This window comes from Zobellella denitrificans (assembly GCF_002407485.1).
Classification (GTDB): domain Bacteria; phylum Pseudomonadota; class Gammaproteobacteria; order Enterobacterales; family Aeromonadaceae; genus Oceanimonas; species Oceanimonas denitrificans.
Genome location: NZ_CP012621.1, coordinates 1,527,851 through 1,989,223, shown reverse-complemented (window position 1 = coordinate 1,989,223; position 461,373 = coordinate 1,527,851). Strand labels below are relative to the sequence as shown.

The 461,373-nt window shown below is 63.0% G+C and carries 408 protein-coding genes, 6 tRNA genes, 1 other RNA gene, 4 pseudogenes and 1 riboswitch (1 of these 420 running past the window's edge); of the genes and pseudogenes, 131 read left to right on the top strand and 288 right to left on the bottom strand.

The window, feature by feature from the left end; translation table 11 throughout:
• Window positions 1–210: 210 nt before the first annotated feature.
• The 11 genes from ttcA to ccoN all read right to left on the bottom strand — a co-directional run bounded on the left by ttcA (window position 211) and on the right by ccoN (window position 10,025).
• A complete protein-coding gene (gene ttcA / locus AN401_RS09415; protein WP_408645773.1) occupies window positions 211–1,143 on the bottom strand; it encodes a tRNA 2-thiocytidine(32) synthetase TtcA in 933 nt (310 codons plus the stop codon).
• A gap of 69 nt (window positions 1,144–1,212) precedes the next feature.
• Entirely contained in the window at window positions 1,213–2,133 is a 921-nt protein-coding gene (uspE, locus tag AN401_RS09410; protein ID WP_096779175.1) for a universal stress protein UspE, read from the bottom strand.
• A gap of 26 nt (window positions 2,134–2,159) precedes the next feature.
• A complete protein-coding gene (locus tag AN401_RS09405; protein ID WP_096779174.1) occupies window positions 2,160–2,906 on the bottom strand; it encodes an FNR family transcription factor in 747 nt (248 codons plus the stop codon).
• A gap of 64 nt (window positions 2,907–2,970) precedes the next feature.
• Window positions 2,971–3,654: a sulfite exporter TauE/SafE family protein gene (locus AN401_RS09400; protein WP_096779173.1), complete on the bottom strand. Its 684-nt coding sequence runs from the start codon at window positions 3,652–3,654 to the stop codon at window positions 2,971–2,973.
• Entirely contained in the window at window positions 3,638–3,838 is a 201-nt protein-coding gene (gene ccoS, locus AN401_RS09395) for a cbb3-type cytochrome oxidase assembly protein CcoS (RefSeq protein WP_094038225.1), read from the bottom strand. Before ccoS ends, AN401_RS09400 begins: the two co-directional genes overlap by 17 nt.
• A complete protein-coding gene (locus AN401_RS09390) occupies window positions 3,835–6,204 on the bottom strand; it encodes a heavy metal translocating P-type ATPase (RefSeq protein WP_096779172.1) in 2,370 nt (789 codons plus the stop codon). The genes ccoS and AN401_RS09390 overlap by 4 nt, the downstream gene beginning before the upstream one ends.
• Window positions 6,205–6,206: 2 nt before the next feature.
• A complete protein-coding gene (locus AN401_RS09385) occupies window positions 6,207–6,692 on the bottom strand; it encodes a FixH family protein (RefSeq protein WP_094038227.1) in 486 nt (161 codons plus the stop codon).
• 88 nt (window positions 6,693–6,780) lie between these two features.
• The gene (ccoP, locus tag AN401_RS09380) at window positions 6,781–7,749 is read right to left on the bottom strand and encodes a cytochrome-c oxidase, cbb3-type subunit III (protein ID WP_094038228.1); all 969 of its coding nucleotides are present in this window, start codon (window positions 7,747–7,749) and stop codon (window positions 6,781–6,783) included.
• Window positions 7,746–7,964, bottom strand: coding sequence for a cbb3-type cytochrome oxidase subunit 3 (locus AN401_RS09375; protein WP_094038229.1), 219 nt, complete (start codon window positions 7,962–7,964; stop codon window positions 7,746–7,748). The genes ccoP and AN401_RS09375 overlap by 4 nt, the downstream gene beginning before the upstream one ends.
• A 12-nt stretch (window positions 7,965–7,976) precedes the next feature.
• Window positions 7,977–8,585, bottom strand: a complete 609-nt coding sequence (gene ccoO / locus AN401_RS09370) for a cytochrome-c oxidase, cbb3-type subunit II (RefSeq protein WP_094038230.1) — start codon at window positions 8,583–8,585, stop codon at window positions 7,977–7,979.
• A gap of 15 nt (window positions 8,586–8,600) precedes the next feature.
• Complete coding sequence (gene ccoN, locus AN401_RS09365; RefSeq protein WP_094038231.1) at window positions 8,601–10,025, bottom strand: cytochrome-c oxidase, cbb3-type subunit I; 1,425 nt, start codon at window positions 10,023–10,025, stop codon at window positions 8,601–8,603.
• A 302-nt stretch (window positions 10,026–10,327) separates the two neighbouring features.
• Between ccoN and AN401_RS09360 the strand changes: the two genes are divergently transcribed.
• Window positions 10,328–10,798, top strand: coding sequence for a hypothetical protein (locus AN401_RS09360; RefSeq protein WP_094038232.1), 471 nt, complete (start codon window positions 10,328–10,330; stop codon window positions 10,796–10,798).
• Window positions 10,799–10,800: 2 nt separating this feature from the next.
• On the opposite strand, the gene AN401_RS09355 is transcribed toward AN401_RS09360, so the two are convergent.
• The gene (locus tag AN401_RS09355) at window positions 10,801–12,693 is read right to left on the bottom strand and encodes a sigma-54-dependent Fis family transcriptional regulator (protein ID WP_198401857.1); all 1,893 of its coding nucleotides are present in this window, start codon (window positions 12,691–12,693) and stop codon (window positions 10,801–10,803) included.
• A gap of 222 nt (window positions 12,694–12,915) precedes the next feature.
• Between AN401_RS09355 and AN401_RS09350 the strand changes: the two genes are divergently transcribed.
• The 9 genes from AN401_RS09350 to AN401_RS09310 are packed head-to-tail and all read left to right on the top strand — an operon-like array spanning window position 12,916 to window position 20,523.
• Entirely contained in the window at window positions 12,916–13,902 is a 987-nt protein-coding gene (locus AN401_RS09350; RefSeq protein WP_094041379.1) for a thiamine pyrophosphate-dependent dehydrogenase E1 component subunit alpha, read from the top strand.
• A gap of 17 nt (window positions 13,903–13,919) precedes the next feature.
• A complete protein-coding gene (locus tag AN401_RS09345) occupies window positions 13,920–15,026 on the top strand; it encodes a 2,3-butanediol dehydrogenase (RefSeq protein ID WP_176442115.1) in 1,107 nt (368 codons plus the stop codon).
• A complete protein-coding gene (locus AN401_RS09340) occupies window positions 15,023–16,051 on the top strand; it encodes an alpha-ketoacid dehydrogenase subunit beta (protein WP_094041380.1) in 1,029 nt (342 codons plus the stop codon). Before AN401_RS09345 ends, AN401_RS09340 begins: the two co-directional genes overlap by 4 nt.
• Window positions 16,048–16,290, top strand: a complete 243-nt coding sequence (locus tag AN401_RS09335) for a lipoyl domain-containing protein (protein WP_096779170.1) — start codon at window positions 16,048–16,050, stop codon at window positions 16,288–16,290. The genes AN401_RS09340 and AN401_RS09335 overlap by 4 nt, the downstream gene beginning before the upstream one ends.
• Window positions 16,287–16,994 (top strand): 2-oxo acid dehydrogenase subunit E2, encoded by a 708-nt coding sequence (locus AN401_RS09330; RefSeq protein ID WP_094041382.1) that lies wholly within the window; start codon window positions 16,287–16,289, stop codon window positions 16,992–16,994. The genes AN401_RS09335 and AN401_RS09330 overlap by 4 nt, the downstream gene beginning before the upstream one ends.
• Window positions 16,975–17,715, top strand: coding sequence for a lipoate--protein ligase family protein (locus tag AN401_RS09325; protein ID WP_096779169.1), 741 nt, complete (start codon window positions 16,975–16,977; stop codon window positions 17,713–17,715). Before AN401_RS09330 ends, AN401_RS09325 begins: the two co-directional genes overlap by 20 nt.
• On the top strand, window positions 17,699–18,283 hold the full coding sequence (locus AN401_RS09320; RefSeq protein WP_096779168.1) for a gluconate 2-dehydrogenase subunit 3 family protein: 585 nt from the start codon (window positions 17,699–17,701) through the stop codon (window positions 18,281–18,283). The genes AN401_RS09325 and AN401_RS09320 overlap by 17 nt, the downstream gene beginning before the upstream one ends.
• A 39-nt stretch (window positions 18,284–18,322) precedes the next feature.
• Window positions 18,323–19,897: a GMC family oxidoreductase gene (locus AN401_RS09315; RefSeq protein WP_094038802.1), complete on the top strand. Its 1,575-nt coding sequence runs from the start codon at window positions 18,323–18,325 to the stop codon at window positions 19,895–19,897.
• Window positions 19,898–19,926: 29 nt separating this feature from the next.
• Window positions 19,927–20,523, top strand: a complete 597-nt coding sequence (locus AN401_RS09310; protein ID WP_094038803.1) for a VOC family protein — start codon at window positions 19,927–19,929, stop codon at window positions 20,521–20,523.
• A gap of 239 nt (window positions 20,524–20,762) precedes the next feature.
• On the opposite strand, the gene AN401_RS09305 is transcribed toward AN401_RS09310, so the two are convergent.
• Entirely contained in the window at window positions 20,763–21,542 is a 780-nt protein-coding gene (locus AN401_RS09305; protein ID WP_094038804.1) for a dienelactone hydrolase family protein, read from the bottom strand.
• 113 nt (window positions 21,543–21,655) lie between these two features.
• Between AN401_RS09305 and AN401_RS09300 the strand changes: the two genes are divergently transcribed.
• Window positions 21,656–21,847, top strand: a complete 192-nt coding sequence (locus AN401_RS09300; RefSeq protein WP_094038805.1) for a hypothetical protein — start codon at window positions 21,656–21,658, stop codon at window positions 21,845–21,847.
• A gap of 37 nt (window positions 21,848–21,884) precedes the next feature.
• On the opposite strand, the gene AN401_RS09295 is transcribed toward AN401_RS09300, so the two are convergent.
• Complete coding sequence (locus AN401_RS09295) at window positions 21,885–24,746, bottom strand: AMP-binding protein (protein ID WP_198401856.1); 2,862 nt, start codon at window positions 24,744–24,746, stop codon at window positions 21,885–21,887.
• A 185-nt stretch (window positions 24,747–24,931) separates the two neighbouring features.
• Here AN401_RS09295 and AN401_RS09290 point away from each other — a divergent pair, with 185 nt between their 5' ends.
• The gene (locus AN401_RS09290; RefSeq protein ID WP_094038806.1) at window positions 24,932–26,224 is read left to right on the top strand and encodes a tyrosine-type recombinase/integrase; all 1,293 of its coding nucleotides are present in this window, start codon (window positions 24,932–24,934) and stop codon (window positions 26,222–26,224) included.
• Window positions 26,225–27,327: 1,103 nt separating this feature from the next.
• Here the strand turns inward: AN401_RS09290 and AN401_RS09285 are convergent.
• The 9 genes from AN401_RS09285 to AN401_RS09245 form a co-directional block, all read right to left on the bottom strand.
• Window positions 27,328–27,630, bottom strand: a complete 303-nt coding sequence (locus AN401_RS09285; RefSeq protein WP_096779167.1) for a hypothetical protein — start codon at window positions 27,628–27,630, stop codon at window positions 27,328–27,330.
• A 207-nt stretch (window positions 27,631–27,837) separates the two neighbouring features.
• Window positions 27,838–28,335: a putative molybdenum carrier protein gene (locus tag AN401_RS09280; RefSeq protein WP_096779166.1), complete on the bottom strand. Its 498-nt coding sequence runs from the start codon at window positions 28,333–28,335 to the stop codon at window positions 27,838–27,840.
• A gap of 177 nt (window positions 28,336–28,512) precedes the next feature.
• Window positions 28,513–29,229, bottom strand: a complete 717-nt coding sequence (locus tag AN401_RS09275; RefSeq protein ID WP_096779165.1) for a M48 family metallopeptidase — start codon at window positions 29,227–29,229, stop codon at window positions 28,513–28,515.
• Window positions 29,229–32,336 carry a type I restriction endonuclease subunit R gene (locus AN401_RS09270; RefSeq protein ID WP_096779164.1) on the bottom strand — a complete coding sequence of 1,036 codons (3,108 nt, stop codon included), beginning with the start codon at window positions 32,334–32,336 and terminating at the stop codon, window positions 29,229–29,231. Before AN401_RS09270 ends, AN401_RS09275 begins: the two co-directional genes overlap by 1 nt.
• Before the next feature lie 64 nt (window positions 32,337–32,400).
• Entirely contained in the window at window positions 32,401–34,437 is a 2,037-nt protein-coding gene (locus tag AN401_RS09265; RefSeq protein WP_096779163.1) for a DUF262 domain-containing protein, read from the bottom strand.
• Window positions 34,430–35,869 carry a DUF262 domain-containing protein gene (locus AN401_RS09260; protein ID WP_096779162.1) on the bottom strand — a complete coding sequence of 480 codons (1,440 nt, stop codon included), beginning with the start codon at window positions 35,867–35,869 and terminating at the stop codon, window positions 34,430–34,432. Before AN401_RS09260 ends, AN401_RS09265 begins: the two co-directional genes overlap by 8 nt.
• Window positions 35,866–37,248, bottom strand: a complete 1,383-nt coding sequence (locus AN401_RS09255) for a restriction endonuclease subunit S (protein ID WP_096779161.1) — start codon at window positions 37,246–37,248, stop codon at window positions 35,866–35,868. The genes AN401_RS09260 and AN401_RS09255 overlap by 4 nt, the downstream gene beginning before the upstream one ends.
• On the bottom strand, window positions 37,241–38,296 hold the full coding sequence (locus tag AN401_RS09250) for a PDDEXK nuclease domain-containing protein (protein ID WP_096779160.1): 1,056 nt from the start codon (window positions 38,294–38,296) through the stop codon (window positions 37,241–37,243). Before AN401_RS09250 ends, AN401_RS09255 begins: the two co-directional genes overlap by 8 nt.
• Window positions 38,293–40,722 (bottom strand): type I restriction-modification system subunit M, encoded by a 2,430-nt coding sequence (locus AN401_RS09245; protein WP_096779159.1) that lies wholly within the window; start codon window positions 40,720–40,722, stop codon window positions 38,293–38,295. The genes AN401_RS09250 and AN401_RS09245 overlap by 4 nt, the downstream gene beginning before the upstream one ends.
• A gap of 308 nt (window positions 40,723–41,030) precedes the next feature.
• On the opposite strand from AN401_RS09245, the gene AN401_RS09240 reads away from it, so the two are divergent.
• Window positions 41,031–41,333, top strand: a complete 303-nt coding sequence (locus AN401_RS09240; protein WP_094038816.1) for an MTH1187 family thiamine-binding protein — start codon at window positions 41,031–41,033, stop codon at window positions 41,331–41,333.
• Between the two features lie 229 nt (window positions 41,334–41,562).
• On the opposite strand, the gene AN401_RS09235 is transcribed toward AN401_RS09240, so the two are convergent.
• Window positions 41,563–42,675, bottom strand: coding sequence for a CapA family protein (locus AN401_RS09235; protein WP_094038817.1), 1,113 nt, complete (start codon window positions 42,673–42,675; stop codon window positions 41,563–41,565).
• A gap of 277 nt (window positions 42,676–42,952) precedes the next feature.
• On the opposite strand from AN401_RS09235, the gene AN401_RS09230 reads away from it, so the two are divergent.
• Complete coding sequence (locus AN401_RS09230; protein ID WP_096779158.1) at window positions 42,953–43,678, top strand: hypothetical protein; 726 nt, start codon at window positions 42,953–42,955, stop codon at window positions 43,676–43,678.
• Here the strand turns inward: AN401_RS09230 and AN401_RS09225 are convergent.
• Window positions 43,675–44,727, bottom strand: a complete 1,053-nt coding sequence (locus tag AN401_RS09225; protein WP_096779157.1) for an MJ1255/VC2487 family glycosyltransferase — start codon at window positions 44,725–44,727, stop codon at window positions 43,675–43,677. The genes AN401_RS09230 and AN401_RS09225 overlap by 4 nt on opposite strands.
• Window positions 44,728–44,739: 12 nt before the next feature.
• Entirely contained in the window at window positions 44,740–45,249 is a 510-nt protein-coding gene (locus AN401_RS09220) for a phosphatase PAP2 family protein (protein ID WP_096779156.1), read from the bottom strand.
• 168 nt (window positions 45,250–45,417) lie between these two features.
• On the opposite strand from AN401_RS09220, the gene AN401_RS09215 reads away from it, so the two are divergent.
• Both AN401_RS09215 and fabA read left to right on the top strand, forming a co-directional pair.
• Window positions 45,418–47,376 (top strand): Lon protease family protein, encoded by a 1,959-nt coding sequence (locus AN401_RS09215; protein ID WP_096779155.1) that lies wholly within the window; start codon window positions 45,418–45,420, stop codon window positions 47,374–47,376.
• Between the two features lie 92 nt (window positions 47,377–47,468).
• Window positions 47,469–47,999: a 3-hydroxyacyl-[acyl-carrier-protein] dehydratase FabA gene (fabA, locus tag AN401_RS09210; RefSeq protein ID WP_094038822.1), complete on the top strand. Its 531-nt coding sequence runs from the start codon at window positions 47,469–47,471 to the stop codon at window positions 47,997–47,999.
• A gap of 63 nt (window positions 48,000–48,062) precedes the next feature.
• Here the strand turns inward: fabA and rmf are convergent, their stop codons facing one another.
• The 4 genes from rmf to rlmKL all read right to left on the bottom strand — a co-directional run bounded on the left by rmf (window position 48,063) and on the right by rlmKL (window position 52,666).
• Window positions 48,063–48,239, bottom strand: coding sequence for a ribosome modulation factor (gene rmf / locus AN401_RS09205; RefSeq protein WP_094038823.1), 177 nt, complete (start codon window positions 48,237–48,239; stop codon window positions 48,063–48,065).
• A 185-nt stretch (window positions 48,240–48,424) separates the two neighbouring features.
• On the bottom strand, window positions 48,425–50,329 hold the full coding sequence (uup, locus tag AN401_RS09200) for an ATP-binding cassette ATPase Uup (RefSeq protein WP_096779154.1): 1,905 nt from the start codon (window positions 50,327–50,329) through the stop codon (window positions 48,425–48,427).
• Window positions 50,326–50,553 carry a glutaredoxin family protein gene (locus AN401_RS09195; protein ID WP_176442002.1) on the bottom strand — a complete coding sequence of 76 codons (228 nt, stop codon included), beginning with the start codon at window positions 50,551–50,553 and terminating at the stop codon, window positions 50,326–50,328. Before AN401_RS09195 ends, uup begins: the two co-directional genes overlap by 4 nt.
• A 4-nt stretch (window positions 50,554–50,557) precedes the next feature.
• On the bottom strand, window positions 50,558–52,666 hold the full coding sequence (rlmKL, locus tag AN401_RS09190) for a bifunctional 23S rRNA (guanine(2069)-N(7))-methyltransferase RlmK/23S rRNA (guanine(2445)-N(2))-methyltransferase RlmL (RefSeq protein ID WP_094038826.1): 2,109 nt from the start codon (window positions 52,664–52,666) through the stop codon (window positions 50,558–50,560).
• 181 nt (window positions 52,667–52,847) lie between these two features.
• On the opposite strand from rlmKL, the gene AN401_RS09185 reads away from it, so the two are divergent.
• From AN401_RS09185 to AN401_RS09170, 4 genes are all read left to right on the top strand, one after another.
• Window positions 52,848–52,924, top strand: a tRNA-Met gene (locus tag AN401_RS09185).
• 44 nt (window positions 52,925–52,968) lie between these two features.
• Window positions 52,969–53,045, top strand: a tRNA-Met gene (locus AN401_RS09180).
• Between the two features lie 51 nt (window positions 53,046–53,096).
• A tRNA-Met gene (locus AN401_RS09175) sits at window positions 53,097–53,173 on the top strand.
• A 50-nt stretch (window positions 53,174–53,223) separates the two neighbouring features.
• Window positions 53,224–53,300, top strand: a tRNA-Met gene (locus AN401_RS09170).
• Window positions 53,301–53,312: 12 nt separating this feature from the next.
• Here the strand turns inward: AN401_RS09170 and AN401_RS09165 are convergent.
• The 8 genes from AN401_RS09165 to AN401_RS09130 form a co-directional block, all read right to left on the bottom strand.
• Entirely contained in the window at window positions 53,313–53,849 is a 537-nt protein-coding gene (locus AN401_RS09165) for a cell division protein ZapC (protein WP_094038827.1), read from the bottom strand.
• 165 nt (window positions 53,850–54,014) lie between these two features.
• Window positions 54,015–55,022 (bottom strand): quinone-dependent dihydroorotate dehydrogenase, encoded by a 1,008-nt coding sequence (pyrD, locus tag AN401_RS09160; protein ID WP_096779153.1) that lies wholly within the window; start codon window positions 55,020–55,022, stop codon window positions 54,015–54,017.
• A 57-nt stretch (window positions 55,023–55,079) separates the two neighbouring features.
• Window positions 55,080–59,915, bottom strand: a complete 4,836-nt coding sequence (locus AN401_RS09155; protein WP_096779152.1) for an NAD-glutamate dehydrogenase — start codon at window positions 59,913–59,915, stop codon at window positions 55,080–55,082.
• A gap of 317 nt (window positions 59,916–60,232) precedes the next feature.
• Window positions 60,233–60,454 carry a DUF2835 family protein gene (locus AN401_RS09150; RefSeq protein WP_096779151.1) on the bottom strand — a complete coding sequence of 74 codons (222 nt, stop codon included), beginning with the start codon at window positions 60,452–60,454 and terminating at the stop codon, window positions 60,233–60,235.
• Entirely contained in the window at window positions 60,454–63,060 is a 2,607-nt protein-coding gene (gene pepN / locus AN401_RS09145; protein ID WP_096779150.1) for an aminopeptidase N, read from the bottom strand. Before pepN ends, AN401_RS09150 begins: the two co-directional genes overlap by 1 nt.
• Window positions 63,061–63,137: 77 nt before the next feature.
• Entirely contained in the window at window positions 63,138–65,144 is a 2,007-nt protein-coding gene (gene prc, locus AN401_RS09140) for a carboxy terminal-processing peptidase (protein ID WP_094038832.1), read from the bottom strand.
• 10 nt (window positions 65,145–65,154) lie between these two features.
• Window positions 65,155–65,700 (bottom strand): RNA chaperone ProQ, encoded by a 546-nt coding sequence (gene proQ / locus AN401_RS09135; RefSeq protein WP_094038833.1) that lies wholly within the window; start codon window positions 65,698–65,700, stop codon window positions 65,155–65,157.
• Window positions 65,701–65,787: 87 nt separating this feature from the next.
• Window positions 65,788–66,246, bottom strand: coding sequence for a GAF domain-containing protein (locus AN401_RS09130; RefSeq protein ID WP_094038834.1), 459 nt, complete (start codon window positions 66,244–66,246; stop codon window positions 65,788–65,790).
• Window positions 66,247–66,374: 128 nt separating this feature from the next.
• Between AN401_RS09130 and AN401_RS09125 the strand changes: the two genes are divergently transcribed.
• Entirely contained in the window at window positions 66,375–68,108 is a 1,734-nt protein-coding gene (locus AN401_RS09125; protein WP_232513421.1) for an ABC transporter ATP-binding protein, read from the top strand.
• A gap of 4 nt (window positions 68,109–68,112) precedes the next feature.
• Here the strand turns inward: AN401_RS09125 and AN401_RS09120 are convergent, their stop codons facing one another.
• The 16 genes from AN401_RS09120 to yceD all read right to left on the bottom strand — a co-directional run bounded on the left by AN401_RS09120 (window position 68,113) and on the right by yceD (window position 80,819).
• Window positions 68,113–68,388 carry a YebG family protein gene (locus AN401_RS09120; RefSeq protein WP_094038836.1) on the bottom strand — a complete coding sequence of 92 codons (276 nt, stop codon included), beginning with the start codon at window positions 68,386–68,388 and terminating at the stop codon, window positions 68,113–68,115.
• A 385-nt stretch (window positions 68,389–68,773) separates the two neighbouring features.
• Window positions 68,774–69,727 carry an SPFH domain-containing protein gene (locus tag AN401_RS09115; protein ID WP_094038837.1) on the bottom strand — a complete coding sequence of 318 codons (954 nt, stop codon included), beginning with the start codon at window positions 69,725–69,727 and terminating at the stop codon, window positions 68,774–68,776.
• Window positions 69,728–69,744: 17 nt separating this feature from the next.
• A complete protein-coding gene (locus AN401_RS09110) occupies window positions 69,745–70,158 on the bottom strand; it encodes an NfeD family protein (protein ID WP_094038838.1) in 414 nt (137 codons plus the stop codon).
• A gap of 148 nt (window positions 70,159–70,306) precedes the next feature.
• Window positions 70,307–71,101: a TatD family hydrolase gene (locus AN401_RS09105; RefSeq protein ID WP_094038839.1), complete on the bottom strand. Its 795-nt coding sequence runs from the start codon at window positions 71,099–71,101 to the stop codon at window positions 70,307–70,309.
• Window positions 71,091–72,089, bottom strand: a complete 999-nt coding sequence (gene holB, locus AN401_RS09100; RefSeq protein ID WP_096779148.1) for a DNA polymerase III subunit delta' — start codon at window positions 72,087–72,089, stop codon at window positions 71,091–71,093. The genes AN401_RS09105 and holB overlap by 11 nt, the downstream gene beginning before the upstream one ends.
• Complete coding sequence (gene tmk, locus AN401_RS09095; RefSeq protein WP_094040985.1) at window positions 72,074–72,697, bottom strand: dTMP kinase; 624 nt, start codon at window positions 72,695–72,697, stop codon at window positions 72,074–72,076. Before tmk ends, holB begins: the two co-directional genes overlap by 16 nt.
• 4 nt (window positions 72,698–72,701) lie before the next feature.
• A complete protein-coding gene (mltG, locus tag AN401_RS09090) occupies window positions 72,702–73,709 on the bottom strand; it encodes an endolytic transglycosylase MltG (protein WP_094040984.1) in 1,008 nt (335 codons plus the stop codon).
• Entirely contained in the window at window positions 73,693–74,490 is a 798-nt protein-coding gene (pabC, locus tag AN401_RS09085) for an aminodeoxychorismate lyase (RefSeq protein WP_094040983.1), read from the bottom strand. Before pabC ends, mltG begins: the two co-directional genes overlap by 17 nt.
• Window positions 74,491–74,547: 57 nt before the next feature.
• Window positions 74,548–75,789, bottom strand: a complete 1,242-nt coding sequence (gene fabF, locus AN401_RS09080) for a beta-ketoacyl-ACP synthase II (protein WP_094040982.1) — start codon at window positions 75,787–75,789, stop codon at window positions 74,548–74,550.
• 71 nt (window positions 75,790–75,860) lie between these two features.
• Entirely contained in the window at window positions 75,861–76,097 is a 237-nt protein-coding gene (gene acpP / locus AN401_RS09075) for an acyl carrier protein (RefSeq protein WP_094040981.1), read from the bottom strand.
• A 158-nt stretch (window positions 76,098–76,255) separates the two neighbouring features.
• On the bottom strand, window positions 76,256–76,990 hold the full coding sequence (gene fabG / locus AN401_RS09070; protein ID WP_094040980.1) for a 3-oxoacyl-ACP reductase FabG: 735 nt from the start codon (window positions 76,988–76,990) through the stop codon (window positions 76,256–76,258).
• Window positions 76,991–77,170: 180 nt separating this feature from the next.
• The gene (gene fabD / locus AN401_RS09065; RefSeq protein ID WP_094040979.1) at window positions 77,171–78,106 is read right to left on the bottom strand and encodes an ACP S-malonyltransferase; all 936 of its coding nucleotides are present in this window, start codon (window positions 78,104–78,106) and stop codon (window positions 77,171–77,173) included.
• Window positions 78,107–78,119: 13 nt separating this feature from the next.
• Window positions 78,120–79,079, bottom strand: coding sequence for a beta-ketoacyl-ACP synthase III (locus AN401_RS09060; protein WP_094040978.1), 960 nt, complete (start codon window positions 79,077–79,079; stop codon window positions 78,120–78,122).
• Between the two features lie 5 nt (window positions 79,080–79,084).
• Window positions 79,085–80,095, bottom strand: a complete 1,011-nt coding sequence (gene plsX, locus AN401_RS09055; protein WP_096779147.1) for a phosphate acyltransferase PlsX — start codon at window positions 80,093–80,095, stop codon at window positions 79,085–79,087.
• 10 nt (window positions 80,096–80,105) lie between these two features.
• A complete protein-coding gene (gene rpmF, locus AN401_RS09050) occupies window positions 80,106–80,276 on the bottom strand; it encodes a 50S ribosomal protein L32 (RefSeq protein ID WP_094040976.1) in 171 nt (56 codons plus the stop codon).
• A gap of 21 nt (window positions 80,277–80,297) precedes the next feature.
• Complete coding sequence (gene yceD / locus AN401_RS09045) at window positions 80,298–80,819, bottom strand: 23S rRNA accumulation protein YceD (RefSeq protein WP_094040975.1); 522 nt, start codon at window positions 80,817–80,819, stop codon at window positions 80,298–80,300.
• Between the two features lie 162 nt (window positions 80,820–80,981).
• On the opposite strand from yceD, the gene AN401_RS09040 reads away from it, so the two are divergent.
• Window positions 80,982–81,560 carry a Maf family protein gene (locus AN401_RS09040; protein WP_096779146.1) on the top strand — a complete coding sequence of 193 codons (579 nt, stop codon included), beginning with the start codon at window positions 80,982–80,984 and terminating at the stop codon, window positions 81,558–81,560.
• A gap of 195 nt (window positions 81,561–81,755) precedes the next feature.
• On the opposite strand, the gene AN401_RS09035 is transcribed toward AN401_RS09040, so the two are convergent.
• Window positions 81,756–82,397, bottom strand: a complete 642-nt coding sequence (locus tag AN401_RS09035) for an HAD family hydrolase (RefSeq protein ID WP_094040973.1) — start codon at window positions 82,395–82,397, stop codon at window positions 81,756–81,758.
• Complete coding sequence (gene rluC / locus AN401_RS09030; protein ID WP_094040986.1) at window positions 82,394–83,344, bottom strand: 23S rRNA pseudouridine(955/2504/2580) synthase RluC; 951 nt, start codon at window positions 83,342–83,344, stop codon at window positions 82,394–82,396. The genes AN401_RS09035 and rluC overlap by 4 nt, the downstream gene beginning before the upstream one ends.
• Before the next feature lie 336 nt (window positions 83,345–83,680).
• Here rluC and rne point away from each other — a divergent pair, with 336 nt between their 5' ends.
• Complete coding sequence (gene rne, locus AN401_RS09025) at window positions 83,681–86,746, top strand: ribonuclease E (protein ID WP_096779145.1); 3,066 nt, start codon at window positions 83,681–83,683, stop codon at window positions 86,744–86,746.
• 169 nt (window positions 86,747–86,915) lie between these two features.
• The gene (locus tag AN401_RS09020) at window positions 86,916–87,428 is read left to right on the top strand and encodes a low molecular weight protein-tyrosine-phosphatase (RefSeq protein WP_232513419.1); all 513 of its coding nucleotides are present in this window, start codon (window positions 86,916–86,918) and stop codon (window positions 87,426–87,428) included.
• 443 nt (window positions 87,429–87,871) lie between these two features.
• On the opposite strand, the gene AN401_RS09010 is transcribed toward AN401_RS09020, so the two are convergent.
• The 11 genes from AN401_RS09010 to glk all read right to left on the bottom strand — a co-directional run bounded on the left by AN401_RS09010 (window position 87,872) and on the right by glk (window position 99,937).
• On the bottom strand, window positions 87,872–89,797 hold the full coding sequence (locus tag AN401_RS09010) for an AsmA family protein (protein ID WP_096779144.1): 1,926 nt from the start codon (window positions 89,795–89,797) through the stop codon (window positions 87,872–87,874).
• 22 nt (window positions 89,798–89,819) lie between these two features.
• Window positions 89,820–90,401, bottom strand: coding sequence for a dCTP deaminase (gene dcd / locus AN401_RS09005; protein ID WP_094039755.1), 582 nt, complete (start codon window positions 90,399–90,401; stop codon window positions 89,820–89,822).
• A gap of 21 nt (window positions 90,402–90,422) precedes the next feature.
• Window positions 90,423–91,064, bottom strand: coding sequence for a uridine kinase (gene udk, locus AN401_RS09000; RefSeq protein WP_094039754.1), 642 nt, complete (start codon window positions 91,062–91,064; stop codon window positions 90,423–90,425).
• 27 nt (window positions 91,065–91,091) lie between these two features.
• Window positions 91,092–92,165, bottom strand: a complete 1,074-nt coding sequence (apbC, locus tag AN401_RS08995) for an iron-sulfur cluster carrier protein ApbC (RefSeq protein ID WP_096779143.1) — start codon at window positions 92,163–92,165, stop codon at window positions 91,092–91,094.
• A 102-nt stretch (window positions 92,166–92,267) separates the two neighbouring features.
• Window positions 92,268–93,383: an ABC transporter ATP-binding protein gene (locus AN401_RS08990; RefSeq protein ID WP_096779142.1), complete on the bottom strand. Its 1,116-nt coding sequence runs from the start codon at window positions 93,381–93,383 to the stop codon at window positions 92,268–92,270.
• A gap of 167 nt (window positions 93,384–93,550) precedes the next feature.
• Window positions 93,551–94,414 carry a carbohydrate ABC transporter permease gene (locus AN401_RS08985; RefSeq protein WP_094039751.1) on the bottom strand — a complete coding sequence of 288 codons (864 nt, stop codon included), beginning with the start codon at window positions 94,412–94,414 and terminating at the stop codon, window positions 93,551–93,553.
• The gene (locus tag AN401_RS08980) at window positions 94,407–95,348 is read right to left on the bottom strand and encodes a carbohydrate ABC transporter permease (protein ID WP_232513418.1); all 942 of its coding nucleotides are present in this window, start codon (window positions 95,346–95,348) and stop codon (window positions 94,407–94,409) included. The genes AN401_RS08985 and AN401_RS08980 overlap by 8 nt, the downstream gene beginning before the upstream one ends.
• A gap of 59 nt (window positions 95,349–95,407) precedes the next feature.
• A complete protein-coding gene (locus AN401_RS08975) occupies window positions 95,408–96,661 on the bottom strand; it encodes an ABC transporter substrate-binding protein (protein ID WP_096779141.1) in 1,254 nt (417 codons plus the stop codon).
• A gap of 155 nt (window positions 96,662–96,816) precedes the next feature.
• On the bottom strand, window positions 96,817–98,268 hold the full coding sequence (locus tag AN401_RS08970) for an ATP-binding protein (RefSeq protein ID WP_096779140.1): 1,452 nt from the start codon (window positions 98,266–98,268) through the stop codon (window positions 96,817–96,819).
• Window positions 98,265–98,981 carry a response regulator gene (locus AN401_RS08965; RefSeq protein ID WP_096779139.1) on the bottom strand — a complete coding sequence of 239 codons (717 nt, stop codon included), beginning with the start codon at window positions 98,979–98,981 and terminating at the stop codon, window positions 98,265–98,267. The genes AN401_RS08970 and AN401_RS08965 overlap by 4 nt, the downstream gene beginning before the upstream one ends.
• Window positions 98,978–99,937 (bottom strand): glucokinase, encoded by a 960-nt coding sequence (gene glk, locus AN401_RS08960; protein WP_096779138.1) that lies wholly within the window; start codon window positions 99,935–99,937, stop codon window positions 98,978–98,980. The genes AN401_RS08965 and glk overlap by 4 nt, the downstream gene beginning before the upstream one ends.
• Before the next feature lie 117 nt (window positions 99,938–100,054).
• Between glk and metG the strand changes: the two genes are divergently transcribed.
• Window positions 100,055–102,085, top strand: coding sequence for a methionine--tRNA ligase (gene metG, locus AN401_RS08955; RefSeq protein WP_094039760.1), 2,031 nt, complete (start codon window positions 100,055–100,057; stop codon window positions 102,083–102,085).
• A 148-nt stretch (window positions 102,086–102,233) separates the two neighbouring features.
• Here the strand turns inward: metG and AN401_RS08950 are convergent, their stop codons facing one another.
• The 3 genes from AN401_RS08950 to pabB all read right to left on the bottom strand — a co-directional run bounded on the left by AN401_RS08950 (window position 102,234) and on the right by pabB (window position 105,693).
• A complete protein-coding gene (locus tag AN401_RS08950; RefSeq protein ID WP_096779137.1) occupies window positions 102,234–103,616 on the bottom strand; it encodes an L-serine ammonia-lyase in 1,383 nt (460 codons plus the stop codon).
• A 140-nt stretch (window positions 103,617–103,756) separates the two neighbouring features.
• The gene (locus AN401_RS08945) at window positions 103,757–104,320 is read right to left on the bottom strand and encodes a CoA pyrophosphatase (protein ID WP_096779136.1); all 564 of its coding nucleotides are present in this window, start codon (window positions 104,318–104,320) and stop codon (window positions 103,757–103,759) included.
• Entirely contained in the window at window positions 104,317–105,693 is a 1,377-nt protein-coding gene (pabB, locus tag AN401_RS08940) for an aminodeoxychorismate synthase component I (protein WP_096779135.1), read from the bottom strand. The genes AN401_RS08945 and pabB overlap by 4 nt, the downstream gene beginning before the upstream one ends.
• A gap of 126 nt (window positions 105,694–105,819) precedes the next feature.
• Between pabB and AN401_RS08935 the strand changes: the two genes are divergently transcribed.
• Window positions 105,820–107,340, top strand: coding sequence for a fumarate hydratase (locus AN401_RS08935; protein WP_094039743.1), 1,521 nt, complete (start codon window positions 105,820–105,822; stop codon window positions 107,338–107,340).
• A gap of 53 nt (window positions 107,341–107,393) precedes the next feature.
• Here the strand turns inward: AN401_RS08935 and AN401_RS08930 are convergent, their stop codons facing one another.
• The 3 genes from AN401_RS08930 to yccX all read right to left on the bottom strand — a co-directional run bounded on the left by AN401_RS08930 (window position 107,394) and on the right by yccX (window position 109,327).
• The gene (locus AN401_RS08930) at window positions 107,394–108,548 is read right to left on the bottom strand and encodes a type II toxin-antitoxin system HipA family toxin (RefSeq protein ID WP_232513445.1); all 1,155 of its coding nucleotides are present in this window, start codon (window positions 108,546–108,548) and stop codon (window positions 107,394–107,396) included.
• A 92-nt stretch (window positions 108,549–108,640) separates the two neighbouring features.
• Window positions 108,641–108,937: a helix-turn-helix domain-containing protein gene (locus tag AN401_RS08925; protein WP_094039742.1), complete on the bottom strand. Its 297-nt coding sequence runs from the start codon at window positions 108,935–108,937 to the stop codon at window positions 108,641–108,643.
• 117 nt (window positions 108,938–109,054) lie between these two features.
• The gene (gene yccX / locus AN401_RS08920; protein ID WP_094039741.1) at window positions 109,055–109,327 is read right to left on the bottom strand and encodes an acylphosphatase; all 273 of its coding nucleotides are present in this window, start codon (window positions 109,325–109,327) and stop codon (window positions 109,055–109,057) included.
• A 75-nt stretch (window positions 109,328–109,402) separates the two neighbouring features.
• Here yccX and AN401_RS08915 point away from each other — a divergent pair, with 75 nt between their 5' ends.
• From AN401_RS08915 to AN401_RS08900, 4 genes are all read left to right on the top strand, one after another.
• Window positions 109,403–110,596: a class I SAM-dependent methyltransferase gene (locus AN401_RS08915; RefSeq protein WP_094039740.1), complete on the top strand. Its 1,194-nt coding sequence runs from the start codon at window positions 109,403–109,405 to the stop codon at window positions 110,594–110,596.
• A 275-nt stretch (window positions 110,597–110,871) separates the two neighbouring features.
• Window positions 110,872–111,909, top strand: coding sequence for a selenide, water dikinase SelD (gene selD / locus AN401_RS08910; protein WP_096779133.1), 1,038 nt, complete (start codon window positions 110,872–110,874; stop codon window positions 111,907–111,909).
• Window positions 111,902–113,023 carry a tRNA 2-selenouridine(34) synthase MnmH gene (mnmH, locus tag AN401_RS08905; protein WP_096779132.1) on the top strand — a complete coding sequence of 374 codons (1,122 nt, stop codon included), beginning with the start codon at window positions 111,902–111,904 and terminating at the stop codon, window positions 113,021–113,023. The genes selD and mnmH overlap by 8 nt, the downstream gene beginning before the upstream one ends.
• 25 nt (window positions 113,024–113,048) lie before the next feature.
• The gene (locus tag AN401_RS08900) at window positions 113,049–113,471 is read left to right on the top strand and encodes a DUF3653 domain-containing protein (RefSeq protein WP_096779131.1); all 423 of its coding nucleotides are present in this window, start codon (window positions 113,049–113,051) and stop codon (window positions 113,469–113,471) included.
• 268 nt (window positions 113,472–113,739) lie between these two features.
• Here AN401_RS08900 and AN401_RS08895 read toward each other — a convergent pair whose 3' ends face one another.
• From AN401_RS08895 to AN401_RS08880, 7 genes are all read right to left on the bottom strand, one after another.
• Entirely contained in the window at window positions 113,740–114,849 is a 1,110-nt protein-coding gene (locus AN401_RS08895) for a zonular occludens toxin domain-containing protein (RefSeq protein ID WP_096779130.1), read from the bottom strand.
• Window positions 114,849–115,172 carry a DUF5455 family protein gene (locus AN401_RS19760; protein WP_157772217.1) on the bottom strand — a complete coding sequence of 108 codons (324 nt, stop codon included), beginning with the start codon at window positions 115,170–115,172 and terminating at the stop codon, window positions 114,849–114,851. Before AN401_RS19760 ends, AN401_RS08895 begins: the two co-directional genes overlap by 1 nt.
• A 1-nt stretch (window position 115,173) precedes the next feature.
• Complete coding sequence (locus tag AN401_RS19755; protein WP_157772215.1) at window positions 115,174–116,556, bottom strand: hypothetical protein; 1,383 nt, start codon at window positions 116,554–116,556, stop codon at window positions 115,174–115,176.
• Window positions 116,557–116,607: 51 nt separating this feature from the next.
• Window positions 116,608–116,832 carry a hypothetical protein gene (locus AN401_RS19750; protein WP_157772213.1) on the bottom strand — a complete coding sequence of 75 codons (225 nt, stop codon included), beginning with the start codon at window positions 116,830–116,832 and terminating at the stop codon, window positions 116,608–116,610.
• Window positions 116,833–117,057: 225 nt separating this feature from the next.
• A complete protein-coding gene (locus AN401_RS19745) occupies window positions 117,058–117,351 on the bottom strand; it encodes a hypothetical protein (protein ID WP_157772211.1) in 294 nt (97 codons plus the stop codon).
• Window positions 117,352–117,368: 17 nt separating this feature from the next.
• A complete protein-coding gene (locus tag AN401_RS08885) occupies window positions 117,369–119,372 on the bottom strand; it encodes a replication endonuclease (protein ID WP_096779128.1) in 2,004 nt (667 codons plus the stop codon).
• Window positions 119,373–119,374: 2 nt separating this feature from the next.
• Complete coding sequence (locus AN401_RS08880) at window positions 119,375–119,596, bottom strand: hypothetical protein (protein WP_096779127.1); 222 nt, start codon at window positions 119,594–119,596, stop codon at window positions 119,375–119,377.
• Between the two features lie 147 nt (window positions 119,597–119,743).
• Between AN401_RS08880 and AN401_RS08875 the strand changes: the two genes are divergently transcribed.
• Window positions 119,744–120,100 carry a DUF3693 domain-containing protein gene (locus AN401_RS08875; protein WP_096779126.1) on the top strand — a complete coding sequence of 119 codons (357 nt, stop codon included), beginning with the start codon at window positions 119,744–119,746 and terminating at the stop codon, window positions 120,098–120,100.
• Window positions 120,101–120,115: 15 nt separating this feature from the next.
• Window positions 120,116–120,754: an MBL fold metallo-hydrolase gene (locus AN401_RS08870; RefSeq protein ID WP_096779125.1), complete on the top strand. Its 639-nt coding sequence runs from the start codon at window positions 120,116–120,118 to the stop codon at window positions 120,752–120,754.
• Between the two features lie 140 nt (window positions 120,755–120,894).
• Here AN401_RS08870 and AN401_RS08865 read toward each other — a convergent pair whose 3' ends face one another.
• The gene (locus AN401_RS08865; protein WP_096779124.1) at window positions 120,895–121,788 is read right to left on the bottom strand and encodes a dienelactone hydrolase family protein; all 894 of its coding nucleotides are present in this window, start codon (window positions 121,786–121,788) and stop codon (window positions 120,895–120,897) included.
• Between the two features lie 56 nt (window positions 121,789–121,844).
• Window positions 121,845–122,468: a hypothetical protein gene (locus AN401_RS08860; protein WP_232513416.1), complete on the bottom strand. Its 624-nt coding sequence runs from the start codon at window positions 122,466–122,468 to the stop codon at window positions 121,845–121,847.
• An 88-nt stretch (window positions 122,469–122,556) separates the two neighbouring features.
• On the opposite strand from AN401_RS08860, the gene mepA reads away from it, so the two are divergent.
• Window positions 122,557–123,318, top strand: a complete 762-nt coding sequence (mepA, locus tag AN401_RS08855) for a penicillin-insensitive murein endopeptidase (protein ID WP_096779123.1) — start codon at window positions 122,557–122,559, stop codon at window positions 123,316–123,318.
• On the opposite strand, the gene AN401_RS08850 is transcribed toward mepA, so the two are convergent.
• Window positions 123,308–125,293: a methyl-accepting chemotaxis protein gene (locus AN401_RS08850; protein ID WP_096779122.1), complete on the bottom strand. Its 1,986-nt coding sequence runs from the start codon at window positions 125,291–125,293 to the stop codon at window positions 123,308–123,310. The genes mepA and AN401_RS08850 overlap by 11 nt on opposite strands.
• A gap of 415 nt (window positions 125,294–125,708) precedes the next feature.
• On the opposite strand from AN401_RS08850, the gene AN401_RS08845 reads away from it, so the two are divergent.
• Entirely contained in the window at window positions 125,709–126,569 is an 861-nt protein-coding gene (locus AN401_RS08845; RefSeq protein WP_094040989.1) for an MIP/aquaporin family protein, read from the top strand.
• A gap of 38 nt (window positions 126,570–126,607) precedes the next feature.
• Window positions 126,608–128,113, top strand: coding sequence for a glycerol kinase GlpK (gene glpK / locus AN401_RS08840; RefSeq protein WP_094040990.1), 1,506 nt, complete (start codon window positions 126,608–126,610; stop codon window positions 128,111–128,113).
• Window positions 128,114–128,377: 264 nt separating this feature from the next.
• Here the strand turns inward: glpK and AN401_RS08835 are convergent, their stop codons facing one another.
• Window positions 128,378–129,139 (bottom strand): DeoR/GlpR family transcriptional regulator, encoded by a 762-nt coding sequence (locus AN401_RS08835; RefSeq protein ID WP_094040991.1) that lies wholly within the window; start codon window positions 129,137–129,139, stop codon window positions 128,378–128,380.
• 389 nt (window positions 129,140–129,528) lie between these two features.
• Here AN401_RS08835 and glpD point away from each other — a divergent pair, with 389 nt between their 5' ends.
• Window positions 129,529–131,046: a glycerol-3-phosphate dehydrogenase gene (gene glpD / locus AN401_RS08830; RefSeq protein ID WP_096779121.1), complete on the top strand. Its 1,518-nt coding sequence runs from the start codon at window positions 129,529–129,531 to the stop codon at window positions 131,044–131,046.
• A gap of 10 nt (window positions 131,047–131,056) precedes the next feature.
• Here glpD and AN401_RS08825 read toward each other — a convergent pair whose 3' ends face one another.
• From AN401_RS08825 to AN401_RS08800, 6 genes are all read right to left on the bottom strand, one after another.
• Window positions 131,057–132,817, bottom strand: a complete 1,761-nt coding sequence (locus AN401_RS08825; RefSeq protein WP_232513415.1) for a putative bifunctional diguanylate cyclase/phosphodiesterase — start codon at window positions 132,815–132,817, stop codon at window positions 131,057–131,059.
• Between the two features lie 289 nt (window positions 132,818–133,106).
• Entirely contained in the window at window positions 133,107–134,807 is a 1,701-nt protein-coding gene (locus AN401_RS08820) for a sodium:solute symporter family protein (protein WP_096779120.1), read from the bottom strand.
• A 10-nt stretch (window positions 134,808–134,817) separates the two neighbouring features.
• Window positions 134,818–135,084, bottom strand: coding sequence for a DUF4212 domain-containing protein (locus AN401_RS08815; RefSeq protein ID WP_096779119.1), 267 nt, complete (start codon window positions 135,082–135,084; stop codon window positions 134,818–134,820).
• A gap of 146 nt (window positions 135,085–135,230) precedes the next feature.
• On the bottom strand, window positions 135,231–136,112 hold the full coding sequence (locus AN401_RS08810; RefSeq protein ID WP_096780343.1) for an AEC family transporter: 882 nt from the start codon (window positions 136,110–136,112) through the stop codon (window positions 135,231–135,233).
• Between the two features lie 111 nt (window positions 136,113–136,223).
• Window positions 136,224–137,477 (bottom strand): D-amino acid dehydrogenase, encoded by a 1,254-nt coding sequence (locus tag AN401_RS08805; RefSeq protein ID WP_096779118.1) that lies wholly within the window; start codon window positions 137,475–137,477, stop codon window positions 136,224–136,226.
• 255 nt (window positions 137,478–137,732) lie between these two features.
• On the bottom strand, window positions 137,733–140,399 hold the full coding sequence (locus AN401_RS08800) for a hybrid sensor histidine kinase/response regulator (RefSeq protein WP_096779117.1): 2,667 nt from the start codon (window positions 140,397–140,399) through the stop codon (window positions 137,733–137,735).
• Window positions 140,400–140,468: 69 nt separating this feature from the next.
• On the opposite strand from AN401_RS08800, the gene AN401_RS08795 reads away from it, so the two are divergent.
• The gene (locus AN401_RS08795) at window positions 140,469–141,836 is read left to right on the top strand and encodes an SLC13 family permease (RefSeq protein ID WP_094039451.1); all 1,368 of its coding nucleotides are present in this window, start codon (window positions 140,469–140,471) and stop codon (window positions 141,834–141,836) included.
• A gap of 72 nt (window positions 141,837–141,908) precedes the next feature.
• Here the strand turns inward: AN401_RS08795 and AN401_RS08790 are convergent, their stop codons facing one another.
• On the bottom strand, window positions 141,909–142,118 hold the full coding sequence (locus tag AN401_RS08790) for a DUF1127 domain-containing protein (RefSeq protein ID WP_094039452.1): 210 nt from the start codon (window positions 142,116–142,118) through the stop codon (window positions 141,909–141,911).
• A gap of 433 nt (window positions 142,119–142,551) precedes the next feature.
• Between AN401_RS08790 and AN401_RS08785 the strand changes: the two genes are divergently transcribed.
• Together AN401_RS08785 and AN401_RS08780 are read left to right on the top strand one after the other, a co-directional pair.
• Window positions 142,552–144,030 carry a sodium-dependent transporter gene (locus tag AN401_RS08785; RefSeq protein WP_094039453.1) on the top strand — a complete coding sequence of 493 codons (1,479 nt, stop codon included), beginning with the start codon at window positions 142,552–142,554 and terminating at the stop codon, window positions 144,028–144,030.
• Window positions 144,027–144,128, top strand: coding sequence for a MetS family NSS transporter small subunit (locus AN401_RS08780; RefSeq protein ID WP_094039454.1), 102 nt, complete (start codon window positions 144,027–144,029; stop codon window positions 144,126–144,128). The genes AN401_RS08785 and AN401_RS08780 overlap by 4 nt, the downstream gene beginning before the upstream one ends.
• A gap of 124 nt (window positions 144,129–144,252) precedes the next feature.
• Here the strand turns inward: AN401_RS08780 and AN401_RS08775 are convergent, their stop codons facing one another.
• Entirely contained in the window at window positions 144,253–144,735 is a 483-nt protein-coding gene (locus AN401_RS08775; protein WP_176442031.1) for an ATP-dependent zinc protease family protein, read from the bottom strand.
• Window positions 144,736–144,925: 190 nt separating this feature from the next.
• Between AN401_RS08775 and AN401_RS08770 the strand changes: the two genes are divergently transcribed.
• Window positions 144,926–145,699, top strand: coding sequence for a DUF3025 domain-containing protein (locus tag AN401_RS08770; RefSeq protein WP_094039455.1), 774 nt, complete (start codon window positions 144,926–144,928; stop codon window positions 145,697–145,699).
• 54 nt (window positions 145,700–145,753) lie between these two features.
• Entirely contained in the window at window positions 145,754–146,722 is a 969-nt protein-coding gene (gene lpxM / locus AN401_RS08765) for a lauroyl-Kdo(2)-lipid IV(A) myristoyltransferase (RefSeq protein WP_096779116.1), read from the top strand.
• A 132-nt stretch (window positions 146,723–146,854) separates the two neighbouring features.
• Here lpxM and AN401_RS08760 read toward each other — a convergent pair whose 3' ends face one another.
• The 3 genes from AN401_RS08760 to AN401_RS08750 all read right to left on the bottom strand — a co-directional run bounded on the left by AN401_RS08760 (window position 146,855) and on the right by AN401_RS08750 (window position 149,674).
• Window positions 146,855–147,646, bottom strand: a complete 792-nt coding sequence (locus AN401_RS08760; protein ID WP_094039457.1) for a sulfite exporter TauE/SafE family protein — start codon at window positions 147,644–147,646, stop codon at window positions 146,855–146,857.
• A gap of 82 nt (window positions 147,647–147,728) precedes the next feature.
• Window positions 147,729–148,598 carry a flagellar protein MotY gene (locus AN401_RS08755; protein ID WP_232513414.1) on the bottom strand — a complete coding sequence of 290 codons (870 nt, stop codon included), beginning with the start codon at window positions 148,596–148,598 and terminating at the stop codon, window positions 147,729–147,731.
• Window positions 148,599–148,651: 53 nt separating this feature from the next.
• Window positions 148,652–149,674, bottom strand: a complete 1,023-nt coding sequence (locus AN401_RS08750) for an adenosine deaminase (RefSeq protein ID WP_094039459.1) — start codon at window positions 149,672–149,674, stop codon at window positions 148,652–148,654.
• A 140-nt stretch (window positions 149,675–149,814) separates the two neighbouring features.
• Between AN401_RS08750 and mtgA the strand changes: the two genes are divergently transcribed.
• The 3 genes from mtgA to AN401_RS08735 all read left to right on the top strand — a co-directional run bounded on the left by mtgA (window position 149,815) and on the right by AN401_RS08735 (window position 153,412).
• On the top strand, window positions 149,815–150,492 hold the full coding sequence (mtgA, locus tag AN401_RS08745; protein ID WP_096779115.1) for a monofunctional biosynthetic peptidoglycan transglycosylase: 678 nt from the start codon (window positions 149,815–149,817) through the stop codon (window positions 150,490–150,492).
• Window positions 150,493–150,576: 84 nt separating this feature from the next.
• Window positions 150,577–151,329, top strand: coding sequence for an HAD-IIA family hydrolase (locus tag AN401_RS08740; RefSeq protein WP_094039461.1), 753 nt, complete (start codon window positions 150,577–150,579; stop codon window positions 151,327–151,329).
• A gap of 139 nt (window positions 151,330–151,468) precedes the next feature.
• Window positions 151,469–153,412, top strand: a complete 1,944-nt coding sequence (locus tag AN401_RS08735; RefSeq protein ID WP_198401854.1) for a cation:proton antiporter domain-containing protein — start codon at window positions 151,469–151,471, stop codon at window positions 153,410–153,412.
• A 7-nt stretch (window positions 153,413–153,419) separates the two neighbouring features.
• On the opposite strand, the gene AN401_RS08730 is transcribed toward AN401_RS08735, so the two are convergent.
• Window positions 153,420–153,770 (bottom strand): P-II family nitrogen regulator, encoded by a 351-nt coding sequence (locus tag AN401_RS08730; protein WP_096779113.1) that lies wholly within the window; start codon window positions 153,768–153,770, stop codon window positions 153,420–153,422.
• A gap of 157 nt (window positions 153,771–153,927) precedes the next feature.
• Between AN401_RS08730 and AN401_RS08725 the strand changes: the two genes are divergently transcribed.
• The gene (locus AN401_RS08725) at window positions 153,928–155,499 is read left to right on the top strand and encodes a cation:proton antiporter family protein (RefSeq protein WP_096779112.1); all 1,572 of its coding nucleotides are present in this window, start codon (window positions 153,928–153,930) and stop codon (window positions 155,497–155,499) included.
• 99 nt (window positions 155,500–155,598) lie between these two features.
• Here the strand turns inward: AN401_RS08725 and AN401_RS08720 are convergent, their stop codons facing one another.
• Window positions 155,599–156,000, bottom strand: coding sequence for a phosphate-starvation-inducible protein PsiE (locus AN401_RS08720; protein ID WP_096779111.1), 402 nt, complete (start codon window positions 155,998–156,000; stop codon window positions 155,599–155,601).
• Window positions 156,001–156,407: 407 nt separating this feature from the next.
• Here AN401_RS08720 and AN401_RS08715 point away from each other — a divergent pair, with 407 nt between their 5' ends.
• From AN401_RS08715 to cfa, 4 genes are all read left to right on the top strand, one after another.
• Complete coding sequence (locus AN401_RS08715) at window positions 156,408–157,892, top strand: SulP family inorganic anion transporter (RefSeq protein ID WP_096779110.1); 1,485 nt, start codon at window positions 156,408–156,410, stop codon at window positions 157,890–157,892.
• A gap of 13 nt (window positions 157,893–157,905) precedes the next feature.
• Complete coding sequence (locus AN401_RS08710) at window positions 157,906–158,760, top strand: universal stress protein (protein ID WP_096779109.1); 855 nt, start codon at window positions 157,906–157,908, stop codon at window positions 158,758–158,760.
• Between the two features lie 100 nt (window positions 158,761–158,860).
• Window positions 158,861–158,989 carry a universal stress protein gene (locus AN401_RS08705; RefSeq protein WP_232513413.1) on the top strand — a complete coding sequence of 43 codons (129 nt, stop codon included), beginning with the start codon at window positions 158,861–158,863 and terminating at the stop codon, window positions 158,987–158,989.
• Window positions 158,990–159,240: 251 nt separating this feature from the next.
• Window positions 159,241–160,380 carry a cyclopropane fatty acyl phospholipid synthase gene (cfa, locus tag AN401_RS08700; RefSeq protein WP_232513412.1) on the top strand — a complete coding sequence of 380 codons (1,140 nt, stop codon included), beginning with the start codon at window positions 159,241–159,243 and terminating at the stop codon, window positions 160,378–160,380.
• 2 nt (window positions 160,381–160,382) lie between these two features.
• Here the strand turns inward: cfa and AN401_RS08695 are convergent, their stop codons facing one another.
• The 4 genes from AN401_RS08695 to AN401_RS08680 all read right to left on the bottom strand — a co-directional run bounded on the left by AN401_RS08695 (window position 160,383) and on the right by AN401_RS08680 (window position 163,875).
• Window positions 160,383–161,975: an ABC-F family ATPase gene (locus AN401_RS08695; RefSeq protein ID WP_096779107.1), complete on the bottom strand. Its 1,593-nt coding sequence runs from the start codon at window positions 161,973–161,975 to the stop codon at window positions 160,383–160,385.
• 94 nt (window positions 161,976–162,069) lie between these two features.
• Window positions 162,070–162,516, bottom strand: coding sequence for a barstar family protein (locus tag AN401_RS08690; protein WP_096779106.1), 447 nt, complete (start codon window positions 162,514–162,516; stop codon window positions 162,070–162,072).
• A complete protein-coding gene (locus AN401_RS08685; RefSeq protein ID WP_094039470.1) occupies window positions 162,513–162,893 on the bottom strand; it encodes a ribonuclease domain-containing protein in 381 nt (126 codons plus the stop codon). Before AN401_RS08685 ends, AN401_RS08690 begins: the two co-directional genes overlap by 4 nt.
• The gene (locus AN401_RS08680; protein ID WP_096779105.1) at window positions 162,886–163,875 is read right to left on the bottom strand and encodes a D-2-hydroxyacid dehydrogenase family protein; all 990 of its coding nucleotides are present in this window, start codon (window positions 163,873–163,875) and stop codon (window positions 162,886–162,888) included. Before AN401_RS08680 ends, AN401_RS08685 begins: the two co-directional genes overlap by 8 nt.
• Before the next feature lie 80 nt (window positions 163,876–163,955).
• Between AN401_RS08680 and cysQ the strand changes: the two genes are divergently transcribed.
• On the top strand, window positions 163,956–164,762 hold the full coding sequence (gene cysQ, locus AN401_RS08675) for a 3'(2'),5'-bisphosphate nucleotidase CysQ (protein ID WP_094039472.1): 807 nt from the start codon (window positions 163,956–163,958) through the stop codon (window positions 164,760–164,762).
• Between the two features lie 48 nt (window positions 164,763–164,810).
• Here cysQ and AN401_RS08670 read toward each other — a convergent pair whose 3' ends face one another.
• A complete protein-coding gene (locus tag AN401_RS08670) occupies window positions 164,811–165,671 on the bottom strand; it encodes a universal stress protein (protein WP_094039473.1) in 861 nt (286 codons plus the stop codon).
• Window positions 165,672–165,942: 271 nt separating this feature from the next.
• Here AN401_RS08670 and AN401_RS08665 point away from each other — a divergent pair, with 271 nt between their 5' ends.
• Together AN401_RS08665 and AN401_RS08660 are read left to right on the top strand one after the other, a co-directional pair.
• Complete coding sequence (locus AN401_RS08665) at window positions 165,943–166,368, top strand: YbjN domain-containing protein (protein ID WP_094039474.1); 426 nt, start codon at window positions 165,943–165,945, stop codon at window positions 166,366–166,368.
• Between the two features lie 423 nt (window positions 166,369–166,791).
• A tRNA-Ser gene (locus AN401_RS08660) sits at window positions 166,792–166,879 on the top strand.
• A gap of 45 nt (window positions 166,880–166,924) precedes the next feature.
• Here the strand turns inward: AN401_RS08660 and AN401_RS08655 are convergent.
• Window positions 166,925–168,037, bottom strand: a complete 1,113-nt coding sequence (locus AN401_RS08655) for a hypothetical protein (protein WP_096779104.1) — start codon at window positions 168,035–168,037, stop codon at window positions 166,925–166,927.
• A gap of 164 nt (window positions 168,038–168,201) precedes the next feature.
• On the opposite strand from AN401_RS08655, the gene AN401_RS08650 reads away from it, so the two are divergent.
• Window positions 168,202–168,840: a 2OG-Fe(II) oxygenase gene (locus AN401_RS08650; RefSeq protein ID WP_096779103.1), complete on the top strand. Its 639-nt coding sequence runs from the start codon at window positions 168,202–168,204 to the stop codon at window positions 168,838–168,840.
• 34 nt (window positions 168,841–168,874) lie between these two features.
• Here AN401_RS08650 and AN401_RS08645 read toward each other — a convergent pair whose 3' ends face one another.
• Window positions 168,875–169,894, bottom strand: a complete 1,020-nt coding sequence (locus AN401_RS08645) for a patatin-like phospholipase family protein (RefSeq protein WP_096780342.1) — start codon at window positions 169,892–169,894, stop codon at window positions 168,875–168,877.
• A gap of 441 nt (window positions 169,895–170,335) precedes the next feature.
• On the opposite strand from AN401_RS08645, the gene asnB reads away from it, so the two are divergent.
• Together asnB and AN401_RS08635 are read left to right on the top strand one after the other, a co-directional pair.
• Window positions 170,336–172,000, top strand: a complete 1,665-nt coding sequence (gene asnB / locus AN401_RS08640) for an asparagine synthase B (RefSeq protein ID WP_094039477.1) — start codon at window positions 170,336–170,338, stop codon at window positions 171,998–172,000.
• Between the two features lie 269 nt (window positions 172,001–172,269).
• Window positions 172,270–173,550 carry an MFS transporter gene (locus tag AN401_RS08635; protein ID WP_096779102.1) on the top strand — a complete coding sequence of 427 codons (1,281 nt, stop codon included), beginning with the start codon at window positions 172,270–172,272 and terminating at the stop codon, window positions 173,548–173,550.
• A 22-nt stretch (window positions 173,551–173,572) separates the two neighbouring features.
• Here AN401_RS08635 and AN401_RS08630 read toward each other — a convergent pair whose 3' ends face one another.
• Window positions 173,573–174,043, bottom strand: a complete 471-nt coding sequence (locus AN401_RS08630) for a hypothetical protein (protein ID WP_096779101.1) — start codon at window positions 174,041–174,043, stop codon at window positions 173,573–173,575.
• 135 nt (window positions 174,044–174,178) lie between these two features.
• Between AN401_RS08630 and AN401_RS08625 the strand changes: the two genes are divergently transcribed.
• Window positions 174,179–176,728: an EAL domain-containing protein gene (locus AN401_RS08625; protein ID WP_232513411.1), complete on the top strand. Its 2,550-nt coding sequence runs from the start codon at window positions 174,179–174,181 to the stop codon at window positions 176,726–176,728.
• Between the two features lie 28 nt (window positions 176,729–176,756).
• Here the strand turns inward: AN401_RS08625 and AN401_RS08620 are convergent, their stop codons facing one another.
• Complete coding sequence (locus AN401_RS08620; protein WP_096779100.1) at window positions 176,757–177,590, bottom strand: PhzF family phenazine biosynthesis protein; 834 nt, start codon at window positions 177,588–177,590, stop codon at window positions 176,757–176,759.
• Between the two features lie 103 nt (window positions 177,591–177,693).
• Between AN401_RS08620 and AN401_RS08615 the strand changes: the two genes are divergently transcribed.
• From AN401_RS08615 to AN401_RS08600, 4 genes are all read left to right on the top strand, one after another.
• Entirely contained in the window at window positions 177,694–178,608 is a 915-nt protein-coding gene (locus AN401_RS08615; RefSeq protein WP_096779099.1) for a LysR substrate-binding domain-containing protein, read from the top strand.
• Between the two features lie 93 nt (window positions 178,609–178,701).
• A complete protein-coding gene (locus AN401_RS08610) occupies window positions 178,702–180,351 on the top strand; it encodes a Glu/Leu/Phe/Val dehydrogenase dimerization domain-containing protein (RefSeq protein ID WP_094039045.1) in 1,650 nt (549 codons plus the stop codon).
• An 11-nt stretch (window positions 180,352–180,362) separates the two neighbouring features.
• Entirely contained in the window at window positions 180,363–184,205 is a 3,843-nt protein-coding gene (locus AN401_RS08605) for a response regulator (protein ID WP_096779098.1), read from the top strand.
• Between the two features lie 153 nt (window positions 184,206–184,358).
• Window positions 184,359–186,941, top strand: a complete 2,583-nt coding sequence (locus AN401_RS08600; RefSeq protein ID WP_096780340.1) for an EAL domain-containing protein — start codon at window positions 184,359–184,361, stop codon at window positions 186,939–186,941.
• Here the strand turns inward: AN401_RS08600 and AN401_RS08595 are convergent.
• The 24 genes from AN401_RS08595 to AN401_RS08480 all read right to left on the bottom strand — a co-directional run bounded on the left by AN401_RS08595 (window position 186,938) and on the right by AN401_RS08480 (window position 215,022).
• The gene (locus tag AN401_RS08595; protein ID WP_096779097.1) at window positions 186,938–187,642 is read right to left on the bottom strand and encodes an anti-sigma factor; all 705 of its coding nucleotides are present in this window, start codon (window positions 187,640–187,642) and stop codon (window positions 186,938–186,940) included. The two genes, AN401_RS08600 and AN401_RS08595, sit on opposite strands and share 4 nt — an antisense overlap.
• Window positions 187,639–188,205, bottom strand: a complete 567-nt coding sequence (locus AN401_RS08590) for a sigma-70 family RNA polymerase sigma factor (protein ID WP_094039048.1) — start codon at window positions 188,203–188,205, stop codon at window positions 187,639–187,641. Before AN401_RS08590 ends, AN401_RS08595 begins: the two co-directional genes overlap by 4 nt.
• A gap of 297 nt (window positions 188,206–188,502) precedes the next feature.
• Complete coding sequence (locus AN401_RS08585) at window positions 188,503–189,033, bottom strand: DUF3455 domain-containing protein (RefSeq protein WP_096779096.1); 531 nt, start codon at window positions 189,031–189,033, stop codon at window positions 188,503–188,505.
• A 114-nt stretch (window positions 189,034–189,147) separates the two neighbouring features.
• The gene (locus tag AN401_RS08580; RefSeq protein ID WP_096779095.1) at window positions 189,148–189,690 is read right to left on the bottom strand and encodes a nucleoside deaminase; all 543 of its coding nucleotides are present in this window, start codon (window positions 189,688–189,690) and stop codon (window positions 189,148–189,150) included.
• 191 nt (window positions 189,691–189,881) lie between these two features.
• Window positions 189,882–191,546: a VRR-NUC domain-containing protein gene (locus AN401_RS08575; protein WP_096779094.1), complete on the bottom strand. Its 1,665-nt coding sequence runs from the start codon at window positions 191,544–191,546 to the stop codon at window positions 189,882–189,884.
• A gap of 257 nt (window positions 191,547–191,803) precedes the next feature.
• Window positions 191,804–193,813: an exodeoxyribonuclease V subunit alpha gene (gene recD / locus AN401_RS08570; protein WP_096779093.1), complete on the bottom strand. Its 2,010-nt coding sequence runs from the start codon at window positions 193,811–193,813 to the stop codon at window positions 191,804–191,806.
• Window positions 193,810–197,421 carry an exodeoxyribonuclease V subunit beta gene (gene recB / locus AN401_RS08565; protein ID WP_096779092.1) on the bottom strand — a complete coding sequence of 1,204 codons (3,612 nt, stop codon included), beginning with the start codon at window positions 197,419–197,421 and terminating at the stop codon, window positions 193,810–193,812. Before recB ends, recD begins: the two co-directional genes overlap by 4 nt.
• Window positions 197,418–200,825, bottom strand: a complete 3,408-nt coding sequence (gene recC, locus AN401_RS08560) for an exodeoxyribonuclease V subunit gamma (RefSeq protein ID WP_096779091.1) — start codon at window positions 200,823–200,825, stop codon at window positions 197,418–197,420. Before recC ends, recB begins: the two co-directional genes overlap by 4 nt.
• A 339-nt stretch (window positions 200,826–201,164) precedes the next feature.
• Window positions 201,165–201,575 (bottom strand): VOC family protein, encoded by a 411-nt coding sequence (locus AN401_RS08555; protein ID WP_094041098.1) that lies wholly within the window; start codon window positions 201,573–201,575, stop codon window positions 201,165–201,167.
• A gap of 27 nt (window positions 201,576–201,602) precedes the next feature.
• Complete coding sequence (locus AN401_RS08550; RefSeq protein ID WP_096779090.1) at window positions 201,603–201,977, bottom strand: VOC family protein; 375 nt, start codon at window positions 201,975–201,977, stop codon at window positions 201,603–201,605.
• 280 nt (window positions 201,978–202,257) lie between these two features.
• The gene (locus tag AN401_RS08545) at window positions 202,258–205,359 is read right to left on the bottom strand and encodes an efflux RND transporter permease subunit (RefSeq protein ID WP_096779089.1); all 3,102 of its coding nucleotides are present in this window, start codon (window positions 205,357–205,359) and stop codon (window positions 202,258–202,260) included.
• 10 nt (window positions 205,360–205,369) lie between these two features.
• A complete protein-coding gene (locus AN401_RS08540; protein WP_096779088.1) occupies window positions 205,370–206,497 on the bottom strand; it encodes an efflux RND transporter periplasmic adaptor subunit in 1,128 nt (375 codons plus the stop codon).
• Window positions 206,498–206,764: 267 nt separating this feature from the next.
• Complete coding sequence (locus AN401_RS08535; RefSeq protein WP_157772209.1) at window positions 206,765–207,238, bottom strand: GNAT family N-acetyltransferase; 474 nt, start codon at window positions 207,236–207,238, stop codon at window positions 206,765–206,767.
• A complete protein-coding gene (locus AN401_RS08530; RefSeq protein ID WP_198401852.1) occupies window positions 207,235–207,390 on the bottom strand; it encodes a hypothetical protein in 156 nt (51 codons plus the stop codon). Before AN401_RS08530 ends, AN401_RS08535 begins: the two co-directional genes overlap by 4 nt.
• Before the next feature lie 58 nt (window positions 207,391–207,448).
• A complete protein-coding gene (locus tag AN401_RS08525; protein ID WP_096779086.1) occupies window positions 207,449–208,252 on the bottom strand; it encodes an SDR family oxidoreductase in 804 nt (267 codons plus the stop codon).
• A 12-nt stretch (window positions 208,253–208,264) separates the two neighbouring features.
• Window positions 208,265–209,077: a mechanosensitive ion channel family protein gene (locus AN401_RS08520; protein ID WP_094041104.1), complete on the bottom strand. Its 813-nt coding sequence runs from the start codon at window positions 209,075–209,077 to the stop codon at window positions 208,265–208,267.
• A gap of 17 nt (window positions 209,078–209,094) precedes the next feature.
• Complete coding sequence (locus tag AN401_RS08515; protein WP_096779085.1) at window positions 209,095–210,084, bottom strand: hypothetical protein; 990 nt, start codon at window positions 210,082–210,084, stop codon at window positions 209,095–209,097.
• Window positions 210,085–210,157: 73 nt separating this feature from the next.
• On the bottom strand, window positions 210,158–211,144 hold the full coding sequence (locus AN401_RS08510) for a magnesium transporter (RefSeq protein WP_096779084.1): 987 nt from the start codon (window positions 211,142–211,144) through the stop codon (window positions 210,158–210,160).
• Between the two features lie 105 nt (window positions 211,145–211,249).
• Window positions 211,250–211,762, bottom strand: a complete 513-nt coding sequence (locus AN401_RS08505; protein ID WP_096779083.1) for a GNAT family N-acetyltransferase — start codon at window positions 211,760–211,762, stop codon at window positions 211,250–211,252.
• Between the two features lie 74 nt (window positions 211,763–211,836).
• Window positions 211,837–212,211, bottom strand: coding sequence for a VOC family protein (locus tag AN401_RS08500; protein ID WP_096779082.1), 375 nt, complete (start codon window positions 212,209–212,211; stop codon window positions 211,837–211,839).
• A gap of 65 nt (window positions 212,212–212,276) precedes the next feature.
• Window positions 212,277–213,479, bottom strand: coding sequence for a cation:proton antiporter (locus AN401_RS08495; protein WP_232513410.1), 1,203 nt, complete (start codon window positions 213,477–213,479; stop codon window positions 212,277–212,279).
• Between the two features lie 112 nt (window positions 213,480–213,591).
• Window positions 213,592–214,086 carry a GNAT family N-acetyltransferase gene (locus tag AN401_RS08490; RefSeq protein WP_096779081.1) on the bottom strand — a complete coding sequence of 165 codons (495 nt, stop codon included), beginning with the start codon at window positions 214,084–214,086 and terminating at the stop codon, window positions 213,592–213,594.
• A 110-nt stretch (window positions 214,087–214,196) separates the two neighbouring features.
• A complete protein-coding gene (locus AN401_RS08485; protein ID WP_094039638.1) occupies window positions 214,197–214,589 on the bottom strand; it encodes a DoxX family protein in 393 nt (130 codons plus the stop codon).
• Window positions 214,590–214,614: 25 nt separating this feature from the next.
• Window positions 214,615–215,022: a helix-turn-helix domain-containing protein gene (locus AN401_RS08480; RefSeq protein WP_096779080.1), complete on the bottom strand. Its 408-nt coding sequence runs from the start codon at window positions 215,020–215,022 to the stop codon at window positions 214,615–214,617.
• A gap of 75 nt (window positions 215,023–215,097) precedes the next feature.
• On the opposite strand from AN401_RS08480, the gene AN401_RS08475 reads away from it, so the two are divergent.
• Window positions 215,098–215,589 carry a DUF2938 domain-containing protein gene (locus AN401_RS08475; protein WP_096779079.1) on the top strand — a complete coding sequence of 164 codons (492 nt, stop codon included), beginning with the start codon at window positions 215,098–215,100 and terminating at the stop codon, window positions 215,587–215,589.
• Here AN401_RS08475 and AN401_RS08470 read toward each other — a convergent pair.
• The 8 genes from AN401_RS08470 to AN401_RS08430 all read right to left on the bottom strand — a co-directional run bounded on the left by AN401_RS08470 (window position 215,577) and on the right by AN401_RS08430 (window position 224,157).
• Window positions 215,577–216,215 carry a class I SAM-dependent methyltransferase gene (locus tag AN401_RS08470; protein ID WP_096779078.1) on the bottom strand — a complete coding sequence of 213 codons (639 nt, stop codon included), beginning with the start codon at window positions 216,213–216,215 and terminating at the stop codon, window positions 215,577–215,579. The genes AN401_RS08475 and AN401_RS08470 overlap by 13 nt on opposite strands.
• 183 nt (window positions 216,216–216,398) lie before the next feature.
• Window positions 216,399–216,719 carry a DUF1330 domain-containing protein gene (locus AN401_RS08460; RefSeq protein ID WP_096779077.1) on the bottom strand — a complete coding sequence of 107 codons (321 nt, stop codon included), beginning with the start codon at window positions 216,717–216,719 and terminating at the stop codon, window positions 216,399–216,401.
• A gap of 80 nt (window positions 216,720–216,799) precedes the next feature.
• Window positions 216,800–217,315, bottom strand: coding sequence for a lipocalin family protein (locus AN401_RS08455; protein ID WP_096779076.1), 516 nt, complete (start codon window positions 217,313–217,315; stop codon window positions 216,800–216,802).
• A gap of 283 nt (window positions 217,316–217,598) precedes the next feature.
• A complete protein-coding gene (locus AN401_RS19985) occupies window positions 217,599–218,900 on the bottom strand; it encodes a hypothetical protein (RefSeq protein ID WP_198401851.1) in 1,302 nt (433 codons plus the stop codon).
• A gap of 216 nt (window positions 218,901–219,116) precedes the next feature.
• Window positions 219,117–220,901 carry a coiled-coil domain-containing protein gene (locus AN401_RS08445; protein ID WP_096779075.1) on the bottom strand — a complete coding sequence of 595 codons (1,785 nt, stop codon included), beginning with the start codon at window positions 220,899–220,901 and terminating at the stop codon, window positions 219,117–219,119.
• Window positions 220,898–221,377, bottom strand: coding sequence for a hypothetical protein (locus tag AN401_RS08440; protein ID WP_096779074.1), 480 nt, complete (start codon window positions 221,375–221,377; stop codon window positions 220,898–220,900). Before AN401_RS08440 ends, AN401_RS08445 begins: the two co-directional genes overlap by 4 nt.
• Window positions 221,377–222,555 (bottom strand): dsDNA nuclease domain-containing protein, encoded by a 1,179-nt coding sequence (locus AN401_RS08435; protein WP_157772207.1) that lies wholly within the window; start codon window positions 222,553–222,555, stop codon window positions 221,377–221,379. Before AN401_RS08435 ends, AN401_RS08440 begins: the two co-directional genes overlap by 1 nt.
• A 471-nt stretch (window positions 222,556–223,026) precedes the next feature.
• Window positions 223,027–224,157 (bottom strand): ISAs1 family transposase, encoded by a 1,131-nt coding sequence (locus tag AN401_RS08430; RefSeq protein WP_096779072.1) that lies wholly within the window; start codon window positions 224,155–224,157, stop codon window positions 223,027–223,029.
• Between AN401_RS08430 and AN401_RS08425 the strand changes: the two genes are divergently transcribed.
• Window positions 224,131–224,766 (top strand): phage integrase N-terminal SAM-like domain-containing protein, encoded by a 636-nt coding sequence (locus tag AN401_RS08425; protein ID WP_096779071.1) that lies wholly within the window; start codon window positions 224,131–224,133, stop codon window positions 224,764–224,766. The genes AN401_RS08430 and AN401_RS08425 overlap by 27 nt on opposite strands.
• A 227-nt stretch (window positions 224,767–224,993) precedes the next feature.
• On the opposite strand, the gene AN401_RS08420 is transcribed toward AN401_RS08425, so the two are convergent.
• From AN401_RS08420 to AN401_RS19980, 12 genes are all read right to left on the bottom strand, one after another.
• A complete protein-coding gene (locus AN401_RS08420) occupies window positions 224,994–225,488 on the bottom strand; it encodes a VOC family protein (RefSeq protein ID WP_096779070.1) in 495 nt (164 codons plus the stop codon).
• Window positions 225,489–225,572: 84 nt separating this feature from the next.
• Window positions 225,573–226,130, bottom strand: a complete 558-nt coding sequence (locus tag AN401_RS08415) for a GNAT family N-acetyltransferase (protein WP_096779069.1) — start codon at window positions 226,128–226,130, stop codon at window positions 225,573–225,575.
• 75 nt (window positions 226,131–226,205) lie between these two features.
• A complete protein-coding gene (locus AN401_RS08410; protein WP_096779068.1) occupies window positions 226,206–226,442 on the bottom strand; it encodes a DUF3565 domain-containing protein in 237 nt (78 codons plus the stop codon).
• Window positions 226,443–226,449: 7 nt separating this feature from the next.
• Complete coding sequence (locus tag AN401_RS08405; protein ID WP_096779067.1) at window positions 226,450–226,956, bottom strand: DUF3087 domain-containing protein; 507 nt, start codon at window positions 226,954–226,956, stop codon at window positions 226,450–226,452.
• An 82-nt stretch (window positions 226,957–227,038) separates the two neighbouring features.
• Window positions 227,039–227,344: an NIPSNAP family protein gene (locus AN401_RS08400; protein WP_094039647.1), complete on the bottom strand. Its 306-nt coding sequence runs from the start codon at window positions 227,342–227,344 to the stop codon at window positions 227,039–227,041.
• Window positions 227,345–227,385: 41 nt separating this feature from the next.
• Window positions 227,386–228,117 (bottom strand): SDR family oxidoreductase, encoded by a 732-nt coding sequence (locus AN401_RS08395; protein ID WP_096779066.1) that lies wholly within the window; start codon window positions 228,115–228,117, stop codon window positions 227,386–227,388.
• Between the two features lie 64 nt (window positions 228,118–228,181).
• Window positions 228,182–229,642 carry an MORN repeat-containing protein gene (locus tag AN401_RS08390; protein ID WP_096779065.1) on the bottom strand — a complete coding sequence of 487 codons (1,461 nt, stop codon included), beginning with the start codon at window positions 229,640–229,642 and terminating at the stop codon, window positions 228,182–228,184.
• Window positions 229,643–229,693: 51 nt separating this feature from the next.
• Window positions 229,694–230,188 carry a GNAT family N-acetyltransferase gene (locus AN401_RS08385; RefSeq protein ID WP_096779064.1) on the bottom strand — a complete coding sequence of 165 codons (495 nt, stop codon included), beginning with the start codon at window positions 230,186–230,188 and terminating at the stop codon, window positions 229,694–229,696.
• A gap of 78 nt (window positions 230,189–230,266) precedes the next feature.
• Window positions 230,267–231,052 carry a DUF5602 domain-containing protein gene (locus AN401_RS08380; protein ID WP_096779063.1) on the bottom strand — a complete coding sequence of 262 codons (786 nt, stop codon included), beginning with the start codon at window positions 231,050–231,052 and terminating at the stop codon, window positions 230,267–230,269.
• Between the two features lie 155 nt (window positions 231,053–231,207).
• Complete coding sequence (locus AN401_RS08375) at window positions 231,208–231,507, bottom strand: DUF3175 domain-containing protein (RefSeq protein ID WP_096779062.1); 300 nt, start codon at window positions 231,505–231,507, stop codon at window positions 231,208–231,210.
• A gap of 95 nt (window positions 231,508–231,602) precedes the next feature.
• Window positions 231,603–232,004, bottom strand: a complete 402-nt coding sequence (locus AN401_RS08370) for a VOC family protein (RefSeq protein WP_096779061.1) — start codon at window positions 232,002–232,004, stop codon at window positions 231,603–231,605.
• Entirely contained in the window at window positions 231,982–232,269 is a 288-nt protein-coding gene (locus AN401_RS19980) for a hypothetical protein (protein ID WP_176442039.1), read from the bottom strand. The genes AN401_RS08370 and AN401_RS19980 overlap by 23 nt, the downstream gene beginning before the upstream one ends.
• Before the next feature lie 59 nt (window positions 232,270–232,328).
• Between AN401_RS19980 and AN401_RS08365 the strand changes: the two genes are divergently transcribed.
• Window positions 232,329–232,922 carry a LysE family translocator gene (locus tag AN401_RS08365; RefSeq protein WP_232513409.1) on the top strand — a complete coding sequence of 198 codons (594 nt, stop codon included), beginning with the start codon at window positions 232,329–232,331 and terminating at the stop codon, window positions 232,920–232,922.
• Here AN401_RS08365 and AN401_RS08360 read toward each other — a convergent pair.
• The 15 genes from AN401_RS08360 to ectA form a co-directional block, all read right to left on the bottom strand.
• On the bottom strand, window positions 232,884–233,741 hold the full coding sequence (locus AN401_RS08360) for an AraC family transcriptional regulator (RefSeq protein ID WP_096779060.1): 858 nt from the start codon (window positions 233,739–233,741) through the stop codon (window positions 232,884–232,886). The two genes, AN401_RS08365 and AN401_RS08360, sit on opposite strands and share 39 nt — an antisense overlap.
• 106 nt (window positions 233,742–233,847) lie before the next feature.
• Complete coding sequence (locus AN401_RS08355) at window positions 233,848–234,696, bottom strand: DUF6920 family protein (protein ID WP_332461906.1); 849 nt, start codon at window positions 234,694–234,696, stop codon at window positions 233,848–233,850.
• Between the two features lie 384 nt (window positions 234,697–235,080).
• Window positions 235,081–235,368, bottom strand: a complete 288-nt coding sequence (gene rplY / locus AN401_RS08350; protein WP_094039655.1) for a 50S ribosomal protein L25 — start codon at window positions 235,366–235,368, stop codon at window positions 235,081–235,083.
• A 116-nt stretch (window positions 235,369–235,484) separates the two neighbouring features.
• Window positions 235,485–239,372, bottom strand: a complete 3,888-nt coding sequence (gene hrpA / locus AN401_RS08345; RefSeq protein ID WP_408645763.1) for an ATP-dependent RNA helicase HrpA — start codon at window positions 239,370–239,372, stop codon at window positions 235,485–235,487.
• 57 nt (window positions 239,373–239,429) lie between these two features.
• The gene (locus AN401_RS08340; RefSeq protein WP_094039658.1) at window positions 239,430–240,389 is read right to left on the bottom strand and encodes a helix-turn-helix transcriptional regulator; all 960 of its coding nucleotides are present in this window, start codon (window positions 240,387–240,389) and stop codon (window positions 239,430–239,432) included.
• A gap of 566 nt (window positions 240,390–240,955) precedes the next feature.
• Window positions 240,956–241,429, bottom strand: coding sequence for an outer membrane lipoprotein (locus AN401_RS08335; RefSeq protein ID WP_094039659.1), 474 nt, complete (start codon window positions 241,427–241,429; stop codon window positions 240,956–240,958).
• A 230-nt stretch (window positions 241,430–241,659) separates the two neighbouring features.
• The gene (locus tag AN401_RS08330; RefSeq protein WP_157772203.1) at window positions 241,660–242,067 is read right to left on the bottom strand and encodes a cytochrome b562; all 408 of its coding nucleotides are present in this window, start codon (window positions 242,065–242,067) and stop codon (window positions 241,660–241,662) included.
• 92 nt (window positions 242,068–242,159) lie between these two features.
• Window positions 242,160–243,296, bottom strand: coding sequence for an MFS transporter (locus AN401_RS08325; protein ID WP_096779059.1), 1,137 nt, complete (start codon window positions 243,294–243,296; stop codon window positions 242,160–242,162).
• 92 nt (window positions 243,297–243,388) lie between these two features.
• The gene (locus AN401_RS08320) at window positions 243,389–244,117 is read right to left on the bottom strand and encodes a hypothetical protein (RefSeq protein WP_094039662.1); all 729 of its coding nucleotides are present in this window, start codon (window positions 244,115–244,117) and stop codon (window positions 243,389–243,391) included.
• A 33-nt stretch (window positions 244,118–244,150) separates the two neighbouring features.
• Window positions 244,151–245,773 carry a DUF2813 domain-containing protein gene (locus tag AN401_RS08315; protein ID WP_094039663.1) on the bottom strand — a complete coding sequence of 541 codons (1,623 nt, stop codon included), beginning with the start codon at window positions 245,771–245,773 and terminating at the stop codon, window positions 244,151–244,153.
• A 30-nt stretch (window positions 245,774–245,803) separates the two neighbouring features.
• Window positions 245,804–246,085, bottom strand: coding sequence for a peptidylprolyl isomerase PpiC (gene ppiC, locus AN401_RS08310; RefSeq protein ID WP_094039664.1), 282 nt, complete (start codon window positions 246,083–246,085; stop codon window positions 245,804–245,806).
• Between the two features lie 294 nt (window positions 246,086–246,379).
• Window positions 246,380–247,816 (bottom strand): aspartate kinase, encoded by a 1,437-nt coding sequence (locus AN401_RS08305; protein WP_232513408.1) that lies wholly within the window; start codon window positions 247,814–247,816, stop codon window positions 246,380–246,382.
• 297 nt (window positions 247,817–248,113) lie between these two features.
• On the bottom strand, window positions 248,114–248,521 hold the full coding sequence (locus AN401_RS08300; RefSeq protein WP_094039665.1) for an ectoine synthase: 408 nt from the start codon (window positions 248,519–248,521) through the stop codon (window positions 248,114–248,116).
• A gap of 139 nt (window positions 248,522–248,660) precedes the next feature.
• Window positions 248,661–249,932, bottom strand: coding sequence for a diaminobutyrate--2-oxoglutarate transaminase (ectB, locus tag AN401_RS08295; protein ID WP_096779058.1), 1,272 nt, complete (start codon window positions 249,930–249,932; stop codon window positions 248,661–248,663).
• A 65-nt stretch (window positions 249,933–249,997) separates the two neighbouring features.
• Window positions 249,998–250,510 carry a diaminobutyrate acetyltransferase gene (gene ectA, locus AN401_RS08290; protein WP_094039671.1) on the bottom strand — a complete coding sequence of 171 codons (513 nt, stop codon included), beginning with the start codon at window positions 250,508–250,510 and terminating at the stop codon, window positions 249,998–250,000.
• Between the two features lie 310 nt (window positions 250,511–250,820).
• On the opposite strand from ectA, the gene AN401_RS08285 reads away from it, so the two are divergent.
• From AN401_RS08285 to AN401_RS08255, 7 genes are all read left to right on the top strand, one after another.
• Complete coding sequence (locus AN401_RS08285) at window positions 250,821–251,030, top strand: cold-shock protein (protein ID WP_094039672.1); 210 nt, start codon at window positions 250,821–250,823, stop codon at window positions 251,028–251,030.
• Between the two features lie 304 nt (window positions 251,031–251,334).
• Window positions 251,335–251,673 (top strand): DUF413 domain-containing protein, encoded by a 339-nt coding sequence (gene maoP, locus AN401_RS08280; RefSeq protein WP_094038506.1) that lies wholly within the window; start codon window positions 251,335–251,337, stop codon window positions 251,671–251,673.
• Window positions 251,674–251,848: 175 nt separating this feature from the next.
• The gene (sbcB, locus tag AN401_RS08275) at window positions 251,849–253,267 is read left to right on the top strand and encodes an exodeoxyribonuclease I (RefSeq protein ID WP_094038505.1); all 1,419 of its coding nucleotides are present in this window, start codon (window positions 251,849–251,851) and stop codon (window positions 253,265–253,267) included.
• An 8-nt stretch (window positions 253,268–253,275) separates the two neighbouring features.
• Entirely contained in the window at window positions 253,276–253,614 is a 339-nt protein-coding gene (locus tag AN401_RS08270) for a CidA/LrgA family protein (RefSeq protein ID WP_094038504.1), read from the top strand.
• Window positions 253,611–254,300, top strand: coding sequence for an LrgB family protein (locus AN401_RS08265; RefSeq protein WP_096779057.1), 690 nt, complete (start codon window positions 253,611–253,613; stop codon window positions 254,298–254,300). Before AN401_RS08270 ends, AN401_RS08265 begins: the two co-directional genes overlap by 4 nt.
• Window positions 254,301–254,322: 22 nt before the next feature.
• Window positions 254,323–255,159: a cytidine deaminase gene (cdd, locus tag AN401_RS08260; RefSeq protein WP_096779056.1), complete on the top strand. Its 837-nt coding sequence runs from the start codon at window positions 254,323–254,325 to the stop codon at window positions 255,157–255,159.
• A gap of 105 nt (window positions 255,160–255,264) precedes the next feature.
• Window positions 255,265–255,498: a hypothetical protein gene (locus AN401_RS08255; protein ID WP_094038501.1), complete on the top strand. Its 234-nt coding sequence runs from the start codon at window positions 255,265–255,267 to the stop codon at window positions 255,496–255,498.
• Between the two features lie 188 nt (window positions 255,499–255,686).
• Here the strand turns inward: AN401_RS08255 and recR are convergent, their stop codons facing one another.
• Window positions 255,687–256,292 carry a recombination mediator RecR gene (recR, locus tag AN401_RS08250; RefSeq protein ID WP_094038500.1) on the bottom strand — a complete coding sequence of 202 codons (606 nt, stop codon included), beginning with the start codon at window positions 256,290–256,292 and terminating at the stop codon, window positions 255,687–255,689.
• Here recR and AN401_RS19740 point away from each other — a divergent pair.
• Window positions 256,291–256,467: a hypothetical protein gene (locus tag AN401_RS19740; RefSeq protein WP_157772201.1), complete on the top strand. Its 177-nt coding sequence runs from the start codon at window positions 256,291–256,293 to the stop codon at window positions 256,465–256,467. The genes recR and AN401_RS19740 overlap by 2 nt on opposite strands.
• On the opposite strand, the gene AN401_RS08245 is transcribed toward AN401_RS19740, so the two are convergent.
• The 4 genes from AN401_RS08245 to AN401_RS08230 form a co-directional block, all read right to left on the bottom strand.
• Window positions 256,451–256,780 (bottom strand): YbaB/EbfC family nucleoid-associated protein, encoded by a 330-nt coding sequence (locus AN401_RS08245; RefSeq protein ID WP_094038499.1) that lies wholly within the window; start codon window positions 256,778–256,780, stop codon window positions 256,451–256,453. The genes AN401_RS19740 and AN401_RS08245 overlap by 17 nt on opposite strands.
• Window positions 256,781–256,821: 41 nt before the next feature.
• Window positions 256,822–259,200 carry a DNA polymerase III subunit gamma/tau gene (gene dnaX / locus AN401_RS08240; RefSeq protein ID WP_096779055.1) on the bottom strand — a complete coding sequence of 793 codons (2,379 nt, stop codon included), beginning with the start codon at window positions 259,198–259,200 and terminating at the stop codon, window positions 256,822–256,824.
• A gap of 6 nt (window positions 259,201–259,206) precedes the next feature.
• A complete protein-coding gene (gene apt, locus AN401_RS08235; RefSeq protein ID WP_094038497.1) occupies window positions 259,207–259,752 on the bottom strand; it encodes an adenine phosphoribosyltransferase in 546 nt (181 codons plus the stop codon).
• 70 nt (window positions 259,753–259,822) lie between these two features.
• Entirely contained in the window at window positions 259,823–260,215 is a 393-nt protein-coding gene (locus AN401_RS08230; protein ID WP_094038496.1) for a YbaN family protein, read from the bottom strand.
• A gap of 270 nt (window positions 260,216–260,485) precedes the next feature.
• Here AN401_RS08230 and AN401_RS08225 point away from each other — a divergent pair, with 270 nt between their 5' ends.
• Together AN401_RS08225 and AN401_RS19735 are read left to right on the top strand one after the other, a co-directional pair.
• Window positions 260,486–261,712, top strand: coding sequence for a porin (locus tag AN401_RS08225; protein WP_157772199.1), 1,227 nt, complete (start codon window positions 260,486–260,488; stop codon window positions 261,710–261,712).
• A 9-nt stretch (window positions 261,713–261,721) separates the two neighbouring features.
• Entirely contained in the window at window positions 261,722–261,883 is a 162-nt protein-coding gene (locus tag AN401_RS19735) for a hypothetical protein (protein ID WP_157772197.1), read from the top strand.
• A 58-nt stretch (window positions 261,884–261,941) separates the two neighbouring features.
• Here the strand turns inward: AN401_RS19735 and AN401_RS08220 are convergent, their stop codons facing one another.
• The 11 genes from AN401_RS08220 to AN401_RS08170 all read right to left on the bottom strand — a co-directional run bounded on the left by AN401_RS08220 (window position 261,942) and on the right by AN401_RS08170 (window position 272,577).
• Window positions 261,942–262,133: a hypothetical protein gene (locus AN401_RS08220; protein WP_094038494.1), complete on the bottom strand. Its 192-nt coding sequence runs from the start codon at window positions 262,131–262,133 to the stop codon at window positions 261,942–261,944.
• A gap of 424 nt (window positions 262,134–262,557) precedes the next feature.
• On the bottom strand, window positions 262,558–263,307 hold the full coding sequence (locus AN401_RS08215) for an SDR family NAD(P)-dependent oxidoreductase (RefSeq protein ID WP_094038493.1): 750 nt from the start codon (window positions 263,305–263,307) through the stop codon (window positions 262,558–262,560).
• Window positions 263,291–264,154: a sugar phosphate isomerase/epimerase family protein gene (locus AN401_RS08210; protein WP_096779053.1), complete on the bottom strand. Its 864-nt coding sequence runs from the start codon at window positions 264,152–264,154 to the stop codon at window positions 263,291–263,293. The genes AN401_RS08215 and AN401_RS08210 overlap by 17 nt, the downstream gene beginning before the upstream one ends.
• 12 nt (window positions 264,155–264,166) lie before the next feature.
• The gene (locus AN401_RS08205; protein WP_332461901.1) at window positions 264,167–265,108 is read right to left on the bottom strand and encodes an NAD(P)-dependent oxidoreductase; all 942 of its coding nucleotides are present in this window, start codon (window positions 265,106–265,108) and stop codon (window positions 264,167–264,169) included.
• Window positions 265,083–266,342, bottom strand: coding sequence for a TRAP transporter large permease (locus AN401_RS08200; RefSeq protein WP_094038490.1), 1,260 nt, complete (start codon window positions 266,340–266,342; stop codon window positions 265,083–265,085). Before AN401_RS08200 ends, AN401_RS08205 begins: the two co-directional genes overlap by 26 nt.
• Complete coding sequence (locus AN401_RS08195) at window positions 266,339–266,905, bottom strand: TRAP transporter small permease (RefSeq protein ID WP_094038489.1); 567 nt, start codon at window positions 266,903–266,905, stop codon at window positions 266,339–266,341. Before AN401_RS08195 ends, AN401_RS08200 begins: the two co-directional genes overlap by 4 nt.
• Before the next feature lie 116 nt (window positions 266,906–267,021).
• Window positions 267,022–267,996 (bottom strand): TRAP transporter substrate-binding protein, encoded by a 975-nt coding sequence (locus tag AN401_RS08190; RefSeq protein WP_094038488.1) that lies wholly within the window; start codon window positions 267,994–267,996, stop codon window positions 267,022–267,024.
• Window positions 267,997–268,087: 91 nt separating this feature from the next.
• A complete protein-coding gene (locus AN401_RS08185; protein WP_198401849.1) occupies window positions 268,088–269,071 on the bottom strand; it encodes a transketolase family protein in 984 nt (327 codons plus the stop codon).
• 41 nt (window positions 269,072–269,112) lie between these two features.
• Window positions 269,113–269,955: a transketolase gene (locus AN401_RS08180; protein WP_094038486.1), complete on the bottom strand. Its 843-nt coding sequence runs from the start codon at window positions 269,953–269,955 to the stop codon at window positions 269,113–269,115.
• A gap of 64 nt (window positions 269,956–270,019) precedes the next feature.
• The gene (locus AN401_RS08175) at window positions 270,020–270,727 is read right to left on the bottom strand and encodes a FadR/GntR family transcriptional regulator (protein ID WP_269769033.1); all 708 of its coding nucleotides are present in this window, start codon (window positions 270,725–270,727) and stop codon (window positions 270,020–270,022) included.
• 371 nt (window positions 270,728–271,098) lie between these two features.
• Window positions 271,099–272,577: an aldehyde dehydrogenase gene (locus AN401_RS08170; RefSeq protein ID WP_094038484.1), complete on the bottom strand. Its 1,479-nt coding sequence runs from the start codon at window positions 272,575–272,577 to the stop codon at window positions 271,099–271,101.
• A 407-nt stretch (window positions 272,578–272,984) separates the two neighbouring features.
• Between AN401_RS08170 and rpiB the strand changes: the two genes are divergently transcribed.
• The 3 genes from rpiB to dhaL all read left to right on the top strand — a co-directional run bounded on the left by rpiB (window position 272,985) and on the right by dhaL (window position 275,204).
• Entirely contained in the window at window positions 272,985–273,443 is a 459-nt protein-coding gene (gene rpiB / locus AN401_RS08165) for a ribose 5-phosphate isomerase B (protein ID WP_094038483.1), read from the top strand.
• A gap of 109 nt (window positions 273,444–273,552) precedes the next feature.
• The gene (locus tag AN401_RS08160) at window positions 273,553–274,560 is read left to right on the top strand and encodes a dihydroxyacetone kinase subunit DhaK (RefSeq protein WP_094038482.1); all 1,008 of its coding nucleotides are present in this window, start codon (window positions 273,553–273,555) and stop codon (window positions 274,558–274,560) included.
• Window positions 274,560–275,204, top strand: a complete 645-nt coding sequence (dhaL, locus tag AN401_RS08155; protein WP_094038481.1) for a dihydroxyacetone kinase subunit DhaL — start codon at window positions 274,560–274,562, stop codon at window positions 275,202–275,204. The genes AN401_RS08160 and dhaL overlap by 1 nt, the downstream gene beginning before the upstream one ends.
• 1,093 nt (window positions 275,205–276,297) lie before the next feature.
• Here dhaL and derI read toward each other — a convergent pair.
• From derI to AN401_RS08140, 3 genes are all read right to left on the bottom strand, one after another.
• Window positions 276,298–276,762, bottom strand: a complete 465-nt coding sequence (derI, locus tag AN401_RS08150) for a D-erythrulose-4-phosphate isomerase (RefSeq protein WP_094038480.1) — start codon at window positions 276,760–276,762, stop codon at window positions 276,298–276,300.
• A gap of 269 nt (window positions 276,763–277,031) precedes the next feature.
• Window positions 277,032–277,802 carry a triose-phosphate isomerase gene (locus tag AN401_RS08145; RefSeq protein WP_096779051.1) on the bottom strand — a complete coding sequence of 257 codons (771 nt, stop codon included), beginning with the start codon at window positions 277,800–277,802 and terminating at the stop codon, window positions 277,032–277,034.
• 10 nt (window positions 277,803–277,812) lie between these two features.
• The gene (locus AN401_RS08140) at window positions 277,813–278,577 is read right to left on the bottom strand and encodes a DeoR/GlpR family DNA-binding transcription regulator (RefSeq protein ID WP_094038478.1); all 765 of its coding nucleotides are present in this window, start codon (window positions 278,575–278,577) and stop codon (window positions 277,813–277,815) included.
• Between the two features lie 152 nt (window positions 278,578–278,729).
• Here AN401_RS08140 and tkt point away from each other — a divergent pair, with 152 nt between their 5' ends.
• Together tkt and fsa are read left to right on the top strand one after the other, a co-directional pair.
• The gene (gene tkt / locus AN401_RS08135) at window positions 278,730–280,748 is read left to right on the top strand and encodes a transketolase (protein ID WP_094038477.1); all 2,019 of its coding nucleotides are present in this window, start codon (window positions 278,730–278,732) and stop codon (window positions 280,746–280,748) included.
• A gap of 12 nt (window positions 280,749–280,760) precedes the next feature.
• Entirely contained in the window at window positions 280,761–281,414 is a 654-nt protein-coding gene (gene fsa, locus AN401_RS08130; RefSeq protein WP_094038476.1) for a fructose-6-phosphate aldolase, read from the top strand.
• A 130-nt stretch (window positions 281,415–281,544) separates the two neighbouring features.
• Here fsa and AN401_RS08125 read toward each other — a convergent pair whose 3' ends face one another.
• The 5 genes from AN401_RS08125 to AN401_RS08105 form a co-directional block, all read right to left on the bottom strand.
• A complete protein-coding gene (locus tag AN401_RS08125; protein ID WP_094038475.1) occupies window positions 281,545–282,498 on the bottom strand; it encodes a sugar-binding transcriptional regulator in 954 nt (317 codons plus the stop codon).
• 76 nt (window positions 282,499–282,574) lie between these two features.
• Window positions 282,575–283,720: an iron-containing alcohol dehydrogenase gene (locus AN401_RS08120; protein ID WP_198401848.1), complete on the bottom strand. Its 1,146-nt coding sequence runs from the start codon at window positions 283,718–283,720 to the stop codon at window positions 282,575–282,577.
• A 99-nt stretch (window positions 283,721–283,819) separates the two neighbouring features.
• Window positions 283,820–284,752 (bottom strand): sugar phosphate isomerase/epimerase family protein, encoded by a 933-nt coding sequence (locus AN401_RS08115; protein ID WP_096779050.1) that lies wholly within the window; start codon window positions 284,750–284,752, stop codon window positions 283,820–283,822.
• A 19-nt stretch (window positions 284,753–284,771) separates the two neighbouring features.
• Entirely contained in the window at window positions 284,772–286,307 is a 1,536-nt protein-coding gene (locus tag AN401_RS08110; protein WP_096779049.1) for a glycerol-3-phosphate dehydrogenase, read from the bottom strand.
• The gene (locus AN401_RS08105; RefSeq protein ID WP_096779048.1) at window positions 286,304–287,938 is read right to left on the bottom strand and encodes an FGGY-family carbohydrate kinase; all 1,635 of its coding nucleotides are present in this window, start codon (window positions 287,936–287,938) and stop codon (window positions 286,304–286,306) included. The genes AN401_RS08110 and AN401_RS08105 overlap by 4 nt, the downstream gene beginning before the upstream one ends.
• 840 nt (window positions 287,939–288,778) lie before the next feature.
• Between AN401_RS08105 and AN401_RS08100 the strand changes: the two genes are divergently transcribed.
• The 7 genes from AN401_RS08100 to AN401_RS08070 all read left to right on the top strand — a co-directional run bounded on the left by AN401_RS08100 (window position 288,779) and on the right by AN401_RS08070 (window position 297,302).
• Window positions 288,779–289,429: a DUF2291 family protein gene (locus tag AN401_RS08100; RefSeq protein WP_094038470.1), complete on the top strand. Its 651-nt coding sequence runs from the start codon at window positions 288,779–288,781 to the stop codon at window positions 289,427–289,429.
• On the top strand, window positions 289,426–290,985 hold the full coding sequence (locus tag AN401_RS08095) for a sugar ABC transporter ATP-binding protein (protein ID WP_094038469.1): 1,560 nt from the start codon (window positions 289,426–289,428) through the stop codon (window positions 290,983–290,985). The genes AN401_RS08100 and AN401_RS08095 overlap by 4 nt, the downstream gene beginning before the upstream one ends.
• A 54-nt stretch (window positions 290,986–291,039) precedes the next feature.
• Window positions 291,040–292,068 (top strand): ABC transporter permease, encoded by a 1,029-nt coding sequence (locus AN401_RS08090; RefSeq protein WP_094038468.1) that lies wholly within the window; start codon window positions 291,040–291,042, stop codon window positions 292,066–292,068.
• 96 nt (window positions 292,069–292,164) lie between these two features.
• Window positions 292,165–293,112 carry a D-ribose ABC transporter substrate-binding protein gene (locus AN401_RS08085; protein ID WP_094038467.1) on the top strand — a complete coding sequence of 316 codons (948 nt, stop codon included), beginning with the start codon at window positions 292,165–292,167 and terminating at the stop codon, window positions 293,110–293,112.
• A 97-nt stretch (window positions 293,113–293,209) separates the two neighbouring features.
• Window positions 293,210–294,076 (top strand): DeoR/GlpR family DNA-binding transcription regulator, encoded by an 867-nt coding sequence (locus tag AN401_RS08080; RefSeq protein WP_096780334.1) that lies wholly within the window; start codon window positions 293,210–293,212, stop codon window positions 294,074–294,076.
• A gap of 1 nt (window position 294,077) precedes the next feature.
• Complete coding sequence (locus tag AN401_RS08075) at window positions 294,078–295,592, top strand: FGGY-family carbohydrate kinase (protein ID WP_096779047.1); 1,515 nt, start codon at window positions 294,078–294,080, stop codon at window positions 295,590–295,592.
• A gap of 21 nt (window positions 295,593–295,613) precedes the next feature.
• Window positions 295,614–297,302: a glycerol-3-phosphate dehydrogenase/oxidase gene (locus tag AN401_RS08070; protein ID WP_096779046.1), complete on the top strand. Its 1,689-nt coding sequence runs from the start codon at window positions 295,614–295,616 to the stop codon at window positions 297,300–297,302.
• Between the two features lie 51 nt (window positions 297,303–297,353).
• Here the strand turns inward: AN401_RS08070 and mtnC are convergent, their stop codons facing one another.
• From mtnC to glpX, 3 genes are all read right to left on the bottom strand, one after another.
• Complete coding sequence (mtnC, locus tag AN401_RS08065) at window positions 297,354–298,100, bottom strand: acireductone synthase (protein WP_198401847.1); 747 nt, start codon at window positions 298,098–298,100, stop codon at window positions 297,354–297,356.
• Between the two features lie 233 nt (window positions 298,101–298,333).
• Entirely contained in the window at window positions 298,334–299,002 is a 669-nt protein-coding gene (ribB, locus tag AN401_RS08060) for a 3,4-dihydroxy-2-butanone-4-phosphate synthase (protein WP_094038464.1), read from the bottom strand.
• A 127-nt stretch (window positions 299,003–299,129) separates the two neighbouring features.
• Window positions 299,130–299,287, bottom strand: a riboswitch (FMN riboswitch).
• Between the two features lie 149 nt (window positions 299,288–299,436).
• Window positions 299,437–300,405, bottom strand: coding sequence for a class II fructose-bisphosphatase (glpX, locus tag AN401_RS08055; RefSeq protein ID WP_096779045.1), 969 nt, complete (start codon window positions 300,403–300,405; stop codon window positions 299,437–299,439).
• Between the two features lie 327 nt (window positions 300,406–300,732).
• Between glpX and AN401_RS08050 the strand changes: the two genes are divergently transcribed.
• The 3 genes from AN401_RS08050 (at window position 300,733) to chrA (ending at window position 304,128) form a co-directional block, all read left to right on the top strand.
• Window positions 300,733–301,716, top strand: a complete 984-nt coding sequence (locus AN401_RS08050) for a sugar-binding transcriptional regulator (protein ID WP_096779044.1) — start codon at window positions 300,733–300,735, stop codon at window positions 301,714–301,716.
• Between the two features lie 130 nt (window positions 301,717–301,846).
• On the top strand, window positions 301,847–302,782 hold the full coding sequence (locus tag AN401_RS08045; protein WP_096779043.1) for a chromate resistance protein ChrB domain-containing protein: 936 nt from the start codon (window positions 301,847–301,849) through the stop codon (window positions 302,780–302,782).
• The gene (gene chrA, locus AN401_RS08040) at window positions 302,779–304,128 is read left to right on the top strand and encodes a chromate efflux transporter (RefSeq protein WP_096779042.1); all 1,350 of its coding nucleotides are present in this window, start codon (window positions 302,779–302,781) and stop codon (window positions 304,126–304,128) included. Before AN401_RS08045 ends, chrA begins: the two co-directional genes overlap by 4 nt.
• Window positions 304,129–304,667: 539 nt before the next feature.
• Here the strand turns inward: chrA and putA are convergent.
• On the bottom strand, window positions 304,668–308,282 hold the full coding sequence (gene putA, locus AN401_RS08035; RefSeq protein WP_096779041.1) for a bifunctional proline dehydrogenase/L-glutamate gamma-semialdehyde dehydrogenase PutA: 3,615 nt from the start codon (window positions 308,280–308,282) through the stop codon (window positions 304,668–304,670).
• A gap of 234 nt (window positions 308,283–308,516) precedes the next feature.
• Between putA and AN401_RS08030 the strand changes: the two genes are divergently transcribed.
• The gene (locus AN401_RS08030; RefSeq protein WP_094038454.1) at window positions 308,517–308,969 is read left to right on the top strand and encodes an Lrp/AsnC ligand binding domain-containing protein; all 453 of its coding nucleotides are present in this window, start codon (window positions 308,517–308,519) and stop codon (window positions 308,967–308,969) included.
• Between the two features lie 264 nt (window positions 308,970–309,233).
• On the opposite strand, the gene AN401_RS08025 is transcribed toward AN401_RS08030, so the two are convergent.
• The 3 genes from AN401_RS08025 to ttdA form a co-directional block, all read right to left on the bottom strand.
• A complete protein-coding gene (locus tag AN401_RS08025; RefSeq protein WP_096779040.1) occupies window positions 309,234–310,229 on the bottom strand; it encodes a TAXI family TRAP transporter solute-binding subunit in 996 nt (331 codons plus the stop codon).
• A gap of 227 nt (window positions 310,230–310,456) precedes the next feature.
• Window positions 310,457–311,065, bottom strand: coding sequence for a L(+)-tartrate dehydratase subunit beta (gene ttdB / locus AN401_RS08020; protein WP_094038452.1), 609 nt, complete (start codon window positions 311,063–311,065; stop codon window positions 310,457–310,459).
• Entirely contained in the window at window positions 311,062–311,967 is a 906-nt protein-coding gene (gene ttdA, locus AN401_RS08015; protein ID WP_094038451.1) for a L(+)-tartrate dehydratase subunit alpha, read from the bottom strand. The genes ttdB and ttdA overlap by 4 nt, the downstream gene beginning before the upstream one ends.
• A 249-nt stretch (window positions 311,968–312,216) precedes the next feature.
• Here ttdA and AN401_RS08010 point away from each other — a divergent pair, with 249 nt between their 5' ends.
• Complete coding sequence (locus AN401_RS08010) at window positions 312,217–313,140, top strand: LysR family transcriptional regulator (protein ID WP_094038450.1); 924 nt, start codon at window positions 312,217–312,219, stop codon at window positions 313,138–313,140.
• 62 nt (window positions 313,141–313,202) lie between these two features.
• On the opposite strand, the gene AN401_RS08005 is transcribed toward AN401_RS08010, so the two are convergent.
• The 7 genes from AN401_RS08005 to AN401_RS07970 form a co-directional block, all read right to left on the bottom strand.
• On the bottom strand, window positions 313,203–314,645 hold the full coding sequence (locus AN401_RS08005; RefSeq protein ID WP_198401846.1) for an SLC13 family permease: 1,443 nt from the start codon (window positions 314,643–314,645) through the stop codon (window positions 313,203–313,205).
• A gap of 770 nt (window positions 314,646–315,415) precedes the next feature.
• A complete protein-coding gene (locus tag AN401_RS07995) occupies window positions 315,416–316,426 on the bottom strand; it encodes a LacI family DNA-binding transcriptional regulator (RefSeq protein WP_157772195.1) in 1,011 nt (336 codons plus the stop codon).
• Between the two features lie 208 nt (window positions 316,427–316,634).
• Window positions 316,635–317,474 (bottom strand): sugar phosphate isomerase/epimerase family protein, encoded by an 840-nt coding sequence (locus AN401_RS07990; protein ID WP_096779037.1) that lies wholly within the window; start codon window positions 317,472–317,474, stop codon window positions 316,635–316,637.
• Entirely contained in the window at window positions 317,471–318,703 is a 1,233-nt protein-coding gene (locus tag AN401_RS07985; protein WP_096780332.1) for an NAD(P)/FAD-dependent oxidoreductase, read from the bottom strand. Before AN401_RS07985 ends, AN401_RS07990 begins: the two co-directional genes overlap by 4 nt.
• A 7-nt stretch (window positions 318,704–318,710) precedes the next feature.
• Window positions 318,711–319,025, bottom strand: a complete 315-nt coding sequence (locus AN401_RS07980; RefSeq protein WP_094040555.1) for a MocE family 2Fe-2S type ferredoxin — start codon at window positions 319,023–319,025, stop codon at window positions 318,711–318,713.
• Window positions 319,026–319,049: 24 nt separating this feature from the next.
• Window positions 319,050–320,135, bottom strand: coding sequence for a fatty acid desaturase (locus AN401_RS07975; RefSeq protein ID WP_096779036.1), 1,086 nt, complete (start codon window positions 320,133–320,135; stop codon window positions 319,050–319,052).
• Window positions 320,136–320,327: 192 nt separating this feature from the next.
• Window positions 320,328–321,623: an RNA-guided endonuclease InsQ/TnpB family protein gene (locus AN401_RS07970; protein WP_232513406.1), complete on the bottom strand. Its 1,296-nt coding sequence runs from the start codon at window positions 321,621–321,623 to the stop codon at window positions 320,328–320,330.
• Window positions 321,624–321,745: 122 nt separating this feature from the next.
• On the opposite strand from AN401_RS07970, the gene AN401_RS07965 reads away from it, so the two are divergent.
• Window positions 321,746–322,417: a dihydrodipicolinate synthase family protein gene (locus AN401_RS07965; protein WP_096779035.1), complete on the top strand. Its 672-nt coding sequence runs from the start codon at window positions 321,746–321,748 to the stop codon at window positions 322,415–322,417.
• Window positions 322,418–322,625: 208 nt separating this feature from the next.
• Here the strand turns inward: AN401_RS07965 and AN401_RS07960 are convergent, their stop codons facing one another.
• The 15 genes from AN401_RS07960 to AN401_RS07890 form a co-directional block, all read right to left on the bottom strand.
• On the bottom strand, window positions 322,626–323,162 hold the full coding sequence (locus tag AN401_RS07960; RefSeq protein WP_096779034.1) for a TroA family protein: 537 nt from the start codon (window positions 323,160–323,162) through the stop codon (window positions 322,626–322,628).
• A gap of 3 nt (window positions 323,163–323,165) precedes the next feature.
• A complete protein-coding gene (locus tag AN401_RS07955; RefSeq protein WP_096779033.1) occupies window positions 323,166–324,350 on the bottom strand; it encodes an AAA family ATPase in 1,185 nt (394 codons plus the stop codon).
• Between the two features lie 148 nt (window positions 324,351–324,498).
• Window positions 324,499–325,161: a dienelactone hydrolase family protein gene (locus AN401_RS07950; protein WP_094040549.1), complete on the bottom strand. Its 663-nt coding sequence runs from the start codon at window positions 325,159–325,161 to the stop codon at window positions 324,499–324,501.
• A 203-nt stretch (window positions 325,162–325,364) separates the two neighbouring features.
• Window positions 325,365–326,855 (bottom strand): CoA-acylating methylmalonate-semialdehyde dehydrogenase, encoded by a 1,491-nt coding sequence (locus tag AN401_RS07945; RefSeq protein ID WP_096779032.1) that lies wholly within the window; start codon window positions 326,853–326,855, stop codon window positions 325,365–325,367.
• 52 nt (window positions 326,856–326,907) lie between these two features.
• Complete coding sequence (locus AN401_RS07940) at window positions 326,908–328,251, bottom strand: aspartate aminotransferase family protein (RefSeq protein WP_096779031.1); 1,344 nt, start codon at window positions 328,249–328,251, stop codon at window positions 326,908–326,910.
• Between the two features lie 145 nt (window positions 328,252–328,396).
• Window positions 328,397–329,296, bottom strand: coding sequence for a LysR family transcriptional regulator (locus tag AN401_RS07935; RefSeq protein WP_269769032.1), 900 nt, complete (start codon window positions 329,294–329,296; stop codon window positions 328,397–328,399).
• A 199-nt stretch (window positions 329,297–329,495) separates the two neighbouring features.
• The gene (locus tag AN401_RS07930) at window positions 329,496–331,013 is read right to left on the bottom strand and encodes a tripartite tricarboxylate transporter permease (protein WP_096779029.1); all 1,518 of its coding nucleotides are present in this window, start codon (window positions 331,011–331,013) and stop codon (window positions 329,496–329,498) included.
• Window positions 331,013–331,456 carry a tripartite tricarboxylate transporter TctB family protein gene (locus tag AN401_RS07925; RefSeq protein ID WP_096779028.1) on the bottom strand — a complete coding sequence of 148 codons (444 nt, stop codon included), beginning with the start codon at window positions 331,454–331,456 and terminating at the stop codon, window positions 331,013–331,015. Before AN401_RS07925 ends, AN401_RS07930 begins: the two co-directional genes overlap by 1 nt.
• Window positions 331,456–332,439, bottom strand: coding sequence for a Bug family tripartite tricarboxylate transporter substrate binding protein (locus AN401_RS07920; RefSeq protein ID WP_096779027.1), 984 nt, complete (start codon window positions 332,437–332,439; stop codon window positions 331,456–331,458). Before AN401_RS07920 ends, AN401_RS07925 begins: the two co-directional genes overlap by 1 nt.
• A 314-nt stretch (window positions 332,440–332,753) precedes the next feature.
• Window positions 332,754–333,248, bottom strand: coding sequence for a ribonuclease E activity regulator RraA (rraA, locus tag AN401_RS07915; RefSeq protein ID WP_096779026.1), 495 nt, complete (start codon window positions 333,246–333,248; stop codon window positions 332,754–332,756).
• Between the two features lie 31 nt (window positions 333,249–333,279).
• A complete protein-coding gene (gene acnA / locus AN401_RS07910; protein WP_198401845.1) occupies window positions 333,280–335,967 on the bottom strand; it encodes an aconitate hydratase AcnA in 2,688 nt (895 codons plus the stop codon).
• Between the two features lie 126 nt (window positions 335,968–336,093).
• The gene (locus tag AN401_RS07905; protein WP_198401844.1) at window positions 336,094–336,978 is read right to left on the bottom strand and encodes a LysR family transcriptional regulator; all 885 of its coding nucleotides are present in this window, start codon (window positions 336,976–336,978) and stop codon (window positions 336,094–336,096) included.
• A gap of 9 nt (window positions 336,979–336,987) precedes the next feature.
• Window positions 336,988–337,623 carry a 3-oxo-tetronate 4-phosphate decarboxylase gene (gene otnC, locus AN401_RS07900; protein ID WP_096779025.1) on the bottom strand — a complete coding sequence of 212 codons (636 nt, stop codon included), beginning with the start codon at window positions 337,621–337,623 and terminating at the stop codon, window positions 336,988–336,990.
• On the bottom strand, window positions 337,620–338,888 hold the full coding sequence (gene otnK, locus AN401_RS07895) for a 3-oxo-tetronate kinase (RefSeq protein ID WP_096779024.1): 1,269 nt from the start codon (window positions 338,886–338,888) through the stop codon (window positions 337,620–337,622). The genes otnC and otnK overlap by 4 nt, the downstream gene beginning before the upstream one ends.
• A gap of 73 nt (window positions 338,889–338,961) precedes the next feature.
• Window positions 338,962–340,032: an isocitrate/isopropylmalate dehydrogenase family protein gene (locus tag AN401_RS07890; protein ID WP_096779023.1), complete on the bottom strand. Its 1,071-nt coding sequence runs from the start codon at window positions 340,030–340,032 to the stop codon at window positions 338,962–338,964.
• A gap of 249 nt (window positions 340,033–340,281) precedes the next feature.
• Between AN401_RS07890 and rraA (AN401_RS07885) the strand changes: the two genes are divergently transcribed.
• The 5 genes from rraA (AN401_RS07885) (at window position 340,282) to AN401_RS07865 (ending at window position 345,050) form a co-directional block, all read left to right on the top strand.
• Window positions 340,282–340,764: a ribonuclease E activity regulator RraA gene (gene rraA, locus AN401_RS07885; RefSeq protein ID WP_096779022.1), complete on the top strand. Its 483-nt coding sequence runs from the start codon at window positions 340,282–340,284 to the stop codon at window positions 340,762–340,764.
• 17 nt (window positions 340,765–340,781) lie between these two features.
• On the top strand, window positions 340,782–341,450 hold the full coding sequence (locus AN401_RS07880; protein ID WP_096779021.1) for an aspartate/glutamate racemase family protein: 669 nt from the start codon (window positions 340,782–340,784) through the stop codon (window positions 341,448–341,450).
• A gap of 5 nt (window positions 341,451–341,455) precedes the next feature.
• Entirely contained in the window at window positions 341,456–342,223 is a 768-nt protein-coding gene (locus AN401_RS07875) for a hydroxypyruvate isomerase family protein (RefSeq protein WP_096779020.1), read from the top strand.
• A 47-nt stretch (window positions 342,224–342,270) separates the two neighbouring features.
• A complete protein-coding gene (locus AN401_RS07870; RefSeq protein WP_198401843.1) occupies window positions 342,271–343,935 on the top strand; it encodes a methyl-accepting chemotaxis protein in 1,665 nt (554 codons plus the stop codon).
• A 191-nt stretch (window positions 343,936–344,126) separates the two neighbouring features.
• The gene (locus AN401_RS07865; RefSeq protein WP_096779018.1) at window positions 344,127–345,050 is read left to right on the top strand and encodes a GntR family transcriptional regulator; all 924 of its coding nucleotides are present in this window, start codon (window positions 344,127–344,129) and stop codon (window positions 345,048–345,050) included.
• Between the two features lie 161 nt (window positions 345,051–345,211).
• On the opposite strand, the gene AN401_RS07860 is transcribed toward AN401_RS07865, so the two are convergent.
• From AN401_RS07860 to iolE, 6 genes are all read right to left on the bottom strand, one after another.
• Window positions 345,212–346,486 carry a lactonase family protein gene (locus AN401_RS07860; RefSeq protein ID WP_096779017.1) on the bottom strand — a complete coding sequence of 425 codons (1,275 nt, stop codon included), beginning with the start codon at window positions 346,484–346,486 and terminating at the stop codon, window positions 345,212–345,214.
• A 163-nt stretch (window positions 346,487–346,649) separates the two neighbouring features.
• Entirely contained in the window at window positions 346,650–347,573 is a 924-nt protein-coding gene (locus AN401_RS07855; RefSeq protein WP_096779016.1) for a sugar ABC transporter substrate-binding protein, read from the bottom strand.
• Between the two features lie 92 nt (window positions 347,574–347,665).
• Window positions 347,666–348,460: an SDR family oxidoreductase gene (locus AN401_RS07850; RefSeq protein ID WP_096779015.1), complete on the bottom strand. Its 795-nt coding sequence runs from the start codon at window positions 348,458–348,460 to the stop codon at window positions 347,666–347,668.
• On the bottom strand, window positions 348,453–349,484 hold the full coding sequence (iolG, locus tag AN401_RS07845) for an inositol 2-dehydrogenase (RefSeq protein ID WP_198401842.1): 1,032 nt from the start codon (window positions 349,482–349,484) through the stop codon (window positions 348,453–348,455). The genes AN401_RS07850 and iolG overlap by 8 nt, the downstream gene beginning before the upstream one ends.
• A 2-nt stretch (window positions 349,485–349,486) precedes the next feature.
• Window positions 349,487–350,662 carry a Gfo/Idh/MocA family protein gene (locus AN401_RS07840; protein ID WP_096779014.1) on the bottom strand — a complete coding sequence of 392 codons (1,176 nt, stop codon included), beginning with the start codon at window positions 350,660–350,662 and terminating at the stop codon, window positions 349,487–349,489.
• A 25-nt stretch (window positions 350,663–350,687) separates the two neighbouring features.
• Window positions 350,688–351,611, bottom strand: a complete 924-nt coding sequence (gene iolE / locus AN401_RS07835; RefSeq protein WP_198401841.1) for a myo-inosose-2 dehydratase — start codon at window positions 351,609–351,611, stop codon at window positions 350,688–350,690.
• Window positions 351,612–351,743: 132 nt separating this feature from the next.
• On the opposite strand from iolE, the gene AN401_RS07830 reads away from it, so the two are divergent.
• Entirely contained in the window at window positions 351,744–352,772 is a 1,029-nt protein-coding gene (locus tag AN401_RS07830) for a LacI family DNA-binding transcriptional regulator (RefSeq protein WP_096779013.1), read from the top strand.
• A 57-nt stretch (window positions 352,773–352,829) separates the two neighbouring features.
• Here AN401_RS07830 and AN401_RS07825 read toward each other — a convergent pair whose 3' ends face one another.
• The 4 genes from AN401_RS07825 to mtnK all read right to left on the bottom strand — a co-directional run bounded on the left by AN401_RS07825 (window position 352,830) and on the right by mtnK (window position 356,904).
• Complete coding sequence (locus AN401_RS07825) at window positions 352,830–353,933, bottom strand: calcium/sodium antiporter (RefSeq protein WP_096779012.1); 1,104 nt, start codon at window positions 353,931–353,933, stop codon at window positions 352,830–352,832.
• Between the two features lie 209 nt (window positions 353,934–354,142).
• Window positions 354,143–354,292 (bottom strand): hypothetical protein, encoded by a 150-nt coding sequence (locus AN401_RS19730; protein WP_157772193.1) that lies wholly within the window; start codon window positions 354,290–354,292, stop codon window positions 354,143–354,145.
• A gap of 42 nt (window positions 354,293–354,334) precedes the next feature.
• The gene (locus tag AN401_RS07820) at window positions 354,335–355,513 is read right to left on the bottom strand and encodes a sensor domain-containing phosphodiesterase (protein WP_198401840.1); all 1,179 of its coding nucleotides are present in this window, start codon (window positions 355,511–355,513) and stop codon (window positions 354,335–354,337) included.
• A gap of 176 nt (window positions 355,514–355,689) precedes the next feature.
• A complete protein-coding gene (gene mtnK / locus AN401_RS07815; RefSeq protein ID WP_096779010.1) occupies window positions 355,690–356,904 on the bottom strand; it encodes an S-methyl-5-thioribose kinase in 1,215 nt (404 codons plus the stop codon).
• Between the two features lie 409 nt (window positions 356,905–357,313).
• Here mtnK and AN401_RS07810 point away from each other — a divergent pair, with 409 nt between their 5' ends.
• From AN401_RS07810 to AN401_RS07780, 7 genes are all read left to right on the top strand, one after another.
• Window positions 357,314–357,928, top strand: coding sequence for an RNA polymerase factor sigma-70 (locus AN401_RS07810; protein ID WP_096779009.1), 615 nt, complete (start codon window positions 357,314–357,316; stop codon window positions 357,926–357,928).
• Window positions 357,922–358,134: a zf-HC2 domain-containing protein gene (locus tag AN401_RS07805; RefSeq protein WP_094040541.1), complete on the top strand. Its 213-nt coding sequence runs from the start codon at window positions 357,922–357,924 to the stop codon at window positions 358,132–358,134. Before AN401_RS07810 ends, AN401_RS07805 begins: the two co-directional genes overlap by 7 nt.
• 139 nt (window positions 358,135–358,273) lie before the next feature.
• Complete coding sequence (arsS, locus tag AN401_RS07800; protein ID WP_096779008.1) at window positions 358,274–359,242, top strand: arsenosugar biosynthesis radical SAM (seleno)protein ArsS; 969 nt, start codon at window positions 358,274–358,276, stop codon at window positions 359,240–359,242.
• The gene (locus AN401_RS07795; protein ID WP_232513405.1) at window positions 359,239–359,904 is read left to right on the top strand and encodes a TIGR04283 family arsenosugar biosynthesis glycosyltransferase; all 666 of its coding nucleotides are present in this window, start codon (window positions 359,239–359,241) and stop codon (window positions 359,902–359,904) included. The genes arsS and AN401_RS07795 overlap by 4 nt, the downstream gene beginning before the upstream one ends.
• Complete coding sequence (locus AN401_RS07790) at window positions 359,901–360,527, top strand: TIGR04282 family arsenosugar biosynthesis glycosyltransferase (RefSeq protein WP_096779006.1); 627 nt, start codon at window positions 359,901–359,903, stop codon at window positions 360,525–360,527. The genes AN401_RS07795 and AN401_RS07790 overlap by 4 nt, the downstream gene beginning before the upstream one ends.
• Before the next feature lie 10 nt (window positions 360,528–360,537).
• Window positions 360,538–361,353, top strand: coding sequence for a sterol desaturase family protein (locus AN401_RS07785; protein ID WP_096779005.1), 816 nt, complete (start codon window positions 360,538–360,540; stop codon window positions 361,351–361,353).
• Window positions 361,350–363,524, top strand: coding sequence for an FAD-dependent oxidoreductase (locus tag AN401_RS07780; protein WP_096779004.1), 2,175 nt, complete (start codon window positions 361,350–361,352; stop codon window positions 363,522–363,524). Before AN401_RS07785 ends, AN401_RS07780 begins: the two co-directional genes overlap by 4 nt.
• 190 nt (window positions 363,525–363,714) lie before the next feature.
• On the opposite strand, the gene AN401_RS07775 is transcribed toward AN401_RS07780, so the two are convergent.
• The 3 genes from AN401_RS07775 to AN401_RS07765 form a co-directional block, all read right to left on the bottom strand.
• Window positions 363,715–364,464: a DUF6969 family protein gene (locus AN401_RS07775; protein WP_198401839.1), complete on the bottom strand. Its 750-nt coding sequence runs from the start codon at window positions 364,462–364,464 to the stop codon at window positions 363,715–363,717.
• A 72-nt stretch (window positions 364,465–364,536) separates the two neighbouring features.
• The gene (locus AN401_RS07770; protein WP_096779003.1) at window positions 364,537–364,803 is read right to left on the bottom strand and encodes a hypothetical protein; all 267 of its coding nucleotides are present in this window, start codon (window positions 364,801–364,803) and stop codon (window positions 364,537–364,539) included.
• A gap of 36 nt (window positions 364,804–364,839) precedes the next feature.
• A complete protein-coding gene (locus tag AN401_RS07765) occupies window positions 364,840–365,034 on the bottom strand; it encodes a hypothetical protein (protein WP_096779002.1) in 195 nt (64 codons plus the stop codon).
• 903 nt (window positions 365,035–365,937) lie between these two features.
• Between AN401_RS07765 and AN401_RS07760 the strand changes: the two genes are divergently transcribed.
• On the top strand, window positions 365,938–366,921 hold the full coding sequence (locus AN401_RS07760; RefSeq protein WP_198401838.1) for a DUF3179 domain-containing protein: 984 nt from the start codon (window positions 365,938–365,940) through the stop codon (window positions 366,919–366,921).
• 130 nt (window positions 366,922–367,051) lie between these two features.
• Here the strand turns inward: AN401_RS07760 and AN401_RS07755 are convergent, their stop codons facing one another.
• Genes AN401_RS07755 through AN401_RS07745 form a run of 3 tightly spaced genes read right to left on the bottom strand, consistent with a single transcriptional unit; the run spans window position 367,052 to window position 373,013 of the window.
• Window positions 367,052–370,165 carry an efflux RND transporter permease subunit gene (locus AN401_RS07755; protein WP_094041213.1) on the bottom strand — a complete coding sequence of 1,038 codons (3,114 nt, stop codon included), beginning with the start codon at window positions 370,163–370,165 and terminating at the stop codon, window positions 367,052–367,054.
• Window positions 370,166–370,167: 2 nt separating this feature from the next.
• Window positions 370,168–371,748 (bottom strand): efflux RND transporter periplasmic adaptor subunit, encoded by a 1,581-nt coding sequence (locus tag AN401_RS07750; RefSeq protein ID WP_157772191.1) that lies wholly within the window; start codon window positions 371,746–371,748, stop codon window positions 370,168–370,170.
• A gap of 8 nt (window positions 371,749–371,756) precedes the next feature.
• Entirely contained in the window at window positions 371,757–373,013 is a 1,257-nt protein-coding gene (locus AN401_RS07745) for a TolC family protein (RefSeq protein ID WP_198401837.1), read from the bottom strand.
• Between the two features lie 173 nt (window positions 373,014–373,186).
• On the opposite strand from AN401_RS07745, the gene AN401_RS07740 reads away from it, so the two are divergent.
• Window positions 373,187–374,623, top strand: a complete 1,437-nt coding sequence (locus tag AN401_RS07740) for a heavy metal sensor histidine kinase (RefSeq protein ID WP_096778999.1) — start codon at window positions 373,187–373,189, stop codon at window positions 374,621–374,623.
• Here AN401_RS07740 and AN401_RS07735 read toward each other — a convergent pair.
• From AN401_RS07735 to AN401_RS07700, 8 genes are all read right to left on the bottom strand, one after another.
• Window positions 374,577–376,889: a heavy metal translocating P-type ATPase gene (locus AN401_RS07735; RefSeq protein WP_096778998.1), complete on the bottom strand. Its 2,313-nt coding sequence runs from the start codon at window positions 376,887–376,889 to the stop codon at window positions 374,577–374,579. The two genes, AN401_RS07740 and AN401_RS07735, sit on opposite strands and share 47 nt — an antisense overlap.
• A 377-nt stretch (window positions 376,890–377,266) precedes the next feature.
• Entirely contained in the window at window positions 377,267–377,626 is a 360-nt protein-coding gene (locus AN401_RS07730; protein ID WP_096778997.1) for a hypothetical protein, read from the bottom strand.
• 117 nt (window positions 377,627–377,743) lie between these two features.
• On the bottom strand, window positions 377,744–378,067 hold the full coding sequence (locus AN401_RS07725) for a hypothetical protein (protein ID WP_157772189.1): 324 nt from the start codon (window positions 378,065–378,067) through the stop codon (window positions 377,744–377,746).
• A gap of 374 nt (window positions 378,068–378,441) precedes the next feature.
• Window positions 378,442–378,834 carry a hypothetical protein gene (locus AN401_RS19725; RefSeq protein WP_157772187.1) on the bottom strand — a complete coding sequence of 131 codons (393 nt, stop codon included), beginning with the start codon at window positions 378,832–378,834 and terminating at the stop codon, window positions 378,442–378,444.
• 133 nt (window positions 378,835–378,967) lie between these two features.
• Complete coding sequence (locus tag AN401_RS07715) at window positions 378,968–379,363, bottom strand: c-type cytochrome (protein ID WP_096778994.1); 396 nt, start codon at window positions 379,361–379,363, stop codon at window positions 378,968–378,970.
• A gap of 67 nt (window positions 379,364–379,430) precedes the next feature.
• On the bottom strand, window positions 379,431–379,928 hold the full coding sequence (locus tag AN401_RS07710; protein ID WP_096778993.1) for a cupredoxin domain-containing protein: 498 nt from the start codon (window positions 379,926–379,928) through the stop codon (window positions 379,431–379,433).
• A 45-nt stretch (window positions 379,929–379,973) separates the two neighbouring features.
• Window positions 379,974–380,825, bottom strand: a complete 852-nt coding sequence (locus tag AN401_RS07705) for a copper resistance protein B (protein WP_232513404.1) — start codon at window positions 380,823–380,825, stop codon at window positions 379,974–379,976.
• On the bottom strand, window positions 380,822–382,741 hold the full coding sequence (locus tag AN401_RS07700) for a copper resistance system multicopper oxidase (protein WP_096778991.1): 1,920 nt from the start codon (window positions 382,739–382,741) through the stop codon (window positions 380,822–380,824). Before AN401_RS07700 ends, AN401_RS07705 begins: the two co-directional genes overlap by 4 nt.
• A gap of 200 nt (window positions 382,742–382,941) precedes the next feature.
• On the opposite strand from AN401_RS07700, the gene AN401_RS07695 reads away from it, so the two are divergent.
• Both AN401_RS07695 and ffs read left to right on the top strand, forming a co-directional pair.
• Window positions 382,942–383,619, top strand: a complete 678-nt coding sequence (locus AN401_RS07695) for a heavy metal response regulator transcription factor (protein ID WP_094039572.1) — start codon at window positions 382,942–382,944, stop codon at window positions 383,617–383,619.
• Between the two features lie 296 nt (window positions 383,620–383,915).
• Window positions 383,916–384,013, top strand: an RNA gene (gene ffs, locus AN401_RS07690) — signal recognition particle sRNA small type.
• A gap of 287 nt (window positions 384,014–384,300) precedes the next feature.
• Here the strand turns inward: ffs and AN401_RS07685 are convergent.
• Window positions 384,301–385,983, bottom strand: coding sequence for an SLC13 family permease (locus AN401_RS07685; protein WP_232513403.1), 1,683 nt, complete (start codon window positions 385,981–385,983; stop codon window positions 384,301–384,303).
• Between the two features lie 166 nt (window positions 385,984–386,149).
• On the opposite strand from AN401_RS07685, the gene cysD reads away from it, so the two are divergent.
• Together cysD and cysN are read left to right on the top strand one after the other, a co-directional pair.
• Complete coding sequence (cysD, locus tag AN401_RS07680; protein WP_094039570.1) at window positions 386,150–387,049, top strand: sulfate adenylyltransferase subunit CysD; 900 nt, start codon at window positions 386,150–386,152, stop codon at window positions 387,047–387,049.
• Between the two features lie 187 nt (window positions 387,050–387,236).
• Window positions 387,237–389,144, top strand: a complete 1,908-nt coding sequence (gene cysN, locus AN401_RS07675) for a sulfate adenylyltransferase subunit CysN (RefSeq protein WP_094039569.1) — start codon at window positions 387,237–387,239, stop codon at window positions 389,142–389,144.
• A 173-nt stretch (window positions 389,145–389,317) separates the two neighbouring features.
• Here cysN and AN401_RS07670 read toward each other — a convergent pair whose 3' ends face one another.
• From AN401_RS07670 to prmB, 5 genes are all read right to left on the bottom strand, one after another.
• Window positions 389,318–389,614: a YfcL family protein gene (locus AN401_RS07670; protein WP_094039568.1), complete on the bottom strand. Its 297-nt coding sequence runs from the start codon at window positions 389,612–389,614 to the stop codon at window positions 389,318–389,320.
• A complete protein-coding gene (locus tag AN401_RS07665; protein ID WP_094039567.1) occupies window positions 389,615–390,745 on the bottom strand; it encodes an ATP-NAD kinase family protein in 1,131 nt (376 codons plus the stop codon).
• 13 nt (window positions 390,746–390,758) lie between these two features.
• On the bottom strand, window positions 390,759–391,283 hold the full coding sequence (locus AN401_RS07660; RefSeq protein WP_096778989.1) for an elongation factor P hydroxylase: 525 nt from the start codon (window positions 391,281–391,283) through the stop codon (window positions 390,759–390,761).
• A gap of 192 nt (window positions 391,284–391,475) precedes the next feature.
• Entirely contained in the window at window positions 391,476–392,558 is a 1,083-nt protein-coding gene (gene aroC / locus AN401_RS07655; protein WP_094039565.1) for a chorismate synthase, read from the bottom strand.
• A 183-nt stretch (window positions 392,559–392,741) separates the two neighbouring features.
• Complete coding sequence (gene prmB / locus AN401_RS07650) at window positions 392,742–393,662, bottom strand: 50S ribosomal protein L3 N(5)-glutamine methyltransferase (RefSeq protein ID WP_096778988.1); 921 nt, start codon at window positions 393,660–393,662, stop codon at window positions 392,742–392,744.
• A 50-nt stretch (window positions 393,663–393,712) separates the two neighbouring features.
• On the opposite strand from prmB, the gene smrB reads away from it, so the two are divergent.
• On the top strand, window positions 393,713–394,237 hold the full coding sequence (gene smrB, locus AN401_RS07645; protein ID WP_094039563.1) for an endonuclease SmrB: 525 nt from the start codon (window positions 393,713–393,715) through the stop codon (window positions 394,235–394,237).
• A gap of 244 nt (window positions 394,238–394,481) precedes the next feature.
• Here smrB and AN401_RS07640 read toward each other — a convergent pair whose 3' ends face one another.
• The 4 genes from AN401_RS07640 to AN401_RS07625 form a co-directional block, all read right to left on the bottom strand.
• Window positions 394,482–394,691, bottom strand: a complete 210-nt coding sequence (locus tag AN401_RS07640; RefSeq protein WP_094039562.1) for a DUF1107 domain-containing protein — start codon at window positions 394,689–394,691, stop codon at window positions 394,482–394,484.
• Between the two features lie 31 nt (window positions 394,692–394,722).
• Window positions 394,723–395,235: a phosphohistidine phosphatase SixA gene (sixA, locus tag AN401_RS07635; RefSeq protein ID WP_094039561.1), complete on the bottom strand. Its 513-nt coding sequence runs from the start codon at window positions 395,233–395,235 to the stop codon at window positions 394,723–394,725.
• A 434-nt stretch (window positions 395,236–395,669) separates the two neighbouring features.
• On the bottom strand, window positions 395,670–395,804 hold the full coding sequence (locus tag AN401_RS07630; protein ID WP_094039560.1) for a TIGR02808 family protein: 135 nt from the start codon (window positions 395,802–395,804) through the stop codon (window positions 395,670–395,672).
• A gap of 72 nt (window positions 395,805–395,876) precedes the next feature.
• A complete protein-coding gene (locus tag AN401_RS07625; RefSeq protein ID WP_094039559.1) occupies window positions 395,877–396,077 on the bottom strand; it encodes a hypothetical protein in 201 nt (66 codons plus the stop codon).
• A 190-nt stretch (window positions 396,078–396,267) separates the two neighbouring features.
• Here AN401_RS07625 and AN401_RS07620 point away from each other — a divergent pair, with 190 nt between their 5' ends.
• On the top strand, window positions 396,268–397,254 hold the full coding sequence (locus AN401_RS07620) for a YeiH family protein (RefSeq protein WP_096778987.1): 987 nt from the start codon (window positions 396,268–396,270) through the stop codon (window positions 397,252–397,254).
• Between the two features lie 41 nt (window positions 397,255–397,295).
• The gene (locus AN401_RS07615) at window positions 397,296–397,739 is read left to right on the top strand and encodes a universal stress protein (protein WP_094039557.1); all 444 of its coding nucleotides are present in this window, start codon (window positions 397,296–397,298) and stop codon (window positions 397,737–397,739) included.
• 15 nt (window positions 397,740–397,754) lie between these two features.
• Here AN401_RS07615 and nfsA read toward each other — a convergent pair whose 3' ends face one another.
• Window positions 397,755–398,480: an oxygen-insensitive NADPH nitroreductase gene (gene nfsA / locus AN401_RS07610; protein WP_096780325.1), complete on the bottom strand. Its 726-nt coding sequence runs from the start codon at window positions 398,478–398,480 to the stop codon at window positions 397,755–397,757.
• A gap of 57 nt (window positions 398,481–398,537) precedes the next feature.
• Here nfsA and AN401_RS07605 point away from each other — a divergent pair, with 57 nt between their 5' ends.
• Window positions 398,538–399,215 carry a DUF2982 domain-containing protein gene (locus AN401_RS07605; RefSeq protein WP_096778986.1) on the top strand — a complete coding sequence of 226 codons (678 nt, stop codon included), beginning with the start codon at window positions 398,538–398,540 and terminating at the stop codon, window positions 399,213–399,215.
• A gap of 172 nt (window positions 399,216–399,387) precedes the next feature.
• A complete protein-coding gene (locus AN401_RS07600) occupies window positions 399,388–400,317 on the top strand; it encodes a LysR family transcriptional regulator (protein ID WP_094039555.1) in 930 nt (309 codons plus the stop codon).
• A 157-nt stretch (window positions 400,318–400,474) separates the two neighbouring features.
• Here AN401_RS07600 and AN401_RS07595 read toward each other — a convergent pair whose 3' ends face one another.
• Window positions 400,475–402,145 carry an AMP-binding protein gene (locus AN401_RS07595; protein ID WP_232513402.1) on the bottom strand — a complete coding sequence of 557 codons (1,671 nt, stop codon included), beginning with the start codon at window positions 402,143–402,145 and terminating at the stop codon, window positions 400,475–400,477.
• Between the two features lie 182 nt (window positions 402,146–402,327).
• A tRNA-Ser gene (locus AN401_RS07590) sits at window positions 402,328–402,415 on the bottom strand.
• A 531-nt stretch (window positions 402,416–402,946) separates the two neighbouring features.
• Between AN401_RS07590 and rnt the strand changes: the two genes are divergently transcribed.
• The gene (gene rnt / locus AN401_RS07585; protein ID WP_094039554.1) at window positions 402,947–403,621 is read left to right on the top strand and encodes a ribonuclease T; all 675 of its coding nucleotides are present in this window, start codon (window positions 402,947–402,949) and stop codon (window positions 403,619–403,621) included.
• A 203-nt stretch (window positions 403,622–403,824) separates the two neighbouring features.
• On the opposite strand, the gene AN401_RS07580 is transcribed toward rnt, so the two are convergent.
• From AN401_RS07580 to modF, 3 genes are all read right to left on the bottom strand, one after another.
• On the bottom strand, window positions 403,825–405,873 hold the full coding sequence (locus tag AN401_RS07580; RefSeq protein WP_096778985.1) for a methyl-accepting chemotaxis protein: 2,049 nt from the start codon (window positions 405,871–405,873) through the stop codon (window positions 403,825–403,827).
• A 203-nt stretch (window positions 405,874–406,076) separates the two neighbouring features.
• On the bottom strand, window positions 406,077–406,727 hold the full coding sequence (locus AN401_RS07575) for a cupin domain-containing protein (protein ID WP_094039552.1): 651 nt from the start codon (window positions 406,725–406,727) through the stop codon (window positions 406,077–406,079).
• A 57-nt stretch (window positions 406,728–406,784) separates the two neighbouring features.
• The gene (gene modF / locus AN401_RS07570; RefSeq protein ID WP_094039551.1) at window positions 406,785–408,260 is read right to left on the bottom strand and encodes a molybdate ABC transporter ATP-binding protein ModF; all 1,476 of its coding nucleotides are present in this window, start codon (window positions 408,258–408,260) and stop codon (window positions 406,785–406,787) included.
• Between the two features lie 174 nt (window positions 408,261–408,434).
• Between modF and AN401_RS07565 the strand changes: the two genes are divergently transcribed.
• Together AN401_RS07565 and AN401_RS07560 are read left to right on the top strand one after the other, a co-directional pair.
• Complete coding sequence (locus AN401_RS07565; RefSeq protein ID WP_094039550.1) at window positions 408,435–408,680, top strand: TIGR02647 family protein; 246 nt, start codon at window positions 408,435–408,437, stop codon at window positions 408,678–408,680.
• A 121-nt stretch (window positions 408,681–408,801) separates the two neighbouring features.
• Window positions 408,802–409,062 (top strand): hypothetical protein, encoded by a 261-nt coding sequence (locus tag AN401_RS07560; RefSeq protein WP_094039549.1) that lies wholly within the window; start codon window positions 408,802–408,804, stop codon window positions 409,060–409,062.
• A gap of 51 nt (window positions 409,063–409,113) precedes the next feature.
• Here AN401_RS07560 and AN401_RS07555 read toward each other — a convergent pair whose 3' ends face one another.
• A complete protein-coding gene (locus AN401_RS07555; protein ID WP_094039548.1) occupies window positions 409,114–409,719 on the bottom strand; it encodes a peroxiredoxin C in 606 nt (201 codons plus the stop codon).
• Window positions 409,720–410,018: 299 nt separating this feature from the next.
• Here AN401_RS07555 and AN401_RS07550 point away from each other — a divergent pair, with 299 nt between their 5' ends.
• Both AN401_RS07550 and focA read left to right on the top strand, forming a co-directional pair.
• Window positions 410,019–411,341, top strand: coding sequence for a Na+/H+ antiporter family protein (locus AN401_RS07550; protein ID WP_096778984.1), 1,323 nt, complete (start codon window positions 410,019–410,021; stop codon window positions 411,339–411,341).
• Window positions 411,342–411,477: 136 nt separating this feature from the next.
• Window positions 411,478–412,350 (top strand): formate transporter FocA, encoded by an 873-nt coding sequence (focA, locus tag AN401_RS07545; RefSeq protein WP_094039546.1) that lies wholly within the window; start codon window positions 411,478–411,480, stop codon window positions 412,348–412,350.
• Window positions 412,351–412,438: 88 nt separating this feature from the next.
• On the opposite strand, the gene AN401_RS07540 is transcribed toward focA, so the two are convergent.
• From AN401_RS07540 to AN401_RS07515, 6 genes are all read right to left on the bottom strand, one after another.
• Window positions 412,439–414,019: a methyl-accepting chemotaxis protein gene (locus tag AN401_RS07540; RefSeq protein WP_096778983.1), complete on the bottom strand. Its 1,581-nt coding sequence runs from the start codon at window positions 414,017–414,019 to the stop codon at window positions 412,439–412,441.
• A gap of 389 nt (window positions 414,020–414,408) precedes the next feature.
• A complete protein-coding gene (locus tag AN401_RS07535; protein WP_096778982.1) occupies window positions 414,409–415,872 on the bottom strand; it encodes a sodium:solute symporter family protein in 1,464 nt (487 codons plus the stop codon).
• A 504-nt stretch (window positions 415,873–416,376) separates the two neighbouring features.
• Window positions 416,377–417,774: an asparagine--tRNA ligase gene (gene asnS, locus AN401_RS07530; RefSeq protein WP_157772185.1), complete on the bottom strand. Its 1,398-nt coding sequence runs from the start codon at window positions 417,772–417,774 to the stop codon at window positions 416,377–416,379.
• A gap of 71 nt (window positions 417,775–417,845) precedes the next feature.
• Entirely contained in the window at window positions 417,846–418,616 is a 771-nt protein-coding gene (locus AN401_RS07525) for a creatininase (RefSeq protein WP_096778980.1), read from the bottom strand.
• Window positions 418,617–418,620: 4 nt separating this feature from the next.
• A complete protein-coding gene (locus tag AN401_RS07520; protein ID WP_096778979.1) occupies window positions 418,621–420,228 on the bottom strand; it encodes a BCCT family transporter in 1,608 nt (535 codons plus the stop codon).
• A 244-nt stretch (window positions 420,229–420,472) separates the two neighbouring features.
• Window positions 420,473–421,684, bottom strand: a complete 1,212-nt coding sequence (locus AN401_RS07515; RefSeq protein WP_096778978.1) for a M24 family metallopeptidase — start codon at window positions 421,682–421,684, stop codon at window positions 420,473–420,475.
• 943 nt (window positions 421,685–422,627) lie between these two features.
• On the opposite strand from AN401_RS07515, the gene AN401_RS07510 reads away from it, so the two are divergent.
• Window positions 422,628–423,245, top strand: coding sequence for a Fic/DOC family protein (locus AN401_RS07510; RefSeq protein WP_096778977.1), 618 nt, complete (start codon window positions 422,628–422,630; stop codon window positions 423,243–423,245).
• 6 nt (window positions 423,246–423,251) lie between these two features.
• Here AN401_RS07510 and AN401_RS19975 read toward each other — a convergent pair whose 3' ends face one another.
• Window positions 423,252–423,419, bottom strand: coding sequence for a hypothetical protein (locus AN401_RS19975; RefSeq protein ID WP_198401836.1), 168 nt, complete (start codon window positions 423,417–423,419; stop codon window positions 423,252–423,254).
• A 299-nt stretch (window positions 423,420–423,718) separates the two neighbouring features.
• Between AN401_RS19975 and AN401_RS07505 the strand changes: the two genes are divergently transcribed.
• From AN401_RS07505 to AN401_RS19715, 3 genes are all read left to right on the top strand, one after another.
• The gene (locus AN401_RS07505) at window positions 423,719–424,918 is read left to right on the top strand and encodes an IS4 family transposase (protein ID WP_096778976.1); all 1,200 of its coding nucleotides are present in this window, start codon (window positions 423,719–423,721) and stop codon (window positions 424,916–424,918) included.
• 968 nt (window positions 424,919–425,886) lie between these two features.
• Window positions 425,887–427,071: a hypothetical protein gene (locus AN401_RS19720; protein WP_157772183.1), complete on the top strand. Its 1,185-nt coding sequence runs from the start codon at window positions 425,887–425,889 to the stop codon at window positions 427,069–427,071.
• A 1-nt stretch (window position 427,072) separates the two neighbouring features.
• On the top strand, window positions 427,073–428,257 hold the full coding sequence (locus AN401_RS19715) for a hypothetical protein (RefSeq protein ID WP_157772181.1): 1,185 nt from the start codon (window positions 427,073–427,075) through the stop codon (window positions 428,255–428,257).
• Between the two features lie 1,041 nt (window positions 428,258–429,298).
• Here AN401_RS19715 and AN401_RS07495 read toward each other — a convergent pair.
• From AN401_RS07495 to AN401_RS07480, 4 genes and pseudogenes are all read right to left on the bottom strand, one after another.
• Window positions 429,299–429,625: pseudogene (locus AN401_RS07495) on the bottom strand (ISAs1 family transposase); the annotation flags it as partial.
• Between the two features lie 56 nt (window positions 429,626–429,681).
• Window positions 429,682–430,485 carry an IS21-like element helper ATPase IstB gene (istB, locus tag AN401_RS07490; protein ID WP_096778974.1) on the bottom strand — a complete coding sequence of 268 codons (804 nt, stop codon included), beginning with the start codon at window positions 430,483–430,485 and terminating at the stop codon, window positions 429,682–429,684.
• Window positions 430,482–431,666 (bottom strand): IS21 family transposase, encoded by a 1,185-nt coding sequence (gene istA / locus AN401_RS07485; RefSeq protein ID WP_096778973.1) that lies wholly within the window; start codon window positions 431,664–431,666, stop codon window positions 430,482–430,484. Before istA ends, istB begins: the two co-directional genes overlap by 4 nt.
• 104 nt (window positions 431,667–431,770) lie before the next feature.
• Window positions 431,771–432,205 (bottom strand): annotated as a pseudogene (locus AN401_RS07480) (ISAs1 family transposase); the annotation flags it as partial.
• A 4-nt stretch (window positions 432,206–432,209) separates the two neighbouring features.
• On the opposite strand from AN401_RS07480, the pseudogene AN401_RS07475 reads away from it, so the two are divergent.
• From AN401_RS07475 to AN401_RS19705, 3 genes and pseudogenes are all read left to right on the top strand, one after another.
• A pseudogene (locus AN401_RS07475) lies at window positions 432,210–432,344 on the top strand (transposase); the annotation flags it as partial.
• Window positions 432,345–432,394: 50 nt separating this feature from the next.
• A complete protein-coding gene (locus AN401_RS19710; protein ID WP_157772179.1) occupies window positions 432,395–433,177 on the top strand; it encodes a hypothetical protein in 783 nt (260 codons plus the stop codon).
• Between the two features lie 3 nt (window positions 433,178–433,180).
• Entirely contained in the window at window positions 433,181–433,555 is a 375-nt protein-coding gene (locus AN401_RS19705) for a hypothetical protein (protein WP_157772177.1), read from the top strand.
• 148 nt (window positions 433,556–433,703) lie between these two features.
• On the opposite strand, the gene etfB is transcribed toward AN401_RS19705, so the two are convergent.
• The 8 genes from etfB to AN401_RS07435 form a co-directional block, all read right to left on the bottom strand.
• A complete protein-coding gene (etfB, locus tag AN401_RS07470; protein WP_096778972.1) occupies window positions 433,704–434,486 on the bottom strand; it encodes an electron transfer flavoprotein subunit beta in 783 nt (260 codons plus the stop codon).
• Window positions 434,476–435,693 (bottom strand): electron transfer flavoprotein subunit alpha, encoded by a 1,218-nt coding sequence (gene etfA / locus AN401_RS07465; RefSeq protein WP_096778971.1) that lies wholly within the window; start codon window positions 435,691–435,693, stop codon window positions 434,476–434,478. The genes etfB and etfA overlap by 11 nt, the downstream gene beginning before the upstream one ends.
• Window positions 435,686–437,632, bottom strand: coding sequence for a (Fe-S)-binding protein (locus AN401_RS07460; protein WP_096778970.1), 1,947 nt, complete (start codon window positions 437,630–437,632; stop codon window positions 435,686–435,688). The genes etfA and AN401_RS07460 overlap by 8 nt, the downstream gene beginning before the upstream one ends.
• 44 nt (window positions 437,633–437,676) lie before the next feature.
• A complete protein-coding gene (dgcA, locus tag AN401_RS07455) occupies window positions 437,677–439,740 on the bottom strand; it encodes a dimethylglycine demethylation protein DgcA (protein WP_096778969.1) in 2,064 nt (687 codons plus the stop codon).
• A 186-nt stretch (window positions 439,741–439,926) separates the two neighbouring features.
• Complete coding sequence (locus AN401_RS07450; RefSeq protein ID WP_094039508.1) at window positions 439,927–440,457, bottom strand: 4-vinyl reductase; 531 nt, start codon at window positions 440,455–440,457, stop codon at window positions 439,927–439,929.
• Between the two features lie 33 nt (window positions 440,458–440,490).
• Window positions 440,491–441,471, bottom strand: a complete 981-nt coding sequence (locus tag AN401_RS07445; RefSeq protein WP_096778968.1) for a dipeptidase — start codon at window positions 441,469–441,471, stop codon at window positions 440,491–440,493.
• Window positions 441,472–442,232: 761 nt separating this feature from the next.
• Window positions 442,233–443,285, bottom strand: coding sequence for a choline metabolism transcriptional regulator GbdR (gbdR, locus tag AN401_RS07440; RefSeq protein ID WP_096778967.1), 1,053 nt, complete (start codon window positions 443,283–443,285; stop codon window positions 442,233–442,235).
• Window positions 443,286–443,770: 485 nt separating this feature from the next.
• Entirely contained in the window at window positions 443,771–445,363 is a 1,593-nt protein-coding gene (locus tag AN401_RS07435) for a BCCT family transporter (protein ID WP_176442033.1), read from the bottom strand.
• Window positions 445,364–445,679: 316 nt separating this feature from the next.
• Between AN401_RS07435 and AN401_RS07430 the strand changes: the two genes are divergently transcribed.
• Together AN401_RS07430 and AN401_RS07425 are read left to right on the top strand one after the other, a co-directional pair.
• Window positions 445,680–445,919, top strand: coding sequence for a hypothetical protein (locus AN401_RS07430; protein ID WP_096778966.1), 240 nt, complete (start codon window positions 445,680–445,682; stop codon window positions 445,917–445,919).
• 412 nt (window positions 445,920–446,331) lie between these two features.
• On the top strand, window positions 446,332–446,808 hold the full coding sequence (locus AN401_RS07425) for an REP-associated tyrosine transposase (protein ID WP_332461900.1): 477 nt from the start codon (window positions 446,332–446,334) through the stop codon (window positions 446,806–446,808).
• 333 nt (window positions 446,809–447,141) lie between these two features.
• Here AN401_RS07425 and AN401_RS07420 read toward each other — a convergent pair whose 3' ends face one another.
• The 4 genes and pseudogenes from AN401_RS07420 to AN401_RS07405 all read right to left on the bottom strand — a co-directional run bounded on the left by AN401_RS07420 (window position 447,142) and on the right by AN401_RS07405 (window position 451,534).
• A complete protein-coding gene (locus tag AN401_RS07420; RefSeq protein ID WP_094039502.1) occupies window positions 447,142–448,440 on the bottom strand; it encodes a TRAP transporter large permease in 1,299 nt (432 codons plus the stop codon).
• A gap of 1 nt (window position 448,441) precedes the next feature.
• Complete coding sequence (locus AN401_RS07415) at window positions 448,442–448,972, bottom strand: TRAP transporter small permease (protein ID WP_094039501.1); 531 nt, start codon at window positions 448,970–448,972, stop codon at window positions 448,442–448,444.
• Between the two features lie 69 nt (window positions 448,973–449,041).
• Window positions 449,042–450,049: pseudogene (gene dctP, locus AN401_RS20120) on the bottom strand (TRAP transporter substrate-binding protein DctP).
• A gap of 207 nt (window positions 450,050–450,256) precedes the next feature.
• The gene (locus tag AN401_RS07405; RefSeq protein WP_094039499.1) at window positions 450,257–451,534 is read right to left on the bottom strand and encodes an aromatic ring-hydroxylating oxygenase subunit alpha; all 1,278 of its coding nucleotides are present in this window, start codon (window positions 451,532–451,534) and stop codon (window positions 450,257–450,259) included.
• 302 nt (window positions 451,535–451,836) lie between these two features.
• On the opposite strand from AN401_RS07405, the gene AN401_RS07400 reads away from it, so the two are divergent.
• Window positions 451,837–452,943, top strand: a complete 1,107-nt coding sequence (locus AN401_RS07400; protein ID WP_096778964.1) for a hybrid-cluster NAD(P)-dependent oxidoreductase — start codon at window positions 451,837–451,839, stop codon at window positions 452,941–452,943.
• 401 nt (window positions 452,944–453,344) lie between these two features.
• Window positions 453,345–453,650, top strand: a complete 306-nt coding sequence (locus AN401_RS07395) for a hypothetical protein (protein ID WP_096778963.1) — start codon at window positions 453,345–453,347, stop codon at window positions 453,648–453,650.
• Between the two features lie 2 nt (window positions 453,651–453,652).
• Here AN401_RS07395 and AN401_RS07390 read toward each other — a convergent pair whose 3' ends face one another.
• The 6 genes in view from AN401_RS07390 to AN401_RS07365 are tightly spaced (at most 9 nt apart) and all read right to left on the bottom strand, a layout consistent with a single transcriptional unit that may run on beyond the window.
• Window positions 453,653–454,705, bottom strand: coding sequence for a hypothetical protein (locus AN401_RS07390; RefSeq protein WP_096778962.1), 1,053 nt, complete (start codon window positions 454,703–454,705; stop codon window positions 453,653–453,655).
• Complete coding sequence (locus tag AN401_RS07385) at window positions 454,705–455,754, bottom strand: hypothetical protein (RefSeq protein ID WP_096778961.1); 1,050 nt, start codon at window positions 455,752–455,754, stop codon at window positions 454,705–454,707. Before AN401_RS07385 ends, AN401_RS07390 begins: the two co-directional genes overlap by 1 nt.
• 9 nt (window positions 455,755–455,763) lie before the next feature.
• The gene (locus AN401_RS07380) at window positions 455,764–458,805 is read right to left on the bottom strand and encodes a VWA domain-containing protein (protein ID WP_096778960.1); all 3,042 of its coding nucleotides are present in this window, start codon (window positions 458,803–458,805) and stop codon (window positions 455,764–455,766) included.
• Window positions 458,805–459,653 (bottom strand): phage BR0599 family protein, encoded by an 849-nt coding sequence (locus tag AN401_RS07375; RefSeq protein ID WP_096778959.1) that lies wholly within the window; start codon window positions 459,651–459,653, stop codon window positions 458,805–458,807. Before AN401_RS07375 ends, AN401_RS07380 begins: the two co-directional genes overlap by 1 nt.
• Before the next feature lies 1 nt (window position 459,654).
• On the bottom strand, window positions 459,655–460,932 hold the full coding sequence (locus AN401_RS07370; protein ID WP_096778958.1) for a hypothetical protein: 1,278 nt from the start codon (window positions 460,930–460,932) through the stop codon (window positions 459,655–459,657).
• A protein-coding gene (locus tag AN401_RS07365) for a phage tail tape measure family protein (RefSeq protein WP_096778957.1) crosses the window boundary here: on the bottom strand, window positions 460,932–461,373 show its 3' end. It continues 2,246 nt past the right edge of the window; only the last 442 of its 2,688 coding nucleotides appear in the window; its start codon lies off the right edge, out of view; it ends in the stop codon at window positions 460,932–460,934. The genes AN401_RS07370 and AN401_RS07365 overlap by 1 nt, the downstream gene beginning before the upstream one ends.

Sequence of the window (461,373 nt, the reverse complement as noted above, 5' to 3'; positions counted from 1 at the left end):
AAAGTCGCCTGCTCCTCAGGCATGAGTCGGCCAAAGGGCCCACTCCGCCGACACGCTACAAGTACATCCATGTAAGCTCGCACATGCCATCCATGGCATGTGACGGTCGGCGGAGCGGCTCCCTTTGTCCTCCGCTCGGGCATAGGTGTTGTCAGTTCAGATCAGCCAAGAAATTTGCCGGCTATCAAAAAGGCGCCGAGGCGCCTTTTCTTATTTCAGTTCGATAATCTGCAGCCGCTCGCCAAAATCGGCCTCGCTTTCTGCCTCGTCATCGTCCTCGTCGACAAAACGGGGCGACAGCTCCGGTTTGTCGAAGGCGAGATCGCCGCCGTCGATCACCCCGGAATCCCGGTCGACGCCCTTGAAGTCGAACAGCTGGTGATCCAGCAGGTGGGAAGGCACCAGGTTCTGCAGCGAGCGGAACATGCTCTCGATACGGCCGGGGAAGCGGCGATCCCAGTCCTGCAGCATGGTCTTGATCGCCTGGCGTTGCAGGTTCTCCTGGGAGCCGCACAGGTTGCAGGGAATGATGGGGAAGGCTTTGGCCTCGGCGTAACGCACCAGATCCTTTTCCTTGCAGTAGGCCAGGGGACGGATCACCACGTGCCTGCCGTCGTCGCTCACCAGCTTGGGCGGCATCGACTTCAGGGTGCCGCCGTAGAACATGTTGAGCAGTAGGGTTTCCAGGATGTCGTCCCGGTGGTGGCCCAGGGCGATCTTGGTCGCGCCCAGCTCGGTGGCGGTGCGGTACAGTATGCCGCGGCGCAGGCGGGAGCACAGGGAGCAGGTGGTCTTGCCCTCGGGGATCTTGTCCTTGACGATGGAGTAGGTGTCTTCCTCGACAATCTTGTACTCCACCCCCAGTTCATCCAGGTAGGCGGGCAGCACATGCTCGGGAAAGCCGGGTTGTTTCTGATCCAGGTTGACCGCGACGATATCGAAGCGGATGGGGGCATGGGCCTGCAGGTTGCGCAATATGTCGAGCAGGGCGTAGCTGTCCTTGCCGCCGGACAGGCAGACCATGATTTTGTCGCCATCCTCGATCATGTTGAAATCAGCGATGGCTTCGCCCACATGGCGGCGCAGCCGCTTCTGCAGCTTGTTGAAATTGTACACTTGCTTGGCAGTTTGAACTGACATGATAACCCCGGCCAAAAAAACTGGGGCTATTATAGTGACTGGCGCCCCGAGGGCAAGGCGCCAGTGGTTGCGTCAGGCGGCGGGCGAGTCGGGTCGCAGCACCAGCACGTCACAGTTGAGCTTGTCGATGACATGCTCGGCGGTGTTGCCGAGCAGGGCGGCGGACAGCCCGGTACGGCCTACCGAGCCCAGGATCACCAGGTTGGCATTGATCTCGTCGGCACAGCGGGGGATTACCTCTTCCGCCAGCCCTTCCTGCAGGTGCAGCACCTTGGGCTCCAGCTCGAAACGCACCGCATATTCGTAAAGGGCCCGCTCATGGTGTTTTTTCACCGCCGCGTTGTAGGCGTGGGGGTCGAAGTCGGGCAGCTCCAGCGCCATGTTCACCGGGGTGATGGGGTAGGCGTTCACCAGGTGCAGGGTGGCGGACAGCAGCCGGGCCACCTCGGCGCTCTCGCCGATGATCTTGTTGTTGAGCGCTTCCTGGGCCGGATCGTCGCTGCAGCAGTTGACCGCCGCCAGCACATGACCGCCCATGGGCCAGTCCCGCTCCTTGACCAGCAGCACCGGGCAGGGGCACTTGCGCAGCAGGTGCCAGTCGGTGGGGGTGAAGATAAAGGACTGGATCAGGGCATGCTTGTGGGTGCTTTTTACCACCAGGTCGTGCTTGCCGTCCTGCACCTGCTGGATGATGGCCTCGAAGGGACGACTGTGCCAGACCACCTTGAAATCGAAACGGACCTTGCTGTCCGCATAGGGCTCGAGCAGGGTCTTGAGCCACTCCTCCCGGCCCTGGACCACCCCTTCGCGCATTTCGTCCCGCTCTTCGCTGGACAGCATCGAGGTCATCTCATAGGAAAAGTCGTAGATGGGCAGGAACAGGGTGACGGCGGCATCGTCCTCGAGAGCGGCGACGGACACCGCCCGGTGCAGGGCCGGCTGGGTCTCGGCGACGGGATCGACGACCACCAGAATGCGTTGATACTTGATCATACAGCGCCCCTTGGTTGAATGGGAAATCAGCAGGCTGCCGTGGCACCGGCCAGACGGGCCAGCTCGGGCAAGTCCAGGATACGGATGTACTTGCCATCCACCTCAATAAGGTTGCTCTTCTGGAAGCGGCCCAACAGGCGGCTGACGGTTTCCACCGTCAGTCCCAGATAGTTGCCGATATCGCCCCGGGTCATGGTAAGGCGAAACTCGCGGGGCGAGAAGCCGCGCTGGGCATAGCGGGTGGACAGTCCGTGCAGGAAGGCGGCCAGCCGCTCTTCCGCGGTCTTCTTGGACAGCAGCAGTATCATCTGCTGGTCGCCATTGATCTCGTTGCTCATCAGTCGCATGATCTGCTGCCGCAGCCGGGGCATCTTGCCCGACAGATCATCCAGGATCTCGTAGGGGATCTCGCACACCATGGCGGTTTCCAGCGCCTGGGCGAAGGAGGGGTGGGAACCCGTGTTGATGGCGTCGAAGCCGACCAGGTCGCCGGCCAGGTGAAAGGCGGTGATCTGCTCGTCGCCCTGCTCGGTGATGGTGTAGGACTTGACGGTGCCTGCCCGGATGGCATAGAGCGACTTCAGCTCCTCGCCGGCCTTGAACAGCTCCTGGCCTTTCTGGATGGGCTTCTTGCGCTCTATGATGTTGTCCAGCTCGTCCAGCTCGTCGGAATTGAGACCGAGCGGAATGCACAGCTGGCTGATGCTGCAGTCCTGGCAGTGAATGGCACGGCCGGTGGGGGCCGCTTTGATGACTTTAGACTGATTTCCCATGGGCTCGACACTTTATATTGGTATCACAGCACAATCATAGCACCGATGACGGGTACTTAATAGCTTAGTAAAGCACCGGCAACACCTGGGTTACTGTAAACAAACCGTAAAAAATCAATAAGATGCCAGAGAAGCGGCGAAAACCCGGATGGTTCAGCCAGTGCCGCAGACCCTCTGCCAGGCCGCCCAGCGCCAGCAGGGTGGGCAGGGTGCCGAGGCCGAACAGGGCCATCACCAGGGCCCCCTGGCCCATGCCGCCGGATACCGCGCTCCAGGTCAGTGCCGAGTACACCAGGCCGCAGGGCAGCCAGCCCCACACCATGCCGAAGGGCAGGGCGGCCAGGGGATGGCGAAAGGGGACGAAGCGCCCGGCCAGGGGCTTGAGATGGCGCCACAGGTGGTTGCCGAGCCGCTCCAGTTGCAGCAGCCCGAACCACCAGCGCGCGAGATAGAGGCCGAGCAGTATCATCATCACCCCGGCCAGCAGCCGCAGCCAGGTCAGGCCCTGTTTGCCCAGGCTGATGTCGGCCAGGCCGGCGAAAACGCCGCCCACCAGGGCGCCGGCCAGGGCATAGCTCAGGATCCGGCCGGCGTTGTAGCTCAATAGGTAGAGCCACTGCAGGCGGCGCTGCTCCCGGGGCACCGCCATGGAGAAGGCCGCCGCCACCCCGCCGCACATGGCGATGCAGTGCCCGGCGCCGAGCAGGCCGATCAGCAGCGCGGCCCAGGGGTCAAGTTGGCTGGTCATCATCATTCCTGGGCTGAGCCCGGCGGTGGGAGTCCTGGTCGTCGTCGAACAGGATGTTGCTGCCCTGGCGATCCAGATCCTCGAACTGATCGCTTTTCACCGACCAGAAGAACAGGGCGATGGCGATGGCCACGAAGATAAGGGCGATGGGGATGATCAGATACCAGATTTCATGATCGTTCATGAGCGGGACAGCCTCAGGGAGTTGGTCATGACGATAAGCGAGCTGGCGGACATGCCGAGCATGGCGAACCAGGGCGAGACATGGCCCATGGCCGCCAGCGGCAGTATCACCAGGTTGTAGCCCAGCGCCCAGGAAAAATTCTGCTTGATCACCCGCCGGCAGCGGCCGGCCACGCGACGGGCGACGAGGATGCGCTGCAAATCATCGCCGAGCAGGATGGCGTCGGCGCTGTTCTTGGCGATGTCGGTGCCGCCGGCCATGGCGAAGGAGACGTGGGCACCGGCCAGCACGGGGGCGTCGTTGATGCCGTCGCCCACCATCAGGCAGACCTCGCCGGCGGCGTCCCGGGCGTGCAGATAGGCCAGCTTGTCGTCGGGGCTGGCATTCTTGACCAGTTCGTCCACCCCCAGCTGCCGCGCCACCTTGTCCGCCTGGCCGGAGCCGTCGCCGGTGAGGATGGTGGTGGCCAGCCCCTGCTCCCGGCAGCGGCGGACAAGCCGCTCGGCGTCGTCCCGCAGCGGATCGGCCAGCTCGAAGCGGGCCACGAGCCCCTCTTCATCGGCCAGATAGACGCACAGCGCGTCGTCTTCGGCGCCCGGGCTGAGCCAGGCGGCGCTGCCCAGGCGCCAGCCCTGGCCGTCGATCACCCCGCGCAGGCCCCGGCCGACAAGATTTTCCCGCTCGCTCACCGTCAGCCGGTGATCCCGGTAGGGACGGAAGGCGCGGGCGATGGGGTGCTCGGACTGGGCCTCCAGGGCGGCGGCGATGGCCAGCACCTCGGCCTCGGTGCGCCGGCCCAGCAGGCTGACCGAGGCCAGGGCCACCTCGCCCCGGGTCAGGGTGCCGGTCTTGTCGAACACCACCCGGGTGGCCTTGGGCAGGGTGTCCAGCACATGTCCCCGGCGGGCCAGGATGCCGGCCCCGGTCAGGCGGGAGCTGGCCACGGTCAGCGCCGTGGGGGTGGCCAGGGACAGGGCGCAGGGGCAGGTGGCCACCAGCACCGACAGCATCACCCAGAAGGCCTTGTCCGGTGCATGCTGCAGCCAGGCCAGGTAGGTGCCCAGGGTCACCAGCAACAGCGCCGCCACGAAATAGCGGGACAGCTGATCCGCCAGCAGCGCCACCCTGGGCTTCTCCAGCAGGGCGTCGTCCTGGGCGCGCAGGATTTCCGATACCCGGGCCTCGGCCAGGGGACGCAGTACCCGCAGCCGCAGCGGCGACTCCACGTTGGTGGTGCCGGCGAACACCCGCTCGCCGGTGCCGCGGTGCACCGGCAGGTGCTCGCCGGTAAGCATGGACTCGTCCACGCTGGTGCTGCCCTCGAGGATTTCCGCATCGGCCGGGATCGGGCTGCCCGGGGTCACCAGTACCACCTGGCCCGGCACCAGGGTCCTGGCGGCCACCTCCTGCTCGCCGTCCGGCGTTTCCAGCCGGGCCAGCATGGGAACATGGTGGCTCAGGTTGGCGGTGCTCTCCGCGGCCTTGCGCTTGGCGCGCATCTCCAGAAAGCGGCCGGAGAGCAGCAGGAAGGCGAACATGGACACGCATTCGTAGTAGACCTCGCCGGTGTCGGTGACGGTGGCGTAGACCGAGGCGACGAAGGCGAAGATCATCGCCAGGGAGACCGGCAAATCCATGTTCAGCGCCCGGTTTTTCACCCCTCGCCAGGCATTGCGGTAGAAGGGCAGGGCGGAATAGGCCATCACCGGCACCGACAGCCAGAGGCTGACCCAGCGGAAATACTGCACCAGTTCCGCATCGATGTCGGGGAAGAGATCTTCGTAGAGGGCGAAGCCCACCATCATCACCTGCATGCTGGCGATGCCGGCCACGCCCAGGCGCAGCAGGTAGGACTTCACCTCCCGCCGATAGGCCTGCTCCTGCGCCTGGGGCAGGAAGGGGCGGGCCTGATAGCCGATCTCCGCGAAGGCGGCCAGCAACCGGCTCAGGCTGACCTGTTCCGGATCCCAGCGCAGCCGGGCCCGCTCGGTGGTGCTGTTGACCTGGATGAGCCGGACCCCCGGCAACTGGGACAGATGGCGTTCGATCAGCCAGGCACAGGCGGCACAACTCAGGCCGCTGACCGACAGCTGCACCTCTTTCAATTGATCCCGCTCGCTCACGAAATCCTGCTGGATGTCGGCCAGATCGTAGTGCTGCAGCCGTTTCAGCTCGTCGGGCACGGCCTCGGCCCTGGGCGCCGGGGCGCTGCGGTGCTGGTAGTAACTGCCGAGACCGCAGTCGATGATGGTGTGGGCCACCGCCTGGCAGCCCGGGCAGCAGCAGGCCTGCTGCTCACCCTCGAATTCGAAGTGAAAGTCGACGCCGGCCGGCACCGGCTCACCGCAGTGGAAACAGCCGGTCATGCTCAGCTCCCGGCACGGATCACGAGCCGGTCGGGGATGGGCAGGCTGATGCGCCGCTGTATCCGCCAGCGGCCGTCAAAGGCCTCGAGTTGCAGGTTCCACTGGCCCTCCATCAGGGGATGCTCCGGGCGATAGCGGTAAACGCCGTCACCGCTGCTGGTCAGCAGCCGCTCCAGATCCTGTTCCGCCAGGGTGGGGTGGCTGAAGCGGATGCGGATGGCCTCACCATCGGTATGCTCTCCCTGCAGGCGCAGGGACAACTGGCCGTCCTGCAGCGCAAGCTCGGCCACCAGGCCCAGGCGCTCGGCCTCCTTCAGCTCGCTCAGATCCTGGTTGATGGCCCGGCCTTTTTTGTAGTAGTCATCCACCACCATGCTGTCGGCCCCCATGTGGGCAATGCGGAAGGTATAAAGGCTGGCGACCACGGCGCACAGGGGCAGGGCGATCAGGAACCAGGGCCAGAATTGCTGATACCAGGGACGTTGCATAACAAATTCCTACGACAAAAAAAGCGGACGTCAATATAACAAAAAGCCCCGGCGAGCGGGGCTTTTTCATCCAAGCCCGGGGGGCTTATCAGTTGTTCAGGCTGTAGACATAGGAGGCGAGCAGGTGCACCTTGTCTTCGCCCAGAATGTCTTTCCAGGCCGGCATCACGCCCTGGCGACCGTAGCGGATGCTGTCTTCCACCGCGGCGCGGGAGCCGCCGTACAGCCAGATGCCGTTGGTCAGGTTGGGCGCGCCCATGGCCGGGTTGCCGGTGCCGTCCATGCCGTGGCAGGCGGCACAGACCGCGAAGCGGGCCTGGCCCTTCTGGGCTTCCACTTCGTCCACCCGGCGGCCGGACAGGCTCAGCACATAGGACGCCACTTCCTTCACGCCCTCTTCGCCCAGGCTGTCGCCCCAGGCGGGCATGGCGCCCTGACGGCCGTGCATGATGGTGGCCTTGATCTGATCCGGATTACCGCCCCACAACCAGTCATTGTTGGTCAGGTTGGGGAAACCGCGGGCACCGCGAGCATCGGAGCCGTGGCACTGGGCACAGTTCTGCAGGAACAGACGCTGGCCCACCTTGGTGGCCTCTTCATCCTGGGCGATGTCGGCGATGGCGCGGAAGGTCTGGCCATCGGCCTCGTAGGCCAGCTCACGGAAGCGGGCGCCGAACACCTCGTCGGCCCGGATCATCTCGCGGTCGTACTGCACCAGCAGCCCCTGCTCACGGGACGCGGCCGCGGCGGCGCGAGACTCTTCCAGGGAGCGGATGTCCTGGTGCGAGCTCTGCCAGCCGAGCAGGCCCTTGAAGTTGCCCAGGCCCGGGTACAGCGCCAGGTAGATCAGGGAAAACACCAGCATGAACACGAACAGATAGCTCCACCACTTGGGCAGGGGATTGTTCAGCTCGGAGATGCCGTCGAAGGTGTGGCCGGTGGGTGCCCCTTCTTCCATTCCCATCTTGTCCCTGGTGCACCAGATCAGCAGCACCAAGCAGCCGAAAATGGTTCCCAGGCTAATCACGGTTACAAATACACTTAGAAAAGTATTCATTTTTTATTAGCTCCTGCGCGATCCTGCTCAGTACCCCGGCGCTTTCCGTTCGCCTTGTCTTCGTCGTCAAAAATGGAGTTGGCGGCGTCGTCGAACGAGCCCTTGCGGCGCTTGCTGTAGGCCCAGAGTACTATGCCCACGAACAACACCAGCAAGGCCAGGGTCTGGAAGCTGATCAACATCGGCTTGAGCCGTTCCAAGGTACTGATATCCATCATCGGCTCCGGTTATTTAAGGGCATGCCCCAGGGACTGCAGATAGGCAATGATGGCGTCCATCTCGGTCTTGCCCTTCACCGCGGCCTCGGCACCTTCGATGTCGGCATCGGTATAGGGCACGCCGAAGCTGTCCCGGAACAGACGCAGCTTGGCGGCGGAATGCTTGCCGTCCAGCTCGGTGGTTTCCAGCCAGGGGAAGGCAGGCATGTTCGATTCCGGCACCACGGCGCGCGGATCGATCAGGTGCACCCGGTGCCACTCGTCGGAGTAACGACCGCCCACCCGGGCCAGATCCGGACCGGTACGCTTGGAGCCCCACAGGAAGGGGTGCTCCCACACGCTCTCGCCGGCGACGGAATAGTGGCCGTAACGCTCGGTCTCGGCGCGGAAGGGACGGATCATCTGGCTGTGACAGACATGGCAGCCTTCACGGATATAGATGTCCCGACCTTCCATTTCCAGGGCGGTGTAGGGGCGCAGCCCTTCCACCGGCTCGTTGGTCTGCTGCTGGAAGAACAGGGGCACGATTTCCACCAGGCCGCCGAAGCTGATGGCGACCACGGTCAGGACAGCCAGCCAGGTGACGTTCTTTTCGACCAGATCATGACGGTTTTTCATTCACGAGTCTCCTTCTTAGGCCGGTTGGGGGATGGCTTGCAGGGAGCCTTTCGGCGCCTTGATGGTACGGTAGGCGTTGTACAGCATCAGCAGCATGCCGGCCACGAAGAAGCAACCACCGATAAAGCGGACGAAATAGAACGGGTAAGAGGCCTGCAGGCTTTCCACGAAGCTGTAGGTCAGGGTGCCGTCTTCGTTCACCGCCCGCCACATCAGGCCCTGCATCACGCCGCTGATCCACATGGCGACGATGTACAGCACGGTGCCGATGGTGGCCAGCCAGAAATGCACGTTGATCAGCTTGACGCTGTACATGCGGTCCTGGCCGAAGAGGTTGGGAATGAGGTGATAAACGGCGCCAATAGAGACCATGGCGACCCAGCCCAGGGCACCGGAGTGCACGTGACCCACGGTCCAGTCGGTATAGTGGGACAGGGCATTCACCGTCTTGATCGCCATCATGGGGCCTTCGAAGGTGGACATGCCGTAGAAGGACAGGGACACGATCAAAAAGCGCAGTACCGGGTCATAGCGCAGCTTGTGCCAGGCGCCGGACAGGGTCATGATGCCGTTGATCATGCCGCCCCAGGAAGGCACGAACAGGATGAGCGACATCACCATGCCGAGGGACTGGGCCCAGTCGGGCAGGGCGGTGTAGTGCAGGTGGTGCGGGCCGGCCCAGATATAGAGGGTGATCAGCGCCCAGAAGTGCACGATGGACAGACGGTAGGAGTACACCGGACGGCCGGCCTGCTTGGGCACGAAGTAGTACATCATGCCGAGGAAGCCGGCGGTCAGCAGGAAGCCCACGGCGTTGTGGCCGTACCACCACTGGATCATGGCATCGGCGGCACCGGCGTACATGGAATAGGACTTCATGCCGCTCAGCGGGATCGCCATGCTGTTGACGATGTGCAGCACCGCCACGGTCAGGATGAAACCACCGTAGAACCAGTTGGCCACATAGATGTGGGAGGTGTTGCGCTTGTACAGGGTGCCGAAGAACACGATGGCGTAGGCCACCCATACCACGGCGATGGCGATGTCGATCGGCCACTCCAGCTCGGCGTATTCCTTGCTGGTGGTGTAGCCGAGGGGCAGGGTGATCACCGCGGAGAGGATGATGGCCTGCCAGCCCCAGAACACGAAGGATGCCAGGGGGCCGCCGAACAGGCGGGTCTGACAGGTGCGTTGAACCACATAGAAGGAGGTCGCCATCAGGGCACTGACACCAAAGGCGAAAATTACCGCATTGGTGTGCAGGGGACGCAACCGGCTGTAGGTCAGCCAGGGCGTCTCGAAGTTGAGGGCAGGCCAGATAAGTTGTGCTGCGATAAGCACGCCCAACGACATACCCACAACGCCCCAGATCACGGTCATGACCGTAAACTGACGAACTACTGTGTAGTTGTAGTTTGGTTGATTATTAGTTTGACTCATCGTTATAGTTCCGCTTCCACTGCTGTTATTCAGGTTTGTGACCACCCGGGGTGCTCACGTCGGAAGGATTAAAGACAACCGTTTTTCATCGGTATCTCCAGGCGCTCGAACGGCTTCGTTAACTGTTTGTTAACAAAGAAAATCGGGAGGCACTGAAAACACCGCGCAGATGATAAATGAGTGGCTGCAAAAATAACAGTATAATATGATTACCACTTAACCCCGCCACAAGGCATAAGGGCCCGCCTTGATCGAGATCAATCGGCGCAGTGAATTGTATGCAATACAGGATATAAATTGGTATGAGAGACCGTCTGACCGGCCCCAAGCTGGTGCAAATCTTGGTGGTGTTGGGGATTTTGTCGGGAGCCTTTTGGCTGCGAACCTGCGCCGATGGCCAAGATACCACTGTATTAGAGAAAGAAAATGTTGATTTTTGTGACATCGCTCACGAAGCCTGCCAGCAACACCTGGATGGCCTGGAAATAGAAGCACGGCTGCTGGCGGAGCCGCTGGCGGCCGAGCAGCCCTTCCGGCTGGAGGTGCGCTTCTCCGATCCGCAGGTAAGGGTGACCCGCAGCGTGCTGGAAGGGGAGAGCATGTACATGGGCACCCTGCCGGCCCTGCTGGAGCAGGGCGAGCCCGGCCACTGGCAGGGTCAGGCGCTGGTGGGGGCCTGCACCGAGGCCCGCATGGTCTGGGCCTGGGTGCTGGATATCGAGCAGGGCAACGAGCCCCGCCGGCTGAAATTCCTGTTCGAGCTGCGCCGCTGAGTTCAGCGCCCGCCCTTGTTGGGCGACACCAGGCCGTGGCGGTTGATCTTGCGGTGCAGGGTGGCCCGGCTGATGCCGAGCGCCTCGGCCGTCCGGGTGATGATCCACTGGTGTTGTTCCAGGGTATCCAGCAACAGCTGCCGCTCCTGCTGCTCCCGGACCGCCGCCAGGGGCGGACGCGCCTCCTCTTCCCGTGATGGTGCGAGACCGGGGCCGGTCACCTCGTCGGGCAGGTGTTCGGGCCCGATCGTTTCCTCATCGGCCATGGCCAGGGCATACTGCAGCACGCTCTTGAGCTGGCGGATATTGCCGGGCCAGGCATAGCCGAGCAGCCGTTGTTCCACCTCGGCGCCGAGCGACGGGACCGTCCCGTCCGCCAGCTCCGCCAGCAGCCGCCGGATCAGGGCCCGGCGGTCCTGCCGCTCCCGCAGCGGCGGCAGGGCGACCTTGAGCGCGCTGATCCGGTAGTAGAGATCTTCCCGAAACCGTCCCTCGGCCACCAGTCCGGTCAGCTCCCGGTGGGTGGCGCAGATCACGTTGAGCTCGACCGGCACCGGCCTGAGTTCGCCCACCGGGGTCACCTCCTGCTCCGCCAGCACCCGCAACAGCCGGGTCTGCAACGCCAGTGGCATGTCGCCAATCTCGTCCAGAAACAGGGTGCCGCCGGAGCTGGCGGCGATCTTGCCCACCTTGCCGCCCCTGAGCGCCCCGGTAAAGCTGCCGGCGCCGTAGCCGAACAGCTCGCTTTCGATCAGGCTTTCGGGAATGGCGGCGCAGTTGAGGGTCACGAAGGGCTTGTCGCGCCGTGCGCTGCTGTTATGCAGTGCCCGGGCCCAGACTTCCTTGCCGGTGCCGGTTTCCCCCTGGATCAGGATGCTGATGCCCTTGTCCACCATGCGCCGGCAGATGGCGGCCTGGCGCAGCAGGCCGGGATCCTCGCCGGCGGCCTGCGCCAGCGGATCCGGCTCCCGGCTGGTGTTGACGGCGGGGATGGCACGGAAGGCCGGTGCCAGCCGCCAGGCCTGCCAGTGGCACAGGCCGAGGGGGCAGGGGGACTCGGGCCGGCTGGCCAGCAGGGGCTCGATCCCGACCCCGAGCAGCTCGCTCACCGGCATGCCCAGCAGGGAGCCCCGCTGGTGGAAGGAGAGCAGGCGCAGCAGGGCGGTGGTCAGGCCCCGCACCCGGCCGCCCTCGTCCAGGGCCAGCAGGGCGGTGGGCTCCGCCACCGGGCCCCGGGCGCTCACCGCCACCAGCAGGGCATCGGCGTGGTGGCGGCGGAACAGCAGGGCTTCCAGCTCGTCGGCGGTCTGCTGCACCAGCCCCAGGGCCAGTTGCTGGCGAACCTTGCTGCCCTGGGCGTAGGTGGAGATGTCGATGGCCCCCAGCAGGCTGCCGTCGCCGGCGAACAGGGGAGCGGTGGAGCAGCTGAAGGGGTGGAGGCCGGCGTCGAAATGCTCGCCCGCGTAGACGGTGATGGGCTGGCCGGTGGCTAGGCAGGTACCCAGGCCATTGGTGCCGACCAGGGCCTCGGTCCAGACCGAGCCGGGGGCCATGCCCTTGCGGGCCAGCTCGGGGCTGGCGTCCGCATCCTGGTAGCTGGCCACCACCACGCCCTGGGCGTCGGTCAGCAGCAGGTTGTAGCCGGCCTCGAAGGCGCTGCGGCGCAGCCGGGTCAGGGCCGGGACCGGCTGGTTCAGCAGTTCGTCCAGGGGCTCGCGCAGAGCCTTCAGTTCGGCGGCGCTCAGCCGGGGACGGGGATGGGCATGGCCGGGATCGAGCCGGTACTGCTCCAGGCAGCGACGCCAGGAGCCGACAATCTGCGGATCCGCTATCCGGTTGTCCGGCCCCAGGCGCTCCCCCAGCATTCGGGCAACGGCATCATCCGGTAACGACATGGCACCTCTCCTTGCTCTTTCCTTTGTTTCAGTATCGTCCAGCTTGCGACAGCTGTAACACCCGGGCTGCGACAGCTGTCGCAGGGCTGCAACACCTGGGCGCCGATAGCAACCGCTCGGATCCCCGGCACCGCCCGTAAACACGCCATTAACACTCTTTTATCATCTTTGGCACAGCCTTTGCGAGTGTTGCTTCGTCATCACCACAGCGAAGGAGGGGATATGAAACCCGAACGCACCCAATTGCACTGGATGTATCAACAGATGCTGGTCAGTCGCTTCTTCGAGGAAGCGATCGAGACGATCTACATGGAAGGCAAGAGCCCCGCCTTCAACATGGCCAAGGGCCCCATCCCCGGCGAAATGCACCTGTCCAACGGCCAGGAGCCCTGCGCCGTGGGGGTCTGTGCCCACCTGTCGGCCAGCGACATCGTCACCGCCACCCACCGGCCCCACCATATCGCCATCGCCAAGGGGGTGAACCTGAACGAGATGGCGGCGGAGATCTTCGGCAAGGAAACGGGGCTGAGCGGCGGCCGCGGCGGCCATATGCACCTGTTCGACGGCCGGGTGAACTTCTCCTGCTCCGGCATCATCGCCCAGGGCATGGGCCCGGCGGTGGGCGCGGCCCTGTCGCGCAAGCTGCAGGGCAAACCCGGGGTGGCGGTGGCCTTTCTCGGCGAAGGCGCGGCCAACCAGGGCGCCTTCCACGAAACCCTGAACCTGGCGGCGGTATGGCAGCTGCCGGTGGTGTTCGTGATCGAGGACAACGCCTGGGGCATCTCGGTGGCCAAGCGCCAGTCCACCGCGGTGGACCGTAACGACGGCCGCGCCGCCGCCTACGGCATGCCCGGCACCTTCGTGCCCGGCAACGACCCCGTCGCCATCTTCGCGGCGGCGGGCGAGGCCATCGACCGGGCCCGCCGGGGCGAGGGGCCCAGCCTTATCGAAATCGAAACCTACCGCCTGGCCGGCCACTTTATGGGCGACGCCGAGGGCTACCGGCCCAAGGGCGAGAAGGAGGCGCTGCAGGCAAGGGATCCCATTCCCGCCTTCCGCACCCTGCTGCTCGAAGAGGGCACCCTGACCGAGGCGGAAGATCAGCGCCTGGTGCAGGCCGCCCGCGAGCGGGTGGACGCCGCCATCCGCTTCGCCCGGGACAGTGCCTACCCGGCGCCGGAAGCCGCCCTGGAAAAGGTATTCGTCTGATGCACGAGGATCTCACCATGAACCAAGCAACCACCATGAGCGCCGCCGTCTGGCACGGCCGCCAGGATATCCGCCTGGAGCGGGTTCCGCGTCCGGCGGTGCCGGCACCGGGCTGGGCCCAGATCAGGGTGCACTGGTGCGGCATCTGCGGCTCCGATCTGCACGAATACCTGGCCGGGCCGGTGTTTATTCCCGTCGATGAGCCCCATCCGCTCACCGGCCTCAAGGGGCAATGCATCCTCGGCCACGAGTTCTGCGGCGAGATAGTGGCCCTGGGCGAGGGCGTCGCGGGTTTTGCCACCGGCGACCGGGTCACCGCCGACGCCTGCCAGCACTGCGGCGAGTGCCGCTACTGCCGGGAAGGCAAGATCAATCTGTGCGAGCGGCTAGCCTTCACCGGCCTGATGAACGACGGCGCCTTCGCCGAATACGTCAACGTGCCCGCCAACCTGCTGTACCGGCTGCCCGCGGGCTTTCCGCTCGAGGCGGGCGCCCTGATAGAGCCGCTGGCGGTGGGCATGCACGCAGTCCGCCAGGCCGGCGACATCACCGGCAAGACCCTGGTGGTGGTGGGTGCCGGCACCATAGGGCTGTGCACCATCATGTGCGCCCGGGCTGCCGGCGCCGGCCGCATCATCGCCCTGGAAATGTCGACGGCGCGCAAACAGAAGGCGCTGGAGGTGGGCGCCAGCCTGGTGCTGGATCCCGCCCACTGCGATGCGGTGGCCGAGGTGAAGGCACTGACCGGCGGCGACGGCGCCGACCTGTCCATCGAGTGCATCGGTCACAAGCAGACCGCCAAGCTCGCCATCGACGTGCTGCGCAAGGCCGGCCGCTGCGTGCTGGTCGGCATCTTCGAGGAGCCGAGCGAGTTCAATTTCTTCGACATCGTCGCCACCGAGAAGCAGGTGGTCGGCGCCCTGGCCTACAGCGGCGAATTCGCCGAGGTCATCGCCCTGATCGATCAGGGGCGGATGGACGTCACGCCGTTGATCACCGGGCGCATCCCGCTCGACCACATCATCGAGCAGGGCTTCGAGGAGCTGGTACACAACAAGGATCGCAACGTGAAGATCATCGTGAGCCCCGGCCGGGCCCACGCCACAGAAGGAGCCGGATCATGACCGCCACCACCAAAGAACGCAAACTGACCATCGCCCGGGCCATGGCCGAGGCCATCGCCCAGGAGATGCGCACCGATCCCACCGTGTTCGTGATGGGCGAGGACATAGGCCCGCTCGGCGGGGTGTTCGGCAACACCCGCGGCCTCTACGACGAATTCGGCCCGGAGCGGGTGCGCGACACCCCCATCTCGGAAACCGCCTTTATCGGCGCCGCCGTGGGGGCGGCCTCCGACGGCATGAGGCCCATCGTCGAGCTGATGTTCGTCGACTTCTTCGGGGTCTGCATGGACGCCATCTACAACCTGATGGCCAAGAACACCTACTTCTCCGGCGGCAAGATCCCGGTACCCATGGTGCTGATGGCCTCCACCGGCGGCGGCTACAGCGACGCCGGCCAGCATTCCCAGTGCCTGCACGCCACCTTCGCCCACCTGCCGGGTATGAAGGTGGTGGCTCCCTCCAACGCCTACGACGCCAAGGGGCTGATGATCGCCGCCATCCGCGACAACAACCCGGTGGTGTTCCTGTTCCACAAGGCGCTGCAGGGCATGGGCTGGCTCGGCACCGAGAAGGACGCCATCGTCCACGTGCCGGAAGAGGCCTACCAGTTGCCCATCGGCCAGGCGGCGGTGGTGCGCGAAGGCCGCGACATCACCATCGTCGGCATCACCTCCGGGGTGCACCACGGCCTGAAGGCGGCCCGCCTCCTGGCAGAGGAGGGCATCAGCGCCGAGGTGGTGGACCTGCGCGCCCTGGTGCCGCTGGACCGCGACACCGTGCTGGCCTCGGTGGCCAGGACCGGCCGGCTGCTGGTGGTGGACGAGGACTACCACAGCTTCGGGCTGAGCGGCGAGATCATCGCCTCCGTCGCCGAACGGGGCCTGGCCCTGAAGGCCCCGCCCAAACGGCTGGCCTTTCCCGACATTCCCATTCCCTTTACCCCGCCGATGGAGCAATGGGCGCTGCCCAACGCGGACAAGGTCGTCCAGGCCTGTCGGCAACTGATGCAGGAGCAACAAGCATGAGCCTCGCCATACTCATCCCCCATGATCTCTGGGAAGAAGCCGACGACGCCGTGATCACCGCCTGGCTGTCGTCCGACGGCGACGCGGTCGAGGCCGGCCAGGTGGTGGCCGAGATCATGGTGCAGAAGATACAGCACGACATCCTGGCCCCGGCCGCCGGCCGCCTGCGTATCCTTAAGGAAGCGGACGAGGTGGTCGCCAAGGGCGAGCAGATCGCCGCACTGGAGGACGCATCATGACCACGACCGCGGTTGCCGACATCCGCCGCACCCCGCTCCGGGGCATGCGCGCCATGATCGCCGGCGCCATGCGCAAGAGCCTGGACGAGGCGGCCCAGCTCAGCCACCAGGGGGAGTGCGACGTCACCGCCCTGCTGGAGCACAAGGCAGCCCTGGACGAGGCGGGCATCCGGGTGTCGCTGGAGGATCTGCTGGCCCACGGCCTGATCCGGGCGCTGCGGCGGCATCCGCTGCTCAACGGCCGGCTGGAGGGCAACGAGATCCTGCATTACGACGCGGTGCACCTGAGTTTTGCCATGGCCCTGAGCGAGACCCAACTGGTGGCCCCGGCGCTGTTCGACGCCGAGCGGCTGAGCCTGACCGAGCTGGCGGCGGCGCGCAAGGCGCTGGTGGCGCGGGCCCGGGCCGGCCGGCTGTCGGTGAGCGAGATGACCGGCGGCACCTTCACCCTCACCAACCTGGGTCGCTCGCGGGTGCGCTTCTTCACCCCGGTTGTCAACCTGCCGCAGCTGGCCATCCTCGGTATCGGCGAAACCCGGCGAGTGCCGGTGGTCGGCGCCGACGGCGAGATACGGGTGCGCTCCCTGATGGGGCTGTCACTCACCTTCGACCACAGGGCGGTGGACGGCGGACCGGCCGCCGCCTTCTTCGACACCCTGTGCCGGTTGCTGGAAGGAGAACCCGATGAGCCTGCCCAAACCTGACCTTCTGCCTGGCGGCCTGCCGCCGCTGCTGGGCCCGGAGCAGGGGCTGGCCCGGGAGCAGCAACTGCTGGAGGCGGTGGTGCGCGGCGAGCGGGACTACGGCTTCCTGCTCTGGCGCAGCCGCCGCGCCCTGGTGGTGCCCACCGCCTCGAGCCGACTGCCGGGCTTCGAGCTCGCCGGCCAGCGCCTGGCCCGGCGCGGCTGGCCCCTGGTGCTGCGCCAGACCGGGGGCGATCTCACGGTGCAGAGCCCGCACCTGCTCAACGTGGCCATGGTGTTCACCCTCACCCCGGCCCCCGGGGCCATCGGCCAGGCCTACCGGCGCTTCTGCCGGCCGCTGCTCGCGGCCCTGGCGGAGATGGGCATCGACGCCTACTGTGGCGCCGTGCCCGGGGCCTTCTGCGATGGCGATTACAACCTGGTGGTGGACGGCCGCAAGCTCGCCGGCACCGCCCAGCGGTGGCGCAAGGCGCAGGGGCGGGAGACCCAGGCGGTGCTGGCCCATGCCGCCATCCTCTGCGACGAGGACGAGGGCGAGCTGTGCCGGCTGACCAACGACTTTTACCGCTACTGCCGGCAACCCCAGCGGGTGCGGGAAGACCGGCACGTGACCGTCTCCCGCCTGCTGGGGCTGGGGCCCGGTCACAGCGCCATGGCGCTGCTGGGGCGCACCCTGCAGCAGCATCTTTCACGGAGGAATGAAGATGAAGGACAAGCATGAACGGATACCGGTAGCCGAGGTGGAGGCCACCCCTGGCTTAAGCCGGCGGCGCTTTCTGGCCGCGGGCAGCATGGTGGCCCTGGGGGTGGGCGCCCTGTCGGCCACCGGCCTCGAGGCCTCGGCCCGGGAAGCCCTGGCCCGGGAGTTCACCCTGCTGGGCGCCGAGGCCGGCAACACCCTGCTGGTGCTGGCTCGGGACATCTTTCCCCACGACCACATCGAGGACCGCTACTACCGGCAGGCCCTGGCGCCGCTCGAGGCCCAGGCCGCCGACGACGCCGAGCTCAGGCAACTGCTGGCCGAGGGCACGGCCGCCCTGGACGAGCTGGCCAGGGCGCGCTTCCTGCGGCCCTACGCCGCCATCGAGCGGGAGAGCGATCGCCTGGTACTGCTCTACCTGATCGAGCACGGCGCCTTCTTCCTGCGGCTGAAGGGCCACCTGGTCACCGGTTTTTACGACAACAAGGAAGTCTGGCCCCTGTTCGGCTACGAGGGCTCGTCCTGGGAGCAGGGCGGCTACCTCAACCGGGGCTTCAACGACATCGACTGGCTGGAGCAGGACGCCTGAGCGGCGGCCCCGGCCAACAACCATCCCAAGGAGAGCATTATGAGCGCGACCTTCTCACTGGACGACGACAGCGTCGTGGTGATCATCGGCTCCGGCGCCGGTGGCGGCACCCTGGCCGACGAACTGACCCAAAAAGGCGTCAAGGTGGTGATCCTCGAAGCGGGCAGGCACTACACCCAGGCCGACTTCGAGAACGACGAATGGGCCATGTTCCACAAGATTTCCTGGCTGGACAAGCGCATTTCCGCCGGCGGCTGGCACCACGCCGAAACCTACCCCAACCTGCCGGCCTGGATAGTGAAGGGGGTGGGGGGCTCGACCATGCACTTCTCCGGCCTGGCCCTGCGCTTTTTGCCCCACGACTTCGAGACCCGCAGCGTCTACGGCGAGGTCAAGGGCGCCAATGTGCTGGACTGGCCCATCGGCTATGACGAGCTGGCTCCCTACTACGACATCGCCGAGCGCAAGATGGGGGTGGCGGGCACCAAGGCCAGCGGCCTGCCCGAGATGCCGCCCAACAACCACTACCAGGTGATCGCCGCCGGCGCCCGCAAGGTGGGCTACAAGGACATCAGCCGGCCGGTGGCCTCCAACACCCGGCCCAACGACGGTCGTCCCGCCTGCCAGCAGATCGGCTTTTGCATGCAGGGCTGCAAGATAGGCGCCAAGTGGTCGACCCTGTATGCGGAGATCCCCCGTGCACTGAAGACCGGGCTCGCCGAGCTGCGGCCCCAGAGCATGGTGCTGCGCATCGAGCACGACGCCCAGGGCAAGGCCAGCGGCGTGCTCTACGCCGACAAGGACGGCAAGCTGCAGCTGCAGAAGGCGCGGGTGGTGTGCGTGGCGGGCAATTCCATCGAATCGCCCCGGCTGCTGCTCAACTCCGCCTCCAGCCTGTTCCCCGACGGCCTGGCCAACTCCTCCGGCCAGGTGGGCCGCAACTACATGACCCACACCACGGCGGCGGCGGTGGCCATCCACAAGGGGCCGGTGCGCATGTACCGGGGCTTCGACATCGCCGCGGTGATCTCGGACGAGGCCGAGCTCAAGCCGGAGCGGGGCTTCCTCGGCGGCTACCACCTGGAAGGCCTGGCCCTGCACCTGCCCTTTACCGCCGCCTTTATGAAGCCGGGCGGCTGGGGCCGGGAAGTGACCTCGGCCCTGGAGCAGTACGACCACATGAGCTGCGTCTGGGTCTGTGGCGAGGACATGCCCCAGGAAGAAAACGGCATCAGCCTGCATGCCAGCGAGAAGGATCAGTACGGCCTGCCGGTGCCCGTGGTCACCAAGACCGATCACACCAACGACGCCATCATGCGCCGCCACGGCCTGGCCCAGTGGCGCAAGGTGTCGGAGGCGGTGGGGGCCACCCGGGTTGTCGACATGCCGCCCTATCCGGCCAGCCACAACATGGGCACCAACCGCATGAGCGCCAAGGCGCGGGACGGGGTGGTCAACAAGTGGGGCCAGAGCCACGACGTGGGCAACCTCTTTATCTCCGACGGCAGCCAGTTCACCTCCAGCTCCGCCGCCAACCCGACCCTGACCATAGTCGCGCTGGCGGTACGCCAGGCCGAATACATCGCCAACGCCATGAGCCGGCGGGAACTCTGATCCCGCCCTTGACCAAAAAGGAAGCAACAATGATCAAACAAGGACTGACCGGCAGCCTGATCGGGGCCGCCCTGGCCACCCACCTCCCGGCCGCCGCCGATCCCATGCCGGGCATGAAGGGCCTGCAGCACATCGGCATTACCGTGCCCCGACTGGAGGAGGCGGTCGACTTCTTCGAACGGGTGCTCGGCTGCGAGCCCTTCTTCACCTTCGGCGAGTTCAGCTTCGAGGACGACTGGATGGAACGCCACCTGAACGTGCACCCACGGGCCCGCATCCGCGACTTCCAGATGGTGCGCTGCGGCAACGGCACCAACCTGGAGGTGTTCGAGTACAGCGCCCCGGATCAGAACCGGCGCGGGCCGCGCAACAGCGATATCGGCGGCCATCACCTGGCCTTCTACGTGGATGACATGGCCGCCGCCGTGGCCTACCTGACAGAGCGGGGGATACGGGTGCTGGGTGAACCCAGCACCTTCACCGAGGGGCCGGCGGCGGGGCTGACCTGGGTCTACTTCCTGGCGCCCTGGGGCCTGCAGCTGGAGCTGGTGAGCGCCCCCGGCGGCATGGCCTATGAGCAGGGCCTGGAGCGCGGGCTCTGGGATCCGCGCACGCCGGAGAAATAGCACCGTAAGCACGCCATATAGTTAAAAACTTAGGCAGCAGGAGCAGCGCTGTCTCGGCGTAGCCGCTGTAGATGCCGCTTTAGCCGGCATGATCCGGCATGATCCGGCATGACCCGGCACAAAGCGGCGGCAAAGGGTGCCCCATTTCCGTCCGCGCTCCCCAGTGGCTGCGGGTTTGCGCCACGTAAACGGGCGCCTACAGGTGAGATATCGCGCTGCTCACGTTTTATGGTGAACCCTTATTCCAGGCTTTCATGCAAAAACGCCTGCAACTGCAGCCAGGAGTCCTTGTCGGCCTGGGCGTCGTAGCCGAGCGGCATATTGAACTCGGCGGCCACGCTGTCCGCCCTGGGGTTGGTGAAGGCGTGCAGGGCGCCCGGGTAGTCCACCAGCAGGTAGTCGGCGCCGGCGGCGTCCATTTCCTGGCGGAAGGCGGCCACCTGCTCCGCCGGTACCAGGGGATCGGCGGCGCCGTTGAACACGGCAATGCGCACCGGGCTGCCGGCGGGCAGGGGATCTGCCAGCGGCGCGAGCGAGCCGTGGAAGCTGGCCACCGCCTTCAGCTCGGCGCCAGCGCGGGCCATGTGCAGCACCACGCCGCCGCCGTAGCAGTAGCCGATGGCGGCGATACGGCCGTCATCGACCCGCGGGTGGGCGGCCAGCCAGTCCCGGGCGGCGTTGAAGCGCCGCTCCGCCAGGGGCAGGGAAGCCAGGGACGCCTTGGCAAACTCGCCCGCCTCGGACGGGTGTTCGGTGTTCCGGCCGTCGCCGTACATGTCCAGGGCCAGGGCGGCATAGCCCAGCTCGGCCAGCATGTCGGCCCGTTGGCGCACATAGTCGTTGTGGCCCCACCACTCGTGCACCACCAGCACCCCGGGCAGGGGCGCGGGCAGGCTGTCGTCGTAGGCGAGGTAGCCCAGGTAGGACTGGCCGTCGAGCTGGTAGCGCACCTCTTCGGTAACCACGGCGGCCTGGGCGGAGGCGCCCAGCAGCAGCAGGGGAATGGCCATTGCCTTCATGATGTTGTCTCCCTTTGATGTCGCGTCACTCCCAGTGTAGACCCGCCGACTTGGGGGTATGGGCCAGAGGGTTAATACTTTAGAAGAGAGGTACAGCGGAGGAGGTAACCATCATGGAACTGTCAAGGCTGCACAGCGGCATGCTCTGTGCCACCCGAAAAGGCCCGGGTTGGATCATGTCGATCGATGCCGAACACCATAGCCTGCATATGAAGGCCCAGGGGGAAGAGCGGGAGTTCGACGTGGATCTGGATGATATTCTGGACGACCCCCAGGTGCACAACCCGGAAGATATCTACTACTGACCATCCGACCCGCTCCGGCGGGTCGTTTTTTATTCCCTTATTCCTCCTCCTGCTCTGTCGTTGCCAACTGCTGGGCGATCCAGGCGCGGGCCGCCTGCCGGAGCCGCACTGCCGCCGCGAACACGTCCTCGTCCTCTTGCCGGGGCGGCAGGGGGGCGCCCACTTCCACCTCCAGGGCGCCGTGCCGGGGCCACCAGCGTTCGGCGGGCAGCACCCATCGGCTGCCGCGGATCACCACCGGCACCACCGGCACGGCCGCGCCGGCGGCGGCGAGAAAACCGCCCAGGTGGAAGGGCAGGAGCCCCGGGCGGGCGACGAAGGTCCCCTCCGGGAACACCAGCAGCGAGCCCCCGCCCCTGACCAGCCCGGCCAGGCGGTTGGCGTCCTCCACGCTGCGCCGCAGTTCGAAGCGCTCGACGAAGGCCACCCCCAGCTTCTTCAGGTAGCTACCCGCGACGAGCTGGTCGCGCAGTTCCTGTTTGGCGACGAAGGCGTAGGGCCGGGGCAGGGCCGCCACCAGCAAGAGGCCATCCAGGTAGCTGGCGTGGTTGCACACCAGCACGCAGGGGCCCGCCGGCAGCCGATCCACGCCTTCCACCCTGAAGGGGATGCCGGTCAGGCGCAGCAGCCAGCGGGCCGCCCGGCCGCCCAGGCGCCAGGCCGAGGCGGGCGATGGCGTGGCGAGGGTCGCCAGCCAGACAGGGGGAGCCAGCAGTCCGAGCATCAGCATGGCATGCAGGGCGAAGGCGGCACGAACCAGTTTCCCGCCCAGGCGGCGCAACCAGAGCGCGGCGCTGCCTACCCCTAAGCGCAGCAGTTGTACCCGGGCCGTGGGCGCGACCTGGCCGACGTCTCCCTGCAGATAGCGGCTGCGGCAGGCGGCACGGCGCACCTTGCCGCTGGAGGTCTTGAGCACGGTGCGGGGCGGGGCCAGCACCACCTCGTCGGGCGGCTCGCCCAGCACCTTCAGCACGGCATCCACCACGGCCCCATGCAGGGCGGCGAGGGCGCTACCGGCCAGTCGGGTTTCGGCCAGCACCACCAGGCGCTCGGTGCCGGTGGCCGGATCCGGGCTGCCGAACACCGCCACCCCGCCCTTGCGCACCCCCTCGACGGCGACGACCGCCTCCTCGATTTCCTGGGGATAGAGGTTGCGGCCGCCGCGGATGATCATGTCCTTCACCCGCCCGGTGAGGTAGACCTCGCCGGCGGCGACATAGGCGCGATCGCCGGTGTCGAGCCAGCCATCGTGGAACAGCCCGGCGGTGGCCGCGGGATTGCGGAAGTAGCCCCGGGTGGCCGAAGGGCCCCTGAACTCCAGCCGGCCCTCGATGCGCTCGCCCACCTCCCGGCCGGCCTCGTCGACGATGCGGATGGCATGGCCGGGCAGGGGCGCCCCGCAGGACACGAAGCGCTGGGCGCTCTCGTCCCCCTCGGCGGCGGGCAGGGCACGGTGTTCCCGTGCCAGGGGTTCGCGCCGGACATTGTCGATCAGCGGGCCGCGCCCGAGCGGGGGGAACAGCAGGCCGACCGACGCCTCGGCCAGGCCGTAGACGGGGGTGATGGCTTCGGGCTTCAGGCCATAGGGGGAGAACCGCTCGGCAAAGCTGCGCAGGGTGTCGGGGCTGACCGCCTCGGCGCCGTTGCAGGCCAGCCGCCAGCTGCCGAGATCCAGTCCCTCCAGCGCCGCCGGCTCGATGCGCTTGAGACAGAGTTCGTAGGCGAAGTTGGGGGCCGCCGAGAGGGTGCCGCGATAGCGGTGGATGGCCCACAGCCAGCGCTCCGGCCTGGCCAGAAAGGTGAGGGGCGACATCACCACCAGCGGCAGGCCCACATAGAGGCTGCCGAGAAAGGCGCCGATCAGCCCCATGTCGTGGTAGAGCGGCAGCCAGCTGACGAAGACGTCGCGCGGGCTGGCCGCCAGCACCCCCTGCATGGCGCGGATGTTGGCGAGCAGGTTGGCGTGGCTCAGCACCACCCCCTTGGGGTTGCCGGTGCTGCCCGAGGTGTACTGGATAAAGGCGGTGTCCTCGCCGCGAATGTCGACCGGGCGCAGGCCGTCCGCCGGCGCGACCAACTGCTCGGGGGTGGCCAGCCGGCGCAGGCTGCTCACCCGGGCCTGCAGCAGGCGGCCCACCACCATGGCCTCGGACACGGTGATCATCAGCACCACGGCGGCGTTGGCGAGGATGCCGGCATGGCGCAACACATGGTCTTCGAGCTGGGAGGCCCGCGCCGGCGGATAGATGGGCACCGGGATGGCGCCCATCCTCAGGATGCCGAAGTAGCAGTGGAAGTAGGCGAGGGAGGTGGGCAGCATGATGGCCACCCGCTGGCCCGGCTCGACCCCGGCCTGCTGCAGGGCGGCCGCCACCCCCCGGCTGCCGGCCGCCAGCTCGCCGTAACTGAGCCGTTGCTCGGATTCGTCGGTGACCAGGATGCTCTGTACCTGCTGCGGGTGGGCCCGCTCATGCCAGTCGAGCACCTCCGGCAGGGTGGTGGCGGCCAGCAGCCCCCGCTCGTCCGCCACCGGGGCCGGGCGGGAGAGGTCGCCCAGGGGGCGGCGCCGGCTGACCCGGGCCGCGTCGGCGCTTGGCGCCTGCTCGATGGCGAGCAGCAGATCCCGCACCGTGTCTGCCCGCTGCAGGGTGTCTTCCGGCAGGTCGACCGCGAAAGCCTGCTCGATACGCAGCAGCAGCTCCATCCGCGCCAGGCTGTCGAGGGCCAGATCCCGGTCCAGGGAACTGTCGAGCCGGGCGGGCGGCATCGCCGGGGCTTCCGGCTGCAGATCGCGCAGGGTCTGGTCGACCAGCGCGAGCAGTTGTTGCGCGCGGGCGCCGTCGGGTTGGGGGCTGTCGTCTTCGTCTTGCACCGGGTCGCCCTGGTTGCGGTGGATCACGCCGCCGGGCCGGATGCGGCGGCATCCGGGTCCAGCCTGTCTCTACCAACTATAGCCGCTGGCGGCCGCAGTGGTCTTTATCGGCCCCGGCGGCGGTCGCCACGCCGACGGCCGGATTTATGGGTATGTGGTAACCTTTTGTTTTGGTAAACTATTTCACTGTTGTTACACCACCCCAAGCCATCATGCCCGAGCTTCCTCCCGTTATTCCGCTGTTCGACGCCCCCCAGCACCTGGAAGAGGGCAACAGCCTGGTCAACCAGCATATCGCCGAGATCACCCTGAACCGGGTGGCGGACGCCGCCTTTCTTTACGAACACGCCATGGACTGGCTGCTGGAAAGCCGTTACAGCGAGAACAACTACAAGACCTACCGCAGCGAACTGACCACCTTTCTGCACTGGTGCTTCGACGTGGAGCAGCTGTCGCCGGTGGCCCTGAGCCGGCGCGGCATCCAGCGCTATGTGGACTACTGCCTGGCGCCGCCGCCGGCCCTGATCGCCTACCGCAACGTGGCCCAGTTCGTGCTGGACAAGGACTGGGGCGAACGCCGGCCCAATCCCCTGTGGCGGCCCTTTCTCGGCAAGAAGACGGATGGCGTGCCACAGCCGTACCGGCTGAGCGACAAGGCGCTCAGGACCAAGCTGGCGGTGCTGTCGTCCTTTTACGCCTACCTCATCAACGAGGAGGTGACCGAGCGCAACCCGGCGGTGATGTGGATGCGCCACAGCCGGTTCGGCACCGGCCCGACACCGGCCGGCCCCGTGGGCGAAGAAGAGGAGATCCGGGTATTCAGCGATCTGCAGTGGTCCTACGTGATGGGCACCGCCGAGCGCCTGGCCGGGGAACAGCCGGAGCGGCACGAACGCACCCTGTTCCTGGTGTCGCTGATGTACGGCTGCTACCTGCGCATTTCGGAAGTGGCGGCCAGGCCCGGCTTTTCGCCGGTGATGAGCCAGTTCCGCCGCGACGGCAAAACCGGGATCTGGAGCTTCCACATCCCGGTGAGCAAGGGCGGCAAGCGGCGCACGGTGGCGGTGTCCCGGGAGCTGCTGGCGGCGCTGCAACGCTACCGGACTTATCTCAAGCTGCCGCCCTTGCCGGCGCCCAACGACAACAAGCCGCTGTTCGTGCGCCACCGGGCCGCGGGGCGGGGGCGGGAGCAGGGCCTGCTCAACGCCAACCTCGGCATCCGCCAGCTGCGCGAGCTGCTCGACGAACTGATGGCCGCCGCCGCCGAGGCCGCCGGGGCGGACGGCTTCGACCAGGACGCCGCCGAGATGCGCAGCCTGACGGTGCACAGCATCCGCCACACCGGCATCACCCACGACATCAACGACAACGGCCGGCCGCTGTCCCATGTGCAGGCCGACGCCGGCCACGACAGCATCGACACCACCTCCCAGTACCTGCACACCGGCAGGGTAGAGCGCCATGAAAGCGCCGCTAACAAGCGGCTGGATCGGCTGAAGCCCTGAACAACGGAGCCCGGCAGGGCAAGAAAAAGGCAGGGGAGACGGCGCCTGCTGGCGGTGGCACACCATCTGACATTTGACGGATGCTTCGCCGATATGCGGGATCTGTGTGACTTCTGACGCTGCCTGAGGGGGACTGTGATGACCGAGTGGGGTTGTGCCGATGCCGTGGCCACCAGGGCGGCAGGGCCTTGGGTTTGATAAGGCGCCGGGATAACAGCGGCGTGCGGTTTGATATCTCGATATCCGGCTCATCGTTGCAACTGTAAATCACCCCGGAGGCGGTGTTTCCCGGCCAACGTAGTGACGGAGGCGAAAGCCCGCCATACCGCACTGGATAATACGCAGCTCTTATTGCCGATAATGCAGTTTATCGGCATTTCTTTTGAGGGGGACTAAGCGCCCCCCAAGTGTTAATAAACAGGGGATATTGATGACCGTTCGCCACTGGCCGGCCAGGAGATAATTGAACGGCGCGAGGAGATGCAGGCCGCCGATGGCGTGGCCAATCGAGTAACGCCCGCAGCGGGAACCGCAAGGCGTTGCTCTAGAGCACCGATCAGTTTAAAAATCGACCAATTGGCTGTTTGTTGTCTGTTGCAACGCAGAGAATAGTCAACAGGGCCACCTCCGCCGACACGCCGCGAGTACGTCCCTGTAGGCTCGCACCTGCCATCCCTGGCAGGTGACGGTCGGCGGAGGTAATCCCTGTTGCCTCTTTCAAGCTCCGGCGCCGTCTGAGGGTGGTGCCTGCAGGCAGTTGCGGTTCGATAGGAAGGGCAAAGGGTACTGCTCCGCCGGCCCTCCGCGCCAGGGAGGGCGCGGCGGAGCTCCCAGGGAGGGTTTACGGCGTGCCGGAGGAGTAGCACCCTTTGGCCGACGGCCTCTGCCTCGCCAGAATCAACAGTGCCTTCTTCGACCAAAGGCGTATCAGAGCCGCCTAAGTTTTAAACTATATGGTGCTCTAGTGATCCGTGTCCACCAAGCGCATGCCGTTTTTGCGCCGGACTGCCGGGCCGGATGCGCGCGGTAGCGGCGCCGATCCCGCCCAGGAGTACACTGTCTTTAATAGTGGACTCTTGTTTCAAAATGAAACCCTGAAGGGATTAGTATGGGACAACGTTTTCGTGTCGGTGCAGTCGGCCAAACAGCGTCAGTAATTTTGAGATTGCGAGCTCGGCAGCATAGTCATCACCCGTACCGTCACGTAGGCATTGGATCTGCTCCTCAAGTTCTTCATACAGCTCATGGAGTTCACCTGGAAGGTCATTATCTGGTGTTATGTGACACAAGTTGAAGGTATCAGCATCGATAAGGGCTGATTTAATGTTTTCTTGATTGGATATCAGTGATTGGATCGCTGATATGATCTTTTCGTATGCATAACCATTGTATCGTTCCAAGTTCATGCTGTGTCTCCTTTGATGTGTCTGAGGCTTGTTGATGTTAGCTTATTCCCTTCGTTACGACACTTCGCATAATGTATATTATGTTAAATAAGAAATTATAAGATTCAGGACACCCTGGTTCTGCCGCCCGGTTTTAAAGATTCACCTGTATTGTTACTTTGCCCGCTGTGTCGGTACCCTGCTCGGTTTCGTCATTTCCGGCGATCCTCAGCAAGGCATTTCGCCAGTGTTCGATGGCATCGATGCCCTGATCATCGCCGTCAGCACACGGAAGCTGTAGTCATAGATCCCCGGCTGACCACTTTCCCTCGGGTCCGCCACGTTCAGTACCGCAATCCGCTGGGACCGGATAAACGCCAGCACTGCCGAGCAGGCCTGTTCAACCGACACCAGCTCCATGTCGATAAGCCGGAACGGCTTTTGCTCGCGGAGGCACAACGCCAGGGTCAGCGCCGTGCCGCCGGTTGGCATGCCGTGGTAAAAAATGACGGAGCCATCGGCCTCCTGCAGGTTTCTGCGGGTCCGTTGCCGGTAGCCGCCAGCCAGTTCTATCAAGGGATAAACCGCGTCTATGGGCCCGTCTTCCGCCCGCCGCCCGGACGGACAATAACCCCCGGCCGGAAATCCCGCCGCCATGGCCGCGTCCAGGGCCGCCCGGTCGGCGCCGGTCTGGCCGCCGCTGATGATTTTTTGCAGTATGCTCATTTACTGTTCCATTGCTTACGGCACCAATTGTGTATTTACCATAAATTTATTGGTCACCGTCTTGCCCCAAGGAAAAACCTTACCTTCATGTGCCGGACTCTCACGGCTTTAAGCCCAGGCCTTCGATGTTTATCAGTTCCCTGCTTTTAGTTCAGCCGCCGCCCTGCCCTGTTCAGATCAGTACTCCCATTCTTCATAGGACAAAGGCCCGCTGTTCAACAGCGTTCGCCGTTCCTGCCAGTTTGGCAGATAACGATCCATGTATTGCCGAAAACGCTCGTTATGGTGCCGCTCCAGCAGATGGATCAATTCGTGCACCAGTATGTATTCCAGGCATTCCGGGGGCTTTTTGGCCAGCTCCAGATTAAGCCAGATGCGTTTGCTCTGGACGTTGCAGCTGCCCCACTTCGTTTTCATCTTCTTCACGCCCCAACCGGCGGCCTCCACGCCCAGTAACGGCTGCCAGTGGTCCAACAGCTCGCTGGTGCGCTCTTTCATCTCGGTTCGATAAAAGTCATCCAATACCCTGGCCTTGTTATCCCGGCTGGTGCCGGGATTAACCCAAAGGTGCAGCTTGCGGTTACCCTGCCGGGTGATTTCATGGCGACCGGCACGCTCAGTCAGCGCCAGCCGATAGCGTCTGCCCCACACATAGTGAGACTCGCCACTCACCATCTCCCGTTGTGACTGACGCGGTTGTTCGATAAAGCTCTGCTGTTGTTTTTTGATCCAGGGAATGCGGCTGACCACCGCCATGCGAATGGCCGTGTCGGTCATTTTCTTAGGCGCTGACACCCGTACCCGACCATCGGGCGGCAACACGCTGATATGCAGGTGCTTGATGGCCTTGCGATTCAGTTGCACCGAAAGACTGCCAATCTGCATCAGCGGCATCAGTGATAATCCTTTTGGGCTTTGGCCAGCTCCATCACCGCCTTGAGATCCAGCTCATAGCCCTGAGTCTCTTCCCGAATGGCATTGGCAACTTCCCGCTCCTTGAAGCGGTCGCCAACCCAATCCGCTTTTTTGGTATAGCGAATGGCGCTGTCAATTTTGGTGGTCAGCACTTCATCCCGGCCCAGGTTGTCGTACAAGGCGCGCTTGGCTTGGGTGTCCATGGTGGCGGGATAGCTGTTGCCACTTTGCTCAGGCTTGGTCACCTTGCTGGCCAGTGCCCGGATTTGCTCCAGGTATTCCTGATAAGACAGGGCCTGCTGGCGACGCTGTTCAATCAGTTCGTCCAGCAGCACCGACATGCGCTCGTAATATTTGGGGTTGATCGGGTTCTCATCGACGATGGTCTTGCGCACGTTGTTTTCAATGGCCTCGGCCATGGCCTCGGGATCTTTACTCAGTCCTTCCGGCAGTGCCTTGATCAGATCGTCGCCCTGTTTCTGCACCACCAGCTCGATCAGGCCCAGCTCTTCAAAGTCCATCAACACTTCGCTGTCGTCGGCGCGAATATACATATCCAGCAAATACCGCATGGCGGGCTCGAACCGCTTCATGTCCAGCGCATCGCCACTGCCCTGCTTGATCTCGTCGCGCACCTTTTCATAGTGAGCCACTTCGGCACGGATCTTGTCGATATCACCCGGCGCGTAACCGGCGGCGGGCATTTCGTTGGCGATGTTGGCAAAGGCACGCAGCAACTTGGCCACGCTCTGGTAGAGGGTCAGACGCAGGGCTTCCTTCTCGGTCAGTTCGTCCTGGTTTTGGCCCGACACGCCGCAAAAATAATGCAGATAATCGGCGGTGCCACGGGGTGAGCGCACCGGCTCGCACAGGGCGCGAACCATTTCCAGCGCGGCTTCCAGATCCTGGCTGGCCTGCACCAGGCGGTCTTTCAGCAGACCGGCCACATCTTCCTTGTCGTAGCCGTCAAAGGCGCCTGCGGTATAGTCGGTAATGGCCTTGTCCAGCGACTTGAACAAGTCCTTGTAGTCGATGATGTAGCCATACTCCTTGTCGTCACCATCCAGGCGGTTGACCCGGCAGATGGCCTGAAACAGGTTGTGATCGGCCATTTGCTTGTCGATATACAGATAGGTAGCCGACGGCGCATCAAAACCGGTGAGCAGCTTGTCCACCACTATCAGCAGGCGCATCTGACCCGGCTCGTCGATAAAGCGCTTCTTCACCTGCTGTTCAAACAGCTCGGCCTTGCTCATCGCCTCCTGTTCGGTAGTGCCAAAGTGCTCTGCCAGCATTTTGCGGTAAATGTCGTACTTGAACAGCTTTTCGGTCAGCCCCTCGCCGCTCTCCTCCCCCTTGATGCTGGCGGCCACAGGCTGATAACTGGTGACAATGGCCACCTTGCCGGCCAGATCGGTCTGGCTGAACAGCTCATAGGCCTTGCAGGCCTGATACACGCTGGCACACACCAGCATGGCATTGCCCCGTCCGTCTGCCAGACGAGGCCGCTTTTTCATATCCAGCCAGATGTCCGCCACTATTTTTTCCAGCCGCGACTTGCTGGACAGCACCTTTTGCATGGTGCCCCACTTCTGCTTGAGCTGGGTTCTGGCCAGGTTGGACAGCCCCTGGGTATTGATGTCAAACCACTCATCCACCCGCTTTGGCGAGGTCAGCTGCTGATCGATATCCCGTGCCTCGTAGCGCAGATCCAGCACCACGCCATCACTCACGGCCTCATCAAACTTGTAGGTATGAATAAAGGGGCCGAACACTTCCACCGACTTTTTCTTGTCCTTTTTCATCAGCGGTGTGCCGGTAAAACCGATAAACATGGCCTCGGGCAGTATGAACTTCATGGCTTCGTGCAGCTTGCCCGACTGGGTACGGTGGCACTCATCCACAAACACAAACAGCTCCCCCCTGGCCTTAAAATCGCCGGCCATGGCCTGTTGCAGCTCCTTGATGAAATCCTCGGTGGCGGCTTCATCCCCTTCGTCGTTTTGCTCTTCCTGCTGGCGGCCAAACTTGTGTACCAGCGAACACAGCAGCCAGGGGGTGGCCTGGTTCAGGGTGGTCAGCAGATCGGCACCGCTTTTGGTGCGATGGATTTCTTCCTCCACACCGCTGAACACCTTTTCAATCTGCTCATCCAGCTCGGTACGGTCGGTTACGATCAGCACCCGGGAGTCTTTTACGTTTTCCCGAATCCACTTGGCCAGCCACACCATGGTCAGGCTTTTGCCCGAGCCCTGGGTGTGCCAGATAATGCCGCCTTCCTTGCGGTCAATGTGCGCCTTGGCGGCCTGAATGCCGAAAAACTGGTTGTGACGGCAGGTCTTTTTTACCCCCGCATCAAACACCATGAAGTGATGAATGATCTCCAGAAAACGCGCCTTGTCACACAGCCGGGCCAGGTGCCAGTCCAGCGGATTGCTATAAGGGTTGGGCGCGTCTTCCTTCCATTCCAGGTAGTAGCGTTCCGGCGTTTCTATGGTGCCGTAGCGCAGGCCCTGGGTGTCGTTGCCGGCCATCACCAGCTGCATGGTGGTGAAGAAGTTGCGGATAAAATCCTTTTTCTGGTTATCCAGGTTCTGGCGAATGCCCTCACTCACCGACACCGACGAACGCTTGAGCTCCAGCACACCCAGGGCGATGCCATTCACGTACAGCACGATATCCGGGCGCTTCTTGTTCTCCCCTTTAATGGATACCTCTTCGGCAATGGCAAAGTGATTGGCCTGGGGGTTCTGCCAGTCGATCAGCCACACCGTCTGCTTTTGCTCACCGGCGCTTTCCTTGTCTTTTACGCCGTAGCGCAGCAGCCGGTACACTTCCTTGTTGGCGTAATAGAGCTGCCTGCCCTCGCCCAGCGCCGCCGCCGCATCCAGCTGGCGCAGTGCCCGGTTAATCAACGCCGGGCTCACACCCCGCTGTTGCAGCCAGGCCACCAGCACATCGGCCTCGATATTGCGGTTGCCTTCCCTGTCCTGCCAGTTGCCCAGGTAGTGATAACCCAGCTCATTCTGAAAAAACCGGACTACCCGGTTTTGAGTCTCACGCTCGCGCTGGCCGACTGTTCCCATTTATCCGTGCTCCCTGTCGCTCTTGCGGCTGTTCAGTGCCGCCAGGTTTTACTTTGTTATTGATTTAAATAGCGGTGCTATTACTGGCTTCCAACAGCACAGCCAACATTTCCTGTTCATGTTGGACTATCTCATCCTTACCCCAACAGTTATTCTTATCCATCAGTCTCAGCATTGCGCGAAGCTTGAGGCTGTCTATCTCATTGTTCGCCAGGCTGACTGCAAAGTGTTCCTGCTTCTGCTTGGGCTGGAAATTACTCAGCCGCGAGTTTTTACTGTGGCTGATAAGGCACAAGTTACCGAAGGCATGCAGCGCCTCATTCGGCATCGGGGAGTAACCATCCATAGGGTGTTGTGGATAGAAATGCTCTACCGAACTGCGGAAGGTAAACTCGAACCGTTTGGCCACTTCATCCATGCTTCTGGTCCGGCACCAAAGCAAATAATCGAGGAAGTTGAAGACAAAGTTGTTCTCGATATCCCCAAAGCGCATCTTTGTTCTTACTTGCTCTCGGTCTATTGCAAGCTCTGGCAAACGAGGTTCGCCATAAATCATCGCGTAATAGGATTGCCGCTGCTGCTTATCAACCGTAAGAAAGCGGCCAAAAACAAAACACTTGGCAAGCTGCTCAAGATGCTCAAGGTAGCCCTCGGCCTTGATGGACGAGTTCGGTGCATGGGTATCGAACAGGTAACGCAGTGCGCCATTCAGCCAGTGCTTGTAAACCAGGGTCGGGGTCGAAACATGGAAGGCCGACAGCAACATCAGGATTTGCCGGTTGATGCCTTCAAACCCGCCATCTCCCTCATCAAATGTGTTGATGTAACTGACACTCTTGTCTGAATACCAATTCAGCCGTTTGAGGCTCCATCCATCGGTGCCCTTGGCAAACTCGCGCTTGATAATGAACTGATCGAACAGATATTTACATTTGAGCAGCGCATAGGTGAAGTTCTGCACGGCTTCAATACGGTTTTCCTGCTTGAGTATCCTGAGTTCAAACTGCTCAATCAGCTGCTTGTCGTCTAGCGGCACCCCTTCTGTCTCACCAGGCTCCCGGCTGACCACTCGAAGCACATGCAACAAGAAGTTGGCGAAGTTAATCACGCTATTAAAACGCTCTGAGGCGGCCACTTCTTCCTCGCCGTCACTCTGAAGCGTGATCGTTTTCTTCTTAAGGATGTCGGCCAGAGTACGTCCGGTAGTGTTTGTTTCTTGAACGGTACTGAGCGCTTTGTCATCCGGTGAAGGGAGTAGCAAGTCGTTCAACTGATGGAAGTCGGCAGGCACAAAACTTCCCCAGTGATTCTGACCAAACAGACGGTGGCGTTCATCCGGGGTAAAACCGTACTGCACATAACGCTCCATATTGGAGCAAGCCTCCCAGACTCGGCCCAGTGTATTCAGACTACACTGGCGTGCTGGCTCATCTTCTATGTCATTGAGTACAGACATCAGGCGTGCTTTAACCACCTCATGCTTTTCCAGCTGCTCACCCCGGTTGTTCATCACCTCAAAGAAGTGATTGAGGTCCGTATCATCCGGCACCTCAATGCGGCTGATTTGTACATGGTTGAACAGGTAGTCCAGGAAAGCCGTCAGCTTGTCCCCTTCCAGCTTCAGATCTTTCAATGTCTTGCCGATCAGCTCGTAGCCCTTGACCAGCCCCTTGTTGAATTCACTGCCGCGCAACTTGTGGGGCTTAATCCCCTGCCGAAGCCTGGCGAAGGTGTCCGTGGAGATGGGACGGCTCTCGAACTCCAGGTTGATAGCGTTATACCAGCCCAAATCGGGCATGCCGCTTTCATGATGATTTTTCAGCCAGTTTGCCAACAAAGACAGGGTGGTGAAGCGCTGTTGACCATCAATGACCTCGAAGCACTGATGACCGCGATCAAACACCACCAGGGTACCAATGTAATAGGTTTGAGGCTCTTTACCCGCTGCTGGTCTTTGCTGATAGTCGAGCACATCCTGTATCAGCTGAGTGATTTCTCCCTCACCCCAGGCATAATTTCGCTGATACATGGGCACCAGATAGCGGGCACCATCGCTGAGTAATTCTTTGATGAAAAAGGGTTTTACAAAAGACTTACTCATAGTACTTCATCTCCCTGAAAAGGATCACCAGCTCATCCTTGGCATCACTGCCTGCTTTACGACTGTTATTGCCATTATCCGCAGCCCTGAGGGTGGGCTGCGGCCAGGAGAGGACATCGTCCGGCAGCCGGGCATCCCGGATCACCCGAAACAGATTGTTGTTCAGCACATGATTATCCATGGTGGCTAGCTGCACCACCTGCTGGCGAATGCGGCATCGGTAGGCCCAGATAAAACACTTTTCGATAGCGGCAGAAAGCCGCTGGGTGCCGAATTTATCGATATAGAAGATGAGAGCGCAATCAAACATGGAGCGCACATACTGGTCGCCGGTTCGATTTCGCTTACCGTAGGTGTTGAGGGTTTTGATGATCCGGCCTGCCAGCTGGCCTAGGGGTTCGCCCATAATGACCGGCGGTGAACTGTCGTTATCCGCTTTGTGTTCGCTTTTGATAATGGCCGACACCTGCTGCTGATAATGCTCGGCCATCTCGAAAAAACGCCGCCCGTTGATGATCATCTGATCCAGATGGAAGGGAAACCCCATCTTCTGGCCGTCGATCTTGCGCTGGTACTGACGGTTATATTCATCCACAAAATGATGGGCAATACGCAACGACTCCACATAGGGAAAATGCCCTATCCGGTCCAGGTTCACCCCCTTGAAGAGATCGACCTGCGCTTTGCCAAAATAACGTGCCGACTTCCCTTCGGCCCACTGTCTTACCCGATAGAGGTAACTGGCAAACAGGGTTGCCAGTTCATCGCTGGGTAGTTTTTCCCAGAGAGCCACCGACTCTGCCTTGAGTTCAACCTCATGCTCGTTAAACTCGCGCAGGTGATAGGCCTTCAGCAGATCATGGGGTTCCAGATCTCGGCCTCGGGCATTTTGCGAGTCGAAAAACTGAAACGCTTCCGACACATCGGTGAGCACAAAGGTCACCACCTGGCAACGGTTAAGCAAACAGTCGATGTGGATATCACTGAATTCGGGGCGGCTGACCAGGCGCGACAGCTCCCGATAGTTCTGCTGAATATTGCGCTCCGACACTCGGCTGGCAAAGCGCTGCCGTGCCATAAACTCTTCCACCAAAGGCTGAAGGTCTGACAAGGCATCTTTAAGATCCTGCCGTTCCAGCCCGGCAAGGCGGGTGTCGATAATGGCCTTTACGGCCAGCAGCAAGGTCAGTGTGCGCTGCTGACCATCCACGATATCCAGCCATGATTTCTCGTCTTGTTCCTGCCGGTGATGAAAGACCACTGATCCCAGCCGGTAGGCTGATTTGTCGATGTGGCTGCCTATATCCAGAAACAGATCGCTGATATTTTTCAGGCTCCATTTGTAGGGGCGCTGATAGGCAGGAATGGCCAGTTGCTCAAGGCTGAGCAACTGGCGAACCGAAAGAACCTCCTTGTCGATCTTCGGTATCATGCGCTGTGCTCCACCGGCAGGCGGATTTTACCGGTGAGCAGTTGCTGCATCATACCCTGCTTGAGATCCCGGGTTTTAGCCAACCGTGCTTCAAGCGCCTGAATTTCCTCGTCCATATCGGACAGTATGGTGGCGATGGCAGTTTGTTCTTTTTTTGAAGGTACAGGAACACAAACAACATTTAGGTTGTTTTTAGATATTCCGTAAACTTTCATCCCTGTTGCGAGTCTATCAAAAGAACTTTTCACTGCTGGTATGTTATGTAAATACCCTCTATACCCATCAGAAAGTTGCTGACCCTTATCTCGCAAAAGAAATGTGTGCAAACCTGCAATTACTTGTCTCTCTCCAACATTGAACACCTCTACACTCTTACCTATACCTTCATAGTCTTCTGATGCATCGGCCATTATCACATCACCATCCTCAATCAGAGATGAAGAAACAAGGTCTCTAGAAATACTGGGCAGTTCTATAATTTCCAAATCTATTTTATTATTCCACTTAGTGTGAATATCACCATAATGTACATAGCCACAATCGCCTTCACGGGTTAGATCAGCTCGGGAGTTTGTTGAAGTAGATAGAAAAGTAAATATCTCACCATAAGTTTTAACCTCCCAATCCTCCGGTATCTCCCCCAGCTCGCTGGTTTTATAGCCTTTGGGACTGCCATCGGGCCAAGTGGCGAACTGCGGCAGGCGAGTACGGCCGGTCAGCAGTTGCTGCATGGTGGCGGTTTTAATGGCCTGCTTCTTGGCGACCAGGGCTTCCAGGCTGCCGAGCAGCGCATCCATATCGGACAACGCATTGGCAATGGCGGTTTGTTCTTCTTTAGGTGGGAAAGGAATCTTAATGCTCTTAACAATCCCACCACTCAAATTTTCTTGTCCACCAGAATTACTGAGCTCTCTAATGCTCTCATACATAGAATTAAGCACATGCAAAACATACGTATTTGTGTTTAAATCCTTTAATTCAATTGAAGCACACGCTTGGTTTATTGTTGCATCAAAACCAAGCAATGCTACTTTCCCTCGAGTTTTACCTTGCCCATACATGGCCATTAATATGGAGCCAGCCTTGCACCGCTTAACAGAGGATCTTTCAACACCTTTTGGGGTTATGAACTCATTGGCATTATTGATCACTTGGCCATCTATGAGTGTCGTTGTAACCCATGGAATATCACCGCCCCAATACTCAGCCACTTTACGGTTTGGCGTTCCTCCAGAAAAAACTGTTGCTAACTCACCAATGGTTTTATATTCCCAATCCTCCGGAATCACACCTACTTCGGTCTGCTTATACCCTGCCGGCACCACCTGCTCCGCTGTTGCCAGTTCTTTTTCGCTCACTTGCGCCACCTGATTATTCATTGCTGTCTTCCTGCTCAAATGATTGCGACAATTGCGCCATGGCCCTGGCCCGCTCGCGCTCCAGCTCCCGCTTCAGCTCTTCTTCGCTGGGCAAATAGGGCAGGTATTTGGCGGCAAACAGCTGTTTTTTGTCTGCCAGCACGGAATATTTCACCACGGCTTCGCTCTTTTCGCTGCACAGCACCAGACCAATGGTGGGGTTGTCGTCGTCGCCCTTGCGCTGCTCGTCATACAGGCGTACATAGGTGTCCATCTGGCCAATGTCCTGATGCCTGAGTTTGCCCAGCTTCAGATCCACCAGCAGAAAGCACTTGAGCTTGAAGTTGTAAAACACCAAATCGATATAGAAGTCTTCGTCGTCAAAGCGAATGCGCTGCTGGCGCTCCACAAAGGCAAAGCCCTTGCCCAGCTCCAGCAAAAACTGCTGCAGGTTGCTGATAATGGCCTGCTCCAGCTCGCTCTCCCGCCAGCTGGCGTGCGGCAGGTTAAGAAAGTCCAGAATATAGGGGTCGCGCAAATAATCCTGGGCGGTTTCGGCCAGAGGCTGGGTCAGCTGGTCGGCCTCCTGCTGCACCAGTGCCTTGTTCTGGCTGGCCAGCAGACGCTCATAATAAAGCGTGCCAATCTGCCGCTCCAGGGCGCGGGCGCTCCAGCTCTGGTTAATGGCTTCCTGCGTATACCAGCTTCGCGCAGCGGGGTTTTCTAGCCGCAGCAGGGTGCGGTAGTGGGTCCAGCTCAATTCGGGACGCAGTGCGTCTCGAATTGGAAACGCCTGATAAAACCGGCGCATATGCCTTAAATTGGTGACATCAAAACCCTTGCCCAGCCGGCTGGTCAGCTGTTGCGACAGGCTTTGCAGCTGCTGCCGGCCATATTCCGCGCGGCTTTGCCCCTGCTGCTCGTGCTCCACAATCAGCCGCCCCACTTCCCAGTAGCCTTGCACCATGGCGCTGTTTACCGCCTGCTGCACCCGGCCACGAGCCTGCTCTATCTGCTCGGCAATGGCTTGCGCCAGCCCGTCCAGGGCTTGCTCCCGTGGCCGGCTCACAGGCTGAGCCCCATGGCTTTCAGGTGGCCGGCGACTTTCTCACTTAAATCTTGCACTGCCTGGGTCAGCTCGGGCAGCGGCTGGCTGTAGCGTTCTTCCAGCTGCTTGACCCGGTTGGCCAGCTGCTGGGTGACCCGTTCCACCTCGGCAGTAATGGCGCTCTTTAAATGGGCCAGCCATTTGTCCTGCACCATCAGGGTTTTAATGGCGTCGTCATCGAGCTTGCCGTATTGCCTGAATACCGCTTCGTCCAAGGCGTCCTGGGCATCCTTCAGTGCCTTTTTGGCACTGGCCTCGGCATCGAACAGCTTTTTGGCCTGCCTGAGGGCGGCTTTTTCTTCCGCATCACGAGCCTGCTTCAGGCGAGCGGTGACGCTTACCTTGGTGACCTTGTCCTTGTCGTTGAGGGCGTCGCTAAGCAGGCCGTCGTCACTGCTGTTTTCCTCGATAAAGCTTTCCAGCGCCTGGGTGGCGCCGTCCAGTTCCGCTTGCAGTTCATTTAGTGTGTTCTGTTCGTCCTTGAAATAACGGGCAACAATGAGCGCGGGCGGAATAAGCTCGGCCTTGTACTTCACCTTGTTGATGACGAGATCCGGGGTTTCCTTCAGCTTTTCACCCCTGGCGGCCACCAGCTTGCGCAGTACCTTGCCAGCCGGCCAGCCGTCCTGCACCAGCACATATACATCGTCCTGCATATCCTCGGCCCAGTAGTCCATCAGCAGCTGATATACATCGTATTTGCTGAGCAGGGGCATGTTGGCATAGCGGCTTAACAGGTCTTCCGACAGATCAAAAATCAGCTCCTTGGGGCTGTCGCCCTTGGCGATTTCATCAAGCTTTGCGTCCTCGGCCCATTGGGTAAAGGGCACCAGGCTGCGCCCGGCAAAACTCTTGAACTCGTCGTGGGCCAGAATGGTGCTTTTCACCTCGGCGGCACTCACCAGTGCCCGGCTGTACCCTTTCCGCGCCGACGCGAACAGGGTGGCACGCAGGCTGGGGAACACTTGCCAGTAATCGACCAGGGCGTCGATATCCCGGTTGGGTATGCCCCCTTGCAGATGGGCGGACAGGTCGTGCAGGTCTTCCGGGTCGCTTGAGTCAATGTAACGGGGAATGTTGAGGTTATAGTCGTTGGCCACGATTTCTCTCAGGGGCACATGGCGGCTGAAGCGTGGCAGCTCAATGCCTTTGGTGAACACATCCACGATTTTATGAATGTCCTGGCTGCGCAGCCGGTTCTTGTTGCCGTCCTTTATAAAGCCCTTGCTGGCATCCACCATAAAGATGCCCTGCCCGGCCTCGCCTGCCCGGCTGCGGGCTCGGGATTTGTCCAGCACGATAATGCAGGCGGGAATGCCGGTGCCATAAAACAGGTTGGCGGGCAGGCCGATAATGCCCTTGATGTAGCCCTGCCTGATCAGGTTTTCACGAATGCGGGCCTCGGCGTTGCCGCGAAACAGCACACCGTGGGGCAAAATCACCGCCCCCTTGCCATTGCTGTTCAGGCTTTTGAGAATATGCAGCAAAAAGGCGTAGTCGCCGTTTTTCTCCGGCGGTATGCCCCATTCAAAGCGGCCAAATTCATCTTCTGCCGGGTTCAGGCCGCTGGTCCAGTTTTTGTTGGAAAACGGCGGGTTGGCCACGGCAAAGTCGAAGGTCTTGAGCTGGCCGTTGTCGTCCTTCCACTGGGGCGCACTCAGGGTGTTGCCCTTCCAGATCTTGGCGGTGGCGTTGTCGTGCAAAATCATGTTCATGCGGGCCAGGGCGCTGGTGGCGTTATCCATTTCCTGGCCATAGATGGACAGGCCCCTGGGCGCCTCGTCACTGGCCTTGAGCAGCAGGGAGCCGGAGCCACAGGTGGGGTCGTAAACGGTGGCTTCCTGGGAAGTGTCTTTGTTAATGCCCACCACCTTGGCCAGAATGCGCGACACTTCCGACGGGGTATAAAACTGGCCCTTGCTCTTGCCGGACTCGGTGGCGAAGTGGCGCATCAGGTATTCGTAGGCATCCCCCAGCAGGTCGTCGCCCTCGGCCCGGTTGGCCGAGAGATCAATGCCCTCAAAAATGCCGATAAGGTTCGACAGCCGGTCGATCATGTCCTTGCCACGGCCCAGCTTGTCTTCGTCGTTGAAGTCGGCCACATCGATCACGCCCTTGAGATCGTTCTCTTGTGCCAGGGCGCTGATGATCTTGTTGATCTTGTCACCAATTTCCTTGTCGCCCTTCAGCGCCACCATGTCGTCAAAGCTCGCCCCCGGCGGCACTTCAATCATGGAGTAAGGATTGTCCCTGGCCTTGTCGGACACGTATTTCATGAACAACAGGGTAAGCACATAGTCCTTGTACTGGGAGGCATCCATGCCGCCACGCAGCTGATCGCAGCTGGCCCAGAGGGAGGAATAAAGTGCGGTTTTTTTAATGGCCATGGAGATCCTTGAAAGCACGATAAGAAATGACGAAAAAGTCGCCAAATCAGGCAAATAAAGAGATAAGGCAAAGTATGCCTAAGCTGCTTCAGGCTGACCAGCCTTCGTTAAAGAGTCCATAGACCCGCCCGGTCAAGCGGTGGAAGCGGTAAAGCTGGTGCTCCTGCCCTCATTACTGACAGCACCCTGGCGCAGGAACAATGGCACTGGCCAACGCAAATTCCCCATCTGGCCCTTGCGGCCTGAGCGCGCTTTGGCTCGAATGGCGAAGTGTTTCACTCAGGATCCATTCTAACCAGGGAGCTGTTATGTACGTACTGATGGATATCATGGTCTCGCCCGGCGGCGTTGGCGTGTCGGTGTCGCCTTATGTGGCCATGTGCCAGCAAATTTTTGAGGATGCCGGCCTGGTGCACACCATGCACGGCTACGGCACCAATGTGGAAGGCGAATGGGATGAGGTGATGGCGGCGGTCAAGCGCTGCCACGAGGTGCTGCACGATGCCGGCGCCGTGCGCATTACCAGCCATATCAAGCTGGGCACCCGCAACGACCGGGCGCAGACCATGGCCGACAAGGTCGCCAGCGTGCAACAAAAGCTGGGCGGCTAGAGTGCCATATGGTTTAAAAATCAAGCGGTCAGGCGTGTGTTATCCCTGCCACTCTTCTCGTCGGCGGCAAACGATGTTTGCAGATTGGCACCTTGGCTGGTGGAGCGCAGGCGGGCCTACCACACCCAGCTTTAAAGAGGCTGAGGCAGAACAGGCATCGCGGGCTGGGCTGTGCCTTCGCCCACCTCGGCGCCACTCTCATGCGGGCGGGCCGCCCGCGCCCCAAGCATCATCTCAGCGTCAGGCTGCCGTCCGGCTGGAGGCGGAATGCCGTGCCGGTATGTGTTCCTTCCCGGTTCAATCGCTGCGCCAGCCAGGCCGCGTCTTCGGGCCGGGCCCGGCACAGCCGGAACCGGCTCAGCTGCAACGGCACCAGCCGCAGCGACTGCAAGCGGCCGCTGTCCCGCTCAAGCACCGGAAAGAACATCAGCACCAGATCGGGCCGGTATTGCTCGTAACCGTGGATGCCCTCGTAGTCGTTGATAAAATCGCCGCAGCCATAAAGGATCAGTCGCTCCCGGTACAGCTCCAGCCCCAGCACATGGTGGGATGAATGGCCGTGCACCAGGTCGACCCCGGCCTCGTCGATCAGGGCCCGGGCGAAATCGCGGTGAGCGGCCGGTATGGCGTAACCCCAGTTAGGGCCCCAGTGGATCGACACCAGCACCCGGTCCCCTGGCCGTTGCCAGCGCCGGATCAGGGCCTTGAGCTCGTCGAGTGCTGGCGCCGTCAGCGCCGGCAAAAAGAATACCCCAGGTCGGTTGACGCCGGCCGCCCAGCTTTCCGGCACGCCGCTGGAGGCCAGGGCCAGGGCGAAGATCAGCAGGCGCCCGCCCTCCCCGGGTCCGAGTTCGATCCTGGCCGGCGCCCTGGCCTCGGCGAGATCCCTGCCGGCACCGGCGGTGCGGATGCCCTGTCGTTCCAGCCCGGCCAGGGTGTCGAGCAGCCCCCGCCGGCCCCAGTCCAGCACATGGTTGTTGGCCAGGACACAGACATCGATGCCGGCGGCGCCGAGGACGGGCAGGTTGGCCGGATGCATGCGGTAGTTGATGCCCTTGGGCTGCCAGTCTTCGCTGGTGGTGATGCTGGTTTCCAGGTTGATCACCCGCACCGCAGGCCCGACCCGCGCCAGCTCGGCCAGGGCGTCGCCCCAGACATAGGCAAAGCCGACCCGTCGCGGGATCCGCCCTCGCCGCTGCTCGGCCAGCCTGACATAGCCGCTCGCCCGGGTCATATAGGCTTCGTGCAGCTCGTCCGGGCAGGAACGAGGCAGGATCTGGTCGATCCCCCTGCCCGTCATCACATCGCCGCACAGGAACAGGCTCAAGGTTCGCCGGGACATAGGGCTCCTTCCGGGAAAAGACGTGCCTTACATCTCCAGTCTGGCAAAAAATACGCAGAAGCCGCCGTAAATTTAACATAACGTCATCGGTTGCGCATTTATGGCTGCCTTATCAGATAGCGGGTGCTGCGGCCTCTTAAACCTTATATTCGGCTCATATATCAAGCCGATTAAGTTCCCTATTCGGCTCACCCGTTTTGTCGCTACCCTCCCCTGGTGCCGGCGGTCCCGACCCGCTACCATGGCGGCATGATCGGCGGAATAACAAGGAAAACCCATGGAGATCCTCATCGCGGCCAGCAATGCCCTGGCCAAATGGCTGCGGCTGGAGCTGCCTCGCCTGCCCAGCCCGGACGGCAAGCGCATTGGCACCCAGCCGCTGACCACGGGCTTCGGCCGGGTGTCCTGGCAATGCCATCTGGTGGAGCATGGCCGCCCTGGCGGTCTGCGTCATTACACGGTGATCGCGGTCGAGGCCCACAGCCGCTACGCCCTGCTGCTGCCTTTTTTCGAGCCGCCCACGCAGGCGGAGCTGGAGTCGATGCTGCTGGAGCGCTGGGGCAACGAGGCGCTGCACCTGGCCCTGGAGAGCGGCGCCGTCAACGACGACGAGCTGCCGCTGATGGTGGCGCGTTTCTTCGCCGAAGACCGGCGGATCACCTGGGTCAACAACAGCGATCCCAGCATCAACGGTCATATCACCGATACCGGCGAGTGGCTGAAAAGCACCCTGGCCCATGAAGAGCTGGACTATCTGGACGACAACCACTGCTACGGCCTGGGCCTGCATATCAACCAGCAGTACAAACGGGTCGGTGGCAACCGCAGCCAGCCCTTCCGGCCGGTGATCCGCCTGCTGGACGATGCCCTGTTCCGCTTCGGCCAGGGGCTGGCGGTGGAGTGCTATCCCGACACCCCGGTGGGGGATTTCCCCTGCCCCTACCCGGACCGGCCGGTGCGCGACAACGTGGTGCGGCTGGCCGACTTCCGCCGCCGCGGTTAATTCCCGGGCAGGGTGCAGTAAGAAGGAAAGCGCACCTGCCGCCAGAGACCCTCGCACAGGGAGGCGGGATCCCGCCGGTCGCCGGCCAGCAGCCAGTCCACCAGTTGCTCCGCCACCTCCGGATAGTGCACCGGCTCGGCGGGAGGCCGGGCCAGCCAGGCGGCCACGGCGCTGCTGTCCAGCCGCGCCATCACGCTGCCCAGGTTCAGCCGCGCCAGGGCCAGGGCATTGGACAGTTGCTCGAACTGGCCCCCGAGCGGCTTGACCAGCAGTTTCTTGCCCAGGCTCAACGCCTCCGAGGACAACTCGAAGCCGCTGTTGGCGATAACACCGGCGGACTCCGCCAGATCCCGCAGAAATCCCTGACGCGATGGCGTGCGCCAGTGCAGGTGTCCCTGCTCCCGCGGCGCGGCCCCGGGGTGATAGCAGTAGAACCGGACATGGGGAAAGCCCCCGAGCAGGGCCGCGATATCCCCCGGCGCCTCGAACGGCAGGTATACCAGTACCTTGTCGGGCACGGTGGCGGCGACGGCCGGCGCCGGCGCTATCAGCGGTGGCAGCAATGGTTGCCCGAAATGGTGCCAGTGCAGGCCCAACTGGCCGTCGGCCGGCGCAAAATGGCGGATAAGCCGGCGGTTCAGCCAGCCCTCCCCCTGCCGGGGAATATCGCTCAGAAAGGCGGCCTGGTGGCTGATACCGACGCAGGGCACCCCCGCCCGCCGGGCGGCCCAGGCGGTGACCGGCTCGAAGTCGTTCAGCACCAGATCGTAGTCCCGCACCGGCAGGGCATGGATATCCTTCAGCAGTTGCCGCGGGCGGCAGCGGCCCAGGGTGGCCAGGGTATCGACCCGCCCCCGCCGGGTGACGAAGGTGAGCCCGCTGCGGCTCTGGTAGTCGCCGAATGTCGCCATGTCGAAATAGTCTTCCGGCCGCCGGCCGCTGAACAGGAAATCCACCGCCAGCCCGCGCCGGCGCAGCGCCGCGGCCATGACCCTGGCCCGGGTGATGTGGCCGTTGCCGGTACCCTGTACTCCGTAAAGAATGCGCATCGGACTCCCCCCTTAAAAAACCAACAGGGCGACCAGGCCGCCCAGCAGCAGCCCGGCGAGGATATCGGAGGGAAAATGCACCCCCAGCCAGACCCGGGACCAGCCCACCAGCAACGCCCAGGGCAGCACCGGCCAGGCGGCGGCGCCGAAATGCAGCAGGCTCAGGCTGGCCACCAGCATGGCGGCGGCGGTGTGACCCGACGGCAGGCTGAAGCGGTCGGAAGGGGCGATATAGGCCCGGGCGTCCGGCAGGGCCAGCGCCGGCCGGCGCCGCCGGCAACCATTTTTCAGGCTGAGGTAGAGCGGCAGCTCCAGGGCGAAGGCCAGCAACAGATCCAGCACATAGGCCTGCAGCGGCGCCTCCCGGCTCAGCCAGAAGAAGAGCCCCAGCAGCACATAGGGCGGACCGTCGCCGGTGCGGGAAATCCAGCGGGCCAGCCAGGCCCGCTGCTGCCAGTGGCGGCTGGCCTGGGTTCGGCGAAACAGCCGGTGATCGAGGCGGGTCAATGCATCCAGTACCATGGGCTCTCCTCCCTGCTCGGCTCCCATGGTCGCGGGCCGGGATGACAGGGCGGTGACCGGCGCATGACGATTGCGCGACAAGCCGGCACAGATTTTTACACAGAGGCTCGACCTGCCGGCCGGCTCAAGTATACTGGCTGCAATTTACCTAAGTTGATGAGTTTTCGAGTGCAACCACTGAGTCCTGCCGAACTGAATCCTGCTTTTTCCCTGCCCGATCTCGCCAGCCTGAACGATGTCACTCCCCTGCCGTTCAGCGCGCTGCAGGCCCGGGCCGATTCCGCCTTCGCCACCCTGGCGGGGCTGAACGCCGCCAATCCGGTGCTGCTGCTGAACGGTTTCCCGGGGGTGGATTACGAGGAGCTGGTGCAGGATCTGGTGCAAAAGCACGCCAACCACGCGGATCTGTTCGATCTCTGCTACGCGGAAAACCTGCATCATCCGCAAAAGCCGATCTGGCTCAGGCTCAAGGCCGGTACCGGCATCGAGTTCTGCGAGCTGGTCGGCCAGTTGCTGGAGCTGTCCTCCCGCCACCTGGAGGCCGAGCACATCGTCCAGCGGATCCTGAAGAAACAGGGCAACGACGAGAAGATTGCCGACTACCTGTCGTTGCTGTCCCAGCACGTGGCCGCCGGCGGCGGCTTCAGCCACCCCATCCTCATCAACCTGATGGTGCACCGCCACGACAGCACCATTCCCATCGTCTACGCCCGCCAGTTCAGCGCCGAGCAGCTGTTCGGCGCCATCCACTTCCAGACCGAGCAGGGCTCGGTGTTCAGCCACCATCACCTGCTGGAGCCGGGGCTTATCCACCAGGCCAACGGCGGTTACCTGATAGTGCCGATCGAAGAGCTGCTGGATCAGCCCAATCTCTGGTTCCGGCTGAAAAACGCCCTGGTCACCCGCCGGGTGGAGTGGAGCCGGCCGGCGGAAATGGCGGCCTTCTACTTCCAGCCCGAGCCGCCGCCCCTGGATATCCACCTGATCCTGGTGGGCGATCGCATGTCGGTGGCCGAGCTCTATATCCTGGACCGGGAGCTGGATACCCTCGCCTTTTTGCGCGCCGACATCATCCCCGAGTGGGATGCCCAAGCGGATCTGCCGACCTACCTCGGCTTCCTGGCCCACCTGCGCCGCAAGCACGAACTGCTGGACATGGACAGGGGCGCCATGCTGCGCCTGTGCCGCTACGGCAGCCGTCTCACCGAGCACCAGCACCGGCTCTCCCTGGTGGAAGCCCAGCTGCTCGCCCTGATGCAGCTGGCCGACGTCATCGCCAAGCGCGAGCAGGGCGAACTCATCACCGAGGCCCAGGTGGTGCTGGCCCAGCAGGAGCAGGACTACCGGCTGAGCTTTTTGGTGGAGCACTCGGATCTGGGGGTGCGCGACGGCCAGATCCTGCTGCAGACCCGGGGCCGGGAAGTGGGCCAGATCAACGGCCTCTCGGTGATCCAGATAGTGGGCCACCCCTACGACTTTGGTGAGCCGGTGCGGCTCACCGCCACCGTGCACCTGGGCGACGGCGACATCGCCGACATCGAGCGCAAGGCGGAGCTGGCCGGCCATATCCATGCCAAGGCCATGATGATCATCCACGGCTACCTGGCCAATTTGTTCGGCGCCGAGCATCCCTCCCCGCTTTCCGCCAACCTGGTGTTCGAGCAGTCCTACCACGAAATCGACGGCGACAGCGCCTCCCTCGCCGGCCTGTGCGCCCTGCTCTCGGCCCTGGCCCGGGAGCCGATTTACCAGCACTTCGCCATTACCGGTGCCGTGGATCAGTTCGGCAAGGTGCAGCCGGTGGGCGGCGTCAACGAGAAGATAGAAGGCTTTTTCCGGCTGTGCCGGCTGCAGGGCCTGACCGGCGAGCAGGGGGTGCTGATCCCGGCCAGTAACCGGCTGCAGCTCAACCTGTCCGACGAGGTCTGTGCCGCCGTGGCCGAGGGTCGCTTCCATATCTACCCGGTGGCCCATGTGGAAGAGGCCATCGAGCTGCTCACCGGCTGCCCGGCGGGCGACGTGGACAGGCCCGAGACCCTGTTCGGGCGCATCCGCGAGCGGCTGGACGACCTCAACGGCCACACCATGGAAAGCGGCTTTTTACGGCGTTTATTCCGCCGGAATTAGAGATCGGACTTGTCTGGCGCACAGCTGTTCGCTAAAGTGACGCCAATTTTGTCACCAGGCCATTGTGGTCTGCTCGAATCAGGAAGAGTGAAATGCCTTCACAGAAAGAACTGGGCAAACACGCCTTTACCAAAGACGAACTGCTGGCCTGTAGCCGTGGTGAACTGTTCGGCCCGGGCAACAGCCAGCTGCCCGCCCCCAACATGCTGATGATGGACCGCATCGTGCACATCAGCGACGAAGGCGGCGAGCACGGCAAGGGCGAGATCCTGGCCGAGCTGGATATCAACCCCGAGCTGTGGTTCTTCGACTGCCACTTCCCCGGCGATCCCGTCATGCCCGGCTGCCTGGGCCTGGACGCCATGTGGCAGCTGGTGGGCTTCTTCCTGGGCTGGAAGGGCGGCCCCGGCAAGGGTCGCGCCCTGGGCGTGGGCGAGGTGAAATTCACCGGCCAGATCCTGCCCACCGCCAAGAAAGTGACCTACAAAATCACCATGAAGCGGGTGATCTGGCGCAAGCTGATCATGGGCATCGCCGACGGCATCGTGGAAGTGGACGGCCGCGTGATCTACGAGGCCAAGGATCTGAAGGTCGGTCTCTTCACCGATACCTCCAGCTTCTGAGCAGGCAACGGATACGTTAAGGCCCCGATGTTCGGGGCCTTTTTTGTTGAAGGAGAAAAATGTTTACTTCATGAAGAGGCCAGAGCCTTTGTCTTCCATTGCGTCTCGCCAGCCCCCTAACCAATGGCCTTTGGCATCGAAATCGTTGTAGGGGCACTGCTCTTTAGAACGACCACTGACTCCAGCTTGGTAACCGCGGGTACGCGCTCTTTCCAAACGGTCACGTTTTTGTCTCTTCATAGGTATAACCCTCATTTAATCAACAAAAAGTGCACGGCCAATCCAACGGCCGCACCCTATGAATAGTTGAGTTGATGAGTGAGATCAAGGCCAATTTCTGAGCATAGCTCAGCTTCCCGGATTAGCGACTGATATTTATGAAGTTTTGATGAAAGAGCAAAAGCCGGAATTGTGAGCCGGCTCACTCAGCCGGCCGCCAGCTCCTCCAGCTCCTCCCAGCGGGCAAAGGCCTGCTCCAGCTCGGCTTCCACCGCCGCCAGGGCCTGCAACCGGGACTGGGTCACCGCCTCCGGCTGGGCGAAGAAGTCGGGCGCGTTGATCTCCTCCTGCAGGGCGGCGATCTGCTGCTCCAGCTGCTCCAGGCGGGCGGGCAAACCGTCCAGCTCCTGCTGCAGCTTGTACGACAGCTTCTTGCCGGACTTGGGCGCCGGCTTCTCCACCCGGGGCGCGGGCTTCTCTTCCTTCTCCCTGGTTGGCGTCGCCTCGGTCTGGTGCGCGCGCTGGAACAGCATGTCCTGGTAGCCGCCCACGTACTCGCTCACCCTGCCCTCGCCTTCGAACAGCCAGCAGTGGGTCACGGTATTGTCGATAAAGTCCCGGTCGTGGCTGACCAGCAGCAGGGTGCCCTGGTAGTCGGCGAGCAGCTCTTCGAGCAGCTCCAGGGTTTCCACGTCCAGATCGTTGGTGGGCTCGTCCAGCACCAGCAGGTTGCAGGGCTTGAGGAACAACCGGGCCAGCAGCAGCCGGTTCTTCTCGCCGCCGGACAGCGCCTTCACCGGGGTCCGGGCGCGCTTGGGCTCGAACAGGAAATCCTGCAGGTAGCCCAGCACGTGGCGGCTCTTGCCGCCCACCTCCACTTCCTGCTTGCCGTCGGCCAGGTTGTCCATCACGGTGCGCTCGGGATCGAGCTGCTCCCGGTACTGATCGAAATAGGCCACTTCCAGCTTGGTGCCGCCCTTGAGGGTGCCGCTCTGGGCCTCGAGCTGGCCCAGCAGCAGCTTGATCAGGGTACTCTTGCCGCAGCCGTTGGGGCCGACCAGGGCAATCTTGTCGCCCCGCTGCACCAGGGCGGAAAAGTCCTTGAGGATAGGCTTGCCTTCGTAGCTGAAACCCAGCTTTTCCGCCTCGAACACGATTTTGCCCGAGCGGCGCACCTCGTCCAGGGTGACGTTGACCTTGCCCAGGCTCTCCCGCCGCTGGCTGCGCTCATTACGCAGCGCCTTCAGCGCCCGCACCCGGCCTTCGTTACGGGTACGACGCGCCTTGATGCCCTGGCGGATCCAGGCTTCCTCCTGGGCCAGGCGCTTGTCGAACAGGGCGTTCTGCTCCGCCTCCACCCGCAACGCCTCTTCCTTGTTGACCAGGTAGTCGTCGTAGTTGCCGGGCCAGCTGGAGAGCTTGCCCCGGTCCAGATCCAGGATGCGGGTGGCCATCTTGCGGATAAAGGCCCGATCGTGGCTGATAAAGACGATGGCGCCGCGAAAATCGACCAGGAAGCCCTCCAGCCAGGCGATGGCGTCGATGTCCAGGTGGTTGGTGGGTTCGTCCAGCAGCAGGATGTCGGGATCGTTGGCCAGGGCGCGGGCCAGGGCCACCTTGCGCAGCCAGCCGCCGGACAGATCCTGGAGCCGGGTGTCGCCGTTCAGGCCGAGCAGGGTCAGGCTCTGGTTGATGCGGGTGTCGAACTGCCAGCCGTCGGCGTGCTCCACCTGCTCCTGCAGCCGCATCAGCTCCTTCATCGCCTTGTCGGAGCTGTCGTGGCTCACCTTCTCCAGCTGGTGATGGTAGGCGGCCAGCAGCTCGCCCAGCTCCGCCAGGCCGCCGGCCACGTAGTCGAACACCGTCTGATCGTCGTCGACCTGGGGCGGATCCTGCTCCAGCCGGGCGATTTTCACCCCCTGCTGCAGCTGGCGACGGCCATCGTCAAGCTGGATGTCGCCGGCGATCACCTTCATCAGGGTCGATTTGCCGGCGCCGTTGCGGCCGACGATACACAGCCGTTCACCGGCCTGAATGTTCAATTCCACCCCGTCCAGCAGCGGGGCATCTCCGAACGCCAGCTGGGCGTTCTGCAGGGTCAGCAAACTCATGATGTTACTCGGCTAAAGTCGATAAGGTCGGCGGCGGTAAAGGGCCAGTCCAGCTCGGCGCCGTCGGCGCGGCGCAGCACCGGGATGCGCACCGCGTAGGCGGCAAGCCAGCGCTCGTCGTCGATGATGTCCTTGATGTCGGTGTCGGCGGCCAGCCCGGTCTGCTCCAACAGCCGCCAGGCCTGCTCGCACAGGTGGCAGCCGTCGGTGGAAAACAGCGTCATCCGGTCACTCATGGGGTTGGCTCCAGCGGATTTCCCAGCAGTTGTGGATCTGCGGGTTGCGGGCGAAATCCTTGGGCAGGCTGGCCTTGGTGATGTCTTTCGCCGCCAGTCCCAGCTCGGCCAGGGCCCCGTGATCCAGCTTGAAGTGGCGCTTGTTGTTGGAAAAGATCAACAGCCCGTCCGGGCGCAGCCGCTTGCTCAGCAGGTGCAGCAGCTCCACATGATCCCGCTGTACATCGAAGCTGTCCTCCATCCGCTTGGAATTGGAGAAGGTCGGCGGATCGACGAAGATAAGATCGTAATCGGCGCCGGACTGGCTCAGCCAGCCCAGGCAGTCCGCCTGGATAAACTGGTGGCGCCGGCCGGTCAGGCCGTTGAGCTGCATGTTGCGCTCGGCCCAGGCCAGATAGGTGCGGGACATGTCCACCGTGGTGGTGGATTTGGCGCCGCCCAGGCCGGCGTGCACGGTGGCGGTGCCGGTGTAGGCAAACAGGTTGAGGAAGTCCTTGCCCCGGGCCAGCTCCCCCAGCCGCTTGCGGATGGGCCGGTGATCCAGGAACAGGCCGGTGTCCAGGTAGTCGTACAGGTTGACCAGCAGGCGGGCGTTGTGCTCCTGCACCTCCATCCACTGTTCGCGCCGGTCCAGCTTTTCATACTGCTCGGTGCCCTTCTGCCGGGCGCGCACCTTGAGCACCACCTTGTCGCCGGGCACCCCGGTCACCGCCATGGTGGCCTGCACCAGATCGAAGAAGCGGGCCCGGGCCTTGTGTTCGGGGATGCTCTTGGGCGCCGCGTATTCCTGGATCACCAAGTGATCCCGGTAGCGGTCGATGGCGGCGTTGTACTCGGGCAGATCCGCGTCGTACAGCCGGTAGCAGTCGATTTGCTCGGCCCTGGCCCACTTTTCCAGCGCCTTGAGGTTCTTGGCCAGGCGGTTGGCGAAATCCTCCGCCAGCGGGCGGGCGGCCCTGGCATCCTCGGCGATGCGGTAGTTGCGCAGCTCGCAGGCCAGGGCGCCGTTGAACAGCTTGTAGCTTTTCTCGGGCCGCAGCCGCAGGCAGCTGAGCAGCTCCGGGGAGCTGGAGATCAGGCTCACATGCCAGCCCTTGAACTGATCCCGCAGCTTGTCGCCCAGGGCCTGGTGCAGACCGAGCAGGGAAGGAAACTCGCTCAGGCGCTCGCCGTAGGGCGGGTTGGAAATCAGCCAGCCGGGCTGTTCGGCGGGATTGGTGAGGGCATCGACGCTGCCCTGCTCGAAACGCACCAGCGCCGCGACCCCGGCCGCCTCGGCGTTGTCCCGGGCGAAGCCCAGCACCCGCTTGTCCTGATCGAAACCGAACAGCACCGGCTCGGCCTGCTTGAGGCCGCGGGTGGCACGCACCGTGGCTTCGGCCTTGACCTGCTGCCACAGGGCATCATCGTGACCGGACCAGGCCATAAAGCCGAACCGTGGGCGCAGCAGGCCGGGGGCCTGATCGGCGGCCATCAGCGCCGCTTCTATTAATAGTGTGCCCGAGCCGCACATGGGATCGACCAGGGGGGCGCGTTTGTCCCAGCCGCTGCGCAGCAGTATGGCGGCGGCCAGGTTTTCCTTGAGCGGCGCCTCCCCCGCCTGCTGGCGGTAGCCGCGCTGGTGCAGGGCCGGGCCGGACAGATCCAGGGTGATGCTGAGCTGGTTGCGCTTGAGGTGAGCGAGGATGCGGATGTCGGGCGCCCGCTTGTCCACGCTCGGCCGCTCGCCCCGGCGCTTGCTCAGACGGTCGACGATGGCGTCCTTGATCTTGAGGGCGCCGTACTGGGTGTTGGTGATGGCGTTGTTGCCGCCGGAAAAGTCCACCGCGAAGGTCTGGCCCTCCTGGATATGCCGCTCCCACTCGATGTTGGCCGCCCCCAGGTAGAGATCCATGTCGTCGCGCATGGTGAAGTCGGCCAGCTGCAGCATGATGCGCGAGGCCAGCCGCGACCACAGGCAGGCGCGGTAGGCGGTTTCCAGGCTGCCCCGGAAGGCCACGCCGGCCACGGTCTCCTGGAGCTCGCTGGCACCCAGCTGTTGCAGTTCATCGGTGAGTAGGGATTCCAGCCCCTTGGGGCAGGTAGCAAAAAACGGCAGCATAGTCAGGCTTGTCTGATAAAAGAAGGCGGTATTATACCTGAAACGGCCCGGGGGCTGTAAAAATTGCCGCCGCCCTGCGCGGAAGATAGGCATATAGCGGTATTATTGCGCAACCGGAATAAACTTCTGGCAAAGTCCTTGCGTTCAGTGATGGGGATCACTAGTATACGCAGCCTGAGGACGCGGGATGGAGCAGCCTGGTAGCTCGTCGGGCTCATAACCCGAAGGTCGTCGGTTCAAATCCGGCTCCCGCAACCAGTTCTCGGAAAGGCAATACAAGGTTTACCTTATCAAGGTTCAGGCGCGGGATGGAGCAGCCTGGTAGCTCGTCGGGCTCATAACCCGAAGGTCGTCGGTTCAAATCCGGCTCCCGCAACCAACCTGATAACAGACAACCTGACAAGCACGCTGTAAGACGTTAAGTACCGGACGCGGGATGGAGCAGCCTGGTAGCTCGTCGGGCTCATAACCCGAAGGTCGTCGGTTCAAATCCGGCTCCCGCAACCAACTTGACGCACAACAGCCTGAAAGCACACTGCAAGACGTTAAATACCGGACGCGGGATGGAGCAGCCTGGTAGCTCGTCGGGCTCATAACCCGAAGGTCGTCGGTTCAAATCCGGCTCCCGCAACCAATTTTTCCGGTTTTACCCTACCCTGCGAAGTTCTTCTTCCTGCTCGATTTCCTCGAGGCTTATCAACCTGTCGTTCATTACCTTGATGGCGCCGAAGGTCGGCAACTGCTTGCTGTCGTTCAGGGCGGTCGGCACCGACAGGGAGACACAGACCGACGCCGAGGCCGAGGTTTCCACCACCATCAGGGTCAGCCGTTCACCCGCCACCGCCAGGCCGATCAGCTCGCCCAGCTCGGGCTGGTGATAATCCGCCTGTTGCGTGAAAAACCAGCTCTGGGGCATCAATGGCTTGTAGAAACGGGCCACCGCCACGGCATTGAGGGCCGCCTGCACCCGCTGCGCCGGCGCATGGATACCGCCCAGCTTGTCGAGAAAGGTATAATAAAGGCCGGTGTCTTCCACCGAAAAGCACTGGCTCATGCCCTCGGCACAGACCAGCTGTTTATGCAGGTAAGGAGTGGCGAACAGCATCTCCTCCCCTAAATCCAGCATCAGGCGCCGCTCATCTCCGAGAAACCAGCGCCAGCTGTCGTTTGGTTTTAGCAGCATCCGGATCACACCTTGTGAATAAAAGAAAAGTCTCGTCCCCAACACCTTAATATATATTGTATTTCATGGTAGGGAGCAAACTTTCATCGATATGACGCATTTGCACCCATTTTTATCCGGGAGCCGGCAAGCCTTCCCTGGCCGCCGTCCATTTCCGTCCGTGCTTTAAAGATGCCTGGCCAGGGTCTGGATCAAGCCCGGGCCGTGATAAATAAAACCGGAATAAATCTGCACCAGGCTGGCGCCGGCGGCCATTTTTTCGCGGGCCGCGGTGAGGGAGTCGATTCCCCCTACCCCGATAATGGGCAGACGGCCGTCGAGGCGGCGGGCCAGCTCGGCGATCACCTCGGTGCTCTTGCCCTGTACCGGCCGGCCGCTCAGGCCGCCGGCCTCGTAGGCGTGGGGAAGATCGAAGATCAAGGAACGATCCAGGGTGGTATTGGTGGCGATGACGCCGTCTATTTCAAAGCGCACCAGGCTGTCGGCGATCTGCTCAATTTCCTCGCTGGTCAAATCCGGCGCTATTTTCACCACCAGGGGCACGTATTTGCCATGGCGCTCGGCCAATTCCTTCTGCTTTTGCTTGAGGGAAGACAATAAATCGTCGAGTACCTCGCCATATTGCAGGGAGCGCAGATCCGGGGTATTGGGCGAGGAAATATTGACGGTGATATAGCCCGCATGGGGATAGGATTTTTCCATGCAGATCAGGTAATCGTCCTTGCCGTGCTCGATGGGGGTGTCCTTGTTCTTGCCGATATTGATGCCGAGCACGCCCTGATAACGGGAGCGCTTCACGTTTTCAATCAGATAATCGATACCCTGGTTGTTGAACCCCATGCGATTGATGATGCCCTCCGCCGGCTTCACCCGGAACAGCCGCGGCTTCTCGTTGCCCTCCTGGGGGCGCGGAGTCACGGTGCCCACCTCGATAAAGCCGAAGCCCATGGCGGCGAAGGCGTCGATGCAGTCCCCGTTCTTGTCGAGCCCGGCCGCCAGTCCCACCGGGTTGGTGAAGGTCAGCCCCATCAGTTGCACCGGGTTCTGGATCAGCGGCCGGCGGTACAGGGCCGCCAGGGGGCTGTGCTGGGTCTTGGCCAGACCCTTGATGGTCAGCTCGTGGGCGTGCTCGGGGTCACATTGAAAAAGCAGGGATTTAGCCAGTGAATACACGTTGTTTTCCTCATAAAAAAGCCCCGGTCATGGCCGGGGCTTTTGCGTTTTACACCGTCAGACGGCGTTCATGCAGTTGAGATGGAGCAGGTTCAGCTCGCGCAGGGCGACCGAGAACTTGGCGAATTCGTGAGCGCCGGAGGTCTTGAAGTCGGCCAGCAGGTGTCGCCAGCGATTGAGCAACTGCTCATGCTCATTAAGCCACTGGTCGAGCATACTAGCGCATTCGCCCTGGGCTTTACAGTTTTTCAGCACCACCGAGGTGAGGCTGCGCTGCTGGTAGTCCAGATCCTCGCGGAAGGCGGCCCGGGCCAGAGCCTGCCAGTGGTTGCCCACCGCCTGCTGGTTGATCTGATCCAGGAACCAGTGCAGCTCCAGCTCGGCGCCGAGGTGGAAATACAGCTCGGCCACCACCCGGATGTCCCGTTCCTGTTCGGCCGCTACCTGGGCCAGATCCAGGGCGGAGAACAGGCTGCTCATGTGGGAGACCCGCCGCGCCACCGAGGGGGGAACCCCCTGTGCTTCCAGGCGGGCCACGGCGGCCTGGTGCTCGGTCACTTCCGCGTCCACCATCACCTCGTAGAGGTGCTCAGCCAGGGTGTCGTAGGCCGGTTTGAACTGGGCGATGGTTTCCTCGATGCCCAGGTTGCGGTTGCGGCTGCGCAGGAACCAGCGGGTGGCCCGGCGGACCATGCGCCGTACCTGGTAGAACATCTCGAGCTGGGTCTCGGCCGCCACCTGGTTGTCGAGGGCCTCGATGTCGCGCAGCAGGGCATTCATGCCGAACACTTCCCGGGCGATCAGGAAGCTGACGGCGATGTCGCTCATGCTGGCGCCGGTCTCGTCCTGCATGCGGTTGGCGAAGTTGAAGCCCATGTCGTTGACCATGATGTTGGCCAGGCGGGTGGCGATGATCTCGCCCCGCAGCGGGTGCTCCATCAGCGCCTCGCCGAAGCGTTCCACCAGCTGGGCCGGCATGCTGGCGGGCAGCAGGCGGGCGACATAGGCGTTGTCGGTCAGCTCGGGCACGTTGAGCAGCTCTTTCAGCACCATTTTGCCGTAGGCCACCAGTATCGCCAGCTCGGGCCGGGTCAGGCCACGCCCCGCGGCCATGCGCTCGGCCAGCTCTTCGTCGCTCGGCAGGTACTCGAGATTGCGATCGAGTTTGCCTTCCCGCTCCAGCCATTGCATAAAGCGCTGGTGCTCCTTGAGCGGACTCGCACCCCTGTGCTGGGTGATGGAAATGGTCTGGGACTGGCGATAGGCGTTGGTCAGCACGATCTCGGCCACGTCCTGGGTCATGTCGTACAACATCTGATCCCGGTGCTTCTTGGTCAGTTCACCCTTGTCGACCAGGGCGTTGAGCAGGATCTTGATGTTGACCTCGTTGTCGGAGCAGTCCACCCCGCCCACGTTGTCGGTGAAATCGGTGTTGATGCGGCCGCCATGGCCGGCGTATTCGACCCGGCCCAGCTGGGTGCAGCCCAGGTTGCCGCCCTCGCCCACTATCCTGGCGCGCACATCCTCGCCATTGACCCGCACCGCGTCGTTGGCGCGATCGCCCACGTCGGCGTCGGTCTCCCGGCGGGACTTGATGTAGGTGCCGATGCCGCCGTTCCACAGCAGATCCACCTCGGCCATCAGCAAATGACGGATCACCTCGGTCGGGGTCAGGCTGGCCTTCTGGGTACCCAGCAGCTTCTTCATCTGGGGACTGAGCTTGATGGACTTGGCCGAGCGCAGGAAGATGCCGCCGCCCTCGGAGATCAGGCTGCGATCGTAGTCATCCCAGCTTGAGCCGGGCAGCTGGAACAGCCGCTCCCGCTCCTTGAAGGTCGCCGCCGCCTCCGGCTCGGGATCGATAAAGATGTGCATATGGTTGAAGGCGCCCACCAGGCGGGTATGGGGCGACAGCAGCATGCCGTTGCCGAACACGTCCCCGGCCATGTCGCCGACCCCGACACAGGTGAAGTCGGTCTGCTGGCAGTCGATGCCGAGCTCGCGGAAGTGGCGCTTGACCGATTCCCAGGCGCCGCGGGCGGTAATGCCCATCTTCTTGTGGTCGTAACCGACCGAGCCGCCGGAAGCGAAGGCATCGCCCAGCCAGTGGCCGTACTCGGCACTGATTTCGTTGGCGATGTCGGAGAAGGTGGCGGTGCCCTTGTCGGCGGCCACTACCAAGTAGTAGTCGTCCTCGTCGTGACGCACCACGTTTTTGGGCGGGATCACCTCACCCTGGACGATGTTGTCGGTCACGTCGAGCAGGCCGCGGATAAACAGGCGGTAGCAGTTCTGGCCTTCCTTGAGGAAGGCGGCGCGATCGCCCACCGGCAGCTGCTTGCACACGAAGCCGCCCTTGGCGCCCACCGGTACGATAACGGTGTTCTTCACCTGCTGGGCCTTGACCAGGCCGAGCACCTCGGTACGGAAGTCTTCCCGGCGATCGGACCAGCGCAGGCCGCCCCGGGCGACCTTGCCCCAGCGCAGGTGCACCCCTTCCACCCGCGGCGAGTACACGAAGATCTCGAACTTGGGCAGTGGCAGCGGCATCTCGCTGATCAGCTCCGGCGCCATCTTGAAGGAGATGTAGGGCTTGTCGCGGCCGTCGGCGGCCGGCTGGTAGAAGTTGGTGCGCAGGGTGGCTTCGATCATCTCCATGTAACGGCGGATGATGCGGTCGTCGTCCAGGTTGGCGACCTTGTCCAGCTCGTCGATCAGCTGCTGGTGCAGCTTCTGGATCTGCTTGGGATCCTGCTTGAGCCTGGGCGACAGCCGGCGCTGGAACAGGGTGAACAGCAGCCCGGCCAGTTCCGGATAGCGGGACAGGGTCTCCTCGATATAGCTCTGGCTGAAGCTGACGCCGGTCTGGCGCATGTACTTGGCATAGGCGCGCAGCACGCTGACTTCCCGGCCGGACAGGCCGGCGGCCAGCACCAGGCGGTTGAAGCCGTCGCTTTCCAGCTCGTTGGCCCAAACCTGGGCGAAGGCTTTCTGGAAGCGCTCCTGGCTGGCATCCAGATCGAGCGGGGCGCCGGTGTAGAACATGGAGAAATCGAGGATCCAGAAGGTCTCGCCGGCACAGTCGATTTCATAGGGGGTTTCGCCGATGACCCGCAGCCCCATGTTTTCCAGCATGGGCAGTACGTCGGACAGGTGGATGGGCTCGGCCCTGTGGTAGAGCTTGAGCCGAACCCGGTTGGAATCGCGTTCTTCTTCCTGAGCCCGGTAGAACAGCATGCCGAGCTTGTCATCGTCGCTCAGCGCTTCCAGTTTCTCGATGTCGGCCACCGCCGAGCCCGGCAGCACCTCTTCGGTATAGGCGCGGGGGAAAGCGTTGCGATACTTGTTCTTCAGCCGGTTGCCCTCGGCTTCACCGAAACTGGTGGACAGGGACTGCTCCAGTTTGTCTTCCCAACTGCGGGCCGCTTCAATCAGGTTTGCCTGGATCTCGTTCACATCAATGTCCATAGAGTTGTTCTGCACCCGGATCAGGTAGTGGGTGCGGGCCAGTACGCCTTCGGAGAAATAGGTGGTGAATTCCACCTCCTCGGTGGAGCCGAAATAGCGCTGGAAGATACGCTGGGTCTTTTCCCGCAGGGCGGTGTTGTAACGCTCCTTGGTGACGTACACCATGCAGGAGAAGAAGCGGCCGAACAGATCCCGGCGCACGAACAGCCGGGTCATGTCCCGCTCCTGCATGCCGAGCACGCCCATGCCGATGTCGAGCAGTTCCTTCTCGGTGGCCTGGATCAGTTCGTCGCGGGGATAGGTTTCCAGGATGTTGAGCAGCGCCTTGTAGGCATGGGAGCCGCGCTCCAGGCCGGAGGCGTCGATGATGCGCTTGAGCTTGGCGCCGATCAGCGGGATCTGCATGGCACTGGTGTTGTAGATGCTGGAGGCGTAGAGGCCGATAAAGCGATCCTCGCCGACGACATTGCCCTTGGCATCGAAGCGCTTGACGCCGATATAGTCGATATAGGCGGGCCGGTGCACCCGGGACTTGTGGTTGGTCTTGGTCAGGACCAGAATGTCCTTGCTGAGCGCGGCTTCGCGGGCGGTCGCGGTCAGGCTGCTGAGCTTGAGGCCATCGCTGTGCAGGGCCTTGCGCATCAGCCCCAGGCCGGACTCGGGCTCGGGGAGCAGCTCGTAGTCACCCTCGATGGCGGACACGTTGTAGCGGCGATAGCCCATCAGGGTGAAGTTGTGATCCGCCACCCAGTTCAGGAAAGCCAGGGTCTCCTTGAGGTCATCCGGATCCGTGCCCTTGGCCTGCTTGGGCAGCGCCTTGATGATGTCGTTGAGCCGGTCGACCATGGGTTGCCAGTCTCCCACCGCCAATGCCACTTCCTCCACCACCGACAACAGCTCGTCGCGCAGCCGCTCCCGGGCCTCGGCCTCGGGCTGGCGATCGATCTCGATCAGGAAGGCGGTTTCCACCCGGTTCTGCTGATCCTGCTCCCGGCGGCCGAGGATCCGCTGCAACTTGCCCTGCTCGTCGCGGACAAGGTGCATCGGCTGGTGCAGCATCAGGTGCGAGGTGATGCCGAGGCGGGTCAGCGCCATGCGGATGGAGTCCACCAGGAAAGGCGCGTCCTTGATGATCAGTTCGACGATGGTGTGAGGAGACTGCCAGCCATGGCGGGAAAGTTCGGGGTTGTATACCCGCACATAGGGTGCCTGCTCGGCACGGGTTTCGAAGGCGTTCCACAGGCTGATGGCCGCACCGTAGAGATCGCTGTCGTTACGGTGATTGAGGTCATCGTGGGTCATGCCGCTGTAAAGCTTGCTGACAAAGGTGTTCACCAGTGGCGCGGTGTGATCGGAAAATTTGTCTTCTACCAATTGATTGACGTTTTCGAGCAAAACGGATGTTGCTGCGTCTTTGAATGTCATGGCGTAGTGTTCCTCGGGTACAGGCAATAACCATGGGGAGAGTAGCCCCAACGGGACCCGCCCAGTGTAAGCCCGGCCCAGGCCGAATGCGAGAAATGCAGTGAATTAAGGCCGAAAAATATCGACCAGGTCACTTGTGAGCGGAATATATACAATGGATGAAAATACTTTCACGAAAGAATATGCTGAAAGTAAATGAATTGTTTTATTCCGATTTTGAATAATTAAGCGGGCCGCCCGTTAATAAACGAAAACGCCCGATTAAATAAGGAAAAAAGCCCGAGAAACGGGCTTTTTCTATGCACTTGCGGTGATGATTATGACAACCGGCTCAACTGCTGCAGTTTATTCTGCCCGTCCAGCTCGATTTCGAAATAACCGTTCAGGCCGTTGTGGCCGACGAAGCCGCGAAAATGGTGCAGGGGCACCTGCAGCCGCAGCCCTTGTTCGGTATTCACCGACAGGGCCGCGACCCGCCCCTGGTAATAACGCAGCAACTGCGCCTGGGAAATGGCCAGGCGAAAGCGCAGCCTCTGCATCAGGCCAGGGCCTTGCTGATCTTCTCGAACAGATCCCGGGACAGATCCGGCAGGGCCATCAGCCGTTCCAGCCGGACCCGGATCAGGTGCCGGCGTCCCTCGTCCAGCCGGGCGGACTGGATGAGCGGCGTGACCAGCCGTGAGGCCACCTGGGGATTGCTGTGGTTGAGCTGCTCCAGCACCTCCACCAGCAGATCGTAGCCGGCGCCGTCGGCGCGGTGGAACTGCACCGGATTGCCGGCACTGAAGGCCCCGATCAACGCCCTGACCCGGTTCGGGTTGCCCAGGCTGAAGGTGGGATGCCGCATCAGTTCCCGTACCCGGGCCAGGGTCTCGGCCCCCGGCGCCGTGGCCTGCAGCCGGAACCAGTTGTCCAGCACCAGGCCGTCGTGGCGCCATTTGGCCTCGAAGTCGGCGAGCATCGCCTCGCGTTCGGCCAGATCGGCACGCACCGCCGCCTTCATCGCCGCCAGGGTGTCGGTCATATTGTCGGCGGCGGCATATTGCCGCTCTACCCGCTCCGCCTCCCCGGCCAGGGCCAGGTAGCCGAGGGCCACGTTCTTCAGGGCCCGGCGCGCCATGTCCTGATGCTCGATGCGATACTCGGGCGTCAGGTTGTCCTCGTAGGCTTGCCGCCACAGCGGGCGCAGGGCCACGGCCAGGTCTTGCTGCAACCCCTGGTGCACCCGATCCAGCAGCTCGATGTCGACCTGCTCGAACAGCTCCAGTAGGCTGCCCAGATCCGGCAGGGTCAGCATCTCCGCCTTGAGCGCCCGATCCAGGGTGGCATCCTCCAGGGTGGCGCGGAACACGTCCACCAGCACCCGGGGCAACGCCGGCTGCTGCTGGCGTTGCAACTGCGCTACCTGCTCCAGCACCGTCTTGTTGACCAGCATCTGCACCGCATCCCAGCGCACAAACTCGTCCAGGCAGCACTTGGCGAGCAGGGCCAGCTGCTCGTCGCCGTAGTCGTAGTGCAGTTTGACCGGCGCGGAAAAGCCCTGCAGCAGGGCCGGTGTCGGCCGGGAAGGCACCTGTTCGAACAGGAAGCTTTGTTCGGCTTCCAGCACGTCCAGCACCGGGCCTATGCCGCGGCCGCCGCTCATCAGCGGCACCGGCTCGCCCTGCTCGGTATAGAGCGCCAGGCTGAGCGGGATATGCAGCGGCAGTTTCTCCTGCTGATCCCGGGTCGGCGGGGTGTGCTGGCGCACGGTCAGGCGATAGTGGCCGGCCTCGGCATCGTAGTGGTCGGTCACCGTCAATACCGGGGTACCGGACTGGCCATACCAGCGCTTGAAGCGGCTCAGATCCCGGCCGCTGGCCTCGCTCATGGCGGCGACAAAGTCGTCGCAGGTGGCGGCCTGGCCGTCGTGACGCTGCAGATAGAGGGCCAGGCCCCGCTGGAAGGCCTGCTCGCCCAGCAGGGTGTGCAGCATGCGGATCACCTCCGACCCCTTTTCGTACACGGTGAGGGTGTAGAAGTTGTTCATCTCGATCACCGCGTCCGGGCGGATCGGGTGCGCCATGGGACCGGCGTCCTCGGCGAACTGGGGACCGCGGATGATGCGCACGTTGCGGATGCGGTTGACGGTGCGCGACCCCAGATCGGAGGAGAATTCCTGGTCGCGGAACACCGTCAGTCCTTCCTTCAGGGACAGCTGGAACCAGTCGCGGCAGGTGACCCTGTTGCCGGTCCAGTTGTGGAAGTACTCGTGCCCGATCACCCGCTCGATGTCCAGGTAGTCGTTGTCGGTGGCGGTGCTGGCGTCGGCCAGCACGAACTTGGCGTTGAAGACGTTGAGGCCCTTGTTTTCCATGGCCCCCATGTTGAAGAAATCCACCGCCACTATCATGTAGATGTCGAGGTCGTACTCCAGGTGGCAGCGTTGCTCGTCCCAGGCCATGGAAGCCTTGAGGCTGTCCATGGCGTGCCCCGCCCGGTGCAGGTTGCCCTTGTCCACATAGATCTCGAGCGCCACCTCACGTCCGCTGTGGGTGGTGAAGCGGTCGCGCAGCACGTCGAAGTCCCCCGCCACCAGGGCGAACAGGTAGGCCGGCTTGGGGAAGGGATCCTGCCACTGCACCCAGTGGCGGCCGTCGTCGAGCACCCCCTGCCCCACCCGGTTGCCGTTGGACAACAGGTAGGGATAGAGGCCGGCGTCGGCGGTGATGCGGGTGCTGAACCGGGCCAGCACGTCAGGCCGGTCGAGGTAGTAGGTGATGCGCCGAAAGCCCTGCGCCTCGCACTGGGTGCAGAAGGCCGAGCCCGACTTGTAGAGCCCTTCCAGGGCGGTATTGGCTGCCGGATTGATGCGGGTCTTGATGGTGAGCACGAATTCCGGGGGCAGTTGGGACAGGATCAGGCTGTTCCCGGTTTGTTGATACTGCCGGGTCTCCACCCCGTTTACGGCCACCTGCAGCAGTTCGAGCTGCTCGCCGTCCAGCACCAGATCCTCGCTGTGCTCGCCATTGCGCCGGATGCGGCTGATGGCCACCACCTCGGTGGCACTGTCGTGCAGCTGGATGTCCAGGTCCAGGGTGTCTATCCAGTAATGGGGCGCTTGATAATCTTCGCGATATTGAACTTGGGGTTTGCTTTGGGTCATGGCGGAGATCTCGTTAAAGTCGTCACGGGCTTTAATAAGAAGGCCCGGATCCGGCCACGCCGGATCCGGGTTGAGGGTCAGCCAAGCAGTTTGGCCAGATCGGCGGTGATGCGCGCCGCTTCCTGCAGATAGCTGTCATCGGGCTCGAAATCGCTGGGCGCCTGCTCGAGGGAATCGACCGGATCCAGGCCGGCACGGCGCAGGCGATCGTTCAGCCGGGCCAGGGACTTGGCATCCTGCTCGTTCAGCTCCGCCTTGCGCTCGGCCAGGTTGAGGGAAACCGAGTCCTTGTCCTTGAGTCGGCGATACTCCCGGATGTCCTCGAAGATGTAGGTAAACTCGGGATCCTGCTCGATACGCGCCTGGTGCCACTGGCGCAGCTTGGGCAGGTAGGGATCGAGATCCTGGATGCGCCCGAAATCGAGGCTGGAAATCTGGTCCCAGGGCAAGGCGTTTTTCTCCATGCTCTCACCGGTTTCCTCCGCCTCGATGGCGGTGGGGAACGGGATATCCGGCTTGACCCCCCGGTTCTGGGTGCTGCCGCCATTGATACGGTAGAACTTGGCGATGGTGAACTGCACGAAGCCCATGGGGTTTTCATAGAGATCGTAGATGCGCGACAGGCTGCGGTGCTGCTGCACCGTGCCCTTGCCGAAGGTGTTCTCACCCAGGATGACGGCGCGGCCGTAATCCTTCATGGCGGCGGCGAAGATCTCCGAGGCCGAGGCCGAGTATCTGTCCACCAGCACCGCCATGGGGCCGCCGTACACCTGCTGGTTGTCTTCATCGCCGTTGACCGAGATACGGCCCAGGCCGTCGCGGATCTGCACCACGGGGCCGCTGTCGATAAAAAGACCGGTAAGGGCCGACGCCTCGGTCAGGGCACCGCCGCCGTTGGTGCGCAGATCGATCACCAGGCCGCGGATCCCTTGCTGCTTGAGCTTTTCAATCTCCTTGGTCACGTCCACGCTCAGGTTGACGTAGAAACTGGGGATCTCGACCACGCCGATGTTGTCGCCGTTTACCTTGATGACCTTGCCGCTGGCGGCCCTGTCTTCCAGGCGTACCGTGTCGCGGATCAGCTCTACGATGCGAGGCGTGGTGGCCACTGCCTGGCCGCGCTGGATCTGCAGCCAGACCCTGGTGCCCTTGGGCCCCTTGATCAGATCCACCACCTCGTCGAGCCGCCAGCCGATCACGTCGACGATCTGCTCGGGGCTCTGTCCCACCCCGATGATGCGATCCTCGGGTTGCAGCTCGCTGGACTTGGCCGCCGGGCCGCCGGGCACCAGGGAGCGGATCACGGTGTAATCGTCCTCGGCCTGCAGCACGGCGCCTATGCCCTCGAGGGAGAGGTTCATCTCGGTCTCGAAGCGTTCGGCATTGCGCGGGCTCAGGTAGCTGGTGTGGGGCTCGATGGCGCGGGCAAAGGCGTTGGCGAAACTCTGGAAGGCATCCTCGCTCTCGCTCTGCACCAGGCGCTTGATGGCGTTGTTGTAACGCTTGGCCAGGGTGTCCTTGATCTCGTCCCAGTCCTTGTCGGCCAGGGCCAGGCTCAGGGCATCGTACTTGACCCGCTGCCGCCAGAGTTCGTCGAGCTCACGATTGTCCCTGGGCCAGTCGGCCTTGCTGCGATCGAACTGGTACTGCTCGTCGCCGTCGAAACTCATGGGCTTGTCGAGCAGCGACAGGGCGTAGACCAGGCGCTCGTAACGCCGTTGCAGGCTCTCGTTGTACATCTCGAAGGCGGTTTCGAGCCGACCGGCCTTCAGCAGATCATCGAAGCTGTGCTTGTACCGGCTGAAGCGGGCGATATCGTCCCGGGTGAAGATGTTCTTGCCGAAATCCAGGCTCTCGACGTAGCGATTGAAGATTTCTTCCGAGAAGGCGTCATCCAGCTGGAACTGCTGGTAATGAGAGCGGGTGAACAGGGCGGTAATCCGCTTGCTGGCGGCCGCATGCTGACTTTCCGGCGCCAAAACGGGAATGGCCGACGCCTCGATGGCCGGCGGTACCGCCCAGGCCATCGACGCCGCCAGCAGCCCGGCGGCTACCACAGACAAACGAATTCCGTGACTGGTCAAACCCTACTCCTTAGAGAATAAGATGGTCAAACTTGACGCGGACCGACATACCGGTCTTGAGCTCCACCTGGACATCATCCCGGGTCACTTCCTTAATGGTAGCGGGAACCGGTGACTTGCCCAGCAATACTTTGACATTCTGCTCCACGGACAAGTTCGCAGGATCGACCTTGCGCGCCTTGGGACGCGGCTTTTTGGCCGCCGGCTTGTCCTTGCGGGCACCGAACACCTTTTCCTTGCTCTCCTTGAGCGCACCCTTGGCATGGTCGATATGCTCCTGGGTCAGCTCGCCAGCGGGGTTGCCGTCCAGATCGACCCGCTGCATGCCGGCCTTGAGGCCATGCAGGTAACGCCAGCTGGATGTGTACTGACGCAAGGCGGTACGCAGCAGGGTCTTGGATACCTTGGGATCTTCCGCCAGGCGCTCCGCCAGATCCTGGAAGATGCCGATCTTCAGCGGCTTGGCCTCGCCGGTGGCGACGAAACACTGGGGGAAGCGCTCCGCCAGGTAGGCGATGACTTCTTTGCTGTTCTTGAGTTTTTCCGAGTTTTCCATGAAATACCTTGGGTTGGGACCTAAGGGCGTACCGCCCATTGAAACATGCTCATTATAAAGGGCGCACCGACAAAAGCGACCCCGCCGTTACAGCAGGGGCAGCACGGCGCTCACCAGTTGCGCCAGGCCCGCTTCATCCTCGTCGTCGAAGCGGTCGAAGCGGGGGCTGTCGATGTCCAGCACCGCCCAGATGTCCTCCCCCTCCCCCAGGGGCAGCACGATTTCCGAATTGCTGGCGCCGTCGCAGGCGATATGGCCGGCAAATTCATGTACATTGGCGACACGCTGGACCCGGCCACTGGCCACGGCGGTACCGCATACCCCCTTGCCCACCGGGATGCGCACGCAGGCGGGCTTGCCCTGGAAGGGCCCCAGCACCAGGACGTCCTGCTCGCGCAGGTAGAAGCCGACCCAGTTGATGTCGTCCAGGGCCAGGTTGAGCAGGGCGGAGAGGTTGGCGAGCTTGGCGATGCGATTGGGTTCGCCTTCGCACAGGGCCAGTGCCTGGGCGGTGAGGCTTTGATAAAATGCGGATTTTTCGGACATAAAAAGAAAGCGTCGTTTATTTTGGCCTAACTTACCTGCCCTTTCTCCAAATGAAAACCCGATGATGGTGATTGATGGATAAAAAAAGTGTCAGCTCTCCGGTTTTGCAGTGGCCGGATATCGTCCGCATGATGAAACGCCATCGCACCCTGCTGCTCCACGCCCACCTTTTCGCCCTGATCGGCACCCTGCTGGCGGTGCCGGTACCCTTGCTGATGCCGCTGCTGGTGGACGAAGTGCTGCTGGATACCCCGGGGATCCTGCTGGCCTGGCTGGATCGGGTACTGCCCGCCGCCTGGCAGACCGGGGTCGGCTACATACTGGCGATACTGGCGGTCACCCTGCTGCTGCGCGCTTTGGCGCTGGTGTTCAACATCATCCAGGGCCGGCAGTTCGCCCGGGTGGCCAAGCACCTGACCTTTCAGATCCGGCGCCGTCTGGCACGGCAACTGATGAAGACGCCCCTGCGTTCCTTCGAGGCCATCGGCGCGGGCAGCGTCAGCTCCCACTATGTCACCGACGTGGAAACCCTCGACAAGTTCCTCGGTGACACCCTGAGCCGGCTGCTGATCAGCCTGCTGAGCGTGGTGGGCACGGCGGTGGTGCTGCTGCTGATCAACTGGCAGCTGGGGCTCTTCATCCTGCTGCTCAATCCGGTGGTGGTGTACTTCTCCAGCCGCCTGGGGGCCAAGGTCAAGCACCTCAAGCGCAACGAAAACAGTGCCTTCGAGCTGTTCCAGCAGGCCTTGGTGGAAACCCTGGACGGCATCCACGAGATCCGGGCCGCCAACCGGGAGCGGCATTACCTGCTGCGGGTGATCGACCGGGCCCGCGGGGTGCGCGACACCGCCATCGACTACACCTGGAAGAGCGAGGCCGCCGGGCGGGCCAGCTTTCTGCTGTTCCTGTCCGGGGTGGAGCTGTTCCGGGCGGTGGGCATGATCATGGTGCTCTACACCGATCTGACCGTGGGCCAGATCTTCGCGGTGTTCAGCTACCTCTGGTTCATGATGGGGCCGGTGCAGGATCTGCTCAACATGCAGTATTCCTTCTACGCCGCCAGCGCCGCCCTCAAACGCATCAACCGGCTGCTCTCCCTTGGCGGCGAGCCCGAGCCCTCGGGCGGCATCAATCCCTTTGCCGGCGAGACCACGCTGCCGATAGAAGTCCGCGGCCTGAGCTTTTCCTACAATGGCGAGCGCAAGGTGCTGGACGATGTAAACCTGCAGATCCGGGCCGGGGAAAAAGTGGCCCTGGTGGGGGCCAGCGGCGGCGGCAAATCCACCTTTATCCAGCTGTTGCTGGGGCTTTATCCGGCCGACGAGGGCGAGATCCGCTTCGGCGGGATCCGCAGCCAGGACATCGGTTTCGCCACCATCCGCGAACACGTGGCGACCGTGCTGCAACAGCCGGTGCTGTTCAACGATACGGTCAGATCCAACCTCTGCCTGGGGGACGAACATCAGGACGCGGCCCTCTGGCGGGCACTCGAGGTCGCCCAACTGGATGAGGTGGTGGCCGCCATGGAGCAGGGGCTGGACACGGAAATCGGCCGTCGCGGGGTGCGGCTGTCCGGCGGTCAGCAACAGCGCCTGGCCATCGCCCGCATGGTGCTGAAGAACCCGGCCATCGTCATCCTGGACGAAGCCACCTCGGCACTGGACACGGAAACCGAGCAGAAACTGCACCAGGCGCTGGCGGCATTCCTGAGCGGCAGGACCACCCTGATAGTGGCGCACCGGCTGAGCTCGGTACGCCAGGCGGACCGGGTGCTGGTGTTCGAGGACGGCAAGATCAGCCAGTCCGGCACTCACCACGAACTGCTGGAGCAGCCGGGCCTCTACCGCACCCTCTACTATTGAGGGCTCAGGCCACCGCCTTGATGTCGGCCGCCTTGTCCGCCTTTGCCTTTGGGGCGGACTTTTTCTTCGGACCCGACAACTGATCCTGGTGCTGGGCCAGATAGAGGGCCAGCGCCTCCCTCTCCTCCTCGCCCAGCGCCACCGGCGCCGCCGCCAGCAGTTCGTCCAGGTGCTCGGCCAGATCGAGCAGGCGATCGTAGGCGTCCGCGTCTTTCTTGTTGGTAAAGCTCATTTTTTCAATTCCGTTTCTGACTACCAGGTATTGTATCGTGACTGCCATAACCGACTCCTTATCTGTATACATATACAGTACATTTATCCGGGAGCACTGGCAAGCCCCCATGGCTCCCGGCATAAGCACGCAATAAACGTCGATGACCGGTCAACTTTTTTCCCCTCTGGCTGGCATGCTGGGGGATTCTGACCAATAGTTTAGGGTGAAGTGCACCTTTGGTGCCTTCTCACTAGCGCACGGCTCAGCATATGAGCCATTCCCCTAGGCCAGGTACACGGATTTTGTACCTGGCTTTTTTTGCGCCGAGACGGCGGCAATGGCGGACGGGCACCCGCCGCCATCTCACCGCTGATATACTTCGCACCAGAACATATTATGTGAAATGAAAAGCGAAGAAGACGGGAAGCCAATGGCTTCCCGGAGAGAGTCGTTATTTCGAGGTACCCTTCAGCAACGCCTCTATGCTGCCAACGGCGCCGAGTACGCTGCTGGCCTCGTAGGGCAGGAACACCCGGTCGCCCTGCTTGCCGATTTCCGGCAGGGTTTTCAGGTACTCCAGGCCCAGCAGATAGCCCACCACCAGTTGTGGATCCAGTTTCTCGTTGCCGGCAGAGAGGACCTTGTCGATGGCCTGGCGCTGGCCGTCGGCCATCAGGATGGCGGCTTCCCGCTCCCCTTCCGCCACCAGGATGTTGGAGCGCTTCTCCCCCTCGGCCCGGGCGATGGCGGCTTCCCGCTCCCCGCTGGCCTGCAGTACCAGGGCCCGGCGTTCCCGCTCGGCCGCCATCTGCTTGCGCATGGCGTCTTCCACCTCGACCGGAATGTTGATGTCCTGGATCTCGACCCGGGTCACCTTGACCCCCCACTTGTTGCCTGCCTCATCCATCACGATTTGCAGCTTGTCGTTGATCTCCTGGCGTGACTCGAACAGTTTGTCCAGCTCCATCCGTCCCACTTCGGACCGCAGGGAGGTCTTGGCCAGGATCTCGATGGCCTGGATCAGGTTCTCGGTCTGGTACACCGCCCGTTCCGGGTCGATCACCTGAAAATAGAGGGCGCCGTTGACGGTCACGCTGACGTTGTCGGCGGTGATCACCGACTGGGCGGGAAAGTCGAGCACGGTTTCACGCCGGTCGATGCGGGTTTCTTCCTGCACCACGGCCACGTTCTCGCCGCCGATGGCCTGGTAGCGACGCACCTTGATGGAACGGGGCTTGTCCACGAAGGGAATGATCCAGTTGACACCGGGGGTCAGGGTCTTCTGATAGCTGCCGAGCCGTTCTATCACGACCGCTTCCGATTGCTGCACTATCATCAGCCCCTTGATCAGCAGCACCACGACCAGCAGGGCAAACACGAGCATTATCACTAACATGGCATCCATGGACGCATCCTCTTCGGTTAATCAATGATGGCGGTGATACCGTCGAAACGGCGCACCCTGACCCACTGCCCGGCGGTCAGGGGGGCGCCCGATTCGCTGCGCACCAGAAAGAGATCCCCTTCAAGCTTCAGCCGGAACTCACCCGAGGGCAATAACACCAGCTCGCCCTGCTGCTTGCGGCTTTCGCCGGCCAGAAAGCTGGTGCGCCGGGAGGGAGCCAACAGGCGGAACAGCCGTTTCAGCAGCGGAGCCAGCACGGCGGCGGCGATGGCGAAGGTAAACCACTGCCAGATGGCGGCGGCATCGAGCAGGGCCGCCACCATGGCCACCAGGGCCGCCAGCCCCATGGCGAAGGCGAAAAAGCCGGTACCCAGCAATTCCCCCAGAAACAACAACAAGGCGGCGATCAGCCAGAGATGCCAGGCAAGCAAGGGTGATTTCCTCCACAAGAGACAAACGGGACAGTCTTACTATAGAGGAGCTGGAGTCGGATGGGAATGAATGAGCGTGAGGCGTGAGGGAGCGCAACGGCCCGGCCGGCGGTGGCCAGGCCGCTCCCCCAGGTTTTCGGCACGGCCGTCAGGTGCTCGGGGGCACCGGCCTGGCCAGCTTGAACAGCTCGAAGAAGTTGGTGGTGGTCTGCCGTGCCACCCGCTCCAGGCTCTCGCCCTTGAGCCCGGCCACAAACTCGGCCACGGTACGGGTATAGGCCGGTTCGTTCTCCTCGCCCCTGAACGGCACCGGGGCCAGCCAGGGGGAATCGGTTTCCAGCAGCAGCCGCTCCAGGGGCAGTGCCTTCACCACCTCGCGCAGGGCATCGGCGCTGCGGAAGGTGACGATGCCCGAAATGGAAATATAAAAGCCGAGTTCCATGGCCGCCTCGGCCATTTCCAGCGACTCGGTAAAGCAGTGCAGCACGCCCCCGACCTTGTCCGCCCCCCCCTGCCGCAGGATGTCGAGGGTATCCTGCTGGGCACTGCGGGTGTGGATCACCAGCGGTTTGCCGAGATCCACCGCCACCTCGACATGCTGCTCGAAAGCCTGCCGCTGCAGCGCGGCGGTCTCGGGAGCATAGAAATAGTCGAGTCCGGTTTCCCCCACCGCCACCACCGCCGGATGGGCAGCCAGCCGGCGCAGCAGGGCCGGATCGTTCTGCTCGTCCTGCTGGTGCAGGGGATGCACGCCACAGGAGGCGAACACCTGGGGAAAGGGCGCTATGGCCTCGAGCATGGCGGGAAAGGAAGACAGGCCGACCCCGATGCACAGCATGTGGTCGACGCCGCGCCGGGCGGCCTTGTCGATGGCCTCGGCCATGTTCGCATGCTTGTTGCCGTAATCGAGCTTGTCCAGATGGCAGTGTGAATCAACCAGCAAAACCGTCTCCTGAATGGGTTGTTTGATGATAAGCGACGGCCGGCCGGGTCCAGCGGCCGAGCCAGAGCCCGAGCTGCAGGCCGGCGTTGAGCGGCCGACCGGCGGCGGGCTGCAGGGTGTGCCTCAGTTCGACCAGCGCGGCCAGGGTGGTGTCGAGCGCTGCCGGGCCGAGCCGGCTCAGGCGCCGGCTCAGCGGCTCGGCATCGTCCAGGCGCAGCGGCGCCTGGACTTCCAGAGCCAGCTGCAGGGCGTCCTGCAACAGCAGGTGCAGCCAGTGCAACCGCGCCGGCCGCTCCAGCAGGGCCGACTGCAAGGCCGCGATCCCCGGCCCCGGTTGCCCGGCCAGGGCGACAAACTGTTCGAGCAGCTGCTGCCGTTGTCGATCCTCGCCCCGGGCCAGGTAGTCCCGGGTATGCAGGGGCGACCCCTGGTTCAGATTGAGCGCGGCCTGGCTGCCCGCCAGGCCTTCACCGGCCAGCCAGTCGAGTACCATGGCGGGAGCCGGCAACGGCAACAGCCACTGCTGGCAGCGGCTGCGAATGGTCGGCAGCAGCCGCTCCGGCCGGGAGCTGGTCAGCACCAGGGTCGCCTCCCCCGCCGGCTCTTCCAGGGTCTTGAGCAAGGCGTTGGCGGCGGCTTCGGTCATCCTCTCGGCCCCGATGATCACCGCCACCTTACCGTGGCCCAGCCGGGCGCTTTCGGCCAGCACCTGGCCGAGCCCGCGGATCGCGTCGATACCTATGCTGCGTTCCTCGCCGCCGATCACATGGAGATCCGGGTGGCTGCCGGCGGCATGGAGCCGGCAGGCATGGCAGTGTTCACAGGGGGCAACATCAGTATGTTGGCATAACAAAGCGCGAGACAATTCCTTCGCCAGTTCCCCCTTGCCCATGCCCTCCCCGCCTTTCAGCAACAGGGCATGCCCCAGTTGCCCGCTCCGCACCAGCGCCTGCAACTGCAGAAACGGCGCACTCAGCCAAGGGTACACAGGCGTCGCTCCAGGCAGGCCAGCACCGCGGCCTTGACCTCGTCCGGGCTGCGGCTGGCGTCGATCAACTCGCAACGCGGGTCTGCCAACACCAGCTCCAGGTAGCGCTCGCGGGTGCGTTCAAAAAAGCCGAGTTGCTCCCGCTCTATGCGATCCAGCTCGCCCCGGGCGCGGGCGCGGCTCAGACCCAGGGCCGGGTCGATGTCCAGGTAAAGGGTCAGGTCCGGGGCAAAATCCCCCAGCACCGCCTCCTTGATCTGGCGGATCAGGCGGGCCTCGATGCCGCGCCCTCCCCCCTGGTAGGCCTGGGAAGAAAGATCGTGCCGGTCCCCCACCACCCAGGTGCCGGCGGCCAGGGCCGGCTGGATGCGGTTCTTCACCAGTTGCACCCGGGCGGCGTACATCAGCAGCAGCTCGGCCTCCATGGTCAGGGGCTCGTCGTGCACTTCCTTCACCAAGGCGCGCATCTTCTCCGCCAACGGCGTACCGCCCGGCTCGCGGGTGGTGATCACGGTGCAGCCCCGGGCCTGCAGCCAGGCCACCACATGGTGCTGGACCGTGCTCTTGCCGGCCCCTTCCAGCCCTTCGATCACGATAAAGCGGCTCATGCGGTCACCTTTTCAGAATGTAGCGGCGCACGGCGCTGTTGTGTTCGCGCAATGTCCGGGAAAAATAGTGCCGGCCCTCGCCCATGGCCACAAAATAGTAATAGTCGCTCTCCACCGGCTGCAGGGTGGCGATGATGGCCTCCTTGCTCGGCATGGCGATGGGGGTGGGCGGCAGGCCGTCTATCATATAGGTGTTGTAGGGCGTATGGGTCTGCAGATCCCGCTTGCGGATATTGCCATCGAAGCTGTCGCCCATGCCGTAGATGACGGTGGGGTCGGTCTGCAATCGCATACCATTGCGCAGCCGGTTGACGAACACCGAGGCGATCAGCGGCCGCTCCTCGGCGATGCCGGTTTCCTTTTCGATGATCGAGGCCAGGATCAGCGCCTCGTAAGGGCTGTTGATGGGCAAGCCGTCCGCCCTCGCCTCCCAGGCTTCATCCAGAAAGCGGTGCATCTCCTGGTGGGCCCGCTGCAGAATGGACAGATCCGTATCCCCCGGGGTGTAGCTGTAGGTTTCCGGCAGGAAAAGGCCCTCCAGCTGTGGCTGCTCCACGCCCAGCCGGGCCGCCAGCTCGCTTTCCGACAGGCCGTCCAGTTCCACCTCCAGGTATTCCGCCTCCGCCAGCCGCTGTCGCCAGTCGGCCAGGCGCAACCCTTCCACCAGGGTGACCCGCAGGTGGTAGACGTCACCGTTGACGAACTTCATCAGGGCATCGCGCAGCCGGGTACCGGGTTCGAGCCGGTAGGTGCCCTGGCGTACCGCCGCCAGCTCGGGATGAAAGCGCAGCCACAGCCGGCGGTGCAGTTCGGATACCGGCTCCGGGCTCAGGCGGTTGATGAGGTGGAAGGTGGTTTCGCCCCGGGCCACCACGAACAGGGGCTCGGAGGACTCGGCGATCACCATCTGCTCCAGCTTCTGCCACTGGCTGAAACCGTAAATGCCAACACCTGTCAGCGCCAGGGTCAGCACCAGCATCAGCCGCCCCAGCCATTTAATCAGTCTGTTCATACGCTTGCTGTAATTCTCTTGCCACAGTAAAAGAAGAGGTCGTCCAATGTTCCCCGAGGGCGGTGACCGGCACCACCCCCATCAGGGCGTTGGTCAGCCAGATTTCGTCGGCGGCCAGCAGGGACGGCAGCTCCTCGTCCACCAGCGTCAGCCGCTCCCCCAGGTGCTCCCGGCACCAGGCGCGCAACGTGCCGCAAACGCCGCCACTCGACAGATCCGGCGTGAAAATCCGCGCGCCAAGGCGCCAGAACAGGTTGGCGGTCACCGCTTCCCGTACCCGGCCGCCGGCGTCGAGCACCACCCCCTCCGGCCAGCCCCGCCGCTCCAGCTCGGCCTTGAGCAGCACCTGCTCCAGTCGGTTGAGGGTCTTGAGTCCCGCCAGCAAGGGGCTGCTGCCCAGGCGGCCGTCGCACAGGCCGATGGCCAGTCCCTGCTCCCGCCAGCCGTAGTAATGGCCGGGAAAGGGGGAACTGTTCAACACCAGGGTCGGCTCGCCGCAACCGTCGATGCCATAGCCCCGGGCACCGGGCCCCCGCAGCAGGCTGATGCGCAGCACCTGATCGGAGCCGTCCAGCACGGCCTCGGCCTGCTCCCGCAACCAGGACCAGTCCGGCTCCACCATATGCAGGCGGCGGCAGGCCTCCTGCAACCGCGCCTGGTGATAACGCCAGTGGCGCAGCCGGCCGGTTTGTGCATGGAGGGTGGTGAAGTGTCCGTCACCCAGTTGCCAGCCCCGGGACAATGCCGGCAGCGGCTCGCCGGGTGTGATGATCGTCTGCATAATGTCCGAATAAAAAAGCCCGGCACGGAGGCCGGGCTGATGTTGGCCAAAGGGCCATTATATGCGTTTGAAAATCAATGAGCCATTGGTACCGCCAAAACCGAAGGAGTTGGACAGCGCATACTCGAACTGGCCGGACTTGGCGGTGTGGGCCACCAGATCCAGATCGCACTCATCATCCGGGTTGTCCAGGTTGATGGTGGGCGGCGCTATCTGATCCTGCAGGGCCAGTACGGTAACGATGGCTTCCACCGCGCCGGCGGCACCCAGCAGGTGTCCGGTCATGGACTTGGTGGAGCTGACCATCAGCCGGTAGGCGTGGTCGCCGAACACCTTCTTCACCGCCTTCAGTTCGGCCACGTCTCCCAGGGGGGTGGAGGTGCCGTGGGCGTTGATGTATCCGATGGCCTCGGGGGCGATGCCGGCATCGCGGATGGCGTTGACCATGGCGCTGGCGGCCCCGCTGCCGTCATCGGGCGGCGCCGTCATATGGTGGGCGTCGCCGCTCATGCCGAAACCGACCAGCTCGGCGTAGATCCTGGCGCCGCGCGCCTTGGCGTGCTCGTACTCTTCGAGCATCATCACGCCGGCGCCGTCGCCCAGCACGAAGCCGTCCCGCTCCTTGTCCCAGGGGCGGCTGGCCTTCTGGGGGGCATCGTTGCGGGTGGACAGGGCGCGGGCCGCGGCGAAGCCACCCATGCCCATGGGGGTGGAGGCTTTCTCGGTGCCGCCGGCCAGCATGGCGTCCGCGTCACCGTAGGCGATCATCCGCGCCGCCAGGCCGATGCTGTGGGTGCCCGTGGTACAGGCGGTGGTGGCGGCGATGTTGGGGCCGCGCAGCCCTTTCATGATGGACAGGTGGCCGGACACCATGTTGATGATGGTGGACGGCACGAAGAAAGGACTCAGCTTGCGGGGACCGCTGGCGATCAGGTTGCTGTGGTTCTGTTCGATAAGCCCCAGGCCACCGATGCCGGAGCCGATGGAGACGCCAACGCGATCCGCATTGGCGTCGGTGATTTCAAGACCGGAGTCGGTCATTGCCTGCAAACCGGCCGCCACCCCGTACTGGATGAACAAGTCCATCTTGCGGGCTTCTTTCTTGGCGATGCCGTGCGCTTCGGGATCGAAGTCCTTGACCAGGCCAGCGAATTTGGTGCTGTAATCGGTAGTATCAAAGTGCTCGATGTTGGTGATGCCGCTTTGACCTGCCAGCAGGGCCTGCCAGCTGGCATCGACCGAGTTTCCGACAGGAGAGAGCATACCGAGGCCAGTCACCACGACTCTGCGTTTGGACACAGGAGCGTCTCCGAATGGGTTAAAACGGGGAAAAGAACCGAAGCGGCGGCTGCCACTCCGGTACAGGTTTGTTATTCCTGATTGGCGTTGATGTAATCAATCGCGGCTTGAACGGTGGTGATCTTTTCCGCTTCTTCGTCAGGAATCTCGGTGTCGAACTCTTCTTCCAGAGCCATTACCAGTTCAACGGTGTCCAGGGAATCCGCGCCCAGATCATCAACGAAAGAGGCTTCGGGTTTGACTTCTTCTTCCTTAACGCCCAGTTGCTCAACAATGATTTTCTTTACGCGTTCTTCGATGTTGCTCATGACCAGTATTTTCCTTTAGAAATACGCAAGTGCGTGTCGTTGCGGTAGTGTATTAAATTGACCGTAGTTTGCAAGCCTATTTGAGGCTGGTCTAACCAGAATTTATGCTAAAAATGCAGCAATTTCCGTCAAATAGGCACTAACTGCCGGGATTTTCATCATACCATGTACATGCCGCCGTTAACGTGCAGCGTTTCGCCGGTGATGTAGCCGGCGTCTTCCGACGCTAAAAAGGCAACGGCGGAGGCAATTTCTTTCGGGTCGCCCAGACGTTGTGCCGGAACCTGTGACAAGATAGCGGCTCGTTGCTCGTCATTCAATGCGCGCGTCATGTCAGTTTCAATAAATCCGGGGGCTACCACATTTACGGTGATGCCGCGGGAGGCCACTTCCCGGCCCAGGGACTTGCTGAAGCCGATGAGGCCGGCCTTGGCGGCGGCATAGTTGGCCTGACCGGCATTGCCCATGGTGCCCACGACGGAGCCGATGGTGATGATGCGGCCGAAACGCTTTTTCATCATGGCGCGCAACACCGCCTTGGACAGACGGAACACCGAGGTCAGGTTGGTGTCCAGGATATCCTGCCATTCCTCGTCCTTCATCCGCATCATCAGGTTGTCGCGGGTGATGCCGGCGTTGTTGACCAGGATGTCGATGTCGCCGTAACGCTGCTTGATGGTGTCCAGCAGCTGGTTCATGGACTCCGCATCGGTGACGTTCAGTACCAGGCCGGTGCCGTTTTCGCCCAGGTAGGCGCTGATCGCCTCGGCGCCCTTGTCGCTAGTGGCGGTGCCGATCACGGTGGCACCCCGTTCGGCGAACAGCTCGGCGGTGGCCCGGCCGATGCCCCGGCTGGCCCCGGTGACCAGCACCACTTTACCGGAAAAACTCATAATGACTCCTTTAAACCGTGGGGAGGATGGTGGCGAAAAACACGCCGACTCGCCGTAGACCCATCCCTGGGGGCTCGACGGCGCCATCCATGGCGCCAACGGTCGGCTTAGTTTCTCTCCACCATCCTTTATCGCATTACGTCGCTTGCAGGAGCCGGGAAAGCCCGTCTCCGTACCTCATTAACCCTTGACGGCGGCCAGCGCCTGCTCCAGGCCGGCGTCGTCGTTCACCGCCAGGCCCTCGACCCGCTTGTCGATGCGCTTGGCCAGGCCGGTCAGCACCTTGCCCGGGCCCACTTCCAGCGCCAGGGTCACACCCTGCCCGGCCATGGCCTCCACCGTTTCGGTCCAGCGCACCGGGCTGTACAGCTGGCGCACCAGGGCATCCTTGATGGCGGCGGGATCGGTCTCGGCCCGGACGTCGACGTTGTTGATCACGGGCACGGCCGGCGCATTGAAGTTCATCCCGGCCAGGGTCTCGGCCAGCTTTTCGGCGGCCGGACGCATCAGGGCGCAGTGGGAAGGCACGCTCACCGGCAGCGGCAGGGCGCGCTTGGCACCGCTTTCCTTCATCAGCGCGTTGGCCCGCTCCACCGCCGCCTTGTGGCCGGCGATCACCACCTGCCCCGGGGAGTTGAAGTTGACCGCCGACACCACCTCGCCCTGCTCCGCCTGGGCGCAGTTGGCGATGATGGTGTCGTTGTCCAGCCCGATGATGGCGGACATGGCGCCGGTGCCTTCGGGCACGGCATCCTGCATCAGTTGGCCGCGCAACTCCACCAGCCTGACGCCGTCGGCCAGCGACAGCACGCCGGCGCAAACCAGGGCGGAGTACTCGCCCAGGCTGTGGCCGGCCATCACCGCAGGCTGTGCCCCGCCCTGCTGCTGCCACAGCCGCCACAGGGCGACGGAGGCGGTCAGCAGCGCCGGCTGGGTGCGCCAGGTCTTGTTCAGCTCTTCCGCCGGGCCGTTCAGCACCAGCTCGGCCAGATCGTAACCCAGGGCCCGGGAGGCCTCGGCGAAGGTCTGTTTGACGATATCATGCTCGGCCAGCACGCCCGCGAGCATGCCCACCGCCTGGGATCCCTGTCCGGGAAAGGTAATGGCAAAAGTCATGGTGTTTCCTTCTTTAATAACGAACCAGGGCCGAGCCCCAGGCAAAACCACCGCCGAAGGCTTCCAGCAACACCAGGTGACCGCGCTGGATGCGACCGTCGCGCACCCCTTCGTCGAGGGCGATGGGCACGCTGGCGGCGGAAGTGTTGCCGTGCTTGTCGAGGGTCAGGATCACCCGCTCGAGCGGCATATTCAACTTGCGGGCGGTGGCGTTGATAATGCGGTAATTGGCCTGGTGCGGCACCAGCCAGTCCAGTTCGGACTTGTCGATGCCGTTGGCCTCCAGGGTCTGCACCACGATGTCGCTCAGCCGCGACACCGCCACCTTGAACACCTCGTTGCCCTTCATGTGCATGTAGGCGTCCATTTCGCTGCCGGTCACCCCGCGCTGGCGCTGGGGCAGTTTCAGCAGTTCGCCATAGGCGCCGTCGGCATGCAGGTGGGTGGAGAGGATGCCGGGCTCCTCGCTGGCCCCCAGCACCACGGCGCCGGCGCCATCGCCGAAGAGGATGATGGTCGAACGATCGTCCGGGGCACACATGCGCGACAGCGCATCGGCGCCGATCACCAGCACGTGGCGCGCCTGGCCGTTGCGGATAAACTGATCGGCCACGCTCAGGGCATAACTGAAACCGGCACAGGCGGCGGCGATGTCGAAGGCCGGGATACCGGGCACTTCCAGCATGGCCTGCACTTCGCAGGCCGCGGCCGGAAAGGCGTTGTCGGCGCTGGTGGTGGCCAGCACTATCATGTCCAGTTGCCGGGCATCGATGCCGGCGGCCTCCAGGGCGCGCAGCGCGGCGCCATAGGACATGGTGGCGATGCTTTCTTCCGCCCCGGCGATGCGCCGCTCACGGATACCGGTGCGCTCGACTATCCAGTCGTCGCTGGTCTCTACCATTTGCTCCAGGTCGGCATTGGTGCGTACCGCCTCTGGCAGGTAGCTGCCAGTTCCCAATATTCTACTGTTCATAGGCGTTATCTTGCGTGACTGTCCTGTGGGGCAGTGTCAAAACGATGCGCGATGCTTGCGGGCAGATCATGTTCGATTTCGGCAACGGCCTGCAAGATCGCATTCAAGAAGGCGGGTGAGCCGGCACTCCCGTGGCTCTTGACCACACTGGCGCGTAATCCTATCAGACTCGCGCCGTTATACTGGTCGGGGTTCAGATGGGAAAGCCGCCTTTTTAACCAAAAAGTCAATATTTTCCATAAGAAGCCGCGCCGCTGGCCCAGCCCCAGCAGCAGGCGGGCCACGCCCTCGCTGGTCTTGAGGGCCACGTTGCCGACAAAGCCATCGCAGACGATGACGTCGGTCTTGCCGGCGAAGAGATCGTCCCCTTCCACATAGCCGCAATAGTGCAGGCCGGCCGTGTCCTGCAGCCGCAGGGCGGCCTCGCGCACCACCTCGTTGCCCTTGTTGGCCTCGGCTCCCACGTTGAGCAGGGCGATGCGGGGTCGGTCGATATCGAGGGTATGGCGCGCCGCCTGTTCCCCCATCAGTGCGAACTGGACCAACTGGCCGGCATCGCAACTGACGTTGGCCCCCACATCCAGCAGCAGGGCGTAGCCGCCGCCGGCTTGCGGCAAACGGGTGATCAGCGCCGGCCGGTCCACGCCCGGCAGGGTGTTGAGCACCTTGACCGCCATGGCCATCAGGGCCCCGGTGTTGCCGGCACTGACGCAGGCCCGGGCCTGTCCCGACGCCAGGGCATCGAGCGCCTTGCGCATGGACGAATCGGTCAGATGGCGCAGGGCGTAGGCCGCCTTGTGCTCATTGCCCACCTGTTGGGAACAGAAATGCACGGTCACCCGGGGATGGGAGTCCAGTCGAAAGCGCTGCAACCAGGGAGAAAGTTCCGCTTCCGGACCGAACAGGACCAGATGAAGGGCGGGCAGAAGCGACAGTGCCTGCGCGGCGGCAGGCACTGTGACAGGGGGGCCGTGATCGCCCCCCATCATATCCAACGCAACGGTCAGCTGCGACAAAAGGCAACCCTTACTTGGCGATTACCTTTTTACCACGATAGAAACCGTCGGCAGTCACGTGGTGACGACGATGGATTTCACCGGTGGTTTGATCCACAGACAGAGCAGCAGTGCTCAGGGCATCGTGTGAACGACGCATACCACGTCTGGAACGGGTTTTACGGTTCTGTTGTACGGCCATTTGACCTCACTCCTAAATCAGTTACTTACGTTTCAATTCTTCCAGAATCGCGAAAGGATTCGGACGTTCCTCGGTGGTGGGGATATCGCCGAAGCTCATATCGTACTTGCCTTCGGCGCAGTGTTCATTTTCATGAACGGGCACCAGGGGCAGGTTGAGGATGAGTTCATCCTCCACGAGCTGAACCAGGTTGATTTCACCAACTTCATCCACTTCGAAAGTGTCGTAGGCTTCCGGCAACTCCGGCGCCTCTGCATCTTCACGCAGGGGCGTGTATGTAAACTCGGACTCTATAGTGGTATCAAACAGCTCATTGCATCTTTGGCACTGGAGCGTCACCTGTGCGCGGGCCTGGCCCGACATCACGCGCAACCCCTGGGCATCTGTACCAAAGCTCAGAGACACGTCAATATCACCATGGATACCTTGGGTCGATTCCGCCAGTCTGGGCATCAGTGCCGCGGCAAAGGCACCTTGATAGTCAAGGCGCTTGAGCGCGCAGCGGACGGGATCAACCTTAATGGGCAACTTTACCTTTTCCATAAGGCGCGCATATTATAGCGACAAGTTACGGGAGTCAAAGGGAAAAACAGGCCGGCCGTCAATAAGGAGTCCTCGATGCGGCCGGGCATGACGGGCGTGCGCCGGCGCACTACAATGGCCCCTGGTTTTTCTTTAATTATGCTCAAATCTGCAGGGTATCCCATGGCCGACCTTATCCTCGCCTCTTCTTCCCCCTACCGCCGGCAGCTGCTGCACAAGCTGGGCCTGGACTTTCGCTGCCAGAGCCCGGACATCGACGAAGCCCCCCTCCCCCATGAACCGGCCGAGGCGCTGGTGCGCCGGCTGGCGGAGCAGAAGGCCCGGGCGGTGGCCGCCGGCTGCCCGCAAGGACTCATCATAGGCTCGGATCAGGTGTGCGTGCGGGACGGCCTTATCCTGGGCAAGCCCGGCACCCGGGAGCGGGCCCGGCAACAGTTGCTGGCCGCCGCCGGCCGCAAGGTGACCTTTTATACCGGCCTGGCCGTGCTGGATGCCGCCAGCGGTGTCCTGCACAGCCTGGTGGAACCCTTTTCGGTGCAGTTTCGGCCCCTGAGCGAAGCCCAGGTGGAGCGCTACCTGGACAGGGAACCGGCCCTCGACTGCGCCGGCGCCTTCAAGTGCGAGGGCCTCGGCATCAGCCTGTTCGAACGGATGGAAGGCCGGGACCCCAACAGCCTGGTCGGCCTGCCGCTGATCGCCCTGGTGGAATTGCTGGGCCGCTTCGGGGTCGAGGTGCCCTGAGCGGGAAGCGGGAAGCGGGAAGCGGGAAGCGGGAAGCGGGAAGCGGGAAGCGGGAAGCGGGAAGCGGGAAGCGGGAAGCGGGAAGCGGGAAGCGGGAAGCGGGAAGAAACTCTCGGAACAGAAGCCCGGGTTGTCAAGCAACTCGGGCGGCTTCCGGCTTCAAGCTGATCGCTTACGGCCCTACCTGCCGGACGGTTACAGCCAGCGCGGCAGCTGGCGGATGTCGTCAATCAGGGTTAACGGTGTATGTTGGCATAACTTAACCGAATCATGAACGCCATAGGTAACGCCGATCCTGTCCATGCCGATGGCCTCGGCCATGGCCAGATCGTAACTGGAATCCCCCACCATCACCGCCTGGGCCGGCGTCAGCCGCAGCTCATCCAGGATCTGCTCCAGCATCAGCGGATGGGGCTTGGAGCGGGCCTGGTCCGCCCCGCGCAGGGCATGGAAATAGCGGCCCAGGCCGGTCTCCAGCAGCACCCGGTCCAGCCCCTCCCGGGCCTTGCCGGTGGCTACCGCCAACCGGTAGCCGCTTTGGTGCAGGCCGGCGACGGTGTCGGCGGCGCCCTCGAACAGCGGCGAGGGCGTGCCGTCCGGCTCCAGGTAATGGCGGCGATAAGCCAGCAGCAACGCCTCCGCCTCGTCCTCCGCCAGGGGACCGAACAACAACGGAAAGGCCTGGCGCAGGCTCAGGCCGATGATATCGCGCACCGCCCCCGCCTCGGGCTCCGGCAGCCCGCAGTCAAGCGCCGCCGCCCGCATGCAGGCCACGATACGCGCCACCGAGTCCATCAGGGTGCCGTCCCAGTCGAAGATCACCAGCTGGTACTTCATGCGGGGTCCAGCTTGTCCAGCAAGCGCTGCAGACCGGGCTCCAGGGGCGCTTCCAGGGTCATGGTCTGCTCCAGCCGCGGATGGTAGAAGCGGATGCGGCAGGCGTGGAGGAACAGTCGCTCCAGCCCCAGCTCGCGCATCTTGCCGTCGAACTGGGCATCCCCGTACTTGTCATCGCCGGCGATGGGGTGGCCCGCGTGCAGGCTGTGCACCCGGATCTGGTGAGTACGGCCGGTCACCGGGCTGGCCTCCACCAGGGTCGCCTCCCGGTAGCGCCGGACGATGCGGTAGCGGGTTTCCGAGGGCTTGCCTTCTTTATCTACCCGCACGATACGCTCGCCCGAGGCCAGCACGTTCTTCTTCAGCGGCGCCGTTACCGCCTTCTGGTGCGGCTGCCACTGGCCGCGCACCAGGGCCAGGTAGTGCTTGTCCATGGTCTTGTCGCGCAGCTGTTCATGCAGGCTTTTCAGCATGCTGCGTTTCTTGGCGATCAACAGGATGCCGGAGGTATCCCGGTCGAGCCGGTGCACCAGCTCGAGAAAACGCGCCTCGGGGCGCAGGGCGCGCATGCCCTCGATCACCCCGAAGCTGAGTCCGCTGCCGCCGTGCACGGCGGTGCCCGCCGGCTTGTTCAGCACGATCAGCGCATCATCTTCGTAGAGGATGGCCGTATCCAGCGCCTGTACCTTGTCGAGCCGGGCCGAGGGCAGCGCCTGCTCCCGCTCCGCCACCCGCACCGGCGGCACCCGGATCACATCGCCGGCCAGCAGTTTGTATTCCGGTTTGATGCGCTTCTTGTTAACCCTTACCTCACCCTTGCGCAGAATCCGATAAATCAGGCTTTTGGGAACGCCTTTGAGCTGAGTCCGTAAAAAGTTGTCGATGCGCTGCCCTTCATGCTCAGCCTCTATGGTGAGCAGCCGCACGTTTTGCTGTTCTGGTTTCATGGCCGCCATTCTAACATCAGCCCGAGCGCTTTTGCTGTAAAAATGGCGCCTTGCTAAGGCTGTGGGTAAAGTGTGATAATACATGTGTTTTTCGCGCTTTCCGCAACCGGATGGCGCAGCCTGAATACCCCTGGTTTTCCGTTTGATTCGCGACCTTTGGGCTCCCCCCTTTGACGTGATAGACACCTGAGAATGCGCCTCATGCGTATCCAGCCGGGAGGCTGTACCCATTACGCTAACAGACTCGAGGCCGGTGCCGGTCGGAACCGAATGGCCAATCAGGGGGAATGACAGCACTGTAGCAACAGTCAAAACCTAATAAATAAAGAGAACTCAATGAAGAGAATGCTAATCAACGCAACCCAAGAAGAGGAGTTGCGTGTTGCCCTGGTGGACGGGCAGAAACTCTACGATCTGGATATCGAGAGCCCCGGCCACGAACAGAAAAAAGCCAACATCTACAAAGGCAAGATCACCCGGGTCGAACCCAGCCTGGAAGCCGCCTTCGTCGACTACGGCGCCGAACGCCACGGCTTCCTGCCCCTCAAGGAAATCGCCCGCAACTACTTCCCCTCCGGTTACAGCTACCAAGGCCGTCCCAACATCAAGGAAGTGGTGAAGGAAGGCCAGGAAGTCATCGTCCAGATCGACAAGGAAGAGCGTGGCAACAAGGGCGCGGCCCTGACCACCTTTATCAGCCTGGCGGGCTCCTACCTGGTGCTGATGCCCAACAACCCCCGCGCCGGCGGCATTTCCCGCCGCATCGAGGGTGACGAGCGCACCGAACTGAAAGAAGCCCTGGGGCACCTCAAGCTGCCCGACGGCATGGGTCTTATCGTGCGCACCGCCGGTGTGGGCAAGTCCGGCGAAGAGCTGGAGTGGGACCTGAACGTACTGCAAACCCACTGGGCCGCCATCCAGGAAGCGGCCGAGAGCCGTTCCGCCCCCTTCCTGATCCATCAGGAAAGCAACGTCATCGTCCGCGCCATCCGCGACTACCTGCGCCGGGACATCGGCGAGATCCTGATCGATAACCCTGTGGTGTTCGAACGGGCCAAACAGCATATCCAGCTGGTGCGTCCGGATTTCATCAACAGGGTCAAGCTGTACGAGGGCGAGGTGCCCATGTTCAGCCACTACCAGATCGAGAGCCAGATCGAGTCCGCCTTCCAGCGGGAAGTGCGCCTGCCCTCCGGCGGCAGCATCGTTATCGATCCGACCGAGGCCCTGACCAGCATCGACATCAACTCCTCCCGCGCCACCAAGGGCGGCGATATCGAGGAAACCGCGCTGCAGACCAACCTGGAAGCGGCGGAAGAGATCGCCCGCCAGCTGCGCCTGCGCGACCTGGGCGGCCTGGTGGTGATCGACTTTATCGACATGACCCCGGTGCGCCACCAGCGGGAGGTGGAAAACCGCCTGCGCGACGCCGTGCGCCAGGACCGGGCCCGCATCCAGCTGGGCCGCATCTCCCGCTTTGGCCTGCTGGAAATGTCCCGCCAGCGGCTGCGCCCCTCGCTGGGCGAGTCCAGCACCCACGTCTGCCCCCGCTGCCTGGGCCAGGGCACCATCCGCGACAACGAGTCACTGGCCCTGGCCATACTGCGTTTGATCGAGGAAGAAGCGCTCAAGGACAACACCGGCCAGATCCATGCCCAGGTGCCGGTGGACGTGGCCGCCTACCTGCTCAATGAAAAGCGCAAGTCCATCGCCGGGCTGGAAAACCGCTACAAGGTGGATATCTTCATCATCCCCAACGAGCAGCTGGAAACCCCCCACTTCGACGTAACCCGGGTGCGCACCAACGACGTGGAAGACGTCACCAGTTACGAGTTGAAAACCAGCGTCGACAAGCCGGTATACAGCCCCCGCCAGAACCTGGCCGCGCCCCGCAGCGAGCAGCCTGCGCTGCAGGGCTTTGCCGCCCCGGCGCCCGCGCCGGCGCCGGCACCCAGCCGTCCCGAACCCGCGGCGGCACCGGTCGTCAGCCAGCCCGGTCTGCTGAGCCGCCTGTTCTCGGCCCTGGCCAGCTGGTTCAAGGGTCCGGCGGAGCCGGCACAGAGCGAGCCGGCGCCGGCCGAAAAACCGGCCCGTCAGCCCCGTGGCAATGAGCGCCGCGAAAGAGGCGAGCGCCGCAGCAATCGAGGCAGCCGCAAGCCGCGTGACGAAGAGCGCGGTGGCAAGGCGCCGGTTGCCCAGGCCGAGCCCCAGGCGGAAGCCAAAACCGACAAGCCCCGCCGCGAACGGCGCAAGCCCCGCCGCGACCAGCAGCCCCAGGAGCGGGCCAAGCCTCAGCAGAAGGAAACCGCCGCCGTCGAACTGACCCTGGTCGCCGCCCCTGCCCCGGCTCCTGTCCAGGAGCAGGAACTGGATCTGGAGCAGAAAGAGCAGGTGGTGGCCGAGCGTCGCCAGCGCCGCCAGATGCGCAAGAAGGTTCGCATCGAGGCGGAAGGCAAGGCGAGCGAAGCCGCTGTGGTGGCGTCCGAGCAGGAAGCCGCCGACACCCGGGAACCGGCCGAGCGCCGCCCGCGCCGTCAGCCCAAACCCCGGGCAGAGGAAGTCGCCCGGGCCGAGGCTGAGGGGACCGAGTCCGGCGAGCCGGTGCTGCCCCACCAGCGCGGTGCCATGCCCAAGCGCAAGCGCATCAACGAAGACAGCCGCCGCCAGCGTCGTCAGGAGAGCATCGCCGCCCTGATCGCCGAGCACGGTGAGGACAAATGGGTCGCCCAGGAAGCGGAAGAGGCTGCCGCCGGATCCGTAGCACAAGCGGAGGCGCCTGTCGCCGAGACCCAGGCTCCCCGCCCGGCCGCCGAGGCCGTGGAACCGGCCGCCACCGAGGTCGAGCCTGCTCCCGTCGCCATCGAAGCCCGGGTCGAGCCGGAGGCCACCCAGGCCGAAGCCCAACCTGCGGTCGAGCCGGAGGCCACCCGTGCCGAAGCCCAACCCGCGGTCGAGCCGGAGGCCACCCGTGCCGAAGCCCAACCCGCGGTCGAGCCGGAGGCCAAGCCCGCCGAGGCAGCCCCCCTGGAAGCCGCTCCCGTGCAGCACCAGGCGGAGCCGGAGTCTGAGCCGGAAGTGGCCATCGAGCAGGAAGCCGTCCCGCCTGCCGCCGAGGTAACCGAGCCGGCAAGCGCCGCGGCGCCCGTGGCCCAGCCCGAGGCCAAGGCGGCCGCCGTTCAGGACACCGCCCCGGTCAACGGCAAGGTTCAGGCCTCCGGCCTCTACCGGGCCGCCCGCCAGGCGTCGGCCCCCATGGCCAAACCGCCGGTGGTGCCCGAGGTGCCCTACGTCAAGCCGGACTATCCGCCCCTGGAGCGCCAGGCCATTGCCACCAGCGGCCGCCCGGCCGGCAGCCAGGCCGCCCGCAACGTGGCCTCGGCCCCCATGGCCAAGCCGGAATAAGGCGTCCATTCCAGCACGACAAAAGGCTCCTTCGGGAGCCTTTTTAGTTTGTTGAAATACTCGGAGGCAGTGGTTCGTCGGATAGACATCTACCGCGGGTTCATTATTGCCTTTTCCGCTCCATGATCCAGAATATGGCCAAGGCTTAACACCGGGCTGCCGTTGCTTGATGGCGGCAGCCGAGATGCAGAGGACAACAATTTTGGCGCACCAGGAAAAACATAAGGTTCTGTTTGTGTGCATGGGCAATATCTGTCGCTCGCCCACCGCCGAGGCGGTGTTCCGCCACAAGGCACGGGCAGTTGGGCTGGAGCTGGTAATCGACTCGGCCGGCACCATCGGCTACCACAGTGGCGCCACGCCGGATGCCCGCTCCCGGGCGGCAGGAGAAGCCAGGGGCTATGACTTCAATGGTATTCGCGCGCGCCGGATCCGGGCAGAAGACTTTACCGACTTCGATCTTATCCTGGCCGCGGATCGCGACAATCTGGCGGATCTCAGGGCAGTATGTCCGCCAGAGCAGCAGCACAAGCTGAAGCTGCTGCTGAGCTTTGCCCATCAACCTGAGCAGGAAGTACCTGATCCCTACTATGACGGCGATCAGGGCTTTGAGCATGTTTTGGATTTAATCGAGTCCGCCTGCGACGGTCTACTGGCTCATTTGCATCGTCCGCGCCGGTAACGGCCATCGTCCGGCGCGGACATTCAGAAGCCACAGCCATGCCGTCCTGACGGGCATGGCTGGGGATAGCACACCTTCGCCCGGGAATGCCTTTATTCACCCCACTCGTCGGGCAGTCTGATCACTATGGTTCCGGCCTGGGATGACCTTCTGGGGGGGATAAGGGGAGCCGGTGTGTCGAGCTCATCGAACAACACCACGCGCGGTCCGCTGCCGGCGTCAAAAACGGATTCGTTAGAATCCCTATATGATGACAAGAGTTTTACCTTGACCATGTCCATACCGCCCTCCTTGGCGTGTAACAGCATGTAGTTAGAGCATAGTCCGAACCTGCGCCCATTACCCAATCCTGATCCGGGACTGGTGGATAAGCGGGGTTGCGGGGAGCCCCGGCAGGCTCGACAGCTGGAGGACGCGGACGAGGGGGGCTGTCGCCCCCGGTATCAAAGTTTGAGCCGGTCCAGCAGGCCGGGCAGGCGTTGCTGAAGCTTGTCGCCCAGCTCCTCGCCCAGCTTTTCATCGAGCCGCCGCTGCAGCCGCTCCGCTTCCCGGTCCACCTTGTCGCGCAGGTAGCGGTCGAACACCTGCTGCATGTCCAGGCTGTACTTCGGCGCCTGGTAGCTGCCGCTGATGCGCACCGGCAGGGTAATGTTCTTGAGCTCGGTGAGTTCCTCCCCATCCTGGCCCTTGAGCGAGCCGACGATGGAGGTGTTCAGCAGCACATTCAGGGACTGGTCGAGCAGGCTGGTCTCCCCCTGCCCCTCGATGCGCAGCAGGGGGGACGCCATCCGGAGGTTGTCGGTCGCGACCTTGCCGCCGCCCACCCTGAAATCGGCGGTCAGGGCGCTGAAGTCGGTCTTCTGCACCGCCTCTTCCGCCGGCAGCGGCTGCCCCTTCACCTGGGCATAGCCACGGCGGATCATGGCCGGGATATTGACCCCGTGCAGGGCGCCATCGGTTACCTTCAGTGCGCTGCTGCCCTGGACGTTACGCTTGAGCGCATCGGCGGAAAGGCCCCGGCCACGCAGATCCAGCGCCAGGCTCGCCTCGCCCGCCAGGTAGTCGATGTCCATGGCGGCGGCGAGCAGGGCCCGGGCATCGACCCCGGTCAGCCGCTTGCTCACATTGAAGCGGGCCGGGCTGGTGCTGGCGTCGAGTTCACCGCTGGCGTCAAGTTTTCCCTGGTAAAGCCGGGCCTCCACCTCTTCCAGTTTCAGCTTGCCCTGAGCGAGCCGGATCATCAGGGTCAGTTGCTCCAGTTCCACCCCCTGGGCCAGCACCTTGTCGGCACTCAGGCTGCCCTCGACATCGAGCCCCTGGAGAAAGGACAGATCCGGCTCCTGTCCGGCCACCGGCGCGGGCACGACCGTACCGGAGCCGGTGGCGGCACCGGAGGTCGACGGCGCCCTGCCCTGTTGCGGGCGCCATTCCGCCAGCAGGGCGTCCATATCCAGCAGCGGCGTGGTCAGGCCGAAGCGGATGGTCGGGATCGCCTTGTGCTGGACCGACAGCGCGCCGGCCAGCTCCAGGGCACCCAGCTGCAACGCCAGCCCGGTGAACTCGGCCCGCTTCTGCGCCAGCTCGTAGGCCAGCTCGCCACTCAGGCGCAGCTGCTTGGTGCCGGGAATGGCCCGGCCGGTTGCATCCACCGCCAGCTGCAGTCCCTCCAGGCGCAGCCGATCGAACTCGGGCGCCAGCCACAGCCGGCCCTGGGCCTCGAGGCTGGCCTGCACGTCGTCGCTGAACAGGCTGCCGGAGAGGCTGAGCGGCACCGACTCGCCGGGCGCGAAGGCATCCAGGGTGAGGTTGACCCGGTTCAGGCGGGTCAGCCGCCCGCTGCCTTCATCCTGCATCACCACTTCGGCATCGGTCACCCTGACCCCGGCCAGGCTGATGCTCATGGGCCGGCGCTCGTCTTCCCGCCCCTGCCCCCCAGGTTGCCCGGCGTCCGCCTCGACCGGTGCCTCCCGCCCGGACAGGCCGCGCAGATCGTCGAGATTCGACACCCCGTCGGCCCGGGTGATCAGGTGCAGGCGGGCGTTGCCCAGCACCATTTCCCCGATCTCCAGCCGGTTGTCGAACAGCGGCCGCAGCGCCACATCCAGGCTGACCTCGCCGATGGCAAGGGTGGGCCCTTCCGGGAAGCCGGGTGGGTTGAGCAGGGCGGTGTTGCCCAGGGTGAAGCCGATGGAGGGGAAGAAACGCCAGCTCAGATCGCCCTCGATCACCAGGGTACGGCCGGTTTTCTCCCGTGTCTGCTCGATCAGCACCCGCTTGACCCGCTCGGTGTCCACCAGTTGAGTGAGTGCCACCAGCGCCAGTATCAGCAACAACAGCAGGGCGCCCAGCCCGTAGAGCCACTTTTTCATTGTCGTTATCCCGTATTGAGGTTCAGTCCTGGTTGATCCGGCTGGCGTCCGCTCCCTTCTGGGCCTTGTACTTGGCACTGGCACGGCTCATGTAGGGCCGCTCCGCCGGGCCCGACATGGTTTCGAAGTTGAGCGCACCGATCACCATCTTGGGCCGCAGCGCCAGCGGCAGCTTGCCGCTGTTGTAAAACTCCAGCACGATGCGCCCGGACCAGCCCGGATCGATGCGGTGGGCAGTGACGTGCACCATAAGCCCGAGGCGCGCCAGGGAGGAACGGCCGTCCAGCCAGCCGACGATGTCATCGGGAAGGGTAACGGACTCATGCGTTACTGCCAAGGCCAGTTCCCCCGGATGCAGGAAAAAGGCCTCGCCGTCGTTGATGAAGATCTCGTCGCTCATCACCCGGTTGATGGCCTCGGACACCTGGGCGCTGGGGCCGCTCAGATCGATATAGGGGGCGGTATGATCCTGGAACACCCGGAACTCATTGCCGAGCAGCACGTCCACGCTCACCCCGCTGATCCGCTCGGGCAGGGGCTCGGGGGTGATGCGGATGCGGCCTTCGGCCAGGTAACGCTTGATATCACGGTCGCACAGACGCATGAAGACTCCTTGATTCGGTGATTAATCCATCAGCAGGTGGCGGATGCGGGACTTGATCATGTCGGTGGCGATGCGGTTCTTGCCGCCGCGCGGCACTATCACGTCCGCGTGCTGCTTGGACGGCTCGATAAACTGCAGGAACATGGGCCGTACCGTTTCCTTGTACTGGTTGAGCACCGACTCCATGGAGCGGCCGCGCTCTTCCACGTCCCGCTGCAGCCGGCGGATCAGGCAGATGTCCAGGGGCGTATCCATAAAGATGGTGGCGTCCATCAGCTCGCGCAGCACCGGATCCGTGAGCAGCAGTATGCCCTCGAGGATGATCACCTTCTTCGGCAGGAAGTGGATGGTCTCGGAGGTGCGGGTATGGGCCACGTAGGAATACTGGGGAATGTCCACCGCCTCGCCCCGGCTGAGGGCGCGCAGGTGCTCGGCCAGCAGCTCGTGATCCAGGGCCCGGGGGTGGTCGTAGTTGGTTTTTATCCGTTCTTCCATGGTCAGGTGACCCTGATCCCGGTAATAGCAATCCTCGCTGATCACCCCGATCTCGGCGGCATCCAGCTCCGCCATCAGCTCGTTGTAAATGGTCTGGGCAATCAAGCTCTTGCCCGAGGCGGATGCACCGGCGATGCCGATGATCACACAGCTGCGCTGTTCTGACATTCTGTTACCTGAAAAATGAAAAAAGGTTCACACCAGCCGGGTATAGAGGCTGGTGGGAATGGTCTTGCCGGTAAAGTAGAGGCCGGCGGCCACCCGGGCGGCGATGTCCAGATAGGCCCGGGCGATATGCCCCTCGGGCTCGGCCTCGACCGTGGGCGTCCCCCGGTCCATCTGCCGGCAGAGGTTCGCATCCAGCGGCAACTGGCCGAGCAGGGGCACCTGGTGCTCGGTCGACACCCGCACCCCGCCCCCTTCGCCGAACAGGGCTTCCCGGTGGCCGCAGGCGGTGCACTGGTGGTAGCTCATGTTCTCGATCACCCCCAGCACCGGGATATTGACCTTGCGGAACATGTTGATGCCCTTGACCGCGTCGGCCAGGGCCACGTTCTGGGGCGTGGTCACCACCAGCGCCGCCGTGGTGGGCACCTGCTGGGCGATGGTGATCTGGATGTCGCCGGTGCCCGGAGGCAGGTCCACCACCAGGTAGTCGAGCTCGCCCCAGCGGGTCTCGCGCAGGATCTGCGACAGCGCCTTGCTGGCCATGGGCCCGCGCCAGATGGTGGCGTCGTCCGCCGCGACCAGAAAGCCGATGCTGTTGGCCTTGAGGCCGTGGGCCTCGATGGGCGTCATGGTCTTGCCGTCGTCGCTTTCCGGCCGGGCGTCGGCCACCCCCAGCATCAGCGGGATGGAGGGGCCGTAGACGTCCGCGTCCAGGATGCCGACCCGGGCCCCCTGACGCTTGAGCGCCAGCGCCAGGTTGACCGCGGTGGTGGACTTGCCCACCCCGCCCTTGCCGGAGGAGACGGCGATGATGTTGCGCACCCCGGCCACGCCCTGGACCTCGTTGGCCCGTGCCAGGGTGGCCACGTCGACGCGCAGTTGCCAGCGCACCGCACGGGCACCGCTCAGGGCGCACAGCTCGGCGTCCAGGGCGTGCAGCGCCGCTTCCACCGCCAGCTCGGCGAAGGGCAGCACCAGGCTGATGACCAGTTCGTCCCGCTCGAGCGCGATGCCGCGCACAAAACCGGCACTGACCGGATCCTGGGCCCAGTGCGGCGGCCTGAATTGCGCGAGCCGGGCGCTAATCTGTTCGTTGTTCATGCTGTTTGGCCTGATAGGGAATCCGCCCTGCACTCTACCAAAAAGCCCGGGCCGGCGAAACGCCGGCCCGGGTTGTAAAAGGGATTAGATACGCCGAAGGACTTACAGCAACCGCTGCTCGGTCGCCGGGTCGAACAGCACCGCCTTGCCCATGTCCACCATCAGCTCCATCGGCTCGCCGGCCCGGCCCGCCTCGGCCGGGTGCACCCGGCAGTTGATGCCCTGGCCGTTGAGCTGCACCTCCACCAGAGTATCGGGCCCGGTCGGCTCCACCACTTCCAGCCGTGCCCGGAAGCGGCACACCTGCGCCAGCCCTTGCTGATGGGGGATCACCTGGGTCAGGTGCTCGGGACGGATGCCCAGCACCACCTCCTGCCCCAGCCGGCCGGTCAGGCCGCGGGTGTCCGGCCCCAGGGGGAAGACGAAGGCTTCGCCGTCACCGTTGAGCACCTGCACCCCCAGCCCCTGCTCGCTCGCCACCAGCTCGCCGCGCAGGAAGTTCATCGCCGGCGAGCCCATAAAGCCGGCCACGAACATGTTCACCGGGTTCTCGTAGATCTCCCGCGGCGTGCCGAACTGCTGGACGATGCCGTCCTTCATCACCGCGATGCGGTCCGCCAGGGTCATGGCCTCTATCTGATCGTGGGTCACATAGACGATGGTGGTGCCCAGGCGCTGGTGCAGCTTCTTGATCTCGGTGCGCATCTCCACCCGCAGCTTGGCGTCCAGGTTGCTGAGCGGCTCGTCGAACAGGTAGATCTTGGGCCGGCGCGCCAGCGCCCGCCCCATCGCCACCCGCTGGCGCTGGCCGCCGCTGAGCTGGGACGGCTTGCGATCGAGCAGGTGGCTTATCTGCAACAGCTCCGCCACCCGCTGCACCTCCTGCTCCCGCTCGGCCCTGGGCACCTTGCGGATCTCCAGGCCGAAGGCGATATTGTCGCGCACCGTCATGCTCGGGTAGAGCGCATAGGACTGGAACACCATGGCGATGTCCCTGTCCTTGGGCTGCAGCCCGGTGACCACCCGCTCGCCGATGCGGATATCGCCGGAAGTCACCTCCTCCAGCCCGGCGATGGCGTTCATCAGGGTCGACTTGCCGCAGCCGGACGGTCCCACCAGGATCAGGAACTCCCCGTCCTTGATTTCGATATCGATGCCCTTGAGCACATGGGTATCGCCAAAACTTTTCTTTACGTTCTGAATTGCCAATGCTGCCATGATGGCGTCCTCTCATGATTCTTAGCCGGTGCCGAGTCATCCGGAGAGTAACCAGGTGCCGATAAGCAGACCGTCGACGGCAGGGATGCCGTCGCTGAGCCCCCAGGGATGGGTTTACGGCGTGTCTGCGTTCGGTCCTGGTTACTCTCCTGCTGCGGACCTGAACTTCAACCCTTCACCGCGCCGGCGGTCAGGCCGCGCACGAAATACTTGCCCGCCAGCACATACACCAGCAGGGTCGGCAGCGCTGCTATCATCGCCGCCGCCATGTCCACGTTGTATTCCTTCACCCCGGTCGAGCTGTTCACCAGGTTGTTCAGCGCCACCGTGATCGGCTGGGTATTGCCGCCGGAATACACCACCCCGAACAGGAAATCGTTCCACACCTGGGTGAACTGCCAGATGACGGTCACCACGAAGATGGGCGCCGACACCGGCAGAATGATGCGCCAGTAGATGCGGAAGAAACCGGCCCCGTCGATGCGCGCCGCGCTCACCAGCTCGGTCGGCACCGCCACGTAGAAATTGCGGAAAAACAGGGTGGTAAAGGCCATGCCGTAAACCACGTGCACGAACACCAGGCCCGGGATGGTGTTGGCCAGCCCCAGCCAGCCCAGGGTCTGGGCCATGGGCAGTATCACCACCTGGAAGGGAATGAAGCAGCCCAGCAGCATGGCGCCGAAGAAAAATTCCGAGCCCCGGAAGCGCCACTTGGTCAGCACATAGCCGTTGAGGGAGCCGAGCAGGGTGGAGATCAGCACCGCCGGCACCGTGATGGCGAAGGAATTCCAGAAATAGGGTTGCACCCCCGCGCAGCTCACCCCGGTGCAGGCACTGCCCCAGGCCTTGGCCCAGGCTTCCAGCACCCAGACTTCCGGCAGCGCCAGCAGGTTGCCGCCGCGGATGTCCGCCATGCTCTTGAACGAGGTCAGCACCATCACCAGCAGCGGCAACAGGTAGAACAGCACCGCCAGGCCCAGCACGCCATACAGCAGCCCCCGGGCGACGGGATTGGCAGCGGTTTTAACCATGACGTTTCCCCCTCAGTTCGGAATACAGATAAGGCACCAGTATCGCCAGCACCACCCCCAGCATCATCACCGCGCTGGCCGAGCCCAGGCCCATCTGGCCGCGGCTGAAGGCAGTGGTGTACATAAAGGTGGCCGGCAGATCGGTAGCATAGCCGGGGCCGCCGCCGGTCAGCGCCATCACCAGGTCGAAGCTCTTGATGGCGATGTGGGAAAGAATGATAAAGGCGCTGAAGAACACCGGCCGCAGGTAGGGCAGTATGATGCGCCGGTAGATGGTGAACAGGCCGGCGCCGTCGAGCTGGGCCGCCTTGATGATGTCGTTGTCCACCCCGCGCAGGCCGGCCAGGAACAGCGCCATCACGAAACCCGACGACTGCCAGACGGCGGCGATCACCAGGGTGTAGATGGCCATGTCCGGATTGACCAGCCAGTCGAAGGTGAAGGACTCGAAGCCCCAGTCCCGCATCAGCTTCTCCAGCCCCAGCCCCGGGTTCAGTACCCATTTCCAGGCGGTGCCGGTGACGATGAAGGACAGCGCCATCGGATAGAGAAAGACGGTGCGGATGGCACCCTCGGCGCGGATCTGCTGATCCAGCAGCACCGCCAGCAGCACCCCGAGGGCGAGGCAGATCAGGATGAAGAGCCCGCCGAAGATCAGGATATTGAGCGAGGCCACGCTCCAGCGTTCGTTGTCCAGCAGCCGCTGGTACTGCAGCCAGCCCACGAAATCGTACTTGGGCAGGAAACGGGACGAGGTGAAGGACAACAGCACCGTCCAGGCCACGAAGCCGTACACGAACAGCACAGTGGTGATCATGGTCGGGCCCAGCACCAGCCTGGGCAGCCAGCGCTGCAGCCGGTCCGCCGTGCCGCCGCCGGCGCGGACAGGGGCCTCTCCCCGCGGCAGGGCCCGGGTCATGGAATACTTGGTCATGTCAAATCCCTGAGATAAGACCGGAAGACGACGGGCGGGCAAGGGCCCGCCCGCCGGGCTCAGATGGCGGCCTTGACCGCCCGGGCCATCTGCCGGGCCGCGTCCTCGGCGCTCATGGAGGCGCTGTTGAAGTAGTTGGTCACCACGTCATAGATGGCGCCCTGGATGGCGGAGCTGGTGGCCATGCCGTGGGCCATGCTCGGCACCAGGGTATCCTGCTCGGCGGTGCGCACGAAGTCGTCCATCGACAGGTGGGCGCAGCTGTCGAACTTGTCCCGGGGCAGGCCGGTGCGGGCGGGGATGGAGCCCTTGTTGAGGTTGAAGGTTTCCTGGAAGGTCGGCTCCATGATAAGGCGCGCCAGATCCTTCTGGGCCTGGATGTCGTCGTCATCGCGCTGCTCGAACATGGCGAAGCTGTCGATGTTGAAGGTAAAGGCATCCTGGGTGTCGGGCGCGGCCACGCACAGGTAGTCCTGGCCCGCCACCTTGCCGGCGGCGCTGAACTCGCCCTTGGCCCAGTCGCCCATCACCTGCATGGCGGCATCCCCGTTGATCACCATGGCGGTGGCGATGTTCCAGTCGCGGCCCGGGGCATCGGCGTCGATATAATTGCGCAGTTGCTTGAACAGGGACAGCACCTCCACCATCTGCGGGCCGGACAGGGTGGCATCGTCATGCTCGACCAGGGCCTTGCGGTAGAAGTCGACCCCGCCCTTGCCCAGGGCCACCGCCTCGAACAGGGTGGCGTCCTGCCAGGCCTGGCCGCCGTGGGCCAGGGGGGTGACACCGGCCGCCTTCAGCTTGTCGGCCACGGTGATGAACTCGTCCCAGCTGGAGGGCACCGCTACCCCGACCCGTTCGAACACCGCCGGGTTGGCCCACAGCCAGTTGACCCGGTGCACGTTCACCGGCACCGCCACATAGTGGCCGTCGTGGCGCATCACGTCCGCCACCACCTTGGGCAGCAGCTCGTCCCAGCCGCCCTGGCGGGCCACCGTTTCCAGGTTGGCGAGAAACCCCAGCTCGGCCCATTCCTGGATGTCCGGTCCCTTGATCTGGGCGGCGCTGGGCGGATTGCCGGACACGGCGCGGGACTTGAGTACCGTCATGGCGCTCTCGCCGCCGCCGCCGGCCACCGCGAAGTCTTCCCAGCCGTGGCCTTCCGCCTCCAGCAGCTCCTTGAGCACGGCCGCCGATCTGGCTTCGCCGCCGGAGGTCCAGAAGTGCAGCACTTCCACCTTGCCCGCCCAGGCCGACGGGGCCAGCATACCGCCTAACATCACACCGAGAATGGATTTCCGTAACAGTTTCATTGGGGTTCCCTTTTGTGGTTTCACTCAATGGCAGGCTCCCACCTGGAGCCACCCCGTCATTAAAGCACGGCGGCCAAGGCGCTTGGGTTACATAAGGAAAGCAATTGTAACGAAGTGTTAACGGATCCCGGGTTTATTCACACTGGGATCACATTTCAGCCGCTGCCCTTCGGCAGCCGCACCGACACCACCAGGCCGCCCCCGGCCCGGTTGGCCAGGCTCAGCTCGCCGCCGTGGGCGTGCACTATGTTGCGGGCGATGCTGAGCCCCAGGCCGGTACCGCCGGTGTGGCGGCTGCGGGAGGATTCCAGCCGGTAATAGGGCTCGAACACCAGCTCCAGGGCCGCCTCGGGAATACCCGGGCCCCGGTCGCGGATCTGCACTTCCAGCCAGTGCTTGTCTTCGGTGAGGGTCACCTCGGCGGTGCGGCCGTAGAACACGGCGTTGTCGATCAGGTTGCCGAAGCAGCGCCGGAGCGCCAGCGCCTTGCCGTGAAAGAAGGCCGGCGACCGCCCCTGCAGGCTGACCTCGGCCCCCATCAGGCCGGCGTCGTCGCACAGTGCCTGCAACAGGGCGAAGAGGTCGACCCGGGTCGCCGGCTCGCGGATATCGGTCCCCCGGGCACAGTCGAGGGCCCCCTTCACCATCTGTTCCAATGCCAGCAGATCCTGTTCGAACTTGGCCCTGATCTGGTCGTCGTCGAGCAGCTCGGCGCGCAGCCGCAGCCGGGTGATGGGGGTCTTGAGATCGTGGGAGATGGCCGAGAACAGCCGCTCCCGATCGGCCATAAAGCGGCCGATGCGGTCCTGCATCAGGTTGAAGGCGCGGGCGGTGGCGCGGATTTCCCGCGGGCCGCTTTCGTCCAGCTTGGCCACCTCCATGCCCCGCCCCAGCCGCTCGGCGGCCCGGCCCAGGCGGCGCAGGGGCCGGTTGAGCCAGCGGAAGATCAGGGCACCGGCCAGCAGCAGCACCAGCACCAGCAGGGTGAGGAACAGCAGTCGCTCGCCGTCCAGGTAGGACGTCGGAGCCAGCAGGGTCCGATCGGGCAGCAGCGCCGCCAGGTAGAGCCAGTCACCCTCGCCCATGGCCAGCTGCATCACCAGGATGGGCGGCGCGTCCGGATCGTGGATCTGGCTCTGCTGGGCCCAGCGGGCGGGCAGGTCCAGCAGCCGCACCTCGTTCTTGTACACGTGCAGGGTCTGGGGATGGGACACCCCGATGTGCAGCTCGAGCTCGCCGCCCAGGCGCCGGCGCAGCTCCTGCTCGAAGCGGCGGGTGACGATGGCCTTGACGGGGGAATCGGGAATGTCCTGGATCTCGATGAATTCCCGGTTGAGGGATACGAAGAAGCGGGTGCCGCCCATGTCCCTGAGCTGGGACAGCACCAGGTGCTGGTAATTGCGCGGCAGGGCGCGGAAGAAGTTGACGGTGGAGGCGACGCTGTCGGCCAGTTCCTCGGCCATGCGCGCCGCCGACTCGGCCTTGTCCTTGTTGAGCTGCTGCACCCAGACCGCGTTGCTGACCGCCTGGGCCAGCACCACCCCCAGTATCATCACCAGCGACATGCGCCCGAACAGGGAGTTGGGCCAGCGCAGCCAGCGTCTCATTTCAGCTCCACCGCCACCGCCAGCACATAGCCGGCGCCGCGCACCGTCTTGACGATGTGGGGATCCTTGGCGTCCTCCCCCAGCCGCTGGCGCAGCCGGCTGAGCTGCACGTCTATGCTGCGATCGAAGGGATTGGCCTCCCGGCCCCGGGTCAGTCCGAGCAGATCGTCCCGGCTCAGCACCTCGCCCGGCCGCTCCAGGAACAGCTGCAGCAGGCTGTAGTCGGCGCCGGACAGGGCCTGCTCCTCCCCTTGCGGATCGGTCAGGCTGCGGTTCACCGTATCCAACTGCCAGCCGGCGAAGCAGTAATAACGGTGGTGGCCGCCCGGCGCCAGCCCGCCCACCCGCCGGAAAATCGCCTTGATCCGCGCCAGCAGCTCCCGCGGGCTGAAGGGTTTGGGCACATAGTCGTCCGCGCCCAGTTCCAGGCCGATGATGCGGTCACTCTCGTCCGCCGAGGCGGTGAGCATGATGATGGGCACCTGGGAGACCTTGCGCACCCGGCTGCACAGGCTGAAGCCGTCCTCGCCGGGCATCATCACGTCCAGGATCAGCATGTCCGGCGACGCCAGCTCCAGCGCCTGCAACAGGCGTTCGCCGCTGTTGAGGGCACTCACCCTGAAACCGCTGCGCTCCAGGTAGGACTTGAGCAGGGCGCAGATCTCCTCGTCGTCGTCCACCACCAGGATGTGGCGGCCCAGCCAGTCGCTCATGCACCGGCCTCCTCGGCCAGCAGGGCGGCGGCGGCCCCCAGCAGGCCGGGCTGCTCGGCCACCACCACCCAGGTGCCGATGGCTTCCAGGTAACCCCGGAACCGGCCCTTGGCCTCGAAGCGCTCGCGAAAGCGGCTCTCGGCGAACAGCTCGGTCATGCGCGGCACTATGCCGCCGGTGATATAGACGCCGCCCAGGGCGCCCAGGGTCAGGGCCAGATTGCCGGCCACCGACCCCAGGATGGCGAAGAAGCGTGCCACCGTTTCAACACAGCGTTCGTCGCTGCCGGCCAGGGCATGGCGGCCGATGTCGGCGGCGCCGTAGGCTGTTGCCGTCTCGCCGTGGTAGTCGCACAGGGCCTGGTAGAGGTGCTCGAGGCCCATGCCCGACAGCAGCCGCTCGGCGGACACGTGTTCGTACCGGCGCCAGAGGTGGCGCAATATGGCGAGCTCCACCTCGTCGTTGGGCGCAAAGTCCACGTGGCCGCCTTCGGTCACCAGGGGCCGGCCGTCGACCAGGCCGCCCACCCCAAGGCCGGTGCCCGGGCCGAGCAGGGCGATGGGGAACCCGGGCCGGGCCGCGCCGCCGCCCACCTTGCGTTTGTCCTGCTCCGCCAGGTGCGGCAGGCTGTAGGCCAGGGCGGTATAGTCGTTGATGATCCGCAGTTCATCCAGCGCCAGCGCCCGGGCCAGGGCCGCCCGGGAAAAGCACCAGCCGCTGTTGGTCATGTCGATGCAGTCCTGCTCCACCGGGCAGGCGATGGCCAGGCAGGCCCGTTTGATGCCTTCCAAAGGCTGGCCCACCTCGGCCAGGTAATGGCGGATGGCCTGCTCTATGTGTTCATGGGCGCTCACCGCCAGCACCCGGATATCCCGCACCGCCAGCGATCCTTCGTCGACCATTGCAAAGCGGGCGTTGGTACCGCCGATATCGGCGATCAGACAGGCTGCTGTCATGTCACACTCCTTGTTCAAAACGTTTTAAAAAGGGAAAAAACTGGCGGGGAGTGTATAACAGAAAAAACTCGGGTAACATGCTCAGTCCCACGTAATTGACTCAACTAAATGGACATTATGGCTACCGATCCACGTAAGATACTTGTCACCTGCGCCCTCCCCTATGCCAATGGCTCTATCCACCTTGGTCATATGCTGGAGCACATCCAGGCCGATATCTGGGTTCGCTATCAACGAATGCGTGGCCATCAAATCCATTTTATCTGCGCCGACGACGCCCACGGTACCCCCATCATGCTCAAGGCCCAGCAACTGGGCCTGGATACCGAACAGATGATCGCCGCGGTGCAGCAGGAACACAAAGCCGACTTCGACCGCTTCCACATCGGCTTCGACAACTACCACTCCACCCACAGCCCGGAAAACCGCGAATTCGCCGAACTGATCTATGGCAAGCTCAAGGCCAACGGCTTTATCCAGAGCCGCACCATTTCCCAGCTGTACGATCCCGAACAAAACATGTTCCTGCCGGATCGTTTCGTCAAGGGTACCTGCCCCAGCTGCAAGGCGGAAGATCAGTACGGCGACAACTGCGAGGTGTGCGGCGCCACCTACACCCCGGCGGAGCTGATCAACCCGCGCTCGGCGGTGTCCGGCGCCACCCCGGTGATGAAGGACACCGAGCACTTCTTCTTCGACCTGCCCCAGTTCGAGGGCATGCTCAAGGCCTGGACCCGTTCCGGCGCCCTGCAGGAAGAAATGGCCAACAAGCTGGAAGAATGGTTCGAGGCCGGGCTGCAGCAGTGGGACATCACCCGCGACGCTCCCTACTTCGGCTTCGAGATCCCCGACGCCCCGGGCAAGTACTTCTACGTGTGGCTGGATGCTCCCATCGGCTACATGGGCTCGTTCAAGAACTATTGCGACCGCCTGGGCAACCTCGATTTCAACGACTACTGGAAGGCGGACAGCGACGCCGAGCTGTATCACTTTATCGGCAAGGACATCGTCTACTTCCACAGCCTGTTCTGGCCGGCCATGCTGGAAGGCAGCGGCTTCCGCAAGCCCAGCAATATCTTCGTGCACGGCTACGTCACCGTCAACGGCGCCAAGATGTCCAAGTCCAAGGGCACCTTTATCAAGGCCGACACCTACCTCGACCACCTGGATCCCGAGTGCCTGCGCTACTACTACGCCGCCAAGCTGTCCAGCCGCATCGACGATCTGGACCTGAACCTGGATGACTTCGTGGCCCGGGTAAACGCGGACGTGGTCAACAAGCTGGTCAACCTGGCCTCGCGCAACGCCGGCTTTATCACCAAGCGCTTCGACGGCCAGCTTGCCGCCGAGTGCGCCGAGCCCGCCCTGTACGCCGAGTTCGCCGAGGCCGCCGAGCGCATCGGCCAGTATTACGAGCAGCGCGAATTCGGCCGCGCCATCCGCGAGATCATGGCCCTGGCCGACAAGGCCAACCGCTATGTGGACGACAAGGCCCCCTGGGTGGTGGCCAAGCAGGAAGGCCAGGAGGCCGAGCTGCAGGCCATCTGCTCGTTAGGATTGAACCTGTTCCGGGTGCTGCTGACCTACCTCAAGCCGGTAATGCCGAAACTGGCCGAGCGGGCCGAGGCCTTCCTCGGCTGCGCCCTGGAATGGGACGCGGTGGCACAACCGCTGCTGGCCCACAGGGTCAACACCTTCAGCGCCCTGTTCAGCCGTATCGAGGCGGACAAGGTCGCCGCCATGGTCGAAGCCTCCAAGGAAGATCTGGCCGCCGAGCAGGCCGCCAAGCCCACCGGCCCCCTGGCGGACGACCCCATCAGTGACACCATCGGCTTCGACGACTTCGCCAAGGTGGACCTGCGGGTGGCGCTGATCAAGAAGGCGGAAGCGGTGCCGGAAGCGGACAAGCTGCTCAAGCTGCAGCTGGATCTGGGCGGCGAGACCCGCCAGGTGTTCGCCGGCATCAAGTCCGCCTACAAGCCGGAAGACCTGGAAGGCAAGCTTACCGTCATGGTCGCCAACCTGGCCCCGCGCAAGATGCGCTTCGGCATGAGCGAAGGCATGGTGCTGGCCGCCGGTCCCGGCGGCAAGGATCTGTGGATCCTCGAGCCCCAGGCCGGCGCCCAGCCGGGCATGAGGGTGAAATAAGCCGGAAGCTGGAAGTGGCGCTGTTTTCAGGCGCCTCTTTAGCCGGTACACAGCCACAGCGTTGGCTGTATTGACAACAAAAAGCCCGGTTTATCAACCGGGCTTTTTACTTCCAGCTTCAGGCATCCAGCTTCAAGCTTTTTTCCGTTCAGCACTCGATAATATTGACCGCAAGGCCGCCGCGGGCGGTTTCCTTGTATTTGGTCTTCATGTCCATGCCGGTGTCGCGCATGGTCTTGATCACCTTGTCGAGCGATACCTTGTGTTCGCCGTCGCCGCGCAGGGCCAGGCGGCTGGCGTTGATGGCCTTGACCGCGCCCATGGCGTTGCGCTCGATGCAGGGCACCTGCACCAGGCCGCCGACCGGGTCGCAGGTCAGCCCCAGGTTGTGCTCCATGCCGATCTCGGCGGCGTTTTCCACGTGCTCTATGGTACCGCCCACCACCGCGGTCAGGGCACCGGCGGCCATGGAGCAGGCCACGCCCACCTCGCCCTGGCAGCCCACTTCGGCGCCGGAGATGGAGGCGTTTTCCTTGTACAGGATGCCGATGGCGGCGGCGGTCATGAAATACTGCACCAGGGCATCGTCATCCACCGGCTGCACGAACTTGTCGTAGTAGTGCAGTACCGCGGGGATGATGCCGGCGGCGCCGTTGGTCGGCGCCGTCACCACCCGGCCGCCGGCGGCGTTTTCCTCGTTCACCGCCAGGGCGAACAGATCCACCCACTCCATCACGCTCAGGGGATCCTTGTTGTACTGGGACTCGCTGGTCAGCCGGCGGTAGAGGGCCGGCGCCCGGCGCCTGACCTTGAGCCCGCCGGGCAGTATACCCTCGGTCTTGCAGCCGCGCTTGACGCAGGCCTGCATCACGCCCCAGATCTCCCGCAGGCCCCGGACTATTTCTTCCTCGCTGCGGTTGACCTTTTCGTTGGCCATCATCAGGCCGCTGATGGACATGCCGTTTTCCTGGCACAGGCGCAGCAGCTCGGCCGCGCTCTTGAACGGATAGGGCGCCGGCCGGGCCACGGCCTGGGCCTGGGCGCCGGCCTTGGTCTCGGCGAATTCCTCCGCCTTGACCACGAAACCGCCGCCGATGGAGTAGTAGGACTGCTCGGCCAACACCGCCTCGCCCTCGAAGGCCCGGCAGGTCATGCCGTTGCTGTGCAGGGGCAGGGTCTTGCGACGATGGAAGACGATGGCGCCGCTGCGGGGAAACTCCGCCGCATGCTCGCGGTTGAGCAGGATGCGCTGGCTGGCATCCACCTCGGCCAGGAAGCCCGGTATCATGTCCACGTCCACGCTTTCCGGGTCGAAGCCGCCCAGCCCCAGGATCACCGCCTTGCCGGTGCCGTGGCCGATGCCGGTCTGGCCCAGGGAGCCGAACAATTCCACCTCGACCCGGCTGACCCGGGTCAGGGTGCCCTGCTCCGCCAACCCCGCCACGAAGGCATGGGCCGCCCGCATGGGACCCACGGTGTGGGAGGAAGAAGGGCCGATGCCGATACTGAAGATGTCGAACACACTGATCATGGGAATACTCCGAAGCACAACGGGCTGAACGCAATCATTCAACTTATATTGAATGATTGTAGGATTATTTGAGTTGTAACCCAACAGATTTTTAAGGGGACGGCAAAAGGAAGCGGGATTTGTGACCGGGATCGCCTTGGTCAGCGGGCGATCTGCAGGGCGAACTGGTGGATGACGGCGGCGGTGATGCCCCAGATCCAGATGCCCTGCCAGGGAATGAAACAGACGGTGTGCAGCCGACCCTGCCTGCGCAGGGTGAAGAGGTGGTGACGGCGCAGATCCAGGGCATAGGCCAGGGGCACCTGGAACACCTCGTCCACCTCCTGCGGGTTGAGGACAAAGTGCGGCCGGCCCTCGATCAGGCCGATAAAGGGGGTAAGCGCGAAGCCGGACACGGTGTGCTGGGCAGGCAGGCGCCCGAGCGGCCGGCACAGGGTCGGATCCAGCCCGATTTCCTCCTGGCTTTCCCGCAGCGCCGTGTGCCAGAGGCTGGCATCGGTGTCGTCCACCCGGCCGCCGGGAAAGCTGACCTGCCCCGGGTGCTGGCGCAGCTGCCGGCTGCGCCGGGTCAGCACCAGCTCCAGCCCTTGTTCCCCGTCGAGCAGCGGCAGCAGCACCGCCGCCGGCCGGGCCTGGGCGGGCAGCACCGGATCCGGCGCCGGGGTAAGCAGGTTGAAACGGGTCAGCAGTTGCTCACGGGTCATAGGGTTTCCAGCACCGGCAGTATCTTGCCCAGTTTATCAAACAACTCCTGGTATTCGGCGCCGGCCTCGGAGTCGGCCACCAGGCCGCCGCCGGCCCAGCAGTAGAGGCGTCCCCGCTCCGCCAGCAGGGTGCGGATGGTGATGCTGGTGTCCATGCGGCCGTGGGCGCTGAGGTAGCCGATGCTGCCGCAGTAGCCGTGGCGGCGATGGGGCTCCAGCTCTTCGATGATCTGCATGGCCCGGATCTTGGGGGCGCCGGTGATGGAGCCGCCGGGAAAGGTGGCCGCCAGCAGATCGGTGCCATCGAGCCCGGCGGCCAGCTCGCCGGTGATGGTGGACACCAGGTGGTGCACCGCCGGGAAGGATTCGATGGCGAACAGGGCCGGCACCCGCACCGAGCCGGGCACGCACACCCGGCCGATGTCGTTGCGCAGCAGGTCCACTATCATCAGGTTCTCGGCCCTGTCCTTGGGCGCCGACGCCAGTTCCTCGGCCAGCCGCCGATCCTCGGCCTCGTCACCGCCCCGGGGCCGGGTGCCCTTGATCGGCTTGGTCTCGACCCGCCGCCCCTCGAGGGCGATAAAGCGCTCCGGCGACAGGCTGAGCACCGCCCCCTCGGGCAACTGCAGAAAGGCGGAAAAGGGCGCGCTGTTGTGCTCGCTCAGGTGGCGGTAGGCGGCCCAGGCGTCGCCCTCGAAGGGCGCCTCGAAACGCACCGTCAAATTGATTTGATAGCAGTCGCCGGCGGCCAGGTAATCCTGCACCCGCTCGAAGTTGGCCCGGTACTGGGCCCGGGACTGGTTGGCCCGCCAGGGGCCGGCCAGGCGGAAAGGCGCCGCCGCCCTCTCCTGCCGTTGCCGCCACCACCCGAGCCGGGCTGCGAGCGCCGCCTCGTCGCCCAGCACCAGCAGGTGGGCACTTTGCTCCCGGGTATCGATAACCCAGGCCCAGTCGTAGATACCCACCGCCATGTCCGGGGTGGTCAGCTCGTTGACCGCCAGCGCCGGCAGCCGCTCCAGCCGCCGGCCCAGATCGTAGCCGAACAGCCCCAGGGCGCCGCCGGCGAAGGGCAGATGGTGCCAGGGCGCCGGCAGGCTCAGCTCGCCCAGCAGCCGCTGCTGCCACTCCTTCAGCAGGGCGAAGGGGGAAGCGGTAGACACCTGCTCTTGGTCTTGATGATCGATCACCGTTTGCTCGCCCCGGGTGACCAGGGTGGCCAGGGGGGCGGCACTGATGATATGGAAGCGGCTGTCGGCCCGGTCGGGGGCGGCCGACTCCAGCAGCATGGCCCAGGGCAGGTGGGCGACGGGGGAAAAGAAGTCATGCACAGAGCCGGAAAACGGCTGGCTGTGAACTTGCAGAAGCTGTGCCATTAAATGTAATCCACTCGACAGTTTTGGCATCCGGCCTGAGGCTGGGCTGGCAGCCGGGGGGCGCTAAGCGTATCATAGCGGGGCTTATAACAACACAGAGCTAACGCCGATAACCCAGAGGAAGCCATGAGCATTATCAAGAAGCAGGACTTTATCGATTCCGTTGCCGACGCCCTACAGTACATCTCCTACTACCATCCGCTGGACTTCGTCCAGGCCCTGGAAAAAGCCTACCACAAAGAGCAGAGCCAGGCCGCCAAGGACGCCATCGCCCAGATCCTGATCAACTCGCGCATGTCCGCCGAAGGCCACAGGCCCATCTGCCAGGACACCGGCATCGTCACCTGCTTCGTGAAGATCGGCATGCAGGTGCAGTGGGACAGCGACCTGACGGTACAGGAGATGGTGGACGAAGGGGTGCGCCGCGCCTACAACAACCCCGATAATCCCCTGCGCGCTTCCATCGTGGCCGACCCGGCCGGCGCCCGCAAGAACACCAAGGACAACGCCCCCGCCGTGGTGCATATCGACATGGTGCCCGGCGATCACGTCGAGGTGGCCATCGCCGCCAAGGGCGGCGGCTCCGAGAACAAGTCCAAGATGGTGATGCTCAACCCCTCCGACGACATCGTCGAGTGGGTGCTGAAGACCCTGCCCACCATGGGCGCCGGCTGGTGCCCGCCGGGCATGCTCGGCATCGGCATCGGCGGCACCGCCGAGAAGGCCGCGGTGCTGGCCAAGGAAGCCCTGATGGATCCGGTGGACATCCACGACTTGATCGAGCGCGGTGCCGAAACCACCGAGGAAAAACTGCGCCTGGAGATCTTCGACAAGGCCAACAAGCTCGGCATCGGCGCCCAGGGCCTGGGCGGCCTGACCACCGTGGTGGACATCAAGATCAAGTCCGCCCCCACCCACGCCGCTTCCAAGCCGGTGGTGATGATCCCCAACTGCGCCGCCACCCGCCACGTGCACTTCCACCTGGACGGCTCCGGCCCCGCCGAGCTGACCCCGCCGAAACTGGAAGACTGGCCGGAAGTGACCTGGGAAGTGGGCGAGAACGTGCGCCGGGTCAACCTGGACACCGTGACCCGCGACGACATCGCCCAGTGGAAGATGGGCGAGACCGTGCTGCTGTCCGGCAAGCTGCTCACCGGCCGTGACGCCGCCCACAAGCGCATCCAGGACATGCTCAACAAGGGCGAGCAGCTGCCGGTCGACTTCAAGGATCGCTTCATCTACTACGTGGGCCCGGTCGACGCCATCGGCGACGAGGCCGTGGGCCCCGCCGGCCCCACCACCTCCACCCGCATGGACAAGTTCACCGACATGATGCTGGAGCAGACCGGCCTGATCGGCATGGTGGGCAAGGCCGAGCGCGGCCCCGCTACCGTCGAGTCCATCAAGCGCCATAAGGCGGTGTACCTGATGGCCGTGGGCGGCGCCGCCTACCTGGTGGCCAAGGCGGTGAAGAAGGCCCGGGTGCTGGCGTTCGAGGATCTGGGAATGGAAGCCATCTACGAATTCGAGGTGGAAGACATGCCGGTCACCGTGGCGGTGGACGCCGAGGGCAACAACGCCCACGTCGCCGGCCCCGCCATCTGGCAGGCCAAAATCGAAGAGCTGGATGCCCAGCTGAAAGCCTGACGACGGCTGGAAGCTGGAAGGCAGACGTTATCAAAGCCCGGCACTGCCGGGCTTTATGTTATGCGGAAGTCGGGGGACAGCCGCTGCCAGTGGGCCCGCAACAGCCGCCGGTGATCCTCCCGCATCGGTAACCCCTTCAGCATGCCGGGCCAGCGCTCCCGGGCCTGCTCCAGCAAGTGCACCCGTATTGCCGACCAGGACACGTCCATCCTCCGTGCCCAGGTTTCGAAGGTCGTCAGTTGCATGTCATACCAGGCTTTTTGCCGGGCCATATTAAGCGCCGCGCTGTCCTCCCCATTCACATAAGGCTGGGTACAGACGATGTCATAGGCCGGCGACAGCCTTGGATTACGCCGATCCGGGTAGACCAGGGTCCAGTTTTTGAGGTGAGCGTCGCCATTGGCCAGCAGAATATTCACCAATAGCCGCCGGGCCATCTGCTGCAGATCCGTCAGTCCCTCCGGGCTGAACCGGTGCAGTATGGCGCCAATCTGTTCATAATTTTTCTTGCCGTACTTGTCGTGGGCATAGAGTTCGAATACCTGGGCAAAATCTTCCGTGTGCACCCGCCCCTGCTCGCCGCGATCGAAGCGCCGAATGGCGTAGGCGAACTCCTCCCCGGGCAGAGGAATATCGGGTAGCTGATCGAGCTGCGCCAGGGGCACCAGGGCAATATCGGGAATATCGACCCCCACCGCCTGGGCCAGCCTCATCATGGAGAATTCGTTTGCCGGCACCGCCGGATGCAAGGTGGAAGGGGTTTTGATGATCCAGCTGTCTTCCCCTATTTCGGTACCTATGTTGAAACGTCCCTCCCGGCGGACGCTCGAAAACTTCATCTGCACCCCGGCCAGAGAGAATTTTTCAGCCCAACGCCCCACCTCTATCTGTATCCCTTCGACCTGCTCCCGTGCCGACAACGCCCAGGCGGGAAGCCCGCCCATCGGCACCGGCGTCGCCACCAGCGCACCGGGCAGGTTATTGCCCGCCCAGGCCAGCAACGGAAACTCCCGATCCGGGTGTACCCTCAGGGCCGCCGCCATCCAGGCACGCAAGGCGCCTTCGGGCAACAGGTTGGACAAGACCGGCGGTAACCGCAGGTTGTGAACATGGGGCTGGTCCAGATAGGCCTGGTTCACCAACTGGGTGAGGGTGAAGGTGGGCCTGAGCGCGGCCGGCAATGCCCGGTACCCCGGATCGAAGGTCAGAATATTCTTACCGCCGGAGTAATGGGCGAGGATGCCGACAGGCTGAGTTGCAGCGCCTCGACGTACTCGGTCCGGGCTTGGATCCCGTTCACTTAATCATCCTCCAGGCCACCGAGCAATTGATCCCAGCTGCCCGGCCGTTTTTCCTCGTTGACCGCGGCGTCGGACGCTTGTGGCTGTGCCGCCTGTTCACGGGGCACCAGCAGAAGTTCCAGCCCCATCCCCTCGGCGATGCGCAACAGGGTACTGAGCCGCGGGTCGCCGCCGGCCTCTATTCGCTGATACTGCTGCTGAGACATGCCGATGCGCATCAGCATGTCTTTCTGGTTCAGAGACAATTGCTGGCGCCGTTGTTTGAGGATGGGCGCCAGCTCGACAAGGTGTTTCATACCTGATCCATCTTCATCCGGCCGGACACATAACAACATATTGATTGTTATCCAGATAAAAAACAACTCAAAAATTGTTAATGATCACATAAACAACATATAAGCTGTCATTAGCAACTAACCGGTCTCGAACCCCCGATGACCGCCCGGCGCCACCTCTTCCACTTCGATGTCCTCGACCAGGGCACTGCTCGGCCCCACCTTCAGCCAGTCCACCAGCCGCTGCACCTGGCCGGCCTCCCCTTCGGCCACCACCTCCACCCGGCCGTCGGGCAGGTTGTGGGCGTAGCCGCTGAGCCCCAGCTTCTCCGCCTCGCGCTGGGTGTAGAAGCGAAAGCCCACCCCCTGCACCAGACCGCTGACCCGGATTTTTTTCGCCATCTCGCCCATGATTCGGCTCCTCGTTTGTGTTTTACCGCGCCGCCCCCTAGAATTGTGGCCCCTTATTTTCAGCAGCTCCAGCCTATGACCGCAGCCATTACCCTTATCGCCGGACGGGAAAAGTCCCTCCTGCGCCGCCACCCCTGGGTGTTTTCCCGTGCCATCGACAAGGTGCAGGGCCAGCCCAACGCCGGGGATACCGTCGACATCCTGAGCCACAACGGCCAGTGGCTGGGCCGGGGCTTCTACTCACCCCAGTCCCAGATCCGCGCCCGGGTGTGGACCTTCGATAACAACGAAGTGGTGGACCAGGCCTTTTTCCTGCGCCGGCTGCAACGCGCCAAGGAGGGCCGCCAGCCCCTTATCGAGGAGCAGGGCCTCACCGGTTACCGGCTGTGCGCCGCCGAGTCCGACGGCCTGCCCGGGGTAACCATCGACGTCTACGGCGAGGTGGTGGTGTGCCAGTTGCTCAGCACCGGCGCCGAGCGCTGGCGCCCGGCCATCGTCGAGGCGCTCAAGCAGCTCTATCCGGGCGCCTGCATCTACGAGCGTTCCGACGTGGCGGTGCGCAAGAAGGAAGGCCTGAAGGAGCGCAAGGGCCTGCTGGCGGGCCAGTTGCCGCCCCAGCCCGTGGTGATCGAGGAAAACAACGGGGTACGCATCCTGGTGGACGTGGAAAACGGCCACAAGACCGGCTTTTATCTGGATCAGCGCGACAACCGCCGTATCGCCGGCCGCTACTGCAAGGGCAAGCGGGTACTGAACTGCTTCAGCTACACCGGCACCTTCGGCGTCTATGCCCTGAAGGGCGGCGCCGATGAGGTGATCAACGCCGACGTGTCCGAGTCGGCCCTGGCGCTTGCCCGCCAGAATGCCGAGCTGAACGGCCTGGATCTCGGCCGGGCCCGCTTCGAGCAGGCGGACGTGTTCAAGCTGCTGCGCGACTACCGGGAGCAGGGCCAGCGCTTCGACGTCATCGTGCTGGATCCGCCCAAGTTCGCCGAGAGCAAGGCCCAGCTCAACGGCGCCTGCCGCGGCTACAAGGACATCAACATGCTGGCCTTCCAGCTGCTCAACCCGGGCGGGGTGCTGCTGACCTTCTCCTGCTCCGGGCTGATGACCTCGGATCTGTTCCAGAAGATAGTGGCGGACGCCGCCCTCGACGCCGGCCGCGACGCCCAGATCCTGGAGCGGCTCAACCAGGCCGCCGACCATCCCATCGGCACCGCCTATCCGGAAGGCCACTACCTCAAGGGGCTGGTGGTCCGCGCCTGGTAACGGCCAGGGGCCGCCTGCGGCCCCTCGGCTTGATGACGCCGCCATTGTCATGATCGTAGAAGTCGGCCAAAGGGAACGGCTCCGCCGACACGCTGTGAATACATCCCTGTACGCTCGCACATGCCATCCATGGCATGTGACGGTCGGCGCAGCCGTTCCCTTTATCCGCCTGTTTTGACGCCGCTGTTGCCTGCCAAGGTAAGCCCGAAGGTTTGTCAGCCAGGTAGTCTAACCGTTACTATTAGCACTTTCCGTTTGTGACCAAGGAATCCGCAGTGGACCCCATTCGCCTAACCCAATACAGCCACGGCGCCGGCTGCGGCTGCAAGATCTCGCCCAAGGTACTCGACACCATACTGCACAGCCAGTTGCCCGCCTTTGCCGACCCCCGCCTGGTGGTGGGCAACGCCAGCCGGGACGACGCCGCCGTGGTCGACATCGGCAACGGCATGGGCATCATCTCCACCACCGACTTCTTCATGCCGATAGTGGACGACCCCTTCACCTTCGGCCGCATCGCCGCCACCAACGCCATCAGCGATATCTACGCCATGGGCGGCACTCCCATCGTCGCCATCGCCATCCTCGGCTGGCCGGTCAACCTGCTGCCGCCGGAAGTGGCCCAGCAGGTGATCGACGGCGGCCGCCAGGCCTGCCATGACGCCGGCATTTCGCTTGCCGGCGGCCACAGCATAGACGCGCCCGAGCCCATCTTCGGGCTGGCGGTCACCGGCCAGGTCCCGCTCGCGCGGGTCAAGCGCAACGACACCGCCGGGGTCGGCGACCGCCTCTATCTCACCAAGCCGCTCGGCATCGGCATCCTCTCCACCGCCCAGAAGAAGGGGCTGCTGCGGGAAGAAGACGGCCTGCTGGCGCCCGAGGTGATGTGCCAACTCAACAAGCCGGGCCAGGACTTCGCCGCCCTGGAGGGGGTTACCGCCATGACCGACGTCACCGGTTTCGGCCTGATGGGCCACCTGCTGGAGGTGTGCGAAGGCGCCGACGTCGGCGCCCGGCTGGAGATGGCCGCCATCCCCCTGCTGCCCAACCTGGATCACTACCTGCAGGCCGGCGCGGTACCAGGCGGCACCCTGCGCAACCTGGACGCCTACGGCCACAAGCTGGCGCCGCTGAGCCCGCGCCAGCAGCACATACTGTGCGATCCCCAGACCAGCGGCGGCCTGCTGGTGGCGGTGCGCCCCGAAGCGGAGCCCGACTTCCTGGCCCTGGCCCGTCGCCACGAGCTCGAACTCGCCCCCATCGGCCGACTCACCGCCCCCGGCGCCCATCGCATCGAGGTGAGCGGTGACTGAGCTGACCGCCGATTACGATGTGCTGCTGGGCGAAGATGTGCCCATGCTGGATCTGCGTGCCCCGGTGGAATTCATCCAGGGTGCCTTCCCCTCGGCCAGCAACCTGCCGCTGATGACCGACGACGAGCGGGCCCGGGTCGGCACCTGCTACAAGCAGCAGGGCCAGGCCGCCGCCATCGCCCTCGGCCACCAACTGGTCTCCGGCGAGGTGCGCGCGGGGCGGCTGCAGGCCTGGCTCGACTGGCTGGACGCTAACCCCCGGGGCGTTATCTACTGCTTTCGCGGCGGCCTGCGCAGCCAGACGGTGCAGCAGTGGCTGGCCGAGGCCGGCCGGCCCGTCCTCCGGGTGGAGGGCGGCTACAAGGCCCTGCGCCGGCGGCTGCTGGCCGTTATCGAGCAAGAGTTCCGCCAGCCCGGCTATGTGCTGGCGGGCCTGACCGGCAGCGGCAAGACCGACTGGCTCGGCCGTACTCCCCTGGCCCTGGATCTGGAAGCCTACGCCCATCATCGCGGCTCCAGCTTCGGCCACTGGGGCGAGCCCCAGCCCACGCCCATCGACTTCGAGAACCGGCTGGCCATCGCCCGGCTCAAACAGCGCCGGGCCGGTATCACGCCCTGGCTGGTGGAAGACGAAAGCGCCATGATCGGCCGCTGTCCCCTGCCCCTGTCGCTCTACCAGCGGATGCAGCAATCGCCGCTGCTGGTGCTGGAAGTGCCTTTCGAGCAGCGGGTACGGCAGATCCAGCACGACTACGTGGATTTGATGCAGGCCCGCTTCGGCAACGACATGGCCCGCCTCGGCGACTACCTGCAGGGCGGCCTCAAGCGCCTGTACAAGCGCCTCGGCGACCGGGAGTGGCGCCGGCTTTCCGCCATCATGGACGAGGCCCTGACCGCACAAGCCCGCGGCCTGGGCAGCGACGGCCACCAGGCGTGGATCACCGAGCTGCTGGAGCGCTACTACGATCCCATCTACCGCCGCCACCTGGCCGCGAAGGAAGCCCGTGTGGTCAAACGCGGCGACGCCGGCGAGCTGGCCGACTGGCTGGCCAGTCGGCACCAGGCCGACACTTCGCCCACTACCACATTATGTTCAATAGGGAAGGATAACTAAAAATGTAAAATAAGGAGTGTTGAACATGAAGAGAGTAAAAATCACCAAAAACTTCATATTTAGGTGGCACGAATGCGGTCTGAGCAAGGAAGAAACAGCAAAACTTTGTGCCAGAAGTGTGAAGACGATCACAGAATGGGACAAAGGTAAAAAAATTCCGGCCGAATGCATCACACTAATGAAAATGGCATCCGGCCAACTCGAGCACGATCTATCACCACAGTGGGCAGGCTGGAGACTAGCAGGAGAATACCTGATAGCACCCAGCGGAAGGCGATTTACAGGAAAATGGCTTAGAGAGTTAGATTATGAAATGCAATTAAAAGAACAAGAAAAACTAAGAAGGGATGAAAAATGGATAAGAAAGATTATATATATAATCCAAAAGAGTTCAGGGGAACAAAAAGAAATAATCCAAAGAATAATAAAGGGAATGGGAATAAATTAATAGAAGGAATAATAATAGGATTACTAATAGGAATGTTTATAGGAAAACACTGGCTAAAATAGTACCGCCGGCGCTGATACTATCTTTTGTCTCCGACCCTTCCCTTCTATACGACGCTGATGATTAATACAGGCCAAACAAAGTTTATCAGGACGCGATCGAGCAATGCGGCGAACGAAAAAACGAGAACGCGAAAAAAAAGCCAGCATAGCCTGATAGGACGCTGGTTTAGCATGCCCTACCGGGCATATCCGACCCAGAATGAAATCTAGGCCAAAAAAGAGAAAACACTTTTCAAAAAAGCATCAGTAGTAAAAAGCTCATACAGAAGATAAATATTAGTAAAAGACAATAAAGCCAACCGTCTAGGACTGTAACGACAACATTTGTACTTAAACAATACGGCCAATGCCACCACGGCATAAACAGGAATTAACAATAAAGAAAATTGAACAGAAGAAGCTCCATCAGAAACATCAGCAGGATACCAAGCACGAATATATTTAGCCGGCAAAATCGAATAAGGAGCGCGCATATCAACAGAACGAATTTCTTTTTTAATTGAAACGTCATCTAAATGACAAATAGCATCACGATGAACATAACGCTCTATCATTTTTTTAGTTTTTGGATCTCTATATGTTACTAGATACTGGCCCTCTTTATCCTTTACAGGAAACTCCATCATTTCAGAACCATCATGGAATTCCTGCTTAGTGTCATAGCTTCTATATAGCCATAACCCTTTAGCCATAACAGTATCTTGTTTTACACCAGTGGACACACTCTTGCCACTATAAAAGGTGCACATGTGAATTCTAGGAACCCCGAGAATTCGCTTTATAAAAAACTTGGCAAAAACTCTAACCGGCAACAAGATCAACATCAATAACGGATTACCACCACCCCGCATAAACGAATCTGAGGTATAACACCAACCAATGGAACGACAAAGAGAGTTTATCACCTGCTTATCAACAGAATCTATATCTTGCACAGCTAGAAAAGCATTCCAACCCCGTTTGCGCACCAAACGAAACCAATTAATCAGCTCTTGCCTATCACGCTTTTGCCATTCACGTGAATTAAGAAAAAAAGCGGTTTCATCGATAAAAAGACCGCCATTCTTGCTTTCATCATAACCATGCTCTTTGGGATAAGCATAACCCAAATTATCCAAATCCGTTGATCGCGGTTCTTCCGGCAAACGTATAACCGGAGTATTTAAACCCAATTCATTAAGCGGCATATACTCCAAATATAAATCAATATTTGTCGCAACAGGACGCCCCTCATTAAGATATCCCACAATGAGATTAACCATAGTGGACGTTTTCGAGGCCCCTACCGGACCTGTAATAAAATATGGAGCCGGCATTATTTTGACCTCAGAACAATAGACAATGTTTTATATTGCCACAAGAACACCCAACGCAGCAAATAACCCGATGCAATAGCAGATAAACAAAATGACGCATTTGGCGGCAACAGAGACATACCGGCAGCAAACAAACTACCGGATGGAGCATCAGAGATAAGCGGATTAATAAGCCCATTAATCGCAAGAGTAAATGTTGCCGTGAAAGCGGCAAAAGTAGCTATAAACGCCCCCGCTAACGCCGCCCGGCTAGGAATTAAAGCAACCAGCTTGATTATAATGGCAGCAACAAAATTACCTATAGCAGCAAATAATGCACCCATATTACACCCCCGTTGCACGAGTAACTGTATCATCCCACAGACGGAACAAATAAAGAGCCGTCATCAAATACAAAAACCATGTAATTACAGGACGAAAAACAGAATCGTAAATAGGACAATGACCATCCCAAGTCGTAGTAGTGGAAAATTGACGCACACTCAAACTAACGACCAGAGGCATGCAAGCCCCATTCATTCCCGTCGCCCAATTAGAAGGAAAAGGAACACCGGATATACCACCCGGAGTACCCGGAATATCGGAGCCAACAAGATCAGGTATGTCTGCAATAAAATCATCTAAATCCTGCTTTTTCTGATCCAATGCATCCTTGCTAGGCTCGGTCTGCTCATTAAACTGAGAAGTGGCATCAGTGAACTCAGCAGTACGACGAGCCACATCCTGTTCCTGTTGCTGCTGCCGATTCTTTGCCAGCTCTTCAGCTAACTGATGCTGCGTAAGAGGGCTCTTGAGGGCATCATTCAACGCATCAGCGATACCATCAGGAGATAACGCCCTGTCCTGAGAGGCAACCCATTGCGCAACCTCCTCGTATTGTTCGGGAGTAACATAATAATCACCGTTGGGGTCGCTGGATTGTAATAAGCCCTGGCGATAGAGGTCCATTAAACCGGCGCCATAGGGATTAGGGGCATAGGGATTATATTCGAGCGGTTCCCAATCAACTTGACTGGGGTCATCACCGAAAATATCGGGGCTGGGATTAGCAGTGATATACGGCAAAATTGCATCAGTAAAATCGGAATCAGAAACAGGCTCATAAACATAATCAGCAGGCGGCGAAAAGTTAGAAAAGCGCATTTTAATCTGAGAGGGAGCTTGCCAATATAAATGATAGCTGAATACAGTATTATCATTCTGAGGGTAAAATTTAAAGCTATCATAAGTACACGTACCGCCGCAATCAGCAGGATGGACAAGCGAAAATAAAATATCAAAACACTGAGATAACGTTTTTGTACCATAATTAGCCAGAAAAGATGTAGCAGATGCCTCACATTTACCGGACGCGCTCATAGATGGAGATAAAGTACCCGAATGAGACAATACATTACCAAATTCATCAATAACATAACCAAGAGCAACAGTCGCCGCTATCCACCACAAATTAGTTTTTAAAACATGGCCACCATTAGCCTTGGCGAATTGCAATAATTTGGCCGGAGTGACTTTCGCTTGAACCGGTCGAAATGGGTCATTAGCGGCAAAACCTTTGCCGATTGCATTTGTCGTAATTTGTTGAGTAGTAACCGACGCTATACCGGTCACACTATGAACCTGAGCAGGAACATAATAAGGATTTGCCTGAGAGAAAACAGAAAAAGGAATTAAAAAGGCAATAAGAAATGAAAAAAAACGAAGCATAAAAAATCCCCCTAAAAGGGGCAGGAAACCCGCCCCTTACAGGACAATGGATTACCCACGCGCACCCTTAGAGATAAAGGCACGGAGCAGGCCAAAGCCGACAGACAGACCGAGAACGACGGTCATAACGGCAAAGCCAGCACCAGCGGCAGTGGATGCATCCGCGATAACAGCAGCCTGAATATCAGCCACAGCAGTAGCATCCAGAGCAGCGGAAGCAGTACCCGCAACCAGAGTACTGGTCACGGCAGTAACCCCAAGAATTGACTTTTTCATAACATTACCCTCTTGTCGCTTTCTCAAAAACTTGGCGAACAAAACGATACAGAACGCCAAGGCAGTACCCTACCAGCCATGCAATGCAAAGACCGGCAAGAACGGAATCGAGGCCTGTTATCATCTTAAATTCCCCGTATTAAAGCCATGCACAAAGGCAAAGAAAAAACCTAAGGCAATGAGCACATAAACAAGATCTTCAAGCTCCATAACAGACCCCAATAATCACTTAACAACAGGAACGGAAACCAAAGAAAAACCAGAATACTGGCGATGTTTTCCGCTATCATCACCCCACGAAGAATTCCTGAACTCAAGAGTAAAATTGGTCTGTTTACCGACAAGACCCTTAAGGTCATTGAGAGCACCGGACGCTACCAAATCCTGAGAAACAGAAACCTGAACGACTTGAGTCGGCTCAGTCACCAGAAGATTAATAGATCCAGTCTGAACCATGGTATCCCGGTTAGTTTTACTGGTAATGTCAGTAGATGACATAATGAGACCTTGCACAATCATGGTAGTTACCTCGTAGGTTAATGGGTCTTACAGTTATTGACAGAACTCCAAGGCTCGCTACGCTCGCTAGAGCCGGAAGCTACGGCCAGCCTGCGGCTGGCCTCAGCTTCCAGCTCTAAAGACTCAATGAGCAGCCAATGGTTTTCATCTGCTAGCGCATTCATTTTCGCCACATAGGAATCATATTCAGATTCAAGCATTCGCATATATTCCTGCTCAGCTTCCATAGCATCAAATATATCCGTAACACCACGCATAACATCAGCAGTACCACGGAGGAATTTTTTCTTGTTGACGACTTGCCAATCTTTAAATCGAGTGGCAACAAAAATACGCTGAAACATCACGCCAACAATTCGAGCACTGGCTATATCACCATACCGAGTAGTCTTTGGTTCTAAAACGATCTCCCCAGTATCAGAACAGAGCTTTTCCATGGCCTGAGGAACAGCATAATGACAACGGATAGTCTGATCGTTGCGGCGAACTTGAACGCCACCCATTGCAATACAAAAAGCAGCCCAGTCTGAGGCATCAGCAGCCCGCCGCACATTCTCAAGAGCCAGCCACTCACCATTAGACAGGTGCTTTAACATAGGGTCATCCTCTTTGAACTCATCTCGCATGCGCCGCATTTCGCGCCACGCCTGTACAGACGGCCCACCAATTTGCTGGAATTGACGAATACCATTATCCGCCTTCCAAGCATCGACACGGGCCGCCGTCTCAAGAGCTGGTGATTTAGTTTCATAATCCTGACCAACGGCAAAGCCATCGATATTTTTAGAAATATATTTAGCGATATACCCTGTTGCAGAGCCTTTTGATTTATCCGCAAAAATACACTTGAAACGATGTTTTTTAGCACCCGGCTCATTTGGCGAATCCATTAACATATAACGCTTAAAAATAGAGAGAAGAGACTTCACGTTATCTTGCTCAATAAAAAGCAACAAATGCCAATGAGCTGTACCATCATGGTGAGGTTCAGCAACACGAAAGCCATATGGCCGGATACCACTATTATTAAGCTCAGCACGAATTGAATTAAACCGAGAAACAAGCCAAGCCTGACTGTCTCTAATAGTAGAACCGTCCCAATTTGGGTTAGGCTTGCCCGAATTCGAAAAGGCATGAAAACGAGAAGGGCAAGTTAAAGTAAGGAAAAGACCAACGTGACCCAAATCTTCAGCACAAATTTCAAAGCCACGACAGCGAACCATCAATTCAGCACGACGATTAACAGGATTAGATACAGACTTGCCGGCCAACTCAGAAAGGGTAAACCATTCATCAGGATCTAAAGAATTATGGGCCACCGTCTCCGTAAGAACGGCTTTATTATCTCGAAGACGAGAAACACGGCGAGCCAATTGATAATCAGATACATAAGGCTGTGATCGCTTGTGTACAAGCCCCATAATTCGAGAGATATCAGAGAGCACACGCCCGACATGACGACGAAGGCGAAGTCTAAGCCAATCTGAAGAGCAAAGACGACTGAGAAAAGCGGACTGTTCATCCGGAGAGAAAAACGCATCAGGAGCACCGAGAGCATAACTGTTAACAGCATCCAGAGCAGAAACAAAGAAATCACAGTCAGAACTAGAGAAACTTCTGAGACGTGAAAAATAAGATTCAAGCTTGCCAGCAAATGATGAAATAAAAGAGTCATCCCAAGAGCAGCGAAAAACGCCACAGGGGCCGGGATAAGAAAGGCGATCATCAATATCGGCAAGAGCCCGATTTGCTTCAATGTAAGAGTCATCTTGAGCTTTCCTTATGTAGAACGAAGACAGGGAAGACTGCATAGCCATATGACGGCAACCGATACGATGCCGAAAAGCAGCACACTCAGCAGTACCAAACCTGGCTGTGGCGATATCGAAAGGAGTAGACTGGCCCCCGGCATAGAAGGGCTGATATCGAGGCTCAAGAGCAGCACCACGGGCAGCATAAGGAGAAGCCACCACAGCCATATCAGTAAACGATCTATCGACGCCATAGCCCATCCCCATCATGACTAGCACTCCCCGCCAAAATCAGGAGCAAACAACTCGATAGAAACCCTGTCTAACAGGTCATTCGCAACACGCAGATCTGACGCATACTGAGCAGCATCAGCATGACGACCGGCAGAGATAGCAATGTTCATAGCCAGAGAGATAGCATCAGCGTGAGCAACAAGACAGCCGTGAAGCTGGTCCACTTGAGTCTCACTCATTGTGATAGTGACGTCAGACATGGTAGAGTCTCCTAGTACACGGCTTCTAGAGTTCTAGAATCACAGTACCATGGATGGTAGTACTAAAATGACAGTACCAACAAGCAAGCAAGGAAAGACAAAATCGCTATACTTGACAAAACAGAAAAAGAATGCATTGGAGGCAATATGTATTCAAAAGAACTAATAGATAAGCTGATGTACAAGAAAAATTACACTCAGTACAAACAGGCTGCAGAAGAACTAGGTTTTTCAAAACAGCACATATCAACAATAAACAGCGGAAAAGCAGAAATCACTGATGAAACAGCTATTTACATAGCAAAGGAATGTGATTTAGACGTAAAGGAAGTACTGCTAAAACTGGCAGAAGCCAGAGCAAAAACAAAGGAAACAAAAGAGGCATGGAGCGCCATTATCCAAAAGCTAGCAGGGGAGAAGATGAAAAATAAATCAATAGAAATCATAAGCTTAGCAGGTCTTCTCCCCATCATAACAACAACGCTTAATACCACATTATGTTAAAAATGGAAACTCAGCATGCTTGAACGAATCACCCTGCCGGTGACCCCTTTCGCCCAGAACTGCAGCCTGATCTGGTGCAGCCAGAGCCGCAAGGCCGCGCTCGTCGACCCCGGCGGCGAGACCGAGCGGCTGCTGGCGGCGGTGGCGGTGGCGGAGCGCGGCCTCGAGCTGGAAAGCATACTGCTCACCCACGGCCACCTGGATCATGTGGGCGCCACCGGTGAGCTGAAGGCAAAGACCGGGGTGCCCATCATCGGCCCCGGCCGGGACGACGCCTTCTGGATAGAAGCCCTGGTGCAGCAGGCGCAGATGTTCGGCTTTCCCCCGGTTAAAGACTTTGTACCCGACCGCTGGCTCGCGCAGGGCGACAGCGTCACCGTCGGCGAGGAAACCCTGGAAGTGTATCACTGCCCCGGCCATACCCCGGGCCATGTGGTGCTGCTGCACCGGGCGCAGCGGCTGGCCTTCGTGGGCGACGTGCTGTTCCGGGGCAGCATCGGCCGTACCGACTTTCCCCGCGGCAACCACCAGCAGTTGATCGACAGCATACTGCACACCCTGCTGCCGCTCGGCGACGACATCACCTTCGTGCCCGGCCACGGCCCGGAAGGCACCCTGGGCGAAGAGCGGCTGCACAACCCCTTCCTGCGCTGAACGCCGCCTTCTGCCACACTGAGGGCAGGAGGTGTCCCATGGTCAAACCCAAGCAGGGGCCGCGCAATCCGCCGGCCCCGCATTTTCCGCCCAAGAAGCCGGTGCCGCCGCGTCGCCCCGGGCCGTCCCTGCCCTAGGCCCTACCCCGCCAGATGCTCGTTAAAGAACGCCAGGGTGCGGGACCAGGCCAGCTCCGCTGCCTCGGGGTGGTAGCGGGGGGTGGAATCGTTGTGGAAGCCGTGCTGGGTACCCGGATACTGATAAGCCTGGTAGCTCACCCCGTGGCGTTGCAGGGCGGCTTCATAATCCGGCCAGGCGGCGTTGATACGCTCATCATCCTCGGCCATCTGGATCAGCAGGGCGGCCTTGATGTCGGCCACCTTGTCCAGTGCCGGCGGCATGCCGTAGAAGGGCACGGCGGCACCGACCCGCTCCGGCAACTCGGCGGCCAGTTTGTTGGCGATAAAGCCGCCGAAGCAGAAGCCCACCACCCCGAGTTTGCCGTTGCCTCCGTCCAGCGGTTGCAGGAAGCGGGCGGCGGCGGCAAAGTCGGCGGCAATCTTGTCGCCGTCCAGTTGCTGCTGCAGGGTCCGGCCGTCATCGTCGTTGCCCGGGTAGCCGCCCAGCGGGAAGAGCGCATCGGGCGCGAAGGCGATAAAACCGGCCTTGGCCAGGCGCCGGGCCACGTCCTCGATATAGGGATTGAGGCCGCGATTCTCGTGCACCACCAGCACCAGGCCGGGCGGAGACGATGGGTTCCGGGGCTGCACCAGATAGCCCCGGCCCTTGCCGTGGCCTTCGGGGGAATCGAACTCCCGGTAGCTGGCCAGGATGTCCGGATCGGTGAAGGACACCTGCTGGGCCAGGGCATAGTCGGGCCTGAGGGCCGCGAACAGGGCGGAAGCCGTCACGCCGCCCACCGCCACCCTGGCCAGGCCGGTCATGAACTGGCGCCGGTCGATGAGCCCGTGAGCGTACTTATCGTAGAGGTCGAAGGCCGGCTTGGGAATGGCGGCGGGGTCGGGTTTGCGCATGACGGAGACTCCTGTCTGGATGGCTACCCGGCCAGTATAGCAAAGGCAGGGAGGACTCAATCGTCCCAGTCGTCGTCATCCTCGTCCCTGGCCGGCTCGTCGCGGGCCGGGATGGCCACCGCCGGCGCCAGTACCGCTACGGCCGCCAGCAGCTTGCGCCGGGGTTGCCAGTTGCCGACAAAGCCGAACCGATAGCGGTGGTCGTCAAGCTTGAAGCGATCCTCGACCTGGGCGCCCAGGGCCTCGTTGATTTGCTGCAGTTCCTGCTCGTTCAGGGACAAGTCCAGGGTAAAGGCGATGACGGCGCCGTCATGGCCTGGCAGCTTGCCCCGATTCACCGCCTGCACCCGCTCCCGGGGCAGCGCCATCGCCACCTTGCCGACGCCGTTGACGATATAGAGGCGCTCGGCGTCGAAGGCCAGGTTGATCAAGCGCTGCCGGCTCCAGCTCGGCGGCCACAGGCTCATCAGCAGCACGACGCCACCGAAGATCACGCCGACCCAATGAATAAGGCCGAAGCCGTCCTGGCCGTCCCACAGGGCCATGGTCACGGCAGCCAGACTGGCCAGCAATACCAGGCCATGGGTAAGGTAGAAGCGCACCGCGGGCGGACACAGCACGAACTCCAGGGGGCGTTCGAGCACCTGTTGCAAAGGTAAACGCTGTACTGTCATCATCATGTTCCCTCAACTTCAGAGGGCCTAACCCTAGCAAAAAAAGCGCCGGCCATAAATAATGACCCCTATCGGGAATAAGGGGGACAAACGAATGATGAAATGGTGCTGGCTCTTGTTATTGCTGCCCGGATCCCTCTGGGCCGAGGCCATCGGTGGTTATTCCGCCGGTTGCCAGATGAACGCCCGGGCCCTGCCCGGCAGCGGCCCCGGATTTTATGTGATCCGAAGCGAACGCCAGCGCTACTACGGCCAGCCCCAGATGATCCACTACCTGCAGGATCTGGGACGCCGGGTCGACCAGGCCGGGCTGCCGCCCATGCTGGTGGGGGATATCGCCATGCAGCGGGGCGGGCCCTTCGCCTATGGCCACCGCAGCCACCAGACCGGGCTGGACGCGGACATCTGGCTGCGCAGCCCGCCGGAAAATCCCCTGCCCCGACAACTGGAAACCATAGCGGCGGTGGACATGGTCGATCATCGCCACTATGTGCTGACCGCCGATTTTCAGGATAAGCAGCGCCAGTTAATCGCCCTGGCGGCCCAGGATCACCGGGTCGACCGCATTTTCGTACACCCGCTGATCAAGCAGGCCATGTGCCAATCCCATGGCGAATCTCCCTGGCTCAGGAAAATCCGCCCCTGGTTCGGCCATTCCAGCCATTTCCATGTGCGCCTCGCCTGCCCTCAGGGCCAGGCCCGCTGCCAACCCCAGGCGCCGGTACCTGCCGGCACCGGCTGCGGCGCCGAGCTGGCCGGCTGGCTCAACGACAGGGCCGGCGAGATCACCGCCGGCCCGCGCGCGCCCTGGCGCCCCGTTTTACCCAAGGCCTGCGTGGGCTGGGTCAGGCCCTGAAGCCCCGCACCAGCCGCTCCAGCCCGGCGTTGGCCTCGCCCAGCAGGCGGCTACTGTCCTGGTTGTGCCTGTCCTGGGCCACCAGGGTGCCGACCATGTCGCTGATGCTGACCATGTTTTCATCGATCTGGCGGGAGACGGTGCGCTGCTGCTCGGCGGCACCGGCGATCTGCTCGGTCAGGCCGTGGATGCGGTCCACCGCCGACGCCAGTTGATCCAGCCCCTGGGTCACCGCCGCCGTATGGCCGGCGGTGGCCTGGCAGCTCTGCCGGGTGTCGGCCATGGCCGACACCACGGACGCCACCCCGGCGGTCAGCCGCGCCAGGCGGGCACCGATTTCCTCGGTGCTGGCCTGGGTCCGGGCCGCCAGGGCCCGCACTTCCTCCGCCACCACCGCGAATCCCCGTCCCTGCTCACCGGCCCGGGCCGCCTCGATGGCGGCGTTAAGCGCCAGCAGGTTGGTCTGCTCGGCGATACCGGCGATGCTGTCGAGGATGGGGGTGATCTGCTGCACCGCCTCGCGCATCTGCGCCACCTGGCCGCTGGTGCCCTCTACTTCCTCCTGCAGCGCCGCCACCGCCGCCGAGGCCTGCTGGACCAGGGCCCGGGATGAGCGCGCCTGACGGTTGACCTCGCGGATAAAGCCGGCGCTGTCCCGGGCGCTGCCGGCCACCTCGTCGGCGCTGACGCTCATCTGGTTGACGGCGGCCACCACCTGCTCCGTTTCCCGGGCGTGGGCATCGAGCACCTCGCCGCTGCGCCGGGCCCCTTCACCCAGTTGCTGCAGGGCCTGGCGGATATCGCCGCTGGCCTCGCCCAGGCGGGCGACCATCTGCTGCAGATAGGCCATGAAACGGTTGACCGAGTCGCCGATGTCGTCGATCTCGTCCCCCCGGCCCAGGGCCAGGCGACGGCTCAAGTCCGCCTCCCCGGCGGACAGCCGGTCGATGCCGGCCTTGAGCATCATCAGGCGGTTCATCAGCCGATGTAACGCCAGCGCCGCCACCAGCAGCAGCAACAGCAGGGCCGGGAGTTGCAGGCCCAGCAGCAACCGCACCATGGCCTGGCTCTGCTGTTGCAGCCCGGTCGAGGGCAGGCTGGCCGCCATCAACCAGGGCGTGCCGGAAATGGGCTCGAGCAGCAGGGTCAGGGCCTCGCCCCCAGCGCCCTGGTATGCCAGCCGCATCGGCTCCGCCCGGTCCAGATCCAGCGCCGCCAGCCGGCGGGCGATATCGGCACGCGCGGCCTGCTCGGCCACCGTGCTCAGCACCACCTCTCCCGCCATGGCGGAGGTGTTGCTCACCAGGGTTCCGTCCCGCTCCAGGATCAGCACCTGGCCGCCGATGCGCGCCTCGCTGCGGCGCACCAGCTCGTTGAAAAAGCCCAGGGTCACGTCCAGGGTGGCGACCCCGTAGAGGGCACCGTCCCGGTAGATGCCCATGGCGCAGTTGGTGCGCGGTTCGGCGCTGGCCCCGTCCCGATAGGCCTTGGCCCAGGCGCACTGCCCCCGGGGCGCCTCGCGCCCGTTCCGGTACCAGGGCTGCCGGTAGTAGGCAGGGGCTTCGGCGGAGTTCCAGTAGCGGTTGACCACCAGCTGCCCTCCCTCGGCGCGATGATAGAAGCTGCTGTGCCTGTCCCGATCCGGCGTTCTCGCCCGGGGCAGGGGCCAGATGCCGCCGCCGAACACCTTGGGCTCGCCGTACTGATCGAGCAGGCTAGGCAACTGGGCATCGATCTGCTCGCTGGCAAGCCCGGGCACCAGTTGGGTGATGGCCCGCTGCTGGGCCTGCACCTGGGCCAGTTCCCGCTGTATCTCCTCTCCTATCAGCACCAGCTCGTGGCGGACCAGCTCGCTTTCCATGGCCATCAGCCTGGGGGCGAGCAGCCAGCGCAGCCCGGCGATGGTCAGCAGCAATACCCCGGCCATAAACAGCAGGAGCAGCAGGTTGTAACGGGTTTTAAGCCTGAGTGGCATCACGGCCTCCTTGTCGTTTGACTAAAAAAATGCCGGGCATCCGCCCGGCCAAAGATCGCCTTCCCCCACCGGCATGGGTGGAACCCACACCCAAACGATCGCATTCGAGCATAAAAATACATTCGTGACCGTAAAAGACAAGTAAAAACTGGCAGCCCTTTATCGGGGCTCAAGCCCGGGAGCGACGACAAATAGCCGATAAGCGTCACCTGATGGCCAAAACAAGGCCTCAAAAGAGAATCATCCGCACTGTCAGCAGTACGCAATAAGTGATAGCCATGTGTCACAACGAAGGCGAAAGGTCAAAAATAAGTGATCAAGAACACAAATTTGCTAACACAATATTTTCGAATACGAACAAATAACCCAGAATTCGAGTGGCAGGATGACTGTACACACACAATGGAGTAGGAAAATGTCTATCAAACGACCAAACACCCTGTTCGGAGAATGCCTTGCGGAGTTTATCGGCACCGGATTGCTGATCTTCTTTGGTGCCGGCTGTGTTGCCGCCCTGGTGGTGGCCAATGCCAGCTTCGGACTCTGGGAAATCAGCATCAGCTGGGGGGTGGGCGTGGCCATCGCCATCTATGTGGCGGGCGGCGTGTCCGGTGCCCATATCAACCCGGCGGTCACCCTGGCCCTGACCCTGTTCCGGGGCTTCGACAAACGCAAGGTGCTGCCTTATATAGGCGCGCAACTGGCGGGCGCCTTCTCGGCCGCCGCCCTGGTCTACAGCCTCTACCAGCCGCTGTTTATCGAGTGGGAGCAGGCGGCGGGCGTGCTCAGGGGCAGCCAGGAGAGCCTGGCCCTGGCCGGCATTTTCTCGACCTATCCCCACAGCCTGTTGTCCAATGGACATGCCTTTATGGTGGAGCTGGTGATCACCGCCGTGCTGATGATGGCGATACTGGCCCTGGTGGACGATCGCAACGGCGGCCCCAAGGGCATGGCCGCGGCCCTGCTGATCGGCCTGCTGATCGCGGTGATCGGCGCCGCCACCGGCCCGCTCACCGGCTTTGCCATGAACCCGGCGCGGGACTTCGGCCCCAAGCTGTTCGCCTGGCTGGCCGGCTGGGGTGACCTGGCCCTCACCGGCGGGCGGGACAACCCCTATTTCTGGGTGCCCATCCTGGGCCCGGTGGTGGGTGCCTGCCTGGGTGCCTGGCTGTACGATAACGCCATCGCCCGCTTCCTGCCGGCGGCCAGGGCCGAAGCCGACGCCGGCGACACCGCCGAACAAAACACCGCCCAGGAGCGCAAGGCCACGGCCTGAGCCAGAACTCGATACGGATTCGACAAGGAGAACCACAGATGTCCCAAGCAAAGCAGTATGTCGTCGCCCTGGATCAGGGTACCACCTCGTCCCGCGCCATCATCTTCGACGAGAATGCCGCCATCCAGGGCGTGGCCCAGCGGGAGTTCGGCCAGATCTATCCCCAGGCGGGCTGGGTCGAGCATGATCCCATGGAGATCTGGGCCAGCCAGCGCTCCACCCTGACCGAGGTGCTGGCCAAGACCGGCATCAGCCCGGATCAGATTGCCGCCATCGGCATCACCAACCAGCGGGAAACCACGGTGGTGTGGGAAAAGAGCACCGGCAAGCCGGTCTACAACGCCATCGTCTGGCAGTGCCGCCGCACCGCCGACATCTGCGAGCAGCTGAAAGCGCGCGGCCTGACCGACTATATCCGCGACAACACCGGCCTGGTGCTCGACGCCTATTTCTCCGGCACCAAGCTCAAGTGGATACTGGACAACGTCGAAGGCGCCCGGGAGAAGGCCAACAACGGCGAGCTGCTGTTCGGCACCGTGGACACCTGGCTTATCTGGAAACTGACCGACGGCCGGGTGCACGTCACCGACTACACCAACGCCTCGCGCACCATGCTGTTCAATATCAACAGCCTGGAATGGGATCAGAAACTGCTGGATGAAATGGGCATCCCCGAGTCGATGCTGCCCGAGGTGCGCCCCTCCAGCGAGGTGTACGGCAAGACCAATATCGGCGGCAAGGGCGGCACCCGCATTCCCATCGCCGGTATCGCCGGCGACCAGCAGGCGGCCCTGTTCGGCCAGCTGTGCTTCACCAAGGGCATGGCCAAGAACACCTACGGCACCGGCTGCTTCCTGCTGATGAACACCGGCGAGCAAAAGGTCAGTTCCAGCCACGGCCTGCTCACCACCCTGGCGGTGGGCGCCAAGGGCGAGGTCAACTACGCGCTGGAAGGCTCGGTGTTCATGGGCGGCGCCACCATCCAGTGGCTGCGGGACGAACTGGGCCTTATTCGCGAGGCGGACGACACCGGTTACTTCGCCGAAAAGGTGAAGGACAGCAACGGCGTCTACCTGGTGCCGGCCTTCGTCGGCCTGGGCGCCCCCTACTGGGATCCTTACGCCCGCGGCACCCTGGTGGGCCTGACCCGGGGCGTGAACCGCAACCATATCATCCGGGCGGCGCTGGAGGCGGTGGCCTACCAGAGCCGGGACGTGCTGGAGGCCATGCAGGAAGATTCCGGCCTCAAGCTGGCCGCGCTCAAGGTGGACGGCGGCGCCGTGGCCAACGACTTCCTGATGCAGTTCCAGTCGGATATCACCAACGCCAGGGTGGTGCGCCCCCGGCAGACCGAAACCACCGCCATGGGCGCGGCCTTCCTCGCCGGCCTGGCGGTGGGAGTCTGGCAGAGCACCGACGAGCTGGCCGACAAGTTCGCGGTCGACAAGGAGTTCAAGCCGCAGATGGACAAGGACACCCGCGCCACCCTGTACCGGGGCTGGCAGAAGGCGGTGGCCCGCTCCCTGGACTGGGTCGAGCACTGAGCGAAAACGAAAATACCAAGGGCGCCGCAAGGCGCCCTTATCAGTTCGATAACAACATCGTTTGTTATCAGCCCAAACGTCGGCCAAAGGGCCAACTCCGCCGACCCGCTGCAAGTACATCCCTGTATCGCTCGGCACCTGCCATCCCTGGCATGTGACGGTCGGCGGAGCAGCTCCCTTTGTCCGCCCGTTACGGAATCGGCGTTGCCTGCTTAAGCCAGACTGGAGGTTTGTCAGCCCCCATCATCCCCTGCGCAAACGGGCTCAGTGGGCGATATGGCAGGCGACCTGGTGCTCTTCCATGATCTTCTGCAGCGAGGCCGGCGGTGGGGCATCGGTAAAGAGGGCGGTGATCTGGCTGATATGGCCCAGGTTGACCATGGCGTTGCGGCCGAACTTGCTGTGATCGGCGGCCAGGAATACCTGCCGGCTGTTGTTGATGATGGCCTGGGCGATGCGCACCTCGTGGTAGTCGAATTCGAGCAGGGAGCCGTCGCCGTCGATGCCGGAAATGCCGATGATGCCGTAGTCGGTACGAAACTGCTGCACGAAGTCGCGGGTCGCCTCGCCGACGATGCCGCCGTCCCGGTTGCGCACCTCGCCGCCGGCGATGATCACGGTAAAGTCTTCCTTCTGGCTGAGGATGCTGGCCACGTGGATGTTGTTGGTGATCACCCGGAGTTCCTGGTGGTCGAGCAGTGCCCTGGCCACCGCCTCGGTGGTGGTGCCGATGTCGATGAACAGGGAGGCGCCGTCCGGGATCTCGGCGGCGATGGCCCGCCCGATACTCTCCTTCTCCCTGGCGTACATCACCTTGCGGGAGTCGTAGGCGGCGTTGACCGTGCTCGACATCAGCGAGGCGCCGCCATGGTGGCGGCGGATGCGGTTGTGCTCGGCCAGGTCGTTCAGATCCCGGCGGATGGTCTGCGGGCTCACGTCAAACTGGGCAACCAGATCCTCGGTGCTGGCAAAGCCTTTCTGCTTGAGCAACTCCAGGATCTGTTGATGACGCAGGGTTTGTTTCACGCGGTAACTCCCTGTAATGGATAAGACTTCTATCGCCCGATTGTACTCGTTCAATGCCCAAATGCACAGCCGGCGCGGGAGCGACGCGGCCGACGCGAAAGGACACAAGAAGACGGGTGGCGCGGGCGGCCCATCCGGAGATGTCGGCGGGACCTTTGGGTCAGCAACACAGAACTATCACCATACGAACATTTCAGCCCGGCAAAAATGCGCACATTAGTTAAAAAAAATACAAAATGAACCAAAATGTTGCTTGATGTTTGTTTCATGGTTGGTTATTTTCTTTTACGAAGATTATAATCCAACTATGGTGACTGACTATGACCCCCACCCCCAAGGCACAGGGACGCCACGCTCCGGTGTTGGCTTCCCTGAAGGAGAAGAGAAGCATGACGGCTGAGCACACCATTCATGATCTGATGGTTATCGGTGGCGGCGTCAACGGCACCGGCATCGCCATGGACGCCGCCGGCCGGGGACTGAGCGTGGTGCTGTGCGAGATGAACGATCTGGCCTCGGCCACCTCCTCCAACAGCAGCAAGCTGATCCACGGCGGCCTGCGCTACCTGGAACACTACGAGTTCCGGCTGGTGAAGGAAGCCCTGGCCGAGCGGGAATCCCTGTTGCGCAACGCCCCCCACATCATGTGGCCGCTGCGCTTCCGCCTGCCCCACCGCCCGCACCTGCGCCCGGCCTGGATGATCCGCATCGGCCTCTTCCTCTACGATCACCTGGCCAAGCGGGAATTGCTGCCCGGCTCCAACGGCATCCGTTTTGGCGAAAACAGCCCGCTGGTGAGCGACATCGCCAAGGGCTTCGAGTATTCCGATGGCTGGGTCGACGACGCCCGCCTGGTGGTGCTTTGCGCCATGGCCGCCCGCCAGAGCGGCGCCGACATCAAAACCCGCACCCGCTGCGTGCGGGCCGAGCGGCAGGACGGCCTCTGGCTGGTGACCCTGCAGGAGGTCGACACCGGCCGGCAGCAGCGCTACCGCTGCCGCGCCCTGGTGAACGCGGCCGGCCCCTGGGCCAGCAAATTGTTCGACGAGGCCATGACCCTCGAGGCACCCAAGCAGATCCGCCTGGTCAAGGGCAGCCATATCATAGTGCCGAAACTGCACGACGAGCCCGAGGCCTATATCCTGCAGAACGAAGACAACCGCATCGTGTTCGTGATCCCCTACGAGGACAACTTCTCCCTGATCGGCACCACGGACGTGGATTACCAGGGCAACCCGTCCGAGGCGCGCATCAGCGATGAAGAGGTGGAGTACCTGTGTGCCGTGGTCAATGCCCACTTCAAGCGCAAGATAAGCGCGGCGGACGTGGTGTGGACCTACTCGGGGGTACGACCGCTGATGGACGACGAGCACGGCCAGGCGCAGAAGGCCTCCCGGGACTATACCTTCGAGGTCGATGCCCCCGAGGGCGAGGCGCCGCTGCTGTCGGTGTTCGGCGGCAAGATCACCACCTACCGCAAGCTGGCGGAGGCCGCCACCAGCGCCATCTGTCGTTTTTTCCCCCAGGCCAGGGAGCCCTGGACCAAAACGGCGGTGCTGCCCGGCGGCAACTTCGAGGATCACGACAGCCTGGCCGCGGCCTTACGGCGGCAGTTCCCCTGGTTGCCCGAGGCCATGATCAGGCGGTTTGTGCGCACCTACGGCAACCTCTGCCACCATTTCCTGGACGGCTGCCAGGACCTCGTGGATCTGGGCGAATCCTTCGGTGCCACCCTCACCCGGAAGGAAGTGGATTACCTGGTGGAGTACGAGTGGGCCAGGACAGTGGAAGACATCATCTGGCGCCGCAGCAAGCTGGGCCTGTATCTGACGGAAGCGGAGCAGGCACGGCTGCACCAGTACCTGCAGAGCAGGCAGGGAGCGGTACAGAGCCGGCTGGCCGGCTGAGGCCAGCCGCTCAACGGCGCCCGCCCTCAAGCAGGCGCCGGGCCTCTTCCGCCGGCAGCGGCCGGTAATAGTAGTAGCCCTGCACCGTCAGGGCGCCGAAACCGGCCAGCAGGGCCAGTTGGTCCTCCTGCTCCACCCCTTCCACCACCAGGCTCAGCGACAACTGCCGGGCCAGGCCGACAATGGTCTCCAACAGGATATAGGCCCGTTCGTTCTGGCTCGCCTCCACCATGAAACTACGATCGATTTTCAGCTCGTCCAGGGGAAACTGGTGCAGGCAGGAAAGCGCCGAATAACCGGTGCCGAAGTCGTCGAGGGAAATGCGAAAACCCAGCTGCCGCAACCGCCCCAGCATGGCCACGCAGGATTCCTTGTGTTCCATCATGGTGGTTTCGGTCACTTCCAGCTTCAGTTGCCGGGGCTGGATGCCGGCGCGCGTCACGCAGGCCTGCAGCCAGTCGGCGAAATCGGGCTGGCTGAACTGCTGGGCGCCGAGGTTGACCGACACCACCGGCAGCGCCGGGCAGCCTTGCTGCCACTCGGCCACCTGCTCGCAGACACGCGCTATCACCCAGCGATCCAGCCGCACCGACAGGCCGCTCTGCTCCGCCACCGGAATGAACTCCGCCGGCGACAAGGTGCCCAAGGTAGGATGGCACCAGCGCAACAGCGCCTCCAGGCCACAGAGCTGGTCGCTGCCCAGGCAGATCTGGGGCTGGTAGTGCAGGCTCAGCCCCTCGCCCTCCCCCGTGTTCAGCACATGGTTGAGGCTGTGCTCTATCACCAGCTCCCGGTGATGCAGCTCGTGCTGGCGCTGGTCGACGAACTGGAAGCGGTTGCGCCCGTGCCGCTTGGCCATGGCATGGGCGTACTCCGCCGCCTGCAGCAGGCTCTCCTTGTCCTTGGCGTCGCGCGGAAACACGGCGATACCGATGCTCGGCTGCAGGCTGACGATATTCTGATCCGCCAGCACGATAGGCTGCGCCAGCAGGCCCAGCAGCTTGTCGGCCAGTTGCGCCATGGTGGCATCCTCCGCCTTGCTGTGGCGCAGCACCGCGAACATGTCCCCCTGCAGCCGCACCAGGGTGTCCGCCTCGTCGATGGCCGCCTGCAGGGTACGGGCCTGCTGGCGCAGCACATCGTCGCCCCAGGTCAGCCCCAGTTGTTCGTTGACCGGCTTGAGCCGGCCGATATCGAGCACCATGAGCCCGACCCGGATCTTGTTGCGCTGGGCTTCGGCCAGGGCCTGATCCAGCCGGCTGGTGAGCAGTTGCCGGTTGCCCAGCTGGGTCAGGGGATCCTTGAAGGTGAAGAGGGTACGTTCGCTCTGGGTGGTTTTGAAGGAACTCAAATCATGGCCGATGGCCACCCTGTGGGTGATCTGGCCCCGATCGTCGGTCAGGGTGTTGATGCTGAGCCATTGCAGGTAGACCTCGCCGCACTTGCGGCGATTCCAGATCTGGCCGCTCCAGTTGCCGGTCAGCAGCAGTTGCTGCCACATATGCCGGTAAAAATCGGGATCGTGCCGGGCGGACTGCACCAGCCGCGGAGTCTGGCCGATGGCCTCCTCGGCGCTGTAGCCGGTGATCCGGGTAAAGGCGGTGTTGACCCGCTCTATCACGCCCTCGGCATCCGTGACCATGATGGACTCCATCGCATGGTCGAACACATGCTGCAACAGCTGGCTCTTGAAATGGATCCTGTGCTCCAGGAGATGGAGTTCGCCGGCCACAGCCGGCCGTTCTTTCACGTAATTGTTTGTATTCTGCACGGCTCGGGTATCCTTACCTGATGCGCTATGTTTTTGATTATTCTGCCACAATAATCAAATGTGAACGGAAAGTAAAATCCTGTTTCGCACCCATTTTCAAGCCTGCTTTCACGCTTGTCCCCATGGCTTGCGCCGGCTCGGGAAGGCGGTTGCGAGCCAGCCGGGAGGTACGGCCGGCGTGTCGGCGGCGTCGACCTTTGGCCCGGCCCATGCCAGTAAAAACGGAAGGCCTTGCCATAAACCCGAAAGGGGCGCCGCGGCGCCCCTTGTTCATACTCGGTGTTCGGGATCAGTGGTCGTGGGCGGCACCGGCCCCTTTCGGGAAGCGGATGCTCTCCACCAGCTCCTGTACCTCTTTCGGGGTCTCGGTGGTCAGCTTGGCCACCACCAGCGATACCGCCAGGTTCACCAGCATGCCCAGGGTACCGATGCCCTCGGGGGAGATGCCGAACCACCAGTTTTCGGGGACGCTGGCCGCCGGGTTGATGAACTTGAAGTAGATGATGTAGGCGGCGGTAAAGGTGATGCCGCACAGCATGCCGGCGATGGCGCCTTCCTTGTTCATCTTCTTGTAGAAGATGCCGAGCACGATGGCCGGGAAGAAGGAGGCCGCCGCCAGGCCGAAGGCAAAGGCCACCACCTGGGCCACGAAACCGGGCGGATTGATGCCGAGGTAACCGGCGCCGATCACCGCCACCGCCGCCGCCACACGCGCCGCCAGCAGCTCCTGCTTGTCGGTCATGTCGGGCTTGAAGCCTTTCTTCAGCAGATCGTGGGCGATGGAGGTGGAGATCACCAGCAGCAGGCCGGCCGCGGTAGACAGCGCCGCCGCCAGGCCACCGGCCGCCAGCAGGGCCACCACCCAGTTCGGCAGGCGGCCGATTTCGGGGCTGGCCAGCACGATGATGTCCGGGCTGATGGTCATTTCGTTGCGCTCGTCGCCGGCATAGAACATGCGGCCGTCACCGTTCTTGTCTTCCCATTTCACCAGGCCGGTCTTCTCCCAGTTGCCGACCCAGCCCGGGGCCTGCTCGGCGATCACGCCCTGACCGTCGGTGCCATTCAGGCCCTCAATCATGTTGGCGCGGGCGAAAGCGGCCACGGCCGGGGCGGTGGTGTACAGGAAGGAGATGAACAGCAGCGCCCAGCCGGCGGAGATGCGGGCATCGCGCACCTTGGGCACGGTGAAGAAACGGATGATCACGTGGGGCAGACCGGCGGTGCCCACCATCAGCGCGGCAGTGATAAAGAACACATCGATGCCGGACTTGGTGCCCGAGGTGTACTCGGTAAAGCCCAGCTCCTGGGACAGGCCGTCCAGCTTGTCGAGCAGGTAGACGCCGTCGGTGGTCTGGCCGATAAAGCCCAGTTGCGGCACCGGGGTGCCGGTAACCAGCAGCGACACGAAGATGGCCGGTACCAGGAAGGCGAAGATCAGCACGCAGTACTGGGCCACCTGGGTGTAGGTGATGCCCTTCATGCCGCCCATGACCGCGTAGAAGAACACGATGGCCATGCCGATGATGACGCCCAGGTTGATGTCCACCTCGAGGAAGCGGGAGAACACCACGCCCACGCCGCGCATCTGGCCGGCCACATAGGTGAAGGACACGAAGATGGCACAGAATACCGCCACCATGCGCGCGGTTTGCGAGTAGTAGCGATCACCGATAAAGTCCGGCACCGTGAACTTGCCGAACTTGCGCAGGTAGGGCGCCAGGCACAGCGCCAGCAGCACATAGCCGCCGGTCCAGCCCATCAGGTAAACGCCGCCGTCGTAACCGGCGAAGGAGATGATGCCGGCCATGGAAATGAAGGAGGCCGCCGACATCCAGTCCGCCGCCGTGGCCATGCCGTTGGCGATGGGGTGCACGCCGCCGCCGGCCACGTAGAACTCGCCGGTGGTGGCGGCCCGGGCCCAGATGGCGATGCCGATATAGAGGGCGAAACTCAGGCCCACCAGAATAAATGTCCAGGTTTGGATATCCATGTCCTACCCCTTACGCTTCGTCAACGTTGTATTTCTTGTCGAGCACGTTCATTCGCCATACGTAGACGAAGATCAGCACCACGAACACATAAATGGAGCCTTGCTGGGAAAACCAGAATCCCAGTTTGGCGCCGCCGATGGTGAAGGCATTGAGCAGATCCACCAGTACGATGCCGAACAGGAAAGACACCGAGAACCAGACAGCCAGCAATATGGCCATCAGTCTCAGGTTTTCGCTCCAGTAGGCTTTTGCTTTTTCCTGACTTTCGAACGCCATTCTCTTTCTCCTTGAATAGCCGAATACGGTTCGAAAGTAACAGTACTCCGTTAAGGACCTGTTGAAACTTAGACTTTGGTATTAACGGTTGATTAACAAAACTGAAACACAAGCTCCAGGCCACGGGGGCCTGGTCGAGGCGGGTATCAAAGGTAGGTCAGGGTAAGATAGACCACCAGCGGGATGGTGACCACCGACATGGCGTTGCCGAGCAGCACTATGCTGGCCATCTTGTCGGGCTGGCAGCGGTATTGCTCGCACAGCAGGTAGTTGAGCACCGCCGGCGGCAGCATCACCGACAACGCCAGCAGGCGCAGCCAGTCGGCACTGAGCGGCAGCCACCAGGCCACCAGGGCGAAGCTCGCCGCCCCCACCAGCAGGTAGGCCAGGTTGACCCGCAAGGCCAGTCCCAACTCCCCCATCTCTCCGCCCGACAACCGCACGCCCAGGGCAAACAGCATCAGCGGCACCGCTATCTGGCCCAGCAGGTCGGCGCTGGTGTAGACGAACTCCGGCAGCCAGTGCCGGTGCTCGGCCAGCAGCACCCCGGCCACCGCCGCCCAGATGATGGGGTTTTTCAGCCACTGCCAGGGCCCCGCCTGCTTCGACAGGATAAAAAGCCCCAGGGAGAAGTGGATGAGGTTGGAGAGCACGAAAAGGATGATGATGGCACCCAATTGGTCGGCGCCATAGGCCAGCATCATCAGGGGGATACCGATATTGCCGGTATTGCGGAACATGCCGGCTACGACCAAAGTCCGCCGCTCCAGCCCCCGAAAGCGAAACAGGCAGAGCAACAGCCCCGGTAACAGGATGATCAGCACCCCGGCCAGGATCAGCGGCCAGCTTTCGCCCGGCGACACCGGGTTGTCGATAAGCGCCGAGAACACCAGGGCCGGACAGAACACCGCCACGTTGGCAAGGTTGATAAAGCCCATTTCGCCATGGCGCTGGCGGCGGCCGAAGGCGAAGCCCACCGCCACCACGGCGAACACCGGCACCACGATATTGAGCAGGGTAAGAAACATAAAAAAGGACGGGGCCAAAAGGCGCCAGTATGGCGCCTCGGCCCCGCCCTGTCCAGACGCCGGTCTTCACGCTTCCGGCCTCGGTCTTCCAGTTCTAGCTTCCAGCTTAAGTCAGCCGTAACGGCTGAAAGCCAGACCGTTATCGTCGATTTCCGGCCGCTGGCCGCTGATCAGGTCGGCGATCAGCTTGCCGGAGCCCGGGCCCATGGTCCAGCCCAGGGTACCGTGGCCGGTGTTGAGCCACAGGTTCTTGTAACGGGTGCCGCCGATGATGGGGGTGCCGTCCGGGGTCATGGGACGGAAGCCGGTCCAGAAGATGGCTTCATCCACCTTGCCGCCTTCCGGGAACAGGCTCTTCACCGAATGGGCAATGGTCTCGCGGCGGGCATTGGGCAGATCGCCGTTGAAATCGGCCAGTTCGGCGGTGCCGGCGGCACGGATGCGGTTGTCGAAACGGGTGATGGCCACCTTGTAGGTTTCGTCCATCACCGTCGACTGGGGCGCGTCCGCGTCGTTCTTCACTTCGATGGTCAGGGAGTAGCCCTTTACCGGGTAGATCGGCAGGCGAATGCCGAGCGGGTTGAGCAGGAAGGGCGAGTAGCTGCCCATGCACACCAGCACCTGATCGGCGGTTTCCAGGCCGTTGGCGGTCTGGACCCCGCGGATCCGGTCGCCGTCGCTCACCAGCGCCTTGATCTCGGTGTTGAACTTGAAGGTCACGCCCTTTTCCTGACACTTCTTGACCAGCGCCTTGGTGAACAGGTTGCAGTCGCCGGTCTGGTCGTCGGGGAAGTGCAGGCCGCCCACCAGCTTGTCCTTGACCCGGGCCAGGGCCGGCTCGCGGGCGATACACTCGTCCACGTTGAGCATGGCGTGGGCCACCTTGAACTCCTGCAGCACCTTGATGTCCTTGGCGGCGTCATCCACCTGCTTCTGGGTGCGGAACACCTGCAGCAGGCCCTTCTTGCGGCCTTCGAACGGCAGTTGCAGCTCCTCCTGCAGGGCGTTGATGCACTGACGGCTGTACTCGGACACCCGCACCATGCGGGACTTGTTTACACCGTAGGATTTTTCGTTGCAGTTGGCCAGCATTGACAGCATAAACTGCCACTGCGCCGGATTGAGGCTGGGGCGCACCTTGAGGGGGGCGTGGGACTGGAACATCCACTTGATGGCCTTCTGGGGAATGCCGGGACCGGCCCAGGGGGAGGACATGCCGAACGACAGCTGGCCGGCATTGGCGAAGCTGGTTTCCTCGGCCGCATCGGGCTGGCGATCGACCACCACCACCTCGTGGCCCAACTGGGACAGATACCAGGCGCTGGTCACACCGACAACACCACTACCCAACACTAATACTTTCATAACACTCCCCTATCAAGATGCGTTCACGGCGCCAATATCATCTAAAAAAACAATAAAATCCAGAGCAAAAAAAAGCCCGCCCCCGATCGGGGACGGACTGTGAACGGCCAGTAAATACAGGGGCTACATCTTCATCTGAGCGAAGATTTTAAAGCAACATAAAACTTCAATAAAAAATAAAAAGTCGGAACAAAAAACCACCATGAGTTTAAATGTGACAAATATCGCAAAATCGTAAAATCCGGCTGCCGGCCGTCAAACCGGGCCGGAACACAACCGCGCCAGGGCCTCCCCCAGGGCAGCCAGCCGATCCGGCGCCGGCCGTTGTTCCCGGCCAAGCGCCAGCCCCAGTTCCCGCGCCAGTGCCGCCACCTCCCCGGCCCGGCAAAACTCGGCCCCCGCCGCCAGCTCGTGCAACAGCCGGCGGGCCTCCTGCCAGTCCTCCCCGGCCAGGGCCGCCTGCACCAGCCAGACATCGTCCTGGTGCTGTTCGGCAAAGTCCGCCAGGGCTTGCTGCCGGGCGGCGACGGGCACCCGGGGCGCTTCCCCGGCGGCCTCCCGCTCCTTCGGCGCAGTCTTCCCCAGCGCCTGCGCCAGGGCCTGGTACAGGTCGATGCGGTGGACCGGCTTGGTGACATAACCGTTCATGCCAGCCTTCAGGCTGGCTTCCCGGTCACCGCGCATGGCGCTGGCGGTCAGGGCAATGATGGGAATATCGTGATGTACCCGGAGTTTGCGGATCTGGCGGGTCGCCTCCACCCCGTCCAGGATCGGCATCTGCAGATCCATCAGAATGGCATCGAAGGTGCGCCGGGCCATCTGCTCCACCGCCTGGCGGCCGTTGTCCGCCAGGGTCACCGCCACTTCCACCTGCTTCAGGAACTCCACGATCAGCTGCTGGTTGACCCTGTTGTCTTCCGCCAGCAGTACCTGGCACCCCGCCAGCCGCTGGCGGTAATACTCGGTATCCGGCTGGCCGGCGCGCGCCGCCTCGGCAGGCTCGGCGCGGCTGTCCAGTATGCGCGCCAGGCAACCGAGCAGGCTGCTCCGGGTAACCGGCTTCGACAGGTAGTGGCGGATCCCCAGGGCCCGCATCTGCGCCGCGGGGCGCTCCCGGCCGAAGGCGCTGATCACCACGATGTCAATGCCGCCGAGGCCGGGTTGCTGCACCAGATAACGGGCCAGTTCCAGGCCGTTGTCCTGTCCCAGGCAGCAGTCGATCAGCGCCAGCCTGAGCTCATGGCCGCGTTTGTGCACCAACTGCCTGGCCTCCTCCAGATCCTGGGCCTCGTAGACCACGAAGCCGGCCTGGCGCAGGATCCCCCCCATCACTTCCAGCACCAGGGGATTGTCGTCCACCAGCAGCACCTTCTGCCCCGGCGCGAAGGACGGTGACGGGGCGCCGGACTGGACGCCCGGCGCCGGCCGCAGCGGCAGGCTGACGGTGAAGGTGGATCCGCGCCCGGGCTGGCTCTCCACCCGGATGTTGCCTTGCATCAACTGCACCAGGTGGTGGCTGATACTCAAGCCCAGGCCGGTACCGCCGTATTTGCGGGTGGTGCTGGCATCGACCTGGGTAAAGGCCTGGAACAGCTTGTCGAGCTGCTCCGGCATGATGCCGATGCCGGTGTCCCTGACCTCGAAGCACAGCCGCGGCTCCGGCCCGGGACGGACCGACACCGTCAGCACCACCTCGCCCCGCTCGGTGAACTTGACCGCGTTGTTGACCAGGTTGACCAGTACCTGGCCCAGGCGCAGGGGATCCCCCAGCAACTGGTCGGGCACCTCCGCTGCCTTGTTGATGATCACCTCCAGCTGTTTCTGCTCGGACATGTCGGCGAACAGCCCCGACAACCGTTCCAGCTGCTCGTTGAGGTCGAAGGCGATGTCCTCCAGCTCCAGCTTGCCCGCCTCGACCTTGGTCAGATCCAGGATATCGTTGATCAGCAGCAGCAGGTTGTCGGAAGAACTCTTGATCTTCTTCAGGTACTCGGCCTGCTGGCTATCCAGCGGGGTCTGCTGCAGCAGGGAGGAAAAGCCGATGATGGCGTTCATGGGCGTGCGGATCTCATGGCTCATATTGGCCAGAAAGTCGGTCTTGGCCTGAGCCAGGCTGTAGGAAGCCCGGCTGGCCGCCCGCAACTGGCGGTTGCGCACCACCAGCAACAGCAGTCCCAGGCTGAAGCTCAGCAGCAGCCCCGCGGCCAGCACCAGCAACAGCCGGTCCCGGCTCGCCTCCCCCTGCCGTTGCCAGGCGCTCCGGCGTTCGAGCAGGGCGGAAATGTCGTCGGCGGCGATCTGCCGGCGCAGGCCGATCAGCTCGTTCAGGCTCTGCCGGTACAGCCGGTGCTGGTACAGCATCTCCCGCAGGGACTCGTCCTGCCGCTGTGCCAGTCGGCCGGCGATCTCCTCCAGCTCCAGCACGAACAGCTGATTGGGGGCGTTCAGGTAGAGCCGGCTCAGCCGGCTCAGTTGCTCCAACTGCGCCCTGACCGCGGTATCCGTCACCGTGGCGGCACTGTCGGTAAAGGCCTGCAGGCGGTAGCGGCCATGGATATCCGCATCCTGCAGGGCGCGCAGGTTGTCCAGGTACCGGTTCAGTTCGGAAAGCAGCGCCCCCGTCTGGGCGGGCAACAGCCGCCGCTGCTCCAGGAAGCCGGCGAAGCGCGACAGCATCAGCGACAGGGAACGGACCTGTTCCTCCAGCCGCAGGCCGCTCTCGAGATCGGTCGTCACCATGTGATGGAGATGATGCAGGCTGTCGATCACCGGCTCGGCCTGCTGCTGCAACGCCTGGTAATGACGATACTGGCGGTATTGCCCGGCGCCATAGCCGGCGAACAGCAGCAGCACCAGCAGGCCACAGAGCAACAGGGGCCAGCGCGGGAGCAGAAAAAGACGTTGTTTTACAGAAGTGGCCATCTGTTGTATCCATCTCTTGGTGATATACTTACAATTTCATACAAAACAATAACATAACGAGAAACAAACATGTCTGGAGACAATTCGCAGCAAGCCGGCAACATCTGGCTCAAGGGCGGCATTCTGGCAGCCAATATCGTCCTCTTCCTGATCCTGCTCACTACCCTGCCCTTCGAGGACAGCGTCAACAAGGGCCTGAGCCTGCTCGTCTTTATCGCCGTGCTCTGGCTCACCGAGGCGGTGCATATTACCATCACCGCCCTGCTGGTGCCGCTGCTGGCGACCCTGCTCGGCATTCTCAACACCAATGCCGCCCTCGCCAACTTTTCCAATTCCATTATCTTCCTGTTCCTCGGCGGCTTCGCCCTGGCCGCAGCCATGCACAGCCAGCAGCTCGACCGGCTGATCGCCGGCCGCATCCTGCTGCTGGCCCGGGGCCGGTTGAGCGCGGCGGTGCTGCTGCTGTTCGCCACCTCGGCCTTTCTCTCCATGTGGATAAGCAACACCGCCACCGCCGCCATGATGCTGCCGCTGGCACTGGGCCTGCTGTCCTGCCTGGATGAACAACAGCATCGCAGTACCTTCGTGTTCGTGCTGCTGGGGGTGGCCTACAGCGCCAGCATCGGCGGCATCGCCACCCTGGTGGGCAGCCCGCCCAATGCCATTGCCGCCGCCGAGGTGGGCCTGAGCTTCAGCGACTGGATGGCGCTCGGCCTGCCGGTGACCCTGTTGCTGCTGCCGGTGGCCATAGGGGTATTGTACCTGTTGTTCCGTCCCCGGCTGGGCGCACGTATCGAGCTCGAACAGGAGCACATCGACTGGAGCGGCAAACGCAAGCTGACCCTGGCCATCTTCCTGCTGACGGTCGCCCTGTGGATCTTCTCCACCCCCCTCTCGGCCGCCCTTGGCAACCTCGCCGCCTTCGATACCCTGGTGGCGCTGCTGGCCATCATCCTGATCGGCATCAGCCGGGTAGCCGAATGGAAGGACATCGAAAAGCACACCGACTGGGGCGTATTGCTGCTGTTCGGCGGTGGCCTGACCCTGAGCCACATACTGCGGGAAACCGGCACCAGCCTGTTCCTGGCCCATCACCTGGCCGAGCTGCTGGGCAACGCCAGCCCCTTCGTCATCCTGCTGGCGATCACCGCCTTCGTGGTGTTCCTGACCGAGCTGGCCTCCAACACCGCCAGTGCCGCCCTGCTGATCCCGGTGTTTGTGGCGGTGGCCGAGGGCCTGGGACTGACGCCGGTGATGGTGGCCTCGGTCATCGCCGTGTCCGCCTCCTGCGCCTTCATGCTGCCGGTGGCCACCCCGCCCAACGCCATCGTGTTCGGCTCCGGCCTTGTCCGCCAACGGGACATGATGAAGGCCGGCTTCTTCCTGAACCTGGTCTGTATCGGCCTGCTGGCGGTTTATTTCTTCGCGCTCGGCTGAGCCGCGGGGCCAAAACGCAAAAAAGCCGCCGGAACATCCGGCGGCTTTTTATGGGCGCATCCTTGCGGGAGATTACTGTTGCCAGAACGGCTTGCTGACTTCCTGGTAACGATCCGCTTCGTTCAGGCCGATGTCTTTCAGCAGGTAGGCCGGCAGCTCGGACAGCTGGCGGCGGGTGCGGCTGCGGTGCAGCCAGAGACCGAGGGTGGCCAGCAGGCCGGTGTGGGCAGCGTGCCCTTCGGTACGAACGAGGTCCTGGTTGTGGTAGTTGATTGAGTTCATGATGCGCCTCCTGATGTGATTCTGGGCACAGCATAGTGAGGTCAGAGGCCCCTCTCAACCGACTTTTATTCGATAACAAAATTAGAATTTCTAATGGCTTATATCTTAAGGATTATTTGTAAGTTATTGTTTAATATATATTTAACAAAAACAAAACAAATCCATTTTTCTCATCATTTTTAGTAATTTCTATCAAAATCTAAGTATCCAGTTCCACTATCGCTTTATGCACAAATCTCCTTGCCGAACCGAATCTTTCGGGGCTTGCCTGCATAATTATCGGTCTACCCTCCTTCTTCCACGCCCCGTGCTGGACGAGGGGCGTCCCTGCTCACCGCCATATTTCGGCAACCTGGGCGCAACAATAAAAATGGGCGCCTTCCGGAGCCTTATCTATTCTTAGATGCAAAGAGCCTGTTCGAGGAATGGACTTATGCAACGAGAACAATGGGGCACCCGCGCCGGTTTCGTGCTTGCCGCCGTGGGCTCGGCCGTGGGGCTGGGCAACATCTGGCGCTTTCCCTATGTGGCCTACGAGAACGGCGGCGGGGCCTTCTTCATCCCCTACCTGTTCGCCCTGCTCACCGCCGGCATTCCCTTCATGATCCTGGAGTTCACCCTGGGCCATAAGTACCGCTCCGGCGCGCCCGGCATCCTCAAGGCGCTGAACAGCCGCTTCGAATGGCTGGGTTGGTTCCAGGTGATGATCGCCGCCATCATCGCCTTCTATTACGTGGTGGTGATCGCCTGGGCCATCTCCTATGTCTATTTCGCCGTCGGCCAGTCCTGGGGGGACGACAGCAACGGCTTCTTCTTTGGTGACTTCCTGGGGCTCACCGGGGACAACTCCCCCTCCAGCCTGGGCGGCCTGCAATGGCACCTGCTGCCGCCCCTGTGCCTGGCCTGGGCCGCCACCTATTACGCCACCTACAAGGGGGTGAAGGGCGGCATCGAGAAGATCAACAAGGTGCTGATGCCCCTGCTGTTCCTGCTGGTGCTGGTGCTGATCGGCCGCATCGTCTTCCTGCCCGGGGCGGTGGACGGCATCAACTGGATGTTCGCGCCCGACTTCAGCAAGATCTGGGATCTCAAGGTGTGGTCCGCCGCCTACGGCCAGATTTTCTTCACCCTGAGCGTGGGCTTCGCCATCATGCTGTCCTACGCCAGCTACCTGCCGGAAAAATCCGACATCAACAACAACGCCTCCATCACGGCACTGATGGACTGCGGCTTTTCCATGGTGGCCGGCATCCTGATCTTCGGCGCCCTGGGCTACATGGCCCAGGCCCAGGACAAGGCGCTGACCGAGGTGGTCAGCTCCGGCGTGGGCCTGGCCTTCGTCACCCTGCCGGCGGCGATCAACCTGCTGCCCGCCCCCGGCATCATGGGCCCCCTGTTCTTCCTGGCCCTGGTGTTCGCCGGTGTCAGTTCCCATATCTCCATCGCCGAGGCGGTAACCGCGGGCCTGATGGCCAAGCTGGGCTGGAGCCGGGCCAGGACCGCCACCGTCTTCTGCGGCGCCGGCTTTGTGATAAGCCTGTTGTTCATTACCCAGGGTGGTCTGTTGCTGCTGGATCTGGTGGATTACTTTATCAACAACATCGCCCTGCTCGGGGCCTGCCTGCTCGAACTGCTGCTGGTGGGCTGGCTGTGCCGGCTGGAAGACTTCCGCGACCATGCCAACCGCCTGTCCGACTTTACCATCGGCGCCTGGTGGCTTGTCTGCATCAAGTATGTGTCCATCGCCATGCTGGCGGTGATCCTGTTCAACAACCTGCTGGGCGCCTTCCGGGAAAATTACGGCGGCTATTCCAACAGCGAGATCCTGTTTATGGGCTGGGGCATGATAGCGGTGATGCTGATCCTGGCCATCGTGATCAACACCACCAGCAAGAAGGAGGCCAGCGCATGACCACGGGGGCCATAGTAATGATGGTGATCGGGCTCGGCATCACCTGGGGCGGTGCCGCCCTGTGCATCTACCGGGCATTCAGCCTGCGGGAACGCTGAAAGCCGGAAGCCGGAAGCCGGAAGCCGGAAGCCGGAAGCATCTAACTTCAAGCTTCAAGCTTCAAGCTTCAAGCTTCAAGCTTCAAGCTTCAAGCTTCAAGCTTCAAGCTTCAAGCTTCCAAGCCTATTTCTCCCGCACCGGCTGGATATAGAGGCGGGAGGGGTCGATCAGCACGTCCCTGGCCATGAACTCCCGCCCCAGCAGCACCGGGTAGATCATGCGGGTGCGATCCTTCAAGGTGAACTCCACCTCCTTCTCCATGCCGCCCAACTGCACCGGCAGCAGGATGACGGGCCGCCGGTCCAGCTTCTTGCTGTTGGCCTGACGGATACGCACATAGCGGCTGAGCGGGGCCTCCAGCCGTTCCAGGTGATTCTTGTGGTTGAAGCTGAAGCGGATCCAGCGCTTGCCGTCCTTCCTGAACTCTTCGATGTCGGTGGCGCTCATGGAGGAAGTCTTGGCCCCGGAATCGATGCGCGCCTTGACGTTATCGCCCAGCACCGGCAGCCACAACCACTCCACCCGGCCCAGCAGCCACTTGTCGCCTATCTTGACATCTTCCATGCCCGGAGCCTGGGCATGGGCGTTGGGGATCAGCAAACTCATAACGAATACCAGTGAAAACAACCATTTCATCAGCACACTCCTCGGGTGCGGCAGGATTTGACGGCGCTATGTTATCCAAGCCGGAGGCGTTGGGAAATGGGGTAATAAAAGGATTTCTCTGTGATTATATCCTGATCTCGGCGCCGACTCAGGGTATGCTTTGCGGTTTTCATCCATCTGGGCAGAAGGAATGGACTGGGATCCCGCGTTCACCGGACGCAACGCCATACTGGCGACACTGAACGGGCTGATACCGGCAGCCGCCGACCACTGGCCCTCGGCGACCGAACTCAACCGGCAACTGGCCGACCGGCTGCCGGTACGCTTTATCGACGACGACGAGTTCAACAAGCTAGGCTGCTACTACGAGCAGGCGGTGGCCCGCGGCCTGGTGCCCACCCGCCCCGCCAACTGGCACGACTTCTTCGGGGCGCTGATCTGGTACCTGTTTCCCCGCACCAAGGCCCTGCTCAACCGGCTGCACATGGCCGATATCGCTGCCCACGGCGCCAGGCAGCGCACGCCCAGGCGCGACCGGGTGACCCATTTCGACGAATGCGGCCTGGTGCTGGCCGTCACCGGGGGGGAGGAGATCACCGCGCTGCTGCGCGAACACGACTGGCAGGGGCTGTTCCTCCACCACCGGGCACGCTGGGGCCGGGACTGGCAGCCCTTCGTATTCGGCCATGCCCTCTACGAGCAGGCCCTGGCCCCCTTTGTCGGCCTCACCGGCAAGTGCGTGGTGCTGGAGATGGAGCCTGCCTTCTTCGCCCTGGCCCCGGCCGATCGCCAGGCCCGCCTCGATATCCGCCTGGCCGAGCGGCTGGAGCAGGATGCCCTGTTCGACCGGCCTCGCCCGCTGTTGCCCCTGCCCTTGCTCGGCATCCCGGGCTGGTGGCCGGCCAACGAGGCTCCCGCCTTCTACCAGAACCGGGATTACTTCCGTCCCCGGCGCAACAGATGATCTGGCTCGCGTTTTTTCTTACACTTGGCGCCCCGTCTTCGAGAGGATGATGTTATGTCCGGGCACGATCCCGTTTATGACCACGCGTTCACCCCCCGTTACCTGCACCCCAGATACTGGCCGACCTGGCTGGCCATCGCCGCCCTCTGGCTGCTGGCCTGGGTGCCCGTCCGCCTGCGCGACCGCTTCGCCGCCGCCTTCGCCCCCTTGCTTGTCCGCTTCGCCAAAAAGCAGTGCTACATCGCCCGCACCAATATCGGGCTGTGCTTTCCCGAACTGCCGGAGGCGGAGCGGGAACACATGCTGCGCCGCTCCATCGAGGTGGGGCTGATGGGCTTTTTCGGTTACGGCGAGTGGACCGCCCGCAGCAAGGCCTATCTGCAGAACCGCTTTCGGGTACGGGGCCAGGAGCATCTGGATGCCTGCCTGGCGGCCGGTGACAGGATCATCTTCATGATCCCCCATACCTGGACCATCGACGCCGGCGGCCTCTACCTCAATTCCCTCGGCCTGCCCATGTGCACCATGATGCACAGCGCCAAGAACGAGCTGTTCGACTGGTTTATCAACCGCCAGAGAACCCGTTTCGGCGGCCTGATCTATGAGCGGAACGCGGGCATCAAATCGATTATCAAGACCCTCAGGGACGGCAATCACTTTTTCTACCTGCCGGACCAGGATCATGGCCGCGAGGCCAGCCTGTTCGTGCCCTTCTTCGGCGAACTCAAGGCCACCCTGCCGGCCCTGCCCAAGCTGGTCCGGCTCACCGGTGCCAGGGTGTTGCCGGTGCTCTCGGTCTACAATGCCGAACAGCATCGCTACGAGCTCATTATCCGCCCGCCCATGGCGCCCTACCCCACCGCCGATCTGGCCGCCGACACCCGGGCCATGAACGCGGAGATCGAGGCCCTGCTCGCCGACTGGCCGGAGCAGTACATGTGGTTCCTGAAGTATTTCCAGACCCAGGTGGACACGGACGAGGGCCGCTACGAGGCCGGCATCCGCCGGATCAGGGGCGAATGATGGCCTGGCTGCACTACCTGCTGCTGGTGGCCGCCGGCCTGCTGGTGCTCTGGCTGGTGGCCTGGGTGGACGACTGGCTGATGGCGCGGGAAAAACGGCGTGAGGGGTGAGGTGACCCCTCACCCTCTTTAATCAGCCCGGGAAGAACAGGAACTTGGCGCCCACCAGGATCAGAAAGCCGGCAAAGGCCCGCCGCAACGCCCTGGCGGACAACTTGTGCGCCAGTATGGCGCCGAAGCGGGCGAAGGGCATGCTGGCCAGGCTGATGCCGATCATCGCCGGCAGGTAGACATAACCCCAGGCTTCGGCGGGCAGCCCCTGGTGCTGCAGGCCGTGCACCACATAACTGAGCGCACCCACCAGGGCGATGGGAAAGCCGCACACCGCCGACACCGCCACCGCCCGCTGCATGGGCACCGAGCACCAGCTGAGGAAGGGCACCGTCAGGGAGCCGCCACCGATGCCGAAGATGCCCGAGGCCCAGCCGATAATCCCCCCCACCGCCACCTGCACCGGCTTGCCGGGCAGGGCGGCGCCGCCCCTGGGGGCGAGATGGAACAGCATCTGGGCTGCCATGGTCCAGGCGAACAGGCCGATCAGCATCTGCAGGTGCAGACCCGACAGCTTGTCGGCGGTATAGCCACCGAGCCAGGCCCCCACCACTACGCCAAGCGACAGCAGTGCCGCCAGCCGCCAATCGATGGCCTTGCGGCCCTGATGGGCGTGGATAGCGCTCAGGGAGGTAAACATGATGGTGGCGAGCGAGGTGCCCACCGCCATGTGCGCCACCAGCTCCCCGCCGATCCCCTGCAGTTTGAAGCTGAAGATCAGCACCGGCACTATGATGAGGCCGCCGCCCACCCCGAACAATCCGGCCAGGGTGCCGGCGAAGGCCCCCAGAGCCAGATACATCAACCAGGTCATTCTATTGTCCCCAAGAAAAGCAAAAGGCCATAAGCTACCCAAGACGGCGGCAAAAGCCAATGGCCGTCTGCCACCTGGGGCATCAGAGTCGTTCGCGGCCCAGGCTTATCACCACCCGGCGGTTGAGATCCCGCCCTTCCGGCGTGCTGTTGTCGGCGATGGGCCGACGCTCGCCGTGCCCTTCAAGGGACACGGCGCCCTCCGGCAAGCCCAGCGCCATAAAGTGCTCCTTGATAGCCTCGGCCCGGCGCCGGGACAACTGCTTGTTGTGGTATTCGGTGCCGAAGCTGTCGGTATAGGTGTTGATCACCACCTCGTTGATCCCGGGATCCGCCTTGACATATTCGGCGATCATCGACAACCGCTGCCGGGAATGGGGGGTCAGTTCGTCGGCGTTGTTGACATAGGTGAGCACGCTGAAAGCGATGTCCTCGAAGCCGTAGGGCAACAGGTTGTGCTGACAGTCGAGAAAAGCGGCGTAACGGGCGCGGAAGTTGACCGACGACAGCCCCACTCCCGTCGCCTGGTTGTTGCGGTACCAATCGTCAAAATAGAAGGTGGGCCAGCGGCCCTGGCTCAGCTCGTCGAGCATGATCCAGGCGGACTGCTGCTCCACCATGGCATCGAACTGCTGATAGAAGGTCACCCGGGTGAGATCCCGCGCGCCCCGCCCCGGCTGCCAGTGGGGCGACTCGCTCCTGAGGGCGGCGGACTGGGTGCGCGGCAGCGCCCGCAGGGGGTTGAGTTCGAACACCAGGTTGATGTTCTTCGACGCCCGGCTGACGAAGGCGCCGGTGCCGAAACCGGGAATGGGATGCTCCAGGCGGCATTCCACCGCCGAGTCCGACGTCAGCCGCCACAGGGATTGTTCGATATCCGCGATAAAGGTACGGGGCTGGGCCCAGGCGCCCGAGCACCAGGCCAGCCCCGCCAGCAGGGGAAAAATGCGCACGCCGTGTCTCCTGTTGACCATTAGGCTCTGTATCGGCAACCGGCGGCACAGCTTTAGTGTTTTAGTTTGATGCCCGCCGCCTCGCCGTAGGCGCGCACCTCCCGGGTCAGCACCGCCTTCTCCTCCGGCGACAGCCAGCAGGCTTCCACGCTGTTCAGGGCCATCTGCAGCAGTTCGCCGTCGGTGGCTCCCAGCCCTTGCTGCAGGGCCTGGTAGTTGGCGTTCATGTAACCACCGAAATAGGCCGGATCATCGGAATTGACGGTCACGCACAGGCCGGCGTGCAACAGCTTGAGCATGGGATGCTCGCCCATGTGCTCCACCACCCTGAGCTTGAGGTTGGACAGGGGGCAGACGGTCAGTGGAATACGCTCCCGGGCCAGCCGCTCCATCAGGTGCCTGTCGTGCACCGCCGCCACCCCGTGATCGATGCGCTCCACCTTGAGCAGATCCAGGGCATCGTGGATGTACTGGGGCGGCCCTTCCTCGCCCGCATGGGCCACCAGCCGGAAACCCTGCTCCCGGGCCGCGGCATAGACGCGGACGAACTTGGACGGCGGATTGCCCTTTTCCGAGGAGTCCAGCCCTATGCCGGACAGCTGGTGACGGAAGGGCTCGGCGTGGTGCAGGGTCTCGAAGGCGCTCTCCTCCGACAGGTGCCGCAGGAAGGACATAATCAAGCGACTGGACAGCCCCCACTGCTGCCGGGCCTGCTCCAGCGCCCGGTGGATGCCGCCGATCACCGCCGCCAGCGGTACCCCCCGGTCGGTGTGGGCCTGGGGATCGAAGAAAATCTCGGTGTGGCGCACCCGCTCGGCATGGGCCCGCTCCAGGTAGGCCCAGGTCATGTCGAAGAAATCCTGCTCGGTCAGCAGCACCTGCATGCCCTGGTAGTAGACATCGAGGAACGACTGCAGATCCTTGAAGTCGTAGGCGGCCTTCAGCGCCCCTTCATCGGCGTAATCGAGGGTGATACCATTGCGCCTGGCGAGGGCGAACACCATCTCCGGCTCCAGGGTTCCTTCTATGTGCAGATGCAGTTCCACCTTGGGTAGTTCGTTGATAAATGTGGACATGGCGTTTCTCCCTTGCTCCCGGATACCTTAAAGATAACAAAATGTTAACCCTTGTTATCGCAAAAACATAACCTTCTGGTCAATAAATTGATACCCGGCCGCCCCCGCTCTGCCGGCACCAGCAAACGGACCTTATTTTGATGATATCTCTGCTCAAGCGTTGTCTGCTCTGGCTGGCCGCCCTGCTGGTGCTGGCGCCGCTGCTGCTCACCCTGGCCTACCGCCATGTGCCGGTGCCGGTGACCCCGCTGATGATAATCCGGCTTGTCGAAGGGGAAGGCCTGTCTAAAGACTGGCAGCCGTCGGCCCGGATTTCCAATCATCTGAAAATGGCGGTGATCGCCTCCGAAGACAACCTGTTCTGTCGCCACAAAGGCTTCGACTGGAAAGCCTTCGGCGATGTGCTCAACGAGTTCCGCAACGACGGCCGGCTGCGCGGCGGCAGCACCATCACCATGCAAACCGCCAAGAATCTCTATCTGTGGCCGGGCAGGAGCGTCACCCGCAAGGTGCTGGAGGCGCTCTATACCCCCATGCTGGAGCTGATACTGACCAAGGAGCGCATCCTCACCCTCTACCTCAACATCGCCGAGTTCGGCCCCGGCGTCTACGGTGCCGAGGCGGCGGCGCGCGCCTATTTCAACACCTCGGCCGCCAACCTGAGCCGCCAGCAGGCGGCCCAGCTGGCGGCGGTGCTGCCCAACCCCAGGGTGTACCACGCCGGTCGCCCTTCGGCCTATATCCAGCGCCGCGCCGCCACCATCCAGACCCGCATCAACCAGTTGGGGCCTCTGCTCGCCTGCATCCGGGAGCCATAAAGCCCTACGCTTTGTCATCGATTTGTCATAAGCTGCCATGACAGTGGGAACAGCGCCGGAACCGACCGGCGACAAGGAGAGCGAATGAATAAAAAAAACCTGATCTGTGACATCGACGGCGTCATCCTGCACAACAATGATCTGATCCCCGGCGCCGACGGCTTTATCCGCCGGGTGCTGGAGCAGGAGATGAACCTGCTGTTCCTCACCAACTACCCGGCCCAGACCCCGAAGGATTTACAGAACCGTTTCTATTCCGCCGGCATCGAGGTGCCCGAGCACTGCTTCTACACCTCGGCCATGGCCACCGCCGACTTTCTCAAGCGCCAGAGCGGCGAAAAAGCCTATGTGATCGGCGAAGGGGCCCTTATCCACGAGCTGTACAAGGCCGGCTTCACCATCACCGACATCGATCCGGACTTCGTGGTGGTGGGCGAGACCCGCAACTACAACTGGAGCATGATCCAGATGGCGGCCAAGTTCGTGGCCGGCGGGGCCCGCTTTATCGCCACCAACCCGGACACCCACGGCCCGCACATGCACCCGGCCTGCGGCGCCCTGTGCGCCCCCATCGAACGGATGACCGGCAAGAAGCCCTTCTACGTGGGCAAGCCCAGCGCCTGGATAGTGCGCGCCGCCCTCAACCACATGGACGCCCATTCCGAGAACACCCTGATCGTGGGCGACAACCTGCGCACCGACATCCTCGCCGGCTTCCAGGCCGGGCTGGAAACGGTGCTGGTGCTCACCGGCGTCAGCCAGGTCGCGGATATTGACAAGATGCCCTTCCGTCCCCAGCATATCTACCCTTCCGTCGCCGATATCGACCTGTTCTGACACACCCGACGCACTTTCTGTACCGCTGCCGTTTCGCCGAGCCCCAGCGGTACCTAGCAACAGAGTATGAAACTGCCCTCTTATGATTGAACAGACACTCACCCAATTACTGCTCCTCCTCGGGTTGACGGTTTTTATCGTGCTGGTGTTTCAACGCCTGCGTATCCCCCCAAGCCTCGGCTACCTACTGGTGGGGGTGTTGCTCGGCTCCCACACCGCCGGCCCGGTGCTGGAGGAACACTACATCAAGCTCATTGCCGAATTCGGCATCGTCTTCCTGCTGTTCACCATAGGACTGAGCTTTTCGCTCTCCCAGATTTATGCCCTACGCCACCTGATACTGGGACTGGGTACGGCTCAGGTGGCATTGACCACCGCCGTGGTCGCCCTGCTGCTGTGGGCCATGGGCATGCCCGGCATCGCCGCCTTCGTGATCGGTGCCGTCTTTGCCCAGTCCTCCACCACCATCATCAGCAAGCAGCTCGCCGAACAAGGAGAGGAGCAGACCCGGCACGGCAAGCTGGGCACGACCCTCTCGGTGTTCCAGGACATTACGGCGGTGCCCTTCGTCATCATCATTCCCGTGCTCGGCATCGCCGCCGCCCAGGAGGTAGCCGGAGCCCTTGGCATCGCCCTGGTCAAGGCGTTAGCGGCTTTTGCCATCGTCTTCCTGGTAGGACGTTATTTACTGCGTCCCTTTTTCCATATGGTATCCGAGCAACGCTCGGCCGAACTCTTCACCCTGACGGTGCTGTTCGTGTCGCTGATCGCGGCCTGGACCACCATGAGCCTGGGACTTTCCATGGCGTTTGGCGCCTTCCTGGCGGGCATGATGCTGGGGGAAACCGAATTTCGCCATCAGGTGGACTCCACTGTCAGGCCCTTCAGGGACGTATTGCTGGGATTGTTCTTCGTCAGCATCGGCATGCTGCTCGATCCCGCCCTGCTCCCCGACATCTGGCTGGAGGCCCTGCTCGGTGCCTGCGCCCTGCTACTTATCAAGCTGCTGCTGGTCACCGCCATCGTCAGATGGGCGAAGATAGACAGCCCCACCGCCTTTCGTACCGGCATGGTGCTGGCCGTGGGGGGAGAGTTCGGCTTCGCCCTGCTGGCCATCGCCCTGGACGCCAAAGTGATAGCGGTGTTGCCCGCCCAGATAGCCCTGACCGCCGTGCTCTTTTCCATGATACTCGCGCCTTTTCTGATCCGCTTTAACCAGCCCCTGGCTACCTGGCTATTCAGTTTGCGAAACCGCAGCCCCATCGCCGAACAAGGCCAGGAGGTTCCGGAAGGGCATCATCTTAACCATCACGTTATCGTCTGCGGCTATGGTCGTATCGGCCAGATTGTCGGCCACTTCCTGGAAAATGAACACATTCCCTATATTGCGCTGGATATGGACGCCAAGCGGGTCAAGGACGCCCGCCTTTCCGGGGAGCCCGTTTTCTTCGCGGATTCCGCGGATCCCTCCGTGCTGGAAGCCGCCGGGGCCGGCAAGGCCCGCCTGCTGCTGATCGGTCACGACGACCTGAGTGCCGCCCTGAAAACCCTGGCTTACCTCAAGCGCCATCACCCCAAGCTACCCATCATGGTGAGGACACGTGACGAAACCCACGTGGAGGAACTCCGTACCGCCGGCGCCACCGAAGTCATCCCCGAAACGCTCGAAGCGGGCATGATGATGGCCTCCCACGCCATGCTGTCGCTGCGGGTTCCCCTGCATAAGGTGGCGAGCTACATCCAGCAGCAGCGCACCAGCCGCTACCAGATGCTGAGAGAGCTCTTCCCCGGCACCACCGCCTCCCTGGAAGGACTGGACGAGCAAAAGGCGGACCGGCTCTATCCGGTCCAGTTGCAGGCAGAAAGCCCGGTAATCGGCAAGCGGCTGGCCGAACTCGATCTGGCCAGCCGGGGGGTGATCGCCACTGTCCTGGTGAGAGACGGTAAAAGATCCCTTTCGCCCGGGCCGGATACCCTGCTGCAAACCGGCGACGTACTGGTATTGTTCGGCACCCCGGACGAACTGGAGCAGATCCGCTGGCAACTCGGGGCAGGGCAGCCCGGCTCCACAATGGTGAGCTGAACGGGTATCAGTAGGGCAGCGGGTGTTGTTTTTCCAGCGCTTTCACGTGCTCGGTGAGCCCCATGGCCTTTTCCACATCCAGCATGACGGCGATGCCGGTCCCCAGGCTTTCATCCAGGTCGCCGACATCGACGATTTCTTGCAAGACGAAGTCGGCCCGCCGTTCCTCCACCAAGATGAGAATCACATCCCGCTGCCGGTAAAGCTCGACTCCGAACAGGCCGATCAGTTTTTCAAGCCCCAGCCCCTTGGCGCTGGTGATGATGGTGGCGCCGGTGGCGCCGGCGGCTCTCGCCATATCCAGTATTTTTTCCGTCTTGTCATCATCGACAAAGACCATCAACAACTTGAAGTTCATCGTGGTACTCCCCATTGGCTAACATGCTTCGGCCACTCCAGGGCCTGGTTTTTCCGGCCCACCATACCTCCCCCTGCATTGACAAGATAGGCATACGGCACCACTATAGCCCATCTTGAGCCCCCCTCCCCACACTGACAACAATATACAAAACACCATGGATCCTATTTTTATCGCCATCGCCTTCGGCTGCGGCCTGGCGGTTTACCTGATCAAGCTTCCCCCCCTTATCGGCTTCCTGGCGGCGGGCTTCGTGCTCAACGCCATGGGCTATGCAAGCAACGATACCCTCGACACCCTGGCCAACCTGGGGGTGACCCTGCTGCTGTTCAGCATCGGCCTCAAGCTGGATATCAAGACGTTGCTGAAGAAGGAAGTCTGGGGCACGGCCAGCGGCCATATCCTGTTCTCCACCCTGCTGTTCACCGGGGTGCTGCTGCTGGTGAAATGGGTAGGCTTCAGCCTGGCGATGGAGCTGGAGTGGCGTCAGGCGGTATTGATGGGCTTCGCCCTGAGTTTTTCCAGCACGGTGTTCGCGGTCAAGGTACTGGAAGAGCGCAGCGACATGAACACCTTTTACGGCCGCATCGCCATCGGGGTACTGGTGATGCAGGACTTGTTCGCGGTGGCCTTCCTTACCGCCTCCGCCGGCAAGATCCCGAGCCCCTGGGCGCTCAGCCTGCTGGTGCTGCTGCCGCTGTTGCGGCCGCTGTTCTATCGCATCCTGGAGCGGGCCGGCCACGGCGAGCTGCAAACCCTGTTCGCGGTGTTCCTGGCGCTGGTGGTGGGCGTGGGCGGCTTCGAGCTGGTCGGGCTCAAGGGCGACCTGGGCGCCCTGGTGATCGGCATGATGCTGGCTCCCCACTACAGCGCATCAAGCCTGGCCAAGTCCTTCTTCAACATGAAGGAGCTGTTCCTGGTGGCCTTTTTCCTCAGCATCGGCCTGAACGGCATGCCCACCACCGACGCCCTGTGGATTGCGGCCATACTGCTGTTGGCGCTGCCGGCGAAGAGCCTGCTCTACTACCTGCTTTACGCCCGCTGCGGCCTGCGCATGCGCACCTCGCTGCTGGCCACCTTCAGCCTGACCAACTATTCCGAATTCGGGCTGATAGTAGCGGCACTGGCCGCCAAGCAAGGGCTGCTCAGCAACGACTGGGTGATCGTCGCCTCCATCGCCCTGGCCATTTCCTTCGTGGCGGCCGCTCCCCTCAACAGCCATAACGAGAACATCTACCGCCGCCTGCTTGCACGCTTCCGGCCCAAGGAAAAGCGGCGCCTGCATCCGGACGACATGCCCATCGAGCTGGGCGACGCCCGGGTACTGATCGTCGGCATGGGCCGCATCGGCCAAGGAGCCTATATGGAGCTGGAAAATCACTACCGGGGCCGGTTGCTCGGCATCGACAGCGATGAAAAAAAGGTGGAGCTGCTGCAGAAGCTGAACATCAACGCCATCAAGGGCGACGCCTCCGACTCGGACTTCTGGGACAAGACCAATATTAACGGCCAGCTGGATTATATCTTCCTCGCCATGCCCAACCACGCCGGTAACCTCTATGCCCTGGAGCAAATTCACCAGGCCGATTTCAAGGGCCGGGTGGCCGCCATCATCCGCTATCCGGAAGAAGGTGCCCAGCTGCGCGATATGGGCGCCGACGAGGTGTTTGACATCTACGAGGAAGCGGGCAGCGGCTTTGCCCGCCATGTGATAGAGCACGCCGGGTGAGTGTACCGGGATTAGGGATTAGGGATTAGGGATTAGGGATTGGAATCAGGAACAGGAAACTGCACCAATCCCTAGCCTCCAGTCCCCAGTCCCCACAGTTTAGTGTCCGCCTTCGTCCTTATCGTAGGGGTAGTGGATATGGCCGAAGCGGATCACCAGTATCGCCAGGGCCAGCACCAGGGCGGCGCCCGCCACCGTAATAAGGCGCCAGCTGTCCATGCCCTTCATGTCCAGGATAAGGTAGCGGGCCAGGGCGACGATGGCGATATAGAGCGGAATGCGGATGGGCAGCTTGCCCGAGCGCAGGTAGATGGCCACCATGGCCAGCACTTCCAGGTAGATGAACATCAGCAGCAGATCGGCCAGGGTCACCGTTCTGGCCTGCCACATGGTGTTGACTTCGATCCCCACCGCCACCACGGTGGAGATGGCGACGATAATCAAGCCAATATGCTGCAGCACATCCAGCATCTTGCTCCCCAGCATACGGTTGTTGCTCATAGATTGCCTCTTTCTTGATATTGTTATTATCCGAACTCGGTCCCGGCGTCCTCTTGCTGCGCCAATATAAGCCAAGCAAAAACAGTGCCATGGGTGCCACCCGGGATGCGTCGGCAAAACATCCGGACGACCCCGGATCCGCCCTTGTCCCCGGACGGCCAGCCACCTATAATAGCCGCTGCCTAACGAACAGAGCTTATAAAAAATTAAACTTTCATGAAATTTTTGAATAAAGCGATGACGCCACCCTAGCCTTCAGGCCCTGCTTTTACCGCCTCCCGCGGTGTCCCTGCTCGCCCCTGTGCGAGTGCTTTGTTTTACCCGAAAACCCGGATCCCGTACCGCTGCGCCCGTCCTTGACGCCGGCCTGGTATGGACTGCCTTTACCCATAACCGGAACAACCACAATGTTACCCAGTATCAAGCAAACCTGGTTCTTTAACGTGCGCGGCGACGTGCTCGCCGGCCTGGTGGTCGCCCTGGCCCTGATCCCCGAGGCCATCGCCTTTTCCATCATCGCCGGGGTCGACCCCAAGATCGGCCTCTATGCTTCCTTCAGCATGGCGGTGGTGATCGCCTTCGCCGGCGGCCGTCCGGGCATGATCTCCGCCGCCACCGGCGCCATGGCGCTGCTGATGGTCACCCTGGTCAAAAACCACGGCCTCGAATACCTGCTGGCCGCCACCCTGCTGTGCGGCTTGCTGCAGATCATCGCCGGCTACCTGCGCCTGGGCGAGCTGATGCGCTTCGTGTCCCGCTCCGTGGTCACCGGTTTCGTCAACGCCCTGGCCATCCTGATCTTCCTGGCCCAGCTGCCCGAACTGACCGACGTGACCTGGCATGTCTACGCCATGACCGCCGCCGGCCTCGGCATCATCTACCTGCTGCCCCTGGTGCCGGTGGTGGGCAAGCTGTTGCCCTCGCCCCTGGTGTGCATCATCACCCTGACCCTGGTGGCCATCGCCTTCGGCATCGATGTGCGCACCGTGGGCGACATGGGCGAGCTGCCGGACAGCCTGCCGGTGTTCCTGTGGCCGGAGGTGCCGCTCAACCTCGAGACCCTGGCCATCATCTTCCCCTACTCCCTGTCGCTGGCGGTGGTGGGCCTGCTGGAGTCGATGATGACCGCCACCATAGTGGACGACCTGACCGACACCAACAGCGACAAGAACCGCGAATGCAAGGGCCAGGGCATTGCCAACATCGCCACCGGCCTGCTCGGCGGCATGGCCGGCTGCGCCATGATCGGCCAGTCCGTGATCAACGTAAAATCCGGCGGCCGCGGCCGGCTGTCCACTTTGGTGGCCGGCGTGGTGCTGTTGATCCTGGTGGTCTTCCTCGGCCCATGGGTATCACAGATCCCCATGGCCGCCCTGGTGGCGGTGATGATCATGGTGTCCATCGGTACCTTCAGCTGGGATTCCATCAGAAACCTCAAGACCCTGCCCAAGAGTTCCAGCCTGGTGATGATCGCCACCGTGGCGGTGGTGGTCTATAGCCATAACCTGGCCTACGGTGTATTGGTCGGCGTGCTGCTCAGCGCCCTGTTTTTCGCCAACAAGGTGGGCCAGATCCTCTACGTGGGCTCGGAAAAACTCGGCGACAACGGTCGCGAATACAAGGTGGTGGGCCAGGTGTTCTTCACCTCCGCCGAGCAGTTTATCGCCGCCTTCGATTTCAAGGAGGTGCTCGACCGGGTGCGTATCGATCTCAGCCGCGCCCATTTCTGGGACATCACCGCCATCAGCGCCCTGGACAAGGTGGTGCTCACCTTCCGCCGGGAAGGCACCGAAGTGGAAATCATCGGCCTGAATGAGGCCAGCGCCACCCTGGTGGACCGTTTCGCTGTTCACAACGATCCGAAAGCAGTAGAAAAGCTGATGGGCCACTAAGAGAGGAATGACCATGACCACCAACGTACTCGCCTGTATCGACGGCTCCAGCCATGCCACCGCCGTGTGCGACTGGGCCTGCTGGGCCAGCCAGCGCCTGGCGGCACCGCTGAGCTTTATCCATGTGCTGGATAAAGCTCGGCAGCCTGGCCTGGCCGACCTGAGCGGCAGCATCGGTCTCGGCAGCCAGGAACACCTGCTGGAAGAGCTGGCCGAGCTCGATGAAAAACGCGGAAAACTGGCCAGGGAACAGGGCCGCATCATGCTCGCGGCGGCCCGGGAGCGCGCCATCGACGACGGCGTTGCCGAGCCCGCCACCCTGCAGCGCCACGGCGGCCTGGTGGACACCCTGGTGGAGCTCGAGCCCGACACCCGCCTGCTGGTGCTCGGCCGCCACGGCGAGGAGTCGGCCTCCGCCTATGCCCACCTGGGCAGCCACGTGGAGCAGGTGATCCGCGCCCTGCACCGCCCCATTCTGGTGACCCAGGGCGAATTCAAGGCACCACAACGGATCATGCTGGCCTTCGACGGCAGCGCCACCACCCGCAAGGGAGTGGAGATGCTGGCGAAAAGCCCGCTGTTCAACGGCCTGGAGCTGCATCTGGTGCTGGTGGGCGCCGACACCGACGACAACCGGGAGCAGATCAACTGGGCCCAGAACACCCTGGCCCAGGCCGGCATCCAGGCGCACGCCGCCATAGTACCGGGCGAGGTGGACAAGGCCCTGCCCCAATACCAGCAGGACAACGGCATCGATCTGATGGTGATGGGCGCCTACGGCCATTCCCGCATCCGCCAGTTGCTGGTGGGCAGCACCACCACCGCCATGATCCGCTCGGCCCGGGTGCCGCTGCTGGTACTGCGCTGACAACGCCATGACCAGGCGCCATCGTCCCCCCGGCCGAAGGCGCATTGCACTGTATCCAGGGGCCCGGCAACCGGGCCCGCCGTCAACCGGGGGAAGAATCATGATCACTCAACTGATGGCCTGTATCGACGGCTCCCGCCAGGCCGGCGCGGTGTGCGATCTGGCCGGCTGGGCCAGCCTGCGTCTGTCCGCACCGCTGACCCTGCTGCACGTGCTGGTGCTGCGCTGAACCCGTGCCAGGACAGCCGCCTGCCCGGCAGCGGGCGGAAATCATTAATAAAAAGTTAAAAAGCGCAAATAAAACAACCCGGTGAAAATGTGACCTGGACTACAAAAGCCTAAAAAACTGTCCTTTAATAAAATGACAGAACACTAAAAAGCCGGCCCCTGGGCGCGGACCCTGCGTTGCAACCGTCGAGCCGGCTCCAGCTTTAATGATGGCAAGAGGTAGTCCTTATGGGTGGCGCTGAATACACCGGTGTGACGAACACCGCTTTCCTCTATCCACACTCCAGCCTGCACCGTCTGTGGCGGGAACTGCTTGCCGACGCCGGCATCGAGGTGAACGGCAGCCGCCCCTGGGACATGCAGCTCAAGGCCCCGGGGGTACCGGAGCGCATCTTCGCCGAAGGCAGCCTGGGGCTGGGCGAGAGCTACATGGACGGCGCCTGGGAGGCCCAGCAGCCCGACGAGCTGATCTGCCGGTTGCTGAAGGCGCGCCTGCACCGGAGGATACACCCTTCCCGCCTGCTGCTGCATGCGCTCAAGGCCCGGCTGCTCAATCGCCAGACCAGCAAACGGGCCTGGCAGGTGGGAGAGGCCCACTACGATCTGGGCAACGACTTCTACGCCGCCATGCTCGACTCACGCCTGACCTACACCTGCGGCTACTGGCAAGACGCCACCACCCTGGAACAGGCACAAACCGCCAAGCTGGATTTGATCTGCCGCAAGCTCGGGCTAGAGCCCGGCATGCGGGTGCTGGACATCGGCTGTGGCTGGGGCAGCTTTATGGGCTACGCCGCCGAACACTACGGGGTGGAATGCGTGGGCGTGACCATCTCCCGGAAGCAGGCGGAATGGGCCAGGGCCCGCTATGCCGGGCTGCCGCTGGAATTTCGCCTGCAGGACTATCGGGAGCTGGACGAACCTTTCGATCGGGTGGTGAGCGTGGGCATGTTCGAACACGTAGGCCACAAGAACTACCGCACCTACATGGAAGTGGCCCACCGCTGCCTGCAGGACGGCGGCCTCTTCCTGCTGCACACCATCGGCAAGAACGAACGCCATCCCCACACCGATCCCTGGATAGACAAATACATCTTTCCCAACGGAGAACTGCCGTCCGTCGGCCAGGTGGGCGATGCGGTAGACCAGTTGTTCGTGGTGGAGGATCTGCACAACTTCGGCGCCGACTACGACAAGACCCTGATGGCCTGGCACGCCAACTTCGAACAGGCCTGGCCCCGTTTCCGGGAACGGCTGGGCGAGCGCTTCTACCGCATGTGGCGCTATTACCTGCTGGCCTGCGCCGGCGCCTTCCGCGCCCGGGACATCCAGCTGTGGCAGTGGGTGCTGGCCAAGGGCGGGGTGGAGCAGGGCTACCGGCGGGTCAGCTAGCGTTACACCACGCCCTGCTCGCGCAGGTACTCCTCGTAGCTGCCGCTGAAGTCGCGGATGCCGTTTTCGCTCAGCTCCAGGATGCGGGTGGCCAGGGACGACACGAACTCCCGATCGTGGGACACGAAGATCAGGGTACCCTGGTACAGCTCCAGCGCCATGTTCAGCGACTCGATAGATTCCATATCCAGGTGGTTGGTGGGCTCGTCCATCACCAGGATATTGGGCCGCTGCAGCATCAGCTTGCCGAACAGCATGCGGCCCTGCTCGCCCCCGGACAGCACCCCCACCTTCTTCTTGATGTCGTCCTGGCCGAACAGCAGCCGGCCCAGCACGCCGCGGATGGTCTGCTCGTCGTCACCCGGCTGCTGCCACTGGCTCATCCATTCGAACACCGTCAGATCCTTGTCGAAATCGGCGGCGTGATCCTGGGCGTAATAGCCGATGGTGGCGTTTTCGGACCATTTGAACTGGCCCTGATCGGGAGCGAGTTCGCCGACCAGGGTCTTGACCAGGGTCGACTTGCCGATGCCGTTGGTGCCGAGGATGGCGATGCGCTCGCCCACTTCCACCAGCATGTTCAGCCCCTTGAACAGCGGGCCCTCGCCATAGCCCTTGGCCAAGCCTTCCACCTCAAGCACGTTGCGATACAGCTTTTTCTCCTGCTCGAAACGGATAAAGGGGTTCTGCCGGCTGGACGCCTTCACTTCCTCCAGCTTGATCTTTTCGATCTGCTTGGCGCGGGAGGTGGCCTGGCGCGCCTTGGAGGCGTTGGCGCTGAAGCGGGCCACGAAGGATTGCAGATCGGCGATCTGGGCCTTCTTCTTGGCGTTGTCGGACAGCAGCCGCTCCCGGGCCTGGGTCGCCGCCAGCATGTAGTCGTCGTAGTTGCCCGGGTAGACCCGAAGCTCGCCGTAGTCCAGATCCGCCATGTGGGTGCAGACGCTGTTCAGGAAGTGGCGATCGTGGGAGATGATGATCATGGTGCTGTTGCGCTCATTGAGCACCTCTTCGAGCCAGCGGATGGTGTCGATGTCCAGGTTGTTGGTCGGCTCGTCGAGCAGCAGGATATCGGGGTTGGAGAACAGGGCCTGGGCCAGCAGTACCCGCAGTTTCCAGCCCGGGGCCACTTCGCTCATGGGGCCGTTATGCTGTTCCAGCGGAATACCCACCCCCAGCAGCAGTTCGCCGGCACGCGACTCGGCGGTGTAACCGTCGTACTCCGCCACCTTGCCTTCCAGCTCCGCCGCCCTCATGTAGTCGTCGTCGCTCGCCTCCAGGTTGGCGTAGATGGCGTCGCGCTCATGAATGGCGGCCCACAGCTCGCTGTGTCCCATCATCACCACGTCCAGCACCCGCGCCTCTTCATAGGCGAACTGGTCCTGGCGCAACTTGCCCAGGCGCTCGTTCACGTCCAGGCTGACGTTGCCGGCGGTGGGCTCCAGATCTCCGCCCAGAATCTTCATGAAGGTGGACTTGCCGCAGCCGTTGGCGCCGATCAGGCCATAGCGGTTGCCGTCGCCGAATTTGACGGAAATGTTCTCGAACAACGGCTTGGAGCCGAACTGCATGGTAATGTTGTTGGTGGAAATCAAGGAGCAGACTCACAGTTAACGAAAAAGATGGTCCCGGGACCGCAGGGTGCCAAGGATACCGACACCGACGGGAAAGTTCAAAGTCTGCGCGGCATTAATGGTTGGCCAGCACCGGCGCCGACACCAGGGCCGGGCAGGCACTCAGGACCACGCACCAGAAGGGGCGCTGCTGCCGGCTCCAGTATTCCGCCGTTTCATTCATGATGTCGAGCAGGGTCAGCCAGCCCGGTTGTTCGCGGCAGACGAAGCCTTCCACCTGTTGCAGGCAGAGCACGGCACCCCGCTCGCCGACCAGCTCCGGCTCGGTCAGGGCGTCGCTCAGGGCGTCCCAGTTGTGGCCGAACCAGGCCGGCAGCGTCAGGGCCCCGGCCAGCCTCGCCAGGCAATCGGCCTTGGAGTCCACCCCGGCGAAATCGATCGGATAAAAGCCGAGATCCAGCCGGCGGGCGGCCAGCTCCAGGGCCAGCAGGGACTGGGGATCCAGGCAACAGGTGCGGGCCGGCCCGGCCTTCAGCAACCGGGTCAGTTCGGTCTCGTTCATGGTCGCTCAACCTCGAGCTCGATAAAGCTGCGGTAATGGTCTTCCGTATAATAGTAGACCTCGGGCGGATCGCCGCCGGTCACCACCCGCCGGGGGCCGCGGTGGTCCAGCCCGGGCGTGTCCACCGTGTATTCCCGGTAATAGCCCCGGGGCCGGGCCGGCAGCAACCCTTCCCGGTTGTGGAAGGTGGTGCCGTCCTGACGATAGGGAAAGGGGCCGCCCCGGTCGATAAGGCGCAGGGTCTCGGCCAGTTGCGGATGGCCAGCGGAGTCATGGCCGCCCGGCCACAGGCCCTGGAGCAGCAGCGCCAGGCCGAGCAGCAGGGCGCCGCCCAGCAGGCGCGGGGTGAAGCTGCGCCGCCGCCCTCGCCTAGTCATCCTGCTCCTCCAGCACCTCGGGGTTGGCGATGTTCACCGGCCGGCCCTCGGCGTAGGCCAGGATGTTGTCGAAGGCGGCACCAAAGTAGAGCTCGTAACCGCCCTGCTCCACATAGCCCAGATGGGGCGAACAGAGCGCATTGGGCAGGGCCAGCAGCTGTCGCAGTTGCTCTCCGTCCGGCTCCTGCTCGTAGACGTCCAGGGCGGCAAAGCCCGGCCGGCCCGCATTCAGCGCCGCCACCAGGGCACCGGGTTCGATCAGTTCGGCCCGGCTGGTGTTGACCAGCAGCGCATCCGGCTTCATCAGTGCCAGATCGGCGGCCGAGACCAGATGACGGGTCGCCTCGTGCAACCGCAGGTGCAGGCTCAGCACATCGCTGCTCGCAAAAAACGCCGCCTGATCGGGGGCCGCCATCAGGCCGTCCGTTCTCGCCTGCTGCCGCGAGGCCTCGCTGCCCCACACCTGCACCTGCATGTCGAAGGCCTGGCCGAAGCGGGCGATGCGCCGTCCTATCTTGCCGTAGCCCCAGATGCCGAGGGTCTTGCCGGCCAGGCTGCGACCCAGCCCGAGCTCGCCGTTCTGCTGCCAGTGGCCCGCCTTGAGCTCGCTGCAATAGGGCAGCAGCTGCCGGCTGGCCGCCATGATCAGGGCCCAGGTCAGCTCCGCCGGCGCCACCGGCGATCCCACCCCCTCCGCCAGGGCCACCCCTGCCCGGGTGCAGTCCTGCAGGCGGACATGGTTGCTTATCTTGCCGGTCTGGCTGATAAGCCGAAGTCGTGGCAAGCGGGCCAGCAGCTCGGCGCTTATCTCGGTGCGTTCCCGGATCAGTACCAGGGCCTCGAAGGGGGCGAGCCGCTCGGCCAACAGATCCAGGTCGTTGCAGTGGTCGGTGAACACCGTCACCTGGTGGCCGGCCAGGCGGGAAAAACAGGGCAGGCTTTTCACCAGATCCTGGTAATCATCCAGTATGGCTATCTTCATGGGCATGTCCTTGTGATTGGGAATGGGCGGCGTTTTTTTATATCATACAAGGCCTTTTTCACGTCACCCCCATGGAGAGCATGGTGCACTCAGACTATATCACCGCCGAACTGGTTGCCGAGGTGGAAGCCATCGCCCGGGACGCCGGCGCCGCCATCATGGCCATCTACGGCCGGGACTTCTCGGTAGAGGAGAAGGCCGACAAGTCCCCCCTGACCGAGGCGGACGCCGCCGCCCATCAGCTTATCGCCGATCGCCTGGCCGCCCTGCCCCTGCCACTGCCGCTGCTGTCGGAGGAAGACACCGGCCACTTCGCCGGTCCCGACGCCCAGGGGCGCTACTGGCTGGTGGATCCCCTCGACGGCACCAAGGAGTTCATCAAGCGCAACGGCGAGTTCACCGTCAATATCGCCCTGATCGAGCGGGGCCGGCCGGTACTGGGCGTGGTCTATGCCCCGGCGCTGGGTCTGTGCTACAGCGCCGCTCGCGGCCTGGGGGCCTGCAAGGTGGACGCCGAGGGTCAGCGCCGGCCCATCCGGGTGGCCGAGCATCGGGCGGGTACGCCCTGGCGCATCGTCGGCAGCCGCTCCCACGCCGGCGAAGAGATGCCGCGCCTGCTGGCCAGGCTGGGCGAGCACGAGCTGGTGCCCATGGGCAGTTCCCTCAAGCTGTGCCTGGTGGCCGAAGGGGCGGCCGACGCCTATCCGAGGCTGGGTCCCACCTGTTTATGGGACACCGCCGCCGCCCACTGCGTGGCGGAGCAGGCCGGCGGCCGGGTGGTGCAACTGGACGGCACCCCGCTCGACTACGCCCATCCCGAAGCGCCGCTCAATCCCCACTTTCTGGTGCTGGGCCAGAGCGAGCAGGACTGGACCGCCCTGTTCTGATACCACAAGGCCGGGGCAACCCGGCCTCGGTTTACGTAGCTCCTCGCCTCAGCGGGCCACCAGCACATCGCAGGGGGGCATGCCGAGGAAGCTCATGGCGACGCTGCCGATCAGCAGCCGGCTGATGCCCTGCCGGCCATGGGTACCCAGCACCAGCAACTGGGGCTGGTGCTTGCTCACCGCATTTCCCAGGCAAACCTGGGTCTCGCCGGCCATGATTTCGGTGCTGATCCGGCTCTGGTCGTCGTCGGCCAGGAAGTGGGCCATCTCGGTTTTGACCTCGTGCTCGATGCGCGCCCGCTGGTGCTCCCTCAGGCTCTCGACCTCCAGCTGGTCATGGCGGATAAAGCCCATAAAGGGCGGATCAAACACATGCACCAGGCGCACCTGGGCCTTGGGGGCCAGCTTCAGCCCCGCCTGCAAGGCATGATGGGAGCTGCGGGAGAAGTCGGTGGCGGCCAGCACCTGACGGTAAGGCTCGTCGGGATCGCCCGCCACCATCAGCAGGGGAATATCGCAGTGGCGCAGCAGGCGCTCGGCGGTGGTGCCAAGAAAAAGGTCACGCATCGGATCGAGGTGATGCTTGCCCACGATGATCAGATCGGCCTTGAGTTCGGCGGCCTTGCGAGCCAGCGCCCGATCCGGTTTGCCCAGCAGCACGTGCCGGGCGCTGTCGGGCTTGATCTCGCCGGGCAGGCCATCGAAGAAGCCGTCCAGGGCGGTTTCCGCCGCCTGTTTCAGCCGGTGGCGCACCGGTATCTCCACCAGGGGTTCATAGAGCGTCAGGGCATCGTCCACCACGTGCACCAGATGCAGGCTGGCCTTGAGCTCCAGCGCCAGCTCGGCCGCCCTCTTCACCACCCGTTTGCAATCCTGATCCAAATCGATGGCGGCAAGCAGCGTTTTCATCTTGGCTTTCCTTCTTTGCAGAGGGAGTCACCACGGGCAACTCCTTGATTGACCTACATGAAGCATTCCCGCTTTTGGCGCCAAAAGCAAATGAAAGCCGCGCGTTGCGCCGGGAGCCCGGCATGGCGGCGGCCGGACTCGATAACCTACCGTGCAGAACGCATTGGCCGCGGTGCCGGCTTTTGATTCTCCTCGACCGCCCTTTGGTTTACACTAGCGCCCTTTCAGGCTCAATTTTTCGGGAATTTCAGTGTTAACAGCAGAAATCGCCATGCGCTGGCTCACCGCCGGCTATATCGACCATTACATCTGTGAAAGCTGCCACGGCATCCATCTGTCCGAGCTGCAGGGTCTGGATGGCGTGCTGGAGAGCCGGCTGTTCGTTGAGCACGAAGACGCCATCATCACCACCGAAGTCGAAATTCGTCCCACCGCCCTGCTGGCACTGGTGGCCGACCTGGGCCGGCTGAACATGAACTACCCCAGCCTCAAGGTGTTTGTCGACATCGTCGACGACAACCTGCCCCGCCTGATCGTGGCGGACTACCTGCATACCCAGGCCGGCCTGGAGCAGCACCAGTTCCTGTGGATAGTGCAGCAGACCATGCTGGCCACCCAGCAACTGGTGCAGGAAATCACCGAACTGGGCTTCCTGATGCAGGACGAGCCGCAGAAAATGCCTTCGGCTGTGCATTAAGCCCGCAGATTGCGCAGGCTTCGAGCACTTGCACCAGGGCCGCTTAAAAAGCCTTGAACAAGCGCCGGCAAGCCGTTACATTACGCCCCGTTCTCAAGCGGGAACCCCGGTGAAGCTGACACCGATAACAAAAAACGCCGCAACAATTTGGTGAGGTGTCCGAGTGGCTGCCAAGAGGCGAAGCCGGGGTAAAAGCACACAGCGTGCTGCGTCAGCCCGAGGACAGCAATCCGAAGACGAAAAGCCGGTGAAGCAGACACCGTATATAAAAAACGCATAAAAATTTGGTGAGGTGTCCGAGTGGCTGCCAAGAGGCGAAGCCGGGGTAAAAGCACGCAGCGTGCTGCGTCAGCCCGAGGACAGCAATCCGAAGACGAAAAGCCGGTGAAGCAGACACCGTATATAAAAAACGCATAAAAATTTGGTGAGGTGTCCGAGTGGCTGAAGGAGCACGCCTGGAAAGTGTGTATACGGCAACGTATCGAGGGTTCGAATCCCTCCCTCACCGCCAAATTGAAACCCCGGGCAGAAATGCTTGGGGTTTTTTCATTGAGGCTCAGCCGGCGCTGCGCCCGAACAGCCCCCGGTACAGTCCGCGAAGCCCGCGTTGCAGGGTCCAGAGGGCGCCCAGGCTCCACAGCAGGAAGGATCCCAGCCACAGCAGCAGGGAAGCCATCAGCAGCGACAGCCGATAGAGACCCTTGCCCGCATCCGGCAGCAGCCGCAGCACCCCGCGGTAGCTGCCGCGATACCCCGACGACACCTGCTCCAGCCGCAACAGCTCCCGCACCGAATCGGCCCGTCCGAGGGAGTCCATGGCTCCCCGGGCGCCGCTGTGGCCGGCGATATTGCGCACCGCCCGACCGGTGGAGGCCAACTGCCCGGCCGCCTCGGTACCGACGATGCGCCCGGCCGCCAGTGCCAGCTCGTCGAGCTCCGCCCGCCCCAGTTGCTTCAACTCCAGCCGCCCCAGGCGCTCGCCCAGCTCCCGTGCCGCCCGGCCGTCGATGGCATCCCGGCTCAGGCGGTAGAGCTGCTCCCCCAGTTGCCGGCTCATGCGGCCACTCTTGCGGGCCACCTTCAGCAGCGATACCCCGGCCCGGGCCGGCACAGTGGCGCCGCCGCTGGCCAGGCTCAGGGCGCTGAGCCCGAGGCCGGTGCCGGCCAGGGCCAGCAACAGGGGATCGTGATCCGGCCAGGCCAGGCCTTCCCGGGTCAGATCCCGCAGATCCCCCAGCAGGGTCAGATCGGTGATCACTGCCGCCGCCATGCCTTCGGCGCTGTCGGCCCGACCGGTACTGAGCCCCTGCCAGATGTCCCCGGCGGAGCGCAGCATCCGGGTCTGCCAGCGATCGGCCGCCTGCAGCCGGGTAACCAGGCCCTCGTCCAGCGCCACCCCCTGCTCCTGCGCCAGTTGATAGAGGGAGCGGGCCAGTTCCAGTTCCTCCTCCTGCAGCGCCTGCTCCAGCGCCGTCGCGTAGCGGGCCGCCGGCAACCATTGCAGGCGGAACTGCACCATCAAAAGAGGGTCGCCCTGCCACCAGAAGATCCGTGCCGCGTCCCGGGCCTGAGGCAGCACTGTGCCGGCGCTCAGCACCAGGCTGGACAGCATCATCACGAACAAGAGTCTTTTTATCAGCCCCATCACCGCCGGCACCGAGTGGATCATCCTATCCTCTATTATCGTTGTCCGGGACAGCGTTCGAAAGAGGCCGTGCAGACGGATGACGGGACCCTCGCGCAGTATTATTTTATTTGACGCACAGTTTTTCTCTCTGGCGACCAGGACCACTCTGGGTGTACATAGGCCGCTCCTACTGGAGGGTTTACCACTTGAATACCGAGTTGCAGCTTGAACAGACCTTTGACGAGGTGGTGGACGCCATCGCCGGACCGGGCATCGGCATCTTCCCCGGCTTCCTGGAGGGGGCACAGGTCGCGGCCCTGCGCCAGGACTTCGCCAACCTGCCCCCCTGGCAGCTCACTCCCGCCGGCATCGGCCGGGAGCAGGATCACCACACCAACGAGCGCATCCGCACCGACAAGACCCGCTGGCTCGAGGGCGACAGCCCGGCCCAGCGCGGCTACCTGGCGCTGATGGCCGGCCTGCAGCGGCAGATGAACCGCCAGCTGTTCATGGGGCTCAAGGACTACGAGTGCCACTATGCCCGCTACGACGAAGGCGACTTCTACAAGAAGCACCTGGACGCCTTTCGCGGCCGTGGCAACCGCCGGTTGACCACGGTCGTCTACCTCAACGAGCACTGGCAGCCGGACGATGGCGGCGAGCTGCTGGTCTATCCTGAAAAGGGCAAGGAAATACTGTACCGGGTGCGCCCCGAGGCCGGTACCCTGGTGTGCTTCCTGTCGGAGCAATTCCCCCACGAGGTGCTGCCGGCCCGGCGCGAGCGGCTGAGCATCGCCGGCTGGTTCCGCATCGACGATCCCCTGGCGCCGGCGCTACAGCCGTAGGCTCCGCCAGTACCGCCCCGGGGCCTCCCTTCGTTCAAAGAAACAATTTGGCAATGTCCGCCGTGGCCCCTTTCCCCACGCTGTCGCCGTGTGCCGACAGCCAGGCGCCGGCTCGGGCCCGGCCCTGATCACGCAGCATCTCCAGAAACGACCGGCTGGTCGTCAGCCTGGATTCCATGGCCAACCGGCCCACCAGATCCCCGGTATCGATCAGGTGCATTCTGGTGCGGGCAAGACGCCGTTCCAGCCGTCCCCCCGGCCACAGCGTCTGGCGGGCAAACTGGCGCGCCAGCGCCAGGCTGTGCAGCTCACGCAGCAGGGTGCTATTGAACGCCAGCTCCTGGGTGCGATGGTGAATTTCCTCATGGGTCAACGGGAGTTGCGAATGTTCGAAGGGACTGAGCAAGACCAGCAGGATATCCGCCGAAGATGCCTCGTAGACCAGGGGAAAAATCGCCGGGTTGGCGGCAAAGGCGCCGTCCCAATACGGCTCGCCATCGATCAATATCGCATGGTGCAGGGTCGGCAGGCAGGCCGAGGCAAGCAACATGTCCGCCGTCAGCTCGGCCGTCCGGAACAGCCGCAGCCTGCCGCTATTGGCGTGAGTGGCGGCGATGAACAGTTTCAGCGGGCAGCGCTCGCGCAACCGGTCAAAATCGATTTGCCGACCGACAATATCCCGTAACGGATTGATCCCATAAGGATTGAACTGTTGTGGTGAGAACTGCCGTGTCCAATACAGCATGATCCTGATGGCGGTGGCCAGGCGCCCGCTTTCACTGTCGGCGCCGGCATTGAGCATGGGGGCACAGTCGGCGACCGCTTCCCAGAAGCGGGCCAGCGCTTCCCGCGCGCCCTCGTTGCCGCCCTGCAACAGGCCCTGGGCCAGCACCACGGCGTTCATGGCACCGGCGCTGGTGCCGCTGATCCCTTCAATGGCAAAGCGACCGTCTTCCAGCAGGGCGTCGAGTACGCCCCAGGTAAAGGCGCCATGGGCACCACCGCCCTGCAAGGCAAGGCTGACGAAACGACGCCGAGATAAATGAAACAGCATAAAAGCCTCCGAATTGCGCCAGGCTCCCGCCATGCCGCTGCAACGGTGCCTTTGCAACCATAGTTCCTCACTGCCAGCCCCGATTGGTCACCGGTGCCAGGGACTGCACGGGCGGACAGGCCTGCTACCGAAACCCATCCTTCTGTACCATAGTCCCCCCGCCCATCGCTTTGATGACAGCAACGAGACGGGGACCCGACCAGCCGGCGGGGTCGCCGCAGCTCGGATTCCGGGTTGTCCTGCTCAAGCCTGATATTTTTAACGAATAAACAATAAAGTGATAATTTAATTATTCATTTGCCAAATAATGACACTTTAAATATTGAATCAAAATTTAACAGCCTTTTTTTATAAATTTTCGCTATTTTCGCTTTTCATCCCGGTTTGACTCTGGCAACCTGCGTTCATTCATGTAGATCAATGTGTTAAGGACAAGCCCCCATGTGTTCCATTTTCGGTATTCTTGAACTCAAATCCGATCCCGCCGCCCTGCGCAGCCGCGCCCTGGAGTTGTCCAAACTGCTGCGCCACCGCGGCCCCGACTGGTCCGGCGTCTACAGCAGCGACAACGCCATACTGGTGCACGAGCGGCTGGCCATCGTCGGCCTGGACAGCGGCGCCCAGCCGCTGCTGAACCCGGCCAGGACCCACGCCCTGGCGGTGAACGGCGAGATCTACAACCACAAGGAGCTGGAAGCCACCCTCACCTGTGGTTTCGAGTTCCAGACCAAGTCCGACTGCGAGGTCATCCTCGGCCTCTACCAGGAAAAGGGCCCCGAATTCCTCGACGATCTGAACGGCATCTTCGCCTTCGTGCTCTATGACCAGGAGAACGACGCCTATCTCATCGGCCGCGACCACATGGGCATCATCCCGCTCTACACCGGTTACGATGAAGCCGGCAACTTCTACGTGGCCTCCGAGATGAAGGCGCTGACCCCGGTGTGCAAGACCATCAGCGAGTTCCCCCCGGGCCACCTGCTGTACAGCAAGGAAGGCCAGCCGCGCCGCTACTACCAGCGCGACTGGGAAAGCTACGACGCGGTCAAGGACAACGTCTCCAGCGTGAGCGAGCTGCGCGAGGCGCTGATGGCGGCGGTCAAGCGCCAGCTGATGTGCGACGTGCCCTACGGCGTGCTGCTGTCCGGCGGCCTGGATTCCTCCATCATCTCCGCCGTGGCCAAGCTGTATGCCGACCGCCGGGTGGAAGACGACGGCAACAGCGAGGCCTGGTGGCCGCGCCTGCACTCCTTCGCGGTGGGCCTGGAAGGCGCCCCGGATCTGCTGGCGGCACGCAAGGTGGCGGACCACCTGGGCACGGTGCATCACGAGCTGCACTACACGGTGCAGGAAGGCCTGGACGCCCTCAAGGACGTCATCTATCACCTGGAAACCTACGACGTCACCACGGTGCGCGCCTCCACCCCCATGTACCTGATGGCGCGGCGCATCAAGGCCATGGGCATCAAGATGGTGCTCTCCGGCGAAGGCTCAGATGAACTGTTCGGCGGCTACCTCTACTTCCACAAGGCGCCCGACGCCCGGGAGTTCCACGAAGAGACGGTGCGCAAGCTCAAGGCCCTGCACATGTTCGACTGCCTGCGCGCCAACAAGTCCATGGCCGCTTGGGGTGTCGAGGCCCGGGTGCCCTTCCTCGACAAGGAATTCATGGACGTGGCCATGCGCCTGAACCCGGCCGACAAGATGTGCGGCAACGGCAAGATGGAAAAGCACATCCTGCGTGAGGCCTTCAGCGACCTGCTGCCCCACGAGGTGGCCTGGCGCCAGAAGGAGCAATTCTCCGACGGCGTGGGCTATTCCTGGATCGACAGCCTCAAGGCCATGGTGGAAGAGCAGGTCACCGATCAGATGATGGCCACGGCGGCGTTCCGCTTCCCGCTGAACACCCCGGTCACCAAGGAAGCCTACTATTACAGATCCATCTTCGAAGGCCACTTCCCCCAGGATTCCGCCGCCAACTGCGTACCCTGCGGCCCTTCCGTGGCCTGCTCCACCCCCAAGGCGCTGGAGTGGGACGAACAGTGGAAAAACATGGCCGACCCCTCCGGGCGTGCGGTCAAGGGCGTGCACACCCAGTCCTACTGATCGAGGGCGCTTGAAATCGACCCTAGAGCCCCGGCTGTAGGGTCGAATTTATTCGACCGGGCGCGGCGCCGTGGTCGGGTGGTCCACTGAAGTGGACCCTACGGCCAACCCGGCGTTCCAACCTGGCATGGCGCCGTGACGGGCTGGCTCTGTAGGGTCGAATTTATTCGACCGAGCCCGGGGCCCGATTGCCGAGGCGCCCCACCCGACTTGCCGCCTCGGGTCGCCCGGTTTACACTGCCCGCCCGTTCCGTTTTGCCCAAGAATCCATGTCTTCCCATCCCGGCGGCACCCAGGTGCTGCGCCAACAGGGTTTTCTGCCCTTTCTGATCGCCCGGCTGGCGGCGGTGTTCGCCATGCAGATCCAGGCGGTGGTGGTGGCCTGGCAGGTGTACGACCTGACCCGGGATCCCCTGGCCCTGGCCTACGTGGGCCTGGCCCAGTTCATTCCCATGCTGCTATTGCTGCTGCCGGCCGGCGATCTGGCCGACCGCCACTCCCGCAAGCGCCTGCTCGCCGGCAGCTGGCTGGTGCAGGCCCTGTGCAGCGGCCTGCTCCTGCTGCTGTCGCTCTCCCCCCAGCCGGAAGTCCGCTACTACTACGCCGTGCTGGTGCTCTACGGCAGCGCCCGGGCCTTCACCGGCCCCACCCTGCAAAGCCTGCTGCCGCAAATCGTGCCCCGCGGCCAGCTGGCCCGGGCCATCGCCGTCAACAGCATGATCATGAAGCTTGCCGTCATCGGCGGTCCCCTGGTGGGCGGCCTGCTCTACGCCCTGGGCGGCAGCCTGGCCTACGGCGTCTGCCTGGGCGCCTTCCTGCTTGCCCTGCTGCTGCTGACCCCGGTGCGGGCCCGCTACGCCGGCGGCGCCAAACCGCCGGAAGCCACCGCCTGGCACCGCTTCACCGCCGGCATCGGCTATATCCGCTCGCGCCCCGTCATCCTCGGCGCCATCTCACTGGACCTGTTCGCGGTGCTGCTCGGTGGCGTGGTGGCGCTGCTGCCGATCTATGCCCAGGAGGTGCTGATGGTGGGGCCGGAGGGACTGGGCGCCCTGCGCAGCGCCATCGCCCTCGGCGCCCTGCTGATGGGGGTGGCGCTCAGCACCTGGTCGCTCAACCGCCGGGTGGGGCCGGCCATGTTTGTCGCCGTCCTGGTGTTCGGCCTGGCCAACCTGGTGTTCGCCTTCTCCACCCTGTTCTGGCTGTCCTTCGCCGCCCTGCTGGTGGCGGGTGCGGCGGACATGATCAGCGTCTATATCCGCTCCACCCTGATCCAGCTGGCCACCCCGGACGAGATGCGCGGCCGGGTCAGCGCGGTGAACATGCTGTTTATCGGCTCTTCCAACGAGCTGGGGGAATTCCGCGCCGGCACCAGCGCCGCCTGGTTCGGCACCGTGCCCGCCGCCGTCATCGGCGGGGTCTCCACCCTGGCGGTGGCCGGCACCTGGATGTGGGGCTTCAGATCCCTGCTGCGGGTCGATCGCTTCGGCGACGTCGAGCCCCAGGCCATCCCGAAACAGCAGGGGCAGGCCGTCCGGCACCAGGCATGACAACGACCGGCGCCATCGGAACTCAGTCGAAATACCATTCCCAGCGGATGCTGGCAATGCGGTCCCCCTCCATCCGGAAGGTCACGTTCTCGGTGGTTTCGCGGGACTGGTAGCGCAGCAGTTGGCGCCCTTCCCGGGCCGGGCGGCCCAGCTCGGCCACCAGCCCTGCCCGGTCGGCACCGATGTTCATAAAGGACGGCAGCCCCGGCTGGGGCGCAGACACCAGCAGCAGCAGCGGCATGCCGTTGGGGTTGGCCGCCGCCTCCGACAGGTAGGTCTGGACCACCAGCCCCGGACAGCGCAGGGTCTCCACCTCGTCGATAAGGCCGGGCACATGGGGGTTTTCCACCTGCCGGTAGCTGAGCTGGGGCTGCTCGCATTCCCGGGCGAGCAACTGCTCGGCGATGTCGTTCAGCCGCCTCATGGCCTGCTCCTGCTGGCTGGCGCAGCCGGCCAGGGGCAACAACAACAGCCACCAGATATGAAGTTTCATGCGACACCTCCAGGCTCTCACCAGAGCATAATCCCAGTCCGGCGCCTTTGCATCCCGGGCTACCCAAAGGCTTCTGTCTTCCCGGGCGGATATGGTAGTGTGGCCCATTCCAAGCCACCCAGGTATCAAGCGGACGTGAAATTTCAAGACCCCGTAACGGCGGACCTGCCGGTCGAACGGCTGATGCAAACCGGGCTGCTCAGTTGCGGCCCCGATACCCCGCTGCGTGAGGCGGCCGAGCGCATGGCCTCGCGCCGCTGCAGCTCCATGCTGATCATGGAGGGCGAGCGGGTGCTGGGGATCTGGACCGAGCGCGACAGCCTGCGCCTCGACTTCGGCAATCCCCAGGGCCTGCTCACCCCCATAGGCCAGGTGATGAGCACGCCGGTCAGCCACCTGCACCTGAGCACGCCCATGTCGGCGGTGGCCGAGCGGTTTCGCGCCGAGGGCCACCGGCACTTCCTGGTGGTGGACGATCAGGGCCGGCCCAGGGGCATCGTCTCCCAGACCGATCTGGCGCTGAAGCAGGGCCTGGAGCCCTACCTCGGCCTGCGCGAGGTGCACGAGGCCATGGACGGCCAGCCCCTGACGGTGGCGGGGGCGCTGTCCCTGGCCGAGGTGGCGGCCCTGATGTACCGGCAGGGGCAGGACGCCGCCGTGGTGGCCTGCGCCGACGGCGAATACGGCATCCTCACCGAGCGGGACATGGTCCGCTTCGTCGCCCGCCATCCGGGCAACACCCCGGTCGGCGGCCTGGCCAGCCGGCCGCTGCTGACCGTGAACCGGGGCGACACCCTGCTGCGCGCCCGGGACCTGCTGATCGATTACCGGGTGCGCCACCTGGCGGTGCTGGACGACGACAACCGGGTGGTGGGCCTGCTCGGCTTTCGCAACATCCTCGATGGCGTCGAGCACCGCTACCAGCAGCAGCTGCGCCAGGCGCTGGAGCAGCGCGACCGGGCCCTCAGCCGCTCCCGCCTGAACCTGGAGCTGGCCGAACGGGTGATCGAGGCCTCCCTCGAAGGCATCATCATCACCGACGCAGAAGGCCGCATCGAGTTCGTCAACCCGGCCTTTTCCCACACCACCGGCTACAGCCCGGAAGAGGTGCTGGGCCGCACCCCGGCGGTACTCTCCTCCGGCCGCCACGACAGTGCCTTCTATGCCGAGATGTGGCGGACGCTGCGGGAAAGGGGTTACTGGCGCGGCGAGATCTGGAACCGGCGCAAGAGCGGCCAGCTCTATCTGGAGCTGCTGACCGTCACCGCCATCCGTGACGCCGAGGGGAACATCGGCAACTACGCCGCCCTGTTCACCGACATCACCCATATCCGCGAAAACGAGGATCAGATCCGCCAACTGGCCTATTACGATCCCCTCACCCGCCTGCCCAACCGCCGCCTGCTGGAGGATCGCCTGGAGCTGGCCATCCGCCACGCCCACCGCCACCAGCGCCGGCTGGCGGTGCTGTTCATCGACCTGGATCACTTCAAGCAGGTCAACGACAGCCTGGGCCATGCCGCCGGCGACGAGTTGCTGCTCGAGGTGTCCCGCCGCCTCGGCGATCGCCTGCGGGAAGACGACACCCTGGCCCGGCTGGGCGGCGATGAGTTCATCGTGCTGCTGCCCGATCTGGAAGAGGCGGACGAGGTCACCCGCGTCGCCCGACGCCTGATCGACGCCATCGGCGAACCCTTTCGCATCGGCCAGCAGAGCTTCCGTATCGGCTGCAGCCTCGGCATCAGCCTCTATCCCGACGACGCCACCGACGCCGAGGAGCTGGTGCACCACGCCGATGCCGCCATGTACCGGGCCAAGCAGGAAGGGCGCAACGGCTACCGGCTGTTCCGCCGGGACATGCACCAGCAGGAACACCGCTGGTTGCAGATGGAAACGGCACTGCGCGACGCGGTGGAAAGCGGCGAGGGCCTCAGCCTGCATTACCAGCCCCAGGTCGATCCTGCCGGCCGGCAAGTGCGGGCCGCCGAGGCCCTGGCCCGCTGGCAGCATCCGGAGCTGGGGGCGGTGTCGCCCGCCGACTTCATCCCCCTGGCCGAGCGCGCCGGGCTTATGGTGTTCCTGGGCCGGCGGCTGATGCGCATGGCCGCCGCCCAGCTGCGGGCCTGGCTCGACGAGGGGCTGACACCGGTGCCGGTGTCGGTCAACCTGTCGGCCCAGCAGTTCTGGCAGCAGGATCTGCTGGCCGAGGTGCACGACCTGCTCTTGGATTACCGCTTGCCGGCCGGGCTGTTCGGCCTGGAGCTGACCGAGAGCATTCTGCTCGACAAGCAGCAACAGGCGGCCCGGCTGCTGCAGGCGCTGCGCGAGCTGGGCTGTCCGCTGGCCATCGACGACTTCGGCACCGGTTATTCGTCGCTCAGCTACCTGCACGCCCTGCCGGTCACCAGCCTGAAGATAGACAGATCCTTTATCCGCCAGCTCGGCGAATGCCGCAGCAGCAGCGCCGTGCTGGCCGCGGTGACCGGGCTGGCCCGGGAGCTGGAGCTGCAGGTGGTGGCCGAAGGCGTCGAAACCCCGGCCCAACTCGACGCCCTGGGCCGCTATCACCTGACCCTGGTGCAGGGCTGGCTCACCGGCCGCCCCATGCCGGCGGCCGAGTTCGCCGAGTCTTGTCTGAGCCCGGCAGCCCGGTCGGAGCGCTCCCGAAAGCTGCCGACATCCTGATCCTCCCGGCGCCGGGTCGGCGGCCCGGCTACAAGGCCACCGCCGCGCCGCTGACCCGGATGCCGCCCGCGGCCGGCACCCCCACCCGCAGCTCGCTGGGCCGGCCCATGGCCTCGCCCTGGCGGATCAGCAGCTCGCCCGGCACCGGCATCAGCCCCGCCGCCCGCAGGTAGCCGCCCAGGGCCGCGGCCGCCGCCCCGGTGGCCGGATCCTCCACCACCCCGCCCACCGGGAAGGGATTGCGGGCCTGGAACACCAGCTCGTCCTCCCGGTATACCAGTTGCAGGGTGACCAGGCCGGCGTCCTCCATCAGCGCCTTCAGCCGCTCGACGTCGTACTCCAGCCGGGCCAGCCGCGCGGCCGAGCCCGCCGCCAGCACCAGGTGCCAGGCCCCGGCGTAGGCCAGCATCGGCGGCAGCGCCGGATCCAGCTCCTCGCGACGCCAGTCCAGCGCCTCGAGCACCCGTTCCAGCCAGCGGGGCGGTACCGCCTTTTGCTCCGGCTCGACCGAGGTCAGCGCCGCCAGCCACTGCTCGCCGTCCCGGAACACCTCGACCGGCACCTCGCCCACCGCCGTCTGCAGCCGGTAGCGGCCGGCGCCCGCCGTCTGGCCCAGCACCACACCGGCGGCGATGGTGGCGTGGCCGCAAAAGCTGATCTCCCGGAGCGGGCTGTAATAGCGGATATGGCGCTCGGTTCCGTCGAGCGGCGCCACGAAGGCGGTTTCCGAATAGCCGACCTCGGCGGCGATGCGCTGCATGGTGGCGGCGTCGGGCAGGGCCTCGCCCAGCCAGACGCCGGCGGGATTGCCGCCGGCCGGGCTGGTGCTGAAGGCCGCCAGGCGATAAAGCTGCTCGTTCATCGATCATTCTCCTGTGGTGGTGACAGGCGCATTTTGACATTAGCCATCCTTAAGACAACTGCTATATTCTAGCCCTAAGACTTAGCTGAGCTTACCCTTAAAGATGCCCGTATCCCCGCCCCTCAACACCCTGCGCGCCTTCGAGGCCGCGGCCCGGCTCAACAGCTTCAGCGCCGCGGCGGGTGAGCTCCACCTGACCGCCGCCGCCATCAGCCACCGCATCAAGGAACTGGAGCAGGCCCTGGGCGTGCCGCTGTTCATCCGCCAGGCGCGGGGCGTGCGTCTGACCGAGGCCGGACGCCGCTACCAGGCCAGGATCGCCGACGCCTTCGGCATCATCGCCAGTGCCACCACCGAGCTGAGCCAGCCCCCGCTGGCCGGCCCCCTGGTGCTCTCCCTGCCCCACGGCTTCTGCCGGCACTGGCTGTTGCCGCGCCTGGCCGGGCTGCTCGCGCGTCATCCCGGACTGAGACTGACCCTGCAGGCCGAAGACCGGCTGGCGGATCTGCGCACCGGCCAGGCGGATCTGGCCATCCGCTTCGGCGCCGGTGACTACCCGGGGCTGCATAGCGAGCTGCTGCTGGACGATGCCGTTACCGTGCTGGCCGCCGCCCGCCTGCTCGACAGCCGCCCCCGCCGTCGCCCCGGCGACTGGCTGGCCGACACCCCCCTGCTGGACGATATCGGCGTCCGGGCCACCGAGCCCTGGAGCGGCTGGCGCCCCTGGCTGCGGGAGGCCGGGGTCGAGGCGGCCGGCACCATCGGCGTGACCGATGCCGGTCTCGCCCTCGACGCCTGCCGCCAGCGGCTGGGACTCTGCCTCGGGCGCTGGTCCCTGGCCCAGCCGCTGCTGCAGGCGGGTGAACTGCGCCCCCTGCTGCCCTGGCGCGGCACCGACTTCGCCTATTACCTGCTGAGCCGCCCCGGCGAGGAGGACAACCCCCGCATCCGGGCCCTGCGGCTCTGGCTGCGGGAGCAGGCCGCGCTGTTCGCCCGGGAGCCGCGACCCTCGCCCTAGTCCGGTGGAGCCTTGTCCCGGCCTGGCCTACGCTTAAACCTATACGACACCGGCTCCGGGCCCCGCCCGTCCGCTAGCGTTGCGAGGCGCCCCATGCTCGACTTGCCCGTTCGTCTGCTGCTGATCGAAGACAACCCGCTCCATCGCCGGCTGATCCAGCAACTGCTCACGGCCGATCCCCAGCTGCAGTGCGAGGTGGAGGCGGTGGAGCGGCTGGCCGACGGCCTCGCCCGCCTGGCCCGCAACGACGTGGACCTGGTACTGCTTGATCTGGTGCTGCCCGACAGCCAGGAGTTAGAAACCCTGCTGCGGGTGCGCCTTGCCGCGCCCCAGGTGCCGGTGGTGATCCTCACCAGCCTGGACGACGTCAAGCTGGCGGCGCGGGCGGTGGAGTCCGGCGCCTACGACTACCTGGTCAAGTCCAACCTCAAGAGCACCGCCCTCAGCCGCTCCATCCGCTATACCCTGTCCCGGGCGCGGGCCCGGGGCGGCGAGTGGGACTCGCCCATGTTCCGCCTGGCCCAGCAACAGTTCCTCAAGGCCGCCCAGTACATGGATCTGGACGACAATATCCGCCAGCGGCTGCTGTTTCCCCAGCGCACCCAGGTAGTGTCCTTCCCCTTTTTCCGCGATGATCGCAGCCAGGTCGAGACGGTGTTCGGCTACCGGGTGCAGCACGTGCTGTCCATGGGCCCCACCAAGGGCGGTATCCGCTACCACCAGGACGTGGACCTGGGCGAGGTGGCGGCGCTGGCCATGTGGATGACCTGGAAGTGCGCCCTGATGAAGCTGCCCTTCGGCGGCGCCAAGGGCGGGGTGCGGGTCGATCCCACCAGCCTGAGCAAGCGCGAGCTGCAGCGCCTGACCCGGCGCTATACCGCCGAGATCATCGACATCATCGGCCCCGACAGGGACATCCCCGCGCCGGACATGGGCACCGACGAGCAGGTGATGGCCTGGCTGATGGACACCTACAGCCAGCAGGTGGGCCATGCGGTGCCGGCGGTGGTGACCGGCAAGCCGGTGGTGCTGGGCGGCTCCCTGGGCCGCAAGGAAGCCACCGGCCGCGGCCTGGTCTACCTGATCAAGGCCTCGGCCGAGCACCTGGGGCTGGATCTGTCCCGGGCCAGCGCCGTGGTACAGGGCTTCGGTAACGTGGGCAGTTACACCGCCCGCTTCCTGGCCGAGGCCGGGGTCAAACTGGTCGGGGTCAGCGACGTCTCCACCGGCCTGTTCAATCCCAATGGCCTGTCGGTGGACGCCCTGCTCGCCCATGTGGCCGAGCACCGGGTGCTGGCCGGCTTCCCGGATGCCGAAGCCATCAGCAACCAGGAGCTGCTCGAACTCGACTGCGACGTGCTGGCGCTGGCGGCGCTGCAGAACCAGGTGACGGTGGAAAATGCCGACAGGCTCAAGTGCCGGCTGCTGGCGGAAGGGGCCAACGGTCCCACCATGCTGGAGGCCGACGACATCCTGTTCGAGCGGGGCATCTTCGTGCTGCCCGACATCCTCGGCAATGCCGGCGGCGTGACCGTGTCCTACTTCGAATGGGTGCAGGGCATACAGAACCTGACCTGGACCCTGGAAGAGATCAACGCCCGGCTGCAGACCATACTGCTGGACGCCTTCCACCGCACCCTCAAGCGGGCCGGTGACAACCACATCGACATGCGCACCGCGGCCCTGATCGAGGGGGTCTCCCGGGTGACCGAGGCCAAGCTGCTGCGCGGCGTCTTCCCCTGAGGGACGACATCATGGCCCACCGCCGCACCCAAAGCACCCTGCTGCGCCTCAACCAGCTCATCACCCGCGCCGCCAACGAGGCCCGCAGCGTCGACGAAGCGATGCAGACCGCCCTCGATCTGGTCTGCGCCCACACCGGCTGGCCCCTGGGGCACGCCTGGTATCCCTCCGCGGACGGGGACGGCCTGGTGTCGACCCGGCTCTGGCACCTGGGCGACGGCGAGCGCTTCCGCCTGTTCAAGAATCTCACCGAGGCCAGTCGCTATGGCTCCAGCATGGGCCTGCCGGAACGGGTGCTGGCAAGCGGCGAGCCCGCCTGGATCCCGGACGTAACCCGGGACCCGGACTTCCAGCGTGCCCACCAGGGGCAGGACACCGGGGTACGGGCCGGCGCCGCCTTTCCGGTGCTGTCCGGCAGCCAGGTCATGGCGGTGCTGGAGTTCTTCTCCGACCGGGTGCAGGAGCCCGATCCGCCGTTGCTCGAACTGATGGCCCAGATCGGTACCCAACTGGGCCGGGTGATGGAGCGGGAAGGCGCCGCCCGCGAGCTGCAGGAAAGCCGGCGCCGGCTGGCCACCCTGATGGCCAACCTGCCCGGCATCGCCTACCGGGGTCTGAACGACCCCCAGTGGACCATGACCTTTCTCAGCCAGGGCTGCCGGGCCCTGACCGGCTATGCGCCGGAAGAGGTCACCGCCGGCCGCCCCCACTATGCCGAGCTGGTCCACCCCGAGGATCGCGCCACCCTGTGGCAACAGGTGCAGGAGGCCATTCAGAACAAGCGACCCTACCAGTTCGAATACCGCATCCATAGCCGCGGCGGCGAGGAGAAATGGGTGTGGGAGCAGGGCTGCGGGGTGTTCGACGAGGCCGGTCGGCTGCAACTGCTGGAAGGCTTTATCACCGACATCACCGCCCGCCGCCAGGCCGAGCTGGAGCTGGCCCAGCAGTACCAGGAAACCCGCCGGCTGCAGGCCAGGGCCGAGGCCGCCCACCAGCAGTTGATCGAGGCCATCGAGTCCATCTCCGAGGGCTTTACCCTGTACGATGCCGACGACCGCCTGGTGGCCTTCAACTCCCGTTTTCGCGACGACTATTCGGCCGCGCCCGACATAGTGCGGGTGGGCATGCCCTTCCGGGATCTGATCCAGGCGGTGGTGGACCGCCACCTGCTCGAGTTCGGCGAGGACGACGGCCGGCAATGGTTCGAATGGCGCCTGGCGCAACGGCGCCATCCGGGGCCGCCATTCAAGCTCAAACGGGTCGGCGGCCTGCAGCTGCGGGTCAGCGAGCGCCGTACCAAAGATGGCGGCGTGGTCGCCATCTACACCGACATCACCGAGCTGGAAGAGCAGCGCGAGGATCTCGAGCGGCAGGTGCGGTTGACCGAAGAGGCCCAGCGCCGGGCCGAGTCGGCCCGGGATCAGCTGACCGAGGCCATCGAGTCCATCGCCGAGGGCTTTACCCTGTACGACGCCGACGATCGCCTGGTGCTGTTCAATTCCCGCTTCAAGGAACATTTCGCCCTGCCCAACGATCTGGTGGCGGTGGGCATGGCATTCGAGGCGCTGCTGCACGACGTGGTCAAGCGGGGTCACCTGCCGCTGGGCTACGCCTCGGGTGAGCAGTGGATAGCCGAACGACTCGAACGGCACCGACACCCCCGGGGGCCCTACTTCTTCACCCGCAGCGACGGCCTCGCCGTCCAGGTGAGCGAACACCGCACCGGCGACGGCGGCTATGTGGCGGTGTACACCGACGTCACCGAGCTGGAGCGCCACCGCCACCACCTGGAGGAGCTGGTGGCCGAGCGCACCCAGGAGCTGCAGGCCACCACCGAGCAGCTGCGCCGCTCCCAGGCGGAGCTGCAGCGGGCCCGGGATCTGGCGGAGCAGGCCAGCCTGGCCAAGAGCGAATTCCTGGCCAACATGAGCCATGAGATCCGCACCCCCATGAACGGGGTGATCGGCGTGGCCGAACTGCTGGCCCGCACCGAGCTGACCGAGCAGCAGAGCGAATACCTGACCATCATCGAGAAGTCGGCGGACACCCTGCTTGGCCTTATCAACGACATCCTCGACTTCTCCAAGATAGAGGCGGGCCGGCTTGAACTCGATTCCCTGCCCTTCCTGCTGCGCGACACCCTGGGCGACACCCTGCAGACCCTGGCCCTGCGCGCCGACGAGAAGGGCCTGGAGCTGGCGGTGCACATCCCCGCCGAGATCCCGGACCGGCTGGTGGGCGATCCGGTGCGACTGCGCCAGGTGGTGGTCAACCTGGTGGGCAACGCCATCAAGTTCACCGAAAGTGGCGAAATCGTGGTGGATCTGCAGCTGAAAAAGCGGCAGAAGACCCGTATCCGCCTGCACTTCGAAGTGCGCGACACCGGCATCGGCATCCCCGAAAATCAGCGCCGGCGCATCTTCGAGGCCTTCGCCCAGGCCGACGGCTCCACCACCCGCCAGAGCGGCGGCACCGGGCTGGGCCTGTCCATCGCCGCCCAGCTGGTGGGCATGATGGGCGGCCAAATCCGGGTAGACAGTGGCCCCGGCGGCCGCGGCAGCCGTTTCGCCTTCGATGCCGACTTCGGCCTGGCGGCGGAGCGCAGCGAATCCCTGAGCGCCCCCGCCGGCCTGCACGGGCTCAGGGTGCTGGTGGTGGACGACAACAGCACCAACCGCATGATCCTCGAGGAAATACTGCAACACTGGGGCATGCGGCCGGTGCTGGCCCACAGCGCCGTGCAGGCCCTGGCCCTGCTCGACCAGAGCGGGGACGACCCCTTCCCCCTGGCCCTGCTCGACGTCATGATGCCGGGCATGGACGGCTTCGAGCTGGCCGCCCGCATCCGCGAGCGGCCGGCCCTGGCCGGCCTGCGCATCCTGATGCTGTCCTCGGGGGGCTACTCGGGCGACACCGCCCTGCGCCGGCAGTTGCGCATCTCCCGCCAATTGATGAAGCCGGTGAAACAGTCGGAACTGCTCAACGCCGTGGGCGAGGCACTGGGTACCGTGCTGGCCGAGGCCCCGCCGCCACCCGGCGAGCCGGTGGCCCTGCCGCAGGCGTGCCGGGTGCTGCTGGTGGAGGACGGCCTCACCAACCAGCGGGTGGCCATGGATCTGCTGCACCAGCGGGGCCACCAGGTGAAGCTCGCCGAGAACGGGGAAGAAGCGATTGCGGCCGTGGCCCAGGACAACTTCGACGTGGTGCTGATGGACATCCACATGCCGGTGATGGACGGCCTGGCCGCCACCCGGGCCATCCGCGTCCGGGAGGCCGAACAGGGCGGTCATGTGCCCATCATCGCCATGACCGCCAGCGCCACCAAGGAAGACCGGGAGCGCTGCCTGGCCGCCGGCATGGACGACTACGTCACCAAGCCGTTCCGCGCCGCCGAACTCTACGCCGCGGTGGAGCAGAAGGCGGTCATGGCCGCAGGGCGGAGCGGGCCGCCCCAAGCCCCGGTGGCGGCGGCCAAGGCGCCAGAAATAGCAGAAACCCCGGATACCGGCGCCATCCTGGACTGGGACGACGCCCTCTCCCGGCTGGAGGGCAACACCGCCCTGCTGGCGGAGATGGCCGGGCTCTTCCTGCAGGAGGCGCCCGGCCTGCTGCGGGCCATGACCGAGGCCCTCGCCCGGCAGGATGCCGCCGAGCTGCGCCGGGCGGCCCACACCCTCAAGGGCTCGGCCCAGGTAGTGGGTGGCCGTGCCCTGGGCGAGGCCGCCCTGGCGCTGGAAACCCTGGCCCGCAACGGCGAGCTGGAAGCGGCGGCCGGGCAGTTGCCGTTGGTGGAACAACGGCTGGCCCAGTTGGAACCGGCCCTGAAGGCCCGGCTGGTCGGCCCGGCCTGAGCCAGCGATCCGGCTGGCCACGATAAATATCCTAGGACAAAGCGCGCATTTCATGACGAAATATCCGACCAAAGTCGTAGGATCTGTTATAAATGGAGCCAATCCCCCCCACAAAAAATAACCGGCACGAGGATAGGGATACCCTTGAGCATCATGTTCCCGCACACCCCGCTGAAACGGCTGTTGCCATGGCTGCTGTTGCTGCTGCTGTCCCCGGCCCAGGCCCAGCCCGTACGCCTCGGTCTCTACCATAATCCCCCCAAGATCATGGCCGACGCCCAGGGGCAACCCAGCGGTATCTTCGGCGATCTGATCGGCGAAATCGCAAGGGAAGAAGGCTGGCAACTGGAGCCGGTACCCTGCCAGTGGCAACAGTGCCTGGAATGGCTGGCGGAGGGACGCATCGACCTGATGCCCGACGTGGCCTTTACCGAAGAGCGGGCGACCCGCTTCGACTTTCACCGCACCCCGGCCCTGCTGAGCTGGTCGCAGATCTATACCCTCTCCCACCGCCGGCTGACCAGCCTGCTGGAGCTGGACGGCAAGCGGCTGGCGGTGCTGCGCGGCTCGGTGCAGCAACAGTTCCTCGGCCAACTGGTCGACAGCTTCGGCCTGCGGGTGGAATGGCTGCCGGTCGATGGTCTGGATCAGGTGTTCGACGCCGTGGCCAGCGGCCGGGCGGACGCCGCCGCGGCCAACCACTTCATCGGCAACCAGCAGGCGGCCAGCCGGGATCTGGTGGCCTCCCCCATCCTGTTCCAGCCGAGCAAGCTCTACTTTGCCGTGCCGGCCGGCACCAATCCGGCCCTGCTGGCGCGCATCGACCACCATCTGCAGCGCTGGCAGTCGGACAACGACTCCCGCTATTTCGACATACTCACGCGCTGGAGCGGCCGGCCGGCTCAACCCCTGCCGCCGGCCCTGTGGTGGAGCCTGGGGCTGCTGCTCTCGGCCCTGCTGCTGGCCATCTGCTTCAACCTGCTGCTGCGGCGCAAGGTCGCCGAGCGTACCCTGAGCCTGCAGGCCAGCGAACACAGGCTCAACACCATCCTCGACAGTGTGGAGGCCTGCATCTACATCAAGGACGAACAGCTGCGTTACCAGTACGCCAACCGCAGGGTGTGCGAATTGTTCGGCGTCACGCCGGCGCAGATCCTCGGCCAGAGCGATGAGCGCTTTTTCGACGCCGAAACCTGCGCCCTGCTGCAACAGAACGACTTGCGGGTGCTGCAGCAGGGCGAGCGGGTGGCCGGAGAGGAGGTCAACGGCCTGAGCCGCAACGGGGAGCGGCGCACCTTTCTCTCGGTCAAGCTGCCCCTGCGCCGGCCCGACGGCCGTATCCACGCCCTGTGCGGCATTTCCACCGACATCACCGAGTACCGCCGGCTGCAGGAAGAGCTGCATCAACTGGCCTTTTTCGACTCCCTCACCGGCCTGGCCAACCGCCGGCTGCTGCTGGACCGGCTGCGCCACGCCCTGGCCGGCAGCCAGGCCACCGGCTACCAGGGCGCCCTGGTGCTGATCGACCTCGACAATTTCAAGGACATCAACGACACCCGGGGCCACGACTGCGGCGACCAGCTGCTGCAACAGACCGCCGCTCGCCTGCGGCACAGCCTGGCCGGCACCGACACCGCCGGCCGCCTGGGCTCCGACGAGTTCGTGCTGATCATGGAGGATCTGAGCCCCCGGCAGGAAGACGCCGTCATGCAGGTCCGCAACCGGGTCCGGCAGTTGCTCGAGCGGCTGGCCGTGCCTTACGAGATAGCGGGCAAGGAGCACCGTTGCTCCGCCAGCATCGGCATCGCCATGTTTTCGGACGCCCAGGGCAATATCGACGAGCTGCTCAAGGCCGCCGATCTGGCGATGTTTGCCGCCAAGGCCGATGGCCGCAATACCCTGCACTTCTTCAACCAGGCGATGCAGGACGACGCCAATCGCCGCAGCCGGCTGGAACACGATCTGCGCCTGGCCCTGGAACGGGACGAGCTGGAGCTGCACCTGCAGCCCCAGGTCGACGCCGGCGAGCGGATCACCGGCATGGAGGCCCTGCTGCGCTGGCAGCACCCTGAGCTGGGCCGGATTTCTCCCGCCGACTTCATTCCCCTGGCGGAAAGCAGCGGGCTCATCATCCCCCTGGGCGACTGGGTGCTGGCCCAGGCCTGCCGGCTGCTGGCCGAATGGCGCCGGGAGCCGGCCATGGCCCGGCTCGGCCTGGCGGTCAATATCAGTCCACGCCAGTTCCGCCATCCGGATTTCGTGGCCGGCCTGCAACGCCTGTTGCAGGACAGCGGCGTCGACCCGGCCAGGCTGGAGCTGGAGATCACCGAAAGCCTGCTGATCGACGATATCGAGCAGACCATCGGCCGGATGGAACAACTGCGCCGGCTGGGGCTGCGTTTCTCCCTGGACGACTTCGGCACCGGCTATGCCTCGCTCGGCTACCTCAAGCGGTTGCCACTCAGCCAGCTGAAGATCGATCAGTCCTTCGTCCGCGACCTGCTCAGGGATCCCAACGACGAAGCCATAGTGCGCACCATCATCGCCCTGGGCCGCAGCCTGGACCTGCAGGTGATCGCCGAGGGGGTGGAAACCGCCGAGCAGGCAAGCCGGCTGCAGGAGCTGGGCTGCACCGCCTTTCAGGGCTACTGGTTCGGCAAGCCGGACAGCACCCGGCACTGGCATGCCCGGCTGAGCGACCAGGCCGAAACCGAACACCGTGCCGCCGGCGACTAGAGTTCGACCGCCCGGCCGATAAACTGGATGGGCCCGGTGGGCAGGCCGGTGGGCGAGCCGCCGGCCTGCTCCAGGGTCAGCTCGAACAGCTGGTTGGGCGCCAGGGGAGGCAGCTCATCCATGGTGATGCGCAGCCGCTCACCCGGCGCCACCAGGCCCAGGGAGACGGGCTGGTTCCAGTCGTCGCCCTTGGTCCAGAATTCCAGCACCTTGTCCGCCGGCACCTCCACCGCGGCCAGCGGGATCAACTGGACCTCCCGCGGATCCCGGGCCTGCACCAGCCAGCCCGGCGTCTTCTCTTCCGGTGCCACCAGCACCACCACATAGCGTGGCTCGGGCAGGGGCCGCAAGATCAGCACGGCCGCCAGTAACAGGCTCATGGCCAGGCCGGCGGCGGTCAGTCCCCGCCACCAGCCCAACCGCTGCCACCAGTGCCGGGGCCGGACAGGCGGGCGCCAGCGGCCCAGGGCATCCAGGGTACGCTCTACCCGGGGCCACAACCGGGGGGAAGGCAATTGCGGCTCGGCCAGGGCGATCAGGGGATGCAACCGCTCCTCCCATTCCGCCACCGCCTGTTGCAGGCGCTCGTCGCTCTCCAGCCGCTGCTCCAGACCTTTACGCTCGTCGGCGGACAGGGTGCCCAGCACATACTCGCCGGCCAGGGCATGGCGTTCGGGATCCTGCCGCTGCAACTCGCTCATGCCATGCACTCCCGCAATGCCGCCAGGCTGCGCCTGATCCAGGCCTTGACGGTCCCCAGCGGGGCCCCCATGCGGCCGGCAATTTCATGATGGGTGCAGCCGTCCACATAGGCGTGGAGTAGGCAGCTGCGTCGTTCGGGCTCGAGCTGCTCCAGGCAATGCTCGATGCGCCCGCCGTATTCCGCCCAGGTGGCATCGTCCTGGCGTTGCCGCCAGTGTTCGAACGAGCGGCGGGCATCCAGGCTGTCGGCCAGTTCCTGATCCAGCAGCAGTTCCCGTCCCCGGTTGCGTACCGTATTCAGGGCCAGGTGGCGGACCACGCTGTAAATCCAGCCCCGGGCGGAGCCGCGGCGCGGATCGAAACTGTCGGCACGCAGCCAGATGTTGATCAAGGCGTCGTGCACTATGTCTTCCGCCAGGGCGTGGTCGCGCACGATGCGCATCACCACCCCGAGCAGGCGGGAGCCTTCCCGCTCATAAAGGCGGTGCAGGGCACTGCGCTCTCCCCGGGCGCAGGCCGCCAGCAGGGCCTGGTAATCCGTATCTGGTGTCGGTGTTGTCATAAGCGAGGCGCCATCCGCGAAGTAGCCAAACGAACCCTTAATAAGACTCAAGCGTAGACCACATCTGGGCGGATGGCGCCCTCTCCCCCTAGAACGCCATATAGTTTAAAAATCAGGCAGCCCGGCTCTGCGTAGCTGCCGGTTTGTACCACTGTAGCCGTCGCTGTAGGTGCCGCTTTAGCCGGCACAAACCGGTGCCCAATATCCACGCCCCAGGCCGTTGGCCGGTTTGCGCCGCGTAAACGGGCGCCTACAGGTGAGATATCGCACTGCTCACCTTTTAAACTGATCGGTGCTCTAGCCGGCTTTCCAGAAGATATAGTCGGCCTGATAGCGGACTATCTGGCGTTCGCCCTTGTTTGCCTCGCCGCAGGCCGTGGCCGGCGCCACTCCACCCCGGGTGTCCAGTCGCTGGATATAGGTGACGCCGGTCATGGCACCCTCGCCCATGGCGGGGTTGGCCTGCACCAGCTGGTAGGGGATATTGCCCTCGCCGGCCGGGGCCACGGCCAGCTGGGTGGCGGTGACCCTGGAGCCGTCCGCCGCTTCCCAGGTGGCGGGCGGGCCATAGTAGCGGCCCACCTCGGCGCCGGCGCGATCGTTGAGCACCGCATCCGGCCCCATGAACACCCAGCCCAGTTCGCCGGGGGCGTCGGGCTTGTCGCGGCATTCGTAGGCGATCTCACCGACGCCAACGGTTTCCCAGGCCACCTGGTGGCCTGCCGGCACCTGTATGCTCTCGGGCACCATGGCGTGGGCGGCGGAGGCGAGGCCGAGCAGCAGGGCCGGGGCCAGTACCGGGATCATCTTGCGGTGAAGCTTTTGCATGTCATGTCTCCTTATGACGGTCGTATCGGGCGCGGCAACAGGTGCCACCCTTGTACTACCCGCCAGGAGCACAAACGGATGCAGGCAAAGATAATTTTTTCGTGTTTTTGATGATCAGGAGACATCGCCCTCGCGGGCCGCCAGCAGGGCCGCCCTGAGTTCGGCCTGGAAGGCCCGGCCCAGCTCCCCGGCGAAACGCGCCACCGCCCAGCCGAGCCGGGCCGGACGAAAGCGAACCTGGCGGGCCAGCTCCGCCAGGGCCGGCGGCAGCTGGTCGCGGCGATGCGCCATGCCGCCGGCCGCGTCCTCCACCAGGTAGACGATTTCCCCCACCCCGGCGTACAGGGCCCGGGTCAGGCACATGGGGCAGGGCTCCAGGCTCACCCAGAGGCTGAGCCCGGCGGCGGCCGGACGCACCGGCAGTCGTTCAAAGGCATCCAGCGCCTGCATCTCGGCATGGGCCGCCGAGCAGAAGCCGCCGCTGAACACCCGGTTCTGCCCCTTCGCCCAGATCCGGCCCGACGCATCCGTCAGCCAGGCCGCCACCGGGTAGTCGCCCCGCTCCCCGGCCGCCAGGGCCTCGGCCAGCAGGCCCAGGGCCGGGCCGTCGTCCGCCGTTTCGGCGTCAAGCCGCGCCAGTCGTTCCATCCTGTTCATGCCGCCTCCTGGTGATGACTGTTTTCAGCATAGGTGAAAGGGCGCAGGCTAAGAGCCTGTTCAACGTCTCGCGAGCTAGAGCCATGCAAGGCAAAAACAGGCGAGGAAGCGGAGTTTACGAGCTGTAAATGAGCATTCCAAGCCTGTTATTAACGCAGCAGGGCCGACGCGCAGCAGACTTTGAACCGGTTCTAAGGCGACCAGCGCACCTGGCAGACCGAGGCGGCAATATCCTGCTGGTGAAAAAACGCCAGCCAGCGGCGCTGGTTGTCCTGCAGCCGATCTCCCGGGCCCTTGACTTCGATCAGCTCATAACCTCCGTCCGGCAGGAAACGGATCAGATCCGGCAGGCCGCTGCCGTGGCCGCGCAGATCCGACAGCAGGCGGGTCAAGATGGCGCCGAGATGCGCCGGCGGTATGCAGCTCAACGCCCGCTCCAGCAGCGGCTCGGACAGCGCCGGCCAGGCCAGCAGCGGGCAACTGATGCCCCGCTTCTGCCGGTAGCGCGCCATGATGGCGGCGTGGTAACTGCCGTTCTCCAGCCGGGCCAGGCAATCATCGAGCAGCGTACGGCGCCGTTCGGCAAAACCGGGCCGGTACAGATCCGCCGGCCCGGCGTGGAAGGGATGGAAGAAAGCCCCGGGCAGGGGCGCGTAGATAGCCTCCCAGCACAGCAGTGCCAGCAGGCCGTTGAACAGATGATTTTCCACGTAATAGACCGGGGCGTCCGGCCCGGCCAGGGCCTCGGCCGCCAACCGCTCGACCCGCTCCCCCGACGGCGGCAGCGCCAGGGTGCGGGTAGGGATGGCGGCCTCGGTGACGGACACCGGCGCCGGGGCCCCCGCCTTTTTATAAAGCCGGCGATACAGCCGCTGCAGTCCCTGGCGCTCCGCCTCGTCCCGGGGCGCGGCCAGCCCTTGCCGGGCAAGCGAAAACGCCTCTTCATGCCGGCCCCGGCGCTCCAGCCCCCTGGCCAGCCGCAGCCGGGCCTCGGGATGGCGGCTCTGCCGGTAGGCCCGCTCGGCGCAGTCTTCCTCGCCGGCCCGTTCCGCCGCCCGGGCCAGCGTAAACAGCAGCTTGTCCTGCCGGCCCGCCAGCCAGTCGTTGTCGAGCCGGGCCGGCAGGGCGTCCAGCAGGGTGGCCGGTGCCTCGCCCTGCTCCAGCCGCGCCCGCAGCCGGTGCAGGGCCAGATACTGGTCCACCTCGGCCCGGTTGCGGAAGGCGCGGGACTCGGGCGTGAAGACCACGGTTTCGTAGCGCTGGTTGCCGAGTTCGGTGAGCACGAATTCGGACCAGTCCTGGCGCAGGTTGCCGAAGAACATCAGCCGCAGCCGCTCGAACAGGGGCATGCAGGCGAGGCTCAGCAGGCGATCCTGGCTTGCGGGCCACCAGTCGGCAAAGGGTCGCGACCTGGCGTATTCGGGCCGGGCGCAGAGCCAATCCCGCTTCATTCCCTTGGTGGCGCGGACCAGCCCGGCCCCGGCGAAGGCCTCGGCAAAGCAGGCATCCAGCTCCGTCAGGGTGAGCAGGTCGGTCAGTTCCTCCACCGGTATGGGTGCCCCCTCTTGCACCAGCCCCAGCGACACCAGTTCAACCCCGGCGGGGGACGGATCTCCAATCTCCGGGTAGCGCAACCGGCTCAGCCGAAAGTGCTCGCCCTTGCGCATCACCATGCGCACCAGCAGGGCCCGGGCTTCGCGCCCGGCGCCGAGCCAGGCCGCCAGCTGCGCCTTTTCCCCGTCCAGCAGCAGATCGCCATGATGGTCCAGCACCCAGCCCACCAGGGTGCGGGCATTGGCCAGGTAGTAAAAGGGATCCGCCAGCGAAGCCGGCGCCGGCCGTTTAACCGTCGCCATGGGGGTGCACTATTGTTGCCGGTTGCAGTTGCATATCACTCCTTCCTTTTCATGCTGGCCAGTTCCCCGGGGAACTGGCTGCCCCAAGGGTCGACTTCAGTCGACCAAACGCCACCCCAAACCAGCGGCGTCACACCCATGCGGGCGGGCCGCCCGCGCTCCACTGTTCCGTGCCAATCCTCGATTTTGGAGGCGTATGTCGCCCCTTGGAGCGCAGGCGGCCCGCCTGCTTTCCCGCGTAGCGGGACTCCCCTTTTTCATCGCTGCAGGCTTTCCAGCAGGCCGCTCTGGCGTTCCACCCGGCGGGCGATAGCCTGCTCGAACACCCCGGGACGCGGTTCCAGCAGGGTGAACCAGTGCCGGGCGCGGGTGATGGCGGTGTAGAGCAGCTCCTTGGTGAGCACGGGATTGAGGCTTTCCGGCAGCATCAGGGCGGTGTGGGCGAACTCGGAGCCCTGGGACTTGTGCACCGTCATGGCGAACACCGTCTCCACCGCCCCCAGCCGGCTCGGCAGGATAAAGCGCAGGTCGCCGCTGCCGTCGTTGCGGGGAAAGGCCACCCGCAACACCGGCCTGCCGTCCTGCTCCGGCAGGCGCAGGGCGATGCCGATGTCGCCGTTCATCAGGCCGAGGCCGTAGTCGTTGCGGGTCACCAGCACCGGCCGCCCCTCGTACCAGCCCTGATCCGCCTCGAGCAGGCCCTGGCGGTGCAGCAGGGCGGCGATGCGCAGGTTGAGCCCCTCCACCCCCCAGGGCCCCCGGCGCACGGCGCACAGCAGGCGGAACTGATCGAAGGCGGCCAGCACCCCGGCCGCCCAGCCGGTCCAGGCCGGGTCGGCGAAGGGGGTCTCGGGCGCCGGGCGCGTGGCCTGCATCCGCTCGAGATAATGGCCGTAGCCCAGGGCCCGGCCCCGGCCCTGGCGCAGCAGCCGGTCGAGGGCCCTGTCCTGCTCGCCCCTGAGGCGCAGGCCGGCCACCTCGCCGCCGCCGTCGAGCACCGCCCGGGCGGCCCCGGCCCGCTGCTCGTTCACCGCCCGGGCCAGCTGGCCGATGCCGGAGCCGCCGGCGAAGCGGCGGGAATGACGCAGCATCAGGATGCGCTGGGCCAGGGGATGGAGACCCTCGGCACCGGGCACCAGCGCCGGGTGGGCCAGCCGCTCGCCGCTGACCCGCTCGAGCCAGCGCACCCGTTCGGGCTGGTAATGGCCCTGTTCCGCGTGGCGGCACAGATCGCCCAGCAGGGCCCCCGCCTCCACCGAGGCCAGCTGATCCTTGTCCCCCAGCAGCAGCAGCCGGGCATGGGCCGGCAGCGCCGACAACAGGCAGGCCATCATTTCGAGATCGATCATCGAGGCCTCGTCCACCACCAGCACGTCCAGGGGCAGCGGATTGCCGGCGTGATGGCGGAAGTGGCGGCTGTCGGGCAGGCTGCCCAGCAGCCGGTGCAGGGTGCCGACCTCGGTGGGGATGCGGCGGCGCACCGCCTCGTCCACCGGCAGGGAGGCCACCTGGGCGCCGATCGACTCGGTCAGCCGGGCCGCCGCCTTGCCGGTGGGCGCCGCCAGGCGGATGCGCAGGGGCTGCTCCGCCGTGGCCTGCAGCAGGGCCAGCAGCCGCACCACGGTAGTGGTCTTGCCGGTGCCGGGGCCGCCGGTGATCAGGGTGAAGCCGCTCGCCGCCGCCAGGGCGCAGGCCAGCTTCTGCCAGTCGGTCTGGCGCTCGCCGTCCAGCACCAGGGGCTCGGGAAAGAGCCGCTCCAGCCAGGCGGACAGATCCTGAGGCACCGGCCTGTCGTCGCGGATGCGCGCGGCAAGCGAGCGCGCCACCGCCTGCTCGTAGTTCCAGTAGCGGCGCAGGTAAAGGCGTCCGCCGTGCAGCACCAGGGGCCGCTCGGCCTCGCCCTCAGGGCCGGCCACCAGGGGGCTGGCCGCCAGGGCCGAGCGCCAGTCGTCCAGGGTGAGGCCGGCGAGCAGGCGCGAGGGCAGCCAGGCGTCGGCCAGGCCCTCCTCCCCTTCCGGCGGCAGCGACAGGGCGAAGTCGGGCTCGGCCAGGGTGGCCGCCAGATCCAGGCAGACGTGGCCGTGGCCGAGCTGGTGGCTGGCGAGCGCCGCCGCCAGCAGCACCCTGGCCTCGGCGTGCGGGTCCAGCCCGGCGAAAAAGCCCGCCAGGGCCCGGTCCAGGGGCCGCAGCCAGCCCAGCTCGAGCCAGCGCTCGAGCAGCGCCAGCAGTTCCCGCTGGCCGGCCAGGGGCGTGATGGTAGCCGTCATGGCGCTGTCTCCTCGGGCTGTTGATGGCGGAACAGGGCGTCCAGGCCTTCGATCAGCGCCTTCGGCGGCCGGTCGAACCAGGCCGCGCCGGGGCGACGCACGAACAGGTAGAGGGCCCCGCCCATGTGGCGGTCGTAGTCGTAATCGGGCAGGCGCAGCCGCAGCTGGCGGTGCAGGGCCAGCAGGTAGAGCAGGTACTGCAGATCGTAGCGGTGCCTGAGCACCTGGCCGGCCATGGCCTCCCGGGTGTAGTGTTCGTCCTCCGGGCCCAGCCAGTTGGACTTGTAGTCCACCAGGTAGTAGCGCCCCTCATGCTCGAACACCAGATCGACAAAGCCCTTGAGCATGCCGTTCAAGGTATCGGGGGCCAGTTCGGGCCGCTCCCGGCCCGGCAGCACCGCCTGTTGCGCCAGCCGGTCCAGGCGCTGCACCGGCACCCGGCTCACCTCCAGCCAGAACTCCATCTCGGGCTGGTAGTGGGCAAGGCCGGCCAGGGTCGGCCCGTCCTCGAACAGGGGCGTGTCCAGCAGGCCCAGCAGCCAGTCCGCCAGGGGATCCGTCCAGTCGGCGAGCCCGCGCAGCTGGCAGCGGCGGGCGATCTGGTCCCGGAGTGCCCCGGGGTTATCGGCCAGCCGCTCCCTGAGCGCCAGCTCCAGCAGGCCGTGCAGGAAGGTGCCCGCCGCCGGGCCACGGGCGAAGCGGTGCAGGCTGGGCCGCTCGCCGGGGCGCAGGGGCACGAAGGCCAGCTCCAGCTCGTCGTCGCCGGCCTTGCCCGCCTCGGGCCGCTCGGGCGAGGCGTCGTCGAAGCGCCGGCCCGTCGCCTCCCGGGTGCGCAGGGCGCTGTAGGAGGCGATCCACCAGTGCTCGGCGGCCGGCCGGGCCGGCACCGCCCACACCGGGGGGGCCTCGTCGCCCGCGGCTTCGGTCCAGCGTTCGTCACCCGGCTCGGGCGCCGGGCACAGCCGGGTGTGGGCGCACGCCAAAGGGGTGAGCCAGTCGGCCAGGGGGCCGGCAAGCGGGCTGCCGCCACCCAGCACCCGGCCCATGGCCGAGTCGTGCAGGCGCGAGCTCTTGCCGTTGCCGACCCCGATGTCGGCCAGCCCCAGCCAGCAGGCGTGGCGGGCCCGGGTGAGGGCCACGTACAGCAGGCGCAGATCCTCCCCCAGCCGCTCCCGCTCGGCCAGGGCCTTTTCCTCCTCGCTGGGATTGAGCACCAGCCGCTTGCGCCGGCCGTCGTAAAGCTGCACCGGGCCGCCCTTGCCGCCGCTTTCCCGGAAGGAGCAGATAAAGGGCAGAAACACCAGGGGGTACTCCAGGCCCTTGGACTTGTGAATGGTCACCACCCGCACCAGATCCGCGTCGCTCTCGAGCCTAAGCACCTGCTCGTCGGCGGCCTCGGCGCCCGCCTCCCGGGCCTCGGCCAGGTGGCGGATCAGCGCCTGCTCGCCGTCCAGGCCGGCGGCGGCCTGCTGCAGCAGCTCAGCCAGGTGCAGCAGGTTGGTCAGGCGGCGCTCGCCCTCGGCGCCCGCCATCAGCCGGGCCGGCAGGCCGAAGTCGTGCAGCAGCCGGTGCACCATGGGCAGCACCCCCTGGCGCTGCCAGCAGCGGCGGTAGTCCCTAAACTGCAGTACCCGCCGCTCCCAGTGGCGCTCGTCCTGGTTGAGCCGCTCAAGCTCGGCCAGGCCGAGCCCCAGGGTGGCGGTGGCCAGCGCCGCCCGCAGGCGGACGTCCTGCTCGGGCTCGGCGCAGGCGCGCAGCCAGAACAGCAGATCCAGCGCCTCCGGGCTCTGGTAGACCGAGTCCTTGTCCGACAGGTAGACGCTCTTTACCCCGAGTTCCGCCAGCGCCCGGCGGATGGCCTGGGCCTCGCGGAAACCGCGCACCAGCACGGCGATGTCGCGGGAGCGCACCGGCGCGAACCCGTCCGCCCCGGCGAAGCCCGCCTGGCCCCGGCGACCCAGGTTCAGCAGCCGCACTATCTCGCCGGCGCAGCGCCCCGCCATCTGCGCCACATAGGCGCCGCCGGAAAAGGGCTTGCCGTCGGCGCCGTCGAGCTGCCACAGGGTCAGGGCGGGCTGGACCTCGCCACCGCACTGCCAGCGTTCCTGCCGGCCCCGGGCCGCGACCGGCACGAAGGGCAGCGGGTTTTGCCCACCCTGGCGGAACAGGAAGGCGCCCTCGGGGTGCTGCTCGGCCCGTTCGAACAGCCGGTTGACCGCGTCCACCATGGCCTCGGAGGAGCGGAAGTTGGTGTCCAGGCTGTAGTGCCGGTCCTCGGTGGCGGCGCGCGCCGCCAGGTAGGTATGGATGTCGGCGCCGCGAAAGGCGTAGATGGCCTGCTTGGGATCGCCGATCATGAACAGGCCCCGGTCGGCGCCGTTGTCGGCCACCCGGTAGATGGCGTCGAAGATGCGGTACTGGAGCGGGTCCGTGTCCTGGAATTCGTCGATCAGTGCCACCGGAAACTGGCGGCGGATCACCTCGGCCAGGCGCGGGCCGTTCTCCCCCGCCAGGGCCTGATCCAGCCGGGTCAGCATGTCGTCGAAGCCCATCTCGGCCCGGCGGCGCTTTTCCGCCTCGAAGCGGCGGCGCACCCAAGCGGCGGCATGGCGCAGGGGGGCCTCGGGAGGTGCGGCAAGGGCAGAAAGCTGCCCGGGCAGTGTCTGCATGGCCGTAAAGGCGGGGTGCGATGGTGCGTTTCCGTCTTTCCAGGCTTCCGCTATCCCCTCGGGCGTCAAACGGTAGATAGCCGCCTCGCTGAGCGAAAGCTCAACCTCACCACTCTTGAGCCAATGGCGTATGGCCGCCAGCCAGCCGTCGGTTCGCTTGGCCTGTAGCCATTTGCCGTGTACCTGTTTTGCCGCTATCGCCGATTGCAGCAGGCCATCAATTTCTTCCAGCCAGGCGCTCCAGGGCGCCTTGAGTACGGCCAGCGCCCGCTCGCGTTCGCTTAAGGCGCCTTCCAGCAGGGCGCCCAGCTCGCCGCCGGCGTCGTCCTGCTCCCCCAGCAGGGGGCGCAGCTGGCGCAGCAGCCGGTCCGGGGTCTGCCAGTTCGCCATCACCCAGTCGAGGGCGTCGCCGTCCAGGGGGTAGCACTGGCGGCGCCAGTAATCCCGCGCCACCTCGGCCAGCAGCTCGCCGTGATCCGTTTCCAGGGTCTGGGTAAAGAGGCTGCCGCTGTCGAAGGCGTGCTCGCGCAGCATGCGCTGGCACCAGCCGTGAATGGTGGACACCGCCGCCTCGTCCATCCACTGGGCGGCGATGTCGAGCCGGTGGGCACAGGCGGGCCAGCGCTCGGGCACGAAGTCGGCCTTCAGGGTGTCGAGCAGGGCGTCGCCCTCGCGCTCGCCGCGGAACACCGCCGCCGCCTCCACCAGGCGGGCGCGGATGCGATCCTTGAGCTCCTTGGTGGCGGCGTCGGTGAAGGTCACCACCAGGATCTCCGGCGGCAGCAGCTCGCGGGCAAAGCCCAGCTCGCCGCCGTGGCCCAGCACCAGCCGCAGGTACAGGGCCGAGATGGTAAAGGTCTTGCCGGTGCCGGCGCTGGCTTCGATCAGCCGGCTGCCGTGCAGCGGAAAGGTCAGCGCCAGGGGGCGCGGTGCCGTCATGATGAGGCCTCCTGCGGTTCCGGTTGCGGGCCATGCTCGAGCAATGGCCGGTAGAGCCGCTCGCACCAGGCGGCGAAATGGCCGTCGGCGGTGAGGGCGTCGAAGTCGGGATACTGACGGGCCAGGGCGCCGCTCTCGGCGCGCTCGCCACCGGGGCCGAAGCCGTCGCCCTCGTAGGCCTTGCGGGCGGCCTGTGCGGCCTTGCCCTCGTCCTCCTGGCCGAGCCAGGCCATGGCGGTCTTGAGCGCCACCGGCAGGGGCGCCGTCATACCCGCCTGCAGCGCCTCCAGCCAGCCTTGCACCAGCTGCCGCGCGGTGTCCCGCTCAAGGGGCGCGCCGTGCAGGGTGGCGTCCTCCCCCACCAGGTAGAGCCAGAGCTCGATGCCGCAGGCGCAGGCCACCGCCTGGGCGACAAAGGCGCGCAGGGTGCGATGCCATTTGGGCCCGCTCTTGCCGAGCAGCTCCCCGGGCTGCAGTTCGATCAGCGCCAGCCTGTCGCCCTGCCGGCGCAGGCCGCCGAGCCAGCCTTCCAGTTGCAGGCCGCCGTGCTCAAGGGCCAGCGGCAGGGGGGAGTTCAGCGGTGCGGGCCAGGCATGACACAAGGCCCGATGGCGGGCCAGCTGATCCGGCAGCGCCGCCTCCACCTCGGCGCGCAGCCGCTCGCCAAAGCCCGCCAGCGGCAGCCGGCCCTGACCCTGCAGCCGGGCCGCGGTCCGGGCCAGGGCCGGCTGTGCCTCGTCGGCGCCGGCGGCGGCCTCAAGCAGCTCGCGCTTGATCACATAGCGCTCCAGGCCGTCCAGGGCGAAGGGCTCCTCGTCCAGCCGGACGGCGGCGACGTCATCCAGCACCACCTTGAGCCGGCGGGAAAAAAAGCTCGCCACTGGCTGGCGCAAAAACTGCTGCAACTGCTCCGGGGCGACCGGCTCGTCGGGTTGCCAGGGCGGCAGGGGGCCCTCGGCTTCGGGGGCCCTGTCCCGGGCGGCCCACTCCCGGGCGTAGCTGACCAGCCCCTCGCCACTGAAATAGCGCCGGCTGAAGGGCTGCAGCGGGTGCTCGGTGGTGATGGCGGAGAGCAGCTCGCCGCCGTCGGCCAGCCGCCACTGGCCCAGCAGATCCCTAAGCTGGCCCACCAGCACCGAGGGCGGGCGCTCGCCGTTGTCGCGGATGCTGCGCCCCACCCAGCTGATATAGAGCCGGTCCCGGGCCGAGAGCAGCGCCTCCAGCATCAGGTAGCGGTCGTCCTCCCGCCGGGAGCGGTCGCCGGGCCGGTAGTCCCCGGCCATCAGATCGAAGTCCAGCGGGGTGACGCTGCGCGGGTAGTCGCCGTCGTTCATGCCGAGCAGGCACACCTGGCGGAAGGGGATGGCGCGCATCGGCATCAGGGTGCAGAAGTTCACCGCCCCGGCCAGGAAGCGCTGGCTGAGCCGGCCCTGCTCCAGGGCCCCCAGCCAGGCCTCGCGCACCACGGTGAGCGGCAGCGGCTCGGCCAGCGCCACCTCGGCGCACAGCGCCTGCCACTGCTCCAGGGACTCGGTGAGCCCGTTCAGCAGCGCCTGCTCCTGCTCGCCCTCGGCCAGGAAGAAGCGCGCCAGCAGCCCCTGCAGCCGCGCCGTCCAGTCGTCGGCCGGCACGCTCTCGGCCAGTTGGTCGTGCAGGGCGTCGATGGCGTCGAGCAGGCCCGCCAAGGGGCCGATGACGGCCGCGTCCAGGCCGCCGATTTCGTCGTAGGGCTCGATCTCGGCCCAGGGCTCCCCCGCCCCCACGGCGTAGCCCAGCAGCATGCGGCGCAGGCCGAAGCGCCAGCTGTTCTGCTCCAGCGCCGGCAGGCCCAGGGCGGCCCGACGGCGGGCGTCCAGCCCCCAGCGGATGCCCGCCCCCTCTATCCAGCGGTGCAGCACCGGCAGATCCGCCTCCTCAATGCCGAAACGCCGGCGCAGGGCGGCCACGTCCAGCAGGTCCAGCACCTCGCTCACCGGCAGCCGGCTCTCGGGCAGGCGCAGCAGATGCTCCAGGGCGATCAGCAGCGGCTCCCGGCCCCGGCTGCCCTGATCCGCCAGGGTGAAGGGGATGAAGCGGTCATCGTCCCGGCCGTACTGGCCGAACACCGCCTGGATATGGGGCGCATAAAGGTTGATGTCGGGCACCATGACGATGATGTCCCGCGGGCGCAGGGTCTCGTCCTCGGCAAAGCGCGCCAGCAGCTGGTCGTGCAGTATCTCCAGCTCCCGCTGGGCGCTGTGGGCGATGTGGAATTGCACGCTCAGCTGGTGGCGTTCGAGCGGCGGCCAGTGGTCGCGGCTTTCCGCCGGCGGGCGCAGGTTGAGGATATCGTCCTGCAACTGGCCCAGCAGGTGATCGCTGTCGCCCGGGCTGAACAGGTCGATGCGCTCGCCCAGGGCGTCGAAACGCGCCTGGTACTGGCCGGGATCGTCCAGGCTGTCGAGCAGGTTGATGTAGTCCCGCCCCTGCTTGCCCCAGGCCGCCAGCAGCGGATGGGCGTGCTGGTGCAGCTCGGCCTGGTCCAGGCCCGGGGCCAGGCCGCCCTTGCGGGCGTGGCGGCGGTACTGGTGGCACAGCAAATCCTGGTCCGGCACTATGTCGCCCCAGTGGTGCTGGCAGGGGTTGTGCACGCACAGCAGCACCTGGCTGAAGCGGGCCATGGCGGCCAGGGCCTCCAGGGTCTGGGCCGGCAGCGAGGAGATGCCGAACACCACCACCCGGCGCGGCAGCCCGGCCGGGCGGCGCCCGGCGGCGCGCAGCTCGGCCACGAAGCGCGGATGCACCCCGGCCCGGCTGCCGGCCAGTTCCCGCTCGCCCACGTCCGCGAGCAGCGCCCGCCACAGGGCCGGCTGCCAGCGCACCGCCGGATCCAGGGCCACCCGGCCCCGGCGCAGGCTGACTATCTCGTCCCGCCCCTCGGCCCAGGCGGCCAGCCAGTCGGCCCGGTAGACCTGGTACTGATCGAACAGGTCCGCCAGCCGCTCGGCCAGTTGGTAGCGCTTGCGGTAGTCGGCGTCGTCCTGCAAAAAGCGGTGCAGGGGCGCAAACACGGCCTCGGCCAAGAGCCCCGGCAACAGCCGCATCAGCCGCCAGGTGAGCGGTGCCTTGTCCAGCGGCGACTGGCGGGGAATGCTGTCGCTGCCGAGCACGGCCCGGTAGCTCGTCCACAAAAAGCGCGCCGGCAGCTCCACCTGCACGGCGGCGGCGATGCCGCCGCTGCGGTGCTCGGCCAGGGCCAGCTTGAGCCACTGGGCGATGCCGTTGCTCTGCACCAGGATCACCTCGTTCTCGAGCGGCGCCAGGGGATGGCGCCGCATCCAGGTCACCGCCAGCTCGCGCAATGCCTCCAGCTGGTTGCCGTGCACCACCATCAGGCCGGGGGCGAGGTTGTCGTCATGCTGCATCTGGGTTCCTTATACCGCTCCGTTCGACACCCATGATAGCGCCGAACGGACGCGCCGGGCAGGTGAAACGGCAAACGGAAAAAAGCGGAAGACAAGGCCGGGATGGTAACAAGGCCCGGCGGGGCGGGAAAGGGCGGCGCGAAGACGGCGGATCTGCCGTAGGTCCACTTCAGTGAACCACCCCACCGCCGGCGCCGGGTTCATGCGGGCGGGCCGCCCGCGCTCCAAGGACAGTTCCGCCGTCGGCGCCGGGTTCGGTCGAATAAATTCGACCCTACGGAGAGACGGCAGGTGTCAAGGGTCCGTTTCAACGGACCTTTTCACCGGCAAGGCACCGCCTCAGGGCGACTCCGCCTCGTCGGCGGCGTCCATCCAGAACAGTTCCCAGATATGACCGTCCGGGTCTTCGAAGGCGCGGCCGTACATAAAGTCGTACTCTTCCGGTTCCCGCGCTTCCCGGCCGCCGGCGGCCAGCACCTTGGCCATCAGCTCGTCGACCCGGGTGCGGCTTTCCAGCTGCAGCGCCAGCAGTACCTCGGTGGTGCTGGCGGCGTCGGCGATCGGCTTGCGGGTAAAGCGCCGGAAGCTGTCGGGGGTGTGCAGCATGGCGAAGATGGTGTCGGAAATCACCAGGGCGGCGGCCTGCTCGTTGGTGAAGCGGGGGTTGAACGCGAAGCCCAGCGCCTCGAAAAAGCGCATGGCACGGGGCAGGTCCGCCACCGGCAGGTTGACGTAGATGGCCTGGGGCATAAGGAGCTCCTTGTTGAAGGTGATGGGTCAGCCCAGGGATGCCTCATCCTGGCAGAGCAGGTGGATGATCTGGGCCGGGTTGGCTATCCAGAAGGCGGCAAAGCCTTCCGGCAGCGGCTCGATTTCGTCCCGGCGCACCACGCCGGCGGCCTGCAGGTGTTCGGCGGCGCCCTCGAGATCGTTGGTGATCACCTCGAGCCAGGTTTCGGCCTGGCTGAGCCCGGGTACCTTGTCTATCCACAGCTGGCAGGCGCCGAACTCGAAGGCCACCGACGGCAGCTGTTTGTCGACCTGGCGCAGCGCCAGCACGTCGCGGTAAAAGGCCACCGTGGCCTCGAACTGGTGGGGCGGAACCTTGAGCGCGATATTGCGCCCGCCACCGAAGCGGAGTGATTGGGTCATGGGGCCTCCCGGGGTCCGGTTGAAGATGCGTCCCCTCAGTATAGGAGGCACCGGCGCCGGGGTCCGGTCGACTGAAGTCGATCCAAAAAACGCTGTCGGCCGCCCTTATGTGACCTGGAGCGCAGGCGGCCCGCCTGCATTCCCGCGAAGCGGGAACCTCCTGGCCCCAAAACCACGCCCAAACCACCGGCACCACCCGCCATGCGGGCGGGCCGCCCGCGCCCCAAGGGCCCCTTGCAGCGGACCTCCTTGCTTCATATTTGGCCGAATAAATTTGCCCCTACCGGGGCTCGCCGCCATGCGACCGGGCCAGCAGCATATAGAGCGAGGGCACCACGAACAGGGTGAACAGGGTGCCGATGGCCATGCCACCCACCAGCACCAGGCCGATGGAATTGCGCGCCGCCGCCCCGGGGCCGTCCACCAGGATCAGCGGAAAATGCCCCGCCACCGTGGCCATGGAGGTCATCAGCACCGGCCGCAGCCGGGTCATGGCCGCCTCCTCGATGGCCGCCCGCTTGGCCAGGCCCCGCTCCTGCAGCTTGTTGGCGAACTCCACGATCAGGATGCCGTTCTTGGCAATCAGCCCCACCAGGGTCACCAGCCCCACCTGGGCATAGATGTTCATGGTGGTGGTCCAGCCGTCGGTCCAGTAAGGCAGGTCCGGGTTGGGCATCTTCAGCAGGGTGAACACCAGGGCGCCGAACATGGCCAGGGGCACCGAGCCCAGCAGGATGACGAAGGGATCGCGGAAGGAATTGAACTGCACCGCCAGCACCAGGAAGATCATCAGCACCGCCAGCCCCAGGGCCGGCAGGAAGCGGCCGCCCTCGGTGCGCAGCTGGCGCGACTCGCCGGTGTAATTGACGCTGTAGTCCGCCGGCAGTATGTCCCGCGCCGCCTGCTCCAGCACCCCCAGGCCCTCGTCCAGGCGGGCGGTCATGCCCGACAGCTTGATGGCGTTGAGCTGCTGGAAGCGGTTGAGGGAGCGCGGCACCGTGCTGTGGCGCAGGGTGGCGAAGGCGCTGAGCGGCACCAGGCCACCGTCGGGGCCGGTGACATGGATGTCCTTGAGCTGCTCCGGGTTGAGCCGCTCCACCCGCGCCAGCTGGGGGATCACCTTGTAGGCCCGGCCGCGCACGTTGAAACGGTTGACGTAGTTGCCCCCCAGGGCGGCGCCCAGATCGGCGCCCACCTGCTGCTGGGTCAGCCCCAGGGCCGCCACCTTCTGGTGATCGAGCACAATTTCGGTCTGCGGCTGGTCGACCTTGAGATCGATCTCGGGCGGAAAGTAGAACAGGCCGCTTTCCATCGCCGCCTGCTGCAGACGCTCCGCATAGGCCAGCATCTGCTCCGGCTCGGCGGTGGCGGCGATGATGAATTCCACCGGGAAGTTGCTGCCCCCGGGCAGGGCCGGCGGCTGGCCGGCGAAGATCTGCAGGCCGGGAATGGCCGACAGCCCGGCCTGTATCTCGGGCACGATGTCGGAAATGGTGCGCTCGCGCTCGCCCCAGGGGCTGACCACCATGCCGCTGAAACCACCCACCCCCATGGCCGCGGCGAACGGGTCCGAGGGCGACAGCAGGATCTGGAAGGTCAGCTCCCGCTCGGGCGCCTCGAGGAACACCTGCTCCGCCGCCCGGCCGAAGTGGATCTTCTGATCCGCCGAGGCGTTGGCGGCGTTGTTGATGATGGCGAACATAAAGCCCTGATCCTCGAGCGGCGCCAGCTCCTTGGGCGAGAACAGGTACATGGGCACCACCGCCAGGCTGAGCGCCGCCCACAGGGCATAGACCGCCGGCCGGCCGTTCAGGCTGTGATCCAGCACCCGGCCGTAGCGCGCGCGCAGCCGGTCGAAGCGGTGGTTGATCCAGCCGGTCAGGCCCCGCTCCTCCCGCTCGGCGCTGCGCAGCAGGCGGGCGCTCATCATCGGCGACAGGGTCAGCGCCACCAGGCCGGAGATGGTGACGGCCCCGGCCAGGGTGAGGGCGAACTCCCGGAACAGGGCGCCGGTGAGCCCGCCCTGCAGGCCGATGGGAGTGTAGACCGCCGCCAGGGTGATGGTCATGGTGATAATGGGGCCAATCAGCTCCCTCGCCCCCACCAGGGCCGCCTCCTGCGGGGTGCGCCCCTCGCGCAGGTGGCGCTCGACGTTTTCCACCACTACTATGGCGTCGTCCACCACCAGGCCCACCGACAGCACTATGGCCAGCAGGGTAAGCAGGTTGAGGGTGAAGCCCAGGGTCTGCATCAGGAAGACGGCGCCGATCAGCGACACCGGTATCGCCACCACCGGCACCAGCACCGAACGCACCGAGCCCAGGAACAGGAAGATGACGATCACCACTATGCTCAGGGTGTCGATCAGGGTGCCCACCACCTCGCGGATGGCGTTGTCGATGTACTCGGAGGCGTCGTAGGCCAGGCGGGCCTCCAGCCCCGGCGGCAGCTCCGGCCCGAGCGCGTCCAGGTCGACCCGCACCCCCTGGATCACCTCGATGGTGTTGGTATTGGGCAGGGGGAAAATACCCATGAACACCGCCGTCTCGCCGTTGAAGCTGACCTCGGTGTCGTAGTCCTCGGCGCCCAGCTCCACCTCGGCCAGATCCTGCAGCCGCACTATGGTGTCGTTCTCCCGGCGGATCACCAGCTGGCGGAACTGCTCCACCGTATGCAGATCGGTGTTGGCGGTGAGGTACACCTGCACCAGGGCGCCCTTGGTGCTGCCCACCGCCGAGATAAAGTTGTTGGCCGCCAGGGCGGCGCGCACCTGGGCCGGGCTGACGTTGAGCGCCGCCATCCGCTCCGGCTGCAGCCAGACCCGCATGGCGAAGGTGCGCGCCCCGAAGATCTCGGCCCGCTGCACCCCGGCCAGGGCCGCCAGCCGGGGCTGCACCACCCGCACCAGGTAGTCGGTGATGTCGCTCTGGGACAGGCTGGACGAGGAAAAGCTCAGGTAGGCGGCGGCGAACTCGGAGTCCGCCGACTGCACGCTGATGGAAGGCAGCTCCGCCTCTGCCGGCAGTTCGTTGCGCACCTGGTTGACCTTGGCGGTGATGTCGGCCAGCGCCTTGGTCGGCTCGTAGTTGAGCTTGAGCCGGGCGGTGACCAGCGACAGCCCGAGCAGGCTCTTCGACTCCACGTAATCGATGCCGTCGGCGGAGGCGATGGCGCCCTCGATGGCGGTGGTGACGAAGCCGCGCACCACCTCGGCGCTGGCCCCCACATAGGGGGTGGCGACGATAACGGAGGCGTTCTCGCTCTGGGGATACTGGCGCACGCTGAGCGACCACCAGGCCTGCAGCCCGGCGATGACGATGACGATATTGACCACCAGCGCCAGCACCGGCCGGTGGATGAAGAGATCGGTAAAGGCCTTCATGACGGCGCGCTCAGCTGTTGCCGGGGTCGGGATCGAGCCGGAATGCCGGCGCCAGCCGGTTGTCGACCACCACCGCCATGCCGCTGCGCAGCTTGAACACCCCGGTCGACACCACCTGCTCGCCCGCCGCCAGCCCCTCGCTGACCGCCACGAAATCCCCCCGCCGGGCCCCCAGCCGCACCAGCCGCTGCTGCACCCTGAGGGTGTTTTCGCCCTGCCCGTCCGGCTCGATCACAAAGACGGCGTCGCCGTAGGGGCCGTGCTGCACCGCCGTAATAGGGATCAGCAGCACCCGCTCGGTGCGCCCGGGCAACAGCAGCACCGACACGAACATGCCCGGGCGCAGCCGCCCCTCGGGATTGGCCAGGGTGGCCTGCACCCGCACGCTGCGGGTCTGGGGATCGAGATCCGGGTTGAAGGCAGTAACCCGCCCCTCGAAAGGCCGCTCGGGATAGGCGTCGGACCACACCCGGACCGGCAGCCCGTCGGCCAGCTCGGCCAGTTGCGGCTGGGGCAGGGAAAACTCGACATAGACGGGATCGAGGGAATGCAGCGACACCACCGGGCTGCCCTTGTCGAGGAACTGGCCGACGCTGACGCGGCGGATGCCGAGCCGGCCGTCGAAGGGGGCGCTCAGGGTCTTCTTGGCGATCAGGGCGCGGATCATGTCGGCCCGGGCCTCGGCCTGCTGCACGGAGGACGCGGCGGCGTCGAGTTCGCCCTGGGAGATGTTGCGGCTGCGGGCCAGTTCCCGGGCCCGCCGGAAGGACTGCCGCGCCAGGGCGGCGGCGGCCTCGGCCTCGCGCAGCTGGGCCCGCTCGATGTCGCTGTCGAGCCGCACCAGTTCATCCCCGGCCTTGACCGGGGCCCCGGCCTCGAAGCGGATCTCCCGCACCAGGCCCTCGGCCTCGGTGCGGATCACCGTGCCCTGCACCGCCACCACCGAGCCCACCGCCTGCAGCTCCGGATGCCACTCGGCCTCGCGCACCAGTTCGGCGTTCACCGGCTCCGGCGGCATCTGCATCTGGGCCGCGGCCGCGCCCATGGCGCCGAACTGCAGCGCCTTGATCAGCACCAGGGTGCCGACGATGGGCAGGGCCAGCAGCAGGCCCACCCCCACCCACAGCAGCTTTTTCATCCCGGGCCCCGTTGTTCCGTACTCATGCTCCCTCCCCCGCGCTCCGGTACTTAGCCGGGCACGCCACAATAGGAGAAGTTTAGATGGCGCCTTAACGGCCCGCCTGCAAAGTCACCGACAGGAAAACACCGCCGCCTGCCGATGTGGTGGGGCGCAGGCGGCCCGCCTGCCTTCCCGCGCAGCGGGAACCCCCGGACGGGCATGCCACGCCACGGGGTGAAAAAGGCGCACGGCTGAACAGGCGGCGCGGGTCGGGCTGTGCCTGCGTTACAGGTCTTTTTCCAGCTCCACCAGGTGCGCCTTGAAGCCGGCGGCGCGGTAGAGGGCCAGGGCAGGCGCATTGGCGGCCAGCACCCCGATACGCAACCAGCGTACCCCTTCCTGCCGAGCCTGGGCCTCGGCGGCGGCGAGCAACTGCCGGCCCAGGCCGCGCCGGCGCCAGGGTGCACGAACATGCAGGTCGCTGATCAGGCCATATTCCAGGCCGCCGTCGTCCGGCTCCTCGCTCACCACCCGGGTCAACACCGCCACAAAGCCAGCCACCACACCGGCCCGCTCCGCCACCAGTATCCGGCCCGCGCACCGCGCACAGCGGCGGAACAGCTCGGCGAGGTAGGGCTCCAGGACAAGATTTCCCGCCGGCAGACGCGGGTCCAGCGCCCGCTCCGCCTCCTGCAATTCGTGCACGCAGGTCCGCAGCCCGGGCAGATCGGTGGCGGGGTCGAAGGGCCGGATGATCACGCGCCCTCCCCCGGCCGCCAGTCCGGCCGGCGGTACAGCTCGGTTTCCCATTGCCAGTCGTCGTTGGGATCCGCCGCCCGCACCTGGGGTGCCTGGTCCCAGCGGCGCAGCAGGGTCAGATCGGCGGGGCCGGCGGCTCTTAGTCTGATCATCGCTATGACTCCCTCGGGTTATATTCCAAATCCATGCGGGTTGGCACCGGGGCCGGGCTCAGGCATCGGGCCTGGCGGCCGAGCCCGCCAGTATGCCGCCGTCGATGTTGAGCTCGGCGCCGGTCATGTAGGGCACCTCGTCCGAGGCCAGCATCACCGCCAGGGCCGCCACCTCCTCCGGGCGGCCGAAGCGGCGCTGGGGGCAGTCCTGCACAAAGTCGCGCAGCCGCTGCTCCCGCTCCGGCCCCGTGCCCAGCACCGGCTCCCACATGGGAGTGAGGATGGCCGCCGGGTGGATGGAATTGCAGCGGATGGCCAGCCCCTGCTCGGCACAGTAGAGCGCCACCGTCTTGGTGTGGTTGCGCACCGCCGCCTTGGAGGAGGCGTAGGCGGCGGCACCGGGAATGCCCACCAGGCCGGAGCGGGACGAGATGTTGATGATGGCGCCCGCGCCGCCGCAGCGGCGCATGGCACGGATGGCGTACTTGCAGCCGAGGAAAACGCCGTCCAGGTTGGTGCTGTGCACACTGTGCCAGTCGGCCAGGGAGGCGTGCTCGGGATCCTGGGCCACCATCCCCTGCTCGAAGCCGGTGATGCCGGCGTTGTTCACCACCACCTGCAATCCCCCGGCTTCCGCCAGTATGGCCTCGGTCACCGCTTGCCAGTCGGCCTCCCGGCGTACGTCCAGCCGCCGGTAGCGGGCCCGCTCGCCCAGGCCGGCGGCCAGGGCACGGCCCCGGTCGTCGTCGATGTCGGTGAGGTAGACGAGGGCGCCCTCGGCCACGAAGGCGCGGGCCATGGCCTCGCCGATGCCCCGGGCCGCGCCGGTGATAAGGGCGGTTTTATGCTGTAAACGCGGCATGGTTGCCTCCTGTCAGCTTAGGTTCTGGTCCGGTTCGGGCCGGATCCGGGCAAAGCGCACCGGCAACCGGCGCAGGCTGTCCTTGCCGCGGGCGCTGAGATCGGAAACAAACTGGAACTGCTGGCGCGGATCCATGGGGTAGGCCTTGATGCGATAGTGGGTGCCCCAGGGCCGCTCCGCCAGCACCACCGAGATCGGCTTGGCCAGCTTCACATAGGGGCTGGACAGGGCCACCTGCTCCAGTACCCGGCGCACTTGGTGGGCGTCGTGCTCCGGCTCCAGGTAGAAATGGGCCACGCACATCAGGCTGGCGCCGCCGTTGTTGGCGTTGTGGATAAGGCCGGTCCACAGCTTCTGGTGCGGCACGTATACCAGGGTGTCGTCGGGGGTGACGATCTCCACCGCCCGCATGCCGATATGGCGCACCTCGCCGTAGCAGCCATCCACCTCTATCCAGTCGCCGGGCCGGTAGGGGTGCTCGTAGGCCGCCACTATGCCGGCGATCAGGCTGCTCACATAGTCCTTGAGGGCGAAGCCGATGGCCAGGCCCGCCGCCCCCAGTATGGCCACCATGTTCTGCAGCGTGGGCGCCAAGAACAGCGGCACTATCCACAGCAGGGCGCCCAGCAGCACCAGCAGGCGGATAGTCGGCATCAGCGCCAGCACGAACAGCCGGCGTTCGCTGTGCAGCCGCGCCGCCAGCCAGGGCAGCAGCCGCTGGCTGAGCCAGATGAGCAGCAGCGCCGCCCCCGCCACCGCCAGGGCCTCCACCAGGGCGGCACCGGTGATGTGCTGAAAGAGCCCGGCCAGTTGTTCCCTGTCCATGCCGTCGTCCTCCCGTCTTAAAAGCCGTCCGGCCAGAAATCGCGCTCGGTGAGAAAATCCCGCACCACCAGGTAGCCGTGGATGCTCACTCGCCAGCGTTCCTCTTCCCGCAGTACTATGCCGCACTGCTCCAGGCGCAGCAGCTGCACGTTGAGCAGATCCGGCGACACCACCGGCAGCACCCGCTGCAGCAACGCCACGCCCAACCCCCGGTGCAACAGCAGGGTATAGAGCACGAAGGCGGTAACGTCGTCGGCCTCGGACGGCAGTTCGGGCAGCTCCTGCTTTGCCTGCCGCTCCACCGTCCACAGCGCCAGGGCCAGCCCCGGGTTACCCCTGGCCCGCGCCGCCAGCCGGCACAGTACCTTGTCCGACGCCCGCACCCCGAGCTGACGCAGCAGGCCGGGGCCCACCGGCGCGAAGCAGTACACCCGGGGCAGGCGCAGCGGCCAGGCCCGTCCGACAAAGGCGAACATCCAGCTGTCGCACACCACCAGCCCCTGCCCCAGCTCGCCCTGCAACAGCCGGGGCAGCAGGGCGCACACAAAGTCCATGCCCTCGACCGTACGCAACAGATAACGGGCCAGATCGTCGATAAGCCAGGGGCCGCTTCCGCGCTGGCCTCGCCACCATTGCTCCACATCGGCCCGCTCCAGGCTGGTAGTATTCGGCGGAGTCAGGGTGCGCCAGCCATGCAGGTCGGCCCAGTCGCGGGCGATGGCGGCGGTGCCGCTGTAGGGCGGATCCAGCAGGAAGCAGGCCCCGGCCTGGGCCTCCTGCCGCCAGGAGCCGAGCCGCTCGTCCAGAGCGGCCACCGCCGGGCGGCGATCGTAGGCTTGGTAGTCGGGCAGATCGGCCTCTTCCTGCTCCGGCTCCGCCTCGGCGGCGTGCAGGCGGAGCAGACGCAGCAGCCGCAACCAGCCCTGGCGGAGCCGGGTCACCGCCGGTGGCGATGGGCAGCAGAAGTCCTGCGCCGGGATCAATTGCCAGTGGTTTTGCTCGGTCATCGAATACGCTGCCTCCCTGCGCATCAGGCCCGCCGGCGCCAACCGGCCGGCACGGTGTTGGAGAAAAACAGGATCAGCCGATCACGGCGGTGACGATGGCGAAGTAGATAAGGATAGTCGACAAGTCCTGGATCACGGTGGCCAGGGGGCCGCTGCCGAAGGCCGGGTCCATCCCGGCGCGATACAGCAGCCAGGGCAGCCCCATGGCGGTGATGGTGGCGGTGGAGCAGGCGGCCAGCACCGCCAGGCCCACGCACAGGGCCACCGTCGGGTCGCTCCAGCGCAGCCACACCAGGGGGCCGGCCACCAGCGCCAGCACCAGGCCGATGGCCAGGCCCGCCAGCAGCTCCCGCCTGACCATGGTGCGCATGGCCACGCCCACCGAAAGGCCACGCACCACCACGGTTTCGGTTTGGGTACCCACCGCGTCCGCCAGGTAGACCAGGCCGGGGATGAAGAAGGCCAGCATCAGGGTGCGCTGCAGCTGGGATTCGAACCAGCCGACCAGATCGGCGGCGACCAGGGCGCCGAGCAGGCCCACCAGCAGCCAGGGCAGCCGGTGGCGGAAGCGGCGCGGCACCGGCTCCTCGCTGGAGGAGCGCGCCGCCTCGGTGCTTTTGGTAAAGCCGCCCAGGCGGGTGAGATCCTCCTCGTGCTCGGCCAGCAGCACCGCCAGCATCCGGTAGGGCGGGATCAGGCCCACGAAGCGCCCCTCCCCGTCCACCATGCCGAGGGCCGACTCCGCATGGCGCACCGCCCGCCAGGCCACCACCTCCTGATCCACCCCCGGTGCCACCACGGGCGGATCCTGTTCCATCAGCGTTGCCAGGGTGACATGATTGGGAGCAGGCAGCAGATCCTCGATACGCACCATGCCGCAGAGCCGGCCGTCCCGGCACACCACCACATGGCTGGCGCATTCGTAACGACGCTCGGTCAGCCCCTGCCGGGCCTCGGCGGCGCGGCAGTCGGGGGCGAACACCGGCACATCGGTGCAAACGTGCTCCGCCGCCGTTTCAAACACGACCGGCTCCCCGAGTGACTGGAGATCTCGCGGCATGGGGCCTCCTTGGCGATGGGCCAGGTGCCATTAGACTCTTTTCAGCATAGCTCCGGACGCGGCAGGCACTAAACCACGGCTTCCGCCCGGTGCCGTGACCAAGCGCTACAGCGCCAGGGCCATGGCCACCCGGTCCTTGAGCCCCAGGCTGCGCTCGCCGGCCAGCTGCCGGGCCAGCCGTTCATCCAGCTCGGCCTCCGCCAGCCGCCGGAAACCGAGCCGGGCGTAGAAGGGCCCGTTCCAGGGCACGTGCTCGAAGGTGGTCAGGGTCAGGTTGCGGTGCCCCCCGGCCCGGGCCCAGTCGATGGCCGCCGCGATCAGCCGCCGCCCCAGACCCTGGCGCTGATGGTCCGGGTGCACGTCAAGCTCCACCAGAAAGGCCGCCTCCGCGCCCGGCTCCGCCAGGGCAAAGCCCACCGGCTCCCCCCGGGGCGACAGCGCCACCCACAGCCGCCGCTCCGCCTGGGCCTGCTCCAGCCGCAACTGCGACACCACCCCCAGCCTGAGGGCGGGCGGGATCACCGACGCCGGGAACAACGCCGCCGCCGCCCGCTCTATGTCCGGCAGCAGGGGCAGGTGGACGGGCTGGGCCGGTTCGATACGGTAATGGCGGGTCATGTCGGCTCCGGATAAACGAAAGGCGCCGGTGGCCGGAGGCCGCCGGCGGCGCAGCGCGGATGGTAAAGAGGCTGTCAGGACGAGCGCGGCGAGCAGAACCACAGCTTGTTGCCTTCGCTGTCCAGGAAGCTGCCGATGTGAAAGAGATCGTCGTACAGCGCCACCGGATCGGCGATGGTCACGCCCCGCTCCCGCAGCCGGGCCTCGGTATCCGGGGCGTGATCGCAGGCCAGGGTGAGGCGCGGATTGGGCTCGGCCGTGGGCCGGCCGTACCAGTCGTCCTTGAGCAGCAGGGTCACCTCCCCCAGCTGGAAGCCCACCGCCTCGCCACCCTCGGTGGCCGGCGCCAGCCCGAGCACCTCAGCGTAGAAGCGCTCTGCCCTCGCCTTGTCGGACACGGCCAGGGCGATCACCTTGACCTGCTGCAATCCCAATGAAGAACTGGCCATGAGGGGTACTCCGGGTAAATGAAGGAACACCCTAAGTATAATGGCTGCCGTGGCGCCGGCCCGGCTCAGCGCAGCACCTTCTTTACCAGCAGGGGGCCGAGCAATTCAAACACTATGGTGGAGCAGACCACCACCGGCAGCAGGCGGGCGCCGTATTCGGGGAACTGCTCCGCCGCCAGCAGCGCCATGCCGATGGCCATGCCCGCCTGGGGCGTGAGAGCCAGACCGATATGGGGCGGCAGCCGCGCCCGGCGGGCCGGCGACGCCAGGCGAATGCCGAGCCACCCCCCCAGCCAACGGCCGAACAGCCGCAGCAGCACATAGGCCAGAGCCAGGCCCAGGGCGTCGTCCAGCTGGCGGAGATCGATGATCATCCCCGACAGCACGAAAAAGAACACCAGAAAGGGCCACTCGATATGCTCGATGGCACGGAACGAGCGGGTATGATGCGGCGAGAAGTTGGCGATGAGGGTGCCGGCGGTCATGGCCGCCAGCAGGGGCGACACCCCGAGCCAGGCCGAACAGCCGGCCAGCAGCAGGATAAGGGCCACCGCTTCCACCTGGGTCGGCTCGCCCGGCGCCAGCCGGCCGGTGAGCCAGGCGGCGGGAAAGCCGATGAGTCCGCCCAGCAGCAGGGCCCCGCCCAGTTCCCACAGCGCCCGCCACAGGGCCAGGTTGCCATCGCCCGCCAGCAGCCAGCCGAGCAGCGCCATGGCCAGGCCGAACACCAGTATGCCCCAGCCGTCGTCGATGGCGACAATGCCGAGCAGCACCCGCGCCGCCAGCCGGGTGTCGTTGCTGCCGCGCACGGTGTCGCGCACCGCCGCCGGATCCGTCGCCACCGAAATGGCCGCCAGGGCGATGGCCACCACCAGCGGCACCCCCAGCAACCACAATCCCGCCCCCACTACCACCACGCTGCACAGCACCACCGCCAGTGAAATCACGGTGATCAGCCAGCCGGTACGGCGCAGCCGCGCCAGGGTCAGCTCGCTGCCGAGCAGAAAGGCCACCATCACCAGCGCCAGCTCGATCAGCGGCCGGGCCAGCTCATCCAGCAGGGCGGCGGGCCGGGGCAGCCACAGCTGCTGCACCACGGCGATCAGCACGCCAAGCAGCACCAGCAGCGACACCCGGGGCAGCGCGGTGCGCGCCGCCAACACATCGGCGGCAATGCTCAACGACAGTATCCCCCCCAGCAGCACCATGTTCAGCGCGGCGCCGTGGGCGGAAAAGGCAACAAGGGCATCGGCAAGCAGCGGCGACACGGCATTCTCCCGTCAGGGTCCCGCTCCCAGTGTAGCCAATGGATCAGGCCGGGGCCGGATAAAGCCACACCCAGCCCAGCAGCAGGACGGCGGCGCACGGCACAACCGCTCCTCAGGCCTTATCCGCCAGCCATTTGTACATCACCAAGGCGTCCACATCGCCCAGGCGGGGATGATGGAAGGCCCCCGGCAGCCGGCCCACGGTGGCGAAGCCGAGCCTGGTCCACAGCCGCACCGCGCCCTCGTTGGTCGAGGCCACAAAGTTGAACTGCATGGCCCGGTAGCCGAGCGCCAGCGCCACCTGCTGGGAATGTTCGCACATGGCGCTGGCCAGGCCCCGCCCGCGCGCCGCCGCCGACACCATGTAGCCGCAGTTGCACACGTGGCTGCCGGGCCCGGCCTGGTTAGTTTTGATGTAGTAGGTGCCGAGGATGTGGCCTTCCTCCTCGGCCACAAAGGTCTGGCGCGGCAGCTCCAGCCACAGCTGGCGGGCCTGCTCGCGGTTAATATCCCGCGGGTAGGCATAGGTGTCGCCGGCGGCGGCGATGTCGCGGAAGATGGGCCAGATCTGCTCGAAGTCGTCTTGGGTTGCTGCTCTGATGTTCATGCTGTTTGCGCAATAGGGGGATCAACCAATGGGAGGCCATCTATAGCACGGATGCCCGCCGCAGAAAATAAAACGGCGCCCCGGGGCGCCGCTGCAGGGTCGGGCCCGGCTCAGCGCCGGCCGCGCAGGCAGTCCAGGCTCCAGCTGCCGCCACCGGCGAACACAAAGTAGAAGAAGGTGAAGCAGAACATAATGGCCAGCTCGCCGCCGTTGTTCAGCGGCCAGAAATCCCGCGGGGCGTGGGCGATAAAGTAGGCGAAGGCCATCAGCCCCGAGAGCACGAAGGCCACCGGCCGGGTGAACAGGCCCACCAGCAGCAGGGCGCCGCCGAACAGCTCCAGCACCCCGGCCACGCCGGAAAGCGAGAACAGATCAAACTCGCCCCGCTGGGCGGCGGGAAAGCCGAACAGTTTCTGCCCGCCGTGCTGCATGAACAGGAAGGCGGACACCGCCCGCACCACGCTCAGCACCCGGGGACGCCACGCATTGAGGAATTTTTCCATCTTTATTCTCCGTGTTGTGTTGTTATCAATATTGAATTTTGGTCAGTCGCCGCCGTTCGGCGGCCAGCCCCAGCAGGCGGCGGAAGCTGGGGCATTCCATATGACTCGGCGCCGGGCAGGCGGCCGCGTGGCGCAGCCCGTCGCGCATGGCAGTTAACCGGCGGATGGCCTGGTCCAGCTCCTCCGCCTTGTTCGCCAGCAACTGCCGGTCGATCCGGGGCTGGCCGTCGGCACCGAACATCAGGGCTATCTCGTCCAGAGAAAACCCCACCGAGCGCCCCAGCGCGATCAGGGCCAGCTGCTCCAGCACCCCGGGCGCGAACTGGCGGCGCAAGCCCCGCCGGCCGGAGGACACAATCAGCCCCTTTTGCTCGTAGAAGCGCAGCGTGGACGCCGGAACGCCGGCACGCCGCGCCACCTCGGAAATGTCCATCAGCCCCCCTTGACCTCAAGTCGACTTCAAGTTGTACGCTACCACCATCATCACTACAAACACCAGGAGACTCTTATGACTCATCTTTTCTTCACCCTGTGCATCGGCATTGGCGCCACCATGGTCATGGATTTGTGGGGGCTGCTGCGCCGGCCGCTGTTCGGCGTGCCGCCCGCCAACTACGGGATGGTGGGGCGCTGGGTCGCCCATATGGCGCGGGGCCGCTTTCGCCACGACGCCATCGCGCAAGCGGCGCCGGTGCCGGGCGAACAGCCGCTGGGCTGGGCGGTTCACTACCTCACCGGCATCGGCTTTGCGGCGGTGCTGACCGGCATCTGGGGGCCGGCCTGGCTGCAGCAGCCCACCCTGGGCCCCGCGCTTATCGTGGGCATCGGCACCCTGGCGGCCCCGTTCCTGCTGATGCAACCCTGCATGGGGCTGGGCGTTGCCGCCTCCCGCACACCGCACCCCGGCGCCGCCCGCCTGCAGAGCCTGATCACCCACGCGATCTTCGGGCTCGGCCTGTACGCCGCGGCCTGGGCCATGCGGCTGTTTTACCCGGAGTGAAGCCCTGCCGGGCCCTTGCTGGCCACGATAAACACCGACCCCCTGCCCGGCTGCCACTGGTGCTCGATGCGAAAACCGGCCTTGGTCAGCCCGGCCACCAGCTGCTGCCGGCCCAGGCGGTTTACGTAGGGGGCCAGGCCCAGGCGCTGCATCAGGGGTATCAATAACCGCCAGAAGACCGCGATGTCACCGACCAACGCGGTGCTGGAAACGAAAATGCCGCCCGGTTTCAACAGCCGGTGCACCCTGGCCAGGGCCGCGTCCAGATCGTCGAGCAGGTGCAACACGTTGAGCCCCAGGACGGCGTCGAAGCTTGCCGCGGCCAGTTCGAGGCTTTCCAGGGTGCCCTGTTGAAAGCTGATATTGTCCACCCCGGCTTCCCTCGCCCTCTGCCCGGCGATGTCCAGCATGGTGTCCGAAATATCGGTCGCGAGGATATGCCCGACGTGGGGCGCATGGATAATGGCGGTGCCGCCGGTGCCGCAGCCGAACTCCAGCACCGACCAGTCCGGCCGGAAATATCCCTGGGTGATCGCCAGCTTCTTTTGGTAGGCCTGCTCGTCCCGGATCCGGCTCTTGGCGTAACGGGGCGCGCTTTTATCCCAAAATGTTTTTGCGTCCTTCAATGCTTTGCCTCCGGTTTGTTTTGGCCCATCACCAGCTTCCCTTCGCCATCCTGCCGCGCCGCGCCAGCTCCTTGTCGCTCGGCTCGGTAGCGACGAACGTGCCGGGCCGGATATCGCCAGCAGGCACATAGGTGCTCATCACCACGCCGCTGGCCGACACCCGGGAGCGGACCAGCCCTGCGGTTAGCCGAGGATATCCGCCCCTTTATGGCCTTCTGGCACGCCCTGGACCAACAGCACCTCGCCCAGGGTATGCCGGGTACGAAGCGGGCGAATCGCCCCATAGGCATCGGACTCGTACCAGCCCCTGGCTTGCTCCATTGAGGGAAATTCGATGATGACCAGATCACCGGACCAGACTCCCTCCAGTGGCACATAGGGCCCGCCGTGAACGAGGTACTTGCCGGAGAAGGGCGCCAGCGTCGCGTCTATGCGCTGCAGGTACTCCTTTATCTCCGGGCCAAACCGGGTTTCGCGTATCACGGCAATAGCATATGCGGTCATCTCTGGCTCCAAGGGGTGTGGGGTGGCGGTGTAGTCCGGCGCCTGGGTTCAACGTCCTACTTTAAGCCTTTGCTAGGTATTTATTGCTGCTGAACGTAAATGAGTCGTTCTGTATCAAAGCCCCGCTCTCTCGACATTCGAATAAACTTTTCCATGACTTCTGGCGCGACGGATGGTGTCCGTGAAAGCAGCCATAAATAGTCTGTATTCGGCCCTGACACAAAGGCATAACTGTAATTTTCACGATCTAACTCAAACACCACGTAAGAGCCATAAAACGGACCAAAAAATGAAACTTTGAGATAACCGTCCGTTGGACTGTTAACAAAGTAGGCTCTGCCTTCCGCCTCTTTCCACTCATTTTTCTCTTCGGAATAACCACGATTAAGAACCGAAACACCACCATCATTCCGAGTACTATATTCTGCAGTAACCTGACTTAAGCCTCTTTCGAACGAGTGGTCAAGCCGAGCCACTTCATACCATTTACCCAAATAATTATTCAGTTCAAACCCCGACACAGGCTTTACTGATTCGGGCATACCCAAGCAGCCACTTAACAAAGTGGTGCAAACAATCAACAGAATGGCTCTCATGATGTCTCCAAATACTTAGCGCCCTCTTAAATAACAGACAACGAAGACCACTGAACTAAAACATAACAGCCGTAATCATAAATACTGATTAGAATGAAAGCCACCACGCGTTGCCATGCTCCGCTTGAAGAATTTTCTAGCTCTCTTTAACAAGAAAATCAATTATCATCTCAGCAAACCTACTGTTCGTGGGTAACTCGGAAGCCTAACGCCCTGCTCACCGGAAAACTAGGAGCGTAGCGAGTAATTTTTCCGTGTGCAGCAGCTTGTTAGCCAAGCCCAATTAAATATCATCTGCGTTATTAGAAGGATTCATCAATCTGTAGAGATAAGCTTTATTATTCATGATATTTTCCTTTAGGTGTGAGACCTGCCATAAACAAACTGCATTATCTTCACTAATTCCAACAAGCCTTGTATGTAATGAATGTATTCCAAACCCAGATAGAAGATCGCTATACTCTTCACTAAACTCTATTTCATCAATTGATTTATACTTATCTTTTAAGCTCGAATTTTCATAGCTATTATCGAGTGATAGAATGTCTGTGACTTCGGATACAACTTTTTCTAACTCTTCAGCGTGACCGCAAATTAACAGATAAGCGTCAGATTTTAAGACCTTTGAGTAAATTAGCAGCTTAGCAATATCTTGGAGTATTTTTTTTGATTGATAATCGACCGACCTACTAGCTCTTTTGATCTCAATCATGACTCGTGGATTGTTGGATTCTGGCTCGAAGACAACTAAGTCACATTTCTTTTCACTTCCCGACTTATGAATGCCAAGAAGCTTTGAGACTTTGTATTCACTTTTAAATAAGTCTTTAGCAGGAAAAGATATACTAAATATTTCCTCGATTAGGCCTTGAATCTGTAACTCCCACAGGCTCTCATCACTTTCTCGCCCAGTGGAAAATTTGGTTACGTTTATTTTTGATGGTAATACATTTAAAATATCTTGAGTCCAGCGAACAGGACGATTTACAAGATTTAGAGCTATGTTTCGAGCATCGTCGTTTATTGCAAGGTTCTTTTGAACTTCTTTTAAATCTATTGCATCAGGATCTGCGAAGAGATCGGAAAAGTCAAAACCAGTTTTTTCCTTTATAAAGCTCTCAGTTGGCCTGCCATGCCAAGTAGGGTCTTCATGTTCACCCATACTTACAAGACTTAGATCGTCTTTATCATCCCAAAACCCCGTACCAGCAGGATATCTTTCTATCCAAATTATTTCGTTGAAGATTTTAGAAATATCTAGATACGTATTCTTAAATCTATTTTTATATTTTTGGGGACTTAGTCCGACAAGAAGCTTATCTATACGTGAAGCATCATCGTGCCATCTCTCATATGTCGGTTCTATTGGTAGTGAAACATCTTTTATTTTGCCATGAACCACATCATAGAAGAATTTCTTTGCAATTAACTCCACAGCATTTGTCGGGGAAGTACCGTAATAATTCTTATACTGTGAACATACTACAACCATTTTCGAATTGGGCGTTTTTTGCGCAATTCTCAAATGGCAATACCCATCTGACCCATGAAATCCTACAAAATCAAAATGTAAATCCTTGATCACTATCTATATCCTTCATCAATACTTAAATGGCCGGCTAACGCCCGCAACACCGGACAATTTGAAGCGAAGCGTAAAATTGTTCCGTGTGCTTGCGTTGGTTATACGCAATCTGCGCCATCAATACTATTCCTACATCCTGTAAAAAGCGGCATAAAATTTATTCAACTTTTTATGGCATTCCCGCCTGAAAAACGTCATATTTTACATTCACAGAGTCTAGCTAGGTGTTTGATTATTATCAATTACACCTAAGTACATTGGCTGTTCAAAGCCAGAAAATTCCGGTTTCCACTCTATGTCCCCTTCTGCTGCATTGTAGTGGTACTCTGTGGTAGAGAAGACGATCTGCGCTCGATTACCTTTGCAGATGCTTTTTAACTTGGTGATAAATGCTGCAAAATCTTTAGTTTCAATATCATGCTGCCGTGGCGTATCAAATATCAGGAACTCTATGGAAGTGCGTCCCATGGAAATGAACAGTTCAAAGAAGGCAGCCCTGAGAGCAAGGACTGTTCGCAAAAGTGTACTACCACTGAACTGGGATAATTTTTCCGCCCCAAACAAAACATTAAAATCAGAATCGACAGCAATGTCCCTCGAAACGTTCTTAGTACTGAGAACATCAAGCCATTCGACAATCTTCTTACGATAAGAATTTCTGAATTCAAGAATCCTGATATCACCCGAACCCGCTCCGCCTTCAAAAGAAGATATATCGCCCTGAAGGCCTTTACGCTTATTCAATAGTTGAACGTAACCATGTTTCTCGGATTCGATCCGTTCCAATACGTCTTTTTTGCCTTGGCGATCAATAATTGATCGTGTTAATGCACTTATTGCAGCTATCAAAGACGTTGTTTGGGAATTCTCCTCTTCTTTCGTTAAATTGGATTCGAGGGAGGTAATTTCATCATCGAGCTTTCTTAATCTCGATATATATTCATCCAACCTTATTTCTTGAAATTTTGTGTTTCTGTCTAAGTCTTTTATTTGATCTCGAAGATAAAGTAAATTTTTTCCGTACGAATCGGAACTTGATGTAAAAAGACCACAACCTGGCGCTGCACAAATTTCCTTAAAAGAACTGAACAGCCGTCTAGACTCTTCGTTAAGAGACAAGGTATTAATTTCGATCTCTATTTCTTTCTTTATCTTATTGAACCCTGATATCCGGCTTTCTAGGTTCTTGATCGAAGCCGCAAGATTAAGCCGTTCATTCTGCTTCTCGCGAATCAGTCTTTGTAGCACATAATCGGCATCGTTCGTCGCATCAAAACTATTACGGAGATCTTCCAGCTCGCCTCTAAGTTGCTCCAACTCATCCTCAATCCCCGAAACAGAAATGTTACCAATATCTGACTGCTCTTCGAGTTTGCGTATGAACTCCTCAGTATTGACGATTTGAATATTTACTAAATCAAGCTCCCTTTTCTTTTCTATGAGAAAACGCTTAGCCTCGAACGAGTGTTTTGGAGCAATTCCAAGCCCCAACCTGACCATCTCAGCGTATTGATCTTTTATGAAACTACCCGGAGGCCTGTAAGCACTCGTGTAACCAGCATCTTGGTCAATATAAAAGAGCGGCAGGAATGTTGAGATATATGGATAAGTAGGCTCATTTTTATTGGTCGTCAACGCGAGCGATGATAGCCCAAGCCTCGAGAATAGGTACTCAGAAATCTCTTGTTCGTTGTAGAAAATACGTGCTTCCTTGGAAGCTTTTTCCGAAACTTCTATGTGAAACTTATCAGAAAATGACCTCTCGAAAGTGAAGAATTCCTCTTCATGCTCCACAGTCAGGCTGACTGAAGAACATTTCGCCATAATATCGTCCCTGTATCTTACAGGGTACCCAAGCGCGAAGGCAATAGAATGAATGACAGGCGTTTTCCCTGCGCCGTTCGGTCCATATAGTTGGGTGATATCGCTAGCAAACACAAGATCCTTCGAACCCCAACCGGTCTTCCCTGAAGGATGAATTTTTAATTTAACAAGTTTCATTCCAAATCCATTGCAATTTGTTTTTCTATTTGTATATCAAAATAATTTCGTTCAATTAGCTGGAGCGTGTAACCTAGGTCTGATTGTACATCTATTGCTTTTGATACGACCTTTTTCCCAAACTCGGTGGCTTTAATGCGAGAATCATGGCGGTCGACCTCAACAAGGCTTACTGTCTCAAGAAAGGTTAGCGCCTTAACTGTCCGCATCCTAAGGTTTGCCGACCATCCCAAGTGTTGGGATGAACCTTTAAAGTCTGAAAATGTTCTCTCAAAACACTCGCCAATCAACTGACCTAGTTCGTCTGACTTAGGCTTACGGCGTGTTTTAGACAATAAGAGAATAGTCATCGCAAGCAAGGGAAGATGAAAAAGCGCTTCATTGCTAAGCCGATGAGGTACCGAACCACTGAACTGATCTAGAGGCAATACAATTTCTTTTTTAGACGCTTCTTGAAAGAATTCTTCGAAATCCATCACGCATTTCCTCTAACTAAAAACGAAAAAACAGCGCCTAGAAGGAGTTCACGATTAAGAGTTGCAGACAAATCTTCAGTATCCAGGGCAGACAATACTATATTGATTCGACTTTGAAGCAGTGGAAGGCTTTCTCCTAATTTCACCCACTCAGCCGCATTTTTCTCTATTTCTTCTAAAATGAAATTCAGGTCAAACTCTGGAATAGTATGGCGCTTGTCCCTAAACCATATATCCCATCGAACCTTACAGTCAGACACGAACTCTATCATTCGCTCTGACGCCCCAGCCTTACTCATCAACCGGTGAATAATAGAAGCATTCTTGATGGCTTGTGAGTCGCCGCTATCTTTTAAGCTCTGATATGCCGCTTTGGAGATGCTCAGAATATTGAGCATTTCGGAAAGACTAACGCCTGCTATATCATCGAGGTCGCTTTCTCCTATTTCCTCTAATAGTTTGCCAAACGACTTCCGCTCGACAAGAGATATAAGACTGTTAAGGATTTCCTCACACTCTGAACGCTGCAAATCTATTTCACTGTATTGATAAATGGTCTCTCTTGCCTCAGAGAAAAATTTATCACCGTGTGGATCTAAATAGGAAACATTAGACTTAAGCTGAAGCTTCTTAATACGCTCGATAATACCCTGATCTTCTATGGGCGCTTCTGGGCATAAAGCTTCATTAAAATTTTCAAGCAACAATTTATAATATTTGTTATCACTATCGTCCTTTATGGCATCACGCACCCCCTCCAAATCATCGTTTAGATGCACATTGGTGAGAAAAACGACGTTACCACAGGAGTTCTCGAACCTGATAGTATGGATAAGGAGTTTTCCAACGTAGCTATCGGCAATCTTGGCTGGCTCGCATGTTTTAGCGCCTTTCCTTACCCCCAAGACATCGTTTACAGACCATTGGTAATTCAATTTTCCCTTGGTTTTGACCTGAAAAAAATTATAGACATAATTCCCCTCGACATTGAGGCGAGTCACGAAATCGTCTTGGTAATCACAATAGACACGGTCTAGCGTCTCATCCTCCAATAGAGCCAAACACTCGAAAGCCGCTCCGCGAAACTGGGCTTGATAGCGGGCAATGGTTTCCCTTCCAACATTCTCCCGTGGCTCGACTTCATGAAGCTTTGGACTACCGATATTTTTTTCTACCACGCTTATCTTCCTTCAGGAAATATTCTTCGATTTATGATGCGCATTTCCTGACCCTATTATTGATTCTTGAGGGTAACTCAGTGTGACCCACCGTATAACAATTGTATATTGACCTGGCTTGATAACCTGCATTCACACAGTTCAAAAAGCGATGATAACACTCTAATTTTACTAAAACTTTCCCAAAATCACGTTTTTCTTGAAAGTGTAGAACACGCATTCTCGATAACCGCCTACTTCAGGCACGGATGTTTTTGAGAGTTGTTCGTAACTTATTGAATAATAAAAAATCATATCTCTACTCCTACTGCCAACCGAGAGATCCGATGAGTGAAGGTGTGCCAGAACAGCCGTTGCCGTCTATTATAACTGTATATATATACAGCAAAGAGGTTCATATGGCACAGTCTCCTTTTATTGAGCAGATCCGTCAAGAGCTCAGATTGCGGCAATACAGCTGCCAGGGCAAGATTACGAAACCCCCAGTCCTGCCAAGACGTGCGACAGGTAGGCGCTGTTTCGGCTGGCCCGCTTTTGCTTGCGTTTCATCCCGGCCTTGAAGCTGGTGTCTCCCTTCAACGCATTGAAGGCGATATGCCGGATGGTGGCCATATTCTCGCCGGCCTGCTCACGGCGGATGCGGCACTCGTCTTCCCGCATGCCTACATCGAGTTGCCAGTGCAGCTGGGATTCTATCGACCAGTGGGAACGGCTCGCTTCCAGCAGCTCCTTGGCCGACAGCCTGGCCGAGCTGATGTAGTAGCGCACCTTGATGTCCTTGGCCGGTTCGCCGCCCACTTCCCGGACTGCCGCCACTATCCCTAAGGTTTTCAGCTCCGGCCATTCAAACACCAGGTCTCCCAGGATGGACAAGTCGTCCACCGCCAGGCTCAGCCGGGTTTCCTTGCGGCCATGGCCACTTTCCTGCGTGCTGTAGCTGTCATTATCGGGACGCTGGAACATCTCCATGCGGAAGTAGTTGTTAAAGGCTTCCTCTAATCTGGGCTGGTTGCCCTTCACCGCCAGCAGGTAGTCCGCCCCCTTGTTGATCACCTTCTGGGCGATGGCCCGCTGGCAGCCCATGGCATCAATGGTCACCAAGCAGCCACGAATACTCAGCAACTCCAGCAGCTCTGGAATGGCGGTGATCTCATTGGATTTATCATCGGTTTTAACCTGGCCCAGCACCACCTGATTGGCGGCGCTGAACGCCGACACCATGTGGATGGCGCCTTGCCGGCGCCCCTTGTCGTAGCTGCGCAGCAGGGTTTTACCGTCGATGGCAATCACTTCGCCTTCAGTAGCCACATGGCAGTCTTTCATCCAGGCGGCGAAGCTCTTTTGCAACTGCGTGGCCGAGAGCATGCCCATCACCCGGGCGATGGTATCGTGCACCGGCACGCCGTTCTCGAAGTCGCCATACTGGCGCAGCCAGTCGAGATGATCGACGCCGAAATCCTCGATTTCCTCCCACCCTTCGGCGCCGCCGATCACGGCCACGATAGTGAGAAAGAGGATGTCCGAGAGCTTGTGCTCCACCTTCCATTGCTGGCGTGGGTCACTGATGATGGAGAGATGCTGCAAGAGGCCGAGTCCGTTCATGGTGATCATCTGTCGTTGAAAAGACAGCATAGGATCACAGCTGATATTGATCGTCAAAGCGATCCTTCCCAATCGAGATATTTCTTCAAAAAATGTGCGCTCCGCTGTACAACATGGCTGTCAGTGTTTAAATTTTTAACACCCCGAAGGCCTTGTCCCATAAGGTTTTTTCATGATCTTGCCCTGATACAGCTGCGTACCGAGAAAAGCTACCTCTACTGGATAAAGGGCTACATACTTTTCCATCGCAAACAGCATCCCGACAACATGGGAGTGGAAGAAGTCAAAAGCTTTCTGTCATGGTTGGCCAATGATCGCCATGTTGCCGTTAACACCCAGAAGCAAGCGCTCTGCGCTTTGGTGTTCCTATATCAACAGATTTTGCATAAGCCGCTGGGTGAACTGGATTTTGTTCGTACCTCGCGTCAGCGTTATCTACCCACGGTTCTGACCAGGGAGGAAATTCAACGAGTCCTTCAACATGTGCAGGGTAAAACTGCGTTGATCATTCAGCTGCTTTACGGCTGTGGGCTGCGGATCATCTACACCCATGTGCTTGGCCAGCACTATGCGGGCACCTTGAGCCCGCTGGACACGCTACCGCCCTGATGTTACAGGCCATCATCTCCTGCCAGCACGGTTTCCATATGCGACTATTCTGGACGGGGTGACGGAGTCTGGCAATTGCAAAAAGGTGAAATGAGGATGCAAAACGCGCCAAGTGGCGATTATTTGCACAAATGGATATCGAAGACAGAGCCGCCGCCCTGCCGGCTGCGCTTTTAGCGCGGCGGCCCTGTCCGGCCACGGCTGCGGGTTAAAACCGGCCCGGCGGATCAGCCGTCGGCCGGATCCTGCCCCAGCCAGGCGCGCTCGAGGGCGGCGATATCCAGCTTTTTCATGCCGAGCATCGCCTGGGTCAGGCGCGCCACCTGCTCCGCGCTGCCGTTTTGCAGCAGTTCATCCATGATGGCGGGCACTATCTGCCACGACAGCCCGAACCTGTCCTTGAGCCAGCCGCATTCCACCGCCTGGCCGCCATCGGCGCACAGCCGCTGCCAGTAGTCGTCTATCTCCTGCTGGCTGTCGCACTTCACCATAAAGGAGATGGCCTCGTTAAAGCTGAACAGCGGGCCGGCGCTGATAGCCATAAAGGGCTGCCCCAGCAGCTCGAAGCTCACCACCTCCACCCTGCCCGAGGGGGTGTCGGAGATGGTCACCCGGCTGGTGATGCGGGCATCATCGAAGATGGCGGTGTAAAACTCGGCCGCCTCCTGCGCCTCGCGGTCGAACCACAGGTGGGGCACTATCTTGTGCTTGAGGGTTGCCATGGCTGCTCTCCTTGCGGGTCTGGCGGCCGGTGCGCCTGGGCCGGGTCAACCCCTCAAGTATAACGACAGCCGGTGTCGGCGGGGCTAGCGGGCCAGCCAGGATGCCGCCGACAAACGATAAAGGCAGTGCTCGCGCAGGGGCGAGCCCGGCGGCACCGCGGGATGCTCGAAGGTGGCGGCATCCGCCACCATGCCGAGCCGCTCCATCACCGCCCGGGAACGCAGGTTGTCCAGGGCGGTAAACGACACTATCTCGCCAAGGCCCAACTGCTCGAAACCGAACGCCAGGCAGGCAGACGCCGCCTCGCTGGCGTAGCCCCACCCCCAGTGTTCCCGGGCCAGGCGCCAGCCAATTTCCACACAGGGCGAACAGGGCAGCTCGGCGGCGGGCACATGCAGGCCCGTAAAGCCCAGAAAAGTCCGGCTTTGCCGGCACTCCAGCGCCCAGAAGCCCCAGCCCCGTTCGGCGATCAGCCCCTCGATGCGATCGGCCAGCGCATCGCTCTGGGCCCGGCTCAGGGGGGCAGGAAAATACCGCATCGCCTCCGGATCCGCGTTCAGGGCGGCAAAGGGCGCCCTGTCTTCGGGCCGCCACTGGCGCAAGTGCAGGCGTTGGGTATGCAGCGAAATAGGGTGGCCCATGATGTTTTCCTGTTCAATGACTGCCCGGCAAGGCCTGCCGGCGACCGGGCGAGCAGATGCCGCCCGGTGCGGGCTTTAGGCTTCTTCGGACGAAGGATGGTCCGGGGCAAGGCGGTCCGCCGGCTCGCCCCGGTCGCATTTTTTGCAGTTCAGCATCATCCCCAGCATGGCCTGCCGCCCGGCGGCGGTGGTCACCCAGGGTCGGTTGATAAAGGGCGGCTGGTGGCGCACGTGCTGAAAATGGCCGCAGCGCAGTTCGGCCACCCAGTGCCCTTCTTCATCCCGATGATAGCCCACAATGGCCTGCTCCATGCCGGCGTTAAAACCGCTCGAGCAGGCGCTGGTCGTAGTCGTCCGCGTTCAGTACCAGGCCGTGCCGCTCGGCCAGCTGGTCTAGCTCGACCTGCTTGGCCGCCAACTCGTCCATCACAATGGTGTTGTCGTCCAGCTGCCACAGCTGGCGCGAGCCGGCATAGCTGAACTGCAACGCCAGCATGGCGTTGCGGTCGCCCTGGCGGGCGGCGGCTTCAATGCGGCGCAGCTTGCGGCTGATCTTGTTGAGCTGCTGTTTCAGTTCCCACACGTAGACCACCTCGGCCAGAAAGGGATGGTGCCGCAACCGGCTCAGGCCGCCCCCCAGGATAAGGGCGCCGGCCACCACGCCCAGCAGGTTCCAGTGGAAGTGGCCACCGTCGGGGCTGGGAAAAACGCGGATCAGCAACTGGGAAATGGCCAGGCTCAGGGCCGCCAGCACCAGGGCGCAGCCCACAAACACCAGGTTGAGGTGGCGGCGGTAACGGGTTTTGTCTATCGGGGTGAGTTTCATAACAGCCTGAAAAATTGGGTGAAAATGGCCGTATTATAAGCACGAAAGCGCCCCCGCCCCAAACCGGGCCGCCTCCCGTTCTTTATTCGAACAGCGGCCGGAAGAAGCTGCGCTCGTAGCTGAGGATGCAGCGGGTGTCTTCGGCGTATTTGAACGCCGCCTGGCAGGCGGGATCCTCCAGCGAGGCAACCCGGTATTCTTCGTACAGCGCCAGGCTGGGAAAGGTAAACAGCGCCAGGGCGACGTTGTTGGCCCCTTCCGACGGCATAAAGTAGCCGTGATGCCGGCCGCCGAACTTCTCGACCAGGGGGATCCACATCCGGCCGTAGTATTCGAATTCCTCCAGCTTGTAGGGATCGATGATGTAGCGCAGGTAACAAGTAACCATGGTGTCTCCTTGGGATATTAACGGTTGGGGTAAAACGGGCCTCAGCGGCCGCCGGCAATGTCGATAAAGGAGCCGGTCACGTAGGAGGCGGCATCGGACAGCAGCCAGGCGATGGCGGCGGCCACCTCTTCCGGCCGGCCGCCACGCTGCAGCGGGATCTGCGGGCTAAGCCGCGCGACCCGGCCCGGCTCGCCGCCGTCCGCATGCATCTCGGTGTGGATAAAGCCCGGGCGCACCCCGTTCACCCGGATGCCGGCGGCGGCCAGCTCCAGCGACAGCCCCCGGGTAAGGGTGTCTATCGCGCCCTTGGCGGCCGCATAGTCGACATATTCGTTGGGCGAGCCGGTGCGCGCCGCCACCGACGACACATTGACGATGGCACCGCCCCCTTCCATGCGCCGGGCCGCCTCTCGGCAGCACAGAAAGCAGCCGATCACGTTCACGTTCAGCACTCGGGCAAAACGCGCCAGCTCCATCTCCGCCAGCCGCGCCTGGGGGGCGAGCATGCCGGCATTGTTCACCAGGTGGGTAACGGGGCCCAGCACCTGCTCGGCGGCGTTGAACAGGCCAGGGACCTCGCCTTCCTGCGATACATCGGCGGCGTGGGCAAAGGCGCGCCCGCCCCGGGCGGTGATGTCGGCCACCAGCGCCTCGGCCTCGGCCGACCGGCTGCGATAATTGACGCACACCCCGTAGCCCTGCTCGGCCAGCAGCCGGGACGTGGCGGCCCCTATGCCCCGGCTGCCACCGGTAACGATCACGACCTTGTTCATATGTCTCCTCAATATTTGCGCCGGGGGCCGTTAAACAGGGCCCTGAGCGTCGGTTGCGGCTGGTTCAACGGTAGTACTCCACCCCGTCGAACACCAACACGCGGCCATCGTACCGGCAGGGCACCGTGCCCGAGGGGGCGCTCATGCGCTGCAGTACCTGGCCGCTGGCCGCATCGCGATAGGTGCCGTTGCCGTAGGTGACCGACATGCTGTCGGCGGTGGTGGTAAAGCTGAAGCCGATGTCAAAGCGGTATTTCGCCGCCCCGCCTTCGGTGTAGCTCACCAGGCTGCCATTGCCCTGGCCGGGGCCGTCCAGGCGTAGGGTCGAGTTGCCGGTTTGGTCGCGGAAGGTGCCGCTGGCCGCGCGGCAACCGGCCGGTTCCGCCACCGGCGCGGCGGCGGCCGGCCCGCTCTCCGCCTCGCGCCGGCGGTCGGCGGCCAGTTGGCGATCGCGCTCCATCAGGGCGGCCAGCGCTTCGGCGCCGGCGAGTTTTTTACCGCCGTAGTAATAGCATTCGCCGGCCGGTACCCTTTCCCCGCCGCAGCTGAATGTACCGGTCTGGTGGGGAAAGGCCGCCCCGTCGGGCATGTCCATCCAGCCGCCTTGCCACCAGATCAGGCGCCCCTGGCCGGCCGGTTTGCGCTCGCTGACCGGCCCCCGCCAGACGTTGCCGTCGGCCATGCGCAATTCGCCCTGCTGCGGCTCAAAGGCCCGGTAGCTGCCGGTAAAGCGGGTGCCGTCGGGCCAGGTGGTGGTGCTGCCCGGCTCAATCTGGTGGCTGTGGTTCAGGTAGTCGCCATCCACCTCGCGGCCATCGGCATACTGGGTCTCGCCGGTGATCTTGTCGCCGGTCACCTCGGCATGGGTGATCTCGGCAAAGGGTTGCCCGTGCCGGGTGATCTCGACCCGGCCGGTGCCGACCCGGTCGCCGTTGTTTTGCGGGCCGGTATATTCGGCCCGGTAGCCGTTGTGGGCAAAGAGCGCTTCGGGGCCATAGCTGGCCGAGACGGGCGTGCGCCAGGCGCGGGTATCCAGCTCCGGGCTGGCCCGGGTCGGATCGGGTTCCCGGCTGATCACGATATCGTCGAACAACAGGCCGTAATCCGCATACACCACGGTGATTTCGCCCGGCACCACCTCGACCCAGTCGCTGAACTCCAGCTTGCCCAGGCGATACACATTCACCGCATAGCGGTCCGGCCACAGCGCATATTCCTTGCTCGCCCCGGCGGAAAGCTGCTCGGTGATAAAGGGTTTGAACCCCTGGTTGCGCGCGGCCTTTGTCACCTGCATCTGCCAGCCGTAATAGGCTCCGACTCCCGACGGGTTGATCCTGAACTGGATAACGCCCGGATCGGACACCTCGGCGGCGGCAAACCGGTATGGCGAGAAAGCGGGCGGGGCCGGTTGTGCGCTGTTGGCGGTGTTGCCGCCCTGGCACGCCGTCAGGCCCAGCCCGACCAAGCCGATCAAACCGGCCCGCGCCGCCGCGGCCATCTTCAGGTCCAAAAAGGTATTAAGCATCTGGTTTCCTTCTGTCTGCGGGTGGCGCAGAGCAAGCTGTACAGCATGGGATCAGGCCAGATCGGGGCGGATACGCGCCATCAGCACCAGGTCGTGGTAGCGTCCCGCCTTGAAGGTGGCCAGCCGTTTCAGCCCTTCCTGCTCGAACCCCAGGCTGCGGTACAGCGCCTGGGCGGGGGCGTTATCCGCCTGCACTTCCAGCTCCAGCCGCACCAGGTTCAGCCAGTGGTCGGCCTGCTCGATGGCCGCCTGCATCAGCCGTCGGCCCACGCCCCGGCCCTGACTGTCGGGGTGCACCGCTATCGCCAGCATGGCGCCGTGCCGTTCCCGCGGCTTTTGGCGAAGGAACAGGGTCAGGTGCCCCACCACCCGGCCCTCTTGCTCCGCCACCAGGGTGTAGTGGCCAGCCTGGTGGAAGAGCCCGGCCACCTGTTCGCGGCTGAGGTAGGGCAACTGGGAGGAGTTTTCGGTCACGGCGGTATGGCGGTAGATCTCGAACAGATCGGAATTGTCCGAAAGTTCGCAATGGCGGATGGTAATGGTCAAGGCGGGTCCTTTGTCTTGTTTTAATGACCGGGCCTTTGGCGATGCCGGTTCAAACAGCACGCCCTGGCCCGGAACGGATCAGTGCCGGACAAGTCCCTCCAGCGTGATCTCGTACTGCGCGTTTGCGGTATCGTAGCGTACGCCATAGCTGGTAGGGTAGGCAAAAGCAGGATCATGGATCTCGGGCTGTTTGACCGGTGTCGACACATCCGGGCGGGAGGCCAGAAACTCCAGTGTCATCATCGGCTCCACAAAGATGGTCCGCCCGTCGTAAAAGCCGTAGATAAAGGTCTGGGTAAAGGGCTTTTCCTGGAACTCGTCGCTGCCGGGATCGATGGCATGGGCCCCCATTCTCGGCACCTCGGTGCCCGGCGGCAGCACGTAGTCCGCCGGCATATGGGCGGGCTCGGGGGCCTTGCGCGCCCGCTCCAGATCTTCACCCACGACGGTGATGGCATTGCGTTGCTCGGCGTCGATCACGTAGAAGTGAAAATCGAAGTGAGGCTTGTCGTAGATGCCCGGGGGAATATGGCCATGGGGGTTCCAGTCGACGGCAACATGGTCATAGCCGGTGCCGGCGGCTTGCGACGGCAGGCTCAACAGGTATTCCCGTTCGCCGTCGGTCGGCAGGCCGGACAATGCCGCCTCGCTCAGCCGGATCCCGAGTGTTTTGGCCTGCCCCTGCTCATCCAGCATGACGAAGGTGCGCGCCTGCCCCTGGCCGATGGCTACCGGCGGGCCCTCGTAGGTTCCGGCCGGGGTGGAAGCCTCCTGGTGAGGCATGGCGCAGCCGGCAAGCAGCGCGGTGCCCAGCGCAAGCAACACATATCTGTGGCCGCGGTCAACTGGACTGAGTCGTATCATACGGGATCCCTCGTGTTTTCATCCTGAATCGCCGGCGCCAAACAGGATGCGCCGGCCTGTTCGACAAGAATGGTGCCGGGGCCGCGTTAGCGCCAGTATCCGCCCCACATTAATGGCTTTCCCCTGCCCTCACCATCCGTGGCGGCAACGGGTGCTCAGGGCTTGTTGCGCCTGGGTTTTCCATACAGCTCCCGCAGCTCGTCCTTGGTCGCCTCCAGGATCCGGCGCCGCTCCCCGGAGAGCTGCCGGCCGGCCCGGTTGATATAAAAATTGAGCATCGACATGGCCGAAGCGAACGGCGATGCCTTGCGGCGCTCGCTGCCGTCGGCGGAGCGCTTGAGGGATTCGGCGATCTTGCGCGGATCCTCCCAGGAGAACACACCCGGCTCGAGCTCCAGCGCATGACTGGCCTCGGTGACCTGCCGGGACCACTGCTTCGGCTTTTTTATGACCATAGGCCCGGGAATCCCTGACGTTCAAACGCCGGTGCCAGACACCAGCCTCAAGCACGCAGAACAAGTACGGCGCCGAGGGCAAGTGATACTGATTATTACTCGGTATTTGAATAATTATGGCCACTGAACTCTATCAGACAGAAGCCATGGCCGAACGGATCGGAAAAGGTGATGCACCTTGACCCCATCCACTCTACACATTCACTCTCACATTTTGCACCAGCCTTAAGCGCCTTTTCTTTTGCACTGTCTATATCATCCACCACAAAATCCAAGTGCACCGGAGTCCAATGCCTTGCATAACTCCTTTTCAAGCCGGACTCTCGGGAAGCAGGAGAACCTGCACTCTTTTGAAGAAGATAAACAGTGCTGGAAACGCCCTCCAGTTCGGCCACATCATCATCAAGGGTTCGAGTATGAGTCAAGCCCAGCGCCTGCGTATAAAACTCGATGCCATCGGCTAAATTCGGCACATCAATATTGATTATTACTCTCATCGGATTTACCCCGGTTGATTGGCAACGACATAACTTTCTGGTCCAGCGTCGGCTGAATGTCATTGCCAGCGATAAATGGCCAGTTCACACGAGCCCCGACCAGGACGTGCTCCTTGTACCAGCGATACGGTTTCAACGCGGGGTTTACTCTTGTGGCGAAATACATCAACGAGATCAGGCTCCCTTGATCCGTGGTGACCTCGACCTCCTTTTGGTCATAGCCGTACCCCAGCCCGCTGAACAGAACCACCGCAATTTTGTTCAATACTTCGCACCGACGCTATCGCACACTTCAGCCAGAGCCAGCAAACAGAGAGAAACACCATGACAATGTCCTTGATGTTACCAATGACGGCATTCGCCCTTGCGGCCTCCATTTCACCCGGTCCCGTCAACCTGGTGTGCCTGAGCAGCGGGACCCGCTATCCCCTTGCAAGAGGACTGATCTTCGTCACCGGCGCCACCCTGGGTTTCATCGTTCTTTTCGTGACCGTCGGCTTGGGGCTTTATTCGGTGCTGACGGTCGTACCGGGGTTCAATGCAATCTTGCGCTGGGCCGGCGTCGCATTCCTGCTTTATCTGAGTGTGCAGCTGTTCCGCGATGATGGGCGCCTGCCAGAAGGTGAAACCCGCAAAGCGCCGGGCTTTGTTACCGGCGCTGTCATGCAGTGGCTCAACCCCAAAGCCTGGCTGGCATCGGCCTCGGGCATTGGTGCTTACACCAGCGGTAACAACGTACACGAGGTCATCATTTTTGCGGCGCTCTATCTGCCCATCTGCTGGTTGTCGCTGAGTTGCTGGGTTTATGCCGGCGCCTTCCTGCGCCGGTATCTTCACCGGCCCAGAGTGCTGGTCACCCTCAACCGGACACTCGCACTGTTACTTGCCCTCAGCTGTGTTTATCTGCTGATTGAGTAGGGACTCCCGGTACTGCTTCGGTGTGGCGGCCAGCAAACGCTTGAAAGTGCGCTGAAAATGCGGCTGGTCGGCAAATCCGGTGCTGAGTGCAGCTTCGGCAATCGGCTTGCCGCATTTCAGCTCCTGTTGTCCGCGCTGGACTCGATAATTGATCAGATACGCATGCGGCGTGAAACCAAAGTAATGCTTAAAGGCGCGGATAAGGTGACCGGGGCTGTAACCGGAGCGCTCGCACAAGGTGTCCAAAGACACCTCCACCGCCGAGTGCTCCTCCAGGTAGTCGGCCAGCGCCTGCAACTTATCGGGCGCCTTCGGTAACGGCGCCGCAACCTGGTCTGCCAGTTCGCACATCAGGGCGCTAAGGTATTCCACCACAACGGTTTGCTTTTCCAGCAACTCGTTGTTCGGATCCAGCAAGCATTCCGCCATCCGGCAATAGCCCGCATACCACTCGGGATCAGAGATGATGGCTGTCGAAATATCCTGCCAACAAGCTGTATCCAGCAGGCCGGCCTCATATCGCAGGTTGGTTAACCAGTCGGTGTCAATATACAGCATCAGGTAGCCCCAAGGCTGATTGCCGAGCGGATTGCAGGCATGGACCCAGTTGGGATTCATCATGACCAAGGTTCCCGCTCCGACCTCGAACCGATCACCTCGGTAGAAAAAGGTGCTGTTGCCCTCGGTGATGGCGCCCAGGGACCATTGGCTATGGCTGTGGGGAGCGTAGCAGACCTTTCGCCCGTCCCCGACCCTGCGCAGCTCCACATAGGGCATGCGCGCATCGCGCCAGAACATGGGTTTGCCTGGATTGTTCATCCTGTCGATGCCCTCGTTGTTTTAATGAATAACAGATCCTGATAGTGCTAGATCAACCGGACAGCGCACCCAGACACGCCGTAAATCCGCCGCGCCATTCCTGCCATCATCGGGTGAATTCGTAAGCGATGCCGGTGATGTGCCCGCGCCAGTAGGGCTTGGCCCCTTCCGGCAGCAGCCAGGCTACCTCGGCGTTCAAAGGAACGCGCAAACCATCCCGAAGCGCATAGTTCGAAAACCGGCCGCACCAGGGGGTGGGCACCACTCGGCCAGCCATCATCCGCCCACGCGCTTCGGCATAAACGGTGTCGATCAGCCCATCTTCACCGAAGTGAAACAACAGGGTCACCAGTTGTTCACCATCCTTCAGCGTGGCGCGGGCCGCATGCTCGTCGACATCATTCCAGACCACACCCTGGCTTGGCAGAAGCGCGGTCGGATACCACGCGGCCTCGGCAAGGAAGCGCATCAGCTCGCCCCTCGCCACTTCGCCGGTCCCGCGCAGCTTGGCCATGGACAGCAGCCCGAGCAGCGCCGCATGCAGGATGCCCTCGCCCGCTATATAGGCATCATGCACAAGCACCGGCAAGCCGGGCATCATTGCCACGCGCCCGTCCCAGTCAAAGCCGGGGCGGCGGGTGACCACGCGTTGTGTGGATGTGAATGGCTTCCACTGATCGGCCGACTCGCCCAGATTAAGGGTTCCGATATGTTCCAGGCTGACGGTGGTCACCATCGGCTGGCCCTCCGCCAACACGGCACGAAAATAGCGCTGCACCGGCGCGGGCATGGTGTCCAGCTCTCGGCTATCGAAGATCCTGGGCTCGATGGGAAGTTTGGCCGCGTCCAGCCGGCTGCGCAGTTCGCGAGTACCCGATGTCCAACGGCGTTCCCCGTAAAAAATGACGGTAGCCACGACCATACCCAGGCCGAGGATGAATACAAGTAGAAACACGGTGTTCAACGCCGGCCTTGCAGTCCGCGTGACATCTCAGTAGCCCTGGCGAAAACGTCGAGAAACTGATCGTGCGAGAAGGGAAGCTGCATCCTGTAGATACTCGAATTTATTCGACCAAACCCGGCGCCGTTGGCGGAAAGGTCCACTGAAGTGGACCCTACAGCCCGGCCCGCATCGGCCGCAGGCACGCTACCGCCCGAGCGTTACAGGCCGCCATCCCTGCCACCTCGATTTCCATACAGAAACCATTCTGGACGCTGGGCCGGGATGAAGCAATGGCAGAAATGCGGGCGGGCCGCCCGCGCCCCAGGACAGGGCCTTGCCGGCAGACGCCCATAAAAAAACCGCCTTGCGGCGGTTTTTTTTTCGGGCTTGTTGCGATTAAACGCGAACGAAGTCCAGGTGAGCCAGCTTGGGCTTGAAGGGGTGACGCTGAACGTCTTGCAGCTTCACTTTCACTTCCTGGCCGTTGATCACCAGGGTCAGCACGTCGCTGTAGAAAGCGTCGTTTTGCTGGGCGATGATGGCTTTTTTGTGGTCCAGGGCGATGGCTACCGGCTCCTGGCTGCCGCCGTAAACGATGGCGGGTACTTTGTCTTCATGACGCAGGCGGCGGCTCGCACCTTTCCCCAGGTCTGAACGAACTTCGGCTTCAAATACGAATGACATAATTTTCTCTCTAAGGTTAGTGGCGAAAGCTGCGACCGGCCTTCGCCTGTAAAAAGCGCGCGGATGGTAACACACGGCCCCTAACGGGGCAAGCTGGAAGCTTATGGCTTCCGGCTTTATAACCCTTCTATCTGTTGCAGTACCCGCTTGTCCGACACCGGGTAGGGGGTGCCCAGGGTCTGGGCGAAGTAGGATACCCGCAGCTCCTCTATCATCCAGCGCACCTCCTTTACCTCCGGTGCCAGGGGCTTGCCCCTGGGCTGCTTGTTCAGCAGCGCCTGGTAGGCGGTTTGCACCTGCTGGATCTTCAGCAGGTGGGCACGGTCCCGGTGCGGGTCTATGGCCAGCTTGTCCAGGCGCCGGCTCAGGGCCTCCAGGTAGCGGCTCAGATCTTTCAGCCGCTCGGCGCCGGTGTCGGTGACGAAGCCGCGGAAGATCAGGCCGTCGAGCTGGGCCTGGATGTCCGACATCGCCATGGCCATGGCGAGATCGATCTTGCCCTTCAGCCGCTTCTTGATGGCCTGGGCCCGGCTCAGCACCTCTTCCACCTGCAGGGCGATGGCCGCCACCGTGGGGTTGAGCTCGCCGGCCACCTTGTCCTTGAGCGCGGCGAACTCCTCCGGCGTCCAGGCCGGCGCCCCGTACTGGCGCATCAATGCATGGATGCCGGCGCGGATGCAGTCGTCCACCAGATCCAGCACCTTGCCGTAGGGGTTGAAGTACAGGCCGAGCTTGGCCTTGTTGGGCAGCTTGTCCTGCAGGTACTTGATGGGCGACGGCAGTTGCAATTGCAGCAGCTTGCACTGGCCGTCCCACATGGTGCGGGCCTGGCTGGGCTCGTCCTCGCACAGCTGCAGCGCCACGCTGTCGCCCTGATCACTCAGCGCCGGATAGGCTTTCACCTCAAAGCCGGCGCGCTTGGCGGCAAAGGTCTGCGGAATGGCCCGGGCCGGGAAGGCGGTCAGTCCCTCCTGCTCGAAGCGGTCGTCGTCCACCGCCTGGGTCAGGGCGGTCTGCACCTGGCCCTGCAGGGCGAGCTTTATCCGTTCCAGATCCCGGCCGGCGGCCAATTCCTTGCCGTCCGCGTCCAGCACCGCAAAGCGCATGATAAGGTGGGGCGGCAGCGCGCTCCAGTCCCAGTCCTCGCGCGGCACCGTCACCCCGGTCATGCGGCGCAGGTGTTTTTCCATCTGGTCGAGCAGCCGGCCCTCGAAGGGAGTCATGGCCGCCAGCAATGCCTCGGCGAAGTTGGGCGCCGGCACAAAGTGCTTGCGCATCGGCTTGGGCAGGGACTTGATCAGCGCGATCAGCAGCTCCCGGCGCAGGCCCGGCACCTGCCACTCGAAGGGCTCGGCCGCCACCTGGTTGAGCAGCGGCAGCGGAATGCGCACCGTCACCCCGTCTTCGTCCTTGCCCGGCTCGAACTGGTACTCCAGGGCCAGGTTCAGGCCGTCGTGCTGCCAGGCGTCCGGGTAATCGCGGGTGGTGACCGCCCCTGCCCGCTCGTTCAGCAGCATCTCTTCGGTAAAGTGCAGCAGCTCGGGGTTGTCCTTGCGCGCCTGCTGCCACCACTTGTCGAAGTGGCGGATGGAGACGATGTCCGCCGGCAGCCGCTCGTCGTAAAAACGGAACAGGGTCTCGTCGTCGATCACCAGATCCCGGCGGCGGGACTTGTGCTCCAGGGTCTCGGCCTGCTCCAGCAGGGCCCGGTTGTGGTGGAAGAACTCATGGCGGGTGGCCAGTTCCCCCTCCACCAGCGCCTGGCGGATAAAGAGCTCGCGGCACAGTTTGGGGTCCACATGGGAATAGTTCACCCGCCGGCGCACCACCACCGGCAGGCCGAACAGGCTCTGGCTCACATAGCCCATCACCGCGCCCTGTTTCTTGGACCAGTAGGGCTCGCTGTAGCTGGACTTGAGCAAATGCGCCCCCGCCTCCTCCAGCCACTGCTGATCGATGCGGGCGGCGATGCGGCCGTAGAGGCGCTGGGTTTCGGTCAGTTCGGCCACCATCAGCCAGCGCGGCGGCTTCTTGGCCAGGGCCGAGCCGGGCACCAGCACAAAGCGGGCGTTGCGCGCGCCCAGGATCTCCTTCTTGTCGCCGTCGCGCATGCCCACCTGGCTCAGCATGCCGGTGAGCAGCGCCCGGTGCAGGCTGTTGTAATCGGCGGGCTCGCTGTTCAGCGCAAAGCCCAGCTCGCGCACCACCAGCCGCAGCTGGCTGTAGATGTCCTGCCACTCGCGCACCCGCAGGTAGTTCAAGAATTCCTTGATGCACTGTTTGCGGAACTGGTTGCCGCTCAGCAGTTTCTGCTGCTCCTTGAGGTAGTTCCACAGGTTCAGGTAGGCGACAAAGTCGGAATCGCTGTCGGCGAAGCGGCGGTGCATTTCGGCGGCGGCCTGCTGCTTGTCGAGCGGGCGCTCGCGCGGGTCCTGGATGCTGAGCGCGGCGGTGATCACCATCACCTCGGTCACGCAGCCGTAGTCGCGGGCCGCCAGCACCATGCGGCCCAGGCGCGGGTCCACCGGCAGCCGGGCCAGATCCTGGCCCAGTGGGGTGAGCTTGAGGTCGCCCTGCTCGCCGGTGACCGCGCCCAGCTCTTCCAGCAGCCGGATGCCGTCGGAGATGTGCTTCTTGTCCGGCGCCTCCACAAAGGGGAAGGCGGAAATGTCGCCCAGCCCCAGGGAGAGCATCTGCAAAATAACCGAGGCCAGGTTGGTGCGCAGGATCTCCGGGTCGGTAAACTCCGGCCGGTTTAAAAAGTCGTCCTCGCCGTAGAGGCGGATGCAGATGCCCGCCTCCACCCGGCCGCAGCGGCCCATGCGCTGGTTGGCGCTGGCCTGGGACACGGGCTCGATGGGCAGGCGCTGCACCTTGGTGCGGTGGGAATAGCGGCTGATGCGCGCCGTGCCCGGATCGATCACGTAGCGGATGCCGGGCACGGTGAGCGAGGTTTCCGCCACGTTGGTGGCCAGCACGATGCGCCGGCCCGTGTGGGATTCGAAAATGCGGTTCTGCTCGGCGTTGGACAGGCGTGAGTAGAGCGGCACTATTTCGGTGTGGCGCAGCTCGAGCTTGTTCAGGGCGTCGGCGGTGTCGCGGATCTCCCGCTCGCCGTTCATAAAGATGAGGATGTCGCCCGGGCCTTCGCGGGTCAGCTCGGTCACCGCATCGAAAATACCCTGCAGCTGGTCTCGCTCGCTGTCGTCCTCCACCAGCGGGCGGTAGCGCAGCTCCACCGGGTAGGTACGGCCGGACACCGAAATGATGGGCGCGCCCTCGAAGTGGTTGGAAAAGCGCTCCGGATCGATGGTGGCCGAGGTGATGATCAGCTTGAGATCGGGTCTTTTGGGCAGCAGCTGCTTCAGGTAGCCCAGGATAAAGTCGATGTTGAGGCTGCGCTCGTGGGCCTCGTCGATGATGATGGTGTCGTACTGGCGCAGCATCCGGTCCTGCTGGATCTCGGCCAGCAGGATGCCGTCGGTCATCAGCTTTACCTGGGTCTCATTGCTCACCTGGTCGTTGAAGCGCACCTTGTAGCCGACCCGCTCGCCCAGCTCGCAGCCCAGCTCCTGCGCCAGCCGGCTCGCCACGCTGCGGGCCGCCAGCCGCCGGGGCTGGGTGTGGCCTATGGTGCCCTCGATGCCAAGGCCGAGCTCCAGGCACATCTTGGGGATCTGGGTGGTCTTGCCCGAGCCGGTTTCGCCGGCGATGATCACCACCTGGTGGTCGCGAATGGCGGCCTTGATGGTGTCGCGCTTGTCGCTTACCGGCAGTTGCGGCGGATACTGGATGGGGCTTTGCAGCAACTGTTGCCTGCGGGCCCGCTCGGCCATGGAGGTAGCCATCTCCAGGGCGATGCCCTCCAGTATTTTCTGTCGTTTGGCCTCGGGCAGCTTTTCCAGCCCCTGCAGGCGGCGGCGCAAGCGCCCCCGCTGTGCGCCCCGGCACTCTTTCAGCCTTGCCTGCAACTGTTCAACCGACTGCGCCAAACCCAACCCCATTCGCTCATGTTAAAACTGGCGCGCAGTCTAGCAGAAAGCGGGGCGGGAATGGAGCCGTCAGCTCATGGCCTGCAGCAACAGCAGCAGTTCTCCCCGGCTGCGGCAGCCGGTTTTGCGGTAGATGGACTGCTGCACCGTTTTGGCGGTTTCCGGGCTGACGTGCCGTCTTTGGGCGATGCGCTTGTTGGCGCAGCACCCCGAGGCCAGCAGCAGCAACTGGGCCTTTTCGGTACGGGTCAGGGAAAACAGGCAGGCCAGGCACTCAATGTCCAGCCGGGCCGGCAGGCCGGGATCCTTGATCATCACCAGCCAGTAGCGGCAGTCCGGCAAATGCACCAGGTGGACCACCTGAAAGGTATCGGGCACCCGGATCACCTGCTGCCCCTCGCCCCGCCCGGCCAGCATGCGGCCGAAGTGGATAAAGGCCGTGCCCTGCCCCCGCAGCAGCAACTGGCCGGCGTCATCCTGGCGGATGCTGGTGCCCAGGCGCAACAAGGCCAGGGCGCTCTGGTTGGCGAACAGCAGGGTACCGTCGTCGGCCACCATCAGTTGCGGCCGATCCGACAGGTTGGCCCATTGCTCCAGGCAGCGGCTGTGTGCCCGCCACTGGCTCAGTTGCCAGAAGTGCAGCTGCCATTGGCTCAACTGCAGGGCCAGCCAGCGCAGCCGGGCGGTCAGTTCCCCAACGCCTCCTTTCAGGGTGACCGCCAGGGCGCCGCAGCACTGGTCCCCGGGCACCCGGAGGGAGCAGAACCAGTGCCGGGCCGTGAGCCGGGTATGGCACTGGTACAGCAGCGGCTGCAGCTCGCTCAGCGGCCGGTAGCAGGCACCGCCGTCAAAGCAGCGGTAGCGCTGGGGCTGCCGCCAGCTCACGTCCGGAGGGACCAGCACCAGGGTGATGCCATCCAGCTCCAGCACCCGGCACAGTTCATCGAAAATGGCATCGTAGGCGTCGTTGCCGGTATGGCAGTGGTAGAGCCGCGTGAATAGCGGCCACAGCATATCCATATGCTTCATTTCGTGCTCTCCCGCTCGTTGTTGGTATTTTTATCATCACCAAGCCTAGTCGCGGGAGCAAAAGATGACCAGCCGAGCGGCTCAAGTTTGGGATTTCGCCCTGTCATCCGGGTATTGGCCACCTCAAAACCCTGTCGTCACACCAACCAACAAAAACACACTAACATCATGATTAAAAAGAAATATATATAAAAAACACCTTATTTTGAGGAAGCGAAAACGCCCCTAACCGGCTGATGCAAACCGCAATAAACAGACAAAAACAGACGCTAGACACCCATCACTACGAAATGCCGTAAAAAATTGCAAAATACCGATTGAAAAGGCACCAGCATGGCCGTATATTGTGTCTACAGCCCACTGTTGAGGAAGGTAAAAAATGAAAGAGTTAGTCATAACCGTCATTTTTACAGTCTGTGCGGCCTTAATCGCCGTTTCTGCACCTTCCTTGGCACAATTTTAACTGAGCCCGGGAAGACAGGACTGTAAATCACTAAGAAATAACAATATTTCCTGTTAATAAAAAAGGCGCCCCTGGGGCGCCTTTTTGTTTTTTGTGCCTTTTCCTACAGCGGGGCCACGCTCATGTTGCTGCCGGAGCCGATCATCCGCACCCGCTGGCCCGGTTGCCAGGTACGATCGGCCTTTTGCACCACCACCAGGTGCTCGCCGCTGTCGGTACGGATCTCCAGCTCTACCGCATTGACCTGGTTGATTTTGTCCTCGGCCCGCGAGCCGACCATGGCGCCGGCAATGGCGCCCGCCGCCGTGGCCAGGGAGCGACCGGAGCCGCCACCCACCTGGCTGCCCAGCATGCCGCCCACCACACCGCCGCCGACGGTGCCGATCAGGTTGGGGTTTTCTTCACCGGCCTGGATGGTGACCGGACGGGTCGACACTATGGTGCCGTAGGTGACGGTCTGGGCCTGCTTGGCCGTTCTGCCGCTGTATACGTCGCCGGAATACACATCGGGGTTGGCACAGCCCGCCAGGCTGAGTACCCCGGCCACCGTGATAATGGATAGTGTTTTCAGTTTCATCGGTTTCCCCCTGCTGAATGGTAAGGATGCTTATTATTGTTTTGGGTTGCTGACAGTATAGACCAGCGCTATCCGCGGCTGGTTTCATTCGCCAACGGTGCCGGCACCCGCCGGCAGTGTAGCCCTTTATGATAAATAAGGAAAAAGCGCGCCCGCAAAGGCGTCAGAAAGTGGCGGAGGCGCCCCGCCTTCGCCACTAAGCACGGCCCCCTGGCGGGCGGCGGACAACATCAGCCGAACAGGATGCGCCACCAGCTGACCCGGCGCTCCCTGTGGTATTGCTTGCGCAAGTCGTCTATCCGCGCCAGGTGCTGCCGGGCCAGGGCCTGGTCGTCGGCCCGGACGGCGGCTTGCGCCTCGTCGATGGCGGCCCGCACCTCGTCCAGCCCCTGGCGGAACAGCTCGGCCTTGTCTTCCGGAAAGCTCGCCTGCCTGGCGGCGTCGGTCAGCACGGCCAGCTCGTCCAGGTGGCGCAGCAGGCTGTCGCTGTCTTCGGCGCGGTGGGCCTGTTTGTAGGCCAGCCCCATGTTTTTCATGGTGGTTTCCAGGTTGACGGACTGACCGGCCTGGGCGGTCGGCAGGGCGAGGAACAGCAAGAGGGTCAAAAACCGCAGGGACGGGGTGGATATATAACGCATCGGCATACCTGTGTTGCTTGAATCGAGGGGCAACTATAGCCGATCCGCCAGGCGGGTTGAATGAAAAGGGGCCACTGCTGGCCCCTCCTTGCTCAGGCGGCGTCGCCCAGGGGCTTGTCCAGCACCAGGCGCACCAACAGCAGCCACAGGGCCCAACCCGCCACCAGCAGGATAATAAAGAGGAAGAGGCCGGACTGGAATTTCTCCAGCATCATGCCCGCCATCATGGGCCCGGTGAGTGAGCCTATGCTGTAGGCGAACATCAGCTTTTGGGTCATCTTCACCAAGGCCCGGCCGTGCATCTTGCCGCAGGCGTAGGACATGGTGGTGGGATAGAGGGTGAACACCCCCGCGCCCAGCAGCGCAAAGGCCAGGATCAGCATGCCGTCGCCGCCGGATTCCCACAGCAGCAGGCAGGCCGCCCCTATCATCAGGGTCTGCACCGCCATCATGGTGCGCTTGCCCAGGCGGTCGGCCAGGCTGCCGTTGGGCAGCTGGAAGGCCATGCCGCAGAGGATGAGCCAGGCCATGTAGAGGCCGATTTCATCGCCCCGGGCCAGTTGCTGCAACTGGATGGGCATCAGTGCATAGAGGGCGCCGAGCAGCATGCCGGCCACCAGGCAGCCGGCCAGGCCCAGTGCCCGGTCGGCCCGGGGCGGCTTGCCGCTGTTGGCGTTGGCTCCGGCCTCGGCACTCAGATCGGGCTTTTTGGCCCACAGCAGCGGCAGCATCGCCAGGGCGCACAGGCCGGTGGCCAGCCAGAAGGCGGCATTATGCCCGGCCGGGATCCAGTCGATAAACAGCTGGCTGATGCCGTAGCTGAAGTAATAGACAAGCATATAGCGGGCCATGGCGCTGGAGCGGCGATGCAGTGGCGCCACCCCCAGCACCCAGCTTTCCACCGCCACAAAGCTCACCGCCGCCGCCATGCCCGCCACCATGCGCAGCGCCAGCCACAGGGGCAGCAGGCTGGTCCAGGTGAGGGCCACCGCCGCCAGGGCCAGGGTCACGCAGCACAGCACCAGGGCGCGCACGTGGCCCAGGCGCTGGATCAGCCGGTCGGCGAAGAAGCTGGCGCCCAGCATGCCCAGGTAGAAGGCGGAGCCCACCAGGCCGATCTGCGCCGCCGGCGCCCCCAGGCCATTCAGGTACACGGCGACCAGGGTCACCAGAAAGGCGTTGCCCAGGGTCAGCAGGATCAAATGGGTGTACAGGGGAATTAAGTGCATGGCGCCTCCGGATTTCGAGGCGCGCATTCTAGGTGGGGCTAAATGGCAAGTACAACGAGAAAAACTTGTGACTTAGCGCAAATTTTTTATGTTTAACCAATGTTACCGGCAGTATGCCAGATAATGCCCTGGCCAAGGGTCAGCGCCCCTATCATTAACAGGGCGGCAACCGCGATCACCGGCGGTTTTGTCTGCTCCTTGCGCAGCAGTGGGGCGAACCATACCAGGGCCCCGATCAGCACGGCCGCGCTGACCTGCACGAAGGGCATGACCAGCCCCTGCAACTGCGCCTCGCCGAGCCCCAGGGAGCGCACCAGCAGGGCCAGCAGCCAGCAGACGCCGAACAGGGAGCCGGCCAGGGGCAGCAGGGTATTGAAGGCCTGCAACCGGTGTTTGGCGCGCACCATGATGAGATGGGCGAACACACAACCGCCGCAGCCCGCCGCCAGCAGCGCCCAGCCCGGTCCCATCAGCCAGCCCAGCCAGAGACCGTAGAGTACCGCCAGGCCCAGGGCGGGATAGTGCCAGCTCAAGCCCAGGCTGCGCTTGCCCTGGAGCCGGGCCTGATACAGCACGCTGCCCAGCCCCGCCGCCAGGGCCAGGCCGCCCAGCCACAGCAGGGGCCGGGGCGCGCCGGCCTCCACCCCCAGCATCAGCGCCAGGCCGAACACCGCCCAGGCCGACATCAGGCCGTCGCTGATCCGCCGCCGCTGACCCGGACACAGGTCTCCGTTGCGCAATACCCAGATCAGCAGGCCCAGGGCCGCGACGGCGGTGAGTGCCAGGGGCGCATACAACCGCGCCGGCAGCAGTTCTGTCATCAGTGTCTCTCCCTCTGTTAAAACCGGGCCATTCTACCCTTGTCGGCGGGCGATCGCGACTATGCGGGCGAACATGCGCCGCAGCTCCACCGGCACCAGCTGCGGGCCCTGCAATTCAATGGCCTCCACCACCGCCAGCGCCATGCCCGGCTTGCTGCGCCGGCTCAGGGCCCGCTCTATGATGCGCGAGGCCGGGGTGTGCTTGTCGTGGATTTGCGCCTCTTGCCGGAACACCGGCTCCAGGCCGTTGTAGAACAGGTAATGCTCGATGTCGGAGCGGGGCAGCACCGTCAGGTGATCCGTCTCCCGCTCGCCGCGCAGCATGCTGCGCACGCCCTGGGCGTATTTCTGGCCGGCTTCGTCGCCGTCGGTCAGCAGGTGCCAGCCGATGCCGAAATCCCGCGCCACCTTGATCAGCGGGCTGTGGCCGCACTGGGCGAACTCGATGATACGGATGCCCTCGGCGGGCAGCACATAGCCGCAGATCCGCGCCAGCTCCGCCAGCAGCCAGATCTCGGTTTCTCCTTCCACCAGCAGCCAGTAGCGGGCGAACAGCGACATGGGCCTGTTGATGCGCACGTGGAAGGCGATGCGGCGCATGTCCTCCCCGCTGTATTTCTCGTTGCCGATATGGAAGCTCAGGGTTTCGTGCTCGACCCGCACCAGCCGGCGCAGGTGGTTGAGCGGAAAGGCAGAGAGCAGATCGCCGGAATTGGTGGTCACCAGCTTCTGGCCGGGAAAGCGCTCGAGGATGCCCCAGGTCACCGCCAGGGTGGTGGGGTGCAGCCGGCTCTCGGGATCTTCTATCAGCAGCAGCGGCCGGGCGCCCGTCTCTATGGGACGGCCACCCCGGGCCTGCAGGACGGTGCGGGCCACGGCCGAGAGCGCCAGCGACAGGCCGCTCTCCTCCCCCGTGGGCTGCCAGTCGTTGAGCTTGCCCAACTGGCTGAGGGTCACCGGGTGCACGGCGATGTCCTTGGCCCGGCGGGGCGCCCGGCTGGTGGCCCCCTGGGGGGTGAAATAGTGCTCGAACAGCTGGCGCACCGCGTCCAGGCCGGCCTTGATGTCCCGCTGGCTCAGCTCGTCTTCTTCCGCCAGTTGCTCGCTCAGGCGGGTCAGCAGCTGTTCGTAGTCGCCGTTCAGGCTGACGATGGGCAGGTTTTCCGGCGCGCCGCGGGAGTCGCGCAGGCGGAACACCGGGTTCATCTCGATCAGCTGATGGACCAGTTGGGCGGCGTTGTCCAGCACGATGGGGTTGCCGGCGGCATCGACGAAGTCGTGCTCGCTCACCACGCCCTGGCCGGTGCGCCAGGCCCGGGCGCGATAGTGCACCCGGTGGTAGTTGTCCTTGTGCCTGACCCACACCGACTCCAGCCGGGCCAGCCGGGCGGAGTGCTCGCTGATGCCGGGCCGGTGCTCGCGGTAGCTGAGCACTATCTGCAACTCGTCGGCGGTGGTGTTTTGCTCGGTGCGGTAGAAGTCATCTTCCACGAACTGGTAGCAGCAGGCCCCCTGCCCCAGCAGCCGCCACAGGGCCCGGAACAGGCTGGTCTTGCCCCAGGCGTTCTCCCCCATCAGGGCCGTGCTCTGATCCAGGTGCAGCGACAGCTGGTTGATGCCCATGAAGTTGCGGATCTGGATGTGTTCAAGGTACATGTGCGATGTCCGTTGGGGAAAGGCGGGCGGTCAGTTGCGGTAGAGCACCTTGATCAGATGATAGCCGAAGCGGGTCTTGACCGGCCCCTGTACCTTGAGTTCGGGGCCGGTAAACACCGCCTTGTCGAAGGGGCCGACCATGTCGCCCTTGCTGAATTCGCCCAGATCGCCGCCGCGCTTGCCGGACGGGCAGATGGAATGCTGCTTGGCCAGCTTGCCGAAGTCGGCACCCTTGTCCAGTTGTTGCTTGAGCGCCAGGCACTCGGCCTCGGTTTTGACCAGGATATGCAGGGCGCAGGCTCGCTTTGCCATTTAAGAAGTCCGGATAAATAAGGAAACAAGGGGCAAGTGTGCCAAAAACCGGCGGTACAGGGAAGGCGGATGAGGGGTGAGGGGGGAGGCGTGGTAGACGCCGCTTTAGCCGGCGAAATGTGCAGTCCACCCGCATAAAAGCTGCACCTCTGGGCAAAGGCAATGATTCCTGCCCTACAGCGTCATTTTTAGGTCGAAGGTTCCCGCTGCGCGGGAAGGCAGGCGGGCCGCCTGCGCTCCAGAGTTCGGCGTCCCCCCACGCCTCACCCCTCACGCCTCACCCCTAACGCAGGATCAGGCCACCGCCAGGGCCACGGTGTCGGCGTGGGTATGCACCAGTTCGTCGTGCAGGGACACCACCGCCTGCTCGTAGTGCTCGTCGTCCACGATAAACTGCATTTCCACCGCCCGCAGCGACTGGTGCACGGCCCGTACCGGCACCCGGGCCTGGTTGAGCGCGCCCACCGAGCGGGCCAGCAGGCCGGGGATGTTCATGTCGCTGCCCACCGCCGACACCAGCGACACCTTGTGGGTGTTGACCTCGGCGTTGGCGAAGCGGCGCTGCAGCGCCCCCACCAGGCGTTGCACCTGCTTGCGGTTGCCGGCCAGGTAATAGGTCAGGGTGTTGGCGTTCATGTCCTTGGCCACCAGGTTGAGCTGCATCTTGTCCAGCTCGTCGGTAAAGCCCTCGGCGTAGTGGGACACCCGGCCCACCATGTCCTGATCGAACAGCTCCACCGCAAACAGGTTGCGCCGGCCCGCCACCATCTCCACGCAGGGCGAGGGACTGCGGTAGTCGGTGGTGATCAGGGTCCCTTCGTGATCCGGCTCGAAGGTGTTGCGCACCCGCAGCGGTATGCCCTGCTGACGCAGGCCCTTGGCGGCCTGGGGGTGGATCGCCTCCATCCCCAGGTTGGAGAGCTGGTCGGTCACGTCGTAATTGGTGCGGCCGATGGGGATGACATTGTCCTCCCCCGCCAGGCGCGGATCGGCGCTGCTCAGGTGGTATTCCTTGTGGATGATGGCCTCGCGCGCCCCGCTCAGCACCGCCAGCCGGCTGAAGGTCATTTCGCTGTAGCCCCGGTCGAAGCTGCTCATCAGTCCCTCCCGGCAATGGGCATAGCCGGTCACCACCGGCAACTGGCTGGACAAGTCCACCCGCGCCAGGGCCCGGGTCAGGGCGTCGTCCAGGGTCAGGGCCTCGTCGTCGCGCCAGCCGGTCAGATCCATCAGCACGGCGTTGACCCCGCTCTGGCGCAGGTAGAGCACCATGTTGTGGGCACTGTGGGCCTCGCCCATGGCGGCCAGCAGCTCGCGGATGGTCTGCAGCTGTTCGTCCAGCTGGAACTGGCCGAAGGCACAGACCTGGCGCAGGTGGTGCAGGCAGTCGCGGATGCCGCTGATGCGCTCCTGCAGGAAGGAATCCGCCAGCAGCCGCTCGGGGGTGGTGCCGAACATCTCTTCATTGATCTGGGCCATGCGCTGGCTGACGTTGTCGAGCGCCTGCTCCCAGGCACCGTCGTCCTCGGCGTCCGCATAGGTGGCGTACACCCCCGGCGCGCCGGTGCGCTTGCATTCCAGCAGGCCGTCGGTGATGCCGCCGAAGGCCGACACCACCAGCATGCGCCGGTAATAGTCGCCCGCCTTGCGGTTGTGCAGCACTATGTTGTCCCGTACCGCCCGGTACTGGCTCATGGAGGTTCCGCCGATTTTTTCTACTGTATGTGACACTCTGTGGTTCTCCCGTTCCCTGATGTGAATGTTGGATATTTTTGAGCGCACATTTTCAATGGGCCTGGATTTTACAACCCTGCCCAGTGAAAAGGTGCGGAGCGCAAAGGCATAGCGAAGCAGCAGCGGGGATTACCGTAGCCGACCGTCAAATGTCAGGGCCGAAAAGTTGCTCCTGCATTTTCGGCATTTCCGCCATCCCTGGCGGTCAGATGCATTTGCCGAGCGTCCCATGGATGGGCTTGAAGCGTGTCGGCTACGGCAATCCCCGCCGTTGCTTTGCGCAGCTAATTTAACTCAGCCTTCCGCCTCTTCCGTTTCCAGCGGATAAACGCCGTCGGCATCGTGCACTTCCTTGCCGGTGAGCGGCGGGTTGAACACGCAGGCCAGTTTCATGTCCTCGCTGCCGCCGCGCAGCAGGTGCTCGTCGTGCTGGTCCAGGATGTAAAGGGTGCCGGGCGTGATGGGATAGACCTTGCCGTCGGCCAGGGTCTGGATTTCGCCGTTACCGCTCATGCAGTACACCGACTCCAGGTGGTTCTGGTAGTGGATATGGGTCTCGGTATTGGCATAGATGGTGGTGATATGGAACGAAAAACCCATGTTGTCGCTTTTCAGCAGCATACGGGTGCTTTCCCAGGTGCCGGTTTCGGACTTGACCCGGCGTTCGGTTTGTTCACATTCGGCGAGAGTACGTACGATCATGGTATTTCCTTCAATTTTCAATTCTGTTGCTCTTCCCGCCCGTGGCGGCAAGGTAAAGCTCACCCGGCACCCTGTGCGCGGGCGCGAGCAATGCATAAAGGGGTGGAGCCCCCGGCGACGGCCGCCGCCGGGGCTGCGCTCAGGAGGCCTTGCTCAGGCGCTCGCCGGCGGTTTCGTCGACAGCCGCTTCCAGCCAGTCCAGACCCTGGTTCAGCTCGGCCTCGCTGATGACGAGCGGGCACAGGCACTTGACCACTTCGTCGTCGGGGCCGGCGGTTTCGATGATAAGGCCGCGCTCGAAGGCCTTGCTGGTGATCACATCGGCGATGTCGCCGCTCACGCAGGCGATGCCCTGCATCATGCCCCGGCCCTTGACCTTGTCGAACAGCTGCGGGTGCTTGTCGACCATGGCCTGCAGGCGACGGCTGAGCAATTCGCCCTTGGCGCGCACCCCGGCGGCGAACTGGTCGTCCCGCCAGAAGGTTTCCAGCGCCTTGCAGGCGGTGATGAAGGCATGGTTGTTGCCGCGGAAGGTGCCGTTGTGCTCGCCGGGCTCCCACTGATCCAGGTCGGGGCGCATCAGCACCAGGGCAAAGGGCAGGCCCATGCCGCTCAGGGACTTGGACAGGGTGATGATGTCCGGCTTGATGCCCGCCGGCTCGAAGCTGAAGAAGGTGCCGGTACGGCCGCAGCCGGCCTGGATGTCGTCGGCGATCAGCAGGATCTCGTGCCGGCGGCAGATGGCTTCGAGTCGCTTGAGCCAGGTCACCGAGGCGGCATTGAGCCCGCCCTCGCCCTGCACCACCTCGAACAGCACGGCGGCGGGCTTGTCCAGGCCGCTGGAGTTGTCGTTGAGCATGGTTTCGAACAGCAGCAGGCTGTCGTCACCGGCGCCCGGGTAGCCGTCGTAGGGCAGACGGGTGATGTTGGCCAGCACGGTGCCGGCGCCGCCGCGGTGGTGCTGGTTGCCGGTGGCGGCCAGGGCCCCCAGGCTGACGCCGTGGAAACCGTTGGTAAAGGCCACGATGTTCTCCCGGCCGGTGACCTTGCGCGCCAGCTTCATCGCCGCTTCCACCGCGTTGGTGCCGGTAGGGCCGGTAAACTGGGCCACGTGATCCAGGCCACGGGGCTTGAGGACGATGTCCTGCAGCGCGGTCAGGAAGGCCGCCTTGGCCGAGGTGTGCATATCCAGGCCGTGGGCGATGCCGTCGGCCTGGATATACTCAATCAGGGCCTCTTTCAGCACCGGATGGTTGTGCCCGTAGTTGAGGGTGCCGGCGCCGGCGAGGAAGTCCAGGTAGCGCTTGCCCTTGGTGTCGTGCAGCCATACCCCGCGGGCCTGGTTGAACACCACCGGAAAAGAGCGGGCGTAAGTTTGTACACTGGATTCCATTACATCAAAAATACTCATCTCGACTCCTTAAAGTCTTGAGTTCAAATCTAAACATCGAAAATAACGCGAACGGGCCCCGGGGCTCAGGCGAGGGGGATGCGATAGAGGATCTCGCTCTTGCTGGCGCCGTCGAAGTGCCGTTCCCGATCGAACAGCACATGGCGCACGCCCTGTCCCTTGCCCTGGTCACGGGCCAGGCTGTCGAACAGCGCCCAGGAGGCGGTGTTGTCGGCGGTGATGGTGGTCTCGACATGGGTGACGCCCTCGCAGGCCGGCGAGCCCAGTATGGTGTCGAGCAGGGTGCGGGCCAGGCCTTCGCCGCGGGCGCGTTTATCTATGGCTACCTGCCAAACAAAGAGGGTGCTTGGATCGGTCGGTTTACGGTAGGCAGAGATAAACCCCAGCAGGGAGCCGTCTTCCTCGTCTTCGGCCAGCATGCAGGTCTCGGCAAAATGCAGGCACTGCAGCAGGTTGCAGTAGGTGGAGTTGGTGTCGAGCGGCTTGCAACGGGCGATCAGGCGGTTCACCTCGTGGCCGTCGGTCGACCTGGGATGACGCAGCAGCAACTGCAGTTCTAGTGTGGTATCCGTGTCCATATCCATAATTTATAGGTCTAATCAGTTTTAGTTAGTGGGCAAAGTAAAAATGCATTACTAAACTAGCAAATCACTGATTAATTGCAACCTTATCCCTGTTAAATTAATTTGAACAGCATTCATTTTAGCATTGATTAAGGATGAAAATGGAGGTCGAACGGCACCCTCAACATCCCCGCCATCCCCTTTTCGGACGGTGGATCGGCAGAAAATTAGCGACCGGAGGAACCCGCTTCGACGGCACCTGCTACTATCAATGCAGTGGCGGTGCTTTTATCGCCACCCTGTCAGGCTAGAGCGGAAATACACTATGAGTACGAAAGAAACAGGGACCGTAAAATGGTTCAACGAGGAAAAAGGGTTTGGATTCATCTCCCGGGCCTCCGGCGCGGATCTGTTCGTTCACTTTTCCTCCATACGGGGTGATGGTTTCAAGACCCTCAAGGAAGGCCAGCCGGTCAGCTTTGTGGTCACCCAGGGCAAGAAAGGGCCACAGGCGGACGAAGTGGAACTGCTCTGATCCCCAATCCGGCGGCACGGCAGTGCCGCCGCTGCCTGTCGGCCCCCGGATCCTCGTCCCGCCTGCTTCCCCTTCCCCGCCCCACGACCGGTTTTCAGCCATCGCGTTGCTGCCCGGGCCACCTGCCCGCGTCCCCAAAAGGGCACCCGCAGGAACGGGACCGAACCCGCCGAAGGCGACAGCCGATGTCCCAAAACATCCGTAAAAATATTTTTCACGTTTCATGCAGAAAATTGATTTTGCGTACCGGCATGCGGTGCCATACTTTCCGCGATCTATAGAGCCACTTAGAGTGAGAGTGAATATGAGCTTTGAGTCACCCAAGCCTTTTCAGGACTTCGCCCACTTCCCTCGCGGGTTGCGTCGTTGCGGCGAGTTTACGGTGGCGGAAGCCCAACTGCTTGAGCAATGCGGCCATGCCATGCTGGGGTTGTATACCGGTCAGCGGGCGCCGGCCACCGATGAAGAGCAACGTTTTATCGAGCAGGTTCAGCAAGGGGCAGCCCCTGAAAGCCGCCATGCCAAAGTCTGGCTGAAATACCTGAAAGTCATAGGTCCCAAGCGCGTGCACCGCCTGTGTACCCCCATGGCCTCCGGCAGCGGCGACGAAGACTACGAGCCGGTAGAAGACGTAGCCGAGTGATCCCATCCCCAAAGGCCGGACCAGCTCCGGCCTTTTTGCTCTCCTTTTGCCTGCTGGCGGACAAAACTCAGTCGATCGTGCCTTCCCTGCCGCTTTAGTCCCCTTCTCGACTTGGGTTCACCGCCTTGCTCGCGCATAATGACGGTACCCGTCAGGCACTTCCAAAAGAACAACCATGAGCGAGCAGGCACAGCCCAGTTTCTTCTTCCACGATTATGAGACGGCGGGGGTCAATCCGGCCCTGGATCGGCCGGTGCAGTTCGCCGGCATCCGTACCGACGCCGAACTCAACGAGATCGGCGAGCCGCTGATGCTCTACTGCCGCCTGCCGCCGGACTACCTGCCCTCGCCCGAGGCCACCCTGATCACCGGCATCACCCCGCAGAAGGCCCAGCAGGAAGGACTGTGCGAGGCCGACTTTATCGCCCGCATCCACGACGAGTTCAGCAAACCCAACACCTGCATCCTCGGCTACAACAATATCCGCTTCGACGACGAGGTGACCCGCCACACCCTGTACCGCAACTTTTACGACCCTTACGCCTACAGCTGGCAGCAGGGCAATTCCCGCTGGGATCTGCTGGACGTGGTGCGCGCCTTCTATGCCCTGCGCCCGGAGGGCATCCACTGGCCGGAAGACGAGGACGGCAAGCCCAGCTTCAAACTGGAGCGCCTCACCGCGGCCAACGGCATTGACCACGGCAACGCCCACGACGCCCTGGCCGACGTGCGCGCCACCATCGCCCTGGCCCGGCTGCTGCGCCAGGCCCAGCCCAGGCTGTTCGACTACCTGTTCGAGCTGCGCAACAAGCACAAGGTGAAGGCGCTGATCGACGTGATCGGCAACAAGCCCCTGGTGCATGTGTCCGGCATGTTCTCGGCCTGGCAGGGCTGCGCCAGCTGGATTGCCCCCCTGGCCTGGCACCCGGACAACGCCAACGCGGTGATCTGCGTCAACCTGGCGATGGATCTGAGCCCCCTGGTGGAGCTGGACGTGGAGCAACTGCGCGAGCGGCTCTATACCCGGCGGGAAGATCTGGGCGAGCTGGCCCCGGTGCCGGTGAAGCTGGTGCACATCAACAAGTGCCCGGTGCTGGCCAAGGCGGCGGCGCTCACCGAAAGCCGCGCCGACCAGCTTGGCATCGATCGCGCCCGCTGCCGCCAGAGCCTGGATCTGCTGCGCCGCCACCCGGAGATCCGTGCCAAGCTGGTGGAGCTGTACCAGCAGGAACGGGAGTTCGCGCCGGTGAGCGATGTGGACGCGGCCCTCTACCAGGGCGGCTTTTTCAACGACGCGGACAAGGCCGCCATGGCCATGGTGCGCACCAGCCGCCCCGAGGCCCTGGCCGAGCTGCCCCTGCAGTTCAACGATGCCCGCCTGCCCGAGTTGCTGTTCCGCTACCGGGCCCGCAACTATCCCCATACCCTGAGCGAGCAGGAGTGGCAGCGCTGGCGGCTGCACTGCCAGGACCGGCTGCAGGCCCAGGCCGAGCCCTATATGCACCGACTGGAACAATTGGTGATCGAGCATCAGGATGATGAACGCAAGCTGGCCCTGCTGCAGGCGGTGGCCCGTTACGTCCAGTCCCTGTGAGTGACGCCATGAAACTGATACGCGACTTTGCGGTGATCCTGGCCTGCCTGCTGGTGGGCAAGGGCGCCGCCGCCCTGCTGCCCTTCGCCTTTCCGGGCAGTATCCTCGGCCTCTTCCTGCTGTTCTTCCTGCTGAGCACCCAGCTTATTCCACTGGCCTGGGTGCACGATGGCGGCCAGCTGATCCTGCGCCATATGGCGCTGCTGTTCATCCCGGTGGCGGCCGGCCTGCTCGGCTATGTGGACGTGCTGAGCGAGGGGATCGGGCTTATCATCGCCTCCGCCCTGAGCGGCCTGGTGCTGATCCTGCTGGTGGTGGGCCGGCTCTACCAGAGGCTGCAGTCATGATGCTCTGGCTCGCCATTCCGCTCACCGCCCTGCTCTACCTGCTGGTGAAAAAGCTGGCCCGGCGGCTGAAAAGCCCGCTGGTTAACCCCATACTGCTGCCGGCACTGGCCATCATCGGCCTGCTGCTGCTCACCGGCCAGGATCCCGCCGACTACCAGGCCGGCACCCGGCCGCTCAGCCTGCTGCTGGAGCTCGCCGTGGTGGCCTTTGCCCTGCCCCTTTACCAGCAGGCGGCCAAAATTCGCCGCCAGCTGGGCCCCATACTGCTGTGCTGCAGCCTGTCGGTGCTGATCTCGGTGGGCACCACCCTGCTGATCGGCGGCCTGGTGCGCGCCAACCCGGCGCTGCTGGCCTCCATCGCCACCAAGTCCATCACCACCCCCCTGGCCATGAGCGTAAGCCAGGCCATGGGCGGCATTCCGGCCATCGCCGCCGGCCTGGTGATCATCGTCGGCATGATGGGCGCCATCCTCGGTTTTCCGCTGATGCGGCTGGCGGGCATCCACCATCCGGAAGCCCAGGGCCTGGCCATGGGCGCCGGCGCCCACGCCATCGGCACCGGCGCCGCCGCCGAAGTGGGCACGGTGCAGGGCGCCTTTTCCTCCCTGGCCATGGTGGTGTGCGGCATCGCCACCGCCGTGCTGGCCCCGCCGCTGTTTCATCTGTACCTTTGGTTCATGTCCTAAAGTCCCACTCAAGGAGGCTGTGATGGCCCAACCCCTCGACCAGGCACTGCAACAACTGCAACTCGACACCCATTGCCGTTTCAGCCCGGCGCAGATAGACGCCCTGCAACAGGCCACCGGCCTCGGCCAGGACGAGCTGGCCCTGGCCCTGCTGCCCCTGGCCCAGCAGAAGGCGCTGGTGCCGGTCTCCCACTTTCGGGTCGGTGCCCTGGCCATCGCCGACTCCGGCCACTGGTACCTGGGCGCCAACCTGGAGGTGGACGGCCTGCCGCTCAATCACTCCCTGCACGCCGAGCAGTCCGCCATCGGCCATGCCGCCCTGTGGGGGGAAAGGCGTATCGACAAGGTGGTGGTCACCGCCAGCCCCTGCGGCCATTGCCGCCAGTTTATGAACGAACTGAACCAGGACAGCCTGGCCATCGTCCTTCCCCAGACGCGCCAGAGCCTGGCCGAGCTGCTGCCCCACGCCTTCGGCCCGGCGGATCTGGGCATTGACGGCGGCATGCTCAACGCCCCGGCCGGCAGCCTCGCCTTTGATACCGAGGATCCGTTGCTGCTGGCGGCGCTGGCGGAGGCCAACGCCAGCTACGCCCCCTACAGCCAGAACCGGGCCGGGGTGGCACTGCTGCTGGACGACGGCCGCGTCTGCCGCGGCCGCTACCTGGAAAACGCCGCCTTCAACCCGAGCCTGAGCCCCATGCAGCTGGCCCTGAGCCAGGTGCTGCTGCAGGGCGCGACGCCGGCGCGGATCCGCCAGGCGGTGATGGTGGAAGCCGAAGCCGGCATCCGCCAGCACGACACCGCCGCCCAGACCCTGGCCCGGCTCAGCCCGGTGGCCCTCTATAGCCTGGCCATTTAGCGCCTGCGACCTTTGGCTAATGGCCGGGTGCCCGCCCGGCCGGCTACACTGGTCGCAACAAGCTGTTAACAATAAGGCGCCGAGGCGGTGCCGGGAAGGAGCGCCATGCACTGGCTGAAAATCATCGAAGTGTTGCTGTTGCTGGCCGGGTTGATCCTGGTGCTGGTGGGCACCCTGCGCTACGGCAGCCGCAAGCACGACTGGCTGGCCCTGCCGAAGATCGTCTTCAACCGGGCAAAAGATCTGACCTTGAGCGAATACCAGTGGCTGCGCTACGGCGGCATACTGTTGTTCGCGGGCGTGCTGGTGCGTATCGCCAACCTGACGTTTTATCCCTGAGCCGAGCGCTCCTGCCCGCAGGATCCCCGTAGGGTCGAATTTATTCGACCGAACCCCGGCGCCGTTGGCGGAACGGCCCATTGAAATGGGCCCTACGGATGGAGGTGTCTGTAGGGTCGACTTCAGTCGACCAAACCCCGGCACCGTTGGCGGGAGAGTCCATGGCAATGGGCCCGCTGGGCCCGATTTTAATCGGCGAACGCCTTGCGGCCCATCAGGGAGTGGCTGAGGGTGTTGCCGTCCACCAGTTCCAGCTCGCCGCCGATAGGCACCCCATGGGCGATGCGGCTGACCCGAACCCCGTGGCTGCGGGCGATGTCGGCGATAAAGTAGGCGGTGGCTTCCCCTTCCACCGTGGGATTGGTGGCCAGGATCAGCTCCTCGAACTGCTCGGCGGCCAGCCAGTCGGCCAGCCGGTCCAACCCCAACTCTTCCGGCCCCACCCCGTCCAGGGGCGACAGATGGCCCATCAGTACGAAGTAGCGGCCCTGGAACTGGCCGGTCTGCTCGATGGCCACCACGTCGGCCGGGCTCTCCACGATGCACAGCTGGCCGCCCAGGGCCCGCTTGGGATTGGCGCAGATGGGGCAGATTTCTTCCTCGGTAAAGGTCCGGCACTGGCGGCAATGGCCGATGCGATCCAGCGACTGCTCCAGCACGTGGGCCAGTTTGCGGCCGCCGGCGCGCTGGCGTTCCAGCAGGGCAAAGGCCATCCGCTGGGCCGACTTGGGCCCGACCCCGGGCAAGACTTGCAGGCTTTTGATCAGTTCATCCAACAGGGGGCTAAAACGCATGACAGGACTCTTTGGAAGCTGGAAGCTGGAAGCTGGAAGCTGGAAGCTGGAAGCTGGAAGCTGGAAGCTGGAAGCTGGAAGCTGGAAGATGAAACATAAACGGCTGTTGGCAGACGTCAATCTTAATTCTTCCAGCTTCCAGCTCACGGCTTCAGGCTTTAGAACGGCATCTTGAAACCGGGGGGCAGCTGCATGCCGCCGGTGAGTTCGGCCATGCGGCTCTTGTTCTGCTCTTCGATGCGGCGCACGGCGTCGTTGACGGCGGCGGCCATCAGGTCTTCCAGCAGCTCTTTGTCGTCTTCCAGCAGGCTGTCGTCCAGCTCGACCCGGCGTACCGAGTGGCTGCCGGTCATGGTCACCTTGACCAGGCCTGCGCCGGCCTCACCCACCACTTCCATCTGGGCCAGCTCTTCCTGCAGCTTCTGCATCTTTTCCTGCATCTGCTGGGCCTGCTTCATGATATTTCCAAGTCCACCTTTACCAAACATAGGTTGTCACTCTTAATTGATGGGTTAACAAACGCAGTGCCTTACTGCGCCATGGGTTCGATGCTGTCGCTGTCGAGCACGGCGGCAAAGCGCGAGATAAAAAATTGTACCGCATCATCGGCCTCTATTTCATCCCTGGCACGCGCTTTGGCCGCCTGGTACAGCAGCTGTTCAATTTCGAAAGGAGTCTGCCCCTGCCCTTCGCCTATTTCCACCGTCAGGCTGACGGGCGCGGACTGCTGCTCCTTAAGCACCGCTTCCAGTTCCTGCCGGGTCTTGTCGGTCAACAGGTGGCGGTGGGCCGGGCGCAGCCAGAGCCGCCACTCGGCGTCGCTGCGCTCCAGGGTACTGTGCATGGCCAGTTGCCGCAGCAGGCCGCCCAGGGGCAACGCAGCCACCATCCGGGTCCATTCGTCCTCGGCCTGGGGCAGCAGGCTGGCGGCCTTGAGTGGCGCCGGCCCGGTATCGTTGTGCGAAGCCCTGGCCAGGCCCGTTGCCGGGGGCTTGGCCTGGGAACTGGTTGCCGGCCTTGGCTGCGCCTTGGGCGGCGCTTTTTCTGGCACGGCGTCCGGCACGGGAGCCGGCCCGGTACGGGCGGGCATCGGCTCGGCGGGGGCGCTTGCGATCGCCATGGGTTCGTCCTGCCAGGGGGGCAGATCGTCGTTGTCCCAGGGCATGTCTTCGTAGGCATCGAGCGGCGGCAATTCGTCCGCCGCCGGCCCGCTCTCGACGGGAGTCCGCATCGGCATGGGCCTTTGCGGGGCCGTGGCCACGGAGCCTGGCGCAAGCGTTGCCGGTGCGCTGACAGGCGGGGCCGCCGGTGCCGGCCTGGCCGGTGGCCTCGCCTCGGCCCTGGGCTCGACCCTGGCCACAGGTGTGGCCGTTTTTTCCGGCTCCTGGCTACGCAGCCGGTTACGGGTTTGCAGCAGACGACGGATGCGGGCCACCTCGGCGGCGGCTTCGTCCACCACCGGCGCTGGCGCCGATAAGGCTTCGCCCGGCGACACCTCGCTGGCGGCAGACCCCGCAGGCGGCAAGGCGGCCGGCAGCGCCCTCTCCTGGGCGGGCTCCTGCGGTTGCGGTTGCGGTTGCGGTTGCGGTTGCGGTTGCGGTTGCGGTTGCGCAACAGCCTGAGCCGGTGTCTCGCCGTTGGCAAGGGTGGCCGGATGGCCCATGCGGCCGGCCTCGGTCAGGATCTCGGCCTGTTCCTGCAGCAGTTTGGCCGCCATGGCCTCGTCGTCGTCCGCCCCTTCGGGGGCGGCCTCGGGCAACGGCGGCTCAGGCTTTTTTACGGGAGCAGCTCCGGCACCAGATGCCGCAACAGCCGGCGTCACCGCGCTCGGCGCCTCGGCGCGAAAGGCCAGGGCACGCAGCAACGTCATCTCCAGCGCCGAACGGCCGTCGGGCGCGAAGGGCAGATCTTTGCGGCCCTGCAGGCAGATCTGGTAGTAAAGCTGGATCTGCTCGGGGGCGACCAGCGGCGCCAGGCGGTTGAGTTCGGCGGCATGGGGCAGGTTGTGGGCCGGCACCACCTGGGCCAGCGCCAGCTGGTGCCAGAAGCCGATCAGCTCCTTGTGGATCTGGTCGTAATCCGGCCCCAGGCTGGCCAATTCGGCCACCCGCGCCAGCAGGGCCTCGCCGTCGCCGGCCAGCACCGCCTCCACCAGCGCCAGCAACTGCTGGCGGTTGAGGTTGCCGAGCATGGCCTCCACCTGCGCCAGCCGCACCTCGCCGTTGCCGAAGGCCAGGGCCTGATCGGTCAGGCTCAGGGCGTCGCGCAGGCTGCCGTCGGCCGCCCGCGCCAGGGCGGCGGTGGCTTCGGGCTCGAACGGCAACTGCTCCTGCTGCAGGATGTGACGCAGCTGGCCGTCGATAAGATCCGGCTCCAGGCTCTTCAGGTGGAACTGCAGGCAGCGGGACAAGATGGTGATGGGCAGCTTCTGGGGATCCGTGGTGGCCAGCAGGAACTTCACATGGGGTGGCGGCTCTTCCAGGGTCTTGAGCAGGGCGTTGAAGCTGTGGCGGGAGAGCATGTGCACCTCGTCGATAAGGTACACCTTGAAGCGGCCCCGCGCCGGCTGGTACTGCACGTTGTCGAGCAGCTCGCGGGTGTCTTCCACCTTGGTGCGGCTGGCCGCGTCTATCTCCAGCAGATCGACGAAGCGGCCCTGCTCTATCTCCTGGCAACTGGCACACTTGCCGCAAGGGTCGGCGGTGACGCCGGTGTCGCAGTTCAGGGCCTTGGCCAGCAAGCGGGCGATGGAGGTTTTGCCCACCCCGCGGGTACCGCTGAACAGGTAGGCGTGGTGCAGCCGTCCCTGGGCCAGGGCGTTGACCAAGGCGGTGAGCACATGCTGCTGGCCCACCACCTCGGTGAAGCGGCGGGGGCGCCATTTTCTGGCAAGAACCTGATAACTCATCGGCGATTAATGGCCGTCGAACTCGACCAGGCTGGTCACCTTGACGCCCAGTTTGTTCAGTCGCTGCATGCCGCCCAGGGCCGGCAGGCCGATGACGAAGGCCGCGTCCTGCACCTCGCCGCCACAACGGCGCACCAGTTTGACCGCCGCTTCCACGGTGCCACCGGTGGCCAGCAGATCGTCGACGATCAGCACCTTCTCGCCGGGCGCGATGGCGTCCACATGGATTTGCAGCTTGTCCTGGCCGTATTCCAGATCGTAGGCCACCTCTATCACCTCCCGCGGCAGCTTGGAGGGCTTGCGCGCCGGCACAAAGCCCACCCCGAGGGCGGCCGCCACCGGGGCGCCGAAGATAAAGCCGCGGGCCTCGGTGCCCAATACCTTGTTGATACCGGAGTGGCGATACAGCTCCACCAGGGTGTCTATGGTGAGGCGAAAGGCCTCGGCGTTTTCCACCAGGCTGGTGATATCGCGAAAGATGATGCCCGGCTTGGGGTAATCGGGAATGGAGACGATACTGTCGGCAATCAGCTTAAGGGTTTCTTGTTTCATATGAGACAGGCAGCCTTGTTAGGCCCGGGTATGGCACGGGCATGGCATATCAGGTTGAATTGCGGCTAGCTTAGGGCCTAGGCTGTTTCATTGCAACCGCGGGCTGGTCGGGCACCAGGGGCAAGCGCAAAAACCACACCAGCAGCGCCAAAAATGTGAGCACCAGGCCCACCTTGACCCACCACAGCGGCACTATGTAGATGGAAAAGGAAAAGCTCAGGGCCATCATCAGCAGGGCCCTTCTGCGCACATGGGCACGCAGGCCGCGATGAGCCTGCCAGTCGCGGATCATGCCACCGAACCAGGGATGGCCGACCAGCCAGGCATGCACCCGGGGCGAAGACTTGCCGAACAGAAAGGCCGACAACAGCACGAAGGGCGTGGTAGGCAACACCGGCAAAAAGGCGCCCAGTACCCCCAACCCCAATGAAAGACTGCCAAGCAGGGCAAACAATATGCGCATCCGGCCCTCCTTTGTTAACAGCCTGAGCATAGCAGGAAGCAGACGCTGCGGGAAACCCTATCCCGCGCCAGGAACCCGGCCGTTGGCCGGCCGACCCTCTTCCCGGTGAGCCTGTTGGTCCGGCCCCGAAAAGTGGCCGCGCCCTCGCGACGCAATCGCATCACGCAACTATTCTTTAACATACCGCTGTGGTAGCGACTCGCCATGCCCATGAGGAGACGGCGCCGGCACAGCCCTATACATAATCATTAATTGCAGTGGAGCAAAACCATGAAAGGAACTCGAACCCTGGTGGCGAGCCTGGTTGCCCTCGCGCTCACCCCCTCGACCCAGGCCGCCAGTGACGCGGAAGAGCTCAGTCAGTTAAAGGACCAGCTCAACGCCCTGCTGAACCGCATAGAACAACTCGAAACCAAAACCGCCCAGGCCGAAGCCCGGGCGGAGGCGGCGGAAACCCGGGCGGCGGCCACGGCCCCCGCCAGCCGTAGCGTCACCTCCGGCAACGACAGCATCCGCCTGTCCCTGTCGGGCCATGTCAATCGGGCCCTGCTGTACGCGGACGACGGCCAGGACGGCGATCTCTACCATGTCGACAACGACGCCTCCTCCACCCGCGTCCGCCTCATCGGCGAGGGAGATGTGGGCAACGAGCTGACCGTGGGCACCGCCATCGAACTGCAGCTTGAGTCCAATTCCACCGCCGACGTCAACCAGGAAAACGAGAGCGTTTCCGGGGACACCATCAGCGAGCGCCGCCTGGAGATCTACTTCGATCACCAGCGCTACGGCAAACTCTGGCTGGGCCAGGGCTGGACCGCCAGCGAAGACAGCTCCGAGATGGATCTCTCGGGCACTGCGCTGGCCGGCTATTCCAGCACCGGCGACATCGCCGGGGGGATCCGCTTCCGGGACGGCGACGGCAATCTGCTCGAGTCCACCGTGGGCGATACCTTTATCAACCTGGACGGACTGGGCCGGCGCGATCGCCTGCGCTACGACACCCCGAGCTTCGCCGGCCTGACCTGGTCGGTCGGCACCGTGGAAAACGATGCCTGGGATACCGCGCTCAAGTATTCGGCGGAATACGACTTCTTCACCCTCGCCACCGCCCTCGCCTACTCCAACCAGAAGGACAACGACGGCCAGGTCAACGGCTCGGTGTCCGCCCTGCTCGACAATGGCTTCAACCTCACCCTGGCCGCCGGCCGCCGGGAGCTGGACACCGCCGGAGATCCCCGCTTCTACTATGGCAAGCTGGGCTACCGCCAGCACTGGTTCCGCTTCGGCGAAACCGCCCTCTCCCTCGACTACCACCGCACGGAACATGCGGAGCTGTCGGGAGACAAGGGCCGCGCCTACGGCCTGCAGGCGGTGCAGAACATCGACCGCTGGGCTACCGAGGCCTATCTTGGCTACCGCAACTACGATCTGAGCCGTCCGGGCGTCAGCACCGAAGACATCGACGCCCTGCTGATGGGTGCCCGGATTAAATTTTAAGGAGACCACATGGCCCGATGGCTGTTGCTCGCCACCCTGCTGCTGGGGCTGTCCGCCTGTAGCCTGGGGCGACCGCTGGAATACCACAGCGACCGGGAGATACCGCCCGGCCCGGGGCTGGTCACCGGTGAACGAGGCGCCCTCACCCTGGAAACCCGGCAGCCCCACTGATCCCGGGGCTGCCGTCCGGCCCCGGTGGAGCGACTTGCTCCGCAGGCGCCGGCACTACTCAGGGCCCGCAGTAGGCAGGCGGCCTTTTGCCTTGCTTTTTCATCAGGGTGCAATGACGGTTGTCCACACCATCACCCCTGACCGACAGGGTTTGAATGGTCGGCTGCTCGGGCGCCGGGAGTACCGCCTGCGCGGGCACTGTTCCCAGGGCAAACACGGCGGCCACCATGAGTGAAGTGATGACTTTCATAATGCTTCTCCCTTCTTTTCCATTGGCGGCCCTGCGGCAACCAGCGCGCCCTGCAGAGCCGGCACTATCCGGATGACAACCCCACCGCCAGCATGCGCTCGCCGAATGGTTGGGTACTCTCTCTTGGGGTTGTCCCCAGCCCTTATAAAACATGACCGGGATGCCCGTGGTTTTGCTGCAAGACAGGCCCCTTTGTGGGTCGCTACCACAGCGCCGGGAGCCGGGACGGCAAGCCCGCCGGTGTCCTTGAGGAACTTGAAAAATCGGGGAGATCGGAGCAGACGCCCACGAGGGAGATGGATAGGCGTCATATGCAGTAAACAGAAAACCCCCTCCCGGGCGGAAGGGGTTTCCGGCAATCGGGAGGGGCCGGGTGTCGGCCCCTTCTTGTTTTACCATGCCAGCAATGACGCCCTGGGCACCATCAGTAAATATGCATGCCGCCGTTCACATCGATGGTGGCGCCGGTGATGTAGCTGGACAGATCCGAGGCCAGGAACAGGAAGGCCTTGGACACGTCCTCCGCCGCCCCCAGGCGGTTGAGGGGAATGGTGGTCAGGATCTTTTCCTTCATCTCGGGGGTCAGCTTGCCGCCGGTGATATCGGTCAGGATCAGGCCGGGGGTGACCGAGTTAATGCGGATATTGTGCCCCCCGAACTCCCGGGCCATGGCCTTGCCCAGGCCCAGCATGCCCGCCTTGGCGGCGCTGTAGTGGGGGCCACCGAAAATGCCGCCACCACGCTGGGCCGATACCGAGGAAGTGTTCACTATGGATCCACTGTTCTGGCTGACCATCTGCGGCAACACCGCCTGGGACATGTACAGCATACCGCGCAGACTGACATCGGTGACCTGTTCGTAGTTCTCGGGGGTGATCTCCAGGGTCTTCAGCGGCTGGGTGATGCCGGCGTTGTTGAGCAGCACGTCGATACGACCGAATTTCTCCAGCACCGCGGCGACCGCCTTCTCGCAGGAGGCCTTGTCGGTGACGTCGCAGGCCACGCCGAAGGCGCGCTCGCCCACCGCCCTGGCCGCTTCCTCGCTCTGGGCCTGGTTCAGATCCAGGATGGCCACATAGGCGCCGTGCTTATGGAACAGCTCGGCGGTATTGCGGCCGATACCGCGGGGGCTGGCGGCACCGGTAATGACACACACTTTATTTTCCAGCAACATGGTCTATCTCCTTTAATACATCGTCAAGAAAAGTCAGGGATTTCAACAACTCGTTTTCAATTTCCGCCAACGGCAACAGCGTTGTCTTCTTGTAGGGTTTGGCGTCGTTATTGCGCAACAGCCGGAAGGGCAGTTCCAGACTGAATGACAATTCGGGAAAAGCGGCCTCGATGGCCGGCAGCAACCGGATAAAATCTATCTGGCCTTCGCCCAGGGCACAGAAGTGGTATTTTTCATCGCGGTAATAGGCGTCCTTGATATGCAGGTGCTCGCAGTACGGCAGGGCCTGCAGGGTATCGGCCACCGGATCCAGCCCGGGGCGGTGGGAAATGATGTTGCCCACGTCGTAATTGATGCTGAACACGTCTCGCTCCAGCCGCGCCAGCAAGGCGGGGATGTCGGCAGCGCTGTTCAGGATGTTGTCGACCCGGTCGCCGGGATTTTCCAGGCAAACCCGCAGGCCATGCTGGCGGGCGATGGCCGCCATATCCGGTGCCAGCTCGAAGAAACGTTCGGCGGTGGCCAGGGTGGCGGCATTGGTGACAAAGCGGGAGGCACCGAGCTCGGCGGCGAAGCGGGCCCGCACCTCGAACTGGGCGATAGCGTCTTCATCCCCCAGGTTGATATGGCCCGAAAAGGTGGGGCAGCGCTGCCCCAGGGAGTTCATCAGGGCCACCAGCTCACGGGCATAATCCCGGCTCAGATCGGCATCGGTAAACTCGTTGACGTAGCCCTTGATAAAGGCCAGCTCCACATTTTTTATGCCGCACCGCTGCATCGACTGCAGGATCTCAGGCATGGCATAGCCGTCGTAAGCACCGGTGCTTACGGAAATATCTCGTCCCATGGAATCTTTCCTTTATGCTTGGCAGTTGCCGTTAATCAGGTCGTAGCTCTGGATCACCTGGCTGTCATCCGCCTGGCCCAGGCCGCGGCCGGCGGTGGCGAGGAACATCTGGTGCGCCGCCGCCGCCAGCGGCAGTGCCACCCGGCTGTCGCTGCCCGAAGCCAGCACTATGCCTAAGTCCTTCACGAAAATGTCGATGGCGCTGGTCACCTCGGGATCATCCCGCAGCATGCGAGGGCCCCTGTCCTTCAGCATCCAACTGGCCGCCGCCGAGCCGCTCATGATCTCGAGCAACACCTGCAGATCCACCCCGGCCTTGCGCGCCAGGGAAAAGGCCTCGGCCACGGCGGCGATGTGCACGCCGCACAGCAGTTGGTTGACGGTCTTGACCACGGCGCCCTGTCCCGGCTCTTCGCCCACGTGGAACACCTTGTCACCCATGCCCCGCAGCACCGGAAAAATACGTTCGAAGACGGCTGCCGGTGCCGCCGCCATGATCGACAGGGTGCGGGCCCGGGCACCGACCACGCCGCCGGACACAGGGGCATCCACCAACTGCCGGCCGACGGCCGCTACCCGCTCCGCCAGCCGGGCTACCGCCGCCGACGGGCAGGTGGCCATCAATACCACCAGGGCGTCGTCCGCCAGGCTCTCAAGAGCCCCCTCGTCAAACAGTATCTGTTCGGCCTGGGTCGCGTTGACCACCATCAGGATCAGGGCGTCTGCCCCCCGGGCCGCGTCCCGGGCCGAGTCGCAGACCCGGCCGCCGGCGTCTGCCAGGGCCGCCAGGGCCCGAGGATTCATGTCGAAACCGGCCACCGGAAAGCGTGCCGACAGCAGGTTCCTGGCCATGGGCAGGCCCATGGAGCCCAGGCCGATAAAGGCTAATTGATTCATTTGCTGCTCCTTGTCGCGTCGTTCGCCGCGGTTAATAGATGGTGAAGGCCGGCACATAGGAGATCAGCAGCAGCACCGTAATCGCCACCAGGTAGAAGGGCCACAGCTCCCGCACAATGCGGCCGATCTTTTCCCGAGAGATGGCCGCGGCCACAAACAGGGTGGTACCTATGGGCGGGGTGAACAGGCCGATGCTCAGGTTCACCGCCATCATGATGCCGAGCTGGATGGGGTCCATGCCGATGCTGTTGCCCACCGCCACCAGGGTGGGACCGAGCAGCAGAATGGCGGCCGGCAGGTCCAGGAACATGCCGATGCACAGCAGCAGGATGTTCATGGCCAGGATGATCATCCAGGGGCTGGAGAACGCTTGCTGGGCGTAGCTGGCGATCTGGTTGGGGATCTGTTCGGTGATCAGCACATGGCCGACCAGGTTGGAGGCGACGATCACCAGCATTACGATGCCGGTGGTCAGGGCGGTGCCCACCAGGGCGCCGATCACCCGCTTGACGGTCAGATCCCGGTAGATGCACAGGCTGACCACCAGGGCATAGGCCACGGCGATCACGCTCACCTCGGTGGGAGTGGCGATGCCGGCGCGCAGCAGGATCACGATAAACAGCGGCATGGCCAGGGCAGGGGCGGCGAACAGCAGCGCCTTGAGCAACCCGCGTACCGAGAAGCTCTCTTTCAGCAGCGGGAAGCCCCGCAACCGCCCGGAGAAATAGCACACCATCATCATGCCGCCGGCCAGCATGATCCCGGGCAGTATGCCGGCCACGAACAGCGAGGCAATGGAGCTGTTGGACACCAGGGCATAGAGGATCAGCGGGATGGAAGGCGGGATCAGCCCGGCAATGACCGATGACGAGGCGGTGACCGCGGCGCTGAAGGCACCCGGATAGCCTTCCCGCTTCTGCCAGGGGATCAGCATGGAGCCCAGGGCCGAGGCCTCGGCCACCGCCGAACCGGACACCCCGCCGAACACGGTGGAGCCCACCACCGTTACCTGGCCCAGGCCGCCGTGAAAGCGCCCTACCAGGTAGGCGGCAAAGTCCACCAGTTTCCGGCCCAGGGTGCCGGACATCATCAGGCTGCCGGACAGGATGAAGAAGGGGATGGCCAGCATGGGAAAGCTCTGGGTGGGCTGGAACAGCTTCAGTACCGCGATCACGCTGGGCGCATCGCCCACGAACAAGACTGCCGCGCCGGCACTGATAATCAGCGCATAACCGACCGGAAACGCAAACAGCATCAGCAGGGCAAACAGCCCTATCATCAACGGAGTCATTCTGCCACCTCGGATTTAGTCATACGCTGATCAAAGGCGGACGCATCGGCCAAAAACCAGAGAATATTGGTGAACGCGGTCAGGGCGATGGCGCCGAAACCATACACAAGCGCCATATAGGCGTAGCTGGAAGAAATGCCGGAGATGGGGAATAACTGCCTGCCGGCAATGCGGACCACATCCACGCCGATATAAGCGAGGTAGCTGAAGGTCACAACCACCACCAGTTGCATCACCAGCATCAGCACCCGGGTCGCCGGGATATTGAGCAGTCCCAGGACGGCATTGACCGCCACGTGCTGGCCCCGCTGGGCCGCGGCGACGATGGCGCCCATCACCAACCAGGGAAAGAGCAGGTTCGGCATCTCCGCCGGCCAGCCCAGGCTTTGGGTGGTGAGATAACGCACCACCACATCGGCGCCAAGGAACAGGAACAAAGAGACAATCGCCGCCATGAAAATACCCAGTGCGGTATATTCAACGGCCTTGTCCAGCCCGCACAATAATCGGGCACCGGTACCGCCGCATGATGGTTGATACATGAGTTTTCCCTGTACGTTCATTTTCCGCCTCCTTGTTGAGGGGGTTGCAAGTCCCCGTTTTTCTATACGCCCTGATGGGTGCGACACAAAAACAGGCACTCCGGAACAAGGCGGGGGAAAGTCCCCCGCCCTCGGGCTTACTTGGCGCGGGCCGCTTCCGCCACCAGTAGTGGTACCAGCTCCGGATACTGCTGCTGCCACTTGTCGTAGACCGCCTGGGTGGCCTCGGCAAAGACCTGGCTGTCGACGGCATTGAACTGCACGCCAGCCGCTTCCATCTCTGCACGCAGCTTGGACTCCTGCTCGACAAAGGTTCTGCGGTTGAACTCGCCGGCTTCCATCGCCGCTTCCTTGACTGCCTGCTGATCCGCCTCGGACAGACCATCCCAGATGAGTTTGCTCGCCAGCAACGGCGTGGACTCGTATTTGTGGCCGGTCAGGGAGATGTATTTCTGCACCTCGTAGAGTTTGGAAGAATGGATATTGGCCAGCGGATTCTCCTGGCCGTCCACTACGCCCTGCTGCAGCGCGATGTACAGCTCGGAGAACGCCATGGGCGTGGGGTTGGCACCCAGGGTCTGGAAAATATCCACCGTCATGGTATCGGGCGGGGTTCTCAGCTTGATACCGGCCAGATCCCCGGGTTTGGTGATGGGGCGGACGTTGTTACTGACATGACGGATGCCGTTGTCCCAGAACGACAGCACCACCAGTCCTTCTCGCTCGGCCAGGGCACCCAGCTCTTCACCCACGGGGCCATCCAGCGTCTGCCAGGCCTCTTCCGAGCTGGAAAACAGGAACGGCAGTCCAATCAGGCCAAATTCGGGGATCACGCTGGAGGTGGTGCCCTGGGAGTTGGCGCTGAAGGCGATGGCGCCCAGGCGCATGGAGGTGATGGCTTCGCTGTCTTCACCGAACTGGGCGTTGCCGCCGACGACCACCTTGATGCGGCCGTCGGTTTTTTCTTCCACCAGTTTGGCAAACAGCAGGGAGGCTTCGGCCTTGGGATTGCCGTCTGCGGCGTTATGGGCCAGACGCAATGTTTGCTGGGCCCATACCGGGGCAGAAGCGAGCGTGATAGCCAGTGCGGCGGTGGTCAGTACCTTTTTCATATCACAATCCTTACTAGTGAGAGTTATGTCCATATTTCACACAAAGGGCCGAGATCCCGATGGCCACAGGCCCCATGTCAGTTACCGCGTCTCAGAGCCATTCCCGGGTTCGGGCCACGATGCGATCCACGGAGATGCCGTAGCGGTCGTGCAGGGTGGGCAAGGCACCCGCATCCAGGAACTGATCCGGCAGTCCAATATGGCGGAATGCGGGGGTGACTCCGGCCCGCAACAGGGTGCCGGCCACCGCCTCGCCCAGGCCGCCGACGACAGAGTGATTCTCGGCCACCACCACCATGCGTCCGGGCTTGGCGGCTTCCCGCAGTATGGTGGCTTCGTCCAGGGGCTTGATGGTCGGCACGTGCAGCACCGCCGCGTCCACGCTGTCCTTCTGCAGCCGCTTGGCGGCGTCCAGGGCGCGCATGGTCATGAAGCCGGAAGAAATGAACAGCACCTCGCGGCCGTCGCGGAGCAACTTGGCCTTGCCCAGTTCGAAGCGGTAGTCATACTCGTCCAGTACCAGCGGCACATTGCCACGCGGCAGGCGCATGTATACCGGCCCCTGGTGCTCGGCGATGGCCGGCACCGCCTGCTCCACATCCAGGGCGTCGCACGGATCCACTATGGTCAGGTTGGGCATGGCACGGAAAATGGCGATATCGTCGGTGGCCTGGTGGCTGGGGCCGTACCCCGTGGTCAACCCCGGCAGGGCACAGGCGATCTTGACGTTCAGGTTTTCTTCGGCGATGGCCATGCAGATGAAATCGTAGGCCCGGCGCGAGGCAAACACCGCGTAGGTGGTGGCGAAGGGCAAGGCGCCTTCCCGCGCCAGGCCGGCGGCCGCGCTCATCAGCAGTTGCTCGGCCATGCCCATCTGGTAGAACCGCTCCGGGTAACGCTGGGCGAAAATATGCAGATCGGTATATTTGGCCAGGTCGGCGGTCAGGCCCACCACATTCGGATTGGTTTCCGCCAACTGGCTCAAGGCATGGCCAAAGGGAGCCGGGGCTGTTTTTTGTCCTTCCTCGGCGATGGAGGCAATCATGGCCGAAGTTTTCAGGCGAACTTTACTCATGTTAGTGTCCTTGTTATCCATTCACGGCAGATAAAACATCGTTATCGGGCTTGAAAGCCGGCATCCAGCGCGGCCAGGGCCTGCTCCCACTCCGACGGCTCGACCCGGATGAAGTGGGTCTTCTCGCGCTGCTCCAGGAATGGCACGCCCTGCCCCATGCGGGTGTCACAGATGATGATCCGGGGACCCTTGAAGTCGCTGTGGCGGGCCTGGTCGAAGGCCTGGCTGACCGCCGCTATGTCATTGCCGTTGACCCTTTGCACCTGCCAGCCGAACGCCTGCCATTTGTCGGCCAGGGGCTCGAAGTTCAGGATCTGGGTAGAGGGACCATCCGCCTGCTGGTTGTTGACATCGACGATGGCGATCAGATTGTCCAGCTGCCAGTGGCCGGCGGACATGGCCGCCTCCCAGGTGGATCCCTCATTCAGTTCACCATCGGACAGCAGGTTGTAGATAAACGAGCCGGACTGCTTTCTTTTCAGCCCCAGCGCCATGCCCACGGCGATGCCGAGGCCCTGGCCCAGCGAGCCGCCGGTGATTTCCATGCCAGGGGTATAGGAGGCCATGCCGGACATGGGCAACCGGCTTTCATCGGAGCCGTAGGTTTCCAGCTCGTCTTCCGGCACGATTCCGGCTTCGATCAGCGCGGCATAGAGGGCGATGGCGTAGTGGCCGATGGACAACAGGAAACGATCCCGACCTTCCCATTCGGGCTCGTCAGGCCGGTAATTGAGCGCCTGGAAGTAGGAGACCGCCAGCACATCGGCAATGCCCAGGGCCTGGCCCACATAGCCCTGCCCCTGAACCTCGCCCATGCGCAGGGCAAACCGGCGAATGCGGTAGGCGCGCTCTTCCAGACTGATTTGGACATGTTCCTGTTGCATAATAACCCCTTGTCTTCAGATAAAACGAATACGCAAACCCCGGGTGCAGCACCGCCTTGGCGATTCAATCCGCCGAGGTCAACCAGTTGATCTTTTCCTTTGATTCCTCGTCCCACACCCGGAAATGGGTATCCATGGCCCGCTTGGCGGCTTCCGGATCTCTATTGCGCAGTGCGTCTATCACGGCCTGGTGGCTGCCGTTGGTCCGCGCCATCGATGCCGGCGACTGCCTCACCATGACCCGGCGGCGATGCACCACTTCCTTCAGTACCGAGGCCAGCCCCTGGATGATCAGGATGATGACCGGGTTCTGGGTCATGTAGGCCAGGTGGCGGTGAAAATCGTAATCCGCCGCCAGGCTCTCGTTGACGTTGCTGTTGTCGTTCATCACCTCGAGCAGTCCTTCCAGCTTGACGATATCGGCCTCGGTGGCTTTGCTGGCCGCACTGTAGGCGATTTCCCGCTCCAGCATTTCCCGGGCACCTTCCAGCGCGTCCACCGAGATGTAGCCGAGCCGCAGGGCGATATCGAAGTAGATCTGCACGAAGGCTGGCTGGGGCATCTGCAGGAAGGTGCCGCTGCCGCGGGTACGCCGAATGAAACCCAGGTTTTCCAGCGTGGCCAGTTGCTCCCTAACCATTGATCTCTGCATGCCCAGTTGTTCAGCCAACTTACGCTCGGGAGGCAAGCGTATCCGGCCATACTCATCGGTTTCAGCCGTGGCCAGCACTTCCCTAAGGCGTTTGAATGTGTCCACTTTGCTATCTCCCATCCTGGCCAACCTCATTGGTAGTACCAATCCATGAGTAAAAAATAACAAAAGAATCACAGATAAACAAATTTCAGAACAAAAAATAAAATCTTAAAAATCAATTACATAATTAATTTATGTTAATCAGTATCGTTTTTAGTGATCCGGATCGCACTAAAATTGATCATCTTGGTAGTACCAAGTTAGAGCTTTTGTCAGCGATAACGGGGAAGAAAGGAAGGATGACAGTCAACAAACGAACATTGGTTCACAGGAATAAACCAAAGATCAATCGTGTGGCGACGAGGGAGTACGCGCACGTCCGGATGGCGACCGTGAGCCACGCGCAGGAAATGGATGCGCCGCCGGCAGCAAGGCCGGCGACGGATAACTCAGCGGATCACGAAAGGGTCGGGCACGTCTTCCGTCGTCGATAACCACACCGACTTGACCTTGAGGTATTCACGCAAGCTATCCTGGCCACTCTCCTTGCCCAGGCCGCTCTGCTTGAAGCCACCGAAAGGTGTAAGGTAGCTCATGGTGCGGTAGGTATTGACCCAGACCGTGCCCGCCTCCAGCCGGTCCGGCAAGGTCAGGGCCCGGCGCAGATCCTCGGTCCATATTCCCGCGGCAAGGCCGTAAGGGCTGTCGTTGGCAATTGCCACCGCCTCCTCTTCATCCTCGAACGGAATGATGGACAGCACGGGGCCGAACACCTCTTCCCGGGCGATGCGCATGCGGTTGTGCACTCCGGCGAAGATGGTGGGCTCAACAAACCATCCTTGTTCAAGCCCAGGCGTATCAGGCCGGCCACCTCCCAGCAGGCAGTCGGCCCCCTCCGCCCTGGCGATATCAATGTAGCCGAGGATCTTCTCCAGCTGCGGCAGGTTGGTGACCGGTCCCACCTGGGTATCCGGGCTCATGGGATCACCGAGCCGGGCGTGGCGGGCGAAGGCCAGCAGCTTGTCGACGAACTCGTCGTGAATGGCACGCTGCACCAGCAGCCGGGAGCCGGCGACACAGGTCTGGCCGCTGGCGGCGAATATGCCGGAGATCACCCCCTTGACCGCGTTGTCCTGGCGGGCGTCGGCAAAGACGATATTGGGCGATTTGCCGCCCAGCTCCATGGTGACCCGCTTCATGCCCCGGGCCGCCGCCTGGTAAATCTGCCGGCCGGTCTGATCCGACCCGGTAAAGGCCACCTTGGCGACTTGCGGATGTTCCACCAAGGGCGCCCCCACCTCGGCGCCGAAGCCGGTGACTACGTTCAGCACCCCGGGGGGAAAGCCGACCCGCTCGACGATGCGCGCAAATTCCAGCAGGGAAGCGCTGGTGTATTCCGATGGCTTGAATACCACCGTATTGCCCGCCGCCAACGCCGGCGCCAGCTTCCAGCTGGCGAGCAGCAGCGGCGAGTTCCAGGGAATAATGGCCGCCACGACCCCCACCGGCTCATGCCGGGTGTAATTGAAATGACCGGCCTTGTCGGTAGGGATCACCGCGCCCTCAATCTTGTCGGCCAGGCCGCCATAGTAGTAGTACCACTGGCGCAGGTAATGGGTCTGAGCACGCATTTCGGCATAGAGCTTGCCATTGTCACGTACCTCTATGCCGGCCAGGAAATCGGCCCGATCGGCCAGCGCATCCCCCAGCCGGCGCAGCAACTCGCCCCGGCCGCTGGCGGTGAGCCCGCGCCAGGCCGGATCCTGCAGAGCCCTGGCCGCGGCGGCAACCGCGCAGTCCACGTCTGCCCCATTGCCCCTGGGGATCCTCGCCCAGGGCAGGCCGGTATAAGGATTGGAGGATTCAAACCACTCGCCGGACAGGGATTCGACCCAGCGCCCGTCGATATACATCCGATATTGCTGCATGGATCACTCCTGTATGCACAATGTTTTGGCGCCACCCAAAGACGGCGTCGTCAAGGGCCCTCGCCTACCGATCTTCAAACTAGCACCCAATCATCTGCATCCATTAAGCTCTTTTGAACAGGTCGTGATCCGGATCAAAAATCCAGCAATATTTTTACCAACTGCCTTCACGGCCGTCGCGGCTCGCCTTTTCACCTAGAAACGACTAATCACCTGATAAAAAATACTTTTTCTGCCACTCTTCTTGCTCATCCCCCCCCTGTTCCAGTATCTTTTCCCCTCGCCACAATCGAACATAAGAACACATTAATAACAAAAGTATTCACAACACAACCCTATTGCCTTAGACTGAAACCATCAAATGAAACAACAAATGAACAATTGAACAATCAATCGGGAGGTCCACCATGATCACCAAGAAGATAGCGATCGGCTGCGACGATGCGGCCGTGGAGATGAAGAACACCCTCAAGCAGTACCTGACCGAGTTGGGCTTCGAGGTCAGCGATTTCGGGGTCGAGGCCGGGGTCAGCGTGCACTACCCTGACATCGCCTACCAACTGGCCACCTCGGTGCGCGACGGCGCCCAGGAGCTCGGCATTCTGTGCTGCGGTACCGGTATCGGCATGGCCATCACCGCCAACAAGGTTAATGGCATCCGCGCCGCCCAGGCCCACGACACCTATTCGGCCCAGCGGGCACGCAAGAGCAACGACGCCCAGATCATCACCCTGGGCGCCCGTGTGGTGGGCATCGAGCTGGCCAAAGAAATCGTGCATGCCTTCGTCACCTCGGATTTCGAGGCGGGCCGCTCCGGGCCCAAGGTGGAACGCATCCGTTACTATGAAAACCTCGACAAACGGTAACGGGCTCACAGCTCGCACGGAAGAAGGATTACGGGCATAGGGGATTCACATATAGTCCCTTATGGCTCAGTCACATGTACAAGCAAGGAATGACAACAGGAGTGTTCTAATGCAGCGCATCATCAACGATCCGGATCTGGTAGTGGAAGAATCGGTACTGGGCTACGTCAAGGCCCATCCCCGGCTGCTGGCCCACACCGACAACCCGCGGGTGCTGAAGTACCCGGGCAAGGTCGCCGACAACAAGGTGGGGGTGATCACCGGCGGCGGCTCCGGCCACGAGCCGGCCTTCCTCGGCTACGTGGGCAAAAACCTGCTGGACGCCGTGGCCGTCGGTGAAATATTTTCCTCCCCCACCGCCATCAGCTTTCTCGATGCCGCCAAGGCCGCCGACCGGGGCGCGGGGGTGGCCTGCCTGTACGGCAACTACGCCGGCGACAACATGAACGTCAAGATGGCCACCAAGATGGCCGAGAAACAGGGCATCACCATCAAGACGGTGGTGGCCAACGACGACGTGGCCTCGGCCCCCGCCACCGAGCTCGGCAAGCGCCGGGGCGTGGCCGGCGAGATCCTGATGTGGAAAACAGGCGGTGCCGCCGCCGCCCGCGGCTACGACCTGGACGGGGTGATCCGGGTAGCCCAGCGCACCATCGAGCAGACCCGCAGCATCGGCGTGGGCCTGTCTTCCTGCGTGATCCCCGCGGCCGGCAAGCCCAACTTCCATATCGAGGCGGGCACCATGGAAGTGGGCATCGGCCACCACGGCGAGCCGGGTATCAACGTGACCGCCCTGGCACCGGCCAACGAGATGGCACGCATCATGGTGGACACCGTGGTACCCGACCTGCCCTTCACCGCCGACGATGAGGTGGCGGTGCTGATCTCCGGCCTGGGCGCCACCCCCAACAACGAGCTGCATATTCTCTATTCGGCGGTGGCCGAACTGCTGCAGGAAAAGGGGATCCGGGTGCACCGCAGCTACGTGGGCAACTATTTCACCTCGCTGGAAATGCTCGGCGCTACCCTGACGGTACTGAAGCTGGACGACGAACTGAAACAACTGCTGGACCTGCCGGCCACATCCATTGGCCTGACCCAGGTGGAGGAAGACTGATGAGCACATTCAACAATTTGCACGGCAAGCAGTGCGTGCTGGAGATCTGCGACAAGATCATCGACAACAAGGCCTACCTGAGCGAGGTCGACGGCCTGATCGGCGACGGCGACCACGGCATCAACATGGCCAAGGGCTTCAACCTGTGCAAGAACGATCTGCAGGCGCTGGACACCGTCACCCTGGATCAGAGCTTCTCCATCCTGGCGAACATCCTGATGGGCTCCATCGGTGGCTCCATGGGCCCGCTCTACGGCAGCATCTTCTTCGGCATGGCCTCGGCCATCGAAGGCCGGGACAGCATCGATGCGGAACAATTCGACACCATGCTGCGTGAAGGGCTGGCCAGCGTACAGGAGATCAGCAGTGCCCAGGTGGGCGACAAGTGCCTGATGGATGCCCTGGTGCCGGCGGTCGATGCCTTTTCCGCCGCCGTCGCCGCCGGCGACGGCTTCGCGGACTGCCTGGCAAAAATGGCGGCCGCCGCCCAGGCGGGCAGTGAGTCCACCAAGGATCTGGTGGCCAGGATCGGCCGCGCCAGCCGGCTGGGCGAACGCTCCCGCGGCGTGCTGGATGCCGGCTCCGTGTCCTGCGCCATGATCCTGGGCACCCTGGCGGAGGCAGTAGCCAGGCGCCTGGATTAATCTCTCCGTGGTATTAAGCTAAACCACTATAATCGGCATAAGGGTGGCTACAGTGTTGAACTGTTTAACATATGGCCACCCTACTTCCTCTCCAAGACTTCCGTGTAGGTGATGCAACCCCACACAAGCGTAAGGTTGCGAATGAAGTGCGAGTCTTGTCCTCCGCAGACGGCCCGCCAGTATAATGCCCTCTGCACTCTATCAATCTGCGCAATGCAAGAACTTCGCAATCACCTGTTCCTGGCTTTCTATCACCCTTATATTCATAGGGGTAGTGGCCAATGCAATCGCCCAGCGTTCAAGTTGTCCACTTTATTCAGCAACACCAAGCGCTTCTGCTGTCCGCACCATTGGCGGTAGTGATCGCAGAACTGGGAGCCCGTAGCCGGCGCTTTAGCCGCCGGAACATACCGGACCGGCACGGCAGGCACACCACCAGTTGCAGGTTCGCACCACGTAAACGGGCGTCAACAGCCCCACCACCAACCATCACTACCGTCCGCAACTAAATAACTGATCCTAATAGTGCTACATCGACCGGGTCCCACACGCAGACACGCCGTAAACCCGTCCCTGTGGGCTCAGCCGCGCCATCCCTGGCGCGGAGGGTCTGCTTAGCGAAACCCAGTCGCTGCCGGTAGTGATCTACCATTCGGAACAGCTATTTAGGATAGTCCTGAAGCCAGAAACAGGAGCAAGAGCAAGAGCAAGAGCAAGAGCAAGAGCAAGAGCAAGAGCAGGAACACCAAGATAATTTATATATTCAGACACAATCACCGAACCAAATGGAGGGCGACCGCTAGGAATGCTCTCTTCCCGCCAAATATCATATTTGGAGGAAAATAAAAAATCCGATGACCACCAGCCATCGGATTTTTACCATCTAAAAAATCTATCTAAACGAACCAAACTAGCCAACCAGAATTATAACTCCCTCAACTTTATTTGCGCACGGAAAATATTAACAAGCGCTACTAAACATTACAGCCACACGCATTAATGCCATCCTATTTCCGGAAAAAACTTTTATTTTTTCAGAAAACCTTTCTTAATCACAACTGAGCCTCACCATCAGATCAGTTACATAGATCTCTTAATTTGATAAATATTTTCGGTATTTACAATCAACTTCATTAATCGCATTCACATTTCCGGTGGAGCGCCCTTGCTCGTCAAATGTCTCTTTCAGATATGCATCGGCGATAGCTTTGGCTACTTCCGCTCCAATCACACGGGCCCCCATCGTTATAATTTGAGCATTGTTGGAAAGTGCGGCCCTCTCGGCAGAGTAAGTGTCGTTTGCCAAAGCAGCACGAATACCTGGTACTTTGTTGGCGGCGATACAAACGCCAATACCCGTACCACAGACAAGAATAGCACGATCATAAGTTCCGTCGATCACTCTGGATGCAACACGATCAGACAAATTTGCATAGAAAGGATCGGCCCCCTCTGAATCACGAGATATATCCTCGACATCATAACGTGTGGACAGATAGTCAGCCAATATTTTCGCCAGGTCCTCGCCTGCGCTATCACCGGCAATTGCAATTTTCATATCAAGACTCCTTGATTTGTTAAGACATAAACAACAGATAGATATTACTCGAGCACTGTCACATTAATTTTCAATGGGCACATTGAAAATGTATATATAGGATATTCAACTCAACGTTCACCGAGACATTACTATCACTTAATACAAGTCACCAACGACAGCTCAATTACTGTGTAACTATGGTGAAAGTTTTTTAAATCATTTTTTACAAATAGCACACTCAATAGGCCAAACCAAGGCCTCCACAACTAACCATTCAGTACAGGAAGTTAAATATATGCCGAACACTTTCTCAAAATATTTAGAAATCCCTCTACTTGCCATGCGGAGCGTCCAATGAAAAGACCATCTATATGCGGGCAACGGATCAACTCTTCGCAATTATCCGAGTTCACCGAACCTCCATATAAACAGGGAACCCGCCGACCAAGCACGGCCTCTGCCACCTGGATGATTTCCGCCTGACGTTCGTCCGCATAACCAGGGGTGGCTGGAATTCCACCCTCGCCAATAGCCCATACCGGTTCGTAAGCCAGCAGAATGGGAGCTGATTTCTGCATCTCATCCAGATACTGAAGCGCGCCACGCACCTGGGCTTCCAGCACCGTCGCAGCCTGGCCGTTCTCGCGGTCCCGCAGGGTCTCTCCGATGCAGATCAAGGGAATAAAACCATGCCGCACCGCAGCCTCTGTTTTCAGACCAACGGTATGATCGGTCTCTCCGAAATGTTCACGACGCTCCGAGTGACCCAGTTCGATGATATCGAGACCGCAGTCTTTCAGCATCAAGGGAGAAATCTCACCCGTCCAGGCACCAGTGTCAGCCCAGTGCATATTCTGAGCTCCTACCTTCACCCGCGTACCGGCCAGTGCCGCCTTTACCTCGCGCGCGGCGGTGAAGGGCGGGATCACAAAGCGCTGGATACGCGGATCGGCATCCGACTCGGTTTCCTTCAGTCCCTCGGCGAAGCGCAGGGCCTCAGCCAGAGTCTTGTTCATCTTCCAGCTCGTACCAATCCAAAAATCTGCTTGTGTTGCCATTTGTCGCATCCTAGTGATTTGCTACTGTCAGTTTGATACCACCTCTGTCCAGCTCGCCGCATACCTTCTGGTCGGGCAACTGATCGGTGATGATAGTGTCAAACTCCTCAAGGTCGGCGAGCAAGTGCAGAGCGACCCTGTCGAAACGCCCGTGGTGAACCATCAAACAAGACTTCGCAGCCCCCTTAAGCATTGCTCTCTTGGCTCTTACCACTTCTCCATCCATATGAAATGCCTTGTTGCCTGATACCGCAGGGGTGGATAGGAAGGCAATATCGGCTCGCAAACTGGCCAGGTTTTGCTCCGTCAGAACGCCAAAGTATCCATTGAACTTGGCCGAGTAACACCCTCCCAACGCGATCAAGCTGATCCCACTCTCATGACGTAAGCAGTCCAGGATGGCAGCATTGTTGGTGATCACCGTAAGCGGTCTCTTCTCAGGCAGCATGGATCCCAACACGGCAGCCATGGAGCCATCGTTGATCATGACGGTCATCCCAGGCTCGATCTGCTCCAGGGCCTTACGTGCAATCAACTCCTTATCCTCACTTCCCTGCCGCTCTCGGAATCGGAAATCACTCTCGAACTGCATACCCGCTTCGATCGTAGCCCCACCACGCACCTTGCGTAACACGCCTTCCCGTTCCAGCTCATCCAGATCACGATGAATGGTCATCTTCGACACGAAGAAGCGTTGTGAGAGGTCTTCAACCTCCACCCCCCCCTTGTCTCCCAAGAGTTCCATGATCAGCTGTTTACGCTCTTCCCTCTTCATCGGACTCTCCTGCCTGAACCCGTCAGGCAACGCTGCAAGTGTATTATTAACATTAATTGAAACATTTTCAATGCTAGGATTGTTATTTTGTTATGTTTTGATGTTATATTGTACGCCGACTTCCTAACAAATCACTTATAGGATAACAAACCATGATACTTTCAGAGACAGTTGAAGCCAAAGCAAAGCTGGATCCGGAGAATTTCTCTCTCGCCAACTGCATACGTGCACTCTCTATTGATGCGGTAGAGGCCGCGAATTCTGGTCATCCGGGGGCGCCCATGGGGATGGCGGACGCGGCAACTGTGCTTTTCCGCAAACATCTGAAGTTTGACGCCAGCCAGCCTGACTGGCCGGACCGGGACCGTTTTGTGCTATCCAATGGCCATGCCTCCATGCTGTTATATAGCCTGTTACATTTAACAGGTTACGAAGCCATGACGCAGGAGCAGCTGCGCAACTTCAGGCAGTGGGGTTCCATCACTGCTGGTCACCCTGAATATGGGCACACCCCGGGGGTAGAAACAACAACGGGCCCCCTCGGGCAGGGCTTTGCCGGAGCCGTCGGCATGGCCATCGCCGAGAGAAGACTGGCGAGCGAGTTCGGTGACGATCTCGTCGATCACCACACTTACGTGTTCCTCGGTGACGGATGTTTACAGGAAGGGATCGGTCAAGAAGCGGCCAGCCTCGCCGGTCACCTGGGCCTGGGCAAGCTGATCGTGCTTTACGATGATAACGAAATTACGATAGACGGCCCCACCTCTGTCTCCTTTTCTGAGGATGTTCTGGGACGTTTCACAAGCTGCGGCTGGCATGTACATCGGTGTGACGGCCATGATCCCGTAGCGATCGATATGGCGATCCAGGCTGCAAAAGCAGAAACGGACAAGCCTTCTATTATCTCGCTGAAAACAGTGATCGGCTTCGGCTCCCCCAACAAGGCAGGCTCGGCTTCATCCCACGGTTCTCCGTTAGGTACCGAGGAAGCAGCCCTGGCCAAGACGGCGCTTGGCTGGTCTGCGGAGCCCTTCGTCATCCCGCCATCATTGCGCCAGCAGTGGCTGGATATCGGCAAACGCGGCAGCGAAGCACGAACACAATGGGAGAGCCGACTGGCGTGTCGGCCCGAGGATGTGGCAACCGAGTTCAATCGCCGGTTAAAGGCAGAGCTGCCGCAGGAGTACGCCACGGCCCTGAAGCTGGCACGCCATGCCCTGTTCCAACAGCCAAAGAAGATAGCTACCCGCAAAGCCAGTCAGTTGGCACTGGAAGCTCTCGCCCCTGCCCTGCCCGAACTCATCGGTGGTTCCGCCGACCTGACCGGCTCCAACCTGACACGTGTTAACGCGGTTGACAGCCAATACACCAAAGAACGGCCGGGGCGGTATATCGGGTACGGCGTGCGTGAGTTCGGCATGGCGGCAGCGATGAACGGCCTGTCGGTACACGGCGGCTTTATCCCGTACGGCGGAACCTTTCTGGTGTTCTCCGACTATGCCCGCAACGCCATTCGTCTCTCGGCGCTGATGGGTATAGGCACCATCTACGTAATGACACACGATAGCATAGGGCTGGGTGAAGACGGTCCGACCCACCAGCCGGTCGAACATCTCGCCTCACTGCGCGCTATGCCTAACCTTCACACCTTTCGTCCCGCGGATGCAGTCGAGGCCCTTGAATGCTGGGACATCGCGATTCGCAGCCGTACAACACCTTCCTTAATGGCACTATCGCGGCAGGACGTGCCTCAACTGCGTACCGAGGTCACAGATGAAAACCTTAGCGCACGCGGTGCCTACATCATCCGCCAGTGCGGCCAGCACAGAGATCTGACCCTGCTGGCAACCGGAACCGAAGTGGCACTGGCTGTTGAAGCTGCTGCAGCCCTGCAGGCGCAGGGTGTCGGTGTCACCGTTGTATCCATGCCTTGCTGGGACCTGTTCGAACAGCAGCCAAAAGCGTATCGCGACGAGATACTCGGAAAGGCCCCGCGCATCGCAGTCGAGGCGGCCGGCAAGTTTGGCTGGACAAGATACGTTGCCAGCGAAGAAGACGTTATCGGCATGAACGGTTTCGGTGCTTCAGCACCCGCCGACATACTGTACCAAAAGTTCAACATCACCGGCGAGGCTATCATCGCCCGCGCCAAGGCCCTGCTGACTAACTGATAAGGAGAAAACATGAAATTCTTTGTTGATACCGCAATCGTAAAAGACATCGAAGAACTCAACAGCTATGGTCTGTTGGACGGGGTTACGACCAATCCCTCGTTGATTGCCAAGTCAGGCCGAAATTTCCTCGAAGTTATCGCAGAAATCTGCGATCTGATAGAGGGCCCGGTATCGGCTGAAGTCGCCTCGATGGACTATGAAAACATGATCGCCGAAGGTGAACATCTGGCGCGAATTGCAAGCAACATCGTGATCAAACTTCCGCTGACACTGAACGGGCTCAAGGCATGTCGTCACTTCAGCCAGAAGGGTATCAAAACCAATGTCACCCTATGCTTCTCGGCAAACCAGGCGTTGCTGGCCGCTAAAGCAGGCGCAACCTATATCTCCCCGTTCCTGGGACGTCTGGATGACCTCAATATCGATGGTATGGAGCTTATTCGCGAGATCCGCGCCATCTACGACAACTATGGTTTCAATACCGAGATACTTGCCGCCTCCGTACGCAGTGCCAATCACGTCAAGGATGCCGCTATTGCCGGCGCCGATGTCGCCACCATTCCGCCTGATGTCATTCGCAATCTGGTCAATCATGTCCTGACGGACAAGGGACTGGCTCAGTTCGAGCGAGACTGGGCACAAACCGGACAGACAATTATCTGATCCGAGGCGTCGGTCCGACCTTGCCGGCCTTCACTTCCGGCAAGGTCGTTATTCACCCCTGGTGATATCGGAGAGCGAAGACCAAATGGTCAGCACCTGGTTATGCCGGAATATTCATTCAGAGTCGGCGCTAGCCGAGCAGGGCCTGAGCCGTGCGTTCATCCGTGATCAGCCCCGTCAGAATGCGGCTTTTCAGTATTGCACGAATGGCGTCGATTTTTCCGGGACCACCCGCAACCGCGACCACCTGCCCCTCTGGGTTGGTAGCGAAAGGAATCGACAGAATGCGAGCCGTCAGACGGGTATTCAGCAAGTTTCCCGACCTATCGAAAAAGTGGCCCGCAGCCTCGCCAACACCACCGGCTGCCGAAATCTCCTCGATTTCTTCACGGGATATAGTCCCAGACGAAACCAACTGAGCTGTCGTATCCACTGTGCCTATACCCAGCAGCTTGACGTCGGCGTGTTCGGCCATGGCAAACACATCACGAACACCTCTCTGAGAGAGCAGGACTTCACGGTCTTCGACCGTATTTGCCAACAACGGTACGGGCATAATGTAGGCAGGCGCTCCGGTCTTGCTCGACATCCAGTAAAGGACGTCATCCCGGTTTACCGCATAATCTCGCGTAAGTCCGCCGATAAGGGAGACAAAACGGACATCGTGGGCCTCCATTCGAGGCATATGAGAAATAGAGGCTGACAATGAGCGCCCCAGCGAAAGGCCGATCGTCATTGGCTTCCTGCTGGCCAGTTGCTGCCGCAGAAAACCTGCGCCCGCCTGTCCTAGGGCACGTAGCGGTATGCCCTCCTCCCCCAGATCCGGCGCAACCTGACAATAGCTGAGGCCATAAGTCCGCAAAAGCTGATTTTCCAAACCCACGCACTCGGTAATTTCGCCATCGATCGTCACTTTGATTGCGCCATCCGCAACCGCCCTGGCTATCAGACGGTGTGTCTTCACGGAAGTCAGACCCAGGCGTTTCGCGACAGCCGCCTGGGTCAAACCACCCACGTAGTGCAGCCAGGCGGCGCGAATGGCAAGAGACTCTTCGTTGTCAAGGTTGAGATCTAATTTTTCCATCTGGTACTCGTTGTCAATTTATCCCCAAGGCAATGCATGACTGTTTCTGGCTTTGCCGCTAAAGGGCAATGGCCGGTCAAACTGCAGCCTCCAACAGCTCGATCAGGTCTGCCTCCGTGAGTGCGACCGGATTCGCTTTCATCGATGAAGAACTGGCGGCAGCGTGAGCAGCGGCGAGCCTGTCCGCACGGGTAACGCCCAGTGAGGCCAGCCCCTTGAGGCCCGAATCCTTGATCCACAGATCAAAGTCGTTCAGGGCTCTTTCCGTACGGAAACCGAATTCAGCCGATATCCATGCGACGACCTGGTTGATACGGTTCACGATTTCGGGATCTCTGGCCCTGTTCAGATTCATCATCAAGCCATGAGGCAACAGGACACCACAGATAGCACCGTGCGGAGCATGGCTGATACCGCCGATAGGTCCGGCCAGTCCATGAACCACTCCGAGACCCGCATTCGCTAACGCCATGCCGCCACACACGCTGACCCATGATAGCTCATCGCGCGCGCTGACGTCTTCGCTCTGCATCAAACGGCGCAACGCCGCGAGTCCGCGAGGGATGGCGTCTCGGCAGAGCACGTCGGTCATCGGATTTGAATGCTTGCAAATAAACGGCTCGATCACTTGGGTGATGGCGTCAAGACCGGATGCCAGGGTCACCCGATACGGGGTACTATCGGTCAGGGCAGGATCCACAAGCGCCAGCCTCGGCAGCAGGCGTCTATCTCGCAAACTGACTTTGCGGCAGTGCTCGGGAACATCGATCACCGCGTTACGGGTAAGTTCGGCGCCGGTGCCGGAGGTGGTGGGCACGGCGACCAATGGCAGTGGTTCAATATTGAGCGGTAACCCCTTGCCAACAACCTCAAGGTGATCCAGCAGAGGGGTAGGGCTTGGAATCATCGCCGCCAATGCCTTGCCGGCATCGATCACCGAACCACCACCTATCGACAAAACCAGTTCAGCGCGGTGATGGCGCCCCTGCTCTATTCCCTTTTCGATAAGATCGATATCCGGCTCCCGCTCGACAACGAAAGTACTCAGCACCAGCCCTGCCTCTTCCAACCCCGTTATGACAGACGCGGTTCTCTCGGCATTACGCCCCCGTACTACCAACACGCGTTTGCCAAGCACCGTGACCCGAGCAGGCAGGGTGGCTACCTCTCCGCGACCGAAGCACAATTCAGTCGCCATGCTAAAACCAAAATTTCTGATCAAGGCTCTTTCCTTTGACTATGCGTTCCTGGGCAGCAGAAAAAAACCTTCACCTGCTGACACAGATGAAGGTCAAGGCACAACCCACTTCCGCCCCAAACGTTAAATGTTAAGCCTGTCTATACCTGAATCCAGGTAAGGAGCCCAAAAGGCCACACTCTCCGCGATATGTGCCACAACCTGGCGGTCTGTCGGCTCACGCTCTTTGAAACTCAATTCAAGACAGATCTCGTTATCCACTGCACCGCCCCGTTCCAGCGCTTCGAGCAGAGGCTTTGGTTGAATCTGGCCATTGGCATTGTATTCAGCGATAAAGGGGCGATGCCCTCCCTTGTCCATAAGGCTCTGCTTGATGTGAATAATCGGAGATACGCGCGGCACAGCCTGGGCCCAAGCATAGGGATCGTAATCCTCCGGGTTCTCGGACATTACATCACCGTGATCGATATCCGCCATCATCCACATGGGAATTGCCATGTTAGCATCGTTCAGACGCCGTTGCAGAGCCATACTGCTCTCAATCGTCTCACCAAATTCTCGGCCAATGCTCATCGGCTCCCAGAAGACATACTCCAACCCCGCCGCTTTTGCATGTTCGGCCACTTCGGACCAGCAATCGATCGCGATCCGGATCAGCGCCTCACGGCGCCCCGGATCATCAAAATCCCGATATGTCATAATTGCGAACTGGGTGCCGACCGCCTTGCCACCGAGATCGGCGGTAATATCGGCGAAGGTTTTGAACCAGTCCACGTAGTAACGCCGGACATCAGCGTCAGGGTGGCCAAAGTGATTCAGTCGGCCATAGGGGCCGGTCATTCCCGACGTGACTCTGACACCGGTGCGATCCAGCGCCGACTTCATCTGCCTTGTCAGGCGCCTGATGACGGATGCAGGCCAACTGGGGTTGATGAACTCATGGGTCAGTTGCAGATCCCGAACCTTGATCTGATGGGCCACGGTGTCAATCAAATCATCCGGGTCTGCAAAACGGTTAACCAAAGGGTTGGTGTTAAGAGCTAACGTAAGTGCCATTCAATCTACCTCTCTATAATCAGGATACCGCCGACAGACTCACTTCAGCCTTGAGCGGATAGTGATCAAACAGCCAGGCTTCTAATTTTGCCTTCTCCTCGTCATTCAAACGCAACCCTTCCTTGGTCCGCCGCGACAGTATGTCCTCTGCAGTCTGCGCCCACTCGTTCTCTACCAGATAGCGCACTTCGGCTTCATACAGGTTGGCCCCGAAGTACTGGCCGAGTCCCTTCAGTGATTGTACCTGACCGATGATCTGTCCGGTGATGGTGCCATAGAGACGGCCATAGTGGTCCAGCAGGCTACGCGGAAGCCAGGCATATTTCTGGCGCAGACTGTCGAGAAATTGCACATAATCCGCATCAGGAATGTCGCCCCCCGGAAGCGTTGCCGAGCGGGTCCAATCCGGCCCCATGCTCGGGAACAGTTTGGCGATACGCTGCAGTGCGTGTTCGGAAAGTTTGCGGAAAGTCGTGATCTTGCCGCCAAAGACATTCAACAGCGCCGCCCCCTCGGTCTCGTCGAGATCAAAAACGTAATCGCGGGTAACTGCCGATGGGTTCCCTTGGCCGTCATCAAACAGTGGCCGTACTCCGGAAAAGGTCTCGATCACATCCTCGCGACGCAATTGCTCCTTGAAGTAGCGATTAACCGCCGCCAGCAGGTATTCGATTTCACTCTCGTCTGCAGTCACCTCCTCGACCCGACCCTCGTACGGAATATCCGTAGTGCCGATCAGCGCCTTATCTCCCTCATAGGGATTGATGAAAATCACGCGCTTGTCGTGGTTCTGGAACAGATAGGCCTGCTGACCCTGCCAGAATTTAGGCACGATAATATGGGAACCTTTTACCAAGCGAATGTTCCGGTTGCTCCTGGCCCCGGCCACATCATCAATCACGTGCCGGACCCAGGGACCTGCGGCATTCACCAATACCTTGGCACGCACCTGCTGTTGTTCACCGGTGACCTCGTTGCGAGTCGTCACCAGCCAGGAACCTCTGTCCCGGCGTGCCGAGACACAACTGGTCCGGGTCAACACCTGCGCTCCCCGTTGTGCCGCATCCAATGCATTCAGGATCACCAGCCGGGCATCATCCACCCAGCAGTCGGAATACTCGAAGCCCAGGGGATAAGTATCCTTGATCGGCGCCCCCTCGGGATCACGGTGCAAATCAAGCGTACGGGTACCCGGCAGTTTTTTGCGCCCTCCGAGGTGGTCGTACAGAAACAATCCCAAACGCACCAGCCAGGCAGGACGATCCTGCTTGCTGTGTGGCAGTACGAAGCGCATCGGCCAGATAATGTGGCTGGCAGAATTCAGTAACACCTCACGCTCGATAAGTGCCTCGCGAACCAGACGAAACTCGTAGTATTCCAGGTAACGCAGGCCACCGTGCACCAACTTGCCGGAGCGGGATGAAGTGCCCTCTGCCAGGTCGTCCTTCTCACACAGAATCACCGACAGGCCTCGTCCTGCCGCGTCACGAGCAATGCCAGCACCGTTAATGCCACCGCCAATGACGAAGATATCCACCATCTGTTCTGTATTCATTCCTTTGCTCCTTTTAATTCCGATGCCGACCGTTGATCCGAATCGGAAACTTGGGACTTGCTGTATTCGCTCGAAGATGGGTGTTGCTGACTGACAAGCCGTCCCCATACCCCGGAGAGTGATTCGCGAACTTCACGGTATTCGGTGAAGAGGTCACTGTAGCGGGACGTTAGCTCCGCCTTGGCGGCTTCGACGTCACCGAGCAATGGGCTGACCCAATCGGCAATACAAGCATCCATTGAGTCGTAGATACCGTTGGCAACCGCCGCCATCATCGCCGCCCCCGCCGCGCCCGCTTCCTCCCGCGCCGACACTCGAACAGACGCCCCCAGTGAGGCAGCCAGGATGGCACGTATCTGAGGCGAGCGAGCCGCACCGCCACTCAATCGCAGTTCATTGGGTAATGGCCCCATGGCGTTGTAACAATCACGCATCGCCATCCCCAGCCCTTCAACAACGGCACGCACCAGATCGGGGAAACGATGCTGGTATGAAAGTCCGACAAAACTGGCGCGGGCATGGGCATCGACAAAGGGGCCTCGTTCACCGGCTTCTGATATATAGGGGTGATAAAGAAGTTGTCCCGTTGGGGACTGAGCCAGCCACTGATCGACTTTGGGTACGAGATCGCTCAAGTTGCTTGTCAGGCCCGCCGAAGTGAGCAGATCTGCCGCCAGGTTCAGTAGCCAATCAAGATTCAGGGTTGCCGCCATGTTGGACTGAACCTGAGTAACGCGCCCCGGAATAGGCAACGCAATAACATAACCCGTCCCTTCAGGGTTCAGGTACACTCGATCCGCGGCGACAGAACGCATATGCACGCCAGTAGAGCCGATCACCGAGCAGGCTACCCCCTCTTCTCCCGTGTGGACACCGGCGCCAAGCGCCGTCATCACCATGTCGACATAGGCCAGGGATACCGGTGTACCCGCCTTGAGTCCGGTCATTCTGGCAGCCTCAACCGACAATGGATGCGCGACCTGTGAACCATCGACGATATCGGGCAGAAGTGAACGATGGGCTGTCAACCCCAGCGCTTCGATTACGCTGTCTTCATAGCGACGGGTCCTGAAATTACCAAAGGTAAAGCAAGCCTCGGAAGGATCTGTCGCACGCACTCCGGTAAGATTCAAATAGAGCCAATCTTTGCAATGCATCGCGCAATCGGCCCTAGCCAGCAATGCCGGTTCGTGCTTGGCCATATGAGCCAGTTGACTGCCCTGCTGACAAGCATTCAGTCCTGTGCCCGTGGCTTCGAACCGTTTTCGGGATAAATAAGAACCGTTCAGATCTCTTACGGTGGGTGCCGCGCGCGCATCCAACCAGATCCAGGCGTCGGTAAACGCCCTGTTTTCGGCGTCTACCAGCCAGGTACCGTCACCCTGTGCGGTGACAGATACCGCCAGTGTGCGCTCTGCCAGCCCCGGGACTTTCTCGGCCAACACCCGCAATGACTGCGCACAATCACACCAGGTGCGTACCATGTCCTGGGTGGCCATTCCCCCCGCTCCGGTACGATACTCATTACGCACCGAGGCGACGGCTATCTGCCTGCCACGGGTATCGAAGGCGACGGATTTGATAACGGATGTACCGGCGTCGATGCCGATAAGAATATCTGCAGAGTTCATAGGGACTGCTCTCCTGCCGGCTTCTGCCAAAAAAAGCAGCTATGTCGCTTGAGGTAGATCATCTTGACTCCCAGGAGTTGATGGAAGCCGCTGGGTACATCCGGAGAATGCTCTCACAGAGATAACACAGAGACTGAAATTTTTTCACATGTGTGTAAATTATTTCCACTAACCCATCTACTGTCAACCCAAAGTTTCCCCCCTCGTCCCCCTCAGCTCGTCGCTTGCTCCGGCACCACCATCGACAACCGACTAGCCTATGACCACCAGAACGACTCGTGAGAAACGATCAAAAATAAACATAACAAATTGTTTTTTAATTAATTTATTAAATATAACAAGCATGACCTAGAGCACCATACGACCAGCTACTGGCTATAGAAATGCCAGGGCCAGAAAAGTTGACTGAGCTCACACGGCTAAAACAACAGTGATATTTTTATCCATCAATGTAAAAAATTTCATTGACAGCCAATGTGATTTATCCGACTGTAAACGGAGAATTTCACGTTAACTTAACACTTGGTACACATTGCAAGGATGCTGCGCGGACTAGGTTTGCTCGTTGAAAATCACAGACAAACAGCATGCTTGAGCTTGGAACGAGACAAATAGCAATGATCCAGACGAGTTCAATATCCGTAGTACAAAGTTCACCGCTACACCCAGGGCGCACTCAAGGTGAGTGCAGAAATCTGCACATGCATCGCCCCGCGTCTATTCATTCCTGTTCACCTCTGCCCAAGCTGAGGCGTCCTCATCGGGCAGCAGTTGGCCAACACATCATTCGTTCTTGTCAGGCAGAGAGTTCCTCATGCCTGTGTCAGATGGGTACTCAATATGCAAACTGAATTGTCTCAACGCTTAGCGTCCCAATCCCGTCGCCGCTTGTTCGCAGGAGCAGCCGTTGCAGCCGTCCTCGTTTCGGCCATGGCTCTGGACACCAAGGTGATCGTTTTAGGCTCGGATCAAGACATCCGCCAGCAAGCCTTCTCGCCCGATGCCTATGGTCAGCAAGAGTTTCCGCGGATCCGACATCACATTCTCGAGAATGCCGTCGATGCCAGGGTGCTGTGGGAGGATATCCAGCTCGACAAGGCTGCGGCTGGCCAGAAGTATGGTGTCAGCGCCGGTGCCGGCTCGGTGATTCCCGTCTCCTTCAGCGGCACAGTAGGCAGCGGTAATGCAGGCATTTATTACGTGGATGTGGAAGGCATGCCCGACGGTCAGAAAATACGGATTCAGACAGGGCCCGCCATTCACGGAACGGACATCCGTGACGCCACAGGCACTATCGAGTTCGGTCAATTCAAGAACCAGATCGAATATCAGGACGTAGGGGCTGCCCTGAACAGGGCGATGAAAGACGAAGTCCTGGCGTCCATCGACACCTCATCACTGACCGGCAAAACAGTTGAGGTGACAGGTGTGTTCAAGTTGATCAACACAAATAACTGGCTGGTTACTCCAGTAAGGCTGGAAGTCAAATGAGTATTAATGCAAGTGATGTAAGGGAAATCCCTCGCGAGCGCCCGGATAAGACAGAGGTAGTGCTGGCTGCACGTCACATTGCCAAGTCCTACGGCAATACCCATGCGTTGAAGGGGGTAAACTTCGATATTCATCGCGGTCAGGTGACTACGCTCTTCGGAGAGAACGGAGCAGGGAAGTCCACGCTGATGAAGATCCTGTCGGGCGTTGTGACGCCGACATCCGGTGACATCCTGCTGGACGGAGAGGCGGTGGCCTTTTCATCCTCCTCCGAAGCTCAGGAGCGGGGTATTTCCATCATTCATCAGGAGCTAAGCCTGGCCCCCAACCTCAATGTCCGCGACAACATTTTCATGGGCCGAGAGATAATGACAGCCTCGGGTATCGATTACGCGGAGGAAGAGCGACTGACGCGGCAGTTGATGAAAGAGCTGGAAGAGGATATTGACCCCCTCACGCCCGTGGAGGAACTACGCCTGGGACAGCAGCAGATCGTTGAGATTGCGCGCGCCCTGTCGGTTAACTCTCGCGTATTGATCATGGACGAACCCACCTCAGCCCTGAGCGCGTCCGAAGTTGAGGTGCTGTTCAAGGTGATTCGCGACCTGACCAGCCGCGGTGTTTCCATCGTGTACATATCCCATCACCTCGAAGAGGCATTGCAGATTACCGATCATGCTGTCGTGCTGCGCGATGGCACCATGACCGCCTACGCCCAGCGGAAGGATATCGATCTGGAGTGGATCGTCCGCCATATGGTCGGCGAAAACTTCGATCTGGGATCCCCTCCGAGCGGTTATGAGATGGGAGAAAATGCTCTGACGATCAAGGGCCTGAGCGTTACCAGCGAAAGTGGCGGCTACAACCTGGTCGATAACTTGTCCCTGAATGTACGTGCCGGTGAGATTGTCTGTATCTATGGTCTGATGGGGGCAGGAAGAACCGAACTCATGGAATGCATCGGCGGGCGGCTCAAAGCCTCCTCCGGCCAGGTACTGCTGCATGGTCAGGAAGTCTCCGGTCTTTCGATCGGACAGCGTATTCAAGCAGGCCTGGTTCTGGTGCCCGAAGACCGTCAGCGCGACGGTTTGGTACAGACCATGAGTGTCGGGCAGAACCTCTCACTGGCCAGTATCGGCGCCTTTACCCGCCGGCTCGTAACATCGCTGAAAGATGAGCAACGGATCATCGACACCATGATCCGTGATATTACCGTCAAGACTGCCGGCGGTGAGGCGGAGATAGGTTCCCTCTCCGGCGGAAATCAACAGAAAGTGGTCATTGGCAAGATGCTGGCCACTCATCCCAGCGTGGTGCTGCTGGACGAGCCCAGCCGAGGTATCGATATCGGGGCCAAAGCCGAGGTATTCAAGTTATTGGCGGAACGAGCCAAATCCGGACTCGCTGTCATTTATTCCACCTCAGAGGTCGGAGAATGCCTAAGCATCGCACACCGCATCATCGTGATGCATCGCGGTCGCATAGCTGCTGAGTTTGGTCCATCCGTGACTAAAGAAGAGATCATGGCGGCTTCCGGTGAATCGGTAGTCCACTAATACATTCTGACATGCGAGGTATAAAAAATGACAGCTACTATTGGAAGTCAAGCAATGTATAAGACAGAGAGTAAGACCGGAAAAAGTCTGAATATCGGCCGTCTGCTACTCGAAGGACGAGCATACTTCGCTCTTATTGCAATCATCATCGTTTTTTCTTTAATGTCACCGAACTACTTAACGGTGAATAACCTGCTCATCATGTCTTCGCACGTGGCTATATTCGGGCTGCTCGCAATCGGCATGCTGCTGGTCATTCTCAACGGTGGTATCGATCTGTCCGTAGGCTCTACCCTTGGTCTTTCCGGTGTGTTTGCCGGTTATCTGATGCAAGGAGTACAGGTTGATGCCATGGGGGTTATTCTCTATCCGCCGGTCTGGGTTGTCGCATTACTCACCTGTATGTTGGGCGCCGCCATCGGCATCATAAATGGTGTTCTGATCGCTCATTTCCGCGTTCCCCCTTTCGTCGCCACATTAGGCACGCTTTATGTCGCCAGAGGTGCTGCTTTGCTGATGACCGATGGCCTGACTTTCAATAAACTCGCAGGCGCGGAAGAGCTCGGTAATACCGGTTTTGACTGGCTTGGTTTCAACCGACTGGCCGGCATTCCCATCAGTGTGATTATCATGGTGGCAGTCGCCATTCTCTGCGGGATAATGCTCAGTCGTACCGCCTTCGGCCGCTGGCTCTATGCTTCTGGCGGCAACGAGCGCGCAGCCGAGCTGTCTGGTATCCCCACCAAGCGCGTCAAGATTGTCGTGTATATGTTGTCCGGCATCTGTGCAGCCATAGCAGGTCTGGTGCTGTCGTCACAGCTGACCTCGGCAGGTCCTACCGCCGGTACCACTTACGAACTGACAGCGATTGCGGCTGTCGTCATTGGCGGAGCAGCCTTGACCGGCGGACGCGGTAACGTCCGCGGCACCCTGCTTGGCGCATTTGTTATCGGTTTCCTGTCTGACGGTCTCGTGATCATCGGTGTTTCTGCTTACTGGCAGACCGTATTCACGGGAGCAGTCATTGTCCTTGCTGTTCTGCTGAATAGCTTGCAGTACAAACGCAAAGGTAAAAGCAGCTGACATAAAAACTGATTCATACCCTGTGCGGCTCGCCGGATCGGGTAAGGAAAACCCGCCGAGTCTCGGCAATCGAAAAACCAAAATGGAGTTTACAGCATGTTGAAATACACTAAACGTCTTCTGGCAGTTTCGGCTGCAACCCTGTCGCTAATGACCACCTCGGCCTGGGCGGATGGACTTATTTCAATCATCGTCAATGATCCTTCCAACCCTTATTGGCGCACCGAGGGAGAAGTCGCTAAACAAACTGCAGAAAGCCTGGGCTACCAAGCCACAGTTGCTGCACACCGGGGGGATACCAACGCCGAGAGCAACTTGATTGATACTGCAATTACCAACAAGTCCAAAGCGATCATTCTTGACCCGGCCAATGCGGACGGCTCTATCGGTGCCGTACGCAAAGCCCATAGCGCGGGCATTCCCGTCTTCTTGATCAACGCCGAGATCAACGAAGAAGGGCTGGCCAAAGCCCAGTTGGTATCGAACAATGCACAGGGGGCAGAACTCGGTGCCATGCAATGGGTCGAAAGCATGGGTGATACCGGAAAATATGTAGAGCTGCTCGGGGCTCCATCCGATAACAACTCGCACACACGTTCAAACGGCTACGTTACGGTTCTTAGCCAATATCCCGATCTGGTCCGGGTGGCCGGCGACATCGCCAACTGGGATCGCACCCAGGGCTATACCAAAATGCAGTCGATGCTGCAGGCCAACCCCAATATCACCGGCGTCATCAGCGGTAATGACGAAATGGCGCTGGGTGCCATCGCAGCCCTTAAAGAAGCGGGCAAGCTGTCTCAGGTCAAGGTTGGCGGCTTCGACGGCTCCCCTGATGCAATTGATGCTATCAGGGCGGGAGAGCTGGAATACACCGTCCTGCAGCCTGTCGCAGTGTTTGCCGAAGCCGCCGTACGCCAAGCCGACAACTACCTGCGTACCGGCAGTACCGGCGTCGATAGAGAGAAGCAACTGTTCGATTGTGTCATCGTCACGGCCGACAACGTCGACAAATACACCTCCCCCTTCGTTCTTACCCAGTGATCCGACCTGAAGGTGCCCTGTGGGCACCTTCCTTTTTTGCTGCTTCAGCAACTGTTTCAGCATTCCCGGTCTGGATCAAGTTATGCGGAATATAGCAATGACCAGAAAAAAAAATGCCCCCGCACTCGATCTCATTTTCAATGACGTCATCCCCTCCGATAGCCGTCAGGCCAGGCAGCTTACGCGTCGACAACTGATTGTAGAGGCAGTGATCCAGGAAGGTTCAGTGCGTATTGAAGATCTCGTTGAGCGTTTCGGTATCAGCCTGATGACCATTCACCGGGATCTGGATGAATTAGAAGAACGGGGCTTGCTGCGCAAGGGACGAGGCATCGTTTCAGCAACACCCACCAGCTTGGTCGAAGCCAGCGACCTTTATCGCTCCTCCCGACAACTGAGAGAAAAGCAAGCCATTGCCAAGGCAGCCGTTGAAAGCATAGAGCCTGGCCAATCACTGTTTCTCGACGATTCGACCACTGTGTTTCAGATGGCACGCTTGCTCCCCGGCAAGGCTCCCCTGACCGTGATAACCAACTCGTTGTCGCTGATTAACGAAATGAAAGACAGCAGCGACATCAACCTGATTAGCCTGGGAGGACAATACCAGAGCTGGTGCAACGCTTTTCTCGGTCAGATTACCCGTCACGAAATATCCATGCTCAGTGCCGACCTGTGTTTCGTTTCCATGTCAGCCATCGTCAACGGCCAGATCTTCCATCAGTCTCCCGAAATGGTTGAGACCAAGAAGGCCATGTATGACTCTGCCAGCCGGCGCATTCTGCTGGCCGATCACACCAAATTCGAAAGAAGAGCGCTGTACCGCTATTTGGCGTTGGCTGACTTCGACTCAGTAATCGTTGATGAACTGACCCCTGAAAGTGAGATAGACAAGATACGAAACCAGGGCATAGAGGTCCGCATCGCCAAACTGGGCTCTTTACACTCTGTTCACAACGGGGAGTGACATGAAATATATCCTAGGAATAGACAGCGGACTGACCGTCACCAAGGCAGCGGTTTTCGATAGCAACGGTCGCACAGTGGCAGTATCCAGGCGGCGATTGCCACAATTGCTGCCGCAACCCCACCGGGTCGAGCGGGATATGCACATGCTGTGGCAACAAACCGCGGAGGTTATCAAGGAAGCCATTCATCACAGCGGATGCCGGCCATCGGATATAGCCGTGGTCTCGGTAACAGCTCATGGAGACGGAGTTTATCTGCTCGACCACCAGCAAAATCCTCTTGGCCCCGGCATACTCTCTCTCGATACCCGCGCTCACCCGATCGTTTGCGAATGGCGAGAGCGGGGCCTGGACAGGGATGCAATAACGCTCTCCGGCCAGGTTCCTCACCCATCGGCGCCTTCCGCCTTACTGAGCTGGATACAGCGGCACCAGCCGGAGCGCTACAAGAAGATAGGCACCATACTGAGCTGCAAGGACTGGTTGCGCTATTGCCTGAGCGGTTCGCTGGGCACAGACATGACCGAAGCCAGCACATCGTTTACAGCCGTCGAAACCCAACAATACGACGGCGCTATCCTGCAGCTCTATGGCCTTGACTCACTCTATTCAGCACTTCCTGAGATGGCCCCGTCGGCCCAGATCGTCGGAGCGGTCACAGCAAAAGCCGCCGGGCAAACCGGATTGCTTGAGGGTACACCGGTTGCCGCTGGCCTCCACGATGTGACGGCATCGGCCTTGGGCATTGGGGGGCATAGTCTGCACAATGCCACTATCGTGGCCGGAACCTACTCCATCAACGAGGTCCTCGCCGATCAACCCAAGCTGGACCCAGGCTGGTTCTGCCGTAATTCCATCGAGCCCGGACTCTGGCACTGTATGTCGATCTCGCCCGCCTCGGCCACCAACTACGACTGGTTTATAGATACCTTTTTCGCATCGGAACGAGAAGTATCCGTCTCTATTCACCAACGCCTGAACGACGAATTGACAACGGCGATGCAAGCGCCCAGCGCCACTCTATTCCACCCTTATCTTTTCGGATCACCATTTGGTGGCAACAGCAGTGGGGGTTTCTTGGGCGTTCATGGCTGGCATGACCGAGGCACACTACTGAAGGCAGTAATCGAGGGGATAGTGTTCAACCACCGCTGGCACGTGGAAAAGCTCCAGGGCAGCTTTCCAATCCAGCATATTCATCTCACGGGTGGAATCTCGAGAAACACCAATATTGCCCAGATGTTTGCCGACATATTGGGTCTGCCTGTCGATGTGAGTACGACGGAGGAACCCGCTGCCTGGGGGGCTGCCCTCTGTGGTGGCGCAGCAACCGGCCTGTTCGAAAGCGCTTTTTGCGATCCCAGGGAGCTCAGCACTCTCAGGCATACCTATCAGCCTCGAACCGAACGCACCGAACTCTTCGATGCTCGCTACCGAATTTTCTGTCAGGCAGCGGAGCAACTACAGCCAATCTGGGATGCGCTGGCGTCGCACCCCATGCCACAGGGACTTTGAACCAGGAGCAGATAAATCAAGATGCAAGCAACTTCACCCTCTATATCAGAGCCTTGTGCACCGACTCCGGTCGATGTACTGATTATCGGCGCCGGGATAAATGGAGCAGGCCTGTTCCGAGACCTCTGTGAGCAGGGCATCACAGCGATGCTGGTCGACAAGGGCGATTACGGCTCCGGCACCAGCGCTGCGCCCTCACGACTGATCCATGGGGGCATTAAATACCTGGAAACAGCCGAGTTGCGACTGGTCGCCCAATCGGCACTAGAGCGCAACCTGCTGCTTAAAAACGCACCGCATCAGGTGCATCCCCTGAAGACGACGATTCCCATCTTTTCCTGGTTCAAGGGAACAACGGCGGCACTGCGTACCCTGTTTGGCAGCACCTCGGCCCCCCGGAGTCGGGGCGCCGTGCTCGTCAAGATCGGACTCAGGCTTTATGACTATTTTGGCGCCCAGAATCGGGTCATGCCCAGACACCGGATGCTTTCCAAAAAACGGGCTTTGAGCATATTGCCCAACCTGACGAATCGCATCGTCGCGGCCGGCGTCTATTACGATGCGAAAGTCAACTACCCCGAACGGTTGGTGCTGGAGCTGGTGCAGGATGGACTCGGTGCCAATCCCAAAGCTCGGGCCTTGAACTATACCCGGGTACTCGGTCAGACATCGGGTATCGTCGAATTGCAAGGCGATAGCGGCCAGCGCTACCGTGTGCAGCCGAAAATCGTGGTCAACGCGGCCGGTCCCTGGATTGACAAGGTGAATCAGTCTATTGGCGTCCAAAGCACGCTCATAGGCGGTACCAAGGGCTCACACGTTATAATTGACCATCCTGAGCTGGCGCAACAACTGAAGGATCAGATGATCTACTTCGAAGCCGATGACGGTCGTATCTGCCTGATCTTCGAATACTTGGGGCGACTGATCCTCGGCTCCTCCGATATCCCCCATGACGATCCCGACCAAGTAGGCTGTACCGAAGCCGAACTGCAATACTTTCTCAACAGCGTGCGCGCCCTTCTACCCGGAACCCAGATCACTCAAGAGCAGATCGTCTATGCCTATTCCGGAATACGACCTTTGCCCCGCTCCCAAGCCAGGGAGCCTGGATTAATCAGTCGTGATCACTCAGCTCCTCGCATCGACGCCACTCCGGAGCGGCCCTTCTCAATACTGTCATTGGTCGGTGGCAAATGGACCACTTTCCGGGGCTTTGCCGAAGAGGTAGCCGATACGCTCCTTGAAGAGCTGAAACATCCTCGCAAGTGCTCGACCCGGCAACTCAGCATCGGCGGAGGAGCCGGCTACCCTGAACCCCATGAGCGCCATGACTGGATCAGAGCACTCGCCGACAACACCGGCCTGACCGAAGTACGTATCCAACAACTGCTGGAGCGTTACGGCACCAGGGCAGCAGCGATAGCACAACAAGAAAGCACAACGAACCGGAAAGAAAAGCTGGAGTCGGGCACCGCATACAGTCCGGCCGAGCTCGACTGGATAGCGCGTCACGAACAGGTCGTGCACCTGGATGATCTGCTCATTCGCCGGACAGCGCTTGCAGTACGCGGCGATCTCGATATTGCAGGAATAGAGGAAATATCCGCTATTGTGGCAGCGGCGCTGGGGTGGCCGGAATCAGTGAGACTGGACGAGGTAAAAAAAAGCATTGAGCTTCTGCGAACAAAGCATCAAGTGAAACTCTGATTGTTGAATCTGTGGCTGCTCCGCCCGACAAAGGGAGCAGCCACCTTCCTATTAAAATTCGAATACGGCATCCAGCTCATCAAAACTGCTGACTGACGGGTGTCTGTCAGCGTTATCCGGACTGTCACCGCGGATCAACAGGCAGGTCTGCATGCCTGCCTCTGCAGCCGCATCCAACTCCTGAACAACGTCCGATAGAAAGAGGACTGCGCCGGCTTCACAAGCTATCGACTCGATAATGTGGCGATAGGCGACCGATTCACGTTTTGCGCCTATTTCGGTATCGAAATAGCCGCTCAGAAACGGCGTCATGTCTCCCTCAACGGTATGTCCGAAGATGCCAATCTGTGCGTCAACAGACCCCGACGAGAAAACATAGACAGGAATACCGTTCTCGTACCAGCCTTTTATGTGCGTATAGGCATCGGCATATACATGGCTGGTAAACAGCTTTTCCTCGAAGGCCTGCTTCCAGACTTTCCCCTGCAACGCCTTTAGCGGTGTAGCTTTGACATCCTGTTCTACCCACTGCAGCAACTTCCCGATGACGACATCCGGCTCAGTTGAACCAACCTCCTGTTCTACCTGCGCCAAGTAGGGCCTGATCTCGGGATCGGTCCAGTATGCCTTTACAAATGCAGGTAGGTGCTCCTTCGAATAGGGGAAAAGCACCTGATGGACAAACTCGATATTGCTCGTTGTACCTTCTATATCAGTCACGACCGCTCTAATCTTCATCATCTGCCCCTTACAGTGTTTATTACTCTGGTTGAAAGCCGCCGCCGCGACCGTTTTCATTCCCAGCCATGCAGCAGCATAGTCAGTTCCTCAGCTTGGCGAACTTTTCGACCACGAGCCCAAACCCCGAAATAGCATTAAACATCAACGGCAAACTCAGGAAACGCATTATGCCAAGGCCGAGATCTCGCCAGGTCTGAGGCCCTACCCCCACCATTGGGTCGCCGATACATTCTGGCAACAAGCCGCCCACCCTTGGTGAGCGGCCTCGAATTTTACGCCGGCCCCCTTATTCAGCCGGCCTCGGCCAGCAGTTCGCTGCGGTATTGGACGATGTCCTCGATGGTCAGCACCGGCATGTCGTGCCGCTTGCCGAAGGCCACGATTTCCGGCAACCGGGCCATGGAGCCGTCCTCGTTGGTCAGCTCGCACAGCACCCCGGCGGGCTTGAGCCCCGCCAGTTTCATCAGATCCACGGTGCCTTCGGTGTGGCCGCGCCGGCTCAATACTCCACCAGGCTGGGCCTTGAGGGGGAAGATATGGCCGGGACGGGCCAGGTCGGCGGCCCGGGCGCCGTCGGCGATGGCGGTCCTGACCGTGGTCACCCGGTCGGCGGCGGACACGCCGGTGCTCACCCCTTCCTTGGCCTCGATGCTGACGGTAAAGGCGGTCTGGTTCTTGCTGGAGTTATCGACCACCATGGGCGGCAGCTCCAACCGGCGGGCCAGCTCGTCGGTGATGCACAGGCAGACGATGCCGCTGCATTCACGGATCATCAGCGCCATCTGCGCAGAAGTCAGGCTCTCGGCCGCATAGATGAGATCCCCTTCGTTTTCCCGGTCTTCATCATCCACCACCAGCACGCCCTGCCCGGCTCGCAGGGCGAGCAGGGCGCGTTCCACGCGCTCGATGGGGGTACCGAATTCGGCTAAAAGAGAAGGACTTTGAACAAACTGATTCATGGTAAAAGCTCCTGTTGCTACCAGAACCAGGGCATGGGAACAGTGGCTTTCCGCCAGGGAAAGCCTTTCAGGATACCGGCAAAACGACGATGCGACACCGCCGCCCTGGGGCGGCGGAGGCCGGCTCCCTTATCCTCTTCCATCCGGACTATCACCGTCGGCTCTGGCGTCTCACCAGATCTGCTGACCCCGGCCACAGGCCGGGCGCTCGCGGGCTCGTTGCCACCCATGGGGCTGCTGCAACATACCGCCGGTGGGGACTTTCACCCCGCCCTGAGAATAAGTAAATAAAATAAAACACCGCATTGGCGGCACGGCATTGTACGACACCGGCGCCCAAGTTTTAAACCAATATTGCACCCAGCCTATGGCTGTGCAGCCCCGGGCCATGCGGACAAGGGACGCACCTTGCGGCAGGTCCCGCCCGAACCGCCTCAGTGCTGGGCGCGGATGCGTCGCACCGCCTTGGTTTGGCCGCAGATCACCAGCGTTTCCGTGGTCAACCGGCCATCGTCGTAGCGACGGACGCCTTCCAGCAGCTCGCCCCCGGTGATGCCGGTGGCCAGGAAAGCGATGTCGTCGGAGCGAACCATCTCCTCCAGCGTCAGCGCCGCTCCCGCGACCACGCCCATCTCCCGGCAACGACGGGCCTCCTGCTCACTGGCGGCGTCGTTGGCGGGGCTCGCCCCCTTGGCCTCGCTGCGCAGCAGCAGTCGGCCCTGCATGTCACCCCCCAGGCTGCGCGCCACCGCGGCGGAAATCACCCCCTCGGGCGCACCGCCGATACAATACATCATGTCGATGCCGGTATCGGGCAGGCAGGCCAGCACCGAGGCCGCCACGTCACCGTCGGGAAAGGCGAATACCCGTGCCCCCAACCGGTGCAGCTCGGCAATCACCGCCTCGTGGCGGGGCTTGGCCAGCGTCGCCACCGTCAGTTCGGACAACGGCTTGCCCAAGGCTTGCGCCACCGCCCGGGCATTGTCGGCCAGGGAGCGCTGCAGATCGATACTCCCCCTGGCCCCCTGCCCCACCACCAGCTTTTCCATGTACATGTCGGGTGCCGAGAGAAAACTCCCCCTGGCTCCCGCCGCCAGCACCACCAGCGCATTGGCCTGGCCCATGGCGGTCATGCGGGTGCCTTCGATGGGGTCCACCGCTATGTCCACGGCCACACCGCCCCGTCCCAGTTGCTCGCCGATATAGAGCATGGGCGCCTCGTCGATTTCCCCCTCGCCGATCACGATGCGACCGTCGATCGGGCTCTGATTGAGCAAGTCGCGCATGGCCACCACGGCGGCCTGGTCGGCGGCGTTCTTGTCGCCGCGGCCCAGCCAGGCGTAGCCGGCCAGAGCCGCGGCCTCGGTCACCGCGCTCAGGCGGTAGAGCAGGTCCTGATCCATCTAAAGCCTCCCTTCAAGATATGGCGCCGGCAGGCTGCCGCGCACCTTGCTGGTCGAACACAGGGTAGCGCCGCCACCAAACAAATGTCAATGATAAAAACAAATGAACAAAGCACGCATTCTGATGAAATCCCACAAACATTCTAAAATCACAGTTAAACCGCAAAAATCGTCAAAATAATGACTAATCAAGGCCATGACCCGCCATAAATCAGCACATCATTAGTTATTAATAAAAACTTATGTCACAAACACCCGTGCGACCGGCTTCTGTTACTTAAGTGCCTGATGTAGAATGACCGCCGGATAAAAAGGGGGAATCTTCATATGCTGGATCGGCAGGAAAGCGCGGAAATCGCACTGATGACGGAAATCGCCACGCTCTATTACGTGGAAGGCGAGACCCAGGAGGCCATCGCCCAGCGCCTGGACATGTCCCGCATCAAGGTCGGCCGCCTGATCAAGCGGGCCCACGCGGTCGGCATCGTCGACGTGCGGGTGCGCCACCACCCCTCGGTGAGCGCCGATATCGAAAAGGCGCTGATTGAACGTTTCGGCATCAAGCGCGCGCTGATCGCCCTGGATCACACAGACCCCGAACGCCAGCGCTCGGAGGTGGCGTCGCTGGTGGCCGATCACCTCACCCGTCAGCTCAGCGACGGCAGCGTGGTGGCGGTGGGCATGGGCCGCAATGTGGGCGCGGTGGCCGACAATGTGTTTACCGACAACAGCTACAAATGCTCCTTCGTCTGCGCCATCGGCGGCTCGCTCAAGGCCGGCGAGTACATGAACCCGGATCACATTTGCCGCCGCCTGGCCGCCAAGTTCGGCGGCGACAGCGAAACCCTCTATGCTCCCGCCCTGGTGCAACACCCGGAGCTGCGCCAGCAATTGCTGGAAAACAGCACGGTGCGCCAGACCCTGGATCGGGCCCGGCGCGCCGACATGGCGCTGATCGGGGTGGGCGACATGAGCGAAGACAGCAACATGGTGCGCATGGGCTGGTTCTCCCCCCAGGAGATCGCCGAGGCCCGGCTGTTGGGCACGGTGGGCGACATGATGGGGTACGACTTCATCGACATCCATGGCCAGACTTCCCAAACCAAGATGCAGGGCCGGGTGATCGGGCTGACCATCGGCGATCTGGCGCGGATCCCGGACGTCATCGCCATCGCCAGCGAAAGAACCAAGGCCGCCGGCATCCTTGGCGCCCTGCGCACTGGGGTGATCGACACCCTGGCCACCAGCTCGGCCAATGCCCTGACGGTGCTCAGCCTGGACGACGCCACCCGTAAAAAAGAGCAACCATAACCCCTCGCATCGAAGACAACTGCAGATTGGCACCTTGCTGTGGTGGGGCGCTGGCGGAGCTCTTGCGCAGGGGAAAAGACATCACTATTCTTGTAGCACTCTCTACAAAAATGTCTTTATCTCTACAACTATGAACTGGCTACTGTTGATCCTGACGCTGCCCACCGGGAATGCCACCGCGCGCATGCGGGCCTGGCGGGCGCTCAAGGCCTCCGGCGCCGCCGTGCTGCGCGACGGTGTCTACCTGCTGCCGGCACGGGACGAGCTGCGGCCGACCCTTCGCCAGATCGCCCGGGATGTCGGCGAACAGGGCGGCACCGCGTTTTTGCTCGACACCCGCAACGAAGAAGGACCGGATTTTGTCCCCTGGTTTGATCGCGGCCAGGAGTTCAAGGAATTCCTGGGCGAACTCGCCGAACTGCAGGCACAGTTGGCCGCCACGCCAGCCCAGGACAACCTCAAACAGGTACGCAAGTTGCGCAAGCGCTTCGGCCAGTTGGCCGCCATCGACTTTTTCCCCGGCCAGCCCCAACACCAGGCGGAAACGGCCCTGGTGCAGCTGGAGCGGGAAATAGCCCGTCGGATGAGCCCCGACGAACCCTGCCCGACCGGCACGCCGCTGCCGGCGCTGAATATCGCCGACTACCGCAACAGCTTGTGGGCCACCCGCGCCCGCCCCTGGGTCGACCGGCTGGCCAGCGCCTGGCTTATTCGCCGCTTTATCGATCCCGGCGCCCGGCTGCTGTGGCTGACGTCGGTGCGGGATTGTCCCCCCGAGGCGCTGGGCTTCGACTTCGACGGCGCCGCCTTCAGCCATGTCGGCGACCTGGTCACCTTCGAGGTGCTGCTGGCCAGTTTCGGCCTCGGCACAACCGCCTTGCAGCGCCTGGCCGGCATCGTCCATTACCTGGACGTGGGCGGCATCCCGCCCCCCGAGGCCAGCGGCATCGAAAGCCTGCTGGCCGGCCTGCGCGACACCCTCGCCGACGACGATGCCCTGCTGGCCGCCGCCGGCACCGTCTTCGACGGTTTACTCACCACCTTTGAAAAGGACATTTCCCGATGAAGCACCCCCTCGCCGATACCAAGGCGCCGCCGACCGAGGTCGGCTTCTGGCAGGCCCTGCTGTTCTGGCTCAAGCTGGGCTTTATCAGTTTCGGCGGCCCGGCCGGGCAAATCGCCATCATGCACAGCGAGCTGGTGGATCGCCGCCGCTGGATCAGCGAAAAGCGTTTCCTGCACGCCCTCAACTACTGCATGGTACTGCCCGGGCCCGAAGCCCAGCAGTTGGCTGTTTATATCGGCTGGCTGCTGCACCGCACCAGGGGCGGGTTGGTGGCCGGCATCCTGTTCGTGCTGCCCTCCCTGTTCATCCTTATCGGCCTGTCCTGGATCTACCTGGCCTTCGGCGATGTGCCCCTGGTGGAGGGGATTTTCTACGGCATCAAGCCGGCGGTCACCGCCATCGTGGCCCAGGCCGCCTGGCGCATCGGCTCCCGGGTACTGAAAAACCGGGTGCTCTGGGCCATCGCCACCGCCTCGTTCATCGCCATTTTCGCCTTCAACCTGCCCTTCCCGGCCATACTGCTGGGCGCCGCCCTGATCGGCTACATCGGCGGCCGCATCACCCCGTCCCGCTTCCAGGCCGGCGGCGGCCATGCCGCCTCCTCCACCGCAGCCGGCCCGGCGATCATCGACGATGACACCCCCACCCCGGAGCACGCGGTGTTCCGCTGGTCGCGGCTGGGCTGGGTGCTGCTGGTCGGTGCCCTGCTCTGGCTGTTGCCCATGGCGGCCATGACCACCACCCTGGGCTGGTCCCATGATCTGACCCAGATGGGCTGGTTCTTTACCAAGGCAGCCCTGCTGACCTTCGGCGGGGCCTATGCGGTGCTGCCCTATGTCTACCAGGGCACGGTGGGGCACCATGGCTGGGTCAGCCCCACCCAGATGATCGACGGCCTGGCGCTGGGCGAAACCACACCGGGTCCGCTGATCATGGTGGTCGCCTTCGTCGGCTTTGTCGGCGGCTATGTCAAGGCGCTGTTCGGCCCGGACAGCCTGTTCCTGGCCGGTGCCGCCGCGGCCGCCCTGGTGACCTGGTTTACCTTTTTGCCCTCTTTCCTGTTTATTCTCGCCGGCGGTCCCCTGGTGGAGTCCACCCACGGCAACCTCCACCTGACCGCCCCCCTGACGGCCATTACCGCCGCCGTGGTCGGGGTGGTCCTGAACCTGGCGCTGTTTTTCGGCTATCACGTGTTCTGGCCCCAGGGTTTTAGCGGCCTGTTCGACTGGCCATCGGCCCTGATCGCCCTCGCCGCCGCCATCGCCCTGTTCCGCTACAAGCGCAATGTGATCCTGGTGCTCAGCCTAAGTGCCCTGGCCGGGCTGGCCGTCCGTCTCTTGTTTTGATCTTTGCACATAGCCCAGAGCTCCTGACCGGGCTTTGGGCTATACACGCACCGCTGTTCCGCCTTATCTGCCGTCCATTCTCTTTATTCATTTTTCAGATAATAATTTATTTTTTTATTTCGTTTTTAAAGGTTAACCCCTGCTCTAAGAGCCCGTTTACGTGGCGCAAACCGGCAAAGGGCGGGGAATACGGAAATTGGGCGCCGTCTTCCCGTCGGCTGAAGCGACGGCTACAGCGGCACAAACCGACGGCTACGCGGTGCCTGGCTGCCTGATTTTTAAACTATATGGCGCTCTAGTGCGATATCTCACCTGTAGGCGCCCGTTTACGTGGCGCAAACCGGCAAAAGGCGGGGAATGCGGAAATTGGGCGCCGTCTTCCCGTCGGCTGAAGCGACGGCTACAGCGGCGTCTACCACTGGAGCCGGAGACAAAAAACCGCCTTTCCCGGTGGGAAAGGCGGTCAGCATGCGGCTTACTGGGGCGCGGGCCGACGCATGCCGCCTTGGCGGCATGCGTTGCACGGTTCCCTCCGGGGCTTACTCCGAGGCGGCGATCAGGCTGGCGTTGCCGCCCGCCGCCGTGGTGTCGACGCACAGGTGGCGTTCGATCACGAAGCGCTCGGGCAGCGCCTGCTCGGTGATCAGCGGCAGCAGGGCACCGTCGCGCCGTGCCAGGGCCAGCCGGTACTGGCGCAGGGTGGCGATGTCGGCATGGCTTGCCACCGCCTCGAAGCCGCTGAGGCTTTCGAGGGCGGCGGGTTGCAGCAGGCCGTCCAGGCCGATGGCCGGAATGCCGGCCGCCCCGGCGCCTGCCAGCGCCGCACTCGCCCCCGGCGCCACCACCACCACGGCATTGCCCTGGGACAGGGCGGTGCCGGCCTGGGCCATGGCCGAGGCCAGATCCGGCCCCAGGCAGAGCAGGGTGCCGCGGGCAAAGCAGCGCAGCCGGTTGAGCTCGCCGGTCGGGCCCGGCATCTCTTCCGCCGTGGCGTCCAGCGCCGCCGGCACGGTGCCGAAGATGGGCGCCAGCCGCTCGGCCCGGTGTTGGGCACGGGCCCAGTCCTTGCCGTCCAGCCGGCCGATGGCCTCCTGCACCTGGGCCGCCGTTACCGCGGCCGCCGCCGCCGGCACGCCCGCCCCGGTGTCCACCTTCATAAAGCGGCGCACATACTGGGGACCGCCCGCCTTGGGACCGGTGCCCGAGAGCCCTTCGCCGCCGAAGGGCTGGGAGCCGACAATGGCGCCGATCTGGTTGCGGTTGACGTAGATATTGCCGACCTTGATGCGGCCGGTGATGCGCTCCACCCGCTTGTCGACCCGGGTATGCAGGCCGAAGGTCAGGCCGAAGCCCTGGGCGTTGATCTGGTCCACCACCTGGTCGAGCTCATGAGCCTCGAAGGTGGCCACGTGCAGCACGGGCCCGAAGATCTCCTCCTCCAGCTCGTGGATGCCCTCGAGCTTGATCACCGTCGGCGCCACGAAGAGCCCCTCGGCGGGCACCGGCAGCTGCTTGAGCACCCGCCCCCGGCGCGCGAACTTTTCGCAGTGCGCCTCGATGCCGCGCTTGGCGTTCTCGTCGATCACCGGGCCCACGTCGGTGTCGAGCTGCCAGGGGTTGCCCAGGCGCAGCTCGTCCATGGCGCCGAACAGCATCTCCAGCAGGTGATCGGCGATGTCCTTCTGCACATAGAGCATGCGCAGGGCGGAGCAGCGCTGGCCGGCGCTCTGGAAGGAAGAGGCCAGCACGTCGCGCACCACCTGCTCCGGCAGCGCGGTGGAGTCCACTATCATGGCGTTGAGGCCGCCGGTTTCCGCCACCAGGGGCGCGTCCGGCGCCATGGACTCGGCCATCACCTTGTTGATGCGCTGGGCGGTGGCGGTGGAGCCGGTAAAGCAGACGCCGTCGATGCGCGGGTCCGAGGTCAGCGCCGCGCCTACGGTGCTGCCGCTGCCGGGCAGCAGCTGGATGGCCTCGCGGGGAATGCCGGCCTCGTGCATCAGCTCGACCGCCCGGGTGGCGATCAGCGCGGTCTGGCCGGCGGGCTTGGCGATGACGGCGTTGCCCGCCGCCAGCCCCGCCAGCACCTGGCCGGCGAAGATGGCCAGGGGGAAGTTCCAGGGCGAGATACAGGCGATCACGCCTCGGCCGGTGCCGACGTCCTGGTTGCGCTCGGCTTCGTTCGGGTAGTAGCGGGCGAAGTCGACCGCTTCGCGGATTTCGGCAACCCCATCCAGCAGGGTCTTGCCCGCTTCCCGGGTGGCCAGGGCGAACAGCTCGGCGGCGTGTTCCTCGAACAGGTCGGCCACCCGGCGGATGCGCGCACAGCGCTCGGCCACCGGCAGGGCGGACCAGAGCTCGAACCCGGTGCGGGCGGCGGCGATGGCGGTGTCGATATCCTCTGCCGAGGCCTGGACCACCTGGCCCACCAGGTCCGACGGCACCGCCGGGTTGCGCACTTCCTCTGTCAGGGTGCTGCTCACCGGGCCGGCAATCACCGGGCCGCCGCTCCACCGGTGATGTTGGTAAGGCGCGCGGGCGGCGTCGATCTCCGCCACCTCCACCGGGTTGGTGATGTCCCAGCCCCGGGCGTTGCGGCGTTTGGCGCCGTAGAGATCGGCCGGGCGCGCTATGGTCTTGCTCGACACCTGGTCGCCCATGGCCGCCACCGCATCGAAGGGATCCCGGGCGATATCCTCGGGCTGGATGCGGGTGTCGACAATCTGGTTGACGAAGGAGCTGTTGGCGCCGTTTTCCAGCAGGCGGCGCACCAGGTAGGCCAGCAGATCCTGGTGGGCGCCCACCGGCGCGTAGATGCGGCAGCGGGTGCCCTGCTTGGTGAGCACGGCGTCGTGCAGGGACTCGCCCATGCCGTGCAGGCGCTGGAACTCGAAGCAGTCGCGGCCCTGGGCCAGCTCGAGGATGGCCGACACCGAGTGGGCGTTGTGGGTGGCGAACTGGGGATAGATGCGGTCGGTCATGCCCAGCAGCTTCTTGGCGCAGGCGATATAGGACAGATCACTGTTGACCTTGCGGGTGAACACCGGAAAGTCCGCCAGCCCCATCACCTGGGCGCGCTTGATCTCCGCGTCCCAGTAGGCGCCTTTCACCAGCCGCACCATGATGCGCCGGTCGAGCTTGTCGGCCAGGGCGTACAGCCAGTCGAGCACGTGAGCGGCCCGCTTGCCGAAGGCCTGCACTACTATGCCGAAGCCGTCCCAGTCCGCCAGGGCGGGATCGGACAGCACCGCTTCGATCACGTCCAGGGACAGGTCCAGGCGATCCGCTTCCTCCGCGTCGATGTTGAAGCCCATGTTGGCGGCCTTGGCCTGTTTGGCCAGTTCCAGGGTGCGGGGCACCAGCTCGTTCATCACCCGTGCTTTCTGGCCGAACTCGTAGCGGGCGTGCAGCGCCGACAGCTTGACCGAAATGCCCGGGTTCTGGCGGATGTCCGGGTGCCGGCAGTGGGGCGCCAGGGCGGCGATGGCGGCCGAGTAGGCCTTGTGGTAGCGCAGGGCGTCGGCGTCGGTGCGGGCGGCCTCGCCCAGCATGTCATAGGAATAGGTGTAACCCCGCTCCTCGTATTTTTTGGCGCGCTTGAGCGCCTCCTCGATGTTGCGGCCCAGCACGAACTGGCGCCCCATCTCCTTCATCGCCTGGCCGACGGCGGTGCGCACCACCGGCTCGCCCAGGCGCTTGATCATGGCACGCAGGGTGGTGGCCAGGCCCTGGCGGTCCACCGGCGACAGCAGCTTGCCGGTGACCAGCAGCGCCCAGGTGGAGCTGTTGATCAGCGAGGAGCTGGAGCGGCCGCGGTGCTCGCCCCAGTTGCCGGATGAAATCTTGTCTTCGATCAGCTCGTCGATGGTGCTCTTGTCCGGCACCCGCAGCAGCGCCTCGGCCAGGCACATCAGCGCCACGCCTTCCTTGGTGGTGAGGCCGTACTGGGCCAGGAACTTTTCCATCATGGTCGGGGTGGAACTGGCGCGCACCTGGCGCACCAGCTCGGCGGCCCGGGCCGACATGCGGGCGCGAACGTCGGCGGACACCTGGGCATTGGCCGCCAGGGCCTTGACCACCCCGGCTTCGTCCGCCAGGTAATGACTCCGAACCTGCTCCCGGCAAGCCGCCAGCGACAGTGCATGATCTTTCATCCGACCTTCTCCTCGGTGTGTACGATTTTGTTGGCATCATGCTAACCGAAAGTGAATACCCATTTTTCCTATATAACCCTCTTTAACTTCACTTATGGACTTTTTATTGGCATTTATTTTTAATCTTTAACTACAAAAAATGGTAAAAATAGCCATATCGACCAATCACCGGTTTTTGACCGGGAACAGGGCGCGCAACGCCATGGGCACCTTGAACAAATAGGGAGGAGAACAATGGGACAACTGGACAGGGCGGACCTGCAGATCATCCAGGAGCTGCGCGAAAACGCCCGCATCACCCTCACCGAGCTGGCCGCCCGGGTCGGGCTGTCGAAAACCCCCTGCCAGCTGCGCATGCGCCGGCTGGAGGAGCAGGGCTACATCACCGGCTACACTGCCCTGGTGGATCAGAGCAAGCTGGGGCTCAGCCATATCTCCTTCGTGCAGATCACCCTGAACGACACCAGCAGCAAGGCCCTTACCGCCTTCAACAAGGCGGCGCTCAAAATAGCGGAAGTGGAGCAGTGCCATATGATCGCCGGCGGCTTCGACTACCTGCTGAAGATCCGCACCAAGGACATGGCCTCCTACCGCATGGTGCTGGGCGAGAAAATCTCCGCCCTGCCCCATGTGCTGCAGACCAGCACCTTCGTGGTGATGGAAAACGTGCGGGATATCGGGCTGTAGGACACCGAACAGCGTAGCAGTTGATCTGTATGATGCTTCTTGGGGCGCAGGCGGGCCGCCTGCGCCCCACCAGCAAGGCGCACATCTGCTAACGGCATGTGCTGCTGCCCTTCGATATCAGCACCTCGGAGAACGCCGTGCTCTGAACTTCCCGCCCGGGGACCGTCCGGTTAATAGAGAAAGCATCCCGCCTGGCCAGGCGGAATGCGTGAATCACTTGCTGATGGCGCCGTGACGGTACATGCCCAAAGCGGTTGTAGCGGCTTACTGCTGGATCTGCGTCAGGGTCAGTCCATTTTCCGTCCAGAAGCGGGCCGCGCCTTCATGGACCTTGTTCACCACGCCATTCAGCCCGGACGCCATGGTCATGGTCCTGGCAGCGTCATGCACCTGATGCAGGTATGCCAGGCCTTCCGGCGAGTAGATGCTGCCCATCAGTTGGTAAACCCTGTCCTTGTCCATATGAGGGCCGGCCACCCAAAGGGCGGAGTCCTGGATGGTGACCACGTCGTAATCCACGCCCGGATAGGTACCGGCGGGGATGATCACGGTGGCGTAGTAGGGATGATCATGGAACAGGGTGCCTTTCTCGGCGGCCTCGTTCAGCTGCAGCAGGCGGATCCTGTTGCTGTTGGCGGCCTGATTGACAGACTCGTTGGGAAAGCCGGCGAACACCCAGAGGGCATCGAGCCGGCCTTCTCCCAAGGCGGCTGCACCCTGGTTGTTGCCGACATATTGGGGCTCAATCTTGTCCCACAGGCCCACCCCCTCGAAGAAGCGCCGGGCGGAGGCGGCAGCTCCGGAGCCAACCTCCCCCACGGCCACTTTCTTGCCGGCCAGTTGGGCTACGTCGGTGATGCCGGAGCCCTCCAGCACGATCAGGTGGGCCGGGGCACCGTACAGGTAGGCGACGGCCCGGACGTTGCGGTAGCGGCGGGGGTCGTTGTCCAGCTTGCCCTGCATCCCCAGGTAGATGTCGCCGGCATAGACGATGCCGAAGTCGGCGTCCCGGGCGTCGACCCGGCGCAGGTTTTCCACCGAGCCGGCAGAGGACTGGCTGGACAGGTCCACCCCCTCCATGGAGCTCGACAGCCGGCTGGCGATGCCCTCGGAGAAGGACTGGAAAGTACTGCCGTCAGGGCCGCCGGAAAAGGTAAAGGACTCGGCAGAGACCGGGGCGTTCATGCCGACGGCCGCCAGGGCGGCCAGGATCAGGGGGAGCAGCGCTCTGGAGGGGTTGAACCGTTGCGTCAGCGTCATGGTGATTTCCTTATTTATGATGGGGCGGGGTCCCGTATCCGTCAGGCGCCAATTCCGCGCCGGAGCGCGGCGGCCGGAGCCGGCGTCGACCGGACTTCCACCACCGACATACCGAGCCCCCGCCACAGCATGCCTGCCCGGTCCGTCCGGTCGCCACCCTTGTCTCCCGCCGCCGCGCTCCGGCCCTTTGGCCTGCCCGGATACCGGGCCCCATGGCGTGTTGCGGCTTATTTGATGAAGCGGACCTGCTCGTAGATTTTTTCCAGCACCGGTTTCTTCTTCTCGTTAAAGCGGGCCTTGTTCTGCTCGAAGATGTTATTGCCCTTGGTGTCGATGGAGATGATCAGCGGGCCGAATTCCTTGACACGATTGACCCACAGCGTTTCCGGCATGCCCAGATCCTGCCATTCAGCACGCTCTATGGCCTCGACCTTGGTGGCCGCCACCACGGCGCAGCCGCCGGGGAACACCGCGTGCACCGCCTTGTGCTCGAGGCAGCCCTGGGCCGTCTCCTCGCCCATGCCGCCCTTGCCGACAATCAGCTTGACGCCGGTCTGCTCGATAAAGGCCTTCTCGAACTTCTCCATGCGCATGCTGGTGGTGGGGCCGATGGACACCATCTCGAAGCCGCCGTCTTCTTTTTCCCGGACGATGGGGCCGGCATGGAAAATGGCGCCGCCCTTCAGATCGACCGGCAGCTCGCGCTTGAGCTCGATCAGCCGCCGGTGCGCCACATCACGGCAGGTTACCAACTGCCCGGTCAGGTACACCACGTCGCCCACGTTGAGGGACTCGAGATCTTCGTCTCTGATGGGGGTAGTCAGTACTTTTTTCATAACACAACTCCTTGATGTGACAAGACTTCATATGACAGGTCGGCATTGAAGCGGATGGTGCCGCGGCGGTGCGCCCAGCAGCCGGTGGACACCGCCACCCCGATGGTGGAAGGATGGCGAGCGGAGGACTCGATGTTGACTCCCATTACGCTGGTGTTGCCGGTCAGGCCCTGGGGGCCGATGCCGATCTCGTTGAGGCCATCGGTCAGCAGCTCTTCCATCAGGGCGGCGTTGTCGTTGGCATTCTTGCTGCCCACCGGGCGCAGTATGGCCTTCTTGGACAGACGCGCCGCTGTTTCCACCGAGGTGGACACCCCAACGCCGACCAGCAAGGGCGGGCAGGCATTGATGCCGCGGGAGGTGATCACATCGAACACGAACTCGGCCACGCCTTCATATCCCTGGCCGGGCATCAATACCTTGGCGGAGCCGGGAAGGGTGCAACCGCCGCCGGCCATATAGACTTCGATGGTGGCGCTGTCGTCGCCGGGGACGATATCCCAGTCCAGCCACGGGATCTTGGAGCCGGCGTTGGTGCCGGTATTCTTTTCGTCGAAGGTTTCCACCGCGTTGTGCCGCAGGGGGCCGATACGGGTGGCTTCAATGGTGGCATTGCGCAGTATTTCTTCCAGCTCGCCCAAATAGGGAAACTTGGCGCCGACGGTAAGAAAATATTGAATCACACCGGTATCCTGACAGCTGGGTCTATTCAGCTTGTCGGCGGCATCCTGATTCTCCGCCATGGTATCAAAAATAGCGATAGCCAGCGGGTTGGTTTCTTTTTTTCTCAGCTCGGCCTGTTTTTCCTTTACATCCGTCGGCAGTCGCTTACCGATATAACTGGTAAACTTGGCGATGACATCGGTCAATTTACCTACGGCTTCGTCATGATTTAAGCTCATTACGGCTATCCTCTTCTTGTTCAGAAATCGGCATTTCCTGTCGGCTTGTCAAAAATAAAGACAAGAGGCACGTCATTTGAATTGGTTCCAGGTTAAAACCCGATGCGTTATTGCCGCATCCATTCAATATCCATGTGGTAAATCCCTTTTTTATGGAAGGGATGTTCATATGGTACAATTGCATTGTAAGCTGTTAATCAAATGTTGAGGTTGATTAGGGCTCACTTCATTCTTTCCTTGAGGTTAACAATGAACCAAGTTTCCGAGCTGGGCTTCTTCGTCCTGCTGGCCAAGGCCGGCAGCCTGGCCGCCGCCGCCCGGGAGATGAACGTCACTCCCTCCGCCGTGACCAAGCGGCTGTCGAGCCTGGAAGACCGGCTGGGGGTGCGGCTGCTGAACCGGACCACCCGCAGGATCAGCCTGACCAACGAAGGCGAGATCTACCTGCACCACGCCCAGCGGATACTGACGGACATCGCGGACATGGAAGGGCTGGTTGCCCACAGCCGCACCACCCCCAAGGGCTTGCTGCGCATCAATGCCCCGCTCGGCTTCGGCCGCTCCTACATCGCCCCGGTGGCGTCCGAATTCATGCAGCTTTATCCCGAGGTGGAAATACAGCTGACACTGACCGACAGGCCTATCAGCCTGCCCGACGAGGCCATCGACATCGCCATCCGCTTCGGCGAGATCCCCGACTCCCGGCTGTTCGCCAGAAAAATCGCCGCCAATCGCCGCTTGCTGTGCGCCGCCCCCGGCTATCTCAAGCGGCACGGTCGGCCGGCCACGGCCGCCGAGCTGTCCGGGCACCAGTGCATCGTGCTCCGGCAGAACGACGCTACCTACGGCCTGTGGCGCCTGTCCAAGGACGGCAAGACCGAAAACATCCGGGTCAGCGGCAAGGCCAGCACCAACGACGGCGAAGTGGCGCTCAAGTGGGCCCTGGACGGCCACGGGATCCTGATGCGGGCGGAATGGGATCTGGCCCGCTACCTGCGCAGCGGCAGGCTGGAGCTGGTGCTGGAGGACTACGCCACCCCGCCGGCGGACATTTACGCGGTTTACCTGGAAAAACTGAACATCTCGGCCAAGGTCGTGGCCTTTCTCGATTACTTGCAGGAATCCTTCCTGCCGGAAAGGCAGGAGCGGGATGACAACCCTTCCATCTGGTAGGCAACGAAAAAAGGGCGGCATCCCTTGCCGCCCTTCGTCATTTTATATCACCGCCCCGAGGCTCAGAGCATGCCGCCGAAGATAAGCGGCACCAGGTACGAGATGATGATCACCGAGAACACCACGCCGAGCAGGTTCAGCCATATCCCGGCCCTGACCATGGTACTGATCTTCAGGTAACCGGTCGCGAACACGATGGCGTTGGGCGGCGCGGCAACCGGCGACATAAAGGCGAAGGTCGCCCCCATGCAGGCCGCCACCATCAGGATGATGGGATCCATGCCCAGGGCGGCAGCCCCGGCGGCCACGATGGGATACACCATGGTGGCGGTGGCGGTGTTGGAGGTGAACTCGGTGAGCAGGGTGATCACTCCCACGATCAGCGCTATGGTCAGCCACAGCGGCACCTCGGTGAAGTTGACCAGTTGCCCGCCTATCCACTGATCCAGGCCGGAGCTGGTGATACCGCCGGCAATGGCCAGGCCGCCGCCGAACAGCCACAGTATTCCCCAGGGCAGCTTCTTCACCGTGTCCCAGTCCAGGATAGTGCCGGCGGCGTTCCTGGCCGGCAGGATAAACAGTACGAAGGCACCGCACAGGGCGATGATGGTGTCGTCGATGCCGGGGATCAGGGCCTTGAGCACGAAGCTGCGGGTTATCCATGCCAGGGCGACCAGCGAGAATACTGCCAGCACCACGGCTTCCTCGAAGCTCATTTTACCCAGTTCCTTCTTCTCCTTTTTAATCACCTCCACGCCACCGGGAAGATGTTTGACCTTCATCGGAAAGGCAATCTTGACCAGGTACAGCCAGATCAGCGGGATCAGGATGGCCACCAGCGGAATGCCGAACAGCAGCCACTGGGCAAAGGAGATCTCCACGTCGTACAGCTTCTTGACGGTGGCCGCCAGTATGGTGTTGGCGGGGGCGCCGATCAGGGAGCCGAAACCACCCAGGGTGGCGGCATAGGCGGTGCCCAGCATCATCGCCGTGCCGAAGGGAAAGTTGCCGGGCGTGGTGTCCACCCCGGGGCTGTTCTTCTGGATGGCGTCGGCAAGATGCTTGGTGACCGCCAGGCTCATGGGCACCATCATCATGGTGGTGGCGGTGTTGGAAATCCACATCGACAGAAAAGCGGTGGCCGTCATGAACCCGAGGATAATCATGTTCGGGTTGGTGCCGATGAAGGAAATGATGCCGAGCGCGATCCGGCGGTGCAGGTTCCATTTTTCCATGGCCAGCGCCATCATGAAGCTGCCCACGAACAGGAAGATCAGCGGATCGCCATAGGAGGCGGACACCGCGCCCGTGTTCATTACGCCCATCAGCGGGAACAGGATCAGCGGCAACAGGGAAGTCAGCGGGATGGGAATGGCTTCCGTTATCCACCAGGTCGCCACCCAGGCCACGATGGCCAATACCGCCACCGCCCCGGCCGACATGCCTGCCGGCGCGAAAAAGGCATTGATAATAAAGAACAGGGCCGGCCCCATCAGCAGCCCCATCCATTGCGCGTTACTGTAACTCCTCGATCTTTTATTGTCCGCGGCCGAATCCTGGTTTCCCGGACTCAATCCCAGTGTGAGAATAAACCTCAGCGTTCTTTTGGCTTGATCGTTCCAAGCCCACATTTGATTCCAGAATGTCCTGACGGATGACATGGCCGATAACTCCCTTTTCTGTTTGGGCCGGTAAAAACCCTTTCAGCTATTTCCATTGGCATATAAATAGGGACGAGTCTGTTTATTGCATCCGGGGTGGATGCAATCATAATCCTTATATACCTTGCCTGGCGTTAACGTCAGGCCTCAATCGCCACAAACCGTTAACGCGTTGTTAATATAACTCCCTGCAAGATGTAATGGATTAACGTGGATTCACTTCATTATTGAAATGAGCTCAATAATTCATGCCCGGCGTCACCGTCATTCGCCGGGCAGGCTTTTTCGAAGGGAGATACCGTGGGCGGGCAGGCTCAGTCCCAGCGGACGACGTGTTTTCAGCCAGCATTTTTTTCATCGGCGCCGGGCTGTGCGGCAGCAGGCCCTTCCTCGAGGCCGAAGGGTTTGAAGATGGTGTTGAACACCGCCAGGATTGAGCTGCCGCTGCCCCGCTCATTGAGCAAAGTTATGCTCAAAAATCATTGAATCTGGCTTTTTTGAGCGACATTTTGCTCAAGATGGCTCGAAAGCATCGTATCCCGACGTCCGCGGTGGCCCGTCTGGCGACAAGGGCTAAAGTGGGGGCAAAGCCGGCCACTCGCGATCCGGCGTCCTCAGTCACCCAGGTTTTCCGGGGTGAACAGAGTGAAGTCGATGCGGCCGCCGGCGGCGGGCGGGGTGGTCCGTTCCAGGTGGCAGATCAGCAGCTCCAGTGCGCGGAAGGCGTGCAGCTCCGGGTTTTGATCCAGGGTCAGGTGCATTTTGCCCTGGCGCAGCAGGGACTGGGTGGTGGGGTGCAGCTCGTGGCCGATAAAAACGCAGCGCCCGGCCAGTTGCCGCCGCTCCAGCAGGCCGGCGATGATGCCGTTGCCGGGCCCGGTGTTGTACAGCCCGGCCACCGCCCCCGCCGCCAGCCGCTCGCGCACCAGGGATTCGATCAATTCGTTCTGCTCGCGCCCTTCCAGCACCCGGGGCTGCAGCCGGGGGCTGGATCGGGCCAACCGCTCCAGGCAGCCGCGCACCCGCTCCCGGTGGGCGGTCAGCTCCAGCCGGCCGCACACCACCAGCACCTCCCCCGGCTCCCGGCACAGTTGTCCGAGCAGCCAGCCGGCGGTGCGCCCGGCGGCGTACTGATCAATGCCCACATGGCAGAGCGGATGGGTGTTGGGCAGCACGGTAGCCAGGGTGACCACCGGCACGCCAGCCTGGCCGGCGCGGTTGACCGCCGTCGTCACCGCCGGATGGGCGGGGCCGAACAGCACGATGCCGTCGCGCCGCGACGCCGCCAGCTCCAGCAGCCGGGCCAGCCGTTCCGGCTCCGGCTCGCGCACCAGGGTGCGGTGCAGCACCAGTTGACGCTTGCCGAGCACCTCGGCGGCGCGCACAAAGCCCTGCTCCAGCCGGCGGAAAAAGCTGGCGCCGTTGTCGCAGAGCACCACCTCCAGGTGGCGCAGCGGCTGCCAGGCGTCCGGCAGGGTGCGTTTCAGCCCCAGCTCCCGGGCCGCCCGCAATACCCGCTCGGCGGTGGCCGGGGTGACGTTGCCCCGCTCGTTCAGCACCCGGTCCACCGTGGCCCGGCCCACGCCCGCCCGTTCGGCGATCTCGACGATGGTGGTTTTTTTCACGCTGCTCCGCCTTGCATCAGGTTGTTGCCGGTAAGGACGCCATTTCAGCACAAGGGGGGAGCCCGGCACAGAGCCGGCGCCGCATCCGGTCGAATAAATTCGACCCTACAAGCCCCGGTTGCACCGGGTCCGCCCAGGGGCCACCGTAGGGTCGATTTTAATCGACCACCTCACCAGCAGCGCCATATTCGGTCGAATAAATTCGACCCTACAAGCCCTGCCGTACTTCCGCCCAGATGGTTTCGGCCAGTTGCTTGAGTTGCAGGGATTCGGCCCAGCGGTCGGTAATGTCCTGCCCGTCCGCGCCGGTGATGGCATAGGGACGGGTGCCCAGCTCGCAGGTAAAGGCCAGGCTGTCGCCGGGGGTGGCCCGTTCGCACCAGTTGGCAAAGCCCCAGCGCCACAGCCGGCGGTACTGCTCCAGCCAGGGCTGGTGCTGGGCAAAGCTTATCGGCAGTTGCACCTGCTCACAGTTGGACACCCGGCCGTGGTAGGCGTGGCAGTGGCGCATGATCTCCCTGAGCTGTGCCTCGGCCTGGGGATCGCCCTCCACCAGCGGCAGCTCGTGCCCGGCCACGTAATGGGACAAGTCCCCCACCAGTTGGAGGCTTGGCAGCGCTTCCAGCAGCTCCAGGGTGAAGAACAGATCGTTGGTCAGCCGGTAGCGATGGGTTTCCACCAGCACCGGAAAGTCCACCTGCTCCGCTAGCCGCTGCCAGCCCCGCAGCAGGGCCAGCGCCGCCTGCTTGTCGCGGGTGCGCACATCCGGCTGGATGGTGACGTGGTGGCAGCCGAACTCGGCCGCCAGCTCCAGGGTCGGCTGCAGCTCGTCCACGCTTTTAGGGAAGCACTGGGCCTCGGCGGTCAGCCCCAGCGGCCGCAGCTCTTGGGTGAGCCGCCGCACGTGGCGGCGATCGGTAAAGTGGTCGGTCACCCCGGCAAAGCCGTGCTCGGCAATGCGCCGGACCGCCTCGGGCAGCGGCAGGGTGTCGCCGCCCGGCAGGATGTTTTCCATGGCCCACATGGATTGCAGGATCAACAGTTTCATGCGGCCTCCCCGGTGGCGGCGGACAACAGTTGCTTGAGCCTGACGCCGGGATCGGCGAGCAGCGCGGGATCGGGGCTGGCCCCCAGGTTGATCAGCCGCTCGGCCAGCTTGATGTCCTTGGCCACGGTGTTGCCGGGGCCGATGCCGCTCGCGGCCAGCAGGCGGCCGTCCCGGTCCAGGTGGAACAGTAGCCGGGCCCGCTCACCCAGCTCTCGGCACAGGGTGCGGTCGGCCAGGTGGGGCAGGCCCACTATCTGCAGGCCCAGATCGAATTGATCCGACCAGAACCAGGGCGCCGGGGCGTAAGCGTGCCGGCCGCCCAGCATGTTGAGGGCGGCGGTTTCACCCTGCTCCCGGGCGCAGCGCCAGGACTCCAGCCGCAGCCGCTGTTGCCGGTACAGGGCATGGGGAAAGGAGCAGCAGTCGCCGGCGGCGAAGATGACCGGATCGCTGGTGCGAAGCTCGGCATCCACGGCGATGCCGTTGTCGAGCGCCAGCCCCGCGCCGGCGGCCAGCTGGGTGTTGGGCTCGGATCCGATGCCGGCCACCAGCAGCTCGGCCTCGAGCTCGCGGCCGTCATTGAGCGTCAGCCGGGCGCCCTCGCCCCGAGGCTCGGCCCGCGCTATGCCCACGCCCAGGTAAAGCGCCACGCCCCGCGCCCGGTGCTCCTCCTCGACGATGCGGGCCAGTTCCGCCGGCACCGCCCGCTGCAGCAGCCGGGGCTGGCTTTCGAGCAGGCTGACCCGCGCGCCCTTGCCGATCAGGGCGGCGGCCAGCTCCAGGCCGACGAAGCCGCCGCCGACGATGACCACCCTTTTGCCCGGGGCCACCCGGGCGAAGATGCGGCGGGCGTCGTCCAGGGTGCGCAGGGTCAGGGCCGCGTCCGCCGCCAGGCCGGGCAGCACCAGCCGCCGGGCACGGGCGCCGGTGGCCAGCAGCAGTTGCCGGTAGGGCAGGCGCTCGCCGTGCTGGGTAACCAGCTGGCGATGGGCCCGGTCGATATGTTCCACCCGTTCGCCCAGGCGCAGCTCGACCCGTTCCATGGCCACCAGGTCGCCGATGGCCACCGGCTCGCCGCCCCCGGCCTTGGACAGGGGCGGCCGTTCGTAGGGGGCGTGGGGCTCGTCGCCGAACAGGGTGATCGGCGTCCGGCAGCCCTGTTGGCGCAGGGTGAGGGCGGCGCGGATGCCGGCCTCGCCGGCGCCGATGATGATGATGCGCTCGTCCATGCTCACCTCACTCCAGGCAGACGTAGACCCGGCCGCCTTCCACTTTGGCGGCATAGGTCTTGAGGTGGACGCAGGCGGGGGCGTTCTTGGCCTCGCCGGTCTTGTAGTTGAAACGGCCGTTGTGCTTGGGGCACTCGATGATGTCGCCCATCACCAGGCCGTCGGCCAGGTGCACCGCCTCATGGGTGCAGAGCCCGGCGGTGGCGAACACCTCGTCGTCCGGGCTGCGGTATATGGCCAGGGTCCGCTCGCCGCGGTCGACCCGAATGACATCCTCTTGGTCGATATCGTCGAAGGCGCACACGTCTATCCAGTTGCTCATCTTGCTCTCCTCCCCCAGGGGGACTTACAGGGAATGGGCCGGCCGCAGGTCGGCGTCGGCGGGTGGTTCGGCCGCCGCCGGCAGCGGCCGGTCGACGAAATAATCCGGGTCCTGGCGCTGGCGCCACAGGGCCGGCACCAGTTCGCACAGGGCCGCCCAGGTGCTGGGATACACCGGCGGCAGATCGTGCTTGATCTGCTCGTGCAGGGCCGGCAGCGCGTGATAGGGCACCATGGGGTACATGTGGTGCTCGGTGTGATAGTTCATGTTCCAGTAGATAAAGCGGAACACCGGGTTCATGCGGATGGTGCGGCTGTTCTTGCGGTGATCCAGCACGTTATCGGCCAGGCCGGCGTGCTGGGTCAGCCCGAACAGGTAGGCCAGCCAGGCGCCGTACATGGTGGGCAGCACCCCCACCAGCATCACCGGCAGCCAGGACTGCAGCCCCACCGCCAGCAGCAGCACGGCCATCTGCAGGGCCAGGTACATACGCGCCTGCTGGAACACCTTGGGCCACTCCATCTCGGGAATGAAGGCCCGCTCGTCCTCGGTGAGCCGGCCGCCGCTGTGGCGCAGCAGGCTTTGCAGGGTGCCCAGCACGGCGGGAATGGCCAGCAGCCCGAGCAGGTGGCGCAGCACCGGGGTGGGACGGGGCGCGTTAATCTCCGGATCCAGGCCGACGATGATGGTGTCGGTGTGGTGGCGGGCGTGGCTCCAGCGCCAGACGGTGGGCTCGCGCAGGATCATGAAGCTGGCCTGGCGATAGACCAGATCGTTCATCCAGGGGGTGCGGAAGGCGGTGCCGTGGCTGCACTCGTGCCAGCGGGAGTCCGACGCCGAGCTGTACAGCACGCCATAAACCAGAAAACAGGGCACCGCCAGCCAGCTGCCCCAGGCCAGCAATTCTAAGGTAGCGAACAGCAGCAGCAGCGCCCACCACAGCAGGGTATCGCGGATGGCGCTGCGGTCCTGGCGCTGCATCAGCGCCTTGAGGGTTTTGCGCAGTACCGGGGTCTGGTACCACTGGGCCGAGGCCAGGCCCCGGGCCACCGCCTCCCGGGCGCTCGGGCCGGTGAGGCGGTAGTCGCGTGTGCTTGCGGATGCGGTCATGGTGTTGTTCCTGTCTGTGGTGCGGCCCAGGCGGGCCCCTCGACAGGAAAAGTAAACAAAACGTTAACCGTTAAACAGCACGGCGTTGATGCAAAAGCATCAACGCTTCGGGCTTACCTAAACAGGCAACGCTCATGCCCAAACAGGCGGACAAAGGTAACGGCTTACGCGGTCATGGCAAAAACGGTGTCATCAAGCGGCTGTGCCATCTGGGCGCATAGGCATTAGTATGTGATCCCTGCCCGCCCCCCTGTCACCGGAGAAACCAAGATGTTTGCAGGCCTCAGCGCATTTCCCCTCACCCCTTGACTTCTCCCCTTCCTGAAAGAAGGGGATTCCCAATTCACCGAGAACGGACACGGAGACTGGCCCCATGCCGCTTACATTCTCTCCAAGGGCTAACACCGCCAGCCCGGCGGCTTTAATGTTGACCGCCGCGTTAACATCGCGGTCATGTTCGGTGGCACATTCGGGGCAGCTCCAGGCGCGTACGGACAGCGGCAGGTTGTCCAGCACATGCCCACAGCAGGAGCAAAGCTTGCTGGACGGATACCACTGGTCGATGGCGACCAGTTTGCGTCCCGCCCACTCCGCCTTGTACTCAAGCTGGCGCACAAACTCCCCCCAGCCCGCATCGCTGATGGACTTGGCGAGTCGTGGATGGCGCAGCATGTTCTTCACCTTGAGGGATTCGACGCAGATCACTTGGTTCTCGTTAATCAGTCTGCGGGACAGCTTGTGCAAGCCGTCCATCCGGCAATCGGCGATCTTGGCGTGAAGTCGGGCCACCTTCTGCCGCGCCTTGGCACGGTTCCTGGAGCCGAGCTTCTTCTTGCTCAGCCGCCGCTGCGCCCTGACCAGCCTAGCCGCATATGTCGCGGTATGGCGGGGGTTGCCGGTTCGATGCCCGTCACTGGTGACGAACAGGTCTTTCAGGCCGAGGTCGATACCGACCATCCTCGGGGTTATGGGCAGCGTCTCGGGATGGAACTCGCACAGGCAGGAGACGAAGTAACGGCCTGCCGAGTCCCTGGAAACGGTGACGGTGCTCGGCTCGCAAGGTAGTTCACGGCTCCAGTGTATCGCCAGCGGCTGTTTGCACTTGGCGAGGAACAAGCGGCCGTCGCGGTACTGGAATGCCGAGCGGGTAAACTCCGCCGACTGACGATGCCGCTTGCGCTTGAACGTGGGATAGTTGGCGCGCCCCTCGAAGAAGTGCCTGAACGCGGCCTGCTGGTGGCGAAGGCACTGTTGCAATGGCACCGAACTGACCTCATTGAGGAAGGCCGCCCCGGGCGTTTTCTTCAGTTGAGTCAGGAAGGCGTTCGCCGCAAGGTAACCGACCTTCTCCTTGCGCTGCTGGAACGCATCGGTTCGATGGCGCAACACCGAATTGTAGACAAAGCGCACACAGCCAAAGGTCCGAGCCAACAGCTGTTCCTGCTTGGACGTAGGGTAAAACCGGTACTTGTAGGCGCGTTTCGTCATACGCTCAGCGTAGTCAAATGCTGTATAAATAGCCAGCAAAAAGGAGAGCTAGAACAGGGCAGCCTGACGGCTGCGCGCTACCCCTCCCCGCTCTGAAGGACGAGGTTTCTCGCGTAAAAACGATGAACGAGAGCGGCATCGACGAGGCCGCCTTCATCCGCCTGGTCGAACGCCTGGCCGGCGCCGGGGTCGACTCCATCGGCGTGCTCGGCTCGACGGGGAACTATGCCTACCTCACGCGGGCCGAACGGGCCCGTATCGTGCAGTTGGCGGTGCGGCATGCAGGGACGGTGCCGGTGATCGCCGGCATCGGCGCCCTGCGCACCCGCGCCGTGCAGGAGCTGGCCGAAGACGCCCAGCAGGCGGGAGCCGCCGGCGTGCTGCTGGCGCCGGTGTCGTACCAGAAACTGTCGGACGACGAGGTGTTCGGCCTGTACCGGGACGTGACCCGCACCCTGTCCGTGCCGCTCTGTGTCTACGACAACCCCGGCACGACCCACTTCACCTTCAGCGACGAGCTGCACGGCCGGATAGCGGGGCTGCCGCAGGTGGCCTCCATCAAGATCCCCGGCGTACCGGACGACGCCGAGGCCGCCCGGGCTCTGCAGTTGTCCGGCCGGCTGCAGCCAATGTGGGCGCTATTCCGCCAGTACGGCAGCCTGCGGGTCACCGCGACCGCCGCCGAGCTGCTGGGTCTGGCCGAGGCGCCCAGCCTGCCGCTGCCGCTCAACACCCTGGCAGGCCACGACCGGCAACGGCTCGCCGAATGGCTGGCGGAGCCGGCGTTGGCGTAAGGTCTCCGCAGGGAGGGCGACACGCGTAGGAGTTATGTCCGAGGCTGACGCGCTGCTTTCCTGGCCGGGGGTTCACGCTGCGTGCGAAGGCAGGCGGGCCGCCTGCGCTCCACCAGTTCCTGCACCTCCCGGCGTTTCACCTCGATGCGTTCTGGTCAAAGGTGTAGTGGCAGCAGATGCTTCGGCGGTTCAGGAGGTATGACGTCGATTAATTCTTTTTGTTTTCAAGGTAATGGCGCAGGGAGCAAACGGACTCGTTGGTTGTTTTTTCCAACACCGGCCTGGGAAACAGCTCGGCGTAGGCCGCCGGTTCGGTATGCCTGTCGGCCAAGCGGGGGTGAAGGCGCTGCTTGAGCTGCTGGCTGTTTTCGTGAGCGCCTATTCTTTCGCCCAACACTTCCAGCAGGGCGCCCTCCAGGCATTGGGGGCGCCAGAGGATAATGTCATAACCGGCCTGCTCCGCCTTGCGGCGTTCGGCCTGAGCCGGAGGAAGATCCGAGTCCAGCACCAGAATACGGCGGTCAAAATCACTGTTCCTGTGGGTTCGGATCACGTTGGTAATAATGTTGCCTGCCGAGCCGCCATCACCGGCTTCCACCTTGACGCTATGGCCGCTGCCTCTGGGGCAGAACAAGGCTTTCATGTGGGTAATAAAGGCCTTGTCGTCCGCGCCCTCGCCCACGACCAGCAGCGTGGTGTGCGCCACCAGGTGCTTTTTTATGCTTCCGCCTTTGCGCTTGCTCATGGCTTATACATCCGGGACGGCGCCCAGGGCGCCGGCCATGTATTTGGCGTAAAGGTTGTCGTCGGCGCGCAGGCCCGCCATCTCATCCAGCCGCCAGGCAGTGGAGCACTGATCCTGCTTTTCGCACAGGTAAACCTGGTGCTTTTGCAAACGGTTGAGTACCTCGGGCGTGTGGCAGGTAAAGACGATCTGAGCCTGGTGCGGATTGCTGTGCTCAAACCGGAACCAGTCGAGCATGATGGGCACCAGGTGCGGGTGCAAATCGTTGTCTATTTCATCGATCACCGCCAGGCCACCCTGAAGCAACACCCTGAGCACCCGCTCCAGCAGCACAAAGGCCGACTGGGTACCGCTGGATTCCTCGAAAAAGGGCAGCTCAAACGCTTCCCCCGACGTAGTGCGATGCTCGCCAAAAGGCATGTAGAAACTTTCGGTTTTGCCGTCTTGGGTGGTGCCTTCAAGTTTTCTGATGGCCACGCCATCAAGCCCCAGGTCGAATTCACGCATCACCTCGGCCATGCGCGCCTTCAGCTCGGGCGCCTTTTCGTATAATTCGGCCGCATGTACCACGGCTCCATGCTGAAAGTGGCGCCGGCCACTGCTGGCCACGTTGGTGACGATGCGGCGAAAATATTCAATAAAGGGCCTGGCTTCCTTGATGTCGTAGCTGTGCGCTGCCGCCAGCAGGGAAGCATTGGCGCGCAGGCTCTCGGCCTGCGCCCTGGGAAAGGGAAACCCTTTTTGCCGAAAGTGATACCCGTCCCCGCTTTGCTCGCGCTTGAACACATAGCTGAACTGGCTGCTGGTGCGAACAAACAGTGCCTCACTCACCACCCTGTGCTCCTTCATCACCAGCTGATAGCGGTGTTCGGTGCCGTCGAGGATAAAATCAAGCTCCATCCGGGTTTCTTCTTCGGAGCAAAGCGCATGCGGCGCATAGACGATGTCCTGATCCGGATCGCTGTTAAGAAAGGAATCACAGATAAACCAGCTTAAAAACGCCAGCGGCTTGATGAACTGGGTTTTGCCCGAGCCGTTGGCTCCCACCACGGCGATAACCTTGTTCAGGCGAGCATCGGCCAGCTCGATATCATAGCCGGAAGGCGTAGGCTTCTTGCCCAGCGTGAAGTCGACGAGGGTGTCGTCGGCAAAGCTGTAGAAGTTGCTGAACCGAAGTGAAGCAATCATATTCTCTCAATTTCCACAAAATTTTGTTGATTCTTTCACTTTAACAGCCAGCCTGGCAAGCCCTTACAGACAATTTTGGGTCGAGCACAAGGAACAAGAAGCGGAAGAAAGCGCAGGGTGGTACGGGTGGTACCTCGGCAATGCCGGCTCAATCCCGGCACAGATGGCGCGCGAACCAGTCGATGGCCAGCTGGATCACCCTGTCCAGCGTGCCCGGCTCTTCGAACAGGTGACTGGCGCCCGCCACGGTTTCCAGCCGGGGGCGGATCCGCATCTGTTGCGCCGCCTCGCGGTTAAGGCCGAGCACCTGATGGTCCTCGCCACCCACGAGCAGCAGGGTCGGTGCCTGCACCCTGGGCAAGGCCGCGCCCGCCAGATCGGGCCGCCCTCCCCTGGACACCACCGCCGCCACCCGCCGGGGACGTTCGGCGGCCGCCAGCAGGGCCGCCGCGGCCCCCGTGCTGGATCCGAACAGCCCGAGGCGCAAGGCCCGGGTATCGGCCTCGCCGTCCGCCCAGTCGATGGCGCCGATCAGCCGCCGGGACAGCAGCGGAATATTAAAGCGAAACTCGCGCGTCACCTCGTCGATGCGGTGCTCATCCGCCGTCAGCAGATCGAACAGCAGGGTACCGATCCCGGCGGCATTGAGCCGCTCCGCCACCAGCCGGTTGCGCGGGCTGAACCGGCTGCTGCCGCTGCCATGGGCAAACAGCACCAGGGCCTGCCCTCCCACCGGCAACGCCAGCAATCCGTCCAGGGTGACACCGGCGGCATTAAGCCGCACCTCGCGCCGAACCACTGCCCCATCCATACTCCACCTCCTCGCGCTGGCGGGCGACGCCGCCGTTCGCCCCAACCGCCCGGCCTGGGCCGGCGGCGCCCCTCCTCTTTCAACTATGGCACCGGGATGGCGGTGACGACGCTCGCCGGGTGAAAGGGGCTGAAATTGATCATTCGAGGTGAGCAGAAAAAGGAGAACCGCCGGGCGGCGAAACACCGCCCGCCCCTGTTACGTCAGGATGGAAAGGCGAACTGCACCCCTTCGCGCACCCCCGCCGAGGGCCAGCGCTGGGTGATGGTCTTGCGCCGGGTGTAGAAGCGCACGGCGTCGGGGCCGTAGGCATAGAGATCGCCGAACAGCGAACGCTTCCAGCCGCCGAAGGAATGGTAGGCCACCGGTACCGGCAGCGGCACGTTGATGCCGACCATGCCCACCTGGATGTTGTCGCTGAAGTAGCGGGCCGCCTCGCCGTCGCGGGTGAAGATGCAGGTGCCGTTGCCGTATTCGTGGGCATCGATCAGATCCATCGCCTGCTGCATGGTCTGTACCCGCACCACCAGCAGCACCGGGCCGAAGATCTCTTCCCGGTAGCAGAGCATGTCCGGGGTGACCCGGTCGATCAGGGTGCCGCCCACGAAAAAGCCGTTGTCAAAACCGGGCACGCTCGGGTGGCGGCCGTCCACCACTATCTCGGCGCCCTGGGCTTCGGCGCTGTCGATATAGCCGACCACCTTGTCCAGGTGCGCGCGGGTGATCACCGGGCCGAAGTCGTTGCGCTTGTCATTGAAGGCGCCGACCTTGAGGCTTTGCATCTGCGCCTTCATCTTCTCGATAAAGGCCTCGGCGGCCGCGTCGCCCACCGCCACCGCCACCGACAGCGCCATGCAGCGCTCGCCGGAAGAGCCGAAGGCCGCGCCGGTCAGGGCATTGACGGCGTTGTCCATGTCCGCGTCGGGCAGCAGGATGGCGTGGTTCTTGGCCCCGCCCAGCGCCTGGCAGCGCTTGCCGTTGGCACTGGCCCTGGCGTAGATGTATTCGGCAACGGGGGTGGAGCCGACGAAGCTCACCGCCTGCACCCGGGGGTCGTCGAGCAGGGTGTCGACCGCTTCCTTGTCGCCGTTGACCACGTTGATCACCCCGGCCGGCAGGCCCGCTTCCATCAGCAACTGGGCGATGAACAGGGTCGAGCCCGGATCCCGCTCGGAGGGCTTGAGCACGAAGCAGTTGCCGCAGGCGATGGCCATGGGGTACATCCACAGCGGCACCATGGCGGGAAAGTTGAACGGGGTGATGCCGGCCACCACGCCCAGCGGCTGGAACTCGCTCCAGGAGTCGATGGCCGGGCCCACGTTCTTGCTGTGCTCGCCCTTGAGCAGCTCGGGCACGCCGCAGGCGTATGCGACGTTCTCGATGCCGCGCTGCAGTTCGCCCATGGCGTCGTGCGCTATCTTGCCGTGTTCTTCGCCGATCAGCCGGCAGATTTCCTCGGCATGCTCTTCCAGCAATTGCTTGAAACGATACATGACCCGCGCCCGCTTCAGCGGCGGGGTGTTGCGCCAGGCCGGAAAGGCCGCCTGGGCCGCGGCGATGGCCTCCTCCACGGTGGCCTTGCCGGCCAGGGCCACCTGCTTGGCGACCTCACCGGTGGAGGGGTTGAACACGTCCTGGGTACGGGTGCCGTCGGTCACGATGGCGCCGTTGATCAGGTGGCCGATAATCTTCATCCATGTACCTCGCTTGATATGAATTTTTGTCTTTCGCGGCGGTGGCCGGGGCTCAGTCCAGCTCGCCGATAGCCTCGCCCAGGGCGTTGACCAGCCGGTCTATCTCTTCCCGCTCCACGATAAAGGGCAGGCCCAGCTGGATGGTGTCGCCGCCGTAGCGCACGTAAAAGCCCTTCTCCCAGCACTTCATCGCAATCTCGAAGGGGCGGCGCGCCGGCTCGCCGGGGTAGCTTTCGATCTGCAGGGCGCCGGCCAGGCCGTAGTTGCGGATATCGCTGATATAGCGGGTGCCTTTCAGGCCGTGCAGCGCATTCTCGAAATACGGCGCCAGCTCCTTCACGCGGGGAACGAGTTGGTCCTGCTGGAGGATATCGAGCGACGCCAGCGCCGCGGCGCAGGCCACCGGATGGCCGGAATAGGTGTAGCCGTGGGGCAGCTCGAGCAGATAGTCGGGCCCGCCCTGCTCCATAAAGGTGTGGTAGATCTCGCCCTGGCAGATCACCGCCCCCATGGGCACGGCGCCGTTGGTCAGCTGCTTGGCCAGGTTCATGATGTCCGGCACCACCCCGAACTCCTCGGCGCCGGTCATGGACCCCATGCGGCCGAAGCCGGTGATCACCTCGTCGAAGATCAACAGGATGTCGTACGCATCGCAGATCTCGCGCAGCCGCTTCAGGTAGCCCACCGGCGGCGGGATCACCCCGGCGGAGCCGGCCAGCGGCTCGACGATCACCGCGGCGATGTTGGAGGCGTCGTGCAGCGCAATCAGCTCCAGCAGATCCTCGGCCTTGTCGGCGCCCTTCCCTGGCATGCCGCGGGTAAAGGCGTTTTCCTTCAGCAGGGTATGGGGCAGGTGGTCGGCATCGATCCCCTGGCCGAACAGGGCCCGATTGGGGCCGATACCACCCAGGCTGATGCCGCCGAAGTTGACGCCGTGGTAACCCTTGGCGCGGCCAATCAGCTTGGTCTTGCCGGCCTTGCCCTTCTTGCGCCAGTAGGCCCGGGCTATTTTCAGGGCGGTGTCGGCGCTCTCGGAACCGGAGCCGGTGAAAAAGACGTAGTCGAGGCCGGCGGGCGTCAGCTCGCGGATGCGATGGGCCAGCTCGAACGCCTTGGGATGGCCGAACTGGAAGGCCGGGGCATAGTCCAGCTCGCGCAGCTGCCTGGCCACCGCCTCGGCGATCTCGGGCCTGTTGTGGCCGGCGCCGCAGGTCCAGAGCCCGGACAGGCCGTCGAAGATCCGGCGGCCGTCCACATCCCGGTAGTAGCACCCCTCGGCGCCGACGATGATGCGCGGATCCTGTTTGAACTGGCGGTTGCCGGTGTAGGGCATCCAGTAGGCGTCGAGCTGCGCGGGGCTCAGGCCGGCGCGCTGCAGAATATCCTGTTTAGCCATGATCCAATCCCTGCTGCCGTTGATGGAAAGCGATAACAGGACCATTCTGGCGCCCGGTTTGGTTAAGTTAAATTCAAATGTATTTAACCATAGGTAAGCCAATGCTTAACTTTTCATCCCGAGCACCAGGGCGAGAGGCCGCCATTCAGCGGGGGGCTTGCAGGGAGTCGAGAAAACTCTCCAGCAGCAGATTGGGGCGGCGTCCCTTGCGGGTAACCATGGCCAGGGGCGCATCGAAAAACAGCCGCTCCGGGCACAGGGGCTTCATCTGCCCCTTGGCGACCCAGTTGGCGGCATAGTGATCCGGCAGATAGCCGATGTAGCTGCCGGTGAGGATCAAAAAGGCGATGCCCTCCCGATCGGAGGCGGTGGCGGTGCAGTTCAGTTGCCGGTGCAGGCCCATGGCCTGCGCCGTCATGGGATAGCCGGGCACCACGGCGTCGACCGAGCCCAGGGTGTCGTCGTCCGGCTCGGTGTCGGCGTGAAACAACGGGTGCTCGCGGCTGCAATAGAGGCTGGAGCGCTCCTCGTAGAGCAGGCGGTAGTCCAGGCCCGAAAGCGGCGTGGTCAGGGGAATGGCGCCCACGTGCAGGCGGCCGTCGAACAGCCCCCGCTCTATCTCGCCGGGGGTGCTCATGCTGATGTTGACCCGGATTTCGTCGCTGCGCCCGCGCAGCGCCTTCAGGGCGCGGGTGATCTCCATATGGGGTTGAGTCACCAGGTTGTTGACGATGCCGATATTGAGCTCGCCCCGCAGTTGCCGGTTGATCTGGTTGATCTCGGTGCGAAAGTTTTCCACCGCGCTCAGCAGCACTTCCCCCGCCCGCAGCACTTCCCTGCCCTCGTCGGTCAGGGCAAAGCCCGCCCGGCCGCGCTGGCACAGGCGCATGCCCAGGCGCTTTTCCAGATCGCTCATCTGCAGGCTCACCGCCGAACGGGTCACCCCCAGGGCGCTTTCGGCGGCGGAAAAGCTCCCGCACTCCGCCACCACCTTGAACAGGCGCAGCAGGCGCAGATCGAAGTCGGTCACCTGGGACAAGGGCATTTTTGATCTCATGGTTTTGCATTTACTCAACAAAAGCTAGGTTACTACAGAGTTAACTCAACCATGGCGCCGGTGCAAGCCTCGCCGGCGCCCTCGGTTACCGATGGCAAAGATCCGGCCTCCCGCACCACACACAAAAAAAGCCCCGCCATCACCGGCGGGGCCTTGCTGAACATCAGCAACAAACGAGATCTTCTTGTTATTCCACCACTTCGTGCGCGGCCTTCATCTTGCGGCGCAGCAGGGGGCCGACCACCACCGGCGCCAGCAGGCCGATGATGGCGATGCTCCAGATGGAGACGGAAATGGCGCTGTTCCACAGTATGCCGACATCGCCGCCGGACAGGCTCATGGCATTGCGCAGGTTGACCTCCATGGTGGGGCCGAGCAGGGTGCCCAGCACGATCGGCACCAGCGGAATGTCGAGCTTGCGCAGCACATAACCCAGCACACCGAAGCCGATCATCATGTACAGCTCGGTGGTCGAATTGCTGATGGAGTAGATCCCCACCACCGCCACCATGGTCACCATCGGCATCAGGTACTTGGACGGCACCGACAGTATCTTCACGAACACGCCGATCATCGGGATGTTCATGAACAGCAGCAGTATGTTGCCGAACAGCAGGGCGGCGATCACACCCCAGACCACGTCGGCGTTCTGCTGGAACATCAACGGACCCGGCTGGATATTGAGGGTGACCAGCATCGCCAGCAGCACGGCGGTGGTGCCGCTGCCGGGCACGCCCAGGGTCAGCATGGGCACCAGGGCGCCGTTGGCGGCGGCGTTGTTGCCGGCCTCGGGCGCGGCTATGCCGCGGGGATCCCCTTCACCGAAGTGCCCCTTCTTGCCCAGTACCTTCTTCTCCAGGGTGTAGCTGATAAAGCTGCCCAGGGACGCGCCGGCCCCCGGCAACACTCCGGAAATAAAGCCGAGCAGGCTGCCCCGCAACGAGGTCGGCAGTACGCCGAGGATGTCCCTGGCGGTGAGCTTGAGTTTCTCCACCTTGATCATGTCCCGGTCCTGCTTGGCATGGGACTCGATAAAGATGAACAGCTCCGACACCGCAAACAGGCCGACGATGATGACGATAAAGTCGATTCCCTCGTACAGGTGGAGGTTGCCGTAGGTAAAGCGCTCCACCCCTGTGGTCATGTCGACGCCGATGGTCGACAGCATCAGCCCGAGGGCGGTGGCCAGCACCGTTTTCATCGGGTTCTTGCCGGTAATGCCGCCCAGGGTAGCGAAGGCCAGGATAAAGAGCGCGAAATACTCCGCCGGGCCGAAGTGCAGGGCGAACTTCGCCAGCAGCGGCGCCATGATGATAAGGCCGATCACCGCCAGGAAACTGCCGATGAAGGAAGCGATGGCCGACAGCGCCAGCGCCTCGGCCGCCCTGCCCTTGCGGGCCATGGGATAGCCGTCCAGGCAAGTCATCATGGCCGGCTCGTCGCCGGGAATGTTGAGCAGGATGGAGGAAATCCGGCCGCCGTACATGGTGCCGGCATAGACGGAAGTGAGCATGATCAGTGCGCTGTCGGCGCCCAGCCCCAGCGAGAAGCACAGCGGCATCAGGATGGCGATGCCGTTGGCGGGCCCCAGGCCCGGCAGGCAGCCGATCAGGGTACCCAGAAAGGCGCCGATCAGGGCATACATCATGTTTTCCGGTGTCAGGGCCACCGCAAAGCCCTGCATCAGCAACTGCAAGATATCCATCAGTTCATTCCCCACAAGGTGCCCACCGGGAGGGCAAGATCCAGCCCGTAGGTAAACAGCGCAAACATGAACACACTGCTGCAAAACCCGACCAGGGCGGCCGGCTTGAGGCTGGCGTTCATACGCCAGGCCAGCAGGGTGACCGCCAGCCCCGCGGACAGGATAAAGCCCAGCGGTTCAAGGATGACGACAAAACCCAGCAGCACCGCCAGGATCAGCGCCAGCTCGACCAGGGTTTTCAGGGGCGGCCAGGCTTCGTCGGGATCGGGTTTTACCATCAGGTAGATACAGGAGATGGCCAGCAATACGGCCAACAGCGTTGGAAAGGCGGAGGGGCCAATGGCCCCGCCGCCGCCGAACGCCGGTTGAAACTCCTGGGCATGAAGGCCGTAAATCACGGCCAGGATCAAGCCCAAGAGTCCCAGGACGCGATCGTTAATCATTACTTGATGATCCCCAGTTCTTGTGAAAGTTGGCGCACTTCACCGATCTGTGCGTTGACGTAATCGGTAAACTCCGCCCCCGTCTTGTGGAAGGGGATCAGGCCGTTCTGTTGCATGATCTTCTTCCACTCGGGCGTTTCATACAGGTTGCTGAAGGTCTGCTGCCACCAGTTGTACTGCTCGTCGCTGATGCCCGGCGCCACATAGACGCCGCGGAAGTTCAGCCAGGTCACGTCAACGCCCTGCTCCCTGGCGGTGGGTATGGCGGCCAGCTTGCCGTCCAGTCGCTCGTCCGCCAGCACAGCCAGGATGCGCAGGTCGCCGGAGTCGAAAAAGCCCATGGCTTCGGACAGATCGCCGGAGAACACGTCCACATGGCCGCCCACCACCTGCACCAGGGCATCCCCGCCGTTGTTGAACGACAGGTAGCGCAGATCCTTGAGTTCATCGACGCCGGCCCGCTTGGCGGTCAGCAGCACCCGCAGGTTGTCGTCGCCGCCGAGCGGGCTGGCACCGGCAAAAGTCACGCTGCCCGGGTTCTGGCCGATGACATCGAGCACCTCGCTCAGCGACTGGTAGGGAGAATCCTTGCGCACCGCTATCACCCCCGGCTCGGCGCCCATGGCCGCGACCCAGTTGACCATGGAGGAATCCAGGCCCGGGTAGGCATTCTGGGCCAGGCGGGTAGTGGTTCCGGTACTGGTGGCCACGAACACGCCGGCATCGCCCTTGCGCTTGGACACCGTATGGGCATAGCCGACGCCGTGGCCGCCGCCGGGCATGTTGGTCACCTGGATATTGCCGCTGACGACGCCCAGATCATTGAGCGCCTTGCCGATGCTGCGGCAGATAAAATCCAGGCCGCCGCCGGGGCCGGCCGGGGCGATGCACTCGACCCGCTTGGGGGCTTCAAGCGCCATCACCTGGCTGGTGGAAAGCAGGCAGGCTGCCGCGGCTACCATTTTCAGACTTTTAACATGCATAGGTTCGTCCTTCCTTGTTACACACGATTTATCTCTCGGAGATAAGGGTTAAGCGCAGTACCAGGCCGAGGCCCCTCAACAAACTGTACATTTACGCCTTAAAATGCAATCTACTCCTGATTTAACGCATCTTCAACATTACAATTGCACTTTTTAAACCAAAAATACAATACATAGCTTAGATCATAATGCCGCCGATAAGGCGCTTATCCCGCCACCAGATCGCCCGGCCAGCAAGAAAGTGAACTTAAGCGCACCTTTATCCAGTTTCCCAGGATCGTCGCTAGCGGAGCCGCCCAGCCAGACCCAGGGGGTCAGGCTCCGGCCAGCGCCTCGACGGCCAGGGCCGCGGGTACCACCACCACCCCATCCTCGTCCGCCACCAGGTAATCGCCGGGCTGGCAGCGCACGCCCTGGATGTCGATGGCCAGTTCCGTCAGCCCCAGGCCGCGCCGGGTCGAGCCCATGGGCACCACGCCCAGGGCACGCATGCCCAGATCCATCTGGGCGATGGGCTCGGCATCGCGGATATAGCCATAGATGACGAACCCCTCCCAGCCGTTGCGGATGGCGGTGGCGGCGCTCATGTCGCCGAACACCGCGCAGCGCTCGCTGCCGCCGGCGTCCACCACCATCACCTTGCCCTGCCCCGGTGTTTCAATCAGTTCCTTGATGCGGGAGCTGTCCTCGAAGCATTTCACCGTGACCACCTCGCCGGCGAAACGCGGCCGGCCGCCCAGATCCCGCAGCCGGGGAGTGAGGAAGCCGATCCTCTCGCCCAGCCGATCGCATAATTCCGTTGTGTTCATGCCTGTGTCCTCTTCTTGTTGTCCATATGAATCAGTTATGGGTGTCGGCGGTGACCTTACGCACCACGTAGGGCAGGATGCCCCCCTGGCTCAGGTAGCGCAGTTCCTGGCGGGAGTCGATCCGCAGCCGCAGCCCGACTCGTTCGAAACGGCCGTCGGCCCGGTCAATCTTCAGCTCCACCGCATTGCTGCCCACCGCCAGCGCGTCCAGGCCGCCAAACGACAACCGCTCGTCACCCTTCAGCGCCAGCCGCGCGGCATCGATGCCGGGCTCGAACTCGATGGGGAACACCCCCATGCCGATCAGGTTGCTGCGGTGGATACGCTCGAAACTTTGTGCCACTACCGCCCGCACCCCCAGGGTGGCCTGCGCCTTGGCGGCCCAGTCGCGGCTGGAGCCGGCGCCGTAGTTGAAGCCGGCGAACACCACCAGGGGCACCGCCTCGGCCGCGTAGCTCAGCGCCGCCTCGTACACCGGCAGCAGCCGGCCGTCCGCCGCCCTGGCCCAGCCGCCCTCGCCGGGCTGCTCCGGCAACAGCCGGTTTTGCACCGCCCGGTTGACGAAGGCGCCGCGCATCATCACCTCGTGGTTGCTGCGGCGGGTGGAATACTGGTTGAGATCCCGCGGCGACTCGCCCCGCGCCAGCAGCCAGCGGCCGGCCTGGCTGTCGGCCGGAATGGCGCTGGCCGGCGAGATATGGTCGGTGGTGACGTTGTCGCCCAGCACCAGCAGGGCGCGGGCGTTGTCGATGGCCAGGCTGGCCCCGGGCGCGGGCGCAATGGCCTGGGTATAGATGGGGCGGCGCAGGTAGGTGGACCCCGGATCCCAGGGAAAGCGCACGCTGCCCTCGGCCGACAGCTCCCGCCAGTGATGGGTGCCGTCCCACAGGCTGGCGTTGCGCCGGGCGAACTGCTCCGGGTGCAGGCTGGCAGCCACCAGTTGCTGGATTTCCTCCTCGCCCGGCATCAGCTCGTGCAGGTAGACCTCCCGCCCCTCCTCGTCCACCCCCAGGGGAGCGCAGGTCAGGTCGGTGTTGACGGTACCGATGAGGGCGTAGGCCACCACCAACGCCGGCGAGGCCAGGTAGCCCGCCTGGACCCTGGGGTTGACCCGGCCTTCGAAGTTGCGGTTGCCCGACAGCACCACCGCCGTCCTGAGCCCCTGCTCCACCAGCTGGTCCAGCCGCGGCTCCAGGGCGCCGGAGTTGCCGATGCAGGTCATGCAGCCGAAGCCGGCCAGGGAGAAGCCGAGGGCGGCAAAGTCCGCCAGCAGCCCGGCCTGCTCCAGGTAGTCCACCACCACCCGGGAACCCGGCGACAGCGAGGTCTTGACCCAGGGCTTGGGCCGCAGGCCGCGGCGGCGGGCGTTGCGGGCCAGCAGCCCGGCCTGGATCATCTGCGCCGGGTTGGCGGTATTGGTGCAGCTGGTGATGGCGGCGATGGACACGGCGCCATGCCCCAGCGCCTCGCCGAAGGCCGGCTCGACAAAGCGGGCGTCCGGGTCCAGGGTGCCGGCGATCACCCCCTCGCCCAGGCCCAGCACCTCGCGGCGGAAGGAGGCACCGGCCTCGGCCACCGGCTGCCACTGGTGGGGCTGGTGCGGGCCGGCCACCGCCGGGGCGATGTCCGCCAGATCAAGCTCGATCAGCTCGGCGAACTCGGGCTCCGGCAGCGCATCCCGCCGCCACAGCCCCTGGGCCTCGAGGTAGGCGCGGATCTGCGCGCGCAGCCCGGGGCTTCGACCGGTCAGCTCCATGTACTCCATGGTGACGTCGTCGAAGGGGAAGAACACCACGGTGGCGCCGTATTCCGGCGCCATGTTGGACAGGGTGCCACGCGCCGCCCAGCCCAGCTCCGCCAGGCCCGGGCCGCAGAATTCGACGAACTTGCCCACCACCCCCTTGCGACGCAGCAGCTCGGTGACCTTGAGCGCCAGATCGGTGGCGGTGACCCCGGGGCGCAGCCGGTTGCGCAGGCGGATGCCGATCACCTCGGGAAAGCGGATCGGCACCGGCTCGCCCAGCATGGCGGCCTGCCCTTCCAGCCCGCCCACGCCCCAGCCGAGGATGCCGATGGCGTTGATCATCGGGGTATGGCTGTCGGTGGCCACCATGTCGTCGGGGTGCAGCAGCGGCGTGCCGTCTTCGGTGCGGCTCTCCCACACCACGGTGCCGAGGGATTCCATGTTCACCTGGTGGATGATGCCCGTGCCCGGCGGCACCACCCTGAAGTTGTCCAGGCTCTGCTGGGCCCACTTGATGAAGCGGTAACGCTCGCCGTTGCGGCGGTAGTCGATGTCCAGGTTGCGCTCCACCGCCGCTTCCTCGGCATAGTGCTCGACGATGACCGAGTGATCGATGGTCAGCACCGCCGGTATCATGGGGTTCATCGCGCCGGGATCGCCGCCCAGCTCCGCCACCCGGTCGCGCATGCCGGCAAAGTCGGCCAGCGCCGGCAGGCAGGTGGTGTCGTGGAACATCAGGCGGTTGGGGTAGAAGGGCACCTCGCAGGCGGCCCCTTGGCCCCGGGCGCAGGCGAGCACCTCGTCCAGCATCTCGGGAGAGCAGCGCGCCACGTTCTCGAGCAGGATACGCAGGGAATAAGGCAGGCGGCACAGCGCCGCCGGCTCGAGCAGCTTGTGCAGATCCACGTAGGCGTAGCGCCGGCCGTCGATCTGCAGCTCGCTGAGGTGGTCGGGACTGGGGTTTGTCAACATCATGGGTATCACCATTACCAAATTTGCCAGGGATCCTCGCCGGAGGACCGGGTTGGGCTTGATTCTAGAAAGGCCCCGGGGCCGTGAAAATTGAGCATTGGCCAAGCCCGCGTTCGCCAACGGCGAACGCTAGCCGCAGAGGTGCTCGACAAAGCTGTGCGCCACCGCCGGCAACTGGCCGAAGTCCCGGGCGACCAGCAGCAGCTGCCGGCGCGCCCAGCCGTCTTCCAGGCCCACCAGGCGCAGGTCGAGGGCCTGCCGGTGCGATGCCGCCACATCCCGAGGCAAGAGGCAGATGCCCAGGTTGGTCGCCGCCATGCGGCACATGCACTCGAAACTGCCGACCCGCACCCGCTGGCGCAGCGCCTGGCCCAGCAGGGCGGCCTGGACCGACAGCAGCTGCTGCAGGGAGCTGTCCGGATGGGAGCCGATAAATTCGTACGGCAGGGCCTCGGCCAGGCTCACCCGGGTACGCTCCGCCAGGGGATGGCGGGCCGCCATCACCAGCACCAGTTCGTCGCTGCGGTAGGGCCGGCTGGCCAGCCCCAGGGTCGGCGTCTGCTCGGCGATGATGCCGAGATCGGCGCGGCCGTCGGCCACCGCCGTCACCACGCCGGTGCCGACCCCCTCCTCGATGTCGAAGCGGATCATCGGATGGGCCTGCATAAAGCCGGCAATGTCGAGGGTCAGCTGCTGGGCCAGGGCCGAGGTGATGGCGTGCAGGCGCAGGTGGCCCGTGACGCCGGCACCGTATTCGCTCAGCTCCCTGTCCATCTGCTGCAGGGTCGCGCGCAGCTGCCGCACATGATGGTGCAGCGACTGGCCGGCCGGGGTCAGCTCCATGCCCCGGGGGGCGCGGACGAACAGCGGCGCCCCCACCCTGGCCTCCAGCTCGCTGATGCGCTTGCTCACCGCCGAGGTGGCCAGGTGGCAACGCTCGGCGGCCCGGGTCAGGTTGCGTTGCTCGGCCACGGCCATGAAGATCTCCAGGCTGAGCAGGTCGTAGCGCATCATGGCGGCCTCCTAGCGCTTGGCGAAACGGCGTTGCAGATCGGCCACCTGCTCCGGCGTCAGGGTTTTGAACTTGTGCTGGAACAACAGCAGGAACAGCTGGGCCGTGGCTTCCAGTTCCTCGGTCGCATCCACCGCGGCATGCAGATCCGAGCCGGCCACGACGGGGCCGTGGTGGGCCAGCAGCATGGCATGGTGCCGGCCGGAAAAACGCCGCACCGCCTCGGCCAGGGCGGGGTCCCCGGGCGCGTAATAGGGCACCAGGGGCAGCTTGCCGACCCGCATGGCGTAGTAGGCGGTGATGGCCGGCAGCACGTCCTCCGGATCCAGCTGATCCAGCACCGACACCGCCACCGAATGGGTCGAGTGCAGGTGCACCACGGCGCCGCTGACCGGCCGCTCCTGGTACATGGCCAGGTGCAGCATGGCCTCCTTGGACGGCAGGTCGCCGCCGATATGGCGCCCCTGCCAGTCCAGCTTCGACAGCCGGGCCGGATCCAGCCGGCCCAGGGACGAGCCCGTCGGCGTCAGCAGCCAGCCATCGTTCAGCCGGACGCTGATGTTGCCCGTGCCGCCGTGGGTCAGGCCGCGGTCGTACATGGACTTGCCGAGCAGCACTATCTCTTCCCGTTGCTTGTGTTCGTTCATTCCACTCTCCCCAGGGCTTTCTCGAAAAAGTCGACGGAGCCGAAATTGCCCGATTTCAGCGCCAGCAGCAGGGGCCGGTCGCCCAGGGTCCGGGTCCAGGGCACCCCGGGATCGATGAGGGCGCCGATGCGCAGGGCGCGCACCTCCAGCGCCTTGACCACGGCGCCCGAGGTTTCGCCGCCGGCCACCACCAGCTTGCTCACGCCCAGCTCCCGTAGCCCCACCGCGATGCGGGACAGCGCCTGCTCGACCAGCTCCCCGGCCCGGGCCGCGCCCAGTTGCTCCTGGGCGGCCCTGACCTGCTCCGGCCGGGCACTGCCGTAGATCAGCACCGGCTCGCGGGCGACGAGGGGCGCGGCCCAGGCCAGCGCCTCCGCCACCAGATCCCGCCCCTCGGCCAGGTACCGCGGATCCAGCTGAAAGCTGGGCCTGTGGCGCTGCCAGTGCTCCACCTGGGCATTGGTCGCCAGCGAACAACTGCCGGACAGCACCGCCGACGGCCCTTCCAGCCCGGGCAGCTCACCGGCCTGCCGGTTATCGCCCAGCAGGCCCGCGCGGCGGAAGTTCTCCGCCAGGCCCAGCGCCACCCCCGAGCCCCCGGTGATCAGCCGGTGCCCGGCGGCGGCCTCGCCGATGGCCCGCAAATGCTGGTCGTCCAGGGCGTCGACGATGGCGTAGCCATGCCCCGCCTGTTCGAGCTGGTCGAAGGCGGCCCGGATGGCCGTCGCCCCGCGGGAGACGGTGCGCCAGGGCACCAGCCCCACCGGTCTCGCGGTCTGCTGCTGCAGCACCCGCACCAGGTTGGCGTCGGTCATGGGGGTCAGGGGGTGGTGGCGCATGCCGGATTCGCTCAGCAACAGGTCGCCGACGAAGAGGTAGCCCTGGTACAGGGTCCGCTGGTTGGCGGGAAAGGCCGGGCAGGCCAGGGCGAAGCGGCACTCCAGCGCGGCCAGCAGGGCATCCGCCACCGGCCCGATGTTGCCCTGGGGGGTGGAATCGAAGGTGGAGCAGTACTTGAAGAAAAACTGCCGGCAGCCGGCGGCCTTGAGCCAGTCCAGGGCGGCCAGCGAGTCCGCGACCGCCTCGCCGGCGGGCTGGGTGCGGGTTTTGAGGGCAATGACAATGGCGTCGATATCGGCGGGTACCGGCTCGCGCGGCACCCCGATCACCTGCAGCGTGCGCATGCCGCTGGCGACCAGGGTGCTGGCCAGATCCGTCCCGCCGGTAAAATCGTCGGCAATGCAGCCGAGCAAGGGTTTGTTCACCGTCTTCTCCTTTTTATGGACGGGCCGGCCTGAAGCCGGCCCGTCACGGGGTTCAATCCATGAGCCGGGTCCGTCAGCCGTTGATGACCTCGGCCACCGCCTCGCCGAAGGCGCGGCAACCGAGCCGGCCGCCGAGATCGGCGGTGCGGCGGGCGGGATCTTCCAGCACCCGGTCCACCGCCTGCTCCATGACCCGGGCCGCTTCCGACAGGGCTGGCTTGCCGTGGTGCTCGCCCATCCAGTCCAGCAGCATGGCCACCGACAGTATCATCGACACCGGGTTGGCCTTGTCCTGGCCGGCGATGTCGGGGGCGGAGCCGTGCTGGGCCTGGGCGCAGCAGTGGGTGTCGCTGGCCATCATGGAGCCGGCCAGGCCCAGGCTGCCGGACAGCTCGCTGGCCAGGTCGCTGATGATGTCGCCGTAGAAGTTGGTGGCCACCAGCACGTCGAAGCGCTCGGGGCTGCGCACCAGGTGGGCGGTGGAGGCGTCGACCAGCAGATCGTCGAGCGCCACCTCGGGGAAATCTCTGGCCACGTCGCGCACGCACTCCAGGAAGAGTCCGTCGGTCATGTGGAAGCTGTTCGACTTGTGGATGGCGGTGACCTTCTTGTTGCGCTTCATGGCCAGCTCGAACGCCCGGCGGGCGATGCGCTCGCTGCAGTGGCGGGTGATCTTGCGGGTGGACAGCGCCATGTCGGGGCTCGGCATCACCTCGCCCCAGCCGCGGGTCATGTTGCGATCCGGGTAAAAGCCCTCGGTGGCCTCGCGCATGATCACCAGGTCCATGCTCTTCCCTTCCTTCATGTTGGAGGCCAGGAAGGGACGGGTGCGGGCCGGGCGCACGTTGGCGTAGAGATCCAGCCCGATACGGAAGCCCGCCGACACATTGCGCCCGCCCTTTTCCGGCGAGGGGTAATCCGCGTGGGACTGGGTACCGAGGATGATGCCGTCGTAGGCCTTGGCTTTTTCCAGCACCTCGTCGCGCAGGGTGGTGCCGTATTGTTCGAGGCTCTTGAAGCCCACGTCGTCGTAATCGAACTGCAGGCCCAGGTTGAACTTGCCGTTCACCGCCTGCAGCACAGACATGGACGACTGGACAATCTCGGGGCCGATACCATCACAGGGAAGAACCAGAATTCGCATCACACTCTCCTAACATGGGTTGATCTCAGGCTGTCCATGACGGGGTCGATTGCCGCGGCGTCAAGCTCCGCGAATGACCCGGCGACCGTGGGACATCTGCCTGGTTGCACGTAAAAATGAAATGTTCATCACACAAACGGGAGATGGACTCCGTTCCACGCCACGAACATATTGCATTTTATTGCATGAAAATCCAATATAGGCAACTCTTTTAACGATTCGACCAACCGCAATGGCCCAGGAGGGAAAATGACATTCAACACCACGGATCTCTGTGACGAGCACGGCGACCAGGCGCGCGTAGTGGCGCTGCCCCTTATCGACTTCGGCGCCCGCGCCCGCTGCGCCGGCCCCGCCGTGACGGTGAAATGCTTCGAGGACAATTCGCGCATCAAGGCGCTGAGCAGGCAGCCAGGCGAAGGCCGGGTGCTGGTGGTCGACGGCGGCGGCAGCCACCGCTGCGCCCTGCTGGGCGACGTGATCGCGGAAGATCTGATGAACAACGGCTGGGCGGGCGTGATCATCAACGGCTGCATCCGCGACAAGGCGGCCCTCGCCGGGCTGGACATCGCCATCAAGGCGCTGGGCACCTCGCCGCGCAAGTCGGTCAAGCGGGACGAAGGCCAGGTCGGCCTGGCGGTGGACATCGGCAGCCAGTCCATCACCGACGGCGACCGGATCTACGCCGACGAAGACGGGGTTATCGTGCTCGATACCCCCGCCGGCCAGTAACCCCAGGAGCGATGACGATGACAGCACCCCGTATTTTTCTGATCCACGCCACCCCGGTCGCCGTGGAGCCCATCAACCAGGCCTTCGCCCGCCTTTGGCCCGAGGCGGAGCTGGCCAACCTGCTGGAAGACGCCCTGTCGCGGGATCTGGCCGCCGAGGGACGGCTCACCGCCGCGCTCAGGGGGCGTTTCCTGGAATTGGCCCGCTACGCCGACGGTGCCGGCGCGGACGGCATCCTGTTCACCTGCTCGGCCTTCGGCGAGGCCATCGAACAATGCCAGCAGGCCCTGTCCATCCCGGTGCTCAAGCCCAACCAGGCCATGATCGAGGAGGCCGTGGCCCAGGCCCGGCGCATCGCCATCCTGGCCAGCTTCGAGCCCTCCATCGGCTCGATGAGCGAGGAGTTCCATGCCCACGCGGCCGCCGTCGGCAAAGCGCTGGAACTCAGCGCCTTCGTCTGCCCCGAGGCCATGCAGGCGCTGCGGGCGGGGGATGCCCCGCGCCACGATGCCCTGCTGGCCGAGATGGCGGCTCGCATCGAAGGCGTCGACATCATCTGTTTCGCCCAGTTTTCCATGGTCTCGGCGCTGCCGGCCGTGCGTGCCGTCAGTGCCGTGCCCGTGCTCGCCACCACCGACAGCGCCGTGCTGGGGATGCGCCAGGCCCTCGCCGCCCGGAGGGGATAGCCGCCATGCTCAACTTCAGTGCCCACCTCGGTTTTCAGTTCACGGAAGTGCCTTTTGCGGCGCGCTTCGGCGCGGCGGCGGCGGCCGGCTACCGCGCCGTGGAGTTCCCCTCCCCCTATGAACAGGATGCCGGCGAGCTGGCCGAACTGCTCGCCCGCCACCAGCTGCAACTGGTGCAGTTCGCCACCCCCATGGGCGACGGCAAGGGGCTGGCGGCCCTGGCCGGGCGCAAGGAGGAATTTCGCGAAGGCCTGCACCAGGCCCTGCACTACGCCCGCCGCCTGGGCTGCCGCCGCCTGCACCTGATGTCCGGCTGCGCGGGGCCGGATGAGCCGGCCGACGCCACAACCTACCTGGACAACATCCGCTACGCGGTGGCGTTTCTCGCCGATCAGGGCATCCAGAGCCTGATCGAGGTGATCGGCGAGGCCAGCGCCCCCGGCTACTTCATGAGCCGGTTCGAGCGGGCCGAGTGGCTGTTCGACGCCGTCGACTCCCCCGGCCTGGGGCTGATCTTCGACAGCTACCACGCCAGCCGGCTGGGCGGCGATCCCCTCGCCCTGCTGGACGCCTGGTGGCCGCGCCTGGGCCATGTGCAGGTGGCCGACGACCCGGGCCGGCACGAGCCCGGCACCGGCCGCCTGGACTTTCCCGCCCTGTTCGCCCTGCTGGAGCGGCGCGGCTACCCAGGCTGGATCGGCTGCGAATACCACCCGCACAACGGCACGGAAGCCGGACTGGGCTGGCTCGCGGCCTATATGGCTGGCCGATGATACCTATGACAGGGAAGTATCCACCCATCAAACTAATGGAGCGGCTTGTGCATTTGCTACGACAACTCAGGATTGCCCATCGGGCCCTGCTCGGCTTTGCCATCATCGCTCTGCTCGGCATGCTGCTGGGCACCTTCGCCCTGGTGCAGATGGACCGGCTGCAGCGGCATGGGCTGGATATCAAGGACAACTGGCTGCAACGGGTGAGCCTGCTCGCCAATGCCGACAGCGCCCTCAACCGCTACCGCATGGGCGCCATGCTGCATATCCTCTCCCCGCGGGAGGAGGAAATGGCGTTATACGAAGGCGACACGGCCCGCCAGTTGAGCCGGCTGCGGCGCCTGATGACGGACTACGCCGCCCTGCTGCAGGACGAGCGGGAGGTCGCGCAGTTGGCCGCCTTTACCACCAGCCTGAACACCTACGAGCAGATCAGCCGGGAGCTGCTGGCCCTGTCCCGCGGCGGCGACAAGGAAGGCGCCGCCCTTTACCTGCTGCTGGTCCGGGACGCCTATGACCAGATGGCGGGCGTTTTCCAGACCCTGGCGACGGCCGCCCAGACCGGTGCCGACGGGGCCGGTGAGCGTTCGCACCTGGCGTTTCGGGATGCCTTCAACGGCGTCCTGGCGGTGGTGCTGCTGAGTTGCGCCGGCACCCTGGTAGTGGCCTGGCTGCTGATCCGCAGCATCGTCCAGCCGCTGCGCGAGGCGGCCGACATCGCCGGCGTGGTCGCCGCCGGGGATCTGACCCGGCCCATCGACCAGAGCGGACGCGATGAGGCAGCCTTCCTGTTGCGGGCACTGGGCAAGATGCAGCAGAGCCTGCTCCATGCCCTGCAACAGCTGGCCGGCACCTCTACCAGGCTCGCCGTTTCCGCAGACCAGTTGCAATCCGCGACGGATGAAAGCAGCGACGACCTGCAGCAACAGCACCGGGAGATCGGTTCGGCGGCGTCCGCGGTCACCGAGCTGACCGCCACCGTCGAGCGGGTGGCCCATCACGCTCAGCAGACCCTGGCGCTGTCGGAGGACTCCCGCGCGCTGGCCGACCAGGGGCGGCGCAGCATGGACGGCACCCTGGCCGCCATCAGCGCCCTGAACGGGGATCTGCAGGCCAGCCACCGCCATGTGGAGCAACTGGCCGCCCAGGCCCAGGACATCGGCAAGGTGCTGGACGTGATCAACCACATCGCCGAGCAGACCAACCTGCTCGCCCTCAACGCCGCCATCGAGGCGGCCCGCGCCGGCGACCGCGGCCGGGGGTTCGCCGTGGTGGCGGACGAGGTGCGGGCCCTGGCGCAACGCACCGCCCATTCGACCGGGGAGATAGAAGGGATGATCAGCCGGATCCAGGGAAGTACCGGCGCGGCGGTGGAGCTGATGCGCAACAGCAGCGAAAAGACCCACCACAGCCTGGAGCTGGCCGCCCATACCCAGCAACTGCTGGCACGGATCCTCACCGCCAGCGACGACATCAACACCAACAACCGCCTGATCACCGAGGCCGTGGTGGCCCAGGTGCAGACGGCCAGCGCGGTGGAGCACAACCTGGACAATCTCCGCCAGCTGTCCAGCCGCTCGGCGCAGGGGGCGGCCCAGACCCGGGAGGCGGCGCAGGGCCTCGCCGCCCTGGCGGCCGACATGAACGGCATGGTCGGGCAGTTCAGCATCCGGGTTCCCGATACCCCGGGCACGGGGCGCGGCGCGGGATGACGATGGCGGTTCGACGCCGCGCCGGACTCGCAAGTGCATGTCCATCAGTCACTTGGCCCTGCTTTGTTGCCGGGCCGGCTGGTGTTCGCTCCCCTTTTTGGCAATAATGGCCGGGCGCCAACGGACGCAGCTAGCGCCCCCCGCAGGACGACGCCGTCCCACCTTTTCCTTCAACGCCAAGTAACCGGATTATGAGCTCAAGCACCCTAGTACAACGCATCGTCGCCACCATCAAACAGAGGATACAGCTGGGCGAGCTGGGTGTGGGCAGCCACCTCAGCGGTCAGAAAGTGGCCGACGACTTCCAGGTATCGCGCTCCCCCGCCCGCGAGGCGCTGATGGTGCTGGCCGAGCAAGGCTATCTGGAGCAGTTGCCCAACCGGGGCTTTTTTGTCATCGATCCGCCCGTTGAACCCCTGGCGGACAAGGACAGGGTCGTCTCCCTGGAAGAGCCGGAAGAGTACTACCGGATGGCGGAAGACTGGCTCAACGACGCCATTCCCGAAGAGGTGACCGAGCAGTTCCTGCGCCAGCGCTACCACCTGACCAAGGTGCAGGTGATCGACATCCTGAACCTGGCGTCGCGGGTCGGCTGGGCGGAGCAGAAACCGGGCTATGGCTGGCGTTTCCTGAACGTGGCCAAGACTCCGGAAACCCTGGAGCAGATCTACAAGGTGCGTTCGCTGATCGAGCCCGCCGCCCTGCTGGAGCCCGGCTACCGGCACGATCCCGAGAAACTGAAAAAGCTGAAAAAAGACCAGCAGGAACTGCTCGACGGCGGCATCGAAACCCTGCCCGCGGACGTGCTGATCAAGACGGGGGTGCACTTCCACGAGGAGTTCATCAAGCTGTCCGGCAATCCCATCTACCACATGATACTGGTGCAGCTCAACAAGATGCGCCGGCTGCTGGAATACCGGGCCATGGTCAACCGCCAGCGGATGTACCGCCAGTGCAAGGAGCATGTGCAGATGATCGAGCTGGTGGAGCGGGGCGACAACCTGGAAGCGGCCCACCTGATGCGCCGCCACCTGAGCGGCTCCTTCGCCGAAAAATCGCCTATCCTGCAGCTGCGCGAGGAATACCTGGCGGAAATCAGCGAAAAGGGCAAATAAGGCCGGGTAGCCCGACGGTAGGGTCGTGCCCCGCCATCCGTCGAAAGCCCCAACCGTAGGGTCCACTTCAGTGGACCACCCCACCACAGGTGCGGTGGTTTGATCGAATAATTCGACCCTACGGGTGGGATCGTGTCGTGTTCGGTCGAATAAATTCGATCCTACAAGGCGGGCCCGGGGATAATATCCATCCACAGCAGCCAGCGCCCGGCATCGTCGATATCGTATTTCCGTACAAAGCTCAGGGTGCCGTCCGGTGCAATGCGGAATACGGCGAAATTGGCGGGCACCCACACCAGCTCGTCGCCCTGCTCCACCCACAGGCTCTTCTGGTTGGCCACCACCAACCATTGGCCGCTGGGATCGACCTTGAAGGTGCGCGCCTCTATCCCTTGGGTGTCCAGATGCTGGACAAGCTCGGGCTCGCCGCTGTGCGGATCGATCCGGAACACCGCCATGGTGTTCTCGCCGCCGGCCAGCACCTTCTTGTCGCCCACCACCTTCTCCCCATCGGCGCGGTTGGCCACGTAGAGATAGCGGCCGTTGGGGTGGAACTGCAGCACACCGCCCTTCTGGCGATGGCGGTGCTCGTTGGCCATGTCGCGCAGCGCTTCCTTGCGGTACAAAGGCTCCGGTGCCAGGGTGCCGCCCGCGGTGAGCGGATACATGAACAACTTGCTGCCCCTCTCTATCGCCACATAAACCCAGGGCTGGGTAGGATGGAAGGCGAGATGGCGCGGCCCCAGCCCGGGCGCCATCTCCACCCGGGACAAGGGGGTCAGTTGCCCCTGCTCGAAGCGGAAGCTGTTGATGCTGCCCGGCTCCTCCGCCCGCTCGCCGATGGCGTCATTGCCCCGGGCCAGGGCGACGACGGTGCCGTTGTCCGGCGTGACCATCACCTGATGGGTGAAAATACCGGCATCCGGCGCCGTGGCCTGGGCCACCTGCGGGCCTATGCCGCCCTCCTCGTCGATTTTGTGCACACTCAGGGTACCGGACTGGTTGAAGGCGGTCAGCGCGTACTCGCCGCCGTGATCCAGGGTAAGGTGGATGGGCCGCTCCGGCAGCACTGCCGACTCCCCCCAGGGAGTCAGGCTGCCGCTGTGCGCGTCGATGCGAAAGGCCCCGAGCAGGTGGGTATCGCCGCTGGCCCCCAGGGTGCCGGAGCCGGCGTTGCTGGAGACGGTATAGAGGAAGCGGCCCTCCCGGTCGGCCACGGCAAATTGCAGGTTGGCCGGCAGCAGGACCGGCTGCCCCCTCGCGGCCAGGGTTCCGGTCCGGGTATCCAGGGAATAATGCAGCAGTTGCTCGCCCAGGCTGGCGTAAAGGGTCATGGCATCCTCTTGGGTTGTCGGTTGCTGGGCCTGCAGGCCCGGCGCCGGCGACGCCAGCACCGAGCCCAGCAAAACCGCCGGCAGTGTCTTGGTCAGTGTCATCACAAATATCCTTATCTGAATTTTTACACTTATAAATGCAGAAGGGTTAATAACACCGATTTTGCACTTTTAAAACAAAAAATACACCTTGCCGTAATAATGGCGAGACCGCCGGGGATTGGGCGTGGAAATGACATCGGGCCCCGCACGGGGCCCGTTTTACTCAGTTGCGTCCTACGTAGTCCTTGTAATTGTCGGTGGTGACCAGTTCGAAGGGGATCATGATCTCCTTCTCCACCGCTTCGCCCCTGGCCATCCTGATCGCGGTGTCGATGGCGGCCGTGCCCTGGCCCTTGGCGTCCTGGAACACGGTCACGCCCAGCATGCCCCGGTCCAAAAAGGCCAGGCCGTCGGGGGTGGCGTCCACGCCGCCGACGATCACCTTCTTCACCCGGGACGGACCCAGGGACATGATGGCGCCGATGGCCATTTCGTCGTTGTTGGCGACGATGGCGTCGATCTCGTAGCCGGACAGCAGCCAGTTGCTGGTGACGTCCATGCCTTCCTTGCGGGTCCACCGGCCGGTTTCCTTGGCGATGATCCTGATGTCCGGGTATTTGGCCGCCACTTCCTCCACCCCGTTGGTGCGGTCGCGGGCCGACTCATGGGCCAGTTCGCCCATCAGGATGGCCACGTTGCCCTTGCCGCCCAGCTGCTCGGCGACGTATTCCATCTGCAGCACCCCGGCCACCTTGGAGTCGGAGCCCACGTAGCTGATGCCATCGGGCAGCGCGACCTCGGGCTTGAGGTTGACGAACACCATGGGGATGCCGGCCTCCTGCACCCGCTTGATGACGGGCGCCACCGCCTGGGTGTCCACCGGGTTGACGATGATGGCATCCAGCTTCTGGTTGACGAAGCTCTCCACCTGCTGCAGTTGCTGGCCCACGTCGGTCTTGGCATCCTCGAACTGGACCTCGACCCCCTCCAGCTCGGCCACCTTCGCCTGCATGGCCTGGCGGATCAGGGTCAGGAAGTTGTTGTCGAACTGGGCCATGGCCACCCCGATGCGGATGTTGTCGGCCTGGGCGCCGAACGGCAGGGTGGCGGCCAGGACGGAAGCCAGTGTCAGTTTCTTGAGTTTCATGGTGTTACTCCTTGTAGCAAAGCGAAGGTTCATCGGTCGTTCTCCCTGTTTTGACCTCGGCCGCGCCGCCGCGCACGGCGGCGCGGCCGGCCTTATTCCGGATAGGCGCCGGGGATGTTCTGGTCGTAGTCGATCAGCGCGCCGGTCATCACGCCGGCGTCATCGCTCAGCAGGTAGCTCGCCAGCTTGGCGAGTTGGTGCGGCTTGGCCAGTTGCCCCATCGGCTGCCCGGCCTCGGCCCGTTCCAGCCAACCGTCGGTGGCACCGTGAAAGCGGCGCTGGGTGGCATCCTCTCCCGGGGTGTCCATCCAGCCCGGCAGTATGGCGTTGCAGTGAATGCGATCGAAGCGGTAGGCGTTGGCCACGTTCTTGGTGAGGGTGGCAAAGGCTCCCTTCGACCCCGAATAGGGCGCCAGGTAGGACTGGCCGCAGTGGGCGCAGTTCGACAGTATGTTGACGATATGGCCGCCGCCGCCCTGGGCCAGACGGTGCCGGACGAAGCCCTGCATCAGGAAGAAGGGCGCCCGGGCATTGGTGTCGAACATCTGGTCCCAGAGTTCCACCGAGGTGTCCACCAGGGTGCCGCGGGCCCCCAGGGCGGCGGCGTTCACCAGGGCGGTGACGGTGCCGAACTCGGCCACGGCGCTGTCGATAAGCCCCAGGCAGGCGTCGGTGTCCTGCAGATCCAGCGGCACGAAACGCACGCTGCAGCCCAGCCCGGACAGCTCCGCCACCGCCGTTTCCCCCTTGGCCGCGTCCCGGCCGGCCAGCACCAGCCGACGGCAGCCTTCTGCCGCCAGTTGCCGGGCGATGGCCAGGCCCACGCCCTGGGCGCCGCCGGTGATCACCGCCACCGTGTCGGCGTGTCGTTGATTGCGATCAGACATGGTCGAACTCCTGGTCGGGGCCGGTCAGGTGGATGGTTTTCCCCAGCTTGAGGGAAAGGGTGGCGGCTTCGGCCAGATAGGCCGCCATCAGGCCGTCGTAGGCGTTGACCGGCATGTCCCGGCCCTCGCGGGCGCAGTCCAGGAACAGCCGGATCTCGGCGGCGTAGCTCTCGCCGTAGCGCTCCATAAAGAACTCCAGGATCGGCGCCGGGGTGCCCGGATAGCCGGGCCGGTAGCGGGTCAGCCCCGATTGCCGCGGGTTGTCGGAGACAACCATGCCGTCGGCGCCGAAGGCCTCGATGCGCTGATCGAAGCCGAAGGCGCAGCGCCGCGAGTTGAGGATGGTGACGATGGCGCCGTCCTCCGCCAGCAGGGTGACGCTGGCGGTATCGATGTCGCCCAGCTTGCCGATTTCGGGATCGACGATGGAAGAGCCATGGGCGGTAACGCTGACCAGCTCCTGGCGGAGAATGCCCCGCGCCATGTCGAAGTCGTGGATCATCATGTCCCGGAACAGGCCGCCGGAGCGGGGCACGTATTCCAGCGGCGGCGGCAGCGGGTCGCGGCTGGTGATGGTCAGCTGCTCCAGGCGGCCGATGTCGCCGGCGTGCACCGCCTCGCGCAGGCCGGCATGGCCCCGGTCGAAGCGACGGTTGAACCCGAGGAAAACCTGGCGCGCGGCCTGGTCGCCGATGGCGGCGATGCAGCGCCTGGTGGCTGCCAGGCTGCTGGCCAGCGGCTTCTCGCACAGTACCGGCTTGCCCGCGTTCACCGCCTCGATCACCAGCTCCACATGGGTGTCCGACGAGGTGGCGATCACCACCGCATCCACCCCGGCGTGGTGGATCGCCGCCGCCGCCGAGGGCGCCACCGCCGCCCCGGTGCGCGACGCCAGCGCGTCGGCCACCCGGGTGACGGGGTCGTACACCGCCACCAGCCGGGCTCCCGCCGCGGCCATGGCGGCGGCGTGTACCTGTCCCATCCGTCCTGCGCCGAGCAGCGCAATGCCTGTCAGTCGTGTCATGATCATTCCCTCCCTACCTGAATTCGTGCGCCGGTGTGAGCGGAACGCACCATGCTGTCTATGATCTGCTGATTCTCCAGCCCGAAGCGGAAATCGGGGAAGCAGTCGCCCTCCCCGGCGATGCCGCGGATCAGGTCGTACACCTCTATCACCTTTACATCGAAATAGCCCAGGCCGCCGCCGGCGAAATCGAAGCCGAAGAAACCGTTGAACTGCTCCACCTGGGAGCCCGCCAGCAGGGTCTTGAAGCCCCGGTCGTGCTTGGCGTCGCGGTAGCGGGCGATCTTCAACTCGTTGAAGCGCTCCCCGTCCATCACGATGGTGCCTTCGGTGCCCGATACCTCCCAGCTGATGCCGAAGATCTTGCCGGCCGCGATGCGCGACGCCTCTATGGTGCCCCCGGCGCCGTTGTTGAAGTGCACCAGCGCCTGGAACTGATCTTCGTTTTCCACCGCCAGCCGGGCGCCGCCGTCCTCCGCGCGGGCGCCGTAGCCCGAGCCGCCGCCCGGCGCCGGCCGGGTGGTGATAAAGGTCTGCTCCTGCCCCACCACGCTGTCGATGGGCCCCATCAGGAACTGGGCCACGCTGATCACATGGGAGCCGAGATCGCCCAGGGCGCCGGAGCCGGCCTCACGGCGCGAGCAGCGCCAGCTCCAGGGCAGGTCGGGATCGTTGAAGAAGCCCTGGTCGAACCAGCCCCGGAAGCGGGTGGGCGTGCCAATGTCGCCCCGCTCGATCAGCTGGCGGGCCAGCAGCGCCGCCGGGGTCTTGATGTTGTTGAAGGCCACCATGGTCTTGACCCCGGCCTGTTCCGCCGCCTCGGCCAGGGCCCGGGCGTCGTCCAGCGACACCGTCAGCGGCTTCTCGCAATAGACGTGCTTGCCGGCCTGGATGGCCGCCATCGCCATCTCGAAGTGCATCGCGTTGGGGGTGGTGATGTCCACCAGATCGATCTCCGGATCCTTGACCAGGGCGCGCCAGTCGGCGGTGGCATGGGCAAAGCCGAAGCGGCGGGCGGCGGCGTCCGCCAGCTCCTGGCCGGCGTCGGCCAGGGTGTGCAGCACCGGCACCAGGGGCAGGTCGCGGTACAGCAGGGCGGCGCGGCGATAGGCGTCGGCATGGGCCTGGCCCATGAAGCCCGAGCCGATCAGGCCGATGTTGAGGGGTTTGAGTGCCATCTTGTTTTCTCCTTTACTGCCCGGCTCAGCGGGCGGGGGGCAATATATTGCGGGTAACGAAGTCGAAGGCCCGGGCCACGGTCGGCGCCGGCGGGGCCTTGGCGGGATCCTGCTCGGCCTCCACCACCAGCCAGCCGCGATAGCCGCCGTCAGCCAGGAACCGGGCCAGGGGGCCGTAGTCGATGATGCCGTCGCCCGGCACCGTGAAGATGCCGTTGCGCACCGCGTCGTTGAAGCTCAGATCCCCCTCCCGCACCGCGTCCAGCACCTCGCCGCGCACGTCCTTGAGGTGGATGTGGTTGATGCGCGGGCCGAACTCCTCCAGCAGCCAGGTGTAATCGAAGCCGGCGGCCACGGCGTGGCCGGTGTCGAGCAGCAGGCCCACCGCCGGGCCGGTGGCGGCCATGAGCGTGCGCACCTCGCGCAGGGTTTCCGCCACCATCATCAGGTGATGGTGATAGGCCAGGGCCAGGCCGTATTCCTGCCGCAGCCGCTCGGCAAAGCGGGTCAGCCGCTCGCCATAGGCCGCCATGGCTTCGTTCGACAACTGCAGGCGGCGGGACATGGGCACGTCCAGGGCCTGCTCGGCCATGACGCCGCATTCGCCGTACACCATGACGCCGACGCCGCTGTCCCGCAGCAGGGCGGCGTGCTCCCGCACCGCGGCCAGCTCTTCCTCGACGCCGCGCTCGGCCAGAAAACCGCTGTACCAGCCGGAGATCAGCCGCAAGCCGTGGCCGCCCAGCAGCCCGGTCAGGGCCCCCGCCTCGCGCGGGAACAGGCGGCTCATCTCCACCCCGGCGTAGCCGGCGGCGGCAGCCTGGGCCAGGCAGGTGTCGGCACTGGTGCCGCGCCCGTACTCCTCCAGCACCTCGTTCACCCAGGACAGGGGGCTGACGCCCAACCGGATCCTGGCCTCTTGCTTGTTTGCATGCTCCTCGTTCGACACGACGCGCTCCTTGGTGTCCGATGTTAATGACTTGTTGGTAAATTAAGGGATACCTCCCCCCTTCACCACTTGTCATTTGAAGGAAAACCTTCAAGAATTGACGTCAAACCTTCAGACAGCAAAAGGAGCGCCATGAACAGGAAAACCTCGTTGAACCAGATTGCCGAGGCCGCCGGCGTCAGCCTCAGCACGGTGGACCGGGTGCTGAACCGGCGCGGGGGCGTGTCACCCGACAAGGAAGCCAGGGTGCTGGAATGGGCCAACCGGCTGCACCTGGACCGGGTGCTGTTTCGCGGCTACCTCAGGGTGCTGCGGGTGGCGGTGGTGATGCAGTCGCCGAAAAACCCCTTCTACCGGGGCCTGCGCGACGCCTTTACCGACATCACGGCGGCCATGCCGGACATGCGCATCAACTGCTTTCTGCACTACGTCGAGGTCACCGACGCCGCCGCCACCACCCGCAAGATCAACCAGATAGCGGAAAGTTACGACGCCCTGATCGTGGTCTGCCCGGACGACCCTCAACTGTCGGACGCGCTCCGGCGGATCTCGGCGCGCATGCCCATCCTGACCCTGGTGACCGATCTGCCGGACAGCGGCCGGATCGCCTACGTGGGGCCCGACAACCGGCAGACCGGCCGGGTGGCGGGCGAACTGATGGGCCGTTTTCTCGGCCCGGCGGGCGGGGAGCTGCTGATCCTGCTCGGCATGCACCGCATCATCGGCCACGAGGAGCGGGAAATGGGCTTTAGATCCGTGCTGCGGGAGCGGTTTCCCGCCTGCGCCATCGTCGACTCCCTCGAGAGCGGCGAGGATCAGGCGCGGGCCGGCGAGGTCGTCTACCGGGCGCTGCGCCGGCACCCGGGGGTGCGGGGCATCTACAACGTGTCGGCGGGCAACACCGCCATCGCCGGCACCATCCGCACCCTGGGCCTGGCGCAGCACGTGGTGCTCATCACCCACGAACTGACCCCGGAGCGGCGCGCCATGCTGCGGGAAGGCGTTATCGACGCCATCATCGATCAGGATCCCAAGGCCGAGGTACGGCGGGCACTGGAGGTGCTGGGGCGGCATTTCAACCGCACCGAGACCGAGGTGCGGCTGGAGGAGCCCACCCCCTTCAATATCTTTATCCGCGAGAACTGCCCGCCGGCCTGGTAGAGGGTGGCCTCCCCCTGCCCCGGCGGGCACGATGACGCCGCATAGTGCAAGAAGGGATCAGGGTGCTCGGTTATCACGGGCCTCGGCGGGCTCCGCTCCCCGCCGTCGGCGCCACAGATCCCGCCCCAGGGTGGCGGCCACGTAGAGCACCACCAGCGGGATCAGCCCGTAGACGATGCCCGCGCCGAGCCGGGGCAGGTAGCTGGCGGCCAGGGTCAGCGCCACCATGTACCACACATAGGCCAGGTACAGGACGAGGAAGAGCAGCCCTTCGAAGCGGGTGAGCCTGGCACCCACGAAGAACAGCGGCAGGCACAGCACCGCCACCCCCAGCATCACCGGCATGTCCAGGCTGGCCAGTTGGGTACCGGCCAGCAGCGGCGCCGGCGAGACCAGGCCAGAGAGGCCGAGCACGCACAGGATGTTGAACACATTGCTGCCCACCACGTTGCCGATGGCGATATCCCGCTGCCCCTTGAGGGTGGCGATCACCGAGGTCATCACCTCCGGCAGGGAGGTACCGGCGGCGACGATGGTCAGCCCGATCACCGCCTCGCTCACCCCGAAAGACGCGGCGATCTGCACCGCGCTCTGCACCAGCCAGCGCGCGCCCGCCACCAGCAGCACCAGGCCGCCCGCCACCAGCAGCAGGTTCTGCCAGGCGGGCACGGGCCGGCGTATCAGCTCGTCGACCTCCTCGTCCGCCGTGTCCATGCCCTGCCGTCGGCCCTGCACGAACAGGAAGGCGGTGTAGCCGAGCAGGCCGGTGAACAGCAGCACCGCCTCGCCCCGGCCCAGGGTGCCGTCCCAGGCCATCAGCACGGCCACCACCGATACCAGTATCATGATGGGCACATCCTGGCGGATCAGCTGCTTCGACACCACCAGGGGCGAGATCAGCGCCGCCAGGCCGAGGATGAACAGCACGTTGAAGATGTTGCTGCCCACCACGTTGGCGATGGCCAGCTCCGCCTGGCCGGCCCAGGCGGACTTGACGCTCACCGCCAGCTCCGGCGCGCTGGTGCCGAAGGCCACCACGGTCAGGCCGATCACCAGGGCCGGCACCCCCAGGCTGGCGGCCAGCCGGGCCGCCCCCCGCACCAGGAGATCGGCGCCCAGGATCAGCAGCAGCAATCCCGTTATCAGCATCAACCAGGTCATCGCCTTGCCTCCTAAGGCACCGTATAGTTTAAAAATCAGGCAGCCCGGCTCTGCGTAGCTGCCGATTTGTGCCGCTGTAGCCGTCGCTTCAGCCGACGGGAAGACGGCGCCCAATTTCCACACCCCACGCCGTTGGCAGGTTTGCGCCACGTAAACGGGCGCCTACAGGTAAAACATCGTACTGCTCACGTTTTAAACTGATCGGTGCTCTAAGGCAGCAAATCCAGTTCCTTGCGCATTTGTTCGGCGGTGGGCCGCAGCAGGGCCAGGAAGGTGCTGAACGAGATGAACGGGGCCCGGCCCAGGGTGGTGGTGAAACTGTCGTTGATCAACGCCGCCACCGCCTTGAGCCCGGCCACCTTAGGCGCTGGGAAGGATTAAGGGGGCCTCCTATTACGCTCTCAGAACAGCAACGCTTCGATTGGCGTGGGGCGTCCCAACAGATACCCCTGCGCCTTATTGACCTTTAGCTTGCGCAAAGCGTTGAGCTCAGCGTCAGTTTCGACCCCTTCTGCAACAACCTTGCTGCCCGTCTCCTCGGCAAACCGAACGATGGCAGCGGTAAAAGCGCGGCACCCTGTATCGGTGTCGATTCTCCGGATCAGGCTCACATCGAGTTTGATCACGTCCGGCTGCAATTTGAGAATGTGGCGGAAACTGGCGAACCCGGCGCCGGCGTCGTCTACCGCCAAGCGCAAGCCCCGTTGCCGCATGGGCACGAGTACAGTAGCGATCAAGGAATAGTCGGTGACGGACACATGTTCAGTGACTTCCAACATCAAGCGCTCGAAGGGATATCCCTCCAAAACGGACGCGACGGATCCCTTCAGAAGGGTTTCCGGCGAGACATTGAGTGAGAGGTAGGTATCTTCGGGGAGATGGGCCAACCCCTGCAATGCCTTCTTGATCACAGCCAACTCCAATTCTTCCTGGAGACCGACCTCTGCGGCTTCATTGAACCATTGGTCGGGCGAGCGCACCGGTTCTGCCGAAAACCGCGCCAGCGCCTCGTAGCCGACGACCTTGTGCTGGTCGACACGGATAATCGGCTGGTAGACCATACTGAAAAGCTCCTCATCGATCACGGCTCGAAGGCGAGTGACGAGTTGGTTGCAGGCTTCTTCCTCGGCTACCTGCCTCTCCAGGAGCTTGCCAATCATCTCGGCAAAGAGCCGCATCGCCCGGATATCGCGATCATTCAAGGTACTGTCGGGAAAGGTGCTGAAGCAGCAAAATGTGCCGTAGACCTGCCCGTCGCTGAAGCGGATCGGGATGCTCAGGTGGGCACCCACCGGCAACGCCATCGTCGCCGGCAAGGTCAGTGCCTCAGGGATTTGCGTTGCGTCCTGGATCAGCTCAGGCAGACGGCCGTCAACCACGCGCTGGCAATAGCTTTCTTCCAGAGGATCCGAAGCGCCTACGCGGACAGGTGTGGCGCCCCCTTGTGAATCCACGTAACGAAAGACGCGCCGCCCACCCGTGAACACCGAGACAAATGCCACTTCCATGCCGAGCAGGGTACGTACCGAGTGTAGCGTTTCCATTACGATTTCATGGGAAGAACGGTGGTTGGCGGTCATATCTGTCCTTGGAATATCCTGGCGTGATGCGCCTATCATTGTAGATGATCATTCAACGACTCTGGAGCATTGCTGCCACGCCTTGCAGAATGCGAGGCCGCTGTCCCATTCAAACGCAGGCGCCCTCTTTGTCCTGAGCGGAGCCTGGCTGCTGTTCAGCCGATGAGCTGGTTTCGTTAATTCTCCCCGGACGGCTGTCTGCACGCCGCCACCAGCGCTGCCAGCTCCTTGCCGCCGGCCAGGGTGTCGGCCTCGAGGATCAGCGCCCGCCCCAGGGTCAGGGCGGTGCGCTGGCAGGCGAGCCGCGTCTCCTCCTCCTCGATGCCGTTCAGATCCGCCACCTGGGCGATGCCGATGGTGCGGCGGATAAGCTCGGTGCCCGCATAGCCCAGGCTGTCCCGCCACACCCGGGCCAGAAAGTCGGCCACATAGCCCGGCTCGGCCAGGGCCGGATCCGCGCAGCCCGCCGCCAGGGCGGTGAAGTCGTCGTGGAACCGCCGCCACAGGGTCTGCACCTCCTCCCGCCGCCGCCGCTGCTCTGCCCGCCCCTTTTCCCCCGGGTGCAGGCCGGGCTGGCCGCAGTGGTTGAGCAGCAGGTTGCCGATGGCCGAGCCCAGATCGAAGCCCATGGGGCCGTAACAGCCGAATTCGGCGTCGAACACCTTGAGCCCGCCCTCGGTCACGAACACCGAGCCGGTGTGCAGGTCGCCGTGCAGCAGGGCCTGGGCATCGCACAGAAAGCGGTGCTTGAGCGCCGCCACCCGGCGTTTGAGGGGGCCGTCCCGCCACAGCTGCTCGGCCAGGGGGCGCAGGGCGGGCGCGATCTGGTTGCGCGGATGGTCGTGATAAGGGTCGTCGAAGAACACCGTTTCGGTGGCGGCGCACAGCTCCGGGTTGCTGAACAGCACCATCTCGGCCCGCTTGGCTATGGATGCCAGGTGAAAATCGGAGCCGTGATAGAGCACCCGTGCCAGGTAATGCCCCAGCCGGTCCGCCGTTTCCGCCGGCGCCTCGCCCGCCATCAGGGCCTGTCGCCACAGCCGCCACGCCGACAGATCCTCCAGCATCAGCACCGACAGCCCGGCGTCCTGGTGCAGCAGCGCCACCGTGTGCTCGGGGCAATGCTCGCCATGGCGCCGCAGCACCCCCGCCTCTATCCTGGCCCGCTCCCGGGTCAGGGGCCAGGACTCGCCCACGCAGCGGATGTAGGGCAGCGCCTGCTTGACGATAACACTGCGCCCGCGGGCGTCATCCACCACCCGGAACACCTGGTTGAGGTTGCCGTCGCCCACCTCCGCCGCCGACAGCCGGGCGCCGGTGTCGAAGCCGGGGCCGTGCCGGCGGGCGTAGTCGATGGCGTGCTCGGGGGTAAAAACATGGTATTGGCTCATGGGCAGACCTCGTTGGTTCCAAGACGCTATGGTTTAAAACTTGGGCCACGCTATCCCTGCGTAGCCGTCGCTGTAGGTGCCGCTGTAGGTGCCGCTTTAGCCGGCACAAGCCGGCACAAACCGGGGAATACGGCGCCCAATTTCCGCGCGCCTCTCCTTTGCAGGTTTGCGCCACGTAAACGGGCGCCTACAGGATAAGGCCGAGCCGGTTGCGATCATCCCTGTACTCATACCCGGTTACAGTCGGCCGAACACCGCTGTGATTACAGCCGTTAAAAAATATTTTCGAACCAGTGTAAGAATAGTGCCGGCAAAACGACTCACCATCAGAAGATGGGCAAGGCTGAACACCCGGTTTTTTGGGGCTACAGTCTACTCACACTCATCACAGCCTGCATAAAGAGGCCCCATGCCCCAACGACATGAAATGAGCCGGGACGGACAGCACGCCGCCCGTCCCGAGCTGTTATCCGAGGCACTGCGCCGGCAGATGCTCCGCTTTGCCAGGCTGCAGCTCAAGGATGCCCACCTGGCGGAGGACGCGGTGCAGGAGGCCCTGCTCGGCGCCCTCAAGTACGCCGACTCCTTCAAGGGCCAGGCCGCCTACAAGAACTGGGTGTTCGCCATACTGCGCAACAAAATTGCCGACATCATTCGCAAGAACCAGCGGCTGATCGCGGTGTCCAGCCTGGGCGGCGATGAAGAGCAGGATCCGGAAGCGCTGCTGTTCAACCGGAGCGGCCGTTGGCACCGGGAAGAAATGCCCGTCCGCTGGAGCTCCCCCGAAGCCAGCTTCGAGGACGAGCAGTTCTGGACGATTTTCGAGTTCTGCCTGGAGCATCTGCCCGCCAACCAGGGGCGGGTGTTTATGATGCGGGAGTTTATAAATCTGGAAAGCAGCGAAATATGCCACGAGCTTGAACTCACGGTCAGCAACCTCAATGTGCTGCTGTACCGCGCCCGCCTGCGCCTGCGCGAATGCCTGGAAAACAAATGGCAACTGCAAGGAGACTGCTCATGCTGAATTGTCGACAAGCCACCCAACTGATGTCGGAGAGCCAGGACAGGCCCCTGGCCGCCGGCGAAAAGCTGGCACTGAAGCTGCACACCCTGATGTGCAAGGGCTGCCGCAACTTCGAGCAGCAATTGCCGGTGATCCGCCGGATAGCCAGGCGCTACGCCGATCGTCCCGACAACGACAACCCGCAGCAGCAGGAGCCCGAACAATGAGCCTGCCGTGCATTCCGCCTGAAAGATCTTTGCCGCGCGCCGGGTATAAGCTTTAGACGAAACGGAATCGAATCGGTTGTAACAATCAGCCCCCCTGGCACGACGTTAGCTTATCCCTTGCCATCCGTGGAGAACCGCCATGAGAGACACCCTGCCGTTGCTGGATCTGACCGACTTTCCGGCCATCCGCCGCCACCGGCTCGATACCCTGCAGGTGAACCTGGGCTACAAGTGCAACATGAAGTGCGTGCACTGCCACGTGGCCGCCGGCCCCCACCGTACCGAGATGATGGACGAGGACAACCTGGCGCTGATCCCCGAGGTGCTGCGGGCCCGTGGGCTCCCGACCCTGGATCTCACCGGCGGCGCCCCCGAGCTGCATCCGGGCTTCCGGGCGCTGGTGCGTGCCGCCCGCGCCCAGGGGGTGAAGGTGATCGATCGCTGCAACCTCACCATACTGTTCGAGCCGGGCCAGGACGATCTGGCCGAATTCCTGGCCGGACAGGGGGTGGAGGTGGTGGCCTCCCTGCCCTGTTATTCGGTGGACAACGTCGACAAGCAGCGGGGCAAGGGCACCTTCGACAAAAGCATCCTCGCCCTGCAGGCACTCAACCGGCTGGGGTACGGCCAGCCCGGCTCGGGGCTTGAGCTCAACCTTGTCTACAATCCCCAGGGCCCCAGCCTGCCGCCGCCCCAAGCGGCGCTGGAAGCCGACTACAAGCGCGAGCTGGGGGAGCACTTCGGCATCCGCTTCAACCGGCTGTTCGCCCTGGCCAACATGCCGATCAAACGCTTCGGCGACTACCTGCTCAGCAAGCGCCAGTTCCACGACTACCTGCGCCTGCTGAAGGAAAACTTCTCTGCCGCCAACCTGCCCGGGCTGATGTGCCGCAACCTGGTGAGCGTGGACTGGCAGGGGTATTTGTACGACTGCGATTTCAACCAGCAACTGGGGCTGCGCCTGCCCGGCGCGGGCCGCCCGCACCTGCGCGATCTGCTGGGCCGCGAGCTGGACGGCCAGCCCATCCGGGTGGCCGAGCACTGCTACGGCTGCACCGCCGGCCAGGGCAGCAGCTGCGGCGGCGCCCTGCACAAGGAGCCGTCATGACGATGTCGATCATTATGCCGGTGTTGAACGAAGCCGCCGTCCTGCCCCATACCCTGGCCGCGCTGCCGCTTGAGGGCGGCCAGACCGAGGTGATCCTGGTGGACGGCGGCAGCCACGACCTGTCCGTTGCCCTGGCTCGCTGGGCCGGTGCCAAGGTCGTCACCAGCGCCCCCGGCCGCGCCCGGCAGATGAACGCCGGCGCCGCCCTGGCCCGGGGGGAGCTGTTGCTGTTCCTGCACGCCGACACCCGACTGCCGCCCGGGGCCCTGTCGGCGGTGGAGCAGGCCCTGTCCCGCCGGCACTGGGGCCGCTTCGACATCACCATTTCCGGCCGCCATCCCCTGCTGAAGCTGGTGGCCGCGCTTATCAACCTGCGCTCCCGGCTGACCGGCATCGCCACCGGCGATCAGGCCATCTTCGTGCGCCGGAGCAGCTTCGAGGCCATCGGCGGCTTTCCCGAGCAACCGCTGATGGAGGATATCGAGCTCAGCAAGCGATTGAAGCGGCTGGGGCCGCCGGCCTGCCTCCGGCTGAAGGCGCACACCTCAGGCCGGCGCTGGGAAAGCCGGGGGCTGTTTCGCACCATATGGCTGATGTGGCGACTGCGCTTCGCCTACTGGCGGGGCGCCGACCCGGCCCTGCTGGCGAGGGCCTACCGATGAGCACCCGCATCATCGTGTTCGCCAAGGCCCCCCTGGCCGGCCTGGCCAAGACCCGGCTGATCCCGGCATTGGGGCCCGAGGGCGCGGCGCGCCTGGCCCGGCGCATGCTGATGTCGACCCTGGCCCATTGCCGGGCCGCGGCCCTCGGCCCGGTGGAGCTGTGCGCCAGCCCGGCGCCGGACCGTCCGCCCTGGAGCGAGCTGGCCCTGCCCGCCCATATCGAGCTCAGCGACCAGGGCGAGGGCGACCTGGGGCAGCGCATGGCCCGGGCGGCCCGGCGCGGCCTGCAACAAAACCCGCAGCTACTGCTGATAGGCACCGACTGCCCGCACCTCAACCCCGCCCTGCTGCAGGCGGCCGCCCACCGCCTCGGCCAATGCGAAGCGATGTTCCACCCCACCTGCGACGGCGGCTACGCCCTGCTCGGCCTGCGCCGTTTCTCCCCCCGATTGTTCGAGGACATTCCCTGGAGCACCGACCGGGTCGCCGAACTCACCCGGGCGCGCATCCGCGAACTCGGCTGGAGCTTCTATCAGGGCGAGTGCCTGCGCGACATCGACGAGCCCGACGATCTGTTCTGGCTGCCCTCCCAGTGGCTGGGCGCCGCCCTGTTCGATCGCTGACGAGGCCCCGATGCCGGACGATGTACTCACCCAGGAACCCCTGCTCCGGCTGGCCGCCTTCGCCGGCATCTTGCTGCTGATGATGCTGTGGGAAGTGCTCGCCCCGCGCCGCAGCCGGCGCTATCCACGCCGTCGCCGCTGGCCGGCCAACCTGCTGCTGGTGGCCATCAATACCCTGCTGCTGCGGCTGCTGTTTCCGCTCGCCGCCGTGGGCGGGGCCCTGCTGGCAGAGCAGCGCGGCTGGGGACTGTTCCAGCTGTGGCCGCTGCCGTTCTGGCTTACCCTGCCGTTCTCCCTGCTGGTGCTGGACTTCCTCATCTACCTGCAGCACCGGTTGTTCCACGCCCTGCCCTGGCTGTGGCGGCTGCACCGCCTGCACCACAGCGATCCGGACATCGACGTCACCACCGGATTGCGTTTTCACCCGCTGGAGATACTGCTGTCGATGGGGATCAAGCTGGGCATCGTCATCCTGCTGGGGGCGCCGCCGCTGTCGGTGCTGCTGTTCGAGGTGCTGCTCAACGCCTCCTCCATGTTCAACCACGGCAATGTCCGGCTGCCGCCCCGGCTCGATGCCTGGTTGCGGCTGTTGCTGGTCACCCCGGACATGCATCGGGTGCACCACTCGGTGATCCCGCGGGAAACCAACAGCAACTTCGGCTTCAACCTGCCCTGGTGGGATCGCCTGCTGGGCACCTACCGGGCCCAGCCCGAAGCGGGCCACCGGCGCATGACCATAGGACTGAACGAGTTCCAGGATCCGGCCGAACTCAGGCTGGACCGCCTGCTGACCCAGCCCTGGCGCCAGCGCAAGGAGCCCAAATGAAAAAGCTTATCCTGCTGCTGGTGTTACTGACGCTCGCCCTGCTCTTCTTCGCCCTGGGCGGCCACGAGTGGCTGACCCTGGAGGCGCTCAAGCGGCACCAGGCGGAATTCGCCGCCCTGCGCGGCCAGGCGCCCTGGCTTACCGCCGCCGGTTTCTTCCTGCTCTATGTGCTGGTGGCAGCCCTGTCCCTGCCCGGCGCCGCCATCATGACCCTGGCCGCCGGCGCCCTGTTCGGCCTCTGGCAGGGGCTGGTGCTGGTGTCCTTCGCCTCCAGCCTGGGCGCCACCCTGGCCATGCTGGTGGCCCGCTTCCTGCTGCGCGACCAGGTGCAGCAGCGGTTCGGCGACCGGCTCAAGGCAGTCAATGACGGCATTGCCAGGGACGGCGCCTTTTACCTCTTTACCCTGCGGCTGGTGCCGGTGTTCCCCTTTTTCCTGATCAACCTGCTGATGGGGCTCACTCCCTTTCCCGCCCGCCGCTTCTACTGGGTGAGCCAGCTCGGCATGCTGCCCGGCACCCTGGTGTATGTGAACGCCGGTACCCAGCTCGCCGCCCTCGACTCGCTCGGCGGCATCCTCTCCCCCGCCCTGTGGCTGTCCTTCGCCCTGCTCGGCATCTTTCCGCTGCTGGCCCGTAGCCTGGTGCGCCTGATACAGCGCCGCCGGGTCTATAAGGGCTGGCAAAAAACCCGCCAGTTTGATCGCAACCTCATCGTGATCGGCGCCGGCGCCGCCGGCCTGGTCAGCGCCTATATCGCCGCCACCGTCAGGGCCAGGGTCACCCTGATCGAGGCGGGCAAGATGGGCGGCGACTGCCTCAACACCGGCTGCGTGCCGAGCAAGGCACTGATCCGCAGCGCCAGGCTGGCCCACCAGATGCGCCACGCCGACCGCTACGGCCTCTGTGCCACCCAGCCCGAGTTCAGCTTCAAGCGGGTGATGGCGCGGGTGCAGGAGATCATCAAAAAGGTCGCGCCCCACGACAGCGTGGAGCGCTACACCGCCCTGGGGGTGGAGGTACTGCAGGGCCATGGCCGCCTGCTCGATCCCTGGACGGTGGAGGTGAGTCTCAACGACGGCGGCCGCCGCCGGCTGAGCGCCCGCTCCGTTATCATCGCCGCCGGGGCCGAGCCCCTGGTGCCCGAGCTGCCGGGGCTGGAAGAGGTGGGCTATCTCACCAGCGACACCCTGTGGCAGGCCCTGGCGGAGCGGGACAGCCCGCCCCGCCGGCTGCTGGTGCTGGGCGGCGGCCCCATCGGCTGCGAGCTGGCCCAGGCCCTGGCCCGGCTGGGATCGGAGGTGACCCTGATGCAGCGCAACCCCCGGCTGATGCCGAAGGAAGACCAGGAAGTGAGCGATCTGGTCAAGGAATCCCTCACCCAGGACGGCATCGCCGTGCTGACCGGCCACCAGCCGCTGCGGCTGGAGCAGGACGACCAGGGCAAGCGGCTGATCGCCCGCCATCACGACCGGGAAGTGGCGCTGCCCTTCGACGATCTGCTGATCGCCCTGGGCCGCCGCCCCCGGCTGACCGGCTACGGCCTGGAGCAACTGGGTATCGATACCGAGCGCAAGCTCGAAACCAACGACTACCTGGAAACCCTCTACCCCAACATCTACGCCGCCGGCGACGTGGCCGGGGGCTACCAGTTCACCCACACCGCCGCCCACATGGCCTGGTATGCCAGCGTCAACGCCCTGTTCGGCCAGTTCAAACGCTTCAAGGTGGACTACTCGGTGATCCCCTGGTGCACCTTCGTGGATCCGGAGGTGGCCCGGGTCGGCCTGTCCGAGGCCGAGGCCAGGGACAGGGGCATCGCCTGTGAGGTGACCCGCTTCGGGCTGGACGATCTGGACAGGGCCATTGCCGACGGCGCCGATCACGGCTTTATCAAGGTGCTGACGGTGCCGGGCAAGGACCGGATACTGGGGGTGACCATAGTGGGCGAGCATGCCGGCGAGCTGCTGGCGGAATACGTGCTGGCCATGCGCCACCATCTGGGGCTCAACAAGCTGCTGGCCACCATCCACATCTACCCCACCCTGAGCGAGGCCAACAAGTACGCCGCCGGCGAGTGGAAGAAGGCCCACGCCCCGCAGCGACTGCTGGCCTGGCTGGCCCGCTATCACGGCTGGCGGCGGGGCGGCAAGCAACCGCAGGGCCCTCTGTGACGATCCTTGGAGCACGGGTCTTGGGGCGCGGGCGGCCCGCCCGCATGAAGTCTTGGGGCGCGGGCGGCCCGCCTGCGCTCCACCAGCAAGGCGCCCATCGGCAAACGGCGGGGGTTTTCCTGCCGGCAAGAGTGGCAGGAGTGGCTCTGCACCCGACAGCGTGATTTTTAAACTATATGGCGATCTAACATCATGATGAACTGTCCAGCTCCGCCTGCAGCTCGGCCAGCCAGTCGTCGACCGAGATGGGCAGGTAGCCGGTGATCTCGAGCCGCCGATCCTCGAACACGTCCTCGCCCGGATGGCGGCGCCGCCACTCGGCCACCGCTTCGTCCCGGTGCCACAGCAGGGCCTCGATATGGGGCCGGAACAGCACCAGCAACTGGGTCAGCCAGATGTTGACCGGCCAGGACGGGTTGGCGTGATCGATCGAGAACCGGTCCAGCATGGCCACCACGGTCCGGGCCGGATACCAGGACTCTCCCGTCACCCAGCGGTTGCAGGCGAACAACCCCTTGGGAAAGCCCCAGCCGTCCATGGAGACGGCCACCAGGTGGGCGATGGCCTGCTCGCCCCTCGGCCAGGGCTCGGTGGCGCCCGGCTCATCCAGCACCTCGCTGCCCGGCGGCATGCCGGGGGCCCGCAGAAAGGTATGGAAATGACCGTGCTCCAGCTCGCCGCCGCGGTGGGCATGGTAGTAATACTGGCTGTGGCTGTCGCCGTCGAACACGTCGTCCAGCGGATAATGGGTCATTTCATAGAAGGTGCCCTGCCCTTTCAGCACCTCGCCCACCACATTGAGGCCGCCTTTCTTCAGCACCCGGTAGCATTCACGGATCCGCCGGCCGGCCAGTATCATAGTGGCGATCTCCTCGGGGCTTTGATCCCGCGCCCTGGGCATGGCCGGTGCCGGCAATGGCGTATCGAGCTTGTCGGACATGATGAGATCCTTTCCCTGTTGTTGAAGGCAAGGCGGAGCTCCCGGGAGCTCCGCCTGCTGACCATAGCCGATTTATGCCGACTTGGCGGCGCAAGGATTTTTGGTCGCACAGGGGTTGGCGGCACACGGGCTCTTGGCCGCACAGGGGTTTTTCGCCGCGCAAGGGTTGGCGGCGCACGGATTGGCCGCGCAGGGCTTTTTGCTCATGGCGACCAGTTGCCCGTCCAGGCTTGCCGCCGTCACGGCCTGGGCCGGACCCGCCAGGGACAGGGCCAGCAGGGACGCCGACACCACGCCGGCCACCGGGGTCAATCGATAATGGGACTGGCATTGAGACATGTGATTTCTCCTTAAACTTTTCACCGGTAACGAGCCTTATTGGGGCCCGCAGTACCCGGGCAGTTTTGCCCCTCTTTTTTTCATTAGCATGCAATGACGGTTATCCACGCCATCGCCCCGTGATGACAGGGTCTGGATGGTCGGCTGATCCGGTGCCTGGGTCGCCGCCTGCGCGGGCAGAACTCCCAGGGCGAACACGGCAGCCAGCATAAGTGAAGTGATCGCTTTCATGATGCTTCCCCTTTCTCTTGAGTTGGCGGCCTCCGGAAAGTCATCGCTTTCCCCGAGGCCGGGACAACCTGGATGATTGCCCTGCCGTCATCACGCTCTTGCCTGACGGTTACCCACTAAGTCGCGCCACCCCCGCCGGTTCTTACAAAAAAATCACCCGGAGCCCCCTTTGCGCCACGTAAACGGGCACCTACGGGTGAGGTTCGCACCACGTAAACGGGCCGCCGACAACGATCCGAGCGCGAGGGTTTTGGGGCGCGGGCGGCCCGCCCGCATGAAGGAGGCACTGAGGTGGGCGAAGGCACGGCCCAAGCCGCGATGCCTGTTCTGCCCTTAATGAGCTGTAGGCACAGCTGTAAGTGCCGCTGTAGGTGCCGCTTTAGCCGGCACAACCCGGCGGCCCCGAGCTTTTTTAACCCGCTGTGTAGCAGGCAAATCCGAGGGTTCGCGCTGCGCGCGAATGCAGGCGGGCCGCCTGCGCTCCGCCAGGCCCAAACCGCGCAGCCGCCGGTTTGCGCCACGTAAACGGGCGCCTACAACGATCCGGGCGCGCGGGTTTTGGGGCGCGGGCGGCCCGCCCGCATGAAGGAGGCACTGAGGTGGGCGAAGGCACGGCCCAAGCCGCGATGCCTGTTCTGCCCTTAATGAGCTGTAGGCACAGCTGTAAGTGCCGCTGTAGGTGCCGCTTTAGCCGGCACAACCCGGCGGCCCCGAGCTTTTTTAACCCGCTGTGTAGCAGACCAACCCGAGGGTTCGCGCTGCGCGCGAATGCAGGCGGGCCGCCTGCGCTCCGCCAGGCCCAAACCGCGCAGCCGCCCGACGATCTTCCGGTAAGAACCGGTGCCCTTCTTCCGTCATTAACCAGATAAACCACCGATAGTGGCGACAGCACGAGGAGGCCGCATGAAACCTGACCCGCTATTCCAATCACCACGGCAGCCGGTATCCACCTTCTGGATGCTGGCCGTACTGGTCTTGCTGCTGGGGGGGATGCCCAGGCCCGCCGCCGCCCAGGGCCCCTACCTCAACGGTTTCGACCTAGCGGGGGCTTTGGTGCCCGTGGCGGAAATACTCCGGGGCGGGCCGCCCCGGGACGGCATTCCCGCCATCGACCGACCCCGCTTCCTGAGTGCGGACGAGGCGGACCAGATGCTGGGCCCGGAGGAAGAAGTGATAGGAGTGGTGCATAACGGCGCGGCCAGGGCCTATCCCGTCGCCATCCTCAACTGGCACGAGGTGGTCAACGATCGCTTCGGCGACCAGGCCGTTGCCGTGACCTACTGCCCCCTCTGCGCCACCGCCACCGTGCTGGTGGCCGAAAGCGAAGGGCAATCCTTGGCGTTCGGGGTATCGGGGTTGCTCTACAACAGCAATGTGCTGCTCTACGATCGCCAGACCGAGTCGCTCTGGTCCCAGGTACTGGCGGAGGCGGTAACGGGGCCGATGAAAGGGCGGGTACTGCGGACCCTGCCGCTGACCCTCACCTCCTGGCAGGCCTGGCGCCGCGCCCACCCCCACAGCCTGGTGCTGTCCGCCGACACCGGCCATCTGCGCGACTACGGCCGCGATCCTTACCGGGAATACGCCCGCCGCAACCAGCTGATGTTCCCGGTGCGCGAGCAGAGCAGAGCCCTGCCGCTGAAGGAGATGGTCACCGGGCTTATCCTGAACGGGGAAGCCAGGGCCTATCCTCACGCCGCCCTGCGGGAGCACCAGGGGCCCCTGCACGACAGCCTGGGCGGCCAGGTGATCCGCATTGTGGTCGAGCCGGGGGGACAGCCGCGCTTCTTCGAGGAAAACGGAACGGAGCTGGCAGGACAGCCGGGTTACTGGTTTGCCTGGTATGCCTTCTATCCGCACACCGAGGTCTGGCAAGCAGGAAAGTGACGGCTAAAGGAAAACTCGACGATTTTTGCGGGCACACCGCCTCTGGAGCGCCGGCACCGGGTTCATGCGGGCGGGCCGCCCGCGCTCCAAGGAGCGTTCCGGCGCCCGCGCCCCACGAGGCAGGTCCACTTCAGCGCGCCAGCCGCCGCTCGTTGATCCAGGCATAGAGCGCCGGTATCACCAGCAGGGTCAGTATGGTCGAGGACACCATGCCGCCCACCATGGGGGCGGCGATGCGGCGCATCACCTCGGAGCCGGTGCCGGTGCCCCACATGATCGGCAGCAGGCCGGCCATCACCGACACCACCGTCATCATCTTGGGCCGCACCCGCTCCACCGCGCCCTCGATGACGGCGGCATAGAGATCGGCCGCCGCCGGGGCCCGCCCCTCCGCCCGGCACTGGCGGCACAGCGTCTGCCAGGCCTGATCCAGGTAGATCAGCATGATCACCCCGGTCTCGGCCGCTACCCCGGCCAGGGCGATAAAGCCCACCGCCACCGCCACGCTCAGGTTGTAGTCGAGCCACCACAGCAGCCAGACCCCGCCGATCAGGGCGAAAGGCACCGACAGCATCACGATCAGGGTCTCGGTCAGGCGCCGGAAGTTGAGGTAGAGCAGCAGGAAGATCAGCGCCAGGGTGGCCGGCACCACCAGCTTCATCTTCTCCATGGCCCGTTCCATGCTTTCGAACTGGCCGCTCCACACCGCGTAGTAGCCGGGCGGGAAGGACACCTGCTCCTGCACCGCCTGGCGGGCCTCGGCCACGTAGCCGCCGATGTCCCGCTCGCGGATGTCGACGTAGATGTAGGCCGACAGCAGGCCGTTTTCGGTGCGGATGCCCGGCGTGCCCTGCTCGATGCGGATGTCCGCCAGCTGGCCGAGCGGGATCAGGGCCCCGTCCATGCCGGCCACCAGCACCTCGCGGGCGATGGTGTCCGGGTCGCCGCGCAGTTCGCGCGGGTAGCGCAGGCTCACGCCGAAGCGCTCCCGCCCCTCCACCGTGGTGGTCACCAGCTCGCCGCCCAGGGCGGCGGCGATCACCGACTGCACCTCGGCCATGCTCAGGCCATAGCGCGCCAGCTGGCGCCGATCCGGGCTGATGGTGAGGTAATAGCCCCCGGTCAGGCGTTCGGCGAAGGCGCTGCTGGTGCCCGGCACCTGCCGCACCACCGCCTCTATCTGCCGCGACAGCCGCTCTATCTCCTGCAGATCCTGGCCGAACACCTTGATGCCGATGGGGGTCCGGATGCCGGTGGAGAGCATGTCGGTGCGCGCCTTGATCGGCATGGTCCAGGCGTTGGCGATGCCGGGCAGGCTGACCGCCTGGTCCAGCTCGGCGATCAGCCCGTCCAGGGTCAGGCCGGGGCGCCACTCCCGCTCCGGTTTCAGGTTAATCACCGTTTCGAACATCTCGAGCGGGGCCGGATCCGTGGCCGAGTTGGCCCGCCCGGCCTTGCCGAACACCGAGGCCACTTCGGGAAAGCTCTTGATGATCTTGTTCTGGGTCTGCACCAGCTCGGCCGCCTTGGTCACCGACATGCCCGGCAGCGAGGCGGGCATGAACAGCAGGGTGCCCTCGTTGAGGCTGGGCATGAATTCGCTGCCGAGCCGGGCATAGGGCCACCAAGTACTCACCAAAGCCGCCACCGCCAGCAGCAGGGTCAGCTTCTTCCAGCGCAGCACGCCGTGGATCCAGGGCCGGTACAGCCACATCAGCAAGCGGTTGACCGGGTTGCGCCGCTCGGCAATGATGCGGCCGCGCACGAACATCAGCATCAGCACCGGCACCAGGGTCACCGACAGCAGGGCGGCCCCGGCCATGGCGAAGGTTTTGGTGTAGGCCAGCGGCGAAAACAGCCGTCCTTCCTGATCTTCCAGGGCGAACACCGGCAGGAAGGACACCGTGATGATCAGCAGGCTGAAGAACAGCGCCGGCCCCACTTCCTGGCAGGCCTCCAGCATGATGGCATGGCGCGACTTGCCCGGCGGCGCCCGCTCCAGGTGCTTGTGGGCGTTTTCGATCATGACGATGGAAGCGTCGATCATGGCGCCGATGGCGATGGCGATGCCGCCCAGGCTCATGATGTTGCTGCCCAGCCCCAGGGCGCGCATGCAGATAAAGGCGAACAGGATGCCGAGCGGCAGGGTGACGATGGCCACCAGGGCGCTGCGCGCATGGAGCAGGAACACGAAGCACACCAGGGCCACCACCAGGCTTTCTTCCAGCAGCTTGAGGCTGAGGTTGTCGATGGCGCGCTGGATAAGCTCGGATCTGTCGTACACCGGCAGCAGTTCCAGCCCCTCGGGCAGGCCCGGCGCCAACCGGGCCAGGGTTTGCTTGAGGTTGTCGATCACCGCCAGGGCGTTCTCGCCGTAGCGGGCCACGGCGATGCCGCCGACCACTTCCCCCTCACCGTTGAGCTCGGCCAGGCCGCGCCGCTCATCCGGGCCCAGCTCGATGCGGGCGACATCCCCCAACAACACCGGCACGCCCTGGCTGGCCTTGAGCACTATCTGGCGCAGATCCGCCACCCCGGTCAGGTAGCCGCGCCCCCGCACCATGTACTCGGTTTCGCTCATTTCCACCGCCCGGCCGCCCACGTCCAGGTTGCTCTGGCGGATGGCCTCGGCCACTTCCATAAACGACAGGCCATAGGCGCGCAGCCGCACCGGATCCACCACCACCTGGTACTGGCGCACAAAGCCGCCCACCGTCGCCACCTCGGCCACGCCCTGGGCCTGGGTCAGCTGGTAGCGGATAAACCAGTCCTGCAGGGTGCGCTGCTCGGCCAGATCGTGCCGGTCGGACTGCAGCGCGTACTGGTACACCCAGCCCACCCCGGTGGCGTCGGGCCCCAGGCTGGGCGTGACGCCCGCCGGCAACTGGCCGGCGGCGCCGTTGAGGTATTCCATCACCCGCGACCGGGCCCAGTAGAGATCGGTGCCGTCTTCGAAGATCACGTACACGAAAGAGGCGCCGAAGAAGGAAAAGCCCCGCACCACGCTGGCCTTGGGCACCGACAGCATGGCGGTCACCAGCGGATAGGTGACCTGATCCTCCACCACCTGGGGCGCCTGGCCGGCGTAGTCGGTATAGACGATGACCTGCACGTCCGACAGGTCCGGAATGGCGTCCAGGGGTGTCTGCCGTACCGCCTGGAGGCCGCCGATCACCAGCAGCCCGGTCAGTATCAGCACGATCAGCCGGTTGTTGAGCGACCAGGCAATGACTGCGTTCAGCATGATCAGTGCCCTCCCTGCGCCGCATGGGCATGCTCGCCGTGGCCACCGTGGTCGTGGCCGGCGTCCTGCTCCATGGCAGCGGCGCCGTGATCGGCATGGCCGTGGCCGGCGTCCGGCACCACGGCAGCGGCGCCGTGACCGGCATGGCCGTGGCCGGCGTCCGGCACCACGGCAGCGGCACCGTGACCGCCGTGGCCGTCATGCTCCCGGCCGTCATCCGCCGCCCCCGGCCCGGCGCCGCCGTTCATGCCCTGCAGGGCGGCCATCAGGTTGCTTTCGGCATCGATCAGGAAGTTGGCGGAGGTCACCACCCGCTCGCCGGGGGCCACTCCGGCGGTCACCTGCCAGTAGCCGTCGTGGCGGCCGGCGGTGGTCAGCTCCCGCGGCTCGTAGAGCCCCTCGGCCAGGGCGACGATGGCCACCCGGCGCCGGCCCGAGTCGATCACCGCCGAGTCGGGCAGCGCCACGCCCCGGCCGAGGTCGTGGTGCAGCTGCACCCAGGCGAACTGGCCGGGTTTGAGCCGGCCGCCGGGGTTGTCCAGCTCGACCCGCACCCGGAGGGTGCGGGTGTCGCCGTTCAGCACCGGGGCCACGAAGGCCACCCGGCCGTCGAAGGTCTCGCCGGGATAGGCTTCCAGGCCGATGGAAACCGGCCGGCCCGGCTCGGCCAGCGCCAGCTCCTGCTCGGGGATTTCGACCTGCAGCCAGAGCCGGGACAGATCGGCCAGCCGGAACAGCTCCTCGCCGGGCATGAAACGGGCGCCTTCCAGCACCGGCTTGGCCAGCACGGTGCCGCCGCGCGGCGCCGGATAGGCGATGGTGCGCCTGGGTTCGCCGCCCCCGCGCAGGCGCGCCAGCTCCGCCTCGGGCAACTGCCACAGCTGCAGCCGGCGCAGGCTGCTGTCGGCCAGTTGGGCCAGCCCCCGGCGCAGCGCCTCGTCACCCCCGGCCAGCCGTTGCAGGCCCCGGTGCGCCAGGCGGTATTCCTGGGCGGCGGCGTAGAGCTCGGGGCTGTATACCTCGAACAACGGCTGGCCGGCCTCCACCCGCAGGCCGGTTTCCTTCACCAGCAGCCGTTCGACCCAGCCCTCGAAACGGGGCGCCACCGAGAACAGGGCGCCCTCGTCCGGCTCCAGGGTCGCCACCGCCCGCAAGTTGCGGCTGAAGTCGCGCTCCTGCACCCTTTCGGTCCTGACCCCCAGCTTCTGCACCTTGTCGGCGGACACCCTGACTTGGTTGGGGCCGGTCACCTCGCTGGCATAAACGGGGATGTAATCCATGCCCATGGGATCCTTCTTCGGCACCGGCGAGGTGTCGGGCAAGCCCATGGGATTGCGGTAATAGAGGATGCGCCCGGCCGGTTCCGCGGCCGGCTCGTGCTCGAACACCGGGAGATAATCCATGCCCATGGGATCCTTCTTCGGCACCGGCGAGGTGTCGGGCAGCCCCATGGGATTGCGGTAATAGAGGATGCGGGGGCCGGCATCGGCCGCCTGGGGCGCAGGGGCGACCTGCTGCTGGCCCAGCCAGTAGCCGCCGCCCGCCAGCATCAGCCCCGCCGCCGACAGCAGCAGTGTGGACATGGCTTTCATCATTGTTCTCCTGTCAGGGTCAGCAGGGCGTTTTCGGCCCGGAAGCGTGCCACTTCGGCCATCAGTTGGTCCTGGCCGAGCCGGCGGATCTGTTGCTGGGCATCCAGCAGCATGGCAAATTCCACCCGGCCGGTGGCGTACCCCGCCAGCGCCGATTCGAAGGTCAGCTCCGCCTGGGGCAGCAGGCTGTGCCGCAGCAGTTCCAGCTGCTGCCGGCTGCCGTCCCGCCGGGCCACCAGGCCGTGCACGGCCTGCTCCAGCTCGCGCCGGCCCGCGTCTGCCAGGGCCTGGCTGCGCGCCAGCATGGCGCCGGCCTCGGCCCGCTCCGCCCGCCGCGCGCCCTGCTGCAGGGGCAGCCGCACCGACAGCATCAGCTCGACGTTGTCGAGGTCGTTGCCCATCTGCACCGCCGACAGCCCCAGCCCCACCTCGGGCCTGTTGTTCAGCTGGCTCTGCCGGTAGCGGCTGTCGGCGGCCTGCCGCTGCTGCTCCAGCGCCTTCAGGCCCGGGTTGCGGGCCAGGGCCCGCTCCCCCCAGTCGGCCTCATGGCCGAGCAATTCGGGCAGGCTGTCGGGCTGGCCACCCAGGGCGGCCGGTGCCAGGTTGAGCAGGCCGGCCAGCTCGGCCCGGGCGGCTTCCGCCTCGGCCAGCAACGCCAGTTGCTCGTTACCGAGCATGGTGCGCTCGGCCTGGGCCCGCAGCACCTCGGCCTGGGCGCCGAGACCGACGGCATAACGCTGCTGGGCGGTCTGCTCGACCTGCTCGATCAGCAATTCCAGGTGCCGGTTGATGCGCTGGCTTTCCCGCGCCTGGTACCAGTCGGCGTAGGCCGTGCGCACCTGGCCACGCAACCGGAGCCGTCGCTGCTCGCGCTCGAATCCGGCCTGGCGGCTGCCCGCCTCGGCCCGCTCCACCTCGAGCCCGCGCGTGCCCCAGCGGGGCAGCATCTGCTCGATGCCGTACTTCATTTCCCCCACCCGGCGCGGCGCCAGGGTGGGGTTGTCGGGATCGATGCCCATCCATTCGATGCGCAACACAGGGTCGTCCCAGGCGCTGGCCATGACGATGGCCTGCCGGCTGGCCTCGACCTCGGCGGACATGGCGGCAAGCTCGGGATTGTGCCGTTCGGCCAGCTCCAGCAAGGCCGGCAGGTCGAGGGAGGCAGGGGTTTCCGCCAGGGCGGGATTCATCAGGGCAAGGCCGATCAGCACGGCGGCCAGCCGGCCACCAACGGCGCGGCGCGGGGGTTCTTTCATGGGGGCATCCACTGTTCTATAACCATGGGTACAGCATGGATGTTCAACCTGATGCCAAGCTGACGGCAGCATTACATTTCTGTCATCCGGGCGGATGGGGGGAACAAAATGGTAAAGTGGCCGCCATTGCATAGCGTTACCTCACCGACCCGGCAAGGAGTCCGACCGCCAAGATGGGCAGCTTTCTTTCCCTGACCACCCGCCTGAGCCTGCTGTTCGGCGTGACCATGATCGGCATCTGGAGCCTGGTCAGCCTGGTGCTGATCCAGTCCCTGGACCACCATTTCGACCAGCAGGACCAGGCCGATATCCAGGGCAAGCTGCAGCTGGCCCGCAACTTCCTCGCCACCCACCTGCAGGGTGACGGCCAGCGCTGGCCCCTGCTGGAAGAACACCTCAACGACGCCCTCTCCGGCCACGGCAGCCACTATATCCTGATGCTGGATCCGGACGGCCGGATGCTGGTCGATGCCCGGCCGCCCGGCGCCCGCCAGCCGGGGCTGGATCACCTCCCCCTGGCGATGCCGCCGTCGGACAGCTGGCAGCAAAGCTGGGAGGAGCAGGGCATCGTTTATCGCGGCCTGGCCGAATGGGAAGACTTCGGCCCGTCCCTGCCCTGGCCCGGTGCCCCCGAACGGGTGCTGATCCGGGTGGTGCTGGACACCAGCTATCACCAGCACTTTATCGACGACATCAAGAAGGGGCTGGCCTGGTTTACCGGCGGCATCGCCCTGATCTCGGTGCTGCTGGGCTGGCTGGCCTCCCGCCTGGGGCTCAAGCCGTTGCGGGAGCTGGCCTCGGTGTCCACCCGGGTCAGCGCCGCCAAGCTCGATCACCGGCTGTCGCTGGCGCAGGCGCCGGTGGAGCTGCACGCCCCCATCCAGGCCTTCAACGCCATGCTGGATCGGCTGGAGGACTCCTTCCGGCGGCTGTCCGAGTTTTCCTCGGATATCGCCCACGAGCTGCGCACCCCGGTCAACAGCCTGATGATGCAGACCCAGGTGGCGCTATCTCGGGAGCGCGACGCCGACGACTACCGGGAAGCGCTGTACAACAACCTGGAGGCGGCCGAGCGGCTGGCGCGGATGATCGGCGAGATGCTGTTTTTGGCCAAGTCGGAGCAGGGGCTGCTGACCGTGCAGGCCGAAGAGGTCGACCTGGCCGGGGAAGTGGACGAACTGCTGGAGTTCTTCGAGCCCCTGGCCAGCGAGCAGCAGCTGCGGCTGCGGCGCCGGGGCGAGGCCCGGCTGCACGGCGATCGCGCCATGCTGCAGCGGGCCTTCAGCAACCTGCTGTCCAATGCCATCCGCTATACCCCGGCCGGGGCCGAGATCCGGGTGGAGATAGGGCGGGACGACGACGCCGTGATCGTGGCCGTCGCCAACCCGGGCACCCCCATCCCCGCCGAGCAGTGGCCGCGCCTGTTCGATCGCTTCTACCGCGCCGACAGCGCCCGCCAGTCGGCGACCGACGGCACCGGCCTGGGACTGTCCATCGCCAAGGCCATCGTCCAGGCCCACGGCGGTACCCTGTCGGTGCACTCCGACGAGCACGAAACCCGCTTCAGCGCCCGCTTTCCCCGGACGCGCCCGCCAGGGGCGTCCGCTTGAGCCGGAGCGAGTTGCCGACAACCGACAGCGAGCTGGCGGTCATGGCGACCACCCCTATCATGGGGTGCAGCAGCCCCAGGGCGGCGATGGGAATGGCGGCCACATTGTAGCCGGAGGCCCACAGCAGGTTTTCGACTATCTTGCGGAAGGTCAGCCGCGAGAGGTGCGCGGCCTGCACCACGCCGCCGAGGCGGTCGCCGATCAGGATGACGTCGGCGGCCTCCACCGCCACGTCGGCGCCGGCGCCGATGGCGATGCCCACGTTGGCCTGCTTCAGGGCCGGAGCGTCGTTGATGCCGTCCCCCACCATGGCCACCCAGGGCCCCACCTCGGCCTGCAGCTCCCGCACCTTGTCTATTTTGCCTTCCGGCAGCACCTGGGCGTAGACGCTGTCGATGCCTACCTGGGCCGCCACATGCCGGGCGGCCCGCTCGTTGTCGCCGGTGAGCATCACGGTGCGGATGCCCATGGCCTTGAGCGCGGCCACCGCCTCCCGGGCATCGGCCTTGAGGGTGTCGGCGATGGCCACCACCCCGACCAGCCGGTGCTCCCGGGCCACATAGAGGGCGGTCTTGCCCTGCTCCTCCAACCCGGCCAGCGCCCCCGCCAGCTCGTTCGTGTCCAGCCCGCATTCGGCCATCCAGCGGCCGTTGCCCACCCGCACCAGGGCGCCCTCGATACGGGCCTGCACCCCCCGGCCGTTGAGTGCCTCGAAGGCCTCGAGCGGTGGCAGCGCAAGATGCGCTTCCCCGGCCCTGTCCCGCAGCGCCTGGGCGATGGGATGCTCGGAGCCAACCTCGACCGCCGTGGCCAGCACCAGCAGCTCGTCCGCCGACACCCCCCCGGCCGGCACCAGATCGGTCACCATCGGCTGTCCCCGGGTCAGGGTGCCGGTCTTGTCGAACACCACCACCCGGATGTCCTTGAAGGTCTGGATGGCCTCGCCGGAGCGGTACAGTATGCCCAGCTCGGCGCCCCGTCCGGCCCCCACCATCAGGGCGGTGGGCGTGGCCAGGCCCAGGGCACAGGGACAGGCGATCACCAGCACCGCCACGCTGGACAACAGGGCCACCAGGGGCGCCGACAGTTCCGGATTGACCCAGGGCAGGAAGCCCGCCCCCCAGTACAGGATGCCCCGCAACGCCTCGCCGAAGCCGAGCCACATCGCCAGGCTGAGCAGGCTTACCAGCAGCACCAGGGGCACGAAGCGACCGGTCACCCGATCCGCGAACTCCTGGATCGGCACCTTGGAGCCCTGGGCCCGCTCCACCAGGCCGATCACCTGGGCCAGGAAGGTATCTTCCCCGACCCGGGTGGCGCGCACCCGCAGCAGGCCCTCCTTGTTGATGGTGGCCCCGATCACCCCGTCGCCGGGGACCTTCTCGACCGGCAGCGGCTCGCCGGTGGCCAGGGACTCGTCCACATGGCTGGCCCCCTCGATCACCTCGCCGTCGGAGGGGATCTTCTCGCCGGGGCGCACCACCATCAGGTCGCCCACCTGCACCTCGCCGATGGGCAGCTCCACCTCTTCGCCGTCGCGCAGCACCCGGGCACTCTTGGCGCCCAGCGCCAGCAACTGGCGAATGGCCTGGGACGCCCGGCCCTTGGCCCGGCTTTCCAGGTAGCGGCCGAGCAGGTGAAAGGTCATGATGGTGGAGGCCATTTCCATAAAGGAGGTCATGGGGAACAGGAAGCCGACCAGGCCGATCAGGTAGGGCGGCAGGCTGCCCAGGCTGATGAGCACGTCCATGTTGGCGGTTCTGTTGGTGAGCGCCTTCCAGGCGGACACATGGGTGGCGGCACCGGCGAAAAAGACCGGCGCCACCGCCAGCAGGGCGACCAGCAGCAGGTAGCCCGGCACCGGCAACCAGAACATCTCCACCATCATCAGCAGCATGATCAGGGTGGTGGGCACCCCGGCCAGCCACAGCCGCCGGCGGGCGTCGCGCAGATAGGCTTCCTCGGCCTCGGCGCCGGCCTCGGCCTCCCCTTTCAGCCCCGCATGGGCCACCTCGTAGCCGGCCCGCTCGACCGCCGCCCTGAGCGCGGCCACATCGGTCCGGCCGGCGTCGAACGTCACCGTCACCTTGTGGGTGGCGATCTGGGTGCTGACCGCCGTGACCCCGGGCAGGCGCCGCAGCGAGGTGCCGACCAGGCCGGCGCAGTGGTCGCTGCCCATGCCGGGGACGATCAGGGTCGCTTCGGTGGACCCGTCGCCCGGCGCCCTGCCGGAGGCCTTCGCCTCCCTTGGTATGCTGTCCATCATCTCTTCTCCTTATCGGTTTACAACTTAGTCAGCGCCGATACTTGGTGCTAGGGCTGCCACCATGACGTGAGTGTTGGACGCCACCGTGGGGCGCGGGCGGCCCGCCCGCTGAGGGTCGTACCGAGGTGGGCGAAGGCACGGCCCAATCTGCGATGCCTGTTCTGCCTCGCACCTTTTAAACCGGTGGTGTGCTAGGCCAATCCGAAGGGGCCGCGCTACGCGCGAAAGCAGGCGGGCCGCCTGCGCTCCACCAGCCAGGTGCACTGCTGCAAACGGCGGTGTTTTCCTGCCGGCGAGCATCACGGGCCAGGGTTGGAATCCTTGTTCATGGGAATCTCCCGAGGGGGCCGGCCCGACAAGGCGCCGGCCGCCGGTGGTTAGTTCTGCATCTGGCCCATCTGGCCCATGCCCATCTGCCCCATGTGCTCCATCATCTGCCGGCACATGGCCATGTGCTCTTCCATCTGCGCCATGGACTGGGTCATGAACTCCAGGTGCTCCGCCAGCAACCGCTCGCGTTCGGCGGGATCCTGCGTCTGTTGCAGCGCCGCCATCTGGTCGCGCATGGTCTGCATTCGCTCCTGCATCATGCCCATCTGCTGCTGCCGTTCCATCATGGTGGCGGCATCAACCGGCTTGGTCGGCTCGGCGGGGGCGTGGTGGGCTTCTTCGGCCAGCACCGGCGACAGGTTCAGCATCAGGCCCAGGCCGGCGGCGATAAGGATATGTTTGCTCATGGTGATATTCCTCATTGGTTTGAAAAGGGGAAGGCACGGCCACGACGGTGGGGGTGCGCTCCCTCTGGATAACGGGGTAAACGCCGGGCACGAAGGCTCCGGCTGCCGAGGGGAATATCAGATACGCAGGCGAACGGTGGCGAGATAGCGCGGCAGCTTGGCCAGGGGCGGCGCCCCGGGTTCGGCCAGTACCGCCAGACGCTGAAGATGCGGCGCCGCCGGCTGCAGCGGCGGGGAAGGAGGAGCCAGGAACAGCGTGAGCAGCCGCCCCTGGTCGCCCGGCTTGATAAAGGGCTCGGATTCATCCAGCCCCTGCTGATGGCAGATCACCTCTTCGGCCTCGGCCTGGTGCGCCAGGCTGTCGAACACCGGCTCGGCCAGGCAATGGAGGGGCAGCAACAGCACCCACAGGCTCAGCAGGCACACCAACAGGCTTGCCACCGGCCGTGAACTTTCATTGCTGAACGGGTGCCTCATGCTCCCTCCCGGATAACCGATCTGAAAAATCAGTCTAAACAATATCAGTTTAGATGAGTTGATATGCCCTGGAGTTGATTTTGATCAACAATGACTCTTTAGCAGAGCTTGCTTTACCTGTCCTGGTTTTTTGGAAAGATTAAAATTTATCAAAAAGTCATCAAGAGCAACTCAAGAAAAAGCCGGCCATAAGGCCGGAAAAGAAACATCCATCAGAGTCAAAACAAACAACTTAGACCAAGACCTTTAGATAAAGATAAAACCTGGACTTCAACATCAAAAAATCAACAGCTACGATTGTCAGTAATATGTTGTCACTCAAGATACGATAACATGAATTACTGGTGCCTGTTCATGCGCTCCTGAAATCGATCGATTCCATCGGTTCCGTTAGTTCCAGCATTTAAATAGATCTTTGCGGCAACTGGCGCATCCTGGACACTTTGCACCCGTGCCATTTTGTCCTGAAAGCGATCCACACCATCAGAGCCATTGCTGCCAGTATTGAGATAAATTTCTGCAGGAACACAATCTGCCGGGGCTTTTCCTGCCTTTTGGGCCCGCAGTGCCAACATCCTTGCTTGAAAGCGATCGGCTCCATCGCTGCCGACAGCTTCGGTTCCCAGGCAGACTCGAGCCGGTTTTTCATCGGCGAAAGTATCGGCTGCCTGGAGCCAGGGCACCATCATCATGGATGCGGCGAAAAAAATAGAGCAAGTGGTTTTTTTCATGATGCTTTCCTTCTTAGCTTCTGGTGAGCAATTTCATTCTTGAAGTTAAGGATAGCAATACCGACTTACCCCACCCTGACAAGGGCATTACATTAAAGTCATCTGAAAGCAGTAATAAATATGAATGAAAACACTATTTTATTCCATTCTTACGCTGCTCATGCCGTATATATTCGATAACGGCACTCACATCGTCATGTTCCAGGCCCGGTATGGCCGGCATGTCACCAAAAGGCCAGTGATGAGCGCGAACCCCCTTTTCCACGGCGAGGTGAAAAGCCTGATCACCATGATGCGATGGCACATAGACCCTGTGAATAAAGGGTGGCCCCTGATTGGTTCCCTTCATGGAAATCCCATGGCAGGATGCGCAGTTCTCATTGTATATCGAGATCCCTTTTTCTATTTTTTCAACACGAGCGGCCTCTTTCCCGCCCATCAGCAAAGGCTTGAATACCACAAATAGCACGGGAACCGATAAAACGAGTAATACGGAAAGCAATACGACAAGGCTTGGTGACGATTTCATGCGGTTTCACCCTTATCTTGCAGCAGTATAAAAAGCCGGCATGGGGTTGCCCCCATGCCGGCCTGGCTTACATGACGGTAATGCCACCCTTCATCCCGGCTTCCATATGGCCGGGCAGCAGGCAGGCGAAGTCGACGGTGCCGGCCTGATCGAACTGCCACACCAGGCCGCCCCGCTGGCCGCCCTGGAGGCTGATCATATTGGGCTCGGCATGGTGCATGTCCGGCATCTGCCGCATCATCTCGGCGTGCTCCAGCAGTGCCTCGGCATTGCCGATCACCAGCTCGTGCTTCAGTTTGCCGGTGTTCTTGACGAAAAACCGCACCGTCTCCCCGGCCTTGACCTCTATGTGCGCGGGGGAAAAACGCATATCGTCGCTCATCACGACTTCGATGGTGCGGCTGACGTCCGCCGCCTTGCCGGGCTGGCCGACGCCCTGCATCTTCTGGTTCATCGAGGCCATGTCATGACCCTGGTGGGCGCCATGGTGGCCGCCATGCTCTCCCGCGGCCATGGCGAATCCGGGCAGCAGGCCCAGCATGATAACGGACAGTGTTTTCTTCATATCACATTGTTCCTTGATTGTGGGTTTTCTATTTTCAGCAGTGACTTAAAACCAGAACCGGACCCCGGCCACCCAGCGGCCTTCCTGGGTCGATTCGCCCTCGGCCCGCACCATGTCCGCGGTGTTGCCCAGGGCCGCGGCCCATTCCAGCCCCACATAGGGGGCAAACTGGCGATCGATTTCGTAACGCAGGCGCGCTCCCGCCACCAGCTCGGACAGGCCCCGCCCCTGGCCCCGGGCCCCGTCATCCTTGCCGTAGGCGCTCAGCTCCACCCTGGGCTGCAACACCAGGCGCTGGGTCAGCAGCAGTTCATATTCCGCCTCCAGCGCCAGCGCCGTCTGCCCCTGCTCGCCCAGGTAGGCGGTGGCATCCACTTCGAACCAGTAGGGTGCCAGGCCTGATACCCCCAGGGCCAGCCAGCCCTGATCCGGGCCGTGGCCAGTGTCGTAACGCACCCCGAACTCGGTATTCCAGAATGAAGACAGGGCCCGGCTCCACAGCAGTTCGGTGCTGGACTCTTCCAGCCGGCCGGCTTCGATGTCGCCTTCCGCCTTCAGCACCGCCCTGTGGTAGTCGCGGCCTATCCAGGCACGGGTATCGTACGCCCAGTGGTGTCCGGCGCCGGCATCGACCCGCTCCAGCCGGTCCACCAGCACCCCGCCGAACAGGTGCTCGTCCGCCAGCCGGAGCTGGCGAGGTCCGGGCAGCGCATAGGGGCCTTCATCCAGGGTGAAGCCGCCGGAATAGGCATGGGGGTCCCGGGCGTCGGCCGGTGCCGGCCCGCCGCCGTGGCCCGCATGGGGATCCTGGGCCCAGGTCGAGACCAGGGGCAGGGCCGCCAGCGCCAGCAGGGTGAGGTTCATTCCGGACTTCATCATCGCTTTCCTCTTGTTCATGACACCACCACCATGCGGAACATGCCCGCGTCCATATGGAACATCAGGTGGCAGTGCCAGGCCCAGCGGCCCAGGGCATCGGCGGTCACCAGAAAGCTGATCCGCTGGGCCGGTTGCACCGGTATGGTATGGCGACGAACCAGAAAATCCCCCTCCGGGCTTTCCAGCTCGCTCCACATGCCGTGCAGGTGCATGGGGTGGGTCATCATGGTGTCGTTGTGCAGTATGATGCGCACCCGCTCCCCGTAGCTCAGGTGGATGGGGGTGGAGTTGCCGAACTCGACCCCGTCGAAGGACCAGGTGTAGCGCTCCATGTTGCCGGTGAGGTGCAGCTCGATTTCCCGCTCCGCCGGGCGCGGATCCAGGGGGCCGCCGGGGGTGCGCAGATCGGCCAGGGTCAGCACCCGGCGGCCGTTGTCGCGCAGGCCCACGCCGGGATCGTCCAGGTTGGTGCGCGGCATGTCCACCCGCATGTCGACGCTGGGGCCGTATTCGGTGCTGGCGTGGCGCACCGTCTGGCTGGGCCTGGCCAGGGACGACGCCATGGCGCCGTGCATACCATGGCCCATGGCGGCGTGGTCCATCCCGGCCATATTGCCGTGACCCATGGCGGCGTGGTCCATCCCGGCCATATTGCCGTGGCCCATGGCGGCGTGGTCCATCCCGGCCATATTGCCGTGGCCCATGGCGCCGTGGTCCATCCCGGCCATATTGCCGTGGCCCATGGCCGCATGATCCATGCCCGCCATGGCACCGCCGTGGGCACCGTGATCCATGGCGCCCATCATGTCGGCCATGGTCAGTTGCTGGACCGGATCGATCGGCGGCACGGCGGCGCTCAGCCCCTCGCGGGTGGCCAGGGTGCCCCGGGCGTAGCCGGTTCTGTCCATGGCCTGGGCGAACAGGGTGTAGGCCTCGGCGGTGGGCTCCACGATCACGTCGTAGGTTTCACCGGGGCCGAAGCGGAACTCGTCCACGTCCACCGGCTCGACATTCAGGCCATCCGCCTGCACCACGGTCAGCTTGAGGCCGGGAATGCGCACGTCGTAAAAGGTATTGCCGGCCCCGTTGATAAAGCGCAGGCGTACCCGTTCGCCGGGTTTGAACAAGGCCGTCCAGTTGCCCGCCGGCGTGGTGCCGTTCATCAGGTAGGTCAGGGTCTCGGCCGACAGATCCGCCAGATCGGTCGGGCTCATGCGCATCTGGTTCCACATCTGCCGCTTGCCGATGGCCGCCCCCAGCCCCTCACCGGAGACATCCCGGAAAAAGTCGGACACCGTCGGCTGGTTGAAGTTGTAGAAGTCGCCCTGGTTCTTGAGCTTGGCAAGAACCCGCATGGGGTTTTCGTCGGTCCAGTCGGACAACAGCACCACATGCTCGCGGTCGGCGATGATGGGCTCGGCCTCGGCCGGATCGATGATCAGGGCGCCGTACATGCCGGTCAGCTCCTGCATGCCGGAGTGGGAGTGATACCAGTAGGTGCCGCTCTGCTCCAGCCGGAAGCGGTAGGTAAAGGTTTCGCCGGGGGCGATGCCGGCAAAGCTGATGCCGGGCACCCCGTCCATCTCGTAGGGCAGTATGATGCCGTGCCAGTGGATGGAGGTGGGCTCCTTGAGCTTGTTGACCACCCGGATGGTGACCTCGTCCCCTTCGCGCATGCGCAGGGTGGGTGCCGGAATGGAGCCATTGATGGTGGTGGCCATGCGCCGCTTGCCGGTGAAATTGACCGGTGACTCGTCGATCACCAGCTCGAATTCGGTGCCGGTCAGCACCGGTGCCGACCCGGTCAGGGTACCCGGACTGGCCGCCCGCGCGGGTGTAAGCAGGGGCGACAGCCCCAGGGCCACGCCACCGGCGGCCAGCCCCTGCACAAAACGCCGGCGCGGCAGGTCCGGCATTCGATTGGAATGCGTCATCTCGTTCCCCTCTCCCTATTTTGGCTTATTTGTATTTCATTGCGCTGGATCATACAAAACGGCCACTTTCCGGGAGATGACGCCATCATTACAACCTTGTAATGATGGCGTCATGAACGGGTCAGGTCGCGGGGCTAGCCTTGAGCTGACACCCCGGCCGTGCTAAAGCTAACGCACCGAACACCATGATGAATCCGTTGATGAAACTGCTGGTCATAGAAGACGAAATCAAAACCGGGGACTACCTGCACCGGGGGCTGAGCGAGGCCGGTTTTGTGGTGGATCTGGCGCGCACCGGGCTGGATGGCCACCACCTGGCGATGGTCGAACCCTACGATCTCATCATCCTCGACGTGATGCTGCCCGACGTGGACGGCTGGCGCATAGTGCAGTCGCTGCGCGACGAGGGCCGGCAGGTGCCGGTGCTGTTCCTGACCGCCCGCGACAGCGTGGAAGACAGGGTCAAGGGGCTGGAACTCGGCGCCGACGACTACCTGGTCAAGCCCTTCGCCTTTGCCGAACTGCTGGCCCGGGTGCGCTCCCTGCTGCGCCGGGGCAGCGCCGCCCCCCAGGATGACCGCCTGCAGGTGGCCGATCTCACCCTGGAGCTCTCCCGGCGCCGGGTCAGCCGGGGCGCCGAGCGCATCCATCTCACCAACAAGGAGTTCGCCCTGCTGGAGCTGCTGGTGCGCCGCCAGGGCGAGGTGCTGCCCCGCTCGCTGATCGCCTCCCTGGTATGGGACATGAACTTCGACAGCGACACCAACGTGATCGACGTGGCCATCCGCCGGCTGCGCGCCAAGATCGACGACGGCTTCGAGCCCAAATTGATCCAGACGGTGCGCGGCATGGGCTATACCCTGGAAGCACGCGGCTGATCGGCCAGGGCACCGTGGTCCACCGTAGGTCCACTTCAGTGGACCTTTTTCCACCAACGGCGCCGGGGTTCGGTCGAATAAATTCGACCCTACGACGACCCTACAAAATGCGCCGGGCCTGCCGTAGGGTCCGTTTCAACGGACCTTTTCCATCACGGTGCCGGGATTCGGTCGACTGAAGTCGACCCTACCAAAGGTCCAACGGCGGGGCCCAGGGCAATAAAGCAGCAGTCGCGCCGGCAAGGGTTGCATTCAAAAGGGGTTTTGCTAGACTGGCCGCTCTTCGATGGTGGCCCCGTTGGTCCTCTCGCATCGAAACCTTGTCGACCTGGTCAGGCCCGGAAGGGAGCAGCCAAGGCGAGGATCTTCGAGTGCCGGGATGCGGCTGGCGGGCGCCACCTCCAATTTTCTGCCGTTTTATCCCCCTATTCTTTTCTCTCAGCCTGGCTCGTTGCAGTTGTAGGCGCCCGTTTACGTGGCGCGAACCGGCGGCTACGCAGGTTGTGCCTGGCGGCCCGCCTGCCTTCGCGCGCAGCGCGAACCTTTGCCGGGTTATGCCGGCTAAAGCGGCACCTACAGCTGTACCTACAGCGATACAAACCTACACCTCGGTGCCACCCTTATGCGGGCGGGCCGCCCGCGCCCCAAGGCCTCATGCGAGTGAGCCGCCCGCGCCCCAGGCTAGAACGGGAACACCAGGGGCACCAGGATAAGCACGCCCGCCGAGTAGAGCAGGCTGACCGGCAGCCCCGCCTTCAGGTAGTCCAGCATGCGGTAGCGGCCGGGGGAATACACCATCAGGTGGGTCTGGTAGCCGAAGGGCACCATAAAGCAGGCGCTGGCGCCGAAGGCCACCGCCATGATAAAAGGCATGGGCTCGGCGCCGAAGGCCTGGGCGGTGGAAAGGCCGATGGGAAAGGCCAGGGCGGCGGCGGCGTTGTTGGTGACGGTTTCGGTCAGCACCAGGGTGATCAAAAACACCCCGATAAAGGCGCCGTACACCCCGTAACCGTCGAACAGGGTGCGCATGGTGTCGGCCACCAGTTGGGCGCCGCCCGAGCTTTCCAGCGCCTTGGCCACGGTCAGGGCCGAGCCGATGATCAGCATCAGCTCGAACGGAAAGCGCCGGCGCAGCTCGCTCAGGGTGAGGATGCGGCTCAGCAGCAGCGCCGCCAGCAGGATCAGCAGACCGTTCAGCAGCGGCACCAGCCCCAGGGCGGCCAGGCCGATCACGGCGCCAAAGCCGGTAAAGGCGAACAGGCTCTGGCGGTTGCTGAGCTTGGGCCGCTGCAGGGTGCCGTTCAGCACATGGAAGTTGCGGTCGATATTGCGATGCTGCATAAAATCCGCGCCCACCGCCAGCAGCAGGCTGTCGCCCACCTTGAGCGGGATCTGGCCCAACTGGCCGGTCAACCGGCGCTGGCCGCGGCGGATGCCCACCACGCCGGCGTTGAACATGGTGCGAAAATCCACTTCCCGCAGGGTGCGCTTGGCCAGCTCCGACTCGTTGGAGATCACCACCTCCACCAGGTTGGAGGCCAGCAGATCGTCGGCCTGGGCACCGAACACCTGCAGACCGGCAAAGCGCTGCAGGGCCTGCACCTTCTCCACCTCGCCGGTAAACACCAGGATGTCCCCTTCCAGCAGGATCTCGTCGGGGGAAACCGGGCTGAGCAGCCGCTCCTGGCGCACCAGCTCCAACAGGAAGAGGCCGTCCAGGCTGCGCAACTGGTTGGCCTCTATGCTGCGGCCGATCAGCGGCGACCCCTGCATCACCTGGGCCTCGAGAAAGTAGGCCTGAGCCGCCTCCCGGTCCTGCATGGAGTGGCGGGGCAGCAGGCGGGCGCTGAACAACAGCCCCAGCAGGCACAGCGCCGCTACCGGCACGCCCACCGCCGCAAACTGGAACATGCCGAGCGGCGGCAGGCCGGCGTTCACCACGAAGGAATTCACCACCAGGTTGGTGGACGTGCCGATCAGGGTGGTGACGCCGCCGAAAATGGAGGCGTAAGACAGCGGGATCAGCAAGCGGGAGGCGGGAATATAGCGCTGGCGCGAAATCACCCCGAGCAATGACCCCACCACGGCGGTATTATTGAGAAAGGCAGACAGGGTGGCGGTAACGCCCATCAGCCGCAGGCTGGCCAGCGACTCCCGGCCCTTGAGCAGGGCATCGGAAAACCGGTCGAGCAGCGGCGAGCGTTCCAGCGCCAGCGACACCAGCAGCAGCACCAGCAGGGTGATCAGCGCCGGGTTGGAAAAGCTGCCCAGCAGCGCCTGCTGCTCTACCACCCCCAGCAACACATAACCCACGGCCCAGGAGGTAAACAGCACCGCCGGCGAAAAACGTCCTTGTATCAGCAAGGCCAACAAGGCTCCGATTGATGCTAATACCAAATAGGCTGACATATATAACCACTCGCTCTTTAAGCAGGGCTATCATTGTAATCATATATCAAATAAACTGGACATACTGAATATCTATAACATTTAGTTATTAGCATAATCCATAGGCGAGAACAGTAGCATTATGAATCTGACGCACCTGCAACGGCTGGAAGCCGAAAGTATCCATATCATGCGGGAAGTGGTGGCCGAGGCCGAAAACCCGGTCATGCTTTACTCCGTGGGCAAAGACAGCGCCGTCATGCTGCACCTGGCGATGAAGGCCTTCTATCCGTCGGTCCCCCCCTTCCCCCTGCTGCACGTGGATACCCGCTGGAAGTTCCGCGACATGTACGCCTTCCGCGACCAGATGGCCGAGAAGCTCGGCATGGATCTGCTGGTGCACATCAATCCCGAGGGCATCGAGAAGGACATCAACCCCTTCACCCACGGCTCCGCCATTCATACCGACGTGATGAAAACCGAGGGCCTCAAGCAGGCGCTCGACAAGTACGGCTTCGATGCCGCCTTCGGCGGGGCCCGCCGCGACGAAGAAAAATCCCGCGCCAAGGAGCGCATCTTCTCCTTCCGCACCGCCCAGCACCGCTGGGACCCCAAGAGCCAGCGCCCCGAGCTGTGGAAGCTGTACAACGCCCGCAAGCACAAGGGCGAGTCCATCCGCGTCTTCCCCCTCTCCAACTGGACCGAGCTCGACATCTGGCAATACATCTACCTGGAGCAGATCCCCATCGTGCCCCTGTACTACGCCGCCGAGCGCCCGGTGGTGGAGCGCGACGGCGCCCTCATCATGGTGGATGACGAGCGCATGCCGCTCAAACCCGGTGAAGTGCCGATGATGAAGAAGGTACGCTTCCGCACCCTGGGCTGCTATCCGCTCACCGGCGCCGTGGAGTCCGAGGCCGACACCCTGCCCGCCATCATCCAGGAAATGCTGCTCACCAAAACCTCCGAACGCCAGGGCCGGGTCATCGACCACGACTCCGCCGCCTCGATGGAGAAGAAAAAGCAGGAAGGGTACTTCTGACACTTTTAGTCGCAGGGTCGAATGTATTCGACCCGACCACGGCGCCGTTATCGGCACGGTCCACTGACGTGGCCCCTACGGCGCGGCCCGTAGGGTCGAATTTATTCGACCGAACACGGCGCCGGCAAACAACATCTATATATTCCCAGGCGGCGCCTGGGAGTCAGGCACAAGAGGATTATTAATCATGGCGCACCAATCCGACCTCATCGCCACCGATATCGAGCAATACCTGAAGCAGCACGAGCACAAGAGCCTGCTGCGCTTTATCACCTGCGGCAGCGTCGACGACGGCAAGAGCACCCTCATCGGCCGGCTGCTGTACGAGTCCAAGATGCTGTTCGAAGACCAGCTCGCCGCCATGGAGGCCGACTCCAAGAAATGGGGCACCCAGGGGGACGAGATCGACTTCGCCCTGCTGGTCGACGGCCTGGCCGCCGAGCGCGAGCAGGGCATCACCATCGACGTGGCCTACCGCTTCTTCTCCACCGACAAGCGCAAGTTCATCGTGGCCGACACCCCCGGACACGAGCAGTACACCCGCAACATGGTGACCGGCGCCTCCACCGCCGACGCCGCCATCCTGATGGTGGACGCGCGCAAGGGCATCCTCACCCAGACCCGCCGCCACAGCTACCTGATGTCGCTGCTCGGCATCCGCCACATCGTGGTCGCCATCAACAAGATGGACCTGGTGGGCTATTCCGAAAAGACCTTCCGCACCATCGTGGAAGAATACAGCCAGTTCGCCGAGCAACTGGGGCTCAAGCAGATCACCTATATCCCCATGTCGGCGTTCAAGGGTGACAACATCATCACCCACGGCGACAACATGCCCTGGTACCACGGCACCACCCTGATGGGCTACCTGGAAACCGTGGAAGTGGACGACACCCGCATGCAGAAGGCCCCCTTCCGCCTGCCGGTGCAGTGGGTCAACCGCCCCAACCTGGACTTCCGCGGCTTCTCCGGCACCGTGGCCAGCGGTATCATCAAGCCCGGCGACCGCATCCGGGTGCAGCCCTCCGGCAAAGAGAGCCACGTGGCCCGCATTGTGGTGCACGGCGGCGACCTGCCCCAGGCGGTGGCCGGCCAGTCGGTAACCCTGACCCTCACCGACGAAATCGACATCTCCCGCGGCGACGTCATCTCCACCGCCGAGGAGCCGGCGCAAACCGCCGACCAGTTCGAAACCACCCTGGTGTGGATGCACGAAGACGCCATGCTGGCGGGCCGGCCCTACCTGCTGAAGATCGGCACCAAGACGGTCACCGCCACCATCACCGACATCAAGTACCAGGTGAACGTCAACACCCTGGAGCACACCGCCGCCAAGAAGCTGGAGCTCAACGCCATTGGCGTGTGCAACATCAGCCTGGACCGGGCCATCGCCTTCGACGACTACCAGCACAACAAGGACACCGGCGGCTTTATCCTGATCGACCGGCTTAGCAACACCACCGTGGCCGCCGGCATGCTGCACTTCGCCCTGCGCCGCAGCCAGAACATCCACTTCCAGCACGTGGACGTGGATAAAGAAGCGCGTGCCCTGGCCAAGGGCCAGAAGCCGGCGGTGCTGTGGTTTACCGGCCTGTCCGGCGCCGGCAAGTCGACCATCGCCAACCTGGTGGAGAAGAAGCTGCACGCCCAGGGCCGCCACACCTACCTGCTGGACGGCGACAACGTGCGCCACGGCCTGAACAAGGACTTGGGCTTTACCGACGCCGACCGGGTGGAGAACATCCGCCGGGTGGCGGAAGTGTCCAAGCTGATGGTGGACGCCGGCCTGATTGTGCTCACCGCCTTTATCTCGCCGTTCCGCTCCGAGCGCCGGATGGCGCGCGAGCTGCTGGCCGAGGGCGAGTTTATCGAGGTGCACGTGGACACCCCGCTGGCGGTGGCCGAAGAGCGTGACGTGAAGGGATTGTACAAAAAGGCCCGCCGCGGCGAGCTGAAGAACTTCACCGGCATCGACTCCGCCTACGAGCAGCCGGAGAACCCGGAAATCCGCCTGGATACCACCGCCCTCAGCGCCGAAGCCGCCGCCGATGAAATCATCGCGGCCCTCAAGCACCGGGGCATTATCCTGGACTAACACGGCCCCGCAAGGTCGGATTCATTCGACCGAACCCGGCACCGGGGGCAGGATTGGTCCATTGAAATGGACCCTACAACCGCCCCTTGGCAAATCCGGCGCAAGCCGGCAAATAAATGCAAAAGGCCGGCGCCTTTACAGGCGCCGGCCTTTCTTTTTGTGCTTTGTCCCGCTTATTCGGCGGCGGCGGCCTGACGCTCCACCTTGTCCACCAGCCGGGTCCAGTAGCCCAGAACCAGCTTTTGATCCTCGTCGTTCAGCTCGCCGCTCAAGATGGCCTGGTTGAGGCTGGTTTTGACCCTGGCTTTCACATCCCGGATATGGTTGCGGCCGGACAACTCGCTCTGGGCCACCGCCAGGGTGATGTGCCCGCGCAGGTAGCCGCCGGCGAACAGCTGATCGTCGCTGGCGTCGGCCACCTGGGCGTCTATTTCCGCCAGCAGCAGGCGTTCGAATTCAAAAATGTTCATCTATTGAGCCTCGTCTTCCGGGTTTGCCACCCGGACCAGAACTTCATCATGATAGCCAGTGATCACCCGGATCAGGCCGCCGAGTTCGCGGTCGAGTGCGGGATCATTGGTGTCCACTCGCAACGGGCGCCCTTGCAGCGAATTGAGCTTCGATTTGGTCGCCAGTAGCCAGATATTGTCGCGTCCCACGGCCCGGATGAGCTGGGGACTAAGCTGCTGATTGCCACGGCCGAAGATATGGCCCTGGCCCCCGATCAGGGTGATCACCAGCTTGCAGGGTTTGTCCTTGATCCATTCATACAGGCCTCTGGCGTCCAGATCCGAGGCGAGCAGGCGTTTCTGGTACACCAGATCCACGCCCAACAGGGTATTGTTAAGGCCGAGCCGCTCCATCACCGCCGCCACAGTGGTGCCCGAACCCATGATAAAGTAGCAGTCGTCGTGCTCTTCCATGCGTTCGATCACCTCGTCGGCGATGTCGGTGAGCACCAGTTCGGCGGATTCCTTGCCGGCGACCTTGACCGCCTGCACATAATTGAGTTCGCCGGGGATCAGCATCTCGCCGTAACGGCGGGCCCGCACCCGGCCCTCGCGGAAGGCGGCCTCGTCGATGTCCATCACCTCCGCTTCCACCAGGCTCACCGGTTCGCCACGCACCAGCCTGGCCAGCAGCCGGCCGGTGCCGGCGGGAGTGACGCCGTACACCCCGGAGTGGATTTTCACCCCGGCGGGGATGCCGAGCACGCACAGCCGCTCCGGCACCTCGGCGCAGATGTCCCGGGCGGTGCCGTCACCACCGGCGAACAGCAGCAGATCGATGCCCTGCGCCACCAGCAGCGGCACCGCCCGGTGGGTGTCCTCGGCGGTGCTGGGACTGGCGGCCTGGTAGCAAACCTCGAACGGCAGCCCGAGGGAGCGGCACACCGTTTCGCCCATGTCGCCGGACACGGTGTAGATAGTGACATGATCCTTCAGCGCCACCAGCTCCGCCAGGGCCAGGCTGCTGCGCTGCAGGGCCCGGGGCTCGGCGCCCAGGGCCAGGGCCTGCTCGGCCATGCCGTCGCTGCCCTTGAGGGCCACGCTGCCGCCCAGGCCCGCCAGGGGGTTGATAATCAGGCCAATCTTGAACATCCGCCTTCCTCTGTCAGTCAAAGTCCGCCGCGCTCAGGCCCGGCCGGCCGTAGTGTTGCCGCAGCACGTCCATAAAGATCCGGGCCCGGGCCGGAAAACCCCCGGCCAGGTAGCGTAGCGCCTGCTCCCGCACCCGGGCCCGGAAGGCGTGGCGATCCGGATCCACGCAGCCATTCAGGTTGTCGCAGCTCACGTTAAAGGGAAAACCGCAGCACAACGACAGCGCCCATTCGATGGCCTGGGGCTTCACCTCCACCGCCTCGAAGGCGGCCTGGGCCTCGGCATCCCGGCCGTCCGGATGGTACCAGTAGCCGTAGTCCGGTTGCTGTCGGCGCGCCTCCCCCGCCAGCAGCCAGTGGGCCACCTCGTGCAGGGCACTGGCGAAAAAACCATGAGCAAAAATAATGCGATGGTACGGCACTTCGGCGTCGGCCGGCAGGTAGATGGGCTCGTCGTTCCCCAGCTCGAGGCGGGTATTGTACGTGTCGGCGAAGCTTTGGTTAAACAGGGAAATCAGATCCCGGTAGCAAAATGACATAATAAAAAGCGGCCCTCGATTCAGGGCCGCTATTTTACCCGGCTGGGGTGGGTACACAAGAGGCACGGCGCCGGGTTTAAGCGGGCGGGCCACCCGCCCCCCAAGACCAATACCACCACCGGCGCCGGATTCGGTCGAATAAATTCGACCCTACAGGTGGGGTGGTGCCGCGCGCGGTCGAATAAATTCGACTTACAGTTTGGGCGTAGTGGTCGCCACCTCGGCGTTCTGGGCCCGGTTCAGCAGCAGGTGGTCGAGCAGCACTATGGCCATCATCGCCTCGGCGATGGGCACGGCGCGGATGCCGACGCAGGGGTCGTGGCGGCCGCGGGTCACCATTTCGGTGGGGTTGCCCTGCACGTCTATGGTGTTGCCCGGCACCATGATGCTGGAGGTGGGCTTGAGCGCGATGCTGGCCACTATGTCCTGGCCGCTGGAAATGCCGCCCAGTATGCCGCCGGCATGATTGCTGGCAAAGCCCTCGGGGGTGAGCTCGTCCCGGTGCTCGGAGCCCTTCTGCTCCACCACCGCGAAGCCGTCGCCGATCTCCACGCCCTTGACCGCGTTGATGCTCATCAGGGCATGAGCGAGGTCGGCGTCCAGCCGGTCGAACACCGGCTCGCCCAGGCCCACGGGCACGCCCTGGGCCACCACCTGGATCTTGGCGCCGATGGAGTTGCCCTCTTTTTTCAGCTCGCGCATGTACTCGTCCAGCGCCTCCAGCTTGCCGGCGTCGGCGAAGAAGAAGGGGTTGGTTTCGATGATGCTTTGGTCGAAGGCCTCGGCCTTGATCGGGCCGAGCTGGGTCAGGTGGGCATAGATGGACACGCCGTAACGGGCCAGCACCTTCTTGGCGATGGCGCCGGCGGCCACCCGCATGGCGGTTTCCCGGGCCGAGGAGCGGCCGCCGCCGCGGTAGTCGCGGATGCCGTATTTCTGGTGGTAGGTGTAGTCGGCATGCCCCGGCCGGAACAGATCCTTAATGGCGGAGTAGTCCTGGGAGCGCTGATCGGTGTTTTCGATCAGCAGGCCGATGGAGGTGCCGGTGGTCTTGCCTTCGAACACGCCGCTCAGGATCCTGACCTGATCCGCTTCCCGCCGCTGGGTGGTAAAGCGGGAGGTGCCGGGCTTGCGCCTGTCCAGATCATGCTGCAGATCCGCCTCGCTGAGCTCGATGCCCGGAGGCACGCCGTCGACCACGGCGCCCAGGGCCGGGCCGTGGCTCTCGCCGAAGGTGGAGACACGAAAGAGGGTTCCGATACTGTTCCCTGCCATTAGCTGGATTTCCTTAGTAGTAAAATTAAGTAACTGATCCAAAATACCGTGCATCGACCGGGTATCGCACGCAGACACGCCGTAAACCCGTCCCTGGGGGCTCCGCCGCGCTATCCCTGGCGCGAAGGGTCTGCTCAGCGATACCCGCTCGCTGCCACTAGGGTTCTGCTTGCAAAACCGCGATTAAAACTGGTTCCGAAAGGGCAAAAGGTCGCGCCGGCTGATCACAAAGACGCCGTGGCCGCCGTTGGCGAACTCGATCCAGGACAGGGGCAGTTCGGGATAGGCGGCTTCCAGGTGGATCTGGCTGTTGCCCACTTCCACCACCAGCACCCCGTCTTCGGTGAGAAAGTCGCAGGCCTGGGCCAGCAGGCGGCGGGTGAAGTCCAGGCCGTCGACGCCGGAGGCCAGGGCCAGCTCGGGCTCGTGGTGGAACTCCTCGGGCAGGTCGCTCATGTCCTCTTCGTCCACGTAGGGCGGGTTGGCCACGATCAGATCGTACTGGTCTCCCGCCGGCAGGGCCGAGAACAGGTCCGACTCGATGGGGATCACCTGCTGCTCCAGGCCGTGGTTCTGGATGTTGATCTCGGCCACGTCCAGCGCCTCGCGGGAGATGTCCAGGGCGTCCACTTCGGCCTCGGGAAAGGCGTGGGCCAGGGCGATGGCGATGCAGCCGGAGCCGGTGCACAAGTCCATGATGCGGCGGGGCTCGTGATCCAGCCAGGGGGCGAAGCGGCCGTCGATCAGCTCGGCGATGGGCGAGCGCGGGATCAGCACCCGCTCGTCCACATAGAATTCATAGCCGGCGAACCAGGCGGTGCGGGTGATGTAGGGGGTGGGGATACGCTGCTCGACCCGTTGTTGCAGGGCCTCCAGCAGGCGCTTGCGCTCGCTCGGCAGCAGGCGGGCATCGCGCACCTGGGGCGGGCAATCCTGCGGCAGGTGCAACAGCGGCAGTACCAGTTGCACCGCTTCGTCCCAGGCGTTGTCGGTGCCGTGGCCGTAGAACAGGCCGGCCTGCTGAAAACGGCTGACGGCAAACCGCAACCAGTCGCCTATGGTGTGCAGCTCGGTGAGCGCCTCGTCATGAAAAAGCGTGTCCAAAACCCCTCCGCCTCGATAAAATGGCTGTTTTTGACTAATCGGACGCAGACATGGCCACCACCCCTCCCCCCGAAGACGACGAACAGGCGCTCTTTAAGGAAGCGGTGCGGGGTGTCCGCAAATTGAAGCAGGATACCATAAGTCCGCACCGGGCGCCGGTCAAGGTGAAAGCGCAGCGCCAGCTGGTGCGCAAGGACAACGCCGAGGCCCACCCCTTTTCCGATCTCTACGAGCCCTGGCTGGAGCAGGAAGGGCCCACCCGCTACCGCCAGGCGGACACCTCCGCCTATGAGCTGAAAAAGCTGCGCCGGGGCGATTATGTGCCGGATCTGTTTTTGGACTTGCACGGCCTGACCCAGGAGCAGGCCAAGGAGGAGCTGTCGGCCCTGCTGCTGGCGGCCCGCCGCCAGCACGTGAAGTGCGTGTCCATCATGCACGGCCATGGCAAGCATATTCTCAAGCAGCGGCTGCCCATGTGGCTGGCCCAGCATCCCCAGGTGCTGGCCTTCCACCAGGCCACCCGGGAATGGGGTGGCGACGCCGCCCTCTTGGTATTGCTCAAGACCGAAATCTGAATCTACATCGAATGCGACAATGGTCCACTGAAGTGGCCCCTACAAAGGACCTACGGCGGACTCTGCAGATGGGTCACCTGTAGGGTCGAATTTATTCGAGCGAAAACCCAACACCGGTGCCGGAACGGCCCTTGGGGCGCGGCCGGCCCGCCCGCATGAACCCGGCGTCGGCGGCGGGGCATCAGAAACGACAAAGGCCGGAGCTGTCCGGCCTTTCAACATGGTTGACCGCTTACGCGGAGAATCAGGCGGTTTGCGGCGCCTGCAGCCGGCCGATCAGGCGGTTGATTTCCTGCACCGTCACGCGGTGGCGTTCATCGGCGTGTTCCGGCATCACCAACATCCCCTTGGCGTACAGGAAGGCGCCGCGGCCCCGGATGTACAGGCGGCCGCTGAAGAAGGTCTTGACGTACTTGGCAATCAACAAAGGCTGATATTTCTTGAAGATACGCATAATTCACCTCTGCTTATTTCCTTATTATCTTTTACCCTAAAGACCCGAGCAGATGGCAAGGCTGTTCATAATGGGGCCGGATATTGTGCGGCCCCTCCAGCCAGTTGAACACGGGCACCTGGCCCTGCTCGAGGATAATTTTGGCAATACCCGAGGTCACGAAAATCGGCGCCATGGTTGCCGGGCACAGACTCTCGACCAGAAAACCGACCAGCGGCATGTGGCTCACCACCAGCAGGTTGTCCTGCCGGTGCAGCTCGCCATAGGCCAGCAGCAGGCTGGCGGCAATGTCCGCGTCGGCATTGGGAGTGAGCTCTTCGCAGCACTCCACCTGGGTTCCGGTTATATGCTTGGATACCTGCTGCCAGGTTTGCCTGGTACGCAGATAAGGACTGACCAGCACACGATCAAATGCCGGCACTTGCTGTGCCAGCCATTGCGCCATCAAACAGGTCTCATCCCTTCCCTGTCCGGTCAAAGGCCGTAAAGCATCGCTGGATGCTTCCGGTGCCGCCTGGCCGTGGCGCATGATAAAGATATTCATCTCCACCTCACTTTCAGGCGAACCCGCCTTTTCAACGGCGGGCATAATACCCCTGCGTTTTGTTGTGCTCAAGGATCCAGCTCACCCTTTAACCAGATGGCGGGAACTCTTTTGTTCGTTCTTACCTTAGCTATAACATAAAGAACACAAGTCCACCGAAAATCATTCGCCTTTTCGGATCTGGGCAACAAAACGCGGAGCAGTACGGCACCGGCGGGACCAGAGTGTGCCCGTGCTTGATGACACTTTGGTGACGGCGCGCCAAAAAAAAACTGGCCGGGCGGCCAGTTGAAAAGATTACATACTAACGAGTGAACAGAAACCAGAATCTGAGATCACCCAGGTGATCATCAGGTTGTTGACGTGGCGCCAACGGGTTTGAGCTTACGCCCGCGGCCCGGGACTTGGCTTGATCTCAATCAACAAAGCCGCACTCAGCCCTTCTGCTTGTCCATCCACAACAGGATAAGGCAGGTCACCACCGATACCCCGATAAAACCTGTCAAAAAAATCAATGGCATGGCGGTATAGCCCAAGACGTTCCAGATTAATTTTTCCAGTGCACTCATAACATGCTCCAAACAGATCCCGAGAGGGGCAGTTTAGCAGAAGGCCGGGAAGCGGCCTTGCGCGAGATCAAATCAGGCCCGGAGCAGGCTGTAGCTTCGGCCCCTGGCGCAAAGCAGCGACCAGCGGCGCCTGGCCATAAACAACGGCAGCACGGCGGGACCGAACAGGCAGCCGAGCAGTGCCCAGCGGCGCGGCGGCAAGGCGCACTGCAGCGCGGCGATATAGAAGAGTGCCCCGGACAGGGGTGCCAGCAAGGTAAAAATAAGGATCATCTACAGCCCTCCCAATTGGCGCAAGCGTAGCACAGACGCCTTCCCTTTGTCAGTGAGTATACAAAATTAAGGGTAATTGTGAACAAGATCTATAAATCAGTTTTATTGATGATTTAAATAAAAAGCTTCAATTTTTATTAATTTCAGTGCCGACATAGACTGGCCTCCTGCCATTCGGGGAGATAATGTCATGTTTGCCATCGTTCAGGGGATCAGCCTCGCCGGCCTGCTGGCCGCCGCCAGCCTGCTGCTGGCCCGGCAGTTCGACACCGGTATCAGCCCGCTGATTTTCGCCATCCTGCTGGGCCTGGTACTGGGCAATGCGTGGCCCCGGCTGGCCCAGGGCGAGCGGCAGCCCGGCCTGGAGTTCTGCAAAAAGCGGCTGCTGCGCCTCGGGGTCGCCTTCTACGGCATTCACATCAGCCTGCAGCAGATTGCCGAAGTCGGTACCGGCGCCCTGCTGGTGGATGCGGTGATGCTGCTCTCGACGTTGGGGCTGGCCTACTGGCTGGGCCGGCGCTGGCTGGGCCTGGATGCGCCCACCAGCCTGCTGGTGGGTGCGGGCTCGGCCATCTGTGGTGCCGCCGCCATCCTCGCCACCGAGCCGGTGGTGCGCGCGCGCCCGCAGCAAACCGCGGTGGCGGTCGGCACAGTGGTACTGTTCGGCACCCTGGCCATGTTCCTGTATCCGCTGATCTACCCCTGGCTCGGCCTTTCGCCCCGGGCCATGGGCATTTATACCGGCGCCACCGTGCATGAAGTGGCCCAGGTGGTTGCCGCCGGCTCCGCCATGGGTGATGATGTGGCGCAAACGGCGGTGATCACCAAGCTGACCCGGGTAATGATGCTGGCGCCGGTGCTGCTGGTGCTGGGCAGCTGGCTCGGCCGCAAGAGCGGCACCAGGGCGGTGCGCGCGCCCCTGCCCTGGTTCGCCTTCGGCTTTATCGCCGTGGTGCTGTTCAACTCCCTGGTCAGCCTGCCGCCCTTGTGGCGTGACCTTGTCGTGCAGTTGGATACCTGGGCCCTGACCATGGCGATGGCGGCCCTGGGGCTGGGCACCCAGTTGGGAGGACTCAGGGCCGTGGGCTGGAAGCCCCTGGCGCTGGCCGCCACCTTGTTCTTGCATTTGGCCATCGGCGGGCTGATAGTGACCCATATGGCGACATCCTGGCTGTAGTCACCGGCGGGCATGGTGCCGCCGGCTCAAAGGAGGCACCCATGCCTTATCGTAATATTCTGGTGGCCCTGGAGCTCAACCACAGGGAAAAGCCGCTGCTCAAGCGGGCGGTGGAACTGGCCGAATGCCACGGGGCGGCACTGCACCTGGTGCACGTGGAGCCGGATGTGAGCGGTATCTACGTGGGCAGCCTGAACATGGATCTGCGCCAGCTCAAGGTAAAGCTGCGGCTGGAAAGCGGCCACGAGATCATGAAGATGCTGACGGACACCCAGCACCACATCAGCAGCGTCTCACTTCCCAGCGGCGATGTCCGCCAGGCGGTGCGCCTGGCGGTGAAGGAAAAAAACGCCGACCTGCTGATCTGCGGCCATCAGCTCGAGCACCATTTCCTCGGCCACCTGTTTTCCCATACCGTGGGCTTCCTCGATATCGACGGCTGCGATCTGCTGGTGGTCAAGCTGTCCGACAAGGCCGAAGCCTGACCACCCTCCCCCCGGCTAGCGCAGGCAGAAGCCCTGGTGGTGCAGGAACTCCAGCATAAAGGGGCGCGCCTCCCTGGCCAGGGTTTCACCTATCTGTCCGGTCCAGCTCATTTCCTTGTTGCCGCCGGTACGGGTGCGGTAATAGTGGCGCACCCGCTCGTCGTAGTCCCGCATCAGCGCCTCGTCCTGGTGCGCCGGGTAGCCGTTCTCGAAGAACATCAGGGCCGCGGGCAGCCGCGGCTTGGGCTCGGGATCCTGGGCCGGATGGCCGATGCAAAGCCCGAACAGGGGGATGACGCCCCTGGGCAGCCCGAGCAGGGCGCTGAGTTCATGGGGATGGTTGCGCACCGCGCCGATAAAGACCCCGCCCAGCCCCAGGGACTCCGCCGCCGTCAGCGCGTTCTGCCCCATCAGGGCGGTGTCGATGGCACCGATCAGCAGTTGTTCGGCAAAGCCGGTCTTGGCCTCGGGTACCCACTGCAGGTGGCGGTGGAAATCGGCGCAGAACACCCAGAACTCGGCGGCCCCGGCCACGTAGGCCTGGTTGCCGCACAGGGGCACCAGGCGGGCACGCAGCTCGGGATCGGTCACCCAGATCACCGCCGAGGCCTGCAGGAAACTGGAGCTGGGGGCGGCCTGGGCGGCGGCCATGATGGCCTCCCGCTGCCCGGGGGAAAGGGGCTCTCCGGTGAACTTGCGGATGGATCTGTGACGGCGCATCACCTCGATGGCGGTTGTCATTTTTACCTCTTGCTGGCGGTCTTTGTGTATCATCACCTTAATGGAATCAAGCCCCAAATGGGAGAGACGGTGCGGGAAACCCAACACATAGAGCCCATGTCGCGCCGCCATGGCCTGGCCCTCACCCTGGCGGGCGTGGCGGTGATGCTGGTGCTGACCGGGGTGCTGTACTGGCTGGGCGGGCGCGGCCACCTGGTGGTGATCTTCCTCTTTCTCGCCGGCCTGGTGATGACGGTGCTGGGCGTGCTCAAACTCAGGGAGCCGCCCTACAGCTTTTCCCTCAGCGCCGACAACCTGCATTTTCACCACAAGATCGGCGGCTGGAGCCTGCACTGGAACAACATAGTGCGTGTCGACCAGCCCCGGCTGCACGAGGGGCTGGATCTGGTGGAGCTGCCCTATGTGGGCATCAAGATCCGCGATTACGACGAATTCCTGCCCCTGATGACGCCACGGCTGACGGTGCACATGCTCAACGATCAGCGGCCCCTGCTGGCCATGGCCCTGCGCCACGGCGCGATCAGCCGCCACCGGCTGCAGGACTGGCTGGTGGAGGACAACCACTACCGCTCGGCCAGCGGCCGCCACTACGAGGGCCTGGCCGCCATGCTCGGCCACCGCATGACCCACATGCGCGAGCTTTACGGTTACGATCTGCTGGTGCACGAGTCGAACCTGGACCGGGAGCCGCCGGAGTTCGTGGCCCTGCTGCGCCGCTACCTGCAGCCGTCTTGATCTACGGCGGACGCCGGGCTGGCGGTAGGGTCCATTTCAATGGGCCATCCACCAACGGCGCAGTGTCCGGTCGACTTCCGTCGGCCAAAAAAACTGGATCTGGACGTGCCCCTCGCATAGAGTGCGCCCAGTTCACATTCTCCACGGCACCAACGGAACCCCGGCCTGCCCCATGAAAAACCTGGACGCTTTCTATCTCTTCGTCAAAGTCGTGCAACAGGGCGGCTTTTCCCATGCCGCCGCCCAGCTGGGCATGCCCACCGCCACCCTCAGCCGGCGGATATCGGCGCTGGAGCAGTCGCTCGGCTGCAAACTGCTGAGCCGCACCACCCGCAAGCTGCAGCTCACCGAGGAGGGCCGGCGCTACTTCGAGCGGCTGAACCCCCTGCTCACCGAGATGGAGCAGGTCACCGGCGATATCCAGGGCCAGAGCCAGCACATGAGCGGCCTTATCAAGGTGGCGGCCCCCATCGCCATCTCCAACACCTTCCTGATCGACGGCATCACCGAGTTCTGCCTCAAGTACCCGGCCATCCGCATCGATCTGCTGCAAAGCAACGACTATACCAGCCTGCTGGACACGGATCTGGACGTGGTGTTCTTCAGCGGCGAACTGCCCGACTCCAGCCTGCACGCCCGCCGCCTGGGCGAAGTGCACTACGGCCTGTTCGCCTCTCCCCACTATGTACAGCGCCAGGGCATGCCGCTGCTGCCGGAAGAGCTGGATCAGCACCATATCATCCAGTGCTGGCCGCACCGCAACTGGCAGCTGACCCACGAGGACGGTCGCCGTTTCCATCTGAAACCGGTGGCCCGGCTGTCGGTCAACCAGATGCAGTCGGCGGTCAAGGCCGCCATCCAGGGGCTGGGCATCGTCAACGTGCCCAAGCACTATGTGGCCCACCATGTGAACGCCGGTCTGCTGCGGCCGGTGCTGCCGGCCTGGCTGGGCGGCAAGCGTCCCTTCCACATGGTGTATCACAACCGCGAACTGGCGCCGGTACGGCTCAATACCTTTATCGAGTTCATCGACAAGCACATGCGCGAACGGCTGGCGTCAACCTGGGTGAGGAACTGGCAGGACAAGAGTGAAGAAGAGTAACAGGCGGGCAAAAAAAATGGGCAGCTTCCGTCTGCCCGATTCCACTAACAAAAGATAGATGTAAGTAAGCTTGAACAAAAAGGTAACATAGCTCCCCCGGCGAAATTAGCGGTTATTCTGTAAAACGAAATAAGTTATTATTCCATTTTTGCAATAATCACCCGGCCGCAGGCAGATCCTGCTCCCACAATATCACCTGTCCGCCCGGCCAGCGTTGATCCAGATCCGCATAGCGCTGCTCCAGCAGGTGGCGCTTGATTTTGAGGGTGGGCGTCATGATGTCGTTGTCCACCGTCCAGGGCGCCTGCATCACCAGTATGCCGCCCAGCCGCTGGTGGCTTTCCAGCTTCTGGTTGACATGCCCCAGGGTGGCCGCCAGTTGCTCGGCGATGGCCCCCTTCTGCCGCTGCTGCGCCCCTTCCGCCAGTTGTACCAGAGCCACCGGCTGGGCCTGACCACTGCCCACCACGCATACCTGCTCGACCAGTTCGTTCTCGATCAGCATGGCCTCTATCGGCACCGGCAACACGTACTTGCCCTTGGCAGTCTTGAAGGCATCCTTGGTCCGCCCGGTGATGGTGAGGTAGCCGTCCGCATCGAGCCGGCCCTGATCCCCGGTGTGCAGCCAGCCGTCCTGCAGGGCCTCGCGGGTGGCGGACTCCTGCTTGTAGTAGCCGCTCATCATGCCCGGGCAGCGGCACAGCACCTCGCCGCTGTCGGAGATGCGGATCTCCACCCTGACGCCGGGCTTGCCCACGGTGCCGACCTTGTCGGAACGATAGGGGTAGTTGAGGGTGGAATAGGCCAGGTTTTCGGTCATGCCCCAGGCCTCGGTGATGGGCATGTCGAGCCGCTCATACCAGCGCAGCAGCGACGGCGATACCGGCGCCGAACCGCACCCCAGGATACGGGCGGCACTCAGCCCCAGGCCGGCGCGGATTTTCTTTTTCACCAGGCCGGAGATGAAGGGAACCTTGAGCAGCAGATCCAGCTTCTTCTGGGGCAGTTTTTCCAGGATGCGGCTGCGGAAGTTGGTCCACAACCGGGGCACCGAGATGAACACCGTGGGCGAGATGGTCTTTACGTCCTCGATAAAGGTGTCCAGGCTCTGGGCAAAACCCACCTGGACGCCGCCGTAGAGGCTGGCGCCGAGGATATAGACCCGCTCGGTGATATGGGACAGCGGCAGGTAGGAAAAGGCCCTGTCCTCGCTAGAAAGCCCGGTGGTCTGCAAAATGCCCTGGCAGGCGGCGGCATAGGGGCCGAAGCAGATCATCACCCCCTTGGGGTTGCCGGTGCTGCCGGAGGTGTACACCAGGCTCATCAGGCTATCCCGCGCCGGCACCGGCCGCTCGGCGATGGGCGCCCGGGCCAGCAGATCCGCCCAGTGGTGGTGGGTTTCCATGGTGGAGGGATAGGGCATGGCAAGGCGGATAAGGCCGTCGGGGATGCCCGGCTCCTGCATGCCGGGCTCGTCCAGCTTGCCGGTGAAGATGGCCTTGCTCTCGCTGTGCTCCAGCACGTAGCGCACCGTGTCGGCCCCGGCGGTGGGATAGATGGGCACGCTCACGTAGCCGCCCATCTGCAGGGCGAAGTCGCAGATAAACCACTCGGCGCAGTTTTTGGACAGCAGGGCTATCTTGTCCCCCGGCTCCAGTCCCAGGGCCCTGAGCCCGGCCACCAGCCGGGCCGCCTGCTCCAGCACCTGGGCCCAGCTGTACTGGTGCCAGTGGCCGTCCTTGGGCTGGCGCAGGTAGATGGCATCGGGCTGGTGCTCGGCCCAGTGATACAGCATTTCCAGAGGTAACTTGTCGGTGTGGATGCTCATAACTGTCCTTGTCTGATGTCGGGCTCGGTTAACAACAGTATTGCAAAAACGGCGGAAAGCACCAGCAGAGACAGCTCTAGGTGCTTGATGATACTCACAATATCGGCACCATTGCGACGAGAGTCGGCCGCTGGCCGGAGGCAGGAACGAAAAAAGCCCGCATCGCTGCGGGCTTTTCGATTTGGCGGTGAGGGAGGGATTCGAACCCTCGATACGTTGCCGTATACACACTTTCCAGGCGTGCTCCTTCAGCCACTCGGACACCTCACCAAATTTTTATGCGTTTTTTATCTACGGTGTCTGCTTCACCGGCTTTTTCTCTTCGGATCTCTGTCCTCGGGCTGACGCAGCACGCTGCGTGCTTTTCGCCCCGGCTTCGCCTCTTGGCAGCCACTCGGACACCTCACCAAATTTTTATGCGTTTTTTATCTACGGTGTCTGCTTCACCGGCTTTTTCTCTTCGGATCTCTGTCCTCGGGCTGACGCAGCACGCTGCGTGCTTTTTACCCCGGCTTCGCCTCTTGGCAGCCACTCGGACACCTCACCAAATTTTTATGCGTTTTTTATCTACGGTGTCTGCTTCACCGGCTTTATGAACACTGCGGGGCCTTGCCCTTGCAGCGGGGCGTATAGTAGGCAAGAGCCGCCGCCCGCGCAATCTTTTTCTCGCGTCTTGAGTTCGTTTGCGCATTATTGCGCCAACCCGTGTTCCTCCCCCTCCTCGCCCGCCTTTGCAGGCGACCTCGCCGGGGGACTCTGGCATAATAAGCCCCCGCTTTTTGAGGTAACCCTAGGACGATAATGACGGCAACAGCAGCATCAACTCAGCTTCACGAGCGCTTTCGGGGCTATTTTCCGGTGGTGATCGACGTGGAAACCGGCGGTTTCAACGCCCAGACCGACGCCCTGCTGGAAATTGCCGCCATCACCCTGAAGATGGACAAGAACGGCTGGCTGAGCCCGGATCAGACCTATCACTTCCATGTGACGCCCTTCGAGGGTGCCAACCTGGAGCCCGCCGCCCTCGCCTTCACCGGTATCGATCCCTACAGCGCCCTGCGCGGCGCCGTGACCGAGCACGAAGCCCTGGACCAGATCTTCAAGGGGGTGCGCAAGGGCATCAAGGCCAACCAGTGCCAGCGGGCCATAGTGGTGGCCCACAACGCCTCCTTCGATCACGGTTTCGTGATGGCGGCGGCGGAGCGGGCGGGCATCAAGCGCAACCCCTTTCACCCCTTCGCCACCTTCGACACCGCCACCCTCGCCGGCCTGGCCCTGGGCCAGACGGTGCTGGCCAAGGCCTGCAAGGCCGCGGGCATGAGCTTCGACAACAAGGAAGCCCACAGCGCCCTCTACGATACCCGCAAGACCGCCGAGCTGTTCTGCCTGATCGTCAACCGCTGGAAGGAGCTGGGTGGCTGGCCCCTGGGCCAGATGGAAACGCCGGAGTTCAAGGAGCCGGAAGGTAACGCCTGAGCCGAGCTGGGTGTGCCTGGTGGAGCGCAGGCGGCTCGCCTGCTTTCGCGTGCAGCGCGAACCCTCGGGTTGACCTGCCACACCACGGGGTTAAAAAGGCTCGGGGCAGAACAGGCATCGTGGGTTGGACCGTGCCTTCGTCCAGCTCGGTGCCACCTTCATGCGGGCGGGCCGCCCGCGCCCCAAGACCCGCGCTCCACCAGTCAGGTGCCAATCTTTCTCGCCCGCTCAAGCGCGGAGAGGCCGGCTTCCAGTCGGGTTTCGCCGTCCCCCTCGCCCAGGATAAAGGCCTTCAGGCGGCCATCCAGCTCCACCACCATCTGCTCCATCAGCTCGCTGCCGCGCACCAGCTCGCCGGCACAGCTCTGGGTGTTGTCGTAGCCCTGTTTCATCACCACTATGTTGTGCTGGATATCGTCGGTGACGGTGCGCTGCTCTTCGGTGGCGGTGGCCACCTGCTCGGTCATGGCGTTGACCTGGCCGATTTCCTCGACGATGGCGGTCAGCTGGGCACCGGCCTCCCGGGCCTCGCCAACGCAGGCCAGGCTGCGGCTGCGGCCCTGGCCCATGGCTTCCACCGCCTGCTCGCTGCCCTGGCGCAGCCGGGTCAGCATGCTTTCTATCTGTTCGGCGGTACTCTGGGTCTGCAGTGCCAGGGAGCGCACCTCTTCCGCCACCACCGCGAAGCCCCGGCCCGACTCGCCGGCCCGGGCCGCCTCGATGGCCGCGTTCAGCGCCAGCAGGTTGGTGCGATCGGAGATCTGCTTGATCACCTCCAGGAAGTTGCTCACCTCCCGGCTGTAGCCCGCCACCTCGACCACCTTGGTCTCGCCGTGCTCAAGTGAAGCCGCCACCTGCTCGATGGCGGCGATGGTGCCGTCCACCTTGCGGTCGCCGTCCGAAGCCCGGGCGATGGTGTGGTTGGCGGCGGAGAAGGTTTCCGAGGCATGGCGGGCGATCTCGGCCACGGTGGCCGACATCTCGGTGGCGGCGGACACCACCAGGTCCACCTGCCCCAGCCCCTTGTCCAGATCCTGCTGGATCAGCTGCAGGGTGTTGCGGGTGTGGCCGCTGTGGGCCATCAGGTGTTCGCAGGTGCCGCGCATCCGGCCGAGCAGGGTGGACAGCTGGCGCTGCATGCGGTTGATGGCGTCGGCCAGTTCGCCCAGCTCGTCGCGGCTGGCCACCCGCACCGGCTGGCTGAAGTCCTGACGGTGGGCGATGCGCATGATGCCCGCCTGCAACTCGGCGAATCCGCGGCGCAGATCCCGCAGTATCAGGCCGCACACCACCAGGGTGAGCAGGGCCGCCGCCAGGCTCAGCACCAGGGCCAGGGCGAAGCTGTTGCGCGCCGCCTGGTAGCCCTGCTCGCCGGTTTGCGCCAGGCTGGCGGCAAACTGGTCTTCGGCCCCCTTGATGGCGTCGATATAACGGCTGGCCAGGCTGAACCAGGCGGAGGCCTCGCCGCTCAGGCTGCCGCCGCCGTGCTGGCGGTGGGCCTGATCAATGCTGTCTTGCACTTCCCGGGCCAGTGGCGAGCCCTGCAACTGGTCGAACTGGGTTCGCCACTCGGGCTCGGCCAGCACCATAAAGCGCTCCAGATAGGCCTGGTACTGGGCTTCCAGGGCGGCGAAGCGACGGTACAGCTCGGGGCTGAACAGACCCGCCACCCGGGCCGAACTCAGGCTGGCGCGCAGCAGCCCCAGGCGATCCTTGGCCTGCAGGAAGGCGCTGTAGGCCGCGAGGGAGGCGGCCTGGGGCGCATCCGCCGCCAGCGGCACGGCGCCGTCGATCACCGCCAGCAGGGCGGCGATCACCTGGCTGTAGTCGTCGACCACCTGGGGCACCGTCAGTTGCTTGCCGTCCACCTGCCGGCGCAGGCCCTCGAGCCGGCCCAGCGCCTGCTGCAGGGCCTGGTGGCGGCTGGCGGCCTCCCCGTCGAGCACCAGTTGGCGGCTGCCCTGGCCGAGCTGGCGCAGGGCCTGTTCGGTACGGGCCCGCTGCTCGGTCAGCCGGGCGCTGAACTCCCCGCGGCTGTCGTTGATGCTGCTGGCCGAGAGTCCCCGCTCCGCCTGCAGCTGGTGCGCCAACTGGCCGCTTTGCGCCGCCAGCCGGGTGATGGGCACCATGTCGGCCGCGTTGACCATGGTGCGATAGCTCGCCAGGGCATAGAGGGAAGCGAACAGGAACAGGGCCGCCAGGGGCAGCAACACCAGTAAGCCCAGTTTGTGGGTGAGTTTGAGTGACGTCATGCAAAGCCTCGTGATACCGCCGGAGATAGCAGTGTATCGGCGTTATCCTCATGGACTGAAGCGGAGAAACGTAAACAATGGCCCTCCCCCTTGACCTGGATCAAGCAGGGAGCCTGTCCGCTCGCCATTGCACCATGGCGGTGCAGGCCGAAGGGAAAAGGTTGCCGGTGTGCCGCGACACCGGCAAGGGATGGACGGCCCGGTCAGGCCGGCAGATGGCCGGTTCTCACCCAGAGCCGGGTGCGGCGGCCCGCTTCCAGCTCGGGCACGGCGCCGGCGGGAAAGCGCAGCCAGCTCAGCGCCGGATAGGAGAGCGGCCCCTCGTCGAGCTGGCCTTCCAGCACCAGGATTTCCAGCCCCTGCTTGTAACAGCAGGGGGGAAAGCGGCCGCCTTCGGGAAAGTCGAGCAGGCTGGTGCCGACCCCGCCGTGCTTGTGCAGGGGCAGGCGGCGGTAACCGTGCTCGCCGGTGATCCACAGATCCTGCCCGGGCAGCAGCTTGCGTTCGCCCTGGTCATCGGCGGCGAACTGGTTGAGTTTAACGAAGATAAGGCAGCCCTCGCGGCTGAAGGCGCCATGCCGGCTGCCGGGCGGATGGCGCACGTAGCTGCCGGCGGGGTAGTCGCCCTGTTCATCGGAGAAGGTGCCTTCCAGCACCCAGAATTCCTCACCCCGGGGGTGGCTGTGCTCGGGGAAGCGGGCCTCCGGTTCAAACCGGACCAGGCTGGTGACATGGCCGCTTTCCGCCTGCTCCCGCTCCAGCGGGTAGCGCCATACCCCGGGGGCCGGGGAGGCCTGCCAGCGGGAGGGATCATAGGGAAGGGCCAGTCGTTGAGAAAAGTCCATATTCAGCATCGGTTAATGTCCCGACAGACAAAGGGGATCCCATCCTCGCCCCGCCCGGGATTGCGGTCAAGTCCCTTGAAGCGCCTCGCTGCGATAAATATGGCCCTCGCCCTCGGGGATAAAGCTCAGCCGGTGGCTGATGCAGGCCGGGGCGTCTTCCTGGTGGTGGGACACGAACAGCAGCTGGGTGCCGCCCTCCGCCACCAGCAGATCGATCCAGCGCTTGACCCAGTGGCGGTTGAAGGTATCCAGCCCCTGCAAAGGTTCGTCCAGGATCAGGATGGGCGGGTGCTTGACCATGGCCCGGGCGATCAACAGCAGCCGCTGCTGGCCGTAGGACAGATTGCGGAAGGGCTCGTTGGCGAGCCGCTCCAGGCCGAGCAGCGCCAGCCATTGCCCGGCCAGGGCCAGCTGGCGATCGCCGGGCTGCTGGTAGACGCCGATGGAATCGAAGAAGCCGGACAGGATCACCGAGCGGGGTGTGGCCGTGACCCGGTAGTCCTGCTGCATGCTGGTGCTGACGTAGCCGATGTGCTGCTTGATGTCCCAGATGCTTTCGCCGCTGCCCCGGCGACGGCCGAACAGGGTGAGATCGTTGCTGTAGCCCTGGGGATGGTCGCCGGTCACCAGGCTCAGCAGGGTGGACTTGCCGGCGCCGTTGGGGCCGACGATCTGCCAGTGCTCGCCCGGGTTGACCTGCCAGTTCAGGCCGTCGAGGATGCGCTTGTCGCCGTAGCTGACCTTGATGTCCCGCATCAGGATGCGCGGTTCCCGGTCGTCCAGCGCTCGCCGCACCGCGTCCGGATCCGCCGGCGGCAGCCGCTGGCCCGCCTGCTCCATGGCCGCCAGGTGGGTCAGTTGCAGCAACTCGGCCGAGGCCACCACCTCGTCGCGGGGGCCGGCCAGGCCCAGTTCACATTCCGCCACCAGGCCGAGCCGGTCGGCAAAGTCGGGGATCTCCTCGAAGCGGTTGAGGATCAGCACCAGGCTTTGTCCCGCCGCCACCAGCTCTTCCAGCAGCCGCATCAGGCCGGCGTGGGCAGTCACGTCCAGGCCGTCGAAGGGCTCGTCCAGGATCAGCAGCGCCGGCTCCCGCAGCAGGGCGCGGCACAGCAGCACCTTGCGGGTTTCCCCGGTGGACAGGTACTTGAAGCCGCGATCCAGCAGGCCGGTGATGCCGAAGCGCTCGGCCAGCGCCGCCAGCCGCGCCTCGCCGCCGCCCCCCTCCAGGATGATCTGGCGGGCGCTGTGGCCCTGATCCTCGTAGTCGAGCAGATCGCTCTCGTCTTCTTCCCGCTCCCGGTCGGCCAGTTGCTGAAGCTGTTCGAACGACACCCACTCGATGCGCCCGAAACCGTTGTCGGCCTCGCCTTCCAGCAGCCTGAGTTCGCCAGCCAGGGCCCGGGCCAGGGCGGTCTTGCCGCTGCCGTTGGCGCCGACGAAGCTCCAGCACTGCCCCGCCTCGAGATCGAGGTGGCGGATGGTCAAACGATGACGCTCGCTGATGGCGAAACGGGCGTCCCTGATGCGGATGGCGGTCATGTCCTGTGGCGTCCTTTGCTGTGAATCAAAAAAGGGACATCATCGGCAAGCCGCCGGCCCGATGCAAGAGACAAAATCGGCTCCCAGGATCCGGATTTGTGAGCCAGCACCCAACCCGCCGGGGCGGAACAGGCTAAGGTCCGGGAGTCACTCACCCTCCGCTAAGGAGCGCATATGCGTTACAACCAGGCATTGATGGACGAACTGAACCTGTTGCTGCATTTCGATCTCGATACCACCCAGCAAGGCATCAAGGTGCACCACGATGCGGATCCGGCGGTGATTGCCGCCGCCGCCCGGCTGCATGACAAGGGGCTTATCACCCTGAGGGACGGTGGCTACCTCACCGACCTGGGGCGTGAAACCACCGAACACGCCCAGGCCCTGCTCGGCCTGCTGCGGGAAACCACCACCGCCTGATCCCTCCTGCTACTGCCGGGGCGGCACCGCCGCCCCGGAGTCCCCCGCGCGTCCTGCTGGATTTTTAGCCTGTCTGCATTATTTTTTAAGGGTTGGAGAATAACAATAACGGAGACGGGAGATGTCCATTACCCACTGCGGACGCTGTGGCCGCCCTTTTTACGATCACCGCCGACGATGTCCCCATTGCCGGGCGCTGCGGGAAGACCTGACCGATGCCCCCTACTATATCCGCCAGCCCATGTCCTTCCTGCTGGTCGCCGTGGCGATGGCGGCGCTGATGCTGCTGTGGAGCCTGTTCGACGACAGGCCCAGCTTCGCCTCGCCACCGGCGGAGGAAACGCCGCGCATGCAGACCCGTGGCCAGGTGGAAAAACCATAAAAAAATGCCGGCAAGGTGCCGGCATTTTGTTGTGCAGAACGCAAGGAGGGATTACAGGCCCTCGGCGTGCTCCGCCAGGAAGCGGGCCACGCCGTCCGGAGAAGCCTGCATGCCTTGCTTGCCCTTTTCCCACTGGGCCGGGCACACTTCGCCGTGCTCTTCGTGGAACTGCAGGGCATCGACCATGCGCAGCATTTCGTCGATGTTGCGGCCCAGCGGCAGATCGTTCACCACCTGGTGACGAACCACGCCGTTGGCGTCGATCAGGAATGAGCCACGGAAGGCCACACCGGCTTCCGGGTGCTCCACGTCATAGGCCTTGCAGATGTCGTGCTTGACGTCGGCCACCAGCGGGTATTTCACCTGGCCGATGCCGCCCTTGTCTACCGGGGTGTTGCGCCAGGCGTTGTGGCTGAACTGGGAGTCGATGGACACGCCGATCACTTCCACGCCGCGGCTCTGGAACTCTTCATAACGACGATCGAAGGCGATCAGTTCGGACGGGCACACGAAGGTGAAGTCCAGCGGGTAGAAGAACACCACGGCGGCTTTGCCCTTGGTGAACTCTTTCAGGTTGAAGTTATCAACGATTTCGCCATTACCCAGTACAGCAGCAGCGGTAAAGTCGGGGGCCTGGCGGCCTACCAGTACGCTCATGTCTATCTCCTTGGTGTTTACAATAATGGGTTTCCAGGAAACCACGCAATTCGACTACACAGTATATGGGCGCCTGCCGCCAAACCCAAGGGCAAGGCGGCCGGTTGGGTAAAGTTGCGGCAAGGTCCCCTCCCCCCCGGGCAGGATGCCGGTGTGCTGCACCTTGCCATTTTATCAGCAGGAAAAACAAGGATGGCGGCGAAAATGCCAAATAATGCTCGACATTCTGGCCTGAATTTGCAAACTAGCCCCCCTCGTTTACCTGTTCACCCCAATTCCATAAGCCGGAAGGATAGCCCATGAATCCTGTTGTCGTTGCCGTCTGCCTGATGCTGGCCCTGAGCCTGATGCGCATCAACGTGGTGGTTGCCCTTACCCTCAGCGCCCTGGCGGGCGGCATGGTCGCCGGCCTGTCGTTGACCGAGGCGGTCAATACCTTCGCCGGCGGCCTTGGCGGCGGCGCCACCATCGCCCTGAGTTACGCCATGCTGGGCGCCTTTGCCGTGGCCATCGCCCGTTCCGGCATCACCGACCTGCTCGCGCTCAAGGTGATCCGCGCCCTGGGCCAGGACGCCACCGCCGGCCGCCTGTTGTGGATCAAGGCGGTGCTGCTGAGCGTATTGCTGCTGGTGGCCATCTCCTCCCAGAACCTGATCCCGGTGCACATTGCCTTTATTCCCATCCTGATCCCGCCGCTGCTGCATGTGATGGCCAGGCTGCGGCTGGACCGGCGCGCCGTGGCCTGCGTGCTCACCTTCGGCCTCACCGCCACCTACATGCTGCTGCCGGTGGGCTTTGGCGGCATCTTCCTGAACAACATCCTGCTGGCCAACCTGGTCGAGAACGGGGTAACGGCCGACAAGGCCATGCTGCCCACCGCCATGGCGATTCCCGTGGGCGGCATGCTGCTCGGCCTGCTGGTGGCGCTGTTCATCAGCTACCGCCGCCCCCGGGACTATGACGAAGCCAAAATCCTGGCCATCGAACCCGAGCACGTCAGCATCAACGGCGCCCATATCCTGATCGCCGTGCTCGCCATCCTCACCGCCCTGGGGCTGCAGCTGTACAGCGACTCCATCATCCTCGGCGCCATGGTCGGCTTTGTGATCTTCACCCTGGGCGGCGTCATCAAGTTCAGGGAAAGCCAGGACGCCTTCACCCAGGGGGTGAAGATGATGTCGCTGATCGGCTTTATCATGATCGCCGCCGCCGGCTTTGCCGCCGTGCTCAAGGCCACCGACGGCATCGGCAGCCTGGTGCTGGCGGTGGAAGCGGTGATCGGCGACAACAGGGCCCTCGCCGCCCTGATGATGCTGGTGGTGGGCCTGCTGATCACCATGGGCATCGGCTCTTCTTTTTCCACCATTCCCATCATCGCGCCCATCTATGTGCCCCTGTGCATCGCGCTCGGCTTCTCGCCGCTGGCCACGGTCGCCATTATCGGCACCGCCGGCGCCCTGGGGGACGCGGGCTCGCCGGCCTCCGACTCCACCCTGGGCCCCACCTCGGGCCTGAACGCGGACGGCCAGCACGACCATATCTGGGACTCGGTCGTGCCCACCTTCCTGCACTACAACCTGCCGCTGATCGCCTTCGGCTGGCTGGCGGCCATGGTGCTCTGAACACCGCCCTTGGCCGGCAGGCGCTGTCGGCCAAGGGTTTCTTCCCCCGCCCGTTTTGCGCCTGATCCAGGTCAAGTCTTCCGCCGCCCCACAACCGTTAGAATAAAACTACATTTTCAGCGATCGGGTGGCCACCATGAAACCGAACAACACTAATCTTGATCCCCTGCTACCGCCGGAAATGGCGAAAAAGGCCGAGGATGTGGGGGTCTACAAGGCCAGCAGCCCACCGTTGCAATCTTTCATACTGGCGCTGACCGCCGGCGTGTTTATCTCCATCGCCTTCGTGTTCTACATCACAGTCACCACCGGCGCCGGCGGCCTGCCCTGGGGCATGGCGCGCTTTATCGGCGGCCTGGCCTTCAGCCTGGGGCTGATCCTGGTGGTGATTTGCGGCGGCGAGCTGTTTACCTCCAGCGTGCTCACCACTGTGGCCCGGGCCAGCCGGCGCATCGGCTGGGGCCAGCTGGCCCGCAACTGGGTGGTCGTCTACCTGGGCAACCTGGGCGGCGCCCTGCTGTTCGTGCTGCTGATCTGGCTGGCCGGCCAGCACCTGGCCGCCGACGGGGCCTGGGGCCTCAACACCCTGAACATCGCCCGGCACAAGCTGCACCACGGCTTTGTGCAGGCGGTGGCCTTAGGGATACTGTGCAACATGATGGTGTGCCTGGCGGTATGGATGAGCTTTTCCTGCCGCAGCAACACCGACAAGGTGCTGGTGATGCTGCTGCCCATCGCCATGTTCGTGGCCAGCGGCTTCGAGCACAGCATTGCCAACCTCTTTATCGTGCCCCTGGCCATCGCCATCCAGCAGTTCGCCGGCCCCGAATTCTGGGCCCTGACCGGCGCCCTGCCCGCCGATTTTGCCGAGCTGACCCTGGCCAACTTTTTGCTACGCAACCTGCTGCCGGTCACCCTGGGCAATATCATCGGCGGCGGTGTGCTGGTGGGGCTCAGCTATTGGCTGATTTACCTGCGCCCGGGCGCCGGCGGCGGAAAGGTCCACTGACGTGGCCCCTGCCATGGACCTGCGGCGGCCCCTGCGAAGGGGCCGCCGCTAGGATCGAATTTATTCGACCCTAGCACCGCCGACCGCCTCAGGCGCGTGCCCGCTGTACCCAGAACTGGCGGAACAGCTCGGTCAGGCCGCCGGTGAGCTGCACCACCTCGTGGCAGCGCTGGCGGTTGCCCTGCCCGCTGCGCACATGGCTGTCGGCCGACGCCCGTATGCTGCTGATGCTGCGGTTGATCCCCTCGCTGACCGCTCCCTGCTGCTCGACGGCGGTGGCGATCTGGATGCTCATCTCGGAGATGTCCTTCACCCTGTGACCGATGCCGTCCAGGGCGGCGGCGGCCTGCAAGGCGTGCTGCACACTCTCCCTGGCCTGCTCCCGGCTCTTGGCCATGGCGACCACCGCCGCCTGGGTGCCCTGCTGCAGCACGGCAATGGTCTGCCGGATATCGGCGGTGGACTGCTGGGTGCGGCCGGCCAGGTTGCGCACCTCGTCGGCCACCACCGCAAAGCCGCGCCCCTGCTCGCCGGCCCGGGCCGCCTCTATGGCCGCGTTGAGCGCCAGCAGGTTGGTCTGCTCGGCGATGTCGCGGATCACCTCCAGCACCATGGAAATGTTCTGGCCATGCTGCTCCAGTTGCTGGATCACCCCCGCCGCCAGCTCCACGTCCTGCTCCAGGGCATGGATGGCGTCGCTGGTCCGGGCCACCAGCTGCCGGCCCGAGTCGGTGTCCTGATCGGCCAGCTCGGCCGCCACCGCCGCGCGCTGGGCGCTGGAAGCCACTTCCTGGATGCTGGCCGCCATTTCGTTGATGGCGGCGGCGATCTGCTCGGTGTCCGCCTGCTGGCGGGAGGTGAGGCCGTCGCAGTGGATCAGTTCGTCGTGCAGGTGCCGGCTATGGCCGCCCAGCCGCTCGGCCGCATCGGACAAACGGCCGAGCACGGCGCCCGCCTCGGCCTGGGCCATTTGCAGGGCAAAGTCTATCTGCCCCAGTTCGTCGCTCCGGCCGGCATAGGCCAGTTGGCCGAGGGGGTTGTCGGCATAGTGCCGGGCCCTGGCCGCCAGCCGGCGCAAGGGCCCGAGCAGCACCAGGTTGAGCAGGCCGCACGCCGCCCCGCCGAGCAGGGCCACCGCCAGCACCGGCGCCCATGGCAGGCCGAGCAGGGCCGCCAGCCCCAGCACGGCCATGGCCAGCAGGCCGCCGTTGGCCAGCGCCAGCCGGGTACCCAGGCCCAGGCGCGCCCTGGGCAGCGGCTTGCCGCTTTGCAGGCGGGCATAAAGGCGCTCGGCGGCCCGGACCTGCTCCGGCTCGGGCCGGGTGCGCACCGACTGGTATTCGACGGTCTGGCCGTTCTTCTGTATGGGGGTGACGTAGGCGTTTACCCAGTAGTGATCGCCGTTTTTGCAGCGGTTTTTGACCAGCCCCATCCAGGAGCGGCCCGCCTTCAGCGTTTGCCACAGATGGGCGAAGGCCGCCTCCGGCATGTCCGGGTGGCGGATGATGTTGTGGGGCTGGCCCAGCAGCTCTTCGCGGCTGTAGCCGCTGATCTCGACAAAGGACTGGTTGATATAGGTGATGTGGCTGTCCGGCGTGGTCGTGGAAAGGATGTTCACCCCTTCCGGCAATTCGATATTTCGCCCGCTCACGGGCTGGTTGATTTTCATTCCACCTTCCTCTGCATGATCTTCATCCCTGAAGCCAGGCCCGGCGCCCACTCCCCGAAAGGCGGACCTGGCATCCCATATATCCATATCAAAAGAATGGTTATTATCCACAGTGTCATGACAGTTCTGTTAAGCGACGAGCAAAAATAAAAGTATTCAATTAGCTCCCTTTGCAGTTCTCCCTACGACGTCTACCGGCCAGAAACCGTATCGTTGAAAAATCGGGCTGCCGGACACCGCCGTTGGCAGATGTACTCCTTGCCGATGGAGCGCGGGCGGGCCGCCCGCGCCCCAGGAGGCATCGTGCGGATCACCGTTTACACCGCCTGATGCTCCAGCACGGAAAAAGCCCAGGCGTGCCCGGGCTTTGGTGCTTGCTGGCAACCGGCTCAGCCGGCCCTGACCACGGAGGAAGACGGCGCCCCCGAGGTAAGCTTGCTCACCAGCACATAGGTGAGGCCGGAGGCCAGGCAGCCGTAGAGCGGACCTTCCACCCAGCCGACCTTGGTAAACAGCAGGAAGCCGCCGCTGGTGACCAGGCCGGTGAACATGGCGGCCAGGGCGCCGTAGCCATTGCCCTGCCAGAAGGCGGAGATGAACACCGGGCCTATCATCACCGCCAGCAGGGTGCCGGAGCCCAGGATGCCGAGCCAGGACAGCATAAAGGGCGGCGCGTACAGCATCATCAGGAAGCCGACAAAACCGAGAATGGCCACCCAGATGCGGTTGATCCACAAAATGCGGGCACCCGAGGCCCGGCTGTGCGGGAACAGGGCGGTGCGCAAGTCGTGGGAGGCGGCGCTGGACACGGTGTGCAGCAGCGAGTTGGCGGTGGACTTCATGGCGAACAGGATGAACAGGGTGATCACCCCCGCCAGGGCCGGGTGCAGGAAGTTGGCCAAATACACCGGCATGGCCTGATCCGGCTCGGCCAGCTCCGGGTGCGCCACCCGCACATACATGCCGACGATGGGCACCAGGCTGAGCAAGCAGCCCATGGGCGCCACCCAAATGGCCACCTGGTGCATTTTCACCGTGGGTTTAAAGGCCAGGAAGCGCACCGCCATATAGGGCAGCACGGCGGTGAACAAGAAGGCATAGGGCAGCACCAGGAACACCGAGCCCCGGCTCTCGCCGTAGGGCGCCGAGGTGGTGGGGTTGAGCAGCTGGGGATCGATGGCGTTGAGCCGCTCCACCATTTCCATGGGGCTGACGTCGGTGAACACCTGCACCATCATCACCAGGGCGCCGATGCCCATGCCCGCCACCATCAGGGTGTCGGTCCAGGCCACCGCGGCCAGGCCACCGAGCATGGTGTAGAGGATGATCACCGAGATCATCAGCAGCGCGCTCTCGCTCAGGCTGATGCCGAGCCAGGAGGCGCCCAAGAGCCCCACCGCCTTGATCTGGCTGGTGAGGAACACCAGCAGCAGCACTATGGTAATGGCCGCCGCCACCCCCTTGACCCAGCGCTCCAGCAGGGCGCCGCCACCGTGCAGCTGGGCCACGTATTCGGGAATGGTGCAGCTGCCCAGCTCGTCGGCCCGGCGGCGCAGAAAGCCGGCGAAGTAGAGCACGGCAATCACCATGGCCGGGGCGAAGAAGAAGTTGCCCAGCACCTCGATGGAGCCGAACTCGTAGGCCACCCCCGGCGAGCCCATAAAGCCCCAGCCGCTGAAGCCGGTGGCCACTATGGTGCCGGCGCCCACAAAGGGCCCCAGGCTGCGCCCGGCCACCAGAAAGCCGGTTTCGTCGCTGTCTTTCACCACCCGGCTGGAGAGATAGCCGATAAAGATCAATATTCCGAACGAGCCCAATAGCAGGGCCCAGTTCAACCACTGGTAATTTTCCATCTCAAGTTCCCTTTAACGTGTGTTGGCCCGGCCGTTCAGCAACGGCGGTGATCTTTGCGCACATACTGCCGGTAGCCGTAGGCCAGCGCGGCCCAGGCAAGGATGATGGCGTTAAGATAGGCAAACCATTCCATGGTCCAGGATTGCATCAACATGACTTCTACCTCTTCGAGCAGCCTCTGCCGAGGCTGGTTTAAGTTCCCTGATTCCACCGGCCTGGCCGGCCTCACCAGAAGTAGGCAGGCGGTAACCACTCCTTCTACCGCCCTTGCATAACCGGATAGGTAAATTCCCGGTTTAGCGTACGCCTTCGATGCTAGGGCCCCGCCGGGCATAACAGAAATGAATACTTCAAATCAGACCATTTGGGATGTTAATGAGTTGTTGCTGATCGGGGTGTGCTTGCAGACACGGCTGGACGCCCGCCTTGGCAGGAGTGACGGAGGAAACACGGGAGTGACGAAATAACAGGCGGGAGGCGCCGGCGGGGGCCGGCGCCCGGCGTTAAAAACTGGCGTTGCGCGGGGTTCTTGGGAAGGGGATGGCGTCGCGGACGTTGCCCAGGCCGGTGACGTAGGCCACCATGCGCTCCAGGCCCAGGCCGAAGCCGGCGTGGGGCACGGTGCCGTAGCGCCGGAGCTGGCGGTACCATTCGTATTCCTCGGGCTTCATGCCCAGCTCCGCCATGCGCGCATCCAGCACCTCCAGCCGGTGCTCGCGCTGGGAGCCGCCGATGATCTCGCCGATGCCCGGCGCCAGCACGTCCATGGCGGCCACGGTGGTGCCGTCGTCGTTGACCTTCATGTAGAAGGACTTGATGTCCTTGGGGTAGTTTTTGACCACCACCGGGCTCTTGAAGTGCTCCTCGGTGAGGTAGCGCTCATGCTCGGAAGACAGGTCCGCCCCCCAATACACCGGAAACTCGAACTCGCGCGGCGCCTGCGCCAGAATGGCCACCGCCTCCGTGTAGTTGATATGCACAAAGTCCATGCCGGCCAGCTGATCCAGCCGGGCCAGCAGATCCTCGCCCACATAGCCGGAGAGAAAGCGCAGATCGTCGACGCGCTCGGCCAGCACCGCCCGGCAAATCGCCTTGAGCAGCGCCTCGGCCAGTTGGGCGCTGTCGTCCAGATCCGAAAAGGCCACTTCCGGCTCCACCATCCAGAACTCGGCCAGGTGGCGGCTGGTGTTGGAGTTTTCGGCCCTGAAGGTGGGGCCGAAGGTATACACCTTGCTCAGGGCGCAGGCGTAGGCCTCGGCGTTGAGCTGGCCGGACACGGTGAGGAAGGTCTCCTTGCCGAAAAAGTCCTGGCCAAAGTCGACCCGACCCTGCTCATCCCGCGGCAGCTCCTGCAGATCGAGGGTGGACACCCGGAACATCTGCCCCGCCCCTTCGCAGTCGGAGGCGGTGATGATGGGCGAAGCCACCCAGAGAAAGCCCTGCTGGTCAAAAAAGCGGTGAATGGCCTGGGAGATGCAGTTTCTTATCCGGGCCACGCTGCCGATCACGTTGGTGCGCGGCCGCAGGTGGGCGTGCTCGCGCAGATATTCGATGCTGTGGCGCTTGGGCGACATGGGGTAGCTTTCGGGGTCGTCGACCCAGCCGACCACCGTCACCTCCTCGGCCAGCAGCTCCAGCGCCTGCTGCTGCCCCACCGACGCCACCAGTTGCCCCCTTACCACCAGGGCGCAGCCGGTGGTGAGCCGGGTGACCTCGGCCCGGTAGTTGCCCAGGTGCTCGGGCGCCACCACCTGCAGGCTGTCGAAACAGGAGCCGTCGTACAAATTGATAAAGGACAGCCCGGACTTGGAATCCCGCCGTGTTCTTACCCAGCCCTTCACCACCAGGGTATCGCCCGGCCGGTGGCGGCCTTTTTTTATCTCGCTAATAGCGGCATGCATGCGCAGCCCCCCGTACATCACATGGGGCAGGCGACCCGCGGTGGCCTGCCATGGGTTACCCGATGGGCGTTTTATGCTTGGATAAAACGTTCCGACACCGATCCGAAAATGCCCTCGACGCAGACGTTGAACAGCAGCCGGCCGTATTCCTCGCTGGCGTTTTTGGCCGACGACAGGGTGCCGGAAGATGGCACCCAGCTCGGCTCCGGCGGGAAGATGTCGTAGGGCGGGAAGGTGGCCGGATGGTGGTGCACCACCTTCTCCATGTTCACGCACTCCGGGTGCAGGTGGAGCATGAGCGAGGTTTCCAGCACGCCGCCGTGCTCCACGTCCCAGCCGGTAAAGCCGTCGGGGAACACGGTTTCAATGGTGTCTTTGGTGACGTAATCCCAGTAGGACAGCAGCATCACCTGGGCCTGGATGCCCTCGTGGCGCAGGTGCTCCAGGGCCAGATCGATGCCCTCCACCAGGAACATGGAGTTTTCGAAATGGCCGTTCACCAGCACGAACTTGCGGTTGCCGTGGCGGGCATAGGCCACCAGCACGTCCTTGACCACGTCGATCAGCGTTTTGCCGTTGATGCAGGTGGTGCCGGGAAAGAAGTTGCCGCCGCCGGACTTGACCTGCGACTTGTAGCCGTAGGAGATGGGCGGCGCCACCAGGATGGCACTCGACTTGCCGGCCACCCCTTCGGAGATGGCCTTGGGGATCAGCACGTCCGGGTTCATCGACATATGGGGGCCGTGCTGCTCGATGGCGCCTATCGGCAGCATGATGACCGCATTGCCATCCTTGACCCTGGCGGCGTAGGTTTGCCAGTCCATCAATTCCAGGTTAACCATGACTTCATACCTCTTTGGAGTTAACTATGGCCGCGCCATACAGGCTGGCATCGCTTATTTTCTTGTGTTCGGCCCTGACCCCCTTATAGAGGGCGGCGCACATCAGCAGCATGATCAGGGAAAACGGCAGGGCCGCGGCGATGGAGGCGGTTTGCAGCGAGCTTAGCGCCGCCTCGCCGCCCACGAACAGCAGCACTGCCGCCACCACGCCCTGCATCACGCCCCAGATCACCCGGTGCCGACTGAGCGGGTGTTCGTCCCCTTCGCTCATGATGGTGGTGAGCACCAGGGTGCCGGAGTCGGACGAGGTGATGAAATAGGTGGCCACCATGATGGTACCGACGATCATCGCCAGGGTGGACAGGCCGCCCAGATCCATGCCCTGGAAGGTGGCATAGAGTGCCTTGGCCACGTCGCTGTTTACCACGGCGGCGATGCCGGCATTCTCGAACAGATCCAGGTAGAGCGCGGTGCCGCCGTAGGCCGCCAGCCAGACGAAGGACAGCAGCGAAGACACCCCGACCACGCCCCAGATAAATTCCCGGATGGTGCGGCCGCGGGACACCCGCGCCACAAACACCCCCACGAAGGGCGCCCAGGACATCCACCAGCCCCAGTAGAACACGGTCCACCAGCCCTGCCACATGCCTTTCCAGCTGGCCTCGGCATCGGTTACCGCATGGGGGGGCGTTTCGATATAGAAGTTGAACCTGAGCAGCTGGGTCAGGTAGTCGAAGGTGCCGGCGAAGAAGGTTTTAAGGATGTACAGCGTGGGCCCGAAGGCGAAGAAAAACACCAGCAGCAGCACCGTGAGCCACATGTTGCCGATGGACAGGTACTTGACCCCCTTCTTCAGCCCGGTGAGCACGGAGATGAGGGCGCAGATAGTGATCACCACAATCAGCACCAGCTGCACGCCCGGGCTTTGCGGAATGCCCCAGATTTCCGACAGGCCGGCGTTGATTTGCTGCGCGCCCATGCCGAGGGAGGTGGCGATGCCGAACAGGGTGGCGAACACGGCAATCACGTCGATCAGCACGCCCCAGCGGCCGGTGACCTTGTCGCCGAACAGGGGGTAGAGGGTATAGCGAATACTGAGCGGCTTGTTCAGCCGGTAGCAGATAAAGGCCAGCGACAGCCCCACCACGCAATAAATGGCCCAGGCGTTCAGCCCCCAGTGAAAGAAGGAAATGGCCATGGCCGAGGCGGCGGCTTCCTGATTGCCGGTTTCGGGAGAAAAGGGCGAGCCGCCGGAAAAATGGAACATGGGCTCGGCGATGGACCAGAAGATGATGCCGATGCCCTGGCCCGCGGCATAGACCATGGCGAACCAGGCAAAGTAGCCGAACTCCGGCTTTTCGTCGTCCCGCCCCAGCCGGATTTTTCCGTACTTGCTGCAGGCGATCCAGATGCAGAACACCAGGAACAGGGCCGCCAGCAGCACGTACCAGGCGTTGGCGGACAGGGTGATCACCGTTCTGACGGTATCCACCAGGGCGGCGGACTCACCCGGATAGATGAGCGCAAAGCCGATCAGCCCCACCGTGATCAGCAGGGAAATAAACATGATATAGGGGTTAATGCCCTTCAATGGGCCATTATTGAGAACCATGACGTCCAACTCCTTAGAACTGCTCGAAACAAGCTGTTCTCATTAACCACAAGATACCAGACAAGCCCCCTGGGGTGCTTGCGGGCATCTCCCATTTTCAAGCTGCCACGCTCTCCATTGCGCTGCAGACGGCATAGTAAATCACTGCTCCTTATTGCTGCATCGGGCTGCCGGGGGCCCGCCCCTTGGGGTGCAGCGATTAAAACGAAAAAGCCCATCCCCGGCGCGGGGATGGGCCCTGTTATCAGCCCTTGATGATGTTGTACTCGGGGCCGAACGGGAAGCGGGTGATGTTTTCGACCCCGCTTTCGCTGATCACCAGGATGTCGTGCTCGCGGTAGCCGCCGGCGCCGGGCAGCCCTTCGGGCAGCATGATCATCGGCTCCATGGACACCACCATGCCCGGCTGCAGCACCGTGTCTATGTCTTCCCGCAGCTCCAGCCCCGCCTCGCGGCCGTAGTAGTGGCTGAGGGTGCCGAAGGAGTGGCCGTAGCCGAAGGTGCGGTATTGCAGCACGTCGTGCTGGGCGAAGATCTCGTTCAGCTCGGCGGCGATGTCGCAGCAGCGGTTGCCGGCCTTGATCAGCTCCAGGCCGCGGCGGTGCACCTTGCAGTTGATCTCCCACAGCTCCAGGTGGCGGTCGGAGGCGTATTCGCTGAACAGGGTCCGCTCCAGGGCAGTGTAGTAGCCGCCGATCATCGGGAAGGTATTCAGGCTGAGGATGTCGCCGGCCTCGATCTTGCGGCTGGTGACCGGGTTGTGGGCGCCGTCGGTATTGATGCCGGACTGGAACCACACCCAGGTGTCCATCAGCTCGCCATGGGGGAAGGTGCGGGCAATTTCACGCACCATGGCCTGGGTGCCGGCCAGGGCCACTTCATACTCCGGCACGCCCACCGCAATGGCATCGCGAATGGCGGCGCCGCCCACGTCCGCCACCCGGGCGCCCTGCTTGATAAGGGCGATTTCTTCCGCCGACTTGATCATGCGCATCTTCATGGTGGGCACGCCGATGTCCACAAACTCGGCCTCGGGCAGCGCGGCCTTGAGCTTGTCCAGGTTTTGCAGGCTGAGGTGGTCGAACTCCACCCCCACCCGCCGGGCGCCGCCAATCAGCTGCTGCACGGCGCGGAAGAAGTTGTCTTTTTGCCAGTCGGTATACACCAGGTTGTCGCCCAGGGCGTTGCGGCGATAGGGCTGGCCGCCGTCGATATTGGCGGTGATGGTGGTGTGGATGTCCTGGGTGACCGCCAGGCCGTAGTCGCGGCCAAAACGGCAGTACACAAAATCACTGAAGTAGTTGATGTTGTGGTAGGAAGTGAACAGCACCGCATCCACATCGTTGACGGCCATGTACTGGCGCAGCTTTTGCTGGCGGGAGAGCATTTCCTCGCGGGAGAACATGCCGCGGACTTTTTCGCCGTTGGGGATGCTGAGGGTGTTGGGCATTTGCATGGTAAGACTCCTTCCTTGTAGCTGATGGTTGCTGCGCCGAGAAACACCGGTTTAGCGCATAACCCCGATGCTAGAGCCCCGCCCACCATAAAAGAAATGAATACTTCAAATCAGCCCATTTATGATGTTAATGCTTTGTTATAGTGCGCTACCACTCCGTCATCCCCGCCATCCCCCGTCTTCCCCGCGAAGGCGGGAAACCAGGCGGCCCCTCAAACACCACCAACACCAACCGAAGCGACCCATCCCATACCGGCCACTCCCCCATTACCCCGCACTCCTCCGCTCATCCCCGTACTCCCCCGTCATCCCCGCGAAGGCGGGGAACCAGGCGGCCCCTCAAACACCACCAGCACCCACCGAAAAGCCCCCATCCCACACCGGCCACTCACCCATCACCCCGCACTCCCCCGCTCATCCCCGCACTCCCCCCGCCATCCCCGCACTCCCCCCGTCTTCCCCGCGAAGGCGGGGAACCAGGGCAAGCCGCTCCGGCCCGAAGAACAGCGCTTGCTCTGCAGACACGCCTGACCCCCACCCCACCAAGGTGGACAAAATTTAACCAAATAGCACCAAACTCAAACAACCCTCCGGCAAAACACACCCCCGTCATGGTTTTTGACTATGCTGCGACAAGAGTGAATGCAAGCGAGGATGTGCTTCTGTCTGCACATCCTCCATCGCAAACCGGCTAAAAAAACCTGTTTGGTTTACAAAAGCCCAATAACAAGATTGTGGGTATTCTGCTGGCTACGGCGATGATGGCCAGGGGGGCAATTTTACCTCGGCGTCAGGGGGTCAGTATTACCTCGGCGTTAACAGGAAGATGCCATCGAAGCCCGTCGTGATGCCCATATCGATGCCCTGGAACAAAAAATGCGCCAAAAAAGCAGCACCCAGAGATGGTTCACCTTGCGTTGGCGACTGGCCTGAAGGAGCCCCAATGAGCCGGTATGATGCAACAGGAAACGAAGCCGAATATCAACCGGGGGGCGAACCCGGCGTGCTACGCAATCGTCTTGCGCTGACCCGTTGGCAGGATATCGAGGACGCAGAAACCGAACTGCTGGATGCCCTGTACCAGCAGGTATTGCCACGCCTCTGGGACAAGCTGACCTTTGCCGATATTCAGCATTGGCATCACCAGTGGCTGGGCAACCTGTACCACTGGGCGGGCCGGCTGCGCACCGTCAACATGAGCAAGGGCGACTTTCATTTTGCCGCGGCCGATCAGCTTCCCCGCCTGGTCTCGGCCTTTGAGCGAGACTATCTGTCACAACTTGCCGGGCTGAACACCCAACCGGAAGACACCGTGATCCGTTACCTGGCCCAGAGCCATGTGGAGTTCATTCTGATCCACCCGTTTCGGGAGGGAAACGGCCGTATTTCTCGGTTGCTGCTCGACGTTATGGCCCTGCAGGCCGGCTTTCAGCCGCTGGACTATCAGCTGTGGGAGGAACACAAGGACTTTTACTTTAAGGCCATTCAGGCCGGGGTAGGAGGAGACTGCCAGCACGTAGAGCGGTTGGTAAGAGACGTGCTGGCACAACAGCAGAATTAAGTCAGCTCAGTCGGCCAGGGTCAGTTGCGGAAAACGGCGCTTGCCGGACTTTAGCCGGGCCTCAATGATGGCGGTGGGCTCACCGGTTTCAATGGCGCTGGAGCTGGCTACGGAGCGACGGATCCGTTCCGGACTGAGTTGGTTGCGTGCGGCGCTCTTGCTTCGGCGTATCATGGCGGCTCTCCTGCTCCTGAGTAGTGCTCACATTATATAACAAAGGCGGCAGAATCTTCAGCCGTTGTCCGCGATTGTCCCCTCTTCGTCTGGTTTTGCTCCTGCCCTACCTGATGATAGGGCTTTTGTTGTCAGAATGGCCATACCCAGGCCGGCTCTGTCTTTCCCACAAAGGTAAAAAGCCAGCGGCATCCAACAACTCCGTCATCCCCGCGAAGGCGCTGAGGGATCCCCAAAAAAATCGGCAGGCATGGTAGATTGCGTCTTTATTAATCGCCAAAAAACAAAGACGTTCCGCCATGCCTGCCGTCCGCACAGTTTGCCATAACTTCTTTCGCACTGTCCTCTCTTCTTTCCATCAGGCCCGCACCAACACTCTGCTGTCCTGTGCCGAAGGGTTGATTGCTGGTAACACACTTTCCCTGACGAAAATTGGTCGCCATCTTCCGGGAAAGGCCAAAGTGAAGCACAAGATAAAGCGGGTAGACCGGTTTATCGGCAATCAAAAACTGCACGATGAGAACACTGCCATCAGTGCCGCTATCGCCCGCCGCATCACGGCATGCCTGCCCAGTTGTGTTATTGCCATTGACTGGAGTGGCTGCTGCAGCCAGGACTTCCATGTACTGCGCGCCAGTCTGGTGTATGACGGCCGTGGGTTGCCCTTGCTGAACCGGGTCGTGTCCTCGGAGCGGCAGGAGCATAACGATGAGCATCAGCAGTTTCTTCTCGACCTGCAAGCATTGCTGGGAACGCAACGCCGTGTGGTGATTGTGACGGATGCCGGTTTCAAAACACCGTGGTTACGGCAGGTACGCGCATTGGGCTGGGAGTTTGTGGGCCGGGTTCGCGGACGTATCTACGGCAAGCTGGATAGTGAACAGGAATGGCACCCAGCGACTGGCCTGACACAGCATGCAAGCGCTACGCCCGAGGCGCTGGGGTCCGGCCAGTTGGGCAAGTCAGTGAAGCGTCGTTGCTCGGTTTATTTCCATCAATATCATGGGCCAGCCAAGGGGCGACATAAAAAGCGGGGTAAAAAGCAGCCGCTGTATCCGCAAGCGGAGGAGCGTTACCGTGCTCTGGCCAAGGAGCCCTGGCTGTTGGTTACCTCGGATGAACGCTTGAGCGCCAAAGAAGTGGTATCCATCTACCAGACCCGCATGCAAATTGAGCAAAATTTCCGTGATGACAAGAGCCAGCGCTACGGGTTTGGCTGGAGCAACAGCAAAACCCTCGGGGAAAAACGGATTGCGGTGTTATGCCTGATTGCCCAGGTTGCCACGCTGATGCTGTGGCTGGTGGGATTTGAAGGTGAGCACCAAGGGCGGCATCGGCGCTACCAGGCTAATACGGTGAAACGCCGTGTGCTGTCTTTTCTGAGCTTGGGCAAGCAAATGCTGTTTCATGAGCCCCGGCGAGTCACAGGCTCGCTACTGGAGCGAGCCTTGGCCCGGTTGAGCCGCCTTTACTTACTGTCACCGGGTGTTTCGGCATGACTCATAAAAACTGGGGAGCCCTCAGCGCGAAGGCGGGGAACCAGAGCAAGCCGCTCCGGCCCGGACAATGGCGCTTGTTCTGCAGACACGTATGAGCCCCCCACCCCACCAAACCGGATAAAACTCAACCAATCAACACCAGACTCCAACAATCGCCTCGCAAAATGCGCCCTTTGTCATTGCCTTTTCACCATTACGCAACAAGAATGGACACAAACGAGGAAGCAGGGATGCGCTTAAGCCTGAGATCAGTGACGGGCGGTAGCGTGGGTTTTGCCCAAGGCAAGGTTCTCTTTGATGCAATATCTGCAGCAGCATTCAGGAAGGCAGTTATGACCTAAAAAAGGTTCAGCGTGGACGCAGCTCTTGTTCTTTGCTACCAGCTCTAATTAGAAGGGCAAAAGGCAAGACCTGACCCCATTATTCGAGCTGGCAAGAACACTCTCACTGGTAGATGAGCCGGAAAAATGGAGAGAGCACACCACCGGTTACTCCAAGCATGAGATTTACTTTGCCTACAAGATGGCTATCCCTCTGTGGGTAAAACGAATGATCGATGCTGAAAAATTGCTTTTTCACCCCGACGTAACCAAAGACATACAGGCCCAGGGCTTTGATCTTAATGACCTACACGCTAAGGATGGCCTGGGCCAGTGTGCTTGCAACAGACGCATCCCCTCAAAGCAAAACCAAATTCAAGATCGTAAGAGAGAAGGTCATTGGAAGGCATGGCAGGGACTGGTGGGAAGACGTTTATCAGCGGCAGGGCGCTGTCTACGCCGCCAGCATGAAGATCAGAGAAAGTCGTGGTGGGAGTGCTACGTCAATGTTTCTCTCTCATACATTACTGGGTGCTCAGTGCGCTGATGATGTGAAAGAGAGAGTGCTTAGAAATCTGCCAAAAAGTTAATTTTCTTCTCTTCATACTATAAGTTTGCAAATAACATTTTATCTTATTGAGGTTCTACATGTTTGATATAATTGAGCAAAGTAATCTTAGATGTGTGTCAATACTTACTAAGATTAAAGTTTCTGATTATTTAGAGTTTGTCGATAAGGTTTATTCAGATAATGGTGGCATTGCGGGCCAGCGTGCTCCGCTGAAAACTAAGACCGCAATCACAATCAGAAGTAGAATGGTTTCTGATATATCAAAAGGGGCAGTTCTCCCTCCTGTTGTTATCGGAATTCATACAACAAAAGAAGAATGGGAAGGTTTCAAGGGTTTGAGAAGCAATGAGGAACTACTAGAACTTGTAGGAGAGCCTCACTTAGGAAGAGTTTCTATTATTGACGGGATGCAAAGAACAACAGCTATAATAGATGCCAAGAATGAAAATGAAAGTGTACTGAATGAAAGTATAAGAGTAGAGTATTGGGTTTCTGATAGCTTGAATAATCTAATTTACCGAATGCTAGTCTTAAATACTGGGCAAGTTCCTTGGGAAGTGTCTCGCCAATTAAAAACAGTATATAGCCCGCTACTTAAATTGATTGAAGATAAGGTTGGTAATGATATAACTATCTTCAATAATGATATCGAGCCAAGAAGGAGGACTAAGGCAGGGCAATATCAAGGAGAGAACTTGATTCAGCTTTTACTAAGCTTTTCTTCTAGGAAATATGAGGTCGATCTTAAGGATAAGGTTGCCGAAGATTTTGCAAGGTTAGACTTAATCGAGTCATCATCTCATGAGATGTTTCTTGGCTATTTTGTTGAAACCATAAGCATGATGACATCACTCGACAAAGCATTTTCTAATTACATCTATCAAAGCGTTAATGGTGAATTACCTACTCGCTACAAGAGTGGGAGTGAGATTTTCAAAAGTTTCCCAGCTCAAATTGGTTTCTGTGTTGCATTAGCTATACATGTATTTGATGAGCCAGGTTTTGATATTGACTGGACTAGTGCAGTTAGTAAGTTTGAATCCTGTAAAGAACGATTGAATGAGCTTATTAGAAAGCTTGAAGATATGACCCATGAAGAGTTGGGGGTGTTTTTAGATTTGGATGTTCTTGATGAACTGATGAATGTTAAGAAATCACAAGTTGGTCGTTTTGAACGTAGGTTTTTCACCGAAGCGTTTTCTGTGTTGATTGAGAAAACAGAGAAGATTCAAAAAATGACGCCTTGTTGGAGAAAAGCATAGAATGGGCATATCTCAGAAAGACTACTTGGAGAAAATATTCAATCCAATAAAGAACATTGCCACCAATAGAGATGGAGTGATAAATATTGGTGATTTGAAGACCGCTCCATTGGAAGATTATTGGGATGATGAATATACAACAGCTCAGTATCGAAGGCTTAGGGAGTTGAAGATAGATAAATCTCACGTTTCATATTTAAGTAACGGGGATTTTTTTACATACTTCGAATGCGATCAGCAGCACTATTTGTGTGTTTCTTGTGAGTTTTTAACAAGAGAAGAGCAAGAGAAGTTAAGTGATATTTTAAAAGAGCATTCTGCTATAGAATGCTTTTTTGAAGAATGTTTTTTCTTGAGTTTTTGTTATTACTTAGAAGGAACATATAAGCCAAAAATAAATTTAAGTGCAGATTTAATTGAACAGACGTTAGGCTTAGGGGCGCGAGAATTTCAAGAGGAATATAGAGGGCACGCTATTGATGAGTTGATTGAAGTATATACGCCGGTTTTAATTTATGAGGTTGGGGTTGATAGTATATTAACTTGTCGTGACAATTGGTTTTTGGCTTTAACTTTGACTTTAGAAGTAGAGCGACTTCAATCTGCACTCATAGATAGAGAGCTTGTAAGCTTAGCGAGTGATTTATATAACCTTGGTTCTGTTCATTATGAAAACATTTATCTGTCATTAACATCTTCACATTACAAGTATATTTTTATTGAGATATATAGATGTTTGGAGGCGATATATTATTTGCCATGGATGTTGAACTTGAAGAGTGGTGTTGGAATTCAGCATGATGCTTATAGTTTGGCCGGGATTGTCGCTAATGCAATTAAGTGGAGGGAGAAAGAGAAGGAGTCAATAAGTTCTCTTTTCGCATTGCTGCCTGAAGCTATTTTCAATTCATCATCTCTATCTAATATATCCTTTTTGTCAAATAAAAATTATGAGCAAGAAGACTGTAGAAGATCTTTATCAATGGATGTGTATCGGGTTAGAAATCAGAGTGTTCATCAAGCTGACTATGAGCACAAAGATAATATTGTATTAAATGTTCAAGATTGGCAGTTAATCACTAAGTTTATGTATCGGGTTGTGAAATATTTCTATTCTGAATATAAGAAAGATATTTCAGTTTATGAGCATGTATTTATACTTGGTTCATCAAAAAAAGGAGTTTGAGGAGGAGTTCTAGCTAGCCTATTCGAGACTTTAAGCAGTTGGGTGTTGTCAGTGAGAATTGATGTGGTCAACCCTCGAATTTGGTTGACTACTCGATAAGAGACTATAAGTAGACGCTCCAATTCAGCTAGGTCACTTTTATGCTGATTAGTTGTATAATCGCTAAAAATATTTCTATCTGTTGACATTAATGAATTCATAATGTCATCAAGGTAGGAGTGGCCGAATGTGGTGATCTCGCTTAATGCCGCATCCACAGAGTTATCCAGGATCTCGCCGAACAAAGATATTATTTTAATGTTCATTGATGCCTCCTGATTGCAAAGTGGATTGATCTCTCACTGAGCGTTATTCGCTCTTGTAAAAATTGCTGCTGCTTCAGCAACTCATACATTTACCGGAGGAGTTGGCTCTTCCTCCTAAGTAAACAGGGGTTTAATGCTTAGCTATCAGTCTTCTGGTTTTCATTGTTTTCTCCGATAGATTGTAACCTTGCATTAATAGGTTGATAGTGGCTATGCGCTAGATATCTCCTTTAAAGTTTCCTGATGGTTGAATTTAGTGGCTGACAAATTTATAGCTTTTGCTTTTCGATAATCCTCCTTAACATGATCGCTGAATACCGTGCCGAGGTAGTCAGCCAAAAACGCCTAGCCCCCCATAACTTGGGTAGCGAGCTTAATGATCTGCCATACAGAGTTTGCTGCAAATTGTATCAACATTGCATTTATCAGGTAGCTTAGAGCTTCCCTTTGCTCTGATGTGATCCGTGCGTCTTTGTCATCACGTAATTTCCTAAGTGTATTGATGTGTTTGATAACGGTGAGCTTAATCATACCCATATCTCCGTAGTCGAAATAATGGATTCAGGATATGAGGAAGTCACCAAAACCGTCTGTCAGCCCCGAGCGAGAAGGGCTACCTAATAGATGTGGACTCGCACGAGAAATCTCAAGAGAGAAGCAATATTTTTTTCAAAAAATTTACTATTGGTTGCTTGTGAGGAGGTTACTTAGAGGGGCAGGGCTGACGCACCAGAGTTCATAATTTGAACAGATTCATGGACTCGAGCAAATAATCGTCATTCAGGCAGCACAGTTTCCGCTTATTTGCCATGCTCAGGGCACGTGACGTATTGCGCTTCAACATGTTCAGGATCCATTGCCTGATGACAGCCAGGTTTTCGCCTGCATAACCCACCCTGGCTTGCTGCTTCTCTTCGTCAAAGGCGATGTCCAGCATCCAGTGCAGCAGATTTTCCACCGCCCAGTGCGAGCGGGTTGCCTTCAGTGCTGAGCTGGCATCCAGTGCCCGACTACTTATATAAAAGCGAACAAAATCATGGCCTTTTCCTTTGTTAACCCGTTCTGTCAACAACACCCCAGTTTGACCGCTTTTCATCAACATAGATTGTCCGGTTTTCATCAGTGTTCAGTGTCCGGTTGTTGAGCTTCGGTATCGTCAGTATCCTCCTGTCGTGGGAGTGTTCCGGGAACGAGACCGGCCTTACGTTTGTCTTTAAGCCGGTAGCTTTCCCCCTTGATGTTCAGCGTCGTTGAGTGGTGCAGGAGTCGGTCGAGGATCGCCGTGGCTATGACCTGATCTCCGAACACCTCGCCCCAGTCCATAAAGCTCTTGTTCGACGTCAGGATGGTGCTGGCCCGCTCATAGCGCCGATTGATCAACCGGAAGAACAGGCTGGCTTCCTCCCGGGTCATCGGCAGGTAGCCTATCTCGTCGAGCACCAGTACCTTCGGGTAAGTCAGTTGCTGGAGTTGCCGGTCCAGTCGGTTTTCCTGCCGGGCTTTGACCAGGGTGCTCACCAAGCGATCCAATGTCATGAACAGCACGCGGTGGCCTGCCTCGGCAGCCTTGACGCCAAGGGCGACCGCCAAGTGGGTTTTACCCACCCCCGGTGGTCCCAGCAGGATCACGTTCTCATTGCGTTCCACGAACCCCAGGCCGGAGAGTTCCCGCACCAGCTTACGGTCAATGCTCGGCTGGAAGCTGAAGTCGAACTGCTCCAGGGTTTTGATCCAAGGGAGGCGGGCCTGCTTGAGGCGCGTGTCCAGGCCTTTTTGGTGACGGCCACCCCATTCCTGGGCCAAGGCCTGCTCCAGGAATTCCCGGTAGTTCAGCTCCTTCTTGCTGGCGTGTTCACACAGGGAGTCCAGGGAGGCTTGCAGGTGCTCCATCTTGAGCCGGTCGAGCAGTTGGGCCAGGTTCATCTCAGCACCTCCTCATACACGGCCAGGCTCCGCTGTTGCACGGGCATCACCTCCTGCCACAGCGGTTCGTGATGCTCGGCCACCGTTTGCCAACCCTGTTTCCGATCGATCATCCGGTGGCGGGCGACCTCTTGTCCCCGGATATCGTAGATGGTGAGCTCACCGTCCAGGCTGATGCGGATGGTCACCCGTTGGCCGCAACACTCGGCCGGTACGCTGTAGCGATTGCCACGCACGTCGATGTAGGCATCCCAGCCGACATGGCGGATGTCGTAATAACGGGTATCGAAGTCCGTTGCCGGTCGAGGCTTGAGTGAGTGACGTTCCTCTTCGAAACGCTGGGCCGGAGACTGCTGGAACTGGCGCAGTATCCGCTGGCTGGCATAGCTGTTCAGCCACTGCTCCAGTAGTTGATTCAGATGAGCGTAGCTGTCGAAGCGGCGATAGCGTTGGAAGAAGTGGTGCTTCACGTAGCCCACCATCCGTTCGGTCTTGCCCTTGGTTCGAGGCCGCTGTGGCCGGCATGCCCTGGCGGTAAAGCTATAATGGTTCGCCAGCGCCAGGAAGCCTGGATTGAAGGTCACCTGGCCGCCACTGTCATGTCGAAGCACGGCGGCCTTCTGGTTGTCGACCAGCACACGGTTGGGCACTCCCCCGAAGTACCGGAAGGCCTGAACCAGGGACTCGTAGGTGTGCTCCGCGTCCTGGCTGGGTCCGGCCCAGACGTGGAAGTGGCGGGAATAGCCAAGGACATTGACCGCGAAGTTGACCGTGCAGAGTCGGCCCGCCATTTCGGTGCGGATCTGCCCCCAGTCATGCTGGAGCTGCTCTCCCGGAATGGTTTCATACCGCACCGTTTGCTTGCAGGCCCGAAGGCTGCGCCTGGGTTGGATGTAACGGCGGATCAGGGTGATACAGCCATCATACCCCCGTTCCAGCAGCAGCTGACGGATGACCTCTGCATTCCAGACGTCCTGGCCCAGCAGCGCATCGATGTACGGCTTGAAGGGATCGAGCTTGCTGCCCCGAGGGGTCCGCGGTTTAGCGGTGGGTGGTGCCGGCAAGGCCAGGTAACGGCGCACGGTCCGCTCGGAACAGCCAATCCGGTGAGCGATGTCCACAATGTGTGCCCCCTGAGCACGAAGTTGCTTTATCATGTGAAAGTCCTCTCGGCTTTGCATGATGCTTTTCCTTTCAGGTTTCGTCACCTTCAAGAAAAGGTCATGCGGGTCGGGGGGACAACCTACGTTGCTGATTTAGAGACTTTTAGCAGTACTGCCGACAGTTCGGCTTGCACTGCGATGATGATCTTGGCTTTCCACGTCTGACAAATCGGCAGGTGCTCATCGACGGCAATAGTCCAACATCGCCGATGCTCTTTCCGGCCGTGTTGCGAGTCAAACTGCTCGCTGAAGCCAGGGCCCGGAGTATCGGTCGCCGTACTGTCCCAGTAGGCTTGGAACCTGGCCTGGACCTCGGCACTGAGCGTAGGCTGATTGTCTTTTACCGCCAGCAGGTAATCGGCCGATTTCTTAAGGATGGTGTCGACCGTGTTCACTTGAGTGCCAGCCGCATCGATACTGGCCAGACAGCCCTCGAGTTCAAGCAACTTGAGCAGGGCCGGTATGGCCGTTATCTCGTTCGATTTCTGGTCAACTTTTTGCTGCCCGATGCACATGCCCAGTTCGGTTGACCAGGCATTAACCATGTGCATGGGGTTGACACGCTGGGTGGTAGAGCGCAGCTTCGCTTGGCTGGAAAAGAACCGGCGGCTGTGGAAGAACTGCGAGCGGCTACTTAACACCAGTCTGCAGTTCATTCACTTGGCTTTCTTGACTCTTCTGCTCAAAAGACTTTGAACAGGCTCTTAAAGCACTATCGGATGGTATCTATACAAAAAGGAGTTTTTATGGTTTTTAGTTTTTCGAGATATAAGCAATTACAAAAAGACCTCTATCCTAACATTTTGGAACATGACTACCTAAGACACTATTTCACAGAGCGCTTCACAAAAAATAATGAGCAACTAGTAATAACTGGTGATATTGGTAAAAAAGTAGATATTAACTTTGGTTCACGCGAATCTGTGATTATTAAATTGAGACCTACAACCGGCATCGCAAATAGAAATGGAGATCAGTTAGGCAATGAAGCTTTACGTCATTTCAGTCAAGAATATTGGTTATTAGCCCTTTGGCTTACTATGTATGAAGATTCGAAAAACAATAAATTAGCCCGAGAGATTTTAAGAGCATTTATTAAAACATGTATTTGCCGTGCATCACGAGAACTAATTTTTTCAGCAAAGAAAGACATAACTAAAGATAGCATAAAAACTTCATTACCTCCAAAACTTGAATTTTACAGCAAGGTTTTTCGTTCATCAGAAATATATAAAAACATGCGCAGCAAGTACAAAGAAAAACTTAAAGAACACTCAAGAGAACAAAGCGTGAAAAAAATACATGACTATCTGTATTTTTCGTCAAACACCGACGTATCAATATCAAAAGATGTTTTTGAAAGTGCAGGCTTATCTGATTACTCTGCTTTGATTAAATTATCATCTCGATATGCAGGCAATGAAGAGCTAAAGACAATCACGCGCACAATTTCTATCTTCATCAACAATTTAAGCGGTAAAAGAGCACTTAAAAGGGAAATTCGAGCATTAATCAAAGGCAAGGAGTAGTTTATGCAGGATATAGATAACTCATTGACAGATTTTTCAAAACATCTGTTAGTTACAATTTTTGCGATCTTTGCATTCACTTCTAGTTCTTTACTCGGGGCCTCAAATTTCTGGGTTAAAGTAAGTTTCATGTCATCCTTAATTGTGGCTGTTCTTGGAATGACATATGGATTCAACCTTTTAATGATCAAGATAAACTACCACCTTACAAACCCCAGTGACAAAAAAGGAAAAACACCAAAAAACACCATCGAGGAAATGAAGAAAAAACTACAACTGCAATATTATCTATCAATTTTATCACTGTCTTTATTAATTCTATCCATTGGTATATTTTTTGCCACAGAAAACTATTATTTAATTTCAATTAAGCCATAGCCAAACTCAACAACCAAGCGTTTAAAAGAGCCTTGGACCTCACTCACTATCACAGACACGTTTCAATAACGAAATGAGCCGCCTCCCAAAATAAAAACGCCGGCTTCCGCCGGCGTTTTTATTTAAAGCCTCAAAACCAACCAACAACCTACTTCCTCAATACCCCCTCCTCTACCAGCAGGTCGTAGATGGCCTTGGCGGCGGCCTGGGGGTCGTTGCGGATAATCTGCCCTTTACCACCCTGTGCCTTGGCTGTGGCCTGCTTGAAGCGGTCGGCGGCGGTTTTGGCACTGGCCACTTTCAGGCGTTTGGGCCTGGGCTTGGCGTCCTGCAAGGTCCAGCCGGCGCGGTCGGCGTCGGGCTTGGGCGCGGCGGGCTGTTTCTCGCTGATGCCGCCGCGCCGGGCCTTGGCAAAGGCCAACTGGCGGGGGTTGGCGGCGGCTTCGTCCACGCTGGCCACAAAGGGCAGGCGCACGCTCAGGCGGCGGCGCTGGCCCCGGGGCAGGGCCTGCAGCAGGGTCACTTCGTCGCCGTCTATCCGCTCGATGGCGGCAATGCCGGTCACCAGCGGCCAGCCCAGCCGTTCGGCCAGCAGGTAGGGCAGCATGCCGGAGCCCTCCCCCTGCTCGGCGCGCACCCCGGTGAGCAGCAGGTCGGGCTGCAGCTCGTTGAGGTAGGGGCCCAGCAGCTCCAGGGCGTCGTCGTCCGGGCCCTGGCGCAGCACCGTCAGCCGGTTAAGGCCCATGCCCAAATAGTCCTGCAGCGCAGGCTGGGCCGGGCTGCCGGCGTGAATGGCCTCGAGCTTGCCGCCCAGGGCAAAGCCCAGCTCCAGGGCGCAGGCGTCCTGCAGGGCGCGGCGGGCGCGGCCCGACACCGGGTGGCGGCCTTCGCTTACCAGCACCGCTATGTTGAGGGAATGATCAGGCTGCATCGCTTACCTCCTGGGCCGGCCGGGCCTCTACCAGCGCCATCAGCGCCGCCAAAATTTCGCTGCTGTCGCCGATGGCGCTCAGGCTCGCGCGTTTTACCATGTCGCAGTCGGTGTCCTGGTTGATGGCCACCACCTTCTCCACCTTGCCGATGCCCTGCAAATGCTGCACGGCGCCGGAAATGCCCACGGCAATGTACACCCGGGCACTCACCCAGGTACCGGTGGCGCCCACCTGGCGGTTGCGCGGCATAAAGCCGTCGTCCACCGCCACCCGGCTGGCGCCTTCGGCCGCGCCCAGCAGGGTCGCCGCCCGGTGGAACTGCTCCCAGTCGTGCACGCCGTTGCCGGCGGAGAGGATGAACTCGGCCTCGGCCAGGGGAATGTCGGCGGGATCCACCGCCACCCGGCCGCCGTCCCGCACCCGGGCCTTCAGCAGGGCTTCAGGTTCAAAGTCCACCGGTTTCGCCTCGTAGCGGTGATCGGTGCAGGGCAAGGCGCATTCCTCCAGCAGCAGCAGCAGCCGGCACAGGGGGCGCGTCACGTCCTGGTGGCCGGCACCGGTGCGGGCGATCACCTGCTCGCCTTCCCACTTCCACACCCCGGTGGCCGGGCGCTCGCCCAGCTCCACCGCCAGCCGGCGGCCCAGCTCGGCGGACTCGCCCGCATCGGGGAACAGCCAGTGCAGCGGCTTGAACTCGCGCTCCACCTGCCGGCACAGCTGGGTCCAGGCTTCCGGCTGATAGCCTTCCACCCCGTGCAGCTGCAGCAGCCGGTCCACCCCCGCCTCGGCAATGCCTTCCTTCAGCTCGCCGCACAGCACCCCCAGCACGGCGGTGCTTTGCGCCTGCGCCGCCGCCAGTTGCTGGGCCAGGCCCAGCACGTCCTTGCCGTGGGCGGTAAGGCGCCCGCCGGAAAGGGGCAGCCACACCGCAATGTAGCCCTGGGGCTCCACCACCTTGTGCAGGGGCAGCTTGGGCTGCTCGCTGCGCTTTTTGGCCAGTTGCGACACCTCACCGCCGCCGGCCAGGTTCATCCGGTCCAGCCGGCGCAGGCCGCTGGGGCCGAGCTGCCACTGGGGCCGCGGGTTCTTGCGCAGCAGGCCGCTGGGCCCGCGCAGGGGCTGGCCGCTCAGCTCAGCATGGCGCGGGTGCAGCCGGTTGCGGCGGATCCAGGCCAGGCGTGGATCCTTGCGAATAAGATCAGACATGGGCTTCCTCCTTTTGCCGCTGCGGTTGCTCCTGGGCCGGTTGGGCCAGGGCGTCCAGCAGCAGCTCGGCAATGTCCTTCACCTGGGGCCGGGGCTCCACCACCCCTTCCATCATCAGGGTGCACTGGGGGCAGGCCACCGCCATCAGCTCGGCATCCACCGCCCGGGCGTCGTCCATGCGCATGTCGGCAATGCGGCGCTCGCCGGGAATGTCGGTTACCGGCGCCCCGCCGCCGCCGCCGCAGCAACGGGAGCGGAAACCGCTGCGCTCCATCTCGCTGCGCTCGAAGCCCAGCTGATCCAGCAGGTAGCGCGGCGCGTCGTACACGCCGTTGTAGCGGCCGAGGTAGCAAGGGTCGTGATAGGTGAGCTTGCCGCTCTGGCCGCCGTTAAAGGCGAGCTTGCCGTTCCGGTGCAGCTCCGCCAGCAGTTCGCTGTGGTGCTCCACCCGGTAGTCGCCGCCCAGCTCCGCGTATTCGGTGCCCAGGCACTGCAGCGAATGGGGATCGGCGGTGACGATGCGGTTAAAGCGGTACTTGCCGAGCGTCTGGATATTGGCCTTGGCCAGGCGCTGGAAGGTGGCTTCGTCCCCCAGCCGGCGGGCCAGGTCGCCCGAGTCCAGCTCCTCGTTGCCGAGGTAGGCAAGGTCCACGCCACCGGCGCGCAGCAGCTGCACCAGGGCACGCAGGGTGCGCTGGTTGCGCATGTCGAAGGCGCCGTCGCCCACCCACAGCAGCACGTCGGCCTCGCGCACTTCCTTCATCAACGGAATGTTGAGGTCGGCGGCCCAGTTGCTGCGGCTGGCGGGGGCCATGCCGCCCGGGTTGTCGGTGGCGATCAGGTTTTCCAGCACTTCCTGGCCCTTGCCCGGGGTCTGGCCCCGCTCCAGGGTGAGGAAGCGGCGCATGTCCACCACCGCGTCCACGTGCTCGATCATCATGGGGCACTCTTCCACGCAGGCGCGGCAGGTGGTGCAGGACCACAATGTCTGGCTGTCCAGCATGCTTTCCACCAGCGGCTTGTCGGGGCAGCCGGTGCGGGCGGCGTTTTCCTGGCCCGGGTGCGGGCTGCCGCGGTAGGTCACTTCTTCCTGGGCGGCGAGGCTTGTCACCATGTCCTGGATCAGCTTCTTGGGGTTGAGCGGCTGGCCGGCGGCAAAGGCCGGGCACTTGCTCTCGCAGCGGCCGCACTGCACGCAGGCGTCAAAGCCCAGCAGCTGGTTCCACTTGAAGTCGGTTACCTTCTCCACGCCCAGCTTGTCGGCGGTGAGATCCAGCGCCTTCAGGCCGGTGTCGCGGCCGCCGCCGAAGCGGGCCGGGCGACGGTGAAAGGCCAGGTGCAGGGCGCCGGCAAAGGCGTGCTTCATGGGGCCGCCCCAGGCCATGCCGAACACCAGCTCGCCCAGGCCCCAGGTGCACAGGGCCAGCAGCAGCAGGGTCAGCAGGGCGCCGCCGGTGCCTTCGGGCAAAATGCCCGCGGCCGGCAGGGTGGCGATAAAAAAGCCCAGGGCAAAGGCCAGCAGGCTTTTCGGCAGCCGCTGCCAGGGCCCGCGCGAGAGGCGCGAGTTGGGCAGTTCACTGGCGGGCTTGCGCCGGCGCTTCCATACGAACAGGGCGCCCACCGCCATCAGCAGGCTGGCCGCCAGCAGCGGCCACACCAGCCAGGCGCTGTGCAGGCCCAGGCCGTGCACCAGCACCACCAGCACCAGCGCCAGCACAAAGCCGCCGCCGGTGGCCACGTGGGTGTTGGACATATACTTGTCGCGCGCCACCACGTGGTGCAGGTCCACCAGGTAGCGGCGCGGCATGGCGGCAAGCCCCTGCCAAAAGGGCACCGGGCTGGGCTGGCCCCGGCGCCACAGCCGCACCCGGCGCGCGGCGCCGATGGCGGCCAGGGCGAAGGCCAGCACTAACAGATAAGGGATCACAGGCTCGAACATAGCGGGCACCTCGGCAGGGCCGGGGTTGCCCCCGGCCCCTTGGCTCAGAAGTCTTTACACAGACGCAGGGCGTCGTAAATGGCGGCGTGGGTGTTGCGCTGGGCCACGCAGTCGCCCAGGCGGTAGAGCAGATAGCCCTGGCCGTGCTGGGCCAGCGCCGGCTGGGCCTGGGCCGCGTACAGGGCTTCCAGGTCGATCTGGCCCTTGTTCAGGGAGTCGCCCTTCAGCTCGTAGTAAAGCCGCTCGTCCGGACGGACGCCGTTCTCCACCACCACCTGGTCCACCACCCGCTCTTCTTTCTGGCCGGTGTATTCGTTTTCCAGCACCGCGATGAGCTTGTCCCCTTCCTTGTACACCTTGTGCAGGGCCATGTCGGAAGTCATGATCACCTCCCGCTCGTACAGGGAGCGGTAGTAGGTGGGGAAGGTGGTGCCGCCGATGGCCGCGCCCGGCTTGATGTCGTCGGTCACCATTTCCACCAGGCTGCCCTTGGACGCCAGGTAGTCGGCCACCGACATGCCGGAGAATTCGCAGATGGTGTCGTACACCAGCACGTTCTTGCCCGGCTCCACCTTGCCGGAGAGGATGTCCCAGCTGCTCACCACCAGCCCTTCGGCCGCGCCCCACTCGGGGTTTTGCTCGATAAAGGGGGTGCCGCCCACCGCCAGGATCACCACATCCGGCTTTTCCGCCATGATGGCGGGCATGTCGGCGGCGGTGTTCAGGCGCAGGTCTACCTTGAGGCGGGCCAGCTCCAGGGCGTACCAGCGGGTGATGCCGGCAATCTGGTCGCGCTGGGGCGCCTTGGCCGCCAGGGTGATCTGGCCGCCCAGTTCGGGCGCCTTTTCAAACAGCACCACGTTATGGCCGCGCTCGGCCGCCACCCGGGCCGCTTCCATGCCGCCGGGGCCACCGCCCACCACCACCACCTTGCGGATGGGGCCGTCGGTTTTTTCGATGATATGGGGCAGGCCCATGTGCTCGCGGGAGGTGGCCGCGTTCTGGATGCAGAGCACATCCAGGCCCTGGTACTGGCGGTCGATGCAGTAGTTGGCGCCCACGCATTGGCGGATTTGGTCCACCTGGCCCAGCTTGATCTTGGCGATCAGGTGCGGGTCGGCGATGTGCGCCCGGGTCATGCCCACAAAGTCGACATAGCCGCCTTCGAGGATGCGCTGGGCCTGGTTGGGATCCTTGATGTTCTGGGCGTGGATCACCGGTACTTTCACCACTTCCTTGATGCCCGCCGCCAGGTGCAGGAAGGGCTCGGGCGGGTAGCTCATGTTGGGGATGACGTTGGCCAGGGTGTTGTGGGTGTCGCAGCCGGAGCCGATGACGCCGAAAAAGTCGACCATGCCGGTGTCGTCGTAGTATTTGGCGATCTGCTTCATGTCGTCGTGGCTGAGGCCGTCCGGGTGGAATTCGTCACCGCAGATGCGCATGCCCACCACGAAGTCCGGGCCCACTTCGGCGCGCACCGCCTTGAGCACTTCCAGGCCGAACTTCATGCGGCCCTCGAAGGTGCCGCCCCATTCGTCGGTGCGCTTGTTGACCCGCGGGCTCCAGAACTGGTCGATCAGGTGCTGGTGCACGGCGGACAGCTCCACGCCGTCCAGGCCCCCTTCCTTGGCGCGGCGGGCGGCCTGGGCGTAGTCGCCGATGATGCGCCACATTTCTTCCGGCTCTATGGTTTTGCAGGTGGCGCGGTGCACCGGCTCACGGATGCCGGAGGGCGATACCAGGGTGCTCCAGTTGTAGCCGTCCCAGCGGGAGCGGCGCCCCATGTGGGTAATTTGGATCATGATCTTGGCGCCGTGCTTGTGCATGGCGTCGGCCAGGTTCTGGAAGTGGGGAATGATGCGGTCGGTGCTCAGGTTGACCGAGCTCCACCAGCCCTGGGGGCTGTCGATGGACACCACGCTGGAGCCGCCGCAAATGGCCAGGCCGATGCCGCCCTTGGCCTTTTCTTCGTAGTATTTGACGTAGCGCTCGGTGGTCATGCCGCCGTCGGTGGCATACACCTCGGCATGGGCCGTGCTCACCACCCGGTTGCGGATAGTGAGCTTGTTGATGTTCATGGGTTGAAACAAGGCGTCGAACTGTCCCATCCTGGAATCCTCTAGTACATGCCGGGCCCGCGGCCCGCCGAAAATAATGTTGCCCCCGTTGTGCATGCGAGGCGATGGAAGGTGACAGCTAAGCCGACCGTTGGCGGCAGGGATGCCGCCGCCGAGCCCCCAGGGACGGGTTTACGGCGAGTCGGCGTGCTGCACCTTCCAGCACCTGAGCATGCCTTACAGCGGGCTCACCTCGAACAGGCCGTAGTCGCAGCCGCTCTGGGCGCCGCTCTGGGTCTGGCGTGCAACTGTGCGCACCGGATAGCCCAGGCTCTGGGCAATCTGGTCCATGGCGCCGGCGAACCAGCCGGTGAACATGTAGTCCACCATGCGGTCCACCTTGCCGTACTGGTAGACGAAGGCGGAGTGATCCAGCCGTACCTTGGCGGTGCCGGCGGGGATGTCCAGCTGCTCGATGGTGAACAGGCCCCAGCCGCGCTGGGACAGGCGCTTCATGTAGTGCTCGAACACCGCGTCGCCGCTGATGCCGTGGCACTCGGCCTCTTTTTCGCACCAGTGCCAGGCGGACTTGTAGCCGGCCTTGTACAGGATCTCGGCGTAGCGCTCGGGGCCCAGCTCTTCCTCTATGGCCATGTGGTTGTTCACGAAGAAGTGGCGCGGCACATAGAGCATGGGCAGGGCGTCGGTGGTCCAAACGCCGGTGTCGGCGTCTACTTCAATCGGCATTTCGGGTGCATGTACTGACATTGCGGTTTCTCCTTCGCTTCCTTTATATGTTGCTTATTCGCCCCAGACGTCCTTGAGCACACGTACCCAGTTGCCGCCCATGATCTTCTCCGCCAGGCGCGGGGAGTAGCCGTGGCGCAGCAGGGCCTCGGTCAGGTTGGGGAAGTCGCCGATGGTACGAATGCCCTCGGGGTTGATGATTTCGCCGAACCGGGTCAGGCGGCGGGCATAGCCCTTGTCGTGGGTCAGCCACTCGAAGAAGTTCTGATCGTGGCCCTGAGTAAAGTCGGTGCCGATGCCGATGGCGTCTTCGCCCACCAGATCCAGCACATAGCCGATGGCCTCCACGTAGTCGTCGATGGTGGAGTTGATGCCGTTCTTCAGGAAGGGGGCGAACATGGTCACGCCCACAAAGCCGCCGTGCTCGGCGATAAAGCGCAGTTCGGCGTCCGACTTGTTGCGCGGGTGGTCCTTGAGCCCGGCGGGCAGGCAGTGGGAGTAGCACACCGGCTTTTTGGAGGCCAGGATCACTTCTTCCGAGGTTTTGGCGCCCACGTGGGACAGATCGCACATGATGCCGACCCGGTTCATTTCTTCCACCACCTCGCGGCCGAAGCCGGACAGGCCGCCGTCGCGCTCGTAGCAGCCGGTGCCCACCAGGTTCTGGGTGTTGTAGGCCATCTGTACTATGCCCACGCCCAGCTGCTTGAAGATTTCCACGTAGCCCAGCTGATCCTCGAAGGCGTGGGCGTTCTGGAAGCCGAGGATGATGCCGGTGCGGCCTTCTTCCTTCGCCTTGAGGATGTCGGAGGTGGTGCGCACCGGGCGGATCAGATCGCCGTGCTCGCGGTAATGGCGGTTGAACTCGGCGATGTTGTTCACCGTGGCCTGGAAGCCTTCCCACACCGACACGGTGCAGTTGGCGGCGGTCAGGCCGCCGCGGCGCATGTCTTCGAACAGCTCGCGCCCCCAGTTGGCGATAATCAGGCCGTCGATCACTATCGATTGCTTATGTACTTCAGCTGCACTTTGCATAGCCAGACCTTCCTTGCATCTATTAGACGGGTGAACCGAGTTCACCGGATTCAGGGGCAGTCTAGCCCGCGGGTCTCCCCGTCCACTGGCTGAAAGCGACGAGCGCATAGCCAAAAACGTCACTGTTTAGAAACGGTGTCGGGAAAAGACAAGTGGGGGATGAAAGCGGGGAGCGAGATACCGTAGAGTCATCGTAGGGTCGAATTTATTCGACCAGACCCCGGCGCCGATGGCGGGCCGGTCCACTGAAGTGGACCCTACGGATGGAGGTGTCTGTAGGGTCGAATTTATTCGACCAGACCCCGGCGCCGATGGCGGGACGGTCCACTGAAGTGGACCCTACGGATGGAGGTGTCTGTAGGGTCGAATTTATTCGACCAGACCCCGGCGCCGATGGCGGGACGGTCCACTGAAGTGGACCCTACGGATGGAGGTGTCTGTAGGGTCGAATTTATTCGACCAGACCCCGGCGCCGATGGCGGGCCGGTCCACTGAAGTGGACCCTACGGATGGAGGTGTCTGTAGGGTCGAATTTATTCGACCAGACCCCGGCGCCGATGGCGGGACGGTCCACTGAAGTGGACCCTACGGATGGAGGTGTCTGTAGGGTCGAATTTATTCGACCGAACCCCGGCGCCGGTGGTGGGATTGGTCCGTTGAAACGGACCCTACGGATGGAGGTGTTTGTAGGGTCGAATTTATTCGACCGGAATAGAAAAAGGCCCCGTCGCGGGGCCTTAAGCTGATAAGGGAAACCGGCCTTACAGGGTGACCGAGGCGAAGGTGGGTTCGCCGCGGGCCGATTCCAGGCGGATGTTGAGCTCCAGCTCGGGCATGACGGGGGCGATTTCCTCGGCCTTGGGCGCGGAGCGGCCGCAGCGGTCGTCCCGGGGCGGCACGCCAAAGTTCTCCCGGTAGCACTTGCTGAAATGGGGGGTGGATACAAAGCCGCAGGCGGTGGCGATTTCGATAATGGAATAGGAGGTCTGGCGCAGCAGCTGGCGCGCCCGCTTGAGCCGCAGGTTCAGGTAATAGCGGGAGGGCGAGCACTTCACGTGGCGCTGGAACAGCCGCTCCACCTGGCGGCGCGACAGCCCCACGTAGTGGGCCAGTTCGTCCAGGGTGATGGGCTCTTCGAGGTTGGCTTCCATCAGTGCCACCACTTCGGCCAGCTTGGGCTGGGCCGAGCCCACCAGGTGGCGCAGGGGCACGCGCTGCTCTTCCTGGCCTTCGCGGATGCGCTCGCACAGGAACATGTCGCAGATGGCGGTGCTGAGTGCGCTGGAGTGCTCCTTTTCGATCAGGTGCAGCATCATGTCCATGGGCACGGTGCCGCCGCTGCTGGTCAGGCGATCCCGGTCGATGCAGTAAAGGGCGTTGCTGGTTTCCAACTGCGGAAAGGCTTCCTTGAAGGCGGCCATGTATTCCCAGTGCAGGGTGCAGCGGTAGCCGGTGAGCACGCCGGCATCGGCCAGCAGGTAGCTGCCGGTGCACAGGGCGCCGAGCTTGATCCGGCGGTGGGCCAGTTGCTGCAGCCAGGCGCGCAGGTTGCGGCTGCGGGCGTTGGCCACCCCTACCCCGCCGCACAGCAGCATCATGTCGATATGGCCGCAGTCGTGAATGCCGTGATCCGGGGTGACCATGATGTTGTCGCTGGCCCGCACCGGCTGGCCGGTTTCGGTGAGCATCACCCACTCGTAGAGCGGCTGCCCCGAGAGCTGGTTGGCCATGCGCAGGGGCTCGATGGCGGAGGCAAGGGAGATCATGGTGAAGTTGTCAACCAGTAAAAAACCGACGCGTTGTGTTTGACTCATTGCTCTTGCTCCTGGTCCCTGCCCGGCGGCAGTCGGGATCCCTGTTTATACGATGGCGACTCGATGACGGGCTTCGTCATTTACATCCCAAATACACGCATTTAAAAAAGATATAACAGCCGGCGCTGTGGCAACATCTGTTATCCATCTTTTTTCACTACTTCATAAAAAACTTGTGACGAATATCGAATAATGAACATTTCCATCCACCAAAGGCTTCCGAAAAATCTGCTGCTCCTATCGGGAATCCCTTGTAGGACGGGCGTTTCAATAAAATCAAAAGCAATATGCGCGCCAGCTTTTTAGCTGGAAAAAAACATAAGAAAAAGTGCATGGAAAGAGGCTTTTATGCGGAAAGTAACGTGATGTTTCGGCGGATTTTCTTGCAAAAAACCAACTGGAAAGACCAGCCTGGAACCAAAATGGGGCAAGGCACGACGGCCCTGCCCCGGTAAGTGGCATTATGGCGCGGGTTAGCCCCGGTCTCAGCCCAGCGGCGGCACCTTCACCGTTTCCGGCTGAGGCGCGGGCAGCTCCTGGTGCAGGGCGCGGAACAGGCCCCACATCATCACCATCACCACCACCGAGAAGGGGAAGGCGGCGGTAATGGCGGCGGTCTGCAGCGCCTTGAGCCCGCCCGCCAGCATCAGGATGGCAGCCACGGCGGCCACCGACATGCCCCACATCACCCGCTGGCTGCGCGGCGGATGCTCCTCGCCCAGCGAGAGGATGGTGGTCACCACCAGGGTGCCGGAGTCGGCGGAGGTGATGAAGTAAAGCGCCACCAGCACCGTGGCCAGAATGGAGGCCATATAGCCGATGCTGCCGCTGTCGAGCAGGCTCAGGGTGGTGTACAACGCCGAGGTCACGTTTTCGCCCACGGCGGTGACGATGCCTGCCTGGCCGATGGCCGAGACCACCTCGCCGGCGGCATTGGTCACGGTGTGGGTCAGTTCAAGGTAGAGGGCGGTACCGCCGAACAGGGTCAGCCACAGCATGCCGAGCAGGGTGGGCACCAGCAGCACGCCGCAGATAAACTCGCGGATGGTCCGACCTTTGGAAATACGGGCAATAAACATACCGACGAAAGGCGACCAGGACATCCACCATCCCCAGTAGAACACCGTCCACCAGGACTGCCACTGGCTGTCCTTGCTGGCGTCGGTCCAGGTGCTGAGCGGCACCACATGGGCCAGGTAGTCGCCAATGCCCTGCACATAGCTTTGCAGCAGGTAACGGGTGGGGCCGTACACCAGCAGGAACAGCAGTATGGCCACGGTCAGCCAGATGTTGATCTCAGACAGCCACTTCACCCCGCGGCCGATGCCGGACAGCACGGAAGCGGTGGCGATCAGGGAGATCACCAGGATCAGCAGCAGCTGGTTGGTGGTGCTGATCTCCATTCCGAACAGGTGATTGAGGCCGGTGTTGATCTGGGCCACGCCCAGGCCGAGGGAGGTGGCCACCCCGAACACGGTGCCGAACACCGCCAGCACGTCAACGGTATGGCCCATCCAGCCGTAGATGCGCTTGCCGATCAGCGGATAGAGGGCGGAGCGGATGGTCAGCGGCAGCCCCTTGCGGTAGGAAAAGTAGGCCAGCGCCAGCCCCACCACCACGTAGATGGCCCAAGGATGCAGGCCCCAGTGGAAGTAGGTGATGCGCATGGCCACTTCCGCCGCCTCGCTGGTCATCCCCTGCGTGATAAAGGGATTGCTCTGGAAGTGGTAGATGGGCTCGGCGATGGACCAGAACACCAGGCCGATGCCCATGCCGGCGCTGAACAGCATAGCGAACCACGAAAACAGGCTGTATTCCGGCCTGGAGTCATCGTCGCCCAGGCGCAGCTGGCCGAAGCGGCTGCAGGCCAGCACCACGCAAAATACCAGCATCAGGGTGATGATGGCGATGTAATACCACTTGAAGTGGCTGAGAATGCCGCCCGACAAGGTGTCGAACAGGCTGGCGGCGGAGTCCGGGTAAAGGGCTCCGCCCAATACAAACAAGGTAACGATCACCATGGAGCTGATCGTTGCCGCCGGACTCATTCCTTTCAAAATTCCATCTTTGCCTAACATAGGACAAGATCTCCGTCGGATTGGGGGCTGTTGCAGTGAATCAAGGCAATGGCGCTGTCGTCCTCGTACGCCGTTGCCCGCTGTTGTTATGGGTATTGGCTGGTCGTGTCCCTTTGCAAACACCGGTCGCGACCAGCAAATACCGGTCCCTATAACAACAGCTAACGGCTGTTCAAAATTTCCCCTGTACGACACCGGATTATCCGGAGGCGCCTCTTTCCGTCATCGCTGTTCTGGATGCGACACGATGACGCAAGGCCCTTGCTCGTAATACGGGGGCTGCTTAGGCTGGGCAAAAACCGCGGAGGAACGAGCGATGATGATCACCGAACTTATCGATCAGGATGATTTCCGGGCTCAGTTGCAGGCTTGGGGATTGGCGGAGGCCGGCCGGCTGTCTCTGGCGGACTGCCGGCCCCTGCTGGCGCTGCTGCTGGTCGGCCCGGACGGCGCCCTGTGGCAGGAACGGCTGCACGCCCTGCTGACCAAGCGGGAACTGTTGCACCCGGAGGTGCTGGCCCTGGTGGAAGCCTGTCTGGACCATTCGGTCGACTGAAGTCGACCCTGCAGACACCTTCATCCGTAAGGGTCCACTTCAGTGGACCTTTCCACCACCGGCGCCGTGGTTTGGTCGAATAAATTCGACCCTACAGACACCTTCATCCGTAGGGTCCGTTTCAACGGACCAATCCCGCCACCGGCGCCGGGGTTTGGTCGAATAAATTCGACCCTACAGACACCTTCATCCGTAGGGTCCATTTCAACGGACCAATCCCGCCACAGGCGCCGTGGTTCGGTCGAATAAATTCGACCCTACAGACACCTTCATCCGTAAGGGTCCACTTCAGTGGACCTTTCCACCACCGGCGCCGTGGTTTGGTCGAATAAATTCGACCCTACTGGCGATCCGTCCGTCGGGTCCGCTTCCCGTTCTCTCGCCGTGTCGACTACCCTTTCCAAAACCGAGAATGTCATCGCCATCTCCCTGCTTCACCATGACCAGAGACAAACTGTTGGCAGGCCGTTGCTCTCTACCCGGCTATTGCTACCACATCACCATTTGCACCCACCGGCGAAGGCCCTGGTTCGGCTCCTTTGAACATGCTCGTATCGTGGTGCAAGACATGAAGCGGCTGCACCAGGAGCAATTGATGATGTCTGTCGCCTGGGTGCTGATGCCAGATCACCTGCATTGGTTGTTTCAACTTGGTGAAAACACCGAGTTGTCACTGGTGGTCAAATTGCTCAAGGGGCGAACGGCAAAGCACCTGAACGAGCTGCGGCATGACCAAGGGCATGTATGGCAAAAAGGGTTTCATGATCATGCGGTTCGCAAGGACGAGGATTTAAGGGGCATAGCACGGTATATCGTAGCCAATCCGTTACGCGCCGGTCTGGTAAAACAGGTCGGTGATTACCCCTGGTGGGATGCCATGTGGTTGTAAGAACGGCGCTGTTTCTGGTTTACCTTCCTGCCACCGACGTCGTGGTTCGGTCGAATAAATTCGACCCTGCAGACACCTTCATCCGTAGGGTCCACTTCAGTGGACCTTCCAACACCGGCGCCGTGGTTCGGTCGAATAAATTCGACCCTGCAGACACCTTCATCCGTAGGGTCCACTTCAGTAGACCTTTCCACCACCGACGCCGTGGTTCGGTCGAATAAATTCGACCCTGCAGGCCGGACCTACAGGCGACCTGTCCGCCAGGCCCGATCACCAGGCATATAACCATCAAGGGGAGCCGGTGGCTCCCCTTTTCAATCGGCTGCTGACCGGTTACAGGAACCCGAGCCACCTGGGCAAGAACAGCGACAGCTCCGGCACAAAGGTGGTGATCAGCATCACCGGCATGCCGACAAAGGCCATCAGCGCCAGCGCGGGTTTGACCGTTTTATGGATGGATACCCGGCCAATACGGCACGCCATGTAGAGGATGGGCGCCACCGGTGGGCTGTTGGCGCCTATTACCACCGAGCAGGCGACGATGGAGGCAAAGTGCACCGGGTGGATGCCGGTATCCACCATCAGCGGCAGGAACAGCGGCGCCACCACCACGGTGACCGATACGTCATCCATAATCATGCCGGCGACGATAAGGAACAGATTCACGACAATCAGTATCAGCAGCGGGTTTTCGATCAGGGTGGTGACCATTTCGGTCAGATCCTGAGGGATCCGCTCCGCGGCCAGGATACGCCCGATCATAAAACTGAACAGCAGGATAAGGATCACCGTGCCCGTGGTTTCCGCCGCCGCCACCACGCTCTTGGCAAAGCTTTTCAGGTTCAGGTCCCGGTAGATAAAAAACCCGATCAGCATCGCCGAAAAGGCCGCCACCGCCGCAGCCTCGGTGGGCGTAAAGACACCGCCGTAGATACCGCCGAGAATGATCACCGGCAGCGACAGTGCCGGAACGGCCTTTATCGTCGCCCTGCCCTTGCCGGGCAGTGGCTCGAACCCCTTGCCGGCCGCGCTGCTCACCTCATTGAAAAAGCGCCCCACGCCGATGCGGTTGGCGATGATAAGCCCCAGCATCAGCAGAATGGCCGGCCCGATCGACGCCGCAAAACAGGCGGCCACCGACTGCCGGGTGACCACGGCAAACAGTATCATGGTGATCGACGGCGGGATCAGAATGCCAAGCAATGACGAAATACCGAGCAAGGCCGAGGAATAACTGCGGGGATAGCCGCGTTGTTCCAGCGGCCCTATCATGATGGTTCCGATAGAGGCAACGGCCGCGGTGGCGGTGCCGGCAATGGCACCGAAGATACCCGAAGCCATGACCATGGACGCCCCCATGCCGCCCCGTCGCTTGCCGATCATGACCTCGATAAAATCGACCAGCCGGCGGGCAATGCCGCCACTTTGCATCAGGTAACCGGTTAGCACGAACAGCGGCAGGGCAATCAGGATCACCGAGTCCACCGAGCGGTAGCCCTGCAGCATCAGGGTATTGAGGTTGGCGTCATACACATACGCCATGTAAGCCAGCACCCCGGCAAAGGACCAGGCCACCGGCACGCCGATGATCATCAGCAGCATCAGTAGCCCGATGGCAATCAAACCTTCCATGTCAGTGTTCCTCTTTCAGCCGGCGGGAGTCGCAGCCCGCACCGCACAGGCCGGTAACGGCCCCCAGCAAATCACGCAGCGAATAACAGCTGCAACCCACGGCCGCCAGCATGATCGACGCCTGGGGCAGCCACAGCGGGATACCCATACCAGGGGTCGATTGAGGCCTGCGCAGGCCCCAGGCCAGCATGCGCCAGGCCAGTACCACAAAGAACAGACAGATCATGAAGGTAATCAGCGAGATCAATGCCTTGTGCATTAATTGGAGCCGATGATCGGTGATCTGCAGCTGGACGAAGTCCACCACCAGATGCTCGTTGCGGCGACTGGCGATCAGCGCACCCAGCATGTAAAGCCACATGCCAAACAGCATGATAAGTTCCAGCAGGCCGACTACCGACCAGCCGAACACATAGCGCGCCAGCACCAGAAACAGCATCAGTCCCACCACCAGCAGGCTGGATGCGAACGCAGCCGCTTCCAGCAACCAGCCGACACCCCGATCCAGTCTGGAAAAGAATCTGCCGATCATTTTCTGCAACCTCTGAAAAAACCGGCCCAGGAGATGGGCCGGTCATGTTGAAACACTGCGTCTGTCCGGTTAAAGCTCGGTGGCATTGGCACGAATGGCATTCATGATCTCGGGGCCGATTTCCTTGTCCATCAGCGGCCAGACCTTCTCCCGGGCGGCCCGGGCAAACTCGCGCAGCTGCTCTTCGCTGGGCTCGAAATACTTCATGCCGGCTTCCTGGGCCTTTTTGATGTAGTACTCGTCCTGCTCCTTGGCGGCCTTGAACTGCTCGTTCATGATTTCCACCGCCGCTTCCTGCACCACTTTTTGCTGCTCCTCGGTCATGCTCTCCCACACATCCAGGTTCATCGACAGCACCCCGGTCATAAAGAAGTGCTTGGTCTGCACGTAGTAATCGAGCGAGTCCCGGAAGTACTCGTAGTCCCAGTAGATAACGTTGCCGGCCTCACCGTCGACCACACCGGTCTGCAGCGCGGTATACACCTCGCCCCAATCGATGGCGGCAGTCTGATAACCCAGGGCCTACATGGTCTGCGGGGCCGGGAACACCGTCATGGTGCGCACTTTGAGCCCTTCCGCATCCTTGATATTGAGTGCGTATTTGCCCCGGGAGCCCACGCCGTTGAACCCTTCGGGCCAGGGTCCGAAGAACTTCAGGCCAATGTCTTCGTACACGCCGCCGAGCAGGTTGTTGACCCAGCCACCCGGGCTGTAGGCGTTGAGCGCCTCATCCCACGACAGGGTCATGTAGGGGGTGTAAATCACGCCAATGCGCTTGTCGTAGGAGGTCATGGGCCAGTTCAGCATGACATCCACGTCGCCGGCGACATGCAGGTCGAACACTTCCTGCTGGCCACCCAGCTCATTCTGGTAGTAAACCTTGGTCTCGATGTCGCTGCCGGACTTCTGCTCGATAAGATCCCCCCATTTTTTCAGGGCGTCTCCGGCCGGCGACCCCTGGGTGCCCGAGTCGGTGGCGAGCTTCAGGGTCAGCGCCTGGGCACCGGTACTGACCAGGCAGGCGGCGGTAATGGCAGAAGCCAGCAGGGTTTTGAAACTGGGTCCGATTGTCTTCATGTGGTTATCTCCCTATATGATGTCGTGCTGATGAAACACTGGTGGATCACCAACGCGTCGTCCGAGCCGGGCTCGCACGGATGTTGTGCAAAATCCTTTTGTAGATCGCAGGCAGGGCTGTACGCCAACAAGCGGAATATACGCTGCTGAAGAGTCCGTACCTCGGCTGCTGGGGGAGCCGGGCGGCTCCCCCTTTGTCGTGATGGCTTATTCCGGCAGGGCGATGGGCAGGGTCTGGCCCAGGGCGTTGGCGACGAAGGTGTCGGCGTACCAGTTGATGAAGTTCACTACCCCGAACTCGTAGGTGGGCGAATAGGGACCAGGCTCGTAGGCGATGGAGTTGATGCCGCGCTGGTTCTCCTCGGCCAGGGTTCTGTCCTGATCGTTGGTGGCATCCCACACCCGGCGCAGTTTCTCCACGTCGTAGTCCACTCCTTCCACCGCGTCCTTGTGTACCACCCACTTGGTGATCACCTTGGTCTGCTGCGGGCCGACCGGGATCACCTGGAAGGTGATCAGGTGGTCGCCCTGGCCGTGGTTCCAGGAGTTGGGCAGGTGCAGTATGCGCAGCGAGCCCAGGTCCCGCTCCTTGACCCGGCCCAGCAGCTTCTGGCAGGCGGGGCTGCCGTCGATGGTCATGGCCACCTTGCCCTCGGCCAGGGGCATGCGCACCATGCGGTTACGCAGGCCGAAAGAGATGTGCTCGTGGGGGATGTTGTCGGCATCCCACTCGGCCGCCTTGCGCGCCACGTGGGCCTTGAAGGCGTCGCTGGCACGGGGATCGTTGGTGTCGTCCCACTCCAGCAGGGTGTTGAGCAGCTCCGGGTGGGAGCCGGCGCAGTGGTAGCACTCCCGGTTGTTCTCGATCACCAGCTTCCAGTTGGCCTGCTCGATGATCTCGGACTGCACCGCCACCTTGGCGTTTTCCAGATCGTAGGGCTCCAGGTAGCGCTCCAGCTCGGCCAGGAAGCCGTCGATTTCCGGCGGGTTCTCCGCCAGGCTGATAAAGATGTAGCCGCCGGCGGTTTTGGTGTGCACCTGCTTGAGCGGGAAGTCGGCCTTGTCGAACTGGTCGCCCATCTCGTTGCCGGCGTAGATCAGCTGGCCATCCAGCTCATAGGTCCACTGGTGGTAGGGGCACACCAGCTTGGCCACCTTGCCCTTTTTCGAGGTGCACAGGCGCGAGCCCCGGTGGCGGCAGACGTTGTGGAAGGCCTGCACTCCCATCTGCTTGTTGCGCACTATGGTGATGGGGTTGTTGCCCACCTCCAGGGTAATGAAGTTGCCCGGCTGGGGGATCTCGCAGGTCAGGCCCACGTACAGCCATTCCTTGTAGAAGATCTGCTCCATGTCGGCGGCGAACACCTCGGCGCTGTTGTAGCAGGCCTGGGGAAGAGAGTAGCCGGGACGACGCTGCTGCAACAGTTGTACGGTTTCCGCCAGTTTGGGGCTGTTGCCGGTGACGGTGGTGTTGGTCTGCTCCATCTGTATTGCTTCCTTTGCTGTGTTGAGGGAGTGGGTGTCCCGACCGCTGAGTTGACCCCCACTGTTGGCCTTATTTTTATCATGGTTATCCGGTACGGATTATCTGAAAACGACTCACCTCCCGGGGTTTTCCGACCTGCCCGCCCCCACACTGTCCCGGCGCCGCCTATCCCTTGAGCAGAAGCGGGGCTGGCGGACATTTCCATGTCGTTTTTAAGCAACCGTCCGGGGCCAAACTGCTCAAGAATGCGGGCATAAGGACAACGCGGGGATCCCTCCCCGGGCCCCACCGGAGGACAGCGATGAATCAGGACTTTATTTCACCCATCAATACCCAAACCTGGAGCAACGGTCGCCACCCGGTGCGCTGCGTGCGCGTGATCCAGGAAACCTGGGACGTACGCACCTTCTGCTTTACCGCGGAGAGCCCGCTGCTGTTTTTCTTCAAGCCCGGCCAGTTCGTGACCCTGGAGCTTGAAATCGATGGGCAGCAGGTGATGCGCAGTTACACCATTGCCTCCTCGCCCTCGGTGCCCTACAGCTTTTCCATTACCGTCAAGCGGGTGCCCGGCGGCGTGGTGTCCAACTGGCTGCACGACAACCTGAAGGAAGGTGACGCCCTGGCGGTGCACGGCCCGGTGGGCAATTTCAACTGCATCGACTTTCCCAACGACAAGGTGTTGCTGCTTTCCGGCGGCGTGGGCATCACTCCGGTGATGTCGATGGCGCGCTGGTGGTTCGACACCAACGCCGAGGTGGACATCCATTTTGTGCACAGCGCCCGCACGCCGAAGGATCTGGTGTTCTACCGGGAGCTGCAGCACATGGACTCGCGGCTGAACAACATCCACCTGAGCCTGATTTGCGAGCGCACCGACATCGGCGAAACCTGGAGCGGCTACCGGGGCTACCTGAGCGGCACCATGCTGAGCCTGATCGCCCCCGACTTTATGGATAGGGAAATCTTCTGCTGCGGCCCGGCCCCCTATATGAAAGCCGTTCGTACCCTGCTGCAGCACGCCGGCTTCGATATGGACCACTACCACGAGGAAAGCTTCGGCGCCACCCCGGCGGATGTTATCGAAGACGTGGAACATATGGCCCAGGAGGCCTCGGAGCTGGCTGAAGAGCTGGAGCGTACCGAAGACCGGCTGACCATCTCCTTCCTGGAGAGCGATCTGCAGGTGGACATATTGCCCGGCGAAACCCTGCACAGCGCCGCCGCCCAGGTGGGCCTGCATATTCCCAAGGCCTGCGGCATGGGCATTTGTGGCACCTGCAAGGTGAAGGTGACCAAAGGCGAGGTGGCCATGGAGCACAACGGCGGCATCACCGACGAGGACGTCGCCGAAGGCTATGTGCTGAGCTGCTGCAGCGTGCCCAGCGGCAACGTGGAGGTCGCGTTTTGAGTTAACGGATTACTTGGTCGAGGGGATCTTACTAGGTCCATCCACTTTGCCTGAGCCGGATAATAAGGCTCAGGCTTTTTTGCGTTCACCGGCGCCGGTGGCGCGCAGGCGGCCCGCCTGCTTTCGCGCGCAGCGCGAACCCCTCGGGTTGACCTACCACACCAGGGGATTAAAAAGGCCGGGGCAGAACAGGCATCGCGGGTTACACCGTGCCTTCATCCAGCTCGGTGCCATCTTCATGCGGGCGAGCCGCCCGCGCCCCAAGGTGTAGCCGCGCGCGATAAATATGGCCGCCGCGCGCGATAAATGGGTGTCGGAAAACGTTCCAAATAGAGCAACCGCTTTTCAATTCAGGGCAGTTCGTTACCTATACTCGTTGGGATAAACGCACGGAGGCGGACATGGCATCTCAATTTCAAACTATACCCACTGCTCATCTAGGAGCCTCTTTCCGGGCGGATTGTGTGGCGCTGCTGGAGCCGGGGGTGACGACGGCGGAGCGGGCGGTGGCGCTGCTGGGGGCGCCGTATCGGGTTATCCCCGCGCCGGATGGGGACTGGCTGTATATCTGGCAGCATCTGCGGTCGGGGCTAGTGTGCGATCCGGCCGAGACTCGCGTTGCCCTCACCGAGCAGCAGGTGATGGCCGATTTTGACGAGGCCGGCCTGCTGCTGCGGGTGCATGGGCTGGTTGGTATCCCAGGGTGACATTACTGGATCAGCACCCGCAGCTCATCGCTCACCCGCTCAATGGCCCCGCCCGCCGTTACTGCCGACACCCTGAAATAGGCGTAGCTGAACACCACAAACGTATTGTGATAGTCGTAGGTAACTACGTCCGGCCCCAGCACAGCCACTGGCGCGGGCAATGCCTCCGGGTCCATCGGGGACGTCGAGAAATATACCCGGTGCTCTTCTTCCAGAGTATTGATTTCCTGCCAGTTGAGCCGCACGGTGCCATCGATGTATTGCGGCTCGGCGTTGGCTAACACCTCAACCGTCTTTTGGCTGACGCGGGCTTCCCCATTGGCGTCCAGGGGCGCCCGGCCCAACACCTCCACCGTGACCTGACTGACGCGGGCTTCGCCTGCCGGCGTCATATCTACCGTGCCAAGCACCTCAACCGTCTTTTGGCTGACGCGGGCCTCGCCGTCTGCAGGGGGGTCGTCAGCGGTGTCTCCCGCAGTACCCACGGACAGCCACAACCAGTCGCGGACACCGTCCGATTCGAATGCGTGCACGCCGCACCATCCGCCGCTCGCAATGTTTGAGTCCGTGGTGTCAATGTTCCAGGTACCGGGCTCGGTCGTACCTTCGGCCCATATCCGCACCCTCAGTGACGTGCCGTTGACCCGGAAGCGTACTCGGTACCAGACGTTTGCCGCGGCGCTAAACGATGCGGTGGTGATGGTAGTGGCCGTGCCGGACACAAAACGACCCAGGGCTATCTGGGTGGCGTTCACCCACACTCGATATCCCGTTTCGCTACCAGCGGCCCCGGCGCCTCGCGCGAATAACAGCCCCTGCTGGTTGGTGCCGGACTGGTTGGAGGTGCGAAACCGGGTCAGCAACTCCACGTCGGTCGGGCTGCCGGGGGCATCATAACTAAGCGCCCGTCGGGCGTCCGGAGTACCTGAGTTCTCCAACATCTTGCCCTGTTTGAACCGTACCGCCCAGGTGCCGGAGGTGACCCACCGGTTCGTCCACCCGACGGGTGCTGCGTCGATGGCGTCCCCCTGAAAGTTGCGGAAGAACTTGGCCATCAGACGATAACCTCACTGGCGATGTAGAGCCCGTCCACCTCCGCCGGGGTCCAACTGGCGGCAGTATCTGGATTTTGCGTCAAGGTGCCCCCCTTGTAAGTCACCCAGGAGTTATCGACCAGAAGATTTTCCTGGGCGGAGACCTGGGTACCGGAAGCAAGGTGTAGGGACGATTGTGTGTTGACGTTCCCGCCCGCGTTATCCCGTGCTGCGCGAGTGGTGATACGTAACGCGGTCACCTGGTCCACCCAAGCGGGCAGATTTGCCAACTCGAATTCGGATCTATTACCGGGAGTGCCGGCATAGATGTAGCTGGCCGTGTCGTCCGGCGGCAGCTCAGCAATGGCGGCGTTGGCGGACGCCGCGCCGGTGAATAAGAAACCCTGTGCGACTCTGTCGGCGGACGCGGTTTGCGAATAGATCGCTTGCGGCGGGAGGGAAGTCAGATCGGCCGTTATTCGACATATGTCGTCATAGACCACCGCGCCGCCGCTACCGCCGAAAACCTGAAGGAAACGGGTGTTCATCGAGGAGTGGGAATAGGCGCTGCTTTCCACCAACACGTTGTTAATTTTCAGGAAACACTTGAATGTGGTTGTCGTCGATGGGACTAACCACGCGCACAGGTAGTAAAATTGGTCAGGTTCTATAGTGCCGTCGGAAAACAGCACTTCCCGAAACGCACCCCCTGTCCACCATTCTACCGCGCCTGCCGTGGTCACCATTATCCGACAGGCGGAATTGCCCGAGGATGCGTTCCACGAGGCGTCAGTGTTGTTTACGACCTGGGCGAGGGTGGTGTTACGTACTGCCGTGGGCATGAAGAAGCTGTACATCACCCCCACTGAAATAGTGGCGCCAAACCCAGCGGTATTGTAAATCTTGGCTGTCTCGCTGCTAAAGCTCAGCGCCCCGCCCCCCATCAGCCCCCCCGCAGGCAGGTAGTCGATCGTGCCGACAGACCCGCTAAAGTCAGCGCCGGTATTCCCATCCAGCATCGCTGCCACGCTGCTAATATTGTCCATGCCGTTGATTGATAAAACGGACATAAGCCCTCCTTAATCGGGTATGAATTCGCCGGTCAAATCGAACGGCGGTGCAAAGAATCGGATGCGGGCAGTGGCGGCCTGCAGCGACTGTTCGCCGCCCCGGTCGGTCCATACCTGCAGATCTGCGAATACGGTTTCCGCCGGCAACGGGTGCAGGGTAAAGTCCGCGTCATAGGTGGCCACCAGGCCCACGTTCTCGTCTATCACCCCGGTCTGCAGCAGGTCGCCGTACACGTCGTAGGCATCGACGGTGACCCGGTACGTGGTGCCGGATTCCGGGCCGTAGTTTGCCGACTCAAACCAGTCCACTACGGTCTGGCTTTGAACGAGTCGATCACGATGGTTCCAGGTCAGGGCGAAGGTGGCGGCGGTATCCAGAAACTCCTCGTCGGGAAAGCTGACCCCATTCACCTTCAGGTTGGCCGGGGGATAGGGCCGCTCGATGCGGGCCGCCATGGTCACGGGTCGTTCCAGGAAGGGGCCGCCCCATTGGCCGTTGCTGTTGATGGGGGCGCCGTGGCCGACCACGGTTTGGCCCTCGCTGTAGCTGTCCAGCGCCAGGGTGAGGATCGCCTCCACCGCGTAGAGGATGGCGCCTTCGGGGATGGGTTTTGGGGTGGTGTCGGCCACGCCGCGCAGCACGGTCAGCTCGGTGGCGTCGTCGGCGGGGGCGGTGACGATTTGTACCCACTCGTCCCGGGTCCAGTCGCCGCTGCCGATGCAGGCCAGGGTGCCGGCCTGCATCAGGCCCGCGCCGTCCAGCCGGGCCAGCGGCAGGGTGGTGGCGGTGGCGCCGGCCGCCTGCAGTTCGGCCACCGGCACAAAGTCGGCGATGTCGTCCTCGGCGGCCGGATCGCCCTGCAGGGCGACGTACAGCATATAGTTGAGGTGGCCGCCGCCGTCGGGGCGCTCGCCGGCATAGCCGTAATAGCCACCGCCCGCCGGCAGGGCGGCCAGTTCGTCGTCGCGGCCGTCGCGCAACAGCAGCAGATAGGGCGCCTCGTAGCCGACGGCGCTGGCCAGGTTGCGCGGGTTGCCGATGGGGTCTTCCCACAGCGACTCGCCGGGCTCGGCGTAGGTGTTGAACTCCACCCCGAACACGTCCTCGGTGACGTCCAGCTCGATATGGCCGAGCGCCAGATCCCGTACCTTGGCCACCCGGCAAATGACGCCCGCCAGACCGCTGTCCGGGTCGACCAGGCGGAACACGTCGCCGGGCCGGTAGCCGGACGCCACCCGATTGGCACGCACCTTGCCCCGCCCGAAGGGGCGGGACATCTGTGCCAGATCGCGCTGGCCGGCCTGCAGGGCACTGCCGGCGTGGCTGAATCCCAGGTACTGCATGGTGCGGTTTTTAACGCGCCCCAACTGGGTGATGGCGGCGATGTCCTGCACCGTGATCGCGTCGTTTTCGCCGGTGCGGTGGTTCCAGAACTCGACGGTGATCTGGTTGATCAGCTCGTCGGGCGGGGTCTGCCGCCACTCCAGCACCTGGGAGTTGGACGGATTCAGCTCGGGCAGGGTGTCCGGATCGTAGTCGCCCCGGATAAGCTTGATTTCCCACAGGCCGGTTTCGGGGTCTTCGTAGCGGATGGCGTCGATATGGCGGATCACCTCGGCCACCATCACGTCCACCGACTCTTCCTCGTGCCACAACAGACTCACCCCCAGCCCCTCGGCATGGACGACATCGGCCGCCTGCTGCCAGCTGGAGCCGAAGTCGGACTGCAGCATCTGGGCGCCGGCGTCCTGGTCGGTCATCATCTCGCGGATGATATGGACCGGGTTCATGTCTATCTGGCTGAACAGGGCGTTCATAATGGCGTTTTGCAGCGGCCCGGGGTCGTCGCCCTCCACCACCGGCACCCCATCCTCGGGGGTGTTGTCCATCTTTGCCGTCTCGGTGGTGTTCGCCAGATCGATGTTGAAGGCGTAGCTTCGCACCCCGGAGATGGAAAACAGGGTGGCGGCCGCCTGGGTTACGCTGCCCAGGTTGGGTTCGCCGTCGGTGATAAACATCACATAGCGCGGCTTGTTGCCGGCGCCATCAAAAAATCCGGATGCATCGTTTACCGCCATCTCGAAGTTGGTGCCATCAAATATGGACGTGATGTTGCCGACGAAATTGATCACATCCTCCACCCCGGCACTGCCGATATTGCGGCGCAGGATAGAATTTTTGCTGCCGCTCCAGGCCACGAACATGATGTCGATGGGGGACGAGGCGCCCAGGGCGCGCAACCCCTCCAGTACCGAGATGATGGCCGTCTTGGCGTTTTCCATCCGGCTGCCGGGGCCGCTACCCATGGAGCCGGAGCGATCCAGGGCGATATAGAGCGCCATGCTTTTGGGGGTGCCGATGGCGGCCTTGGTGGGGTACCACTGGGGTGCGCCGTCCTCGTTGACGAAGATGCGCTGGCCCCAGATCGACCACGGCTTGATGTAGGGCGAGGTGCCCAGGTACATCTGCCGCAAAATCACCGACATCACCCCCCGGTAGGCCGGGCAGTCGCTGCCCTGGCGGGCGGCCAGGTAGCTGTTGCGGCCCTGCTCCTTGTAGCCAAAACCGATGTCCAGGGCGCCCTGGATGCCGCCCTCGCTCTCTTCGCCGCCGAACAGGTTGGGCTGGTTGATGTTGAGCCGGCTGTAGCCGCTTTTGCTGGCCAGGCTAGCCAGCCCGGACCAGGCCACCTTGTCGCCGACCTCGATGCGGGTGATCCGGTCGAAATGGCTGAGCCCCAGCACAAAATGGATGCCGCCGAAATACTTGTAGCCGACGGTAAATTTTTGCTTCTTGCCGAAAAAGCCGTATTTGCGCCCGCCCTCCTTGACGATGGCCTCGGTGCGCACATGGCCGTACCAGCGCACGGCGGCGCTGTTGATCTTCTTGGTGCCGTACAGTTTGCCGATGCTGTCGCCGTCGTGCACCGTGGGGATGGTGAGCTGCTCCACCGCCGCCGGGGTCATCTGTTGCGGCTTGCGGGCCAGCAGGAAGCTCAGCACGCTGGAGGCCAGCGCGATGGCCATGATGGTGAAAAAGCCGAAATCCATTACACCAGCCCTCGCTCGAACGGCCCTTTGCCCTTGGGGCTGTGGCGAAAGCCGCCATAGTTGATGTCGTTGCCGTAACGGCCCTTGCACATGGCGTGGGAGCGGTCGCAGCCGGGGAACAGCTCGACGATGGCGGCCTCATCAAGCTGCGGCATGGGGCGGGACAGGGTGAGCACCAGGTTATCGCCGGCGGTGCCCTGGCTGATGACATAGCGCAGCAGGCCGTCCAGCTCCATCATGCCGCCCAGGAACCAGTCGCCGGGGATGGTGGCCGGCACGTTGGCGGCATGGCCGGTATAGGCCAGGGTGACGGTGAGCCCGTCCACCGCCACCACCTCGGCGGAGCTGCCCCAGTCGGCGCGGTTGAGCCAGCACCAGCGACCGTAGTGCAGGTGCCGGCACTGGTGGGTAAAGCGCAGGCGCAGCCCAGTGCGGCGCAGGGCGGTGCCCATGCGCTCGGCGGACAGCTCGCAGTCGGGATAGAGCCAGGCCACGTCCACCAGCCGGCCGGACCAGACATGGCGCAACTGCAGCGTGGGGTCGTCCAGGTGCACCACCCGCACCCGCAGGGACATGCGCTGGTCGAGCGGCGCGCCCCGGTACAGCTCGGCAATGTCGTTGTGATAGGGCAGGGTCAGCGTGAGGCCGTCGTCGTCGTCCGGGTTGCCGTCCTGCTCGATGTCGGAGCGGCGGATCATCAGCGAGGTGTAGGTCACGCCGGCCACGGTGACGTCGTGATCGGCGCTGGTGAGCCGGAAAATCTGCTCGGCGGCGTCGCCGAAGCGGAACTCGTACAGCTCTGCGGGCCGGGCATCATGGCGGGATTGTTCGTAGTCGTTAAACGCCATGTCAGGCCTCCTCTTCCGGGGCGTTGGCCAGCACCTCGATGCACACGCTGCTGATCATGGCTATCGGAGGCAGCGTGGTGTCCACCGCGGCCAGGGCCAGCGAGAACGTCGCCACTTCGGTGGTGTGCCAGCGCAGGGTAATGCTGTCCGCCACCAGACGGGCGTTGCACACCAGCCATGTACTTAACGCCTCCCAGGGGCCGTAGCTCTCGTCCCAGGGATCGATGGTGGTGATGCGGGTGACGCCGGCGCCAAAATCCGGGGTGATGGTATAGATGCGGTAGTGGCCGATAGTGCCGTCCGGCTTGCGCACCTGCAAATGGGTGACCACGGAGGGATACGGCGCCCAGCGGCCGAGGGCGGTGCCAGCCACCTCGAAGTCGATGCCGCCGACGGTCGGCGGTTGCAGCGGCAGCGGGTCGACGTGGCTGGCTGTGAGGAACTGCCCCTGCCGGCCGCGCAGGCGGTCGAAAAACCCGAGCCACCAGTCGACCTCGTCGCGGGAGCCGCAGGCCACTTCGCCGCTCAGCGCGAGCGGGGAGAAGCGGCCGTCCACAAGGGTGGCAAATGGGCCGGCGGTGCCGTCCACAACCAGCGGCCGCCAGTCGAACGGGGTGCTGACGTTGGCGGCCCAGTTAACGCGGCGCAGCAGCACCTCGATGCCGTCCACCTCCGCCTCGGGCGCGCCGTAGGGGGCGGCGGGCGGCAGTGCGTCTACCCGGCGGTCGAGGCGGAGCACCGCCTCCAGCACCGCGCTGGTGTAGCGGCGGGCGGACACCGACTGCAGGATGGACACCTGCCAGGCGGGGTAAACCTCACACCCGGCCGGCCAGGCGGCGGCCAGGCCCTGGCTCAGGGTGATGGTCTTGCGATCACCGGAGAGGGCGCTGATGGTGGCCGCCTCCGGCTCGGTACCTGGGTTCATCAGCACCAGGTGATCGCCCACGCGGGTGTCGGGCGGGAACGGCCGGTCCAGGGTGAGCACGGTGGCGCCGCTGCCGGCGGTGGCGGTGGTGCGGGTAATGCGCGGCCACAGCGGCGCCAGCAGCGGGCGGGGCTGCAGGGTGGCCAGCAACTGCTGGGCGGCCAGCGCATCGTCGCGGTCCAGCGAGATGGTGTATTGCAGGGTGGCGCGCGGCTTGCTGCGCAGGGCGCGGCGTTGCTCGGTGCGATCGCGACTGTCGAGGATGTCGGTGAGGTACTCGCGGCCCTGCTCCACCGGGCGGCGCCAGTTGGGCCGAAACGGCAGGATGGCGGCAATGCCGGGCGGCAGGCTCATCAGTTACCCCCCAGGATGGCTTTGATCTCGTTTTTTTGCGCGCGGATGATGTTGACCACCCCCTTGCGCCCGGCCGGGCTGCTCGTTACCGCCTGGGCCAGGCTGTCGGAGTCAATCAGGTTAAAGATGTTGGTGTCGCCGCCCTCGGCGGGCGCGGCGGCACCGGCCTGGGGCGCGGGCATGGGCAGGCTGGCCGGGGTGACCAGGCCGCCCTCGGCGTAGCCGCGAAAACCGCGCAGGGCGGCCATGCCATGGCGCCTAAACGCCTCCATAAACGCCAGGGCCCCGGGTTGGCGCATCACCCGCTTGGGCTGGACGTATTCGTCGGCGTGCACAATGCCGGCCGGCTGGTATTTGCTGCCAGGGCCGGTCCAACCGCCCTCGGCAAAGCCGGGGATCAGGCCGCCCCCGCCGACATTGGCAGCGGCCAACGCGGCCGCG

Coding starts and splice junctions, on each gene's coding strand:
- AN401_RS08555 (WP_094041098.1), bottom strand. CDS start 201,575: ATGCCCCAGGCCATCTACGTCAACCTGCCGGTGGCGGACCTGCCCCGT.
- AN401_RS07420 (WP_094039502.1), bottom strand. CDS start 448,440: ATGGAAGGTTTGATTGCCATCGGGCTACTGATGCTGCTGATGATCATC.
- AN401_RS09115 (WP_094038837.1), bottom strand. CDS start 69,727: ATGGATGCCATGTTAGTGATAATGCTCGTGTTTGCCCTGCTGGTCGTG.
- AN401_RS07430 (WP_096778966.1), top strand. CDS start 445,680: ATGATGATCACCGAACTTATCGATCAGGATGATTTCCGGGCTCAGTTG.
- AN401_RS08820 (WP_096779120.1), bottom strand. CDS start 134,807: ATGGATATCCAAACCTGGACATTTATTCTGGTGGGCCTGAGTTTCGCC.
- AN401_RS08850 (WP_096779122.1), bottom strand. CDS start 125,293: ATGCCACTCAGGCTTAAAACCCGTTACAACCTGCTGCTCCTGCTGTTT.
- recC (WP_096779091.1), bottom strand. CDS start 200,825: ATGCAGCATGACGACAACCTCGCCCCCGGCCTGATGGTGGTGCACGGC.
- AN401_RS07935 (WP_269769032.1), bottom strand. CDS start 329,296: ATGCCCTTGTCCCAGGTGACCGACTTCGATCTGCGCCTGCTGCGCCTG.
- AN401_RS07370 (WP_096778958.1), bottom strand. CDS start 460,932: ATGAGCCTGCCGCCCGGCATTGCCGCCATCCTGCCGTTTCGGCCCAAC.
- AN401_RS09245 (WP_096779159.1), bottom strand. CDS start 40,722: ATGGCCATTAAAAAAACCGCACTTTATTCCTCCCTCTGGGCCAGCTGC.
- AN401_RS08440 (WP_096779074.1), bottom strand. CDS start 221,377: ATGGATTTCGAAGAATTCTTTCAAGAAGCGTCTAAAAAAGAAATTGTA.
- AN401_RS08545 (WP_096779089.1), bottom strand. CDS start 205,359: ATGAAGGCCTTTACCGATCTCTTCATCCACCGGCCGGTGCTGGCGCTG.
- asnS (WP_157772185.1), bottom strand. CDS start 417,774: ATGCATGCCGCTATTAGCGAGATAAAAAAAGGCCGCCACCGGCCGGGC.
- AN401_RS08635 (WP_096779102.1), top strand. CDS start 172,270: ATGTCTTCCCATCCCGGCGGCACCCAGGTGCTGCGCCAACAGGGTTTT.
- AN401_RS09305 (WP_094038804.1), bottom strand. CDS start 21,542: ATGAAGGCAATGGCCATTCCCCTGCTGCTGCTGGGCGCCTCCGCCCAG.
- putA (WP_096779041.1), bottom strand. CDS start 308,282: ATGAAAGATCATGCACTGTCGCTGGCGGCTTGCCGGGAGCAGGTTCGG.
- AN401_RS08680 (WP_096779105.1), bottom strand. CDS start 163,875: ATGAAGATAGCCATACTGGATGATTACCAGGATCTGGTGAAAAGCCTG.
- smrB (WP_094039563.1), top strand. CDS start 393,713: ATGGCCACCACCCCTCCCCCCGAAGACGACGAACAGGCGCTCTTTAAG.
- AN401_RS08715 (WP_096779110.1), top strand. CDS start 156,408: ATGTTACCCAGTATCAAGCAAACCTGGTTCTTTAACGTGCGCGGCGAC.
- AN401_RS08590 (WP_094039048.1), bottom strand. CDS start 188,205: ATGACAACACCGACACCAGATACGGATTACCAGGCCCTGCTGGCGGCC.
- AN401_RS08975 (WP_096779141.1), bottom strand. CDS start 96,661: ATGAAACTGTTACGGAAATCCATTCTCGGTGTGATGTTAGGCGGTATG.
- AN401_RS08740 (WP_094039461.1), top strand. CDS start 150,577: ATGAATAAAAAAAACCTGATCTGTGACATCGACGGCGTCATCCTGCAC.
- AN401_RS08105 (WP_096779048.1), bottom strand. CDS start 287,938: ATGAACTCTGCAGATATTCTTATCGGCATCGACGCCGGTACATCCGTT.
- AN401_RS19705 (WP_157772177.1), top strand. CDS start 433,181: ATGCAGGATATAGATAACTCATTGACAGATTTTTCAAAACATCTGTTA.
- AN401_RS19720 (WP_157772183.1), top strand. CDS start 425,887: ATGTTTGATATAATTGAGCAAAGTAATCTTAGATGTGTGTCAATACTT.
- AN401_RS08180 (WP_094038486.1), bottom strand. CDS start 269,955: ATGCAACAGGAACATGTCCAAATCAGTCTGGAAGAGCGCGCCTACCGC.
- AN401_RS07785 (WP_096779005.1), top strand. CDS start 360,538: ATGCCGGACGATGTACTCACCCAGGAACCCCTGCTCCGGCTGGCCGCC.
- AN401_RS08970 (WP_096779140.1), bottom strand. CDS start 98,268: ATGAGACGCTGGCTGCGCTGGCCCAACTCCCTGTTCGGGCGCATGTCG.
- AN401_RS08950 (WP_096779137.1), bottom strand. CDS start 103,616: ATGATCAGTGTGTTCGACATCTTCAGTATCGGCATCGGCCCTTCTTCC.
- AN401_RS08335 (WP_094039659.1), bottom strand. CDS start 241,429: ATGAAACTGAAAACACTATCCATTATCACGGTGGCCGGGGTACTCAGC.
- AN401_RS07460 (WP_096778970.1), bottom strand. CDS start 437,632: ATGTTCGAGCCTGTGATCCCTTATCTGTTAGTGCTGGCCTTCGCCCTG.
- AN401_RS07865 (WP_096779018.1), top strand. CDS start 344,127: ATGAGCTCAAGCACCCTAGTACAACGCATCGTCGCCACCATCAAACAG.
- AN401_RS08860 (WP_232513416.1), bottom strand. CDS start 122,468: ATGATGATGACAGTACAGCGTTTACCTTTGCAACAGGTGCTCGAACGC.
- yceD (WP_094040975.1), bottom strand. CDS start 80,819: ATGGAAAAGGTAAAGTTGCCCATTAAGGTTGATCCCGTCCGCTGCGCG.
- AN401_RS08935 (WP_094039743.1), top strand. CDS start 105,820: ATGAGCATTATCAAGAAGCAGGACTTTATCGATTCCGTTGCCGACGCC.
- AN401_RS08550 (WP_096779090.1), bottom strand. CDS start 201,977: ATGACCCAATCACTCCGCTTCGGTGGCGGGCGCAATATCGCGCTCAAG.
- AN401_RS08075 (WP_096779047.1), top strand. CDS start 294,078: ATGAAATATATCCTAGGAATAGACAGCGGACTGACCGTCACCAAGGCA.
- pepN (WP_096779150.1), bottom strand. CDS start 63,060: ATGACCCAAAGCAAACCCCAAGTTCAATATCGCGAAGATTATCAAGCG.
- AN401_RS08790 (WP_094039452.1), bottom strand. CDS start 142,118: ATGAACTCAATCAACTACCACAACCAGGACCTCGTTCGTACCGAAGGG.
- glpD (WP_096779121.1), top strand. CDS start 129,529: ATGACGGCTGAGCACACCATTCATGATCTGATGGTTATCGGTGGCGGC.
- AN401_RS08585 (WP_096779096.1), bottom strand. CDS start 189,033: ATGCAAAAGCTTCACCGCAAGATGATCCCGGTACTGGCCCCGGCCCTG.
- istA (WP_096778973.1), bottom strand. CDS start 431,666: ATGCAAAGCCGAGAGGACTTTCACATGATAAAGCAACTTCGTGCTCAG.
- ccoO (WP_094038230.1), bottom strand. CDS start 8,585: ATGAAAAACCGTCATGATCTGGTCGAAAAGAACGTCACCTGGCTGGCT.
- AN401_RS08665 (WP_094039474.1), top strand. CDS start 165,943: ATGCGCTGGCTCACCGCCGGCTATATCGACCATTACATCTGTGAAAGC.
- AN401_RS08205 (WP_332461901.1), bottom strand. CDS start 265,108: ATGTGCCGGCCTTCACCATCTATTAACCGCGGCGAACGACGCGACAAG.
- AN401_RS08315 (WP_094039663.1), bottom strand. CDS start 245,773: ATGTACCTTGAACACATCCAGATCCGCAACTTCATGGGCATCAACCAG.
- AN401_RS08985 (WP_094039751.1), bottom strand. CDS start 94,414: ATGGTTAAAACCGCTGCCAATCCCGTCGCCCGGGGGCTGCTGTATGGC.
- ribB (WP_094038464.1), bottom strand. CDS start 299,002: ATGAATCAGTTTGTTCAAAGTCCTTCTCTTTTAGCCGAATTCGGTACC.
- AN401_RS08090 (WP_094038468.1), top strand. CDS start 291,040: ATGTATAAGACAGAGAGTAAGACCGGAAAAAGTCTGAATATCGGCCGT.
- AN401_RS19715 (WP_157772181.1), top strand. CDS start 427,073: ATGGGCATATCTCAGAAAGACTACTTGGAGAAAATATTCAATCCAATA.
- AN401_RS08900 (WP_096779131.1), top strand. CDS start 113,049: ATGAAGAGAGTAAAAATCACCAAAAACTTCATATTTAGGTGGCACGAA.
- glk (WP_096779138.1), bottom strand. CDS start 99,937: ATGACAGCAGCCTGTCTGATCGCCGATATCGGCGGTACCAACGCCCGC.
- AN401_RS07665 (WP_094039567.1), bottom strand. CDS start 390,745: ATGTTCAAGATTGGCCTGATTATCAACCCCCTGGCGGGCCTGGGCGGC.
- AN401_RS07550 (WP_096778984.1), top strand. CDS start 410,019: ATGAATCCTGTTGTCGTTGCCGTCTGCCTGATGCTGGCCCTGAGCCTG.
- AN401_RS07735 (WP_096778998.1), bottom strand. CDS start 376,889: ATGATGGACAGCATACCAAGGGAGGCGAAGGCCTCCGGCAGGGCGCCG.
- AN401_RS08430 (WP_096779072.1), bottom strand. CDS start 224,157: ATGAACGGACTCGGCCTCTTGCAGCATCTCTCCATCATCAGTGACCCA.
- AN401_RS07660 (WP_096778989.1), bottom strand. CDS start 391,283: ATGTCATTTTGCTACCGGGATCTGATTTCCCTGTTTAACCAAAGCTTC.
- chrA (WP_096779042.1), top strand. CDS start 302,779: ATGAAGCACCCCCTCGCCGATACCAAGGCGCCGCCGACCGAGGTCGGC.
- AN401_RS07925 (WP_096779028.1), bottom strand. CDS start 331,456: ATGATTAACGATCGCGTCCTGGGACTCTTGGGCTTGATCCTGGCCGTG.
- AN401_RS08025 (WP_096779040.1), bottom strand. CDS start 310,229: ATGACGCTGACGCAACGGTTCAACCCCTCCAGAGCGCTGCTCCCCCTG.
- AN401_RS07765 (WP_096779002.1), bottom strand. CDS start 365,034: ATGAAAGCGATCACTTCACTTATGCTGGCTGCCGTGTTCGCCCTGGGA.
- AN401_RS08600 (WP_096780340.1), top strand. CDS start 184,359: ATGTTCCCGCACACCCCGCTGAAACGGCTGTTGCCATGGCTGCTGTTG.
- nfsA (WP_096780325.1), bottom strand. CDS start 398,480: ATGACAACCGCCATCGAGGTGATGCGCCGTCACAGATCCATCCGCAAG.
- dcd (WP_094039755.1), bottom strand. CDS start 90,401: ATGCGTCTGTGCGACCGTGATATCAAGCGTTACCTGGCCGAAGGCCGC.
- sixA (WP_094039561.1), bottom strand. CDS start 395,235: ATGAATATCTTTATCATGCGCCACGGCCAGGCGGCACCGGAAGCATCC.
- tkt (WP_094038477.1), top strand. CDS start 278,730: ATGATACTTTCAGAGACAGTTGAAGCCAAAGCAAAGCTGGATCCGGAG.
- AN401_RS09285 (WP_096779167.1), bottom strand. CDS start 27,630: ATGAACTTGGAACGATACAATGGTTATGCATACGAAAAGATCATATCA.
- AN401_RS07385 (WP_096778961.1), bottom strand. CDS start 455,754: ATGTCCGTTTTATCAATCAACGGCATGGACAATATTAGCAGCGTGGCA.
- rne (WP_096779145.1), top strand. CDS start 83,681: ATGAAGAGAATGCTAATCAACGCAACCCAAGAAGAGGAGTTGCGTGTT.
- AN401_RS08475 (WP_096779079.1), top strand. CDS start 215,098: ATGACTCATCTTTTCTTCACCCTGTGCATCGGCATTGGCGCCACCATG.
- AN401_RS07755 (WP_094041213.1), bottom strand. CDS start 370,165: ATGCTGAACGCAGTCATTGCCTGGTCGCTCAACAACCGGCTGATCGTG.
- AN401_RS07730 (WP_096778997.1), bottom strand. CDS start 377,626: ATGAGCAAACATATCCTTATCGCCGCCGGCCTGGGCCTGATGCTGAAC.
- AN401_RS19745 (WP_157772211.1), bottom strand. CDS start 117,351: ATGATTGTGCAAGGTCTCATTATGTCATCTACTGACATTACCAGTAAA.
- AN401_RS08925 (WP_094039742.1), bottom strand. CDS start 108,937: ATGAAACACCTTGTCGAGCTGGCGCCCATCCTCAAACAACGGCGCCAG.
- AN401_RS08255 (WP_094038501.1), top strand. CDS start 255,265: ATGCACTGGCTGAAAATCATCGAAGTGTTGCTGTTGCTGGCCGGGTTG.
- AN401_RS08425 (WP_096779071.1), top strand. CDS start 224,131: ATGCTGCAAGAGGCCGAGTCCGTTCATGGTGATCATCTGTCGTTGAAA.
- AN401_RS09355 (WP_198401857.1), bottom strand. CDS start 12,693: ATGTCGTTACCGGATGATGCCGTTGCCCGAATGCTGGGGGAGCGCCTG.
- AN401_RS09320 (WP_096779168.1), top strand. CDS start 17,699: ATGAAGGACAAGCATGAACGGATACCGGTAGCCGAGGTGGAGGCCACC.
- AN401_RS09155 (WP_096779152.1), bottom strand. CDS start 59,915: ATGACATTCAAAGACGCAGCAACATCCGTTTTGCTCGAAAACGTCAAT.
- AN401_RS09230 (WP_096779158.1), top strand. CDS start 42,953: ATGGAGATCCTCATCGCGGCCAGCAATGCCCTGGCCAAATGGCTGCGG.
- AN401_RS08750 (WP_094039459.1), bottom strand. CDS start 149,674: ATGTCCACATTTATCAACGAACTACCCAAGGTGGAACTGCATCTGCAC.
- AN401_RS08085 (WP_094038467.1), top strand. CDS start 292,165: ATGTTGAAATACACTAAACGTCTTCTGGCAGTTTCGGCTGCAACCCTG.
- AN401_RS08185 (WP_198401849.1), bottom strand. CDS start 269,071: ATGAGTAAAGTTCGCCTGAAAACTTCGGCCATGATTGCCTCCATCGCC.
- AN401_RS19975 (WP_198401836.1), bottom strand. CDS start 423,419: ATGATACGCCGAAGCAAGAGCGCCGCACGCAACCAACTCAGTCCGGAA.
- AN401_RS09335 (WP_096779170.1), top strand. CDS start 16,048: ATGAGCCTCGCCATACTCATCCCCCATGATCTCTGGGAAGAAGCCGAC.
- AN401_RS08515 (WP_096779085.1), bottom strand. CDS start 210,084: ATGACCGAGCAAAACCACTGGCAATTGATCCCGGCGCAGGACTTCTGC.
- AN401_RS08520 (WP_094041104.1), bottom strand. CDS start 209,077: ATGGACAGGGAACAACTGGCCGGGCTCTTTCAGCACATCACCGGTGCC.
- AN401_RS07850 (WP_096779015.1), bottom strand. CDS start 348,460: ATGTCTGATCGCAATCAACGACACGCCGACACGGTGGCGGTGATCACC.
- AN401_RS08525 (WP_096779086.1), bottom strand. CDS start 208,252: ATGCCGCGTTTACAGCATAAAACCGCCCTTATCACCGGCGCGGCCCGG.
- AN401_RS08420 (WP_096779070.1), bottom strand. CDS start 225,488: ATGGCAACCCTCAAGCACAAGATAGTGCCCCACCTGTGGTTCGACCGC.
- AN401_RS07960 (WP_096779034.1), bottom strand. CDS start 323,162: ATGAGCAAGCGCAAAGGCGGAAGCATAAAAAAGCACCTGGTGGCGCAC.
- AN401_RS08530 (WP_198401852.1), bottom strand. CDS start 207,390: ATGATCAGACTAAGAGCCGCCGGCCCCGCCGATCTGACCCTGCTGCGC.
- AN401_RS08605 (WP_096779098.1), top strand. CDS start 180,363: ATGGCCCACCGCCGCACCCAAAGCACCCTGCTGCGCCTCAACCAGCTC.
- AN401_RS19725 (WP_157772187.1), bottom strand. CDS start 378,834: ATGAAAAAAACCACTTGCTCTATTTTTTTCGCCGCATCCATGATGATG.
- AN401_RS07940 (WP_096779031.1), bottom strand. CDS start 328,251: ATGGCTAAACAGGATATTCTGCAGCGCGCCGGCCTGAGCCCCGCGCAG.
- AN401_RS08400 (WP_094039647.1), bottom strand. CDS start 227,344: ATGGTTACTTGTTACCTGCGCTACATCATCGATCCCTACAAGCTGGAG.
- AN401_RS08990 (WP_096779142.1), bottom strand. CDS start 93,383: ATGGCAGCATTGGCAATTCAGAACGTAAAGAAAAGTTTTGGCGATACC.
- AN401_RS07890 (WP_096779023.1), bottom strand. CDS start 340,032: ATGCGAATTCTGGTTCTTCCCTGTGATGGTATCGGCCCCGAGATTGTC.
- AN401_RS09375 (WP_094038229.1), bottom strand. CDS start 7,964: ATGGATATCAGTACCTTGGAACGGCTCAAGCCGATGTTGATCAGCTTC.
- AN401_RS08455 (WP_096779076.1), bottom strand. CDS start 217,315: ATGAGAGCCATTCTGTTGATTGTTTGCACCACTTTGTTAAGTGGCTGC.
- AN401_RS07505 (WP_096778976.1), top strand. CDS start 423,719: ATGCCTGCCGTCCGCACAGTTTGCCATAACTTCTTTCGCACTGTCCTC.
- AN401_RS08620 (WP_096779100.1), bottom strand. CDS start 177,590: ATGAACGAGCAGCTTTATCGCCTGGCGGCCTTCAGCACCAGCCCGGCC.
- rraA (WP_096779022.1), top strand. CDS start 340,282: ATGACATTCAACACCACGGATCTCTGTGACGAGCACGGCGACCAGGCG.
- AN401_RS07975 (WP_096779036.1), bottom strand. CDS start 320,135: ATGACCGCATCCGCAAGCACACGCGACTACCGCCTCACCGGCCCGAGC.
- AN401_RS09405 (WP_096779174.1), bottom strand. CDS start 2,906: ATGGGAAATCAGTCTAAAGTCATCAAAGCGGCCCCCACCGGCCGTGCC.
- ccoS (WP_094038225.1), bottom strand. CDS start 3,838: ATGAACGATCATGAAATCTGGTATCTGATCATCCCCATCGCCCTTATC.
- AN401_RS09325 (WP_096779169.1), top strand. CDS start 16,975: ATGAGCCTGCCCAAACCTGACCTTCTGCCTGGCGGCCTGCCGCCGCTG.
- hrpA (WP_408645763.1), bottom strand. CDS start 239,372: ATGGGGTTGGGTTTGGCGCAGTCGGTTGAACAGTTGCAGGCAAGGCTG.
- AN401_RS09060 (WP_094040978.1), bottom strand. CDS start 79,079: ATGAACAGTAGAATATTGGGAACTGGCAGCTACCTGCCAGAGGCGGTA.
- AN401_RS08795 (WP_094039451.1), top strand. CDS start 140,469: ATGTCTGGAGACAATTCGCAGCAAGCCGGCAACATCTGGCTCAAGGGC.
- AN401_RS09130 (WP_094038834.1), bottom strand. CDS start 66,246: ATGTCCGAAAAATCCGCATTTTATCAAAGCCTCACCGCCCAGGCACTG.
- AN401_RS07955 (WP_096779033.1), bottom strand. CDS start 324,350: ATGATTGCTTCACTTCGGTTCAGCAACTTCTACAGCTTTGCCGACGAC.
- AN401_RS07750 (WP_157772191.1), bottom strand. CDS start 371,748: ATGTCCACACTGCTGCTGTCGGCGGCGGGGCTGATGCTGGCGGGCGGC.
- mepA (WP_096779123.1), top strand. CDS start 122,557: ATGATGAAATGGTGCTGGCTCTTGTTATTGCTGCCCGGATCCCTCTGG.
- AN401_RS09010 (WP_096779144.1), bottom strand. CDS start 89,797: ATGAAAAAGTGGCTCTACGGGCTGGGCGCCCTGCTGTTGTTGCTGATA.
- dgcA (WP_096778969.1), bottom strand. CDS start 439,740: ATGGGACAGTTCGACGCCTTGTTTCAACCCATGAACATCAACAAGCTC.
- AN401_RS07560 (WP_094039549.1), top strand. CDS start 408,802: ATGTCCATTACCCACTGCGGACGCTGTGGCCGCCCTTTTTACGATCAC.
- AN401_RS08080 (WP_096780334.1), top strand. CDS start 293,210: ATGACCAGAAAAAAAAATGCCCCCGCACTCGATCTCATTTTCAATGAC.
- AN401_RS08505 (WP_096779083.1), bottom strand. CDS start 211,762: ATGACCCGCCATTACCGTATCGAACCGGCCCAGCCCGTCCACCTGCCC.
- AN401_RS07875 (WP_096779020.1), top strand. CDS start 341,456: ATGCTCAACTTCAGTGCCCACCTCGGTTTTCAGTTCACGGAAGTGCCT.
- AN401_RS08480 (WP_096779080.1), bottom strand. CDS start 215,022: ATGGACATTTCCGAGGTGGCGCGGCGTGCCGGCGTTCCGGCGTCCACG.
- AN401_RS08100 (WP_094038470.1), top strand. CDS start 288,779: ATGCAAACTGAATTGTCTCAACGCTTAGCGTCCCAATCCCGTCGCCGC.
- AN401_RS08865 (WP_096779124.1), bottom strand. CDS start 121,788: ATGCGCAAACCCGACCCCGCCGCCATTCCCAAGCCGGCCTTCGACCTC.
- AN401_RS08805 (WP_096779118.1), bottom strand. CDS start 137,477: ATGAAAGTATTAGTGTTGGGTAGTGGTGTTGTCGGTGTGACCAGCGCC.
- AN401_RS07830 (WP_096779013.1), top strand. CDS start 351,744: ATGAACAGGAAAACCTCGTTGAACCAGATTGCCGAGGCCGCCGGCGTC.
- cysN (WP_094039569.1), top strand. CDS start 387,237: ATGGCGCACCAATCCGACCTCATCGCCACCGATATCGAGCAATACCTG.
- AN401_RS08030 (WP_094038454.1), top strand. CDS start 308,517: ATGGGACAACTGGACAGGGCGGACCTGCAGATCATCCAGGAGCTGCGC.
- rlmKL (WP_094038826.1), bottom strand. CDS start 52,666: ATGCTGCCGTTTTTTGCTACCTGCCCCAAGGGGCTGGAATCCCTACTC.
- asnB (WP_094039477.1), top strand. CDS start 170,336: ATGTGTTCCATTTTCGGTATTCTTGAACTCAAATCCGATCCCGCCGCC.
- AN401_RS08320 (WP_094039662.1), bottom strand. CDS start 244,117: ATGACAGAACTGCTGCCGGCGCGGTTGTATGCGCCCCTGGCACTCACC.
- AN401_RS07390 (WP_096778962.1), bottom strand. CDS start 454,705: ATGGCCAAGTTCTTCCGCAACTTTCAGGGGGACGCCATCGACGCAGCA.
- AN401_RS08885 (WP_096779128.1), bottom strand. CDS start 119,372: ATGATGGGGATGGGCTATGGCGTCGATAGATCGTTTACTGATATGGCT.
- AN401_RS07855 (WP_096779016.1), bottom strand. CDS start 347,573: ATGAAACTCAAGAAACTGACACTGGCTTCCGTCCTGGCCGCCACCCTG.
- AN401_RS08655 (WP_096779104.1), bottom strand. CDS start 168,037: ATGATCCACTCGGTGCCGGCGGTGATGGGGCTGATAAAAAGACTCTTG.
- AN401_RS07615 (WP_094039557.1), top strand. CDS start 397,296: ATGCCTTATCGTAATATTCTGGTGGCCCTGGAGCTCAACCACAGGGAA.
- AN401_RS08610 (WP_094039045.1), top strand. CDS start 178,702: ATGCTCGACTTGCCCGTTCGTCTGCTGCTGATCGAAGACAACCCGCTC.
- AN401_RS07700 (WP_096778991.1), bottom strand. CDS start 382,741: ATGACGCATTCCAATCGAATGCCGGACCTGCCGCGCCGGCGTTTTGTG.
- AN401_RS08050 (WP_096779044.1), top strand. CDS start 300,733: ATGCTGGATCGGCAGGAAAGCGCGGAAATCGCACTGATGACGGAAATC.
- AN401_RS08160 (WP_094038482.1), top strand. CDS start 273,553: ATGCAGCGCATCATCAACGATCCGGATCTGGTAGTGGAAGAATCGGTA.
- AN401_RS08200 (WP_094038490.1), bottom strand. CDS start 266,342: ATGACTCCGTTGATGATAGGGCTGTTTGCCCTGCTGATGCTGTTTGCG.
- AN401_RS08395 (WP_096779066.1), bottom strand. CDS start 228,117: ATGAACAAGGTCGTGATCGTTACCGGTGGCAGCCGGGGCATAGGGGCC.
- AN401_RS08365 (WP_232513409.1), top strand. CDS start 232,329: ATGACAATGTCCTTGATGTTACCAATGACGGCATTCGCCCTTGCGGCC.
- AN401_RS08540 (WP_096779088.1), bottom strand. CDS start 206,497: ATGAAAAAGCTGCTGTGGGTGGGGGTGGGCCTGCTGCTGGCCCTGCCC.
- pabC (WP_094040983.1), bottom strand. CDS start 74,490: ATGCAGACGATCATCACACCCGGCGAGCCGCTGCCGGCATTGTCCCGG.
- acpP (WP_094040981.1), bottom strand. CDS start 76,097: ATGAGCAACATCGAAGAACGCGTAAAGAAAATCATTGTTGAGCAACTG.
- AN401_RS08690 (WP_096779106.1), bottom strand. CDS start 162,516: ATGAACGAGACCGAACTGACCCGGTTGCTGAAGGCCGGGCCGGCCCGC.
- AN401_RS07945 (WP_096779032.1), bottom strand. CDS start 326,855: ATGAAGATTATCGGCCACCTGATCAACGGCGCCATCGTGACCGACGGC.
- AN401_RS08115 (WP_096779050.1), bottom strand. CDS start 284,752: ATGGCACTTACGTTAGCTCTTAACACCAACCCTTTGGTTAACCGTTTT.
- AN401_RS19760 (WP_157772217.1), bottom strand. CDS start 115,172: ATGGGTGCATTATTTGCTGCTATAGGTAATTTTGTTGCTGCCATTATA.
- AN401_RS08070 (WP_096779046.1), top strand. CDS start 295,614: ATGCAAGCAACTTCACCCTCTATATCAGAGCCTTGTGCACCGACTCCG.
- iolG (WP_198401842.1), bottom strand. CDS start 349,484: ATGACACGACTGACAGGCATTGCGCTGCTCGGCGCAGGACGGATGGGA.
- AN401_RS09240 (WP_094038816.1), top strand. CDS start 41,031: ATGTACGTACTGATGGATATCATGGTCTCGCCCGGCGGCGTTGGCGTG.
- AN401_RS08730 (WP_096779113.1), bottom strand. CDS start 153,770: ATGAACTTCAAGTTGTTGATGGTCTTTGTCGATGATGACAAGACGGAA.
- AN401_RS07580 (WP_096778985.1), bottom strand. CDS start 405,873: ATGACGTCACTCAAACTCACCCACAAACTGGGCTTACTGGTGTTGCTG.
- AN401_RS08220 (WP_094038494.1), bottom strand. CDS start 262,133: ATGAAAGTCATCACTTCACTCATGGTGGCCGCCGTGTTTGCCCTGGGA.
- AN401_RS07630 (WP_094039560.1), bottom strand. CDS start 395,804: ATGAGTGCACTGGAAAAATTAATCTGGAACGTCTTGGGCTATACCGCC.
- AN401_RS09220 (WP_096779156.1), bottom strand. CDS start 45,249: ATGGTACTGGATGCATTGACCCGCCTCGATCACCGGCTGTTTCGCCGA.
- AN401_RS09125 (WP_232513421.1), top strand. CDS start 66,375: ATGATGAAACGCCATCGCACCCTGCTGCTCCACGCCCACCTTTTCGCC.
- fsa (WP_094038476.1), top strand. CDS start 280,761: ATGAAATTCTTTGTTGATACCGCAATCGTAAAAGACATCGAAGAACTC.
- glpK (WP_094040990.1), top strand. CDS start 126,608: ATGTCCCAAGCAAAGCAGTATGTCGTCGCCCTGGATCAGGGTACCACC.
- AN401_RS07695 (WP_094039572.1), top strand. CDS start 382,942: ATGAAACTGCTGGTCATAGAAGACGAAATCAAAACCGGGGACTACCTG.
- AN401_RS07820 (WP_198401840.1), bottom strand. CDS start 355,513: ATGACCGCCAACCACCGTTCTTCCCATGAAATCGTAATGGAAACGCTA.
- acnA (WP_198401845.1), bottom strand. CDS start 335,967: ATGATGTTGACAAACCCCAGTCCCGACCACCTCAGCGAGCTGCAGATC.
- AN401_RS09150 (WP_096779151.1), bottom strand. CDS start 60,454: ATGCAGAGGCTGCGCTTTCGCCTGGCCATTTCCCAGGCGCAGTTGCTG.
- AN401_RS08145 (WP_096779051.1), bottom strand. CDS start 277,802: ATGGCAACACAAGCAGATTTTTGGATTGGTACGAGCTGGAAGATGAAC.
- rluC (WP_094040986.1), bottom strand. CDS start 83,344: ATGAAACCAGAACAGCAAAACGTGCGGCTGCTCACCATAGAGGCTGAG.
- AN401_RS08845 (WP_094040989.1), top strand. CDS start 125,709: ATGTCTATCAAACGACCAAACACCCTGTTCGGAGAATGCCTTGCGGAG.
- AN401_RS09195 (WP_176442002.1), bottom strand. CDS start 50,553: ATGACGCTGTTTTCCACCGACGGCTGCCACCTGTGCGAGCAGGCCTGG.
- AN401_RS08875 (WP_096779126.1), top strand. CDS start 119,744: ATGTATTCAAAAGAACTAATAGATAAGCTGATGTACAAGAAAAATTAC.
- mtnK (WP_096779010.1), bottom strand. CDS start 356,904: ATGAGCCAATACCATGTTTTTACCCCCGAGCACGCCATCGACTACGCC.
- AN401_RS09260 (WP_096779162.1), bottom strand. CDS start 35,869: ATGATACCGAAGATCGACAAGGAGGTTCTTTCGGTTCGCCAGTTGCTC.
- AN401_RS07405 (WP_094039499.1), bottom strand. CDS start 451,534: ATGGAGCAGACCAACACCACCGTCACCGGCAACAGCCCCAAACTGGCG.
- AN401_RS08045 (WP_096779043.1), top strand. CDS start 301,847: ATGAACTGGCTACTGTTGATCCTGACGCTGCCCACCGGGAATGCCACC.
- AN401_RS08380 (WP_096779063.1), bottom strand. CDS start 231,052: ATGATACGACTCAGTCCAGTTGACCGCGGCCACAGATATGTGTTGCTT.
- AN401_RS08760 (WP_094039457.1), bottom strand. CDS start 147,646: ATGACCTGGTTGATGTATCTGGCTCTGGGGGCCTTCGCCGGCACCCTG.
- AN401_RS07745 (WP_198401837.1), bottom strand. CDS start 373,013: ATGAAAGAACCCCCGCGCCGCGCCGTTGGTGGCCGGCTGGCCGCCGTG.
- AN401_RS19710 (WP_157772179.1), top strand. CDS start 432,395: ATGGTTTTTAGTTTTTCGAGATATAAGCAATTACAAAAAGACCTCTAT.
- AN401_RS09120 (WP_094038836.1), bottom strand. CDS start 68,388: ATGGCAGTCACGATACAATACCTGGTAGTCAGAAACGGAATTGAAAAA.
- etfA (WP_096778971.1), bottom strand. CDS start 435,693: ATGTCTGATCTTATTCGCAAGGATCCACGCCTGGCCTGGATCCGCCGC.
- fabD (WP_094040979.1), bottom strand. CDS start 78,106: ATGACTTTTGCCATTACCTTTCCCGGACAGGGATCCCAGGCGGTGGGC.
- AN401_RS07600 (WP_094039555.1), top strand. CDS start 399,388: ATGAAAAACCTGGACGCTTTCTATCTCTTCGTCAAAGTCGTGCAACAG.
- AN401_RS07435 (WP_176442033.1), bottom strand. CDS start 445,363: ATGTTAGGCAAAGATGGAATTTTGAAAGGAATGAGTCCGGCGGCAACG.
- AN401_RS08375 (WP_096779062.1), bottom strand. CDS start 231,507: ATGGTCATAAAAAAGCCGAAGCAGTGGTCCCGGCAGGTCACCGAGGCC.
- AN401_RS08170 (WP_094038484.1), bottom strand. CDS start 272,577: ATGCAGCAATATCGGATGTATATCGACGGGCGCTGGGTCGAATCCCTG.
- tmk (WP_094040985.1), bottom strand. CDS start 72,697: ATGAGCCGCTTTATCGTGATCGAAGGGCTGGAAGGGGCCGGCAAGAGC.
- rnt (WP_094039554.1), top strand. CDS start 402,947: ATGACGGCAACAGCAGCATCAACTCAGCTTCACGAGCGCTTTCGGGGC.
- ppiC (WP_094039664.1), bottom strand. CDS start 246,085: ATGGCAAAGCGAGCCTGCGCCCTGCATATCCTGGTCAAAACCGAGGCC.
- AN401_RS07965 (WP_096779035.1), top strand. CDS start 321,746: ATGAACGAGAGCGGCATCGACGAGGCCGCCTTCATCCGCCTGGTCGAA.
- AN401_RS08230 (WP_094038496.1), bottom strand. CDS start 260,215: ATGCGCATATTGTTTGCCCTGCTTGGCAGTCTTTCATTGGGGTTGGGG.
- AN401_RS07950 (WP_094040549.1), bottom strand. CDS start 325,161: ATGGATGGGGCAGTGGTTCGGCGCGAGGTGCGGCTTAATGCCGCCGGT.
- AN401_RS08225 (WP_157772199.1), top strand. CDS start 260,486: ATGAAAGGAACTCGAACCCTGGTGGCGAGCCTGGTTGCCCTCGCGCTC.
- AN401_RS08945 (WP_096779136.1), bottom strand. CDS start 104,320: ATGACCCGTGAGCAACTGCTGACCCGTTTCAACCTGCTTACCCCGGCG.
- AN401_RS09235 (WP_094038817.1), bottom strand. CDS start 42,675: ATGTCCCGGCGAACCTTGAGCCTGTTCCTGTGCGGCGATGTGATGACG.
- AN401_RS08685 (WP_094039470.1), bottom strand. CDS start 162,893: ATGACTAGGCGAGGGCGGCGGCGCAGCTTCACCCCGCGCCTGCTGGGC.
- AN401_RS08460 (WP_096779077.1), bottom strand. CDS start 216,719: ATGACCGCATATGCTATTGCCGTGATACGCGAAACCCGGTTTGGCCCG.
- AN401_RS09270 (WP_096779164.1), bottom strand. CDS start 32,336: ATGGGAACAGTCGGCCAGCGCGAGCGTGAGACTCAAAACCGGGTAGTC.
- AN401_RS08405 (WP_096779067.1), bottom strand. CDS start 226,956: ATGAAACTCACCCCGATAGACAAAACCCGTTACCGCCGCCACCTCAAC.
- cysD (WP_094039570.1), top strand. CDS start 386,150: ATGAATCTGACGCACCTGCAACGGCTGGAAGCCGAAAGTATCCATATC.
- AN401_RS08595 (WP_096779097.1), bottom strand. CDS start 187,642: ATGAGCGAGTTGCAGCGGCAGGATCCCGAACGCCATGCCCTGGCCGGC.
- AN401_RS08710 (WP_096779109.1), top strand. CDS start 157,906: ATGACCACCAACGTACTCGCCTGTATCGACGGCTCCAGCCATGCCACC.
- AN401_RS07805 (WP_094040541.1), top strand. CDS start 357,922: ATGCTGAATTGTCGACAAGCCACCCAACTGATGTCGGAGAGCCAGGAC.
- AN401_RS08210 (WP_096779053.1), bottom strand. CDS start 264,154: ATGGGACGAGATATTTCCGTAAGCACCGGTGCTTACGACGGCTATGCC.
- metG (WP_094039760.1), top strand. CDS start 100,055: ATGGCTACCGATCCACGTAAGATACTTGTCACCTGCGCCCTCCCCTAT.
- AN401_RS08810 (WP_096780343.1), bottom strand. CDS start 136,112: ATGTTTCTTACCCTGCTCAATATCGTGGTGCCGGTGTTCGCCGTGGTG.
- AN401_RS07400 (WP_096778964.1), top strand. CDS start 451,837: ATGAATCAGGACTTTATTTCACCCATCAATACCCAAACCTGGAGCAAC.
- AN401_RS09255 (WP_096779161.1), bottom strand. CDS start 37,248: ATGAATAATCAGGTGGCGCAAGTGAGCGAAAAAGAACTGGCAACAGCG.
- AN401_RS08370 (WP_096779061.1), bottom strand. CDS start 232,004: ATGAGAGTAATAATCAATATTGATGTGCCGAATTTAGCCGATGGCATC.
- AN401_RS08415 (WP_096779069.1), bottom strand. CDS start 226,130: ATGGGCCACCCTATTTCGCTGCATACCCAACGCCTGCACTTGCGCCAG.
- AN401_RS09035 (WP_094040973.1), bottom strand. CDS start 82,397: ATGAAGTACCAGCTGGTGATCTTCGACTGGGACGGCACCCTGATGGAC.
- apt (WP_094038497.1), bottom strand. CDS start 259,752: ATGAAACAAGAAACCCTTAAGCTGATTGCCGACAGTATCGTCTCCATT.
- AN401_RS07625 (WP_094039559.1), bottom strand. CDS start 396,077: ATGATCCTTATTTTTACCTTGCTGGCACCCCTGTCCGGGGCACTCTTC.
- AN401_RS07780 (WP_096779004.1), top strand. CDS start 361,350: ATGAAAAAGCTTATCCTGCTGCTGGTGTTACTGACGCTCGCCCTGCTC.
- AN401_RS09385 (WP_094038227.1), bottom strand. CDS start 6,692: ATGCAACGTCCCTGGTATCAGCAATTCTGGCCCTGGTTCCTGATCGCC.
- AN401_RS09315 (WP_094038802.1), top strand. CDS start 18,323: ATGAGCGCGACCTTCTCACTGGACGACGACAGCGTCGTGGTGATCATC.
- AN401_RS09360 (WP_094038232.1), top strand. CDS start 10,328: ATGAGAGACCGTCTGACCGGCCCCAAGCTGGTGCAAATCTTGGTGGTG.
- AN401_RS07770 (WP_096779003.1), bottom strand. CDS start 364,803: ATGTCTCAATGCCAGTCCCATTATCGATTGACCCCGGTGGCCGGCGTG.
- AN401_RS08575 (WP_096779094.1), bottom strand. CDS start 191,546: ATGGCGACGGTTAAACGGCCGGCGCCGGCTTCGCTGGCGGATCCCTTT.
- AN401_RS07790 (WP_096779006.1), top strand. CDS start 359,901: ATGAGCACCCGCATCATCGTGTTCGCCAAGGCCCCCCTGGCCGGCCTG.
- AN401_RS08490 (WP_096779081.1), bottom strand. CDS start 214,086: ATGAACATCAGAGCAGCAACCCAAGACGACTTCGAGCAGATCTGGCCC.
- AN401_RS07535 (WP_096778982.1), bottom strand. CDS start 415,872: ATGGAAAATTACCAGTGGTTGAACTGGGCCCTGCTATTGGGCTCGTTC.
- uup (WP_096779154.1), bottom strand. CDS start 50,329: ATGAGTTTGCTGACCCTGCAGAACGCCCAGCTGGCGTTCGGAGATGCC.
- AN401_RS08215 (WP_094038493.1), bottom strand. CDS start 263,307: ATGTTGCTGGAAAATAAAGTGTGTGTCATTACCGGTGCCGCCAGCCCC.
- AN401_RS08815 (WP_096779119.1), bottom strand. CDS start 135,084: ATGGCGTTCGAAAGTCAGGAAAAAGCAAAAGCCTACTGGAGCGAAAAC.
- AN401_RS09275 (WP_096779165.1), bottom strand. CDS start 29,229: ATGCCGCTGATGCAGATTGGCAGTCTTTCGGTGCAACTGAATCGCAAG.
- AN401_RS09330 (WP_094041382.1), top strand. CDS start 16,287: ATGACCACGACCGCGGTTGCCGACATCCGCCGCACCCCGCTCCGGGGC.
- AN401_RS07775 (WP_198401839.1), bottom strand. CDS start 364,464: ATGTCCGACAAGCTCGATACGCCATTGCCGGCACCGGCCATGCCCAGG.
- AN401_RS08140 (WP_094038478.1), bottom strand. CDS start 278,577: ATGAAGAGGGAAGAGCGTAAACAGCTGATCATGGAACTCTTGGGAGAC.
- AN401_RS07825 (WP_096779012.1), bottom strand. CDS start 353,933: ATGACCTGGTTGATGCTGATAACGGGATTGCTGCTGCTGATCCTGGGC.
- AN401_RS07575 (WP_094039552.1), bottom strand. CDS start 406,727: ATGCTGAATATGGACTTTTCTCAACGACTGGCCCTTCCCTATGATCCC.
- ectB (WP_096779058.1), bottom strand. CDS start 249,932: ATGAGTATTTTTGATGTAATGGAATCCAGTGTACAAACTTACGCCCGC.
- derI (WP_094038480.1), bottom strand. CDS start 276,762: ATGAAAATTGCAATTGCCGGTGATAGCGCAGGCGAGGACCTGGCGAAA.
- AN401_RS08110 (WP_096779049.1), bottom strand. CDS start 286,307: ATGAATACAGAACAGATGGTGGATATCTTCGTCATTGGCGGTGGCATT.
- AN401_RS07555 (WP_094039548.1), bottom strand. CDS start 409,719: ATGAGCGTACTGGTAGGCCGCCAGGCCCCCGACTTTACCGCTGCTGCT.
- AN401_RS08510 (WP_096779084.1), bottom strand. CDS start 211,144: ATGCCGCGAGATCTCCAGTCACTCGGGGAGCCGGTCGTGTTTGAAACG.
- AN401_RS08770 (WP_094039455.1), top strand. CDS start 144,926: ATGGACTGGGATCCCGCGTTCACCGGACGCAACGCCATACTGGCGACA.
- AN401_RS07670 (WP_094039568.1), bottom strand. CDS start 389,614: ATGAACATTTTTGAATTCGAACGCCTGCTGCTGGCGGAAATAGACGCC.
- recD (WP_096779093.1), bottom strand. CDS start 193,813: ATGACGGCTACCATCACGCCCCTGGCCGGCCAGCGGGAACTGCTGGCG.
- AN401_RS07445 (WP_096778968.1), bottom strand. CDS start 441,471: ATGCAAAGTGCAGCTGAAGTACATAAGCAATCGATAGTGATCGACGGC.
- AN401_RS08300 (WP_094039665.1), bottom strand. CDS start 248,521: ATGATCGTACGTACTCTCGCCGAATGTGAACAAACCGAACGCCGGGTC.
- yccX (WP_094039741.1), bottom strand. CDS start 109,327: ATGGGCGAGATGGCGAAAAAAATCCGGGTCAGCGGTCTGGTGCAGGGG.
- AN401_RS09040 (WP_096779146.1), top strand. CDS start 80,982: ATGGCCGACCTTATCCTCGCCTCTTCTTCCCCCTACCGCCGGCAGCTG.
- AN401_RS07860 (WP_096779017.1), bottom strand. CDS start 346,486: ATGACACTGACCAAGACACTGCCGGCGGTTTTGCTGGGCTCGGTGCTG.
- AN401_RS08410 (WP_096779068.1), bottom strand. CDS start 226,442: ATGGAGCAGGCCATTGTGGGCTATCATCGGGATGAAGAAGGGCACTGG.
- AN401_RS07990 (WP_096779037.1), bottom strand. CDS start 317,474: ATGAAACTGTTGATCCTGCAATCCATGTGGGCCATGGAAAACATCCTG.
- AN401_RS08915 (WP_094039740.1), top strand. CDS start 109,403: ATGACCGCAGCCATTACCCTTATCGCCGGACGGGAAAAGTCCCTCCTG.
- AN401_RS08325 (WP_096779059.1), bottom strand. CDS start 243,296: ATGCACTTAATTCCCCTGTACACCCATTTGATCCTGCTGACCCTGGGC.
- AN401_RS09310 (WP_094038803.1), top strand. CDS start 19,927: ATGATCAAACAAGGACTGACCGGCAGCCTGATCGGGGCCGCCCTGGCC.
- rpmF (WP_094040976.1), bottom strand. CDS start 80,276: ATGGCCGTACAACAGAACCGTAAAACCCGTTCCAGACGTGGTATGCGT.
- AN401_RS08965 (WP_096779139.1), bottom strand. CDS start 98,981: ATGAGCGACTGGCTGGGCCGCCACATCCTGGTGGTGGACGACGACGAG.
- cdd (WP_096779056.1), top strand. CDS start 254,323: ATGGCCCAACCCCTCGACCAGGCACTGCAACAACTGCAACTCGACACC.
- AN401_RS09340 (WP_094041380.1), top strand. CDS start 15,023: ATGACCGCCACCACCAAAGAACGCAAACTGACCATCGCCCGGGCCATG.
- AN401_RS08705 (WP_232513413.1), top strand. CDS start 158,861: ATGATCACTCAACTGATGGCCTGTATCGACGGCTCCCGCCAGGCCGGC.
- AN401_RS07540 (WP_096778983.1), bottom strand. CDS start 414,019: ATGAAAATCAACCAGCCCGTGAGCGGGCGAAATATCGAATTGCCGGAA.
- AN401_RS09020 (WP_232513419.1), top strand. CDS start 86,916: ATGGCGGCAGCCGAGATGCAGAGGACAACAATTTTGGCGCACCAGGAA.
- arsS (WP_096779008.1), top strand. CDS start 358,274: ATGAGAGACACCCTGCCGTTGCTGGATCTGACCGACTTTCCGGCCATC.
- AN401_RS07710 (WP_096778993.1), bottom strand. CDS start 379,928: ATGAAGAAAACACTGTCCGTTATCATGCTGGGCCTGCTGCCCGGATTC.
- AN401_RS07525 (WP_096778980.1), bottom strand. CDS start 418,616: ATGGTTAACCTGGAATTGATGGACTGGCAAACCTACGCCGCCAGGGTC.
- AN401_RS07810 (WP_096779009.1), top strand. CDS start 357,314: ATGCCCCAACGACATGAAATGAGCCGGGACGGACAGCACGCCGCCCGT.
- AN401_RS08780 (WP_094039454.1), top strand. CDS start 144,027: ATGACCACGGGGGCCATAGTAATGATGGTGATCGGGCTCGGCATCACC.
- AN401_RS08800 (WP_096779117.1), bottom strand. CDS start 140,399: ATGGCCACTTCTGTAAAACAACGTCTTTTTCTGCTCCCGCGCTGGCCC.
- sbcB (WP_094038505.1), top strand. CDS start 251,849: ATGAGCGAGCAGGCACAGCCCAGTTTCTTCTTCCACGATTATGAGACG.
- AN401_RS08880 (WP_096779127.1), bottom strand. CDS start 119,596: ATGTCTGACGTCACTATCACAATGAGTGAGACTCAAGTGGACCAGCTT.
- AN401_RS08775 (WP_176442031.1), bottom strand. CDS start 144,735: ATGAGTTTGCTGATCCCCAACGCCCATGCCCAGGCTCCGGGCATGGAA.
- ccoN (WP_094038231.1), bottom strand. CDS start 10,025: ATGAGTCAAACTAATAATCAACCAAACTACAACTACACAGTAGTTCGT.
- otnC (WP_096779025.1), bottom strand. CDS start 337,623: ATGAACGAACACAAGCAACGGGAAGAGATAGTGCTGCTCGGCAAGTCC.
- ectA (WP_094039671.1), bottom strand. CDS start 250,510: ATGGACACGGATACCACACTAGAACTGCAGTTGCTGCTGCGTCATCCC.
- pabB (WP_096779135.1), bottom strand. CDS start 105,693: ATGGCACAGCTTCTGCAAGTTCACAGCCAGCCGTTTTCCGGCTCTGTG.
- AN401_RS09400 (WP_096779173.1), bottom strand. CDS start 3,654: ATGACCAGCCAACTTGACCCCTGGGCCGCGCTGCTGATCGGCCTGCTC.
- AN401_RS08670 (WP_094039473.1), bottom strand. CDS start 165,671: ATGAAAACGCTGCTTGCCGCCATCGATTTGGATCAGGATTGCAAACGG.
- fabG (WP_094040980.1), bottom strand. CDS start 76,990: ATGAGTTTTTCCGGTAAAGTGGTGCTGGTCACCGGGGCCAGCCGGGGC.
- AN401_RS08645 (WP_096780342.1), bottom strand. CDS start 169,894: ATGCTGTTTCATTTATCTCGGCGTCGTTTCGTCAGCCTTGCCTTGCAG.
- rpiB (WP_094038483.1), top strand. CDS start 272,985: ATGATCACCAAGAAGATAGCGATCGGCTGCGACGATGCGGCCGTGGAG.
- maoP (WP_094038506.1), top strand. CDS start 251,335: ATGAGCTTTGAGTCACCCAAGCCTTTTCAGGACTTCGCCCACTTCCCT.
- ttdB (WP_094038452.1), bottom strand. CDS start 311,065: ATGAAAAAAGTACTGACTACCCCCATCAGAGACGAAGATCTCGAGTCC.
- recR (WP_094038500.1), bottom strand. CDS start 256,292: ATGCGTTTTAGCCCCCTGTTGGATGAACTGATCAAAAGCCTGCAAGTC.
- aroC (WP_094039565.1), bottom strand. CDS start 392,558: ATGGCAGGGAACAGTATCGGAACCCTCTTTCGTGTCTCCACCTTCGGC.
- apbC (WP_096779143.1), bottom strand. CDS start 92,165: ATGAACAACGAACAGATTAGCGCCCGGCTCGCGCAATTCAGGCCGCCG.
- AN401_RS08175 (WP_269769033.1), bottom strand. CDS start 270,727: ATGGGAGATAGCAAAGTGGACACATTCAAACGCCTTAGGGAAGTGCTG.
- AN401_RS19750 (WP_157772213.1), bottom strand. CDS start 116,832: ATGAAAAAGTCAATTCTTGGGGTTACTGCCGTGACCAGTACTCTGGTT.
- proQ (WP_094038833.1), bottom strand. CDS start 65,700: ATGGAAAACTCGGAAAAACTCAAGAACAGCAAAGAAGTCATCGCCTAC.
- AN401_RS07510 (WP_096778977.1), top strand. CDS start 422,628: ATGAGCCGGTATGATGCAACAGGAAACGAAGCCGAATATCAACCGGGG.
- AN401_RS08360 (WP_096779060.1), bottom strand. CDS start 233,741: ATGAACAATCCAGGCAAACCCATGTTCTGGCGCGATGCGCGCATGCCC.
- fabA (WP_094038822.1), top strand. CDS start 47,469: ATGCCTTCACAGAAAGAACTGGGCAAACACGCCTTTACCAAAGACGAA.
- AN401_RS08330 (WP_157772203.1), bottom strand. CDS start 242,067: ATGCGTTATATATCCACCCCGTCCCTGCGGTTTTTGACCCTCTTGCTG.
- AN401_RS08980 (WP_232513418.1), bottom strand. CDS start 95,348: ATGACCAAGTATTCCATGACCCGGGCCCTGCCGCGGGGAGAGGCCCCT.
- AN401_RS08125 (WP_094038475.1), bottom strand. CDS start 282,498: ATGGAAAAATTAGATCTCAACCTTGACAACGAAGAGTCTCTTGCCATT.
- AN401_RS08190 (WP_094038488.1), bottom strand. CDS start 267,996: ATGAAAAAGGTACTGACCACCGCCGCACTGGCTATCACGCTCGCTTCT.
- lpxM (WP_096779116.1), top strand. CDS start 145,754: ATGTCCGGGCACGATCCCGTTTATGACCACGCGTTCACCCCCCGTTAC.
- dnaX (WP_096779055.1), bottom strand. CDS start 259,200: ATGAGTTATCAGGTTCTTGCCAGAAAATGGCGCCCCCGCCGCTTCACC.
- AN401_RS07985 (WP_096780332.1), bottom strand. CDS start 318,703: ATGGACGAGCGCATCATCATCATCGGCGCCGGCGAGGCCGGCATCCGC.
- AN401_RS07880 (WP_096779021.1), top strand. CDS start 340,782: ATGACAGCACCCCGTATTTTTCTGATCCACGCCACCCCGGTCGCCGTG.
- dhaL (WP_094038481.1), top strand. CDS start 274,560: ATGAGCACATTCAACAATTTGCACGGCAAGCAGTGCGTGCTGGAGATC.
- AN401_RS09225 (WP_096779157.1), bottom strand. CDS start 44,727: ATGCGCATTCTTTACGGAGTACAGGGTACCGGCAACGGCCACATCACC.
- AN401_RS08245 (WP_094038499.1), bottom strand. CDS start 256,780: ATGTTTGGTAAAGGTGGACTTGGAAATATCATGAAGCAGGCCCAGCAG.
- rmf (WP_094038823.1), bottom strand. CDS start 48,239: ATGAAGAGACAAAAACGTGACCGTTTGGAAAGAGCGCGTACCCGCGGT.
- AN401_RS07905 (WP_198401844.1), bottom strand. CDS start 336,978: ATGATGCGCTACGACCTGCTCAGCCTGGAGATCTTCATGGCCGTGGCC.
- AN401_RS08270 (WP_094038504.1), top strand. CDS start 253,276: ATGAAACTGATACGCGACTTTGCGGTGATCCTGGCCTGCCTGCTGGTG.
- AN401_RS08725 (WP_096779112.1), top strand. CDS start 153,928: ATGGATCCTATTTTTATCGCCATCGCCTTCGGCTGCGGCCTGGCGGTT.
- AN401_RS09280 (WP_096779166.1), bottom strand. CDS start 28,335: ATGAGCATACTGCAAAAAATCATCAGCGGCGGCCAGACCGGCGCCGAC.
- AN401_RS07415 (WP_094039501.1), bottom strand. CDS start 448,972: ATGATCGGCAGATTCTTTTCCAGACTGGATCGGGGTGTCGGCTGGTTG.
- AN401_RS08010 (WP_094038450.1), top strand. CDS start 312,217: ATGAACCAAGTTTCCGAGCTGGGCTTCTTCGTCCTGCTGGCCAAGGCC.
- AN401_RS08720 (WP_096779111.1), bottom strand. CDS start 156,000: ATGAGCAACAACCGTATGCTGGGGAGCAAGATGCTGGATGTGCTGCAG.
- AN401_RS19740 (WP_157772201.1), top strand. CDS start 256,291: ATGACAGGACTCTTTGGAAGCTGGAAGCTGGAAGCTGGAAGCTGGAAG.
- AN401_RS08580 (WP_096779095.1), bottom strand. CDS start 189,690: ATGAACAGGATGGAACGACTGGCGCGGCTTGACGCCGAAACGGCGGAC.
- mtnC (WP_198401847.1), bottom strand. CDS start 298,100: ATGAAAACGGTCGCGGCGGCGGCTTTCAACCAGAGTAATAAACACTGT.
- gbdR (WP_096778967.1), bottom strand. CDS start 443,285: ATGAGTCAAACACAACGCGTCGGTTTTTTACTGGTTGACAACTTCACC.
- rplY (WP_094039655.1), bottom strand. CDS start 235,368: ATGTCATTCGTATTTGAAGCCGAAGTTCGTTCAGACCTGGGGAAAGGT.
- AN401_RS07795 (WP_232513405.1), top strand. CDS start 359,239: ATGACGATGTCGATCATTATGCCGGTGTTGAACGAAGCCGCCGTCCTG.
- AN401_RS07920 (WP_096779027.1), bottom strand. CDS start 332,439: ATGCATGTTAAAAGTCTGAAAATGGTAGCCGCGGCAGCCTGCCTGCTT.
- AN401_RS07760 (WP_198401838.1), top strand. CDS start 365,938: ATGAAACCTGACCCGCTATTCCAATCACCACGGCAGCCGGTATCCACC.
- AN401_RS08390 (WP_096779065.1), bottom strand. CDS start 229,642: ATGCTTAATACCTTTTTGGACCTGAAGATGGCCGCGGCGGCGCGGGCC.
- AN401_RS08630 (WP_096779101.1), bottom strand. CDS start 174,043: ATGAAACTTCATATCTGGTGGCTGTTGTTGTTGCCCCTGGCCGGCTGC.
- modF (WP_094039551.1), bottom strand. CDS start 408,260: ATGACCGCCATCCGCATCAGGGACGCCCGTTTCGCCATCAGCGAGCGT.
- AN401_RS08500 (WP_096779082.1), bottom strand. CDS start 212,211: ATGGCCAGTTCTTCATTGGGATTGCAGCAGGTCAAGGTGATCGCCCTG.
- AN401_RS07740 (WP_096778999.1), top strand. CDS start 373,187: ATGGGCAGCTTTCTTTCCCTGACCACCCGCCTGAGCCTGCTGTTCGGC.
- AN401_RS09345 (WP_176442115.1), top strand. CDS start 13,920: ATGAACCAAGCAACCACCATGAGCGCCGCCGTCTGGCACGGCCGCCAG.
- AN401_RS07840 (WP_096779014.1), bottom strand. CDS start 350,662: ATGGCACTCAAACCCCTCAACATCGGCCTGATCGGCTCGGGCTTCATG.
- AN401_RS08870 (WP_096779125.1), top strand. CDS start 120,116: ATGCTTGAACGAATCACCCTGCCGGTGACCCCTTTCGCCCAGAACTGC.
- AN401_RS08895 (WP_096779130.1), bottom strand. CDS start 114,849: ATGCCGGCTCCATATTTTATTACAGGTCCGGTAGGGGCCTCGAAAACG.
- istB (WP_096778974.1), bottom strand. CDS start 430,485: ATGAACCTGGCCCAACTGCTCGACCGGCTCAAGATGGAGCACCTGCAA.
- AN401_RS07395 (WP_096778963.1), top strand. CDS start 453,345: ATGGCATCTCAATTTCAAACTATACCCACTGCTCATCTAGGAGCCTCT.
- AN401_RS08485 (WP_094039638.1), bottom strand. CDS start 214,589: ATGGAAAAATTCCTCAATGCGTGGCGTCCCCGGGTGCTGAGCGTGGTG.
- uspE (WP_096779175.1), bottom strand. CDS start 2,133: ATGATCAAGTATCAACGCATTCTGGTGGTCGTCGATCCCGTCGCCGAG.
- AN401_RS19755 (WP_157772215.1), bottom strand. CDS start 116,556: ATGCTTCGTTTTTTTTCATTTCTTATTGCCTTTTTAATTCCTTTTTCT.
- udk (WP_094039754.1), bottom strand. CDS start 91,064: ATGTCAGAACAGCGCAGCTGTGTGATCATCGGCATCGCCGGTGCATCC.
- AN401_RS08445 (WP_096779075.1), bottom strand. CDS start 220,901: ATGAAACTTGTTAAATTAAAAATTCATCCTTCAGGGAAGACCGGTTGG.
- AN401_RS09290 (WP_094038806.1), top strand. CDS start 24,932: ATGCCCGAGCTTCCTCCCGTTATTCCGCTGTTCGACGCCCCCCAGCAC.
- AN401_RS07515 (WP_096778978.1), bottom strand. CDS start 421,684: ATGCAAATGCCCAACACCCTCAGCATCCCCAACGGCGAAAAAGTCCGC.
- AN401_RS09265 (WP_096779163.1), bottom strand. CDS start 34,437: ATGAGTAAGTCTTTTGTAAAACCCTTTTTCATCAAAGAATTACTCAGC.
- cysQ (WP_094039472.1), top strand. CDS start 163,956: ATGGTGCACTCAGACTATATCACCGCCGAACTGGTTGCCGAGGTGGAA.
- AN401_RS19735 (WP_157772197.1), top strand. CDS start 261,722: ATGGCCCGATGGCTGTTGCTCGCCACCCTGCTGCTGGGGCTGTCCGCC.
- AN401_RS07375 (WP_096778959.1), bottom strand. CDS start 459,653: ATGGCGTTTAACGACTACGAACAATCCCGCCATGATGCCCGGCCCGCA.
- AN401_RS07640 (WP_094039562.1), bottom strand. CDS start 394,691: ATGCGTATCTTCAAGAAATATCAGCCTTTGTTGATTGCCAAGTACGTC.
- AN401_RS08195 (WP_094038489.1), bottom strand. CDS start 266,905: ATGAACGTACAGGGAAAACTCATGTATCAACCATCATGCGGCGGTACC.
- AN401_RS07705 (WP_232513404.1), bottom strand. CDS start 380,825: ATGAACAAGAGGAAAGCGATGATGAAGTCCGGAATGAACCTCACCCTG.
- AN401_RS07425 (WP_332461900.1), top strand. CDS start 446,332: ATGTCATCGCCATCTCCCTGCTTCACCATGACCAGAGACAAACTGTTG.
- AN401_RS07605 (WP_096778986.1), top strand. CDS start 398,538: ATGGGAGAGACGGTGCGGGAAACCCAACACATAGAGCCCATGTCGCGC.
- AN401_RS07520 (WP_096778979.1), bottom strand. CDS start 420,228: ATGGTTCTCAATAATGGCCCATTGAAGGGCATTAACCCCTATATCATG.
- AN401_RS08095 (WP_094038469.1), top strand. CDS start 289,426: ATGAGTATTAATGCAAGTGATGTAAGGGAAATCCCTCGCGAGCGCCCG.
- mtgA (WP_096779115.1), top strand. CDS start 149,815: ATGATATCTCTGCTCAAGCGTTGTCTGCTCTGGCTGGCCGCCCTGCTG.
- AN401_RS09300 (WP_094038805.1), top strand. CDS start 21,656: ATGGAACTGTCAAGGCTGCACAGCGGCATGCTCTGTGCCACCCGAAAA.
- AN401_RS09165 (WP_094038827.1), bottom strand. CDS start 53,849: ATGCTGCTAAAACCAAACGACAGCTGGCGCTGGTTTCTCGGAGATGAG.
- AN401_RS08785 (WP_094039453.1), top strand. CDS start 142,552: ATGCAACGAGAACAATGGGGCACCCGCGCCGGTTTCGTGCTTGCCGCC.
- AN401_RS08005 (WP_198401846.1), bottom strand. CDS start 314,645: ATGGGGCTGCTGATGGGGCCGGCCCTGTTCTTTATTATCAATGCCTTT.
- AN401_RS08340 (WP_094039658.1), bottom strand. CDS start 240,389: ATGAAGCATATGGATATGCTGTGGCCGCTATTCACGCGGCTCTACCAC.
- AN401_RS07380 (WP_096778960.1), bottom strand. CDS start 458,805: ATGGATTTCGGCTTTTTCACCATCATGGCCATCGCGCTGGCCTCCAGC.
- ccoP (WP_094038228.1), bottom strand. CDS start 7,749: ATGAATACTTTTCTAAGTGTATTTGTAACCGTGATTAGCCTGGGAACC.
- AN401_RS09350 (WP_094041379.1), top strand. CDS start 12,916: ATGAAACCCGAACGCACCCAATTGCACTGGATGTATCAACAGATGCTG.
- AN401_RS08265 (WP_096779057.1), top strand. CDS start 253,611: ATGATGCTCTGGCTCGCCATTCCGCTCACCGCCCTGCTCTACCTGCTG.
- AN401_RS07450 (WP_094039508.1), bottom strand. CDS start 440,457: ATGTCAGTACATGCACCCGAAATGCCGATTGAAGTAGACGCCGACACC.
- AN401_RS07970 (WP_232513406.1), bottom strand. CDS start 321,623: ATGACGAAACGCGCCTACAAGTACCGGTTTTACCCTACGTCCAAGCAG.
- AN401_RS07930 (WP_096779029.1), bottom strand. CDS start 331,013: ATGGATATCTTGCAGTTGCTGATGCAGGGCTTTGCGGTGGCCCTGACA.
- glpX (WP_096779045.1), bottom strand. CDS start 300,405: ATGGATCAGGACCTGCTCTACCGCCTGAGCGCGGTGACCGAGGCCGCG.
- AN401_RS08285 (WP_094039672.1), top strand. CDS start 250,821: ATGAGTACGAAAGAAACAGGGACCGTAAAATGGTTCAACGAGGAAAAA.
- AN401_RS07980 (WP_094040555.1), bottom strand. CDS start 319,025: ATGAGCAACTGGATAGACGTGTGCGCCTTCGACGATATCGACCAAGAG.
- mltG (WP_094040984.1), bottom strand. CDS start 73,709: ATGAACAGACTGATTAAATGGCTGGGGCGGCTGATGCTGGTGCTGACC.
- ttdA (WP_094038451.1), bottom strand. CDS start 311,967: ATGAGCTTAAATCATGACGAAGCCGTAGGTAAATTGACCGATGTCATC.
- AN401_RS07715 (WP_096778994.1), bottom strand. CDS start 379,363: ATGAAATCGTCACCAAGCCTTGTCGTATTGCTTTCCGTATTACTCGTT.
- AN401_RS07565 (WP_094039550.1), top strand. CDS start 408,435: ATGCGTTACAACCAGGCATTGATGGACGAACTGAACCTGTTGCTGCAT.
- AN401_RS09390 (WP_096779172.1), bottom strand. CDS start 6,204: ATGACCGGCTGTTTCCACTGCGGTGAGCCGGTGCCGGCCGGCGTCGAC.
- AN401_RS08615 (WP_096779099.1), top strand. CDS start 177,694: ATGCCCGTATCCCCGCCCCTCAACACCCTGCGCGCCTTCGAGGCCGCG.
- etfB (WP_096778972.1), bottom strand. CDS start 434,486: ATGCAGCCTGATCATTCCCTCAACATAGCGGTGCTGGTAAGCGAAGGC.
- AN401_RS07620 (WP_096778987.1), top strand. CDS start 396,268: ATGTTTGCCATCGTTCAGGGGATCAGCCTCGCCGGCCTGCTGGCCGCC.
- AN401_RS07595 (WP_232513402.1), bottom strand. CDS start 402,145: ATGAGCATCCACACCGACAAGTTACCTCTGGAAATGCTGTATCACTGG.
- rraA (WP_096779026.1), bottom strand. CDS start 333,248: ATGAACACAACGGAATTATGCGATCGGCTGGGCGAGAGGATCGGCTTC.
- focA (WP_094039546.1), top strand. CDS start 411,478: ATGAAACCGAACAACACTAATCTTGATCCCCTGCTACCGCCGGAAATG.
- recB (WP_096779092.1), bottom strand. CDS start 197,421: ATGACGGCACCGCGCCCCCTGGCGCTGACCTTTCCGCTGCACGGCAGC.